The organism is Methylophilales bacterium, from assembly GCA_019823025.1.
Lineage (GTDB): Bacteria > Pseudomonadota > Gammaproteobacteria > Burkholderiales > Methylophilaceae > BACL14.
Genome location: CP081940.1, coordinates 461,371 through 922,743, shown reverse-complemented (window position 1 = coordinate 922,743; position 461,373 = coordinate 461,371). Strand labels below are relative to the sequence as shown.

Annotated in this window: 489 protein-coding genes, 13 tRNA genes and 2 riboswitches (2 of these 504 cut by a window edge); of the genes, 296 read left to right on the top strand and 206 right to left on the bottom strand. The window is 33.9% G+C overall.

Annotation, left to right across the window (positions count from 1 at the left end; translation table 11 throughout):
• The 9 genes from gshB to K6112_04885 form a co-directional block, all read right to left on the bottom strand.
• A protein-coding gene (gene gshB / locus K6112_04925) for a glutathione synthase (GenBank protein QZP17370.1) crosses the window boundary here: on the bottom strand, positions 1-121 show its start. It extends 800 nt beyond the left edge of the window; only the first 121 of its 921 coding nucleotides appear in the window; it begins with the start codon at positions 119-121; its stop codon lies beyond the left edge, outside the window.
• On the bottom strand, positions 118-1,401 hold the full coding sequence (gene gshA / locus K6112_04920) for a glutamate--cysteine ligase (GenBank protein QZP17369.1): 1,284 nt from the start codon (positions 1,399-1,401) through the stop codon (positions 118-120). Before gshA ends, gshB begins: the two co-directional genes overlap by 4 nt.
• Entirely contained in the window at positions 1,398-2,330 is a 933-nt protein-coding gene (lipA, locus tag K6112_04915) for a lipoyl synthase (protein QZP17368.1), read from the bottom strand. The genes gshA and lipA overlap by 4 nt, the downstream gene beginning before the upstream one ends.
• Positions 2,317-2,931 carry a lipoyl(octanoyl) transferase LipB gene (gene lipB, locus K6112_04910; GenBank protein ID QZP17367.1) on the bottom strand — a complete coding sequence of 205 codons (615 nt, stop codon included), beginning with the start codon at positions 2,929-2,931 and terminating at the stop codon, positions 2,317-2,319. Before lipB ends, lipA begins: the two co-directional genes overlap by 14 nt.
• The gene (locus K6112_04905; GenBank protein ID QZP17366.1) at positions 2,932-3,204 is read right to left on the bottom strand and encodes a DUF493 domain-containing protein; all 273 of its coding nucleotides are present in this window, start codon (positions 3,202-3,204) and stop codon (positions 2,932-2,934) included.
• Positions 3,205-3,213: 9 nt separating this feature from the next.
• Positions 3,214-4,038 (bottom strand): septal ring lytic transglycosylase RlpA family protein, encoded by an 825-nt coding sequence (locus K6112_04900; protein QZP17365.1) that lies wholly within the window; start codon positions 4,036-4,038, stop codon positions 3,214-3,216.
• Entirely contained in the window at positions 4,031-5,020 is a 990-nt protein-coding gene (locus K6112_04895; GenBank protein QZP17364.1) for a trypsin-like peptidase domain-containing protein, read from the bottom strand. The genes K6112_04900 and K6112_04895 overlap by 8 nt, the downstream gene beginning before the upstream one ends.
• Before the next feature lie 65 nt (positions 5,021-5,085).
• On the bottom strand, positions 5,086-5,766 hold the full coding sequence (locus K6112_04890) for an NrdJb (protein ID QZP17363.1): 681 nt from the start codon (positions 5,764-5,766) through the stop codon (positions 5,086-5,088).
• 10 nt (positions 5,767-5,776) lie between these two features.
• Complete coding sequence (locus K6112_04885; GenBank protein ID QZP17362.1) at positions 5,777-7,933, bottom strand: adenosylcobalamin-dependent ribonucleoside-diphosphate reductase; 2,157 nt, start codon at positions 7,931-7,933, stop codon at positions 5,777-5,779.
• A gap of 236 nt (positions 7,934-8,169) precedes the next feature.
• Between K6112_04885 and K6112_04880 the strand changes: the two genes are divergently transcribed.
• The gene (locus K6112_04880; GenBank protein ID QZP17361.1) at positions 8,170-9,432 is read left to right on the top strand and encodes a 3-deoxy-D-manno-octulosonic acid transferase; all 1,263 of its coding nucleotides are present in this window, start codon (positions 8,170-8,172) and stop codon (positions 9,430-9,432) included.
• Here K6112_04880 and K6112_04875 read toward each other — a convergent pair.
• Genes K6112_04875 through K6112_04865 form a run of 3 tightly spaced genes read right to left on the bottom strand, consistent with a single transcriptional unit; the run spans position 9,416 to position 12,032 of the window.
• Positions 9,416-9,970: an isochorismatase family protein gene (locus tag K6112_04875; protein ID QZP17360.1), complete on the bottom strand. Its 555-nt coding sequence runs from the start codon at positions 9,968-9,970 to the stop codon at positions 9,416-9,418. The genes K6112_04880 and K6112_04875 overlap by 17 nt on opposite strands.
• Entirely contained in the window at positions 9,970-11,346 is a 1,377-nt protein-coding gene (locus K6112_04870; protein ID QZP17359.1) for a TolC family outer membrane protein, read from the bottom strand. The genes K6112_04875 and K6112_04870 overlap by 1 nt, the downstream gene beginning before the upstream one ends.
• Before the next feature lie 26 nt (positions 11,347-11,372).
• Positions 11,373-12,032, bottom strand: coding sequence for a protein-L-isoaspartate O-methyltransferase (locus K6112_04865; protein QZP17358.1), 660 nt, complete (start codon positions 12,030-12,032; stop codon positions 11,373-11,375).
• Between the two features lie 133 nt (positions 12,033-12,165).
• Positions 12,166-12,261, top strand: a riboswitch (TPP riboswitch).
• A 62-nt stretch (positions 12,262-12,323) separates the two neighbouring features.
• Between K6112_04865 and thiC the strand changes: the two genes are divergently transcribed.
• Genes thiC through K6112_04845 form a run of 4 tightly spaced genes read left to right on the top strand, consistent with a single transcriptional unit; the run spans position 12,324 to position 16,536 of the window.
• Positions 12,324-14,192, top strand: a complete 1,869-nt coding sequence (thiC, locus tag K6112_04860; GenBank protein QZP18491.1) for a phosphomethylpyrimidine synthase ThiC — start codon at positions 12,324-12,326, stop codon at positions 14,190-14,192.
• A gap of 22 nt (positions 14,193-14,214) precedes the next feature.
• Positions 14,215-15,012, top strand: coding sequence for an undecaprenyl-diphosphate phosphatase (locus K6112_04855; protein ID QZP17357.1), 798 nt, complete (start codon positions 14,215-14,217; stop codon positions 15,010-15,012).
• Positions 15,013-15,024: 12 nt separating this feature from the next.
• Positions 15,025-16,068, top strand: coding sequence for an A/G-specific adenine glycosylase (gene mutY, locus K6112_04850; protein QZP17356.1), 1,044 nt, complete (start codon positions 15,025-15,027; stop codon positions 16,066-16,068).
• Between the two features lie 57 nt (positions 16,069-16,125).
• Positions 16,126-16,536 (top strand): DoxX family protein, encoded by a 411-nt coding sequence (locus K6112_04845; GenBank protein QZP17355.1) that lies wholly within the window; start codon positions 16,126-16,128, stop codon positions 16,534-16,536.
• Positions 16,537-16,576: 40 nt separating this feature from the next.
• On the opposite strand, the gene K6112_04840 is transcribed toward K6112_04845, so the two are convergent.
• A complete protein-coding gene (locus K6112_04840) occupies positions 16,577-17,527 on the bottom strand; it encodes a quinoprotein relay system zinc metallohydrolase 2 (protein ID QZP17354.1) in 951 nt (316 codons plus the stop codon).
• A gap of 49 nt (positions 17,528-17,576) precedes the next feature.
• Here K6112_04840 and K6112_04835 point away from each other — a divergent pair, with 49 nt between their 5' ends.
• The 10 genes from K6112_04835 (at position 17,577) to msrB (ending at position 27,692) form a co-directional block, all read left to right on the top strand.
• Positions 17,577-18,179, top strand: coding sequence for a cytochrome b (locus K6112_04835; GenBank protein ID QZP17353.1), 603 nt, complete (start codon positions 17,577-17,579; stop codon positions 18,177-18,179).
• A 5-nt stretch (positions 18,180-18,184) separates the two neighbouring features.
• On the top strand, positions 18,185-18,934 hold the full coding sequence (locus tag K6112_04830) for an HAD-IIB family hydrolase (protein ID QZP17352.1): 750 nt from the start codon (positions 18,185-18,187) through the stop codon (positions 18,932-18,934).
• Positions 18,931-20,154, top strand: coding sequence for a glycosyl transferase (locus K6112_04825; protein QZP17351.1), 1,224 nt, complete (start codon positions 18,931-18,933; stop codon positions 20,152-20,154). The genes K6112_04830 and K6112_04825 overlap by 4 nt, the downstream gene beginning before the upstream one ends.
• A 4-nt stretch (positions 20,155-20,158) precedes the next feature.
• The gene (locus K6112_04820; GenBank protein QZP17350.1) at positions 20,159-21,895 is read left to right on the top strand and encodes a sugar phosphorylase; all 1,737 of its coding nucleotides are present in this window, start codon (positions 20,159-20,161) and stop codon (positions 21,893-21,895) included.
• A 27-nt stretch (positions 21,896-21,922) separates the two neighbouring features.
• Complete coding sequence (locus K6112_04815) at positions 21,923-22,753, top strand: radical SAM protein (GenBank protein ID QZP17349.1); 831 nt, start codon at positions 21,923-21,925, stop codon at positions 22,751-22,753.
• Positions 22,754-24,511, top strand: coding sequence for a PQQ-binding-like beta-propeller repeat protein (locus K6112_04810; GenBank protein QZP17348.1), 1,758 nt, complete (start codon positions 22,754-22,756; stop codon positions 24,509-24,511).
• A 28-nt stretch (positions 24,512-24,539) separates the two neighbouring features.
• On the top strand, positions 24,540-25,262 hold the full coding sequence (locus K6112_04805; GenBank protein QZP17347.1) for a 1-acyl-sn-glycerol-3-phosphate acyltransferase: 723 nt from the start codon (positions 24,540-24,542) through the stop codon (positions 25,260-25,262).
• Between the two features lie 71 nt (positions 25,263-25,333).
• On the top strand, positions 25,334-25,612 hold the full coding sequence (locus K6112_04800) for a DUF485 domain-containing protein (GenBank protein QZP17346.1): 279 nt from the start codon (positions 25,334-25,336) through the stop codon (positions 25,610-25,612).
• Complete coding sequence (locus tag K6112_04795; GenBank protein ID QZP17345.1) at positions 25,612-27,243, top strand: cation acetate symporter; 1,632 nt, start codon at positions 25,612-25,614, stop codon at positions 27,241-27,243. Before K6112_04800 ends, K6112_04795 begins: the two co-directional genes overlap by 1 nt.
• Before the next feature lie 8 nt (positions 27,244-27,251).
• Entirely contained in the window at positions 27,252-27,692 is a 441-nt protein-coding gene (gene msrB / locus K6112_04790; protein QZP17344.1) for a peptide-methionine (R)-S-oxide reductase MsrB, read from the top strand.
• A 3-nt stretch (positions 27,693-27,695) separates the two neighbouring features.
• Here the strand turns inward: msrB and hemE are convergent, their stop codons facing one another.
• The 7 genes from hemE to K6112_04755 all read right to left on the bottom strand — a co-directional run bounded on the left by hemE (position 27,696) and on the right by K6112_04755 (position 39,854).
• Entirely contained in the window at positions 27,696-28,757 is a 1,062-nt protein-coding gene (gene hemE / locus K6112_04785) for a uroporphyrinogen decarboxylase (GenBank protein QZP17343.1), read from the bottom strand.
• 19 nt (positions 28,758-28,776) lie between these two features.
• On the bottom strand, positions 28,777-30,207 hold the full coding sequence (locus K6112_04780; protein QZP17342.1) for a glutamate synthase subunit beta: 1,431 nt from the start codon (positions 30,205-30,207) through the stop codon (positions 28,777-28,779).
• Entirely contained in the window at positions 30,208-34,827 is a 4,620-nt protein-coding gene (locus K6112_04775) for a glutamate synthase subunit alpha (GenBank protein ID QZP17341.1), read from the bottom strand.
• Between the two features lie 87 nt (positions 34,828-34,914).
• On the bottom strand, positions 34,915-36,195 hold the full coding sequence (gene hemL, locus K6112_04770; protein QZP17340.1) for a glutamate-1-semialdehyde 2,1-aminomutase: 1,281 nt from the start codon (positions 36,193-36,195) through the stop codon (positions 34,915-34,917).
• 1 nt (position 36,196) lies between these two features.
• Complete coding sequence (gene thiE, locus K6112_04765) at positions 36,197-36,823, bottom strand: thiamine phosphate synthase (protein QZP17339.1); 627 nt, start codon at positions 36,821-36,823, stop codon at positions 36,197-36,199.
• Entirely contained in the window at positions 36,798-37,628 is an 831-nt protein-coding gene (locus K6112_04760; GenBank protein ID QZP18490.1) for a hydroxymethylpyrimidine/phosphomethylpyrimidine kinase, read from the bottom strand. Before K6112_04760 ends, thiE begins: the two co-directional genes overlap by 26 nt.
• Before the next feature lie 33 nt (positions 37,629-37,661).
• Positions 37,662-39,854, bottom strand: a complete 2,193-nt coding sequence (locus tag K6112_04755) for a primosomal protein N' (GenBank protein QZP17338.1) — start codon at positions 39,852-39,854, stop codon at positions 37,662-37,664.
• A gap of 77 nt (positions 39,855-39,931) precedes the next feature.
• Here K6112_04755 and argS point away from each other — a divergent pair, with 77 nt between their 5' ends.
• The 5 genes from argS (at position 39,932) to K6112_04730 (ending at position 44,597) form a co-directional block, all read left to right on the top strand.
• On the top strand, positions 39,932-41,590 hold the full coding sequence (argS, locus tag K6112_04750; GenBank protein QZP17337.1) for an arginine--tRNA ligase: 1,659 nt from the start codon (positions 39,932-39,934) through the stop codon (positions 41,588-41,590).
• 12 nt (positions 41,591-41,602) lie between these two features.
• Positions 41,603-42,124 carry an SPOR domain-containing protein gene (locus K6112_04745; protein QZP17336.1) on the top strand — a complete coding sequence of 174 codons (522 nt, stop codon included), beginning with the start codon at positions 41,603-41,605 and terminating at the stop codon, positions 42,122-42,124.
• Between the two features lie 25 nt (positions 42,125-42,149).
• The gene (locus K6112_04740) at positions 42,150-42,785 is read left to right on the top strand and encodes a thiol:disulfide interchange protein DsbA/DsbL (protein ID QZP17335.1); all 636 of its coding nucleotides are present in this window, start codon (positions 42,150-42,152) and stop codon (positions 42,783-42,785) included.
• 73 nt (positions 42,786-42,858) lie between these two features.
• A complete protein-coding gene (locus tag K6112_04735; GenBank protein ID QZP17334.1) occupies positions 42,859-43,911 on the top strand; it encodes a DUF3293 domain-containing protein in 1,053 nt (350 codons plus the stop codon).
• A 416-nt stretch (positions 43,912-44,327) separates the two neighbouring features.
• On the top strand, positions 44,328-44,597 hold the full coding sequence (locus K6112_04730) for a TIGR03643 family protein (protein ID QZP17333.1): 270 nt from the start codon (positions 44,328-44,330) through the stop codon (positions 44,595-44,597).
• Positions 44,598-44,714: 117 nt separating this feature from the next.
• On the opposite strand, the gene K6112_04725 is transcribed toward K6112_04730, so the two are convergent.
• From K6112_04725 to dnaA, 8 genes are all read right to left on the bottom strand, one after another.
• Positions 44,715-44,969, bottom strand: coding sequence for a hypothetical protein (locus K6112_04725; GenBank protein QZP17332.1), 255 nt, complete (start codon positions 44,967-44,969; stop codon positions 44,715-44,717).
• A 469-nt stretch (positions 44,970-45,438) separates the two neighbouring features.
• Entirely contained in the window at positions 45,439-46,803 is a 1,365-nt protein-coding gene (locus K6112_04720; protein QZP17331.1) for an NAD(P)(+) transhydrogenase (Re/Si-specific) subunit beta, read from the bottom strand.
• Positions 46,800-47,117: a proton-translocating transhydrogenase family protein gene (locus K6112_04715; GenBank protein ID QZP17330.1), complete on the bottom strand. Its 318-nt coding sequence runs from the start codon at positions 47,115-47,117 to the stop codon at positions 46,800-46,802. Before K6112_04715 ends, K6112_04720 begins: the two co-directional genes overlap by 4 nt.
• 2 nt (positions 47,118-47,119) lie before the next feature.
• The gene (locus tag K6112_04710; protein QZP17329.1) at positions 47,120-48,241 is read right to left on the bottom strand and encodes a Re/Si-specific NAD(P)(+) transhydrogenase subunit alpha; all 1,122 of its coding nucleotides are present in this window, start codon (positions 48,239-48,241) and stop codon (positions 47,120-47,122) included.
• Between the two features lie 74 nt (positions 48,242-48,315).
• Entirely contained in the window at positions 48,316-49,212 is an 897-nt protein-coding gene (locus tag K6112_04705; protein QZP17328.1) for a LysR family transcriptional regulator, read from the bottom strand.
• An 8-nt stretch (positions 49,213-49,220) separates the two neighbouring features.
• The gene (gene gyrB, locus K6112_04700) at positions 49,221-51,626 is read right to left on the bottom strand and encodes a DNA topoisomerase (ATP-hydrolyzing) subunit B (protein QZP17327.1); all 2,406 of its coding nucleotides are present in this window, start codon (positions 51,624-51,626) and stop codon (positions 49,221-49,223) included.
• Between the two features lie 11 nt (positions 51,627-51,637).
• Positions 51,638-52,738, bottom strand: a complete 1,101-nt coding sequence (dnaN, locus tag K6112_04695) for a DNA polymerase III subunit beta (GenBank protein QZP17326.1) — start codon at positions 52,736-52,738, stop codon at positions 51,638-51,640.
• 218 nt (positions 52,739-52,956) lie between these two features.
• Complete coding sequence (gene dnaA / locus K6112_04690) at positions 52,957-54,291, bottom strand: chromosomal replication initiator protein DnaA (protein QZP18489.1); 1,335 nt, start codon at positions 54,289-54,291, stop codon at positions 52,957-52,959.
• Positions 54,292-54,489: 198 nt separating this feature from the next.
• Between dnaA and rpmH the strand changes: the two genes are divergently transcribed.
• From rpmH to glmS, 20 genes are all read left to right on the top strand, one after another.
• Complete coding sequence (gene rpmH / locus K6112_04685) at positions 54,490-54,624, top strand: 50S ribosomal protein L34 (GenBank protein ID QZP17325.1); 135 nt, start codon at positions 54,490-54,492, stop codon at positions 54,622-54,624.
• Between the two features lie 8 nt (positions 54,625-54,632).
• Positions 54,633-54,956: a ribonuclease P protein component gene (gene rnpA / locus K6112_04680; GenBank protein QZP17324.1), complete on the top strand. Its 324-nt coding sequence runs from the start codon at positions 54,633-54,635 to the stop codon at positions 54,954-54,956.
• Between the two features lie 4 nt (positions 54,957-54,960).
• Positions 54,961-55,173: a membrane protein insertion efficiency factor YidD gene (gene yidD, locus K6112_04675; GenBank protein QZP17323.1), complete on the top strand. Its 213-nt coding sequence runs from the start codon at positions 54,961-54,963 to the stop codon at positions 55,171-55,173.
• Positions 55,174-55,187: 14 nt separating this feature from the next.
• Positions 55,188-56,786 (top strand): membrane protein insertase YidC, encoded by a 1,599-nt coding sequence (gene yidC / locus K6112_04670; GenBank protein QZP17322.1) that lies wholly within the window; start codon positions 55,188-55,190, stop codon positions 56,784-56,786.
• Positions 56,779-58,131, top strand: a complete 1,353-nt coding sequence (mnmE, locus tag K6112_04665) for a tRNA uridine-5-carboxymethylaminomethyl(34) synthesis GTPase MnmE (protein QZP17321.1) — start codon at positions 56,779-56,781, stop codon at positions 58,129-58,131. The genes yidC and mnmE overlap by 8 nt, the downstream gene beginning before the upstream one ends.
• A gap of 116 nt (positions 58,132-58,247) precedes the next feature.
• Complete coding sequence (gene mnmG / locus K6112_04660; GenBank protein QZP17320.1) at positions 58,248-60,152, top strand: tRNA uridine-5-carboxymethylaminomethyl(34) synthesis enzyme MnmG; 1,905 nt, start codon at positions 58,248-58,250, stop codon at positions 60,150-60,152.
• Positions 60,145-60,762 (top strand): 16S rRNA (guanine(527)-N(7))-methyltransferase RsmG, encoded by a 618-nt coding sequence (gene rsmG, locus K6112_04655; GenBank protein QZP17319.1) that lies wholly within the window; start codon positions 60,145-60,147, stop codon positions 60,760-60,762. Before mnmG ends, rsmG begins: the two co-directional genes overlap by 8 nt.
• On the top strand, positions 60,759-61,520 hold the full coding sequence (locus tag K6112_04650) for an AAA family ATPase (protein QZP17318.1): 762 nt from the start codon (positions 60,759-60,761) through the stop codon (positions 61,518-61,520). The genes rsmG and K6112_04650 overlap by 4 nt, the downstream gene beginning before the upstream one ends.
• Entirely contained in the window at positions 61,517-62,359 is an 843-nt protein-coding gene (locus K6112_04645) for a ParB/RepB/Spo0J family partition protein (GenBank protein QZP18488.1), read from the top strand. Before K6112_04650 ends, K6112_04645 begins: the two co-directional genes overlap by 4 nt.
• A 139-nt stretch (positions 62,360-62,498) precedes the next feature.
• Positions 62,499-62,879 (top strand): hypothetical protein, encoded by a 381-nt coding sequence (locus tag K6112_04640; GenBank protein ID QZP17317.1) that lies wholly within the window; start codon positions 62,499-62,501, stop codon positions 62,877-62,879.
• 17 nt (positions 62,880-62,896) lie between these two features.
• Positions 62,897-63,703, top strand: a complete 807-nt coding sequence (gene atpB / locus K6112_04635) for a F0F1 ATP synthase subunit A (protein QZP17316.1) — start codon at positions 62,897-62,899, stop codon at positions 63,701-63,703.
• A 28-nt stretch (positions 63,704-63,731) separates the two neighbouring features.
• A complete protein-coding gene (atpE, locus tag K6112_04630) occupies positions 63,732-64,004 on the top strand; it encodes a F0F1 ATP synthase subunit C (protein ID QZP17315.1) in 273 nt (90 codons plus the stop codon).
• 39 nt (positions 64,005-64,043) lie between these two features.
• Positions 64,044-64,514, top strand: a complete 471-nt coding sequence (locus tag K6112_04625) for a F0F1 ATP synthase subunit B (protein ID QZP17314.1) — start codon at positions 64,044-64,046, stop codon at positions 64,512-64,514.
• Between the two features lie 6 nt (positions 64,515-64,520).
• Positions 64,521-65,057, top strand: a complete 537-nt coding sequence (locus tag K6112_04620) for a F0F1 ATP synthase subunit delta (GenBank protein QZP17313.1) — start codon at positions 64,521-64,523, stop codon at positions 65,055-65,057.
• Between the two features lie 16 nt (positions 65,058-65,073).
• A complete protein-coding gene (atpA, locus tag K6112_04615; protein QZP17312.1) occupies positions 65,074-66,615 on the top strand; it encodes a F0F1 ATP synthase subunit alpha in 1,542 nt (513 codons plus the stop codon).
• 14 nt (positions 66,616-66,629) lie between these two features.
• Positions 66,630-67,496 carry a F0F1 ATP synthase subunit gamma gene (gene atpG / locus K6112_04610; GenBank protein QZP17311.1) on the top strand — a complete coding sequence of 289 codons (867 nt, stop codon included), beginning with the start codon at positions 66,630-66,632 and terminating at the stop codon, positions 67,494-67,496.
• A gap of 43 nt (positions 67,497-67,539) precedes the next feature.
• The gene (atpD, locus tag K6112_04605; GenBank protein ID QZP17310.1) at positions 67,540-68,967 is read left to right on the top strand and encodes a F0F1 ATP synthase subunit beta; all 1,428 of its coding nucleotides are present in this window, start codon (positions 67,540-67,542) and stop codon (positions 68,965-68,967) included.
• Positions 68,968-68,979: 12 nt separating this feature from the next.
• Positions 68,980-69,399: a F0F1 ATP synthase subunit epsilon gene (locus K6112_04600; GenBank protein QZP17309.1), complete on the top strand. Its 420-nt coding sequence runs from the start codon at positions 68,980-68,982 to the stop codon at positions 69,397-69,399.
• Positions 69,400-69,473: 74 nt separating this feature from the next.
• Positions 69,474-70,826, top strand: coding sequence for a bifunctional UDP-N-acetylglucosamine diphosphorylase/glucosamine-1-phosphate N-acetyltransferase GlmU (gene glmU, locus K6112_04595; GenBank protein ID QZP17308.1), 1,353 nt, complete (start codon positions 69,474-69,476; stop codon positions 70,824-70,826).
• A gap of 2 nt (positions 70,827-70,828) precedes the next feature.
• Positions 70,829-72,655, top strand: a complete 1,827-nt coding sequence (glmS, locus tag K6112_04590; GenBank protein QZP17307.1) for a glutamine--fructose-6-phosphate transaminase (isomerizing) — start codon at positions 70,829-70,831, stop codon at positions 72,653-72,655.
• Positions 72,656-73,004: 349 nt separating this feature from the next.
• Here the strand turns inward: glmS and K6112_04585 are convergent, their stop codons facing one another.
• The 7 genes from K6112_04585 to K6112_04555 all read right to left on the bottom strand — a co-directional run bounded on the left by K6112_04585 (position 73,005) and on the right by K6112_04555 (position 83,419).
• Entirely contained in the window at positions 73,005-73,937 is a 933-nt protein-coding gene (locus K6112_04585; GenBank protein QZP17306.1) for a hypothetical protein, read from the bottom strand.
• An 85-nt stretch (positions 73,938-74,022) separates the two neighbouring features.
• Positions 74,023-75,135, bottom strand: coding sequence for a glycosyltransferase (locus tag K6112_04580; protein QZP17305.1), 1,113 nt, complete (start codon positions 75,133-75,135; stop codon positions 74,023-74,025).
• Positions 75,135-76,256 (bottom strand): glycosyltransferase family 4 protein, encoded by a 1,122-nt coding sequence (locus tag K6112_04575; protein QZP17304.1) that lies wholly within the window; start codon positions 76,254-76,256, stop codon positions 75,135-75,137. The genes K6112_04580 and K6112_04575 overlap by 1 nt, the downstream gene beginning before the upstream one ends.
• Entirely contained in the window at positions 76,240-77,463 is a 1,224-nt protein-coding gene (locus K6112_04570; protein QZP17303.1) for a flippase, read from the bottom strand. Before K6112_04570 ends, K6112_04575 begins: the two co-directional genes overlap by 17 nt.
• Complete coding sequence (locus K6112_04565) at positions 77,460-80,489, bottom strand: hypothetical protein (protein QZP17302.1); 3,030 nt, start codon at positions 80,487-80,489, stop codon at positions 77,460-77,462. The genes K6112_04570 and K6112_04565 overlap by 4 nt, the downstream gene beginning before the upstream one ends.
• Positions 80,490-80,574: 85 nt before the next feature.
• Positions 80,575-82,029: a DUF2079 domain-containing protein gene (locus tag K6112_04560; GenBank protein ID QZP17301.1), complete on the bottom strand. Its 1,455-nt coding sequence runs from the start codon at positions 82,027-82,029 to the stop codon at positions 80,575-80,577.
• A gap of 223 nt (positions 82,030-82,252) precedes the next feature.
• Positions 82,253-83,419 carry a DegT/DnrJ/EryC1/StrS family aminotransferase gene (locus K6112_04555; GenBank protein ID QZP17300.1) on the bottom strand — a complete coding sequence of 389 codons (1,167 nt, stop codon included), beginning with the start codon at positions 83,417-83,419 and terminating at the stop codon, positions 82,253-82,255.
• A 288-nt stretch (positions 83,420-83,707) separates the two neighbouring features.
• On the opposite strand from K6112_04555, the gene K6112_04550 reads away from it, so the two are divergent.
• Positions 83,708-84,580: a hypothetical protein gene (locus K6112_04550; GenBank protein ID QZP17299.1), complete on the top strand. Its 873-nt coding sequence runs from the start codon at positions 83,708-83,710 to the stop codon at positions 84,578-84,580.
• A 22-nt stretch (positions 84,581-84,602) separates the two neighbouring features.
• On the opposite strand, the gene gmd is transcribed toward K6112_04550, so the two are convergent.
• The 16 genes from gmd to K6112_04470 all read right to left on the bottom strand — a co-directional run bounded on the left by gmd (position 84,603) and on the right by K6112_04470 (position 104,061).
• Positions 84,603-85,727 (bottom strand): GDP-mannose 4,6-dehydratase, encoded by a 1,125-nt coding sequence (gene gmd, locus K6112_04545; GenBank protein ID QZP17298.1) that lies wholly within the window; start codon positions 85,725-85,727, stop codon positions 84,603-84,605.
• 9 nt (positions 85,728-85,736) lie between these two features.
• Positions 85,737-86,540, bottom strand: coding sequence for a hypothetical protein (locus K6112_04540; GenBank protein ID QZP17297.1), 804 nt, complete (start codon positions 86,538-86,540; stop codon positions 85,737-85,739).
• A gap of 11 nt (positions 86,541-86,551) precedes the next feature.
• On the bottom strand, positions 86,552-88,381 hold the full coding sequence (gene asnB, locus K6112_04535; protein QZP17296.1) for an asparagine synthase (glutamine-hydrolyzing): 1,830 nt from the start codon (positions 88,379-88,381) through the stop codon (positions 86,552-86,554).
• 12 nt (positions 88,382-88,393) lie between these two features.
• Positions 88,394-89,359, bottom strand: a complete 966-nt coding sequence (locus tag K6112_04530) for a glycosyltransferase (protein ID QZP17295.1) — start codon at positions 89,357-89,359, stop codon at positions 88,394-88,396.
• A complete protein-coding gene (locus K6112_04525) occupies positions 89,352-90,068 on the bottom strand; it encodes a methyltransferase domain-containing protein (GenBank protein ID QZP17294.1) in 717 nt (238 codons plus the stop codon). Before K6112_04525 ends, K6112_04530 begins: the two co-directional genes overlap by 8 nt.
• Positions 90,065-92,206 carry a hypothetical protein gene (locus K6112_04520; GenBank protein QZP17293.1) on the bottom strand — a complete coding sequence of 714 codons (2,142 nt, stop codon included), beginning with the start codon at positions 92,204-92,206 and terminating at the stop codon, positions 90,065-90,067. Before K6112_04520 ends, K6112_04525 begins: the two co-directional genes overlap by 4 nt.
• A gap of 29 nt (positions 92,207-92,235) precedes the next feature.
• Positions 92,236-92,643: an acyltransferase gene (locus tag K6112_04515; GenBank protein QZP18487.1), complete on the bottom strand. Its 408-nt coding sequence runs from the start codon at positions 92,641-92,643 to the stop codon at positions 92,236-92,238.
• A gap of 74 nt (positions 92,644-92,717) precedes the next feature.
• Entirely contained in the window at positions 92,718-93,647 is a 930-nt protein-coding gene (locus K6112_04510; GenBank protein QZP17292.1) for a glycosyltransferase, read from the bottom strand.
• A gap of 11 nt (positions 93,648-93,658) precedes the next feature.
• Positions 93,659-96,214 (bottom strand): NAD-dependent epimerase/dehydratase family protein, encoded by a 2,556-nt coding sequence (locus tag K6112_04505; protein ID QZP17291.1) that lies wholly within the window; start codon positions 96,212-96,214, stop codon positions 93,659-93,661.
• 67 nt (positions 96,215-96,281) lie between these two features.
• Positions 96,282-97,265, bottom strand: coding sequence for a glycosyltransferase (locus K6112_04500; protein ID QZP17290.1), 984 nt, complete (start codon positions 97,263-97,265; stop codon positions 96,282-96,284).
• Positions 97,266-97,387: 122 nt separating this feature from the next.
• Complete coding sequence (locus K6112_04495) at positions 97,388-98,920, bottom strand: radical SAM protein (protein QZP17289.1); 1,533 nt, start codon at positions 98,918-98,920, stop codon at positions 97,388-97,390.
• A gap of 6 nt (positions 98,921-98,926) precedes the next feature.
• Positions 98,927-99,571 (bottom strand): hypothetical protein, encoded by a 645-nt coding sequence (locus tag K6112_04490; protein QZP17288.1) that lies wholly within the window; start codon positions 99,569-99,571, stop codon positions 98,927-98,929.
• Between the two features lie 9 nt (positions 99,572-99,580).
• Positions 99,581-100,543, bottom strand: coding sequence for an SDR family oxidoreductase (locus tag K6112_04485; GenBank protein QZP17287.1), 963 nt, complete (start codon positions 100,541-100,543; stop codon positions 99,581-99,583).
• Positions 100,540-101,793 carry an oligosaccharide flippase family protein gene (locus K6112_04480; GenBank protein QZP17286.1) on the bottom strand — a complete coding sequence of 418 codons (1,254 nt, stop codon included), beginning with the start codon at positions 101,791-101,793 and terminating at the stop codon, positions 100,540-100,542. The genes K6112_04485 and K6112_04480 overlap by 4 nt, the downstream gene beginning before the upstream one ends.
• On the bottom strand, positions 101,790-102,761 hold the full coding sequence (locus K6112_04475) for a glycosyltransferase family 2 protein (protein QZP17285.1): 972 nt from the start codon (positions 102,759-102,761) through the stop codon (positions 101,790-101,792). Before K6112_04475 ends, K6112_04480 begins: the two co-directional genes overlap by 4 nt.
• 106 nt (positions 102,762-102,867) lie before the next feature.
• Complete coding sequence (locus tag K6112_04470; protein ID QZP17284.1) at positions 102,868-104,061, bottom strand: nucleotide sugar dehydrogenase; 1,194 nt, start codon at positions 104,059-104,061, stop codon at positions 102,868-102,870.
• 142 nt (positions 104,062-104,203) lie between these two features.
• Between K6112_04470 and K6112_04465 the strand changes: the two genes are divergently transcribed.
• Together K6112_04465 and K6112_04460 are read left to right on the top strand one after the other, a co-directional pair.
• On the top strand, positions 104,204-104,593 hold the full coding sequence (locus tag K6112_04465; protein QZP17283.1) for a hypothetical protein: 390 nt from the start codon (positions 104,204-104,206) through the stop codon (positions 104,591-104,593).
• 187 nt (positions 104,594-104,780) lie between these two features.
• Positions 104,781-105,017 (top strand): hypothetical protein, encoded by a 237-nt coding sequence (locus tag K6112_04460; GenBank protein QZP17282.1) that lies wholly within the window; start codon positions 104,781-104,783, stop codon positions 105,015-105,017.
• Positions 105,018-105,063: 46 nt separating this feature from the next.
• Here the strand turns inward: K6112_04460 and K6112_04455 are convergent, their stop codons facing one another.
• Both K6112_04455 and K6112_04450 read right to left on the bottom strand, forming a co-directional pair.
• Complete coding sequence (locus tag K6112_04455; GenBank protein ID QZP17281.1) at positions 105,064-105,390, bottom strand: hypothetical protein; 327 nt, start codon at positions 105,388-105,390, stop codon at positions 105,064-105,066.
• A gap of 37 nt (positions 105,391-105,427) precedes the next feature.
• A complete protein-coding gene (locus K6112_04450) occupies positions 105,428-105,778 on the bottom strand; it encodes a DUF3147 family protein (protein ID QZP17280.1) in 351 nt (116 codons plus the stop codon).
• 101 nt (positions 105,779-105,879) lie between these two features.
• Here K6112_04450 and K6112_04445 point away from each other — a divergent pair, with 101 nt between their 5' ends.
• Positions 105,880-106,368 carry a hypothetical protein gene (locus tag K6112_04445; protein QZP17279.1) on the top strand — a complete coding sequence of 163 codons (489 nt, stop codon included), beginning with the start codon at positions 105,880-105,882 and terminating at the stop codon, positions 106,366-106,368.
• Here the strand turns inward: K6112_04445 and K6112_04440 are convergent.
• The 12 genes from K6112_04440 to dsbD form a co-directional block, all read right to left on the bottom strand.
• The gene (locus K6112_04440; protein ID QZP17278.1) at positions 106,335-107,633 is read right to left on the bottom strand and encodes a DEAD/DEAH box helicase; all 1,299 of its coding nucleotides are present in this window, start codon (positions 107,631-107,633) and stop codon (positions 106,335-106,337) included. The two genes, K6112_04445 and K6112_04440, sit on opposite strands and share 34 nt — an antisense overlap.
• Before the next feature lie 129 nt (positions 107,634-107,762).
• Complete coding sequence (locus K6112_04435) at positions 107,763-108,080, bottom strand: GIY-YIG nuclease family protein (protein ID QZP17277.1); 318 nt, start codon at positions 108,078-108,080, stop codon at positions 107,763-107,765.
• A 7-nt stretch (positions 108,081-108,087) separates the two neighbouring features.
• The gene (locus K6112_04430; GenBank protein QZP17276.1) at positions 108,088-109,089 is read right to left on the bottom strand and encodes an NAD(P)-dependent alcohol dehydrogenase; all 1,002 of its coding nucleotides are present in this window, start codon (positions 109,087-109,089) and stop codon (positions 108,088-108,090) included.
• A 39-nt stretch (positions 109,090-109,128) separates the two neighbouring features.
• The gene (locus K6112_04425; protein QZP17275.1) at positions 109,129-109,395 is read right to left on the bottom strand and encodes a hypothetical protein; all 267 of its coding nucleotides are present in this window, start codon (positions 109,393-109,395) and stop codon (positions 109,129-109,131) included.
• A gap of 3 nt (positions 109,396-109,398) precedes the next feature.
• The gene (locus K6112_04420) at positions 109,399-109,767 is read right to left on the bottom strand and encodes a hypothetical protein (protein QZP17274.1); all 369 of its coding nucleotides are present in this window, start codon (positions 109,765-109,767) and stop codon (positions 109,399-109,401) included.
• Positions 109,764-110,171 (bottom strand): hypothetical protein, encoded by a 408-nt coding sequence (locus K6112_04415; protein ID QZP17273.1) that lies wholly within the window; start codon positions 110,169-110,171, stop codon positions 109,764-109,766. The genes K6112_04420 and K6112_04415 overlap by 4 nt, the downstream gene beginning before the upstream one ends.
• Complete coding sequence (prmA, locus tag K6112_04410) at positions 110,172-111,059, bottom strand: 50S ribosomal protein L11 methyltransferase (GenBank protein ID QZP17272.1); 888 nt, start codon at positions 111,057-111,059, stop codon at positions 110,172-110,174.
• A gap of 5 nt (positions 111,060-111,064) precedes the next feature.
• Positions 111,065-112,411 (bottom strand): acetyl-CoA carboxylase biotin carboxylase subunit, encoded by a 1,347-nt coding sequence (gene accC / locus K6112_04405; GenBank protein ID QZP17271.1) that lies wholly within the window; start codon positions 112,409-112,411, stop codon positions 111,065-111,067.
• Positions 112,412-112,418: 7 nt separating this feature from the next.
• Complete coding sequence (gene accB / locus K6112_04400) at positions 112,419-112,886, bottom strand: acetyl-CoA carboxylase biotin carboxyl carrier protein (protein ID QZP17270.1); 468 nt, start codon at positions 112,884-112,886, stop codon at positions 112,419-112,421.
• Between the two features lie 18 nt (positions 112,887-112,904).
• On the bottom strand, positions 112,905-113,336 hold the full coding sequence (gene aroQ, locus K6112_04395) for a type II 3-dehydroquinate dehydratase (GenBank protein QZP17269.1): 432 nt from the start codon (positions 113,334-113,336) through the stop codon (positions 112,905-112,907).
• Positions 113,337-113,436: 100 nt separating this feature from the next.
• Positions 113,437-113,979 carry a TlpA family protein disulfide reductase gene (locus tag K6112_04390; protein ID QZP17268.1) on the bottom strand — a complete coding sequence of 181 codons (543 nt, stop codon included), beginning with the start codon at positions 113,977-113,979 and terminating at the stop codon, positions 113,437-113,439.
• Complete coding sequence (dsbD, locus tag K6112_04385) at positions 113,979-115,670, bottom strand: protein-disulfide reductase DsbD (GenBank protein ID QZP17267.1); 1,692 nt, start codon at positions 115,668-115,670, stop codon at positions 113,979-113,981. The genes K6112_04390 and dsbD overlap by 1 nt, the downstream gene beginning before the upstream one ends.
• 82 nt (positions 115,671-115,752) lie before the next feature.
• On the opposite strand from dsbD, the gene K6112_04380 reads away from it, so the two are divergent.
• Positions 115,753-116,175 (top strand): FxsA family protein, encoded by a 423-nt coding sequence (locus tag K6112_04380; GenBank protein ID QZP17266.1) that lies wholly within the window; start codon positions 115,753-115,755, stop codon positions 116,173-116,175.
• Complete coding sequence (locus K6112_04375; protein ID QZP17265.1) at positions 116,162-117,169, top strand: CDP-6-deoxy-delta-3,4-glucoseen reductase; 1,008 nt, start codon at positions 116,162-116,164, stop codon at positions 117,167-117,169. Before K6112_04380 ends, K6112_04375 begins: the two co-directional genes overlap by 14 nt.
• 11 nt (positions 117,170-117,180) lie before the next feature.
• Here the strand turns inward: K6112_04375 and K6112_04370 are convergent, their stop codons facing one another.
• Together K6112_04370 and hemC are read right to left on the bottom strand one after the other, a co-directional pair.
• Positions 117,181-117,948 carry a uroporphyrinogen-III synthase gene (locus tag K6112_04370; protein ID QZP17264.1) on the bottom strand — a complete coding sequence of 256 codons (768 nt, stop codon included), beginning with the start codon at positions 117,946-117,948 and terminating at the stop codon, positions 117,181-117,183.
• 3 nt (positions 117,949-117,951) lie between these two features.
• Positions 117,952-118,869 (bottom strand): hydroxymethylbilane synthase, encoded by a 918-nt coding sequence (gene hemC, locus K6112_04365; protein QZP17263.1) that lies wholly within the window; start codon positions 118,867-118,869, stop codon positions 117,952-117,954.
• A gap of 99 nt (positions 118,870-118,968) precedes the next feature.
• On the opposite strand from hemC, the gene argH reads away from it, so the two are divergent.
• Positions 118,969-120,348 carry an argininosuccinate lyase gene (gene argH / locus K6112_04360; GenBank protein QZP17262.1) on the top strand — a complete coding sequence of 460 codons (1,380 nt, stop codon included), beginning with the start codon at positions 118,969-118,971 and terminating at the stop codon, positions 120,346-120,348.
• Here the strand turns inward: argH and K6112_04355 are convergent.
• Genes K6112_04355 through rph form a run of 5 tightly spaced genes read right to left on the bottom strand, consistent with a single transcriptional unit; the run spans position 120,343 to position 123,449 of the window.
• Positions 120,343-120,744, bottom strand: a complete 402-nt coding sequence (locus K6112_04355) for a TIGR01244 family phosphatase (protein QZP17261.1) — start codon at positions 120,742-120,744, stop codon at positions 120,343-120,345. The two genes, argH and K6112_04355, sit on opposite strands and share 6 nt — an antisense overlap.
• Positions 120,745-120,747: 3 nt before the next feature.
• Positions 120,748-121,893 (bottom strand): radical SAM family heme chaperone HemW, encoded by a 1,146-nt coding sequence (gene hemW, locus K6112_04350; protein QZP17260.1) that lies wholly within the window; start codon positions 121,891-121,893, stop codon positions 120,748-120,750.
• Positions 121,894-121,918: 25 nt separating this feature from the next.
• Positions 121,919-122,143, bottom strand: coding sequence for a hypothetical protein (locus tag K6112_04345; GenBank protein ID QZP17259.1), 225 nt, complete (start codon positions 122,141-122,143; stop codon positions 121,919-121,921).
• Complete coding sequence (gene rdgB, locus K6112_04340; GenBank protein ID QZP18486.1) at positions 122,133-122,729, bottom strand: RdgB/HAM1 family non-canonical purine NTP pyrophosphatase; 597 nt, start codon at positions 122,727-122,729, stop codon at positions 122,133-122,135. The genes K6112_04345 and rdgB overlap by 11 nt, the downstream gene beginning before the upstream one ends.
• A 6-nt stretch (positions 122,730-122,735) precedes the next feature.
• Positions 122,736-123,449, bottom strand: a complete 714-nt coding sequence (gene rph / locus K6112_04335) for a ribonuclease PH (GenBank protein ID QZP17258.1) — start codon at positions 123,447-123,449, stop codon at positions 122,736-122,738.
• Between the two features lie 153 nt (positions 123,450-123,602).
• On the opposite strand from rph, the gene K6112_04330 reads away from it, so the two are divergent.
• The 14 genes from K6112_04330 to erpA all read left to right on the top strand — a co-directional run bounded on the left by K6112_04330 (position 123,603) and on the right by erpA (position 134,598).
• Positions 123,603-124,454 (top strand): YicC family protein, encoded by an 852-nt coding sequence (locus K6112_04330; GenBank protein ID QZP17257.1) that lies wholly within the window; start codon positions 123,603-123,605, stop codon positions 124,452-124,454.
• 13 nt (positions 124,455-124,467) lie between these two features.
• Positions 124,468-125,103: a guanylate kinase gene (gene gmk, locus K6112_04325; GenBank protein ID QZP17256.1), complete on the top strand. Its 636-nt coding sequence runs from the start codon at positions 124,468-124,470 to the stop codon at positions 125,101-125,103.
• 22 nt (positions 125,104-125,125) lie between these two features.
• Positions 125,126-125,338: a DNA-directed RNA polymerase subunit omega gene (rpoZ, locus tag K6112_04320; protein ID QZP17255.1), complete on the top strand. Its 213-nt coding sequence runs from the start codon at positions 125,126-125,128 to the stop codon at positions 125,336-125,338.
• A 32-nt stretch (positions 125,339-125,370) separates the two neighbouring features.
• Entirely contained in the window at positions 125,371-127,572 is a 2,202-nt protein-coding gene (locus K6112_04315; protein ID QZP17254.1) for a bifunctional (p)ppGpp synthetase/guanosine-3',5'-bis(diphosphate) 3'-pyrophosphohydrolase, read from the top strand.
• 23 nt (positions 127,573-127,595) lie between these two features.
• On the top strand, positions 127,596-127,973 hold the full coding sequence (locus K6112_04310; GenBank protein ID QZP17253.1) for a RidA family protein: 378 nt from the start codon (positions 127,596-127,598) through the stop codon (positions 127,971-127,973).
• Positions 127,974-127,978: 5 nt separating this feature from the next.
• Positions 127,979-130,033, top strand: a complete 2,055-nt coding sequence (gene recG, locus K6112_04305; protein QZP18485.1) for an ATP-dependent DNA helicase RecG — start codon at positions 127,979-127,981, stop codon at positions 130,031-130,033.
• Positions 130,030-130,542 (top strand): chorismate lyase, encoded by a 513-nt coding sequence (locus tag K6112_04300; GenBank protein ID QZP17252.1) that lies wholly within the window; start codon positions 130,030-130,032, stop codon positions 130,540-130,542. Before recG ends, K6112_04300 begins: the two co-directional genes overlap by 4 nt.
• Positions 130,539-131,384 carry a 4-hydroxybenzoate octaprenyltransferase gene (gene ubiA / locus K6112_04295; protein ID QZP17251.1) on the top strand — a complete coding sequence of 282 codons (846 nt, stop codon included), beginning with the start codon at positions 130,539-130,541 and terminating at the stop codon, positions 131,382-131,384. Before K6112_04300 ends, ubiA begins: the two co-directional genes overlap by 4 nt.
• A gap of 82 nt (positions 131,385-131,466) precedes the next feature.
• Positions 131,467-131,898 (top strand): 50S ribosomal protein L13, encoded by a 432-nt coding sequence (gene rplM, locus K6112_04290; GenBank protein ID QZP17250.1) that lies wholly within the window; start codon positions 131,467-131,469, stop codon positions 131,896-131,898.
• A gap of 11 nt (positions 131,899-131,909) precedes the next feature.
• Positions 131,910-132,302, top strand: coding sequence for a 30S ribosomal protein S9 (gene rpsI, locus K6112_04285; GenBank protein ID QZP17249.1), 393 nt, complete (start codon positions 131,910-131,912; stop codon positions 132,300-132,302).
• 90 nt (positions 132,303-132,392) lie between these two features.
• The gene (gene argC, locus K6112_04280) at positions 132,393-133,421 is read left to right on the top strand and encodes an N-acetyl-gamma-glutamyl-phosphate reductase (GenBank protein QZP18484.1); all 1,029 of its coding nucleotides are present in this window, start codon (positions 132,393-132,395) and stop codon (positions 133,419-133,421) included.
• A gap of 12 nt (positions 133,422-133,433) precedes the next feature.
• Positions 133,434-133,790, top strand: coding sequence for a hypothetical protein (locus K6112_04275; protein ID QZP17248.1), 357 nt, complete (start codon positions 133,434-133,436; stop codon positions 133,788-133,790).
• A complete protein-coding gene (locus K6112_04270; GenBank protein QZP17247.1) occupies positions 133,791-134,219 on the top strand; it encodes a polymer-forming cytoskeletal protein in 429 nt (142 codons plus the stop codon).
• Positions 134,220-134,247: 28 nt separating this feature from the next.
• Positions 134,248-134,598, top strand: coding sequence for an iron-sulfur cluster insertion protein ErpA (erpA, locus tag K6112_04265; protein ID QZP17246.1), 351 nt, complete (start codon positions 134,248-134,250; stop codon positions 134,596-134,598).
• On the opposite strand, the gene gltA is transcribed toward erpA, so the two are convergent.
• Positions 134,599-135,870, bottom strand: coding sequence for a citrate (Si)-synthase (gene gltA, locus K6112_04260; GenBank protein ID QZP17245.1), 1,272 nt, complete (start codon positions 135,868-135,870; stop codon positions 134,599-134,601).
• Between the two features lie 65 nt (positions 135,871-135,935).
• Complete coding sequence (locus tag K6112_04255; protein ID QZP17244.1) at positions 135,936-137,030, bottom strand: anhydro-N-acetylmuramic acid kinase; 1,095 nt, start codon at positions 137,028-137,030, stop codon at positions 135,936-135,938.
• Positions 137,031-137,125: 95 nt separating this feature from the next.
• Between K6112_04255 and tyrS the strand changes: the two genes are divergently transcribed.
• The 8 genes from tyrS to pnp all read left to right on the top strand — a co-directional run bounded on the left by tyrS (position 137,126) and on the right by pnp (position 146,708).
• A complete protein-coding gene (gene tyrS / locus K6112_04250; GenBank protein QZP17243.1) occupies positions 137,126-138,325 on the top strand; it encodes a tyrosine--tRNA ligase in 1,200 nt (399 codons plus the stop codon).
• Between the two features lie 138 nt (positions 138,326-138,463).
• On the top strand, positions 138,464-138,898 hold the full coding sequence (rimP, locus tag K6112_04245) for a ribosome maturation factor RimP (protein ID QZP17242.1): 435 nt from the start codon (positions 138,464-138,466) through the stop codon (positions 138,896-138,898).
• Positions 138,899-138,930: 32 nt separating this feature from the next.
• The gene (gene nusA, locus K6112_04240; GenBank protein QZP17241.1) at positions 138,931-140,397 is read left to right on the top strand and encodes a transcription termination factor NusA; all 1,467 of its coding nucleotides are present in this window, start codon (positions 138,931-138,933) and stop codon (positions 140,395-140,397) included.
• 21 nt (positions 140,398-140,418) lie between these two features.
• Positions 140,419-142,881: a translation initiation factor IF-2 gene (gene infB / locus K6112_04235; GenBank protein ID QZP17240.1), complete on the top strand. Its 2,463-nt coding sequence runs from the start codon at positions 140,419-140,421 to the stop codon at positions 142,879-142,881.
• On the top strand, positions 142,882-143,220 hold the full coding sequence (gene rbfA, locus K6112_04230; GenBank protein QZP17239.1) for a 30S ribosome-binding factor RbfA: 339 nt from the start codon (positions 142,882-142,884) through the stop codon (positions 143,218-143,220). It abuts the gene before it with no gap.
• 9 nt (positions 143,221-143,229) lie between these two features.
• Positions 143,230-144,132 carry a tRNA pseudouridine(55) synthase TruB gene (gene truB, locus K6112_04225; protein ID QZP17238.1) on the top strand — a complete coding sequence of 301 codons (903 nt, stop codon included), beginning with the start codon at positions 143,230-143,232 and terminating at the stop codon, positions 144,130-144,132.
• Between the two features lie 66 nt (positions 144,133-144,198).
• Complete coding sequence (rpsO, locus tag K6112_04220) at positions 144,199-144,468, top strand: 30S ribosomal protein S15 (GenBank protein QZP17237.1); 270 nt, start codon at positions 144,199-144,201, stop codon at positions 144,466-144,468.
• Positions 144,469-144,602: 134 nt separating this feature from the next.
• Positions 144,603-146,708: a polyribonucleotide nucleotidyltransferase gene (gene pnp / locus K6112_04215; GenBank protein ID QZP17236.1), complete on the top strand. Its 2,106-nt coding sequence runs from the start codon at positions 144,603-144,605 to the stop codon at positions 146,706-146,708.
• 27 nt (positions 146,709-146,735) lie between these two features.
• On the opposite strand, the gene dksA is transcribed toward pnp, so the two are convergent.
• Complete coding sequence (dksA, locus tag K6112_04210) at positions 146,736-147,452, bottom strand: RNA polymerase-binding protein DksA (protein ID QZP17235.1); 717 nt, start codon at positions 147,450-147,452, stop codon at positions 146,736-146,738.
• A 50-nt stretch (positions 147,453-147,502) separates the two neighbouring features.
• Positions 147,503-148,363: a bifunctional methylenetetrahydrofolate dehydrogenase/methenyltetrahydrofolate cyclohydrolase FolD gene (gene folD, locus K6112_04205; protein ID QZP17234.1), complete on the bottom strand. Its 861-nt coding sequence runs from the start codon at positions 148,361-148,363 to the stop codon at positions 147,503-147,505.
• A gap of 133 nt (positions 148,364-148,496) precedes the next feature.
• On the opposite strand from folD, the gene K6112_04200 reads away from it, so the two are divergent.
• The 5 genes from K6112_04200 to K6112_04180 all read left to right on the top strand — a co-directional run bounded on the left by K6112_04200 (position 148,497) and on the right by K6112_04180 (position 152,471).
• Positions 148,497-148,573: transfer RNA gene (locus K6112_04200), tRNA-Pro, on the top strand.
• A gap of 53 nt (positions 148,574-148,626) precedes the next feature.
• A tRNA-Arg gene (locus tag K6112_04195) sits at positions 148,627-148,703 on the top strand.
• Between the two features lie 8 nt (positions 148,704-148,711).
• Positions 148,712-148,787 (top strand) — tRNA-His (locus K6112_04190).
• A 59-nt stretch (positions 148,788-148,846) separates the two neighbouring features.
• Positions 148,847-149,590 carry a molybdopterin-synthase adenylyltransferase MoeB gene (moeB, locus tag K6112_04185; GenBank protein QZP17233.1) on the top strand — a complete coding sequence of 248 codons (744 nt, stop codon included), beginning with the start codon at positions 148,847-148,849 and terminating at the stop codon, positions 149,588-149,590.
• Between the two features lie 73 nt (positions 149,591-149,663).
• Entirely contained in the window at positions 149,664-152,471 is a 2,808-nt protein-coding gene (locus tag K6112_04180; protein QZP17232.1) for a valine--tRNA ligase, read from the top strand.
• Here K6112_04180 and K6112_04175 read toward each other — a convergent pair.
• The 3 genes from K6112_04175 to K6112_04165 all read right to left on the bottom strand — a co-directional run bounded on the left by K6112_04175 (position 152,460) and on the right by K6112_04165 (position 153,638).
• Positions 152,460-152,693: a sulfurtransferase TusA family protein gene (locus tag K6112_04175; GenBank protein ID QZP17231.1), complete on the bottom strand. Its 234-nt coding sequence runs from the start codon at positions 152,691-152,693 to the stop codon at positions 152,460-152,462. The two genes, K6112_04180 and K6112_04175, sit on opposite strands and share 12 nt — an antisense overlap.
• Positions 152,690-153,136, bottom strand: coding sequence for a bacterioferritin (locus tag K6112_04170; GenBank protein QZP17230.1), 447 nt, complete (start codon positions 153,134-153,136; stop codon positions 152,690-152,692). Before K6112_04170 ends, K6112_04175 begins: the two co-directional genes overlap by 4 nt.
• 100 nt (positions 153,137-153,236) lie before the next feature.
• Positions 153,237-153,638: an MAPEG family protein gene (locus K6112_04165; protein ID QZP17229.1), complete on the bottom strand. Its 402-nt coding sequence runs from the start codon at positions 153,636-153,638 to the stop codon at positions 153,237-153,239.
• Between the two features lie 130 nt (positions 153,639-153,768).
• Between K6112_04165 and K6112_04160 the strand changes: the two genes are divergently transcribed.
• From K6112_04160 to K6112_04150, 3 genes are all read left to right on the top strand, one after another.
• Positions 153,769-153,972: a hypothetical protein gene (locus K6112_04160; protein QZP17228.1), complete on the top strand. Its 204-nt coding sequence runs from the start codon at positions 153,769-153,771 to the stop codon at positions 153,970-153,972.
• A 28-nt stretch (positions 153,973-154,000) separates the two neighbouring features.
• Positions 154,001-154,165 carry a hypothetical protein gene (locus K6112_04155; protein ID QZP17227.1) on the top strand — a complete coding sequence of 55 codons (165 nt, stop codon included), beginning with the start codon at positions 154,001-154,003 and terminating at the stop codon, positions 154,163-154,165.
• 370 nt (positions 154,166-154,535) lie between these two features.
• The gene (locus K6112_04150; protein QZP17226.1) at positions 154,536-155,066 is read left to right on the top strand and encodes a hypothetical protein; all 531 of its coding nucleotides are present in this window, start codon (positions 154,536-154,538) and stop codon (positions 155,064-155,066) included.
• Positions 155,067-155,136: 70 nt separating this feature from the next.
• Here the strand turns inward: K6112_04150 and K6112_04145 are convergent.
• Together K6112_04145 and K6112_04140 are read right to left on the bottom strand one after the other, a co-directional pair.
• Positions 155,137-155,212 (bottom strand) — tRNA-Phe (locus K6112_04145).
• A gap of 103 nt (positions 155,213-155,315) precedes the next feature.
• On the bottom strand, positions 155,316-157,223 hold the full coding sequence (locus K6112_04140) for a TonB-dependent receptor (GenBank protein ID QZP17225.1): 1,908 nt from the start codon (positions 157,221-157,223) through the stop codon (positions 155,316-155,318).
• Between the two features lie 136 nt (positions 157,224-157,359).
• Positions 157,360-157,557, bottom strand: a riboswitch (cobalamin riboswitch).
• Between the two features lie 66 nt (positions 157,558-157,623).
• Between K6112_04140 and K6112_04135 the strand changes: the two genes are divergently transcribed.
• On the top strand, positions 157,624-157,893 hold the full coding sequence (locus tag K6112_04135) for an oxidative damage protection protein (GenBank protein ID QZP17224.1): 270 nt from the start codon (positions 157,624-157,626) through the stop codon (positions 157,891-157,893).
• A 6-nt stretch (positions 157,894-157,899) separates the two neighbouring features.
• Here K6112_04135 and phoU read toward each other — a convergent pair whose 3' ends face one another.
• Together phoU and rpiA are read right to left on the bottom strand one after the other, a co-directional pair.
• A complete protein-coding gene (gene phoU / locus K6112_04130) occupies positions 157,900-158,604 on the bottom strand; it encodes a phosphate signaling complex protein PhoU (protein QZP17223.1) in 705 nt (234 codons plus the stop codon).
• 59 nt (positions 158,605-158,663) lie between these two features.
• Entirely contained in the window at positions 158,664-159,326 is a 663-nt protein-coding gene (gene rpiA, locus K6112_04125; protein ID QZP17222.1) for a ribose-5-phosphate isomerase RpiA, read from the bottom strand.
• A gap of 81 nt (positions 159,327-159,407) precedes the next feature.
• Here rpiA and ilvA point away from each other — a divergent pair, with 81 nt between their 5' ends.
• Positions 159,408-160,928, top strand: coding sequence for a threonine ammonia-lyase, biosynthetic (gene ilvA, locus K6112_04120; protein ID QZP17221.1), 1,521 nt, complete (start codon positions 159,408-159,410; stop codon positions 160,926-160,928).
• Positions 160,929-160,997: 69 nt separating this feature from the next.
• Entirely contained in the window at positions 160,998-162,089 is a 1,092-nt protein-coding gene (locus K6112_04115) for a beta-propeller fold lactonase family protein (protein ID QZP17220.1), read from the top strand.
• On the opposite strand, the gene K6112_04110 is transcribed toward K6112_04115, so the two are convergent.
• Positions 162,082-162,549, bottom strand: a complete 468-nt coding sequence (locus K6112_04110) for an EVE domain-containing protein (GenBank protein ID QZP17219.1) — start codon at positions 162,547-162,549, stop codon at positions 162,082-162,084. The two genes, K6112_04115 and K6112_04110, sit on opposite strands and share 8 nt — an antisense overlap.
• A 68-nt stretch (positions 162,550-162,617) precedes the next feature.
• On the opposite strand from K6112_04110, the gene K6112_04105 reads away from it, so the two are divergent.
• Positions 162,618-162,980: a DUF2237 domain-containing protein gene (locus K6112_04105; protein ID QZP18483.1), complete on the top strand. Its 363-nt coding sequence runs from the start codon at positions 162,618-162,620 to the stop codon at positions 162,978-162,980.
• A gap of 197 nt (positions 162,981-163,177) precedes the next feature.
• Here K6112_04105 and K6112_04100 read toward each other — a convergent pair whose 3' ends face one another.
• From K6112_04100 to dapF, 4 genes are read right to left on the bottom strand one after another with little or no spacing between them, the layout of a single operon-like run.
• A complete protein-coding gene (locus K6112_04100; GenBank protein QZP17218.1) occupies positions 163,178-163,462 on the bottom strand; it encodes a cell division protein ZapA in 285 nt (94 codons plus the stop codon).
• A 2-nt stretch (positions 163,463-163,464) separates the two neighbouring features.
• A complete protein-coding gene (locus K6112_04095) occupies positions 163,465-163,656 on the bottom strand; it encodes a hypothetical protein (GenBank protein ID QZP17217.1) in 192 nt (63 codons plus the stop codon).
• Positions 163,657-163,703: 47 nt separating this feature from the next.
• The gene (gene xerC / locus K6112_04090) at positions 163,704-164,597 is read right to left on the bottom strand and encodes a tyrosine recombinase XerC (protein QZP17216.1); all 894 of its coding nucleotides are present in this window, start codon (positions 164,595-164,597) and stop codon (positions 163,704-163,706) included.
• 12 nt (positions 164,598-164,609) lie between these two features.
• Positions 164,610-165,395 (bottom strand): diaminopimelate epimerase, encoded by a 786-nt coding sequence (dapF, locus tag K6112_04085; protein ID QZP17215.1) that lies wholly within the window; start codon positions 165,393-165,395, stop codon positions 164,610-164,612.
• A gap of 69 nt (positions 165,396-165,464) precedes the next feature.
• Between dapF and metK the strand changes: the two genes are divergently transcribed.
• The 3 genes from metK (at position 165,465) to metF (ending at position 169,071) form a co-directional block, all read left to right on the top strand.
• Entirely contained in the window at positions 165,465-166,604 is a 1,140-nt protein-coding gene (gene metK / locus K6112_04080) for a methionine adenosyltransferase (GenBank protein ID QZP17214.1), read from the top strand.
• A 211-nt stretch (positions 166,605-166,815) separates the two neighbouring features.
• Complete coding sequence (ahcY, locus tag K6112_04075) at positions 166,816-168,231, top strand: adenosylhomocysteinase (protein ID QZP17213.1); 1,416 nt, start codon at positions 166,816-166,818, stop codon at positions 168,229-168,231.
• A 9-nt stretch (positions 168,232-168,240) separates the two neighbouring features.
• Positions 168,241-169,071, top strand: coding sequence for a methylenetetrahydrofolate reductase [NAD(P)H] (gene metF, locus K6112_04070; protein QZP17212.1), 831 nt, complete (start codon positions 168,241-168,243; stop codon positions 169,069-169,071).
• 3 nt (positions 169,072-169,074) lie between these two features.
• Here the strand turns inward: metF and K6112_04065 are convergent, their stop codons facing one another.
• On the bottom strand, positions 169,075-169,524 hold the full coding sequence (locus K6112_04065; GenBank protein ID QZP17211.1) for a DUF494 domain-containing protein: 450 nt from the start codon (positions 169,522-169,524) through the stop codon (positions 169,075-169,077).
• 104 nt (positions 169,525-169,628) lie between these two features.
• Here K6112_04065 and def point away from each other — a divergent pair, with 104 nt between their 5' ends.
• The 6 genes from def to K6112_04035 are packed head-to-tail and all read left to right on the top strand — an operon-like array spanning position 169,629 to position 176,266.
• On the top strand, positions 169,629-170,123 hold the full coding sequence (gene def, locus K6112_04060; GenBank protein QZP17210.1) for a peptide deformylase: 495 nt from the start codon (positions 169,629-169,631) through the stop codon (positions 170,121-170,123).
• On the top strand, positions 170,120-171,076 hold the full coding sequence (fmt, locus tag K6112_04055) for a methionyl-tRNA formyltransferase (GenBank protein QZP17209.1): 957 nt from the start codon (positions 170,120-170,122) through the stop codon (positions 171,074-171,076). The genes def and fmt overlap by 4 nt, the downstream gene beginning before the upstream one ends.
• Positions 171,073-172,347 carry a 16S rRNA (cytosine(967)-C(5))-methyltransferase RsmB gene (rsmB, locus tag K6112_04050; protein ID QZP17208.1) on the top strand — a complete coding sequence of 425 codons (1,275 nt, stop codon included), beginning with the start codon at positions 171,073-171,075 and terminating at the stop codon, positions 172,345-172,347. The genes fmt and rsmB overlap by 4 nt, the downstream gene beginning before the upstream one ends.
• On the top strand, positions 172,325-172,888 hold the full coding sequence (locus tag K6112_04045; GenBank protein ID QZP17207.1) for a DUF4390 domain-containing protein: 564 nt from the start codon (positions 172,325-172,327) through the stop codon (positions 172,886-172,888). The genes rsmB and K6112_04045 overlap by 23 nt, the downstream gene beginning before the upstream one ends.
• Entirely contained in the window at positions 172,885-175,032 is a 2,148-nt protein-coding gene (locus K6112_04040) for a HAMP domain-containing protein (GenBank protein QZP17206.1), read from the top strand. Before K6112_04045 ends, K6112_04040 begins: the two co-directional genes overlap by 4 nt.
• Entirely contained in the window at positions 175,025-176,266 is a 1,242-nt protein-coding gene (locus tag K6112_04035) for a response regulator (GenBank protein QZP17205.1), read from the top strand. Before K6112_04040 ends, K6112_04035 begins: the two co-directional genes overlap by 8 nt.
• Here the strand turns inward: K6112_04035 and xth are convergent.
• From xth to K6112_03995, 8 genes are all read right to left on the bottom strand, one after another.
• A complete protein-coding gene (gene xth, locus K6112_04030) occupies positions 176,249-177,031 on the bottom strand; it encodes an exodeoxyribonuclease III (GenBank protein ID QZP17204.1) in 783 nt (260 codons plus the stop codon). The genes K6112_04035 and xth overlap by 18 nt on opposite strands.
• Positions 177,031-179,043 carry a M3 family metallopeptidase gene (locus K6112_04025; protein QZP17203.1) on the bottom strand — a complete coding sequence of 671 codons (2,013 nt, stop codon included), beginning with the start codon at positions 179,041-179,043 and terminating at the stop codon, positions 177,031-177,033. Before K6112_04025 ends, xth begins: the two co-directional genes overlap by 1 nt.
• A gap of 64 nt (positions 179,044-179,107) precedes the next feature.
• Positions 179,108-179,440, bottom strand: coding sequence for a ribosome-associated translation inhibitor RaiA (gene raiA / locus K6112_04020; protein QZP17202.1), 333 nt, complete (start codon positions 179,438-179,440; stop codon positions 179,108-179,110).
• Between the two features lie 9 nt (positions 179,441-179,449).
• Positions 179,450-180,757 carry an RNA polymerase factor sigma-54 gene (rpoN, locus tag K6112_04015; GenBank protein QZP17201.1) on the bottom strand — a complete coding sequence of 436 codons (1,308 nt, stop codon included), beginning with the start codon at positions 180,755-180,757 and terminating at the stop codon, positions 179,450-179,452.
• A 1-nt stretch (position 180,758) separates the two neighbouring features.
• Positions 180,759-181,481, bottom strand: a complete 723-nt coding sequence (lptB, locus tag K6112_04010; protein ID QZP17200.1) for an LPS export ABC transporter ATP-binding protein — start codon at positions 181,479-181,481, stop codon at positions 180,759-180,761.
• Entirely contained in the window at positions 181,481-181,996 is a 516-nt protein-coding gene (lptA, locus tag K6112_04005; protein ID QZP18482.1) for a lipopolysaccharide transport periplasmic protein LptA, read from the bottom strand. Before lptA ends, lptB begins: the two co-directional genes overlap by 1 nt.
• A complete protein-coding gene (gene lptC, locus K6112_04000; protein QZP17199.1) occupies positions 181,996-182,589 on the bottom strand; it encodes an LPS export ABC transporter periplasmic protein LptC in 594 nt (197 codons plus the stop codon). Before lptC ends, lptA begins: the two co-directional genes overlap by 1 nt.
• Before the next feature lie 7 nt (positions 182,590-182,596).
• Complete coding sequence (locus tag K6112_03995; GenBank protein QZP17198.1) at positions 182,597-183,556, bottom strand: KpsF/GutQ family sugar-phosphate isomerase; 960 nt, start codon at positions 183,554-183,556, stop codon at positions 182,597-182,599.
• A gap of 87 nt (positions 183,557-183,643) precedes the next feature.
• Between K6112_03995 and K6112_03990 the strand changes: the two genes are divergently transcribed.
• The 4 genes from K6112_03990 to K6112_03975 are packed head-to-tail and all read left to right on the top strand — an operon-like array spanning position 183,644 to position 188,620.
• Complete coding sequence (locus K6112_03990) at positions 183,644-185,620, top strand: cation:proton antiporter (protein QZP17197.1); 1,977 nt, start codon at positions 183,644-183,646, stop codon at positions 185,618-185,620.
• 3 nt (positions 185,621-185,623) lie between these two features.
• Positions 185,624-186,631 carry an FAD-dependent oxidoreductase gene (locus tag K6112_03985; GenBank protein ID QZP17196.1) on the top strand — a complete coding sequence of 336 codons (1,008 nt, stop codon included), beginning with the start codon at positions 185,624-185,626 and terminating at the stop codon, positions 186,629-186,631.
• A complete protein-coding gene (locus tag K6112_03980) occupies positions 186,618-187,499 on the top strand; it encodes a mitochondrial fission ELM1 family protein (protein ID QZP17195.1) in 882 nt (293 codons plus the stop codon). The genes K6112_03985 and K6112_03980 overlap by 14 nt, the downstream gene beginning before the upstream one ends.
• On the top strand, positions 187,490-188,620 hold the full coding sequence (locus K6112_03975) for a glycosyltransferase family 4 protein (protein QZP17194.1): 1,131 nt from the start codon (positions 187,490-187,492) through the stop codon (positions 188,618-188,620). The genes K6112_03980 and K6112_03975 overlap by 10 nt, the downstream gene beginning before the upstream one ends.
• Positions 188,621-188,646: 26 nt before the next feature.
• On the opposite strand, the gene K6112_03970 is transcribed toward K6112_03975, so the two are convergent.
• Genes K6112_03970 through moaC form a run of 3 tightly spaced genes read right to left on the bottom strand, consistent with a single transcriptional unit; the run spans position 188,647 to position 192,026 of the window.
• The gene (locus tag K6112_03970) at positions 188,647-189,930 is read right to left on the bottom strand and encodes an O-antigen ligase family protein (protein QZP17193.1); all 1,284 of its coding nucleotides are present in this window, start codon (positions 189,928-189,930) and stop codon (positions 188,647-188,649) included.
• The gene (locus K6112_03965) at positions 189,885-191,546 is read right to left on the bottom strand and encodes a tetratricopeptide repeat protein (protein QZP17192.1); all 1,662 of its coding nucleotides are present in this window, start codon (positions 191,544-191,546) and stop codon (positions 189,885-189,887) included. The genes K6112_03970 and K6112_03965 overlap by 46 nt, the downstream gene beginning before the upstream one ends.
• Before the next feature lie 12 nt (positions 191,547-191,558).
• Entirely contained in the window at positions 191,559-192,026 is a 468-nt protein-coding gene (gene moaC / locus K6112_03960) for a cyclic pyranopterin monophosphate synthase MoaC (GenBank protein QZP17191.1), read from the bottom strand.
• Between the two features lie 51 nt (positions 192,027-192,077).
• Between moaC and K6112_03955 the strand changes: the two genes are divergently transcribed.
• The 3 genes from K6112_03955 to ahpF all read left to right on the top strand — a co-directional run bounded on the left by K6112_03955 (position 192,078) and on the right by ahpF (position 195,788).
• Positions 192,078-193,499: a M48 family metalloprotease gene (locus K6112_03955; GenBank protein QZP17190.1), complete on the top strand. Its 1,422-nt coding sequence runs from the start codon at positions 192,078-192,080 to the stop codon at positions 193,497-193,499.
• Between the two features lie 98 nt (positions 193,500-193,597).
• Positions 193,598-194,167, top strand: a complete 570-nt coding sequence (gene ahpC / locus K6112_03950; GenBank protein QZP17189.1) for a peroxiredoxin — start codon at positions 193,598-193,600, stop codon at positions 194,165-194,167.
• A 70-nt stretch (positions 194,168-194,237) separates the two neighbouring features.
• A complete protein-coding gene (ahpF, locus tag K6112_03945; protein ID QZP17188.1) occupies positions 194,238-195,788 on the top strand; it encodes an alkyl hydroperoxide reductase subunit F in 1,551 nt (516 codons plus the stop codon).
• Positions 195,789-195,798: 10 nt separating this feature from the next.
• Here the strand turns inward: ahpF and K6112_03940 are convergent, their stop codons facing one another.
• The gene (locus tag K6112_03940) at positions 195,799-196,398 is read right to left on the bottom strand and encodes a DnaA regulatory inactivator Hda (GenBank protein ID QZP17187.1); all 600 of its coding nucleotides are present in this window, start codon (positions 196,396-196,398) and stop codon (positions 195,799-195,801) included.
• A 126-nt stretch (positions 196,399-196,524) separates the two neighbouring features.
• On the opposite strand from K6112_03940, the gene purM reads away from it, so the two are divergent.
• Genes purM through K6112_03920 form a run of 4 tightly spaced genes read left to right on the top strand, consistent with a single transcriptional unit; the run spans position 196,525 to position 200,746 of the window.
• The gene (gene purM, locus K6112_03935; GenBank protein ID QZP18481.1) at positions 196,525-197,535 is read left to right on the top strand and encodes a phosphoribosylformylglycinamidine cyclo-ligase; all 1,011 of its coding nucleotides are present in this window, start codon (positions 196,525-196,527) and stop codon (positions 197,533-197,535) included.
• A complete protein-coding gene (locus K6112_03930; protein ID QZP17186.1) occupies positions 197,510-198,268 on the top strand; it encodes a DUF3108 domain-containing protein in 759 nt (252 codons plus the stop codon). The genes purM and K6112_03930 overlap by 26 nt, the downstream gene beginning before the upstream one ends.
• Positions 198,261-199,526 carry an RsmB/NOP family class I SAM-dependent RNA methyltransferase gene (locus tag K6112_03925; protein QZP17185.1) on the top strand — a complete coding sequence of 422 codons (1,266 nt, stop codon included), beginning with the start codon at positions 198,261-198,263 and terminating at the stop codon, positions 199,524-199,526. Before K6112_03930 ends, K6112_03925 begins: the two co-directional genes overlap by 8 nt.
• Positions 199,526-200,746, top strand: a complete 1,221-nt coding sequence (locus tag K6112_03920) for a dicarboxylate/amino acid:cation symporter (GenBank protein QZP17184.1) — start codon at positions 199,526-199,528, stop codon at positions 200,744-200,746. The genes K6112_03925 and K6112_03920 overlap by 1 nt, the downstream gene beginning before the upstream one ends.
• Here K6112_03920 and K6112_03915 read toward each other — a convergent pair.
• Genes K6112_03915 through ampD form a run of 3 tightly spaced genes read right to left on the bottom strand, consistent with a single transcriptional unit; the run spans position 200,736 to position 205,417 of the window.
• Positions 200,736-203,795 carry an efflux RND transporter permease subunit gene (locus K6112_03915; GenBank protein ID QZP17183.1) on the bottom strand — a complete coding sequence of 1,020 codons (3,060 nt, stop codon included), beginning with the start codon at positions 203,793-203,795 and terminating at the stop codon, positions 200,736-200,738. The two genes, K6112_03920 and K6112_03915, sit on opposite strands and share 11 nt — an antisense overlap.
• 3 nt (positions 203,796-203,798) lie before the next feature.
• A complete protein-coding gene (locus K6112_03910; GenBank protein ID QZP17182.1) occupies positions 203,799-204,860 on the bottom strand; it encodes an efflux RND transporter periplasmic adaptor subunit in 1,062 nt (353 codons plus the stop codon).
• Positions 204,860-205,417 (bottom strand): 1,6-anhydro-N-acetylmuramyl-L-alanine amidase AmpD, encoded by a 558-nt coding sequence (gene ampD, locus K6112_03905; GenBank protein ID QZP17181.1) that lies wholly within the window; start codon positions 205,415-205,417, stop codon positions 204,860-204,862. The genes K6112_03910 and ampD overlap by 1 nt, the downstream gene beginning before the upstream one ends.
• 72 nt (positions 205,418-205,489) lie before the next feature.
• On the opposite strand from ampD, the gene K6112_03900 reads away from it, so the two are divergent.
• Positions 205,490-205,777: an N-acetyl-anhydromuranmyl-L-alanine amidase gene (locus K6112_03900; protein ID QZP17180.1), complete on the top strand. Its 288-nt coding sequence runs from the start codon at positions 205,490-205,492 to the stop codon at positions 205,775-205,777.
• A 22-nt stretch (positions 205,778-205,799) separates the two neighbouring features.
• Positions 205,800-206,201, top strand: coding sequence for an RDD family protein (locus K6112_03895; protein ID QZP17179.1), 402 nt, complete (start codon positions 205,800-205,802; stop codon positions 206,199-206,201).
• Here the strand turns inward: K6112_03895 and lptG are convergent.
• Positions 206,179-207,249, bottom strand: a complete 1,071-nt coding sequence (gene lptG, locus K6112_03890; protein ID QZP17178.1) for an LPS export ABC transporter permease LptG — start codon at positions 207,247-207,249, stop codon at positions 206,179-206,181. The two genes, K6112_03895 and lptG, sit on opposite strands and share 23 nt — an antisense overlap.
• Positions 207,246-208,358: an LPS export ABC transporter permease LptF gene (gene lptF, locus K6112_03885; GenBank protein ID QZP17177.1), complete on the bottom strand. Its 1,113-nt coding sequence runs from the start codon at positions 208,356-208,358 to the stop codon at positions 207,246-207,248. Before lptF ends, lptG begins: the two co-directional genes overlap by 4 nt.
• 44 nt (positions 208,359-208,402) lie before the next feature.
• Here lptF and K6112_03880 point away from each other — a divergent pair, with 44 nt between their 5' ends.
• On the top strand, positions 208,403-209,878 hold the full coding sequence (locus tag K6112_03880) for a leucyl aminopeptidase (protein ID QZP17176.1): 1,476 nt from the start codon (positions 208,403-208,405) through the stop codon (positions 209,876-209,878).
• 11 nt (positions 209,879-209,889) lie between these two features.
• Positions 209,890-210,303, top strand: coding sequence for a DNA polymerase III subunit chi (locus K6112_03875; protein QZP17175.1), 414 nt, complete (start codon positions 209,890-209,892; stop codon positions 210,301-210,303).
• Here K6112_03875 and gcvH read toward each other — a convergent pair.
• Positions 210,300-210,674: a glycine cleavage system protein GcvH gene (gene gcvH / locus K6112_03870; GenBank protein ID QZP17174.1), complete on the bottom strand. Its 375-nt coding sequence runs from the start codon at positions 210,672-210,674 to the stop codon at positions 210,300-210,302. The two genes, K6112_03875 and gcvH, sit on opposite strands and share 4 nt — an antisense overlap.
• Positions 210,675-210,768: 94 nt before the next feature.
• Between gcvH and K6112_03865 the strand changes: the two genes are divergently transcribed.
• Positions 210,769-211,662: a serine hydrolase gene (locus K6112_03865; protein ID QZP17173.1), complete on the top strand. Its 894-nt coding sequence runs from the start codon at positions 210,769-210,771 to the stop codon at positions 211,660-211,662.
• Between the two features lie 3 nt (positions 211,663-211,665).
• On the opposite strand, the gene topA is transcribed toward K6112_03865, so the two are convergent.
• Together topA and K6112_03855 are read right to left on the bottom strand one after the other, a co-directional pair.
• A complete protein-coding gene (topA, locus tag K6112_03860) occupies positions 211,666-214,137 on the bottom strand; it encodes a type I DNA topoisomerase (GenBank protein ID QZP17172.1) in 2,472 nt (823 codons plus the stop codon).
• 139 nt (positions 214,138-214,276) lie between these two features.
• A complete protein-coding gene (locus K6112_03855; GenBank protein QZP17171.1) occupies positions 214,277-215,023 on the bottom strand; it encodes a pteridine reductase in 747 nt (248 codons plus the stop codon).
• A 57-nt stretch (positions 215,024-215,080) separates the two neighbouring features.
• Here K6112_03855 and K6112_03850 point away from each other — a divergent pair, with 57 nt between their 5' ends.
• Together K6112_03850 and trmB are read left to right on the top strand one after the other, a co-directional pair.
• The gene (locus K6112_03850; protein ID QZP17170.1) at positions 215,081-216,235 is read left to right on the top strand and encodes an SAM-dependent methyltransferase; all 1,155 of its coding nucleotides are present in this window, start codon (positions 215,081-215,083) and stop codon (positions 216,233-216,235) included.
• Positions 216,223-216,909, top strand: a complete 687-nt coding sequence (gene trmB, locus K6112_03845; GenBank protein QZP18480.1) for a tRNA (guanosine(46)-N7)-methyltransferase TrmB — start codon at positions 216,223-216,225, stop codon at positions 216,907-216,909. The genes K6112_03850 and trmB overlap by 13 nt, the downstream gene beginning before the upstream one ends.
• On the opposite strand, the gene yihA is transcribed toward trmB, so the two are convergent.
• Positions 216,901-217,506: a ribosome biogenesis GTP-binding protein YihA/YsxC gene (gene yihA / locus K6112_03840; protein ID QZP17169.1), complete on the bottom strand. Its 606-nt coding sequence runs from the start codon at positions 217,504-217,506 to the stop codon at positions 216,901-216,903. The two genes, trmB and yihA, sit on opposite strands and share 9 nt — an antisense overlap.
• Positions 217,507-217,598: 92 nt before the next feature.
• Here yihA and K6112_03835 point away from each other — a divergent pair, with 92 nt between their 5' ends.
• From K6112_03835 to K6112_03430, 82 genes are all read left to right on the top strand, one after another.
• On the top strand, positions 217,599-218,228 hold the full coding sequence (locus K6112_03835; protein QZP17168.1) for a c-type cytochrome: 630 nt from the start codon (positions 217,599-217,601) through the stop codon (positions 218,226-218,228).
• A gap of 77 nt (positions 218,229-218,305) precedes the next feature.
• Positions 218,306-220,252, top strand: a complete 1,947-nt coding sequence (locus tag K6112_03830) for a cytochrome c biogenesis protein ResB (protein QZP17167.1) — start codon at positions 218,306-218,308, stop codon at positions 220,250-220,252.
• Between the two features lie 12 nt (positions 220,253-220,264).
• Positions 220,265-221,371, top strand: a complete 1,107-nt coding sequence (gene ccsB, locus K6112_03825) for a c-type cytochrome biogenesis protein CcsB (GenBank protein ID QZP17166.1) — start codon at positions 220,265-220,267, stop codon at positions 221,369-221,371.
• A gap of 65 nt (positions 221,372-221,436) precedes the next feature.
• The gene (locus K6112_03820; protein ID QZP17165.1) at positions 221,437-222,231 is read left to right on the top strand and encodes an ABC transporter ATP-binding protein; all 795 of its coding nucleotides are present in this window, start codon (positions 221,437-221,439) and stop codon (positions 222,229-222,231) included.
• A gap of 2 nt (positions 222,232-222,233) precedes the next feature.
• The gene (mlaE, locus tag K6112_03815; protein QZP17164.1) at positions 222,234-223,019 is read left to right on the top strand and encodes a lipid asymmetry maintenance ABC transporter permease subunit MlaE; all 786 of its coding nucleotides are present in this window, start codon (positions 222,234-222,236) and stop codon (positions 223,017-223,019) included.
• A gap of 20 nt (positions 223,020-223,039) precedes the next feature.
• Positions 223,040-223,516: an outer membrane lipid asymmetry maintenance protein MlaD gene (mlaD, locus tag K6112_03810; protein QZP17163.1), complete on the top strand. Its 477-nt coding sequence runs from the start codon at positions 223,040-223,042 to the stop codon at positions 223,514-223,516.
• Between the two features lie 2 nt (positions 223,517-223,518).
• On the top strand, positions 223,519-224,118 hold the full coding sequence (locus K6112_03805) for an ABC transporter substrate-binding protein (protein QZP17162.1): 600 nt from the start codon (positions 223,519-223,521) through the stop codon (positions 224,116-224,118).
• Positions 224,108-224,389: an STAS domain-containing protein gene (locus tag K6112_03800; GenBank protein ID QZP17161.1), complete on the top strand. Its 282-nt coding sequence runs from the start codon at positions 224,108-224,110 to the stop codon at positions 224,387-224,389. Before K6112_03805 ends, K6112_03800 begins: the two co-directional genes overlap by 11 nt.
• Positions 224,390-224,447: 58 nt before the next feature.
• The gene (locus tag K6112_03795; GenBank protein ID QZP17160.1) at positions 224,448-225,359 is read left to right on the top strand and encodes an ABC transporter ATP-binding protein; all 912 of its coding nucleotides are present in this window, start codon (positions 224,448-224,450) and stop codon (positions 225,357-225,359) included.
• Between the two features lie 7 nt (positions 225,360-225,366).
• Entirely contained in the window at positions 225,367-226,143 is a 777-nt protein-coding gene (locus K6112_03790; protein ID QZP17159.1) for an ABC transporter permease, read from the top strand.
• A gap of 1 nt (position 226,144) precedes the next feature.
• The gene (locus K6112_03785; GenBank protein ID QZP17158.1) at positions 226,145-226,393 is read left to right on the top strand and encodes a BolA family transcriptional regulator; all 249 of its coding nucleotides are present in this window, start codon (positions 226,145-226,147) and stop codon (positions 226,391-226,393) included.
• A 12-nt stretch (positions 226,394-226,405) separates the two neighbouring features.
• The gene (gene grxD / locus K6112_03780; GenBank protein ID QZP17157.1) at positions 226,406-226,714 is read left to right on the top strand and encodes a Grx4 family monothiol glutaredoxin; all 309 of its coding nucleotides are present in this window, start codon (positions 226,406-226,408) and stop codon (positions 226,712-226,714) included.
• Positions 226,715-226,716: 2 nt separating this feature from the next.
• Positions 226,717-227,982 (top strand): UDP-N-acetylglucosamine 1-carboxyvinyltransferase, encoded by a 1,266-nt coding sequence (gene murA / locus K6112_03775; GenBank protein ID QZP17156.1) that lies wholly within the window; start codon positions 226,717-226,719, stop codon positions 227,980-227,982.
• On the top strand, positions 227,983-228,618 hold the full coding sequence (hisG, locus tag K6112_03770) for an ATP phosphoribosyltransferase (protein ID QZP17155.1): 636 nt from the start codon (positions 227,983-227,985) through the stop codon (positions 228,616-228,618).
• 5 nt (positions 228,619-228,623) lie between these two features.
• Positions 228,624-229,931, top strand: coding sequence for a histidinol dehydrogenase (hisD, locus tag K6112_03765; GenBank protein QZP17154.1), 1,308 nt, complete (start codon positions 228,624-228,626; stop codon positions 229,929-229,931).
• Positions 229,924-230,982 carry a histidinol-phosphate transaminase gene (hisC, locus tag K6112_03760; protein QZP18479.1) on the top strand — a complete coding sequence of 353 codons (1,059 nt, stop codon included), beginning with the start codon at positions 229,924-229,926 and terminating at the stop codon, positions 230,980-230,982. Before hisD ends, hisC begins: the two co-directional genes overlap by 8 nt.
• A gap of 24 nt (positions 230,983-231,006) precedes the next feature.
• On the top strand, positions 231,007-231,525 hold the full coding sequence (locus K6112_03755) for a hypothetical protein (GenBank protein ID QZP17153.1): 519 nt from the start codon (positions 231,007-231,009) through the stop codon (positions 231,523-231,525).
• A gap of 33 nt (positions 231,526-231,558) precedes the next feature.
• Entirely contained in the window at positions 231,559-231,687 is a 129-nt protein-coding gene (locus K6112_03750) for a DUF2256 domain-containing protein (protein ID QZP17152.1), read from the top strand.
• Positions 231,688-231,712: 25 nt separating this feature from the next.
• Positions 231,713-232,303, top strand: a complete 591-nt coding sequence (hisB, locus tag K6112_03745) for an imidazoleglycerol-phosphate dehydratase HisB (GenBank protein ID QZP18478.1) — start codon at positions 231,713-231,715, stop codon at positions 232,301-232,303.
• A gap of 22 nt (positions 232,304-232,325) precedes the next feature.
• Positions 232,326-232,943, top strand: coding sequence for an imidazole glycerol phosphate synthase subunit HisH (hisH, locus tag K6112_03740; GenBank protein ID QZP17151.1), 618 nt, complete (start codon positions 232,326-232,328; stop codon positions 232,941-232,943).
• A gap of 4 nt (positions 232,944-232,947) precedes the next feature.
• Positions 232,948-233,688, top strand: a complete 741-nt coding sequence (gene hisA, locus K6112_03735) for a 1-(5-phosphoribosyl)-5-[(5-phosphoribosylamino)methylideneamino]imidazole-4-carboxamide isomerase (protein ID QZP17150.1) — start codon at positions 232,948-232,950, stop codon at positions 233,686-233,688.
• 2 nt (positions 233,689-233,690) lie between these two features.
• Positions 233,691-234,449 carry an imidazole glycerol phosphate synthase subunit HisF gene (gene hisF / locus K6112_03730; protein QZP17149.1) on the top strand — a complete coding sequence of 253 codons (759 nt, stop codon included), beginning with the start codon at positions 233,691-233,693 and terminating at the stop codon, positions 234,447-234,449.
• A complete protein-coding gene (gene hisI / locus K6112_03725) occupies positions 234,446-234,844 on the top strand; it encodes a phosphoribosyl-AMP cyclohydrolase (protein QZP17148.1) in 399 nt (132 codons plus the stop codon). Before hisF ends, hisI begins: the two co-directional genes overlap by 4 nt.
• Entirely contained in the window at positions 234,841-235,170 is a 330-nt protein-coding gene (locus K6112_03720; protein ID QZP17147.1) for a phosphoribosyl-ATP diphosphatase, read from the top strand. Before hisI ends, K6112_03720 begins: the two co-directional genes overlap by 4 nt.
• Entirely contained in the window at positions 235,167-235,508 is a 342-nt protein-coding gene (locus tag K6112_03715; protein QZP17146.1) for a histidine triad nucleotide-binding protein, read from the top strand. Before K6112_03720 ends, K6112_03715 begins: the two co-directional genes overlap by 4 nt.
• A gap of 13 nt (positions 235,509-235,521) precedes the next feature.
• On the top strand, positions 235,522-235,701 hold the full coding sequence (gene tatA / locus K6112_03710; protein ID QZP17145.1) for a twin-arginine translocase TatA/TatE family subunit: 180 nt from the start codon (positions 235,522-235,524) through the stop codon (positions 235,699-235,701).
• A gap of 5 nt (positions 235,702-235,706) precedes the next feature.
• Complete coding sequence (locus K6112_03705) at positions 235,707-235,949, top strand: preprotein translocase (GenBank protein ID QZP17144.1); 243 nt, start codon at positions 235,707-235,709, stop codon at positions 235,947-235,949.
• Positions 235,946-236,662 (top strand): twin-arginine translocase subunit TatC, encoded by a 717-nt coding sequence (tatC, locus tag K6112_03700; protein QZP17143.1) that lies wholly within the window; start codon positions 235,946-235,948, stop codon positions 236,660-236,662. The genes K6112_03705 and tatC overlap by 4 nt, the downstream gene beginning before the upstream one ends.
• 117 nt (positions 236,663-236,779) lie before the next feature.
• Complete coding sequence (gene petA, locus K6112_03695) at positions 236,780-237,376, top strand: ubiquinol-cytochrome c reductase iron-sulfur subunit (protein ID QZP17142.1); 597 nt, start codon at positions 236,780-236,782, stop codon at positions 237,374-237,376.
• A complete protein-coding gene (locus K6112_03690; GenBank protein ID QZP17141.1) occupies positions 237,377-238,678 on the top strand; it encodes a cytochrome bc complex cytochrome b subunit in 1,302 nt (433 codons plus the stop codon).
• Complete coding sequence (locus K6112_03685) at positions 238,678-239,370, top strand: cytochrome c1 (GenBank protein QZP17140.1); 693 nt, start codon at positions 238,678-238,680, stop codon at positions 239,368-239,370. Before K6112_03690 ends, K6112_03685 begins: the two co-directional genes overlap by 1 nt.
• 4 nt (positions 239,371-239,374) lie before the next feature.
• Positions 239,375-239,971: a glutathione S-transferase N-terminal domain-containing protein gene (locus K6112_03680; protein QZP17139.1), complete on the top strand. Its 597-nt coding sequence runs from the start codon at positions 239,375-239,377 to the stop codon at positions 239,969-239,971.
• A 5-nt stretch (positions 239,972-239,976) separates the two neighbouring features.
• Positions 239,977-240,354, top strand: coding sequence for a ClpXP protease specificity-enhancing factor (locus K6112_03675; protein QZP17138.1), 378 nt, complete (start codon positions 239,977-239,979; stop codon positions 240,352-240,354).
• 51 nt (positions 240,355-240,405) lie between these two features.
• Positions 240,406-240,481, top strand: a tRNA-Thr gene (locus tag K6112_03670).
• A gap of 100 nt (positions 240,482-240,581) precedes the next feature.
• Positions 240,582-240,666: transfer RNA gene (locus K6112_03665), tRNA-Tyr, on the top strand.
• Positions 240,667-240,702: 36 nt separating this feature from the next.
• A tRNA-Gly gene (locus K6112_03660) sits at positions 240,703-240,778 on the top strand.
• A gap of 20 nt (positions 240,779-240,798) precedes the next feature.
• Positions 240,799-240,873, top strand: a tRNA-Thr gene (locus K6112_03655).
• A gap of 52 nt (positions 240,874-240,925) precedes the next feature.
• On the top strand, positions 240,926-242,116 hold the full coding sequence (gene tuf, locus K6112_03650; GenBank protein QZP17137.1) for an elongation factor Tu: 1,191 nt from the start codon (positions 240,926-240,928) through the stop codon (positions 242,114-242,116).
• 14 nt (positions 242,117-242,130) lie between these two features.
• Positions 242,131-242,206 (top strand) — tRNA-Trp (locus K6112_03645).
• A gap of 19 nt (positions 242,207-242,225) precedes the next feature.
• The gene (gene secE, locus K6112_03640) at positions 242,226-242,576 is read left to right on the top strand and encodes a preprotein translocase subunit SecE (GenBank protein QZP17136.1); all 351 of its coding nucleotides are present in this window, start codon (positions 242,226-242,228) and stop codon (positions 242,574-242,576) included.
• Positions 242,576-243,112, top strand: coding sequence for a transcription termination/antitermination protein NusG (nusG, locus tag K6112_03635; protein QZP17135.1), 537 nt, complete (start codon positions 242,576-242,578; stop codon positions 243,110-243,112). Before secE ends, nusG begins: the two co-directional genes overlap by 1 nt.
• A 54-nt stretch (positions 243,113-243,166) precedes the next feature.
• Positions 243,167-243,598, top strand: coding sequence for a 50S ribosomal protein L11 (gene rplK / locus K6112_03630; GenBank protein ID QZP17134.1), 432 nt, complete (start codon positions 243,167-243,169; stop codon positions 243,596-243,598).
• A gap of 1 nt (position 243,599) precedes the next feature.
• Positions 243,600-244,277, top strand: a complete 678-nt coding sequence (rplA, locus tag K6112_03625; GenBank protein QZP17133.1) for a 50S ribosomal protein L1 — start codon at positions 243,600-243,602, stop codon at positions 244,275-244,277.
• A gap of 210 nt (positions 244,278-244,487) precedes the next feature.
• Positions 244,488-245,009: a 50S ribosomal protein L10 gene (gene rplJ / locus K6112_03620; protein QZP17132.1), complete on the top strand. Its 522-nt coding sequence runs from the start codon at positions 244,488-244,490 to the stop codon at positions 245,007-245,009.
• A 45-nt stretch (positions 245,010-245,054) separates the two neighbouring features.
• Entirely contained in the window at positions 245,055-245,435 is a 381-nt protein-coding gene (gene rplL, locus K6112_03615) for a 50S ribosomal protein L7/L12 (protein QZP17131.1), read from the top strand.
• Positions 245,436-245,559: 124 nt separating this feature from the next.
• Positions 245,560-249,765 carry a DNA-directed RNA polymerase subunit beta gene (gene rpoB, locus K6112_03610; protein ID QZP17130.1) on the top strand — a complete coding sequence of 1,402 codons (4,206 nt, stop codon included), beginning with the start codon at positions 245,560-245,562 and terminating at the stop codon, positions 249,763-249,765.
• Positions 249,766-249,779: 14 nt separating this feature from the next.
• On the top strand, positions 249,780-254,093 hold the full coding sequence (gene rpoC / locus K6112_03605; GenBank protein QZP17129.1) for a DNA-directed RNA polymerase subunit beta': 4,314 nt from the start codon (positions 249,780-249,782) through the stop codon (positions 254,091-254,093).
• 97 nt (positions 254,094-254,190) lie between these two features.
• Entirely contained in the window at positions 254,191-254,568 is a 378-nt protein-coding gene (gene rpsL, locus K6112_03600; GenBank protein QZP18435.1) for a 30S ribosomal protein S12, read from the top strand.
• A 21-nt stretch (positions 254,569-254,589) separates the two neighbouring features.
• Positions 254,590-255,060 (top strand): 30S ribosomal protein S7, encoded by a 471-nt coding sequence (gene rpsG, locus K6112_03595; GenBank protein ID QZP18434.1) that lies wholly within the window; start codon positions 254,590-254,592, stop codon positions 255,058-255,060.
• A gap of 34 nt (positions 255,061-255,094) precedes the next feature.
• Positions 255,095-257,185 carry an elongation factor G gene (gene fusA / locus K6112_03590; GenBank protein QZP18433.1) on the top strand — a complete coding sequence of 697 codons (2,091 nt, stop codon included), beginning with the start codon at positions 255,095-255,097 and terminating at the stop codon, positions 257,183-257,185.
• A 35-nt stretch (positions 257,186-257,220) separates the two neighbouring features.
• The gene (tuf, locus tag K6112_03585) at positions 257,221-258,411 is read left to right on the top strand and encodes an elongation factor Tu (protein QZP18432.1); all 1,191 of its coding nucleotides are present in this window, start codon (positions 257,221-257,223) and stop codon (positions 258,409-258,411) included.
• 58 nt (positions 258,412-258,469) lie between these two features.
• Positions 258,470-258,778, top strand: a complete 309-nt coding sequence (gene rpsJ, locus K6112_03580; GenBank protein ID QZP18431.1) for a 30S ribosomal protein S10 — start codon at positions 258,470-258,472, stop codon at positions 258,776-258,778.
• Positions 258,779-258,869: 91 nt separating this feature from the next.
• Positions 258,870-259,523 (top strand): 50S ribosomal protein L3, encoded by a 654-nt coding sequence (gene rplC / locus K6112_03575; protein ID QZP18430.1) that lies wholly within the window; start codon positions 258,870-258,872, stop codon positions 259,521-259,523.
• Positions 259,523-260,149, top strand: coding sequence for a 50S ribosomal protein L4 (rplD, locus tag K6112_03570; GenBank protein QZP18429.1), 627 nt, complete (start codon positions 259,523-259,525; stop codon positions 260,147-260,149). Before rplC ends, rplD begins: the two co-directional genes overlap by 1 nt.
• Positions 260,146-260,439, top strand: coding sequence for a 50S ribosomal protein L23 (rplW, locus tag K6112_03565; protein ID QZP18428.1), 294 nt, complete (start codon positions 260,146-260,148; stop codon positions 260,437-260,439). The genes rplD and rplW overlap by 4 nt, the downstream gene beginning before the upstream one ends.
• Positions 260,440-260,458: 19 nt before the next feature.
• Positions 260,459-261,292, top strand: a complete 834-nt coding sequence (gene rplB, locus K6112_03560; protein QZP18427.1) for a 50S ribosomal protein L2 — start codon at positions 260,459-260,461, stop codon at positions 261,290-261,292.
• Between the two features lie 8 nt (positions 261,293-261,300).
• Positions 261,301-261,576 (top strand): 30S ribosomal protein S19, encoded by a 276-nt coding sequence (gene rpsS, locus K6112_03555; GenBank protein QZP18426.1) that lies wholly within the window; start codon positions 261,301-261,303, stop codon positions 261,574-261,576.
• 12 nt (positions 261,577-261,588) lie between these two features.
• A complete protein-coding gene (gene rplV / locus K6112_03550) occupies positions 261,589-261,918 on the top strand; it encodes a 50S ribosomal protein L22 (protein QZP18477.1) in 330 nt (109 codons plus the stop codon).
• 11 nt (positions 261,919-261,929) lie between these two features.
• A complete protein-coding gene (gene rpsC / locus K6112_03545) occupies positions 261,930-262,757 on the top strand; it encodes a 30S ribosomal protein S3 (GenBank protein QZP18425.1) in 828 nt (275 codons plus the stop codon).
• A gap of 2 nt (positions 262,758-262,759) precedes the next feature.
• Positions 262,760-263,176: a 50S ribosomal protein L16 gene (gene rplP / locus K6112_03540; GenBank protein QZP18424.1), complete on the top strand. Its 417-nt coding sequence runs from the start codon at positions 262,760-262,762 to the stop codon at positions 263,174-263,176.
• 10 nt (positions 263,177-263,186) lie between these two features.
• Positions 263,187-263,378 carry a 50S ribosomal protein L29 gene (gene rpmC, locus K6112_03535; GenBank protein QZP18423.1) on the top strand — a complete coding sequence of 64 codons (192 nt, stop codon included), beginning with the start codon at positions 263,187-263,189 and terminating at the stop codon, positions 263,376-263,378.
• 5 nt (positions 263,379-263,383) lie between these two features.
• A complete protein-coding gene (rpsQ, locus tag K6112_03530; protein QZP18422.1) occupies positions 263,384-263,653 on the top strand; it encodes a 30S ribosomal protein S17 in 270 nt (89 codons plus the stop codon).
• Positions 263,654-263,820: 167 nt separating this feature from the next.
• Positions 263,821-264,189: a 50S ribosomal protein L14 gene (gene rplN / locus K6112_03525; GenBank protein ID QZP18421.1), complete on the top strand. Its 369-nt coding sequence runs from the start codon at positions 263,821-263,823 to the stop codon at positions 264,187-264,189.
• An 11-nt stretch (positions 264,190-264,200) separates the two neighbouring features.
• Positions 264,201-264,518, top strand: a complete 318-nt coding sequence (gene rplX, locus K6112_03520) for a 50S ribosomal protein L24 (protein QZP18420.1) — start codon at positions 264,201-264,203, stop codon at positions 264,516-264,518.
• A gap of 9 nt (positions 264,519-264,527) precedes the next feature.
• Positions 264,528-265,067, top strand: a complete 540-nt coding sequence (rplE, locus tag K6112_03515) for a 50S ribosomal protein L5 (GenBank protein QZP18419.1) — start codon at positions 264,528-264,530, stop codon at positions 265,065-265,067.
• An 8-nt stretch (positions 265,068-265,075) separates the two neighbouring features.
• Positions 265,076-265,381 carry a 30S ribosomal protein S14 gene (gene rpsN, locus K6112_03510; GenBank protein QZP18418.1) on the top strand — a complete coding sequence of 102 codons (306 nt, stop codon included), beginning with the start codon at positions 265,076-265,078 and terminating at the stop codon, positions 265,379-265,381.
• Positions 265,382-265,393: 12 nt separating this feature from the next.
• Complete coding sequence (gene rpsH / locus K6112_03505; GenBank protein ID QZP18417.1) at positions 265,394-265,789, top strand: 30S ribosomal protein S8; 396 nt, start codon at positions 265,394-265,396, stop codon at positions 265,787-265,789.
• Between the two features lie 9 nt (positions 265,790-265,798).
• Positions 265,799-266,332, top strand: a complete 534-nt coding sequence (gene rplF, locus K6112_03500) for a 50S ribosomal protein L6 (protein QZP18416.1) — start codon at positions 265,799-265,801, stop codon at positions 266,330-266,332.
• A 10-nt stretch (positions 266,333-266,342) separates the two neighbouring features.
• Entirely contained in the window at positions 266,343-266,696 is a 354-nt protein-coding gene (gene rplR, locus K6112_03495; GenBank protein ID QZP18476.1) for a 50S ribosomal protein L18, read from the top strand.
• Between the two features lie 21 nt (positions 266,697-266,717).
• Positions 266,718-267,245 (top strand): 30S ribosomal protein S5, encoded by a 528-nt coding sequence (gene rpsE / locus K6112_03490; GenBank protein QZP18415.1) that lies wholly within the window; start codon positions 266,718-266,720, stop codon positions 267,243-267,245.
• A 2-nt stretch (positions 267,246-267,247) separates the two neighbouring features.
• Positions 267,248-267,442: a 50S ribosomal protein L30 gene (rpmD, locus tag K6112_03485; GenBank protein ID QZP18414.1), complete on the top strand. Its 195-nt coding sequence runs from the start codon at positions 267,248-267,250 to the stop codon at positions 267,440-267,442.
• Positions 267,439-267,942 (top strand): 50S ribosomal protein L15, encoded by a 504-nt coding sequence (rplO, locus tag K6112_03480; GenBank protein ID QZP18413.1) that lies wholly within the window; start codon positions 267,439-267,441, stop codon positions 267,940-267,942. Before rpmD ends, rplO begins: the two co-directional genes overlap by 4 nt.
• A gap of 3 nt (positions 267,943-267,945) precedes the next feature.
• Positions 267,946-269,268, top strand: coding sequence for a preprotein translocase subunit SecY (gene secY / locus K6112_03475; protein ID QZP18412.1), 1,323 nt, complete (start codon positions 267,946-267,948; stop codon positions 269,266-269,268).
• Entirely contained in the window at positions 269,268-269,486 is a 219-nt protein-coding gene (gene infA / locus K6112_03470; GenBank protein QZP18411.1) for a translation initiation factor IF-1, read from the top strand. Before secY ends, infA begins: the two co-directional genes overlap by 1 nt.
• Positions 269,487-269,512: 26 nt before the next feature.
• Positions 269,513-269,629 (top strand): 50S ribosomal protein L36, encoded by a 117-nt coding sequence (gene rpmJ / locus K6112_03465; GenBank protein ID QZP18410.1) that lies wholly within the window; start codon positions 269,513-269,515, stop codon positions 269,627-269,629.
• 83 nt (positions 269,630-269,712) lie between these two features.
• The gene (gene rpsM, locus K6112_03460; protein QZP18409.1) at positions 269,713-270,069 is read left to right on the top strand and encodes a 30S ribosomal protein S13; all 357 of its coding nucleotides are present in this window, start codon (positions 269,713-269,715) and stop codon (positions 270,067-270,069) included.
• Between the two features lie 12 nt (positions 270,070-270,081).
• Positions 270,082-270,474, top strand: a complete 393-nt coding sequence (rpsK, locus tag K6112_03455; protein QZP18408.1) for a 30S ribosomal protein S11 — start codon at positions 270,082-270,084, stop codon at positions 270,472-270,474.
• 37 nt (positions 270,475-270,511) lie between these two features.
• Positions 270,512-271,141: a 30S ribosomal protein S4 gene (gene rpsD / locus K6112_03450; GenBank protein ID QZP18407.1), complete on the top strand. Its 630-nt coding sequence runs from the start codon at positions 270,512-270,514 to the stop codon at positions 271,139-271,141.
• A 34-nt stretch (positions 271,142-271,175) separates the two neighbouring features.
• The gene (gene rpoA, locus K6112_03445; protein ID QZP18406.1) at positions 271,176-272,162 is read left to right on the top strand and encodes a DNA-directed RNA polymerase subunit alpha; all 987 of its coding nucleotides are present in this window, start codon (positions 271,176-271,178) and stop codon (positions 272,160-272,162) included.
• Between the two features lie 27 nt (positions 272,163-272,189).
• The gene (rplQ, locus tag K6112_03440) at positions 272,190-272,720 is read left to right on the top strand and encodes a 50S ribosomal protein L17 (GenBank protein ID QZP18405.1); all 531 of its coding nucleotides are present in this window, start codon (positions 272,190-272,192) and stop codon (positions 272,718-272,720) included.
• A 107-nt stretch (positions 272,721-272,827) separates the two neighbouring features.
• Positions 272,828-274,264, top strand: a complete 1,437-nt coding sequence (mgtE, locus tag K6112_03435) for a magnesium transporter (protein ID QZP18404.1) — start codon at positions 272,828-272,830, stop codon at positions 274,262-274,264.
• A 25-nt stretch (positions 274,265-274,289) separates the two neighbouring features.
• A complete protein-coding gene (locus K6112_03430; protein QZP18403.1) occupies positions 274,290-275,582 on the top strand; it encodes a mechanosensitive ion channel in 1,293 nt (430 codons plus the stop codon).
• 3 nt (positions 275,583-275,585) lie between these two features.
• Here the strand turns inward: K6112_03430 and rpmG are convergent, their stop codons facing one another.
• From rpmG to coaBC, 4 genes are all read right to left on the bottom strand, one after another.
• Positions 275,586-275,741 carry a 50S ribosomal protein L33 gene (gene rpmG, locus K6112_03425; GenBank protein QZP18402.1) on the bottom strand — a complete coding sequence of 52 codons (156 nt, stop codon included), beginning with the start codon at positions 275,739-275,741 and terminating at the stop codon, positions 275,586-275,588.
• Between the two features lie 10 nt (positions 275,742-275,751).
• On the bottom strand, positions 275,752-275,988 hold the full coding sequence (gene rpmB, locus K6112_03420; GenBank protein ID QZP18401.1) for a 50S ribosomal protein L28: 237 nt from the start codon (positions 275,986-275,988) through the stop codon (positions 275,752-275,754).
• A 73-nt stretch (positions 275,989-276,061) separates the two neighbouring features.
• Positions 276,062-276,514, bottom strand: a complete 453-nt coding sequence (dut, locus tag K6112_03415; GenBank protein ID QZP18400.1) for a dUTP diphosphatase — start codon at positions 276,512-276,514, stop codon at positions 276,062-276,064.
• Positions 276,498-277,697: a bifunctional phosphopantothenoylcysteine decarboxylase/phosphopantothenate--cysteine ligase CoaBC gene (coaBC, locus tag K6112_03410; GenBank protein ID QZP18399.1), complete on the bottom strand. Its 1,200-nt coding sequence runs from the start codon at positions 277,695-277,697 to the stop codon at positions 276,498-276,500. Before coaBC ends, dut begins: the two co-directional genes overlap by 17 nt.
• 43 nt (positions 277,698-277,740) lie before the next feature.
• Here coaBC and K6112_03405 point away from each other — a divergent pair, with 43 nt between their 5' ends.
• The 3 genes from K6112_03405 to K6112_03395 are packed head-to-tail and all read left to right on the top strand — an operon-like array spanning position 277,741 to position 280,630.
• A complete protein-coding gene (locus K6112_03405; protein QZP18398.1) occupies positions 277,741-278,427 on the top strand; it encodes a DUF429 domain-containing protein in 687 nt (228 codons plus the stop codon).
• On the top strand, positions 278,428-280,455 hold the full coding sequence (locus tag K6112_03400) for a carbon starvation protein A (protein QZP18397.1): 2,028 nt from the start codon (positions 278,428-278,430) through the stop codon (positions 280,453-280,455).
• Positions 280,448-280,630: a YbdD/YjiX family protein gene (locus K6112_03395; protein QZP18396.1), complete on the top strand. Its 183-nt coding sequence runs from the start codon at positions 280,448-280,450 to the stop codon at positions 280,628-280,630. Before K6112_03400 ends, K6112_03395 begins: the two co-directional genes overlap by 8 nt.
• Here the strand turns inward: K6112_03395 and lgt are convergent.
• Positions 280,614-281,402 (bottom strand): prolipoprotein diacylglyceryl transferase, encoded by a 789-nt coding sequence (lgt, locus tag K6112_03390; GenBank protein ID QZP18395.1) that lies wholly within the window; start codon positions 281,400-281,402, stop codon positions 280,614-280,616. The two genes, K6112_03395 and lgt, sit on opposite strands and share 17 nt — an antisense overlap.
• A 58-nt stretch (positions 281,403-281,460) precedes the next feature.
• On the opposite strand from lgt, the gene ilvD reads away from it, so the two are divergent.
• Together ilvD and K6112_03380 are read left to right on the top strand one after the other, a co-directional pair.
• On the top strand, positions 281,461-283,311 hold the full coding sequence (gene ilvD, locus K6112_03385; GenBank protein QZP18394.1) for a dihydroxy-acid dehydratase: 1,851 nt from the start codon (positions 281,461-281,463) through the stop codon (positions 283,309-283,311).
• Positions 283,311-284,192: a D-hexose-6-phosphate mutarotase gene (locus K6112_03380; protein ID QZP18393.1), complete on the top strand. Its 882-nt coding sequence runs from the start codon at positions 283,311-283,313 to the stop codon at positions 284,190-284,192. The genes ilvD and K6112_03380 overlap by 1 nt, the downstream gene beginning before the upstream one ends.
• A gap of 19 nt (positions 284,193-284,211) precedes the next feature.
• Here K6112_03380 and K6112_03375 read toward each other — a convergent pair whose 3' ends face one another.
• From K6112_03375 to polA, 9 genes are read right to left on the bottom strand one after another with little or no spacing between them, the layout of a single operon-like run.
• Positions 284,212-285,609, bottom strand: a complete 1,398-nt coding sequence (locus K6112_03375; GenBank protein QZP18392.1) for an amino acid permease — start codon at positions 285,607-285,609, stop codon at positions 284,212-284,214.
• Between the two features lie 7 nt (positions 285,610-285,616).
• A complete protein-coding gene (gene hemF, locus K6112_03370; GenBank protein ID QZP18391.1) occupies positions 285,617-286,525 on the bottom strand; it encodes an oxygen-dependent coproporphyrinogen oxidase in 909 nt (302 codons plus the stop codon).
• Complete coding sequence (locus K6112_03365; protein QZP18390.1) at positions 286,522-287,061, bottom strand: L-threonylcarbamoyladenylate synthase; 540 nt, start codon at positions 287,059-287,061, stop codon at positions 286,522-286,524. Before K6112_03365 ends, hemF begins: the two co-directional genes overlap by 4 nt.
• A gap of 4 nt (positions 287,062-287,065) precedes the next feature.
• Positions 287,066-288,331 (bottom strand): phosphoribosylamine--glycine ligase, encoded by a 1,266-nt coding sequence (gene purD / locus K6112_03360; GenBank protein QZP18389.1) that lies wholly within the window; start codon positions 288,329-288,331, stop codon positions 287,066-287,068.
• Positions 288,332-288,334: 3 nt separating this feature from the next.
• A complete protein-coding gene (purH, locus tag K6112_03355; protein QZP18388.1) occupies positions 288,335-289,885 on the bottom strand; it encodes a bifunctional phosphoribosylaminoimidazolecarboxamide formyltransferase/IMP cyclohydrolase in 1,551 nt (516 codons plus the stop codon).
• Positions 289,886-290,119 (bottom strand): Fis family transcriptional regulator, encoded by a 234-nt coding sequence (locus K6112_03350; protein ID QZP18387.1) that lies wholly within the window; start codon positions 290,117-290,119, stop codon positions 289,886-289,888. It abuts the gene before it with no gap.
• On the bottom strand, positions 290,119-291,144 hold the full coding sequence (dusB, locus tag K6112_03345) for a tRNA dihydrouridine synthase DusB (GenBank protein ID QZP18386.1): 1,026 nt from the start codon (positions 291,142-291,144) through the stop codon (positions 290,119-290,121). Before dusB ends, K6112_03350 begins: the two co-directional genes overlap by 1 nt.
• A 42-nt stretch (positions 291,145-291,186) precedes the next feature.
• Complete coding sequence (locus K6112_03340) at positions 291,187-291,981, bottom strand: competence/damage-inducible protein A (GenBank protein ID QZP18385.1); 795 nt, start codon at positions 291,979-291,981, stop codon at positions 291,187-291,189.
• Positions 291,950-294,661, bottom strand: a complete 2,712-nt coding sequence (gene polA, locus K6112_03335; GenBank protein QZP18384.1) for a DNA polymerase I — start codon at positions 294,659-294,661, stop codon at positions 291,950-291,952. Before polA ends, K6112_03340 begins: the two co-directional genes overlap by 32 nt.
• A 107-nt stretch (positions 294,662-294,768) precedes the next feature.
• On the opposite strand from polA, the gene K6112_03330 reads away from it, so the two are divergent.
• The 3 genes from K6112_03330 to K6112_03320 are packed head-to-tail and all read left to right on the top strand — an operon-like array spanning position 294,769 to position 296,840.
• Positions 294,769-295,104 (top strand): DUF2782 domain-containing protein, encoded by a 336-nt coding sequence (locus K6112_03330; protein QZP18383.1) that lies wholly within the window; start codon positions 294,769-294,771, stop codon positions 295,102-295,104.
• Positions 295,105-295,143: 39 nt separating this feature from the next.
• Positions 295,144-296,079 carry a homoserine kinase gene (locus K6112_03325; protein QZP18382.1) on the top strand — a complete coding sequence of 312 codons (936 nt, stop codon included), beginning with the start codon at positions 295,144-295,146 and terminating at the stop codon, positions 296,077-296,079.
• Positions 296,076-296,840, top strand: coding sequence for a hypothetical protein (locus K6112_03320; protein ID QZP18381.1), 765 nt, complete (start codon positions 296,076-296,078; stop codon positions 296,838-296,840). Before K6112_03325 ends, K6112_03320 begins: the two co-directional genes overlap by 4 nt.
• On the opposite strand, the gene K6112_03315 is transcribed toward K6112_03320, so the two are convergent.
• The 3 genes from K6112_03315 to K6112_03305 form a co-directional block, all read right to left on the bottom strand.
• Entirely contained in the window at positions 296,841-299,048 is a 2,208-nt protein-coding gene (locus tag K6112_03315; GenBank protein QZP18380.1) for a UvrD-helicase domain-containing protein, read from the bottom strand.
• A gap of 114 nt (positions 299,049-299,162) precedes the next feature.
• Positions 299,163-300,833 carry a chaperonin GroEL gene (gene groL / locus K6112_03310; protein ID QZP18379.1) on the bottom strand — a complete coding sequence of 557 codons (1,671 nt, stop codon included), beginning with the start codon at positions 300,831-300,833 and terminating at the stop codon, positions 299,163-299,165.
• 35 nt (positions 300,834-300,868) lie between these two features.
• Positions 300,869-301,159, bottom strand: a complete 291-nt coding sequence (locus K6112_03305) for a co-chaperone GroES (GenBank protein ID QZP18378.1) — start codon at positions 301,157-301,159, stop codon at positions 300,869-300,871.
• Positions 301,160-301,313: 154 nt separating this feature from the next.
• Between K6112_03305 and K6112_03300 the strand changes: the two genes are divergently transcribed.
• Genes K6112_03300 through K6112_03280 form a run of 5 tightly spaced genes read left to right on the top strand, consistent with a single transcriptional unit; the run spans position 301,314 to position 305,988 of the window.
• Positions 301,314-302,384 carry an aldo/keto reductase gene (locus tag K6112_03300; GenBank protein ID QZP18377.1) on the top strand — a complete coding sequence of 357 codons (1,071 nt, stop codon included), beginning with the start codon at positions 301,314-301,316 and terminating at the stop codon, positions 302,382-302,384.
• A 5-nt stretch (positions 302,385-302,389) separates the two neighbouring features.
• Positions 302,390-303,691 carry an adenosylmethionine--8-amino-7-oxononanoate transaminase gene (gene bioA / locus K6112_03295; GenBank protein QZP18376.1) on the top strand — a complete coding sequence of 434 codons (1,302 nt, stop codon included), beginning with the start codon at positions 302,390-302,392 and terminating at the stop codon, positions 303,689-303,691.
• Entirely contained in the window at positions 303,678-305,102 is a 1,425-nt protein-coding gene (gene dacB / locus K6112_03290; protein ID QZP18375.1) for a D-alanyl-D-alanine carboxypeptidase/D-alanyl-D-alanine-endopeptidase, read from the top strand. The genes bioA and dacB overlap by 14 nt, the downstream gene beginning before the upstream one ends.
• Positions 305,103-305,125: 23 nt before the next feature.
• Positions 305,126-305,569 carry an FKBP-type peptidyl-prolyl cis-trans isomerase gene (locus tag K6112_03285; GenBank protein QZP18374.1) on the top strand — a complete coding sequence of 148 codons (444 nt, stop codon included), beginning with the start codon at positions 305,126-305,128 and terminating at the stop codon, positions 305,567-305,569.
• 2 nt (positions 305,570-305,571) lie between these two features.
• Positions 305,572-305,988, top strand: a complete 417-nt coding sequence (locus tag K6112_03280) for an OsmC family protein (GenBank protein ID QZP18373.1) — start codon at positions 305,572-305,574, stop codon at positions 305,986-305,988.
• Here K6112_03280 and K6112_03275 read toward each other — a convergent pair.
• The 3 genes from K6112_03275 to K6112_03265 are packed head-to-tail and all read right to left on the bottom strand — an operon-like array spanning position 305,975 to position 308,327.
• Positions 305,975-306,295 (bottom strand): DUF2322 family protein, encoded by a 321-nt coding sequence (locus tag K6112_03275; GenBank protein ID QZP18372.1) that lies wholly within the window; start codon positions 306,293-306,295, stop codon positions 305,975-305,977. The two genes, K6112_03280 and K6112_03275, sit on opposite strands and share 14 nt — an antisense overlap.
• Before the next feature lie 5 nt (positions 306,296-306,300).
• Positions 306,301-306,927 carry a 2-polyprenyl-3-methyl-6-methoxy-1,4-benzoquinone monooxygenase gene (gene coq7 / locus K6112_03270; GenBank protein ID QZP18371.1) on the bottom strand — a complete coding sequence of 209 codons (627 nt, stop codon included), beginning with the start codon at positions 306,925-306,927 and terminating at the stop codon, positions 306,301-306,303.
• A gap of 5 nt (positions 306,928-306,932) precedes the next feature.
• Entirely contained in the window at positions 306,933-308,327 is a 1,395-nt protein-coding gene (locus K6112_03265; GenBank protein QZP18370.1) for a S41 family peptidase, read from the bottom strand.
• A 151-nt stretch (positions 308,328-308,478) separates the two neighbouring features.
• Here K6112_03265 and K6112_03260 point away from each other — a divergent pair, with 151 nt between their 5' ends.
• The 5 genes from K6112_03260 to proS are packed head-to-tail and all read left to right on the top strand — an operon-like array spanning position 308,479 to position 313,247.
• Entirely contained in the window at positions 308,479-310,422 is a 1,944-nt protein-coding gene (locus tag K6112_03260; GenBank protein QZP18369.1) for an ATP-dependent DNA helicase, read from the top strand.
• The gene (tsaB, locus tag K6112_03255) at positions 310,419-311,117 is read left to right on the top strand and encodes a tRNA (adenosine(37)-N6)-threonylcarbamoyltransferase complex dimerization subunit type 1 TsaB (GenBank protein ID QZP18368.1); all 699 of its coding nucleotides are present in this window, start codon (positions 310,419-310,421) and stop codon (positions 311,115-311,117) included. Before K6112_03260 ends, tsaB begins: the two co-directional genes overlap by 4 nt.
• Positions 311,074-311,550, top strand: a complete 477-nt coding sequence (gene rimI, locus K6112_03250) for a ribosomal protein S18-alanine N-acetyltransferase (protein ID QZP18367.1) — start codon at positions 311,074-311,076, stop codon at positions 311,548-311,550. Before tsaB ends, rimI begins: the two co-directional genes overlap by 44 nt.
• Positions 311,551-311,556: 6 nt before the next feature.
• Positions 311,557-312,012 (top strand): hypothetical protein, encoded by a 456-nt coding sequence (locus K6112_03245; protein ID QZP18366.1) that lies wholly within the window; start codon positions 311,557-311,559, stop codon positions 312,010-312,012.
• 2 nt (positions 312,013-312,014) lie between these two features.
• Positions 312,015-313,247 carry a proline--tRNA ligase gene (gene proS / locus K6112_03240; GenBank protein ID QZP18365.1) on the top strand — a complete coding sequence of 411 codons (1,233 nt, stop codon included), beginning with the start codon at positions 312,015-312,017 and terminating at the stop codon, positions 313,245-313,247.
• On the opposite strand, the gene K6112_03235 is transcribed toward proS, so the two are convergent.
• Positions 313,248-314,120, bottom strand: coding sequence for a hypothetical protein (locus K6112_03235; protein QZP18364.1), 873 nt, complete (start codon positions 314,118-314,120; stop codon positions 313,248-313,250).
• 20 nt (positions 314,121-314,140) lie between these two features.
• A complete protein-coding gene (gene queA / locus K6112_03230) occupies positions 314,141-315,190 on the bottom strand; it encodes a tRNA preQ1(34) S-adenosylmethionine ribosyltransferase-isomerase QueA (protein ID QZP18475.1) in 1,050 nt (349 codons plus the stop codon).
• A gap of 36 nt (positions 315,191-315,226) precedes the next feature.
• On the opposite strand from queA, the gene K6112_03225 reads away from it, so the two are divergent.
• From K6112_03225 to K6112_03200, 6 genes are all read left to right on the top strand, one after another.
• Positions 315,227-315,313 (top strand) — tRNA-Leu (locus K6112_03225).
• Between the two features lie 21 nt (positions 315,314-315,334).
• Positions 315,335-315,796, top strand: coding sequence for a DUF2244 domain-containing protein (locus K6112_03220; GenBank protein ID QZP18363.1), 462 nt, complete (start codon positions 315,335-315,337; stop codon positions 315,794-315,796).
• A gap of 201 nt (positions 315,797-315,997) precedes the next feature.
• A complete protein-coding gene (gene coxB / locus K6112_03215) occupies positions 315,998-317,137 on the top strand; it encodes a cytochrome c oxidase subunit II (protein QZP18362.1) in 1,140 nt (379 codons plus the stop codon).
• Positions 317,138-317,166: 29 nt separating this feature from the next.
• Complete coding sequence (gene ctaD / locus K6112_03210) at positions 317,167-318,765, top strand: cytochrome c oxidase subunit I (protein ID QZP18361.1); 1,599 nt, start codon at positions 317,167-317,169, stop codon at positions 318,763-318,765.
• Positions 318,766-318,881: 116 nt separating this feature from the next.
• On the top strand, positions 318,882-319,415 hold the full coding sequence (locus tag K6112_03205; protein QZP18360.1) for a cytochrome c oxidase assembly protein: 534 nt from the start codon (positions 318,882-318,884) through the stop codon (positions 319,413-319,415).
• A 37-nt stretch (positions 319,416-319,452) separates the two neighbouring features.
• Positions 319,453-320,331, top strand: a complete 879-nt coding sequence (locus tag K6112_03200) for a cytochrome c oxidase subunit 3 (GenBank protein QZP18359.1) — start codon at positions 319,453-319,455, stop codon at positions 320,329-320,331.
• A 41-nt stretch (positions 320,332-320,372) separates the two neighbouring features.
• Here the strand turns inward: K6112_03200 and K6112_03195 are convergent, their stop codons facing one another.
• Positions 320,373-320,588, bottom strand: coding sequence for a twin transmembrane helix small protein (locus K6112_03195; protein QZP18358.1), 216 nt, complete (start codon positions 320,586-320,588; stop codon positions 320,373-320,375).
• Positions 320,589-320,610: 22 nt separating this feature from the next.
• On the opposite strand from K6112_03195, the gene K6112_03190 reads away from it, so the two are divergent.
• The gene (locus tag K6112_03190; GenBank protein QZP18357.1) at positions 320,611-321,351 is read left to right on the top strand and encodes an SURF1 family protein; all 741 of its coding nucleotides are present in this window, start codon (positions 320,611-320,613) and stop codon (positions 321,349-321,351) included.
• A complete protein-coding gene (locus tag K6112_03185) occupies positions 321,341-321,922 on the top strand; it encodes a hypothetical protein (protein QZP18356.1) in 582 nt (193 codons plus the stop codon). The genes K6112_03190 and K6112_03185 overlap by 11 nt, the downstream gene beginning before the upstream one ends.
• Here K6112_03185 and K6112_03180 read toward each other — a convergent pair whose 3' ends face one another.
• On the bottom strand, positions 321,923-322,432 hold the full coding sequence (locus tag K6112_03180) for a TlpA family protein disulfide reductase (GenBank protein QZP18355.1): 510 nt from the start codon (positions 322,430-322,432) through the stop codon (positions 321,923-321,925). It lies immediately after the preceding gene.
• 54 nt (positions 322,433-322,486) lie between these two features.
• On the opposite strand from K6112_03180, the gene K6112_03175 reads away from it, so the two are divergent.
• From K6112_03175 to K6112_03160, 4 genes are read left to right on the top strand one after another with little or no spacing between them, the layout of a single operon-like run.
• A complete protein-coding gene (locus tag K6112_03175; protein ID QZP18354.1) occupies positions 322,487-323,476 on the top strand; it encodes a COX15/CtaA family protein in 990 nt (329 codons plus the stop codon).
• On the top strand, positions 323,469-324,380 hold the full coding sequence (gene cyoE, locus K6112_03170; protein ID QZP18353.1) for a heme o synthase: 912 nt from the start codon (positions 323,469-323,471) through the stop codon (positions 324,378-324,380). The genes K6112_03175 and cyoE overlap by 8 nt, the downstream gene beginning before the upstream one ends.
• Positions 324,381-324,406: 26 nt before the next feature.
• Complete coding sequence (locus K6112_03165; GenBank protein QZP18352.1) at positions 324,407-324,895, top strand: c-type cytochrome; 489 nt, start codon at positions 324,407-324,409, stop codon at positions 324,893-324,895.
• A gap of 16 nt (positions 324,896-324,911) precedes the next feature.
• On the top strand, positions 324,912-325,724 hold the full coding sequence (locus K6112_03160; GenBank protein ID QZP18351.1) for a symmetrical bis(5'-nucleosyl)-tetraphosphatase: 813 nt from the start codon (positions 324,912-324,914) through the stop codon (positions 325,722-325,724).
• Here the strand turns inward: K6112_03160 and K6112_03155 are convergent.
• A complete protein-coding gene (locus K6112_03155) occupies positions 325,716-326,642 on the bottom strand; it encodes a carbohydrate kinase family protein (protein ID QZP18350.1) in 927 nt (308 codons plus the stop codon). The two genes, K6112_03160 and K6112_03155, sit on opposite strands and share 9 nt — an antisense overlap.
• On the bottom strand, positions 326,639-327,052 hold the full coding sequence (locus tag K6112_03150) for a CopD family protein (GenBank protein ID QZP18474.1): 414 nt from the start codon (positions 327,050-327,052) through the stop codon (positions 326,639-326,641). The genes K6112_03155 and K6112_03150 overlap by 4 nt, the downstream gene beginning before the upstream one ends.
• 128 nt (positions 327,053-327,180) lie before the next feature.
• Here K6112_03150 and K6112_03145 point away from each other — a divergent pair, with 128 nt between their 5' ends.
• Positions 327,181-331,032: a DUF3683 domain-containing protein gene (locus tag K6112_03145; protein ID QZP18349.1), complete on the top strand. Its 3,852-nt coding sequence runs from the start codon at positions 327,181-327,183 to the stop codon at positions 331,030-331,032.
• On the opposite strand, the gene K6112_03140 is transcribed toward K6112_03145, so the two are convergent.
• From K6112_03140 to phoB, 3 genes are read right to left on the bottom strand one after another with little or no spacing between them, the layout of a single operon-like run.
• Positions 331,027-331,692 carry a hypothetical protein gene (locus K6112_03140; GenBank protein ID QZP18348.1) on the bottom strand — a complete coding sequence of 222 codons (666 nt, stop codon included), beginning with the start codon at positions 331,690-331,692 and terminating at the stop codon, positions 331,027-331,029. The two genes, K6112_03145 and K6112_03140, sit on opposite strands and share 6 nt — an antisense overlap.
• Before the next feature lie 32 nt (positions 331,693-331,724).
• Complete coding sequence (gene phoR / locus K6112_03135) at positions 331,725-333,023, bottom strand: phosphate regulon sensor histidine kinase PhoR (GenBank protein QZP18347.1); 1,299 nt, start codon at positions 333,021-333,023, stop codon at positions 331,725-331,727.
• Between the two features lie 50 nt (positions 333,024-333,073).
• Positions 333,074-333,769, bottom strand: coding sequence for a phosphate regulon transcriptional regulator PhoB (gene phoB, locus K6112_03130; GenBank protein ID QZP18346.1), 696 nt, complete (start codon positions 333,767-333,769; stop codon positions 333,074-333,076).
• A 132-nt stretch (positions 333,770-333,901) separates the two neighbouring features.
• On the opposite strand from phoB, the gene K6112_03125 reads away from it, so the two are divergent.
• From K6112_03125 to nusB, 3 genes are read left to right on the top strand one after another with little or no spacing between them, the layout of a single operon-like run.
• On the top strand, positions 333,902-335,455 hold the full coding sequence (locus K6112_03125; protein QZP18345.1) for an OFA family MFS transporter: 1,554 nt from the start codon (positions 333,902-333,904) through the stop codon (positions 335,453-335,455).
• A 12-nt stretch (positions 335,456-335,467) separates the two neighbouring features.
• Positions 335,468-335,908 carry a 6,7-dimethyl-8-ribityllumazine synthase gene (ribH, locus tag K6112_03120; GenBank protein ID QZP18344.1) on the top strand — a complete coding sequence of 147 codons (441 nt, stop codon included), beginning with the start codon at positions 335,468-335,470 and terminating at the stop codon, positions 335,906-335,908.
• Entirely contained in the window at positions 335,905-336,366 is a 462-nt protein-coding gene (gene nusB / locus K6112_03115) for a transcription antitermination factor NusB (protein ID QZP18343.1), read from the top strand. The genes ribH and nusB overlap by 4 nt, the downstream gene beginning before the upstream one ends.
• Here nusB and K6112_03110 read toward each other — a convergent pair.
• The 3 genes from K6112_03110 to K6112_03100 are packed head-to-tail and all read right to left on the bottom strand — an operon-like array spanning position 336,363 to position 338,182.
• Positions 336,363-337,088 carry a UDP-2,3-diacylglucosamine diphosphatase gene (locus K6112_03110; GenBank protein ID QZP18473.1) on the bottom strand — a complete coding sequence of 242 codons (726 nt, stop codon included), beginning with the start codon at positions 337,086-337,088 and terminating at the stop codon, positions 336,363-336,365. The two genes, nusB and K6112_03110, sit on opposite strands and share 4 nt — an antisense overlap.
• Positions 337,085-337,573, bottom strand: a complete 489-nt coding sequence (locus K6112_03105; GenBank protein QZP18342.1) for a peptidylprolyl isomerase — start codon at positions 337,571-337,573, stop codon at positions 337,085-337,087. Before K6112_03105 ends, K6112_03110 begins: the two co-directional genes overlap by 4 nt.
• Before the next feature lie 3 nt (positions 337,574-337,576).
• Positions 337,577-338,182 (bottom strand): peptidyl-prolyl cis-trans isomerase, encoded by a 606-nt coding sequence (locus K6112_03100; protein ID QZP18341.1) that lies wholly within the window; start codon positions 338,180-338,182, stop codon positions 337,577-337,579.
• A gap of 98 nt (positions 338,183-338,280) precedes the next feature.
• Here K6112_03100 and cysS point away from each other — a divergent pair, with 98 nt between their 5' ends.
• Genes cysS through K6112_03085 form a run of 3 tightly spaced genes read left to right on the top strand, consistent with a single transcriptional unit; the run spans position 338,281 to position 341,808 of the window.
• Positions 338,281-339,642: a cysteine--tRNA ligase gene (gene cysS, locus K6112_03095; GenBank protein ID QZP18340.1), complete on the top strand. Its 1,362-nt coding sequence runs from the start codon at positions 338,281-338,283 to the stop codon at positions 339,640-339,642.
• A complete protein-coding gene (gene argJ, locus K6112_03090) occupies positions 339,642-340,865 on the top strand; it encodes a bifunctional glutamate N-acetyltransferase/amino-acid acetyltransferase ArgJ (GenBank protein QZP18339.1) in 1,224 nt (407 codons plus the stop codon). The genes cysS and argJ overlap by 1 nt, the downstream gene beginning before the upstream one ends.
• Complete coding sequence (locus K6112_03085; protein ID QZP18472.1) at positions 340,846-341,808, top strand: Nudix family hydrolase; 963 nt, start codon at positions 340,846-340,848, stop codon at positions 341,806-341,808. Before argJ ends, K6112_03085 begins: the two co-directional genes overlap by 20 nt.
• A 4-nt stretch (positions 341,809-341,812) precedes the next feature.
• Here the strand turns inward: K6112_03085 and K6112_03080 are convergent, their stop codons facing one another.
• From K6112_03080 to coaE, 4 genes are read right to left on the bottom strand one after another with little or no spacing between them, the layout of a single operon-like run.
• The gene (locus tag K6112_03080) at positions 341,813-342,247 is read right to left on the bottom strand and encodes a copper chaperone PCu(A)C (protein ID QZP18338.1); all 435 of its coding nucleotides are present in this window, start codon (positions 342,245-342,247) and stop codon (positions 341,813-341,815) included.
• Positions 342,219-342,389, bottom strand: a complete 171-nt coding sequence (locus tag K6112_03075) for a DNA gyrase inhibitor YacG (GenBank protein QZP18337.1) — start codon at positions 342,387-342,389, stop codon at positions 342,219-342,221. The genes K6112_03080 and K6112_03075 overlap by 29 nt, the downstream gene beginning before the upstream one ends.
• A gap of 6 nt (positions 342,390-342,395) precedes the next feature.
• Positions 342,396-343,136 carry a cell division protein ZapD gene (gene zapD, locus K6112_03070; GenBank protein ID QZP18336.1) on the bottom strand — a complete coding sequence of 247 codons (741 nt, stop codon included), beginning with the start codon at positions 343,134-343,136 and terminating at the stop codon, positions 342,396-342,398.
• Complete coding sequence (gene coaE, locus K6112_03065; GenBank protein QZP18335.1) at positions 343,136-343,735, bottom strand: dephospho-CoA kinase; 600 nt, start codon at positions 343,733-343,735, stop codon at positions 343,136-343,138. Before coaE ends, zapD begins: the two co-directional genes overlap by 1 nt.
• 73 nt (positions 343,736-343,808) lie before the next feature.
• Between coaE and K6112_03060 the strand changes: the two genes are divergently transcribed.
• A complete protein-coding gene (locus K6112_03060) occupies positions 343,809-344,150 on the top strand; it encodes a hypothetical protein (GenBank protein ID QZP18334.1) in 342 nt (113 codons plus the stop codon).
• Between the two features lie 8 nt (positions 344,151-344,158).
• Here K6112_03060 and K6112_03055 read toward each other — a convergent pair whose 3' ends face one another.
• On the bottom strand, positions 344,159-345,127 hold the full coding sequence (locus K6112_03055; GenBank protein ID QZP18333.1) for a polyprenyl synthetase family protein: 969 nt from the start codon (positions 345,125-345,127) through the stop codon (positions 344,159-344,161).
• 190 nt (positions 345,128-345,317) lie between these two features.
• On the opposite strand from K6112_03055, the gene rplU reads away from it, so the two are divergent.
• The 6 genes from rplU (at position 345,318) to K6112_03025 (ending at position 349,757) form a co-directional block, all read left to right on the top strand.
• Positions 345,318-345,632, top strand: a complete 315-nt coding sequence (rplU, locus tag K6112_03050) for a 50S ribosomal protein L21 (GenBank protein QZP18332.1) — start codon at positions 345,318-345,320, stop codon at positions 345,630-345,632.
• A 12-nt stretch (positions 345,633-345,644) separates the two neighbouring features.
• Positions 345,645-345,902: a 50S ribosomal protein L27 gene (rpmA, locus tag K6112_03045; protein QZP18331.1), complete on the top strand. Its 258-nt coding sequence runs from the start codon at positions 345,645-345,647 to the stop codon at positions 345,900-345,902.
• A gap of 63 nt (positions 345,903-345,965) precedes the next feature.
• Complete coding sequence (obgE, locus tag K6112_03040) at positions 345,966-346,970, top strand: GTPase ObgE (GenBank protein QZP18330.1); 1,005 nt, start codon at positions 345,966-345,968, stop codon at positions 346,968-346,970.
• A gap of 4 nt (positions 346,971-346,974) precedes the next feature.
• Positions 346,975-348,093, top strand: a complete 1,119-nt coding sequence (proB, locus tag K6112_03035; GenBank protein ID QZP18329.1) for a glutamate 5-kinase — start codon at positions 346,975-346,977, stop codon at positions 348,091-348,093.
• 18 nt (positions 348,094-348,111) lie between these two features.
• Positions 348,112-348,606 carry a 5-(carboxyamino)imidazole ribonucleotide mutase gene (gene purE, locus K6112_03030; protein ID QZP18328.1) on the top strand — a complete coding sequence of 165 codons (495 nt, stop codon included), beginning with the start codon at positions 348,112-348,114 and terminating at the stop codon, positions 348,604-348,606.
• 5 nt (positions 348,607-348,611) lie between these two features.
• The gene (locus tag K6112_03025) at positions 348,612-349,757 is read left to right on the top strand and encodes a 5-(carboxyamino)imidazole ribonucleotide synthase (GenBank protein ID QZP18327.1); all 1,146 of its coding nucleotides are present in this window, start codon (positions 348,612-348,614) and stop codon (positions 349,755-349,757) included.
• Positions 349,758-349,777: 20 nt separating this feature from the next.
• On the opposite strand, the gene rpsT is transcribed toward K6112_03025, so the two are convergent.
• Positions 349,778-350,038 carry a 30S ribosomal protein S20 gene (gene rpsT, locus K6112_03020; GenBank protein ID QZP18326.1) on the bottom strand — a complete coding sequence of 87 codons (261 nt, stop codon included), beginning with the start codon at positions 350,036-350,038 and terminating at the stop codon, positions 349,778-349,780.
• A gap of 169 nt (positions 350,039-350,207) precedes the next feature.
• Between rpsT and murJ the strand changes: the two genes are divergently transcribed.
• Genes murJ through K6112_02995 form a run of 5 tightly spaced genes read left to right on the top strand, consistent with a single transcriptional unit; the run spans position 350,208 to position 356,295 of the window.
• Positions 350,208-351,752: a murein biosynthesis integral membrane protein MurJ gene (murJ, locus tag K6112_03015; GenBank protein QZP18325.1), complete on the top strand. Its 1,545-nt coding sequence runs from the start codon at positions 350,208-350,210 to the stop codon at positions 351,750-351,752.
• Positions 351,749-352,648, top strand: a complete 900-nt coding sequence (ribF, locus tag K6112_03010) for a bifunctional riboflavin kinase/FAD synthetase (protein QZP18324.1) — start codon at positions 351,749-351,751, stop codon at positions 352,646-352,648. The genes murJ and ribF overlap by 4 nt, the downstream gene beginning before the upstream one ends.
• On the top strand, positions 352,645-355,413 hold the full coding sequence (gene ileS, locus K6112_03005; GenBank protein QZP18323.1) for an isoleucine--tRNA ligase: 2,769 nt from the start codon (positions 352,645-352,647) through the stop codon (positions 355,411-355,413). The genes ribF and ileS overlap by 4 nt, the downstream gene beginning before the upstream one ends.
• The gene (lspA, locus tag K6112_03000; protein ID QZP18322.1) at positions 355,406-355,867 is read left to right on the top strand and encodes a signal peptidase II; all 462 of its coding nucleotides are present in this window, start codon (positions 355,406-355,408) and stop codon (positions 355,865-355,867) included. Before ileS ends, lspA begins: the two co-directional genes overlap by 8 nt.
• An 11-nt stretch (positions 355,868-355,878) precedes the next feature.
• Complete coding sequence (locus K6112_02995; GenBank protein ID QZP18471.1) at positions 355,879-356,295, top strand: secondary thiamine-phosphate synthase enzyme YjbQ; 417 nt, start codon at positions 355,879-355,881, stop codon at positions 356,293-356,295.
• Positions 356,296-356,302: 7 nt separating this feature from the next.
• Here K6112_02995 and K6112_02990 read toward each other — a convergent pair whose 3' ends face one another.
• On the bottom strand, positions 356,303-356,791 hold the full coding sequence (locus tag K6112_02990; protein ID QZP18470.1) for a peptidoglycan DD-metalloendopeptidase family protein: 489 nt from the start codon (positions 356,789-356,791) through the stop codon (positions 356,303-356,305).
• 700 nt (positions 356,792-357,491) lie between these two features.
• A complete protein-coding gene (gpmI, locus tag K6112_02985) occupies positions 357,492-359,033 on the bottom strand; it encodes a 2,3-bisphosphoglycerate-independent phosphoglycerate mutase (GenBank protein QZP18321.1) in 1,542 nt (513 codons plus the stop codon).
• A 98-nt stretch (positions 359,034-359,131) separates the two neighbouring features.
• On the opposite strand from gpmI, the gene grxC reads away from it, so the two are divergent.
• From grxC to K6112_02965, 4 genes are all read left to right on the top strand, one after another.
• Complete coding sequence (grxC, locus tag K6112_02980) at positions 359,132-359,392, top strand: glutaredoxin 3 (protein ID QZP18320.1); 261 nt, start codon at positions 359,132-359,134, stop codon at positions 359,390-359,392.
• 91 nt (positions 359,393-359,483) lie between these two features.
• Complete coding sequence (secB, locus tag K6112_02975) at positions 359,484-359,990, top strand: protein-export chaperone SecB (GenBank protein QZP18319.1); 507 nt, start codon at positions 359,484-359,486, stop codon at positions 359,988-359,990.
• Position 359,991: 1 nt separating this feature from the next.
• Positions 359,992-360,444 carry a hypothetical protein gene (locus K6112_02970; GenBank protein ID QZP18318.1) on the top strand — a complete coding sequence of 151 codons (453 nt, stop codon included), beginning with the start codon at positions 359,992-359,994 and terminating at the stop codon, positions 360,442-360,444.
• Positions 360,419-361,441, top strand: a complete 1,023-nt coding sequence (locus tag K6112_02965) for an NAD(P)-dependent glycerol-3-phosphate dehydrogenase (protein QZP18317.1) — start codon at positions 360,419-360,421, stop codon at positions 361,439-361,441. Before K6112_02970 ends, K6112_02965 begins: the two co-directional genes overlap by 26 nt.
• 6 nt (positions 361,442-361,447) lie before the next feature.
• On the opposite strand, the gene trmL is transcribed toward K6112_02965, so the two are convergent.
• Positions 361,448-361,912 (bottom strand): tRNA (uridine(34)/cytosine(34)/5-carboxymethylaminomethyluridine(34)-2'-O)-methyltransferase TrmL, encoded by a 465-nt coding sequence (trmL, locus tag K6112_02960; protein ID QZP18316.1) that lies wholly within the window; start codon positions 361,910-361,912, stop codon positions 361,448-361,450.
• A 92-nt stretch (positions 361,913-362,004) separates the two neighbouring features.
• On the opposite strand from trmL, the gene bioB reads away from it, so the two are divergent.
• From bioB to bioD, 5 genes are read left to right on the top strand one after another with little or no spacing between them, the layout of a single operon-like run.
• The gene (gene bioB / locus K6112_02955; GenBank protein ID QZP18315.1) at positions 362,005-363,015 is read left to right on the top strand and encodes a biotin synthase BioB; all 1,011 of its coding nucleotides are present in this window, start codon (positions 362,005-362,007) and stop codon (positions 363,013-363,015) included.
• On the top strand, positions 363,016-364,203 hold the full coding sequence (locus tag K6112_02950; GenBank protein QZP18314.1) for an 8-amino-7-oxononanoate synthase: 1,188 nt from the start codon (positions 363,016-363,018) through the stop codon (positions 364,201-364,203).
• A complete protein-coding gene (locus K6112_02945) occupies positions 364,193-364,963 on the top strand; it encodes an alpha/beta fold hydrolase (GenBank protein QZP18313.1) in 771 nt (256 codons plus the stop codon). Before K6112_02950 ends, K6112_02945 begins: the two co-directional genes overlap by 11 nt.
• Entirely contained in the window at positions 364,953-365,807 is an 855-nt protein-coding gene (gene bioC, locus K6112_02940) for a malonyl-ACP O-methyltransferase BioC (protein ID QZP18312.1), read from the top strand. Before K6112_02945 ends, bioC begins: the two co-directional genes overlap by 11 nt.
• Positions 365,800-366,477, top strand: a complete 678-nt coding sequence (bioD, locus tag K6112_02935) for a dethiobiotin synthase (GenBank protein QZP18311.1) — start codon at positions 365,800-365,802, stop codon at positions 366,475-366,477. The genes bioC and bioD overlap by 8 nt, the downstream gene beginning before the upstream one ends.
• On the opposite strand, the gene nadD is transcribed toward bioD, so the two are convergent.
• Genes nadD through lptD form a run of 10 tightly spaced genes read right to left on the bottom strand, consistent with a single transcriptional unit; the run spans position 366,450 to position 378,395 of the window.
• Positions 366,450-367,133, bottom strand: a complete 684-nt coding sequence (nadD, locus tag K6112_02930) for a nicotinate (nicotinamide) nucleotide adenylyltransferase (protein ID QZP18310.1) — start codon at positions 367,131-367,133, stop codon at positions 366,450-366,452. The two genes, bioD and nadD, sit on opposite strands and share 28 nt — an antisense overlap.
• Complete coding sequence (locus K6112_02925) at positions 367,117-368,367, bottom strand: glutamate-5-semialdehyde dehydrogenase (protein QZP18309.1); 1,251 nt, start codon at positions 368,365-368,367, stop codon at positions 367,117-367,119. Before K6112_02925 ends, nadD begins: the two co-directional genes overlap by 17 nt.
• Entirely contained in the window at positions 368,360-369,391 is a 1,032-nt protein-coding gene (gene holA, locus K6112_02920) for a DNA polymerase III subunit delta (protein QZP18308.1), read from the bottom strand. The genes K6112_02925 and holA overlap by 8 nt, the downstream gene beginning before the upstream one ends.
• 1 nt (position 369,392) lies before the next feature.
• A complete protein-coding gene (locus tag K6112_02915; GenBank protein QZP18307.1) occupies positions 369,393-369,869 on the bottom strand; it encodes a hypothetical protein in 477 nt (158 codons plus the stop codon).
• 2 nt (positions 369,870-369,871) lie between these two features.
• On the bottom strand, positions 369,872-372,319 hold the full coding sequence (gene leuS, locus K6112_02910; protein QZP18306.1) for a leucine--tRNA ligase: 2,448 nt from the start codon (positions 372,317-372,319) through the stop codon (positions 369,872-369,874).
• Positions 372,320-372,321: 2 nt separating this feature from the next.
• A complete protein-coding gene (gene adk, locus K6112_02905) occupies positions 372,322-372,975 on the bottom strand; it encodes an adenylate kinase (GenBank protein QZP18305.1) in 654 nt (217 codons plus the stop codon).
• 31 nt (positions 372,976-373,006) lie between these two features.
• Entirely contained in the window at positions 373,007-373,789 is a 783-nt protein-coding gene (gene rsmA / locus K6112_02900; protein QZP18304.1) for a 16S rRNA (adenine(1518)-N(6)/adenine(1519)-N(6))-dimethyltransferase RsmA, read from the bottom strand.
• A complete protein-coding gene (gene pdxA, locus K6112_02895; protein QZP18303.1) occupies positions 373,786-374,766 on the bottom strand; it encodes a 4-hydroxythreonine-4-phosphate dehydrogenase PdxA in 981 nt (326 codons plus the stop codon). Before pdxA ends, rsmA begins: the two co-directional genes overlap by 4 nt.
• Positions 374,766-376,073, bottom strand: a complete 1,308-nt coding sequence (locus K6112_02890; protein ID QZP18302.1) for a peptidylprolyl isomerase — start codon at positions 376,071-376,073, stop codon at positions 374,766-374,768. Before K6112_02890 ends, pdxA begins: the two co-directional genes overlap by 1 nt.
• The gene (gene lptD / locus K6112_02885; GenBank protein ID QZP18301.1) at positions 376,074-378,395 is read right to left on the bottom strand and encodes an LPS assembly protein LptD; all 2,322 of its coding nucleotides are present in this window, start codon (positions 378,393-378,395) and stop codon (positions 376,074-376,076) included.
• A gap of 152 nt (positions 378,396-378,547) precedes the next feature.
• Between lptD and K6112_02880 the strand changes: the two genes are divergently transcribed.
• From K6112_02880 to K6112_02850, 7 genes are all read left to right on the top strand, one after another.
• Entirely contained in the window at positions 378,548-379,522 is a 975-nt protein-coding gene (locus tag K6112_02880) for a phosphotransferase (GenBank protein ID QZP18300.1), read from the top strand.
• 5 nt (positions 379,523-379,527) lie between these two features.
• Positions 379,528-380,187: a nucleotidyltransferase family protein gene (locus K6112_02875; protein QZP18469.1), complete on the top strand. Its 660-nt coding sequence runs from the start codon at positions 379,528-379,530 to the stop codon at positions 380,185-380,187.
• 4 nt (positions 380,188-380,191) lie between these two features.
• Entirely contained in the window at positions 380,192-381,475 is a 1,284-nt protein-coding gene (locus K6112_02870) for an aminopeptidase P N-terminal domain-containing protein (protein QZP18299.1), read from the top strand.
• Entirely contained in the window at positions 381,438-382,619 is a 1,182-nt protein-coding gene (locus K6112_02865) for an FAD-dependent monooxygenase (GenBank protein ID QZP18298.1), read from the top strand. Before K6112_02870 ends, K6112_02865 begins: the two co-directional genes overlap by 38 nt.
• On the top strand, positions 382,609-383,745 hold the full coding sequence (locus K6112_02860) for an FAD-dependent monooxygenase (protein ID QZP18297.1): 1,137 nt from the start codon (positions 382,609-382,611) through the stop codon (positions 383,743-383,745). The genes K6112_02865 and K6112_02860 overlap by 11 nt, the downstream gene beginning before the upstream one ends.
• Positions 383,742-384,440, top strand: a complete 699-nt coding sequence (locus K6112_02855) for a DsbC family protein (GenBank protein QZP18296.1) — start codon at positions 383,742-383,744, stop codon at positions 384,438-384,440. Before K6112_02860 ends, K6112_02855 begins: the two co-directional genes overlap by 4 nt.
• Positions 384,441-384,604: 164 nt before the next feature.
• Positions 384,605-384,811: a cold-shock protein gene (locus K6112_02850; protein ID QZP18295.1), complete on the top strand. Its 207-nt coding sequence runs from the start codon at positions 384,605-384,607 to the stop codon at positions 384,809-384,811.
• A gap of 28 nt (positions 384,812-384,839) precedes the next feature.
• Here the strand turns inward: K6112_02850 and icd are convergent, their stop codons facing one another.
• Positions 384,840-386,102, bottom strand: a complete 1,263-nt coding sequence (gene icd / locus K6112_02845; GenBank protein QZP18294.1) for an NADP-dependent isocitrate dehydrogenase — start codon at positions 386,100-386,102, stop codon at positions 384,840-384,842.
• 27 nt (positions 386,103-386,129) lie between these two features.
• Between icd and K6112_02840 the strand changes: the two genes are divergently transcribed.
• The 3 genes from K6112_02840 to K6112_02830 all read left to right on the top strand — a co-directional run bounded on the left by K6112_02840 (position 386,130) and on the right by K6112_02830 (position 388,975).
• Entirely contained in the window at positions 386,130-386,663 is a 534-nt protein-coding gene (locus tag K6112_02840) for a pseudouridine synthase (protein QZP18293.1), read from the top strand.
• Between the two features lie 63 nt (positions 386,664-386,726).
• Entirely contained in the window at positions 386,727-387,815 is a 1,089-nt protein-coding gene (gene aroC, locus K6112_02835; protein QZP18292.1) for a chorismate synthase, read from the top strand.
• A complete protein-coding gene (locus K6112_02830; GenBank protein QZP18291.1) occupies positions 387,812-388,975 on the top strand; it encodes an MFS transporter in 1,164 nt (387 codons plus the stop codon). Before aroC ends, K6112_02830 begins: the two co-directional genes overlap by 4 nt.
• A gap of 6 nt (positions 388,976-388,981) precedes the next feature.
• On the opposite strand, the gene folE2 is transcribed toward K6112_02830, so the two are convergent.
• Genes folE2 through K6112_02795 form a run of 7 tightly spaced genes read right to left on the bottom strand, consistent with a single transcriptional unit; the run spans position 388,982 to position 394,881 of the window.
• A complete protein-coding gene (folE2, locus tag K6112_02825) occupies positions 388,982-389,773 on the bottom strand; it encodes a GTP cyclohydrolase FolE2 (GenBank protein ID QZP18290.1) in 792 nt (263 codons plus the stop codon).
• 41 nt (positions 389,774-389,814) lie between these two features.
• Entirely contained in the window at positions 389,815-391,629 is a 1,815-nt protein-coding gene (dxs, locus tag K6112_02820; GenBank protein QZP18289.1) for a 1-deoxy-D-xylulose-5-phosphate synthase, read from the bottom strand.
• 6 nt (positions 391,630-391,635) lie between these two features.
• Positions 391,636-392,526 (bottom strand): polyprenyl synthetase family protein, encoded by an 891-nt coding sequence (locus K6112_02815; GenBank protein ID QZP18288.1) that lies wholly within the window; start codon positions 392,524-392,526, stop codon positions 391,636-391,638.
• Positions 392,519-392,740 carry an exodeoxyribonuclease VII small subunit gene (gene xseB, locus K6112_02810; protein ID QZP18287.1) on the bottom strand — a complete coding sequence of 74 codons (222 nt, stop codon included), beginning with the start codon at positions 392,738-392,740 and terminating at the stop codon, positions 392,519-392,521. The genes K6112_02815 and xseB overlap by 8 nt, the downstream gene beginning before the upstream one ends.
• Positions 392,741-392,744: 4 nt before the next feature.
• On the bottom strand, positions 392,745-393,356 hold the full coding sequence (locus K6112_02805; protein ID QZP18286.1) for a hypothetical protein: 612 nt from the start codon (positions 393,354-393,356) through the stop codon (positions 392,745-392,747).
• Between the two features lie 47 nt (positions 393,357-393,403).
• Positions 393,404-393,838 carry an SRPBCC family protein gene (locus K6112_02800; GenBank protein ID QZP18285.1) on the bottom strand — a complete coding sequence of 145 codons (435 nt, stop codon included), beginning with the start codon at positions 393,836-393,838 and terminating at the stop codon, positions 393,404-393,406.
• 56 nt (positions 393,839-393,894) lie between these two features.
• Positions 393,895-394,881, bottom strand: coding sequence for a hypothetical protein (locus K6112_02795; protein ID QZP18284.1), 987 nt, complete (start codon positions 394,879-394,881; stop codon positions 393,895-393,897).
• 52 nt (positions 394,882-394,933) lie between these two features.
• Here K6112_02795 and K6112_02790 point away from each other — a divergent pair, with 52 nt between their 5' ends.
• A complete protein-coding gene (locus K6112_02790; protein QZP18283.1) occupies positions 394,934-395,407 on the top strand; it encodes an RNA pyrophosphohydrolase in 474 nt (157 codons plus the stop codon).
• Here K6112_02790 and K6112_02785 read toward each other — a convergent pair.
• From K6112_02785 to K6112_02725, 13 genes are all read right to left on the bottom strand, one after another.
• Positions 395,404-396,045 carry a phosphatidylserine decarboxylase gene (locus tag K6112_02785; protein QZP18468.1) on the bottom strand — a complete coding sequence of 214 codons (642 nt, stop codon included), beginning with the start codon at positions 396,043-396,045 and terminating at the stop codon, positions 395,404-395,406. The two genes, K6112_02790 and K6112_02785, sit on opposite strands and share 4 nt — an antisense overlap.
• A 2-nt stretch (positions 396,046-396,047) precedes the next feature.
• Entirely contained in the window at positions 396,048-397,046 is a 999-nt protein-coding gene (ilvC, locus tag K6112_02780; GenBank protein ID QZP18282.1) for a ketol-acid reductoisomerase, read from the bottom strand.
• Positions 397,047-397,062: 16 nt separating this feature from the next.
• Positions 397,063-397,554 (bottom strand): acetolactate synthase small subunit, encoded by a 492-nt coding sequence (gene ilvN / locus K6112_02775; protein QZP18281.1) that lies wholly within the window; start codon positions 397,552-397,554, stop codon positions 397,063-397,065.
• Positions 397,555-399,285 (bottom strand): biosynthetic-type acetolactate synthase large subunit, encoded by a 1,731-nt coding sequence (gene ilvB, locus K6112_02770; protein ID QZP18280.1) that lies wholly within the window; start codon positions 399,283-399,285, stop codon positions 397,555-397,557.
• Between the two features lie 55 nt (positions 399,286-399,340).
• Complete coding sequence (gene nadC, locus K6112_02765; protein QZP18279.1) at positions 399,341-400,201, bottom strand: carboxylating nicotinate-nucleotide diphosphorylase; 861 nt, start codon at positions 400,199-400,201, stop codon at positions 399,341-399,343.
• A complete protein-coding gene (gene mnmA, locus K6112_02760; protein ID QZP18278.1) occupies positions 400,202-401,287 on the bottom strand; it encodes a tRNA 2-thiouridine(34) synthase MnmA in 1,086 nt (361 codons plus the stop codon). It abuts the gene before it with no gap.
• Positions 401,280-402,134 carry a pyrroline-5-carboxylate reductase gene (gene proC / locus K6112_02755; GenBank protein ID QZP18277.1) on the bottom strand — a complete coding sequence of 285 codons (855 nt, stop codon included), beginning with the start codon at positions 402,132-402,134 and terminating at the stop codon, positions 401,280-401,282. Before proC ends, mnmA begins: the two co-directional genes overlap by 8 nt.
• A gap of 2 nt (positions 402,135-402,136) precedes the next feature.
• A complete protein-coding gene (locus tag K6112_02750) occupies positions 402,137-402,805 on the bottom strand; it encodes a YggS family pyridoxal phosphate-dependent enzyme (GenBank protein ID QZP18276.1) in 669 nt (222 codons plus the stop codon).
• 60 nt (positions 402,806-402,865) lie between these two features.
• Entirely contained in the window at positions 402,866-403,036 is a 171-nt protein-coding gene (locus tag K6112_02745; GenBank protein ID QZP18275.1) for a hypothetical protein, read from the bottom strand.
• An 85-nt stretch (positions 403,037-403,121) separates the two neighbouring features.
• Positions 403,122-404,063 carry an aspartate carbamoyltransferase catalytic subunit gene (locus K6112_02740; GenBank protein ID QZP18274.1) on the bottom strand — a complete coding sequence of 314 codons (942 nt, stop codon included), beginning with the start codon at positions 404,061-404,063 and terminating at the stop codon, positions 403,122-403,124.
• Positions 404,060-404,524, bottom strand: coding sequence for a Holliday junction resolvase RuvX (gene ruvX / locus K6112_02735; protein ID QZP18273.1), 465 nt, complete (start codon positions 404,522-404,524; stop codon positions 404,060-404,062). The genes K6112_02740 and ruvX overlap by 4 nt, the downstream gene beginning before the upstream one ends.
• Before the next feature lie 125 nt (positions 404,525-404,649).
• Complete coding sequence (gene ribB, locus K6112_02730; GenBank protein QZP18272.1) at positions 404,650-405,732, bottom strand: 3,4-dihydroxy-2-butanone-4-phosphate synthase; 1,083 nt, start codon at positions 405,730-405,732, stop codon at positions 404,650-404,652.
• A gap of 12 nt (positions 405,733-405,744) precedes the next feature.
• The gene (locus tag K6112_02725) at positions 405,745-406,329 is read right to left on the bottom strand and encodes a riboflavin synthase (protein QZP18271.1); all 585 of its coding nucleotides are present in this window, start codon (positions 406,327-406,329) and stop codon (positions 405,745-405,747) included.
• Between the two features lie 52 nt (positions 406,330-406,381).
• On the opposite strand from K6112_02725, the gene K6112_02720 reads away from it, so the two are divergent.
• Genes K6112_02720 through kdsB form a run of 8 tightly spaced genes read left to right on the top strand, consistent with a single transcriptional unit; the run spans position 406,382 to position 413,037 of the window.
• Positions 406,382-407,650 (top strand): lipoprotein-releasing ABC transporter permease subunit, encoded by a 1,269-nt coding sequence (locus tag K6112_02720; protein QZP18270.1) that lies wholly within the window; start codon positions 406,382-406,384, stop codon positions 407,648-407,650.
• On the top strand, positions 407,643-408,320 hold the full coding sequence (locus K6112_02715) for an ABC transporter ATP-binding protein (GenBank protein ID QZP18269.1): 678 nt from the start codon (positions 407,643-407,645) through the stop codon (positions 408,318-408,320). Before K6112_02720 ends, K6112_02715 begins: the two co-directional genes overlap by 8 nt.
• A 38-nt stretch (positions 408,321-408,358) precedes the next feature.
• On the top strand, positions 408,359-408,955 hold the full coding sequence (locus tag K6112_02710; protein QZP18268.1) for a MotA/TolQ/ExbB proton channel family protein: 597 nt from the start codon (positions 408,359-408,361) through the stop codon (positions 408,953-408,955).
• Between the two features lie 11 nt (positions 408,956-408,966).
• Complete coding sequence (locus K6112_02705; protein QZP18267.1) at positions 408,967-409,380, top strand: biopolymer transporter ExbD; 414 nt, start codon at positions 408,967-408,969, stop codon at positions 409,378-409,380.
• A gap of 7 nt (positions 409,381-409,387) precedes the next feature.
• A complete protein-coding gene (msbA, locus tag K6112_02700) occupies positions 409,388-411,133 on the top strand; it encodes a lipid A export permease/ATP-binding protein MsbA (GenBank protein ID QZP18266.1) in 1,746 nt (581 codons plus the stop codon).
• On the top strand, positions 411,126-412,115 hold the full coding sequence (gene lpxK / locus K6112_02695; protein ID QZP18265.1) for a tetraacyldisaccharide 4'-kinase: 990 nt from the start codon (positions 411,126-411,128) through the stop codon (positions 412,113-412,115). The genes msbA and lpxK overlap by 8 nt, the downstream gene beginning before the upstream one ends.
• Before the next feature lie 3 nt (positions 412,116-412,118).
• Positions 412,119-412,283, top strand: coding sequence for a Trm112 family protein (locus K6112_02690; protein QZP18264.1), 165 nt, complete (start codon positions 412,119-412,121; stop codon positions 412,281-412,283).
• 13 nt (positions 412,284-412,296) lie between these two features.
• Positions 412,297-413,037, top strand: a complete 741-nt coding sequence (gene kdsB / locus K6112_02685; GenBank protein ID QZP18263.1) for a 3-deoxy-manno-octulosonate cytidylyltransferase — start codon at positions 412,297-412,299, stop codon at positions 413,035-413,037.
• A gap of 7 nt (positions 413,038-413,044) precedes the next feature.
• On the opposite strand, the gene K6112_02680 is transcribed toward kdsB, so the two are convergent.
• From K6112_02680 to K6112_02625, 12 genes are all read right to left on the bottom strand, one after another.
• Positions 413,045-413,383 (bottom strand): P-II family nitrogen regulator, encoded by a 339-nt coding sequence (locus K6112_02680; GenBank protein ID QZP18262.1) that lies wholly within the window; start codon positions 413,381-413,383, stop codon positions 413,045-413,047.
• A 17-nt stretch (positions 413,384-413,400) separates the two neighbouring features.
• Positions 413,401-415,080 (bottom strand): NAD+ synthase, encoded by a 1,680-nt coding sequence (locus K6112_02675; protein ID QZP18261.1) that lies wholly within the window; start codon positions 415,078-415,080, stop codon positions 413,401-413,403.
• 3 nt (positions 415,081-415,083) lie between these two features.
• Positions 415,084-416,025: an ankyrin repeat domain-containing protein gene (locus K6112_02670; GenBank protein ID QZP18260.1), complete on the bottom strand. Its 942-nt coding sequence runs from the start codon at positions 416,023-416,025 to the stop codon at positions 415,084-415,086.
• Positions 416,025-416,900 carry a succinate--CoA ligase subunit alpha gene (gene sucD, locus K6112_02665; protein ID QZP18259.1) on the bottom strand — a complete coding sequence of 292 codons (876 nt, stop codon included), beginning with the start codon at positions 416,898-416,900 and terminating at the stop codon, positions 416,025-416,027. The genes K6112_02670 and sucD overlap by 1 nt, the downstream gene beginning before the upstream one ends.
• Position 416,901: 1 nt before the next feature.
• Positions 416,902-418,065: an ADP-forming succinate--CoA ligase subunit beta gene (gene sucC, locus K6112_02660; GenBank protein ID QZP18258.1), complete on the bottom strand. Its 1,164-nt coding sequence runs from the start codon at positions 418,063-418,065 to the stop codon at positions 416,902-416,904.
• A 101-nt stretch (positions 418,066-418,166) separates the two neighbouring features.
• Complete coding sequence (locus K6112_02655) at positions 418,167-418,658, bottom strand: ankyrin repeat domain-containing protein (GenBank protein QZP18257.1); 492 nt, start codon at positions 418,656-418,658, stop codon at positions 418,167-418,169.
• 18 nt (positions 418,659-418,676) lie between these two features.
• Positions 418,677-422,549, bottom strand: coding sequence for a phosphoribosylformylglycinamidine synthase (gene purL / locus K6112_02650; protein QZP18256.1), 3,873 nt, complete (start codon positions 422,547-422,549; stop codon positions 418,677-418,679).
• An 80-nt stretch (positions 422,550-422,629) separates the two neighbouring features.
• A complete protein-coding gene (gene feoB, locus K6112_02645; protein ID QZP18255.1) occupies positions 422,630-424,387 on the bottom strand; it encodes a ferrous iron transport protein B in 1,758 nt (585 codons plus the stop codon).
• Between the two features lie 13 nt (positions 424,388-424,400).
• Positions 424,401-424,625, bottom strand: coding sequence for a ferrous iron transport protein A (locus tag K6112_02640; protein ID QZP18254.1), 225 nt, complete (start codon positions 424,623-424,625; stop codon positions 424,401-424,403).
• 39 nt (positions 424,626-424,664) lie between these two features.
• Complete coding sequence (locus K6112_02635; protein QZP18253.1) at positions 424,665-424,922, bottom strand: BolA family transcriptional regulator; 258 nt, start codon at positions 424,920-424,922, stop codon at positions 424,665-424,667.
• An 8-nt stretch (positions 424,923-424,930) separates the two neighbouring features.
• Positions 424,931-425,233 (bottom strand): YciI family protein, encoded by a 303-nt coding sequence (locus K6112_02630; GenBank protein ID QZP18252.1) that lies wholly within the window; start codon positions 425,231-425,233, stop codon positions 424,931-424,933.
• The gene (locus K6112_02625; GenBank protein QZP18251.1) at positions 425,234-425,761 is read right to left on the bottom strand and encodes a septation protein A; all 528 of its coding nucleotides are present in this window, start codon (positions 425,759-425,761) and stop codon (positions 425,234-425,236) included.
• Positions 425,762-425,817: 56 nt separating this feature from the next.
• Here K6112_02625 and K6112_02620 point away from each other — a divergent pair, with 56 nt between their 5' ends.
• Genes K6112_02620 through K6112_02595 form a run of 6 tightly spaced genes read left to right on the top strand, consistent with a single transcriptional unit; the run spans position 425,818 to position 430,807 of the window.
• Positions 425,818-426,675, top strand: a complete 858-nt coding sequence (locus tag K6112_02620; protein QZP18250.1) for a PHP domain-containing protein — start codon at positions 425,818-425,820, stop codon at positions 426,673-426,675.
• A 46-nt stretch (positions 426,676-426,721) separates the two neighbouring features.
• Entirely contained in the window at positions 426,722-427,363 is a 642-nt protein-coding gene (locus tag K6112_02615; protein ID QZP18249.1) for a site-2 protease family protein, read from the top strand.
• 14 nt (positions 427,364-427,377) lie between these two features.
• A complete protein-coding gene (locus K6112_02610; GenBank protein QZP18248.1) occupies positions 427,378-428,577 on the top strand; it encodes a tryptophan--tRNA ligase in 1,200 nt (399 codons plus the stop codon).
• The gene (locus K6112_02605; protein ID QZP18247.1) at positions 428,578-429,366 is read left to right on the top strand and encodes a segregation/condensation protein A; all 789 of its coding nucleotides are present in this window, start codon (positions 428,578-428,580) and stop codon (positions 429,364-429,366) included.
• Positions 429,366-429,965 carry an SMC-Scp complex subunit ScpB gene (gene scpB, locus K6112_02600; protein ID QZP18246.1) on the top strand — a complete coding sequence of 200 codons (600 nt, stop codon included), beginning with the start codon at positions 429,366-429,368 and terminating at the stop codon, positions 429,963-429,965. Before K6112_02605 ends, scpB begins: the two co-directional genes overlap by 1 nt.
• 50 nt (positions 429,966-430,015) lie before the next feature.
• A complete protein-coding gene (locus K6112_02595; protein ID QZP18467.1) occupies positions 430,016-430,807 on the top strand; it encodes a pseudouridine synthase in 792 nt (263 codons plus the stop codon).
• On the opposite strand, the gene dapE is transcribed toward K6112_02595, so the two are convergent.
• The 6 genes from dapE to xseA all read right to left on the bottom strand — a co-directional run bounded on the left by dapE (position 430,804) and on the right by xseA (position 437,118).
• On the bottom strand, positions 430,804-431,931 hold the full coding sequence (gene dapE / locus K6112_02590) for a succinyl-diaminopimelate desuccinylase (protein ID QZP18245.1): 1,128 nt from the start codon (positions 431,929-431,931) through the stop codon (positions 430,804-430,806). The two genes, K6112_02595 and dapE, sit on opposite strands and share 4 nt — an antisense overlap.
• Entirely contained in the window at positions 431,928-432,290 is a 363-nt protein-coding gene (locus K6112_02585) for a Spx/MgsR family RNA polymerase-binding regulatory protein (protein QZP18244.1), read from the bottom strand. The genes dapE and K6112_02585 overlap by 4 nt, the downstream gene beginning before the upstream one ends.
• A gap of 3 nt (positions 432,291-432,293) precedes the next feature.
• Positions 432,294-433,121 (bottom strand): 2,3,4,5-tetrahydropyridine-2,6-dicarboxylate N-succinyltransferase, encoded by an 828-nt coding sequence (dapD, locus tag K6112_02580; protein ID QZP18243.1) that lies wholly within the window; start codon positions 433,119-433,121, stop codon positions 432,294-432,296.
• A gap of 67 nt (positions 433,122-433,188) precedes the next feature.
• The gene (locus K6112_02575) at positions 433,189-434,019 is read right to left on the bottom strand and encodes a M48 family metallopeptidase (GenBank protein QZP18242.1); all 831 of its coding nucleotides are present in this window, start codon (positions 434,017-434,019) and stop codon (positions 433,189-433,191) included.
• A complete protein-coding gene (locus K6112_02570; GenBank protein QZP18241.1) occupies positions 434,019-435,899 on the bottom strand; it encodes a potassium transporter Kup in 1,881 nt (626 codons plus the stop codon). Before K6112_02570 ends, K6112_02575 begins: the two co-directional genes overlap by 1 nt.
• Positions 435,892-437,118, bottom strand: coding sequence for an exodeoxyribonuclease VII large subunit (xseA, locus tag K6112_02565; protein ID QZP18240.1), 1,227 nt, complete (start codon positions 437,116-437,118; stop codon positions 435,892-435,894). The genes K6112_02570 and xseA overlap by 8 nt, the downstream gene beginning before the upstream one ends.
• Positions 437,119-437,174: 56 nt before the next feature.
• Here xseA and K6112_02560 point away from each other — a divergent pair, with 56 nt between their 5' ends.
• From K6112_02560 to K6112_02520, 9 genes are all read left to right on the top strand, one after another.
• Positions 437,175-437,666 (top strand): disulfide bond formation protein B, encoded by a 492-nt coding sequence (locus tag K6112_02560; protein ID QZP18239.1) that lies wholly within the window; start codon positions 437,175-437,177, stop codon positions 437,664-437,666.
• A 2-nt stretch (positions 437,667-437,668) separates the two neighbouring features.
• A complete protein-coding gene (cysM, locus tag K6112_02555; GenBank protein QZP18238.1) occupies positions 437,669-438,556 on the top strand; it encodes a cysteine synthase CysM in 888 nt (295 codons plus the stop codon).
• Positions 438,557-438,559: 3 nt separating this feature from the next.
• Positions 438,560-439,333 (top strand): 3'-5' exonuclease, encoded by a 774-nt coding sequence (locus K6112_02550; protein QZP18237.1) that lies wholly within the window; start codon positions 438,560-438,562, stop codon positions 439,331-439,333.
• A 58-nt stretch (positions 439,334-439,391) separates the two neighbouring features.
• Complete coding sequence (locus tag K6112_02545; protein QZP18236.1) at positions 439,392-440,822, top strand: ABC transporter substrate-binding protein; 1,431 nt, start codon at positions 439,392-439,394, stop codon at positions 440,820-440,822.
• Positions 440,803-441,306 carry a L,D-transpeptidase gene (locus tag K6112_02540; protein QZP18235.1) on the top strand — a complete coding sequence of 168 codons (504 nt, stop codon included), beginning with the start codon at positions 440,803-440,805 and terminating at the stop codon, positions 441,304-441,306. The genes K6112_02545 and K6112_02540 overlap by 20 nt, the downstream gene beginning before the upstream one ends.
• Before the next feature lie 2 nt (positions 441,307-441,308).
• Positions 441,309-442,214, top strand: coding sequence for an ABC transporter permease (locus K6112_02535; protein QZP18234.1), 906 nt, complete (start codon positions 441,309-441,311; stop codon positions 442,212-442,214).
• Positions 442,215-442,218: 4 nt separating this feature from the next.
• Complete coding sequence (locus tag K6112_02530; GenBank protein QZP18233.1) at positions 442,219-443,007, top strand: ABC transporter permease; 789 nt, start codon at positions 442,219-442,221, stop codon at positions 443,005-443,007.
• Positions 443,008-443,038: 31 nt separating this feature from the next.
• Positions 443,039-444,061, top strand: a complete 1,023-nt coding sequence (nagZ, locus tag K6112_02525; protein ID QZP18232.1) for a beta-N-acetylhexosaminidase — start codon at positions 443,039-443,041, stop codon at positions 444,059-444,061.
• 138 nt (positions 444,062-444,199) lie between these two features.
• Positions 444,200-444,886: a Bax inhibitor-1/YccA family protein gene (locus K6112_02520; GenBank protein ID QZP18231.1), complete on the top strand. Its 687-nt coding sequence runs from the start codon at positions 444,200-444,202 to the stop codon at positions 444,884-444,886.
• 33 nt (positions 444,887-444,919) lie between these two features.
• On the opposite strand, the gene tadA is transcribed toward K6112_02520, so the two are convergent.
• The gene (gene tadA / locus K6112_02515; protein ID QZP18230.1) at positions 444,920-445,393 is read right to left on the bottom strand and encodes a tRNA adenosine(34) deaminase TadA; all 474 of its coding nucleotides are present in this window, start codon (positions 445,391-445,393) and stop codon (positions 444,920-444,922) included.
• A 112-nt stretch (positions 445,394-445,505) separates the two neighbouring features.
• Here tadA and K6112_02510 point away from each other — a divergent pair, with 112 nt between their 5' ends.
• Entirely contained in the window at positions 445,506-446,102 is a 597-nt protein-coding gene (locus K6112_02510) for a nitroreductase family protein (GenBank protein ID QZP18466.1), read from the top strand.
• Between the two features lie 2 nt (positions 446,103-446,104).
• Positions 446,105-446,485 (top strand): thioredoxin family protein, encoded by a 381-nt coding sequence (locus K6112_02505; protein ID QZP18229.1) that lies wholly within the window; start codon positions 446,105-446,107, stop codon positions 446,483-446,485.
• Here the strand turns inward: K6112_02505 and K6112_02500 are convergent.
• The 5 genes from K6112_02500 to purB are packed head-to-tail and all read right to left on the bottom strand — an operon-like array spanning position 446,478 to position 450,375.
• The gene (locus K6112_02500; protein ID QZP18228.1) at positions 446,478-447,344 is read right to left on the bottom strand and encodes a peptidoglycan DD-metalloendopeptidase family protein; all 867 of its coding nucleotides are present in this window, start codon (positions 447,342-447,344) and stop codon (positions 446,478-446,480) included. The genes K6112_02505 and K6112_02500 overlap by 8 nt on opposite strands.
• 3 nt (positions 447,345-447,347) lie before the next feature.
• Positions 447,348-448,088 carry a 5'/3'-nucleotidase SurE gene (surE, locus tag K6112_02495; protein ID QZP18227.1) on the bottom strand — a complete coding sequence of 247 codons (741 nt, stop codon included), beginning with the start codon at positions 448,086-448,088 and terminating at the stop codon, positions 447,348-447,350.
• Positions 448,088-448,438 carry a DUF2069 domain-containing protein gene (locus tag K6112_02490; GenBank protein ID QZP18226.1) on the bottom strand — a complete coding sequence of 117 codons (351 nt, stop codon included), beginning with the start codon at positions 448,436-448,438 and terminating at the stop codon, positions 448,088-448,090. Before K6112_02490 ends, surE begins: the two co-directional genes overlap by 1 nt.
• Positions 448,417-449,010: an NAD(P)H:quinone oxidoreductase gene (wrbA, locus tag K6112_02485; GenBank protein ID QZP18225.1), complete on the bottom strand. Its 594-nt coding sequence runs from the start codon at positions 449,008-449,010 to the stop codon at positions 448,417-448,419. The genes K6112_02490 and wrbA overlap by 22 nt, the downstream gene beginning before the upstream one ends.
• A complete protein-coding gene (purB, locus tag K6112_02480; protein ID QZP18224.1) occupies positions 449,011-450,375 on the bottom strand; it encodes an adenylosuccinate lyase in 1,365 nt (454 codons plus the stop codon).
• Between the two features lie 166 nt (positions 450,376-450,541).
• Here purB and K6112_02475 point away from each other — a divergent pair, with 166 nt between their 5' ends.
• From K6112_02475 to tpiA, 12 genes are all read left to right on the top strand, one after another.
• The gene (locus K6112_02475) at positions 450,542-453,097 is read left to right on the top strand and encodes a bifunctional aconitate hydratase 2/2-methylisocitrate dehydratase (GenBank protein ID QZP18223.1); all 2,556 of its coding nucleotides are present in this window, start codon (positions 450,542-450,544) and stop codon (positions 453,095-453,097) included.
• 8 nt (positions 453,098-453,105) lie between these two features.
• A complete protein-coding gene (locus K6112_02470) occupies positions 453,106-453,735 on the top strand; it encodes a uracil-DNA glycosylase (protein ID QZP18222.1) in 630 nt (209 codons plus the stop codon).
• A gap of 2 nt (positions 453,736-453,737) precedes the next feature.
• On the top strand, positions 453,738-453,917 hold the full coding sequence (locus tag K6112_02465) for a 4-oxalocrotonate tautomerase family protein (protein QZP18221.1): 180 nt from the start codon (positions 453,738-453,740) through the stop codon (positions 453,915-453,917).
• Between the two features lie 2 nt (positions 453,918-453,919).
• Complete coding sequence (gene uvrC, locus K6112_02460) at positions 453,920-455,719, top strand: excinuclease ABC subunit UvrC (GenBank protein QZP18220.1); 1,800 nt, start codon at positions 453,920-453,922, stop codon at positions 455,717-455,719.
• A 21-nt stretch (positions 455,720-455,740) separates the two neighbouring features.
• The gene (gene pgsA / locus K6112_02455; GenBank protein QZP18465.1) at positions 455,741-456,301 is read left to right on the top strand and encodes a CDP-diacylglycerol--glycerol-3-phosphate 3-phosphatidyltransferase; all 561 of its coding nucleotides are present in this window, start codon (positions 455,741-455,743) and stop codon (positions 456,299-456,301) included.
• A gap of 71 nt (positions 456,302-456,372) precedes the next feature.
• Positions 456,373-456,448: transfer RNA gene (locus K6112_02450), tRNA-Gly, on the top strand.
• A gap of 47 nt (positions 456,449-456,495) precedes the next feature.
• A tRNA-Cys gene (locus K6112_02445) sits at positions 456,496-456,569 on the top strand.
• Positions 456,570-456,859: 290 nt separating this feature from the next.
• Positions 456,860-457,573, top strand: a complete 714-nt coding sequence (locus K6112_02440) for an outer membrane beta-barrel protein (GenBank protein ID QZP18219.1) — start codon at positions 456,860-456,862, stop codon at positions 457,571-457,573.
• Between the two features lie 274 nt (positions 457,574-457,847).
• Positions 457,848-457,934 (top strand) — tRNA-Leu (locus K6112_02435).
• A gap of 145 nt (positions 457,935-458,079) precedes the next feature.
• Positions 458,080-459,021, top strand: a complete 942-nt coding sequence (locus K6112_02430; protein ID QZP18218.1) for a hypothetical protein — start codon at positions 458,080-458,082, stop codon at positions 459,019-459,021.
• On the top strand, positions 459,011-460,687 hold the full coding sequence (gene recJ / locus K6112_02425) for a single-stranded-DNA-specific exonuclease RecJ (GenBank protein ID QZP18217.1): 1,677 nt from the start codon (positions 459,011-459,013) through the stop codon (positions 460,685-460,687). Before K6112_02430 ends, recJ begins: the two co-directional genes overlap by 11 nt.
• Positions 460,684-461,373 carry the 5' portion of a triose-phosphate isomerase gene (gene tpiA / locus K6112_02420; protein QZP18216.1) on the top strand. Its footprint extends 75 nt past the window's final position, so 690 of the gene's 765 nt are visible here — the first part of the coding sequence; its start codon is at positions 460,684-460,686; its stop codon lies off the right edge, out of view. Before recJ ends, tpiA begins: the two co-directional genes overlap by 4 nt.

Genomic DNA, 461,373 nt, shown 5'->3' with positions numbered 1-461,373 from the left:
TAATTTCAGAGAAATGTACCTCAATATTTCTTCTTAGGCACTCTTTCATTAATAATAGAGAGGAATCCTTAGTTTTATTAAGAGACTCAATAGGATCGATGATAAAAAGATATGCCATCATTTCCTTTCTGCTAGTTCTTTAGACGCTGCTAGCATTGATAATCTTGCAATAACGCCATAAGCATAAAATCTGTTGGCCTTATCATGGCAGGGCCTTCCTTGATCAGGCATTAGGCATGAGGTTTCAAAAGCGACAGGTTCAAAATGCATTCCTGGAGAATTCAAATTTTCATCTTTACCCTTACTTGTATGGACGCGGTAAAAACCTCCCACAACAAAATGGTCAATCATATATACAACGGGTTCAGCCACTGCTGCGTTAATAGTTTCTTCAGTGTGAATACCCTCTTGCACCAGCACCTCAGATACTGACATCCCCTCTTTTATCACTGACATTTTCTTTCGCATCTTTCTATTTAGGTTGATAGCCTCTGAACTGGATTTAACAGTCATCACACCCATGCCATATGTACCTGCATTAGCTTTGACAACTATGTATGGATCTTGAGAAATATTATATTCACTATATTTTTTTTGTATCTGATCTAAAAGGCTATCAATAGTCTCTTCAAGTCTATCTTCTCCTTCACCAGCTGAAAAATCTAAATTATCTAATTTCTCTGATAATGGATCAATTAACCAAGGGTCACTGTTTGTTAATATTGAAAACTCTTTTGCTACTTGACTATAAAAATGAAAATGGGACGATTTTTTTCTTGTGGGCCAGCCAGCATTAATTGGTGGAATAATTTGCTGTCCAAGATTTTTAATTATTTCAGGTACGCCACCAGACAAATCATTATTCAAAATAATTGAACAGGGTATAAATTCAGTGCCATCTTTATTTTTTAAAAATAAAAAGTCCTCCCTTCTGCAAATAGGCTCAATAGTAATAAACTGATTTTCGTCTATATCAATATTCGTGGATTCTAAAATACTTGCATCTACAGAGCCAATCCTAACCTCAAGTCCAGAATTTTTTAGAATCTCTTTGAGTTGGTATAGATTTTTTAGATAAAACAAATTTCTTGTATGTTTTTCGGGGATTATGAGAACCCTCTTTGCTTCTGGACAAACTTTTTCTATGGCAACAGATGATGCTTGGATTGCGAGCGGAGAAAAATCTGGATTTAAATTGTTAAATCCTCCAGGAAATAAGTTCATATCAACAGGTGCTAGTTTAAAGCCTGAATTTCTGAGATCAACTGATCCATAGAAGGGTGCTTGATTTTCTAGCCACTGGCTTCTAAACCACTGTTCTATATCACAGCTACGATGTATTATAAAATTTTCTAATTCTAATAACTCTTCTGTTAAATTAATTTTAAGAGGCTGGTTCATTCAATGACCTTACCTTGCACCTGAAGATCTGCATGGTAACTACTCCTCACCATTGGACCACTTGCAACAGAATTAAAACCTAAATTTTCAGCTATCGTTTTTAAACTTTCAAATTCTTCTGGGGGGACATATCTTTCAACAGGTAGGTGAAATTCTGTTGGTTGGAGATATTGCCCTATCGTGATCATGTCTACCTTATGAGTTCTCAAGTCTCGCATAACTTCTATAATTTCATCGTTTGTTTCCCCCAGACCTAGCATTAAACCGGACTTTGTAGAAACATTTGGATATTTACTTTTATATGTTGACAATAATTTTAATGAGTGTGAATAATCAGAGCCAGGCCTTGCTTGCTTGTAGAGTCTTGGAATTGTCTCAAGATTATGATTAAAAACGTTCGGGGGGGACTCATATAATATATCTATTGCTTTGTCTAAACGCCCTCTGAAATCTGGTACAAGAATCTCAATGCCAATGTTAGGATTTAACCTTCTTATTTGATCTATACACTGAACAAAATGTGAGGCCCCTCCATCTCTTAAATCATCTCTATCGACACTTGTAATTACAACATATTTCAATTTTAGTGATGAAATTGTTTTTGCCAAATGTAATGGCTCTAAATCATCTGGTGGTTTAGGTTTACCATGTGTTACGTCGCAAAAAGGGCATCTTCTTGTGCACAAATCTCCTAAGATCATAAATGTTGCTGTGCCATGGCTATAACATTCTGCAATATTAGGACAGCTTGCCTCCTCACATACACTGTGTAATTCTCGCTCACTAAGTAAATTTTTTACCCTCATGTACTCCGCAGTTTTTGGAAGCTTCATTTTTATCCATGAAGGTTTTTTTAGGGTCTCTGTTGGTACAATTTTAATAGGGATTCTTGATGTTTTATCCCTGCCTAATTCCTTATTGTTTTTCATTCAATGACCTAAAAAAAAATTTAAAATGCTCCAAAACTTCCTTCTCAACTTCACTTTGACTAATCTTTGGCAAATAGTCTTCTAATTGTGACATTTTTAAGCCTTTATAACCACAGGGATCAATATCTAAGAAGGGATCTAAATTCATATTTACATTTAAACTTAAACCGTGGTATGTGTAGCCTTTTTTTAATCTCAAACCAATGGAAGCAATTTTTTTTTCATCAACATAAATGCCAGGTGCATTTTTTTTTAGTTTTCCAATTATTTTTTTATTCTTAAGATACATTAAAATAGAGTGCTCAATACCAGATACTAGCCGTCTTATTGAAAGCTTGTTTTTATCTAAGTTTATTAAAAAATAAAAAATAATCTGCCCTGGTCCATGGAACGTTATTTTTCCACCACGATCCACAAAAAGGTGAGGTATTGAGCTGTTCGGTAATTTAAAATTTTTTTTATTAAGCCCCGTCGTATATATGGGATTATGTTCGGTAACCCAAATTTCATCTGATTGAGGGTTATTCTCAATGTGAGCTTTCATGGCCAACCAGCAAGTTTTATAATCCGTTAAGCCTAAATATTTAATATTCAAAGCCATTTATAAAACAAACTTAGTGACTTTTAATCCTGAAAGTTCTATGTAAATATTATCTAACTGTTTTTGGGATAAGACAAAGACATTGCAAGTAAGGCTAATGTATTTGCCTGCGCTGCTTCCTTTCATTTCAATACATGAGCTATCAAAACGGGCATCAAATTTAGTTATTGATTTGAGCACAATATCAGAAAAATCTTCAACGGCATCACCTATTACTTTTATTGCAAAATGACAAGGGAAGTTAATCAGAGGTTCTTTGATTGGGTCATCCATTTTTTAATTTTATCTTTTTACAATAAAACCATTTATAAAAAAATTGTCAGATAGCTCATCTTTCTTAATTTCAGCTTTTTGATTGTTTTTGAAAGGCCCTATTAATACTTGAAATTGATCTTCATTCTTAATTTTTTTAATGTTTTCATTTTTAACTGTGCCTAATTTTTTAATCTTATTTATGAGGTTGTTTGCATTTTTCTCATCTGAAAATAAGCCTGCTTGTATGTATATTTGTTTACTTATCTTGCTTACTTTAACTTTTTTATCAAGGTCGATTAATTCTACTTTTACAAGCTCACTACCTTTTTCAATAATTTCTAATCTATTCGCTGCTGCATAAGACAAATCAATAATACGATCTTTGACAAATGGGCCTCTATCGTTAACCCGTACAATCACTGTTTTATCATTTTTTAAGTTTGTAACTTTCACATAGCAGGGAAGTGGAAGGGTTTTATGGGCTGCCGTCATCTTATACATGTCATATACCTCACCGATTGATGTTTTATTACCGTGATATTTTTTTCCATACCATGTAGCATAACCCGTTGCCTTATATGGCTTTAAAGACGTCATTGGATAATATGTTTTACCAAAAACCTTATAAGGTCGATTTGAGAACTTATTTAAAGGCTCTTTTTTGGGTATCGCATTAGGAATATTCGAGAGATTTTCCGGAATGACTTCTTCGGGACCATCATCAAGATAGTAAGCCCCTTTTGATTTTGAGTCTGTTACCGGTTTTTCATTGTTGTTATCAACGTTATTTGTTTGACAACCGGCAAGACAAAGGGCTGTTAATAAAAATGCAATGCTTTTTGTATTATTCATCCATTTCCAAGTTTATATTTGAATCGAGCTGTTCAACATTTTTTTTGTATTCAACCATTTCGATTTGATTGTTATTTGCTTTGGCAATTTTATACAAATATAAATAAGATAGTGTATGTTTTTTATTTTGACTGACAACTTTTTTAAATAATTTATAAGCATCGTCCTGATTTTCTTGGTGATAATTTGCTAAGCCTAAATGAAAGTTTGACTCGTCTGCTTCTGGTTCATTCTTAACCCAGTCCTCCGAAATAATTTTAAGCTTGTTCCAGTCTTTATTATTTAAAGCACTTACCACCCTCATAAAGTACGGTTGATCTTCTTCAGGCTGATCCCAAAATGCTCTTTCCGGAGCAGTTGTAATTGAAACCTCCTCACCCTTTGTTAACATTTCTTCAATAATTTCTACTGGCATACTGTAATAAAAAGCCGACCTTCCTGGTGTTTTAAATGTAGTAATACCTAAAAGCTCCCCTTGATAATTAAAAATTCCTCCTCCACTAGCCCCTAACATAAAGGAAGCTGATGACTGAATAATCTGATGCCCATCGAAATCAAACTTAGCCTTTACAGTTCCAAATGACGAGCCTGGTCTTGCCGAATTTCCCCCATAGCTTTTTGTAAAAACATCCGTTTCGTATTCAACGTCTGCTGTCTTTTTCATTGTGACTGGTTTTAATTCTAAAAATTTAAATTTCAAAATGCAAAGGTCACTCTTCCAGTCTGCTATTAAAGCATCCGGAGAATAGCTTATGCCATATTTGGTTACATGTATTCCTTGTGAGTTTGCAATTACATGACAATTAGTCACGATATAATTTTTTGCAACGACAACCCCAGAACCTACGCCGTGATTTCCTTTATCATTAGCAACATGAACTTTTACGACAGATGGATTTGTATTAAATAATACTTCAACACTTGGCGTTGAAAAACTCGTTACTGGAAATAACATACCTAGTAGAAATAATTTTTTGAACATGGGTTTTGAATAACTGTTTGTTGAATAGGCTGTAGACAAAATCAACTGCCTTAGTTCATGTTATTTTAGCCGCACTTACTTTCACCACAGTTTAAACAAGTAAGGCATCCATCCATCATGATAGCTGCTTTTGTTTGGCACTTATTGCATAACTGTGCATCTTTTGGAAAACCAGAATCATCTAACTTATCAGGATTTTTTTTTAAATACTCTGCTTTCTTATCATCGATTAATTGTTGCTGATGCGCTTCTGGCTCTGTAACTTTTAGCATACCAATATTTTTAAGATGCTCTTCAAGAACTTGGCCTAATTCGGCAACTAAACTTGGAACATATTTACCACCTTTTTTATAATAACCTCCGTTGGGATCGAAAACACTTTCTAACTCTTCAATTAAAAATGTTAAATCACCACCTTTTCGAAATACAGCTGACATTACCCTTGTAAGCCCAACTATCCATTGAAAATGCTCCATATTTTTTGAATTAACGAATATTTCAAAAGGCCTTCTATGTTCTTGGTCAGTACCTTCATTCATAATGACATCGTTAATAGTTATATATAAAGCATGTTCTGTTACGGGAGTTTTAACTTTATAAGTTGAGCCTGTTATTTTATCTGGCCTTGCTAATGGCTCGCCAATTTGAACCACTTCAGCAGGTATTTCTTTTTTTTCATCTTTTTGCTCATCTGTTTTATCAACAACAGAATAGCTTACGATTTTCTTTTCAATCTTAATTGACATCTACTAACTCCTAAAATTTTCCGTAATAACCTTCTTTTAAGGCGTCATACAAATTGGCTGCGGAATGAACCTCTCCATCATACTCAATTTCTTCATTTCCCTTTACCTCAACTTCTTGTCCATCATCAAGAGTAAATTTATAACTAGTATTTTCTAAATCTTTTTCAGTTACCAATACACCTTGAAATGCTTCTGGGTTAAATCTAAAGGTTGTACAACCTTTTAATCCTTTTTCATACGCATACAAATATATTTCCTTAAAATCTTCATAATCGTAATCTGTAGGGACGTTAATTGTTTTGGATATCGAACTATCAATCCATTTTTGGGCTGCAGCTTGAATGTCTACATGAGCTTTTGCCTTGATTGTTGACGAATCAATAAAGTAATCTGGTAATTTCTCATCAGCATTTTCTGAAAACGGCATCGCCTTAGGATTCACCAATGCTCTATAAGCAAGAAGTTCATACGAAAAAACATCGACTTTTTCTTTTGATTTTTTACCTTCCCTGATCACATTACGACTATAGTGATGTGCAAACGAGGGTTCAATTCCATTACTAGCATTATTTGCTAATGACAGTGAAATAGTTCCTGTTGGTGCAATAGAACTATGGTGAGTAAATCGACAACCGTTCTTTGCTATTTGAGCTTGAATAGAAGATGGAAACTGCTGCATATACCTGCTATATTTTCCGAGTAAAACTTTCCCTGTTAATTTATCACCAACTTTAATTCCATCTTTTTTCATTTCAGGCCTCATTAAAAGCATTGATGCTGTGACCTCAAACTCTTCATCCATTATTGGTGCTGGCCCTTTCTCTTTAGCAAGATCTATGCCCACCTGCCATCCAATTTCAGCTAGAATTCGACTTACTTCTTCTGTGAATTTTAATGATTCTTCGTCACCATAAACAAGACCCATCATTGACAATGTTGAACCGAGACCAAGATAGCCCATTCCATGACGTCTTTTTCTTGCAATCTCATCTCTTTGCTTACCTAATGGCAACCCATTGATCTCAACAACATTATCAAGCATTCTTGTAAATATACTGACAACTTCTTTATACTTGTCCCAATCAAACTGCGCCTCTTCTGTAAAAGGTTTTTTGACAAACTTGGTTAAATTTACAGATCCAAGTAAACACGCTCCATAGGGAGGGAGTGGCTGCTCACCACAAGGATTTGTTGCCCTAATATTTTCACAAAACCAGTTATTATTCATCTCATTAACACGATCAATTAGAATAAATCCTGGTTCTGCGTAATCGTATGTTGATGACATAATTATGTCCCACAACCTCTTCGCTGGAATAACTTTATAAACTCGACATGCAACCTTTCCAGTATCTTTTCCTTCAGTTTTAGATAAATATTTACCAGGTACTGGCCAATTTCTCCATACTACTTGATCTTCATTCTCCAAATCTAAGCCTTCATCTTTGGCTTCTTTTGCCGTTACAGGAAATGCAACCTTCCATTTTTGATCATTCTTAACGGCTTCCATAAAATCTTTAGTAATCAAACAAGACAAATTAAACTGCCTTAATCTTCCATCTTCTCTTTTTGCTTTAATAAAATCAGTGACGTCAGGATGAGCAATATCAAATGTGGCCATTTGTGCTCCGCGTCTACCCCCAGCGCTTGAAACGGTAAAACACATACGGTCATAAATATCCATAAATGAAAGAGGGCCACTTGTATAAGCGCCAGCACCTGCAACAAACGCACCTTTTGGTCTTAATGTTGAGTACTCATAACCAATTCCACAACCCGCCTTTAAAGTCAGGCCTGCTTCATGAACTTTATCTAAAATATCAGTCATGCTGTCTTCAATTATTCCTGATACCGTACAGTTAATTGTACTCGTAGCAGGTTTATGTTCTAAGGCGCCAGCATTTGAAGTAATTCTTCCAGCTGGTATTGCTCCATTTTGTAAAGCCCAAACAAATCTCTCGCTCCATTGCTCTTGAATCTCTTTTTCTTCAACATCTGAAAGCGCTTTAGCAACTCTAAGGTAAGTATCATCTACATCCTTATCAACAAAGTCACCTTTCTTAGACTTAAGTCGATATTTTTTATCCCATATATCAAGTGATACTGGTTGGACTGGAATCGAACCTTCTTCAGGATGATCCTCATTATTTGATACCGCTTTAAGCATTACAAACCCCCTAATTTAAGTGCTAAATTGCTTTTTTATTGAAAATTATCGATTTTTTTAAAACCACTACATCTTGTGCTTACATAAAAAATAATATCACTTGATTGTGTCTGGTCAAGTAATTTTTATTAAAAGAACAATAAAAAAATGACGCCCTAAAAAATTACCATTTAAAACAACAACTTTCATAAAAATTAATTTTATTTATCTATAATTTATGTGAGAAAATAAAAAAGATGCGTCTTATTATTTACAATATCATTGTTTATCTTATTCTTCCCCTTACTACAATCAAATTAGTTTATCGAGGAATAAAAAATAAAGATTATTTAAGAGGTTGGTCTGAGCGTTTCGCCATTTACCCCGTATCTGAAAAAAATAAGTGGTTAAAAAGAAAAACCTTATGGATTCATTGTGTGTCGGTCGGAGAAACAAAGGCAATTTATAGGCTTTTAGAACAATTACAAAAAAAATATCCAAGAGCGCATTTCTTAATCACCCATGGTACTCCAACAGGCAAAAAAGTTGCCCTTCCAAAAAATAAAAATATTCACAGAGCCTATCTACCTTATGATGCTTTTGACCTAGTCAGAAGATTTCTCAAATTTTATAGGCCCACAGTAGGTATATTGCTTGAAAAAGAAATTTGGCCAAATTTAATTATCCAATGTAACAGCAAAAAAATTCCGCTACTTCTCATAAACGGAAGGCTTTCTAATGAATCTATTGAAAAGTATAAAAAATTCAGAAATTTTTATACACCTTTGTTAAATAAACTATCAACTATTTACGTACAGGGTGAATCTGATAAGAAAAATTTCGAGCAATTAACTACCCATAAAGTTCAAGTGATGGGTAACTTAAAATTTGACCAAATGCCCCCTAAGGAAACGGAGCAAAATTCAAAAAAGATGAAGAATGATTTAATGATTAATGATCAAATTGTAATAGTTGCCGGCAGTACAAGGAAAGGTGAGGAAGAAATTATACTTAATGAAATATTAAAGATGAATAAGAAAAATATTTCATTAATTTTGACGCCAAGACACCCGGAAAGATTTAGTAAAGTAGAAAATCTTTTAAAATCAAAGAACGTGCAATTTGCTAAAAGAAGTCAAGCCTCTTCAATCAAATCAACACCAAATTTTATATTAGGTGACTCTATGGATGAGATGTATATGTATTACGAGTTGGCAAATGTCGTAATTCTTGGAGGCAGTTTCTTCAATTATGGAAGCCAAAACCCAATTGAACCGATAAAATTGAAAAAGCCCACTATTATTGGGCCATCGATTTTTAACTTTAAGGACATCATTCTTGGAGCGATAAAATCAAAAGCCGCTATTCAAATAAACCATATCCACGAATTACCCAAAACTATTACAAAATTAAGTAATTTAGAAACACGAAATTCAATGATTCAAAAGTCAAAGGAGTTTATTTCAAGGTCAGAGGGAAGTTCCAGAAAAGCGCTAAAAATTATTAGTCAATATTTTTAATTAGAGGAGTAATTTCTTTAAAAATTGGATTCTCAGATGAGCCCAACCATTCAAATACAACTGATTCAACATTTGTAATAATACATCCTGCACTTTTTAGTCTTCCTAAAGCATTTTGCTTATTTAATATATTCCTTGAAACTACTGCATCCTCAATCACAAAAACTTCTTTGCCTGCTTTGATAAGTCCCAGAGCTGTTTGTAAAATACAAATATGCGCTTCCATACCAATTAAAAAAACTTGCGGTTTAGTGCGGATTAAATACCGATTAAAAATAGCATCATCTGTACATGCAAAGACTTTTTTTTCTATATAACTCGCCTCATTAACAAAAGCTTTAATAGATGGCAAAGTTGGCCCTAAACCTTGTGGATATTGCTCAGTAATAATTGAGGGAATTTCTAATTTCTGAGCTACCGCGAATAAAAGCTCGCACCTCTTGATAATTTTATTAATAACTTCTTTTGGCATAACAGAGGCTAACTTTTCCTGCATATCTACTAAAACTAATTGGCTTTTATTTTTTGATGCAATCATTACTGTTCCAATATTAGATATTTATTTATTTCAATTATGTCTTGTTTTGTAAGCATACCCACAGAAAATTTTAAATTAATCAAATTCATTAAGTAATCATATTTGTTATCAAGTATATCTTTTTCAGCATCAAAATAAACTTGTTGAGCTCTCAAGACGTCAATACTATCTCTTAAGCCTGCCTTAAAACCCAAATTGGTTGAATCAAGCGTTAATTTAGCACTTTTTAATGCTACGTCATAAGCAACTATTTCTGCAAAATTTGTTTGAAGATGTAAAAAATTTTCTCTTACCTCTAACTTAACTTGTCTTTCTAAATATTCTTCATCTTCTTGTAATTTGAGTTTAAGTAACTTGCCTTCACGTATCCTTGAGCTTCTAAATCCACCTTCATAAATGGGAATATTAATTTCAACGCCAATCGCGTCAGAAAAGTCTTTGCCCCCTTGGTTTTTAGTTGTGCCATAAGGATATCCTCCACTATTCCAATTTCTTGAACGTGAAGCGAATGCATCGATTGTTGGGAGCCTATCGCCTGTTCGAATGTCTATTTCTCTGTCTGCGATTTTGACTTCGTCTCTTCTTATTTGAAGATCTAAATTATTTTCTAATGCAATATCGATCCATTCTTCTGCTTTATTTTCAACCTCTGTAAATGTAATCACCGGATTTAATTTATTAAGCTTTCCTGGAAGTGACCCTGTAATAGTTTCAAATTCTCTTTTTTTAATTTTAAAAAGTTGCACAGCGTTTAATTGTTCAACCTCTATCAATGCGGCTTTTGTTTTTGTTTCATTAACATCGGTAATGGAAACTAGTCCTGCTTTAAACATCGCTTCCGCCTCAGCAAGCTGTGCAAGTATTTCTTTACGCTGGGCTTGAAGTAAATCAATCTCATCTGATGCTTGTAGTGTTTCAAAATATAATTTTACAACACGATAAATCAAGTCTTGTCGGGACCAGAGAAGCTGTTTGTCACTTAAGCTCGTTTGAACTAAATTTTGTTTGTAGCGATTATAAGAAGCATAATTAAAAATTGGCTGCCTCACTACAACACCATATTCATAATTTTGATAATCTGCTTTCGTTCCAGCCAATAGTACATTACTAATTGGCGTATTAAATTTTCTTGAATTATCTAGATCAGAATAGCTTCCTGAAGCCGATATATTTGGTAATAAAAGAGATAGGCCTTGATCTATTAATTCCTGAGTTGCTTGGTTTTGAATAGTCGCAGCAGATAAAAGGGCATCATGTCTTAGTGCTTCATTGTATAGTGACAATAAGTCACTTGTTTTTTCAGCACTTATAAATGAAGAAAAACTCATACAAAACAAAAATACCAATAATCTGATCTTTACATAAAGAATCGACATAAAATTTAAATATTGTTTTCCCACATTTAAAAAATAAACTTAGATGCTTCACTTTTCATAATTAAAAAAGGAATAACATCTTCAAACATAGACTTAGATTCATACTCATTTTGACCAACTTTCTCAATAAGGTTCGCCTGCATAAGCGTTTTAGTACCTTCGAAAAAAAATAATTTACCGCCTACTTTAAGCTGTTCTCTCAGCCCTAAAGGCTCTTTAAGGATGCCCCCCGTAAATACAATTACATCATAAGGTGCAAAATCTAAGTTACCTTGAACACCATCATTATTTACATATGATAAATTTGAGAGATTATCTTTTTGATGAATTTTTTTTGCTTCCTCTAAGAAATTGTCAAATAAATCCATCGTAACGACATGCTTTGAAAGAGAAGCCAGCAAAGCTGCAAAAAAACCCGTCCCAGTACCAATATGTAAAATATGATCTGTTGGTTTTAACTTAAGAGATTGCAAAACTCTTGCCTCTTGTTTTGGGGCAAGCATATATTGTTTATGTTGAAGTGGAATTTGTACGTCTGTGAAAGCAATTTTTTTATATGTTTCTGGGACATATGCTTCCCTTTTAATTTTGTCATACAAATCTAATATCGATGCATCAAACACATCCCATGTCCTGATTTGTTGCTCAATCATATTAAAACGTTTGACATCAGTAAGGGTTTTCATTTATTTGTAAGCTCTGAAAAAAATTTAGAATAATTTAGAATCAATTATAGCTGAGACGGTCAAAAAACGGAGGTTATTTTCATTAAAAATATCATGCTTACCTTGCTATAAGCATGATAATCAAGTAGTTTATACCTAGTGCTAGGGGTCCGCTTTTCAGTGGTGAGAAAAACTCTTTGAACCTGATGTGAATTAAATATCGCCGTAGGGAATGCATCTATAAACTGCTCCCTACCATATGTAAAATTAATAAAGGAGTCAGCAGTGAACGCTTCAGATAAACAGATTAAAATGAATGTTGATAAATTCGTAAGTAAAGACGCAGGCCTTGACAAAGCAGCTCTTGAATCTTTTGAAAACTCAAAAAAAGTTTACATAGAAGGGTCAACGCCGGATATTCAAGTGCCTTTTAGAGAAATTTCTATTTCAGATACACCTTCTGAATTTGGTGCTGAAAAAAATGCCCCGGTATTAACTTACGATACCTCGGGTCCTTACACTGACCCCAAAAGTAAAATTGATATTAAAAATGGTTTAATTCCCTTACGTAATAAATGGATTGAGGATAGAAAAGATACAGAACAACTTCAGGGCCCTTCATCAACTTTTGGCAAAAAAAGAAAAACAGATCCGTCATTAGAAAATATGCGATTTAACCTTAAGCGCAACCCAAAGAAAGCTATGGTAGGAAAAAATGTATCTCAAATGCACTATGCCAAAAAAGGAATTATTACCCCCGAAATGGAGTTTATAGCCATTAGGGAAAACCAAAGGCGTGAAGGGATTTCGGAAGTCCTCCAAACACAACACCCTGGTGAAAATCATGGTGCCAAGATTCCTCAAAAAATAACCGCGGAATTTGTAAGAGATGAAGTTGCCAAAGGGCGAGCTATCATTCCAGCAAATATTAATCACCCAGAAACAGAACCGATGATTATCGGAAGAAATTTTTTAGTTAAGATCAATGCCAATATTGGTAACTCAGCCCTAGGATCTAGTATTAGCGAAGAAGTCGAAAAGATGGTTTGGGGTACCCGTTGGGGTGGTGATACTGTAATGGATTTATCTACTGGAAAAAATATTCATGAAACGAGAGAGTGGATCATTAGAAATAGCCCTGTGCCTATAGGGACCGTTCCAATTTATCAAGCACTGGAAAAAGTAAATGGTAAAGCCGAGGATTTAACATGGGAAATTTTTAAGGACACCCTCATTGAACAAGCAGAGCAAGGGGTAGATTATTTTACAATTCATGCGGGCGTGAGATTAGCTTATATTCCAATGACTGCTAAAAGAATGACAGGAATTGTGAGTCGGGGAGGCTCTATTATGGCGAGCTGGTGTCTTGCTCATCACAAGGAATCATTCTTATATACCCACTTTGAAGAAATTTGCGAAATAATGAAAACCTATGATGTTAGCTTTAGCTTGGGTGATGGTTTAAGGCCGGGATCAATATACGATGCTAATGACGAAGCACAATTTGCTGAATTAAAAACATTGGGTGAACTAACTAAAATCGCTTGGAAACATGATGTCCAGGTGATGATTGAAGGCCCGGGTCACGTACCTATGCATATGATTAAAGAGAATATGGATCTACAGTTAGAGCATTGTGACGAAGCCCCTTTTTACACACTCGGACCGTTAACTACCGATATCGCACCTGGCTATGATCACATCACTTCAGGTATTGGTGCTGCTATGATTGGTTGGTATGGCTGTGCCATGCTTTGCTATGTCACACCAAAAGAACATTTAGGTTTACCTGAAAAAGAGGACGTGAGAACGGGAATTATTACTTATAAAATTGCAGCACATGCGGCAGACCTCGCAAAAGGTCACCCCGGCGCGCAAATCCGTGATAATGCCCTATCGAAGGCAAGATTTGAATTCAGATGGAATGATCAGTTTAATTTAGGCCTAGATCCTGAAAAAGCAAAAGAATTTCATGATGAAACACTTCCGCAAGAGGGTGCTAAACAAGCCCACTTCTGTTCAATGTGTGGGCCCCACTTCTGTTCAATGAAAATATCCCAAGATGTGAGAGACTATGCAACCAAAAAAGGGATATCTGATAAAGAGGCTCTAGAAAAAGGCATGGAAGAAAAATCTATTGAATTTGTAAAAAAAGGTGCTGAAGTTTACCAAAAAATTTAACGAGGCATTTTAAGGAATATTAATGGATTTATATCTTTTATGGGTAGCCTTTATTCTCGGGATTGTTGAAGGAATCACTGAGTTTATACCCGTCAGCTCTACTGGCCATTTGATTTTAGCAGCTGAGCTTTTACAATTTAACGACGACTCAAGTAAAGTTTTTGAAATTTTTATACAGCTCGGCGCCATCCTCGCCGTTATCGTTCAATACAAAAACAAATTAATATTGACCTTTAAAGGGGCTTTGCATGAAAAAGTCGCCCAAAACTTTATTCTCCATCTATTCATTGCCTTCCTTCCAGCTGCGATAATGGGACTTTTATTTCATAAAATGATTAAGTTTTATCTCTTTAACCCAATAATCGTCGGTATCAGTCTGATAATTGGTGGTTTTATAATGATTTTAATTGAAAAAAAATTAACCATTAAAACAAAAACAAATGTTGATCAGATTACAAAAAAGCAAGCTTTAGTCGTAGGCTTGGCCCAATGTTTTGCTTTAATTCCAGGGGTTTCAAGGTCTGCGTCTACTATCATGGGTGGTTTAATATCGGGGCTGGATCGAAAAACGGCCACTGAATTTTCGTTTTTCTTAGCTATCCCCATTATATTTGCCGCTTCGTTATTTGATTTAGCAACCAACTTTTCTTTACTCAACATGCATCATGTACCCATCTTCTCAATTGGCTTTATCACCGCATTTGTGAGTGCTTTATTAATTATAAAAGTTTTTATCAAGTATGTAGCCAACCATGACTTTGTCATATTTGGTTGGTATAGGATTCTTATTGGAATAATTGCTGTTATTTATTTTTTCTAGTAAAAATTGATTATGGGTTTTATTTCAGACCAACTAATTCAATGGCATAAGAGATCAGGGCGACATAACTTGCCATGGCAAAATACAGATAATCCTTATCTTATTTGGTTGTCAGAGATTATGCTTCAACAGACGCAAGTTAGTACTGTTTTAACTTATTTTGAAAAATTTATTAAGCGTTTTCCGAATATAGATGCCCTTGCTAATGCAGAAGAAGAAAGGGTTCTTGAATTGTGGAGTGGACTCGGTTATTACGCTCGAGCAAGGAACTTACACAAAACAGCTATAGAAATTTCAAAAAATTATGATGGTAAATTCCCATCATCATTCGATACACTTTTAACTTTACCAGGGATTGGTCGCTCAACAGCGGGAGCAATTTCTGCATTCGCCTTTAAAGAAAAGAAGCCCATTTTAGATGGAAATGTTAAACGCGTATTTACAAGACACTTCGGAATTATGGAATGGGCTGGAAAACTTTCAGTAGAAAAAAAATTATGGGAAATAGCTTCTGACAATTTACCGAAAACCAATAAATATATTCAAACCTACACCCAAGCACTGATGGATTTAGGCGCAACTGTCTGTAAAAGAAGTCAGCCGCTGTGTAATAATTGCCCCTTACAAAGAGAGTGTATTAGTTTTAAGAAAAATTTAACAAAAGACATTCCTATTTCTAAACCAAAAAAAACCTTACCGACAAAAGAGATTTATTTATTAGTAATTAATTCTGATGATTCCTATTTATTCAAAAAAAAACCATCAAAGGGAATTTGGGCAGGCCTTTGGTCCATGCCTGAATTAGAAAATTTTGAGAATTCTGAAAATTGGATAAAAGAAAATCTAGGTGAAGGTAATTTTAAAATTTTAAAATTAGGTAAACACAAGACTGCATTTACGCACTATAAACTAAATATTCATTTTCAATATATATTGTTGGATAAGCTTGGGCTCCCTAGAATTGATAATTACAAATGGATTGAGAGAAATAATTTAAAAAATGCTGCTTTGCCTAGCCCTATTAAAAAAATTCTAAACTCTTTCGAGAGTGTTTAAAACTTGCAGAGTTTTCCATAAAAAGGCATTATTCATTTTAATTACTATTAAGGAAAAATGACTGTGTGTAAATTATTAGGTGTTATCTCTCGAGTGTTAATGGCACTCATATTTTTTGTATCTGTTCTTTTTATCATCAACAATATCTACAACACCCCTAACGGTTATGCTTTATATCAAGATTTATTAGGTGCCAGAGGCATACCAGGAATTTTTGCGCCTATCAGTATACTTGTTCAGCTCATTGCAGGATTTACTCTAATTATTGGTTACAAAATCAAAATTACTTCTTATGTTCTTTCAGTTTATTCATTTGTATGGGCAATAATTTACTTTATGAACGCTTTAGGAGGGCAACCGCTATTATTAATGTCACTTCAATATCTTGCAATTTGTGGCGGTCTTCTGCACTTAGCGTTAAACCCAGAGACTGGCTACAGTATTGATGGTTGTAAGAAAGGCAAATAATTAGATTCCAGACATAGATACGTCATGCTTATGTCTGGAGTTACTCCCACTCCATCGTAGGAAATATTTTATTTATATTTCTACCGTTTTGGATATCAAATAACTCCCATTTTTCTGACTCCGATTGGCCTGCTGTATCAATTGTTAATTGAAGGTCCTGATCATTATCAATCGCCAACCTAACTTCGTCTCTTAATAATTTAAAATAATTTTGTTCTTTTAAAAAAGCTTCTTTCCATTTTTTTGTAGGAGTCCCATGACCAGGGATGACTTGATCAATATCCAACATTAAAATTTTGTCGATAACGTCTATGAACCCGTGAATATCACCATCAATGACTGGGGTTCTTTCTGTGAATAATAAATCTCCTGCCCAAAGTGTCTTAGTTCTTAAATCTTCGACGGTAACATCGGTTTTTGTATGGGCGATCGAGTAGGCCGTGACTTTTATTTTTCTATTGCCCAAGTCAAAAATTTTACTTTCATTCGGTTTAATTAATATATTAGGTGCAATTTGGATAGATTGATCATTGGGAACATCAAGGTATTCGAGATTGATACGCTCATAAAACTCTTTTCTAAGTGCCATGGCTTTGGGTAATTCAACATGACCTATAAAATCTACATTTTCTCCAACAAAGGAAGCGTTCCCATAAATATGATCAAGATGAACATGGGTGTTGATTACATATCGAACGGGTAATTTAGAAAATTTTCTAATTGCCGTTTTAAGTTCGTTACCAATTTTAAGAGAACCTCCCGAATCAATGACGGCAATTGATTCTTCTCCAACAATAAAGCCAATGTTTGCAATGTCTCCATGGTATGTTTCGTCTACGTCCAAGTGCTCACCTTGATGAACAAAAATGCCTGGAGCAACTTCTTCAAATTCAATTGAAGGACTTGAAGCATAAATAAACTTACTAAAAATGAGTAAGAAAATTAACACCAAAGAATGTTTCAAAAAAAAGTTTTTTCTATATCTAATCATGTAAATTTATTATAATCTGTTTATAAAATTTAACTAGTTTACTTGCCAGATGAATAATAATATCAAATACACAAACGTAGCCATTGCCCTTCATTGGTTGATTGGCATTGCCATTTTATTTATGTTTGTTCTTGGTTGGTTTATGACTGAACTACCTAAAGAAACGCCTAAGACTACTAGTTTTGATATATTTAATTTGGGCCTCATAACATGGGAAGTAGAAGAGGAACAATCACAAAGATCCTTTTACTTTAATCTTCATAAGTCAGTGGGCCTGAGTTTACTTATGCTTATTGTTTTAAGGATGTACTGGAGGTTTACCCATCGCCCGCCTGCTTTTCTTAGTTCGATGAAACTTTGGGAAAAGCGCTTAGCCAAAGCCACGCATCACTCACTTTATCTGCTTATGTTTCTCATCCCTCTATCAGGAATCATTATGTCAGCTGGCAGTAAATATGGAATCAAATGGTTTGGTATTAAAGTAATTCCTGGTTTTGATGACAAAGCAATCAGGGAATTATTTTATGAATTCCATGAAATTTTTGGTTTGCTTCTTTTATTTCTTCTAATATTCCATATTCTCGGTGCAATAAAACACTCTCTTATTGATAAAGACGGTACATTGAGAAGGATGTGGTTCAATAAAAACTAATTATCATGTTATTGGTCTATAGTGATCTAGATGCAACCCTTCTAGATCATGAAAATTATTCCTTTAATCCAGCAATACCCGCTCTAAAGTTACTTGAAAAAAAAGGAATTCCACTGATACTTGCAAGTAGTAAAACTTATCAGGAGATGATTGCTATCAAAAAATCTATGGGCAATCATTATCCCTTTATTTACGAAAATGGGTCTGGTATTTTTTTTAGAAAAAAAATTGCCTTTGGAGTTGCGCACAAAGATATTAAGAGCTTTCTTGAATCTCTAAGAAAAAAATTTTCGTTTGAGTTATTCTCTGACTTTTCACCTAATCAACTAAAAAAATATACTGGGCTTACTGAGAAACATGCAGAAAATGCAATGAAAAGAGAGCACTCTGAACCTATTTTATGGAACGACGAGTATAAAAAATTAAAAAATTTCATAACGTTAATTGAAAAAAAGTCTTTAGTTGCAGCACAAGGGGGCCGATTTTTAACCATTTCAGGGCAATATACTAAAGCAGATGCACTATTATGGATCAAAAAGGCTTATGAAAACGAATTTAGAGTTCCAGTCACTACAATAGCATTGGGTGATAGTGAGAATGATATTAAGATGTTAAAAATAGCTGATTATGCTATTTTGGTGAAACATCCTTATAAAAATTTCCCGCAAATCGATCACCCAAATATTATTCGAACAAAGGAAATTGGGCCATTAGGATGGAATAATGCATTAATTAATTTAGTGAGTGAACTATGAGTGATTTTTACCAAAATGGAATTGTGACGAATCTTCATAATCTAAGATCACAACATCCAGAGAATTTAGAAAAGGAATTGATAGAATTTTCAAAAAGTAGGCCTTTGGGTTTGGTTTTACCATCGCTTTATTCAGAGCTACTCAAGCCAGCTCTAAAGAACATCGTTGAAGAACTAAAACATGTCCACTTCATTGATAAGATCATTGTAGGGTTGGATCAAGCATCAAAATACGAATATCGTGATGCATTAAGTTTTTTTTCTTCGCTCCCTCAGGATGTAATCGTCTTATGGAATGACGGTCCCAGGCTAAAAAAAATTCACCAAAAGTTAATTGATAAAAAACTTGCGCCGACAGAGCTAGGAAAAGGTAGAAACGTATGGTATTGCTTTGGCTATGTTTTAGCTGAAGAAAAGCTTGAAGCCATAGCGCTACATGACTGTGACATCCTTACCTATAAAAAAGATTTGCTAGCAAAACTTATTTATCCTGTTGCAAATCCGAGTTTTAATTATCAATTTTGCAAAGGCTACTATGCCAGAGTATCTGAGGATAGAATCAATGGACGTGTATGTCGCCTTCTTGTTACTCCTTTAATTCGTGCATTGATGAGAATTTTTCCTGCAAACAACTATCTTGAATACCTCAATAGCTTTCGTTATGCATTGTCGGGTGAATTTTCTTTAAGAACTGAGGTATTAAATGACCTCCGAATTCCAAGCGATTGGGGCTTAGAAGTTGGAATCTTATCTGAAATGAATCGTAACTATGCAAACAACCGATTATGTCAGGTTGATATAGCTGATAAATATGATCACAAACATCAGGATTTAAGCGTAAAAGATTCTACTAAAGGCCTCTCCAAAATGTCGATTGATATCAGTAAATCAATTTTTAGGAAGTTGGCTACAAATGGCTTGGTTTTTAATAACGAAACATTTCGCTCTCTGAAAGCAACATACTTCAGAATAGCACTAGATTTTGTCGAGACCTATCACAATGATGCCACAATCAATGGATTAAATTTTGATATTCACGCAGAAGAGAAAGCTGTTGAACTCTTCGCAGAAAATATACTTAACGCCGGCCAACACTTTTTAGATAATCCTATGGAAACACCATTTATTCCTAGTTGGACAAGAGTGACAAGTGCCTTACCAGAGATAAAACAAGAAATTATCCAAGCTGTAAATGACGATATAAAAGAATACTCAGGATAGCTTTATGCAACAAGAGAAAACTAGACAGCAACTAAAGTTAAAAATCAAATACCATCTTAACCAAATTTATAAAAATAAAAAAAACCATAAATTAAGTCAAACAATTTTTAATATTTTTTTTGAAAAAAAAAATCCTATTCAACCAAACCTCTCGAATACGAAGTGGGGGCAAGAGGATATTATTTTAATCACTTATGCAAATACGTTCATTAATCAAAAAAAAGCTCCTCTTAAAAACTTAAGAAATTTCCTTTCTAAGTACATAAAAAAAACAATAAATTCTGTCCATATATTACCTTACTTTCCATACAGCTCAGACGATGGATTTGCAGTTATTGATTTTACAAAAGTTAATGAAGGTTTTGGTACTTGGAGTGATATTGAGGAAATTGCAAAAAATTATAAGCTAATGACAGATGTCGTCATTAATCATTGCTCATCAAGAAGTCAATGGTTTGAACAATTCAAAAATAATCATAAGCCAGGAGTAGATTTCTTTTTAGATTTACCAAAAAAAACAAACACCAAAAAAGTTATCAGACCACGAACCTCTGATTTATTACAAGAGATCAATACAGCCAGTGGTAAAAAATATGTATGGTGTACTTTTGGCCCAGATCAACCAGACCTAAACTATCAAAATCCTGAGGTTATGATAGAAATGCTAAAAATTGTCAAAAATTATCTTGATAAAGGGTCTCAAATATTACGTCTAGATGCAATCGCGTTTCTTTGGAAAGATCTAAATACAAACTGTATAAACCTAACTGAAACACATGAGTTTGTGAGACTAGTTCGAACATTAATTGATCATTATTCGGATAAAGCCTATTTAATTACTGAGACAAATATTCCTAACCGTGAAAATCTCTCTTATTTTGGAAATCGTAATGAAGCACATCTGGTTTATAACTTTGCTCTCCCTCCACTCATAATGCATAGTTTATTAAATAATAGTAGTCATAAATTGAAACAATGGCTTATGAGAATGCCTCCCGCAATGTTTGGAACTACTTACTTTAACTTTATTGCGAGTCATGATGGGATAGGCCTTAGGTCAGTAGAAAATATTCTTGAAAAGTCTGAAATTGCTGCATTAATTTCAAGCGCTAAAAAAGCTAACGGTAAAATTTCCTATCGAACCACAGGGCATATAAGTGAACCCTATGAAATTAATATTAGCTTATTTGATGCTTTTAAATATCATATTAAAGATGGACTGGATCGCATGCAAAACCAAAGGTTTATTTGTGCACACACCATTATGCTTGCAATGGAGGGAATACCTGCATTCTATATACACAGTCTACTGGCAACTAAAAATGATTATAAAAAATTACTCCATTCATCACAAAATCGTTCAATTAATCGCCATCAGTGGTCATTAGAAGATATTGAGAAAAAATTGGGTTCAAGGACCCATCACAAGAAAATTTTTTTTGAATTATTACGACTTATTGAGGTTAGAAAAAAACAGAAGGCATTTCATCCCAATGCGACACAGTTTACCTTAGAAATAAATGAATCAATATTTGGTCTATGGCGGCAGAGCTTAGATCGCGAACAAAGTATATTTAGTATTCATAATGTTTCTAACAAAACTGTAACTTTTAATCCGTCCTTACTAAATATGATTGAGACTGACCGCTGGAGTGACCTTATCTCGGGCAAATCACTCAAAAATTTATACCAAGAAATAAAATTAAAACCCTATAAATCAATATGGCTCTCTAATAAATAACGTATCATAATAGGTAAACTTTTTATTATGAAACTCATTGTCACAAACCATAACCGCGATACTTTTAATAGTCGCTATGTATATCCAGTAGTTTCAAGGAGAGCTGGAGGGTTGTCTCTTGGTATAAATTTAAATACAAATAATAAATGTAATTGGCAGTGTATCTATTGTGAGATCCCTAATTTAAAACGAGGTAAACCTGAATCTATAGATCTAAATCGTCTCCGAAATGAATTAAAAGATTGGCTCAACAATATAGTTAAAGGAGATTTTATAGATAAACATACTAACCCCGGTACTAAGTTTAAAGATATTGCTCTATCTGGAAATGGTGAGCCAACTGCTTGTAAAGAATTTAAAAGTGTTCTGGGAATTATTGAGAAAGAGTTCGCTGACAGTCAATTTCCTAAAGACGTTAAAATTAGACTAATCACCAACGGTAGCTATTTGTCCGAGAGAGAGATTCAGGATGCATGGCAAGAAATGCCGCTGGCAAAAGAAATATGGTTTAAAATTGACTCTGTAAATACTGAGACTATTAAACAATTGAATCAAGTTAATTTAACCCATAACCAAATCAAAAAAAATCTTGAATCAGCTCTATCCATATCCTCAACAGTCATTCAAACTTGTCTAACCAAAATAAATGGGCAACTTCCAAAAGAAAGTGAAGTTTCTGACTATGTGAACTTTCTAAAACCCTATGAAAAAAAAATAACTAGCATTCATTTATATAGTCTTGCTAGACCCACCGAACAGAAAACGCTTTATAATCTTGGGAGGCTCAATGATCAAGAAATGATTCGGATTGCTGAAAAAATGAATGAACTTTCCATACCAATTTTTACATTTAGCTAAATGAAGTTTATTACTCTAATTCTTTTAGTTTTCTTTTTACTATTTTTTCTTACTAGTTGTGGTCAGCCAGACCAAGAATGGAATTCATATGGAGAAGATCTAACTAATCAACGTTTTTCTAAAATTACCCAAATCAATAAAACAAATGTTGAAAAACTTGGCTTAGCTTGGCAGTTTCAAACAGGGGTTAAAGCAACATTTCAAGCTACTCCAATTGTACATAAAGGTATTATGTATGTTTCACTCCCTTTCAATAATGTACTTGCTTTGGATGCCAAAACTGGAAATGAAATTTGGCGTTATGAGCATGATCTTAACCCTAACTGGAAACTTTGTTGTGGTCCATCAAACAGGGGAGTTGCACTTCAAGGTAAACAATTATTCTTTGGCACGGTAGATGCTCGACTTATTTCCCTAAATATTAAAACAGGTGAAAAAATATGGGATATCAATGTTGTCAAAAACAATGTTGAGTCTGAATCTATAAGCGACCTGGATGAATCTGATGCCAATTCTGATAAACAAATAAGTGGTGGGACTGGCGTAGGTATTTCTATGGCGCCGGTAGTCTATAACGGCAAAGTGATTATTGGAATCACCGGCGTAGGATATGGACTTCATGTAGAGGAAGAGGGAGCTAATACACCATTAGGTGCGGTGGTTGGTGTATCAGGGAAATTCGGTCGGTCAGGCTTTTTAGCTGCATACGATATACATTCTGGTCAGCAAATATGGCAATTTAATACTATTTTAGAGACTGGATGGGAAGGGAATTTTAATAACTTTATTGAAGATGGGGTCACTTTAAACAGAGATATTTATCATGAAAAGGCTACCTTAGACAAATATCCCAATGCGGCAGAATTTGGAGGAGGTTCTGCATGGACAACTCCTGCAATAGACAAGGAAACAAATACCCTTTTCTTTGGTACAGGGAATCCTTCTCCTCAAATGAGTGGAGAAACTCGGCCGGGTGATAATTTATATACTGTATCCATTGTCGCACTTGATGCTGAAACGGGGAAATTGAAATGGTACTACCAACAAGTTCCTCACGACATTTGGGGGTATGATGTTGCTAGCCCACCTGTACTTTTTTATGCATATCATGATGGTCAAGTCATTCCTGCTGTCGCCCAGGCAAGTAAAACTGGATGGTTATATATTATAAATAGAGACACGGGAGCGCTCATATTAAAATCAGAAGCATTTGTACCCCAGAGTAATCTCTTTGCTGGAGCATCAAAGGAGGGGACTATTATTTACCCTGGTATCTTAGGAGGTTCTAATTGGTCTCCTATCAGCATTAATTCAGATTTAAATCTTGCCTTTGTCTCAGGCATTCATGCTCCAATCAAATATACACTTCATGAAAAAAATACTGAAAACGGAATCACTGAATATACCAGTTCAGAGCCCACAAATGACCCGCAGTGGGGTCTGCTTTCAGCAATCAATTTATCGACAGGTAAAATACAATGGCAATATAAAACACCACAGCCACTTGTTGGAGGAACGTTATCTACCAAAGGGGGTTTAGTATTCCTGGGAGAGGGCAATGGAAATTTTAATGCCATCGATGCGACTTCAGGGGCATTACTTTGGCAAACTTATACTGATGCTGGCGTTAATGCACCTCCCATCACCTACCTCATAGATGGGGAACAGTATATCGCTGTCGTCGCCGGTGGTAATAAAATTATGGGCTTTTCTCAGGGTGATTATATAAGTGTTTATAAACTTCCAAAAGCTGAATGAATTCATTGAAGAAAATATAAATTCTTAAATGGTTAAATTTTCTTTAATCATCATTCATCTTTTTTACGGTTTTTTTCAAGCGCTATATATTTTGTATATCAATGACAAACCAAAAAAGAGATACATAAAAAGCTGGTCAAAAAGACTTTTAAGTATCTTAAAAATTCATTTAGAAATAAACCAAGATTTAAACAAACTTTTATCTAATAAACATTTTTTAATTGTAAGCAACCATATCTCATGGTTAGATATTTTCTTAATTAACTCCCTCGTTCCTATTTCTTTTTTATCAAAGGGCGATGTAGAAAGCTGGCCACTCATCGGCAAATTAACTAAATGTGCAGACACGATTTATATAAAAAGAGGAAACAAAAAATCACTCACAATGGCATCAGATCAAATTGAAAAAAAGTTAAATAAAATGGATAGCGTGTATTTTTTTCCTGAGGGTTTTGCAACGGATGGATCAAGATTGCTCCCCTTTAAAAGTAACTTTTTTCAAACTGCTATCAATTGCAATATAAATATCTTACCTTTATCGATACGATATACTTCTGATGGTAAATTTACCTCCGCTCCTTCATATGCAGGGGATATAAGCCTTGCCCGATCAATGTGGGCCTTAATAAAGGTAAAAAATTTAACAGCACACATATCTGTGCTTCCATTAGTATCCAATAAAAAAAATAGAAAATTTGTCGCAAATGAAGCGCATCAGAAAATATATAAAGCTTTAGAACAGTTTAAATAGCATCATTATTTTTAATTTGGCTATATGAATTCAATCCTGTAACCTTATTTTTTTATTTTACAGTATATTTTATGAAGTCAAATTATAACCATCAACTTAATGTTCTAACAAAATTGAGAGCAAAAATAATTCGCCCACTCTTATTTTTAACTATAGCCCCGTATTTCCTTTTTATTGGAGTTATTGCATTTAAACCCGAAATGTTTAGTCCTTTCATTTTTGATACTCATATTTCCTTAGGGATTTTTTTAGGATTAGTACTTATTCTTTTGATATTCATCATTACGATCATATATGTTTATCTAGCCAACAAATTTATTGAGCCACAGATTAGTGCCATCAAGAAATAATGAATAAATTAATTTTATCAATCTTATTATTTAGTAACCTTTCTCTAGCCAGTGATGGTAATAGTGGAGACAATCATATCTCTATCATCATGTTTGTTTTATTTGTTTCTGTCACTCTCTTCATTACTTACTGGGCCTCAAAAAAGTCTTCAACTGCAGATGGGTTTTATACGGCGGGCGGGAATATTTCAGGCTTACAAAACGGATTAGCCATATCTGGAGATTTTATGTCGGCCGCATCTTTCTTAGGCATTTCTGGGCTAGTATATTTAACAGGATTCGATGGATTAATATACTCAATTGGTTTTTTAATTGGTTGGCCCATTATTCTTTTATTAATTGCTGAGCCGTTAAGGAATCTTGGAAAGTATAGCTTCGCTGATGTTGTTTCCTTTCGCTTAAACCAGAGACCCATTAGGATTTTAGCTGCGTGTGGATCACTTTCCACCGTCATTTTATACCTAATCGCTCAAATGGTAGGGGCAGGCAAACTTATTGAAATTCTTTTTGGATTACCATATTACTCGGCTGTGATGATTGTTGGGGGGTTAATGATTCTATATGTCACCTTTGGTGGAATGTTGGCGACGACGTGGGTGCAAATTATCAAAGCTATTTTATTATTGTTTGGTGCAACTGTTATTGCGGTGCTTGTGCTATTTCAATTTAATTTTGATTTAAATTTATTCTTTAATGAGGCTACAAGTATTCATAAAAAGGGGGTTACTATTTTGTCTCCGGGTGGCTTAATCTCAGATCCAATCTCAGCAGTTTCACTAGGACTTGCTTTAATGTTTGGAACAGCTGGCTTACCCCATATTTTAATGAGATTTTTTACGGTCCCCAATGCCATACAAGCAAGAAAATCTGTTGCATACGCAACCGGGTTTATCGGTTACTTTTATCTATTAACTTTTATTATTGGCTTTGGTGCTATCATTTTAATTTCAAATAATCCAGCTTATCTTGATACCTCTAACACGCTGATTGGAGGCAACAATATGGCTGCCATTCATTTAGCTGATGCTGTGGGAGGCGAAATATTACTGGGCTTCATTTCTGCTGTAGCATTTGCCACAATTTTAGCTGTAGTATCTGGACTTACACTTGCAGGTGCCTCTGCAATCTCACACGATTTATATGCTAATGCTTTTCTAAAAGGAAAACAAAGTGAAAAAAATGAAATGTTTGTTTCCAAATTAGCAACTATATTGCTTGGTATTCTAACTATTTATCTTGGGATTATTTTTCAAAATCAGAATGTTGCTTTCATGGTTGGGCTTGCCTTTGCAATTGCGGCAAGTGCAAATTTTCCTTTATTGTTACTTTCAATTTACTGGAAAAAACTGACAACTAGAGGAGCGGTGATTGGTGGTTCTCTTGGGTTATTCTCCGCAATCACATTTGTCGTTTTAGGACCGGTTGTTTGGGTAGATGTTTTAGGGAATCCTAACCCAATCTTTCCCTACAAATATCCGGCATTATTTTCCATGACAATAACGTTTACAACTATTTGGATACTTTGTACATTCGATAGGTCTGAGAATGGATATAAAGAAATTAATAAATTTGATTCTCAATATTTTAGATCCCAGACCGGGATTGGTATTGATGCTAACACTTCACACTAACTATTAATATGCTGACTTGGAAAAAAATCGAGGACTTTGTAAAATATGGTGTTCGCGCACCTGAAAATAAAGTTATCAAGACTGAGGAAGAATGGCGGAAGTTATTGAGTGATGATGTTTTTTTTATAACAAGGCAATCAGGCACGGAACATGCTTTTAGCTCAGAAATGTGTTCACGTTTTGAGCCTGGGATTTATGCTTGTGCGTGCTGTGGAACATTACTTTTTGATGCCTCAGAAAAATTTGATTCACACTCAGGCTGGCCTTCCTTCACGCAACCTTTAAAAGAAAACGCAATCGCTTATACTGCTGACACTACTCATATGATGAAAAGAATTGAAGTGACATGTAATTGCTGTGATGCCCACCTTGGGCACGTATTTCCAGACGGCCCTGAACCATCAGGTTTAAGGTATTGTATTAATTCTCTTTCTTTAAAAAGAGAGTAGATTTTAATGGAATTGTTTACTGTATTTTCTAATCGTTTCAAGCATTGCTGATACATTTTCTACCGGCGTAAACTGTGTAATACCGTGCCCTAAATTAAAAATATGGCCCTCGCCAATTCCGTAATCATCCAGCACTTTTTTTACTGATGCTTCAATTACTTTAGGTTCAGATAATAAAATTGATGGGTCAAGGTTACCTTGCAATGTTATTTGATCATTTACTTCGTTTCTTGCTTTATTTAAATTTGTTTGCCAATCCAACCCTATACCATCAGCACCAATTTTTGCTTGTTTGCCAATCCATTGACCCCCACCTTTAGTAAAAATAATTTTAGGGATTTTATCAAAACCAAGGATATTTAGATTTGAAATAATAACTTTCATATAATTTAATGAATATTGTTCATAATCATGATGTGAAAGAATACCTCCCCAGGTATCAAATAACATGACCACATCAGCACCCGCTTTTATTTGACATGCTAAATATCTTGATACTGTTTCGGCGTTTATTTTTAAAATATGGTTCATTAGGTCAGGCCGGGAATACATCATTTTCTTAATTCTCATGAAATCTGTACCTCCTTGACCTTCAATCATATAGGTAGCTAAGGTCCAAGGGCTTCCTGAAAAACCTATAAGAGGTACTCTGCCATTGAGCGCCTCCTTAATTGATTTAACTGCATCAAATACATATTTTAAACTTTCATCAACATCAGGAATATCTAATTTGAAAATTGCCTCCTCATTTTGCAAAGGATATTTAAATTTAGGTCCTTCCCCCTCTACGAAGTGAAGTCCTAATCCCATTGCATCGGGTACCGTTAAAATATCTGAAAATAGAATAGCGGCATCTAAATATGGGTATCGATCAAGTGGCTGCAAGGCTACTTCTGTCGCGAAGTTTTTGTTTTTACAGAGGTCTAAGAAGCTTCCTGCTGTTTTTCTTGATGCTCTATACTCTGGTAAGTATCGGCCCGCCTGTCTCATCATCCATACAGGGGTATAAGGAGTTGCTTCTCTTCTTAAGGTTTTTAAAAAAGAGTCGTTTATTATTTTTGTCATTAATTTGAGGGAATTGCTTTTATCGAGGTAGAGTCGTTTTACCCATCAAAAATTCGTCAACAGATCGAGCACATTGTCGGCCCTCTCTAATTGCCCATACTACGAGAGATTGACCTCTTCTCATATCGCCTGCAGCAAAAACTTTATTTTTAGAGGTGGCGTATGAGCTCTCTCCCTCTGTATCAGCTTTAGCATTTCCACGTTGATCTTTTTCGACATTAAATAGGTCTAGAATTTTTTGCTGGGGACTAATAAAACCCATCGCTAGCAACACGAGATCTGCTTTCAATTTAAATTCAGATCCAGGAATTTCTTTCATTTTTCCATCTTCCCATTTAACTTTACTTGCTATCAATTCTTTAACTTTACCGTTGCCATCATCAACAAATGATTTTGTAGCAATCGACCAATCTCTATCGCAACCCTCTTCATGTGAGCTTGATGTTCTCATCTTAAGAGGCCAATAAGGCCATGCTAATAATTTGTTTTCATTTTCTGGGGGCTGCGGCATTAGTTCAAATTGTGAAATTGAAGCAGCGCCATGGCGGTTTGAAGTTCCAACACAATCCGATCCTGTATCTCCACCTCCGATCACCACAACATGTTTGTTTGTAGCCATGATTTGGTCCTCAAATTTATCACCGGCAACAACCTTATTTTGCAGTGGTAAGAAATCCATTGCAAAATGTACTCCATCTAAGTCTCTGCCTGGTATTGGCAGATCTCTTGGCCATTCTGCCCCACCGGCAAGAATCACTGCATCATATTCATTTATAAGATCATCAGGCTTAACGTTTTCACCTACGTTTTGATTAGTTTTAAATACAACGCCCTCTTCTTCCATCTGTCTGACTCTTCGGTCAATATGTATTTTCTCCATCTTAAAATCAGGGATACCGTATCTAAGTAATCCACCGATTCGGTCATTTTTCTCAAGGACAACAACATGATGACCAACACGAGCTAGCTGTTGCGCGGCTGCCATTCCTGCAGGGCCTGAACCAACAATCGCTATTTTTTTTCCTGTTTTATTTTTTGGAACTTGAGGCAATACCCAATTATTCTCCCATGCCTTATCTATAATCGCGTGTTCTATTGACTTGATGCCCACAGGGTCTGAATTGATATTAAGCGTGCAAGCAGACTCACATGGTGCTGGGCAAATTCTACTGGTGAATTCAGGAAAATTATTTGTTGAATGTAATACTTCCAATGCGCCTTCCCAGTCTTGCTTATAAACAAGATCATTCCAATCAGGAATGATGTTATTAACTGGGCATCCGTTATTACAAAATGGAATCCCACAATCCATACAGCGTGCACCTTGAGTTTTTGCCTCCTCATCTGAAAGATGCATTACAAATTCTTTATAATTTTTTACTCTTTCAGCAGGAGCTACATAACCCTCTGCAAGTCGGGGGAAGTCTAAAAATCCAGTTACCTTTCCCATTTATGCGGCCTCCTTGTTAGAAGCAGTAAACATTTCATCTAAAGCTCTTTTATATTCATTTGGCATTACTTTAATAAAATTGACTAACTCTTTATCCCAGTGTTCAATAATTTTTTTTGCAATTTTACTATCAGTATATTGAAGATGATTTTCTACTAAAGACTTAAGAATTTTTTCATCAGCCTGATCTAAATGTCTAGGGCCAGACGCTTGTTCGTTTTCTTTTTTAATCTTTTCTAAAGTTACCATTGAAGGATTACAATTTAATCTAAATCTATTTAATGGATCATAGATATAGGCAACCCCTCCTGACATACCGGCTGCAAAATTTTGACCTGTTTGTCCTAAAACTACCACAGTACCTCCAGTCATATATTCACAACCATGATTACCTACTCCTTCCACAACAGCTGATGCCCCAGAGTTTCTGACACAGAAACGTTCTCCAGCAATGCCTCTAAAGTAAGTTTCTCCTGATGTTGCACCATACATTACCGTATTTCCAATAATAATATTTTTGTCATCAATTCCTTTAAAGTTTTCTGGCGGTCTTATCACTATTTTTCCGCCACATAACCCTTTGCCCACATAATCGTTTCCTTCTCCATGTAAAATAAAGGTAATTCCTTTTGCTAAAAAAGCCCCAAAACTTTGGCCTGCTGTTCCTTCTAAATTAATTTTGATAGAGTCATCAGGGAGACCTTCATTTCCATATGTTTTAGCAATTTCATGAGATAAAAGAGTACCTACAGTTCGATTGGTATTACTAATAGGCATCGTAAATTCACAAGGCTCTTTTGTTTTTATGGCATTCTGTGCGCGACTAATTAACTCGTTATCAAGTGCTTTATCAAGTGCATGATATTGAGTTTCTGTATTGTATCTTGACACTTCTTTACCCATATCCGGTTGATGGAAAATTTTTGAAAAATCTAATCCTTGAATCTTCCAATGATCAATGCCTTTTTTTGTATCAAGCAAATCACTTCTGCCTACTAAATCATCAAATCTCTTAATTCCAAGTGATGCCATTATTTCTCGAATTTCTTCTGCAACAAAGAAGAAAAAATTGACAACATGTTCCGGCTGACCTGCAAACCTTTTTCTTAATATTGGATCTTGAGTAGCTATGCCGACAGGGCACGTATTAAGATGACACTTTCTCATCATGATACAACCTTCTACAACAAGTGGAGCCGTCGCAAAACCAAATTCTTCTGCTCCAAGTAAGGCGCCAATAACTACATCACGACCTGTTTTCATTTGACCATCAACTTGAAGCACCACCCTTCCTCTTAATTGGTTGAGCACTAAGGTTTGTTGTGTCTCGGCCAAACCTAATTCCCATGGCGTCCCCGCATGCTTGATTGAAGATATAGGTGAAGCACCTGTTCCGCCATCATGGCCGGCGATAACAATGTGATCAGATTTTGCTTTTGCAACCCCTGCTGCTACTGTTCCCACTCCTGTTTCTGAAACAAGTTTTACAGATATGCTCGCTTGTGGGTTGGCATTTTTTAAATCATGAATCAATTGAGCTAAATCTTCAATTGAATAGATATCATGGTGAGGGGGTGGTGATATCAAACCTACTCCGGGCACCGAGAACCTTAATTTAGCAATATATGAACTTACCTTGTGACCAGGCAATTGCCCTCCCTCACCAGGCTTAGCGCCTTGAGCCATTTTAATTTGTATTTGGTCTGCCGTTGATAAGTATTCTGCTGTTACTCCAAACCTACCTGACGCAACTTGCTTTATCCTAGATCGCATAGAGTCGCCCGCTTTTAATTTAAAATCGGACTCTATGATTTCACTTCCTAAATGTTCCGCGATCGATGAATCATTTTCGATTGGAAAGAATCGCTTTTTATCTTCTCCGCCTTCGCCTGTATTGGATTTACCACCTATTCGGTTCATCGCAATTGCTAAAGTAGAGTGAGCTTCTGTAGAAATCGATCCTAATGACATCGCTCCCGTTGCGAACCTTTTTACAATATTTTTAGCTGATTCCACCTCATTAATATTGATAGCTGTTTTTTTCTTAAAACTAAAGAGGCCCCTTAAGGTTTTATGTTTTTTAGTTTGATCATTAATTAGCTGCGCATATTCTTTATATGTCTCATATTGGTTCATGCGCGTTGCATGTTGAAGCTTGGCTATAGAATCCGGATTCCACATATGCTCTTCGCCTCTAATTCTAAAAGCATATTCTCCACCAGCGTCTAGTGCGTTTATTAGTACAGGGTCATCACCAAATGCTTTTTGATGAATTCTACTCATTTCTTCAGCAATTTCCTTTGTTCCAATACCCTCAATATTTGTCGAAGTACCTCTAAAATATTGATTAATAAAATCTTGATTTAATCCCACAGCCTCAAAAATTTGAGCGCCACAGTATGACTGATAAGTCGAGATGCCCATTTTTGACATAACCTTAAATAAGCCTTTTCCAACCGCTTTTATATAATTATCTTGAGCGACAATAAAATCATCTGAAATATTTTCAATTGTTTTAAATGTTAGCCAAGGACATATAGCCTCAGCTCCGTAGCCTGCAAGTAAAGCAAAATGATGTATTTCTTTTGCAGATCCAGTATCGACGACTAAACCTGTATGTGTTCTTAAGCCTTCAGCAATCAAGTATTGATGAGTCGCTGAGCAAGCTAATAAAGCCGGCACAGCCATTCGAGTTTTAGATAAATTTCTATCAGATAGAATTATTATATTATTATTCTCTATAGATTTTTTTGCGAGCTCACAAATTCTGTCTAATTCATTAATAAGAGTCGTTTCAAGCGACTGACCTTTTTTCATCTCAAAAGTTATGTCTATTATGCAAGATTTAAACTTATTATCAGTTAAGTCTTCGATCGAACTTAATTTGTCTAAGTCACTGATTGTCAAAATCGGTTGACTCACCTCAAGCCTCGGTGAAGCAGTATCCTCAGTTTGATTAAATAAGTTTGGCTTTGGACCAATAAAAGTAATCAACGACATCACGATGTTTTCACGTATAGGGTCAATTGGAGGATTAGTAACTTGTGCAAAAAGCTGTTTAAAATAATTAAAAATTAACTTAGGCCTATTCGACAACACGGGGAGAGCTGCATCATTACCCATAGATCCAGACGGTTCCATACCAGCATCAATCATAGGTTTAATTATGAAATTGATATCTTCCTGCGAGTAACCAAATGCTTGTTGCGTATCTAAAATAGACTCATTAAGTGGAAAATCTTCAGTTTTTAAAGTCAAATCTGATAAACAAAATCGTGAGTCTTTAATTTTTTTCATGTAAGGCTTTGCTGTTGATAAAAGCGTTTTAACTTCATCATCGTCTATTAATCTGCCCTCTTGTAAGTCAATTAAAAGCATTTTACCGGGCTCTAAGCGCCATTTTTTTACAATTTTTTCTTCAGGAAATTTCAATACGCCCATCTCAGAAGCCATCATGACAACCCCTTCATCAGTCATCAGATATCTTGCTGGCCTAAGCCCATTTCTATCGAGAGTTGCTCCTATCATTTGTCCATCCGTGAAAGCGACCGCTGCGGGTCCATCCCATGGCTCCATTTTGGTTGCATGGTATTCATAGAAGGCTTTTCGGTCATCATTCATTAATGGATTATCAGACCAGGCTTCTGGCACAAGCATCATCATGGCATGTGGGAGGCTATAACCACCTGCTACCAATAACTCCAAACAATTATCAAAACTTGCTGAATCTGATTGAGTTTCATCTATTAGTGGCCACAATTTTTCTAAATCTTCTCCTAGAAGCATGGATTCCATTTTTCCAGCTCTGGCTTTAATCCAATTGATATTTCCCCTAACCGTATTAATTTCACCATTATGAGCAATCATTCTATATGGGTGCGCAAGCTCCCAAGCCGGAAAGGTATTAGTAGAGAATCTTTGGTGTACAAGTGCGATAGCGGATAAAGCTGATTCATCAATGAGGTCTGGAAAAAATTCTCCCACCTCGTGAGCCATGAGCATACCTTTGTATACGATAGTCCTTGAGGACATTGAGGAAATATAAAAATTAGCAGGGTCATCTATTGATAATTTACCAACTTCTATTTCTATTCTCTTCCTAATTACAAATAATTTTCTTTCAAATGCGGCTTGATTCGCTAAATCCTTGTTTCTCTGTATAAAGACTTGTTTTATCGTTGGCTGAACATCCTTTGCGGCATCAGCGATATCATTATTATTAAATGGAACATCGCGCCAGCAAATAAAAACTTGTTTTTCATCTTCAATAATTTGTTTAATTTTCGATTCGCATAGCTCTCGATTTTTTTTGCTTTGCGGAAGAAAACACATCCCAACAGCATAATCACCTAGAGGTGGAAGCTTTAAACTGCCTGCTTCAAATTCATTTTTGAAAAAAGTATCGGGAATTTGAATTAAAATGCCTGCACCATCGCCCAACTTAGGGTCATATCCAGTGGCACCCCTATGAGTTAAGTTAGTTAATAACTCTAGACCTTGAGAAATAATTTTATGGCTTTGCTTGCCATGAATATTAGCAACAAACCCAACTCCACAGGAGTCATGCTCATTGATCGGATTATATAAGCCTTGTTTTTTTTGTTTAAGATGATGCTTCATGCTTACTAAAAGTTAATTGTTAAATCGGATGACAATGTTAGCGTTTTTTCCTTGTTAATTCAATGTTCTAGACGAATTTTTCTATTTTTATTTAAGCTTTTTAAAGCTAATTTCTGCCGCCTTAATAGTTTGGTTAATATCATCCATACTGTGAGCTGAGGAAACAAACCCTGCTTCAAAAGCCGATGGTCCAAAATAAATACCTTGATCGAGCATTAAATGAAAAAACTTGTTAAATTTCTCTCTATCAGAGACCATAACTTCACCAAAAGATTCAGGTGGCTGTGCACTAAAATAAAACCCAAACATTCCACCCACACTTTGAGCAGAAAATTCAACGTTATTTGTTCTAGCTGCCTCAATAAGTCCATCAACTAAGGATTTTGTATTTTTTGTAAGGTTTTCGAAAAAATTTGGTTTTTGAATTAGTTCTAATGTTTTCATACCTGCAGATACTGCAACTGGATTTCCTGACAACGTTCCAGCTTGATAGACTGGGCCTAATGGAGCAAGTTGTTGCATTATTTCTTTCTTTCCTCCGAATGCTCCTACAGGCAAACCTCCTCCTATTACCTTACCTAGTGTTGTCATATCTGGCTTTATATCAAATAGAGATTGTGCGCCACCTAATGCCACCCTGAACCCTGTCATTACTTCATCGAATATTAATACTGTGTCGTATTTTGTACATAACTCTCGTAATTTATTTAGAAAAGCCATTTTTGGAATTATTAGGTTCATATTTCCAACTACCGGCTCAATAATTACGCAAGCTAGTTCGTGGCCCATTTTTTTAAAACATTCCTCAAGGGCTGTGACGTTATTATATTCAAGGGTATGAGTATGTTTAGCGATATCAGCAGGAACACCTGCTGAGCTTGGCTGCCCAAAGGTTAAGGCACCTGAGCCAGCTTTTACTAATAAGGAGTCTGCATGCCCATGATAACAACCTTCAAATTTCAAGATTTTATCCCTTTTGGTATAGCCTCTGGCAACACGGATCGCGCTCATTGTTGCTTCAGTTCCACTACTCACTAATCTCACTTGCTCTATACTTGGAACCAATTTAACCAATAATTCTGCCATTGTAAGTTCTCTTGATGTCGGGGCTCCAAATGAAAGTGAAAACTCTGCTGTTTTTTTGACTGCATTTATAATTTCTGGGTTTGCATGCCCAACAATCATAGGGCCCCATGAATTAATATAGTCGATATATTCTTTATCATTTTCATCAATGAGACGACTACCCATTCCAGCTTTAAAAAATATCGGCGTCCCCCCCACAGAACCAAATGCTCTCACGGGTGAATTGACACCTCCTGGAATAAATACTTCTGATTGTTCAAATAATTCTTTATTTTTATTCATCTTAAATTTTTAATTTAAATTGTTTAATTGTCGATATGATGTCCGTAGATGTAAATATACTATTGATTAGAGCAAAGCATTGAATACCCGTCTCTTTCAAAGCGCCTATATTATCAATGGTTATACCTCCAATTGCCACCATAGGAATATCATATTTTTGTCTTATCATTCTTATCATTTCTAAAGATACTATTGGAGCATTAGGTTTTGTTTTAGTTTCAAAGCAAGCCCCCAAAGCAATGTAGTCTGCTTTATTTTTTATTGCCATCTCTACTCTATTCGCCTGATTATAGCAGGACATGCCTATGCATTTATCAGCCCCAAGGGCTGAACGCGCATTTTTTATACTTTCATCATCTTTCCCTAAATGTATCCCAAAAGTATCTAATTGTACGCAAATATCAATATCATCATTTATTATCAATGGTATTTGGTATTCATCCGTCACCTTTTTTATTTCCTTGGCTTGTTCGAGCCTTGTTTTCCAAGGAAGCGACTTAGATCGATATTGTAAAATGTTGACACCCCCCTCACAACAATCTCTTACTTGTTTTAGCAGAAATTCAGTATTCTTTTGATCTGGTGTAATTGCATATATGCCTTTAATGGTGGGTTGGGTTATTGCCATCCTCATCTTCCTCATATGAACTATTATTAAATATCCAATGAAATCTATCGGGAATTAATTGGCCATGTCCAATATTGAATGCATTCTTTAACGCCAGTGAAGTAAAGTGTATCGCTTCATTTACGGCCTCTTTTAATGAATAATCTTGGGCACAAAATCCAGCAATGGCCGAAGCTAAGGTGCATCCTGATCCATGGTATGCGTTGGGTAGAAGCTCTGATTCAAACGGGATAACATCTCCATTTTCTAAATAAAGAGTATTGATGACAGCAGCCGTTTTTTCATCACCGCCCGTAATCAGAAGATTTTTACAGCCAAGATTAAACAGGCGTTTAGCACTTTCTGAAATTGAAATACTTTCAAAATCTTCATTGTCATAACAAACTAATTTTCTTGCCTCTATACTATTTGGTGTTATCAACGTTGTACGGGGAAGTAACAAGCGAATCATTGCTTTTTTCATTTGATCATTCATTAAAATATCACCTCGGCCTGAGGCGATAATAGGGTCCAACACGACTGGTATATCGGGATAGCTTTCGAGGATTTCTGATATGGCTTTTATATTTTCGAGGCTTCCTAATAAACCTAATTTAAATATAGCCACCTCTACATCTTTTAGAGCTGTTATTGCTTGCTGTTTTAACAATTGAGAATCTACAGGTGATACTAATTCAACACCTGTTGTGTCTTGGACTGTAATTGCTGTCGTGATTGAAATAGGGTGGCAATATATACTTGCCAGTGTCAATATATCTGCTTGCAGACCTGCGCCACCTGTTGGGTCGGTTGCAGAAAAAGTCATTACTTTTGGTGGTGATAACAAATGTCTCATTATTTAGAAGTCCGTCGGGTCTACATCTACACTCCATTTTACGCGATTCACCAATGGATGTTGTCTTATTTGAGAAATCCACGGCTTTAACATCATATGAAGGTCCTTTCGAGAGGGGGCTTGTATGTATAGATGAAAACGTTCGAATCCCTTAAGCTTTTCGATAGTTGGTCTTGCTGGACCTAAAACATTTATTGTCGACACTAAAGACTTTTTTGCCCAACCAGACACATCATTTATAAATTGTTTTGCCATATTTAAATTTTTTGATTTTACTGTAAAGACTGCATCATAGCTAAAAGGTGATAGGCCCATACTTTTTCTTTCCGTCACCAATTGATTACTAAATGAATCAAAATCATGCGCTTTCAATGAATCAAATAGGTGATTATTTGGAAACACAGATTGTATTAAAACTTCACCCTTAATTTTTCCTCTGCCTGCTCGACCGGAAACTTGCATCAATTGTGAAAATAATCTTTCGCTTGCCCTAAAATCTGGACTATATAAGGCATTATCAGCATCTAAAACAACCACTAATGTCACACCCGGAAAATCATGACCTTTTGCTAACATTTGTGTGCCTATAACAATATCTATTTCTCTGTTATTCATTTTTAAATAAAGATCTTCAATAGATTTTTTCGAGTTTGTAGTATCACGATCAACTCTTGTTATTTTTGCTTCAGAAAAATGATATTTCAATATATCTTCTATCTTTTGAGTACCCGTTCCTAAAGGAAATAAGTCTGTATTGCCACATTCAACACATGAATTGGTGATTTTTTGATCATAACCACAGTGATGGCATTTAAGGCGTTTTTTCTTAAGATGTACCACTAATCGAGATGAACAACGCTCACATTCAGCAACCCACCCACAAGAAGAACAAATTAAAACAGGTGAGTACCCCCTCCGATTTATAAAAACGATCGTTTGCTCTTTTTTATCTAATCTATTTTGAATTGCATCAATCACTTCCTTAGAGACTTGAAGCTTGGTTTTATCATTGACTTGGATTGTTTTAATCTCTGGGAGAGTAGCACTCTCAACAGCCCTCGCATTTAACTTTAAATATTTAAAATTTTGTTTTGTATTGATTGCTTTGTACCAAGTTTCTAAAGAGGGTGTCGCAGATCCCATAATAATTGGAATGTCTAAATTTTTTGCTCTCATCATTGCCACATCTCTGGCGTGATATCGTAAGCCTTCACTTTGTTTAAATGAGGTGTCATGCTCCTCATCAATGATAATAATTTTAAGATTTGGCATAGGCGTAAAAACACCCAACCTCGTTCCGATGACAATATCAGCATTACCTAATTTAGATTCTCTCCAGTTATCCAATCTCTCTATGTCCGACAGGTAACTGTGGAGAACCACAATTTTTTTATTAAAAAAACGATTTTGGAATCTTTCTTCCAACTGAGGTGTTAGATTAATTTCTGGGACTAGAACTAACGCTTGGCTTTTGGAATTCTCTAAAAACTCCGCTATCAAATTCATATAAATTTCAGTCTTACCGCTTGCTGTAACTCCATGGATCAACCAAGGCTTAAATACTTTATTATTTTTAATTGCATCGACTACTTTTTGTTGTTCTTTATTTAAAATTGGCTGATCTTTTTGGGATCTACTTATTTCTTGGATGAATACTTCTGAGGATATTAACCCCATTTTTTCAAGCTTTCCAACACACTCAGATCCATTTGAGACAAGTTTACTTAAATCCTTCTGTCTTAAGTCTTTTTCCAAAATTGTCTGGGCTACTTTTTTCAAACGAAGCTGCCTAGAGGGAAAATTATCAATTACTTCACTGGTAAGACATTTATCTGCCTTGAAAATTAACTCTTTCTTTTTTAAAGTTAATGAATTTTTTTTTATTCTGCTTGGTACAACAGACATAATCGTTTGGCCAATAGGATGGTGATAGTAATCAGATACAAAATACAAAAGTTTAAGCATGGATTCATCAAAAATAATTTCATTATCTGTGCTGATAATGCGTTTTAATTTATCGCTAGGGATCTCTGATTCGATAGATGTTTTACAGCAAATTCCTATCAAATTTCTTTTACCAAAGGGAACTTTTACATATTGGCCAATTTTAATATTTGCTTCATTAGAAATATAGTCAAAGAACTTATTGACGGGAACATCTAAAGCAATTTTAAATATTTTTTGATCTTTACTCAATTTTAGAAAATTCCTCAATCACACAACAAGAACCATAGATAGGGTAAAATGTTTTTTTATATTTATATTGTAACCTTGTGAAAGATTATCTAACCAATTTACTTAATAATGCGCTTAAAGATTTAGTTAAAAGTTTTGATAAAGACATTATTCAGGTTAGTAGGCCAAAACAAATTCAACATGGTGATTTCTCTACCAATGTTAGCCTGCCGTTAGCAAAGATTCTAAAAAAGGCACCTATTGAAATAGCAAAAGGAATAGTTGAGCGCATTCCTTCATCAACCTTAATAGAAAAAGTTGAGATAGCTGGACCTGGCTATATTAATTTTTTCATAAGCTCAGAAGCGCGCGTTGAGTTAGTCAACAAAATTCTAGCTGAAAAAGAAGATTTTGGTAAATCTACTTTTGGAAAAAATCAAAAAGTACAAGTTGAATTTGTTTCGGCTAATCCAACGGGACCCCTTCATGTTGGTCATGGAAGGGGTGCCGCTATCGGAGACTCTATCGCTCGACTTTTAGAAGCTACAGGTTGGGATGTAACAAAAGAATTTTATTATAATGATGCCGGCGCTCAAATTAATTCTTTAGGTTTATCCGTCCAAGCAAGGGCAAAAAAAATTAGTCCAGGTGATAAAGAATTCCCTAAAGATGGCTATCAAGGCGAATACATTAACGATATTGCAGATGGATTTTTGAGTGCATCAGAATTTAATTTTAAGGGTAATATGATCCGCCCATCAGGGGATGCTGAAAATTTTCAAGCGCTCAAAGAATTCAGTGTAGCCTATCTTCGCCATGAACAAGATCTAGACCTTGAAGCATTTAATGTTAATTTTGATATTTTTAGCCTTGAATCTTCATTATACAAAAACGGGCAGGTCGAGCATATAGTAAATATGCTTATAAAAAATGGCCATACTTATGAAAAGGATGATGCTTTATGGCTTAAAACAACCGCATTTGGTGATGATAAAGATAGAGTAATGAGGAAATCAGATGGTGAGTACACATATTTTGTACCTGATATTGCTTACCATCTTGATAAATGGGAGAGAGGTTTCAAAAGGGTCATTAACGAACAAGGCGCTGACCATCACAGCACGATTAATCGTGTAAGAGGCGGATTACAGGCAATAGATATGGAGATACCTCTGAAATGGCCTGAATATATTCTGCATCAAATGATCACTGTCATAAAGAATAAAAAAGAAGTTAAAATTTCGAAAAGAGCAGGAAGCTACGTCACCTTAAGGGACCTTATTGATGAAGTCGGCTGTGATGCAACGAGATACTTTTTAACTGCAAGAAGACCAGATTCACAGCTCATTTTTGATATCGACCTTGCCAAAACTAAAAATAATGAAAATCCAGTTTATTATATACAATATGCACACGCGAGAATCTCAAGGGTGCTTGAACAATGGAATGGTGATCAAGAGAGACTTTCTGTGAAAAATGGAGATAACATAAAAAATTTAAATGAGCTAAAGCTTATCAAAAGCATAAGTGAATTTCCAGAAGTAGTTATACAGGCTGCTGAAGAATTAGCACCTCACCAAATTGCAAACTATCTTAAAGAATGCGCTGCGGAATTTCATAGTTACTATAATGATACAAAATTTCTTATTGACGATAAAAATATCATGGACGACAGACTTGCTCTTATTCGGGCAACGCAGTTTATATTAAAAAATGGATTGAATTTGCTGGGTATTAGTGCTCCAAATAAAATGTAAAAAGGAAAGCCAATGATTGATAACAAAGAAGCGAGAGAACAAAAAAAATATAAAGGAACACCTTTTGCAAACGGCTTATTTTTTGGTGTCTTTCTTGGCATAGTCATGGCTATCGTCATTACCCTATTGGTCACAAGTGGGAAAAGTCCCTTTATTTCAAAAAAAACAGAAGGATCTTGCATAGAAGTTAACTCAGCCTTGGGTGATGAGGATGTTATCAATATTGACGAAGATGCAAATATAGAAGCTTATGCGGAGCCTTCTGAATTGGCCGAACCAAGAAATGATCGAGATATCCTTTACTATATTCAAGTTGGTGCATTTTCAGAAAAAAGAGCTGCCATCAATTTAAAAGCCCGTTTGGCACTGATGGGTTACGAGTCCGTTGTAATGACAGCTGAAATCGGAGTCAATACTTTTCATAGGGTAAGTGTTGGTCCCTATAAAAATTATGACGATGCAAAAGACAACCGTGAAAAACTCTTTCTTGAGGGATTTAAAGCGAACTTAATTAAATTAACTACACCTAAATAATAATTAATAAGAGGATTTAAAAACTATGAAGAAATATATTTTATTATTGGCGTTATTATTATCAAGCACAACTTTTGCTGTTGAACCAAAATTCAATGATAATTTTAAACAAACCAAGAATGAGATTGAAACTTCATCCCCAGGAAAAATAGAAGTTCTCGAATTATTTTGGTATGGCTGTATTCATTGCTACTCCATGGATCCCTACCTTGATAAATGGGCCGACTCTCTGCCTGATGACGTTGTATTTAAAAGAGTACCCGCTATACCGAGAAAGAGTTGGGTTCCAGGAGCGAAGGCCTACTACGCACTTGAAACACTTGGTTTAGAAGGAAAGTTACATAAAAAATTATTTGATGCCATCCATAAAGAAAAGGATGTAGACCCAAATAATGAAGCTGCTTTAATTAATTGGGTAACTCTAAATGGGAAACTTGATGAAAAGGAAGTTAAGGCTGCCTTTAATAGTTTTTCGATTGATACAAAATTAAAAAAATCATACAAGATTTTTAAAGATGCTGGCGCGACTGGCGTTCCAACAATTATTATTGATGGGAACTACATGACTTCAAGCACGATGGCTGGAGGAGAGCAAAATGCTATTGATATCACAAATTATATTATTGAGAACATTAGAAACGACCGAAAAAAATCTAACTGATAGCTTTAAACTATTTTTTGCTCGCTAAAAATTATCAATTAATTTAAAATATGATCTTTAAATAGGTTAATTAATGTATCAGCACCGTTCTCCTGAAAATATTAGCGATCACGTCGCTTTAATTATCACTAAAATACTTCGTTTTTTTGCCGACACATTTTTCGCGAAACGCTACGGACATAGAGCTGTTGTTCTAGAAACTGTGGCCGCCGTTCCTGGAATGGTTGGAGGGATGTGGATTCATTTGACTTGTTTAAGAAAGATGCAAAGTGATCGAGGTTGGATAAAGATACTGCTTGATGAGGCTGAAAATGAAAGGATGCATCTGATGACGTTTATCGAGATTGCCCAACCGAAGTGGTATGAAAGACTCATTATTCTTGCTGCACAAGCAATCTTTTGGAATTTTTATTTTTTATTGTATGTATTTTTCCCAAGGACCGCCCATAGGCTCGTTGGATATTTTGAGGATGAAGCTGTGATTAGCTATACCGCATACTATGACCAAGTTTCTGCAGACTTAAATTTAAATGTCGAAGCGCCTCAAATTGCAAAAGATTACTGGAATTTAGCAGACGATGCGAAGTTGCTTGATGTTATTAAGGTGGTTAGAGCCGATGAACAAAACCACGCAAATGTAAATCATGGTCGCGCAGATTCTTTAGATAAGCCTGATGATCAAAGGGCAACAAAAAAAGAGCCTAGCTTTACCAAGATTAATTCTGTCAATATTCAGTCATACAAAGATGCAAACTATCATATTTATGATAAGCCGCTATTTGTTATAAATATTGGTTCAGAATGTTCAGGCCTACATAAATTATATGAAAGATATGGAGTAAATGAAGCTGCCGTTTTAACTGCTTATAATCCGATGAGCCAAGAGACAAGCAATCACGATAATAAACAAAATAACCAACAGTTAGAGCTTATTTTAAAAGACAAAAAACTATCTTTTATTCATGCAGAAGGCATCTGTCCAGATAACAAATGGCCTGGGGAAGAAAGTTTTCTCGTTCTTGGGATGACATTAAATGCTGCCAAAGAACTAGGGAAGAAATTCAATCAAAATGCGATTGTTTGGTCAGATCAATCGGCCATTTCTCAATTAATTTTATTAAGATAAGTTATGAATTTCCGTAAAGCGATATTAAATTTTTTTACAATACTTAACACCGTTTATCTTGGACTCGTTATTTATATTGAGTTTTTTATGGAAAATCTTACAAAAGATTCTTACGAATTTTACTATGATTTATGGATGTATGTTTTTGTTGGTTACTGTGCAATTTTAATTTTCAATTTTGCAATGTTTGGTAAGGTAACCTTATGGAACTTACGATCAAAAAAGTAAGTCATATTTTTTTTATGAATGAAAATAATAATGATTCGCAATAACATAACAAATTTAAAATACTCATATAATCTGAAATATGAATATTTTAATCGCTTATCTAATACATATATCTATAGCAATAAGTCTATTGCTCTCATATTGCTTGTTGCTAGTTTTAGCAATTTAAGCGTAACGCTTTATTAGAGATGTCAAAAGTTAACTCCGATTTCTCTGAGGAAGATATTTCTCGCATAATTGAAATGGCTTGGGAAGATCGCACACCATTTGAGGCTATTTTAAAAAATTACGGATTAGATGAGCCTAAACTCATGCGCCTCATGCAGTCTAATTTAAAAAAATCATCGTACAAATTATGGAGGAAAAGAGTAAAAGAAAAATCTATCAAGCATTTGAAATTACGTTCATCCGAAGTAACAAGAGGATATTGTCCTTCGCAATACAAAATTTCTCGTTAAGTAAATATTCCTAAAAGAGGCTTCACAAGCTAAGGGAGGAGTAAGCTTATGAAGCCAGGTAAGCAATAAGAATAGCCTACTTATTTTATAGAGAGTCTGATTTAAATTAAATTCAATTTATTTATCTTGATCTTTCAAATCTAAATCAACCCCCTTCACTCTTTTTAAAAACTCTTTGCTATATTGTATTTTAGGTTCTTTTGATGGTTTTTTTGTTGGCTTTATCTTTCTACTAATTTCTGGTTTGTTATCAACTGGTGTCATAACTATATGAAAAATAGACATTACAACAACAATGATTGAAATGATCAGAATTGCAACAATGAATTCTGATAGGTATAAATCGGTTAAATGTTCAAATGCTTCATACATAGCTTAATTGTCTAATATTTACCTTCATTATAATGTGCTAACATATTTTTACATGTAATATTTATTAGGATTAATGATGTTAAAAAATATTATCATCTTAGTCGTTATAATTATAGGTGGCTATATGGTTTATACATATTATATGCAAAATAAAGAAATTACTGCCCTTGATGGAGTTGTCAATGAAGAACATCCTGGAGAATTAAATCCTGATGATGTTGTTAGTGATTAATTATTATTTTCATTATTTTTAAAATTTTTTAGGAGTCTAAAATGTTAAAGAAAATTATCTTATTAGTAATTATTGGAGCTATCGGTTGGTATGTATACAATAATTATATGAAATCAGAAGTTGACCAAGCAATTGATGCCACAGAGGAAGTTGTTGAAGAGGTTGTTGAAGATGTAGAGGATGCTGTAGATGATATGTAGCATGTAAGTTTTTTAAAAGGGCCTTTGAGGCCCTTTTTTATATCTGCTTTACTAAATCCTCTACTACTTTCTTCGCGTCTCCAAATAACATCATTGTCTTATCAGAATAAAAGAGCTCGTTATCCAAACCTGCATAACCAGGTGACATAGACCTTTTATTAACGATAATCATTTTTGCTTTATCTGCTTCTAGAATTGGCATGCCATAGATTGCACTCCCAGGAGTTTTTGCAGCAGGATTGACGACATCATTTGCCCCGATAACAAGAACTAAGTCGGTTTGACTAAATTCACTATTAATATCCTCCATTTCAACAACCTGTTCATATGGCACATCGGCCTCAGCTAATAGAACATTCATATGCCCCGGCATTCTTCCAGCTACAGGGTGAATCGCATATCTCACCGATACCCCTTTTTCAATTAGCTTTTCTGTGAGCTCTTGAAGTGCGTGTTGCGCTCTGGCCACAGCCAAACCATAACCTGGAATTATGATGATCGAGTCCGCATTTGACATTAAAAATGAAACATCGTCTGCTGAACCAGATTTAACATTTCTTTCTTTATCATCCGTTTGAAGAGAGCTTTGCTCGCCCCCAAACCCGCCCAGCATGACTGAGATGATTGAGCGATTCATTGCTTTACACATAATGTATGAGAGGATTGCACCAGAAGACCCGACACACGCACCTGCAATAATGAGCACTGAATTATTTAAGGTAAAGCCTATCCCAGCGGCTGCCCAACCAGAATAGCTATTAAGCATTGAAACTACAACTGGCATATCGGCGCCTCCAATTGGGATAATCAGCATAACACCCAAAACTAAAGCAATTGAAAGCATGACGAAGAATGCAAATAGTGATTCTGTTTGAAAGAATATTACGCCCGCACCAACCATAATTATAGCTAATACTAAATTAAGTAAATGTTGACCCTTAAATATGGAGGGATTTGCCCCAAATTTTCCTGACAGCTTTCCAAAAGCGATGACAGATGCTGAAAATGTAATTGCCCCGATGAATGCACCAATGAATAATTCAAACCTTTGAACTACCGAATGAATTTCTGAAACATTTAGCACTGCAGCTGTCGCAATTAGCACAGCGGCTAAACCTACAAATGAATGCATTAACGCTACTAATTCTGGCATCTTGGTCATCTCTACTTTTTTAGCTACGTAAATTCCAATAAATGCTCCAGATATTAGAGGTACGGCTATTAGTAAAGAAATTAAATTTGTGCCAATCATTAAAGTAGTGATAATGGCTATCCCCATCCCCACCATACCAAATATGTTTCCTAATCTTGAGGAGGTTGGAGATGACAGCCCCCTCAAAGCCAATATAAAAAATATTGCCGCAATTAAGTAGCTAATCATTGCAAATGCTTCATTTTTCATTTTTTAGCCTCCTCTTTTTTCTCTTTTTTCTTGAACATCTCTAACATCCTTTGGGTAACATAAAACCCACCAAAAATGTTAATGGCTGCAAAAAATATAGCAAAAGCTCCTAAAATGCTGCTAAATGTTATTATTTCTCCGTTAATTTCAACAACTTGCAATATCGCGCCTACGATGACTATCCCAGAAATTGCATTTGTCACTGACATGAGAGGTGTATGTAGTGCTGAAGTTACGTTCCAGACAACGTGATATCCAACAAATATTGCTAGAACGAATATAGTTATGTTTTGAACTGTTAATAGATCCGTCATCTTTATCCCTTTTTATTATTTTTCGATATTAATGTTTCTGTCACCAATTCGTCATTCTCATTTATATGTAATTGCCCCGATTCATTGATTAGTAATTTTGTAAATTCTAAGATATTTCTAGAATATAGAGCAGAGGCATCCGTACTCAACATGCTTGGTAAGTTATTAAAACCAATTATGGTGACGTTTTCTATCTGACAAACTTTGTTGTTCTGTGTGAGTGGACAGTTACCAGATCCATCAGAACCGCTACCTGCCGCCATATCAACTATCACTGACCCAAATTTCATTTTCTTTACTGTTTCTTCAGATAGAAGTTGTGGAGGTGATTTACCAGGAATTAAAGCAGAAGTGATAATAATATCTGCTGAAATAGCTTTCTCAGCCACTATTTTTGATTGTCTTATTAACCACGATTTAGGCATTGGTTTTGCGTAACCTCCTTGACCGATTGCGCATTCTTTTTCTTCTTCTGTTTCAAAAGGCACCTCTATAAATTTACCTCCTAAGGATTCAATTTGTTCCTGCACTGATGGTCTGACATCAGAGGCTTCAACAACTGCGCCTAGCCTTTTAGCTGTTGCAACTGCTTGAAGCCCTGCGACACCTGCGCCTAAAACTATTACTTTAGCTGCTTTGACAGTTCCCGCTGCGGTCATCAACATAGGCATAAATTTTTTATAGTAATCAGCCGCAAGTATTACCGCTTTGTAACCTGCAATATTTGCCTGAGACGATAAGACATCCATGGACTGTGCTCTTGTATTTCTAGGTAAGGCTTCTAAGGCAAAAGCTGATACTCCTTGTTTTTTTAGTAAATTTTGCAATTCATTGTTAAAAGGCTCTAACATTCCCACTAAAAACTGAGTTGGTTTTAGTGTGGTTATCTCCTTTTCACTTAAAGGCCTGACCATTAATAACAAATCTGATTTAAGGGCCTGGTCTCTTGAGACAATATCAGCGCCATTATTTTGATAATCTTCATCTGATATCGAAGCTTGTATGCCGGCACCCGCTTCTATTGAAACAGAATGGCTTAAAGCAATCATTTTTTTTACTGTTTCCGGAGTAGCTGCGACTCTTGATTCGCCACTGACTGTTTCTTTTAAAACACCTATCTTCATTATTGCTCCTTACCAAAATTTAAACCAAGATATCCAGCACTCACTCAAAAATTACTGATGAGTAGAATTGATATCTAACTTGCTATTATTTTGTCTTTAATGCTCGTTATTGATTTTACTATCTTAACAAGAGATGACTGTTTTGACGACCCCCGCCTAAATGCCATAGCAACACGGCGAAATGGTATTGGACTTTCAAAAGGCAAAATGTTTATTAAGTCATTTGAATAATTATTAGCAGTTGCACTTTGCGGTAATATAGAAATCCCTAAATTCGAAGCAACCATATTTCTTATTGTCTCGAGAGAGGTGCCAGCTTGAACCTCGGCCTTATCTGATATACCTGGACATGCCTCCCTTACCTGCATGCTAAAACAGTGTGTATTATCTAACAATAAAATCTTTTCATTTTTTAACTCTTTAGCATTAATTTTTTGTTTATTGTTCCAAGGGTGCTTTGTTGGTATTAAAACCTTAAAGGGTTCGTCATATAAAGGCTGTGTTTCAATACCAGGAACAACAAATGGTAGGGCAATTATTGCTGCATCAATTGATCCCTCCTCTAGCTTTTTAATTAGGTTTGTGGTGATATCTTCCTCAGCTTCAAGGATTATTTCTGGGGATGAGTTTTTTACTAATGGAATTATTGAAGGTAACAAATATGGAGCTATCGAGTATATTAAACCTATTTTGACTTCAACTTGTTGGGTATTTTTTTCAGTTACTGAAATTGCTTTAATCTTATCAACCTCTTCTATAACTATTTGTGCTTGATTGACAATTTTTTCACCAACAGTGGTCAGCGAAATTCCCATACGGTTTCTTTCAAAAATCAACACACCTAATTCATTTTCTATTTTTTTTATTGCTAAGCTAAGAGCTGGTTGACTAACGAAACTTTTTGCAGCCGCCCGCCTGAAATTTTTTTCTTGAGCAACTGAGACGACAAACCTTAGCTCACTGAGTGTCATTTACAAATTTATATATCTAAGTTACTAACTGCAAGCGCATTACTTTCAATAAACTTACGTCGTGGTTCAACATTATCGCCCATAAGCTCAGTAAAAGTTTCCTCTACTATCTGTGTGTCTTCTATTGTTACCTTAAGCAATCTTCTAACACTAGGGTCCATTGTAGTTTCCCATAGCTGTTCAGGATTCATCTCCCCTAAACCTTTGTACCTTTGAACATTTAATGTATTTCTTGCTTCTTGAAGCATCCATTCTATGGCTTCCTGGAATGATTCTATATTTTTAGATTTTTCCCCTCTACTTATAACAGCACCAGGTCCAATTAAGCCTTTAATTAAAAGGGATGTTTTTATAATTTGCTTATATTCACCGCTTAATAAAAACTCAGAGTCAATATTACTTGTATTTAAATTGCCATGGACAAATTGATTTATTTCTATTGAATATTTCTTATTTTCTTCATCATGTTTTAATTCGAAATTAATATTATCTTGATTCATGAAAGTCTTAAGTTGTTCTAAGTAATTTTTAGTAGAATCTTCACTATCTAAATTAATATCCCCGATTTGATGAATGGCTCTTAGCAATGATTCATCATAACGACTTGATAATCGCCTGATAATAGATTCTGTTATTAACATTTCTTTCGAGATATTTCTAAGACTTTTATCGTCCAACGCATCCCCTTTTTCTTTAGTAATCAATGATGCATCATTTAGAGCAGATTCAATTAAATACTGTTCTAATTCTTCCTCATCTTTTAAATACCTTTCGTCTTTACCTTGTTTTACTTTAAACAAAGGGGGTTGTGCGATGTAAATATGTCCTTTCTCAACTAACGCATGCATTTGTCTGAAGAAAAATGTGAGCAAGAGTGTTCGAATGTGAGCGCCATCCACATCAGCATCTGTCATAATTATAATTCGATGGTATCTTAATTTTTCGACATCAAATTCTGCCCCTATATTTGTTCCAAGCGCTGTGATGAGAGTGGTTATTTCTTGAGAGGATAAAATCTTATCAATTCTTGCTTTTTCTACATTTAGAATTTTACCTTTTAAAGGAAGAATAGCTTGATTTTTTCTGTCTCTACCTTGTTTGGCAGACCCTCCCGCTGAATCTCCCTCCACTAAGTATATTTCGCATTCTTCTGGGTTTTTTTCTTGGCAATCAGCTAGCTTACCTGGCAATCCCATTGAGTCCATTACCCCTTTTCTTCTTGTCATATCTCTAGCTTTTCTGGCAGCATCTCTAGCTCTTGCTGCATCTACAATTTTATTACATATAACTTTGGCGTCTTGGGGATGTTCTAATAAAAACTCTGTCAGTCTCTTGCCTACAACATCTGATACAACGGGTTGTACTTCGCTAGACACAAGTTTATCCTTGGTTTGTGATGAAAACTTTGGTTCCGGAACCTTAATGGATAAAACACAAGTTAAGCCTTCCCTCATATCATCACCCGATGTTTCTACTTTTGCCTTTTTTGCAATTTCGTTACTTTCAATATATGCATTGATAGTTCTTGTCATCGCCGCTTTCAAGCCTGTTAGGTGAGTACCGCCATCCCTTTGGGGAATATTATTTGTAAAACAAAGGGTATTTTCTGCATATGAATCATTCCATTGCATACTCACCTCAATCGTCATGCCATCTTTTTCTGTCTCTGCATAAAATGAGTTTTTATGTAAAACATTTTTTGCTCTATTCATGTAATCAACAAAACCCTTTATTCCACCAGACAAGGCAAAGTTTTCTGACTTACCGGTTCTATGGTCAATTAATTCAATCTTTACACCATTGTTTAAAAAAGAAAGTTCACGTATGCGCTTAGCCAATAACTCAAAGTGAAAATTTACATCTGTAAAGGTTTCTTTAGATGCAAGGAAGGTTATTTCTGATCCTGTTTTATCTGTTTTGCCAGTAACCTTCAGAGGCTCAACAATATTGCCTTTTTGAAACTCTGCTTCATGTATATTCCCGCCCTTACTTATCTTTAATTTAAGCCAATCTGACAGGGCATTGACAACTGAAACTCCAACGCCATGAAGACCTCCAGACACTTTATAAGAGTTTTGATCAAATTTTCCACCTGCATGAAGCTCAGTCATTACAATTTCAGCTGCACTTCTTTTTAGCTCATCTCCCTCTTTGATATCTGTAGGAATTCCCCGGCCATTATCACTTATAGATACAGAGTTGTCTGGATGAATTATGACCTTTATGTCATCACAGTGCCCAGCTAGCGCCTCATCAATCGCATTATCAAGAACTTCAAATACCATATGATGCAGACCACTTCCATCGGATGTATCACCAATATACATCCCCGGTCTTTTTCTAACAGCATCTAAGCCTTTAAGGACTTTAATACTACTTGAATCATAGTCTACGTTATCATTATCTGCGGGCATCTATTGATCCTTTATATTCTCATTGGCATTACTACATACTTATAATCTTCATTATTTGGGATGGTTACTAAACAACTACTTGATGAATCTTTAAAGGCAAAATTTAGTTTATCGTATTGAATGTTGTTCAATACATCTATTAGGTAAGTAACATTAAAACCAACATCAATATCTTCACCTTGATACTTTATTTCCATTTCTTCTTCTGCCTGCTCCTGTTCACTGTTGGTGCTAATCATTTTTAAATTATTTTTTGTTATCACAACCCTTATACCTCTATATTTTTCATTTGATAAAATAGAAGCTCTTTGCATGGCAGTTAAAAGGGTTTGTCGGTCTATCTCAAAAATATTTGGATGCCCAACTGGAATCACTCTAGAGTAGTCAGGGAATTTACCATCGATTACTTTGGTAATTAAGTCTATGTTGTTAAAATGAAAATGAGCTTGGGTTTTGCTAATATTAATTTCTATATCATCATCTCCATCACCTAATAGTTTTACTAGTTCCAAAATTGTTTTTCTTGGGATGATGGTTTGAATTTTGCCAAAATCTTTCTGAAGTTTAATTGAGGTAAAGCTTAATCGATGACCATCAGTACCCACAATATTTAATTTTTGGTTGTCCACCTCAAATAACAATCCATTCAAATAATATCTTATGTCCTGTTGAGCCATAGAAAAATCAACTTGCTTTAAGATGGCTTTAAAATCTTTTTGTTTAAGCTTAACAAAAGTATTATCTTCTTCATCCTTTTTCATAACAGGATAATCTTGGGCAGCTAGTGTTTGAAGATTAAATTTACTCTTTAGCGCCTTTACCAAAACTGTTGTATCGTTTATTTGGATATTTAATTTAGATTTTTCCGGTAACGCTCTCGTAATATCAAGAATCTTTCTTGCTGAAATAGTTGTTTCAAAAGAATCTTCAAGTTTTGTCTCAACAGAAAGAGAAATTTGCATTTCTAAGTCTGTGGCTGTAAATCTTAAATTGCCTTGAGATCCTTCAAGTAGGATATTTGATAAAATAGGAAGGCTTAATTTTCTTTCAACAATTCCTGCAACATTACTTAAGGGATCTAAAAGAGTATCTCTATCTATTTCTATATTCATAATATTTTCTTTATATATTTATTAATAATAATAATAATAATAGGACGGTTTTACAAAATAAACTTAATATAACCTCTATAAATCATTTACTTAAGGTGTTATAAAACCTATGATTTACAATAGTTTTAATTGTGAACAAATTGTGCATTAAAATAAAACCAACGTTGAGTTTTTGTTAACTCTAATATTATTCACAACCAATCCACAGTTTATCATTTTTAACCGCGCAATACTTGCGTTAAAAAACCTAAGTCTTGACTAATGTTTTGGTCTTTAAGTCTTAATGCTTCAATTTCTTCACATGCGTGCATAATTGTTGTGTGGTGCCTCCCACCATAAGCAGCGCCAATGTCAGGAAAACTTAAATTAGTAAGCTCTCTTGTAAGTGTCATAGCTATTTGTCTAGGGCGTGAAAAATTTCTAGATCTTTTTTTACTTAATATGTCGCTAATCTTTATTTTATAAAATTCTGCTACAGTCTTCTGTATATTTTCTACACTCACTTGTCTACCTCGAACAGCAATTAAGTCCTTTAATGATTCTTTGGCTAGGTTTGTATTAATAGGTACATTCATAAAGTTTGACATAGCGACTATGCGGTTCAATGCTCCCTCTAACTCTCTTACATTTGACCGAATCTGTTTGGCCACAAAGAATGCTACGTCTTCAGGTAAATCAATTTTATTTTGTTCTGCTTTCTTTAAAAGAATGGCAACCCTCATTTCAAGTTCGGGGGGGTCAATAGAGACTGTTAATCCCCAACTAAATCTTGTTCTTAGTCTGTCATCAACACCGATTATTTCTTTAGGATAAGAGTCACAAGTAATAATTATTTGTTTTTTATTTTCAATTAAATGATTAAATGCATAAAAGAATTCTTCTTGAGTTCTATTTTTCTTTGCAATAAATTGAATATCGTCAATGAGTAGCAGATCTAAATTGTGGAAGGTTTTCTTAAAGCTATCAAACGATTTATTTTCATATGCTTTTACAACAGCATGCACATACCTTTCAGCATGTAAATATTTAATCTTTGAATCAGGTTTTAATAGCTTAACGTGGTTGCCAATTGCATGCATCAAATGGGTTTTGCCAAGCCCAACGCCTCCATATATAAAAAGTGGGTTATAAGTTTCTCCAGGATTCTCAGCAACCTGTTTACCAGCAGCAGTGGCCAGTTGGTTTGCTTTTCCTGTTATAAAATTATTAAAATCAAAGCTTTTACTGAGTCCGTTTATTGTTGTATTTGAGGGACTCTTTTTTGGAATTTTGTTTGGGGGCGGTGCTTGAAGTAAGGGGTCTTTTTTCTTACCTTTTTTGGTTACTAAATATTCTATATTTTCAGTATTTAAATATTCTTTAGCCAGAAGTGATATTTCTTTATCGAATCTATCTTTTACCCATTCAAGAACAAATTGATTGGGAGCATGTATAGTAGATTGATTTTTACTAGCTTTGAACGAAAGGGGCTTTATCCACGTATTAATTTGTTGGTTGGTAAGTTTCTTTGAAAACTTATCAAGACATAACTCCCAAAATTCAGTCTCTTCCATCATTCTCTATAAATCATCCATTATTTCTATTGTTTCTAAACCAACAAATTTGTTCAAATATTTACACTGATGTTATCTTAAATTCTAAAAGTTATCCACAACCTTTTTTAATCTATTTAAGGTACATTTCGTTGACAAAATACACTACATGACGTAATGTTCTGATTCAAAAATTATTGTAAGTAATTAGGAGTTAAAATGAAACGCACTTATCAACCATCAAAAATAAAGCGTGCAAGAACTCATGGATTTTTGGTGCGAATGAAGACTCGTGGCGGTCGTTCTGTAATAGCATCACGTCGAGCTAAAGGAAGGGCTCGCTTAGGATTATAATTACCATCATGAAACTAGTAAATTCAGATGAATTTACAGCGGTATTTAATCATAAAAAAAGGTTATCCTCAGAAAACTTGTTTCTTTACTACCGTCCTAATGAGATGGGTAAAAATAGATTGGGATTTGTTGTTCCAAAAAGAATTGAAAAGCTTGCCGTTAAACGAAATTATATGAGGAGATCGCTAAGGGAAATCTTCAAGAGTATTTTTAAATCAAACCATCATTATTCTTTTGATTTTATTGTCAGCATTAAAAAAACTTTTTACAAAGATGATTTTCATTCGCTTAAAGCACAGGTAGATTCCCTTTTTTTAAAGTTACCTCACTAAAAAAATGAGAAAAATTATTATTTTATTAATAAGATTTTACCAGGCGTGCATTAGCTCATTTATTTTGCCTAGATGTAGGTTTACTCCTACATGCTCAGAATATACAATTGAGGTTTTAAAAAATCACGGAATCCTTAAGGGCTCATGGTTTGCTTTCAAAAGAATTTCAAGGTGTCATCCATTTTGTAAAGGTGGTTATGACCCCGAACCAAAATAATACTTGAGGTAAATATGGAAACTAAAAATCTAATTATATTCGTTGTTTTATCATTTTTAATACTGGCTTTCTTTGGACCTCAACCAGACAAACCAAATGAAGACAATAGTAATGATACAAATGTAGTTGCAGATAAATCATTACCAAGTGACATAAAAAACAAAGAGATTTCAACAGGCTTTAGTTTAGATAAAACAAACTATGTACAAGTTGAAACTGATATGTACAAAGTTTCTATTAGTAAAGAGGGTGGAGATATTAGAAATTTATATTTAAAAAAATATAAGGACAAAAATTCTAATGATTCTTATCAGTTAATGAGCGATGCTACGGACCCACTTTTATATATAGCTCAATCAGGCTTGTTGGGAAAATCTCTACCGACGCACAGGTCTATTTATGAATCCCCTGTTAATAACTACAAAATGGAGGGGAGAGACCTGCAGGTCCCATTAATCTTTGAAAATGACGATTTTCTTGTGAAGAAGGTTTACACATTTAGGGCAGATTCATACGAAATTGATACGACCTTTGAAATTATGAATAAATCTCAAAGTAATATTACTCCCACCGCTTATTATCAGTTTATTCATGATGGAGAATCAAATCAGGGTTCCACTTTTATGCCAACTTACACTGGCACGGCTTACTATACTGATACTGAGAATTTTCAAAAGGTTAGTTTTGGTGATGTAGAAAGCGCTCCATTTACATTAAACGCTAACAATGGGTGGATTGGCATAATTCAAAGATACTTTGCATCATCATGGATCATTTCTTCAAAAGCAAAGAGAGAATTTTTTTCTAAAGAAGTGACATCCAATACTTATGCCTCTGGTTTAAAAACAGGGCTTTCAGAAATCTTACCTGGAGAATCATTATCATTTAATGCCACGTTATATAGTGGACCTCAAGCTAAAGAATTGTTAGAAAAAGCAGCGCCTGGAATGGAACTTACGGTTGATTATGGTTGGCTGACAATACTAGCAGCGCCACTATTTTCCGTATTATCTGGCATTCAAAAGGTTGTCGTGAACTGGGGAGTCTCAATCATATTGCTTACTGTACTAATTAAGCTTTTATTTTATCCATTATCGGCAGCTAGTTACAAATCTATGGCACAGATGCGTGAACTTGCTCCTCGTCTTCAAAGTATGAAAGAAAAATTTGGTGATGATAAGCAAAAAATGCAAAAGGCAATGATGGAATTATATAAAGCTGAAAAAATTAATCCTCTGGGAGGGTGTTTACCTATTCTAGTTCAAATTCCAGTATTTATTGCTCTATATTGGGTGTTGTTGGGTTCGGTTGAATTGAGAAATGCACCGTTTTTGTATATTTCAGATTTATCTTCAAAAGACCCTTACTATTTGTTGCCAATTTTAATGGCAGCTTCTATGTTTGTTCAAACAAAGTTAAATCCAAAGCCTACAGACCCAATGCAGGCAAGATTAATGATGATGATGCCAATAATATTTAGCATATTCTTTTTCTTTTTCCCAGCAGGTCTAGTTTTATATTGGCTTGTAAATAATTTACTCTCCATGGTGCAACAATGGCATATCAACAGAAAAATACATGCGGCGGCATTGAAAAAGAAAGGCCATGCTTAACGAAAGCACTACAATTGCTGCAATATCAACAGCAAAAGGTGTCGGTGGCATTGGCGTAGTTCGAGTTTCTGGTAAACGTGCACTCGAAATTGCAAAAAATATATGTACAGCTGACCTATCTCCTCGAAAGGTAGAATTCACCTCTTTTAAAGATAAAAAAAATGTCACCTTAGATCAGGGCATTGTTATATATTTTCCATCTCCTAGTTCTTTTACGGGTGAAGATATCGTTGAATTTCAAGGCCATGGTGGCGTTATGGTTCTAAATTTAATCTTAAATGCCTGTTTATCTTTTGGTGCAATTTTGGCCGAACCTGGTGAATTCACTAAAAGAGCCTTCTTAAATAATAAATTGGATCTCTCTCAAGCAGAGTCTGTTGCTGACCTTATTAATGCATCTACGGAAGCAGCCGCTAAAAGCGCTATAAATTCTTTACGTGGAGTTTTTTCTAATAAAATCAACAACTTACTTAAAAATCTTACTGAGCTAAGAATATTTGTTGAAGCTTGCCTAGATTTCCCTGAAGAAGATATTAACTTTATTGATCAAGGCAAAGTAGATGAAAAGTTGAAAAATATAGAAAAAAATGTGAGTGAAATTCTAAACGTTGCTCGTCATGGCCAATTACTAAGAGATGGGTTAAAGGTAGCTTTAATAGGGCAGCCTAATGTAGGTAAATCAAGCTTATTGAATCAACTAGCAAAAGAAAGTAAGGCAATTGTGACAGAAATTCCAGGCACTACGAGAGATCTAATAAAAAGTGATATTAATATTCAAGGTATCCCAATTCACTTAACTGACACTGCAGGTTTAAGAGAAACCGCGGATATTGTCGAGAAGCTAGGGATTCAAAAAACCTGGGAAGCAATTAAAGAAGCTGATATCACATTAATAATTGTTGATGTTACAGATAATAATTTTAATTATGAAAATAAATTAAAAAAAGAGCTACCGAAGGACAACGTAATAATTATTATAAGAAATAAAATAGACTTACTAAAACAACAATCTAGAGTTGATGAGCAGAACAATGTAACAGAGATATTTGTATCAGCTAAAAAAGGAAATGGTATAGAGTTAGTTGAAAAAGAAATCCTCAAAGTTGTCCATAGAGATGAGCTTTCAAGCAATAAAGAAGATTTATTTATGGCAAGAACAAGGCATATAGAAGCGCTAGAAAATGTAAAAAGCGCCTTAACAAAAGCTCTCTTAAACCTCCAATCACCCGAGCTGGTAGCAGAGGAGCTGATGATCGCTCAAAAATCCTTAAGCAAAATTACTGGTGAATTTTCATCCGATGACCTGTTAGGCAATATATTTGGACAATTCTGTATAGGTAAGTAGGTTTCACGTGAAACAATTTAAAAAAAGAAGAGATAATGGTTTCACGTGAAACATCGACATATCAATATCCAATTAAATCCAGTAAAATTAAACCCTAAAAAATTTAATAAAAAAATATGGATTTTCCTAATAACTTTGACGTGATTGTAATCGGTGGCGGTCATGCTGGTACTGAAGCATCGCTGGCATCTGCACGTCTGGGCAAAAAAACCCTCTTGTTAACTCATAATATTGAAACACTTGGCCAAATGTCATGCAATCCGTCAATTGGAGGCATTGGTAAAGGACATTTAGTCAAAGAGATTGATGCAATGGGAGGCATCATGGGTCGAGCTGCAGATTATGCAGGTATCCAGTTTAGAACACTTAATTCAAGTAAGGGACCAGCAGTTAGAGCTACAAGAGCTCAATCAGACCGGTTACTATATAAATCATATGTAAGGAAAAGTTTAGAGAATCAAGATAATTTATGGATTTTTCAACAATCAGTCGATGATGTAATTTTAAAAAATCAAGAAATTAAGGGCGTTGAAACCCAGATGGGCCTGAAGTTTTTCGCAAAAAACGTAGTTTTAACTGCCGGTACCTTTTTGGGGGGTTTAATTCATGTCGGTTTAGAAAATTATAATGCAGGTAGAGCAGGTGACCCATCTTCAACAAAGTTAGCAGCCAAACTTAAAGAATTAAATCTTCCAGTAGGAAGATTAAAAACCGGGACACCACCAAGAATTGATGGTAAAACTATAGATAAATCAAAAATGATAGAGCAGCCTGGAGATAGTCCCACTCCTCATTTTTCTTTTATCACGCCAAAAATTGAACATCCTGAACAAATCTCTTGTTGGATCACCCATACAAATAATAAAACACACGATATTATAAAGAGTGGAATTGATAGATCTCCGATGTATACCGGGGTTATTGAGGGAATAGGTCCAAGGTATTGCCCATCAATTGAAGATAAAATTCATCGATTTGCTGATAAAGATTCTCATCAGATATTTATAGAGCCAGAAGGGTTAACAACGAATGAAATATACCCTAACGGCATATCTACAAGCCTTCCTTTTGATGTCCAGATAGATTTAGTAAGATCTATCAAAGGATTAGAAAATGCACATATTTTAAGACCGGGTTATGCCATTGAGTATGATTATTACGATCCACGCGCCCTAAAAATGAGCTTAGAGACAAAAGATATTAAAGGTTTATTTTTTGCTGGACAAATTAATGGGACTACAGGCTATGAGGAGGCAGCAGCCCAAGGACTAATAGCAGGTATGAATGCGGCTTTGAGGGTAGATGGCAAAAAATATTGGACGCCATCAAGAGAAGAATCTTATATCGGCGTTATGATAGACGACTTAATAACAAGGGGTGTCACAGAACCTTACAGAATGTTTACAAGCAGGGCTGAATACCGTCTTTTATTAAGAGAAGATAACGCTGATGAAAGGTTGACACAAAAAGCAAAAGAAGTTGGCTTGGTATGTGATAATCAATGGCAGAACTTCTCTGAGAAGCAGGCTATCATTAACAATGAAGAAAAAAGACTAAAGAAATTAGTTGTAAAGCCAAATGATTTAAAAAAAGATGATCAAATAAAAATGTTTGGTCATCACCTCGATAAAGAATACAAAGCATTTGATCTATTGAAAAGGCCGAATTTAAAATACGATGATCTCATGGAATCACTCAATGAAGATAACAACATAAGGCGGGATGCGGCAGATCAAATTGATATCTTAGCAAAATATTCTGGATATATCATGAGACAAAAAGAGGAAATCGCCAGAATTAAAGGGCAACTCAACGTACTTATACCAGAGGATATTAAATTTGATGAAATTCACGGCATCAGCACTGAGGTTAGACAACTTCTAAATTTACATCGACCAGAATCAGTTGACCAGGCATCAAGGATATCTGGCATAACACCTTCAGCAATATCAATCTTATTAGTTTTTATTAAAAAAAATAGAGATAAGCTAACAATTAAGAGGAAAGAAAAAATTGCTTGATGATAAAGCACAATTAGAAAAAGGAATGCAAAAATTAGGCTTTGAAAATATCCCTCAAATTATTAGTAAACTATTGATTTATAAAGAATTATTAATGAAATGGAATAATTATGTTAACTTAACTTCAGTTGAAAATACAGAAATTGTGACACATCATTTTTTAGATTGTCTCGCGGTTATTCCTTTTATTAAGTCTTCAAGACTGTTAGATGTTGGAACAGGTGCAGGTTTACCAGGAATAGTCATTGCCATTGTAAATCCAGATATTAAGGTAAGTTTGATAGATAAAGTTGGTAAAAAAATCACTTTCATTAAAAGGATTATTGCCGAATTAGAAATTAAAAATATTGAGACATACCATGAAAGAGTGGAATTATTAACCTCTGAAGAAAAATATGATGGCATTATATCTAGAGCTTTTTCAAACATGGAGGTTTTTATAAAATCTACAAAACACCTTATAAAAAGTAAAGGAGTTTGGTATGGCATGAAAAGTAAAAAGATTTTGGATGATGAGATGATTAATATCAATGATCCTTGGGTCTTAGAAAAACTTGATATCCCATTTTTACAGGCTGAAAGATATTTAGTTAAGGTATCAAGCTCGTGAAAATAATAGCAATATCAAATCAAAAAGGCGGTGTAGGTAAAACCACAACAACAGTAAACTTAGCCGCATCCCTTGTTAGCATGAATAAAAAGGTATTGTTAATTGACCTCGATCCACAGGGTAACGCAACGTCAGGTGGGGGAATAAATAAAAGCCAGATCCAAAACTCCATATACGATGTCCTAATAGGCGAGGTTTCCTTAGATGGAACGATTCTGCACTCCAAAGAAAGTTTGTTTGATATCTCACCAGCTAATCAAGATTTAGCTGGTGCAGAGATAGATTTAGTCGGTATTGATAACAGAGAATATATGCTAAAAAATGCAATTGGCACATTAAAAAAAACCTACGATTTTATTTTAATTGATTGCCCCCCAACACTAAATTTACTAACTATTAACGCGTTAGTTGCGGCAACGGCTGTCCTGATTCCCATGCAATGTGAATATTATGCATTAGAAGGGCTGTCAGATTTAGTGGGCACAATTAAGCGAGTAAAAAAACAATTGAACCCCACTATAGAAATAGAAGGGTTATTAAGGACATTATTTGATAAAAGAAATACGCTTGCACAGCAAGTATCTGATGAACTGTCCTCGCACTTTGGTTCAAAAGTTTATAAAACTATCATTCCAAGAAATGTAAGATTGGCTGAGGCTCCAAGTCATGGTAAAGCTGCTATGTTCTATGACAGATCATCTAAAGGTGCTAAGGCATATTTAGCTTTAGCTGAAGAAATATTAAAAGGAAAACTATAATGAAAAATAGAGGGTTAGGTAGAGGGTTAGATGCATTGCTTAGCAATGATGGCGATAATGTATCAAGTAAAATAGAGACAACAAACGTAATGCCATTAAACCAGCTAATACCCGGAAAGTTTCAGCCAAGGAAAAATTTTAATCAAGACTCATTGAAAGAACTCGCTGAATCAATAAAAGCCCAAGGTATTATCCAACCAATTCTTGTGAGGATGACGTCCAATAATCAGTACGAAATTATAGCGGGTGAGAGAAGATGGCAAGCAGCTAGAATTGCAAAACTTGATGAGGTCCCAGTTGTTGTCAAAGATATATCTGATTCAACAGCATTAGCTATGGCTTTAATTGAAAATATTCAACGTGAAGATTTGAATGTTATTGAAGAGGCAAGAGGTATAAAGCGTTTGATTGATGAATTTAATATTACACATGAAGCTGCTGCTGAAGCAGTGGGAAAATCTAGAGCTGCCGTATCTAATACTTTAAGATTGTTAAGCTTGTGTGAACATGCACAAAATGCATTAGAGACGAATAAAATAGAAATGGGTCACGCTAGGGCAATCCTTTCTTTAAGCCCAATAGATCAAGCGATGATGTGTCAAAAAATAGTTAACCAGAAACTTACCGTCAGAGAAGTTGAAAAAGAAGTTTCAAAAGGAGTAACAAAAAAAACTTCAAAGCAATCAAAAGATCATGATATTAAACGTTTGGAAAATGAGCTATCCGACATATTTGGAATTAATATATCAATAAGCCATAGACAATCTGGTAAAGGGTCAATCAATTTTAAGTATTCAAATTTAGATGAGCTGGAAAGAATTATTGCCAAGTTAAAATAATTGGGTTAGAAAACTTGACGAATTAGTAAAATAAAGGGAAAATTGCGAGCTTTGGTATTTAAGTAATAAAGCAATTACAATTTAAAGGTTTATTTCGTTAAGCTTTATTTTAACTAAATCAAAATGTTAATAACATAATATGGCTTTGCTAAAAAGTATTCCATCAGAATTATTTGATATGATGAAAAAGCTTCACATCATTGTTCTAGTGGTAGCTTTAATTGTGTTTTTTATAGCAGGCTTTACAGCGGCAATTTCGGTTGTATTGGGAGCAATGTGTGTAACCTTAGGCATAATATTTTCAGCCCCAATAGCTTATAAAGCTAAAGGCACTGTTGCTGCATCAAAAGTAGTTACAGATGCTCTAAAAGGTGAATTGGTTAAAATTTTAACCATAGTTGTTTCTTTGGCAGGCATATTTATTTTTATTACAGCCATAGTACCAATTTTTATAATATTAGGTTTAGCAATAGCAGCAATTTTTTCTGGTATAGCAATATCAAAAGTAGACATTAAATAAGGGACATATAAACTAAATTGGCAGATAGCGCATACAACACTCCAGCTGATTATATTAGCCATCACTTAACCAACAACACCTATGCATTAAGTGACCATGATCTAATGATTCTTCACCTTGATTCTGTGGTAATGGCAATTATTATTGGTCTTTTTTCTATAGGTTTGATTTGGTTAGTTGCTCGTAAAGCGACCTCAGCAGTTCCAACAAAAACGCAAGCTTTTGTAGAGTTAATTTTTAGCTTTATTGACAGTCAAGTTTCGGCAATTTTTCATGGTAATCGTCACACGTTTGTTGCCCCCGCAGCACTCACTGTATTTTTGTGGGTTTTAATGATGAATGCGATGGATTTCTTACCTATTGATGTTATGTCAAAATTTTATGGTTTTCTCGGATTGCATGAATGGAAACATGTTCCAACATCAGATGTTAATACAACATTTGGATTAGCATTGGGGGTATGGTTCTTAATGATATTTTTTGGAATTAAAGCTAAAGGTTTAGGGGGCTGGCTTCATGAATTTTTTTGTGAGCCGTTTGGTTCTAAAATCTGGGTATGGCCAGCAAACTTTCTATTTAATTTAATTGAATATGTTTCAAAACCACTTTCTCATTCGCTTCGATTATTTGGTAACATGTATGCCGGCGAAGTTATATTTTTGCTTTTAGGATTGTGGGCGGCTACAGGAGTCTCTGGAATATTTTTTAGCTCTATCCTAGGAGCAGGCTGGGCGATATTTCATATACTAATAGTAGTTCTACAGGCATATATTTTTATGATGCTAACAGTAGTTTATTTAGCAATGGCTCAAGAAGGGCATTAATTTTTTTAACTTTTAAAGGAAGTAAATTATGGAATCAGTTGAATTTTTAGCTTTAATACAAGCATATACAGGTATTGGTATTGGTCTTATTATTGGTTTGGGTGCTGCAGGGGCATGTATAGGTATTGGTATCATGTGCGCAAGTTTTCTGGAAGGCGCTGCTAGACAACCTGAAATGATCCCCCAACTTCAAGTTAAGGTTTTCTTGTTATTAGGGTTGATTGATGCTTCATTTATTATTGGCGTTGGCTTAGCAATGATGTTTGCTTTTGCAAATCCATTATTAGCTGTAGTTGCTTAATAATTTAATATATAGAATTTTTAATCAGACGAGGAAAAGATGAATCTTAATTTTACATTAATTGCTCAAGCAATAGCCTTTGCAATTTTAATTTGGTTCACAATTAAATTTGTTTGGCCTCCGCTACTCAATGCAATTGAAAAAAGACAAAAGGAAATTGCTGATGGTTTAGCTGCTGCTCAAGAAGGAAAGCTTTCTTTGGAAGTTGCGGCAAAAAAAAATGCCGAAAGCCTTAATGAAGTAAAACAAAAAGGAGCGGAAATTGTAAGCCAAGCAGAAAAAAGAGCTTCAGAAATTGTTGAGTCAGCAAAAAAAGTTGCAAAAGAAGAAGGAGATAGAATTATAACAAGTGCTAAATCTGAAATTGATCAAGAAATTAATAGGGCAAAAGAAGATCTTAGGACACAAGTATCTACTTTGGCAATTGCAGGCGCCGAGAAAATTTTAAGTAAAGAAATTGATAAAAAAGCGCATGCAGATATGTTATCTAAATTAGCAAAGGATCTATAAGCTACTATGGCTGAAATTTCAACAATCGCTAGACCTTATGCAACTGCCATTTTTAATTTGGCCAAAGAGAATAAAAGTTTATCTGATTGGTCAAATATGTTGAGCTTGCTCAGTAATGTAGTTTCAGATAGTCAAATAAAAGATTTCATAGCAGATTCTAAAGTTTTAGATTCTGATAGAGAAAAAGTCATTCTAAAAATATGTAAAGATAAGATTGATAAAAGTGTTGAAAACTTTATTAAATTACTAATTGAAAATAAACGTTTATTAGTTTTACCAGAAATTGCATCATTTTTTGAAGAACTCAAAGATGCAGATGAAGGTGTTGTTGAGGCACACATAATAATGGCTGAAGAGCCAAGTAAAAAAACAGTTGATGATTTAATTAAAAGTTTAGAAAAAAGGTTTAATAAAAAAATAGAAGGCAAGGTAGAAATAAACAAGAGCATTATTGGTGGCACCAAGATTATAGTTGGTGATACCGTCATTGATGCATCAGTTCGTGGACAATTAGATAATTTAGCTTATACATTAAAAGCTTAAAATTAGGAGATATTTAATGCAGTTATCAACATCAGAAATAAGTGAACTAATTAAAAACAGAATAAAAGATTTCTCTACAAGTTCTGAAGCCAGAACGCAGGGAACAGTTGTTTCAGTTACAGACGGTATTGTTCGGATACATGGACTGTCGAATGTAATGTCAGGTGAAATGATAGAATTTCCCGGTAATACATTTGGGCTAGCTTTAAACTTAGAAAGAGACTCGGTTGGTGCAGTTGTTTTGGGTGATTATGAACATATTACTGAAGGCGATATCTGTAAATGTACAGGTAAAATCCTGGAAGTGCCAGTGGGCCCAGAGCTTTTAGGACGCGTTGTTGATGCACTTGGAGTTCCGATTGATGGCAAGGGTCCGATAAAAACTAAATTTTCTGATAAATTAGAAAAAGTTGCGCCAGGTGTTATTGATAGACAATCAGTTTCTCAGCCTGTTCAGACAGGTCTTAAATCGGTTGATTCAATGGTACCAATTGGGAGAGGTCAAAGAGAGTTAATTATTGGAGACAGACAGACAGGTAAAACTGCAGTAGCAGTTGACGCAATTATTAATCAAAAAGGCCAGGATATGAAATGTGTCTATGTGGCTATTGGTCAAAAAGCCTCAACGATTATGAATGTCGTTAAAAAATTAGAAGAAAATGGTGCAATGGAATATACAACAGTTGTAAGTGCATCTGCATCTGATTCTGCAGCTCTTCAATTCTTAGCCCCTTATGCTGGTTGTACAATGGGCGAGTTTTATAGGGATCGAGGAGAAGACGCATTAATTGTTTATGATGATCTTACAAAACAAGCAATTGCTTATCGTCAAATTTCGCTATTACTCCGACGTCCTCCAGGACGAGAAGCTTATCCTGGTGATGTTTTCTACATTCATTCTAGATTATTAGAAAGAGCGGCTCGAGTAAATGCTGAATATGTAAACAAATTTACAAAAGGAAAGGTTAAGGATAAAACAGGATCATTAACTGCCCTACCTGTCATTGAAACTGCGGCAGGTGACGTATCAGCTTTTGTTCCAACAAATGTAATTTCTATTACAGACGGTCAAATTTTCTTAGAAAGTGATTTATTTAATGCGGGAATACGACCAGCAATAAACGCCGGTATTTCAGTGTCTCGAGTTGGTGGAGCAGCACAAACTAAAGTAATTAAAAAACTTGGTGGAGGGGTACGATTAGCCTTAGCTCAATATAGAGAATTGGCTGCATTTGCTCAATTTGCATCAGATCTCGACGAAGCGACAAGAAAACAATTAGATAGAGGCCGAATGTTTACAGAGCTTATGAAACAAGCACAATATGCTCCTTTATCTGTATCTAATATGGCTATAACTTTATTGGCTGCTAATAATGGCTATCTTGACGATGTTCCTACTGAAAAAGTTTTATCATTTGAAAGTGCCCTACATGGTTTCATGTCCTCAAAATATAAAAAGGTAATAGATGACATTGAGTCCACATTATCATTGAGTGAAGATAGTGAGAAGAAAGCAATAAAAGCAATCGAAGATTTTAAAGCGACAAATACTTATTAAAAATAGGATTTTAAATGGCAGGAAGTAAGGAAATACGGACAAAGATTAAAAGTGTAGAAAATACACGGAAAATCACTAAAGCGATGGAGATGGTAGCTGCTTCTAAAATGCGTAAAGCACAGGATAGAATGACAGCAGCTAGACCCTATGCGGAAAAAATTAGGTCTGTTGCTGCTCACTTATCTCATGCACAGTCAGAATATAAACATCCTTTTATTATCGAAAGAGACAATATTAAGAACATAGGTCTTATCGTTGTTACTTCTGATAAAGGTCTTTGCGGAGGTCTTAATACAAATGTCTTAAGATCTTCTATCTCTCAAATTAAAGACTGGGAAAAACAAGGAAAGAAAGTACAGGTTTCTGCTATAGGCACAAAAGCAATTAGTTTTATGGGGCGGGTAGGCGCAAATATAAAATCCCAAGTTTCTGGAATGGGAGATACTCCACATATGGAGGACCTCTTAGGAGCAATTAAAGTCATGCTTGATGGATATGTAAATGGAGAGATAGATCAGTTGCATATTTGTTATACAAAATTTATTAATACCATGAAGCAAGAACCTAATATGGAACAGTTACTTCCACTTTCAGGCGATAAAAGTGAAACTCCGGATAGCACATGGGACTATATTTATGAGCCCGATGCGACTTTAGTAATAGATGCATTGTTATCAAGATATATAGAAACACTTATTTATCATGGGGTGGCAGAGAATATGGCTTCAGAACAATCATCAAGAATGGTTGCCATGAAGGCAGCATCAGATAATGCAGGAAATGTTATTGATGAATTGACATTGGTTTATAACAAAGCAAGACAGGCAGCAATTACTAAAGAAATATCAGAGATAGTTGGCGGTGCAGCAGCTGTATCTTAAATTTTAAATTAACTTTAAATTAAATAAAGTAAGGATAAATTAAATGAGTACCAAACAAATCGGAAAAGTAGTTCAATGTATCGGGGCTGTTGTTGATGTGGAGTTTCCACGAGACCAACTTCCTAAAGTTTATGATGCATTAATGATTGATGACAAAGACTCCACAGCGGAAACAGGTTTAACTTTAGAAGTGCAGCAACAACTTGGTGACGGAGTTGTTAGAACTATTGCGATGGGTTCATCTGATGGCTTATCTAGAGGTACTCAATTTGCTTCTACAGGAGCACCGATTCAAGTTCCAGTCGGTGAAGGTACTTTAGGTAGAATTATGGATGTTTTAGGTAGACCAATTGATGAGGTGGGTAAAATTGATTCAAAAGAATTTAGGTCTATCCATCAAAAAGCACCCGAATTTAATGATCTATCACCATCTATTGAGTTATTAGAAACAGGTATTAAAGTGATTGACTTAATGTGTCCTTTTGCAAAAGGAGGAAAAGTTGGCTTGTTTGGTGGTGCTGGCGTTGGTAAAACAGTTAATATGCTTGAGCTTATTAATAATATTGCTAAACAACATTCTGGCCTATCAGTTTTTGCTGGTGTTGGTGAAAGAACACGAGAGGGAAATGACTTCTATCACGAGATGGCAGAGGCTGGAGTAATTCAGTTAGAAAATATGAAAGAGTCAAAAGTTGCCATGGTGTTTGGTCAGATGAATGAGCCTCCTGGTAACCGACTAAGAGTTGCACTGTCAGGTCTTACAATGGCAGAAAAATTTCGTGATGAAGGAAGAGATGTTTTATTTTTTGTTGATAATATTTATCGTTACACATTGGCAGGAACAGAAGTTTCTGCATTATTAGGTCGTATGCCCTCGGCTGTTGGCTATCAACCAACACTTGCTGATGAGATGGGTAAACTTCAAGAAAGAATTACATCAACAAAAACTGGTTCTATTACATCGATTCAGGCAGTTTATGTCCCTGCTGATGATTTAACAGATCCATCCCCTGCTACTACTTTCCAACATTTGGATTCAACAGTTGTTCTATCAAGAGATATTGCCTCGTTGGGCATTTATCCAGCTGTAGATCCCCTAGATTCAACATCAAGACAATTAGACCCTCAAGTTGTTGGTGAGGAACATTATGCAGTTGCTAGAGCGGTCCAATCAACTTTACAAAAGTATAAAGAACTAAGAGATATTATTGCAATTTTAGGGATGGACGAGCTAGCACCTGAAGATAAGTTAGCGGTGGGGCGTGCCAGAAAAATTCAAAGATTCTTATCACAGCCTTTCCATGTAGCGGAAGTATTTACGGGGTCTCCTGGTAAATATGTGTCTCTAAAAGATACTATTAAAGGCTTTAAAGCGATTGTGGATGGAGAATATGACGACCTTCCAGAGCAAGCTTTTTACATGGTTGGAAGCATTGAAGAGGCTGTTGAAAAAGCAAAAACAGTTTCATAAATAAAGGACCAAATGGCAAATACAATTCAAATTGATGTTGTTAGCGCAGAAGAATCCATACTCTCAGAAGAGGCTGAATTTGTTGTAGCTCCAGCAAAAATGGGCGAAGTAGGAATATACCCAAATCATGCTTCGATGATTACATTATTGAAAGCAGGATCGGTTCGCATAAAAAAGGTTAACAAATCAGATGAAGATTTGATTTTTATTTCAGGTGGAATCTTAGAAGTTCAACCAGGCAAGATTACTATCTTATCTGATACTGCTATTCGTGGAAAAGACTTAGATGAAACAAAAGCCAAGGCAGCAAAGAAAGCAGCTGAGGAATCATTAAGTAAAAAAGGTAGTGATATTGATTTTGCTCTAGCTGAAGCAGAATTAGCAGAAGCAGTTGCTCAAATTCAAGCCATTGCTAAGCTTAGAAAAAAATAATAATTAAATTGTAAAATTAAAAAAGCAGCTATAGGCTGTTTTTTTTGTTTATACTCTTTAAAAAAGGAAAACAAATGACACTAAGTGTAGTTATTTTAGCTGCTGGAAAAGGTACTAGAATGTTTTCCGAGAAACCAAAAGTATTGCATGAATTATCAAATCAACCTTTATTGCAATATGTCATCAAGGCAGCCAAAAATTTAAAACCAGTTAACATAAATGTAGTAGTAGGTTATAAATCTAAATTAATTGAGCAAGAATTTTCAAAAGAAGATATCAATTGGGTTGTCCAAAAAGAACAACTTGGTACAGGTGATGCCGTTAAATATACCACGTCATTTTTGGAAGGCTCACAAACTTTAATTCTTTATGGAGATGTACCATTAATAAATATCAATGATTTAACTAAATTAATACAAGTATCTGAAAATTGCTTGGGCATCCTCACATTTGATAAAAGAAATCCCAAAGGATACGGGAGAATTAAAAGGACAGGTGGTTTGGTTGAAGGAATCATAGAGGAGAAAGATTGCTCAATAACAGAAAAAAAAATAACAGAAATAAATACAGGGATTATGTGTATTGACAGTAGTAAGTTAAATAATTGGTTATCTCAAATCACCAATAATAATTCTCAAAAAGAATATTATTTAACTGATATAGTAGCTTTAGCAAAAAAAGATAATACTAAAATTGTGACTCATGAAGCGAAAAATGAAAGTACAATTTTAGGCATAAACTCTAAAGCTGAATTAATTGCTATGGAAAAAAAAATGAAGCAAAAAAAGAATGAGAAGTTGCTTGAGCAAGGGGTAACTATAATCGATCCCTCGCGAACTGAAATAAGAGGATCGCTGGTTTGTGGGTCGGATGTTGAAATTGATGTGGGTTGTATATTTGAAGGTGAAGTAAAGCTTGGAAATAATGTAAAAGTAGGTGCTTATTCCCACGTTAAAGACAGTAATATTTTAGATAACTCTAATATAAAACCTTATTCGCATATTGATACATCAGAAATTGGTATGAATAATAATGTAGGTCCTTACGCAAGATTAAGGCCTGGTGCTAAGACGAAGAATAATGTAAATATTGGGAATTTTGTCGAAATAAAAAATTCAATAGTAGGGTCAGGGAGTAAAGTAAATCATTTAAGCTATGTCGGTGATAGTGAAGTAGGTGAAAATGTAAATATTGGTGCGGGTTGTATTACATGTAATTATGATGGTGTAAATAAGCACAAAACTATCATCGAAGATGATGTTTTTATTGGTTCAAATTCACAATTGGTTGCACCACTTACAATAAGTGCGGGTTCAACGATAGGAGCTGGTTCAACAATTACTAAAGATACTCCAGCAAATCAGTTATCTCTCGCAAGATCAAAACAAACAAGCATCCCAAGCTGGGAAAGGCCAAAGAAGAAATAAATATGTGTGGAATTGTCGCAGGCATATCAAATAAAAATGTCTTACCAAAACTTATTGAAGGCTTAGAGCATCTTGAATACAGAGGTTATGATTCAGCTGGCGTTGCAATCTTAAATGGATCAATTAGAAGAGTTCGATCTACCGGAAGAGTCAATTCTATTAAAACTAAAGTTAAAAATACAAAATTAGAAGGTTTAATTGGAATTGGACACACAAGGTGGGCAACGCATGGAGGAGTTACTGAAGAGAATGCTCATCCGCATATTTCAAACAATAAAATTGCTTTAGTTCATAACGGCATTATTGAAAATCATGAAGAACAATGTGCTCGATTGAAGAAACTAGGATATAAGTTTGAGTCTGAAACAGATACAGAAGTAATTGCGCACTTAATTGATCATTATCATAAGAAAAATAATTTACTTAAGTCAACGCAACTTGCCACAAAAGATTTAACAGGTGCATACGCCATTGCAGTAATTTCTATTGAAAATAAAGATGAAATAATATGTGCTCGCCTAGGCTGCCCATTGATAATTGGTCAAGGAAAATATGAGCATTTTGCTGCATCTGATATAAGTGCATTAATTGCTATTACAAGAAAAGTAATTTATTTAGAGGATGGAGATTTTGCAAAATTAACCAAAAATAATATAGAAATCTTTGACTCTAATTTAAAAAAAGCTAAAAGAAAAGTTAATGATAGCAAGGTTAAAACATCGTCTATGGATTTAGGCCCTCATGATCATTTCATGCAAAAAGAAATTTATGAACAACCCAGAGCAATTGGGGATACAATCGAAGCAGTTATAGATAACAATAAATTTGATAGTGAGTTATTTGGTAAAAATGCAAAAAATGTATTCAAAGATGTAAATAGCATTCTTATTCTTGCTGCAGGAACAAGTTATTACGCTGGGCTTACTGCAAAGTATTGGCTAGAAGATGTTGCAAAAATTCAAACTTCTGTAGAAATTTCAAGTGAATATCGATATCGAAATACAGTCCCAAATAAAAATCAATTAGTTATAAGCATCTCACAGTCAGGAGAAACCTTAGATACAATTGAAGCGTTAAAACATGCTAAGAAAATGGGGCATAAAAAAACATTAGCGATATGTAATGTTCAAGAAAGTGCTATAGCGAGAGCATCAAAGATAACTTTTTATACACGAGCAGGTATTGAAATTGGTGTTGCTTCGACCAAAGCTTTTACTACACAACTCGTATCCTTATTTATTTTAACGATTACCTTAGCTAAAAATAAAAAACTTATTACTAGAAAAATAGAAACAAAATATCTAAATGAGTTAAGAGGGCTTGTTGGTGGTATTCAAACAGCCTTAAATTTAGAGCCACAGATTAAACAATGGACAAAATATTTCTCAAATAAAGAGAATGCGCTATTTTTAGGTCGTGGCATTCATTATCCAATCGCTTTAGAAGGATCTTTAAAATTAAAAGAAATATCATATATCCATGCAGAAGCTTATCCTGCAGGTGAGTTAAAACATGGCCCATTAGCATTAGTAGATAAAAATATGCCTGTTGTTGTTATAGCCCCTAATGATGCCTTGTTAGAAAAAGTAAAATCTAATATGCAAGAAGTAAAAGCAAGGGGAGGTATATTATTTGTTTTTGCTGATTCTGATAGCCATTTCGTAGAGACAAAAGGAATTAAAGTTATAAGAGCTCCAAGACATTCTGGAATTCTATCTCCTATTATCCACACTATTCCAGTTCAATTGCTTGCTTATCATGTTGCTTTAAGAAAAGGAACGGATGTGGATAAACCAAGAAACCTAGCAAAATCAGTAACAGTTGAATAAGCTTTCTAGAAGCTTAAACGTTGTAAAAACTAACCTTCGGCTTTTTGATTTTTTTCATACTCCTTAAGCTTTTCTAGGTATTCTTCTTCAGAAAGGTCATGCCAACCAAGACATTTACCATTTGGGCTTCTTCCACATCCACAATCCATAATTACCATCCTAAGTATATAAAGTTTTATAATAAATAATAAAAATAAAAAATTATTAAATGAGAATTATTCTCAATAATTATAAATATGTTTTTTTAGTATTGAAGAATGATTTTAAATAAAATATTTGTGTACAAAAGATATTCTAATATATTCATCCAATAAAAAGTAATAGCTTAGAAAATTTAATTTTAAATATTTTAATTATTCAGTACATTTAAATAAATTAAATATCCAAAAGATAAACAAATGAAATTAAGAAACATGAGCCATTCCGGTACAAAGTAAATTTCGCCTAATATCCCAAGTATAGCCATTAATAATGAAACAGTTATAATGAGTAACAAAATTGTTCTATTGCTATAGCGATAATGACTTTTAAGCTGATGGTGGATGTGGGTACGGTCTGGTAGGAAGGGAGATTTACGATTCTTAATACGCATAAATACTGTTGCTATGCTATCGACTAATGGAACTGAATAAAGCCATAGTGCTGTCACGGGTCTAATTAGGGGCTCTTGACCTTGAGAACAAATAATTAATGTCCACACAATTCCTATTCCAATAAATAATGTACCGCTATCCCCCATAAAAACCTTATTTTGTGATGATAAATTAAAAAATAAGAAAGGTATTAAAATAAACAAATACAACAAAGATAGATTAATAATATCGGGGACCTTTCCAATATAGGCTATTAAAAGTATTGATGAAAAAACTATTAGCGCCAATCCAGAAGCAAGTCCATCTATACCGTCCATTACGTTAAATGCATTAGTACCGCCTACTATTGCAAGAGTGGTTACAAGTAATGAAGCGCTCCCTAAGGTTACATTATCATCGGTGAATAGATTACCAAATGATTTTAATTCTATTCCTAAAATTGACACTACAAATACTGCAACTAAAACTTGAAGAAATAATTTAGGAAAAAAATTAACCTCATGCCTGTCGTCGATTGCACCAATAGACAGCATAATGAATGAAATCAATGATAGAGAGATAATTTGAATATATCCATTTGCTAGGAATATTGCACCAAATAGAAAGCCCACAAACATTGCAATTCCTCCAATTAGCGGTATATTTCCCTCATGTTGCTTTCGATGATTTGGAAGGTCAATTAGATTCAATTTTTCGGAAAAGTTAGATAATATTTTTATTGATATAGCTACAGAAATAAATATTAAAAAAATTTTTATAATAAATTCATACATTTTATGATTTGATTAGCTCTTGGTAAATTTTTGTGTATTTGTTACCCATTAATCTTCCTTTAAAAAATTTATTATATCTTTTGAAAGCAGCTTGACCCATTTTTTTTGCCAATCTCTTATTATTTTTTAATAGTAACATTGATTCTCTCAATGAACCTTTATCTCTTGCTGGAACAACTAAACCTGTCTCTCCATTAATATTTATGTGACTAGTTCCTGTGTTTAATTCCGTTGAGATAAGGGGTTTTTTATACATTGCACCTTCAAGCAAAATAACCCCAAAGGCTTCAGATCTTAAATATGATGGCAATACTATTGCATGACAAAGTTTTATAAGGGAAACTTTGTCAGTTTCACTTACTCTCCCTAAAAATAAAATATTTTTTAGTTTTAGATCTTTTGCTAAAATTTTTAATCGCTTCAATTCTGGCCCAGAACCTGCGATAACACATTTAAGCTTTGTATCTTTTAAAGCATTTAATAAAAATTTTAAACCTTTATATTCTCTCAGAGTACCTATAAATAGGAAAAAATCTTGGCCAATAAGATCTTTAAAATTTGTTAATTCATGCTTTGTGGGTATAGGATAGTTTTCCTTACTTATGCCAATTTCAATTGTTGTTACTTTTTCTTTATATTGTTGAAGGACTTTACTTGATGTAACATAATTAACTGAAGTTGCTACAATGACGTCAGCTTGATTAAGAAAAATCTTCATTAGAGGTTTGTATAGTAGCAATAATCTTTTTTGACGAACAATATCTGAATGATATGTTACAACTATTTTTGCATTGCAGTTATTCACCAAGTGTAATAGGTCCATAAACGGCCATGGAAAATGATAGTTAACAACTTGTGCCCAATCAACCAAATTCTTAAATTGCTTTAATGCTGAAATAGACATTCCACAGGATGCAATCTTGGCTGTTAATGGCGCGCGATAAATCTTTACGCCGTCTATTTCAATAATGGTGGGTATAGGTTTTTTACTTAAGGCAAATACCCTTGTCTCAACACCAAATTTCTTGGTATTTAAAGCTATTTGCCTAATTACTTCTTCGATTCCTCCTCTAGTATCAGGATAATAAGTTTGAGTGACATGTAGTACTCGCATTAAGAATTACTACCTTTCCGTTTTGATTGTACCTCTGTAAATGTTCTTAAAGTCTCCTCTGCGGCTTTATCCCAACAAAAGTATTTTGATTGTTTAAGTCCTGCCCTTGATAGTAAGGACTTTAACTTTGAATCAGTTAGTACTTTTTCAATGCTTTCTCTAATTGAGTCTACGCTATATGGATCAGCTAATAATGCAGCATCCCCAACAATTTCAGGCATGGAGGATATGTTAGATGTAACGATAGGAACTCCAACACTCATGGCTTCAACTAATGGCAATCCAAACCCCTCATACAAAGATGGCATAACTAATAAAGAGGCTTTTCTATAAGTAACATCTAACTCCTTTTCAGACACGTACCCTAGGAGTTTCACATATTTTTCAATGTCCAACCGTTTTATAATACTTTCAATATTATCTTTACCCCAACCTTTCCCCCCCACAATAATTAAGGAGTATTTGTCTTTAATATTACAAGAGAGTAAAGAGTAGGCCTCTAGCAAACGTGGAAGGTTTTTTCTAGGCTCTAATGTACCAACAAATAATAAATATTTTTCATCTACGTTGTCATTACTGATAAGTTGGTCCCACGTTAAAGATCCAGCTTCGTAAATAACACTTGTTTTTGTCTTGGCTTCAGGTACTTCAGCTATCAAATCCTTTGCAGTCCACTTAGATACTGCAATAACCCAATCAGCAGCTTTTATAGCCTCTGGCATTAATTTTGCATCAAGTTTTTGACTTAAAGGGCGCATGGTTTCAGGAGCATATTTCCATACTAAATCATGAATAGTAACAACACCACTAATTGAGCTAGAAAGAAATCTGGGCAAACGGTGCGCGGGTGACCAAAAAAGATCAACTTTATCTTTTTTGGCCATGAGAGGTAATATGCTTTGTGCCCAAAGCATCCTAGGAATTCTTGCCCATTGGGGTAAATTCCAAGTACACACTGTAACATTATTTTTATTCCATTCTCCATGTTTTAATGGGCGATGAGAATAAAGTATCCAATCATGTGACTTGTCCAATACCATCAATTTTAATAAGCTTAATGTATATCGACCAATCCCACTTATTGGTTCAGAAAGTGATCTTGCATCAACCCCTATTCTCATTTCCTTCTCCGATCCAGTCACGCCATAATATCAATCCTAGCCCTACAAATAAAACTCCTTCTGAAAAAATGGTTGCCCATGCAGCACCTATTGCCCCAAAATCTGGAATTAACCATAAATTCAAAAAAATGTTTAAAAGTGCGACTAAAACAACAATCTTCGCATAACTTCTCTCTTTATTAATAGCGATGGTACCCTGAGTCAAAATATAATTGGGAAGTATAAATATCATAGCAAACAATAGTAATGGTAACAGCGTACCTGCTAAATGATACTGCTCACCAAACACAATCAGCATTAAATCTGCACCAAAGAATACTCCTATTAATGAAATAATTACTGCAGTAAGAACCATCAATAAAACTAACCAACCCAATAGCCTAAAAAATTCATTAGCACGCTGTTTTAGCCGTAATGATCTGAATGCTATTTGAGCCACCGGTGTTGCCAATAGAATTACTCCCTCAAGAACACGGTAAGCTGCAGAGTATTGTCCTACATCGCCCTCTATATGTCCAAAATACTCTAGCATCACGATATCGCTGCGAAAATAAAATATGGTTGCAATATCAATGGTTAGAAATACCATACTAGCTCTGAATAGTTTCCCTTTGAAATTAAAACTTGGCCATCTAATATATCCCTTTACTATAGGCCAAATAAGAGCCAATACTAAGGCCAAACTCCAGCCAACAAATAGCTTAGCTATAGAGCTATCTTCATAAAAAAAAAATGCAGATAAAATAGCGCAAGCAGTTAAACTTCGAACTGCAGTTTGCCATATGGCATCAGACTTAAACTCTCCCATGCCTTTCAGAAGACTAGAAATAAAATTACAAAGAACCACTAGCCCCATACAACAAAAAGAAGCCAATATTGCCAACCAATGTTGCGGTTGCAACAAAATAACCACCAAAGCTCCAAGAGTAGTGATAGATAAGACATGGACAATACCAGATGTCAGCAATGACTTGGCAGAGCGGTCGATGCTCTCACGAAAAATGAGTGTTTTGTATCCACCATCCTGAATGATCAAAAAGATACCAGCCAAGCTCAATATAAAACTATAAGTACCAAAATCATCTACCCCTAGCTCTCTTGCTAGAATAACTGATACCAAAAAACCTAATACCGCAACGTAAATTGTTGAAACCCACTGATAACTCAGATTTTTCTTCCAAGAATGAGCTGCAGAATTTATATTCATTTATCTACATTACTTTTTTTATTAATCTGATTTACGATTTCTATCCCCACACCAACAAATAGCATGTAATAGCCAATGAGTGCTAATTGATCAGCAATAGTTTCAAGTCCAAATATAATCATTACTGCGACTGCAGCTAAAACAACAATTAAGCCTGAGAAATATTTTAAGCTTGCCCTTCTATACAATTTTTTAATAAGCTCGGGCCAACGTGACTTAATGCTTGGCTTGTAATATTCTACAAACGCTCGCCAGGTCAATACTGATGCTAAACCCCCGAAAGTGAACCAATAATTATCTTTGGGTATTCCAGAAAATAGCAAGAAACCGGCCGTATAAAGTGAAAGGGTTACTATAGACCACCACCAAAAGGCAATTTTCCAACTAACTATAATATTGGGTTGTCTTAAAACCCTCGGCAACAAATTCCATAATGTCAGAAGCTTGGCCCTTAAGACCCAAAATGATTTAATCAACCACAAGGCACCAATAATTATTAATAAATAAATTAATAATTTAAGAAAAGAATATTTACTCACATTATCTTGAACAAAATCTTTTTTAAATAGCTGCTCTTTTTGATCAAGGACTATTTTATCAACCTCGAGCCAAGGATGATCAAGATTAACTTTAAATCCCGTGTCAGAAACATATCTAGTAGAATCTAGATCAAAATACAAATTACCTTTAATTTTATTAAATTTTATTTCATCAGGAAGTAATTTATTACCATCCAAAGTTAATACAGACTGATTAACTAGTAAATTTTTCACAGTAAGCATATAACTCGTAAAACTTTCAACATTTAAAAAAAATTTATTTTTATTTGAATTACTCCATATATTATTTTTACCTGGCAAAGTTGCTTTCCATTTTATTTGATCTACCCATGACGGTAGCTTTAACAATTTCTTCCCAGAAGAAGAATCAAAACAGAGTTTTTTATGTATCTTTTTCCCACTTCCCACAGCAGTCAATTCTAGCCAGCACATATTAACAATAGCCCATGGCACCTCATAATTAAGATCTAAAATTTTTTCTTTAGCTTTAGCTTTAGCTTTTTTCTCTAAAAGAGTGGTAAAAAAAATGTCACCATCTAAAATTTTACTATCATAATTAAAATATATCCCTCCCCCTTTAGCCTTGTCGATAGTAAAATTTGACGGCATGCTTTCTATTTCTAGAATAATTGAATCTTTTTTTATGTTTGATAAATCTTGACTTGGTAATACGTTATCTAACATCTCGTCAAAAGTTAAATTATCGATATTAAAAAGAGTTATATTTGTGATGGGAGATTTACTGATATTTTGTATATTTATGTCTTCTATTTTTGTGTTTTTTGATTCTATTAAAGAAGTATCAAAGTGGACTCGAATTTTTATATAATCAACTTTTACATGGCTACTATTAAAATTATTGAATTGCATTGACTCATTAAGGTTTGAAAACCAGTAATTTCCTAAATTTTCACCAAGTGAAGAATATGCCGTTGCTTGTATTTTTAGGATTTTTTTTTGGCCTTCTTTTCCACCAATGTATAAATATGATCCGTTAATAACAATATTTCCAACATCCAATTTTATGTCAGCCCATTGACCTTGTGGGTCAATACTAGTTGTTCTTATTCCTTTGGGATTATTTATATCTCTTTGGATAACCGGCCATACACTTTTTTTATAAGTAGCGGTTTTGTTTTCTAATTTTATGCCAAGGTCACTTAAAATATTCGTTCCCTCGAGGATGATGCTAGGAGTTTGTTCTTCCTTGGTGGAAATTAAGCGAACTTTTGAGACCTTAATCTCACTGAACTTATCATTGAGTTTAGGTTTTATAATTAATTTAATTGAAACCACCTGAGTATTCCAATTAATCTGCTTTTTAAAATTAGAGAGATTAAATTTAATCCTCTTTTCTTTGAAACCCAATTTTTCAATTTGAAATGTGGAAAGAATTGCCTCAGTCACCTCTTTCTTTTTAAGTTTTTTTTCTTGTTCAGCAACTTTAGAAAAGTGCAAAGAACGCAGCGGATTATTCGACAATCGTTCTTCTACAGTACCGTTAAAAAATAATATTATCTCTTTTAAAATTAGTTTTTTGTGTATGCTTTGAAGATGACTTAAAAATAAACTGATTTTTACATTATTGTCTGAAGTTAAAAGATAATTCTTATTTAGCGAGTCGAACCCAACAATTAATTCATCGCCATCTTCATTTTCTAGTCTTAGATTCAACCATTGCAAATCAGTAGTTTGATCTAAAATTAAATCAATAGATCCATTATGAGGAAGTATTTTATTGAATCTTTTTTGAAATACCGCATTATTTTCTTCTTGTGTGTAGCGCCAATTGTTATCCAGATTACTATTAAATATACGGTTAATGATGTAAAGATTGTCCTTTTGTTGCCAATTGTCTTTTGAAAAGTCTTCTTTATCAACCTCAATAATATTAGTTAACTTTTGCTGAGTAATATCAGGGGCAATTTCATAATTTTTCACCTCCAAAGCACTATCTGATTCAACAGATAGTATGACATCAATATTGGGAGGGTTAGAACCATCAATATTTTTATAATCAATCCATAGTTCATCATAGTCTGATATTGATGTGCTCTGAAGAGAAAGAGCGGTGTCTTGAGAGCTTTGTAAATCTGGTAATAAATTAACTTCTTTTACATTATTTTGTTCCATGTTATTTTGTTCAGAAACAAAGAATTCTTTCTGACCGCTGCTACTGTGAAAATTCTCATTTACCTTAAATTGCAAGTCATATAATAGTATTTTTTGCTTTATTGTTCTAAAGGATACGCCAGCATTTAATCGATAATTGTTATAGTCCTGTAATCTCTGATTAGTATTGACCTTGCTGATATTTTTCATGAACTGCTTAGAGACTTTATCTTCATCAATAACTTTAGACACGATTATATTTTGTGGTTTATCGGGTCTTGATTCAGCAAATGCAATGCTATTAAAAACTACAATAAACTGAAGAGACAAAAATATGTATAGAATATTTTTCATAGGTCAATTTTATTAATTATTTGATAATAAGTTTATATCACCTTGACATAAACCGCTTAAATTAAATTATGGGGGTCAATTTTTATTAGTTATAATTTTTTCTTTTTAAAATAATAAATCCATCTTTTTCAAAAACTACGTGCATAATACGTTTTGTTTTTTTAACCCACTCTAAGTATTCATTTGCTACTTTTTTATTCGTACACTTTCCATAAAGCCAGTCACAACCTTTATCTATTATTGACCAAGGCCTTTTTAGATCTAATACAACAAAATCTGACTTTATAGGTTTCCATTTAGTTTTCTCAAGTTTTAAACCTCGTTGAATAAATGGCCCAGACCCAACCTCCGAAATTCCTCGGGGAAAAAGTAAAAAATGTCTTCGCTGAACCAATGGTAGCCAGTTTAGAGTATTTTGGATTGACACTACTACATCTGGATTCTCTGGAATAAAAAGAGAGATTTTTTGTTTTATCATTTGGTCTCTATCTGTTTGAATATAAGCATGATAATTATATGACCATACTTTATCAGACCAAAATATACGACTAATAGGTGAGGGGGACAGAGCTATATGTGTTATTAGTAGCCCTATAAGCAAAATAGATGTAAACCATTTAATAGGTAAGCCAATTCCTTCCCAAATAATCCTAGCTCGTGGTAATCCATTAGAAAAAGAAAAGATCAAAGGTGCAATCAAGCCAGCAGTGTAATGATGCCCCAAACCATAATAGGCTTTGTGGTCAAGAATTAAGGAGATAGCTAAGATAGGTAGGCCAACAATCAAAGCTTTGGGACTTAATAGTGAAATAAAACCCAACGAGCCAAACAATGCAACTACATATATGACCTTATCTGGGTTGGAAAAATTTTTACTTAATACTTCACCAAAATTATTAAAAATATAAAATATTATTTCACTTATGCTCGATCCAGCGCTGTGGAAAGACGAGTATGTGCTTATGCTTGATTTTTCTATGCCTGAGAAGTATGGAATAACGAACGAAGTGGCTATATAAAAATAAACAATACCAAAACCAATCAGACCAAAACCATAAAATAAATTATTTGGAGAACTAGTAAAAAACTTACTAGAACTTTTTGGAACCAACTCATTCTTTAAAAATAATAAATATATTCCACATGCTACAGTTTGAAGGGCAAAAGGTTCTTTAACAAAGGCGAGAGCTATGGCAGAAATTGCCGCATATTTAATATAATTATTTTGAGCAAATATAAAAAAACACAGCAATAAAAGAATTGATAAATGATCAGGGTGAAAGTCGAATAGAGCATTAAACCAAACAGGGAAAAAAAGTACATATGCTACAAAAGGCAATAGGCCAAGATATTTTTTTATTATATATCCTGAAAGTGCAATAATTAGCGATTGAAAAAATAATATTCCTTCAACAGAAAATACTGAATATATTCCGGAGTAAATAATTAAAGAAGGTGATGTATGACCAAAAAATATCTTCCAGAAGTACCCAAGCTCAGAAACGTTGTAAAGTGTGGAGGAATAAACACCTAAATCCATTACCCCACTGTGAAGAGAAAGATATTTTAAAAGACTAAGAGAAAATATAGCAATTAGCATAGCCAAAAAACAAAATGCATTGATATATTTGTAGATCAATAAATTTTTAAAATATTTGTAGCTAATCTTGAAAATTACCATATTATTAAATTAAAGTTTTTCATATAACTACAATGGCATCCTAAATGCATATCCTTAAGTGCTTAATTAATAATGCGCTCAACTATTGATCATCTAAAATTTCATAAAGATACCTAATTTTATCTTGAATATCATAATGATGATTTCCTACAAAAAAACCATTTTTATGAATTAAGTCTGCATTATCTAATTTATTATGTATCGTAAAATTGAAAAATTTAATAGCTTCGTTTTTGGTAAAGTTACCTGCAACTATAGGTCTACAATCTATTTTATTTTCTCGTAATTTTTTGATAACATTTTTTCTTGTTATTTTAGATTGTGGTTTAATAATAAGAGAAAAGCCAAACCAAGAACTATTGTCAATATCTTTTTGGATAATAAATTCCGGATGATTTTTGAATAGTTTTACAAAAAACTTTGCATTATCTCTTCTGTATTTCAGAAATGTAGGTAATTTTTTTAATTGTTCAATACCTATAGCTCCACTCATCTCAACGGGCCTGACATTATACCCGGGCAAAACAAACCTAAATGATTCCTCGAAATCGTCATCCTCTTTATTTGATACAAAGTTTTTCTTAGGAAGATTTCTAGTCCAACCATGTGCCCTTAATGAAAGTAATATATGATAGAGCTCCTCTTCATCAGTGCTTACAAAACCACCTTCCATTGTTGATATATGATGAGAAAAGAATGTCGAAAACGTTCCTAAGACACCAAAGGAACCTGCAGATTTGCCATTATATTTAGCCCCCAATGATTCGCAATTATCTTCAATAATAATTATATCTTTTCCATTAATAAGCTTATTTATAGCATTAAAATCATTAGGGTTCCCTAGAAGGTTTACAACTACAACCATTTTAGTTTGATTCGAAATCGCTGATCCCAAAGCGTCAAGGTCATAATTTAATGTTTCTAAGTCAATATCAACAAACTTTAATTTGAGTCCATACTGTTGCAATGGAAAGTAAGTTGTAGACCACGATACTGCTGGAACTATTACTTCATCTCCTCTCTTAAGCTTTGGAATTTTGGTATAGAAAAGTGCTGCAGTTGCAATTAGGTTAGCAGCTGAACCTGAGCTGACCATGACAGCGTATTTTCTATTTATAAAATTAGCAAAATCTGTTTCACACTTACTTACCTTTTCACCCATAGAATATGAACCAGTATCTATTACTGAATGAATAGCTTTTATTTCTTCAGAATTCCAAGTGCTAGAAGCTAATGGATATTTAATCACGACTCTACCTTATTCAAGTTTTTTTATTTTATAGGGTACATTTTAACATTCCTTTTTCGCCTATTAAGAATACATATTTATTTTTAATTGTTTCTGATAACTGTCTCAATTAGTTTAAAAAAAACTATTTTTTTAACTCTAAAACCTATTAATATATAAAATAAAACATTTGTTTAAATGATTTAATAAGAAAGAGAGGCAACGATCTTAATTTCAAATATCTTCATTACGTTCCCAATAAAATTTTTATTATATATAATAGTTACAATATTATAGACATTACCTTATATGCAAAATTTTTTTACAAGAATAGATGAGATCAAAAAAAATGAAATAGGTGTAAAAATATATAAAAATGTATTTGATGCTAATTTTTTGAAAGAGTTAGAAGATATTAATAAAACTTTATTTGCTCAAGTAGATAGAGCTGATTCAAAAAAAGTATCATTTTCTTTCAGTGAAAATAAACATTTAATTAAATTAGAAAAAATACTTAAAGAATTTTTAGGTGATTTATATGTAAATGATTTTAAACCACATTTTATAACCTCTCGGTTCCCTCTAAGAATTCATGCAGATAGTGGTAAAGATCCAGATGATGTTATAGGTCAAAATATATTGATTCCAATTAATATTTACCCAAAAAACAAACCTGCTCATACAGTAATTTTTAAGAATAGATGGTATGGGCCTGCTGCGTATTTTGTCTCCAAAAAATCAGATGGCCATGATCATATATTTAAAGATATTAATAATAAATTTATTGACGTTCCTAACGTATTAATCTTCAATGAAATGATATCAGATACTGAAAATCAAAATATTCTTAAATTTAAGGGGGGTGAATTTTTAATTAATGATTCATTTAGAAATGAGGTCTCAAATCTTTTAAATTCAGCTAGATACGGAATAAGGACAAATGAGCATATCACTAGTGGTAAGGAATTCGACAAAAAAATCTATAATGAATATTTAAGCCATCAACCTTATGAAGATTTAAGAGATTTAGAAATTCACACAATATATAAATGGAATCTTGGTGACATTCTAACCTGGGATAGATCCTTAATTCACAGTTCAGATAATTATCTTATTAATGGTGTTGACCATAAAATTTCTATTCCTATCTCAACTTCAAAAATTGATAAACCATTTAAATGATTTTAAATAAATGTAATTTGATTTATTCCTTAGTAATCAGCAACTCAAAGCCATGCTCTTTAAGCAAGGCATGACGTTTTGCTTCTTTCAAGTCTTCTCTTACCATTTCAGAGCAAACTTGTTGGACTGTAATCTCGGGAATCCATCCTAAGCTATCTTTTGCTTTCTTTGAGCTTCCTAATAGTGTTTCGACCTCTGCAGGCCTAAAGTAACGACTATCAACTCTAAAAATAACATCCCCAACTTTCAATGCAGGTGCATTTGGGCCCTCAATAGATTTTACTTTACCAACCTCATTAAGTCCTTCACCTTCGAAGCTAATTGTAATACCGAGCTCTAACGCGGACCACTGAATAAACTGACGAACAGAATACTGAATACCTGTAGCAATACAAAAATCATCGGGTCTATCTTGTTGAAGCATCATCCATTGCATACGCACAAAGTCTTTTGCATGCCCCCAATCTCTCAAGGAATTAATATTTCCCATATAGAGGCATTTTTGCAAACCTTGGGCTATATTTGCAAGACCTCTTGTTATTTTTCGAGTGGCGAAGGTTTCTCCACGCCTGGGTGATTCATGATTAAATAAAATTCCATTGCAAGCATAAATTCCATAAGATTCACGATAGTTAACAGTAATCCAATAAGCATACATCTTAGCAACCCCATATGGAGATCTTGGGTGGAATGGAGTAGTTTCAGTTTGAGGTGTTTCCTGAACATCACCAAAAAGCTCTGAGGTTGATGCTTGATAAAAACGTGTTTTATTTTCAAATCCTAAAAACCGAATTGCCTCTAGCAACCTGAGTGTACCTATTGCTACAACATCCGCAGTATATTCTGGCACTTCGAAGCTCACAGCAACATGAGATTGAGCAGCTAAATTGTATACCTCATCTGGTTCTACTTCTTTAAGTATTCGAATTAAATTACTACTATCTGTTAAATCACCATAATGAAGATATAATCCTGATTTATCATCATGTGGAGCCTGAAGAATATGATCAATACGCTGAGTATTGAATGACGAAGCTCTTCTTTTTATTCCGTGCACCTCGTAGCCTTTTTCCAAAAGAAACTCTGCAAGGTAGGAGCCATCTTGTCCAGTAATTCCTGTAATTAAAGCTACTTTCTTTTTTTTCATAATAATATTTTAATACGAAATAAAAATTTTTCTTAATAAGTGCATGAATTTAACTCTAAATTTCCAGGAAATTAAAAGCCTTACTGAATTAAAGTAATATTTTTTTAATTTGCTTATAATTCTACTAGAAAATTTTGAAATAGGTCTTGGAAATAGATTTATATTAACACTATTTTTTTTTGCCCATATCAAAGACTCATTTGTCCAACAGCCTTTCTCTACAAGATTAACCCAATCAAATAAATTTTTTTTAATTACGTAAAAACCGGTATCATAAGAGACTCTATATGAACCCATAATTTCAAAATTCCATGGACTCTCCCCTGGAATTAATAATCTAGTTAAATAACTCTTATCCCAAAAACCACAGACTAGGGACCTATATGGCATTTGTTTTGGTATTTCTAAAAATAAATTATTTTTTGAGGTTAAATTATTATGCCAAGGCCAGTGAGAATATTGAACATGAGTTGCATTACTAGAAATTCCAAATTCAACAAACTCTTTTAATTTATAAGCTTCTACAGGTGTTACAACAATCATATCTTCAAGAATTACTAATATTTTAGAGCAAGATATTTGTTCTAAAATTTTTATATAACTTGAGGACCAATTAGTATCTTTTCCCGATAATAATGGAATAACTCTTGGATCATTGTTAGGGACTTCATTGCTTCCAAAATATACCGGATACGAAGTTCCATCTAAGTCAAAATTATTAAAAAAATACTCTAAAAAAAGTGGCCATAAGTCTAAATATGCGTCACATGATAATATCAATATACCGAATTCGTTGTTAGATAATTTATTCATAAACGATATATTTAGAATCCATGCTTAAGCAAATAATAATTTATAGATATTATCTTAAATTTAGCGAGAGGACTCATAAAGTTTAAATTTTTTTGTAACCAGACCTTATTAAAAATATTAGAATTGGAATCTGACAAGATTATTTCCTTCGAAGATTTACTTGACACCCATGAATCTAAATCAACGGCAAACCCAAGTTTTTTTCTATTTACAAGGTGTGAGGGTAGGTTTTTTGCTAGCATTTTTTTAAGTAAAATTTTCTTTGATAAGAACTTTTTATGCTCAGACGAAGAAAAAGAAAAAGATAGTTCAGCTATCTTATGATCAAGTAATGGACTTCTCAATTCAAGTCCATTTGCCATTGATGCTCTGTCTGCCTTAAATAAATACCAATCTGGCAATTGGAACAAAGTATCAAGATACATTGATTGTAAGAACGGGTCATTGAGAAATGGTTGATTTGCCTTTGAAACTGAAGCAAATATTGCTTTTTTATTAAAATTTTTATTTTCTAATAGCTCTTCCATTTCCTCAATTAAAAAACCACCACTACCAAATATAAACTGCCTTTCATTAAAATTTAATTTTAGACCACTTGCTAATCTTTTAAGAGATATTGAATTTGTATTTTTAAGTAATGATGCTATAAAATTTCTAATAAACTGAGGGGTTTTTTCAATATATTCCTGCACAGGATATTTAATATAGCCACCAAAAATTTCATCACCACCATCGCCACTTAGGGCGACCTTATATCTATTCCCAACAATCTTAGATAAATAATGGAGTGGTATCATTGCCGCATCAGCAACAGGTTCATCCAGGATATTTAGCATGCTTTCTGCACTATCTGAAAATTGCTTAGCATTCATATCAACAATATTTAGTTTTCCCTTAAGGCTTCTTGCTACTTGCTTAGCGAAGTCGCTTTCATCATTTTTATAGTTCTTATAAGAAATTGTAAAAGCTTCCATATCTGGCATATGCATTAGAGCTTTCGAATAAACCAAGCTACTATCTACTCCGCCTGATAAAAACATACATATTGGAACATCAGAAACAAGTCTGTCTCCTACAGATTTGTCTAATAATCGCTCCATTTCTTTGGAGGGTTCCTGAAAAATTCTAGAACTATTATTGTAGTTTTCTACTGACCAATAAATTTTACTATCAATAAAATCCATGCGCTTTATAGAAAAAACGGCAATAGTTGAGGGATTTATTTTTTTAATTTCATTAAAGATACTACTTTGGCCATGAATAAAACCAGTAATTAAAATTTGATTAATGGACGTTTTATCTACTGATAAAGATGACTTTATTCTATTTAGTTCTAGGATTGAATTTAATTCAGAAGCAAAAACAAAATTTTCATTATCAAGATAATAATACAGTGGTTTTTTACCAAAACGATCTCTTGCAATTGTAATTTCTCCTTTAAAATTATCTAAAATTACAAATGCAAACATGCCAGATAACTTTTCAACACAATCTAAACCATATCTTATAAAAAGCTGAAGAATAACTTCAGTATCAGAGCTACCAGAAAAAATTACTCCTGCAGCTTTTAGATCATTGCGTAATTCATTAAAGTTATATATCTCTCCATTAAATATAATTGTATATCTTTTATCCGAGGTACTCATAGGTTGACAACCTGAATCAGATAAATCTTGGACGGAAAGTCTGGTATGCCCAAGAAAAATAGAGTGCTTTCTTTTATATGTTAATGAAGTCCATCCTGAATCATCAGGACCTCTATGGCGAAGGCTATTTACAGAATTAATACACTCTGCCTGAGAAATTTTTTTAGTTGAAATAATTCCAAAAATACCACACATAATATGTTTTATCTAAGCCTTATTTTTTCTAGGAAATTGGTTAAGTAAACATCTAACACGACTGACAGATTTTTCATTTGAATCAATTCTTCCAGAAAATAAAATTTTTAATCCATCTGCAAAGCCTACCCAATACAAAACAATTAAATCAAACCTAAAATAACGTAAAGCTATAAAGCTATAAATAAAGGGCCAAACCCATGAAAAAAAGGTGTTAAAGATGATTTTTTGTCCTAATGAACCATACCTGCTAACAAATAAGATTCTATTCCTCATTATATAATATGCTTTCTGCCTAAAATTATTGTTTGAGATTTGAATGCCCGCATGCCCCCAAATTTTGTTGTGAAATGTTTTAGCACTTAGTATCATCTCACACTTATAACCATGTTCTCTTGCAGAAAATGCAAAATCAGGCTCTGTAAATGTTTGAACAATTCGTTCATCAAAATAATTGTTTTTTTCTAGAGCTATTTTTTTAATCATAAAAACATTAGGGATACCATCTGATGAAGAAGATTTTTTTGTTTCAGAATTTAGTCCTTTTGTTTTTCCCGTAAAAAAATTTATTTTTTGTGATGTCAAATAAGGAATATTTGAACCTTTGTGATACATAGATGGCCCGACTATGCCTAATTTAGGATTATTTTCAAGGTGGATAATAAGATTGTCTATCATTTTTATATCGACTTCATTGTCATCATCTACAAATAAAACTAATTTACCTTTTGCTTTTCTAGCACCAAGATTTCTAGAACGGACCATCATTTTTTGCTGTTTATTTCTTATTACAACTAAATTTAATCTAGAGTATTCATTTTTATTAAATTTTTTTGTGCCATCACTGGACGCATCATCTACAACAATGACCTCATAGGGAATAGTTAGATTACTATTAATAATTGACTCGAGGCAACTCCGAAATAATAACTCTCTATTTCTAGTTGTTATAACAATGGACAATTTAACTTTATTCACGTTTTTTTAAAATTATTTCAAAATTCGTGTAAATTCCATTATCTTTTGAAATATAATCGATGAACTCCGATAAAATACCTGTAATTAAAATAAATGGCGTTGATAAAATAGCATACAAATAATAAATGACATTAGATCTATTTTTAAAGAGAGTTCTTATAGGCCAAGTCCAAAAAGCATAATGGATAAGATTCGCAGTAGCACCATGTCTTTCAAAATGAATAACTTCAAATTTAGAATTTTTTGCCAAAAGCCTCATACCAAACTCAGTAAAGCGCCAATAGTCATGAGGTAACATATGTTCTTCAAAAGCCATATGGGTTGTTAAATAAACTTTACCTCCTGGCTTTAGAACTCTAAACATTTCATCAAGTGCACTCTGGGGGGCTGTTAAATGTTCTAAAACTTGGGCGCACAAAATTACATTGACTGCTTCACTATCAAGGATTTCATCTTTCGAACAAATATCATATACATAATCTATTGTGTTGTATGAATTCTGAATAATATCTTGAGAAAGATACTTTGCTTTTGAAAAGTGACCAGAATGATACGTAGACCCTGCACCAATATCTAAGATCTTATTGCCTTTAAAGTCATATTCTTGAGCCATTTTTTTTATAAATCTTTCAACTCTATATGCATGAAACCTAATAAATCTAAGTGGCACAATTGTATAATAAAGCTTTGTAATTTGATCTGTATTCATTTTTTATTCTTACCCTTTGTTTGTTGTATTATCCCGAAAATAAGAATACTTATAAGAAAAGATATACTAATACCTAACCCAATAATAAATGTAATATAGGGCCAGTAAACGATAAATTTGTTTTTATCTTTATCCTTTGAAGTGCCTAAAATCACATCCCTGGTTTTGTGAGCGATACCGCAACCTATATCAGAAATATATTTTTGCATCCCATCTTTTTTTTGTTTTATTAACCCATTAGAGTTATTTATATTTTTTTGATATTTGTCACCATCACACAACCACCAACTATCTTGATGATTGCCATATTTAATTATATCGGGGTTCTTACATGAAGAATTTATATTAATAAGGCTTGCATTTACCCTAACAGCAGAAGACTGCTCTTTATCGTTATGACAATTTATTGATAAAAAATGTAGACTATTATCTACTTCTTTAACACTTTCAAACAAATAAAAATGTTGATTTTTTTCAACAGTCTTTAAGATACCCAGCTTTTCCATATCTAACAATTTACTTCTAACAAGATTATGATCACCTCTATTGATCAAGCTATCATTTTTCACTAAAAAAAATGAATTCCCTCTTGATATCATATCCTTAATGCAATTTAAGTTTACAGAGCCCCCGCAATTATCAACAATTCTTCTTGTACCAGAATTGCCATCGTAAAAGTATATGGCTGGGCCGTCCCAATACATCCTAATAAACTCTGAACCAACAAAACCCTCTTCATCATTCCATTTTAATATTATATTGTATGATTTTTCGTTTATTGGCAGCTTTACTAAAGAAGGTGGAAAATCATAATTAGCATCTTGTGAGATTTTTTTTAAAACATCATATTCATCAGGTGGCATCATATACTCAGGGGGTTTTGATCCATTATTATCTGAGTAATTTAAGCCTTTCAAAAAAGGTAGAGTTGATAGTAGTATGAAAATAAATGTTATCACTTTAAATGGTGTTTTTACAGAATACGACATTATTATCGAAGCAAAAAATGCCAGAATTAGTCCAACTTTCATAGATATTGATCTAAACCCTCTCTCAAAACCAGGAATATCAAGAAATAATTCAGGAATCAAATTAATTGGAAACGTATATTTCATCCCAGCAATTAAGACCACTATAAACAAATAAGCACCTAAAAATATAACGTGTTTTTTATCAACTTTTGGGGTAAATAATGGAAATATAGATATTAAAACAACTAATATGTTGAAGAGGATAAATATGTTTGATCTTATAAATTCACCCCATATTCTTATGGGCATGTTTGGCCCATGAAAACCATTTGCAGTCCAAAGACCACCACCATTTCCTAATAAAGAGTACAAAATTGCGTAGCTATCGTTAATAGCTATTTTCCGATCATTTACTAATCCAGCAATTAAATTAGATGCAGAGTTATGTTGATTAGCAATATCGGCAACAAAAGGGAAGAGCCAATAACAATTAGCAATAAAAAAAATAAATACTACTAAAGCCTTTCGACTAAGGGTGATATGATTTTTATTTGAAAGTATATGTCCAGAAATAACAAGAAAGAATAACAATACTGCGAAATAACAAATAAAAAAAGCTGGATTAGAAAAACCTGGATTTAAACAAATTATAAAAAAACCAACTAAAAATAACAAATTGTTTGTGTTTAAAAACTTTAAAGCTAAGGCCATTGTTGCTGGTAACAATTGATATACAAAAATGTTCATGCCGTGATCGGGACTCCAATAATGAAGTGATATCGAAGAAAAAATATACAGCAAAGAAAAAACAATACTTTGCTCTTCCTTCCAGCTAAACAATCTTCCGAGTTGCAGGGTCCCTAATAAACAAATAACAGTAAATACAAAAAATATAATAGATTGTACAGTTGCATGACTAAAATCAAATTGAGTAAGTAAATAACCAATGCTTCCAAACAACAAAGTCACATGATGCCTTGGGACTGGGTTACCAAAATTATAACTATCATCCCAAGTACTTAATCCACGATTAAAATATCCATTGAAATCTAATGACCATGCATAGTCTCCTGCATTTAAAATACGGCCATCCCCATAATAAATATGTGGCAGGATTACTATTAATGCTGCCAATAGTAAATAATATTTTTTGTTGAATGTAATCATATCTTTCAGATACTCAATTAATACATCAATTATTTACCCCGAACCCCTATTACTTTTGCTGGAGTTCCTGCAACTATATTTAGAGGCTTAACTTCTTTTGTTACAACACTATTAGCTCCAACAATTGCACCATCACCCAAAATAACGCCGGGCATGATAACCGCGTTATTACCAATCCAAACATCTTTGCCTATAGTAGTTTTTTTAGTATTAATTCCCTGGCATTTCATTGGCACACTAATATCATGAAAATCGTGGCTAGCAGACAATATTGTTACATTTATTCCAACCATTGAAAAATCTCCAATATCAAGACCTCCGGGGCCATCTAAACGGCAACGTAAATTTATAGTCACATCATTTCCAACCCTCACATTTGTGGGGCTCGTAACTACAACCCCTTGCGAAAAATAAGTGCGCTTGCCAACACCCTTCATAAATATACTATAAATAATCGCTCTAACTCTTGAAGTAAAAAAAGTATACTTATTGAAAATAGATTGGAGTATTCTCAATTTTTTATCGTCTTTAATCTCGAAAATAAATAACCAATCCCGGTTAAGAATCTAATTAGAACTATTGAAAAATACAAATCTGGTCTTTTAAGAGTTCTTTTCCACTTTCCATTTTCTACAAAAACAAAAACAAATCTATACCATAGTCCTAGTTGTTTTTGTATATCTGGGTCTGATGATCCCCACTTCTTAACATATGCATTCAAATCAGTTGAATAATAAGTCTTCTTTTTAATAAATTTCCAAATAGACATTTTGGATTCATTATGAAAAATACAGCTATTTTTACTATATTGCGGATTTATATTCAATTTTAGTGAATTTAATATTTCACCTGTATTTTCTTCTGTTTCTTCAATATACCCAATCTCTCCAATCAATTTTAGTTCTTTATCTAAATCCCAGTCATCTGCCCCATGCTCCCAATTTTTAGAGAAACCGCCAGACTTTATAAAGGCATTTCTTAGAATTATTCTAGAACCATCAATGACAGTATTATTATAAAAAGATCTTTCAAATCTTCTAACCTTTGAAAAAAAGTCATCGCCAAGGATTATTTCAGGAATATTTAATGCTATTAAATTTTTATTTGATAAATAGGCAATACAATTTTCTATAAGTCTCTTTGACAAAATCATGTCTGCATCAATCCAAACCAAATATTTTCCAGTGGATAAGTCTAACATTCCATAATTTCGTTGTGTATTCCTTTCAGGACCTATATTTGCGACAATATCTGCATACTTTTTTGAAATTTTTTTTGTTTTATCTGTCGAATAATTATCTACTACGATAATTTCCATTAGATTTCTTGGGTATGTTTGATTCAATATAGATAACAAACAATTTTCGATATTATCTTGCTCATTTTTTGTTGTTATGACTATTGAAACAATCGCATCTTTATTAGAATCCTTGTATTTCATAAATTTTCCTGTTACCAATTTAAATCTCTTAAAGTTACAAATTTACAACCTGATTTTACCAAATCAGGATTATTTAATTTAATATCATCTAAGAAATTCCATGCCAATACTAGAATATAGTCTGGTAGTTTTTTCAGGGCATCTTTTTTCGATTTAATTGGAATTTTCATACCGGGAAGTAAATGATTATGTTTTAGCTCATTGTCTTCAATGATATAGTCAATATCTTTATATGAAATACCATAATAATTTAGGACAGTTGTTGCTTTTGCAGGAGATCCATAGCCAACTATAGAATTTCCTTCCTTCTTAATTTTCGATACTGTCTTTAGTACACTTGTTTTGAGATTTTTCACTTTGCTGGCAAATTTTTCATAAGTCCTAAACTGACTAATTCCAAAATCTTTCTCTTTATTTAAAAATATTTCGACTGATGAATCAACTTTTGTATCATTGCTAATATATGCTCTTATTGAACCACCATGAGTTTCAACATGTTCAACCTTAATTAGTTTAAGATCATTCAAGTTGCAGAATTCTTTTAAAGAAGTAACAGACCAGTAATTAACATGCTCATGGTAAATATTATCAAATGTGACATCTTTAAGGGTGTCCAATAAATACTGAACTTCAATAATAAAAACACCATCTTTCTTAAGTGCCCTAAAAGCATTATTCACTAGTGACTTTAGATCATCTGCATGAGCAAAAACATTAAAAGCAGTAACTATATCTGCCTTACCTTTTAATTTAATTACTTTATCTACTATTTTTTCATCAAAATAACCCTGCAGCGTTTCTAATCCTTTGGAGTTTGCTAAACTAGCTAAATTTTCAGCAGGGTCCACACCTAATATTTGAATTCCATTTTCTTTAAGTGGTTTGAGAAAAACACCATCGTTACTACCTATATCCAAAACAAAACTTTTTTTATTAAGGTTAAACTCTTTTATAAATTTGTCTGCCATGCTTGAAAAATGATTTCTAAATGTCTGATTTGTCGAAGATACATAAAGGTAACTATCAAACATTTGTTTAGCTGGTACTGTAAACGAAAGTTGGCAATTTGAGCAATTTGGACAAAAATTGAGTTCTAAAGGATATAAATTATCTTTTTCATTAATATCCTTAAGTAAGCTATTAGCTAATGGTGACATTCCTAGAGAGATTACCTCTTTAAGGTTCTTTTTTCCACACACTCTGCAATTAGCCTTATAGTGATCTACTATCTGTTTTCTTAGGTTATCATCTACCAATTCATAAAAAATTGTGTGCGTTAAACCATAATTCTCATGCTCTCTTTCACCTCTAACTAGATTGAGAAAAATTGAATCCTCTAGAAAAACCATTGTGTGGGCTACATTGGGGTGGATTACTGCCAAATCTCCAGGGTTGATAATATTGGTCTCAATTACAGCATTTTCATCAGATAAATCCTTAAGAACACTTATATATTGACCAGATATAAGTAAACATTTTTGCTCCTGAATCGGATGGTAATGGTTTGCTCTAACTGTTCCTGTTTTTGATTCAATATATCCAATGAGATTGATGGGTTCAGTAAGCTCAAAATTACTTATCTTTCCGCGCTCATCTATATATTCTTTCTGGCCTTTTTGAATCAACTCAAGTTTATTAAACTGATCTTTTGTCGACCAAGCCTTAATCATTTCATTAAGTGACTCTTTCAATGGATATTTAAATTCAAAACCAGTTGCTAGGATTTTCTTATTTGAAGTTGTATAGCCTAGATTAGGTATTTCATCATCAGTTTCTATGAGCTCGACATAAGTATTAATTTTTTTACATATTTCAGCCACTTCTTTTACTGTTGTATTAACACTTGAGCAATGAAAAATTTCTTTAGCAACCTCATCTTTTTCAGCAAGGAATTTCATTGATCTCACAACATCAAAAACTGATACTAGGCTTTTATATTGTTTGCCCCCAGAAAAAAGCTTAATAATTCCATTTTGAGATGTAATTTTTGCAAATAAATTTGGCATAATATTTATCCGCATAGTATCTGAGAATGAAAGACCAAATACTGTAGCGAGCCTAAGGATAACAAAATTTATGTTTGCATTTTGTATATCAATTTCTGATTTTGCCTTACCATCTGCATAAGATAAGATCGGGAGTAAAGGCTCATTCTCTTCTATATCAAACTTAGTTTTTTGAAGGCCTTCATAAACTACATGTGTTGATGGAAAAATTAGTTTTGCATTTTTAGGTAAAGATTTAATAACATTATTTGTACCATCAATCCCAACTTCAGCGATCAGCTTTTCTTTTTCATTGTTTACTTCAGTTTTAGTATGGGCTACATCGGTTATTCCAGCTAAGTGATATACAATATCGGCGTCACCCAAAACGCTCTGCATTAAATCTAAATCTAGTATATCTCCGTGAACAAAATTAATGCCCCAATCTCTAAGTTGGATGACTCTTTCTGAGGCAAATTTATTATCAATAACCGTTATATCTTTATATCTAGATTCACCGGAATAAATTTTACATAATTCAGTCCCTATGTAACCAAGACCACCCGTAATAACAACCTTCATTTTTTCTCCAAAAATTAAACGAAGTACAAATTAAATATACTGTATAAACAATTAACCATTATATACATTAACGAAGTTTACTTACTAATTCACCTTTTCTTAAAAAGCCCATCATAAACCGAATTCCATAAAAAAAATGAGTGGGAGGTAAATATAAAAGTGTTGCTAATGATACAAGTAAACCTTCATGTTTGCTTGAATCATAAATAGATGAAACAATCGCTAAAATATATATTGTCCAGCCAAAAAGTATAAACAAAAATAAAAATAGACTTTGACCCGAAAGAGCGAATATGATCGAAACCAAAACAAAAAAAACAAATAATGATGGTATAAAAAACTTAAATCGAAAAGATGTCTCGGGGTAATGTCGGGCAAAATAGCCTCTATGAAGACCATAGGCGCCAACTTGTTTTAAATGAAGTAAAAATCCTGCCCTACGATGATGCCAAACAATCATTTCAGGTGCATACATTATTTTCTTGCCTGTTTTTTTAAGCTTGAGACACAACCAAGTATCATCACCTGGCCAATAATGACAATCAAACCCTCCCACAGAGAGAAAATCTTTTCTTCTAACCATTAAGTTAACAGTCGGCCAATCATCAATTTCTTTTGAAGGCCCATAAGGGACATACCTTTCTGGGAATCCACCTGTTAGTTTTCCTAAAAAAACAGCACCTGAAACATGCTGCCAAAAACTATCTTCTTTGGGAGTTATAGCTGGACCACCAATTGCTATAACATTAGAATTTAAAAAATAAGTTTTTGCAATTTTCAGGAAGTTAACATCTGGATATGAATCGTCATCTAGAAATACTACAATATCACCATTTGAACTCATTGCACCAAGATCGCGTTTTTGGGCAGGGCCTACTTTACCAGATTCTAATATAGTAATTCTTTTATCATCAGCCCACTCATTCTCTTCAATAGAGTTGGGGATGATAAACAGTTCCCATTTATGAGTTTTTAATGCTTGTATATGGGGGACAGTCTCTCTTACATAATTGTTAATAGACTTAACAGGTATAATAATTGAAAATAACATATATTTTAATATTTTCTTAGTTGTTTTCTAAATAACTAATTTTGGGGTTATTTAATTTTCGATAAAAGTATTTAGTACATACATCAGATAATTAAGCTATTAAATTTGCAGATATAATTTGGTTATTTTTCAACAGACATCTTTTCTGGAGATTTACTAGTTTCATGACGAGTCAGGTTAAATATATGTTGTCGAACTCGACGAATAGCACGGATACTGTAAGTAAATAAAAATTGCCAGTCTTTCTTTTTAAAGCTAGTTAAGAAAAGTAACTGTCTGAGAATAAACTTTGGATGAAATGCAATTGAATACATATCCCTTACAGCTTTGTAGTATTGATCGTGTGGAATTGGTGTTTTAACAATAAGTTTACTCATGTCAAAATCATTATAGTCATCTGTTAAAAGAACGCCTTCTTTTATGCATTCTTTATGATAGGGTGTGTAATCAAGTGGTGTACACAATGTAACTTGAAGTGTACGAGCTAAACCACTAAACATAAGACGTTTTACTTCAGACACTGTATTATCTAATTGTTTTTGGGTTTGCCAATAATAACCTACCATAATAGTCAAGTGAGGATGCATTCCATACTTTGTCATCCATTTTAAGCAATTATCTACATGTTGTAATTGATAACCTTTATTGAGCTTTATTAGAGTTACATTATCAGCTGCCTCATATCCCAACAAAATAAATCTAAAATTTGCTTTGCCCATTAGCTTTATTGTCTCTTCATCAAGGTATTCAAAGCGAGTATTAATACCAAAATAACAACCTTTTTTGTGTAGACCTCTATCAATAATACCTTGAGCAAACTGCCTAGCTTCTTTACCTCTATACCAAACACCTGAATCATCAAAAATTTCTTTTACTCCGTGCTCATTAATTAAGCGTTCATACTCATCTAAACTTCGCTCTACCGACATCATAGAAAAAGTTAAATCTGGGCCGTTATATCGACAAAATGTACATTTACCAAACATACAATCTCTAATAACACTGGATGCATATGTACCAGGAGTTTGAAGGAAGTTACCATTCTCAAAAGCATAATCCTCCCAATTAACAAGATCTCTATCAACTAATGGAACATTATCAAGAGGTTCTACTTGTCTAAAGTCACCTGTGGACCTTAATTGCCCATTATCTAGACGAATAAGCAGACCTTCACCAAGATAATCTGTTCGCCAATTATCATTCTCATGAATGAAAGGAATAAGGCGATGAAGGGCAAAATCAACATTACTACTTCTTAATACCATGTCTGCCGCACATTTTTGCATAGTCTCTTCGGGCATACGCATAGAATGATAGCCTGTCATAATTACGATGCTATTAGGCAATGCTTTTTTAACCTTATCAATTGTTTGCCAATAAAATTTCATAACGGGCGTTGTACTTTCAAGTACAATTACATTTGGACTTTCGTTAATTAAATCCTCAAACCATTTATCAAAAGATTTAAGCTGAGCATTCCCATCATCCCAATAAACTTCATAACCCATTTGTTTTAAATAGGTCGCTGCTTGAGCATAAGTTACAGGTAATAAATAAGTAGGTTCTTTGAAGAACTGAACATTACGATTCTGAGAAACCATCGCCTTTTGACCATGATCATTAATAATTGGTGGATAAGATATTGATATTTTCATTTTATTTTAGAAAAAAACTTCTGTCATAATTTTATCACCTGAGACACCTTTGGAATGGAGTATTTCAAAGGTATCGATAATCATTTTTCTATTACCACAAATATAAACTTGTGTATTTAAAGGCAATTTATTGTTAGAAAGGTAATCAGTTACCCTTTTTCCTTTGCTACCATCAGCTGGCTTTGAAATACATGGTATATAAGAACCCTCTTTATAGTCATTCGAATGGTAACATTCGTCAGTATATCTTACACCGTGAAGTAAAGTGTAATTAATAGTTGGCCAAGTTTCAACAAAAGAGTGAAATGGTGCAATACCGGTTCCTGTCGCAATGAATAAATATTCCTTATCATTATTCAATGGATCTTTTAGACTGAACTCTCCATAAGCACCATCAACTTCAATTAAATCACCTGGCTTTATTTTTTGAAGCGCTGAACTAACTTGCCCGCCTTCAACTGCACGAATTAAAAAATCTAAATACTTAGAGTCGGCAGCAGAATAGATTGAATACTCTCTATTAATTTGTAAGCCTGGTAGACCAATATTAAAACATTGTCCTGATACGATATCAATATCTGGACGTTTTATCCTAATTCTAAATGTATGTTTTGAAAGGTGCTCTATATCATAAAGTGGGTATGTATTCATGGCTGCACTTTAAGTTATTTTTTTAAAATACTCAATAGTTTTAATTAAACCTTGATCTAAATTGATTTGAGGACGCCAATTTAATTTTTCTTTTGCTAGGGTTATGTCTGGTTGGCGTTGAGTTGGATCATCTTGTGGTAGAGGCTTTAAATCAATTGTTGACTTTGAGCTCGTCATTTCAATTACTTTTTCTGCTAACTCTAGGATAGTAAATTCTACGGGATTTCCAGTATTAACTGGCCCTGAAAAACTATCTGGAGAGCTCATTAGCTTTATAAAAGCTTCAATTAAATCATCAACGTAACAAAATGAACGTGTTTGTGTACCATCGCCATATACTGTAATTGGCTTATTTTTTAACGCTTGAGTGATAAAGTTAGACACAACTCTCCCATCGTTAGGATGCATATTTGGGCCATAAGTATTAAATATTCTCGCTACTTTAATATTTATCCCATGCTGTCTTTTATAGTCAAAAAACAAAGTTTCAGCACTACGTTTACTTTCATCATAACAAGATCGTATACCGTTTGGATTAACTTTACCCCAGTAGCTTTCTGGTTGTGGATGCACTTCTGGGTCACCATAAACTTCACTGGTAGATGCTTGCATAATTTTAGCACCCGTACGTTTTGCTAAACCTAGCATATTTATTGCACCTAATACGCCTGTTTTAAAAGTACCAATTGGATTATGTTGATAATGAATAGGTGAGGCAGGGCAGGCTAAATTATAAATTTCATCAATCTCTATATAAAGTGGGGAAACAACATCGTGACGTAAAATTTCAAAACGTTCATTGCCTCTTAAATGTGCAATATTACTCTTGGTGCCAGTAAAAAAATTATCTAGACAAATCACTTCATGACCGTCATCTAATAACCTTTCACAAAGATGTGAGCCTAAGAAGCCAGCGCCACCGGTGACTAAAATTCTTTTTAAAGGGCTATAATTTCTTCGTTCTTTTATCATTTTTTAAATTCTCTCCATAGAAATCCATATCCAGAAATAACCAGTATTGATCCACTAATAAATAATGCTAAAAGTATATTTAATACAGAATCATGATAAAAATAAATAACAATAATTTGCAAAGGTGCTACTATTACGAATAAATAAGCAAAAAGCACACGGCCTATAGCTATTAAAAATTGTTCGGCTATCATTATTAGCGACATTGGAAGTATAGCGAAACCAAAATATTTAAGTATATTAGAAGCTTCTTTATAATCATCACCATAAAATAATAAAATAATATTATCTGCAAAGAAATAATAAAATAGTGCACCTATCAAACTAAGTAAAAAAGTTAAGCTTACCGCTTGTAAAAATAAATTTTGACTACTTTCCCCGCTTGCATGGTTTTCTGCAACCATTGGAAATAATGCACTTGAAATCCCGCTAGGTAAATACATGACTGCTTTGCCCAATATAGATGCAGCTGCATAAATACCTGCCTCTTGACTAGAAAAATAATGCTTGACCAATACTATGTCAATTTGTGTCATGATTGCAAAAGCAAAATTTGCTAATAAAACAGGAAAAGAAGACTTAAATAAAAGCTGTGTTGAGCTTGAGCCACTTACATTAGTTTTTTTTATTGATGGATATAAGATTATATAAGTTATTATTAATAGTGCTAGTGATGAGAAAATAACACCTCCTAACGCACCTGTAACACCCAAACCAACATAAATTAGAGTGATAGCAAAAATAATTTTTAAAAAGGTAACAAAAACAGAACTTAATGCAAGCCATTTGAAATATTGCAACCCTTGAAGAAAGCCATTGATTATTGCTTGAGGAAAAGCAATCAAAATGATTGCTACTAAAGAAAAAAGGTAAACACTTTTTTCTATTAGTAAAAAATTTTGTAACGACTTAGCATTAAAAATAATAATAACTATCAGCACAATGCTAATTAAAATTAATCTTCGATTAATCCAGAAGAATAAATGACTTAAATTACTTATATCTTTATCAGATCTAAATGCAGAAACTCGACGGGCGATTATCATTGTCAAAGCAGACATAGGGGCTCCAATAACAATTATCATTGCCATTAATGCAGAGAAAATTCCATATTCAGACACACTAAGCATACGGCCCATGATTATCTGAAATAAATATCCTAAAACACCAGCCGATACACCACCCATAAATAGCCAGCTGCTACCTCGTATTAGCTTACTTAAAAAGATTCCCCTAACTTTTTGCTTCACTTAATCTTTTGTTCTTCAGGGGAATTAGAAAAATTAAGGCGCTCTCTGATAATATAAAGTGGGCGATTAATTACCTCTGTATGAATATTACCCACATAAAGAGCCACCAACCCTATTGACACTAACACCAAACCCATTAAAAAAGTGTTAGCAACAACAACAATGGCCAAAGGTGAGAAATTCCAATTACTAGTAGTTAAATAATCCAACAGCATCCATAAAAGAACAACTCCACTTGAAATAGTAATCAGTACTCCTATACGACCAGTTATTCTTAATGGCCAAAGAGAGAAGGAGGTGATGCTATTAATAGCTAAATGCCAAAGTTTAGAGTATGAATAACCAGCCTCTCCGTTTATGCGAGCATCTGCTTTAAATTTAATATAAGTTTTCTTAAAACCCATCCAGTCCATTACACCTCTAAACATCCTTTCGCGCTCTGTAACATGGCGAAAAGCTTGGGTCACTTTTTTGTCATATAGTCGAAAATCGGTCGTCTGGGACTTCATCTGCACACCAGAAATTTTTGTCATTACCCAATAAAATAGTTTTGACCCTATACGTTTAATCAAAGGTTGTTTTTCAATACTGGAGCGAATTGTAGCAACAACTTCAAACCCTTTTTGCCAGGCAATAATTAGATCTGGTATTAATTCTGGAGGATGTTGAAGATCAGCATCAATACAAATAACGGCATCTGAATTATCTGCTTCATGAACACCTGCGCTAAGGGCTACTTCTTTGCCAAAATTACGGGACAAGTCTAATATTTTATTTTTTTTGTCAAGTTTGGCAAGTTCACTCAAAACAGAAAAAGAATCATCAGTGCTACCGTCATTGACAAAAATAAGTTCGCATTGATATTTTTTCAACTTACTTGTAACTGATTTTAAACGGTTATAAAAAGAAAGTAAGATTGTTGACTCATTGTAAACAGGGATAATAATTGAAATTATATTTTTCTTCATTTGACTTTTAAGTTAAGTTTCCTGTTCATATGAAGCTCCTAAAGTAGGAACTAGATTAGTTTACTTAGATATAAAATAATATTTTTATCAAGTCGTTTATTTTTTGTTAATCAGAATTAAATATATCTCTAGTATAAACTTTATCTTTGATATCCTCCAGTTCTTGAGCCATACGGTTTGTTACAATTAAATTGCTATCTTCTTTAAATTTAGTTAATTTTTCGATTACTTTACATCCAAGAAAACTTTTATTCTTCAACTCAGGTTCAAAAACTATTATTTCAATACCATAAGCCTTAAGGCGTTTAATGACTCCTTGAATTGCAGAAGATCTAAAGTTATCACTACCTACTTTCATTATAAGCCTAAAAATTCCTACCACTTTTGGCTGTTTAGCAATAATTGAATTAGCAATAACATCTTTTCGCGTTGAATTTGACTCGACAATAGCACTGATTAAGTTGTTAGGTACATCTTTAAAGTTAGCTTTAAGTTGTTTGGTATCCTTAGGAAAGCAGTAACCACCATAACCAAATGAAGGATTATTATAATGATTGCCAATTCGGGGCTCTAGGCTTACGCCTTGAATAATTTGTTTTGCATTTAGATTATTTAGTTCAGCATAGGAATCTAACTCATTAAAATAAGAAACACGCATAGCAAGATAGCTGTTTGAAAATAACTTTACGGCTTCAGCTTCAGTATTATTAATTAACAATACATTAATATTTTCTTTCTCGGCGCCTTCTACTAATAAATTTGCAAATTGCCTACCACGATCAGATTGCTCTCCTACAATAATTCTAGAAGGGTACAAATTGTCATAAAGCGCTTTCCCTTCTCTTAAAAACTCCGGTGAAAACATAATATTGTTTGATGAGAATCTTTTTTTAATATCCTCGGTAAAGCCTACTGGAACTGTAGATTTTATAACTATAGTTGCTTTAGAGTTGATGGAAATAACATCTTTAATGACTGATTCAACCGATTTTGTATCAAAGCTAATGGTTTCGACATCATAGTCAGTTGGTGTCGCAATAATAACAAAATCAGCTTTAGAATAGGCATACTCTTTATTAATGGTGGCTTTAAAGAATTGGTCATGAATTCTTACCTTTGACTTTTTGTGAAGTTTTGATAAGTATTTTTGGATTTCGCTATCATCAATGGGCGATATGCCTTTATTTATTAAATCAACTTTGTCAGAGTTGATATCCAAGGCAATAACATGATTATTTTTTGAAAGTAACATTGCATTTGATAACCCAACGTAACCTGTACCTACAATAGTTATTTTCATTAATATTATTAATTGGTTTAAAAAAGAATTATTAATGATAAATTATAGAATTCATTTAGCAAGCAATAAATATTAAAAAACTTTTCTTTAAAAAGATAAATAGTCGATAATATTAATTAGAAATTAAAAAAAGATGCTTAAAATGAAAATATATTTACAAAGATTCATGAATCTTTATTTTATTGCCCTTCTATCCATTACAGGATTCTATGCATTTAATTATTTTCAGATACTAAACTTGGACGGATGGGAAATTTTTGATAAGTACGCAACGGAAAACGAAAAAGAAATGAAAGAGAATTTAGCGGATCAAATGTTAGAAGCAAATGGAAATTCAGATCAAAAAGAAGTCGAAAGATTAGGCATAGAATATAAAAATATTTATATTGAAGTTAGGAATAAAGCTAAAAAAGAGTTTTGGGATCATAAGAAAAACAACTGGAAGATAGCATCCTTTCTAATTGTATTTTTATTTGTAATTAATTACTTACTGTCTGGACGCGTTACATTATTTCATAAAAGTAACAATTAATAAGCTCATTATTATTATTTGCATGCTTTTAGGGGGACTTATAATTCTATACTAAAAAAACATCATATAGTGAATTTTTAAAAAAAAATACTATATATTGTATTTTCGTTGATTAATAAGGGTAAACTTTACACAGTTTAAAGAGATGAAAGTTTAAACTTATTTTTAAATTACAGGAGAAATTGAAATGGATATATTAGCAACCATTAGGAAGTGGGCTGGCGGACTTGCTGAAACAGTAGTTAGTCTTATGGCTCTTGCAATTGTTCTTCAAATCTTGATGGGTACTTCAAATGTACCTTTTATCGGTCAAACCGATGTAATTGGAAATGTTTCAGGAATATTAGCTCAGCTAGGAAGTGAGGGTCTAATTGGCCTTGTAGCTTTATGGGTATTATATTCAATCTGGAAATCACGCAAGTAAGAATTTTTATTTTGAATAATAAAAAGGGACTTAATAGGTCCCTTTTTTAATAGAACTTCTTCATTAGCAAGGTACCTACTGTTATTCCAACGATTGCAATGGCTAGCGCTAAATAGTAATTAAAACCTGATTTCACTAAGAAACTAAACAAAAATAAAAAAGGGATAACGGGCAAAATATACATTGTGGTTTCCTGTATAAGCCCACTGATCAGTGATCGATCTTTAGATTCTTCCCAAATTAATGTGAAAGAAACAAAAAAAATAATAGGCATTGCTAAAAGAATAGCAGCAAGGGTTGTATTTTTTCTACTCAGTTCTGTTGCTCCAATAATGACAACAAGAGCAATAACAATTTTTAATAAATAAAACATGATTTACTAGACTAGAAAGAAAAGATTTAATTCAAACTTACAATAAATCAATTCCAAACTTTTTTAAAACAGCAACATAAACAATAAATAAAACAACTGTGAATCCGATTGATAGAACTATAGCAGGCCAAAATGACCAATGCTTAATAATCCATGGAAAAAGGAGAAACATAGGAAGTGTTGGAAGCACATACCAGAAAGTATAGTAAGAATGATTGGCTATTTTTTCAGTTGATTGGTTTTCAAAAAATAACCAAAATAACACGCTGATTGTGATTAAAGGTAAAGCACTGGTGAGAGCACCGATTTTATCTGAAATTTTTGCAAGCTCTGATATGAGAACAATAAGACCAGCTGTAATGATATATTTAAAAACAATATAGGACATATTTTAATTTTAATCTAATTTTTAAACCAATGTATCTTTATTAGACTTAAGATAAATAAAGTAGGTTAAAATAACCTTTTATGTGTGATATAGAATAAATTATGCGCCCACCTATCCTCTCTAAATATCCAGTTGATAAGATAATCAGTAATTTTAAGTCATCAAAGGAAAAGGAAATGTGGATTGTTAGATTTATTCCACAAATTTTGAATAAACAAAAGATTAATGCAAATGCAATATCTGTTATGAAAAGGATAAGTTTATTAAGGCTTGAGCCCTTAACAAATCAAGAGACAGATAAAATCAAAAAATTGATGGTGGAAATTGGAAGGGAAGACATCAAATGTGTACGACAAACAGAAGCTAAACAAAAAAATGTTTTAATATTTTGTGGTCATGACGATGCTCCAGAATCAATTGATGGAATTGAAAGGTATATATATAGAATTATTCCAAACGCTAAACTAAAATTTGGTGTCGCAGATATGAATAGAGACCGTTGCTGTATTGTAAAAGATAAATATTGGGGATCCGATAAAAAAAGACCGACGGGCGTTTATTCTTTAGCTGACTTAGCTGTTGGAGATTGACCTTCTTTTCTATTTTTACTTCGTATTCTTTTCTGAGCATTTGAGCTGTTCTTAAAATTCTTTGTTGACTTAATAAAAGGCCTTTTCTTTCCGCTGCGGCGCTTTTTCTTTTTGTGAACATCTGCTGTTGTTTTAGTAGGTTCCATTCCTTCAATAGTCTGAACGTTTATCTTTAATTTTGTGAATCGCTCAATTTTTCTCAAATGTTCCTTATCAGGTTCATTAACAAAACTAATAGCAAAGCCTTTTTTGTCAGCTCGACCTGTTCTTCCAATTCGATGGACATAATCTTCAGCAAAGCGAGGTAGGTCATAATTGAATACATGAGTGATATGTTTAACATCAATCCCTCTAGATGCAAGATCTGTTGCAACTAAAACTTTTATCCCATTTTTTTTGAACCGATTAATAGTTCTTGTTCGACTATTTTGGGTCATATCACCATGAAGTGCTGATGCTTTTATATCCTTATGGTACAAATCGTCTGATAATTTATCAGCTAATCTTTTAGTCGCGGTAAATATAATTGCTTGATTAACATTATCTTGCGACAAGAAATGATCGAGTAGGTTAATTTTATGTGATTGGCTATCAACGTAATACAGAGTCTGTTCAATATTTGTATGACCAATTGCCTGTGGCTCAATAGATATTTTTGTGGGCGATTTTAAAAATTCTTCTGCAATCTTTGATACATCAGGGTCCAGCGTTGCTGAAAACATCAGCATTTGTTGTTCTTTATTTGTTGCATTAAAAATTTTTCTAATATCTGGCACAAAGCCCATATCGAGCATTTTATCTGCTTCATCTAAAACCATAATTTCAGTGTCATTAATTTTAACTTTTCTTTGCTTATGCAGGTCAAGAAGCCTACCCGGCGTTGCAATGAGAATATCTACAGGTTTTGATAGCAATTTGTTTTGAAGTTGATATGACATTCCACCAGTTATGGTGACAGAAAATATTTTAAGATAACGTGAATACGTTTTAATACTGTCCGATATTTGATTAGCTAATTCACGTGTTGGTGAAATAATTAATATTCTTGGTCCCTTACCTCTTCGTTTTGTAGTGGTTAAATGATTTAAGATGGGTAATACAAATGCTGCTGTTTTACCTGTGCCTGTTTGAGCCGTTGCTAAAATATGTTCTTTTTTTATGATGTGCGGGATGGATTTTGTTTGGATGGCTGTAGGCTCTTTGTATCCAGCTTCATGGATTGCTTTGAGTATTTCAGGAGCAAGATTTAGGGTATTAAATGACAAAAAATTATCCTTAAGTGATGTCTATGAGAAGATTAGACCTAATGATAAATTATAGATAATCTTTACGAGTGCGAAGTATATAGGTAATTGAAAATAAAGTAAATTTTCAATCTTTTAATTATTTCTTATTTATGGAAAGACAGCATCAGATTTAAGTAGTTTAAGTTTTTCTTGAAGGGGTAGGGATTTAATTCTATGTTCCTCTTTACTGGCTGAGCTTCTATTATGAAAAGAAGCTTTATAAACTAATTTAAAAGGACCACGTTGTTTTGTATATTTGGCACCCTTTTTTGTACCATGTTCTTTTATTCGGCGATTAATATCTGTGGTAATTCCCGTATAAAAAGTACCATCTGTACACCTTAAAATATAGACGCACCAACTATTTTTTGATAAGCGAGCTAGTTCAGCTAATGTTTCAAGTCCACTCACATTGTAGTTAGCCATGTAGTAATTACCAACTTAAAACTGCACGAAATCTGACCTCATTGCTTCTAACTTTATCAATCGCATTATTAATATCATTGAATTTAAAGTGCTCAACAATAGGTTTAATGTTATGTTGAACACAAAAATTAAGCATTTTTTTAATATTTTTTGGACTCCCTACAGGAGATCCAGATATAGAACGACGACCCGTCATAAGCGAGAATACTGAGGATTTAATAGGTTCTAACACAGCTCCAACAAAGTGGAGTCTGCCTCTTGGCTTTATAGTGTTTAGAAATAAGTTCCAATCTAAGCTAACATTAACTGTAGATATCAGTAGATCAAATTTCGCACCCATATTTTTTAAGGTCACTTGATCAGTGGACGATACAACCTCATCAGCACCCATTGATTTGATTAACTCATTTTTATCTTGTGAGCTTGTAAAAGCTGTTACATGGCAACCTAAGGCTTTATAAAAATTTATTGCTAAGTGGCCAAGCCCCCCTATACCAATAATTCCTACTTTGTGATTTGCATTAATTCCAAATTCAACTATAGGAGTAAATACAGTTATTCCGCCACATAATAATGGACCTGCATCTTCAAGATTTAGCTTTAAAGGAATAGGAATTACGCTCGCTGCTTCGGCAACAACTTCTTCAGCAAAACCACCGAACTGACTAAATACAGTTTTCTTAGTGTTATTACAAAAATTATGATCACCTGCATGGCAATAATCACATTTATTACAATATCCCGAATGCCAACCAAGGCCAACGCTGTCTCCAACTTTGTGCATTGAGATATTAGGAGCAGTCTCAATTACTTCGCCTATGATTTCATGTCCTGCAATCATAGGATATGTAGATTTTCCCCAGCTATTATCTATTGCGCTTATGTCACTATGGCATATGCCACAAGAGTGAACCTTAATTCGAACCTCATTTTGTTTTAATTCTTCAGGTTCATATTCGTAGAGTTTAAGATTTTCTCCAGGATTTAATGCAGCGTAAGCTTTTACCATTAAGCAGTAGTCCTTAAATTTTTATATTTAGTGGATTAATTATAGAATAATTTTTTTTATTTCAATAATATATTCAGGGAAATACTGGCTGATAACTTCAAGATTAAATTTTTTTAATATGGATTGATTTGATTCTCTTTTTAATAAAAACTCAAAAGAATGAGTGATAAGCTCAGTTTTTGTTAGTTTATTATTTGTGACATCTTGATGAAAACGATCACTTAATAAAACTATATGTTCTGTTGAGGAATCTTTTGTGACTGAAACTTTAAACGAATTATTATCAATAGCTTCAACTGATATCATAGGTTAACTTTTTTCACAATCACCTGAAAATGTTTCTACATACTGACCAAATCCCTTATTTCCTGAAATAAAGTCGGTGGCTGTATTATTTTTAAGATTAATTTCTAAATTTCGTACATTTAAAAAATTCGATGTACATTTAATTAATTCACTAGACCAGATGCAGTCAATATTATTTAAATCTTGTAACGAGCCGTCAATGAAATTAAAAGACATTGTTTTAACTTCCTCTTTTTTCCCTGATGAACCCATTAATTCAAACGTTGCAATTCCCTTGCATTTAAAATTAGTAGTTTTATTTTCAGCAACAGCAAACGAAGTGCCCGCAGAAATAATTACTAATATGAAGGCCCATTTTATTTCTTTTGTCATTGTGTAAGTATCCTCAAACATTTTGGAAATTCTGTAGAGCCAATTTTAAAGCCAAGCTCCTCGCATTTTTTTTTAGCAGCACTTCCAGATAACCTCTTAACAGATTTCCCGTCAATAGTAATCTCATCAGATGACCTATTCGCAAAATTACACTGATAACTTACTACATCTTGTAATAATAAATCATCACCAGAATTATTAATACTGTTTTGATCAAGCCCGCCATATTGTGAACATGCTCTCATCATTTCAGAAGTTACACCATCTTCTCCGCTGAAATAAGTATCAACAGTTAGTCCACTATAATTATTGTGAGGCGCTGGAAGCTGTTCTTTTTTTGTCGACGCACAACCAAAGGAAAAGCATATGAAAATTATCATAAATACCCAACTATAAAATTTCATCTAAACTTTAACCCCACTAAGACATACCCAACCATTATTTTTTAAGGTTTTTTCAAAATTAAACCAAGGTGCATAAATTTTTTTTATTTGATTTTCCTGTGATTCAAGTATACCTGATAGGGCAATCTTGCCTTTTGGCGCACAGTAACTTGCTAACAATGGGGCTAAAACGGAGAGTGCGCTAGATAAAATATTTGCAACTAATAGGTCGGTTTGAAACTTAAAATCTTCATTTGTATTTAACCAATCGATATTACATTCATTTACATTCCCATTTTCTTTACTTGCAATAATAGCTTGGGGATCTATATCAACCCCTTTTACCATTTTAGCGCCAAGTTTAAAAGCAGCGATAGCTAAGATACCTGAGCCACATCCGTAATCTAGTACTTTTTTTTCTTTAGAAACATTATCAATAAGCCATTCTGTGCAAAGATGCGTTGTTGGATGAGCTCCCGTCCCAAAAGCTAAACCAGGGTCTAAAATAATATTAATTAGTTTTGGGTTATTTATTTTATGCCATGATGGAACAATATTAATTCTGTTTTTAATACAAATTGGTTTAAATTGAGATTGTGATAATTTTACCCAATCTGTCTCAGATACAGATGAGGCAGTAAATTTAAAATCAATATCCTGAAAATTCAAGATGAGCTCATCTTGAATTTCTTTTATATCTACGGAATCATTAAATAACGCTTGAATTTGATTGGTGGCCCAAAATTTATTTGGTCCGCTATGAGGCTCACCAAAGATTAATTCTTCATCACTGTTATTTAAGTTTTTATCTTGAATAAATATGGATAATGCACCTCGGGTTTCTAACGCTTCACTTAATAGATCAATATGTTTTTCTTCCGCAAAAAAAGTTAAATTTATCCATGCCATATTTTTTAGGATTTATTCTTAAGCTTATTTTCGAGGTAATGAATATTTACACCTCCATCCATGAAGCTACGATCATTCACTAGATCCCGATGAAGGGGCACATTTGTTTTAATACCTTCTACAACAATTTCAGATAAAGCAATATCCATCCTAGCAAGTGCTTGATCTCTGGACTCTCCGTAAGTAATTAACTTACCAACCATTGAGTCATAGTTTGAGGGGACCTTATAACCCCCATAAGCATGGGTATCGATTCTTACACCGGGTCCACCGGGAAGATGAAACCTAGAAATTGTGCCGGGAGAAGGCATAAAGTTATATGGATCTTCTGCATTTAGTCTGCACTCGATAGCATGACCTTGGTATTTAATATCCTTTTGGCGAAAACTCAGTTTTTCACCAAAAGCAATTTTAATTTGTTCTTGCACCAAGTCTATATCCGTAATAAGTTCGGTAACGGTATGTTCAACTTGGAGTCTTGTATTCATTTCAATGAAATAAAACTCATTATTTTCATATAAAAATTCAAATGTACCTGCTCCGCGATAATTTATTTTTTCACAAGCCGATGCGCATCTAGCACCAATTTTATTCATCTGTTTTTCACTAATACCAGGAGCGGGAGCCTCTTCGATAATTTTTTGATGACGTCTTTGAAGGGAACAATCTCTTGTTCCAAGATGAATTGCCTTCCCATGTGAGTCAGCTAATACCTGAAATTCAACATGTCTTGGTTTTTCAAGGAATTTTTCCATATAAACGACAGGATTGCCGAAAGCTGCTTGTGCCTCATTCTTCGTCATTACTACAGAATTTAGAAGGGCTGCTTCAGTGTGAACTACCCGCATACCTCGCCCACCTCCACCACCTGCAGCTTTAATAATGACAGGGTAACCAATTTTTTTTGCAATTTTTTTGATTTCATCACTATCTTCTGGGATTGCACCATCAGAACCAGGAACGCAAGGCACACCCGTTTTATTCATGGTCTCCTTAGCACTGACTTTATCTCCCATCATTCGGATTGTTTCGGGTCTTGGACCAATAAACGTAAAGCCACTTTTCTCTACTCGTTCAGCAAAATCTGCATTTTCTGATAGAAATCCATAACCAGGGTGTATGGCCTGTGCATCAGTAACTTCTGCTGCGCTTATGATTGCTGGTATATTTAAATAGCTTAAGTTGGAAGGTGCTGGACCAATGCATACGGATTCGTCGGAAAGTTTTACATATTTGGCTTCAGCATCTGCCTCAGAATAAACTGTGACTGTTTTAATTCCCATGGCTCTGCAAGCCCTGAGGATTCTAAGAGCTATTTCACCACGGTTGGCAATTAAAATTTTATCAAACATTGTATGGTTAGCTTATTTCGAAGAGTGGCTGTCCATACTCAACAGGTTGACCATTCTCAATTAAAATTTTAGTAATGGTACCCTCTTTATCAGACTCTATTTCATTAAGAATTTTCATAGCTTCAATAATGCATAATGTCTCACCCTTTTTAACGGTTGAGCCAATATCTATAAAGGGAGCTGAATCAGGAGAGGCAGCTCTATAAAAGGTACCAACCATTGGAGAAGTAATAGAATTTTTATTATCTGCTGGTGTTGTTTCTACCTTATCGGAGGGCGCCTCAGATTGCACTTGAGGTTGCATATTTACTGTTGGTTGGATAGGTTGTTGAACATAATTAGTAGGCGGTAAAGAGGACCCCGTATTATTTTGACGACTAATTTTTACTTTTTCCTCACCTTCTGTCAGTTCAAGTTCAGAGATATCTGATGCTTCAACTAAATCTATTAAGGTCTTTAACTTTCTTAAATCCATTTTTATTTACCTCGAAATTTATTCAGATTGATTTATATAATTAAGGGCAGCAATATACCCCTCTGCCCCAAAGCCACTTATGACTCCAACAGCAACGTCAGAAAAAAAAGAATTTTTTCTAAAAGCTTCACGTGCAAAAACATTCGAGAGATGAACCTCTATAAACTTTATTTTTTTGGCAACAAGACTATCTCTGATAGCGACTGAACTATGCGTGAAGGCAGCAGGATTGATGATAGTGAAGTCACTGGTTAATAATTGAATTTTTTCAATTATTTCGGCTTCACTATTGCTTTGAAAAATATCGATTTCTACACCTAATTCGCTTGCTCGATCTTTAAGCATAGAATTGATATCTTCAAGCGTCATGCTTCCATAATGTTCGGGTTCTCTTTCACCAAGTAAGTTTAAATTTGGTCCGTGAATTACACTTATTTTCTTCTTTGACATAAATATTTCTTTGTATATATAACGATATTTAACTTATTTTGCCGAAATTAAGTCATTTTGTCTATATTTTAATAGATTTTAAGAGAATTTAGAGCCCATTCTAATTAATGATCGAGTTTAATGCTTGATTTAATTGATTTAATTTGAGTCTTCCATAAAATACTTTTTTAATCTTTTTCTCAGGGCTAATAATGACACTAAAGGGTAAAACACCCCGCTCATTACCAAGTGATTGTGATAGTTCAACTCCCTCGTTCTCAGCAATAAAAGACAAGTACTCAATAGGTATTTTTTTTGTAAATTTATTAACAGATTCTAAATCATCTATAGCGATTGCAATGGTTTGGATGATTTTATTTTTATGAGAAAATTCATTTAATTCAGGTATTTCTTCTCGACAAGGTGCACACCATGTTGCCCAAAAATTAAGTAATAACCATTGACCCTCGAACTTAGAAAAAGAAATCATTTCTCCAGAGTTATCCATAATATTAGCGTTAAATAGTGATGCAGTTGAGATATCGGTTGGATTAGAAATGACTAACTCGTCATTAAGATTATTTTTTTTCATAAGGTAACCTGAAAAACCAGCAACTATGGCAATAAATACGAGTAGCAATATAAATTTTATATTTTTTTTCATTAATCTAACCCTATTTGTAATATTTTTTTAAATTCTTTCGGATTTTTAAAACCGATCGTTCTTATTTTTCTAACTTCATTGCCAGCATTATCAAAAAATAGAATAGCAGGCGGGCCAAAAATGTTAAATTCTTTCATTAATGCCTTATCATTTACATTGTTACCTGTTACATCAGCTTTTAGTAGAATATATTGTTTCATCAATGCATTTACTTCCTTGTCAGTAAAAGTAAATTTTTCAAATTCAAGACAAGCTACACACCAATCTGCATAAAAATCGAGCATGATGGGTTTTGCCTTGTTAGAAGCAATTATATTGTCTAATTGTTCTATTGAATTAATAACAATAAACTCAGGTTTTTCATTTGATGATAAATTTATATCTTTATCAATATAATTCTTAGTATGGTAAATATTAAAGCAGACGGAAAAAAGCAATCCTAAAATTAAAACTATCTTTAAAATAGCTATTTTATTTTCAGTAAAAAATAAATAATAAGATATTGAGATTGTTAATAAGGTATTTAAAAGTAAAAAGAAAACAGTTTCGTCCAAAATAGGACGAATAATATAAATTGACATGCCAATTAATACAAAACCTATTAATTTTTTAACCTTCACCATCCATATCCCAGGCTTTGGGAGAAACCTATTAGCAGAAAAACCAATAAGCAATAAAGGAACACTCATTCCAATGCTCATGATAAATAAAGAAAGGCCACCCAATAAAATATCATTTGCTTGGCTTATATATAAGATTGCTGCCGCTAAAGGTGGGGCCACACAGGGGCTTAATATAAGTGCTGAAAACAAACCTAGGAAAAAAATATGTATGATATTTTTCTTATTTATTTTGTTAAGAAGCCTTGATAGAAAATTATTTTGAGAAATATTAAAATGAAAAACATCAAACATGGCAAGAGCAAAAATAATAAATAAAAATCCATTGAATAATAAGAAATAAATATTTTGCAAGCTCGAGGATAAAAAACTACCTGTAATAGATGCAACAATGCCAAAAATAATATAAGTCGCAGATACACCTCCAACATAACTTAAAGTATAACGAATAGCATGATCCTTATTAGATGATATGACGATACTTGATAAAATTGGGACCATAGGCAGAACACAAGGTGTTAAGGATAATAGTAAGCCGGCTAGAAAAAAGCTTATTAAAATAATAAGGAAATTTCTGTCATTAAGTGTTTCAACAAATGAGTCTGTTTCAGAAAGATAATTTATATTAGATTGACCTTCCATATTAATAATATGCGTTGAAGGTGGATAACAAAGACCTTTTTCACTACACCCTTGAAAATCTATTATAATTTTTTGATTAGTTGGTATCTGACCTTTGTGCAGAATAGTAATAATTTGTTTATCAAAATAAACTTCTTGCTTTCCAAAGAATTCGTCTTCTTTGATATCACCTTGAGGATAGGTTGTTTCTATTTTAGTTGAAGGCTCAAAAGAAACTTTAAACTTGGCCTTGTAGGTATAGTAACCGGGGGCATTATTAAGCTCTATTTTAATTATTGATTTATTTTCATCGGGCAAAAGTTCAAATTGAAATGCTTCTTCAACAGGGAGAAAAGCCTCTTTTTCATCATAAAAACTGAAATCATCATTCGCGGATGATGAAAGGCTGAAAAAAAACAGAATAAAAACTAAATTTAAATGTCTTAACATCTTTATAGAATAGGATTTGAAGCTTATAATTATCCGCAATTAAGACTAATTACTCAATGAATTTCATAACTTTAATTAAAACATGCGAAAAATAATTATCATTTTTTTAATTCTATTACCTGGCCTAGAGTTAGCGGGGATTATTTATTTCTTTAATCTTTATGGCTGGTGGTTCTTATTGTATTTAATATCGATCGCTATTTTAGGCTGGCAATTAATTCGAGAAGAAAAGGCAAACGCATTAAGTAAACTTACAGGATTGATGTCTAAGGGAGGAAATCCTGCTGACGCAATAATGGGCTCAGCAAAAAATTTTCTTGCAGGTATTTTATTCTTATTTCCAGGAGTGATAACGGATGTATTTGGCTTGCTAATTTTATTGCAAGGAGGCAAGGCCTCGGCTTTGAAAAAAGAACAAGCATATAAGTCTCATGAAGGAAAAACGCCAGACATCATTGAAGGCGAGTTTCACCGAGAGGATAAAAAAAATAATGACGACTTATAAAATTAAAATACAGTCGTCTGGAGAAGAGTTTGAAATCAAGCCAAGCCAAACAATACTAGAAGGCGCTATAGTAGCTGGAATTACGATTCCATATGGATGTCAAGATGGCGCTTGTGGTTCTTGTAAAGGAAAAATAATATCTGGTAAATTTTTCTTAAACGACCATCAATCATCTGCTTTAACAGAATCTGATATCAAATTGGGAATGACGCTTTATTGTAAAACAATGGCCCAAGAAGATTTAGTGATTGAACCAAATATTCCAGATGCGTATGATGAATATTCGCCAAAATTTTATCCTGTTAGGGTAGAAAGTTTAGCAAACTTAAATCATGATGTAATGCAGATGTATCTTAAACTACCTGCATCTGAAACATTAAAATTTAAAGCAGGTCAGTATATTGAATTTTTAATGGCCGATGGAAGTCGTCGAGCTTTTTCAATGGCAAATGCACCCCATGAATCAATGATTGAACTCCATTTAAGGCTTATTGAAGGTGGAAAATTCACAAGTTTTGTTTTTAATGAAATGAAAGAAAAATCAATTCATAGAATCGAGGGCCCTATAGGGCAGTTCTATTTAAGAGCAAGCGACAAGCCTATAGTTTTTATTGCGGGCGGAACTGGATTTGCACCAATAAAATCTATTATTGAAGATATGATTTTTACTAAAAATGAAAGAAAAATATATTTGTATAGGGGCGTGAGATCAAAAGAAGATCTTTATATGGCTGAGTTAGTTACTGATTGGAAAAAAAAGTTAAAAAATTTAAATTATATTCCTGTCATTGAGGATGGACTTTCGGAAAAAGTTAGGAGTGGGTTCGTTCACCATGCTGTCCTAGAAGATTTTAAAAACCTAAGTGATGTTCAAATTTATTGTTGTGGCGCACCCGGGCTTGTTGAAAATGCATTTATAGACCTAACAAAAAATGGCCTTCCTGAGAATCAATTTTTTGCAGATGCATTTACATTTGCACCTAAAAAGAAATAAGAAAATTATTTTTAATTTAGGCTTTCTGAAACAATAAGTTTGCGAATATTTTGAGTGTCAATATTGTTACAAACAAAAATATTCTTAAAAATTTTACTAAGTAGCCCCTCAATTTTTTTATGGTTAACGATAATTTTTATGTTTTGTAACCAACCCGTTTCGATGTTATGCAATTGATCAATGAAGTGCTTGGCACTATTAGTACTCGAAAAAAGAATGAACTGATGATGGTAGTTTACCAAATCATTTTTTAGTTGAATTAAGTCAATATCCACATATTTTCTTACATAACATTCACCATAATTTACAATACCTCCTTTTTTTTCTAAAGCATTTTTTAGGGTTTCACGACCACCTTCGCCCCGTATAATTAAAATTTTCTGACCCTCAACATTCTTATAAATTTTCTCTTTTAATAGATGTTCAGAGTCAAAAGTCTTAATTGGGAAATGAACATCCACCGATAATTTTTTTTGTAATAATAGTTTTGTCGTAGGACCAATACTTGAGAATATTAAATTTTTAGGAATTTGAAGCGATAATTTTTTTACTCTTTCAAGAAAGAAATGAACTGCATTTGTACTGATAAAAATAATATGTTGATAAGTTTTTACGTTTTTTATAACCCCATCAAAAATTTGGTAGTTATTAAGTGGATGAATTTCAGTGAGGGGGAAACTTAAAAGCTCAATTTCTGAATTTTTAAGATCGCTTGATAATTGCACATTAGTTTTCTGCGGTCGGGTAGATATAAGAGCAATTTTTTTTGATCTATTCATTCTTTATAAATTTGATAGGATTTTTTTTGCTCCTTTAGCAATTAAAGCTTCTCCTAATGCCTCACCAAGTTTATAAAATTCTGTTTTTGATCCGTTCTTCTCAGCATGAATAATTTCCGAACCGTCCGGCTTTGCCACAAATCCTCTAATAGAAAAAATATCATTGTTGATTGATGCAAAGGCACCTAATGGAACTGTACAACTTCCTGCAAGAGATCGACTTACGGTCCTTTCTGCCAATACACATCGGGCTGTATCTTCATCATTTAAAGGTCTCAATAAATCTGTCAATATTTTGTTATCAGATAAGATTTCAATACCTAAGGCCCCTTGTCCAACAGCAGGTATACTTTCTGAAGGGCTGATAAATTCTCTTATTCTTTTTTTTAAATCCAAGCGGATAAGTCCAGCAGCAGCTAAAATTATTCCTCCATATTGACCCTCATCTAATTTTTTTAATCTTGTTTGTAAATTTCCTCTCAGTGGCTCAATAATTAAGTGGGGATATTTTGATTTAATTTGACTTTGTCTTCTTAAGCTTGATGTACCAACAACCGAACCTTTTGGCATATCTTTTAAAGAATCATATTCGTTAGAGACGAAGGCATCTCTTGCATCTTCGCGTTTTGAGATAGCTGTTAATTTAAATTCTTCAGGGATATCCATAGGTAAATCTTTCATTGAATGAACGGCTAAATCTGCTTTTCTTTCAAGCAATGCATGTTCTAGCTCTTTAATGAATAGACCTTTTCCTCCGATCGTAGCTAGCGATTCATTCAACAAAATATCACCTTGTGTTTTAAAACCTTTAATGGTTATTTCAATACCAGGATGATCTTCAGATATCAATTTCTTAATAAATTCTGCTTGCCACATAGCAAGGGGGCTTTCTCGAGATGCAATGATTATTTTTTTTAACATATCCATTAGGATTTTATCACAGCGAGGATTGTTAGATTAATCATATGATTGATGATTTTCATATATAATTCATTGAAAATAATAGAAAAATTTGTAGAAATGAAAAAAAGTAAACAAAATTGGTCAGACAGATTTTCAGAGCCAACTAGTGAGATAGTTAAAAGATATACAGCGTCAGTAAATTTTGACCAAAGACTTGCAATATATGATATTGCAGGTTCACTAGCGCATGCAGAAATGTTAAAAAAACAAAAAATCATTTCATCCAAAGATTTTAGTGCTATCAAAAAAGGTTTAAACCAAATCAAAAAAGAAGTCATCGCAAATAATTTTGAATGGTCCATTGACCTTGAAGATGTTCATCTTAATATAGAGAAAAGATTAACTGATATTGCTGGTGAGGCAGGAAAAAAACTGCATACAGGTAGATCAAGAAATGATCAAGTGGCAACTGATATGAGGCTTTTCCTCAGAGATGCCACAGATCAATTAGTAAATTTAATCAAAAAATTACAACAAGCTACGTTAGCTAAGGCCGAAAAACATGTTACCACCATCATGCCTGGCTTAACCCATCTTCAAGTAGCTCAACCAATTAGCTTTGCCCACCATTTGCTTGCTTACTTTGAAATGTTAGAAAGAGATAAGGCAAGATTTATTGATTCTAGAATAAGAATTAATACTTTGCCCTTAGGCGCAGCGGCACTCGCTGGTACCTCTTATCCAATTGATAGAAGGTTTGTAGCTAAATTATTAAATTTTGAAGGAGTTATGGAAAACTCAATCGATGCAGTATCAGATAGAGATTTTTTGATCGAATTTAATGCAAATGCGTCACTTTTAATGACCCATCTTTCAAGATGGTCAGAAGAATTAGTGATGTGGTCGAGCCCATTTTTTAATTTTATTGAGATTTCAGATAGTTTTTGTACGGGATCAAGCATAATGCCCCAGAAAAAAAATCCTGATGTACCAGAATTAGTTAGAGGTAAAACTGGAAGAGTAAATGGGCACCTAGTCAGTTTACTCACATTAATGAAAGGGCAGTCGCTTGCTTATAATAAAGATAATCAAGAGGATAAGGAGCCTATTTTTGACGTTGTAGACACTGTTTTAGATACATTAAAAATTTATGGGGAGATGATTTCTAAAATTAAGGTATTTCCTGAAAATATGGAAAATTCAGCCTTGAAGGGGTATGCGACGGCAACGGATTTAGCGGATTATTTAGTAAAAAAAGGTTTACCTTTTAGGGAGTCTCATGGCGTGGTCGCTAAAGCTGTGAAATATGCAATTGATCAAGGTTATGATTTATCAGAAATGAATCTATCTGAGCTAAAAAAATTCCATCAATTGATAGATCAAGATGTCTTCAAATTTTTATCTTTGAAGGGATCAATTCAGTCAAGAAGGCATATTGGAAGTACGGGATTTACTGCCGTAAATTTAGCACTTAAAAAAGCAAAATCTAAACTATAGGAATAAATTATTTAAATTATATCCCGCCTTAGAAGTCAGGCTAAGTATGTCTTCAACCGGTCTTTTATCTGACTCAGATAATGCCCATAACATGCTTGATCTCGTCCCAGTTCGGCAATAAGCAAAAATAGGTTTTTCAGAAGCATCAAAATATTCACCAAATTGATCGACATCGTCCTGAGTTATTTGTCCACCAATAACGGGTTGATGAATAAATTTGAGGCCATTTTCAACAGCAGCATTTTTTATACTTTCGACAGTGACTTGATTTATTTCTTCATTATCTGGTCGATTACAAAAAATTGTTTTAAATCCGGCTTCTTTAATTGTTTGTATATCATCGACTGTGACTTGTTCAGATACAACATAATCATCAATAATTTTATTTAATTGCATGTTCTAATCCTTCAAAAATATTTGTAATAGCTCGTTTAAAAAATTTTGCCCCAAATCAGTTGGTTTTATCCTACCATTTTTTTGAACCATCAGTTTTTTATCTTTTGCTAAGCTCAATTCTTTATCAATAATGCTAATAGGCAAATTTGTTCGTTGTTCAAAAAGAGATTGATTAAAACCTTTGTTTAGCCTTAGGGCATTAATCATGAATTCAAAAATTAAATCACTTTCTGATAATAACTTCTCATCATCATAAAATTTATGATTATTTGCATTTTTAATATAATCGCGTGGATTTTTAAAACAACTCTTACGAGAAATTTTCCCTTTACAAGTTAATTTACTGTGAGCCCCTGCTCCAATGCCAAGATAATCTCCAAAATTCCAATAATTTAAATTATGCAAACATTGGTTATTTTTTTTTGCATAAGCGGAAGTTTCATAATGTTCAAATTTTGCAAAATTAAGTTCATTACTAATCAAATCAAATATTTCTGCACTTTTTTCTTCATCGGGTAACTGTGGCGGAAATTTATAAAAAAAAGTATTAGGCTCAATAGTCAGATGGTAGTAAGAAATATGTGAGGTGCCGATTTCAAGGGCCTTAGTAATATCCTCTTTGACGTCACTAAGACTTTGGTTAGGCAAAGCAAACATTAAGTCGATATTAACTTTATCAAAAATTTTGACAGCTAAATTTGCAGCACTCGCAGCTTCTTTTGGACTGTGAATACGTTCAAGTTTTTTTAGGTGGGTTTGATTAAAACTCTGAATGCCAAGTGACATTCTGTTGATTCCAACATCTCTATAGCCATAAAAATGTTCTTTATCAAATGTCCCTGGGTTAGCTTCAATAGTAATTTCACAATTTTTATCTAAGCCAAAAGTATTTTCTAATTTTTTTATGAGCGTATCAAAAGCCTTAGGACTGAATAGACTTGGTGTTCCACCACCAAAAAAAATTGAATGTATCGGCTTGTTAGGTTCAATATTATAATTTTCAATTTGTTTCAATAAGGCATGGGTGTAGGCTTCTTCATTATTCTTAATATTTTGATCTTTGAATTCGTGCGAATTAAAATCACAATAGGGGCATTTATGAATACACCAAGGAATGTGAATATAAATTGAGAGTGGTGGGTATTGCATGCCTAGAGTTAACGTAAAACCAAAGTTATTTTTTCTTTACAGGGCTTTCTAAACTTTCAATTAATGCAAAAAGAATTTTCTTCATTTGTTCTTCAGAAACTTCCATTAATACTCCATCATCAAAGGCATCTTGTGCGATCTGTTTTAATTCATCAAAGTTTTCATTCATAACTTTAACTTTTTCAGTGCAGGACACAACTGATTTATCATCTCTTAACCATGTAGGCCATTTTTGATTTTTATTTGTCATAAAGCATTCTAAGTTTATGTTTTAACTTTTGCAAAGCTTGGCTACGATGGCTGATTTTATTTTTTAAATTAAAGTCTAGTTCAGCTGCAGAAAGATCTGTTTTAAAATCCATAAATATAGGATCATAGCCAAAACCATTTTTACCTCTTGGAGAAGATAAAATTTCACCCTGCCATATTCCTTCTGCGATAATTGGTTGAGGGTCATCACATGAGGTAATAAAAACTATTGCGCAATAATAATGAGCCCTTCTGTTTTTTTCATTCTTTAAAAGTTCTAGCAACTTAATATTATTCTTTTTATCGTTTGCCCCCTCTCCTGAAAATCTGGCTGATAAAATACCAGGCTTTCCGTTTAATACGTCTACACATAATCCAGAATCATCAGCTATAGCAGGCAGATTCGATGCTTTTGAAGCAAACCTTGCTTTGGTTAGTGCATTTTCTATGAAGGTTCCAAATGGTTCTTCTGCTTGACCAATATTGAGTTTGGATTGCGCAACAGTTTGAATTGGTAAATCATGAAGTAATGTCTCAATTTCAGATAATTTTTTTTTATTATTTGTCGATAAAATAATTTTCTGCATCATGTGTTATTTGAGAACGTTTTTTTGAATTTGAATTAATTCGGCAATTCCTTGCTCTGCAAATTGAATGATATTATTCATTTCATCTTTTGTAAAAGGCTCTCCTTCAGCTGTCCCTTGAATTTCAACAAATTTACCTTGTTCAGTCATAACAATATTCATATCAGTATCACAGTTTGAATCTTCATCGTAATCAAGATCGATTAAAACTTCGCCATTTTTTATTCCTAATGAAATTGCTGCTACTGCATCTTTTATAGGTGAAGATTTTAAAATTTCTTTTCCGATAAGAGGGCTAATGGCATCACAAAGCGCTACATAAGCTCCTGTAATACTTGCAGTTCTTGTTCCCCCATCAGCTTGAATTACGTCACAATCTATATGAATGGTCCTTTCTCCTAATGCCTTTAAATCGATAATTGCTCTGAGACTACGACCGATTAATCTTTGTATTTCTTGAGTTCTACCTGATTGCTTTCCTCGCGCAGACTCCCTTGACATACGGGTGGATGTTGACCTTGGAAGCATTCCATATTCAGCTGTTACCCACCCTTGACCTTTTCCTTTTAAAAAAGAGGGTACTTTTTCTTCTACACTGGCGTTACAAATAACATGTGTATCTCCGCACTTTATCAAAACCGATCCTTCCGCATGTTTTGTATAGTGCCTTAGGATTTCAATTTCTCTAATTTCGTTATTTGCTCTTTCCTTTGATCTCATAGAATTCTCTTCGTTATTTTGAATGGTGATTATAATCCAAAGTAAGTTAAATAGCCTTTAGAGAATTTAAATGTTTCTTACCTTAGTTAAAAATAGATTGTTAAACTATCAAAAAGCTTTACAACTAACCTAGGAATTAAGATGATTTCGAGCATGACAAGCTATCACTCAGTTTCAAAAGAAACAAGCTATGGCTGTTTGGTTTTAGAAATTAAAACGTTAAATAGTAGATTTTTTGATTTACAAATTAAATTGAGTGATGAACTTCGGATTTATGAGCCCGTTATCAGAAAAAAAATAGCCAAAAGACTTTCAAGAGGAAAAATTGAATGTAAAATTTTTTTGAAAGCAAGAGAAGACTTAGTTGAAATTAAAAATAATGATCTCAAGACTTTAAAAAAACTAATAAAATCTGTTGAAAAAATATCAGAACTTATTAAAAGACCAAAACAAATAAGTCCTGTAGAAATTATTCGACTTCATGGTGAAACAAATAATAAAGAAAATTATAAGGGGCTTGATAAAGTATTGCTTCCCCTTTTTGATAATGCACTAAAAAAAATTATTGATGATCGTCAGCGCGAGGGCAAAAAAATTAAGCAATTGATTATGTCTAGGGGTTTAAAAATAGAAAAAGAAGTATCCAAAATTAGAAAAATAATACCAAAGTATATAAATATTCATCAAAGTAAAATTAATAAAAAATTTAAAGATGCTTTAATAAATGTTGACCAAGATAAAATTAAACAAGAGCTAGTAACTTTTATCCAAAAAAGTGATGTTGAAGAAGAGCTTGATAGATTAAATTCTCATTCACATGAGCTAAAAAGATTAGTAAGTTTATCCAAGCCAGTTGGAAAAAAAATCGATTTTCTAATGCAAGAATTTAATCGTGAGGCGAATACATTAGGCTCAAAAGCTATTGCAGTTGAGATTTCACAATCTGCAGTTGAATTAAAGGTCTTAATAGAGCAAATTAGAGAACAAATACAAAATATTGAATAACGGCACTTTAGATATGACAGAAGAAAATAAGAAAGGAAGGTTGTTTATTGTGACTGCACCATCAGGTGCAGGAAAAACCTCTCTTATAAAAGCATTAATTGAATTGTGTCCGCAATTTAAAGTATCTACCTCACATACAACTAGAAAGCCAAGACAAGATGAAAGGGAAGGAATCGATTACTATTTTGTAGATAGCGATGCTTTTAATACTTTAAAGGATAATGGAGAGTTTTTAGAAAATGCCGAATGCCATGGTGCCAAATATGGAACAGCAAAGAGTCCTGTCGAAGACAGCATAAAGACGGGCAAAGATATTATTTTAGAGATTGACTATCAAGGGGCTATAAATGTTAAGAAAGCTTTCCCCAATGCAATCAGTCTATTTATTATTCCACCTTCAATGGCTGTTCTAAAAGAAAGGCTAGAGGGAAGAGGTCAAAATTCACAGGCTGAGATAAAAGGACGATTGGCTGCTGCTGAAGAGGAAATCAGCCATCTTGAAAAGTTTGATTATGTTATAATCAATAACGAATTTGATCAGGCCTTGAGTGATTTAAAATCTGTGTTTAATGATTCTCCCGAATCAATAAATTTAGAAACTTCGAAACAAAAAAAATTTTTTCAGGGTTTAATTGACTCAATAAAATAAAAATATTTGGAGCAACAAAATAATGGCAAGAATTACCGTAGACGATTGTTTAGAAAAAATACCTAACAGATTTCAATTAACCCTTGTAGCAGCTCTTAGATCAAGACAACTTGTGAATGGCGCTGAGCCTTTAATTGATATGGAAGGTTCAAGAGATAAATCATCAGTAATAGCGCTTAAGGAAATTGCTGCAGGTTTAATTGGAGAAGAAATTCTAATTCAAAACCCAGGTTAATAAGAGAAATTTGTTTTAAAGGAGAGTAATCTTTGGCTAACACCGCTCACACCAGCCAAGCCGATTTAAATAAAAGTCATCGATCCTTTTTGCTTCCTGTTGACCAAGACAATTCTAGTCTCACCCAACTTGTAAAGACTTATCTTCCGAAGAGAGAGATTGATAAAGTTTGGGAAGCCTACCGATTCAGCGAAAAAGCCCATAGCGGCCAAAAAAGAAGGAGTGGAGAGGCTTACATCAGCCACCCAGTTTCTGTAGCTTGCATCGCTGCCCGATTCCATTTGGATAGTCAGTCAATTCAGGCTGCACTTTTACACGATGTAGTTGAAGATACTGAATCCACAGAATTAGAAATAGAGTTAAAATTTGGTAAGCAAGTGAGTACGCTTGTGACAGGTTTATCAAAACTAGACAAAGTAGAGTTTCAAGATGCAAATGAGGCTCAAGCTGAAAACTTCAGAAAAATGTTGTTAGCGATGACTCAAGATGTAAGGGTTATGTTAATAAAGCTGTCAGATCGCCTCCACAATATGCAAACTATTCAATCGTTAGATGAGCGTAAAAAGATTAGAATTGCTCAAGAGACTGTAGATATTTATGCGCCAATCGCAAACAGACTTGGTTTGAATAATCTATATCAAGAGCTTGAAGATTTATGCTTTGAAGTTTTACATCCGGTGAGATACAAAACAATACAAAAAGCGATTAAGGCCAGTCGCGGCAATAGAAAAGAAGTTATCGAGAAAATATCAAATGAGATAAGTCATAAATTAAAATCTGTTAAAACGAAAGCTGAAATAACGGGTAGGGAAAAAAATCCTGCAAGTATTCATAGAAAAATGCTTGAAGATCAGACAGGTTTTAATCAAATAAATGATATTTATGCGTTTAGGATAATCGTTAATGACATTAACGATTGCTATTTAACTTTGGGAACATTGCAATCGCTTTATAACCCTATCCCTGGAAAATTTAAGGATTATATTGCCATTCCAAAAGCAAATGGATACCAATCACTCCATTCTACTCTTCTAGGTCCTTTCGGCGTTCCGGTTGAGATTCAAATTAGAACAAAAAATATGCATCAACTAGCGGAGGCTGGTGTTGCCGCTCACTGGTTATATAAAACAAAAGATGCACACGTTACAGATTTACAGCAAAAAACTAACCAATGGTTGAAAAGGATGCTAGACATTCAAAATGATAGTTCTAATTCGCTGGAATTTTTAGAACATTTAAAGGTTGATCTGTTTCCTGACGAGGTTTATGTTTTTTCTCCAGACGGAAAAATATTTGCTTTACCTAAAAATTCTTCATCGATTGATTTTGCATATGCAGTTCATAGTGATGTGGGAAATAAGGCAGTATCAGCAAAAATAAATCAGATGTTAGTTCCGTTGAGAACAAGGCTCTCAACTGGCGATCACGTAGAGATAATTACTTCAACATTAGCAAAACCAAATCCTACTTGGCTAAATTTTGTTATTACAGGTAAGGCTAGATCGCAAATAAGAAATTATCTTCGATCAGCTGAATCAAAAGACCTAATATTTTTAGGTGAAAAAATGTTAAATAATGCACTTAATGCATTTCATATTCATCCAACCGCAATTAAAAAAAAGCATTGGAATAAATTAATCTTGGACTATCACATTGAATCAAAAGATGAGATTTTAATGGATATTGCACTAGGTAAAAAAGTAAATGTGATGGTAGCCCACCAACTAACAAATCTTATGGATGGGTTTGCAAGCAATAAAAAGCAAACAAAGATGCTTGATGTTATTACAATTAAGGGCTCTGATGATATGGCGATCCAACTTGCAAACTGTTGCCATCCAATTCCTGGAGATCCTATATTAGGTTATATTAATAAGGAAAAAGGCTTAGTAATCCATACACATGATTGTCAGATTGTTAATGAGTTATCACTCGATCATGACCGATGGGTAGATGTTGAGTGGGAGCCTGATTCAGAAAAATTATTCAATGTCCGACTAAGTGTTCTAGTGGTTAATGAAAGAGGGATGTTAGGTAAAATAGCATCGGTCATTGCTGATGCAGAATCAAATATTGATAATGTTTCACTTCAAGATATGGATGGGAGTCCATTTGCAACACTAAATTTTTTGGTTCAAGTACGACATAGACAGCACCTTGCTGAGCTGATAAGAAATCTCAGAAAAATAACTAAAGTTAACAAAATAACGAGAGTTAAAAATTACAAGAGTTAAAATTTAAAGAGGAATTAAATGATATGAAAAAAATTATTAAAACAGATGAAGCTCCGGCAGCAATCGGAACATACTCGCAAGCTGTAAAAAAGGGAAATATTATTTTTCTATCAGGTCAGATACCCTTAAATCCTGAGTCTATGGAATTGGTCGAGGGTATTGAAAATCAGATTCATCAAGTGTTTAAAAATATCTTAGCTGTCATAAAAGCCGCAAATGCATCTTTAGATGATCTAGTAAAGTTAAATATATATCTCACAGATTTAAGTAACTTTGCTTTGGTGAATTCTATTATGGAGGAATATTTTAGCGAGCCATATCCTGCAAGAGCTGCAATCGGAGTTGCATCACTTCCAAAAGGATCATTAGTCGAGGCAGATGGATTTTTAGTTGTTGATTGATTTAAATTTTGTCTAAAAAAAAATTATTGACGGAACTTCAAGCAAAGAAACTAAAAAAATTAGGCATTACCTCAACAATCGATTTACTTTTATATTTACCTTATAAGTACAATGATCAAACTGTAATTCAAACCATCAATGACTGTCTTGTTGGGGAAAAAAGTCAAATTGAAGTTAATGTAAATGATCTTGAAGTAAAGTATCGACCAAAAAAAAACTTAATCTTATATGTCTCTGATCAAACAGGACAGATGCAAATACGTTTTTTGCATTATTATCCAAGTCAAATTAAACAACTAGAATCAGCAAGTCTTGTCAGATTTTATGGAGAAGTTAGGCAGCAATCCAATTATAAAGAAATGATTCATCCTGAATATTTCTTGATCGATAATTCAACGGGCCTTTCAAAAAATTTAACTCCTATATATTCAACTACAAAAGGGTTGTCTCAAAACATGTTGAGAAAGTTAATAAAAAATCATATAGAAGGTGCAACTCAAACAGAATTATTCAAAGAACTATTTTTAAATTTGTATAAGAAGTATGAATTTCCTAGTTTCATGGATTCAATTAGTTTTCTGCATGAACCACCAAAAATAAAAGTTGATGATATAGAGAATATTCATAATTCTAAGTTTTTTAAAAGATTGATTTACGATGAACTGCTCGCTCAACAATTATTCCTAAGAAAACAATATAACTTATTAAAAAAAAATAAAGCTCCTAAATTTAAGCATGCACAACCAAAACAAGAGATTTTTTTAGAACAATTAAATTTTAAGTTAACGGATAGTCAAAAACAGGTATTAGAAGAAATACAAAATGATTTTACAAAAGGCTTTCCAATGAACAGACTTTTACAAGGGGATGTTGGATGCGGAAAAACGGTTGTAGCAACTATTGCCGCTATTGATTGTATAGAAGCAGGTTTTCAAGTTGCATTTATGGCACCGACAGAAATTCTAGCTGAGCAACACCATGAAAAATTAATAAATTGGTTTAAAGATACTTCCTATGAAATTCTATTGCTCACAGGAAGCATGCCTAAAAAGGCAAAATTAGAAACCTATTTAAAAATTGAAAAGGGCAATGCTGATATAGTCATTGGAACGCACGCCTTATTTCAAGAAGCGGTGACTTTTAACAATTTAGGATTTTATATAATTGATGAACAACATCGCTTTGGTGTTGAGCAAAGGATGTTGCTAAAAAATAATTCAAAAAATCTACAGGGCTTTGAACCCCATCAATTGATGATGAGTGCCACTCCTATTCCTCGTACATTATCTATGAGTTTTTTTGCACATATGGATGTCTCGACTATAAAAGAGTTACCAGGGGGAAGAAGTCCAATTACAACAAAGGTCTACTTGGATGATAAAAGAAAACAATTATTAAATTTAATAGATGAGCATTGTAAAAAAAATAATCAAATTTATTGGGTATGCCCATTAATAGAAGAAAGCGAATTCTTAGATTTAGAGACAGCCAAAGATATATATCAAGAGCTTGAAAAATATTTCATTAACCAAAAGGTAGGTTTAATTCATGGAAAAATGAAAGCTGAAGAAAAAAAAGGAATTATGAAAAAATTTCAAAAAAATTTAATACAAATATTAGTAGCCACCTCTGTAATTGAAGTCGGGGTTGATGTTCCAAACGCAACATTAATGATTATTGAAAATTCAGAGAGATTAGGGTTATCCCAATTACATCAACTTAGAGGACGTATTGGAAGGGGTGAAAAAAGTAGTTATTGTGTATTACTGTATAAAAATAAATTATCATCAACAGCCAAGCAGCGTTTGAGGATAATTTATGAAAATACTGATGGCTTTAAGATTGCAGAGGAAGATTTAAAATTAAGGGGGCCAGGCGAACTTCTGGGGTATAAGCAAAGTGGTGTTCCTACATTGCGATTTGCTAATTTAAATAGAGATTTAGATATCTTAGAAAATGCTCGAAATGATGCCAATAGCTTAATTGAAAAAAATGATGCAAGAATCAATGAACATATGAAACGTTGGCTAAGAAACTTTGAAGAGATAGTCACTGTATGAAAATAAATTGGAAAAATAAAATTTATAAGGGTAAAAACCAAGACTTTCTTTCTTACAAAAGCTCAATTACAAATAAAATTAGTCAAAAAGCTAGTTTAAGAATAGAGAGAAATAAAGATTTCCCAAATACAATTTTTAACGATGAAAAACTTTTTTTTAAGACAGGTAGGTCTGGTAGTTTGTTCTTAAGGGAAGTTTTAATTTACGCTAATAATGAACCTATTATTTATGCAAGAACTGTCTTTAAGAAAAATTTAAGGCAATTGACTGGGCTAGTTAAAAAATTGAATGAAAATCCGTTGGCAAATATAGTATTCAAAAAAAAGACTAAACGATCAGAATTTATTTTTAGCCATATGTCTCCTAACTATAAATTATCAAAAAGATTAAATGCAAAGCAAATAGCAATAAAAAAATTTGTTGGCGCAAGGCAATCAAACTTTTTATGTAAAGGTGAAAGAATTCTTTTAACAGAAATTTTTTTCAAGGATATTAATCGCTTTATATGATTAAAATTTTGCCATTCATAAACCTTCTAAGGCTAAATAGACCGATAGGTATTTTTTTACTTTTATGGCCAACCCTTTGGGCATTATGGCTTTCAAGTCATGGAATGCCCGATTTAAGAACATTAGGGATTTTTATTCTAGGTGTTATTGTGACAAGGTCGCTAGGATGCGCAGTTAATGACTTGGTAGATAGAAATATAGACAGTAAGGTCCTTAGAACAAAAAATCGACCATTAGCCTCTGGACAAATTTCTGTTAATGAGGCGCTTTACTTAATAATAGTCCTTGCAATACTTGCTCTTTATTTGGTATTTCAGCTAAATATATACGCAATTAAAATTTCATGCATCGCATTGCTTTTCATTTTTTTATATCCATTTACCAAAAGGTTTTTACCAGTTCCCCAGGCATTTTTAGGCATGACTTTTGGGTTTAGTATTTTAATGGTATTCGCCTTTACTCAAAGTCAGATTACCTTTGATGCATGGCTTTTATTTGCTGCTAATGCTTTTTGGGTTCTGGCATATGACTCACATTATGGGATTGTGGATAGCATTGACGATAAAAAAATTAAAGTAATGTCAGCACCATTAACATTTGGTAAGTCGACCATGAAAATTATAGGAGGCTGTTATCTAGCAACTTTTATTTTACTTGTCACTATAGGATCAATGAATAGCTATGGTGTCCTTTATTTTGTTGCACTATTTATTGCCTTTCTATTAGCCTTTATTATTTGGCAAAAGTCTTTACTTTTTGACCCAAAGGCTAATTTTAATGCTTTTATATCAAATAATTATGTGGGGTTTTTTATATTTGTTGGTTTTTTATCTCAATCATAGAAAAAACGACTAATAAATTGACAATTTATACCTAAATAGACTAAAATTCGCCTCTTGAATTAAATTTACTAAGGTATTAAGAATGAAAACAGTTTCTGCTAAATCACATGAAGTCAAAAGAGATTGGCTTTTAGTTGATGCAAAAGATGCGACACTTGGAAGATTGGCAAGTGGTATTGCCCACAGACTTAGAGGCAAGCATAAAACTATCTATACCCCTCACGTTGATACGGGTGATTATATTGTCGTGATAAATGCAGAACAAATCAAAGTAACGGGCAATAAAGCTGAGGATAAAATTTACCATAGACACACAGGTTTTCCTGGTGGACTTTATTCTACAAATTTTACTAAACTCCAAGCTAGGTTTCCTGGAAGAGCTTTAGAAAAAGCAGTTAAAGGCATGCTGCCAAAAGGACCTTTAGGCTATGCAATGATAAAAAAAATGAAAGTTTATGCCGGAAATGATCATCAACATTCAGCTCAACAACCTCAGCTGATAACAATTAAATAGGACAGTTTTTTATGATAGGTAAATATTATTATGGAACAGGAAGAAGAAAAAGCTCAGTAGCTAGAGTATTCATTCAGCCTGGTAAAGGAGCTATCGTTGTTAATAATAAGCCTGTAGAAGAATATTTTTCAAGGCACACATCTCAAATGGTTCTTAAACAACCTTTGGAGCTAACAGAAAATCAGACAGCCTTTGATATCAAAGTTAATGTAACTGGTGGCGGTGAATCAGGACAGGCCGGTGCAGTTAGACATGGAATTACTCGTGCCTTATTAGATTATGATGAAGCATTAAAACCTGAGCTGTCTAAAGCAGGTTTTGTGACTCGTGATGATCGCGAAGTTGAACGAAAAAAAGTTGGCCTTAGAAAAGCAAGAAGACGTAAACAATTCTCTAAGAGATAATGCTTACAAAATAAATAAGAGCCGCTTTAGCGGCTTTTTTTTTAGATGGTTTTTATGAAATAAAAGATTAAAATGGAAATTATGAAAAAAATATCAAGAATAAGTATATTCGGCGGAACGGGTTATACAGGAGTTGAATTGATAAGATTACTTCTAAGTCATCCTTTTGTAGAAATTTATCAAATTACTTCCAGAAAAGATAAAGGTAAGAGGGTAGATGAAGTTTATCCATCATTTAGAGGGATGTTGAATAATAAATTTGTGTCACCTGAAGATGCAGATCTTGAGAATGTAGATATCGTATTTTTCGCTACGCCAAATGGCATAGCGATGAATTATGCTGATAACTTAATATCAAACGGCAAAATAGTCATTGATTTAGCTGCTGACTTTAGAATTAAAGATAAAAGTGTTTGGGAAAAATGGTATGAAATGGAACATAAATCTCCAAACTTAATTGATAAAGCTGTCTATGGATTACCTGAAACTAATAGAGATAGTATAAAAAAAGCTAAATTGATTGCTAATCCTGGGTGCTATCCTACTGCCATTCAGTTAGCACTCATTCCCCTACTTAAAAAAAAGTTAATCAACCCAACAAGTATTATTGCCGATGCTAAATCTGGTATAAGTGGCGCGGGGAAAAATCCAGAGTTAAAGTTATTAATGTCAGAGGCTGAAGAGGATTTTAGGGCTTATGGCATAGGGGGACATAGACACTTACCAGAAATAGAGGAGAATTTAGCAAATATTTGTGGTGATGATATCAAATTAACTTTCATCCCCCATTTGGTCCCGATGATAAGAGGTATTCATGCAACACTATATGTTGATTGCATTGAAGATTTTAATCCAGAGGAAATTTTTGAATCTTTTTACAAAGATGAACCTTTTGTAGACATAATGCCAGCTGACATGCCCCCAAATACCAAGTCAGTGAGAGCATCAAATTTTTGTAGAATCTCATTTCATAAAGAGAAAGCAAGTAACAGACTAATTATTTTTTCGGTTATTGATAATCTTATGAAGGGTGCTGCTGGACAAGCAGTACAGAATATGAATATTATGATGGACTGGCAAGAGTCAACGGGTATAAACCTAGTGCCAATAACGCCCTAAGTCTCGTAAATTATGAAAAAAAAAATTAGAGCGCATTATCTAGTTAGAAAGAAACCTCGGATTCAAACAAAAGCTAATTGGCCCAATTACATCTTTTTTTCAGTCCTTTTTCTTATTATTGGCGTCAGTATTACCTATTATTCATTGGATGGCGGTAAATATGCAAAAATTTATTCTCAATTAATGGATTTGCAAAATTTAAATTATGAGCAAAACAATGAGAATCTAAAAATTAAATTAGAAATTGATAAAAATGACATTTCAATGAAGAAACTATCTGAACAAAATAAAGAATTAAATGAAGAAAATAATAAATTAAAGGAAGACGTTTTGTTTTATGAGAAAATGTTGGGTAAAAGAAGAAAATAAATGATAAAGAAAAAAAGAAAATTTGTCGCTATAACCACATTAATTGATAAAGACATCGTGATATCTGGGGATACTACTTATACGGGTGGAATTAGAATTGATGGAAAAATTAACGGAAATCTTAAGGTGCATGGCGAGGAAGATAGCTTATTAATTATGGGGCATGGAAGTAAAATAACTGGAGACGTCGAGGTAGAGAAAGCCATTATAAATGGAGAAATTAACGGAAATATAAAATGCCATGATTATTTAGAATTAAATACCAATGCAATTGTCAATGGCAGTATAGAATATGACATAATTGAAGTTCATGAAGGTTCAAAAATTACAGGAAACTTAAAATTTAGTAAAAATAGTAAAAAAATAGAACCAAAAAAAAATTTAAATCACAAGATTAAGAGTAACTTAAAAAAATTACTTAAAAAATAAACGTTAAAAATACATATAGGAGAAATATATGTCAGCAGCTGTAGAAATGCCAACACCAATTAACTTTTCTGATAATGCCGTAAAAAAAGTTAAAGAGTTAATAGAAGAGGAAGGCACACCAGACCTTAAACTTAGAGTATTTGTTAGTGGCGGCGGTTGCTCTGGAATGCAATATGGCTTTACGTTTGAAGAGAGTATAAATGAGGATGATACAAAAGTAGAAAAAGACAATGTAATGTTACTTATTGACCCAATGAGCCTCCAATATTTAACAGGTGCTGAGATAGATTATCAAGACAATGTTCAAGGGTCACAGTTTGTTATTAAGAACCCGAATGCAACTACTACCTGTGGGTGTGGTTCGTCATTCTCTGCGTAATTATTTAATATCTCTTTTTGTTTTGCCTTTGTAGACTTGCCTTGGTCTTCCGATCTTTGATTCATCACTCATCATCATTTCGTTCCAGTGAGCAACCCAACCTGCCGTTCTAGCGAGAGCAAATACAGCAGTAAACATTGAAAAAGGTATACCTATAGCTCTCATTACAATGCCTGAGTAAAAATCAACATTGGGATATAATTTTTTCTCAATAAAATACTCATCTTCAAGCGCGATTTTTTCTAATTTCATCGCTAATTTAAAAATTGGATCATCATTTAATCCAAGCTCATCAAGTACCTCGTGACATGTTTCTTTCATGATGATGGCCCTTGGATCTTGATTTCTATAAACCCGATGACCAAAGCCCATCAACCTAAATTCATCATCCTTATCTTTGGCACGGTTAATATATTGTTTGATTCTGCTTTCATCTTTAATTTCAGTTAACATTCTGAGAGTCGCCTCGTTGGCTCCTCCATGAGCGGGCCCCCACAATGACGCAATACCTGCCGATATGCAGGCATATGGATTGGCACCTGTTGAACCTACTAATCTTACAGTTGATGTAGAAGCATTTTGTTCATGATCTGCATGAAGAATAAGAATTTTTTCAAAGGCTTTGGAAATTATGGGATTGGGCTCATATTCTTTATAAGGTCTTGAAAAAAGCATATGTAAAAAATTTGTACCAAAATCGTATTCATTTTTTGGATAGACAAATGGTAAGCCTAAATTGTAAGTATAGCTCCATGCAGCAATCGTAGGAATTTTCGCGATCAATCTTTGTGCTGAAATTTGTCTATGGTTTGAATCATTAATATCCATATTATCGAAATAAAAAGCGGACATAGATCCTACAACACCCACCATCACTGCCATTGGGTGAGCATCGCGTCGAAACCCACCAAAGATATTATTTAGTTGATCATGAAGAAGGCTGTGACTGGCGATAGATTTTAAGTAAACAGTTTTTTGAACTTGATCGGGGAGTTCTCCATGCATCAGAAGATATGACACATCAAGGTAGTCACATTTTTCAGCTAATTGTTCAATAGGATAGCCTCGGTATAGCAATTCTCCTTTATTTCCATCAACGTAGGTAATTTTGGATGTGCAGGCAGAGGTAGAGGTAAATCCTGGGTCATAAGTAAAATAATTATATTTACCAAGTTTTCTAATATCTATAGATGGGTTGCCAATAGTGCTTTCAATAACAGGAAGCTCTCTTTCTTTACCATCGAGTACAACTTTAATTTTTTCTTTTGCCATTTACTTTAAGATCTCTATTCATTTGTTTTAATCAGCCTGACATTATAATACAAAAGAAAATAAAACTAGGATTGATGTATGGAGCCTAAAATTCTAAAACCCTTCGCTCCAGTAACATCTGGTGAATTATTAAATTTTTTATTAAGCGTTTGATTTGCAAGCCAAGAAAAAGCAACTGCCTCAACCTGTTGCACAGGCAGATTCAAATCTCCGGTATTTTTAATGCTTAAGTTTGTTTTATTTTTTAATATTTCAATGAGAAAGGTATTTTTTGCTCCACCCCCACATACATATATTTCATTTGCTTTTGAACAATGCTTTTTAATTGCTTTTGCGATTGAAATTGCGGTTAACTCGAGCAGTGTTCGTTGTATGTCCTCAGAAGAGTAACTTTTTTTAATACCTTTTTTGATCCAATTTAAATTAAATAAGTCTCTCCCGGTACTTTTTGGAGGCTTCTTTTTGAAAAAATTATCGTTGAGAAAATATTTTAGTAAGACGTCAATAATCTGTCCTTTTTTTGCCCATTTACCATTTTTATCAAAATTTAAATCATGATTAACCTTGATCCAATGATCCATTAAAATATTCCCCGGGCCACAATCAAAACCAAAAATAGAACCGTCTGTAGGAAGGTAGGTGATATTACTAATACCACCAATATTTAAAATAACTCGATTTTTGGTTTTTGAGAAAAATATATCTTTATGAAAAGCTGGGACTAGAGGTGCCCCTTGACCTTTTGCGGCTATATCTCTATTTCTAAAATTAGATACAACTGTCAAATTAGTTATCTCCGATAATAGATCAGCATTGCCAATTTGCGTAGAAAATCCTTTATCAGGCCTATGCCTTATAGTCTGACCATGATAACCAACCCCTTTTATTTGTTTGGCTGATAAATTATTGTTAATTAGTAAACGATTGATTCCTCTTCCAGTTAATACGGCAAGCTCATTTGAGAGCATTGAACTTTTTTCAAGCTCATTTTTTTCTGGAAAGTGAAGTTTAAGAATTTTTTCTCTTAATTCGGCTGAATAGTTAATATGTAAAAAATCTAGTACAGAAATTTTTTTCTTATCTATTTTTGTTAGGGCAATATCAATGCCATCGAGACTGGTCCCTGACATAATACCCATTAAAATTTTAGAATTTATCATATTAAGAAATTTTATACTTAACTCTGTCAACAAGATAACACTAATTGTTTCTAAATACCTTAATTGCTATAGAATATCTTGTATAAAAAAGTGGAATGAGAATAGTGAAAGCAGAAGAATCATTAAAAATAATAGCCAGAGGAACTGATGAGGTTTTAGTTGAATCAGAGCTTCTAAAAAAATTAGAGACTGGAAAACCTCTTAGAATTAAAGCAGGTTTTGACCCAACAGCACCTGATCTTCATTTGGGGCACACAGTCTTATTAAATAAATTAAGACAGTTTCAAGATTTAGGCCATCACATTCTATTTTTAATAGGAGACTTTACTGGTCTGATTGGAGATCCTACTGGTAAGAATGCAACGAGACCTCCTCTCACGAAAAAAGAGGTGGAAGACAATGCAATCACTTACACATCTCAAGTATTTAAAATTTTAGACAAATCAAAAACTGAGGTTGTATTTAATTCGTCATGGCTAAGTAAACTGGGAGCAGATGGAATGCTTAAATTAGCCGCTACACATACTGTGGCTCGCATGCTTGAAAGAGACGATTTTTCAAAAAGATATAAATCTCAGCAACCAATTGCAATTCATGAATTCATGTATCCACTGCTTCAAGGTTTTGATTCAGTGGAGTTAAATGCTGATATTGAGATTGGTGGAACGGATCAAAAATTTAATTTATTGATGGGCCGAGAACTCCAAAAATATTATGATAAACCACAACAATGTATTGTTACTCTGCCTTTGCTTGAGGGGCTTGATGGAGTTCAAAAAATGTCAAAATCATTGAACAATTATATTGGTATTAATGAATTACCAGAGACCATGTTTTCAAAAATACTTTCTATATCAGATGAATTAATGTGGAGATATATAGAATTACTTTCTTTAAGATCATTAGATGACATTAACAAATGGAAAACAAGGGTTGAACAAGGCGAAAATCCAAAAAATATTAAAGTAGAATTTGCAAAAGAAATAGTGAGTAGATTCCATTCAGAAGTCAAGGCTACAAACGCAGAGAAAGATTTTCAAAATAGAGCGGTTGGGGGTATTCCAGAAAATTTAGAAGAATATAAGATAGACATTGGTTCTGATGGGTTAGGCGTAGCTAATCTATTAAAGTCTATAAATTTTGTAACAAGCACTTCGGAAGCAATGAGACTTATAAAGGCAGGCGGAGTTAAAATTGATGGAGAAAAAGTTAGTGATACCAAACAAACTGTTGCTCAAAATGAACAATTTGTCATTCAAGTTGGTAAAAGAAAATTTGGAAAAATTGTTACTTGAAGGTAAATCTTTTTGGAAGAATGTGAAATCAATCTTTAAATTGTATTAATCCCACTAATTTTTTGATATAATACTTGTAAGATATGGGCCTTGAGCCCATTTTTTTTTCGCTAAAGTTGTTATTTGAGGGCCTAGTTTTTGGATGATCTTGAAACCTTAATAGAGAAATTAGTAACCCAATTAGGTTATGAGTTGGTTGATTTTGAGACAGTTAATGGTGGCCAGATTCTGAGAATATACATAGACAAAGGTGATTTAATTGACATTGAAGATTGCACTAAGGTGAGTAATCATGTCAATAATGTCTTGAGTGTTGAAACTGACTATGATTATGAAAGGTTAGAAGTTTCATCCCCTGGTCTGGACAGAGTCATAAAAAAATTAAGTGACTTTGATAGATTTGAGGGGCAAAAAATAAAGATAAAAACCAGATTTGCGATAGAAAATAGAAAAAATTTTAAAGGTACTTTATTTGGTACAAAAGGGGAATCAATAATGATAGAAGTTGATAATGAGTCATTATTAATTGATTTTGAGAATATTGATAAAGCACGTTTAGATCCGGATTATTAAATAGTTAATTTTGAAGTAGGGAGTGTATTTAAATGAGTCGTGAAATTTTATTGTTAGTAGATGCTTTGGCACACGAAAAAAGTGTTGAGCGTGAGATTATTTTTGAAGCTGTAGAGGAAGCACTTGCTTCAGCTACTAAGAAGAAGCATAAAGATGCGATTGACATAAAAGTAGAAATTGACCAAGAGACAGGTGAATATGAAACCTTTAGGAAATGGACTATCCTTCCAGAAGATTTAGTAGAAGATGAAGAAATACAAGTTTCATTAGAGGACGATAGAGCAAAAGGCCTTGTTGAGAATGACATCATAAAAGAACCAATAGAGTCAGTAGAGTTTGGCAGAATAGGGGCGCAGGCAGCTAAGCAAGTAATTCTTCAAAAAGTAAGAGAAGCTGAGCGTGAGCAAATTCTAAATGAATTTTTGGCCCGAGATGAAAAATTAGTTTCAGGTCAAATTAGAAGAATGGAACGAGGGAATGCAATCATTGAAATTGGAAGAATCGATGCGGTTCTCCCGAGAGAACAAATGATTCCAAAAGAAAATTTAAGAATCGGTGATAGGGTTAGAGCTATAGTGATGGAGGTCGATAGGGGAATTAAAGGTCCACAATTAATTCTTTCTAGAGTCTCCCCAGAATTTTTAATCAGATTATTTGAGCTTGAAGTACCAGAAATAGAAGAAGGCCTATTAGAAATTATGGCGGCATCAAGAGACCCAGGTTTGAGATCAAAAATTGCAGTTAAAGCTAATGATCAAAGGTTAGACCCCGTTGGCACGTGTGTAGGAATGAGAGGGTCTAGAGTTCAGGCAGTTACTGGTGAGTTAGCAGGAGAAAGAGTAGATATTGCTCTTTGGTCAATTGAGCCTGCTCAATTTGTCATAAATGCAATGGCACCGGCAGAAATATCAAGCATTATGGTCGATGAGGATAAAAAAAGTATGGACTTAGTTGTGTCTGAAGACCAACTAGCACAAGCAATTGGAAGAAATGGTCAAAATATTCGGCTTGCAACTGAGCTAACAGGGTGGGAATTAAATATCTTAAGTGAAGAAGAATCTGATCAGAAAACAAAAGATGAATATACCAGCGTTAGTCAATTATTTATTGAGAAGCTAGATGTGGATGCAGACATTGCTGATATTTTAGTTCATGAGGGATTTTCAACTCTTGAAGAAATAGCTTATGTACCAATAGATGAGCTAATACAAATTGAAGCATTTGATGAAGATACTGTAAATGAGCTTCGCTCAAGAGCAAGTGCTGTTATTTTGAAAGAAGCAATATCAAATGAAGAAAAAATTCAATCACCGGCAGATGACTTGCTAAATATGGAAGGTATGGATAGTGATACTGCCAAGCTATTGGCATCGAAATCAATTATTACAATGGAAGACTTAGCAGAGCTTGCAGCTGACGAACTACTTGACATAGTTAAAATGGATGAAGAGAGAGCAAAAGAATTAATAATGACAGCAAGAGCACCTTGGTTTGTTTAATAAAAATTTATTGGAGTTAACATGGAAAAATCAACAGTAGAAAAATTTGCCAATGAATTAAATTTACCAATAGATTTACTTCTTAAGCAACTTGAAAGTGCAGGAATTAAAAAGACATCCGGCGCTGAAGAGCTATTAGAAGCAGATAAATCAGCTCTTTTGAATTATCTACAAATTGAACATGGCGCATCGAATACAAACAAAAATAAAATTACATTAACAAGAAAACAAAATACTCAAATTAGAAAAACAGACAGTGATGGAAGAGCAAGAACTATTCAAGTTGAAGTAAGAAAAAAAAGAACAATTGTCAAACCAGAACAAAGAAAAGAAGTTAAAGATGAATTGGTAAAAGAAGATACCTCAGCAGTTGAAAAAAAAGCTGTAGCTGACAAGAATCAAAAAGAAATCCGTGAGGAAGAAGAAAAAAGAAATGCGGCTTTAATGGCTGCCCAGGCAGAGGAAGTAAAAAATAAAAAAGCTGCCAAAGTAAACCAAAAGGAATCTAAAGACGGAACTCTTCATAGACCTGCGTCAAAAGCAAATGTGAAGGTAGATAAGGATTCAAAGAAAACCGAACTTAAAGACAAATGGGTCGATAAAAATCTTAAAAAGAGACCAATTAAAACCCGTAATGACAATAACCAGGGGTGGCGTTCACCAAAAAATAAAAATAAAAATAAAGATGAAACTGATGATCAAAACTTTGTAGCCCCATCTGAACCAATTGTCAAAAATGTACTAATTCCGGAGACTATTTCAGTTGGTGATTTAGCGCACAAAATGTCAGTTAAAGCTACCGAAGTAATTAAAACATTGATGGGCATGGGAATGATGGTAACTATCAATCAAGTTCTTGATCAGGACACAGCTATTATTGTTGTGGAAGAGATGGGCCATAAACCAGAAGCAGCTAAAGAAAATGATTTAGAGTCATTTTTAGATGAAGAATCATCTTCATTGGATGAGGTGATTGAACCACGACCACCGGTCGTAACTGTAATGGGACATGTTGATCACGGAAAAACTTCGTTACTAGATTATATTCGAACTACCAAAGTCACAAAAGGTGAGGCAGGCGGTATTACACAACATATTGGTGCATACCATGTTGAAACACCAAAAGGAATGATTACATTTCTTGATACACCTGGACATGAGGCTTTTTCTGCGATGCGAGCAAGAGGCGCAAAAGCTACGGATATTGTTATTTTAGTCGTTGCTGTTGATGATGGTGTGATGCCACAAACTATTGAAGCAATTAATCACTCTAAAGCAGCAGGGGTTCCATTAATCGTTGCCATAAATAAAATTGATAAGCCTGATTCTAATTCTGAAAAAGTTAGAGGTGAGCTTTTAGGACATGAGGTAATACCTGAGGAGCTTGGAGGTGACTCTATGTTTATAGAAGTTTCAGCACAGACAGGCCAAGGAATAGATGATTTACTTGATGCCGTTTTATTGCAAGCTGAAGTGCTTGAATTAAAAGCACCAATTAATACTCCTGCCAAAGGTATTATTGTGGAAGGTAGGCTTGATAAAGGAAGAGGCCCTGTTACAACGCTTTTAGTTCAATCAGGAACTATAAATATGTCTGATACATTGCTTGCTGGAAATGCATCTGGAAAAATAAGAGCTATGCTTGACGAAAATGGTAAAAATATTAAGCAGGCTACTCCATCAATTCCTGCAGAAATTATTGGGTTATCAGATGTACCAAATGCAGGGGATGAGTTTATAGTCATTAACGATGAGAAAAAAGCAAGAGAGATTGCATTATTCAGACAAGGTAAATTTAGAGATGTTAAGTTAGCAAAGCAACAAGCATCAAAACTTGAAAATATAATGGAACAGATGACGGAAGCTGAGGTAAGATTTTTACCTCTAATTATAAAAGCTGATGTTCAAGGTTCATGTGAGGCATTAGCAGGCTCTCTTGAAAAGCTCTCAACGGATGAAGTCAAAGTAAAAGTAGTTCATTCAGCGGTTGGCGCAGTTAATGAATCTGATATTAATCTTGCCTCTGCATCAAATGCAGTAATTATCGCTTTTAATGTTAGGTCTTCTGGAGGAGCAAGAAAATTAGGAGAAAGTCTGGATATTGATGTTCGTTATTACAGTATTATTTATGAAGCTGTAGACGAAGTAAAAGCCGCGCTTGGCGGTCTTTTATCCCCTGAACAAAAAGAAGTTATTCTTGGTATGGTCGAGATAAGAGAAATCTTTAAAGCCTCAAAGGTAGGAACAATTGCAGGATGTTTTGTTCTTGATGGCGTAATTAAAAAAGGTGCAAATATAAGGCTTTTAAGGGATGATACTGTAATTTATGAAGGCCAATTAGATTCTCTAAAAAGATTTAAAGACGATGTAAAAGAAGTAAAATCAAATTTTGAATGTGGTTTATCAATCAAGAATTTTGATGATTTAAAAGTAAATGATAAATTAGAAGCTTATGAACACGTTCAGGTAGCAAGAAAATTATAAATGCCTAAAGACTATCCAAGAAGTGATCGTATCAGCCAACAGATAAAAAAAGAAATAGCTGATATTTTAAGTATAGAAATTAAAGACCCAGCACTAAAAAGTGTTTCAATTATCGATGTTGAAGTTGCACATGATTTAAAAAATGCAAAAGTTTTTTATGTCGCAGATCATTATGATGAGGAAATTGTTAAAGGTCTTCAGCGATCGTTACCATTCTTTAGGTCTCTTTTGGCAAAAAGGATGTCAACTAGAGGTATACCAAAACTCCATTTTGAATATGATAAAACAATTGATGAAAGTACAAAAATATCAAAGTTATTGGATTCAGTGATCTCGTAAAAAATTCTGATGAGTAAAAATAAAGAAAAGCTTAAGATTAATGGGCTTTTATTAATTGATAAGCCTTTAGGCTATTCGTCAAATCAAGTACTATCAAAAATTAAATGGATTTTTTCAGCACAAAAAGCTGGCCATACAGGAACTCTTGATCCGCTAGCCACTGGGTTACTTCCAATATGCTTAGGGGAAGCAACAAAGTTTTCAAGTCACTTACTCAATTCAGAAAAAACTTATGAGGCATCAATAAAGCTTGGATGGAAAAGCTCATCAGGTGATGCTGAAGGCAAGTTGACGGAATCAAAAATTATATCGATATCTTTAGATAAATTAGAAGAAGTACTAAGTTCGTTTGTTGGCTTATCAAATCAAACTCCTCCCATGTTTTCTGCACTGAAACATAAAGGACAACCATTATATAAATTGGCTAGAGAAGGAGTAAAAATTGAGAGACAACAAAGAGAAATAAAAATCTCAGAATTAAAATTATTAAGGTATCAAAAGAATATTATAAAATTTGCGGTGTCATGTAGTAAAGGGACTTATATTAGAACATTGGCAGAAGATATAGCTTATAAACTTGGAATGGATGGATATTTGATAGATTTAAGAAGAACAAAAATTGGTAATTTAAACGTTCAAGATGCTCTAAGTTTAGATAAAATCGAGGCCCTTTCAGCAGACAAGAGAAATGATTTTATAATGCCAACGGAAGTACTAGTTGACGAATATCCAAAAATTATCTTAACCGAATCAGAAGAAAATTTTATTAAAAATGGGCAGCAAATTCAGCTTCCAAAAAAAGTAAATCCTGAAATTTATAGACTTTTTTCCAAAAATAGCGCATTTATTGGTCTAGGAGAAATTGATAGTAAAAATTTATTAAAAGTAGTCAGATTAATATCAACAAATTAAATTAAAAAAATATTGTTAATTAACAAGAATGCCGTTAAAATATGCGGTCGCGAATAGGAGAAAAGAATGACAAGCACTGCAGTTGAAAAAGCAAAAATAGTTTCAGAGTTTCAGACGGCAAAAAATGATACTGGGTCACCAGAGGTTCAAGTCGCTTTAATAACTGACCGTATTAACTATCTAACTGAACACTTTAAGACTAACGCAAAAGACCACCATTCAAGAAGAGGTCTACTTGCTTTAGTTAGCCAGAGAAGAAAGCTTCTCGATTATTTGAAAGGTAGAAATTTAGGTCGATATCAAGAACTAATTAAACGCCTAGGCATAAGAAAATAATAGGTTAATGAAATTTAAAGCCGATTGCATACAATTTAGTTAATTGTAGAATCGGCTTTTTTGTTATGAAGATGTGTCCATTATTAGGAAGTGAATAATGAGACTTTATAAAAATATAAAAGGATAAAAAATAAATGTTTAATGTAATAAAGAAAAGTATTAAGTTTGGTGAGCATGATTTAATATTAGAAACAGGTGAGATAGCTAGGCAAGCAGATGGCGCGGTAAAGGTAAGTTATGGAGATACTGTGGTTTTAGTTACAGCAGTTGGAAGGAAAGAAGCCAAAGAAGGTCAAGATTTTTTCCCACTCACAGTGGATTATCAAGAAAAAAATTATGCAGCAGGAAAAATTCCAGGTGGATTTTTTAAAAGAGAAGGAAGGCCAAGCGAAAAAGAAACTTTAACATGTAGATTAATTGATAGGCCTCTAAGACCATTATTCCCAGATAATTTTTATAACGAAATACAAATAGTAGCAACAGTAATGTCGTCAGATAGTGAAATTGATTCGGACATTCCAGCTATTATTGGTGCGTCAGCGGCATTAGCGATATCAGGTATTCCTTTTCATGGACCAATAGGCGCAACTCGTGTTGGCTATCTTGATGATAAATTTGTTATTAATCCTTCAAAAACACAAATGGAAACTAGCCAGCTTGATTTAGTAGTAGCTGGAAGTGATTCAGCTGTATTAATGGTCGAGTCTGAAGCTAAAGAGCTTCCAGAAAAAGTTATGCTTGATGCCGTTTTAGAGGGGCATAAAGCTATGCAGCCAGTAATAAAATTAATTAATGATTTAGCAAAAGAAGCCGCTAAAGACCCATGGGACTGGTCAGCTCCAGAGGTTGATAAAGAATTAGTTAAAAATATTGAAAAGATTGCAACGAAAGATCTAGAAGATGCTTTTGCAATCAAATCAAAGGGTGAAAGATCAGAAAAAATTGGTGAAACACGAGAAAAAGTTTTAAGTGAGCTAGTTAAAGAAGATACAAGTACAAATCAACTTAACCAAATTAAAGATGAATTTCATAACCTTGAAGCCAAAATTGTTAGGTCAAAAATTCTTGATGGAAATCCTCGAATTGATGGAAGAGATACTCGAACAGTTAGACCTATCGAGATAAGAACAGGCGTACTTCCTAGAGCACATGGTTCAGCATTGTTCACAAGGGGTGAAACACAAGCAATCGTTGTAGCAACACTTGGAACAGGCAGGGATGAGCAGATAATTGACGCTCTTCAAGGAGAATATAAAGATAGATTTATGCTTCATTACAATTTCCCTCCTTATGCGACTGGTGAAACTGGAAGAGTTGGAACGCCAAAAAGAAGAGAAATTGGACATGGTAAGTTAGCTAAAAGAGCATTAAGTGCGGCGCTGCCTTCACAAGAAGATTTTGATTATACAATTAGGCTTGTATCTGAAATTACTGAGTCAAATGGTTCAAGTTCAATGGCTTCTGTTTGTGGTGGGACGATGGCTATGATGGATGCAGGTGTGCCTGTCAAAGATCATGTAGCTGGAATAGCAATGGGGCTAATTAAAGAAGATAATAGAGTTGCAGTTTTGACAGATATTTTAGGAGATGAAGATCACCTAGGAGATATGGATTTTAAAGTAGCTGGAACAGATAATGGAATAACAGCCCTTCAAATGGATATCAAGATTACAGGTATTACTACCGAAATAATGCAAGTAGCCTTAAGCCAAGCTAGAGAAGGTATTGATCATATTTTAAAAATAATGAAAAAATCCCTTAAAGGTAGTCGTGAAAAACTTTCAAAATTTGCGCCTCAAATACTTACTTTAAAAATACATACAGATAAAATTAGAGATGTAATTGGTAAGGGGGGAGCAGTTATTAAGGGGTTAGCTGCCGATACAGGTGCTACAATCGATATTGATGACAATGGCCTTATTAAAATTGCATGTACTTCAGCTGAGTCAGGTGAAGAAGCATTAAATCGGATTAAAGAGATTACTGCTGATGTTGAGGTAGATCAAATATACGATGGCAAAGTAATTAAAATTCTTGATTTTGGTGCAATAGTGTCATTGTTACCTGGTAAAGATGGATTGCTTCACATTTCTCAAATATCACATGAGAGAATTAAGGCAGTTAAGGATCATCTCTCTGAGGGTGACGAGGTTAAAGTGAAAGTCATTGAAGTTGATGATAAAGGTCGAGTAAGAGTTAGTGCAAAGGCTCTTACTGAGCCACCTGCGAAAGAAGAATAGTATTAATAAAAGCCCTCTTGAGGGCTTTTATTTTGCCATTTGTTTTTCTTTAATTTCCTGTAAAGTTTTGCAATCAATACATAAGGTAGCTGTAGGCCTTGCTTGCAATCTATTCAGTCCTATTTCTTCACCACAACCCATGCAATATCCATATTCATCTTCATCAATATTTTTTAAGGTTTCATTAATTTTTTTAATTAATTTTCTTTCTCTATCTCTATTTCTTAACTCTAAAGCCATTTCAGATTCTTGGCTTGCTCGATCATTTGGGTCTGCATAAGTCGTGACATCAGTCTGCATATGACTTACTGTCCTGCTTAGCTCAGTACTTAATTCTACTTTCCAGTCATTAAGAATTTTTTTAAAGTGAGTAATTTGTGATTTACTCATATACTTTTCATTTGCTTTAGGAGTATAGGACTTAAACTGTTTTAAGCCAGAAACAGACTTAGTAGCAGTTTTCTTAACTTGAGGTTTAGCAGTAACTTTTGACTTAGCAGCAGTTTTCTTAACTTGAGGTTTAGCAGTAACTTTTGACTTAGCAGCAGTTTTCTTAACTTGAGGTTTAGCAGTAACTTTTGACTTAGCAGCAGTTTTCTTAACTTGAGGTTTAGCAGTAACTTTTGACTTAGCAGCAGCTTTCTTATCTTGAGGTTTAGCAGCAGCTTTCTTAACTTGAGGTTTAGCAGTAACTTTTTTTACTGCAGCTCTAACCTTAGATAATAATGATTTCTTTTCTGCCATGACTAAATCCTAAAATATTTCTGAACGCCGAAGTTTACACTTTTTGATATTCATTGCAAGCCAATATCATTTAACTTCTGTGCCTGTAATGTGTTTTCCATCAAAGTTGCAACTGTCATAGGACCAACACCTCCAGGTACAGGCGTTATATGTGAGGCAAATTGGCTTGCTACTTCAAATTCAACATCACCAACTAATTTATTATTGATTCTATTGATTCCAATATCAACAACTATCGCTCCCTTTTTAATCCATTCGCCTCTTACTAAATTTTGTCTCCCAGCAGCAACAACAACTAAATCTGCCTGACGGACTTTATTCTCTAAATCCTTTGTTCTGCTGTGACAAGAAGTAATAGTACATTTCTCAAGTAATAATTCTAATGCCATTGGGCGACCAACATTATTTGAAACTCCTACTATGGTTGCATCAAGTCCTTCTAAGTTAATATTTGATGCTTTTAGCATTTTTATAACACCATAAGGTGTGCAAGATCTTAATCTTGGTTGTCTTATGGCAAGAGAACCTATATTGAATGGGTGAAAACCATCAACATCCTTATTTGGGCTGATGAGTTCAATTATTAAGTCTTCATCAAGATGTTTAGGCAGCGGAGATTGCACAAGAATGCCATCAACATCTTTATCTTGATTAAGTGTATTAATTAAATTATTTAAATCAGATTGAGTTGTATCAGAAGGCAGCTGGTGGGAGACTGATTTAATTCCGACGTTTGCGCACGCCGATTTTTTTTTGTTTACATAGATTGAAGATGCAGGATCATCACCTACTAGAATAACAGCAAGGCAAGGAGGCCTTATACCTTCATTTTCTCTTTCAATAATTTCGTTCTTAAGTTTATTTAGGTTTTGTTCGGCAATTGCTTTACCGTCTATAATTTTTGCAGTCATAATTAAGTTAAATCCATTTTGATAAACAATATATATTATCAGAAGATGATGATATTAATATATTGACAATTATTAAATATAGAATAGATATTAAATTTGACCGAATGCCTTATTTACGCTATATTTGCGCGTTCGGGGTGTAGCGTAGCCTGGTAGCGCGCCTGCTTTGGGAGCAGGATGTCGGGAGTTCGAATCTCTCCACCCCGACCATATAAAAAAAGTAAATGCAAGCCCGTAAAAATGCTTTACTATAATTTAGTTAGCTGCCCGTAGCTCAGCTGGATAGAGCATCTGCCTTCTAAGCAGAGGGTCACAGGTTCGAATCCTGTCGGGCAGGCCAATCTTATGGTGGCTGTAGCTCAGTTGGTAGAGCCCTGGATTGTGATTCCAGTTGTCGTGGGTTCGAGCCCCATCAGCCACCCCAATTTGTTTCTTATTTTAAGATGTGAAATACTCTTTATAAATTCAAAAAATATAAAAATCATGCAAGACAAAGAGCTTGAAAGATACAGTCGACATATTCTGTTGCCAGAAATAGAATTTGAAGGACAAAAAAAATTACTTCAAAGTCATTGTTTAATTATAGGTGCTGGAGGTCTGGGGTCTCCTGTAGCTATTTATTTAGCAGCATCTGGAGTTGGTAAAATTACAATCTGTGATTTTGACAGCGTTGACTTATCAAATCTTCAAAGGCAAATCATTCATGAAGAAAAATCAATAGGACTGAATAAGGCTGAATCTGCAAAAATAGCTCTTAATAGAATTAATTCAGACATAAATGTTGTAGCTATAAAAAAACAATTAAATATTGACGAAGTTAAGTCTATAGCGGATGGTGTTGATGTGATTGTAGATTGCTCTGATAATTTTGAAACTCGTTATGCCTTAAATAAAATTGCTTTTGACTTAAAGCGGCCACTAATTTCTGGTGCTGCAATAAAATTTGATGGCCAAGTATCTATATTTGACTTTAGAACTAATAACTCTCTTTGTTATAATTGCCTCTTTCCAAGGGGTGATGAAGAACAAAATTTAAAATGTTCTGATCATGGAGTCTTTTCACCATTAGTAGGTTTAGTGGGCTCAATTCAAGCAGGCGAAGTAATTAAAGTTTTGTTAAACATAGGAACCACACTTCATGGGAAATTATTATTAATCAACCATAGAGATATTGATTTTAAGAGCCTTAAAATTCAGAAAGATAAAAATTGTGAAATTTGTTCTTAAAAACTATCTAAAATAAAAAAGTTGATTCATCTCGCATGTTAATATTATCACTTAAAACTCCTAACTAAATTTAATGAAAAAAGAATTAGCGAAAACCTTTTCACCTGCTGATATTGAGGATAAATGGTATCAATATTGGGAATCTAATGGTTACTATAAGATAGGTGAGGATGAATCTAAATTGGATTCCTTTTCAATTTTGTTACCCCCCCCAAATGTTACCGGAACACTTCATATGGGGCATGGCTTCAATCAAACGCTTATGGATATGCTCACTAGATACCATAGAATGAAAGGTGAAAATACTTTATGGCAGCCAGGTACAGATCATGCAGGTATTGCGACCCAAATTGTTGTTGAAAGGCAGTTAGATCAAAAAGATATTTCGAGGCATGAACTAGGAAGAGAAAAATTTATTGAAAAAGTCTGGGAGTGGAAAGAAGAATCAGGAGGAAAGATTACGCAACAAATGCGCCGTCTAGGGACTTCACCAGATTGGTCGAGAGAGAGATTCACAATGGATGCCGGCCTATCAAAAAGCGTGACGGAGGTTTTTGTCAAACTATATCAAGATGGTTTAATTTATAGAGGTAAAAGATTAGTTAACTGGGATGTCACCTTGCAAACAGCTGTTTCTGATTTGGAAGTTTTACAAGAAGAAGAAGATGGTTTTTTATGGCATATTAATTATCCTCTCAAGGGTGGAAAAAATTACCTGACTATTGCGACAACTAGACCTGAGACAATGTTAGGCGACTCAGCTTTGATGGTGCATCCTGATGATGATCGATATAAAAAATTAATTGGTAAAAAGGTACTCATTCCACTTATTGATAGAGAAATTCCAGTTATTGCAGACGATTATGTTGATCCAACATTTGGCACAGGAATTGTAAAAGTTACCCCTGCTCATGACTTCAATGATTATGCTGTCGGTGCAAGACATGACCTGCCAATAATAAACATTTTAACTCTTGATGGGCACATCAATAAAAATGGAACAGATTTATATGAAGGCTTGGATAGGTTTGCTGCTAGAAAAAAAATTATAGAAGATTTAAAAGAGAAAAAATATCTAGATAAAATTAAGAAACACAAATTGAAAGTACCTAGGGGAGATAGGACCAATTCAATTATAGAGCCAATGTTAACAGACCAATGGTATGTTTCAATGACAAAATCAAATGGTCCAAATGGTAAAAGTATCGCGCAGGAAGCCCTTGATTTAGTGGAGCAAGGAGACATTAAGTTTTATCCGAATAATTGGGTGAATACTTATAACCAATGGCTAGAAAATATTCAGGACTGGTGTATCTCAAGGCAACTTTGGTGGGGACACCAAATACCAGCTTGGTATGGAGAAAATAAAGAGGTTTTTGTAGCACATTCATATGAAGAAGCCACTAAATTAGCAAAAAAAGAAGGCTATAAAGGTGCCCTGAAAAGAGACGATGATGTTTTAGATACATGGTTTTCATCTGCACTTTGGGCATTCTCAACACTTGATTGGACACCTGAATATCCACAAAAATCTAATGTAGCATTAGATAAGTATTTGCCCTCATCAGTGCTTGTTACCGGCTTTGATATTATATTTTTCTGGGTAGCCAGAATGGTAATGATGACAAAATATGTCACAAATAAGATTCCTTTTAAACACGTTTATGTTCATGGTTTGATTAGAGATCAAGATGGGCAAAAAATGAGTAAATCAAAAGGTAATGTTCTTGATCCTATTGATTTAATAGATGGTATTTCACTTGAAGATTTATTAAAAAAAAGAACCCAAGGCTTAATGAACCCAAAACAGGCTGAATCAATTGTTAAAAAAACAACAAAAGAATTTCCCAAGGGCATCTCATCTTTTGGAACAGACGCTCTAAGATTTACTTTTGCGAGCCTAGCAAGTCCAGGCAGAGATATTAAATTTGACTTACAAAGATGTGATGGCTATCGTAATTTTTGTAACAAGTTATGGAATGCGTCAAGATTTGTATTGATGAATTGTGACGAGGATGATAACGGTTTTGGAAAATGTGTAGATGGTTATTTAAGTTTTTCTCAAGCAGATAGATGGATAGTCAGTAAACTGCAACGTACGCTTAAAAATATAGAGCGGGCATATAGCGAATATAGGTTTGATTTAGTAGCTCAAGAGCTTTATCAATTTATTTGGGATGAATTTTGTGATTGGTATTTAGAATTTGCGAAAGTCCAAATTCATAAGGGCAATGAGTCTGAAAAAAGAGCAACTAGAAGAACATTACTATCTACATTAGAATCTATCTTGAGATTGGCCCATCCAGTCATACCGTTTATCACTGAAGAAATATGGCAGATAATTATTCCATTAATACGAAAAGATCATGAGTCTATTACACTTGAAAAATTTCCAAAATCAAGAGAAGAAAAAATTGATGAGCACTCAATTGAATGGGTAAGCACACTTAAAAAATTAATAGATAATGTTAGAAGTCTCAGGAGTGAGATGAATATTTCACCGGCGAATAAAATTCCATTAGCGTTATCAGGAAATAAAAAAGAGCTTGAGGAATACCTACCATATCTCATCAGTTTGGCAAAACTATCTGATGCAAAAATTACCGAAGACCTTCCGGAAAAGGAGGCGCCTGTGGCGATCGTTAGTAATTATAAGGTCATGCTGAATATAGAAGTTGATAAGGAAGCAGAAGCAATAAGATTAAAAAAAGAAATTGAGAAAGCAGAAATAGACTTAAATAAAGCGGGCATAAAACTTAACAATAAAAACTTTGTAAGCAAAGCCCCTAAAGAAATTATTAAGCAAGAAGAAGAAAGGCTCAAAAAATTTACTGAGCATAAAGACAAGTTAGTTCAGCAGCTAAAAAAATTACAAAGTTAATTTTTTGATATAAAAAATAGTTACTTCGTTTTGTTTAAAATGTTCAACAAGTTGATGCCCGGTTTTATCACAAAAAGATTTGAAATCCTTGAGGGCACTTTTATCTGTAGTTTTAATTTTTAATATTTGATTATCCGATATGCTATTTAGTCCCCTCTTACAATATAAAATTGGGAGAGGACATTTGAGACCAATAGCATCGACTTCTAAGTCAAATTTCATTTGTTAAAGGGTTCAACGTCACCAGGATTTCTTAACATTTTATCTACTTCACCTAAATGCATTTCCTCAGTATGTATCATCGTTCTTGCATATTCTTCTAGCATTACGGAGTCACCTTCAACTAACTTAAGAAGGTCTTTGTAGCAATTTAAAGAAGCGAGCTCATGATCAAGAGACTCTCTTAAAATATTTCCAATATCATGATTGTGAGATTCTAATAACGGACCAATACCAAGTGAGGGATGGCCACCAAGTGTTGTGATTAGCTCTCCAGCTTGATTTGCATGATCTAGAGATTCAGTCGCTTGCCCTCTAAGCCATCCAATAATTGGAATCCTGCTATATCCACATACCATTAATGCGTAGTGAGTATAACGAACAACCCCTGCTAGTTCCATTTCAAGAATCTGGTTTAATGATTTAATTATTTTTTCTTTATTCATAATATATTTCCTTAATTTAAATTTACATTTGAATTAAAACATAGTTTAAAAAATACGTTGTTAATACGAATTACTATTATTTGTATTTAAGCCTTAGCTTTTAAAGAATGACTCGAACAATAACTGTAATTATATTTAAGATAGCCATCAGAATAATACTCCAGTGAGTTATTTTCATTCCCAATACACGATTAGAAGCATTGATTTCATCTTTTAAAAAAGAAGTTGCATGAAGATATCTGCCTATGAGAAAAAATAGACCACACAAAAAAACAACGATCTTGGGAAGATGATTTACTTCTAAACAAGCTAACAAAATTAAACCGATGGGAAGAAACTCACTTAAATTTCCATGCGCACGGATTGCTTGCTCTAAATCTTTATGTTTTTTTGATGAACCTAATGAGACTTTATATTTCCTTCTTAACCGTATAACGTTAATTGAGAGCTTATAAAATATTAGCGCGAGTATTGAAGAAAAAAAAGCGGTTATTAATAACATAGTTTAATCCCTAAAATGAATTACATTAATCATTGAACATCTAATAAATTATATTGTCTATCACATATAAAATTAAGTAAAATATAAAGTCTGTATCATAATCATAAAATTACAATACAAGGATTGTTGCTTGAAAAAATTGATTGGTAAATTAGCCTTGGCTGTTTCGTTTATAACCATTGTGTGGCTGGTGGTAGGAATGATAATGCTGGGAATCTATGATATTGATCTATTAATTTTCAAAATCCCTGGCACTACAGAAATTAGGTCACATGCAACATTAGCTGTTATATTTTTATTAATTGCTTCATGGGCTTTTTGGAAAGAAGACTAATCTTAATTTATTTAAAGGACAGATAAATATGAAAACATCAGATCTATGTATTTTAGTATCAGTCGGCGTTGCTTTTATTACAACAGCTTATCTTTGGTTTAATGGTCAGAAAGAAGAAGGGTTGTTTACAGCAACTTGGATTCCATCAATTTTGACATTTGCCATCTATTTCAAACTTATCACTAGGAAATAAAAATGGAAGACCCATTAATATTTTTTGTTGGACTTTTTTGCTTTGTTTTAGCAATTGTAGGTGTCGTAATGACTTACCTAGAGTTTAAAAACATTGAATTAAAATCTAAAAATAAATAATATTTTTTAGATTTTAGTGAGAGCCCTCAGTGCATAATCAATACTATGTTCTGGCTTAAATAAATAACTATTATCATAAATAGAACCCTATCCTGACAAGCTATTCATTTGCAATTTTTTTCTAGCTAATTTCAATCTATCCGTTTTAGCATTCTAATCAGACATGTATAATTGGAAACTAATCTAAATACATTAACTTTATATTTGAGATCAATAAAATGGGTAATTTAATAGGTAACAGAGTCATAGTTTTGACTATAATTCTCGCATTGATGGTTATGACTAGGGGAAGTCATTTTTTAACTGAGTTGAACTTGCCTGATATGTCATTAATATTATTTTTAATACTTGGTTTTTTTATCCCGTCCTTAACATTATTTTTCACCTTGTTTTTTGTGGGTGCTTTAATAGATTTTGGTTCTGCGGTATTTGATGTCAGTAAAGGGTTCTGTTTAACAGATGGTTACTGGGGCCTGATCCCTACGTATGCAATTCTTTTTTATTCAGGTTATTTATTAAAGAGCAAAAATTTATATCAACATCTGAATTTTTACGTTCCTATTCTATTAATTTCCATCACTTTTGCCTTTATAATTTCAACAAATACCTACTATATTTTCTCAGGGCTATTTGGAAATCCTAGCTTTTTTGAATCAATTATTCATGGATGGAATTACTACCCAGAATATTTATTAACTAATATGGTTTATGGTCTAATCTTTTTCTTTTTACTTAAACTTAAAAGATTTAGTCAGTTTACTTCTGTTTTCAAAAGTAATTAGACCTCAGCTTATATAGGGCCTACTTTATAAATTTTCTTCGGCTGAGTATATTGGGGAATAGTTTTTAAAATGGTGGCCAGAGACAGAATCGAACTGTCGACACGAGGATTTTCAATCCACTGCTCTACCGACTGAGCTATCTGGCCTTACAAAAAAAACAGGGTGAATTATAACAAAAATATCAGATGCCCAAAGAATTAATTAATGAACAGGTTCGAAATTGAACCTATCCATTACCTAATTTAATTCTTAGAAATCATATCGTAAGTTAGCAGAAAGGCTTCTACCCGGTGTTTGATAAACTCGTCCAGTGTTGTCCGACTGAGGTCCTTCATATGCAAGTGCGTAATCTTTATCAAGAGCATTGTCTAATCTTATGTTGATTGTAAATTTTTCGTTGAATATATAATTGGTTACTAAATTTGTAATCATATATCCCTCAATTTTTTCATTATTTGGTTCATCATTATATCTTCTGCCTGATCCAATTTGTTCTAAACCAAATATCCAATCTTGAACATAGTAATTAAAATTCGCGCTACCATATAAATTAGCCCTTCTCGGCAAGTTTTTATCTGACTGTTTATTTTGTGGAGATTCAGTTGTGATGCTTGCTTTTGCTTCAAAATTTCCAAAAAATTTATCAGCAGCTACTGTTAAACCTTGTATCTTAGCTTCATTAATATTTCGAGTATTCTCTCTATTACCTGCGGAAATATAGCTATAGATAATAAAATCATCAATAGTATTTTGATACCCTGTTAATGAAATTGAAGAAGAGCTATCTTGATATCTTAAGCTTGCTTCAATGTTTTCAGATTTTTCTGGTTTGAGATTTGGGTTACCTAGAGCATGAGTTCCACTTGCCCAATATAGATAATTAAAACTCGGTGCTACAAATGCCGTGCCATATGATGAGCTTATTCTCCATTCTGGATTTATTTGATAAGCATAGCCAATCGACCCTGTTGTTTCATTATCATACTGACTATTAATATCTTCTCGAAGACTTGTTTGAATAGTATGGTTTTCTAGTTGAATATTATAGCCAACTACAAAGCCATTATTTGTTCTTTTGGTTTTATCATAAGGTTGAGTCGTATCAATTTCTTCTTTTAAGAAATCATACAAAAGGACTAGTGAACCATATTCTAGATCAACATTGTTTTGCCAAGAAAGTTGATACTGTGAAGTTTCATACATATCAATTTCGCCTGATACCCATTGGAAAGTAGCATTATTATATTTTTGTTGACCTGAGAAAAGATCAGTACTTTTTCCAATATTTATTGAAGATTCCCATTTATCGTTAATCTTTCCGGTGATTTTGGCTGAGTAAGTTTCCACCTTGCTTTTATTTTTGTAATCAACATAAGAGTTATCATAATTTGCATAACGACTATCATACATATTCCTGCCTGTAGATAAAAAATATTGTAAGTCAATTTTTACTTTTTCGTTAAATTGATGAGAGAGGTTTGATGAAATGCTCCGGTTTCTATAGTGATCTTTATCAATATTTTGTGTGTTATTAGCTTTCGAATCATCTGGGGCAAAAGCTGAAAAAGCATCTGTATTCATTCCAGCGATATTTAATGCGAACGAAGTAGAATTATTACCAGCAGCTACTCCAGCAGCCATTTCCTTTGTTTTATATCTTCCGTAACCTGCAGAGACATATGGATGAAATCCTTTCTTGCCTTTTTTTGTAAAAATTTGTATCACACCTCCAATACCATCTTGGCCATAGAGACTCGAAACTGGACCTCTCACAATTTCAATTCTTTCAATTTGTGAAAGTGGTAAATTTTCAATAGCAGTCATTCCAGATGTTGATGCACCTATTCGCATCCCATCTAATAGGATAATTGAATGAGTTGAGCTAGTTCCACGAATATTAACTGATGAAACTTTTCCAGGGCCACCTAAATTAGTGATTTCGACTCCAGGTTGTTGTTGAAGAAGCTGAGGTAGTGATGATAGCCCTGCTCTTTCAATTTCATCCGATGTAATAACGGTTGTATCAGCAATTACATTTTTTGCTTCCTCTGGAATTCTTAAAGGTGTAGTGACTTCAATTTCTTCGAGTGCAAGATCTGCTATGGCTATTTGTGGTAAGGCTAATAATAATGGTAATGCTATTTTAAATTTAGACAACTTTTTTCTCCCTAATTTATCCTTCCCCGGATAAATATATTTATAAAAATGAATGTATTAAGAGAGTGTTTATAAAATTGTAAAAATTTTTTAAGAAAAAAAGTCTTATCAACAAATATTGCCTCCCCGCAATACTTTCAAGCTAGTTTGATAAGGCCGGTCTCCAGACTAATAAGACTAAATATAAAACCTTCCCAGGATTTAATCCCAGTGGTTGAATTGAATATCCATCCTTAATTACTGTTGCGGGGGCAGTGCAAGCATTTCACTTGTCTTCCCGTTTAAATAACAAATAAAGAAATAATTAGTTATCACCTCAATCAAATTTAATACTAACATGCGTTTATTAATTTATAATTAATTAGTTAGTTTTTTTAATATTCAGTAGGGGAATTACTCAATGGCAAGAAAAGTTCAGTGTGTGAAGCTTAATAAAGAGGCAGAGGGTATGGATTTTCCTCCCTATCCAGGTCCGTTAGGAATTAAAATTTTTGAAACTGTATCTAAGGAAGCTTGGGCAGGTTGGTTAAAACACCAAACCATGCTTGTTAACGAAAATAGACTAAGTTTAGTCGACCCGCAAGCAAGAAAGTATTTAACAGAACAAACGGAGGCATATTTTTTTGGTGACGGTGCTGAAGAAGCCTCTGGTTACGTCCCACCAAAGTAAAAACCTTTAGGAATTTAGTGTCTTAATAATTTTTTCAATGGGTTCGTGTCGAACGTCTTCGCCACTCACTGTATAAATAACGCCTTCCGAGATATTTTTTGCGTGATCTCCTATTCTTTCAAGCGATTTGGTTACAAATATCATTTCCAAGGACATTGAGATTGTTCTTGGATCTTCGAGCATGAAAGTAACCAGTTGTCGCATAAAAGATCGATAGTCATCATCGACTTCTTCATCTTTCTTTAGGACATTGATGGTATCTTCTGTGTCTAATCTAGCAAAGGCATTTAAAGATGATTTGAGCATGCTTTGAACATTAGCAGCGATACTTTTAATTTCTTTAAATCTAGGTTTACTCATTCGGTCACTCTCAAAAATCCTGATAGTCGCCTTAGCAATTTTTGCTGCCTCATCTCCGATTCTCTCTAAGTCAGTAATAATTCTGAACATCATTAATACATTTCTTAAATCACCGGCTGTGGGAGATCTTTTAGCAATAATCAATGAAATATCTTCATTAATGACAGATTCAAGTGAGTTGACTTCAGTATCACGAGCAATGACTTCCCCAGCTAATTTCGTATCAGACTCAACCATTGAAAGAACGCTATTACTTATTTGTTCCTCAACAATGGTGCCCATCTCAAGAACCTTGGTTCTGATGTCTCCGAGATCTGAGTCAAACTGTTTATATATGTGTTCTGAGGCCATAATATTTTTCCAAAAACTTAAATTTTAATATCATTTTATGACAATAATATGAATATTGCCTAGTTTTTTGCGTATGTTTTAACTCCATCGCTCGTCCCAAGCAATAAAATATTTGCAGGTCGCTTAGCAAATAAACCATTAGTGACGACACCTACAATTTGATTGATCTGTGCTTCCATATCAATAGGGTCTTTAATAGTTAATCCATGTACATCTAAAATGACATTTCCATTATCTGTTGTAAAATCCCTCAGTTGCGGCTGCCCCCCTAGTTTAGTCAGCTCTCGAGCGACATAACTTCTTGCCATAGGCAACACCTCAACAGGCAAAGGAAACTTACCTAAGGTCGGAACATATTTGCTTTCATCACATATACAAATAAATGTTTTTGAATTAGCGGCAACAATTTTTTCTCTTGTTAACGCACCACCACCACCTTTTAACATATGCATATGCTCGGTAATTTCATCTGCACCATCCACGTATATATCGATATTGTTCACACTGTTTAAGTCGAATACCTCGATACCATGAGCCTCAAGTCTATCAGCCGTTGATTTACTGCTAGCGACAGCCCCTTCGATTTTGTTTTTAATTTCGCCAAGTGCATCGATAAAAAAATTGGCCGTCGATCCTGTACCAACGCCAATAATTCCTGATTTGACATGCTCAATTGCTGCATCCGCAACTTGTTTCTTTAATTGATCCTGTGTTAAAGCCATTTTTCGTAAATCCTTTGTTTTAAACGTAAATTATGGTTATATGATACACGTTGAAGTGTTTATTGAGTATTACTATAAGTTATGAAAAATAAGTTTAAAGACAGTATTGATAATGCAAATGTTTATGATGCAGCCTTGAGGACACCTCTTGAAAAGCAAATAAATTTATCAAAAAGATTCAAAAATAATATTTTATTGAAGCGTGAAGACCTTCAGCCTGTTTTTTCTTTTAAAATTCGTGGCGCTTACAATAAAATGAAAAACTTAAGCGATGAGAATCTTAAAAATGGGGTGATTGCTTGTTCAGCAGGAAATCATGCTCAAGGTGTTGCGTTAGCAGCAAAAATATTAGAGTGTAAGGCAACTATAGTGATGCCAAAAACAACACCAACCATAAAAATTAATGCGGTTGAGTCGCATGGGGCGAAAGTAGTTCTTCATGGGGAAACACTTCATGAGTGCTTTGACCGCGCTTTAGTTATTCAAAAAAAAGAAGGCTCAATATTTGTTCATCCATTTGATGATGAAGAAGTTATTACCGGACAAGGAACGATAGCCAAAGAAATTTTAGAAGATTACTCTCGACCAATCGACGCTATTTTTTGTTGTGTAGGCGGCGGAGGTTTAATTTCAGGCATCGCTGCTTATATAAAAGCTGTCAAACCTGAAATAAAAATAATCGGAGTGGAAGCACAAGGTGCGGACGCGATGACACAATCTTTAAAGGCAAATAAGAGAGTTGTTTTAGATTCAGTAAGTTTATTCGCAGAAGGGGCAGCGCTAAAGCAAGTTGGAGAACTTTCCTTTAAGATTTGTCAGCAGTATGTTGATGAGATGATTGTTGTTGACAATGATGAAATATGTGCAGCAATTAAAGATGTATTTGAGGATACAAGGTCTATTTTAGAGCCTGCAGGTGCCCTAGCAGTCGCAGGGGTAAAGTCATATATTAAAAAAAATAATGTGGATTCAAAAACTTTTGTTGCGACCGCTTCTGGGGCAAATATGAATTTTGATCGTTTGGGTTTTGTTTCTGAAAGGGCAGAGATTGGTGAAGAAAGAGAATCAATTTTTGCAGTCACAATTCCTGAGAAACCAGGCGCTTTTAAAGATTTTTGTAGCTTAATAGGCAAACGAAATATTACCGAATTCAACTATCGATACTCAAGTGAATCAAGTGCTAATATTTTTGTTGGTATTGGAGTTCAAAATTTTGATGAGTCTGAGTTGCTGATGGAGAAGCTTAAAAAAGCTTCACTTGATCCAATTGATTTGACACATAATGAAGTAGCAAAACTTCATTTAAGACATTTAGTTGGGGGCCATGCTCCAGAAGCTAAAAATGAGGTCATTTATAGATTTGAATTTCCTGAAAAACCGGGTGCACTATTAAATTTTCTTGAACATATGGGCCATTGGAATATAAGTTTATTTCATTACAGAAACCATGGTTCCGATATTGGAAGAGTGTTAGTGGGTATGCAGGTTGATAAAGAAAGCAAAGAGGAATTTTTAGAATTTTTAGAAAAACTCGGTTATACCTATATTAATGAAACCAATAATGAAGCTTATAAAATATTTTTAGGAAAAAATCACTTTTAATGATTTTCAGGTTGTAAGATTATTCTGGGTATATATTATTTACAAAAATTACATCAATATGAGGAAGTTATGAAATACGTTAAATTATTTTTTTTAGTAATACTGTTAGCAGGTTGTGGCGAGGCTGACAGAGGAAAGGCATTCATCACATCACAAGAGGGGGGTATCACTGTCATTGATTTAAATTCAATGGAAGTAGCTGAGCAAATAGATGTAGGTGCAGGCTATCCAAGGGGTATAGGTGTTACGGATGACGGTAAACATTTAATTACAGCCAATAAAGCTGATGCTAACTTATCAAAGATTAATTATGATACGAAGGAAGTAATAAATATTGATGTAGGGATCAACCCTGAATTTGTACGAGTATATAAAAATCAAATATTTGTTTCTACAGAACCTTCTTCAACAGGCAAGCCACCTGCAAAAGGGGATATGAAACATGAAGAAGATGACGATGACGATGATGATAGAACACCAGCAAAAGTTGCCGTTGTTGATTTAGATAAAAATAAAAAAGTAAGAGAGATTACTGCCGGACCTGAAACTGAAGGTATCGAGTTTAGTGAAGACGGTTCAAAAGTAATAGTGACTAATGAAGCTGATAATACTGTCACTATTCATGATTTTGATTCAGGAGACATCGTAAAGACAGTTGATGCTTCAGATTATGGTCTAAGACCCAGAGGAATAAAAATTTCACCAAATGGTCAATTTTATATTGCTACTTTAGAACACAGTAACAATTTTATCGTCTTAGATAAGAATTTTGATTACATTAAAACGGTTGATACTAAACATGATGTTGATGAAGGTGATATGCACACGGGTAATTCACCCTACGGTGTAAGCTTTAATCATAGTGGCGATAAGTTATATGTTGCTGCAAGTGGCGGCTATAAAAAAAGAAGTACTTTAGAGGTTTATGACGGCAAGACATTTGAGAAGATTGATAGAGTGAGAACAGATGGTAGAAGATGTTGGCATTTTACATTTACACCAGATGCTAAAGATATATTGCTAGCTTGCGGAAGGTCCGATGAAGTTTTAGTTATTGATTCAGGAAGCCTTAAAATTAAAAAAAGAATACCAGTAGCTGGTATCCCATGGGGAATAGTGACTTACCCAAAATCAATTGGAAGTTTAGATCAACCTAATTAATTTGCTTATTTATAAATTCCCATTCATTTTCTGATACAGGGGTAATCGAAAGTCGGTTGCCCTTTCTTAGTATCAACATACTTTCAAGTTCAGAAAATTCTCTTAAATGCTTAAGCTCAATAAGAGGTACTTTTTTTACTAAAGTGACGTCTACATTTAACCATCTTGGTTTATCCATTGATGATTTAGGATCAAAATATTTATGCCCTTCAATAAATTGAAGAGGATCAGGGTAAGCAAGTTTAGAAATCTTCATTATTCCAACTATGCCTGGCGTATCACAGTTTGATTGGTAAAAAAAAGCAAGATCACCCAAAGACATATCATCTCTCATAAAATTTCTAGCCTGGTAGTTTCTTATTCCCTTCGTTGGAATCCACTTGACAGTTTGATGAGGACTTTTTTCTAAATCTTCTACAGTAAAAACTGAAGGTTCTGATTTCATTAACCAGTAGCGCATACTAAATTGTTCCTAAATTTTTAATTTCTTGTTATTGTTAATTAGATTTTAATACAAGAGATAAAATGATGGTAAAAAAAAATGTTTTGGGGAAAAAATTAGAAGTTTGCAGTTTAGAACCGCTTACAGGTTATTTTAGGGACGGGAGTTGCACCCACTGTGAGACTGATAGTGGACAACATACTTTATGCGCTGAGATGACTGACGAGTTTTTACAATTTTCAAAAGAAAAAGGAAATGACCTAATAACTCCTAGGCCAGAATTTAATTTCCCTGGCTTAAAAGCTGGAGATAGATGGTGTTTATGTGCAAGTAGATGGCTTGAATCTGCCGATGCTGGAAGTGCACCAGCGGTTATACTAGAAGCCACTAACGAAAAAGCTTTGGATGTGATGGAGTTAAGTGACCTAAAATATCATGCGAAATTATGATTTTTTGATGCTGCCTAGATTAGCATCCAGAACCAAGGGTTCAGGTGGTAATAGACTAAGAAGCTTTAGGTTCACACGCCAAGAGCCCTTAAAAGGTAACCCAATCGTGTGTGATCACACCACATTCTGATTGACTAAAACCGATGCTATAGACTAGTTCAAGGAATAAATAATCTAAGCAACATCAAAAAAAATATTTAACTTTCTAATGCTTGATCAACTAATGAAGTTAAGTTCGTTATCTTTTTTTTATAATCTACAATATGGACGCTTGAAGTTACATCATGGTTCAAAAATTCATGTGTAATATTTAAAGCTGCCATAATAATAGTTTTATCTACGCCAATGATATTGCCTGATTTTTGAACTTCATCAATTTTATTAGCTAAATAATTAATTGATTTCTGAAGGTTGGCTTCCTCTTCTTCAGGGCATGCAATCGTAAAATCTCGACCCAATAATTTGATTTCGACTTGTTTCATAATTAGCTTGGAAGTTGTCCAAGAAGATTTTCAATTTTCATAGTGGCTTCGTTAATTTTGGATTTTAAAATTCTATTTTCCTCCTGTAATTTTTCAACAGAGGGCTTGATTTCATTATTTTCATGCCTAAGTGAGCTGACTGCATTGACTAATTCAGTTAACTTAGCTTCAAGTGCTTTAATTTCTTCATCCATCTTTTAACTATAATTTAATTCATAAGAGCTATCAATGAAAACTTCGGTCACTTTTTATTTTTTTTTGCACGTGGGTGTGCTTGGTCATAGGTTTTTGCTAAATGCTGAAAATCTAAGTGAGTATAAATTTGCGTTGAACTAATATTTTCGTGACCTAATAACTCCTGAACAGCTCTTAAATCTTGGCTTGATTGTAATAAATGTGAGGCAAAACTATGTCGAAGTAAATGTGGATGAATATTTTCAGATATTCCCTGTTTTTTTGCCCAAAATTTTAAACGATATTGAACTGCCCTTTGAGTGAGCTGTTTTGTTTGGGTAGTTAAAAAAAGAACTGAATTATTAGCTACGTTTTTAAGTTGAGATCTACTTTTAATCCATTTTCTGAGAGCTTGTATGGCTTCTTTACCTATAGGGACAATACGCACCTTCTTACCTTTCCCTAAAACCGAAATAATCTCATCCGAAAAATTTATATCCTCTATCTTTAAGTTAACCAATTCAGATAGCCTTAATCCTGAAGAATAAAACAGCTCTAAAATGGCATGATCTCTCAAAGAAATAAAATCATCCCCAGCAATATTGACTAACTTTATAGTTTGGTCGACAGAAAGTGTCTGAGGTAATTTTTTAATTTTTTTAGGCGCTTTAATTTCCAAAACGGGATTATGCTTAAAATGATATTGATCAACCAGGAAAACAAATAGACCTTTCCAGGACGATAGAATTCTTGATAATGAATTACTACTGAGCCCTCTTGCATGAAGTGATGCAATGCTATTTCTAATATTATTTGATTTTAATTCCTCAAGTGATATGCCTTTATTATGTTGAATCAACATATCGATATCTCTAAAGTAGTTTTTAACTGTGTGATCACTTAATCTTCTTTCGAATGATATGAAATCTTTATAAGCTTGAAGGAGTTTTATATCATCCATAGTCTTATAAATTTAAGCATATGCATTTAGGTTGACTTCTCCTTCGAAGCTTATTTCAGCTGAACCACTTAAAGTCATTGTATTTTTCATATCCCAATCAATCTGAACCACTCCACCATCCATGTTTACAGTGATAGGCATCTCTAATTTATTTTTTGAAATAGCAACAGCGGAAGCAGCACAAGCACCAGATCCACAGGCCATAGTGAAGCCACTACCCCTTTCGAAAACCCTAAGCTTTATTGAGTTTTTATCTATGATAGACATAAAGCCTACATTAATTCCATCCTTCCAAGTGCTTTGGATATCATTAGCAACATCTTGATAATCTTTTTCTGAAATATTATTATCTGCCAAATTTATGACAGCATGGGGATTGCCAATTAAGACATGATCATAATTAACTCCATGCCTATTAATTGTTGTTCTGATATCAGGTAATCCCATATCAACTTTAACTAAACCTTCATTATCTTGTGAAAGTGATGTGATGCCTGACAGCGTCTCAACTTTTATTGTTGAATTAGCAGATAATCCATAATATTTTATATATTTATAAAAACAACGCGCACCATTACCACATTGCTCAACCTCACCTCCATCAGAATTAAAGATACGATATTTAAAATCAGCATCATGGAAATCACTTTTTTCAATTATAAGTAGTTGGTCAAATCCAATTCCAAAGTATCTGTCAGATAGCTTTCTAATTAATGATTTTGATAAGTTAAATTGCTCATCAATCTGGTCAACAACTATAAAGTCATTTCCTGTACCTTGCATTTTTGTAAATTTCATTGGTATCTTTTTGAAAGTCTTTTTGGTATTCTAGCTCTTTTTAAAGTTTACATACATAAAATCATTCTAATGAAAAAGTATCTTTTTACATCTGAATCTGTTTCGGAAGGTCATCCTGATAAAGTTGCTGATTTAATATCTGATGCTATTTTAGATGCAATTTTAGAACAAGACCCTGTTGCTAGAGTAGCAGCGGAAACGCTTACAAGTACAAATTTGGTTGTGCTTGGTGGAGAAATTACAACAACAGCAAAAGTCGATTATGAGCAAGTTGCCCGAGATACTCTTGAATTCATTGGCTATAATAATATCGATTATGGAATCGATTATAAAACTTGTGAAGTGCAAATAAAGTATGGTATTCAATCGCCTGATATTGCTCAAGGTGTAGATGGAGCATTTGATGATCCATTGGATCAAGGTGCTGGCGATCAAGGTCTGATGTTTGGTTTTGCAAGCAACGAGTCTGATCAGTTTATGCCACTGCCTATTCATCTCGCACATCGCTTAGTAGAGAGCCAGTCTTTTATAAGGAAAAAAGGTATTTTAAGTTGGTTAAGACCAGATGCTAAATCACAAGTAACGATGCAATATAAAGATGGAAAACCAGAGAGAATAGATACGATTGTGCTATCAACACAACATGCACCAGAAATTCCTTTAAAGGACTTAAGGGAAGCGGTAATTGAAGAAATTATAAAACCAGTACTCCCTAAAGATCTCATTAAAGGAGAAATTAATTATTTAATCAACCCTACAGGTAGATTTGTTATTGGTGGACCTCAGGGTGATTGCGGACTGACGGGTAGAAAAATTATAGTTGATACTTATGGAGGTGCTGCGCCGCATGGTGGAGGAGCATTTTCAGGAAAAGATCCAACAAAAGTCGATCGATCAGCAGCTTATGCTGCAAGATATGTTGCAAAAAATATCGTTGCTTCTGGCTTAGCTGATAAATGTTTAGTTCAGGTTTCATATGCTATTGGTGTTGCTAAACCAACATCAATCATGGTCGATAGTTTTGGTACAGCAAAACTATCTGATGAAGAGCTTTCAAAAATTGTTATGGAAAATTTCGACCTTCGACCAAAAGGTATTGTGAATATGCTTGATCTTCTAAGGCCCATTTATAGAAAAACGGCCGCTTATGGCCATTTTGGCAGAACAGAACCCGAATTTTCATGGGAAAAGATCGATAAAAAGATTTAACCTAAATGAAAAATAATTCATAAAGTCTTGATTTAGTGCTAATTATGAATTAATATCGCTTTTCCAAGGAACGTTGCGAGATTATTCAATCCCAGGCTTGGATTACAAATGATAAATTTGTAACGACGTTCACCATTTACCGTACCAGAACGGGATAATAGGTGAACAAAATCCCCAACTGGTCACAATTATTTATTTAGAGGAAAATAAAATGAATACAGTGACTGAAGCTAAAATCAAAGATTACGTAATATCAGATATCAAGCTAGCTAAGTTTGGAAGGCAAGAAATTGCAATTGCCGAAACAGAAATGCCAGGTTTAACAGCGATTAGGGATGAATATGCGGCAAGCCAGCCTTTAAAAGGTGCGCTAATTAGTGGTTCCTTACACATGACAATTCAAACAGCTGTTCTTATCGAAACGCTTATTGCATTAGGTGCAGAAGTTAGATGGGCATCATGCAACATATATTCAACTCAAGATCATGCTGCGGCTGCGATTGCAGAAGGTGGAACGCCTGTTTTTGCTTTTAAAGGCGAAAGTCTCGATGAATATTGGGAATTTACACATCGCATTTTTGAATGGGAAGATAGAAAATTTTCCAATATGATTTTAGATGATGGTGGTGATGCTACTCTTCTGCTTCATTTAGGCGTTAAGGCTGAAAAAGATATTTCAGTGCTAAATAATCCAACCTCTGAAGAAGAAATATGTTTGTTCTCGGCGATAAAAGGAAAATTAAAAACAAATCCCACATGGTATTCAGAAAGAATTGGTCACATTAAGGGAGTTACTGAGGAAACTACAACTGGAGTCATGAGGCTTTATCAAATGTTCCGGGATGACGAGTTAAGTTTTCCTGCAATTAATGTAAACGACTCAGTTACTAAATCGAAATTTGATAATCTTTATGGCTGTCGTGAATCATTAGTTGATGCAATTAAAAGAGCTACTGACGTTATGGTGGCAGGAAAAATTGCAGTCGTTGCTGGTTATGGAGATGTCGGTAAGGGTTCTGCTCAAGCGCTAAGGGCACTATCTGCACAAGTATGGGTAACAGAAATTGATCCTATTTGCGCCTTACAGGCGGCAATGGAAGGATATCGAGTTGTTACGATGGATTATGCTGCTGAACATGCAGATATTTTTGTGAGTGCAACAGGAAATTACCATGTGATCACACATGAGCACATGAAGAAAATGAAAGATCAAGCGATAGTTTGTAATATTGGACACTTTGATAACGAAATTGATGTTGAATCATTATCAAATTACGAGTGGGAGGAAATTAAACCGCAAGTTGATCATATTATCTTCCCAGATAAAAAAAGAATAATCCTCCTTGCTCAAGGTCGATTAGTTAATCTAGGTTGTGGGACAGGGCACCCAAGTTATGTTATGGGTTCATCATTTGCTAATCAAACCATTGCTCAGATTGAATTATTTACTCAGCCAGAAAAATATCCTCTGGGTGTTTACACATTACCTAAGCATTTGGATGAAAAAGTAGCGGTTCTTCAATTAAAAAACTTAAATGCTGAGTTAACAAAGCTTACACCTGAACAGGCAAAGTATATTGATGTTGACGTTACGGGCCCTTTTAAACCAGACACTTATCGATATTAAGATAATTTAATGGCTCGAAATACAACATTTAGCTTTGAATTTTATCCTCCTCAAACTCAAGAGGGGGCTAATAAATTGATGCAAACAGCTAAAGAACTTAATGTATGTAGCCCTGAATTTTTTTCAGTCACTTTTGGTGCAGGAGGTTCAACTAAAGAAAAAACTTTAGATACTGTTATAGATCTTAAAAAGTCAGGCTTTAATGCAACACCACACATTTCATGTATCTCATCATCAAAAGCTGAAATTAAAGAGTTATTAGATAAATATAAGTCGAATAAAATAAATCATTTAGTGGCTCTCCGAGGTGACAACCCTTCGGGTAGCATAAATTTTGGCGAACTTAATTATGCAAATGAATTAGTCAATTTTATTAAGTCAGAAATGGGAAATACTTTTAAAATTGATGTGGGCGCTTATCCAGAGGTTCATCCCGAATCAGAAACTGCAAAACAAGATTTTATAAACTTTAAAAATAAAGTTGAAGCAGGCGCAGATTCAGCAATAACTCAGTTTTTTTATAATGTTGATGCATATTTCAAATTCGTTGATGAATGTCAGAAGAATTCAATAAATATCCCGATTGTCCCAGGGATTATGCCAATTTATAACAGTAAACAACTTATTAGGTTCGCAAATAATTGTGGAGCTGAAATACCAAGATGGTTAAAATTTAAACTAGAAGATTATTCAGACGATTTAGATTCACTAAGAGAGTTTGGCGTAGATTTTATAAGTGAACTATCTGAAACATTGATTCAATATGGCGTCCCAAGCATACATTTTTATTCATTAAACTATTCAAAGACATTGTCAAAGATAGTAAAAAATATATCTTAAGTATTAATGAAGCTCGGTGCGTTTATTTTGAAATAGTGAGTCTTCGACAAATAGATAGCTATTTTCTTTCCCACTTTTCCATAATGTCATCATAACAATCCATCTCATTTCATCAATGTTGATAGATTTTTGATTTAAAATCATAATTTGATCTAAAATTACTTCAAATTCTGTTGAATTAAGAATTTTTGCGTTGAGTAAAAACGTTAGAAAGGTAAAAGCCTCATTAGAAATTTTCTCATATTCTTTTTTTGATAAAACTCTTAAGCTGTCTTTATTTGTTAGCTCAAAACCATTACTAATTTTTTCCAAATGATTAAACCAATCAAACGCAGATGAAATATCTTTGTCATTAAAGCCTGCTTCTTCAAGCTCAACTGTAATATCATTCATATTTAATTTAGGTTTTGTACTGATGTAATTTTCGAATAAATAAATGAGTAGATCTAACATTTTATATGCCCTAAAGTTTGGTTAAAGAATATAAATCCTTATTGATATAATATCAGATATGTAACTAAAGCAATTAATTCAAATTTTTTTTACAGAAATATAAAATGACAACATTAAATATTCTAAAATACCCTGATCCAAGGTTATACAAGGTTGCCAGTGAGGTAAAGATTGTTGATAGCAAAATTAAAACATTAATCTCAGCAATGGCTAAAACGATGTATGAAGCACCAGGAATAGGTTTGGCAGCAACGCAAGTAGATGTTCATCAGAGAATTATCGTCATTGATATATCTGAAGATAAGGATGATTTACTAGTGTTAATAAACCCAGTTCTGCTTGAAAAAAAGGGAGAGAAAATTAGTCAAGAAGGTTGCTTGTCTGTACCTGAAATTTTCGAAAAAGTTGAAAGGGCTGAATTGATCAAAGTATCTGCATTAGATGAAAATGCTAAAAGATTCGAATTAGATGCCGAAGGCTTGTTAGCTGTTTGTATTCAACATGAAATGGATCATCTGGAGGGAAAGGTATTTGTTGATTACTTGTCAAATTTAAAGAAAAGTAGAATAAAGAAAAAATTATATAAGATGAGTAAATGAGCATAAAAAAAATAAGTATTATTTTTGCTGGAACTCCAGAATTTGCTGTACCAGCATTAGAAAAAATCAATTTAGCTGGTTTTGAAATAAAATTGGTTTTGACGCAGCCTGATAGAAAGTCAGGTAGGGGTATGAATATTAAAAAAAGCCCTGTGAAGCAAAAATCAATTGAGCTTGACGTACCTCTTTATCAACCTGAAGTTTTAAGAAATAATAAGGAGGCCATAAATAAAATCATTTCAAAAAAAGCAGATATTTTAATTGTCGTAGCCTATGGCTTAATTATTCCAGACGAAATTTTAAATGCATTTAATGGGCATATATATAATATTCATGCTTCCCTGTTACCTAGGTGGCGAGGAGCTGCACCGATTCATAGAGCCATAGAGGCAGGAGATAAAGAAACGGGGATTACAATTATGAAGATTGTCAATAAACTTGATGCGGGGCCTATGGTTATGAAAGAAAAAGTATCTATTTCTGGAGAAGATACGACTGATTCTTTATCTAAAAAATTATCAGACATAGGATCATCATTGATCACTACTTTATTAAGTAATATTGAAAGAGGAAAAGTAATCAAGCTAGAAAAACAAAATGAAGAGAATGTTACTTATGCAAAAAAAATAAATAAATTAGAGGCTATCGCTGATTTTAATAATTCCCCTGAAGTTTTATGTCAAAAGATTAGGGCATTTAATCCATTCCCAATGGTTAATATTAATTTTGAAGGAAAGAGTTTGAAGATTGTTAAAGCGACAATTTATAATAAAGAAATTAAGAAAAATTTAGCTATAGGTAGATTATTCCTACATGGAGAAGACTTATTATTAAAGCTTACTTCAGGAATACTAAAATTAGACGAAGTTCGACTTGAAGGAAAGAAAACAATGATATCCTCAGATTTTGTAAAAGGGCATCAAGTCATGAAAATTAATTCATCTAATCAGTGAAAGAAGCTCAACTTACTGCCGCAGGAATAGTAATGGATGTAATAGAGGGCAAGAATTTAAATAAAGTTTTTCATAAACATTCAAAAGAAAATAAAATTAATCCGAAAGATATTTCTCAGATAAAAGATCTCGTTTTTGGTACCCTTCGCTCCTATGGGAAAACAAAATTTGTTATCAACAAATTAGTTAAAAGAACACCTTCTAATCCGTTAATTTTAACATTGCTCCATATCGCACTATTCCAACTCATTTTTAATCGATCAAATTCATATACAGTTGTAGACCAAGCTGTTTCAGCATCAAACAAGATAAATAAAAGTCATACTAGATTCATAAATGGTGTGCTTAGAACCTTTCTTAGAGAAAAGGAAAGTATCCTAGAAAAAGCTGAAAAGATTGATGAAGCAAAATATAGTTATCCTATATGGTGGATAAATCTGATAAAAAATGAATATCCAAATTACTGGAATAATATTCTTGATATAGGAAACTCACATCCACCTCTTATTATTAGAGTAAATATAAAAAAAGGAAGTATAAGCAACTACATTAAAAAATTAGAAAACCATAATATTGAGCACCTATATTTAGGCATGGAAGCAATATTAATAAAAAAACCAATGCCAATAGATTCTTTAACAGGTTTTAAAGAAGGGGAGGTTTCAATACAAGATTATGGAGCTCAACTCGCGACACATTTACTAGATTTAAAGAAAAATTATAATGTTTTAGATGCTTGCGCAGCTCCAGGGGGTAAAGCTTGTCACATGAATGAGATAGAAGAAATTAAATTGACAGCAGTAGAGGCCGACAAACAAAGAGTGAAAAAAATTAATGAAAACCAAAAAAGGCTTGGGCATACTTTTAAAGTAATTAATTCTGAAATTAAAGCTGGCAACGCATGGTGGGACAAAAAATTATTTGATAGAATTTTATTAGATGCACCATGTTCTGCATCTGGAATAGTAAGGAGACATATAGATATAAAATGGTTAAGAAGGCGTGATGATTTAGATTATTTCCACGAAAAGCAGCTTCAATTATTAAGAGCATCATGGGAGATGTTAAAGCCTTTAGGAAAACTCCTGTATGTTACCTGCTCAATATTTGAGATAGAGAATAGATCAGTAATAAATAGATTTTTAAAAGAAGAGAAAACTGCAGTAGAAATTAAAATTAAATTTCCAAAAAACGTGAATGTAGATGATAATCAGTTATTACCCTCACTAATTCATGACGGATTATTTTATGTACTATTTCAGAAAAAATAATTTAAATTTATTACTTTTTTTTATCCTTATCTTTAATCTGAGCATATCACTTGCAAACAGAGAAAATAAAATTAGTATAAGTCAAATTAAGCTAGAAAATAACCAAGAAAATATTGTTATTGATCTGCAGCAAAGCTCGCAATTATCGTCAAAAATTATAGAGCTTCTTGAGAGAGGTATTCCAATTGTCTTTAATCTAAAAATTGACTTAATCAAAGAAAAAAAGTATTGGTTTGATAAGGTAATAAATCAGAATAATTTTGTATACCAAATTAAATATTTTTCACTAAGAAAAGTTTTTGAGGTTATTGATATAAATGGAAACAAAAAAATTTTTGAAGATGAACAAGAAGCTATTAAAAATTTACTAAGTGACAAAGAAATTATAATAAAAAAAAATAGTCACCTTGATAATACAAAATTAAAAATATGGGTAGAGCTTGATAAAAAAAGATTACCTAAAGCAATTCAGGCAGACATATTTAATAAGTCATGGGATGCAGGGTCTAACACAATAATTTTTGATATGAATAAATTATGAAGTACCTAATTACATCAGTAGCTGTCATTGGATTAGGTTTTTTAATTCTTTTAGCACAGTCATTATCGAATACTGACTTAGTATCAAATGATACTTTTATAATTTTACTGGTAATTTCTTCATCCTTTGTTGTTTGTCTATTTCTTCTTATCATTTTCCAAGTCTTCAAATTACTCCAAAGTGTAAGAAAAGAAATTACTGGTAGCAAATTAACATTACGATTAGTCATTTCATTTGGATTGATGGTTCTTGTTCCTGTGTCAATTGTATATTTGGTATCCGTAAATTTTCTAACAAAATCTATTGAGTCATGGTTTGACGTTCGTGTTGAGTCAGCCCTCGAAGGTGGTTTAAATCTTGGGCAAAATACAATAGACATTTTAATAGATGACATTGAATTGAAGGGGAAAAGCATTGCATATGCAATTGCAAACAACCCATATGAAAAAAGAGAAGACATCTTAATTGATTTAAGAGAAAAATTTAGTATATCAAGCGCGGTTTTATATAAAAATGATGGAAGTATATCTGCAATATCAGAAACTAATCCAACTATAAGGTCGTCAACTATAAGTCTCGAGGATATAAGAAGAGTAATGAATGGATATTTTGGAAGAATAGAAGAAACAAAAAATAAGAACCTAATTCTTAAAGCATTTATCCCAATTTTTTATAACGATACAAATCAAAAAATAGATTTGATTGGTTTAGAGGAAATATTAATGTTGTCTCAACCGGTTCCTGAGTCCATATCAAATATGGCAATTTCAGTCGAGTCAGTATTTGAAGAGTATCAGCAACTTAGATATAGTCGAAACTCATTAAAAATTATTTACACGTTAACATTAACAATCGTTCTCATGTTAGCAATTTTAACTTCGGTTGCAATTTCATTTGTTTTAAGTAGAAGATTTACAAGGCCACTATCACTACTATCCGAAGCAACAAATCAAATAGCAAAGGGAAATTATAAAAAAATAATACCAGAGGTAGGTAAGGATGAGTTGGGAACATTGGTCAAATCGTTTAACTCGATGACATATCAATTAGACACTGCCACAAAGAATTCAAAAAAAAATAGAAAGCGCTTAGAGGAGGCAAGAGCATTTTTAGATGCCACTCTTACAAATTTAGCAACCTCAATTGTAGTTATTGATAAAAATATCAATATAAAATTGTATAACAAGTCGGCAGCTAAGTTACTGAATTTTAAATTATCAAATATGGTTGGTGAGAATTTAAAAAATGCAATTAGAGATATGCAGAAATTTCAAATGGTGAATTCTTTCATTGAAGAATCATTAGGAAAAAAAAATAAGTCTAAAGATACATCAAAAGAAATTGTTATAGGCACGCAGGAAGATAAAAAAACTTTAATCTTAAAACTTTCAGCATTACGTGAAGGCTCGGGTATTTCCTATATTCTTGTATTAGAAGATATTTCAACAGTGGCCAAAGCTCAGAGGCAAATTGCCTGGAGTGAGATTGCAAGAAGATTAGCACATGAAATTAAGAACCCTTTAACTCCGATTCAGCTATCAGCTGAAAGAGTTCAAAATAAAATTATAGATAAGTTAAATGAGGCTGATAAAGAATTATTAAATAAATCAACCAATACAATAATTAAACAGGTAGATGCTTTAAAGTTAATGGTTAATGAATTTACCGAATATTCTCGCACTCCGAGCATTGTAAGAAAGGCTGTTAATATTACAGAGCTTATAGATGAAATTTCTTATTTATACTCTGGTCAGAATATTGAAATAAAAAAAAATTATCCTAAAAAAATTAAAGAAATAAAAATTGACGAAAATAAATTTAGGCAGGTATTAATAAATATTTTTGATAATTCGAAAGCAGCAACTGAAAATATAAAGAATCCCGAAATAATTACTACAGTAAAATACAATAAAGATTTTATCAAACTTAAATTTAAAGATAATGGGATAGGCATACCAAAGGAAATAATTGATAAAATTTATGAGCCATATGTCACATCTAAAAAAACAGGAACAGGTCTTGGATTGGCAATTGTAAATAAAATAATCGAAGAACATTCTGGCAATATAGAAATAAATAATACTAAACCAAACGGAGTATGCATATTAATCACTCTTCCTCTGATGGAGATTAAAAATGGCTAAGATAAAAGTTAGACTTCTTATAGTTGACGATGAAAAAGATATAAGAGATTCACTAAATGATATTTTAACTGACGAGGGGTATGAAGTTTACTTGGCTGAAAATGCATTGGAGGCAAAAAAAATAAAATTAGCCCAAACTTTTGACTTAATCTTACTTGATATTTGGATGCCAGATATTGATGGCCTTTCCTTACTTAAAGAATGGGCATCGAATAATGAAATAAATTGTCCAGTTGTTATGATGTCTGGACATGGAACCATAGATACGGCGATTGAGGCTACAAAAATCGGAGCAACAGATTTCTTAGAAAAACCTATATCCTTGCAAAAACTTCTTAAGACTATTTCAAGTGCTCTTAAAAATTCAGTTGAGTTAAAAAAGATTGATAAGACTTTTTTTGATGAATGTAATCTAAAGTTTGTAAAAGATATTCAAGTTGAAATTAATCGACTTAAGAAGATTGATTTGGTTTCTTTTGTAGGTAATAAAACTAATTTTATTGAAATTTTTATATCTATGTTATTTACTACTGATTACTATTTAGTTAAGAGAGTTTCTAATATAAATAATAATTTATTAAATATGATTCAAACATCAGGATTAAAATTTATATTGTTCGAAAATTGCCTTGATGGGGCAATAAAGTATAAGGATAGTAAAAAAATATTTAATGAGTTAATTGCGAATAAAATAAAGATCATTTTTTTAGAAAAAGAAAGAGCTACACTTGACAGCTTTTTTGAAAATGAAAATGAAAATAAGTTTGCTATCTTTGAGCCACCAAAAATATCTAATGATAGAGATTTAATCCCTGATTTATCTAATGCATTGCTTACATTTCATTTAAATAAAAATCCTAATATTTCTTTTAAGATTCTTGATATTTCGGCTTTAAACACATTAAGAAATAAAGTTGGAATAGAAAGTTTAGATCAGCTTGATAAAACTATCGTATCACTAATTAAGACATCAGATACTGAACTCATTGATAAAGATGATGTTGATACTCACTTTGATAAACATAATTCACCTATTGATCAAAATAGTAATGATGAAATAAAAATAGATTTTTTATATGAAAAACCCCTTAAAGAATCAAGAGATTTGTTTGAAACTATGTATCTAAAACATCACCTTAGTCAAAATAAGTCTATTACTGAATTATCCAAAAAAACAGGAGTAGAAAGAACACACCTTTATAGAAAACTTAAACAATTAGGGATTAAGGCTTAATTCAATAACTACTGGAACATGATCTGATGGTCGTTCAAAAGTGCGCGTCGTTTTATCAATGTAGGCTTTTTTTAAAAAAGTTAATAGGTTTTTTGATAAAAGGATATGATCAATACGCATTCCCAAGTTTCGTTTAAAAGGTATTCTATAGTCCCACCAGGAGAATTCTTTTGCATTAGGATTCATCTCTCTAAATGTGTCAATGAATCCTAGATTAAGTAATTTATCAAAATATTTTCGCTCTTGAGGCGATACCAAAATTTTTCCATCCCATGATTTTGACTCATAACAATCTAGCTTTGTTGGCGCAATATTAAAATCTCCAGTAATAATATTTTCAACTCCATCAATTTTTTTTTGTAAAGAACTAATAAATGATTTGAGCCAATTAATTTTATACTCAAATTTATCTGAGTTAAGTGACTGTCCGTTAGGGACGTAAGCAGATATAACGCGAAACTTAGGATCTTCATCATTAGGATATATTCCAGATATTAATCTTTTTTGTTCATCATAGAAATTAGGAATATCAAATTGAACGTCAATTAATTCTTTATTGCTTATTATTGCAACACCATTATAGGTATTTTGTCCGTTATGATATGAGAAGAGACCTTCCTGTTCAAAAACATCATGCGGAAAATTATCATTATTTTGCTTTGTTTCTTGTAAACAAAGAACATCAGGTTGATTCAAATTTATCCAATCTAAAACTTGAGGAAGTCTAACTTTTAATGAATTTACATTCCACGATGCTATCTTCATTAATTTGTTAGTCCATTATGGGTTAGCAAAGCATTTATTTTTGGTTTTCTTCCCCTAAAAGCAATAAAAGATTCCATTGCAGTTCTAGACCCTCCTTTAGAGAGAATTTCTTTTTTAAATTTATTACCTGCTGTTTTTGATAAAATTCCGATTTCTTCAAATAAGCTATAGGCATCAGCAGAAAGCACTTCGGCCCATTTATAGCTATAGTAGGCTGAAGCATATCCTCCTGAAAAAATATGACTAAAGCTATGGGGGAATTTGTTCCACGTAGGTGTATTTATAACTGAAACTTGAGCTCTAACATTTTTCAGAATCTTCATAAAACTTCTATTCTTTGGTGAATATTCTGTGTGAAGTTTAATATCAAATAATGCAAATTCAACTTGCCTCAATGTTTGTAAACCTGATTGGAAATTCTTCGACTCTAACAAATTATTAAAGAGCTTTTTAGGCATATAGGTATTAGTTTTTTTGTTATACGACATATCTCTTATGACAGACCATTCCCAGCAATAATTTTCCATAAACTGACTGGGTAGTTCAACTGCATCCCACTCTACTCCCTTTATTCCTGAAATAGAATATTCTGTCACTTCAGTTAGAAGATGATGAAGTCCATGTCCAAATTCGTGAAATAAAGTGATTACCTCATCATGTGTTAAGTATGCTTTACCATTTAATGGAGGAGTAAAATTACAAGTCAGATAGGCAACGGGGCTTTCTTCTTCATTCATAAATTTATATTTAGAAATTGCTTCATCCATCCAGGCACCGCCACGTTTCTCTTTTCTCGCATATAGATCTAAATAGAATTTCCCTACTAACTGCTTCTCCTTATTAAATATTTCAAAAAATTTAACATCTTCATGCCATGTAGATGCTTTTGTTTCATTAATATTTAAACCATAAATCTTTTTGCAAATATTAAAAAGCCCCTGCAATACGTTATTAACAGAAAAATATTGTTTAATTTCTTCATCAGTAATACTGAATTTTTTCTTTTTTAGTTTTTCAGAAAGATAAGGTATATCCCACGGCATTACTTTAGCAATATTAAATTCTTTTGCGATATCATAAATATCATCAATATCAGCTAAGGCCGATTTCGTTGCTTTTTTTGTAAGTTTTGATAAGAAAGATATAACCTCTTCCGGAGATTTAGCCATCTTAGTTTTTAAGAGCATTGACGAGATATCTGAGTAGCCAAGTAACTTTGACATCTCGTATTTAAGTTTGAGTATATGATTTATATTTTTTGTATTATCAAACTTACTATCCATCAATGAAGAAGCTTTTGTATTATATGCGGTATAAATATCTTTTCTTAGTTTGCGGTTATCTGCATATTGCATGATTGGTAAATAGCTTGGGAAGTCAATGGTAAATAAAAAACCCTCCTTTTTTTTAGCTTTAGCTTTTAAATGTGCAGATTTAACAACATGATCTGGAATTCCTTTTAATAAATTTTTATCTGAAATAACTAATTTAAAATTATTCATAGAATCTAAGATATTTTCATCAAAAGAAGATGATAGCTTTGATAGTTTGCTTTGAATTGCTTTAAATCTTGCCTTTTGTTTTTTTTCTAAAGCAACACCAGAAAGCTCAAAAGATATAATTTCATTCTTAATAAGTTTTTTCTGTGAATTTGATAATTGATTATTATTTTGAAGTATATTTTTATACTTATTATAAAGAATGCGGCTTTGACCTAAATGAGTAGAATATTCAGTAACTTTGGCAAGCGCTTGGTTGTAGACTTTCCTATATGATGTTGAGCTTTTAACTGCGTTAATATGATTAATGTAAGACCAGACCCTGTTAAGTCTCTCACTGCATATCTCTAAGGGCGCAACAAAGTTCATCCAATTGGGTGATTCGCTCATAGATTCTATTTTTGAAACAACTTTGATATTTTCGTTAATTACTTTATTTATTGCAGGAATCACATGTTTAGGTTTTACGTTAAAAAAATCCGGCAATTTATCTCTTACTAAAAATGGGTTCATATTAAATAGAAAACTTGAAATTAAAACACTGTGGCTTTATTAAACAAAAAAAATTCAAATTAAATTAATTTTCAGCTGAAAAATCAGTTCTTTTGAAATTCTTGTGAAATTGATGGCTCTTAATTTTGTCTTTATGCTTAATTATTTGTTTGCCGAGTTTGCTAACTAATAAATCAATTGATTGATACATATCAGAACTAGAACATTTAGCATGTAGATCAGTCTTGTGAAGGTAAATATTACCCTCAGCATTATGAGTGATATTATCAACACTCAATATAATTTTAATTTCTGAAATTTCTTGAGAATGTCCCTCTATTTTTTTTAGTTTTTTCCCGATATGATCTTTTAAGCCATCGGTAATCTCAAGATGATGTCCTATTATGTTTATTTTCATACAAATATTTTATACTTTTCTTTGGTAAGAGGGTAAGATTTTTAATTTGATACGGTACTTTGCAACCGTTCTTCTGGCTATTTCTATTCCATCGTCGTTTAGAATCTTACATATCGCAGAATCTGAATAAGGCTTTTTGGGATTCTCTTTGCTAATTAGGGTATTTATCTTACTAAGAAGTGATCTTGATGAAACATCTGGTGTTTCATTTCCAACCAATGTGTTAAAGAAAAACTTTATTTCGAATATTCCATGTGGTGTGGCAATAAACTTATTTGAAGAGATTCTCGAAATAGTTGATTCATGCAATTCAAGATCAGATGCAATTTTCTTTAATGTTAAAGGTTTGATGCCAGACTCTCCATGTTCTAAAAAGTTAATCTGATTTTGCATAATTGCTCTGGAAACTCTTAAAATTGAAATCGACCTTTCATTTAAATTTTTTATCAACCATTTTGCTTCTTGAAATTTTTCTTTCAAATCATTTTCAAGAGAATTACTCAATAAATCTTGATAATTTTCTTCTAATTTCAGTTTAATATGATTATCTTCATTCAAAGTTGTTATCCACTGACTACCCTCTTTTTTAACAAAAACATCCGCTGCTATATATGATGTTCGATCAGTTTTTTGAAAGATTAGCCCAGGTTTTGGATTTAAATTTTTAATTAAGGAGACAACATCCGCAAGTTCTATTTCATTACATTTTAAATTCTTTTTTAATTCCTCATAATTTTTGTTTCCCAGGACGCTTAAGTGATTTTTTATTAATTTCTCAGCAAGATTACAAATCTTTTCTTGATTATTGATAAGTTTTAATTGAATAGTTAAACATTCTGTTAGATTTCTTGCACCAATACCAGGGTGTGTTGAATTTTGTATTATTTTTAATAACTCCTCGACTCGATGTATTGCTGGTTTTTGTTTAATAGGGATTGAGTTTCTAATATCTTCTGTAGAGTCAATTAAATATCCATTTTCATCAATTGAATCTATTAAGTAAGACAGAGTTAATTGGTCCTCCTCGCTAAAGTTAAAAATAGCAATATTCTCAACTAAATATTCTCTTAGAGTTTGGTTTATTTCTTCATTATTTAAAATATCATAATAATTTTCATCGGATGAATACTTAGATTTTGAACTTTGATTAGATAATAAAGTTGTATCTTTTACTTTAAGGAAAATATTATCTGATAGATATTCCTCAATCAGGTCATTTAGTTCTGATTGTGATGCATGAAGAAGCTTTATTGATTGCTGTAGCAAGGGAGTTAATTTTATAGATTGTGATAATCTTAAATTTAAACCTAACTTCATTTTAAAGTATAAAGTTCTCGCCTAAATATATATCTTTGACATTCTGGTTTTGAGCAATAACCTTAGGTGTGCCTTGTGCAAAAATTTCACCTTGGTTAACAATATATGCTTGATCACAGATACCTAAAGTTTCTCTAACACTATGGTCAGTAATTAAGATGCCAATTCCATTAGAGGCGAGTAGTTTGATAATTTTTTGAATATCAATGACGGCAATAGGATCAATTCCGGCAAAAGGTTCATCAAGAAGAATAAATTTTGGTTTATTAGCCAGACATCTTGCTATTTCAACCCTTCTCCTCTCTCCACCCGAAAGGCTAATAGCGGTATTATTTTTAATGTGTTGAATATTTAATTCTTTCAAAAGGTTTTCTAGCTCTAATTTAATTTGATGCTTACTTAAATTTCGAAGCTCTAAAATGCTAATGATATTTTCACTAACATCCATCTTTCGGAAAATTGATGGTTCTTGTGGTAAATATGAGATACCTTGTTTTGCTCTAATGTGAATGGGAGTTTTTGTTAAATTTTTCTGATCTAATAAAATATTGCCATGATCAGCTGCTATTAAACCGACAATCATATAAAAAGTTGTTGTTTTTCCTGCTCCGTTGGGACCTAGTAAGCCTACTATCTGTCCACTCGCTATTTTTAATGAAACATTTTTTACAACAATATTTTTTTTATAGCTTTTTCTTAAGTTTTGAATTGTTAAAGTAGACATTATTTTTTAGGCTTTATTATTGCTTTTGTGCGCCCTTTTTTTGTCTCTGAACCACCCTCATCTTTTCTTGAGAGTGCTTGTGCAAATTCACTAGTGGCATCATACATTATGTAATCTCCCCATACCTCGTCATCACCTCTCTTTACAAAGGCTTTTTCGTATAAGTGAATTTTATCCATATGACCATCGTACTCAATACGAAGCGCCTTGCCTTCAATATATTCATCAGAACCTTCCATTTTTTGTCTAAAAGTTGTTGGGTTACCAATGGAGGTGCTATGTTGAAAACCCTGTCTATCCTCTCTAATAATAAGTTTGTCTGCATTTATTAATAGTGATCCTTGAGTTAGAATTACGTCCCCTTCATAAGTACTTGTATTTTTAGTTTCTTCTACTGTCATTGTATCAGCTTCAATTTCAATAGGTTTATCACTATCCGCCTCTTCTGAAATAGCAAATTGACAGAATAAAATTGATATTACGAAAATATAATATATATATTTATTTTTTGTAATCAATCTTTGAATCTCTCATCACCTGTTGGTTTTTCATAGCGTACTTTAACATTGCTTAAAAGTTTCAAAATGCCTTCTTTATTATCATACTTCATTCCAACTCCATCTATTTCAATATTTGGTTCTTGAATCATTTTTACAGCTTTTTGGCTTGTGACAACATCTAATTCTGAATATATATTTAGTTCATGAGTATAGAGTTTCAAAGTCTTTTTTGTTTTTGTAGGAAGCCTTATAAGAATAGCATTTTCTTTAAGGGTTATTTCCTCACCCTTCTTGCTGATCTCACCTAAATCGCTATAAATAGTCGAATGTTTTTTCTTATTTTTATATTTTGTATAGAAAGGTTTAAATAAGGAAGTTTTATCTTCTTCTTTAAAATGTTTCATATAATCAGCTTGAAGGGAAGATTGTAAATTCCCATCTTCATCCGTTTTAGTTGAATCAAAATCTTTAAGGAAGAATGATGGTCCACTATTTTTACTTAGCGTAAAGTTTTTATATTCATTTATAACCTCTTCTTTAAGCCAAAAAGATGCTAATGCAACAATAGCTATAAAAATAAAAGCAAAAGCCGTTGAAAGTAAATTCATAAAATAACTATAGAATTTTAGCCTTAAAAAGGCTTTGCAGTGTTAGGGAGCCAACTAAAGAATTATTTGTATCAGTGATTAAAAAAGATGAAATTTTTTCTTTCTCCATTATTTTGAGTGCTTCTATCGCCATTTGTTTTCCATTCAATGTAATGGGAGAGTTTTTCATTACATCAGAAATAGGTGTATTAAGACTAACACCACTTAAAAGTGATCTTCTTAAATCACCATCAGTGAATATTCCTTTTGGTACATTTTTCTTATCAACAATAGCTGTAAAACCTAATTTTTTATTTGTAATTTCCTCTATTGCATCTTTAATGGTAGCTTCATGATTAATCTTTGGTGTTGATCCTAAATTAATCATAATATCTTTAATGTGAACAATCTTACCAAGTGAGCCACCAGGGTGCGATCTTGCAAAATCCTCCGAACCAAAATCCCTTTCATTAAGAACACAGACTGCCAGCGCATCACCTAATGCTAACATTAATGACGAACTAGCTGTTGGAGCAAGTCCCAGGGGGCATGCTTCTTTTTTAACTGAGGAATTAATATGAATATTACTTTCTGTAAATAGAGTAGAGTTAGTATCGCCGGTAATACTAATTATTTTTGCACCTATCCTCTTAATAAGTGGGACTAGAAGAATGAGTTCTTGGCTTTCTCCTGAATTAGAAAGAAAGATAACAACATCTTTCTCTGTAATCATACCTAGGTCACCATGGCTAGCTTCACCAGGATGCATAAAGAAGGATGGAGTTCCTGTACTTGAAAGAGTAGAAGCTATTTTTCCAGCAATATGACCTGATTTTCCAATACCACTTAAAATAACTCTTCCTTCACAGCGCAAAATGCATTCCACCGCATCAGAAAATTCTTTTGATATTTTGTCACTCGCTTTTAATATCTCATTTGCTTCAATATTTAAAACATCCTGAGCAAGCTTGATTCTTTTTGACGACATAACTCCAACTAAATTTTAATTACAATTACATAAGTATAGTGTGGTTTGATAGTAGAATAAAGAATATAAAAAAAGGCTTTATAGTTTATGTTTGAATCTCTTCAGTTAATAATTTTATTATTAGTAAGCTCTGTGTTCTTAGTGGCACTTTTTAAATATTTATCATTACCCCCAATGATCGCGTATTTTGCTGTAGGGCTTATTCTTGGCCCTAATGCCTTAGGAATTCTTCCAGATTCTGAATCAAGTCGCCATTTTGTTGAATTTGGCATTGTATTTTTAATGTTTACAATTGGTTTGGAATTTAGTTTACCTAAGTTAAATGCAATGAGAAATATATTATTCGGCTTAGGTGGGTCCCAAGTCTTAATAACACTTCTCGTTGTCATAATGTGTGGTGTATTTTTTGGATTGCAGCTACCTTCAGCATTTATTATTGGTGCAGCGCTTACGATGTCATCTACAGCCATAGTATCAAAGATTTTAATTGAGAGATCAGATTTAAATAGCCGACATGGAAGACTATCTATTGGAATTCTATTGTTCCAGGATATAGCAGTGATATTTGTTTTGATATTGATCCCTGTATTTAATAATTTAGAGGCAGATTTATTTAAATTAATTTTCTTTGCATTATTAAAAATTGTTTTTTTATTATTTATTGTATTTAAGGCTGGTAAACCAGTGATGAACTATTGGTTTGATATTGTTGCAAAAAATAAATCGAGAGAATTATTCGTTTTAAATGTTTTAATGATTACTCTTATTTTTTCTTATGTCACTAAATTGGCTGGTTTATCTTATGCGTTAGGGGCATTTCTTGCAGGTATGATTATCTCCGAAACTCGATATAGACACCAGGTAGAATCTGACATTACTTCATTTAGAAATATTTTATTAGGCTTATTTTTCATAAGTGTTGGCATGATGTTAAATATCGCGATATTCAAAGATAATTTCTCGCTAATTATTTTATTGTTTTTAACTTTTACAGTTTTTAAAATTATTCTAATCACCGCTTTAACAACGATGTTTAAGTATGAGCTTGGTGTAGGTATCAGAACAGGGATTATTTTATCTCAGGCGGGGGAATTTGGTTTTGTGATTTTAGCGCTAGGCCAAAAAAATGCAATTATTACTGGAGATATATTTCAAATTATATTATCTGTATGTTTATTGTCTATGCTGATAGCCCCAATATTAATTCCATTAAATGGTCGAATTGCTAGATGGATTGCAAAAGGATATTCAAAAAAATCAGAAACTCTTGTAAAGCAAATTGAAGGGGTAGGACATGATTATTCAGACCATGTGATTTTATGTGGTTATGGGAGAAGTGGACAATATCTTGGAAGATTTTTAAAAGAAGAAAATATTAGCTTTATCGCTATCGATATGGATTTAAATAGAGTAAGTGATGCCTCTATAGCTGGTGAAAATGTTATGTATGGAGATGCCAGCAGAAGGATCGTTCTCAGAGCTGCTGGAATTGAAAGAGCAAAGGCAGTAATCGTTGCATATACAGATGATAGGTCAACAGAAAAAGTGCTTAACGTTATTAGAGAGTCTTTTCCCATTTTACCGGTAATTGTTAGAGCTAAAGATGAATCGTCTGTAGATAAATTGCAAAATGCAGGAGCTACAGATGTAGTTCCTGAGGTACAAGAAGGTAGTTTAATGTTAGCGTCACATGCCCTTGTTCTTCTTGGAATACCCCTAAGCAATGTAATTAAAAAAATCAGAATCTTTAGAAGTGAAAGATATAAAATGTTTAGGGGGTATTTTGCTGGGGCAACAGATGTTGACCAGGAGGCTTCTAGTCATGACTTACCTCAACTTCACTCAGTAGAAATAAAAGAATATTTTTCTATTTGTAATAATTCAATTTCAAACTTATCTTTGAAGAATTTTGATGTTGAAATCCAATATATAAGAAGACCTAATATGTTGGAAAATATAGAACCAAGGCCAGATATTGTGTTAACCGCCGGAGATATATTAGTAATTATAGGCACTCAAGAAAACTTAAATTTATTTGAAAAATATACCATTAATGGAGAATAGTTTGTGGCTTTAAAAGCCGTAATAATAGGGGGAGGAGTTGTAGGTTGTATAACTGCAATTAAACTTAAAGAAAATGGTTACGATGTCACTTTAGTAGACAAATCATTTGTTGGTGAAGAATCATCAGCAGCAGGAGCGGGCATCATATTCCCATTAATGCCATGGAATTATGAATCAAGGGTATTTGATTTATGTATAGGCGCATTATCTTTTTATAAGAATTTATCAATTAAGTTAATAAAGGCTGGATTTGAAGACCCAGAATTTATTGAGTCGGGAATGATATGTATTGATCCATCAGATAAAAAAAAAATTGTGCAATGGGGAGAAAAAAATAATTTTACTATAAAAGAATATTTATTTAATAATAGGCCATCATATGAACTTGCAAAAGTAGCCCAAATTAACCCAACAAAACTAATGAAATCTTTAAAGCAGTATATTTCGAGACTTGGCATTGAGCTTATAGAAAATGTGAATATGCGTAAAATAGAAAAAAAATCTAATTATTTAGATGGATGGCCAACTAAAAAAAATGAACTTATAAAGGGCGATTTTTTTGTGACCACGGTAGGAGCGTGGAGCTCAGAAATTAATGATGATTACAAAAATAAAATTTATCCAATAAGAGGTCAAATGATTAGATATCCAAAATCTGAAATTAAACTAGATAAAATTCTTTATTCGGAAAATTTTTATTTATTACAAAGAAAATGTGGTTCTATTTTGGCGGGAAGCACTATTGAGAATGTAGGTTTTGATAAAACAGTTACTGCAAAAGCGGCAAATGAACTTAATGAAAAGGCTATCAATCTTGTTCCTGAATTAAGAAATTTTAAGCCTTGTAAGCAATGGGCTGGTTTAAGACCGGGTGTAAAAGGGAACATTCCGTTTATTCGGCAAGATAACAATTATAAAAATGTGTATATAAATTCTGGGCACTATAGATATGGTATTACAATGGCTCCAAAATCTGCTAACGAGGTATTAAAATTAATTGAAGACAAATAAACATGAAAAAATTAAGGTTATATGGCGCTTTACAGATGGCAAAGCAGGTCACGATAAACAATCATTAGCCCTTGTTGATAGTCTAATGAACCAAACTAAGTGTAGATTATTTGATTTCAATGTCCAAGATCAACGCAATCCAATTTTAAATATAATCTTTAAAAATTATAAGTTACCTGAAGGTATAACAAAACCTGATATTGCTATAGGTGCAGGGCATAAAACTCATTTACATTTATTAGCTATAAAAAGATGTTTTAATTCAAAAATTGTTGTCATTATGAAGCCAAGCATACCCCTTATTTTTTTTGATTTGTGCATTATCCCAAAACATGATGATATAAAAGGTGGTGCTAATATTATTACCACCCAAAATAGTTTAGTTAACTTCAATTCAAATCTTAATAAAAAGGAAAATATAGGTTTAATCCTAATAGGAGGCCCCTCCAAACATTTTTTTTGGGATTCAAGGTTGGTCTTACAAGAAATATGTAAGATTTCAAGGAAATTTAAATTTAGAAGGTTATTATTAACTACTTCAAGAAGAACGCCATTCGATTTTGTAGGCGAATTAAATAAATTAAACATTTATAATATTAAAGTCTACGAATATTCACAAATTAAAGGGGACTGGCTTGATAAGCATATTAATAAAGTAAAGAATATTTGGGTTACTAATGATTCATATTCGATGATAACCGAAGCCCTAACAAGTGGTGCAGATGTGGATATTATTGATCTTAAAGCAAAAAAAGATTCAAAATTATCTAAAGAGATAAAAATAATTAAAAATAATATTAAAAGAAAAATACCTATTCAAAATGAAGTGAAAAGAGTTGCTAACTTTATTCTAAAAAAATGGTTTTAAATAAAAAAATTTCTATCTTACAAGTTCTACCAGATTTAAACTCAGGTGGAGTTGAACGAGGAACTCTGGAAATCAATAAGTATTTAGTGGATATGGGATACCGTTCTATAGTGATATCCAATGGTGGGAGAATGGTAGAAGAATTAAAAAGTGATAAGGGGGAGCATTATAAGCTCGCTATAGGTAAAAAAAGTATTTTTACAATTTTTACTGTTGTAAAAATGATCAATTTCATTAAAAAAAATAAGATCGATATTGTTCATGCGAGATCAAGATTGCCAGCATGGGTATGTTATTTGGCATTAAAATTAATTAAAAAATCTGTGAGACCAGTTTTTATAACTACTGTTCATGGACCTTATTCGGTAAATTATTATAGTAGCATTATGACAAAAGGAGATAGAGTAATTGTTGTTTCAAATATGATTAAGAAGTATGTAGAGAGAAATTATAATATTGATAAAAAGAAAATCTTCTTAAATTATCGTGGAGTATCAAGTAAATTCTTCTTTCAAAAATTCAAACCTTCACGAGCATGGTTAAAAAATTGGTATAAAGAATTCCCGCATACCAAAGGTAAAATTATATTTACTTTACCAGCAAGAATTACGCGTTGGAAGGGGCAGGATGACTTTATAAAATTAATAAAAGAAATTACTCTTATAAATCCTAATATTCACGGATTAATTGTAGGGGATGAGAAGAAAAAGCATAACTTTACCAAAGCCTTGAAAGATAAAATAAAAAGTCTTAAGATAAAAAAACAAATAACATTTGTTGGGCACCGTAAAGATCTAAGAGAGATAATGTCTATTTCAAAAATAGTATTTTCATTATCAAAAGAGCCTGAAGCTTTCGGTCGAATTTCTCTTGAAAGTCTAAGTTTAGGAATTCCAGTGATTGCATATTCACATGGTGGAGTTGAAGAGCAGCTAAAAAAATTATTACCAAATGGATTGGTAGGCATTGGAAAAATAGATGCCGTTAAAAATTTAGCTATAAGGTGGATTTCTAAACCTCCAAAAATCAGGAAGAATACCTTTTTTACAATTGAAAAAATGTTGGAGAATTCCTTAACTGTGTATAAACAGTCTATTAAAAAAAGGGTAACTTTTAGATAGCCTTTTTCCAATAAATTTTTAAAAAATTAATTTTTTTTTGCAAATAATCTATTTATTGCCAACATCACTCCAATTAATAACCAAATAATCGCACCATATTTATTTGCAAAAAAGCTTGTTCCTGATGCAATAGGTAAGAAACAAGTAAAAATAATATTAAAAACTAAAGCAAAAGAAAGCCATAACCTTTCTTTATAGTAATTTTTTAGAGATGAAAATGCCAGGACGGACACCATTATATAGAACAATATAAAGCCAATTAAACCTGTTTCAGAAAGTAATTGAAGGGAGATATTATGCGGGTGAAAGCAAACTCCTGACCCAATGGCTTGCAGGTATGAAGAACCATAAATTCCAAGATTTTCACAAGCCTCTCTATATTTATGAAGCCCAACTCCAAAAATTGGAGATTGCATCCAAACGTCATATGCACTTTGCCAAACTAGACCGTAATCCGAGGATCTCCAGTTTAATATTTTTTCAATTGCTGAAAAAAATGCACGCTGAGTAGTGTCAGGAAAAGAATATCCAAAAAATAATATTACAATACAAGATATTAATAAAAGAATAGATATTTTTCTAAATGAGAATAATTTTGCAAAAATAAACCCTATGAACACAATAAAAATACTTGCAAGTGTTAATAAAAGTGACATTCTTTCTCCAGTAATGAAAACTGTAAGAAATAATGTAGTACAGATTATGAAGAACGAGTAAATTAAATAATTATTCTGCTGTTTTAATTTATATTTATTGTAGAAAATTAAAAGCAATGGGGGAAGCATAGCTAATTTGGCTAGCCACATACCAACATGAGGAGATGAAAAGGGACCTGTTAATCTGACTGCATTGATTTTCTCTAACCCAAAAATATCTTTATCGAAGAAGAATTGCCACCAAGTATCAAAAATTATAAAAATTAAGACAATTATCATTGATACAAAAAATTTCTTAAGTAATTGAATATCATTCAAGATCCAGTAGGATAATGCCATTGCAAATATTGGCCATCTTATAAAAAATAATGAGTAGGCAAAAGTCTCAGTTGGGTCAATACTCATTGCCGAGTTAATTATCAGACAATAAATTGTAAAAATTAATGCAAAGCAAAACCATTTTTCTTTTACCCAATGCCAACCTATATTTTTGTATGAATGGTATAAAAATAAAAGACTAATTAAAACTATTGTGACATCAGCTAAACTTCTAGAGAATATTAAAAGTAATGGAAGAAGATATGGGAAGTAATTTTTTATACTAGCAGTCATGATTGAAGCTCGCAAATAAGCTCTTCTATAGGATTTTTCCAATCTCCCAAGGTCGATTGCCTAAAAATTTTAATAGATGGATACCACGGCGAATCTTTTCTCTCATTCATCCATAAAAAACTTGATTTTTCCGGAAGCAATAAAAAAGTTTTTTTCCCTAATGCACCGGCAAGATGAGCGATTACAGAATCAACAGATATTATAATGTCCATCATTTTAATAAGTGATGCAGTGTCAGAGAAGTCTATTAATGAATTTTCATGATCAATAATTTTAGAATTATTAAGTACCTCTAAATCCTCAAGAGGCATCTCTTTTTGAAGAGAGTAAAATTCAAAAGGAAGAGATAATAATTCAGAAAAATCGTCAAGTGACATACTTCTATTGTGATTATTTTTATGTAGTGGGTTCCCAGACCAACTTAAACCAATTCTCAAATGATTATTATTTTTAAATTTTTTTTCCCAAATTTTATTTTTGTTTAAGTTTGTTTGAAGGTAAGGGCATTTATTTGGAATATTTGAAATTTTAGTTTTGAATCCAAGTGGGAGGCTCATAATAGGGGAATAAAAATCAAATTCAGGGGGTTGAACGTTTGGGCCAATTACCTCTATTTCAAGATCCTGAGAGGTGATTATGTTATAAAAAGGTTCTGTGACTTCTAAGATTATTTTCTTCGGATGTAAATCTTTTAATAAAGCTATATATCTAAAACAATGAATAAAATCACCATGGCCTTGTTCGGGATATATGAAGATGACTTTATTTTCTATAGATTCATTTCCCAACCATAATTTTTTTGGATAATCCCTTACCCATTCTTTTGCAAAGCTTTGCCACCTATATTCATATAGCTCCCATCCGTCTTTAAAATTTCCTTGAAAAAGATGGAGTAATGATTTATTCCAATAAGATTCTGGGTACTTTGGATCAAGGGAGATACATTTATTAAAATCTTCCATAGCTAAATTAAAATTTTTTAATGCCTGAAAAGATAAGCCACGATTACTATAAAAGTATCCTGTAGTTGGTGCGTTTTTAATACATAGATTGAAGTATTCTATTGATTCATCAAATCTATTCATTTTATAGGAAGCTAAACCAGCATTGTTATAAAAGATTGCATTAGTTTTATTTATTTTTATGCATTTAGTAAAATATTCTAAAGCATTCTTTGCCTCACCAATTTCTAATAGATTAATACCCATAGAATTTAAAATTTGTAAATTCTCGGGATCAAGTTTTAGAGCACTCTTTAAACAATCAATAGCCTCATTATGGATTTTAAGATTAGTTAAAAGCTCCCCTTTTTTTATGTACGCTTCTAAATATTCAGGAGCTTTTGTTATTGTTGTTTTATAAAATTCAAGAGCTTTTGTGGGATTTTTTTGATTAAGATAAGAATTGCCAAGATTAAAGCTAATCATAGGTTGGTTTGGATTTATTTGTAGTGATTTTTCAAGCAATGAACATCCTTTTTTGTCATTACCTATTTGGAGATTTAAAGTACCAAGACTATTGCATAAGTCAGCACTTTCTGGATATTTAGAAATTAAATATTCAAATCCTTTTTGTGCTTTATTTAAATCTCCAGATTGATGAAACTGGATACTTTCTTGAAATATATCATCATCATTTTTATGTTTATTCAAAACCATTAAATTATTTAATTACCTAGACCAATTACCTGATTTACCGCCAGATTTTTTTAACAGCATTATTTTTGAAATAGATAAATTTTTACTAAAAGATTTACACATATCATAAATTGTTAGTAAGGCGACTGAAACAGAGGTGAGTGCTTCCATTTCAACCCCAGTTTTACCAAAACACCTTACTAAACTTTTGCAATTAATTATATTCCTTTCATCATCAATAGAAAATTCAATTTCAATTTTAGTAAGATTTAAATTATGTGCTAATGGAATTAAATCTGAGGTTCTTTTTGCTGCTTGGATACCTGCAAGTCTAGATGTTGATAGAACATCTCCTTTCTTATTTCTATTTTTAATAATAGCATTAATTATTTCTTTATTAAGTATTATAGATCCCTGAGCAATCGCGTCCCTCAAAGTATCGTCCTTTTTTGAGACATCGACCATGGTGGCATCACCATTTTCATCAATATGAGTAAACATCTATTTATCTTCCGATATAATTAATAATAATTACAATAATAATATCAATGTATGAAAAAAACTCTATTAATATTAATTTTCTTAAGCTTTATTGTAATGGCTAATAATTTGCCTGAACTCGGTGACTATAGCTCCTCCAAAATAAGTGAAACTGAAGAAATTTTCATCGGCAGACAAATTTTATATCAAGTTAATCAAAGCGACAGCATTATTAGGGATATTGAGATTTCAGACTATCTCGATTTATTAGGCAAAAGACTCATAAATGCAAGCACAGACCCCGCAAAAAAAATTGAATTTTTTATTGTAAATGATTCTTCAATAAATGCTTTTGCAATGCTTGGTGGCGTTATTGGTGTCCATTCAGGATTATTCCTCGCTTCAAATACTGAATCAGAATTGGCTAGTGTTATAAGTCATGAGATAGCTCACATAAATCAAAAGCATATTTCAAGGTTTTTAGCTCAACAGGAAAGAGCTTCTTACCAGTCAACTTTTTTAATGGCCGTTGCACTCTTATTTGCTAGATCTAATCCTCAACTTGCAAGTACTACTATAGCTGGAGCTTCTGCAGGTGCAGTTCAAGGTGCACTTGACTTTACAAGGGAGAATGAAAAAGAAGCAGATAGAGTTGGAATTCAAACGTTAAATAATGCCGGCTTTGATGTTAGAGGTGCCCGTGATTTTTTTGAAACGCTTAAAAAAGCTAACCAGTTTTCTGGGGGAGCGGCTCCAGCTTTCTTACAAACCCATCCTATAACAAGGAACCGTATAAGTGATATTGAAGATCGGTTAAAAGATTATCCATATAAGCAAAGGTTGGGTAATCAAACTTTTAACTACGTCAAGGGTAAGTTAAAGGCACTTCTTGGAGATAAAAGTAATACGAAAAATATTTTAGAGGAAAATATTAAAAATAAAATATATATTAATGAAGCTGGAGAAAGGTTTGCACTTGCATATATTTATTTAATGGACAACGAATTTACTAAATCACAAGAACAGATTCAATGGTTATTTGATAATGAACAATCAAATCCAATGTTAAATCAGCTTTATATAAATTATTTAATAAAAACAAATAAAGTTATAGAAGCAAAAAAATTGTATATACAAAATTTAAATTTTTTCCCATCAAATAGATCTTTTGTCTTTGGCCTTGCTGATTTATATCTAAGAACCCAAGAAACAGCAAAAGCACTAAAACTTTTGAAAAAAAACGAACAAAAATTTTCACAAGACCCTATTCTTTATAATTTGTATGCAAAAGTTTATGCAAAACAAGGAGAAAAACTACTTGAATATGAGAATCTAGCAGAAGCCGCTTATTATAATTTTAATCTTCAGGAGGCAATTATGAGGATGGACTTAGCAATTAAAGCAAATGATGGTGATTTTTATGAAAAGTCTAGAGTTGAATCAAGATTAAAACAATTCCAAAGAGAGCAACAATTTCACACAAGAGATAAATGATAAGTTTTACTTATCAGTATGATTTTAATATAAAATTATACTAAGTAACATAGATAAACTATTATGTTTTGTCATTAACCAATTATAGGAAAATTAACATGTCTTCAATTATTAATACAGAAGTTAAGCCTTTCAAGGCGACAGCATTTCACAGCGAAAAAGGCGGCATAGAAGTGACCGAGGCTGATCTTAAAGGAAAATGGTCCGCTGTTGTTTTTTACCCAGCTGATTTTACATTTGTTTGTCCAACTGAGCTGGGAGATCTTGCAGACCACTATGAAGAGTTACAAAAAATCGGTGTGGAAGTGTATGCGGTATCAACAGATACACATTTTACGCACAAAGCCTGGCATGACACATCAGAAACAATAAAAAAAATAAAATTTCCAATGATTGGAGATCCGACAGGGGCAATATCAAGAAACTTTGATGTAATGATTGAAGAAGAAGGGTTAGCTTTGAGAGGATCATTCATAATAAATCCAGATGGAATCATTAAAACTGCTGAAATAAATGATTTAGGTATAGGTCGTTCAGCAGCCGATTTAGTAAGAAAGGTTCAGGCAGCTCAACATATTGCAGCAAATCCAAATCAAGCATGCCCAGCTTCTTGGAAGCCAGGAGAAGAGGCATTAACTCCATCACTTGATTTAGTAGGGAAAATTTAAATTCTGAAATAGTTTAGTTTGGTTGGGCAAAAATTTGGCCCAACCAAGACTTTGCCCCAGAAGACAATTTATGGCACTTTCAACTGAAATTACAGTACAATTAAAACAATATTTAGCTAAGCTAAATTCTAATGTGGTGATTGAAGCATTTGTCGATGAAAGTGAAGTTTCAACTAATATGAGTGAACTATTGGTTGAATTAGCAGAGATGACAGAGAAAATTTCTCTCAATATTCATAAAGATACGGCTGAGAGAACGCCATCCTTCAAAATTAATAGACCTAATGAAACAACCGGTATTCAATTTGCAGGCATTCCTTTAGGACATGAGTTTTCATCACTAGTACTAGCTTTGTTACAGGTGGGTGAGCACCCACTTAAAATCTCAGAAGATTTAGTTGATCAAATTAAAAACATAGAAGGAGAATTCTTTTTCGAAACCTTCATTTCCTTATCATGCCATAACTGCCCAGATGTTGTGCAAGCTTTAAATGTCCTATCACTTTTAAATCCTAATATAAGTCACTGCATGGTGGATGGTGCTCTATTTCAAGATGATGTTAAAAGAAAAAAAATAATGTCAGTTCCAACAGTATTTCTAAATGATGTTGAGTTTGGACAAGGCAGGATGGAATTAGAGGAGATTATCAATAAAATTGATACAAAGGCTGGTGAAAAAAAAGCTGATCAATTATCCCAAAAAGAGCTTTTCGATATCCTTGTGGTTGGTGGAGGTCCAGCTGGTGCATCGGCTGCAATTTATTCTGCAAGGAAAGGAATAAAAACAGGAATTATTGCTGAGCGTTTTGGCGGACAAGTCATGGATACACTTGGGATAGAAAATTTTATTTCTGTACAAAAAACTGAAGGCCCAAAGTTAGTGAAAGCGCTTGAAGAACATGTAAAAGAATATGATGTTGACGTCATTAATCTTCAGTCAGCAAAAAAAATTGTAAAAGTAAATGATTTATTATTTGAAGTTCACCTAAATAGCGGAGGCATTCTTAAATCTAAGTCGGTCGTTATTGCCACTGGTGCAAGCTGGAAGGAATTAGGTGTTCCTGGAGAAAAAGAATTTAAGGGGAAAGGGGTAGCCTATTGTCCCCATTGTGATGGACCCCTATTTAAGGGAAAAGATGTAGCTGTAATCGGAGGGGGGAATTCAGGTATTGAAGCCGCAATTGACTTAGCAGGTATCGTTAAGCATGTCACTATCTTAGAGTTTGCTTCCGAGCTTAATGGGGATCAGGTATTAATTGATAGATTAAATAGCTTAGATAATATTGAGGTTGTACTAAATGCTAAAACAAATGAAATTTGTGGTTCAGATAAAGTAACGCACTTAGTTTATACAGATAGAAAACATAAAAAAGAAGAGAGAATAAATATTGAAGCAGTATTTATTCAAATTGGTTTAAATTCAAATAGTGATTGGGTAAAAGAAGATATAAAATTAAGCCAATATGGCGAAATCGAAATCAATGACCATGGAGAAACATCAATGCAAGGTGTCTTCGCAGCAGGCGATGTCACAACAATACCTTATAAACAAATCATTATAGCTATGGGAGAAGGCTCTAAAGCAGCATTAGGAGCTTTTGACTATCTAATAAGGCATTAAATAAAAAAATTTACTCTTTGTTTTCAAGAAGTTTTTTTAGGAGGGGAATAGTAATTGGCTTTTTCGTCTTTAAGGACCAATTATCTAATGCATCCAAGGTTGCGATTAAGTAGTGTAAGTCTCTTTGTAAATGTCTCATACAATATTCAATAACATTTTCGCTACATGACATCCCCTTTTGTTTTGAATGACTCAATAATGCTAATTTCTTCTCGCTATCTGTTAGTGGTTTAATTTGATAGACAAGACCCCAACTAAGTCTGCTTGCTAAATCACCCCGCAAACCCATGTTGTTGGGAGAGTTAGCCCCAGTTATGAAAAGTTTTTTACCATTCTCTTTGCAATCATTAAAAATATTAAAAGCTTCCACTTGCTCCATATTATTTTTAATATCAATATCCTCAATAACAAAAATGTTACCTCTTTTTACCACATCGGATAAATGCGACTTCCCTGAGCCTTCAACACCCCACAAATAAAAAAATTGAAGGTTTTTGTCAGTTATAAATTTTTTTATAATGCTAATTGCTTCAAAGTTATCACCAATAATAAAATTTTCAAATGATTTAACCTTAGGTGTTTGTATGTCAAGTAAAAGTTGATCCATCATTCCTGTGGCACCATGTGCCTATTAAGTAAAATTAAGTTAAAATCTTACTATACATAAACTCGCAAATCTAATAAGGATTAAACCAAATTGTCTCAAAAAAAATCTGAAGATAACTCAATTACATATATGGATTCTGGGGTAAATATTGAGGCTGGAAATAACCTAATTGAAAAAATTAAACCACACGCAAAGTCTACTTTTAGAAAAGAGGTTTTAGGTGGGTTAGGTGGTTTTGGTTCAATGTTTGAGATGCCAAATCATATCAATAATCCAGTACTTGTTTCTGGCACTGATGGCGTAGGAACAAAGCTAAAATTAGCATTTGAACTTAACAAACATGACACGATAGGACAAGACTTAGTTGCAATGTGCGTCAATGATATTATTGTTCAAGGAGCTGAGCCCTTATTTTTTCTGGATTATTTTGCATGTGGAAAATTAAATACTCAAATTGCTGAAAAAGTTATCAAGGGTATCAGTGATGGATGTAAGCTAGCAAAATGCTCTCTGGTTGGAGGTGAAACTGCAGAAATGCCGGGGATGTATCAAGGTGATGAGTACGACCTAGCTGGCTTTTGTGTTGGTGCAGTAGATAAAACTAAAATAATCGATGGTAAAAGTGTAGATGAAGGCGATATCATAATTGGTATTAGTTCATCTGGAGCACATTCAAATGGATATTCTCTGATTAGAAAAATAATATCTGAAAAAAAAATAAATTTAGATTTAAAAATTGATAATGAGACTATTGGTGATTTATTAATCAAGCCTACGAAAATTTATACGCAATCAATTTTAGAAGTTTTAAAAACTGAAAAAATAAATGCAATGGCACATATTACTGGAGGCGGCTTGACTGAGAATATTCCAAGAGTCATTCCTAATGAGTTCAAGGCTGTTATCTCGAAAAATTCTTGGAAAATCCCTAAATTATTTAACTGGATAAAATCTGAAGCACACCTAGATGATGACGAATTATTTAAAACATTTAATTGTGGAATTGGTATGGTTATCATAGTAAAAAAAGAATCAAAAGACAGAGTAATGACATCCCTCAGAAATTCAAAAGAAAATGCCTTTGAAATTGGAAAAATAACCAAAAAAGTTGTAGATGAACCACAAATACAAATTATCTAAGTATTTTTTAGTTTTAATACTTTTTTCTCAAAGTCTATTTGCCTTCAAGAAGCTACCAGAGAATTTTTACATTGACTATGAGCTATTCCAGTTTATAAAACTTAGAAATATTGAGGTAGAAAATACCCAAATATCCTCTGGTGAAATAAAATTACAATATAAGCAGAAAAGTAAAAAATATGATTTGAATGTTTTTTTAAAAACAAAAAGATTTCTAAAATTTTTTGGAGATAAAGATATTCAGAGTGAAGGTTTAGTAAGCAATAAGGGGCTTTTATTCAATTCATTTTTAGTTAATGACCTAAAAAAACCAAAAAAAAATATATCTGTAACTTACGATAGAAAGAATGACAAGCTAAAAGTTGACTACAAAAAAAAGTTAACTGAAAAAAAATATGTGGGTAATTTATTAGATATCCCAACGTTAATTTTACAATTTCATTTTGAAAAAACTAAGCCAACGTATACATTTAATTTTTTAGAAGGAAAAAAGGTTAGGAATATTGAATATAAAAAAATTAAGGATGAAAGTATAAGAATCAATGAAAGAAATTTTCAAACGGAATTATATGAGGGTGAAATTACCTCAGTTAAAAATTCAAAGCATTTTATTTGGCTCTCAAAAAGTGCTTATAGAATCCCTATTAAAATAAGATTAAAGATGAAAGGTGGATTAATGATTGACCAAAATTTAAAAAATACAGATCTTAATATTAAAGAAATAGATGAATAGATTTTCTATAAAGTCATGTGCCGAGGTTTTAGAAGAAAGCTTTTCTAATAATTTTCCAGCTGATTCTCAATTGAGTTTCTTTTTTAAAAAAAATAAAAATATAGGCAAATCTGAGAGATCACTCATTGCTGATACTTATTTTAATGTCATTAGAAATAAAAGATATCTTGAGGCTTTAGGTTCAACATCAAATCCATTTAAATTAATTCTTATATATTTAATTAAATTAAAAGGAAGGAGTATTCGTGATTTATTGCCCATGATCAGTGAGGATGATGGAAAGTGGCTATCCAAAGTAAAAGCAAATAAAATAACAAATATTGATCTCTCAGCAAAATTAAGCTTACCGGAGTGGTTTTGGCTAAAGTTATCTGCTCAATACAATGAAAAAAAGGCCATACAAATTGCTAACGCCCTTTTATTACCTGCGCAACTCTGCGTCAGAGTAAACACCCTTAAAGGGAAAAGTAGGCAAGAGATAATGACTGAACTAAAGGAATCGTTTCAGGAGGTAGAAAGCCAAATTCTAGAAGCCAAAATATCGCCAATTGGTATTAATTTACCTAGAGGAAGTTACATACAGAAACATCCACTATATCTTGAGGGCAACATAGAAGTTCAAGATGAGGGGAGTCAATTATTAGCATATTTAGCTGATGCAAAGAGAGGGCAGATGGTCGCAGATTTTTGTGCTGGGGCCGGAGGTAAAACCTTAGCTATGACAGCTATGATGAAAAATACTGGAAGAATATATAGTTTTGATATTTCAGATAAAAGATTAGATAGCTTAAAAACTAGATTAAAAAGATCAGGTGCATCAAATATTTCAATACAAAGAATTTCAAGTGAAAATGATCTTAAAATTAAGAGGTTAAAAGAAAAGTTCGACAGGGTTCTCGTTGACGCACCATGCACTGGCTTTGGGACATTACGTAGAAACCCAGACCTAAAATGGAAGCACTCAGAAAAGTCATTGATGGAGCTAATAGCTAAGCAAAAGAACATTCTTCATTCGGCAGCCAGATTATGCAAAAAAAAAGGATTATTAATATATGCCACATGTAGTTTGCTTAATGAAGAAAATGAGGAGCAAGTGAGAAATTTTCTATTTGAAAATTCAGATTTTAAATTAATATCAAAATCTGCAATACTTGATAAGTTTGGTGTTACTTTGGACGATAAAAAATACCTAAAGCTAAATCCATACGAAAATGACACAGATGGTTTTTTTGGAGCAGTTATGGAGAGAGTTAGATAATGAAAAATGCAAATAAATATATACTGCTTGCAGCGATAGCGGGAATTATAATTGGATTAGTCATAAAAAAATTTCCCGATTCATTAATACTTCAATATATTTCAGATATATCTATTTTGGCAGGTCAAATTTTTATTACCACGTTAAAAATGATTTTAGTTCCTCTGGTATTTTTTTCTATTGTAAATGGAATTTCAAACTTAGTCTCCTCTAATAAAGCTGGTACTATCTGGAGATCAACACTTTTATACTTTGCCGGAACCATGTTTTTCGCAGTTTTTATTGCAATGATAGCAATGAATTTGTTTAAGCCAGGCATAGGCGTTTCTATAGATGCTTGGCAGCTAAATGAGGTAGTAACGTCTGAGGCTTTATCTTTTAAAGATTTTATTTATCAATTCATTTTAGGTTTATTTGAAAATCCGTTTGCATCACTGGCAAATGGAAAAATTTTACCTCTCATTATATTTTCTATCTTGATTGGCATAGCGCTAAATGAAAAAAATAAAGCATTAAACCCAGCAAGAGATTTTTTTAAAAGCTTTTATGAAATAATTTTTAAAATTGTAAATTGGATAATGTATATTGCCCCTTTTGGCATATTCGGCTTACTGGTAAATATGGTGGTTAGTCAAAATATAGCAATCTTCTCTCAAGTTGGAATTTTTATACTGATTGTTATCGGAGTAATTTTATTTCACGGAATAATATTTTTACCAACTCTATTATTCATTTTTAATAGAGTAAATATTTTGTCTTTATGGAAAGGCGGGAGAGTGTCATTTATTTCGGCATTTGCAACAAGTTCGAGTAGTGCCACACTCCCTATTACACTGAAAGCATCACAGAATAACTTCGGTGCATCAAAAGATGTTTCTAATTTTGTTTTGCCAATCGGTGCCACGATGAATATGGATGGAACGGCAATGTATGAGGCAGCAGCGGCATTATTCATCGCAAATTTAGTAGGACTAGATTTAGGGTTATCTCAACAGTTTGTTTTATTTTTTATTGCTATGATCGCCTCAATTGGAGCCCCTGGAATTCCAAGTGCGGGAATGGTGACAATGGCTATGGTGCTTCAAGTGTTGGGACTTCCTTTGGAAGCTCTTGGCATATTAATACCAATGGATCGTTTGCTAGACACGTTTCGAACAACAGTAAATGTTGAAGGCGATTTAGTAGGGACCTTAATTATTGATAAATTAGTTAAGGATTAACTTTTTTTCTTCGCTCTAAAAAATCTAATGATAATGAGTAAGCTGATGGGATAACGACTAAGGTGAGTAGTGTAGAAGATAACATGCCACCAATAACAGCAACCGATAAGGGACCATTAGTTTCTGATCCTGCACCATACCCTAATGCGGCTGGAAGAAGAGCAAGTATAAGTGTCAGTGAGGTCATAAGAACAGGTCTTAACCTTATGGGGCATGCTTCTAAAAGTGCGTGATTAGTACTCTTACCCTTTGCTTTAATTTGGTTGGTCATATCGACCAGTAGAATGGAATTTTTGGCAACTAAGCCAATTAATAAAACCATTCCAATCATTGAATATATATTCAGGCTATTCCCAGTTACCCACAACAACATCACTCCACCAATAATTGCCAAAGGTTGGGCGAGCATTACGATTAAGGGTTGAAAGAAAGAATTAAATAGACTTGATAAAACCATGTATAAGAGAACTGTTGCTAAGGAAAAAGCAAATAAAATATTACTGGTGGTTTTGGCAAATTCTTTAGCCTGACCAACAAGCTTAATAGAGTACTCACTAGGAAGTATTTTTTGACTGGCATTGTTTACAACTTTGACGGCTTCACCAAGGGAAATTGTTGGGTTAGCATAAAAATTTGCAGAGTATTGTAAATCTTGTCTACCCATGACAGCTGGACCTAGCGTTTCTGTGAAGCTTGCAATAGAATCAAGTCGAACAAGTTCTCCCGTATCTCCTTTTAAATTAATTTTTTTAAGGTCCGATATCTCCTCAATAATACCTTCTTTTGCTTTCATTCGAATATCATACCTTTGTCCATCCCCAGGCTCATCGTTAAACCGAGCTACATCAAGCCCATTACTAAAAACGGAAATCGAATTTGCGATATTGGCTGCACTAATTCCAAAACTCGCGGCTCTCTCTCTATCAATTTGAAGATTCATTTGAGGTAAACTGAGTTGTAAATCTAAATCAATGCGCCCTAGACCTTCGATTTGTGACAGTTCGTATTGTAGCTGATCTGCTAAGGACGAAACGGTCTCAATATTTGGTCCGATGAGAGAAAATTGTAAAGGTTCAGATCGCCTTCCGCCAGCAATGGAGGGAGCAGATATAAAGGCCTTCACTCCAGTTAAAGAATCAAAATCACCTTTAATCTGTTTTATTATTTCTGATTGAGACAGCAGGCGATTTTGTTTATCTTTCAGCATGACACTTATAAACCCTGAATTGACTTGACCCCTGCTTCCCAGTCCAATGGAAGAAAATACACCCTTGATAACACCATCATATTTATCAAGAACATTTTCAATTTCAAGTAATTTTTTATAGGTATAGTCCATATTGGAACCGAGTGGGGTTTTAAACCTAACACTAAATCTACTTTCATCTTGTTCCGGCAAAAAAGTTTTTTCGACTTTTGAAAAAAAGAATCCACTCGATAGAACAATAAGAAAGCTCAACAAAAGAACTTTCCAGCGATGAATTAGTGACCAAGTTAAGATTTGCTTATAAAATTTTTCAACCTTCATAAAAGTACTATCAAATTTTGATAAGGCATTAATTGGTTTTTCTTTTTTTTCTAAGAATTTTGAACATAGCATTGGGGTTAATGTAAGTGAAACGACTAATGAAACAAGCACACCGCTTGTGACGACAATAGCAAATGATTCAAAGAAACGACCAACAATACCTTCCATAAAAATAACCGGACCAAAAATACACACTAGAGCAATAGATGAGGCTAACACGGCAAAAACCACTTCATTGCTCCCATTAATAGATGCATTAAAAATGTTTTTATCAATCTTTTTATGGTGTCTAAAGACATTCTCAAGAACAACGATGGAGTCATCAACAACAATTCCAATGAGTAGGATCAAAGCTAATAATGTCATGCTATTAAAAGTAAAGTTATAGAAATACATAATAGCTATGGCTCCTAATAGGGAGATTGGTATAGCTACAGCAATAATTAACGTCGATCTTATCGAACCCAGAAATAAAAGAACAATGAGCGATGCCAGGATAGTACCTTCCAAAATATGCTCCTGAAGCGACTTCACCATAGACTTGATATAAATTGAATCATCTGTTGAATACTGAATTTTTAATCCTGGAGGTAAGTTTGGTGTGATTTCATTTTCAATTTTTTCTTGCACTTTTTTTATGATATCGACGGTATTGGTGTTTGCTACTTTTACAATGCCTAAGCCAATACTTGTTTCACCATTAAACCTTGCAGTTTCTCTATAGTCATCAAGACCATCCTCAACCTCAGCAATGTCTTTAACCTTAATTGCTCCTCCATCCCTGTAAGCAATAATCATTTCTTGGATATCATTGACATTATGAAACTCTAGATCGAGTTTAAACATTTTTTCTGATTTTGATCTTACAAGAAATCCTCCCGGAAATTGGACGTGTTCATTATCAAATGCGGAGATAAGATCTTCAGCTGTAATTTTAAGTGCAGACATTTTTTCAGGTAAAAGATTTATTCTTACAGTTCTATCTCTTTTACCGCCCAATCTAATTTCACCGACACCATCTATTGTTTCGATTTTTTTCTTTAAGATGTTTGAGGCATATAAATTAAGTTGTTGAATTGTTCGATTACCTGTTAAAGATAGCCACATGATTGCACTTGCATTTGTTTCAACTTTTCTTACAACTGGAGGGACAATGTCCTTAGGGAGTCTACGAGCAACTTGACTCACTTTTGATTGAATTTCATTAAATGCTACTTCAATATTTTTATCTAAATTAAAGGTAATGCTTACCACTGATACACCTGGGGAAGACTCAGATCGAATAGACTCAATTCCAGGAGTTGTATTGACAGCATTTTCGATAATATTTGTAATACTAGAATCTATAATTTCTGGATTTGCCCCCTCAAGAGAGGTTGTGACAGATAGGATGGGAAATTCAACCATAGGGAATTTATCAATCCCTATTTTTTGAAAACCAATGATACCAAGCAGCACAAAGATGCCAGATATCATCCAGGCTAAAACATATCTTCGAATTGAAATTTCAGGCAGCGTCATTATTTAATTTTGCGTAATATTAACTTTAGCTTTATCAGTAAGATAAGCAGCACCCTCAACAGCTATTATTTCGCCAAGCTTTAAACCCGAAGTAATTTCTGTTTTTCCATTTTGGGTGATACCCGTTTGAACAGGCTTTTCATATGCAACATCATTTTTAATTACATAAACAACTTGTCCAGCTGGCCTGAGGATTATGCTTTGTTCAGGAACACATAAATTGCTTATTTCCTTAAAAATTACTGTCCCCCTAACGCTTCCCCCAGCTTGCCAATTAGGCTGATTTATAATATCAGCAATAACATCAATTGAAAGACTATCAGAAATTAATTGGGGCTTTAATTCTGCAATTTTGACTATAATTTTTTCTTCTACTATGGGGCTTTTTAATTCAATAGGTAATCCGGGCTTAAGTTTTGTCGCTAATTTTTCCGGAAAGGGAACATGGGCTCTTAAGCGATCATTATTCATTATCTGAATTATTGGATCCCCTATTTTTAAAAAATCTCCAATAGAGGCTATCTGTTTCTCAACTTTTCCGCTAATAGGTGAATATATTTTAGTTTTACTTAGTCTATACTTAGCTATCTTAGCTCTTGCCTCTGATATTTTTATTAACTCTTCTGTTTCATTTTTTTGATTTACTATTTCATCAAGCGCATTAGGAGAAATAAAATTCTCATCAACTAATTCAGAATTTCTCTGGTAAGTTTTATTTTGACCATTTAAGCGTATTTTAAGTTGACTTAATTCGGCTTCAGCTAATTCAAGTTGATAGCGATAATCCTGATTATCAAGCTGTGCAATAAGATCTCCTTTTTTTAGAATGGTGCCCGTTTTGGTATATATTTTTTTAACTGAAGATGCAATTTCTGATCTGATTGTAGGGTCAATTAGGCCTTCAATAGTCCCTATAGCTGATTCTTGATCTTTAAAGTTATAGATTTGAACTGGCGAAGTACTAATATTAATTATTCGTTGTTTCTTTTTCTCTATTTCTTCCTCTTGTCCACATCCAACAAGAATCAGGGATAAAAAAAACAAAATAAAAACTTTTTTAAACATTAAAAATTTTCCGAGTTTATTAAATTCCAATCAAAAAAATGACCTGGATCAGTTTTTCTACCAGGGGCTATATCACTATGACCGACTATATCTGTGACAGGATATTTCATGCGCAAAGATTTTAAAAGTTTTAATAGAACTTTGTATTGGATATCTTCGTATTTTATAACATCTGAACCCTCAAGCTCTATTCCAATTGAAAAATCGTTACAATTTTTTTTATTTCTCCAAACCGACTCGCCCGCATGCCAAGCCTTTTTAAGGCAAGATACAAACTGTATTAGTTCACCTTTTCTTTTAATTAAAAAATGTGAGGAAACCTTAAGATCTTTTATCTTTTTAAAATAGGTATGCTGACTTAAATCAAGGTCATTTTTAAAAAAATCTTCAATATAAGAATTGCCAAATTGATTTGGTGGAAGGCTGATGCAATGAATAACAATTAATGAAATGGTTTGTTTGGATGGCCTTAAATCAAAATTAGGGGACTCAATTTGTGTCACCTGGGGAAGATACCCATTTTCATCAATCCTAAATAATTTATCTTGAGAAGTCATTGATTCAATTATAATCAAGTATTTAAATAATTAAGTAATTGATTTAAATTTTTAGAGACATGAGGTGATGTTATGTTGACAGACGAATTCTTTAAACTTTTTTTTGACGCAGTTTTGTTTGGGATTGTAGATAACGGGGTAATGCTTGTAGGAGCATTTTTTGGGCTTGGACTAGAAAAATATTTGCCTGGACGTTTTCAAGTGGGTTTAGGTGCAATTATTGGCGCTGGTCTTGGTAACACAGTAAGTGATTTTATGGGTGGGGCAGTCAGTTTAAATTGGGCATTAGCATTTGGAACCGCGTTAGGGTGTTTAATTGCCTTAATTCTAATACCAGTCATTCATGCCATAAAAAAATAAAGAGTACTTTCTTGTCACTGAAATGAAAAAAAATTATATATTAAGGCTCTACTCTTGTTTTTTTTATGAATTACTTATCCAAATTGCATTATGGTTTCTAATTGCATTTATCACGATATATATCTGTGCAATTAATTCGATAGATCATCCTCATCTTTTCCAGTTTATTTTATGGGTTACTTCAGGTGTGTATTTTGTTTCATCTTGGTATTATGGAGGCCAAACTTTAGCGATGAAAGCTTGGAAAATAAAGCTTGAGATCCCTAAAAAAAATAAATTTATTTTTTGTGTACTAAGGTACTTTTTAGTTTGTATTGGTTTAACTTTATTTTTTATTTTTTATATGAATATCTTATTTGGAGCGAAGCAATATTTGCATGATTTGATTTTAGGATTAAAAATTAAAGACGTTCGAACCTCATAATCATATATATACCTAGAGAAAGAAATAAAAAAGAAGGAAGCAGGGAACTTAAAAAGGGAGGCCAGTCATTCAATAAGCCTAAATGTCTAAACAATGTATTTATAATCTGATAGCCAATTCCGATAGAAATACCAATGAACATTTTTAGGAATTTACCTCCAGATCGTTGTTGTAAAAAACCAAAGGGAAGGGCAAATAGAATCATGACAATGGGCATCAGTGGGTTAATCAATTTCTCCCATAAGGCAGTTTCATATTTTGAAGACCTTTGATTGTTAATTTTAAGATAATTAATAAATTTGACTAAATTAAAAATTGACATTTTGTCGGGTGAAATTATCAAAACATTCATCATTTCAGGGCGTATCAATGACTTCCAATTTCCCTTTTCTATTTTTTCTGTAATGATCTGATTATCTATAAAATTTTTAACTGTTATTTGAGTTAAATCCCAATTTCCATCATCAAATTTTCCATTCTTTGCATCAATGATGGTTCTCAAATTAAATTGATCATCAAACTCATATATATGTATATTTGACAATGATGCATCAGGCAGAACATTTTCAATATTTACAAAATTATTCCCATCTTTCATCCAGAAGCCAGATTTAAATTCCATACTAATTGAGGTATTAGTTGCATTTGTTTTGAGTTGTTGGGCATTTTTTTCACTATTTGGCGTTATTAAATCTCCAACAGCAAACGTAAGAATGCTAAAAAAAATCGCAATAGGCATAACAGCTCTTGCAATCTGTTTTATTGAAAGGCCACTAGATCTTAAAACAATTAATTCTGACTGATGGGACAATTGACCAACGGTATACATTGCACCAATTAATACGGCAGTTGGAATGAGTTTGTAGATGTGTCCTGGTATTGTAAGAAGGACGTAAACGATTGCTTGTGTTACTCCATACTTCTTATCATCTAAATCGGAAATCTCTTGAATAAATTCAAAGAAAGAAAAAAGGCAAATGCCTCCAAAGAGAAACAAAGTAATCCCTAAAAAAAGTTCTTTATTTAGATATTTGGTGACTTGATTCATTTATTATTTTTTTTAAAAAAAGTTGGCATTAAATTTAGATTAAGTGATCTTCTATAAATTAAATAAATAGCAATGCTGAGAAAAATAAAATGTGAAAACCAAGAGCCTATCCAAATGCTAAGTTGTCCAGTTGCAATTAAGCTATTTGAAATGCTTACAGCATTATTATAAATAACGAAAAGTAATATTGCAGCGATAATATTCATGGATCTCCCTGATCTAGGATTATTAAAACTCAATGGAATTGCAATTATTATAAGAATGAATGTAGATATTGGAAGAGAAAGCCTCCAAAGAAACTCCGCTTGAAACTTCTTATTTGATAAGTTACCTATTAGTTCGGTTGTTTTTTTTGCCTCCATTTTTGAAACTCTTGCACCAACCGCAGAAAGTGTGGGGATATCTTTTTCAATTAAAATACCATATTCCTTATATTTAACTGTAGTGAATTCTTCAGTTTCTCTGCCACCTTCATATCTTTTTCCATCAAGTAAAACAATATAATTTTCACCTTTTTCATTGGCATACCTCTTTCCTTTACTTGAAACCATAACCCCGAGCTTTCCATTCTGGTAAGACTGAATAAAAATATTATTGACGGTATTCCCTAGCTCACTGAATCCCTCTACATATAAAATTTGATTATCAGACTTTGATTCTTTAAAAATGCCTGGACTAATTGCTGAAAACTCATCACGAGTTTTCAGTCCGTTTTTATATTCTTCGACCTTTTGCACTGCCCAAGGGCTTACAAGGAAAGAAAGAAAACCAATTAACAAAATAGTTGGAATTGAAAAATAAATAATAGGCTTGATTAGCTTTGACAAACTTAATCCAGAGCTTAGCCATACAATCATTTCACTGTCCTTGTACCATCGGCTGAGCGCCATTAAGATGGTTAAAAATAAAGTAATTGAAAGTAAAAGGGGGAGGTGTTTTAATAAATTAAAAACTAAAATCGTATCAATCGTGTCATTAGGTATAATACCTTTTGCTGCAAGTCGAAAAACATAGACAATTCTCTGAGCGACGACGACTCCTGTAAGAATAAGAATTGTTGATATAGCTGTATAAAATAATTCTTTATTTAGTTTTGTTTTATATAGCATTTAATTAAAGTTTAGTTCTTATAGACAACATTAAGGAATGTTAAATGAAATTTCAACTAAAGTCAGATTCAATTTCAAAATTATCTGCTGATATTATCATATTGGCGGTTAATAAAAGTAATCAGCTATGCTCGTCACTGAGTTTAAGCAAAACTTTGCAAGATGCCCTTAACTTAATAATAAAGCTAGATGACCTCCCTAAAAATACTGGCTCGATAAATATAGAGCATATGCACGGAGAATTTAAAAGGACATGTTTTGTTCGCATACAAAATCAGGATAGCCTTGATGAAGAAGATCTATTGAAATCAGCAAAAAATATTTTTAAAAAGTTGAAATCAATTAAATGCGGTACAGTAGTTTTACCGGTCAACCAATTTGTTAATAAAAAAATTAATCAGGGCACTGTAGCCAACCTTTTTTCAAAGGCAGCCATAGATGAATCGTATGAAGTTAATTCTCTAAAATCTGATAAAAAAGCCCCAAAAAATAACTACCAAATAAATTTCCAGGCTAACAAGTTGGACAGTAATGCTATTAAATTGGGTATAAAAGAAGGTCAGGCTATTGCAGAAGGTATGAATTTAACTAAAGATTTAGGTAATTTACCCCCTAATATTTGTACTCCTACATATCTAGCAAACCAAGCAAAAAAAATTGCTAAAGATTTTAAGATGAAATCAACAGCATTAAGCCAAAAACAGATTGAAAAATTAAAAATGGGTTCCTTTTTATCGGTTGCAAAAGGTAGCAGATTAGAACCAAAGTTCATTATCATAGAACACAAGAAAGGTAAAAAATCTTCAAAACCTGTTGTGTTAGTCGGTAAGGGTATTACATTTGACTCAGGTGGCATCTCTCTTAAACCAGGTGCGGCAATGGATGAAATGAAATATGATATGTGTGGTGCTGCAACAGTTCTGGGAGTTATGAAAACTATTGGGCTCTTAAATTTACCACTTAATGTAGTGGGTTTAATTCCTGCATGTGAAAATATGCCAGATGGGCTTGCTGTTAAACCAGGTGATATTGTAACAAGTATGTCAGGGCAAACAATTGAAATCCTTAATACTGATGCAGAAGGACGATTAGTCCTTTGTGATGCATTAACTTATGCAGAGAGATATAAACCAGAAACCGTAATTGACATAGCCACACTAACAGGTGCATGTGTAATTGCACTCGGCCATCATGCATCAGCAGTTTTCAGCAAGAGCGATGACCTTGCAAATGATTTGCTTGCGGCAGGTAAAAAATCAATTGATAAGGCATGGCGAATGCCACTATGGGATGAGTATCAACCACTTCTTAATAGTAATTTTGCGGACATTGCTAATATCGGAGGAAGAGCAGCAGGCAGTATCACAGCAGCATGCTTCTTATCAAGATTTACCAAAAAATATTCATGGGCACATATAGATATTGCGGGGACTGCATGGAATTCTGGAGCAAATAAAGGTGCTACAGGACGACCAGTTAGCTTACTAAGTCAATTTTTAATGCATAAGTCTAAAAAATAAAATTTACGCTTTTGACAAATATTAAATTTTTTTTTAACGTTGAAAGTAAAACGGATTTAGTTTTTTCGTTACTCCCGGAGAGGCTAAATAAAAAAAGAAATTCTCTGATTTATTGTTCAAATGATATTCAATTAAATCATTTATCTGATAAATTGTGGGGAGGGAGTTCTGATAGCTTTTTCCCACATGAAGAAAATAATCATCATCATCTTAATAAGATTACTTTAAGCAATAAAAGTATTGAGTGGATGGACGACACCATTATAAATATTTCATCTCAGATGATTGATGGTTTCAACAGGTACTTAAATTTGTTTGAAATAGTATCAATTGATGAAGAAGATAAAAAACTAGCGAGAATTAGATTTCAATTCTTTAAAGATCGTGGTTACAACATACAGAGTATTGATGCAAAAAAAGTTTAGGTTTTGATTAGATCTAAGTATTTATCTTTTGATAAAAAATCAGTTTCCTCAACCTCGCTCATAAACTCCACGTGGCAAATCCATATTTCGAAAGGGTCTTCGTTAATTTTTTCTGGCGCGGACTCAATTTCAGGGTTAATCAAGATTATTTTTCCATTTTCAGGCGCAATGATATCTGATGCTGTTTTGACTGACTCAATTGAGCCGAGCGCTTGATTTTTTTTGAACTCACTATTTTTATTTATTTCAACGTAAACAATATCTCCAAGTAAATCCTGTGCAAAGTCTGTAATTCCTAAAATATAAGAATCACCATTTGGTTTAAGCCAAATGTGGTCTTTTGAATATATGATGTTATCTGGATATGTCATTAAAAACTCTTTTGCGATTTACAATATACTTTTATATTATTTTAAAGAAAAAATGTATAATTTGTAGAATTATAAACTAGGATTAAAACTATCTATGAATAAATTTTTATGTTTTATATCATCCTTTTTCCTCCTTCTAAGTATTTCGTTTAATTCTCTCTCCGATAATCAACTTGATAACTTTAATAGCAAGTTTGCAAAATATAAGTCTGACCCAAAAGTAAGGTCAGCCAAAGCAATGGTTGTAAATCAAAATAATGGCAAAGTAATATACCAAAAGAATGCCTATTCAGAGGCATCGATTGCATCCCTTACAAAACTAATGACGGCAATGGTCATACTAGATTCTAAAATTGATTTAAAAAAGAAAATTAAAATTACAAAGCATGATATTGATAGACTTAAAGGAACGGGCTCAAGAATACCGATAGGTACATTGGTAACTGGATATGACTTACTTAAAATTTCTTTAATGTCCTCAGATAATAGGGCGGCCTCCGCTTTAAGCAGAGCTTACCCTTCAGGCAAGAAAGGCTTTATAAAAGCAATGAATATAAAAGCACTTAAATTAGGAATGCATAACAGTAAGTTTGCGGATTCTACTGGCTTAAATAAAAGAAATAAATCTACAGCTAGGGATCTTGTAAGGATGGTAGAAGCTGCTTATCAATATCCAGAAATTAGAAAAATAACTACGACATCACAAGAGACTTTTAGAATAGGCAAAAGGAAAAATGAAATTGGATTTGTAAATACCAATAGGTTGGTTAGGAAAGGTACTTGGGATATTGGTTTATCAAAAACAGGGTTTACTAGAGACGCAGGTCGATGTTTGGTGATGCAGGCAACGATAAGTAATGAACCAGTTATTATGATCTTTTTGAATTCTTACGGCACATTAACTAGGTTTGCAGACGCGCAGAGAGTTAAGAAGTGGATAAAGAAAGAATCGATAATGAATAAAATTAGTCAAATATCTGTTAATTAACAATTATTTTTTAGCGGTCTTTTTCTTAGCGGTCTTTTTCTTAGCGGTCTTTTTCTTACCTTTCTCTTCTAGTTCTTTCTTTGTGATCAATTGAATGGCTTTTTCAAGCTCAATATTTTCGTAATTAAGATTCTTTGCAATGTTTACTTTAATGGCATCTCTTTGAAGATAGAATCCAAATCTACCCTTATAAATATCAATTGTTGAATTTGTAGCTGGATCAATACCTATTCTTCTTAAAGGTTTTAAAAGTTCTACCGCCTCTTCGTGTGTAATTTTAAAAATATCGTCAGATTTCGGAATAGCTTTAAATTTACTATTATGATTTACGTAAGGTCCAAACTGACCAATACTCGCAATAATTTTTTTCCCTGTATCTGGGTGAATACCCAGGTCACGAGGAAGTGATATTAGCTTCTGTGCAATTTCCTCATTCAGATCAGCTAAGGGAATTGTTGGGGGAATAGTCACGCGTTTAGGTTTAATTTTTGTACCTTCTTCTTGGGTACCGAGTTGAAGGTAAGGACCATAAGGACCAATAAGAAGAAGAATATCAATATTTGTTCCCGCATCCTTCCCAACTACTTTTGGTTCTTGAGGTAAGTCACCATTAGCACTTCTGGTAAATTTACATTCAGGATAATCAGAACAGGCAATAAAGTTACCTCTTCTTCCAAGTTTTGAAAGTAAGGGCTTGCCACACTTAGGGCAATCTTCATCAATAGACTTTTGGGTTATTTTGGTTCTATCCAATTCACTTTTTTCTTTAATTTTTTTGTCAAAATCTACCCAAAATGTTCGTAGCACTTTTATCCAGTCCTTTTTATCAGCTGCGATATCATCAAGTTCTGCCTCTAGATGAGCAGTAAAATCATAATCAACATAGTTGCTAAAATGTTCTGTCAAGAAATCAATAACAACATTCCCTACATCTGTTGGAGTAAAACGCTTTTTATCTAATACAACGTAATCTCGCTCTTGCAGCGTTGAAATAATACTGGCATAAGTCGATGGTCTTCCAATTCCAAACTCTTCAAGTGTTTTTACTAAGCTTGCCTCACTATATCGGGGCGGTGGGTCAGTAAAATGCTGAACTCCGTGGATACTGTTAACCTCAAGTTGATCCCCTACTTCAAGAGGAGGCAATTTCTTAGATTCACTATTTGTATCATCGTTTTCTTGATCTTCAATATAGACTGACATAAATCCTGGAAATTTTATGGTTTGGCCATTAGCTCTAAAAATATTTTCATTCGATCCAATTTCAAGATCCACACTAACAACATCGTAAACTGCAGATGTCATTTGGCAAGCTAAGGTTCTTCTCCAGATCATTTCGTAAAGTTTAAATTGCTCTTCAGTTAGAAAGCTTTTAAGTTCTTTTGGAGATCTTGAAATATCTGTTGGCCTAATGGCTTCGTGTGCCTCTTGTGCATTTTTTGATTTTGTTTTGTATTCAATTGCCTTATTTGGAAGAAAATCAGGAGAATAGTTTTTTTTCAAATAATTTCTTGCTTGCTCAATTGCCTCTTTTGAAAGTGTCATTGAGTCAGTACGCATATAACTAATCAAACCAACCGCACCCTCACCAATTTTAATACCTTCATAAAGCTGCTGGGCAATTATCATAGTCCTTTTGGTTGTAAATCCTAATTTCCTTACCCCTTCTTGTTGCATGGTAGATGTAGTAAAAGGTGAAGGTGGCTTTCTAGTCCTTTGTTTTTTATCAACACGACTCACTTTTGTTTTACCAGCGCTTTTTAAAATTAACTCACCCACAATTTCTTTTTGCTGAGCTTCGTTAGTAACTGTAAATTGCTCTAATTTATTATTTTCAAGAGTCACCAATTTTGTCGAAAATTTTGAATCTTCTTTTTGAGTATCAAGATGAATGGACCAATATTCTTTTTTAATAAATTTCTTAATCTCCTTTTCACGCTCAGTAATTAAACGAAGTGCAGGACTTTGAACACGACCGGCTGATAGCCCATAACGAATTTTTGACCATAACAAAGGAGATAGATTAAACCCGATTAAATAATCAAGTGCTTGTCTCGCCTGTTGAGCATGAACAAGGGCGCTAGCAATATCTCGAGGTTCTTGGAGCGCATCAATAATTGCATTTTTAGTAATTTCTCCAAAAATAATTCTAGCAATTTTTTTATTTTTAATGAGTTTTTTAGAATTTAGAATTTCAGCTATATGCCATGCAATTGCCTCACCTTCACGATCGGGATCAGTTGCGAGAAGGACTTCATCTGAATCTTTAACTGCTTTTGAGATAGCATCCATATGCTTCTTATTTCTATCAATTAACTGAAAATTCATCTCAAAATTTTCAGTATTTATTCCCTCTGACTTTGGAAGGAGATTTCTTATATGACCATAAGAGGCAAGCACCTTATATTCGCTACCCAGATAGTTGCTAATAGTTTTAGCTTTAGAAGGGGACTCTACTATTAGTAATTTTGACATATAAGCAAAAAGAGTTAAGTTGAAAATTAAGCATGATAGTTATAAAAAACCAACTACACAAGCTTCAAATTGAAAATAGATTTTTTGCAGAATAAATTTTTTAATTAAAATTTACTTATAAATAATCCTTTTTTATCCATTATTTATAAGCACCACCTCCATCAACATGAATTATTTCACCTGTAGTATATGTGGCAGTGGATAAAAGAAAAACAACAGCTTTTGCAATATTTTTTGGCGCACCCTGTTTTTTTAAAAATGTTTGAGATATAAGGTTTTCTCGATAACCTGCTTCAGATTCTTGACCATCTTCAGGCCATAATATTGCACCTGGTGCTACAGCATTCACTCTCACATGGGGGGCTAAATCAATAGCTAACGATCTTGTGAGGGAGACCAAGCCACTCTTGGCTAGGTTATAAATAATATAATGTTTCTTTGGATTATTTTCATTAGCATCAGTAATATTGACAATTGATCCTTTTTTTTCTTTTAAAAATTTTGCCGCTGCCTGACATAAAAATAATGGTGCCTTAAGGTTGGTTGAAATTAAATCGTTCCAGTCATCTTCATTGAGATTATCGATTTGCGTAGGGAAATAGCTTGAAGCATTGTTGACTAAGTAATCAAGCTGTCCAAATCTTTTAATTACATTTGAAATAATTTTTTCATATGATTCTGTTTTACATAAATCACCTTGGACAATATCTGTTGAATTACTTCTAATTTTATTGAGCTTGTCTTTTAGATGTAAGGCATCTTCTTTTGAATTTTTATAGTGAATCATTACATTAATATTTGTTTTGTGTAATTCCTCGCAAATTGATGCTCCAATTCTTTTTGACCCACCGGTGACAAGCGCTATTTTTTTATTATTTGTTTTCAAATGGTTTGTTTTAAATTTTTTAGATATTTATACAAAAATTATTATAATCTAGAAGATATGACGAATTTACCTTCCCTTAGCCAACTTGAAGAATCAGTCCATGATGCCTTAAATCATCGGTTAAAAAAAGAAATTATTCAATCAGGTGGCTCAATTTCATTTTCATTATTAATGGATATTGTACTTTACGATGAAGAACATGGTTACTACACTGGGTATAAAGAACAGTTTGGAGAGTCTGGTGATTTTATAACCGCTCCCATGATTTCAAATATATTTGCAAGATGTTTTCTGAATTCATTTAAGGAGAATTTTGTTCATCTTCCATCATCAATACTTGAATTAGGAGCGGGCAATGGTCAATTTGCAGTTGATTTACTTATTGCTGCAGAAAAAAATAATATCCAAATCGATCAATATTTAATTTATGAAATAAGTAATAATTTAGTAAAAAGACAACAAAAGATCATGCAAAAAGAGTTATCGAATGAATTTTTTTCGAAGGTTGAATGGGTTTCCGAAGTTCCTGAAAAGTTTGAAGGTATTATTTTTGCAAATGAATTTTTGGATGCGTTCCCAACAAATATTTATGAAATAAAAAATAAACAAATATTCGAAAGAAAGGTAGGCATTGAAAATAATCAATTGGATTGGAAAGAAGATGATAAGCCTAATCTTGAACTTGCAGGCATTATTGATACAGAAAATTTACCTACGGGATATATTTTTGAATATTCTAAGAATTTAGATGAATGGCTTAATAAATTTTTTAAAATAATCAAAAAAGCCATGATTTTTTTTGTAGATTATGGATTTTGCCAAAATGAATTGTTTCATCAAGATAGAACGGAAGGGACATTGATGTGCCATTACAAGCATCACGCACATGCTAATCCATTTGCATTTTTGGGAGCACAGGATATAACTTGGCATATTAATTTTTCACATATCTCAAGATTGGCTAAAATTGCCGGTTGTACGGTCAGTGGTTTTGTTTCTCAGGCTAATTTTTTGATAAATGCTGGAGCTTTAGATTTTTTGAGTGAACATGACCCTAATAATATTTCGGATTTTAAGATACAAACGAATGCATTCCAGAGACTGACATCACCAGCTGAGATGGGAGATTTAATCAAAGTTATAGGTATTGCAAAGAATACGGATGTAAGCTCTCTTGGATTTAATAAAAATGATAGGAAATTACAACTTTGACAGAGTTAAATAAAAGACCAGTTAGAAGTTATATTCTTCGACAAGGGAGACTCACCAAATATCAGGAAAGTGGAATAAAGAAATTTGCATCTAAATATACAATTCCTTTTCAAAAAATACCAATAAATTTTGATCAAGTTTTCTCTAAAAAAAATAAAATAATCTTAGAGATTGGTTTTGGAATGGGTGATACGACATTTAAAATGGCTCAAGAAATGCCTGGTTCAAATTTTTTAGCTGTTGAAGTTCATTCGCCTGGCGTTGGAAGTCTTTTGAATAAAATTAATCTTAGCCAACTTGAAAATTTAAAGATTATTCAGCATGATGCCATTGAGGTTATGAATGAAATGATTCCAGATAAATCATTAGATGGAATCCATATTTTTTTCCCTGATCCTTGGCCAAAGAAAAAGCATCATAAACGAAGATTATTAAAGAATTCTTTTTTAAAGCTTATGGAGCTTAAGCTCAACCAATCTGGTTATATTCATATAGCTACTGACTGGGAAGCATATGCTCTAGAAATTATTACTTTAGTTGGGGAGAATAAATTTTTTAAAATATCCAAAAGAGATTTCAATGAGAAGCCTCAATCAAGGCCTTTGACTAAATATGAAAATAGGGGTTTAAGGCTAGGACATCAAGTCTGGGATATTTTTATTACTTTACGATAACCACTCTTCTATTTTTTTTGTGGCTTCGTCAATTCCCTGTTTTTTTAAGCTTGAAAATAACTGGGCTGAACATTGTGTTTTGTGCAACTCACCCCATCTAGCATTTAACTCCTGTTGAATTTTTTTAAGTGTTCTTAATGACTTATCTTTTGAAATTTTGTCACTCTTTGTGAGTAAAATATGGATAGGTTTTTTTTGCGGTGCAAACCAATCTAGCATCTGCGTATCAAGCTCTGTTAGCTCCCTTCTTATATCAACCACAATAATAAGACCAATCAAGCTTTTACGTTCCTTAAGGTATTTTGGTAATAGTTTTCTCCAATGATCTTTCATGGGTTTAGGGACTTTTGCAAAGCCATAACCTGGCAGATCAACTAAAGATTGCATGTCCTGAATTTTAAAAAAATTAATGAGTTGAGTCCTTCCTGGCTGTTTACTGACATAAGCTAGTCGGGTTTTATTGGTCAGTGAGTTAATTGCACTTGATTTGCCTGCATTTGATCGACCTGCGAAAGCAATCTCTTTCCCAATATCTACCGGCAGTTCTTCAAAGTGATTTGTAGAAATGATAAAAGAAACATTTTGTAGAAAAGACATTTCGCAATTTTAACTTGATTTAGATCAATTCGTCTGGAACATTTGTATATAATATGTTGTCTTTAATAAAATAAAACTCAATTAAGGTAAATATGCTCTTGAATAAATACATTTTCTTACTATTTTTTATATTTTTTAACTCTGTTTCATTTGCTGAAAGTGCTCTTGATAACCAACAACTTTCAAAAACCAAAGAATTAGTAAAAAATGTTTGTATGGCATGCCATGGTATGGATGGGAATAGCCTTAACGGGAAAATTGCCCCAAAAATTGCTGCCCAAAATGCTCAATATTTAACGACACAACTTAATAAGTTTAAAGATGGCATAAGAAAAAATGCTCTTATGCAGGGTATAGCGGCAAGTCTGTCTGCTGAAGACATGGATAATTTAGGTATTTATTTCTCAGAACAAAAACTTCAATTATCAGCTGCAACCTCTAACGGTATCGGCTCCAAGGGCGAAAAGATTTTTCGAGCAGGAATTAAGGATTCAGGGGTTCCCGCTTGTGCGAGCTGTCATGGCCCTGCAGGGCACGGAGTACCGAACCTTTATCCCAGGCTCAATGCTCAGCATTCAGACTATATATTGAGCCAACTAAATCGTTTTAGAGTTTTAGAAGATCAGCCTGGAACAGCATCAGCACCGATGAGAGCAATTTCAGTGAGGCTTACTGAAGAAGAAATGAAGGCTGTTGCCGACTATATCCAAGGATTACAATAATCTAAATAGTGAACTATCGCCTGCTAATCAATCTCTTATACATATGTATCTTCTACTAAAAAATTAAGATTTTAAACTTGGCTCAATCAACAAAAAATTTACCCTCTTTCATTCACCTGCTAAGCACGATGCGCTTTGCAATCACTATGCTTTGTTTTATAGGTATTGCATCAGTCATAGGGACTATCCTCAAACAAAACGAACCCTACGAGAATTACATTATCAAATTTGGACAGTTCTGGTTCGAATTTTTTGAAGCCATGGGCTTATATAATGTCTACCAAGCATTCTGGTTTTTATTAATACTCATTTTTTTAATTATCTCTACCTCATTCTGTGTATCGAGAAACTCACCAAAAATATTAAAGGAGTATAAAAAATTCCAACTTAACGCTCGTGAAAGATCTTTAAAATCCTTTAAACACAGTTATGAAATTCCTGTTAAGAAATTTAGCACCAGTAAATTAGAAAAATTACTTACTGAAAATAAATTTAGGGTTAAGAAACAAACAAATAAAAACGGAGACTTAATTATTTCTGCAAAGAAGGGAGACCTACAAAAGTTAGGATACATATTTACCCACTTGGCAATTATTATCATTAGTATTGGTGGGCTGATGGATGGCAATCTTGTTTTAAAGATGCAGGAGTTGACAGGTTCAAAACAAATTATATATGAAGATTTAGCTTTGAATGATGTGCCTGAGTCTGGCAAATTAACGAATTCAAATTTTTCATATCGAGCTCAAATGTTACTCAGAGAAGGAGAAAAACAGAGCGTAGCAGTTTTAAAGGCTAAAGAAGGTTACTTCATTCAAGACCTACCTTTTATTGTTGGGTTGAATGATTTTAGAATTGAACATTACAGCACAGGACAGCCGAAATCTTTTGAGAGCGACTTAATTGTGGAAGATAAAGAGACTGGCGAGTTAATAAAAAAAACGATTAACGTTAATACCCCATTAACTTTTAATGGGGTAACAATCTATCAATCATCATTCGAAGATGGTGGATCGGAATTAGCGCTTGATGTCTGGAATCTTCATTCAGCTGAAAAGACGTCAAAAATGGAAAGTATTATTTTTAAAAAAAATGAGTTGGTAATTAACAACCAAACTTATTTTTTTGAATTTAACGACTTTCGAAAATTTAATATTTTAGATATTGAAATTGGTAATGAGAAAAAACCCACAAATGTAGGGCCTAGTTTTATATATAAAGTTAGGAATCAGTCTGGTCAGGCAAAAGAATATCAAACTTATCAATATCCTATGATGATTGATAATTCTTCTTACTTTGTCAGTGGAATGAGAAAGACGCCTCAAGAAGACTACCAATACTTAAAGTTACCCGCAGATGCAAATGGTGAGATCAATGGTTTTATGATTTTCAGAGAGCTTCTTCACTCGCCTCAAATTTTAAATAACGCAATTAAGAGAGTTGTAGCTCAATCTTTCCCTGAGGGTGGAGAGAAAAGCCAAATTTATTTTGAGGGGGTTGATAGGGTTTTGTCTGGATTTATCGAAGGGGGGTATAGTCAGATTGCAGAATCTATTGACACAACATTACCGATTGAAGATCAAGAGAGAATTGCCAATAGTTATATAAAAATTATATTTTTAGTAGGAAAAGAGCTTATCACTATCTATGAATTAAATAACATTGAGGCTGATAATTTTTTATTCGAGAGTAACCATAAATTTGTTCAAGAATCATTAACTGGATTTAATGACAGTTTTTTTTATGGGCTACCCATATTTCTTGAATTAAAAAATTATGTTCATGTCCAATCCAGTGGTTTGCAATTAACTAAATCACCTGGACAGTTTTGGGTTTATTTGGGGTCAATTCTTTTGGTGCTTGGGATATTTTGTATGATTTACATCCAAGAAGTAAGGTTGTGGATTTTGAAGAAAAAAGATAATAAAGATATTTTATTGGCGCTAACTACTAATCGACATAGGCTTGAGTTTGATCAATTTGCCCATAAAATTAGCCAACTTATGAAAAAAACTTTTAACTAATGGAAACAAAATATGATCTTTAAAAAAATATTTAATTACTTATTCATTGTTTCTATGTTGATGCTTCCTGCCTTAGGCCTGTTTAAATTTCATCAATATATGGATTATTACGAAATGTTTATCCTTGTTGGAACAGGCTTAACATTTATTTGGATGAGTAACTATTGGCAAAGCTTTAAATATCTAGTTACATCCGTTCTGGCTCTTAGCTTTATCTCAATATTTTTGTACGAGGGGAACCTATTATCAGGCGAGGAACGATTTATACTTAAATACTTCTTATCGAGTCAATCTGCAATAATGTGGATGTGCTCCTTATACCCTCTAAGCCTTTTAATGTATTGGCTTTACTTATTTAAAAAACAAGCTTTTTTTGGAAATTTTGCTTCCCAATTGACATGGATTGCTACGGCAATGGGTTTTATAGGATTGCTGGTAAGGTGGTTTGAGTCCTATTTAATTAGTATTGATGTTGGCCATATACCCATCAGTAATTTGTATGAAGTTTTTGTTTTATTCTGTTTGATTACGGCGTTATTGCACCTTTATTATGAAGAAAAAATGAATCGAAAGGAACTAGGTGCTTTCGTGCTTATAATTATTACCGTCGCAGTAGGATTTATATTGTGGTACACCTTTTCAAAAGGGGCCGATGCAATTCAACCTTTAGTGCCTGCACTTCAATCATATTGGATGAAAATACATGTGCCAGCAAATTTTATCGGCTACGGAGCTTTTGCTATTGCGGCTATGATTTCTATCGCTTATTTATTAGCTGACAAAGGCATACTGAGGTCTAGACTACCCAGCTTAATTATCCTAGATGACTTGTCTTACAAAGCAATTGCTATTGGTTTTATATTTTTTACAATTGCTACTATTTTAGGAGCTGTCTGGGCAGCAGAAGCATGGGGTGGTTATTGGTCTTGGGATCCTAAAGAAACATGGGCGCTTATTGTTTGGCTTAATTATGCAGGTTGGCTACACTTGAGATTAGTCAAAGGTCTGAGAGGTCCGATGTTGGCATGGTGGTCAGTTATTGGCCTAGTAATTACAACCTTTGCATTTTTAGGAGTTAATCTTTTTCTTTCAGGCCTTCATTCTTACGGCGAACTTTAAAGTTGCAAAGAGCTTTATTCTAAAGTACGATTGCTTTAATCTATGATTAAAGCACCCACGCACAAATGGACGAAAACTTAATATCTATAAATAAATTATCATTTGGTTATGGTAAAGAGCTTCTCCACAAAGATATTAATATGCAATTTAATAGAGGAAAGGTTTCTGCAATCATGGGGGGAAGTGGTTGTGGTAAAACAACTATCCTTAAGCTTATAGGCGGTCAATTAAAGCCAAACTCAGGCAATGTCAATGTTGATGGCAAAGTAGTCCACGAACAAGGTCGAGAAGGACTTCGAAATATTAGAAGGAAAATGGGCATGTTATTCCAGCACGGTGCCTTATTTACCGATTTATCTGTTTATGAAAATGTGGCCTTTCCAATGCGTGAACACACTGACTTACCTGAAAATGTAATCAAAGATCTTGTGTTGTTGAAATTGAATGCAGTTGGTTTAAGAGGAGCACATAAAAAAATGCCTGCTGAGTTGTCTGGAGGAATGGCAAGAAGAGTAGCATTGGCGAGGGCTATTTCCCTTGACCCAGATATTATAATGTACGATGAACCATTTGCAGGTTTAGATCCAATATCAATGGCCGTAATTTGTGATTTAATAAGATCATTGAATGATGCATTAGGAGCAACATCAATTATAGTTACTCATGATGTTGCCGAAACTTTTTCATTCGCAGACTATATATATTTCTTGGCTGACGGTGGGGTGGCGGCAGAAGGATCGCCAAAACAATTATTGGCATCTAAATTGCCATTTGTTAAACAATTTATTCACTCAGAAAAAGATGGACCTGTTCCTTTTCATGCCGAAGCCCCAAGCTATCAATCTGATCTCGCACTTTAAAAATGAATAACATATTAAATTTTTTTGAAAAGTTAGGCGCATCAGCTAGAAGTTCTTTATCAGGCTTAGGATCATGTGCAAGACTTTTCTTTTTAACGATCATTTATTCATCTGATAGCTTTAAAAGATTCAATTTAACGATTAAAGAGATATATTTCACTGGTGTTCTTTCACTAGTTATTATTATTGTATCTGCATTTTTTGTAGGAATGGTATTAGGCCTTCAAGGCTATTACACACTTGAAAAATATGGCTCATCTGAAGCTATTGGTGTTTTAGTTGCGTTAGCTCTGGTCAGAGAATTAGGTCCTGTAGTAACAGCATTGCTTTTTGCAGGCAGAGCTGGGACTGCTATCACAGCTGAAATAGGATTGATGAAAACAACAGAGCAATTATCAGCGATGGAAATGATGGCAGTTAGTCCCGTTGCTAGGATTGTAGCGCCAAGATTTTGGGCGGGGATGATAAGTATGCCAATTTTAGCCACTATATTTTCAATGGTTGGTATCTTAGGAGGCTACTTTATTGCTGTTTTAATTATTGGAGTCGATGATGGAGCATTTTGGTCACAAATGCAGGCAAATGTTGATTTTCATAATGATATTGTTGATGGGGCGATAAAAAGTATTGTTTTTGGCTTTACTTGCACATTAATTGCTTTATATCAAGGACTTGTTGCACCTCCTACAGCTGAAGGTGTCAGTAGAGCAACGACAAAAACTGTAGTAATTTCATCACTCAGTGTATTAGGGCTCGATTTTGTATTAACGTCATTTATGTTTGTTTAAAATTATGGGAAAATATAGATATGGAAAGAGTTAAATTAGATATTTGGGTTGGAATTTTTGTTGCATTAGGAATAATTGCAATGTTTTATATGGCAACACGTGTTGGAAATTTAACATCCAACGACGTAAAAGAAACATATGAAGTAAAAGCCTATTTTGAAAATATTGGTGGCTTAAAGCCAAGAGCAGCTGTAAAAGCATCAGGGGTTGTTGTTGGTCGGATTGGTTCAATTGTTTTCGACCCAGAAGCTTTCCATGCAGTGGTTAAAATTAATATTGATGAACGATATTCATTTCCAACAGATACCTTTGCCAACATTTATACTGCAGGTTTACTAGGTGAACAATACCTATCTTTGGAAGCAGGAGGGGATGACGTTAATTTGAAGGCAGGAGATTTAATTGTTCATACACAAGATGCAGTAGTATTAGAAAAATTAATCAGCCAATTTTTATATAATAGTGCTGGTGATGATGACGATAAGGATAAAGATTAAATATGTTTAATTTAAAAAAGTGGTTTCTTGCATTAATGGTGACATTTTTTTCGGGAGCAGCAATTGCTGAATTAAGCCCTGATGAGGTAGTAAAAAAAACTGCGGATGATGTCATTAATGCTATTAAGTCTGATAAAGATATTCAAGCTGGAAACAAAAAAGCAATATATGCACTTGTTGAGTCTAAAATCTTACCAAGTTTTGATTTCAATAAAATTTGTCGTCTTGTGATGGGAAAGAATTGGAGAAAAATGTCAGCGGAGCAAAAAGAGGAATTTAGCTCAGGTTTCAAAATGCTTTTATTGAGAACTTATGCCGTCGCTCTTTCAAAGTACACCGATCAGAAGATAACGGTGCTTCCCATGAAAAAACAAAAAGGCAGTATAGTGACTGTCAAAACAGAAATTACTCAAGCAAGCTCGCAGCCAATTAATGTTGACTACGCCTTGTCGAACAGTACTGGAAAATGGTTAGTGATAGATTTAATTATTGAAGGTGTCAGTATGATAACTAACTACCGTGGTCAGTTTGGAACCTCAGTAAGAACAAATGGTATTGATGGACTTTTAAAAGAGTTAGAAAATAAAAATAATGCCGCTTAATATAGAATTTGAATCTAATTTCTGGAAATTGTCAGGATCTATAACATATGACGAAATCCCGAGTTTAATTGAAAAAACAAAAAACTTTGATTGGTCCGATTCAGTTCAGATTGATTTATCTCAAGTTAAACATGTAGATACTTCAGCGTTAAGTTTAATCTTTGAGTTTAAAAGAAATGCTAAAAGAAATAATCAAATTGTAACGATTAACACTCCACCAAAAAATTTGCTGAAGCTCGCAAAACTTTATGGGGTAGAAGATTTAATCTAAAGATAATAAATCTCTTTACCCTCTTGAATTTTTTCTTAAGTAATAAGTCTTTAAAATAATGAAAAAAGCAATTGTTTTTAAAAATGTAAGTAAAAATTACAAACAGTTAAAAGCTGTTGATGGCATTTCATTGACAATTGAAAAGGGAGAATTCTTTGGATTGTTGGGACCAAATGGTGCAGGGAAATCAACGCTAATCAATATGATGGCAGGATTGGTAAAGCCCTCTAATGGCAGTATTGATGTGATGGGTTTTAACGTGAATAAAGAATATCAAGAGGCACGTCATTCAGTAGGTATTGTTCCCCAAGAATTAGTATTCGATCCCTTTTTTAATGTCAGGGAAATGTTGAGATTCCAAGCTGGGTACTTTGGCAAAGATAAATCAAATGATAAATGGGTTGATGAAGTTATTGAAAGATTGGATTTAACTGATAAAGCATCTACGAATATGAGAAAGCTTTCTGGCGGAATGAAACGTAGGGCTTTGATCGCTCAGGCCTTAGTTCATCGACCGCCGGTGATTGTTTTAGACGAGCCAACTGCAGGTGTTGATGTTGAGCTTAGGCAAAAATTGTGGAGCTTTATTAAAGAATTAAATAATGAGGGGCATACAATTGTCTTAACAACGCATTACCTTGAGGAAGCTGAAGCACTTTGTAATCGTGTAGCGATGATGAAGAGTGGAAAAATTGTTGCATTAGATTCAACAAAAAATTTGCTAAAGGAGTTTTCTCTAAAAAATTTAAAAGTAAGATTGCAAAAAAATAGTATTAAAAAAATTACGACACTTTTGAAAGAGACTCCTTTCATACAAGAGGATGACTGGTGTACATTTAAATTAAAAAAAGTTTCTGACGCATCAAGCATTATTGAAAAATTAAATTCATTAAAAATACAAATATTAGATTTGAAGTTGATTGAATCTGATTTAGAAAATATTTTTCTTAAACTAACAAGTAAAAATTAAATTTAAAATGAATACCTTTCGAGATCAATTTATAGGCACATGGACATTACTTAAAAAAGAGCTATTAAGGTTCTGGCGAGTTGCTTTTCAAACAGTAGCAGCTCCAGTAATTACAGGAATTTTATACTTACTCATCTTTTCTCAAGTTCTAGGAGATCGTTTAGAGGTTTATGAGGGTGTTAACTATCTGGTATTTTTGATACCCGGATTAATCATGATGTCACTTTTACAAAATTCTTTTTCCAATAGTTCCTCAAGTTTGATCCAGGCAAAAATTATGGGGAATATTGTTTTTTTATTGCTTACCCCCTTAAGCTACCTGCAACTCTTTTTTGCATTTTTGATAGCCGCTATAGTTCGTGGCATGTTTGTAGGTATTTGTATTTATGTCATTGCAATGTTTTATGTCGATTTGCCTGTAGAGCATCCTTGGTTTGTATTTATATTTGCCTTTTGTGGGGGAGGTCTTATGGGTGCCTTTGGAATGATTGCGGGTATATGGGCAACTAGATTTGATCAAATGGCAGCTTTTGGAAATTTTGTGATTATGCCACTTTCTATGTTATCCGGAGTCTTTTATTCTATTCATTCGTTACCCCCGGTGTGGCAAAAAATTTCTCACTTTAATCCATTCTTTTACATGATAGACGGTTTCAGATATGGTTTTTTTGGACAGTCTGATACCTCCCCCTATTTAAGTTTAATGATCGTTTTATCATTTTTTATTATTTTGTCGTTTATTACTATCAGAATGTTAAAATCCGGATATAAACTGAGGAATTAGGATGTTACAAGCTATTGAGATTCAAAAAATTATAGAAGCAAATTTAAATTGTAAGTTTATAAAAGTAAATGGTGATGATGGAACGCACTTCGACGCAGTTATTGTTAGCGATGTATTTAACGGCCAATCTATGATAAAACAACATCAGCAAGTTTATTCAGCGCTCGGTAATATGATGCAAGGTGAAATTCATGCACTTTCGATCAAAACATATACTCCGGATGAATGGAGTCAAAAGAATAATATTTAAAGGTTAAAATTTATGACTACAAATGCAAAAATAAAAAAATTAATTGATGATAATGAAGTTCTTCTATTCATGAAGGGTAATCCAACCTTTCCTCAGTGTGGTTTTTCTAGCGTTGCTTGCCAAGCTTTGGGTGCATTAGATGCTCCATTTGAAACGTTTGATGTATTGCAAGACCCAGAGATTAGAGAGGGCATAAAAGTATATTCAAATTGGCCTACAATACCTCAACTTTATATTCGTGGTGAATTCATTGGTGGCGCAGACATTATTCGTGAACTGTATGAATCTGGCGAGTTAGCAAAAACAATTTCTAAAGAGTAGCTTTGGATAAACTCGTTATTGAAGGTGGTTTCCCCCTTAAAGGTGAAGTCATTATATCTGGTGCTAAGAATGCAGCCCTTCCTATACTAATTTCATCTTTGTTGTCCGATGAAACACTCAACTTACAAAATGTTCCTAACCTTCAAGATATTAAGACATGTATAGATCTTTTAAGTGCGCTCGGTGTAAGTGTAAAACGTCTGGGTAACGATTGTTTTTTAGATACAAATGATGTGAATAATTTTGATGCACCCTATGAATTAGTTAAAACGATGCGTGCATCAATTTTAGTTTTAGGCCCCTTACTTGCAAAATATGGTGAAGCAAAAGTATCACTACCTGGTGGATGTGCTATTGGATCTCGGCCTGTAGATATTCATATTAAAGGGCTTGAATTGATGGGTGCTAAAATAATTATCGATAAGGGTTACATTAGCGCATCAACAGCGCAACTGCCAAACAAAAAACTCCAAGGTTGTAGAATTTTTATGGATCAAGTTACGGTTGGAGGTACTGAAAACTTGATGATGGCGGCGGTTTTAGCTGAGGGTATAACAATTTTAGAAAATGCCGCAAAAGAACCTGAAATTGTAGACTTAGGAAATTGTCTTATCAAAATGGGAGCTATTATTGATGGCCTAGGCACTGATAAAATTAAAATACATGGTGTTTCATCTCTTAAAAAGGCTTCTTATAAAATTATGTTCGATAGGATTGAAGCAGGTACCTTTATGACCGCAGCTGCCATGACAGGAGGATATGTTGTTTGTAATAATGTGAACCCTGAAGAAATGGAATCAATAACACAAAAAATTAAAGAAAGCGGAGCTAAAGTAGAGATAAGTGAGAATAGCATCTCAGTCACTGGGAATAAAAAATTAGAAAGTGTTAAAATTATTACAGCACCATATCCAGCTTTTCCTACAGATATGCAAGCACAGTTTATGGCATTAAATGTGGTTGCTAATGGAGTAGGTGAAATTACAGAAACTATTTTTGAGAATAGGTTTATGCATGCACAAGAACTTATAAGGATGGGAGCAGAAATTGATATCAAACAAAATACAGCAATCACAAAAGGCAATAATACTTTAACTGGTACAAATGTGATGGCGACTGATTTAAGAGCTTCAGCGTCACTTGTTCTTGCAGCCCTTGTTGCAAATGGCAAAACAACGATTGAAAGAATTTATCATCTTGATCGTGGTTATGAGAAATTAGAAGCTAAGTTTAATGCGTTAGGCGCAAACATAAAGAGATTAAATTAAATGATTACTATAGCATTATCAAAAGGAAGAATTTTTACAGAAACAATGCCAATACTTAATAAGTTGGGAATTTCATGTGAAGAGGATCCAGAAGTATCTAGAAAATTAGTTTTCAGAACAAACAAAAAAGACCTTCAGCTTATCATTGTGAGAGCTTCTGATGTACCTACTTATGTAGAATGGGGAGGTGCGGATATGGGGATCGCTGGCAAGGATGTATTAGATGAATTTAAAGGGAAAGGCTTATTTCAACCCCTAGATTTAGGGATAGGAAAATGTCAGTTAATGGTGGCAGCTCGTGAAGAGTTTGATTATGAGGGGAGCATTAAACAAAAAAAAAGGTTGCGTGTTGCCACCAAGTATCCACAAGCAGCAAGAGAATTTTTTTCTAATAAAGGGGTGCATATTGATGTCATCAAGCTATACGGATCAATGGAATTGGCACCTATTGTTGGTATGTCAGATGTGATTGTAGATTTGGTTAGCTCAGGTAAAACGCTTGAAGCTAACAATCTTGAAGCATTTGAAAAAATCAGTGATATAAGTTCAAGGCTTATTATTAATCAAGCTGCATTAAAAATTAAAAGAGAACAGCTAAAGCCATTAATTGAAAACTTTTCGAAAGTAGCTTTATAAATATTTTGAATATAAAAATTCAATCAGCAAAAGATAAAAATTTTTTTAGTGATCTAAAAAATAATCTTGAATTTGATTTGAGTGATAATAATGAGGTTCAGAAAATCACTAAATCTATTGTTAGTGATATTAAGAGGCAAGGAGACAAAGCCCTAATAAAATTAACTGGTCAATTAGATCATCTTGAAGTGAATTCCGTTTCACAGCTAGAGGTAAGTAGGGCTAGGTTAGAGAAAGCTTTTGAGAGCATTCCAGAGAAAACTAAAAAAGATCTTACGTTAGCAGCAGAAAGAATTAATAATTATCACCTCAAGCAAAAAGGGGAATCATGGAGTTATCAAGACGATGATGGATCAAGTTACGGACAAAAAATAACACCAATAGATTCAGTAGGACTTTATGTGCCCGGGGGAAAAGCAGCTTACCCTTCCTCAGTATTGATGAATGCCATTCCTGCAAAAATTGCAGGAGTTAAAAATTTAATTATGGTTGTACCTACTCCAGCTGGAGAACAAAATGAACTTGTCTTTGCTGCAGCAATGATAGCTGGCGTTGATAGAGTTTTTACAATTGGCGGGGCTCAGGCGATAGCATCACTTGCTTATGGTACAGAGACAATTCCAAAAGTTGATAAAATTGTAGGACCAGGAAATGCATATGTTGCTGAGGCAAAAAGGTTGGTATTTGGGACTGTTGGTATAGATATGATTGCTGGCCCTTCTGAGATTACAATTATATGTGATGGAAAAACAAATCCAGATTGGGTAGCAATGGATCTTTTTTCTCAAGCTGAACATGACGAGCTTTCCCAGTCAATTCTTATTTCGATAGATAATCAATTTCTAAAAAACGTTCAAGAAAGTATCAATCGCCTTATCAAGGATATGCCTAGAAAAAAGATAATTACAACCTCACTTGAAAATAGAGGATTGTTTATCTTGGCAAAAGACCTAATGGAAGCAGCAAAAATATCAAACTTTATAGCTCCTGAGCACCTTGAGTTATCTGTTGAGAATCCAAATTTATTACTTGAAGAAATTTCTCATGCTGGTGCAATCTTTATGGGAAAAAATACATGCGAAGCTGTCGGAGATTATTGCGCAGGACCAAACCACGTGCTACCAACATCAGGTACAGCTAGATTTTCTTCACCCTTAGGTGTCTATGATTTTCAGAAAAGGTCAAGTCTAATTAACTTATCGGCGAAAACAGCTCACAGTCTTGGGGGTGTTGCATCAAATCTCGCCATGGGCGAGGGCTTATTTGCTCATGCTGAATCAGCAAAGTATCGAATCAATAAAAAAAATGAGTAAGCTCTGGGGGGAAATAGTTGAAAAGTTAAAGCCTTATAAGCCAGGAGAACAACCCAATGATTTAAATTTACTGAAACTCAATACAAACGAAAATCCATATGGCCCGAGTCCTTTTGTTTTAAAAAATATTAAGAACAATTGTAATGATTCCTTAAGATTATATCCAGATCCTGAAAGCATAGAATTAAAAAAAACTTTAGCTGAATATCATAATCTTTCACCTGAATCAGTTTTTGTAAGTAATGGCTCTGATGAATCTCTAGCATTCATTTTTCAGGGACTTTTAAAAAAAGACAAACCAGTTTTATTTCCGAATATAACTTACAGCTTCTACCCAGTTTATTGTCAGTTATACGGGATCGAATATAAGCAAATACCCCTAGATCAAAAATTTAATATAAATCTTGATGATTACCGTATAGAAAATGGAGGCGTTATATTCCCAAACCCGAATGCACCCACAGGTATACCGAAATCATTAAAAGAAATTGAATTTCTTCTTTCAAATAATAATAGTGTAGTCGTGATTGACGAAGCCTACGTTGATTTTGGGACAAGCTCAGCGATAAAATTAATTAATAAATATGAGAATTTAATCGTAACTCAATCCTTTTCAAAAGGACGCTCACTAGCGGGGATGAGAATCGGCTGTGCATTTAGCAGTCCATGCCTTATCGAAGCATTAAATCGAATTAAAAATAGTTTTAACTCATACCCAATTGATAGGCTAGCTCAAATCTCCGCTTTGTCATCAATAACAGACAAAATTTATTTTGAAGACAATTGTAATAAAGTCATTGCGGCCAGAGCATATTTGGAGGAGCAATTAAAAAGTATAGGTTTCGAGGTGTTACCTTCGGGTGCTAATTTTATTTTTACACAGCATAAGCAAAAGAGCGGAGAAAATATATACGACGAATTAAGAAAGAATAAAATTTTAGTTAGACACTTTAAGTCGCCAGAAAAAATTTCAAACTTTATTAGGATCACTATAGGAACAATGAACCAAATGCATAAATTAGTCTCAGTTATGAAAGAAATAGTAAAATAAAAAATTAATTAAAGGTTAGCTAATATGTCTAAAGTTTTTGATTTTCTAAAAAATGATTTCACCAATCTATACATGAGAAATGTGCTAGAACACAAAGCAGTTAATAAGGCGATCGCCTTTTGTGATAATGACAATCTTAACTTAATATATACAGGTATGTTTTCTGAGGTAAATAATGGAAAGGGAATCACAGACGACCTTGAATTATATTTAGTAAGTTATTTAATACAAAAAAACAAAAATATAAAAGGATTTGGCAGGGCCTCTGCATATGTACTCGAAGATCAAACTACCTTTATCGGTTTTGATATCAAGACAGTGGATAATGAAATTTGGTCACAACAAAATATTTTCTCTGTTGATGAGGAGAGCAAAGTTATCGGTGTTGAAGGAGATTACAAAGAGAGTAGTGACAAGAATGTTATTTGTCCATTAGTCACAAGTTATTTTGAAAAAATTGATTTTCCAGAAGATACACAGAAGTATCTTGATAATCTTTATGAGCAGATAAAGCCAAACCTTCAAATTACTCAAATGAAGTAGATTTTTAGTCTCTATCCTTGTAAAAGTTTTTAGATGAAAAAAAATTTATTAGAATCAAAAATATGTAAGGTTTGCAATAAACCTTTCTCCTGGAGAAAGAAATGGAAAAAAGTTTGGAATGAGGTTAAGTACTGTTCCGAGCGATGTCGAAGAGAAAAATAGTCAAACTCATGCTAAAATCGCACTTATGAAAAGATCTGCGAAAGTATCAAGAAAAACCAAAGAAACTGATATTGAAGTGACCATCAATATAGATGGTTCTGGAAAATCTAACTTAGATTCAGGTATCGGTTTTCTTGATCATATGCTTGAACAAATATCCCGTCATGGTTTATTTGATATTGATATTAAAGCAAAAGGCGATTTACATATTGATGCGCATCATACTGTCGAAGATATTGGAATTACATTGGGTCAGGCATTTGATAAAGCGATAGGAGATAAATTAGGGATTAGAAGATATGGACATGCATACGTCCCTCTTGATGAAGCACTTTCGAGGGTTGTTTTAGATATATCAGGTAGGCCTGGTCTAAAATTAAATGCTGAGTTTACCCGAGCAAGAATTGGAGATTTCGATGTAGATCTGATTCATGAATTTTTCCAAGGGTTTATAAATCACGCTAATATAACGCTTCACATTGATAATCTTCGAGGAGATAATGCTCATCATCAGTCAGAAACTATTTTCAAGGCTTTTGGCAGAGCATTAAGGTTTGCTGTTGAAATTGATGAAAAAATTAAAGGTGAAATGCCTTCAACCAAAGGGTCTCTCTAAACCTATTAAATAATTCTTATTTATGATTGCAATTATCGATTATGGAATCGGCAACTTAAAATCAGTTCATAACGCTGTACGTTATATTGCACCAAAAACTCCATCCAAGGTAAGTAGTGACCCCGATTTTATTAATAAAGCTGATAAAGTAATTTTCCCTGGCCAGGGAGCAATGCCAGATTGTATTAAAGAGTTAGACAAAAGAGGTATAAGGGATGTGGTAATTGAATCAGCTAAAAAGAAACCTTTTTTGGGCATCTGTTTGGGACTTCAATTACTTTTCGAAAAAAGTGAAGAGGGTGATGTTGATGGTTTTGGTATTTTTGAAGGTAGGATAAAGAAATTTCAACCAAACAAGCAAGTGAGAATCAAAATTCCGCATATGGGCTGGAATAAGGTGCATCAGTCTAAAAATCATCCTATGTGGAATAATATAAATCCAGGCAGTTCTTTTTATTTTGTTCATAGTTTTTATGCGTCAGGTGTAAAAAAAGAATATGTCACAGGTACAACAAGTCATGGCGAGGAATTTACTTGTGCAATCGCTAAAGAAAATATTTTTGCGGCTCAGTTTCATCCTGAAAAGAGCGCTGAATTGGGTTTACAGTTATTAGATAATTTTATTTCATGGAAAATTTAATGCTATGTTAATAATCCCAGCTATTGATCTTAAGGATGGAAAATGTGTTCAACTTCAACAAGGTTTAATGGACAAATCTACTATCTTTTCTGAAAACCCTGCAGAAATGGCGAGAAAATGGGTTGATGAAGGAGCCAAAAGACTTCATCTTGTAGATTTAGATGGAGCATTTTCCGGTAGACCAGTTAATGAAACGGCTATAAAGTCAATCGTTTCTGAGGTTGGAGGTGAAATTCCAATTCAACTAGGTGGCGGTATAAGAAATATTGATACAGTCGAAAGCTTTTTAAATAGTGGTGTTGATTCAGTAATAATTGGAACAGCAGCAGTTACGAATCCTGGATTTTTACATGAGGCATGTTTTGCTTTTCCCGGCCAGATAATTGTTGGGCTCGATGCAAAAGATGGTGACGTTGCCATTAATGGTTGGGAGAAGATGACAGGACATAATGTGATTGAATTAGCACAAAAGTTTGAAGATTATGGTGTCGAATCAGTAATATATACTGATATTGGAAGAGATGGTATGTTAGCTGGTGTCAATGTGGATGCGACCGTTAAGCTTTCAGAGGCACTCAAAATACCCGTCATTGCAAGCGGTGGAGTTTCGAATTTAAATGATATTAAATTACTTTGTGATGTGGCTAATGTTGGGATTCGTGGGGTTATAACAGGGACAGCTATATACAAGGGTACGTTAAATTTTAAAGAAGCTAATGATTTAGCAGAGAAATTAACTGGGTAGTTATGACCGTTGCTAAAAGAATTATTCCTTGTTTAGACGTCAATGATGGCCGAGTGGTCAAAGGAATTAATTTTGTTGAGTTAAAAGACGCAGGGGACCCGGTTGAGATTGCAAGATCTTACAATGAGCAAGGTGCAGACGAATTAACTTTTCTAGACATCACTGCAAGTTCAGATAATAGAGGCTTATTGTTCGACATTATCGAAAAGGTTGCTAATCAAATTTTCATTCCTTTAACTGTAGGAGGAGGAGTAAGGAATTGTGACGATATTAGAAATTTATTAAATGTAGGAGCAGATAAAGTAGGTATTAATACATCTGCGATTTTAAATCCAAATTTTGTATCTGAATCATCAAGTAGATTTGGTTCACAAGCCATAGTAGTTGCAATTGATGCAAAAAAAATTGATGATCATTATGAAGTTTTTACACATGGTGGTAGAAATGCTACTGGGATAAATGCAATTGAATGGGCCAAAAAAATGGCTGATTTTGGAGCAGGTGAATTATTGATTACAAGTATGGACAGGGATGGAACAAAAAAAGGGTTTGATAATAATTTAATGAAGTCTATTTCGGATGCAGTCGATATTCCAATTATTGCCTCTGGAGGAGCAGGCTCACTTAGACATTTAGTTGATGGTATCAAAGAAGGTGAAGCGGATGCGGTGCTTGCTGCAAGTATTTTTCATTACGGTGAGTATTCAATCAAAGAGGCAAAAAAATATATGCACGAGCATGGAATTGAGATGAGATTATGAAAAATTGGATAGAAAATATTAAATGGACAGAGGATGGGCTCGTTCCTGTGATAGTACAGGATCATATTTCAAATAAAGTCATTATGTTTGCCTGGATGAATCGCTTGTCATTGGAAGCCTCCATTAAACAAAAGAAAGCAATATATTGGTCACGCTCCAGAAAGAAAATTTGGACCAAAGGTGAATCATCAGGGTACTATCAACATATCAAAGATATGATTATTGATTGTGACAAAGATGTTTTACTTATTAAAGTAAAACAAGAAGGTGGAATAAGTTGTCATACAGGTAGGGAGAGTTGTTTTTATTATCGAGTAGATATGGAGAGTAATATTATTGAAGAATGTGAGAAGGTGATTAAGAATCCAGATGAAATATATAAGGATAAAAAATGAAAGATGAATTCTTAGAACATCTCTTAGGCATCATTAAATCTAAAAAAGGCGAAAATCCTGAAAAATCTTATACGGCAATGCTTCAACAAAGCGACATTAATGAAACCCTTAAAAAAATTGAAGAAGAAGCATTTGAAGTAATAGATGCCGTAAAATTAAATAATAAAAGCAATATTGTGCATGAGGTTGCTGATTTGTGGTTTCATTGTCTAGTCGTTTTGGCAAAAAAAAACCTCACAGTTGAAGATATTACAAACGAGTTAAAAACAAGACAGGGTATATCTGGGATAGAAGAAAAATTAAATAGAACTAAAAAAGTAAAGTGAATAAAAATGACTGCATTTTTTGTAAAATTGTAAAAAAAGAAATCCCTGCAAGCATAGTTTATGAGGATGAAGAATTACTTGTTTTCAAAGATATTAATCCAATTGATAAAGTTCATCTGTTGATCATCCCCAAGGAGCATATTGAAAATTTATTTTCATGCGAAAAAAAGCACAAAGAACTTCTTTCTAAAATGTTGCTACTGGCTCCTAAATTAGCAAAAGAAAATGGACTTGAGGGATTTAGGGTTATGATCAATAGTGGAGAAAAGGGTGGGCAAGAAGTTTTTCACATTCATTTTCATGTTTATGGTGGAAGCGAAAAAATAGCTAAAATTTAAAGGAGCTTAAATTATGATTGGAACAACGGAATTAATAATTATTTTGTTAATTGTTTTGGTAATTTTTGGAGCAGGAAAGTTAAAAAATATAGGGGGTGATTTAGGGTCAGCTATAAAAAGTTTCAAAGAAGGCATGAACGACAAAGATGAGCCTAAAAAAAAACAAAAGACAAAAATAAAAAAAACTAAATAAAAATCATGCTTGATATTTCTTTCGCAGAACTATGTGTAGTATTGCTTGTAGCGATTATCTTTATTTCTCCTAAAAATTTCCCAACTCTTTTCAAGGCTATGTCAAAGCTTTATAAAAAAGCAAAAAATTCTTTGTTAGATATAAAGGATGAAATAGAGAGAGAGGACAAGTTTCAAGAATTAAAGAAAATTGAAAATGAGTTTAAAATTTTGAAAAATCGTGCAAAGAAAAATATAAAAAAAATTTGAAAAAGCAGACATTATTTTTATCTCATTTTAAAGATCTACGGTCAGTTTTAGTAAGATCATCTATAATTTTTTTTGTAATATTTACCATTCTCTTCCCTTTTTCAAACGAGATATACGAATTTTTTGCTACGCCATTAATTAATCAACTCTCATTTGTAAATGGCAGTTTAATTTCTACAAAATTAACAGCAACCTTCGTGGCACCTTTTAAAATTACCTTATTTGTTGCGTTAATTATTTCGTTACCATTAATTTTCTCTCAAATATGGAAATTTGTAGGACCTGGATTGTATAAAAAAGAGAAAGTTTTTATTCTTTCAGCCTCAATATTTAGTTTTGGGTTATTTGTGATTGGTTTAGTTTTTGTTTACTTAGTTCTTTTTCCTAATATCTTTAGATTTTTTATAGTAACGGCTCCAGGTAATGTAGATTTAATGATTGATATTTCACAGTATCTTGAAATGATTTTAGCTTTGTTTTTTGCATTTGGAATTGCTTTTCAAATACCAATCATACTTATTGTGATTGTAAAGTTTAAATTACTTAAGTTAAATAAAATAAAATCAAACCGAGCTTATATTTATGTAGCTGCGTTTGTATTTGCAGCAATTTTTACACCACCAGATGTCATATCGCAAATCCTTTTAGCAATACCAGTCATTTTTTTATTTGAAATGGGGGTATTAATTTCAGATAGATTATTTAAAAGCTAGTTTTTTGTTTAAAGAAAAGCTTTTTTTTGAATTTTAATATTATTTATTGGTCGTTATAACCTATAATGGCGACTGCATTTACAAGCTAATACCATTAAGATTTTTAAGGATTAATTCATGGCAAAAAGTAGCAAAAAAATCGATCTTAAGCGAAGAAAATTTTTGTTAGCCGCAACATCCGCAACAGGCGCGGTCGGCGTTTGCGCACTGGGTGTCCCTTTTGTTTCAAGCATGAGTCCCAGTGAAAAAGCCAAAGCTGCTGGTGCTCCGGTAGAGTTTGATGTAACACAAGTCAGTAATGGCGAGCTCAAAACAGCTGAATGGCGTGGACAGCCAGTTTGGATTTTAAACAGAACAAAAAAGATGTTATCAAGTTTAGACGATAAAGAGATTTTGACAGATCCTGATTCAAAATCACCACAACAACCCAAAAATTGTCAAAATGCAACGAGATCCATTAAACCTAATTTATTAGTTATGGTGGGCATTTGTACTCATTTAGGCTGTTCACCATCACCAAAATTAAAAGATGGCGGTGATATGGGCAATAATTGGGAAGGTGGTTTTTTCTGTCCATGTCATGGCTCAAAATTTGATCTTGCGGGAAGGGTTTATAAGGGATCACCTGCACCGACTAATCTTGTGATACCTCCCTATAGATATCGTGATGATAAAACAATTATCATTGGAGAAAGTGATTCTGAGAAAGGATAAATGAAAAAAAATTCAAAAACACAAAACAAATCTGTTGGTTTAGTGGGTTGGGTAGATGAAAGGTTTCCTCTTTCCTCATTCATTAAAAATCATCTTACAGAATATTATGCTCCGAAAAATTTCAACTTTTGGTACTTTTTTGGCGCTTTAGCATTATTTGTATTTGTCATGCAAATATTAACAGGTATTTTTCTAACGATGTATTACAAGCCTGATGCAGCCCAAGCTTTTGCATCTGTAGAGTTTATTATGCGGGATGTATCTTTTGGCTGGTTAATTAGATACATGCACTCAACGGGAGCCTCTCTCTTCTTTGTTGTAATTTATTTGCATATGTTTCGAGGGTTAATGTACGGATCCTATAAGAAACCCAGAGAGCTTTTGTGGCTTTTTGGGGTAGCTATATTTTTACTTTTAATGGCTGAGTCTTTTTTTGGATACCTACTTCCTTGGGGGCAAATGTCATACTGGGGGGCTCAGGTTATTGTTAACTTATTTGCAACTATCCCTTTTATTGGTCCAGATCTTGCTGAGTGGGTGAGGGGCGACTATCTGGTATCAGACGCCACACTCAATCGGTTTTTTGCTTTTCATGTGATTGCACTTCCACTCGCACTAGCTGGATTAATCATGTGTCATCTCGTTGCGTTGCATGAAGTAGGTTCTAACAACCCAGATGGAGTTGAAATAAAAGATACAAAGGATAAAAAAACGGGTATTCCTTTAGACGGGATTCCATTCCATCCTTATTACACTGTTAAAGATTTAACCGGTCTCACTGTATTTTTAATTGTATTTGCTTCAATCATATTTTTTGCACCTGAAATGGGGGGCTATTTCTTAGAGGCTAATAATTTTGTTCCTGCGGACCCATTAGTAACCCCTTCACATATTGCACCTACTTGGTATTTCACTCCCTTCTATTCTATTTTGAGAGCAGTACCACCTATATTAGGAAGTCAATTTCCAGGGGTGGCAGCTATGGGTTTATCAGTATTAATCTTCTTCTTTGTGCCTTGGCTCGATAAAAGCAAGGTAAGGTCTATTAGATACAAGGGCATTCTTTATAAAAAATGGTTAGCAGCCTTCGTACTAAGTTTTATTGTTCTGGGTTATTTGGGGACAGTTCCTTCAAATATCTGGGGGCAGTTTAGTTCTACAATCCCTCTTCTTGGTGGCGTAGATGTTGCAACATTTGTAGCCCGTATATTTACTCTGGTATATTTTGCATTTTTTATCATGATGCCTATCTATAGTAAAAAAGATGTGACAAAAAAAGTCCCAAAAAGAGTGACGATGTAATGAGATTTTTTATCATAATTTTTTTATTCATTTCGCCACTTAGTTTCTCAGCTGAAAATATTGAGCTATCAAAGGCACCTGTTGATTTAACAGATAATCTTTCTCTGCAAAGAGGAGCGAAGATTTTTACCAACTACTGTTTGAACTGCCATAGTGCAAAATATATGAGGTACAGCAATCTTCAAGACATTGGTTTATCTGCAGAAACGATCAAGAATGATTTGCTTTTTACGGGCAATAAAATTGGGGACACGATGTCAGTCAATATGTCTATGAAGGATTCGAAAAAGTGGTTTGGTGCTGCACCTCCTGATTTATCGGTCGTTGCAAGGTCAAGGGGTGCTGATTGGATTTATAGTTACATGCGAGGATTTTATCGTGATCCAACCAGACCATTGGGATGGAACAATACGGTGTATGTTAATTCAGCAATGCCACACATCCTTTGGGAGCTAGAGGGTGAGAAGATTTTAAACCCCAAAACAAAGAAGTTAGAAAAATTTACCTCTGGAAAATTAAATGCAAAAGAGTATGATGCGACGATAGCAGATTTGACAAACTATTTAGTTTATATGTCTGAACCTGATCAACTTAAAAGAAAAAAAATGGGATATTATGTGATCGGTTTCTTACTCTTACTGCTTTTCCTGACAATCAAACTTAAGAAAGAATATTGGAGAGATATTAAATAATACAATGATGAAATTATATTCAAATTCAACAGACCCCTTCAGCCACCGATGCCGTATAGTCCTTTTTGAAAAAGGAATGGATTTTGAGGTGGTTGACGTAGACCTTACTAATCAGTCAGAAGATTTATCAATACTAAGCCCTTATTCAAATGCTCCTGTTCTAGTCGAGAGAGACTTGGTACTGACAGATGCAAATATCATTAATGAGTATATTGATGAGAGATTTCCTCACCCACAACTTATGCCGCCTGATCCAGTTATGCGTGCGAGGGCAAGACTATTTTTAAAGGATTTCGAAAGTGAATTGTTTATTCATATGCATGATATGGATTCATCAGATCAGTCAAAAAAAACAGCTGCAAGGAAAATTATTACTGAAACGTTAATTAAGTTGACGCCTATACTTAGCAAGCAACCATATTTACTTCATGATGAATATTCAATGTTAGATGTTGCGATTGCCCCGTTATTATGGCGTTTAGACCACTACGAAATTAAGTTGCCCAATCAAAGCTCTTCAATCCTAAAATATGCAGATAAACTGTTTAAAAGACCATTGTTTGAAGAAGCAATGTCCCCAACAGAAAAAGCAATGAGGTAGTTTTTTTGGATAAGAAGCCATATCTCATAAGAGCTATTTATGATTGGTGTATTGATAATGAGAACACACCCTATGTAATGAGTTTGGTTGGAAAAGAAACATTGATTCCAGAGGCCATATCGAAGTCAAAAGAAATTGTTCTTAATTTATCGCCTCAGTCAATTCAAAATTTATATATTGATGACGATGGAATTTCATTTAAGAGCAGGTTTAGTGGTAATTCTTTTAATGTATTCTTACCAATTACATCCATCTTAGGCGTTTATGCAAAGGAAAGTGGCGATGGAATTTTTTTTAGTGAAGGTAAAAAGGTGCCACCTGGTAGCAAGAATATAAATCAAAGCATATCAAAACCAAAATCTCATTTAACTATTGTTAAATGACAAAATTAAGTAGTTTGATTTTAAAAATCTTGATATAGTTACATTTTTTTCGCCCGGTTAGCTCAGTTGGTAGAGCACTTGACTTGTAATCATGTTGTCGCCAGTTCGATTCCGGCACCGGGCACCATTAAACTTGAAGGCTTTAATTATTATTTTTTTTAGAAATTGATGTGATTGTTTTAATTGACAAATTTCTAAAAAGAACGGATAATTTCGGGTTCGGTTTTGGAGGGATGGCCGAGTGGTTAAAGGCGACGGACTGTAAATCCGTTCTCTCAGAGTACGTAGGTTCGAATCCTACTCCCTCCACCACAGTTTATGCTGTGTTTGGAGTATTTAGAGAGGTGTGCGGGTGTAGCTCAGTTGGTAGAGCATTAGTTTTCCAAACTAAATGTCGCGAGTTCGAACCTCGTCGCCCGCTCCAGTATTAAAAGGGAATGTTTTGCCCATGTGGCTCAGTGGTAGAGCACTCCCTTGGTAAGGGAGAGGTCGCGGGTCCGATTCCCGCCATGGGCACCAGATTTTTTGGGCTAATGTTTATTAAAAAACTGTTTTATAAGGATAAGAGATTATGGCTAAGGATAAATTTGAGCGTAACAAACCCCATGTCAACGTTGGCACAATTGGCCACGTGGATCATGGTAAAACTACATTAACAGCAGCAATATCGACTGTACTGACCAAAAAATTTGGTGGAGACAAAAAAGATTTTGCAGAGATTGATTCAGCGCCAGAAGAAAAAGCGCGTGGCATAACAATTAATACATCTCACGTTGAATATGAAACAGAAAAACGTCACTATGCTCACGTAGACTGTCCAGGCCATGCGGATTATGTGAAAAATATGATTACAGGTGCTGCTCAAATGGACGGCGCAATTCTTGTATGTTCAGCAGCTGATGGCCCAATGCCTCAGACGCGTGAACATATCCTCTTATCAAGACAAGTGGGTGTTCCACATATTGTTGTGTTCTTAAATAAAGCAGACATGGTAGATGACAAAGAACTTCTTGAGCTTGTTGAAATGGAAGTACGTGAACTACTAAGTAAATATGATTTCCCAGGTGATGACATTCCTATCGTAATGGGATCAGCACTTAAAGCACTTGAAGGTGATCAATCAGATATTGGTGAGCCAGCGATTTTAAAATTAGCTGAAGCACTTGATAGTTATATTCCAGAACCAAAACGTGCAATCGATGGTGATTTCTTAATGCCAGTTGAGGACGTGTTCTCAATCTCTGGACGTGGAACTGTGGTAACAGGTCGAGTGGAGCGAGGCGTTGTTAAGGTAAACGAAGAAATTGAAATTGTGGGCCTTAAAGATACAGTAAAAACAACATGTACAGGCGTTGAGATGTTCCGTAAGTTATTAGACCAAGGTCAAGCAGGAGATAACGTCGGTGTCCTATTAAGAGGTACAGCACGAGAAGATGTAGAACGTGGCCAAGTACTTTGTAAGCCAGGTTCAATTAAGCCACATACTAAATTTACTGCTGAGATATACAGCTTAAGCAAAGAAGAAGGCGGTCGTCATACACCATTCTTTAATGGGTATCGTCCACAATTCTACTTTAGAACAACAGATGTAACGGGTGCAGTGGAGTTACCAGAAGGTACTGAAATGGTAATGCCAGGAGATAATGTATCAATTACAGCAACATTGATTGCACCAATCGCGATGGAAGAAGGTTTAAGATTTGCGATTCGTGAAGGTGGCCGAACAGTTGGCTCCGGTGTTGTAGTAAAAGTTATTGAATAAGATAAATTAAAAATAGGCCAGTAGCTCAATTGGTAGAGTATCGGTCTCCAAAACCGAGGGTTGGGGGTTCGAAGCCCTCCTGGCCTGCCATATTAGGGAAAATGTGAAAATGAATGTAATGAATATAAAGTTAGTTTTATCATTTTTACTATTAATTGCAGGCTTAGGTGGATTTTATATTTTATTTGACCACCCTCTTGTTTTTAGAATTCTTTCTGTTTTGGTTGGGTTTGTTGCAGCAACATATGTGTTTTCTACTACAAGCCAAGGTGATCGATTATTAAAGTTTATAAAAGAAGCAATCACAGAAGCAAAGAAAGTTGTTTGGCCAACTCGAAAAGAAACAATACAAATGACCTTAGTCGTTTTTGTATTGGTAGTAATAATGGCAATTTTTTTAGCTTTTATTGATATTTTCTTTTCTTACGTTATAAATATTTTATTAGGGCGAGGTAGTTAATGTCAAAAAGATGGTACGCAGTTCAAGCTTTCTCAGGATATGAAAAAATCGTCCAAAAAGGCTTATTAGATAGAGTCGCTCAGTCAGGTCATGAAGATTTGTTTGGAGATATTTTGGTTCCTGTTGAGGAAGTTGTTGAAATGAAATCAGGAAAAAAAACAATTACTGAAAGAAGATTATATCCAGGATATGTCTTAGTACAAATGGATATGAATGATGATAGTTGGCACTTAGTTAAAAGCACTCCAAAAGTCTCAACCTTTATTGGGGGGAATGGACAGAAACCGACAGCAATAAAAGATACTGAAGTAGATATTATTCTTCGTAGGATGGATGACAGTAAAGTTAATCCAACACAAAAATTAACCTTTGAAGTAGGCGAATCAGTGAGAGTTATTGATGGGCCCTTTAAAGATTTCTCTGGTTCTGTCGAAGAAATAAATTATGAGAAAAGTAAATTAAGGGTTTCAGTAGTAATCTTTGGTCGAGCAACGCCGGTTGAATTAGAGTTTGGCCAAATAGAAAAAGAAGTTTAGTTTTTAATTGGGAGCTGAAAAGCGTTTGTACCAAATTTAGGAGAGATAAATAAAATGGCAAAGAAAATAGAAGGATATATTAAATTGCAGATCCCGGCGGGAAAAGCAAACCCAAGTCCACCAGTTGGTCCAGCACTCGGACAAAGAGGGCTTAATATTATGGATTTTTGTAAAGCATTTAATGCAGCAACACAAAGTGTAGAGCCAGGACTTCCAATTCCAGTGGTGATTACAGCGTTTTCTGATAAAAGTTTCACGTTTATTATGAAAACTCCGCCTGCTTCAATTTTGCTCAAAAAAGCAGCAAAATTAAGTAAGGGTTCTCCTGTACCTCATACAGATAAGGTTGGGAAGATTACTCGAGCACAAGCAGAAGAAATTGCGAAAACTAAAATGCCTGATTTAACTGCCTCAGATATGGATGCAGCAGTTAAAACAATTGCAGGAAGTGCAAGAAGTATGGGTATTGAAGTGGAGGGTCAATAAAATGAATTTAAGTAAAAGAATGAAATCTTTGTCTGAGATTGTTGATAGAGACAAGTTTTATGAGGTGAATGCCGGTTTAGAGCTAGTTAAAAAAACAGCTAAAGCTAAATTTGACGAGTCAATAGATGTAGCAATTAAATTAGGAATTGATCCAAAAAAATCTGATCAACTCGTAAGAGGAGCCCTTGTTCTGCCAAGTGGAACAGGTAAGTCAACGAGAGTCGCAGTTTTTGCTCAAGGTGATGCTGCTGAGGATGCAAAGAAAGCAGGTGCAGACCTTGTGGGTTTTGAAGACCTGGCAGACCAAATTAAAAAAGGTGTTATGGAGTTTGATGTTCTAATTGCTACGCCTGATGCAATGAAAATTGTGGGAACATTAGGCCAAGTTTTAGGCCCAAGAGGATTGATGCCAAACCCTAAAGTAGGAACAGTTACTCCCCAACCAAGCAAAGCTGTAGAAAATGCGAAAGCGGGACAGGTTCAATATAGAACTGACAAGGGCGGTGTAATTCATTGCACAATTGGTAGAGCTTCGTTCACAACTGCACAGCTTGAAAAAAATCTTTCTGCATTAATGGATGCGGTGAATAAATCAAAACCTGAGGGTACAAAAGGTGTCTTCATTAAAAAACTTTCTATATCAAGCACAATGGGTGTAGGGGTAAGAATAGAGCAATAAAGAATTTGTGAAAATATAATTTTCACATAAGAAACTTTGGGTTCATTGAAAGAAACTTTTCGATGAAGTTATCAAAGACCGTAGGTACGGAAGTTTAATTTAGTTAAAGCCTACGCAGATGGCGTTTCCCCTAATTGGATAAATATCCTCATAGTGGATGCTGTTGTTGTACTTAGAAATGAGTACTTTATTTAACGGAAGGAGAAGACTTTGAGTCTGAATCTTGAAGAAAAAAAAGAAGTTGTTGCTGAAGTAAGCAAAACAATCGAAAGTGCCCAAGCGATGATACTTGCTGAGTATCGTGGTGTGGGGGTTGGAGAGATGACAACATTAAGAGCTGAAGCTAGAAAATCGGGCGTTTATCTTAAGGTATTGAAAAATAACTTGGTAAAAAGAGCTGTAACCGATACTCCATTTTCCTCATTATCTGAGGATATGACAGGGCCCTTAATGTACGGCATATCAGAAGATCCTGTTGCTGCAGCGAAAGTATTAAATGATTTCGCGAAGAAAAACGATTTATTTGTGATTAAATCAGGAGCAATCTCTAATGAAAAACTAGATGTGGGTGCTATTAAAGCACTTGCTTCATTACCAAGCCGAGAAGAATTACTTGCAAAACTGATGGGCACAATGCAAGCACCGATAACAAAATTTGTTAGTACATTAAATGAGGTACCTTCAAAATTTGTGAGAGGTCTTGCAGCAGTTCGTGACCAAAAGCCAGCATAACTTTGGCTTAGATTATATTAATATTTATTTAGGAGTATTTAAAAAATGGCTATTTCAAAAGAAGATATTCTAGAAGCGGTTAGTAGTATGTCGGTTTTAGATTTATCAGAACTTATTAAGGAAATGGAAGAAAAATTTGGTGTTTCAGCAGCAGCAGCTGCAGTCGCTGCACCTGCCGCAGCTGGTGGTGGTGGCGAAGCAGCAGCTGAAGAAAAAAGTGAATTTGATCTTCACCTAACAGGTATTGGCGATAACAAGGTTAACGTTATTAAAGCAGTTCGAGAAATAACGGGACTTGGCCTTAAGGAAGCAAAAGATATTGTTGATGCTGCTCCAAAAGTTGTTAAGGAGGCACTAGCTAAAGCTGATGCTGACGAAGCAATGAAAAAATTAACTGATGCTGGAGCAACAGCTGAGCTGAAGTAATTAACTTTTTATAATGGAAGGCTTAATTTTTTTAGCCTTCCATTATTTAAATTCTATTAGTGATAAAGATATATTGATTCAAATTAGATTTGTACTTTGTATATAAAAAAATTTCGGAGACTAAATGAGCTATTCCTTTACTGAAAAAAAACGCCTTAGAAAAAGTTTTGCTAAAAGAGAAGAAGTCCTAGATGTTCCTTATTTACTTGAGATGCAACTTGAGTCTTACAAAAATTTTCTTCAATTAGATGTGCCACTAGAAGATAGGAAAGACGAAGGTCTTCAATCGACATTCAACTCTCTTTTCCCAATTTCTAGTCATTCAGGTTATGCAAAATTAGATTATGTAAGTTATAAATTAGGAAAGGTAGAATTTGACGTAAAAGAATGTCAACAACGTGGTTTAACATATGGTGTTCCTCTGAGGGCTGCAGTGAGGCTCACAATAATGGATAAAGAGGCATCTCAGCCTACCATCAAAGAAGTTAAAGAGTCTGATGTATACATGGGTGAAATTCCATTAATGACACAGAATGGATCGTTTGTCATTAACGGAACAGAGAGAGTTATTGTTTCTCAGTTACATAGAAGTCCGGGTGTATTTTTTGAGCACGATAAAGGTAAAACTCATAGCTCTGGAAAATTTCTATTTTCAGCAAGGGTAATTCCTTACAGAGGTTCTTGGTTAGATTTTGAATTTGATCCTAAAGACTATTTATATTTTAGAATTGATCGAAGAAGGAAAATGCCTGTCACAACATTACTCAAGGCATTAGGTTTAACATCGGATCAAATATTAGAAACATTTTATGATTTCGATACTTTTTTTGTCAAAGGTAAGAAAGTTGAATTTGAATTAGTTCCATCAAGACTAAGAGGTGAAATTGCAAAGTTTGATATTAAAGACAAAAAAGGTAATTTAATAATTGCTAAAGACAAAAGAATTACAGTAAAGCATATTAGAGAGATAGAAAAATCAGGAATTAAAACAATTGTTGTTGATAGCTCATTCCTTGAAGGTAAGAAGCTTGCAAAATCAATTATAGATAAAGAAACTGGTGAAGTTCTTCTTGGTGCGAATGAAGAAATTGCATTAGCTGAAAGTAAAAAAGATGAAGAAGGAAATTCATACCCTATCCTAGAAAAAATTATTGAGAATGGCATTGATACATTTCAAACGCTGTATTCCAATGATCTAGATCATGGCGACTTTATCTCACAAACTCTTACAACTGATGAAATACCAGATCAATACGAAGCAAAAGTAGCGATTTACAGGATGATGAGACCAGGTGAGCCGCCAACAGCAGACTCAGTAGAAAATCTATTTGAAGGTATGTTTTTTAAACATGAAAGATATGATTTATCTAGTGTTGGAAGAATGAAATTTAACAAAAGAGCTTATCCGAAAAATGCTGAGCAATTCGCTCCATGGATGCAAAAATTGCAGGGACACATAGATCACAACTCAGATGAAGGCGAATCTATTTTAAGCAAAGAAGATATTTTGGCAGTGGTTGGAATCTTGGTTGAACTAAGAAATGGTCGTGGAGAAATTGACGATATTGATCATCTTGGAAATAGAAGAATTCGATCTGTTGGTGAGTTAGTAGAGAATCAGTTTAGGACTGGGTTGGTCAGAGTTGAGAGAGCAGTAAAAGAGAGGTTAGGCCAAGCTGAAGCAGATAATTTAATGCCGCATGACTTAATAAATTCAAAACCAATTTCTAGTGCAATTAGGGAATTTTTTGGATCATCTCAGTTATCACAATTTATGGACCAAACAAATCCACTATCTGAAATTACTCACAAAAGAAGAATTTCTGCTCTCGGTCCTGGTGGACTTACTAGAGAGCGAGCAGGGTTTGAGGTTAGGGATGTACACTCGACTCATTACGGAAGAGTTTGTCCTATTGAAACCCCAGAGGGTCCAAATATTGGACTTATTAATTCTTTAGCATTATTTGCAAAAACAAATAAATATGGATTTTTAGAAACTCCATACAGAGTTGTTGAAAGCGGTAAGGTTAAAAAAGGTATAGATTATTTATCTGCAATTGAAGAAAGCGACTATACAATTGCCCAAGCCAATTCAGAATTAAATGATAAAGGTGAATTTAAAGAAACGCTTGTTTCATCAAGATTCAAAAATGAATTTACTTTGGCTAGTAATGAAAACGTTAATTATATGGATGTTGCGCCAGGCCAAATTGTGTCCGTAGCGGCGTCATTAATTCCCTTCTTAGAGCATAACGATGCTAATAGGGCATTAATGGGTGCAAACATGCAAAGACAAGCAGTACCATGTCTGCGCGCAGAAAAAGCGCTAGTTGGGACGGGTATTGAGAGAACAGTTGCAACTGACTCAGGAACAACAGTACAAGCTAAGAGAGGCGGAGTAGTTGATTATGTTGATTCTCAAAGAATTGTAATTAAAGTTAATGATAAAGAGGCCACTCAAGGTGAAGTGGGAGTTGATATTTATAACTTAACAAAATATACAAGATCAAATCAAAATACAAATATTAACCAAAAACCTCTTGTTAAGATTGGAAATAAAATAGAAAGAGGCGATATTATTGCTGATGGGGCTTCAACAGATGTTGGCGAACTCGCTCTCGGTCAGAATATGTTGGTTGGTTTTATGCCATGGAACGGTTACAACTTTGAAGATTCAATCTTAATTTCAGAAAGAGTAGTTTCTGATGATAGATACACATCAATTCATATTGAAGAGTTACAGGTTGTGGCAAGAGACACAAAGCTTGGGCCTGAAGAAATTACAAGAGACATTTCTAATTTATCAGAGAGTATGCTTGGAAGACTTGATGAAGCAGGCATTATCCATATTGGCGCTGAAGTTGAAGCTGGAGATGTTCTAGTAGGAAAGGTTACACCAAAAGGAGAAACACAACTTACACCAGAAGAAAAATTATTAAGGGCAATATTTGGTGAGAAAGCTTCAGATGTTAAGGATACCAGTTTAAGAGTTCCTTCAGGACAAGCAGGGACGATAATTGATGTGCAGGTGTTTACTAGAGAAGGTATTGATCGTGATGCCCGTGCTGAGCAAATCATAAATGCCCAATTAGATGCATATCAGAAGGATTTGGCAGATCAATTAAGGATTGTAGAGGAAGATACATTTAGCCGACTCGAGAAGTTAATTGTTGGAAAATCTATTGCTGGTGGTCCTAAGGGTCTAAAAAAAGGAGCCAAAGTAACTAAAGAAATATTATCTGACATTGATAGATATGACAGATTTGATATTAGATTGTCCGATGATAAAGATTCTAAAAACTTAGAAGCACTTAAAGAAAATTTAAATAAAGCTAAGAAAGAATTTGATTCAAGATTCGATGAGAAAAAAAGAAAGTTAACTCAAGGTGATGAGTTACCTCCAGGTGTTCAAAAAATGGTCAAAGTCTATATGGCAGTCAAACGTAGAATTCAGCCAGGAGATAAAATGGCTGGAAGACACGGAAACAAGGGTGTGATATCTAAAATTGTACCAGTTGAGGATATGCCATATATGTCAGACGGAACGACCTTGGATGTAGTTTTAAATCCTCTTGGTGTCCCATCAAGAATGAATATTGGTCAGGTATTAGAAATGCACCTTGGTTGGGCAGCTAAAGGACTTGGAAAGAGAATTGATGAGGCACTTAATGAGAATAAGAACATCAATGAAGTAAGAGGATTGCTTGATAAAATCTATAATTCTTCAACAGGTAAGAAAGAAGATATTAAGGGGCTAAAAAACAACGAAGTTACAGAGCTTGCTGAAAATCTAATTCAAGGTGTGCCATTCGCAACTTCAGTATTTGATGGGGCAGCAGAATCAGATATTCAGGATATGTTAGATATTGCTTATCCCGATGACCACGAACATACAAAGCTACTTAAGTTTGCAGCGAAAAAAACACAAGTTCGATTATTTGACGGAAGATCAGGAGATGCTTTTGATAGACCAGTAACTGTGGGTTATATGCATATTCTGAAACTTCATCACCTTGTTGACGATAAGATGCATGCTCGTTCAACTGGACCTTATTCTTTAGTAACACAACAACCATTGGGCGGTAAGGCACAATTTGGTGGACAAAGATTTGGTGAGATGGAGGTATGGGCATTGGAAGCTTATGGAGCCTCTTATACACTCCAAGAAATGTTAACTGTTAAATCAGATGATGTTTCTGGAAGAACAAAGGTTTATGAAAACATTGTTAAAGGTGAACATAAAATTGATGCTGGTATGCCAGAGTCATTTAATGTTCTTACCAAAGAAATTCGTTCTTTGGCGATTGATATTGATCTTGATAGAAACTAAGGAGAAGATTGTAAATGAAAGCTTTATTAGACTTGTTCAGAAACAACACCCAACAAGAAGAATTTGATGCTATCAGGATTGCACTTGCTTCTCCTGAAAAAATTAGATCATGGTCATATGGTGAAGTAAAAAAGCCAGAAACTATCAACTATAGAACTTTTAAGCCTGAGAGAGATGGGCTTTTCTGTGCAAAAATATTTGGTCCAGTAAAAGACTATGAATGTCTTTGTGGAAAATATAAACGCCTTAAACATCGAGGTGTTATATGTGAGAAATGTGGTGTAGAAGTAACATTATCAAAAGTTCGAAGAGAACGTATGGGGATAATTGAACTTGCAAGCCCAGTTGCTCATATATGGTTTTTAAAGAGCTTACCAAGTAGGTTGGGTATGGTACTCGATATTCCATTAAGAGATATTGAGCGCGTGCTTTATTTTGAAGCATATATAGTGACTGAAAATCATATGATTGCTGATCCTGAGCTTCAAGTCGGTAGGATTTTATCAGAAGATGATTATTTAAAATTTTCAGAGCAACATGGCGATGAGTTTAAAGCAATAATGGGAGCTGAAGGTATTGAAGAGCTCCTTAAGTCAATAAGGTTAACAGAAGAAATTGAAAAACTTAAAGAGGAACTTGAAAAAACTACTTCCGATGCAAAAGTAAAGAAAATAGCAAAACGATTAAAGGTTTTAGAAGCCTTCCAAACATCTGGCATTAAACCTGAATGGATGATTCTTAAAGTTTTACCTGTACTTCCCCCTGAGTTGAGACCACTTGTTCCTCTTGACGGAGGAAGATTTGCAACTTCAGATTTAAATGATTTATACAGAAGAGTTATAAATAGAAATAATCGATTAAGGCGACTAATTGATTTAAGAGCCCCTGAGATTATTGTTAAAAATGAAAAAAGAATGTTGCAAGAAGCTGTTGATTCCCTTCTAGATAATGGTAGACGTGGAAAAATTATGACAGGAGCTAATAAACGACCACTAAAATCCTTAGCAGATATGATTAAGGGTAAAGGCGGAAGGTTTAGACAAAATTTACTTGGTAAAAGGGTTGATTATTCTGGTCGATCAGTAATTGTAGTTGGACCACAGTTAAAGCTTCATCAATGTGGTCTGCCAAAAAAGATGGCTCTAGAATTATTTAAACCTTTTATTTTTAATAAGTTGGAATTACAGGGGTTAGCAACAACAATTAAAAATGCAAAGAAAATTGTTGAAGCAGAAGGCCCTGAAGTATGGGATATTCTTGAAAATGTAATTCGTGAACACCCAGTTCTTCTTAATAGGGCGCCTACGCTTCATAGACTTGGAATTCAAGCTTTTGAGCCAGTATTAATTGAAGGTAAAGCGATTCAGCTTCACCCTTTAGTTTGTGCAGCTTTTAATGCTGACTTTGATGGTGATCAAATGGCTGTTCATGTTCCATTGTCACTCGAAGCCCAGATGGAAGCGAGAACACTTATGTTGGCCTCAAATAATGTACTTTCACCCGCTAATGGCGAACCTATTATTGTGCCATCGCAAGATATTGTTCTAGGTCTTTATTATATGACTAGAGAAAGAATTGCTGCAAAAGGTGAAGGCATGAAATTTGCAGATATAGATGAATTAAGAAAGGCTTATGATCAAGGGTTTGTTGATCTTCATGCAAAAGTAACAGTACGTATTAATGAGAGTGAAATAAACTTTGATAATAGTAAAACTTCAAAAGTAAAAAGATACGAAACAACATGTGGTAGAGCATTATTATCTGAAATACTTCCACAGGGACTCTCTTTTGATCTACTAAACAAAACTTTAAACAAGAAAGAAATTTCAAGATTAATTAATGTTGGATTTAGAAAGATTGGTATCAGAGATACTGTAATTCTATCTGACAACCTTAAAAATAAAGGTTTTGAATTTGCAACAAAAGCTGGAATGTCAATTAGTGTTCACGATATGTTAGTTCCAGAAGAAAAGGTAAAACTCATCGAGCAGGCTGATTCGGAAGTACAAGAGATTCAAGGCCAATACTCTTCAGGTTTGTTAACCCAAGGCGAAAGGTATAACAAGGTTGTTGATATTTGGTCACGAACGGGGGATACAATTGCCGATGCAATGATGAGGAAGATTAAAGAGGAGCCCGTCAAGGACTTATCAGGAAAAATATTAAAGGATGATAAAGGAAATCAAATTAATCAAGAATCTTTTAATGCTATTTATATGATGGCTGATTCAGGAGCAAGAGGCTCAGCTGCACAAGTTAGACAACTTGCTGGAATGAGAGGGCTAATGGCAAGACCAGATGGCTCAATTATTGAAACACCTATTAAAACTAACTTTAGGGATGGATTAAATGTACTTCAATATTTTATTTCAACTCACGGAGCAAGAAAGGGGCTTGCTGACACTGCTTTAAAAACAGCTAACTCAGGTTACCTTACAAGAAGATTAGTTGATGTTACACAAGACCTGGTTGTTACTGAGCATGATTGTGGTACTGATGATGGACTTCTTACTAAAGCACTTGTTAAAGGGGGCGAAGTTGTTGAGCCACTTAAAGATAGAATTTTAGGAAGAGCAGCAGCATTAGATATTTTAAATCCAGAGACACAAGAAGTACTATTTGCATCAGGTACTCTTCTATCAGAGGGTGAAGTTGATCAGATTGAAAAATTAGGTATTGATGAAGTAAAAGTAAGAACAGCGCTAACTTGTAATACTCGTTATGGAATTTGTGCTACTTGTTACGGACGCGATTTGGGAAGAGGCTCATTAATAAATCAGGGCGAGGCAGTTGGTGTTATAGCGGCTCAATCAATTGGTGAGCCTGGAACACAATTAACGATGAGAACTTTTCATATAGGTGGCGCTGCATCTAGAGCTGCTTCAGCAAACCAGATTGAAATTAAATCTTCGGGAAGATTAAGGTTTACTGCAACGATGCGTTACGTTACCAATGCAAAATCTGAGAAAGTAATAATCTCAAGAAATAGTGAATTTTTTATTGAGGATGAAAACGGAAGAGAAAAAGAGAGCCACAAGGTTCCTTACGGCGCAACACTCTTAGGTTCTGATGGCGATAAAGTTGAAGCAGGAGGTATTTTGGCACAGTGGGACCCACATACAAGACCAATAATATCTGAATATGCAGGGAAGATTAAATTCGAAAATGTGGAAGAAGGGGTTACTGTAGAGAAGAAAATTGATGACATTACAGGATTATCAACACTAGAAGTGATTGATGCTAAACAAAAAGTTGGTTCATCTAAGGGTACTAGACCTCAAATAAAATTATTGAATGAAAAAAATGAAGAGGTTAAATTAATCAACTCTGATAGCCCAGTTAATGTTACCTTCCAAAAAGGTTACATTATTACTGTAAATGACAATCAAAATGTAGCTGTAGGAGATGTATTAGCTAGAATCCCACAAGAAGCATCAAAAACAAGAGATATTACTGGCGGACTTCCAAGAGTAGCTGAATTATTTGAGGCCCGTTCACCTAAAGATGCTGGCGTATTAGCAGAAATGACTGGAACGGTATCCTTTGGTAAGGACACTAAAGGTAAGCAAAGACTTGTGATAACTTCTGAAGATGGGGAAGCTAAGGAATTTCTTATTCCAAAAGATAAGCATGTCACGGCTCACGATGGTCAGATAGTAAATAAAGGTGAAGTAATTGTTGATGGGCCAGAGGATCCAGCAGATATCCTAGAGTTAAGGGGCCCAGAAGCATTAGCTAGATATATTATTGATGAAGTTCAAGAAGTTTATAAACTTCAAGGTGTGTTAATCAACGATAAACATATTGAAGTAATAGTTAGGCAAATGTTAAGAAGGGTAAGGATTACTAAAAAAGGTGACACTCACTTTATACCGGGAGAAGAAGTCGAGAGAGCTGAGCTACTGAATGTTAATGAAGAGATAATTGCTGAAAAGAAAAAACCTGCAGAATTTGAGTACGTCCTGAAGGGAATTACTAAAGCTTCACTGGCAACTGATTCATTTATTTCTGCAGCTTCTTTCCAAGAAACTACAAGGGTTATAACTGAGGCGGCTATTCTTGGTAAACGAGACGAGCTCAGAGGATTAAAAGAGAACGTGATAGTTGGAAGATTAATCCCAGCTGGTTCTGGTATGGCACATCATTTAAATAGGAAAGCGAAACTTGAAGCAAGTAAGAATGCTTCTAATGAGCCAGACGAGAGGTCAGCAGCGTTGGTGGAAGCTGAGGCTGCATTTGAAACTAATAATGATGAAAAATCTGATGATACTACTTTAAAAGTAAGTGAAGAAGATAAAACTGAAGAAAAAGTTGATGATGCTAAGTAATTATCAATTTAAATTGACATTATGTTAGAAGCAAAATACAATTCTCGTCTTTTTATAAATTTTAAAATTAAAAGAACTTAAATATTAAGGAAATTAGATGCCTACAATTAACCAATTAATACGTAAACCTCGTAAGAGAGTTATTGAAAAGAGTAAAGTACCAGCATTAAATGCTTCTCCCCAGAAAAGAGGCGTATGTACCAGGGTTTATACAACAACACCAAAGAAGCCTAACTCAGCTTTAAGGAAGGTTGCAAAGGTAAAACTTACAACGGGTTATGAAGTAATTAGTTATATTGGTGGAGAAGGCCATAATTTACAGGAGCACTCTGTTGTATTACTCAGGGGTGGAAGAGTTAAAGATTTACCTGGTGTTCGTTACCATATGGTTAGAGGTAGTTTGGATACTGCAGGGGTAAATGATAGAAAACAAGCAAGATCAAAATATGGCGCTAAACGTCCAAAAGCAACTTAATTAAACAAGAGATTAAAAAATATGCCTAGAAGAAGAGAAGTCCCAAAAAGAGCCATACTTGACGACCCTAAGTTTTCAAGTCAAGAAGTTTCCAAATTCGTAAATGTAATTATGAGTAGTGGAAAAAAATCTGTGGCTGAAAGAATAATTTATGGAGCTTTTGACCAAATAAAAACAAAAAGCGGCAAAGATCCTCTGGAGACTTTTTCATTAGCTTTAGAAAATATTCGTCCGGTTGTAGAAGTTAAAAGTAGGCGAGTTGGTGGGGCGAATTATCAAGTGCCAGTTGAAGTCAGACCATCAAGAAGATCCGCGTTGGCGATGCGTTGGCTTCGGGATGCAGCACGAAATAGAGGAGAAAAATCAATGGGATTAAGGCTCGCAGCAGAAATTATGGAGGCCTCGGAAAATAAAGGTGCTGCAATGAAAAAAAGAGATGAAGTGCATAGAATGGCAGAAGCAAATAAAGCTTTCTCTCATTTCAGATTTTAGATTTTTAACTAATTAAATAAGGTAATAAAACAAAGTGGCTCGTAAAACAGAAATAAATAAATATAGAAATATAGGCATCAGTGCTCACATTGATGCAGGTAAAACAACTACTACAGAGCGCATTTTGCTTTACACAGGGGTTAATCACAAGATTGGCGAGGTCCATGATGGGGCTGCCACAATGGATTGGATGGAGCAAGAGCAAGAAAGAGGTATAACAATTACTTCTGCAGCAACCACTTGCTTTTGGAGTGGAATGGCCAACCAGTTTGATCAACACAGAATTAACATTATTGATACCCCGGGTCACGTTGATTTCACAATTGAAGTTGAAAGGTCAATGCGAGTTCTAGATGGAGCTTGCATGGTTTATTGTGCAGTGGGTGGTGTTCAGCCTCAATCAGAGACTGTTTGGAGGCAAGCAAATAAATATCAAGTACCTAGAATGGCATTTGTAAACAAGATGGATAGAGCGGGCGCTGATTTCTTCAAATGTTATGATCAGATGAAATCTAGACTGAAGGCCAATCCGATTCCTATCCAAGTTCCAATTGGAGCTGCTGAGACTTTTAAAGGAGTTGTTGATCTTGTAAAAATGAAAGCGGTCTTATGGGAAGAGGAAAATTTTGGTATCAAGTTTGAATATGCAGATATTCCTGATGATTTAAAAGATGTATGCCAAAAGTGGCATGACAATATGGTTGAAACTGCTGCAGAAGCAAACGAAGACTTGATGAATAAATATTTAGAAACTGGTGAGTTATCAGAAGAAGAAATTAAACAAGGCCTTAGAATTAGAACAATTTCAAATGAGATTGTACCAATGCTATGCGGTTCTGCTTTTAAAAACAAGGGTGTTCAAGCTATGCTCGATGCAGTTATTGAGCTGATGCCTGCACCGGTTGATGTTCCACCAATTCCTGGTGTTGATGAATCTGATAAACCTGTTGTCAGGCATGCAAAAGATGATGAACCCTTTTCTGCGCTTGCATTTAAAATAATGACAGATCCGTTCGTTGGACAATTAATATTTTTTAGAGCTTATTCAGGTGTTGTTAGGGCTGGGGACACAATTTACAACCCTGTTAAGGGAAAAAAAGAAAGAATAGGAAGAATTTTGCAAATGCACGCGAATAATCGTGAAGAGATTAAGGAAATATATGCAGGAGATATCGCAGCAGCCGTTGGTTTAAAAGATGTAACTACAGGTGATACTTTGTGCGCAGAAAAAAATGCAGTTATTTTAGAGAGAATGGTTTTTCCAGAACCTGTTATTCATGTTGCAGTTGAACCAAAAACTAAAGCTGACCAAGAAAAAATGGGCATTGCGCTTGGAAGACTTGCTCAAGAAGATCCATCTTTTAGGGTTAAAACTGATGAAGAAACTAACCAAACAATTATTTCTGGTATGGGAGAACTTCACCTTGAAATTTTAGTTGATAGAATGAAGAGGGAATTTTCAGTTGAGGCTAATATCGGCTCACCTCAGGTAGCTTATAGAGAGGCGATTAAAAAACCGGTTGAACAAGAAGGTAAATTTGTTAAACAATCTGGTGGTAAAGGTCAGTATGGCCATGTTTGGTTAAAAATTGAGCCGAATGAAGTTGGAAAAGGCTACGAGTTTGTTGATTCAATCAAAGGTGGAGCAGTACCGAGAGAGTTTATACCAGCAGTTGATAAAGGTTTGAAAGAAACTATTACAGCGGGAGTGCTTGCAGGATATCCAATTGAAGATGTAAAAGTTACTCTTTATGATGGATCATTCCATGACGTTGACTCAAATGAGAATGCGTTTAAAATGGCAGCTTCATTTGCCTTTAAGGATGGATGTAAAAAAGCTGATCCCGTTTTACTTGAGCCTATGATGGCAGTTGAAGTTGAAACTCCTGAAGAGTACATGGGTGATGTTATGGGCGATTTATCATCTAGGAGAGGGATTGTTCAGGGCATGGAAGACAATGCTACTGGAAAAGTGATTAGATGTGAGGTTCCACTTGCTGAGATGTTTGGATATTCCACCACCGTGAGATCACTTTCTCAAGGAAGAGCGACTTACTCAATGGAATTTAAACATTACTCAGAAGCACCAAGAAATGTTGCTGAAGCGGTAATTAATAAAAATTAAATATTTAAAAAACTGTTTTATAAGGATAAGAGATTATGGCTAAGGATAAATTTGAGCGTAACAAACCCCATGTCAACGTTGGCACAATTGGCCACGTGGATCATGGTAAAACTACATTAACAGCAGCAATATCGACTGTACTGACCAAAAAATTTGGTGGAGACAAAAAAGATTTTGCAGAGATTGATTCAGCGCCAGAAGAAAAAGCGCGTGGCATAACAATTAATACATCTCACGTTGAATATGAAACAGAAAAACGTCACTATGCTCACGTAGACTGTCCAGGCCATGCGGATTATGTGAAAAATATGATTACAGGTGCTGCTCAAATGGACGGCGCAATTCTTGTATGTTCAGCAGCTGATGGCCCAATGCCTCAGACGCGTGAACATATCCTCTTATCAAGACAAGTGGGTGTTCCACATATTGTTGTGTTCTTAAATAAAGCAGACATGGTAGATGACAAAGAACTTCTTGAGCTTGTTGAAATGGAAGTACGTGAACTACTAAGTAAATATGATTTCCCAGGTGATGACATTCCTATCGTAATGGGATCAGCACTTAAAGCACTTGAAGGTGATCAATCAGATATTGGTGAGCCAGCGATTTTAAAATTAGCTGAAGCACTTGATAGTTATATTCCAGAACCAAAACGTGCAATCGATGGTGATTTCTTAATGCCAGTTGAGGACGTGTTCTCAATCTCTGGACGTGGAACTGTGGTAACAGGTCGAGTGGAGCGAGGCGTTGTTAAGGTAAACGAAGAAATTGAAATTGTGGGCCTTAAAGATACAGTAAAAACAACATGTACAGGCGTTGAGATGTTCCGTAAGTTATTAGACCAAGGTCAAGCAGGAGATAACGTCGGTGTCCTATTAAGAGGTACAGCACGAGAAGATGTAGAACGTGGCCAAGTACTTTGTAAGCCAGGTTCAATTAAGCCACATACTAAATTTACTGCTGAGATATACAGCTTAAGCAAAGAAGAAGGCGGTCGTCATACACCATTCTTTAATGGGTATCGTCCACAATTCTACTTTAGAACAACAGATGTAACGGGTGCAGTGGAGTTACCAGAAGGTACTGAAATGGTAATGCCAGGAGATAATGTATCAATTACAGCAACATTGATTGCACCAATCGCGATGGAAGAAGGTTTAAGATTTGCGATTCGTGAAGGTGGCCGAACAGTTGGCTCCGGTGTTGTAGTAAAAGTTATTGAATAAGATAAATTAAAAAAAAAGTGTTCTGAAATGAACATTCGCTCATAAAAGGAAAATTATAATGGCTTCACAAAAAATACGCATTCGCTTAAAAGCTTTTGATTACAAATTAATAGACCAGTCTGCACAAGAAATTGTAGATACTGCAAAAAGAACGGGGGCTTTGGTAAAAGGCCCAATCCCGCTTCCAACTAGGAAAGAACGCTTTGATTTGTTACGTTCGCCTCATGTTAACAAAAAAGCAATGGATCAATTTGAGATAAGAACTCATCAGCGACTAATGGATATTCTTGAGCCAACAGATAAAACGGTTGATGCTTTGATGAAATTAGATCTTCCAGCTGGAGTGGATGTAGAAATAAAGTTGTAAAATTAATTTGCGTTAGTTATAATAGCGCTCTTTTGAAACAAGCTAATCAATTGTAATTAGTTTGTAAAATAATAATTATAAGGAAATGATCATGAGCTTAGGGCTTGTAGGTCGCAAGGTAGGAATGACTCGCGTTTTCACTGATGATGGAATATCAATTCCTGTAACAGTGCTCGAGGTAGTCCCAAATAGAGTGACCCAGATTAAAACTATTGAAAGTGATGGTTATCAGGCAGTGCAAGTTGCTTATGGTAATGTTAAGCCATCTAAGTTAAACAAAGCCACTACGGGTCATTATGCCAAAGCTGCTAAAGAGGCAGGCGTTGGCTTAAAAGAATTTAAATCTAATTCAACTGATGATGTATCAAGCCACACTATCGATTCTTCTTTTTCTGTAGATATCTTTGAAAAAGGACAAAAAGTTGATGTATCCGGAGTCACTATCGGTAAAGGCTTTTCTGGAGCACAAAAAAGACACCACTTCAGATCACAAAGAGCTACACACGGCGTTTCAGTCTCACACAATTCTTTAGGCTCAACCGGACATTGTCAAGATCCTGGTAGAGTTTTTCCTGGTAAGAAAATGTCTGGGCAACTTGGCTCAAAAAGAAGAACAACACAAAATCTTGAAGTAGTCCGTATTGATTCTAAAAGAAACCTAATTTTGATTAAAGGTGCAATCCCTGGTTCAAAAGGTTCTGATATTGAAATCAAACCGGCTATTAAAGTAAAGGTAGGTAAATAATGGAATTAAAACTAATCGACAGTAAAGGCAAAGAAACTAAAAAAACTGTTAGCGCGTCTGATAACGCGTTTGCTAAAGATTTCAATGAAGGTTTAATCCATCAACTTGTTACTTCCTATATGAATAATGGAAGAACAGGCACTAGGTCGCAAAAAACTCGTGCAGAAGTTCGTCATACAACTAAGAGACCTTGGGCACAAAAAGGAACAGGTAGAGCTCGAGCTGGAATGACTTCAAGCCCAATTTGGCGAGGTGGAGGCCGAGCATTTCCAAACAGACCAGATGAAAATTTTACTCAAAAACTAAATAAAAAAGCTTACAGAGCAGGTATGAGATCTATTTTATCTGAAATCGTCAGACAAGATAGATTGACAGTGGTTGAGAAGTTTGATGTTGAAACTCCAAAAACTAAAAAGTTTTTAGAAAAGATTAATACATTGGGCGTAGAAAATAATGTGTTGATATTAATTGATGAATTCAATGAAAACTTATACCTCTCATCAAGAAACATACCACATGTACTCGTGGTTGAAGCTAAACATGCTGACCCTGTTAGCTTGGTGCACTTTCAAAAGGTAATAGCAACATCAGCTGCAATTAAACAATTAGAGGGGATGTTCGCATGAGCGTGAATAAATCATTACAAGCTGTTTTAGCTCCCCAGGTTACCGAAAAGGCAACTATGGTTGCTGATAAATATAATCAAATTGCATTTAAAGTCAAAAAAGATGCAACAAAAAAGGAAGTTAAAGAAGCTATAGAATTAATGTTTAAAGTTGAAGTCACGGCTGTCAACATTTTAAATATGAATGGCAAGACCAAAAGGGCTGGAAGATTGATGGGTAAAAGAAATGATTGGAAAAAAGCCTACATAAGTCTAAAAGCTGGACAAGAAATTAATTTCACCGGCGAATAAGGGTATAGGGAATAAATAAATGGCTATAATTAAAGTAAAAGCAACTTCACCAGGCAGAAGAGGTTTAGAGAAAGTGGTAACACCTGGCCTTCATAAGGGCAAACCGTTTAGTCCATTATTACAAAAAAAGATAAGAGGATCTGGAAGAAATAGCTCTGGAAGAATTACAGTAAGACATCAAGGCGGTGGTCACAAACAGTTCATTCGACTGATTGATTTTAAGAGAAACAAAGATGGCATTCCAGCTAAGGTAGAAACAATTGAATATGATCCGAACAGATCATCACATATTGCGCTTCTGTGTTATGCAGATGGCGAAAGAAAATATATTATTGCGCCAAAGGGAATCTCTGTTGGTGATGAATTGTTAAGCGGAAATGAAGCTCCATTTAAGATAGGAAATTCATTACCTTTAAAAAATATTCCTGTGGGAAGTACTGTGCATTGTATTGAGTTAAAACCTGGTAAAGGAGCACAAATTGCCAGATCAGCAGGTACTTCAATTCAACTACTTGCTAGAGAAGGTATTTACGCACAGCTCAGACTTAGGTCAGGAGAGGTTAGAAAAGTACACGTTGATTGCAAAGCAACAATTGGTTCTGTTGGCAATGAAGAGCATTCACTAAGATCAATTGGTAAGGCTGGTGCAACAAGATGGAGAGGTATACGACCCACTGTCCGTGGTGTTGTAATGAATCCAGTAGATCACCCTCATGGTGGTGGTGAAGGAAGAACATCTGGTGGTCGACATCCTGTTAGCCCATGGGGAACACCTGCAAAAGGCTTTCGAACACGTAACAATAAACGTACGGATAATATGAGAATAAGTCGTAGACCGTCAAATAAAAGGTAAATAAGAATATGTCTAGATCAATAAAAAAAGGACCATTTGTAGATGCGCATTTAGCAAAAAAAGTTGAGGTAGCATCTGAAACTAGAGATCGGAAGCCAATTAAAACTTGGTCAAGAAGATCCACTATACTTCCTAACTTTATTGGCTTAACCATTGCAATTCATAACGGCAGGCAACATACACCAGTCCTAATTGTTGAAAATATGATTGGACATAAACTTGGAGAGTTTGCTGGAACAAGAACGTTTAAAGGCCATACTGGCGATAAAAAAACGAAGGAATAATAAATTATGGCTATTGAAGTTTCTGCAGTAATTAAAGGCGTAAGGATATCACCTCAAAAAGCGAGGTTGGTTGTTGACTCTATTAGAGGAAAAAAAGTAGATAAGGCGCTTGATATATTAACCTTCAGCCCAAAGAAAGGCGCTGAAATTGTTAAAAAGGTTGTCGAGTCTGCGATAGCGAATGCAGAAAATAATAATGGTGCTGATATTGATGAGTTAGCAATTAAAACCATTTATGTGGATAAGGGAACAGTTTTAAAAAGACAGCGTGCTGGAGCTAAGGGGCGCGGTAAAAGAATTATTAAACCGACCAGTCACATTACTGTGACTGTGGGCAATTAAAAGAGAGAATTATGGGACAAAAAATAAATCCAACTGGTTTTCGTTTAGCTACTAATAAAAATTGGTCTTCGCGATGGTATTCAAATAGTAAAAACTTTGCCGTTCTTTTAAACAATGACATAAAAGTGAGAGAGTTTCTGAATAAGAAACTCGTGAATGCTGCGGTGAGCAGAATTTTAATTGAAAGACCTGCTAAGAATGCCAAAATTACTATTTTTTCAGCAAGGCCAGGTATTGTCATTGGTAAAAAGGGTGAGGATATTGAATCTCTAAGATCGAGCATACAAGACTTAATGGGTATTCCTGTTCAATTAAATATTGAAGAGGTCAGAAAACCAGAGATTGACGCAACTTTGGTGGCCCAAAGTATTGCCCAACAACTAGAAAAAAGAGTAATGTTTAGGCGTGCAATGAAAAGAGCGATGCAAAATGCGATGCGATTAGGTGCACAAGGGATAAAAATAATGAGTTCTGGCAGGCTTAACGGGATTGAAATTGCCAGGTCTGAGTGGTATCGGGAAGGAAGAGTCCCACTTCATACGCTAAGAGCCGATGTAGATTACGGTACAGCTAGAGCACAAACACAATATGGAATTATTGGCGTTAAAGTTTGGATATTTAAGGGTGAGATTTTTGAGGACCCAACACTACCGAAAACTGCTACAGAATCTCAAGTTGAAAAAGTAGAGCCACTTGAAAAACCAAAACCTAAAAAAACAATTAAGGCTGCAGTAAAAAAAACCAAGCCTGCAGAAGAGATTAAAAAACCTAAAGTTTCTGTAAAGAAAAAAGATGAAGTAGAAGCAGACTCCACAAAAACAAAAAAAGATGAGAAATAAAAATGTTACAGCCTACCAGACAAAAATATAGAAAGCAGCATAAAGGAAGAAACCGAGGACTTGCTTTAACAGGAAATAAGGTGAGTTTCGGTGACTTTGGACTCAAAGCTACTGGTCGTGGGAGAATTACTGCCAGACAAATTGAAGCTGCAAGAAGGGTAATGACAAGACACATTAAGAGAGGTGGGCGAATCTGGATTAGAATTTTTCCTGATAAGCCTATTACCAAAAAACCAGCAGAGGTACGGATGGGTAAGGGTAAAGGAAGTGTTGAGTACTTTGTAGCTGAAATACAGCCTGGAAAAATGTTATATGAAATGGATGGTGTTGATGAAGCAACAGCCAAAGAAGCATTTAGATTGGCTGCAGCGAAACTTCCGTTGTTAACAACGTTTGCATCTAGACACATCGGCGGTTAAGGAGATAATTATGAAAGCTTTAGATTTGAGAAAGAAAAAGAAAGAAGACCTTGATAAGGAATTGATTGAGCTTAGGAAAGCTCAGTTCTCCACTAGAATGCAAATATCAACTCAACAATCAAACAAGAATGATCAGTTAGGCAAAATAAGAAAAGATATTGCAAGAGTAATGACAGTTCTTGCAGAAAAAGGGGATAGTTAATCATCATGGCTGAGACAAAAAAAATAATAAGGACGCTAGTGGGTAAGGTTGAGAGTAACAAAATGGATAAAACCGTTACAGTCAGAGTCCCAAGACTAGTTAAACATCCTGTTGTTGGTAAGATTATCAAGTTATCAACAAAGGTACATGCGCATGATGAAAAAAATGAAATTAATGAGGGTGATCTTGTTGAGATTACAGAAGGAAAGCCTGTCTCAAAAAATAAATCTTGGGTTGTTACAAAAGTAGTTTCAAAAGCAGTTCAAGAGAATTAAGTAAATTAATGTTTTACTTGAGAAAATAGTAGCAATAATTTATAATTTTGCTCTTTTTGGCGTTCAGATAAATATTACAAGCTAACGCCCCAATACTGACCGTGGCTTTGGCCTAATAAAGTTTTATAAGGCTGGATTGGTTAAACGGATTAAGTTGGAGAATATAAATGATACAAACACAATCTAGATTAGATGTCGCCGATAATACAGGTGCACGCTCAGTAATGTGCATTAAGGTATTAGGTGGCTCAAAAAGAAGATATGCCGGTATAGGAGATATTATCAAAGTGGCCATTAAAGATGCTGCACCTAGAGGCCGTGTAAAGAAGGGCGAAGTTTATTCAGCTGTTGTCGTAAGAACAGCTAGCGGGGTAAGAAGAACAGATGGCTCGTTAATTAAATTTGATAGTAATGCCGCTGTATTGTTAAATGCGAAACTAGAGCCAATCGGGACTCGTATTTTTGGCCCAGTCACACGTGAACTAAGAACAGAAAAGTTTATGAAAATTGTGTCTTTAGCCCCAGAAGTTATTTAGGAGTTTATAAAGTGAATAAAATACGTAAAGGTGACAAGGTAATACTAAATACAGGAAAAGATAAAGGAAAGCAGGGAATTGTTCTCAATATCTTGAAAAATAACCGTGTGGTTGTTGAAGGTTTAAATATGGTAAAAAAACATACAAAACCAAATCCTGCTAAGGGAGATCAAGGTGGTTTGGTAAGTAAAGAGATGCCAATTAATATATCGAACATTGCTATTTTTAATACGAAGTCGAATAAGACAGATAAAGTAAATTTTAAAGAATTAAAAGATGGGAAAAAAATTCGCATCTATAAATCTACACAAGAAGCAATAGACGTTTAGGAAAAAAATATGGCTAGATTAAAAGAATTTTATGTTGAGACTGTTGTTAAGGAATTAACAGATCAATTCAAGTACAAATCTATTATGGAAGTACCTAGGATTGATAAAATAACATTAAATATGGGTGTTGGTGAAGCAGTTGCCGATAAAAAAGTTATGGAAAATGCAGTTGGTGATATGGAAAAAATTGCAGGTCAAAAGCCAATTGTTACCCTTTCAAAGAAATCAATCGCTGGTTTTAAGATCAGAGATAATTATCCTGTTGGTTGTAAGGTAACTTTAAGAAAATCAAATATGTATACGTTTCTAGATCGCTTAATATCCATTGCTATTCCAAGAGAGCGTGACTTTAGAGGCCTATCTCCAAAATCATTTGATGGTAGAGGTAATTATAATATGGGTATAAAAGAACAAATAATTTTTCCCGAAATTCAATATGACAAGATTGATTCTCTAAGAGGGATGAATATCACAATTACAACAACAGCAAAAACAGACGAAGAAGCTAAAGCTCTCTTGTCTGCTTTTAGCTTTCCATTTAGGAGTTAAGGTAAATTATGGCTAAATTATGCATGACTCAAAGAGAAACTAAACGTTTAAAAATGGTTGAAAAATTTAAAGCAAAACGTTTAGCCTTAAATGAAGTTATTAATGATGCTTCTGCTTCAAGAGAACAAAAAATTGAAGCAAGGCAAAAACTTCAAGCTCTGCCAAGAAATTCTAGTCCAGTTCGGTTAAGAACGAGATGTGCTTTAACAGGTCGCCCAAGAGGTGTTTATAAAAAGTTTGGTCTTGCACGAGGCAAACTTAGAGATCTTATGATGGCTGGTGAAGTGCCAGGTGTCGTTAAGGCAAGTTGGTAAAAGGGGAAAAATATGAGCATGCATGATCCGATATCAGATATGTTAACCCGTATAAGAAACGGCCAAATGAGAAGTAAGGTTAATGTTACTTTGCCTGCCTCAAAGGTAAAAAAAGCTATTGCAAACGTTCTCAAAGATGAGGGTTATATTGAAGGTTTTAGTATTGATGAAAACAATGGCAAGCCGCTATTAAATATTGAATTAAAGTATTACGCAGGTGAGCCCGTAATTGAAAATATACAGCGAGCTAGTAAACCAAGCTTGAGGCTATATAAATCAAGTAATGATTTACCTAGAGTAATGAATGGGCTTGGAGTTGCAATTGTAACAACCTCCAAGGGTGTAATGACAGATATTAAAGCAAGGGCTGAGGGCGTCGGTGGTGAAGTTCTTTGCTACGTTGAATAAGGAGAAAACATGTCTAGAGTTGCAAATAACCCAGTAGTTGTTCCCGAAAAGGTAGAAGTTACGATATCGGATGACAATGTATTAATTAAAGGTCCTTTAGGCGAAATGAGACAGGAGCTAAAAGGTCAAGTTGAGATTAAGAAAGAAGAAAATAGTTTATTGTTCTCAGCGAAAGAATCAACTAAACATTCGTTAGCGATGTCAGGTACGATTCGAGCGTTAGTCAACAATATGGTGCTAGGCGTTTCGGTAGGTTTTGAAAAAAAACTCCAATTAATCGGGGTTGGTTATAAAGCACAAGCACAAGGGAATAAAATAAACCTTGAGCTTGGTTTTTCACATTCAATCAGCCATGCACTCCCAGATGGTGTGACTGCGCAAACACCCTCACAAACTGAAATTATTTTAAAAAGCTCAGACAAACAAGTGGTAGGTCAAGTAGCTGCAGAAATTAGAGCGTATAGACCACCAGAGCCTTATAAAGGTAAGGGTGTTCGTTACGTGGATGAGTATGTGGTAATGAAAGAAGCTAAAAAAGCATAAGGAATAGATGATGACAAAAAATAATGCAAGAATTAGAAGGGCAACAAAATCTAGAGCGAACATGGCTTATTTAGGTAAAACAAGGTTATCAATACATAGGTCAAACGCAAATATTTATGCGCAAGTTATTGACGGTAAAACAAATAAAATTATTGCTTCAGCATCAACGGTAGAGGCTGATGTGAAGAAAAAACTAAAGAATACAAGTGATACAAATGCTGCAACAGAAATAGGAAAGAGAATAGCTGATAAGGCAATAAAAGCCGGTGTTAAGGTTGTTGCTTTTGATAGATCAGGTTATAGGTATCATGGTCGAGTTAAGGCTTTGGCGGACTCTGCAAGAGAAAACGGGTTAACATTCTAAAACTTAGGAACGGTACAAAAAATGGCACAAAATAAAAATAACAACACGGGCAATCAAGACAAAGGACAAACTGATGGCCTAAGAGAAAAGATGATAAATGTAAATCGTGTGACCAAGGTTGTTAAGGGCGGTCGTATCATGAGTTTTGCTGCATTAAGCGTTGTCGGAGATGGTGATGGTGCTGTTGGCATGGGTAAAGGTAAAGCGAGAGAGGTTCCACTTGCCGTTCAAAAAGCGATGGATGAAGCAAAGAGAGGTATGATCAAAGTAAAGCTTAACAACGGTACTTTATATCACTCAGTAACCGGAAGGCATGGAGCTGCAAAAGTGACTATTCTTCCCGCATCACAAGGAACAGGAATTATTGCTGGTGGCGCAATGAGAGCAATATTTGAAGTTATGGGAATCACAGATATTTTAGCGAAATGTATAGGATCAGCAAATCCCTACAATGTAGTTAGAGCAACATTGAACGGATTATCATCTATGAATACGCCAGCAGACATTGCAGCGAAAAGAGGTAAAACAATAGAAGAGATTAGAGGTTAGTTATGGCTAAAGGAAAAAAAATTAAAGTGACCCTTATAAAAAGTCCTATCCATAAGTCTGTAGCACATAAAGCTACAGTAAAAGGTCTTGGATTAAGAAGAATGCGTCATAGTGTTGAGTTAGAAGATACCCCTGCAATAAGAGGGATGATAAATGCAGTAAATTACTTACTTAAGGTAGAAGAGGTTTCAGCATGAGATTAAATACTATTAAGCCTTCAGATGGCTCAAAAAAAGAAGTAAGGCGAGTTGGTCGAGGAATTGGTTCAGGGTTTGGAAAAACTGCAGGGCGTGGCCATAAAGGCCAAAAATCTAGAGCAGGTGGCTTTCATAAAGTAGGCTTTGAAGGTGGGCAAATGCCTATTCAAAGAAGACTACCAAAAAGAGGTTTTAGATCTATGTCTAAGCCCTACAATGCAAAAGTAAGAACAAGCGAATTAAATAAACTTGATAATGGTATTGTTGATCTACTTTCTTTAAAGGCAGCAAACTTAATACCTAATATGTCTTTAAATGCCAAAATATTTCTTTCAGGCGAAGTTACCAAAAAATTAACAATACAAGGTATTGGTATAACAAAGGGTGCTTTGAAAGCTGTAAAAGACGCGGGTGGAAAGGTCGAGGAAGTTGTAACCACGAATCCTAAAGCAGAAAAGAAAGATCTAGTTAAAGATAAACCTACAAAAAAATCGAAGTAAATTTTGGCTGAAAACTCTACACTAGGGCAGTTAAGCAAAATGGGCGAACTAAAAAGCCGCCTTCTATTTTTGCTTGGCGCTTTAATTATTTTTCGGTTAGGTTCACACATTCCTGTACCCGGCATAGACCCTTTTGAGTTAAAAAAATTATTTGATTCACAAAGTGGCGGAATTCTTGGAATGTTCAATATGTTTTCTGGGGGAGCATTAAGTAGATTTACTGTTTTTGCACTAGGTATTATGCCTTATATCTCAGCTTCAATCATAATGACACTCCTCACCTCTATGTCAGAAAAATTGAAAGAGTTAAAGAAAGAAGGACAGTCAGGACAGAGGATAATAACGCAATATACTCGTCAAGGAACTGTTGTATTAGCTGCTTTTCAGGCGCTTGGTATTACGGTTGCACTAGAAGCACAGCCGGGTCTTGTTCTTGATCCTGGTTTAGCCTTCAGATTAACCTCAGTTATAACTCTTGTGAGTGGAACGATGTTTTTAGTTTGGTTGGGAGAGCAAATTACAGAACGAGGCATTGGTAATGGTATATCAATGATAATTTTTGCGGGTATCGTGGCTGGGCTTCCAAGTGCATTAGGAAATACCCTCGAACTTACAAGAACGGGAGCTTTTTCTATTCCCCTAGTGTTCTTCTTGCTAGTCGCTGTTGTTCTAGTTACTGCAATAGTTGTATTTGTTGAAAGAGGGCAGAGAAGAATCACAATTAATTATGCAAAGAGGCAAGTTGGAAATAAGATGTATGGTGGGCAATCATCTCATTTACCTCTTAAGATAAATCAAGCAGGCGTCATACCAGCAATTTTTGCGTCAAGCGTAATCTTGTTTCCAGCAACCATTGCAGGTTGGTTTGGATCCGGGGAGAGCCTTTATTGGCTGAAAGACATTAGCGCTGCGATTTCACCTGGGCAACCAATTTATATTATTATGTTTGCTGTAGCTATCATATTTTTCTCATACTTTTATACAGCCATTACTTTTAACCCTGCTGAGACCGCAGACAATTTAAAAAAAGGTGGGGCTTTTGTTCCTGGGATAAGGCCTGGCGAACAAACAGCTAAATATATAGACACAATTATGGGACGTTTAACGCTTATCGGTTCAATTTACATAACCTTAGTTTGTTTACTTCCAGAATTATTAATCTTGAAATTTAATACACCATTTTATTTTGGGGGAACATCACTCCTTATTATTGTTGTGGTAACTATGGATTTCATGACCCAGGTTCAGTCACAAATGATGTCCTACCAGTATGAAGGGCTCCTTAAGAAAGCAAACTTTAAAGGTGGGTCAGGTGGAAGGCTTTAATGGCTAAAGAAGATATTATAGAAATGGAAGGAGAGGTTTTAGAAAACCTTCCAAATGCAACATTCAAGGTTAAGCTTGAGAACGATCATGTTGTGTTAGGTTATATATCAGGAAAGATGAGAATGAATTATATAAGAATTTTGCCGGGAGATACTGTAACGGTAGAGATATCCCCATATGACTTAAGTAAAGGCAGAATTACATTTAGAGCAAAGTAAATTAGATTTTCGAGAGGGCATATATTATGAAAGTAAGAGCATCAGTAAAGCCAATGTGTATTAACTGTAAAGTTGTAAGACGAAACGGTGTAGTGAGGGTAATTTGTAAAAAAGATCAACGCCACAAACAAAGGCAAGGATAATTTTTACGTTGTTAAATAACAAAAAAATAGTTATAATTTCGGGCTTTGATAAATCTTTAGCCCTTATATATTAGGAGTTTTGTATGGCCCGTATTGCTGGAGTAAATGTATCTGATAATAAACATACTGAAATAGCTTTAACAGCTATATATGGTATTGGTAGAGTCACAGCTAAGAAAATTTGTGATGCTACTGGTATTACAGCTACAACAAAAATAAAAGATTTGTCAGATGCTGATCTTGAGAAATTAAGAGACCATATTGGTGGTTATGAAGTCGAAGGTGATCTTCGAAGAGAAGTAACCATGAATATCAAAAGATTGATGGACCTTGGTTGTTACAGAGGGCAAAGACATAGAAGAGGTCTTCCAGTAAGAGGTCAAAATACAAAGAATAATGCAAGAACAAGAAAAGGCCCAATCAGGGCTATTAGGAAATAAAGGATAATATTTATGGCAGTTGATAAAACCGTTCGTGTAAAGAAAAAAGTTAAAAAGAATGTCTCAGAGGGGATAGCTCACGTTCACGCTTCTTTTAACAATACAATAATTACAATCACAGACAGACAAGGCAATGCTCTTTCATGGGCTACCTCTGGTGGAGCAGGTTTTAAAGGGTCAAGAAAAAGTACCCCGTTTGCTGCGCAAGTAGCAGCAGAGGCTGCTGGTAAAGCTGCTCAAGAATACGGAGTAAAAAATATTGAAGTAAGAATTAAAGGGCCTGGACCTGGAAGAGAGTCTTCTGTGAGAGCGCTTAATTCAGTAGGATTAAAAATTACAAGCATCCAAGATATTACGCCAGTACCACATAATGGATGTAGACCCCCAAAAAAGAGAAGAATTTAATTAAATGTTAAACGTTAGAGAGCTATAGGAGAATAACTTGGCTAGAAATCTAGACCCCAAATGTCGTCAATGTAGAAGAGAAGGTGAGAAACTTTTTCTAAAAGCTGAGAAGTGCTTTACTGAAAAATGTGCAATTGAAAAAAGAAATTATCCTCCGGGTCAACACGGACAGAGAAGGTCATCTAGACTTTCAGATTACGGAGTTCAACTTAGAGAAAAACAAAAATTAAGAAGAATTTATGGTGTATTGGAGAAGCAGTTTAGAAGTTATTATGCAGAAGCCGATAGAAAAAAAGGAATTACAGGTGAAAACCTTTTACAAATGTTGGAATCTAGACTGGATAATGTTGCCTATAAAATGGGTCTAGGTGGATCTCGAACAGAGGCCAGACAAATTGTAAGACACAATAGTATTCTAGTTAATGGAAAAAGGGTGAATATCCCTTCATACCAAGTTCAACCAGGTGACAGTATTAGTGTTGCTGATCAATCTAAAGATCAATTAAGAATTAAATCTGCATTAGAAGCTGCTGATGAGAGAGGTTTACCAGAATGGCTTGAAGTCGATGTAAAAAAATTAACTGGAATATTTAAAAATAGACCAGAGAGGGATGATTTACCTTCTACTATAAATGAGTCGCTTGTTGTAGAGCTTTACTCTAAATAAAAAATCTAGTCTAAAAATTTAAATAAGGATAACTATGGAAATCAGCCCTACAGAATATTTAAAACCAAAAATTGTTGATGTTGATATTAAATCACCTAATAGAGCTAAGGTTACGCTTGAGCCCATGGAAAGAGGTTTTGGACATACATTAGGAAACGCTCTTAGAAGAGTGCTTTTATCTTCAATACCAGGATATGCAATTACTGAAGTAAAAATTGATTCCGTTGTTCATGAATATTCTACAATTGATGGGGTCCAAGAGGACGTAGTAGACATTCTGTTGAATCTCAAGAAAGTTGCATTAAGAATTCATAATAATACAAGTGCTACCATCTCTCTCAAAAAAGATGTAGAAGGGGAAGTAACTGCTGGTGACTTTGATGTAGGGCATGATGTTGAGATTAAAAATCCTGAACTTGTTATCGCACATTTAAACAAAGGCGGGAAGATAGATATCGAAGCTCGAGTCGAAATGGGAAGAGGTTATCAGGCAGTACCAGTGAGAAACAAAGGTCAAGAAAAAGGAACAGAATTAGGGTTTATAGGAATAGATGCTTCTTTTAGCCCTATAGATAAAGTAAGTTATTTCGTTGAAAGCGCTCGTGTTGAGCAAAGAACAGATTTAGATAAACTTATTTTAGACGTAGAAACAAATGGCGTTGTTGATGCAGAGGAAGCGATAAGGGATGCAGCATTTATTTTACGTGGTCAATTATCTGTTTTCGCGAATTTAGAAAGTGAATTAAGTGAGGTGGAGGTTAAAGAGGCACCAGTTATAGATCCAGTCTTATTAAGACCTGTTGATGATTTAGAATTAACTGTTAGGTCTGCTAACTGTCTTAAGGCTGAAAGTATTTATTACATTGGTGACCTGGTTCAAAGAAACGAAAGTGATTTATTAAAAGCTCCTAATTTAGGAAGAAAATCCTTAAATGAAATTAAAGACATCCTTTCATCAAAAGGCTTAACACTTGGTATGACAGTTGAAAACTGGCCAGATGAAGGCGTCGAAAAAGTATAAATTAAAAAATAGTTTTGGAGTAATAACATGCGACATGGTAAGGCACATAGAAAGTTAAATAGAACGAGTAGTCATAGAAAGGCTATGTTTAAGAATATGGTTGTTTCATTATTTAAACATGAGCTAATTAGAACTACCCTTCCAAAAGCTAAAGAATTAAGGAAGTATGCTGAACCAATGATTACTCTCGCTAAAGAGACTAGTGTTCACAATAAAAGATTAGCTTTCAGTCGATTAAGAGATAGAGAGATTGTAGGAAAATTATTTAGTGAGTTAGGTCCTAGATATAGCAAAAGAGCAGGTGGATACTTAAGAATTCTTAAATGTGGTTTTAGAAAAGGCGACAACGCTCCAATGGCATATGTTGAGCTTGTGGAAAGACCAATTAAAAAAGAAGAGACTCCTGAAGAGAAAAAACTAGATTCAGCGAACATAAATAATCCTATTGACGTTACACCAATAGAAGAAACTAAAAAGCCTGCGGCAAAAAAAGCAGAAACTAAAAAGCCTGCGGCAAAAAAAGCAGAAACTAAAAAGCCTGCGGCAAAAAAAGCATAGGCTAGATAATAGTTTTATTTTAAAAAACCAGCTTAAAGCTGGTTTTTTTTTGTTTATTTTAAGTATAAGTACTTATAATAAGTACATGATTTCATCCACCTAAAATTATGAAAAATAATATCGAAAGAAAAGAAAGTTTGAACGATCTGATAGATCAAATTGATGAACTATTAGAGAGTTCTGAGTTTTCTGAAAATTCTAATGATAACTCAGTGGATGAGAAGCATGCATTAATTAAAAATCTTGTCAGCAAAAAAAATATAAGCTCACTCGAAAGCTTACTAGATGATCTTCATCCCGCTGATATTGCAGATATTCTTGAGTCATTGCCAGTCCAAAAACGTTTAGTTTTATGGGATTTAGTTAAGAGTGAAAATGAAGGTGATATCCTAATTGAGGTATCTGATTCTGTGCGTCAAACCCTTATAGCCGATATGGATAGTACAGAGTTGTTAGCGGCTGCAGAGCAACTTGATACAGATGAGATTGCAGACATTGCACCAGATTTACCTGAAGAAGTCTTGAAAGACTTACTAGAAAATTTAGATATTCAAAATAGAGAGAGACTTCAGTCAGCATTATCGTACCCAGAAGATTCTGTAGGTAGCTTAATGGAATTTGAGATAACAACTATTAGAGAAGATTTAACTTTAGAGGTAGTTTTAAATTATTTAAGAAAAATTAAGAAGCTGCCAAACCATACTGATAAATTATTTGTTGTTGATAAAGATGGTTTAATTTTGGGAGTTTTGCCATTAGAAAGAATAATTGTTAATGCTCCAACAACAATAGTTAAAAATATTATGGCAAAAGAGGTAGTTTTGTTTAAGCCAGAAGATTTAGCTGATGAAGCTTCAAACGCTTTTGAAAGATATGATTTAGTTACGGCTCCTGTGGTTGATGAAAATAAAAAATTAGTTGGTAGGTTGACTGTTGAAGCTGTAATGGATTTTATTAGACAAGAATCTGATAATGAAAAATTTTCTATGGCTGGATTGAGGGAAGAAGAAGACATTTTTTCTTCAATATGGAAATCAGTTCAAAACCGATGGGCATGGTTGGCAATAAATCTATTAACGGCGTTTATAGCATCAAGAGTGATTGGTATTTTCGAAGGCTCTATTGAGAAAGTTGTTGCCTTAGCGGCGCTCATGCCAATTATTGCAAGTATTGGTGGAAATTCAGGAAATCAAACAACGGCCATGATAGTAAGGGCGTTAGCGATAGGACAATTAACCCAATCAAGCATACGATCCTTATTGTATAAAGAGATAAGTGTGGCGCTTTTAAATGGGTTGATATGGGGATCAATTGTAGGTTTATTCGCATTTTATTTATATAATAATGCTGATTTAGGTTTTGTAATGGCGAGTGCTATGGTTTTAAACCTTATACTCGCAGCGATTATGGGGGTTTTAATGCCACTTTTAATGCATCGCTTAGGTAAAGATCCCGCAGTTGGCTCAAGTGTTTTAATAACTGCAATGACAGATAGCGGAGGTTTTTTTATATTCCTTGGACTTGCAACCTTGGTTTTAACGTAAATATTTTTTTAAAAGTTGATAAAAAATGAATTTAGAATATACACAAATGCAAAGCAACTTATTTTATCTAAAAAATAATTTCACTTTAGAAACTTTGATGAGTTGGGGATTTATTTCACAATTATTATTAGTATTCTTGGTAATCGGTACAGCTTTTTTTGCAGAGTACCTGATTAGGAGAAGATTAAGTAGAAAATATATAGTAGATAATCAAAATAACCTTAAAGATATTTTTAAGTTATTCAGGCCAGCTTTCATGCTTTCAATACTTTTCAGCGCTATGTTTTTTTTAAGGGAGGGAGATCTCCAATGGAGGTTATTATATTTTGCAAATAGTGTACTAGTAATCCTTATATTTGTCAGATTAGCAATAATATTTACAAGATATATCTTAAAACCAGGACCATGGCTTCGACCTTTTGAAAATATATTTGCTGGAATTTTGGTCACAAGTTATTTGGCCTTTCAATTTGGTGTTTTAAAACAAATCCAAGATCGACTTGATTCTATAAAATTTGTCATTGCCGAAGAAAGCATCACAATGCTTTTAATTGTTGAGACTATCCTGGGGATATTTATTGCAGTTTTATTTGCAATGACGATCGCAAGATTTATTGAAAATAGAGTAATGAATATAAAATCTAAAAGCTTTAGAGCAAATCAAAGAATTGTTGTCATAAAAATACTCAAGATTTTACTTTATATTCTTGCAATTATTACAGTTCTAAATGTTTTAGGAATTGATTTATCATTTTTAACAATTTTTGGTGGAGCTTTTGGTTTAGGTTTAGCTTTTGGTTTTCAAAAGGTGGCTGCTAATTATATAAGTGGGTTTTTACTTCTCAGTGATGAATCCATTAGGGTTGGCGATATGATTGATGTTAGTGGTGAATATGGAAGGGTAACTGCAATAAAATCACGTTATACCGCTATTAGGAGACTAGATGGTATAGAAGTTCTTATACCTAATGAACAATTATTAACTAGTGAAATTACAAACCTCACTTTCTCAAATACGACTGTTAAAATACCCTTAGACCTACAAATAAGCTATGAGTCGTCTATTGATAAGGCAATGGAAGTCATTTTGAAAGTGTGCCACGCAGAAGAAAGAGTAATCCAAGATCCAAAACCAAATGTATTTGTAAAAGAATTTGCTGATAGCGGGATTAATTTACACATTGCTTGCTTCGTCGTTGACCCTGACAAAGGTTTTTTAGAGTTAAAATCGGATATTTATAGGGCTATTTTTGAAGAGTTCAAGAGTAATAATATAGAAATACCTTACCCACACAGAGTGTCGATTACGAAAAAATAAAAATTATTTTATCTTATTTTCTTTGTAGATAACGTGTTTACGAATAGTAGGATCAAATTTCTTGATTTCGAACTTTTCAGTCATGGTTCTTTTATTTTTTGTCGTTGTATAAAAATGTCCAGTACCTGCTGACGAATCTAATCTTATTTTTTCTCTCATAATTTACTCCTTAAACCTTTTTACCATCTGCACGCATTCTTTTAAGAACTTCATCAATCCCAAGCTTATCAATAGTTCTGAGCGCTGCTCCAGATATTTTCATAGAGACCCAACGGTTCTCACTTTCAACCCAAAATTTACGACTTTGAAGATTGGGGAGAAATTTTCGACGCGTTCTATTCTTAGCATGAGAAACGTTGTTCCCTGTTGTCGTTTTCTTCCCTGTTACATCACATACTCTAGCCATATCTAACCTCGATTGTTCAAATTCGCAAAAGAGGTTTATTATCCATAGAATTAGGCGTCATATCAAGTCTTTTTTACGACTTTCCGGTGCTTCCGAAACCACCATCTCCACGATCACTTTTGGAATAGTCTGAAACCAAATTAAATGTTGCTTGTGATACTGGAACTATCACAAGCTGTGCAATTCTATCCAGAGAGTTTATGGTAAATGATGATGAACCTCTGTTCCATGTAGAGATGAATAATTCACCTTGATAATCTGAGTCAATTAATCCAACTAGGTTACCAAGAACTATCCCATGCTTATGCCCAAGCCCTGACCTTGGCAGTATGAGTCCTGCATATCCTGGGTCTTGAATAAAAATTGAGATACCTGTGGGAATCAGCTCTGTTTTTCCTGGATTAATAACTACAGGATCATCTATACACGCTCGTAGATCCAGTCCTGCAGAGCCTTCTGATGCATAAGTTGGGATATGATCTCTTATTAATGGATTAAGAATTTTAAAGTCAATTGATAGTGTCATGCGCCTTTACTCTCATGAAAAATTTAAATATATGTTCTAAGATAATTCTACTTTGTTCCTCTTTGTCAGCCTCAGGTAGATACCTTTCTTCATATTGATCGATAATAACCATCTTAGCTCTTGTTTTCCCCATTGAATGTTTAATTTCATTGCCGACAATAATGTCTAAATTTTTTGATACAAGTTTATTTTTTGCATTCTCAATTAAATTTTCAGATTCAGCAGCAAATCCAACAACTATCTTATGACTAAAATCTTTTCCTATGTGACTGAGAATATCCTTAGTTTTTTTAAGTTCTAGGGAAATATTTTTACTTTTTTTCTTTATCTTACCTTCTGTGTAATTTGGCTTATAGTCAGATATAGCGGCAGCGCTAATGTAGATATCATTTTTTTCAATATGAGAAGTAATAGAATCACTCATCTCATCATGATTCATTGCTTTTGCTGTTTTGATGCAGGATGGAAATTCATAATTGGAGTGACCAGAAATAACAGTAACCTCCGCCCCCATCATATATGCCATTTTTGCAAGATTTAATCCCATTAGACCAGAGCTTAAATTGGTAATAGCTCTAGCTTCATCAATTTTTTCAAGCGTAGCACCAGATGAGATTAAGATTTTCCTATTAGAAAAAATTTGAGGAGTTATTATTTTTTTAATATCAAGCATCATCGATTCAAAATTTATTAGCCTTCCAAAACCAACTTCACCGCAAGCCTGCTCACCTGCATCTGGACCAGAAATTACTATGCCATCATTTTTAATTGTCTCTATGTTTCTTTGTGTGGCTGTATTGTTAAACATTTCAACGTTCATCGCGGGGGCTACAAGAAGTGGGCATGACCTAGCCAGGCATAGATTGGTTAGAAGGTCATCTGCTAAACCATTAGCTAGTTTAGCAATGAAGTTACAAGAAGCCGGTGCGATTAATATTAAATCTGCAGTTCTTGCAAGATTGATATGTTCCATTCCGTTACCCTCTGTAGGTTCCCACATATTTTCTAAAACAGGATTCCCAGAAAGGGCTTGAAGGGTCAATGGGGTAACAAATTGCTTTGCTGACTTGGTTAAAACAACCTGGACAAAAAAATTATTTTTACGCAGTAGTCGAATTAATTCAGCAGCCTTGTAAGCAGCTATACTCCCTGTGACTCCCAGCAGAATCTTTTTTTTAAGCATTGTTAAGTTAAAATAATTTATTAGGAATGAAAGTATAACAAATATGAAAGATATTTTTGGAATCGATGGATGTAAATTCGGCTGGGTAGTGGCTGAAGAGAGAACTAAAGGAGACTTAAGTATAAGGCTAATTAAGGACTTAAATGATTTAGAAAGTATAAGTAGTCAAAAATCGACAGCTGGAATTGATATTCCATTAGCCATACATGAAAAAGGATTTCGTATGGCAGATGCTGAGGCGAGAACCTTATTAAAATCAAGAGCCTCTACGATATTTTCAGCTCCTGCTTTAGAAACATTGCATTCAGATAACTACACTGATGCATGTGAAATTAATGAGTCAATTTGTGGAAAAAAGATTTCAAAGCAATCATGGTTTTTATTCTCCAAAATAAAGGAAGCAAGGACAATTTTTTGTAAACCAAATAAAAAAATAAAACTGTATGAGGTGCATCCTGAGTTAAGTTTTATGTCGATGAATGATATGGGGGTAATAGAGTTAGGAAAAAAAACTAATGAAGGGTTCAAAATGAGATATAAACTAGTCAAAAAGTTATTTCCAAAATTTAATTTTGAGAAAATAAGAGCTAGTTTTAAGAGATGCGATGTTGCAGATGATGACATTTTAGATGCTATTGCAGTTCTATGGTCAACCCAGAAAATAATTGCTAATATGGCTTCTTACGTTCCAAAAAAACCAGAAACTTCTTTAAGTAAAATTTATTACTAAATGAAAAATATTGGAAATAAAATCATTTGGGCACTTGTATCACTTCTTGGCGCCTTTGCATTTTCATTAATAGCACTTCAGAGAGAAGAGTCTATCAATGCGATCTGGTTTATCACGGCAGCCATATGTATTTATACGGTTGCTTATAGATTTTATTCCGCCTGGATTGCAACAAAGGCACTCGTAATTGATGGCTCAAGGCAGACTCCCGCAGTTAAATTTAGTAATGGTCAAGATTTTGTCCCTACAAATAAATGGGTATTATTTGGCATTCATTTTGCTGCTATCGCTGGACCAGGACCCCTTGTTGGCCCAACTCTTGCAGCTCAATTTGGTTATCTACCCGGCACAATTTGGATTTTAGTTGGGGCAGTAGTGGGTGGTGCTGTTCAAGATATGGTTATTTTATTTTTTTCAGTTAGAAGAAATGGTAAGAGTTTGGGTCAAATGGCTAAAGAAGAGTTGGGTGCTCTAGCTGGCTTTGCTTCGATGATTGGTACTTTCGTAATCATGATTATCCTAATTGCTGTTTTAGGCTTAGTAGTTGTAAATGCAATGAAAAACAGTCCCTGGGCAACATCAACGGTTGTCGCGACCATTCCAATAGCAATTCTTGTTGGTTTTTATATGAGATTTATTCGCCCCGGAAGAGTTCTAGAAGCGACTGCTATTGGAGTTATTTTGCTTTTAATGGCAGTTTACATGGGGAGCATCATTGATAATTCGGAATCAATGAGAAGTTATTTTGATCATAGTGGTCTTTTCTTGGCATGGTCTCTTATTATCTATGGCTTTATCGCAGCAGTTTTGCCAATATGGATGCTCCTTGCACCAAGAGATTATTTATCAACCTTTGTGAAGCTTGGCACTATTATTTTTCTAGCTATTGCTATCGCAATTATGCAGCCTGATATAAAAATGCCTGCGGTTACTCAATTCATAGATGGATCTGGACCTATTTTTGGGGGGAGTGTATTTCCATTTGTTTTTATCACAATTGCTTGTGGTGCAATTTCTGGGTTTCATGCACTCATCTCATCAGGGACAACCCCAAAATTAATAGATAATGAAAGACACATTCCGATGATTGGTTATGGTGGAATGCTTCTTGAGGCATTTGTTGCAATTATGGCAATGGTAGCGGCTTGCGTTTTAGAGCCTGGAATATATTTTGCCATCAATAGTCCTGCTGGAATTGTTGGCACAGAGGCAAATGAAATAATCAGTAAAATCAATTCATGGGGTTATTCGGTAACCGTTGAACAGATGAACCAATTGGCTAAGGATGTTGGTGAATCTACATTATTTGCAAGAACGGGAGGAGCCCCATCACTGGCAGTTGGAATGGCGACTATTTTTGCTAACGCCTTTGGAAAGCATTTGCTCGCTTTGTGGTATCACTTTGCCATCATGTTTGAAGCTGTATTTATATTGACTACGTTAGATTCTGGTACAAGAGTTGGAAGATTCATGTTACAGGATATGTTGGGGAATCTTCACCCTAAGTTAGGACAAACTTCCTGGCTTCCATCAATAATCTTGACAAGCTTTATTGTAGTCTCATGTTGGGGTTATTTCTTATACATAGGCGTTATTGATCCTAACGGTGGAGTAAATATCCTGTGGCCTTTGTTTGGCATTGCAAATCAAATGTTAGCGGCAATTGCTTTAAGCGTTGGAACTGCGATATTGATAAAATCAGATAAGATTAAATTTGCTTGGATTACAGCTATTCCATTAGTGTGGCTTATGATAGTTACAACCTCGGCTGCCTATCAAAAAATATTTAGCGAAGATATTCGTATAGGTTTTCTTTCAGCAGCTAACTCAATGTCTGAAAAAATAAGTAATGGATATATTCCTGATTACGGAATTGATGTCGCACAAAAACTTATTTTCAATTTAAAGCTTGATGCGGGTATTACTATATTTTTAGTAATTATCTTATGGATAGTCATCATTGATGTAATCAGGATTGTATTAACAACTAACATCAAAAATCGTAAAAGAAAGCTATCAAATGTTTAGTTTTAGAAAATTATGGTTATATATACGGACAGTCAGTGGGGATAATGACTATGAAATTTACCTCGAAAATTTTAACAGCTGTAAAAAGCATAAAAAAGATTTTCCTTTATCTAGGGCTGAATATTTCAAATCAAAATTAGAGGGGAAATGGAATAAGATTAATCGTTGTTGCTAACAGAGGTTGCTTTAAAATACATAAACATTCCAAGAATCAGCATAGGAAGTGATAACCATTGACCCATAGAAAAATCTAAATAAAGCAGACCAAGGTGGCCATCAGGCTCCCTTGTAAATTCAATCAAGAATCTAAATAATCCATAAAAAATTAAAAACAATGCAGATACTTTTCCTACACTCCGTTGTTTTTTTGCGTAAAACCAAAGAATTAAAAAAAGAACAAGCCCCTCAAAAAAAGATTGATATAGTTGAGAGGGGTGCCTGGTAATATTATCAACTGCAGGAAAAATCATTCCCCATGTGGCATCTGTTGGCCTTCCCCATAACTCTTGATTAATAAAATTACCAACCCTACCAAAACTTAATCCTAAAGGAACTAATGGGGCAATAAAATCCGTTATGACTAACCATCTGATTTGATATTTTCTCGCTATCATCATCATCCCGATTAATACACCTAGAAAGCCACCGTGAAAAGACATACCCCCTTGCCAAAAAGCAAATATTTCAGCAGGATTATTTAAATAATATGTAGGCTGATAAAACAATACATAACCTAATCTTCCACCAAGTATTACACCTAGCGCTCCGTAAAAAAACATATCATCCAATACCTTCTCATCGATTAAAGACCACGTTTGATCTCTTACCTGTTTTTTACCAAAGTATATAAAAGATAAAAATCCGATGAAGTACATGAGCCCATACCAATGAAGTGCTAAAGGGCCTATTGAAATTGCAATGGGATCAAATTGAGGATGAGTCAGCATATAGGTGCAATTATAAGTTAAAATTGCGATGTATTAAAAAATTTAGGGATTAACAGTAATGCCAAAATACAGATCAAGAACGACGACAGAAGGCAGAGGTCAAGCAGGAGCAAGAGCACTTTGGCGCGCGACTGGGATGAAGGATGACGATTTTGTTAAGCCTATAATTGCAGTCGTCAATTCATTTACTCAGTTTGTTCCGGGACACGTGCATTTAAAAGATATGGGTCAATTGGTGGCTAGAGAAATTGAAAAGCATGGAGGTGTGGCAAAGGAATTTAATACAATCGCAGTTGACGATGGAATTGCCATGGGCCACGACGGTATGCTTTATAGTCTACCTAGTAGAGAATTAATTGCAGACAGCGTTGAGTATATGGTGAACGCGCATTGCGCAGATGCCATGGTCTGTATCTCAAATTGTGACAAAATCACCCCAGGCATGTTGATGGCAGCAATGAGAATTAATATACCGGTTATTTTTGTATCTGGTGGCCCAATGGAGGCAGGAAAGGTTAGCTGGGAAAATTCCGTTACTAAAATTGATTTAGTTTCACCTATGATTGGTTCAGAGGATAAATCTGTATCAGACGTTCAGTTAAAAGAGCTTGAAGAGTCTGCTTGCCCAACATGCGGGTCTTGCTCTGGAATGTTTACAGCGAATTCTATGAATTGTTTAACAGAAGCATTAGGCCTTAGTTTGCCTGGTAATGGAAGTACTCTAGCAACTCATGCGTTAAGAAAAAACTTATTTTTAGATGCAGGTAAAAGAATAGTAGATATTACAAAAAGATATTATGAAAAAAATGAAAAGGGAATTTTACCTCGAGAGATTGCCACAAAAGAAGGATTTGAGAATGCAATGAGCTTAGACGTTGCTATGGGGGGTTCGACAAATACGGTACTTCATTTACTTGCGGCAGCTAGAGAAGCCAAAGTTGACTTCACCATGAAAGATATAGATAAGATCTCAAGAAGTGTCCCTTGCTTATCAAAATTAGCACCTGCATCACAGAAATATCATATGGAAGATGTGCACAGAGCGGGAGGTGTATTTGGATTATTAGGTGAGCTCAGAAGAGCAAATAAGATTAACGAAAATGTAAGTTGTGTTCATTCTCCAACACTCGGGGAGGCAATAAATCATTGGGATATTGTAAATACTAAAGATGATGAGGTTAAAAGCTTTTTCCTAGCAGCACCAGGGGGTATTAAAACAACTCAAGCATTTAGTCAGGAAAAATTATGGCCTTCCTTAGATCTAGATAGGGAGAGTGGATGTATCAGAAATAAAAAAAATGCTTATAGCCAAGATGGAGGACTCGCGGTTCTCTATGGAAATATTGCTGAGGAGGGCTGTATCGTCAAAACAGCAGGAGTTGACGAGGAGATATTAAAATTTACTGGAAAAATCAGGCTTTTTGAATCACAAGATGCTGCAGTTGAAGAAATCCTAGCAGATAAAATTAAAGAAGGAGACGTTGTTTTGATTATCTATGAAGGGCCAAAAGGGGGGCCTGGAATGCAAGAGATGCTGTACCCTACGACATATTTAAAATCAAAAGGACTAGGAAAGGCATGCGCTTTGCTAACTGATGGCAGGTTTTCTGGAGGTACCTCTGGTCTTAGTATAGGACATGTATCACCTGAAGCTGCAGAAGGTGGGGCAATTGCATTGGCTGAAGAAGGTGATATCTTAGAAATTAATATTCCTGAGAGATCAATAAATTTAAAAATTACTGACGAAGTCATGCAGAAGCGGAGGGAAGCTATGGATCAAAAAGAAAATGCTTGGAAACCTAAACCGAGACAACGTAAGGTAACTGAAGCTCTAAAAGCTTATGCGATGATGACAACAAGTGCATCAAATGGGGCTGTAAGAGATATCAATCAATTAGAAAAATCATAATGAAGATCAGTCAAAATATTAAAATTTCAAAAAATAAAGATGGACTAAAATTTATAGATATTAATAATGATAAAGCTGATGCAAAGATTGCATTGCAAGGAGCACATGTCGATTGGTGGAAACCGAAGTCAATACAAGATGATATTCTATGGCTATCCTCAAATGCACGTTATGAAAAAGGAAGGTCAATCAGAGGCGGTGTACCGATATGTTGGCCATGGTTTGGTGAGCATCCAACTGATAATGGTTTTTGCTTACATGGATTTGCAAGAGTTATACCCTGGGAATTGATTGAATCGAGTGACTTAAAAAACGGCGCAACAAAAATTGTTCTTAAGATGATTCCAACAGAAACTGTAAAGAAGCAACTTACATATAATTTTGAGCTTATCTTGAGTATTGTTGTTGGTGAAACTTTGAGTCTCAATTTAAAAACGACTAATTTATCTGATAGCCCTTTTACGATAAGTGAGGGGTTTCATACTTACTTTTATGTGTCTGATATTGATAATGTGAAAGTTTCAGGTCTTGAAAATGCCTTATTTACTGATAAGAATCAAAATTTTAAAAAAGGAATTGAGAGGGATTCAATTTCTCTAAAATCGCCTATAGATAAGGTTTATTTAAATTCCAGTAATGATTGTTACTTGGAGGATAAGAAATTAAAAAGAGTTATAAGCATTAAAAAGTCAAATAGCGATTCATTGGTTGTTTGGAATCCAGGTAAAGAAAAAGCAAATGCGATGAGTGATATGGGTAAAAAAGACGAATGGAGGCGGATGGTTTGTATAGAGACAGCTAATACACTTGAAAACTCAGTTGTAATATATCCAAAACTTTCGCATAGTATTTCGACTGAGTACTCTGTCCAAGAGTATTAAATAATTTTTACAATTAATTTCATTTAAGGTTATTAAGTTTGCTATGCCTTATTGAATAACCGAAATAAAATACTACCCCAAAAGTAAGCCATGTTAAAAACCTTATCCAGGTATCTGTTGGAAGAAAGAACATTAAAGCTCCACAACATAAAATACCTAACAGTGGTATCAACGGATGCCATCTATTTTTAAAAGTATTTTTTTTATGCTTTGAGCGTAACGCTATAACTCCGAAACAAACAATTATAAAAGCTGAAAGTGTGCCAATATTAACGATTTCAGCAAGTTCACCCAGAGAAACAAATCCCGCAATAGATGATATGATAATTCCAGTTGTAAGTATTACTTTTACGGGCGTTTTTGTTTTTTTATTCACTCCACTTAAATATTCCGGTAGTAAACCATCTCTACTCATAGAAAAAATGACTCTTGTTAATGCATAAAATAAAACAAGCATCACAGTCGCTAAACCAAAGATAGCTCCAGTAGCTACCAAAGCAGATGACCAAGAATATCCTAATTGAGATAGGGCAAATGCGACAGGATCTGATACGTTCAACTCCTCATAATAAATAACGCCAGTAAGGAGTGCTGAAACGATAACGTAAAAAACCGTACAAATCATTAATGAGTATAAGATACCTTTTGGCAAATCTTTTTGAGGGTTAATCGCCTCTTCTGCAGCAGTAGAAACAGCGTCGAAACCCACGTAAGCAAAGAAGACAATCGAAGCCCCAGCAAAAATTCCTATCGTTTCACCATCCGGCAGTCTATCAAACCATCCAAAAGGAATGAATGGAGTCCAATTACTTGGGTTAACGTTAAAAAGTGCAATAAAAATAAATATCAAAATTGCACTTATCTTGATAAACACCATTATCGTATTTAATTTAACACTCTCTTTGACACCAGCGATAAGAAGCATCATGATTAAAATGATTATGATTGACGCGGGAAGATTAATTACTCCACCAGCACTTGGAGGATTAATTAAGTATTCGGGAAGACCAATATTGATAGCAACTAGTGCATTATTAAAATAACCTGACCAACCACTTGCTACAGCTGCAATTGCAACGCCATACTCTAATAAGAGTATCCAGCCAATAATCCATGCAAAAAGTTCACCAAATGCGACGTAGGAATAGCCATAAGCACTTCCACAACCTCCAATAGATGAGGATAGTTCAGCATAAGATAATGCAGCAAATGCACATGCGGTTCCTGCAATTATGAAGGAGATAATAATTGCCGGACCTGAGTGAGTAGCAGCAACAATGCCCGTTAAAACAAAGATACCTGTACCAATGATACATCCCACACCAAGCAAGGTTAAATCGAAAGCACTAAGACAACGCTTTAATTGTGTATTTTCATTTTCCGTTAACCCTTTTTTTCTAAATAATTGATCTAGCATTTTGGCTTTAAGCCCAGTCTTTAACGATTAAAAATTTTGAATACAACTCTTCCTCTTTACTACCTTTTTCTGGTGAATAATCATATTCCCATTTTACTGATGGAGGCATAGACATTAAGATTGACTCAACCCGACCTTTTGATTGAATACCAAATAATGTTCCTCTATCTTGAAGAAGGTTAAATTCAACATAACGCCCTCTTCGGTATTGTTGAAATTCTTTTTCCCTATTCGTATATGTATGATTTCTTCTTTTTTGAAGTATGGGTAGATAAGCTTTCAAAAAGGTATTTCCGACTACTTTTGTGAAATCAAAAGAAAAATTAAAATCATGCATATTAAAATCATCAAAAAATATGCCACCAATCCCTCGTGGTTCATTACGATGATTTAGGAAAAAATATTTATCACAGTTTTTTTTAAACTCAGGATAAAGATCTTCGCCAAATGGATTAAGTGCCGTTTGAATTGTTTTATGAAAATGAATAGCATCTTCATTAAAACCATAATATGGCGTTAAATCCATACCCCCGCCAAACCACCATACATTTTTATTATTTTTTTTTGCGACAAAAAATCTTACATTCATATGTACAGTAGGAATATAAGGATTCTTAGGATGAAAGACTAAAGAGACCCCCGTAGCTTCCCAGTTGCTATCAGTAATCTCAGGATGAGCATCGGTTGCTGATTTTGGGAGTTGCGAGCCAACAACATGTGAAAACCCGATACCAGCCCTTTCAAAAATATTTCCATTTTCTAAAATACATGTTGTACCACCACCACCTTCCGCTCTTTGCCAGGAATCAACTAAAAAATTTTTGCCGTCAACTATTTCAACGGCATTTATGATATCTGTTTGTAATTTTGTAAAGTAACTCTTAACAGCTTCATTATTTATTTTATTTTCAGTCATTTTCTTATTATAGCTTTTGTTTCAAAGTCTTGTATTTGGCTAGGTTTTTTATTTTTCCCTATTCTTCCTTTAACCACATGCACACTCTGACCATAATGACGGCATGCCTCCCTATAGTTTTTAATAGGACGCTTTTTTGTTCTATTTGCGCTTGTTGAGGTGATAGTCATTCGAATTGAAGAGATCAAATCCTTACAAATATTAAAATCAGGAATTCTTACAGCAACCTTTCCATTACTTTTAAGCCATGATGGACATTTTGCGTTTGCTCTTATTAACCATGTGTGTGGCCCAGGCCATTTGGCATATAGCATCTGAATTTGTTTTTTATTAAACTCCTTAACAATACCTTTGTTTTGTTCAAGTTCTGAAGAAATTAAAATAAAATTTTTATTTGCAGGCCTTTTTTTTAGAATATTTAATTTTTTAATGCTTCGAAAATTTCGAGGGTCACATCCCAATCCAAAACATGACTCCGTAGGATAAGCAACCACTCCTCCATTAGCAATAAATCTTTTAAGCCTTAAATTTCTCACAACCTTAATTTAATGCTTTTTTTCCAATGTCTGTTCGAAATTGTGCCCCATTAAATTCAACCTTTTTCAAGACGTCATAAGCTTTATTTTTTGCAATTTCAAGTGTCCTTCCTTTTGCAGTTACTCCCAAAACACGTCCACCAGATGTCATGATTTTACTATTTTCTATATTGGTACCAGCATGAAATATGAAGGTGCTATCATCTTGATTGTTTGGCAAATTGATTTGATCACCGAGAATTGGTTTTATAGGATAGTCTTTTGAAGCCATCACGATTGTAATTGCATGCTCTTTATCCCAATTAATTATAACCCCTTCTAATTCTTGCTTTGCAGCTTTAAACAATACTTTAAATAAGTCACCTTGCATTCTGAATAAGAGAGGTTGAGTTTCAGGGTCACCCATACGACAATTAAATTCAAGTGTCTTGATATTTTTATTAGGATCAACAATTATTCCTGCATACAAAAATCCTGAAAATTCTATTCCCTCTTTTTTCATACCTTCAATGGTGGGAATGATAACTTGATCCATTATTTTTTTATTTACCTCATCTGTTACTATCGGAGCTGGTGAGTATGCGCCCATTCCACCTGTATTGGGACCGGCATCATTATCTAGTAAGCGTTTATGATCTTGACTTGAATCAAGAGGTAATATGGTTGAACCATCGCAGATTACGATAAAACTGGCTTCTTCTCCTGCTATAAACTCTTCAATGATAATTTTTGTTCCAGCACTCCCGTAAATTTTTTCACTTAGCATCAAATCTACAGCTTCATGTGCCTCTTCATCGGTCATTGCAACAACCACACCCTTTCCCGATGCAAGTCCATCTGCTTTAATTACGATGGGGGCTGGATTATTTTTTATGTATTCATGTGCAGAGATGGTATCTTCAAAAGTAGAAAATTTTGCTGTTGGTATCTTATGACGCGCCATAAAACTTTTGGAAAATTCCTTAGAACTTTCAAGTTGCGCTGCAGCTTTTGTCGGACCAAATATAGCTAAATTATTTTTCTTAAAGTCATCGACGATGCCAATTGCTAGGGGTGCTTCTGGGCCCACCACAGTTAAGTCAATTTTTTGTTTAGTTGCGAAATCAATAAGGTCTTGGATTTCTGAAATATTAATATTTTCTATATTACTATCAAGTTCAGTTCCACCGTTACCTGGAGCTACATATATTTTTTTCACTAATGGGCTCTGAGATATCTTCCAAGCTAGAGCATGTTCTCTGCCTCCACCACCTATAATAAGTACCTTCATTATTTAGTGTTTAAAATGTCGAATGTTTGTGAATAACATGACAATGCCATGTTCATTGGCTGCATCAATTACCCCTTCATCTTTGATACTTCCTCCAGGTTGAATGATGCATTTAGCACCATGACTTGCAATTACATCAATACCATCTCTAAAAGGAAAAAAAGCATCTGAGGCAACAACGGACTGTGCTAGATCTATATTCGCATTGTCAGCTTTAAGTGAAGCAATTTTCGTACTATCCACTCGACTCATTTGCCCAGCTCCGATTCCTAATGTTTGTTTATTTTTACAAAAAACAATGGCATTTGACTTTACATATTGAGAGACGACCCATGCAAATTTCATGTCATCAAGTTGCTCTTCTGTTGGCTTAAGATCAGTGACGACGTTACAATCATTAATATCAAGAGTATGAATATCTGGTGTTTGAATTAACCACCCACCTCCTATTTTCTTAAAATCAAATTCTGTATTGTTATTTTCAATTTTAATTTTCAGTAATCTAACATTGGGTTTATTTCTAAAAATTTTTAATGCCCCCTCCGAAAAATCTGCAGCTATGATTACTTCAGCAAATTGATTGATTATTAAAGATGCAGTTTCTTGATCTAAACTTTTATTAAATGCAATGATTCCTCCAAACGCTGAGGTAGGATCAGTTTTAAAAGCGGCCTCATAGGATTCCTTTAGGCTGCCTGTTGAGGCAACGCCACAAGGATTAGCATGCTTAACTATCACACAAGTTGGTTGAGAAAACTTTTTGACACATTCCCAAGCAGTATCTGAGTCATTAAGATTATTAAATGATAATTCTTTACCTTGAATTTGATCAAAGCTTGATAAGGATCCAATATCTTCATTTGTGTCTTTATAAAAGGCAGCTTCTTGATGAGGATTTTCTCCATAACGTAAATCCATCACTTTGTTAATTGTTTTTTTTAATTGATCAGGAAACTGATTTTGGTTATCGGATGATAAATAATTATTGATTGCTGAGTCATAAGCCGACGTTTTTTCAAAAGCCTTTTTTGCTAATGAAAAACTTAAATCTGAGCTGATTGAGCCTTGATTTTTATTCATCTCATCTGTAAAAGACTTATAATCTTTTGGATTTGTTAAAACAGCAACATGCTGATAATTTTTTGCAGCAGATCGAATCATGGCAGGCCCACCAATATCAATGTTTTCTATTGCAAGCTCTAATGTGCACCCTTCTTGATTGATAGTTTCTTCAAATGGATATAGGTTGACTACAACTAGATCAATAGGGTCTATTTCATGGTTCTTCATTGTCTCATTGTGCTCAGGATTATCTCTCCTACCTAAAATCCCGCCATGAATTTTCGGATGAAGTGTTTTAACTCTTCCATCAAGCATTTCTGGAAATTTTGTGTAATCACTAACCTCAGTCACATTAATTTTATTTTCTCTTAAAAGTTTAGCTGTTCCACCTGTTGATAAAATCTCTATGTCATAAGAACTTAAAGATTTTGCTAACTCCAAAACATTAGATTTATCAGAGACACTGATTAAAGCCTTTTTAATTTTTATCATTTAATTATCTAGATTGTATTGTTTAAGTTTTTTTCTTAGGGTATTCCGATTAAGGCCTAGCATTTTCGCTGCTTTACTCTGGTTACCTTCGGTTTTATTCATGATATACAAGAGTAGGGGTTTTTCTACAGTATTAATGACCATTTCATAGATAGCAGTAGGCTCATCTCCATCTAAATCATTAAAATATTGATCGAGAAGTGTATCAATATTATCTGGTAAATTTTTTTTCATTATCTTACAGCGAGTTCTTTATCATTAGACTGATCTTCATATGCGATATATTTATTTTTTTTACTTAAGTCTTCAAAGAATAAATGAATGTAGTCAATTTGCTCATTATTATCTTCTATTTTATTCATAGCTGCACGAAAATAGGCTGAATTTTTTAATCCCTTTGTGTACCATGATATATGTTTTCTTGCGATTCTTAAGCCTTTATTCTCCCCATAAAAGTCATAAAGATCCTTAACATGTTCTATCGTAGTCTCATGAATTTCGTCATTTGTGGGTCTTGTTAAATATGTGCCCGTTTTTAAATAATGGTCAATTTCTCTAAATATCCATGGCCTTCCTTGTGCAGCTCTACCAATCATTACAGCCTCAGCCCCTGTGTATTTTAAAACGTATTGAGCTTTCTCAGGTGTGGTGATGTCACCATTTGCAATTAAAGGCATTTTGATTTTATCCTTAACTGAGGCAATGGTATCGTATTCAGCATCCCCCATGTAAAGACATGCTCTTGTTCTTCCATGCATGGTCAATGCTTGGATGCCCGCATCCTCTGCAATTTTTGCAATAGTCACAGCATTGCGATTATCTTTGTCCCACCCCGTTCTAATTTTTAGTGTGACAGGTATATCAACAGCACTCACTACAGACTCAAGTATTTTCTTTACTAATTTTTCTTCTTTAAGTAAGGCAGATCCCGCCATTACATTACAAATTTTCTTTGCAGGACATCCCATATTAATATCAATAATCTGAGCCCCTCGGTTCATATTATATTGAGCTGCTTTTGCCATCATGTCAGGATCTGCACCTGCAATTTGGACTGATATAGGCGCAACTTCTCCTTCATGATTTGCTCTTCTTAACGTTTTTTCACTTCCATAAAGAAGAGAATTAGATGTTACCATCTCACTTACAGCCATACCTGCACCAAATTTTTTACAAAGCATTCGAAATGGTCTATCTGTCACCCCAGCCATTGGGGCTAAAATAATATTATTTTTAAGTTTATGTTTTCCAATAATCATATCAATGCGCCATTGTAATAATCATAGATATTATTTTCAAGACTAAATATTTCGCCAAGAAATTTTCATTTTGTCTAGGTTATCTTTGATGAAGTTTAAGGCTTCCTTCACATATCCTTCTTCACCCCTAACTCCAAGCTCAAGCATCTTTTTTGGATGCATTTTTGGGAGGCTGTATATTTTAATTCTTTGATATTTTGACTGAGCCAGATCCATTAAGTCAATCAAACTGCTTTCACTTACATTGTCTAACCAAATAGAGTAGTCTTCATATTTTTTTGATCTTTCTGTTTTTGAGAGATGATTCTTAAGCACCCAGTCAATCATTGGCCATGCCATCTCAGGAAAGCCAGGCATGAAGAAATGTTGATTTATAAAAAAACCAGGGATATTGTTGATTGGATTTGGAATTAGAGATGCTTCCTCTGGTAAGTCTGCCATAAGAATTCTCTTTGGATATGCTTCTTCACCAAATTGTTTTTCAATTAAAACTTTTGCTTCGGGATGTCGAATTAATAATTTTTTGTGAGCCAGAGCAGCAGCACTTCGTGTACAGTCGTCAGGCGTAGCGCCAATTCCACCGAAACAGAAAACAATCACTCCTTTTTTTTGCTCTAATGTTTTTTTAATCTCTTCGGTTTCATCAGAAATATAATCTGCTCTAGATATATGAAAGTTATGTTTTTTTAATGTTTCAATTAGGTGAGTAAAATGCTTATCTTTTCTTTTGCCAGAAAGAATTTCATCACCAATAATTAATGCATGGATTTCCTTTTTCAAACTTTTGGTCATTTTATTTTCTTTATCAATGTGCTTTCTCCCAATTTTCGCCAGCATTAATCTCTACAATTAAAGGGATATCGAGTTTGGCAACATTTTGCATAATTTGAGGTATTTTTTTTGTGAATTTTTCTACTTCATTGGCAGGTACTTCAAATACAAGTTCATCATGAACTTGCATAATGACTTGCCCTTTTAAGTCACTATTATCATCAATCCACTGTTGTACTTGGATCATCGCTAGCTTAATTAAATCTGCAGCTGTACCTTGCATAGGCGCATTGATGGCAGCCCTTTCTGCTCCTGCCTTTCTAAGGCCATTTGATGAGTTTATCTCGGGTAGCCATAGACGTCTTCCAAAAAAAGTTTCTACATACCCATGCTCTCCTGCGAATTGTTTAGATTCTTCCATATATTGAAGAACAGTTGGATATTTATTAAAGTATTCTTGAATATAATTTTGAGCATCACTTCTGGTGATATCTAAAGTTTTTGCCAAGCCAAAGGCTCCCATTCCATAAATTAAACCAAAGTTAATTATCTTTGCATATCTTCTTTGTTCTGATGTAATTTGTTCAATATTTGTATTAAATATTTCTGATGCGGTAATTGTGTGAATATCCTTATTATTTTTAAATGCCTCTATAAGACCCAAGTCTTTTGAAAGATGCGCTAAAATTCTTAATTCGATTTGAGAATAATCTGCGGATATTATTGAAAAATTTGGTTTGGCAATGAAGGCCTCCCTAATCTTTCTTCCCTCAGAGCTTTTAATGGGAATATTCTGTAGGTTTGGATCAGAGCTTGCCAGTCTTCCAGTTACGGCAACAGCCTGGTTGTAGCTCGTATGAATTCTTCCGGTAGATTGATTTATCATTAATGGGAGTTTGTCAGTATAAGTAGATTTGAGTTTCGCGAGAGTGCGATATTCTAAAAGAATTTTAGGCAATGGATAATCTTTCGCGAGCTCTTGCAGAACTTCCTCTGAGGTCGAAGGTGTTCCGGTAGGGGTTTTTTTTAATGGTTTTATTTCTAATTTTTCAAATAAAATTTCACGCAACTGTTTTGGTGAAGCTAAATTAAAAGGTTGGCCCGCAAGTTCGTATGCTTTGCTCTCTATTTTGATTAATTCCTCTCCAATTTTTTGGCTTTGTTGTCCTAATAAATGGGCATCAATTAGCACGCCATTTCTCTCAATTTCAATTAATGCCTTCATACTTGGAATCTCAAATTTTTGATAGATCTCTAATAATTTTTTTTCACTTTTCAACTGATCTTTGAGGACATGATAAAGCTGGAAGGTGACATCGGCATCTTCAGCTGCATAATCTAGTGCATCATTAATATTAATTTGGTCGAACGTCAGTTGCTTCACCCCTTTACCAACCAAAGATTCATAAGTTATACAATCATGACCTAAATATTTTTTACTAAGTTTGTTCATTCCGTGGCTTTGATTGCTATCAATTACATAACTCATAAGCATGGTGTCCTCATTGATTCCATGCATTCCTATCCCTATATTTAAAAAAACATGCGCATCATATTTTATATTTTGACCTATTTTAACTATTGAATCGTCTTCTAAGATGGGCTTAAGTAATTGAACGACTTCACTCTCATTTATCTGCTCACCCTCAGCCACCCCCATATGATTTACTGGAATATAAACAGCCTCACCTTTTTTCAAACTCATTGAAATTCCAACTAGTTTTGCACTCATGACATCAAGTGATGTAGTTTCTGTGTCAATGGCAACTAATTTTCTTTTTTTTATTTCCTCAATCCAAACTTTTAATTGAGCTGAATTTTGAATTAAAGTATATTTTTTTTGGTCATCAAATTCTGCGTAATTATTTTGGTTTATTTCATCTGTGGGCGTGCTTGTTTTATTGGCATCTAAATTTTTAAGCCAACTAGAAAAATTAAATTCTTGATACATTTTCTTTAACGCACTCTTATCTTCCGATGTTTTTTTAAATTGATCCCATGACACATCGATATCTAATTCAGACCTTATGGAAATAAGGTCTTTTGCAATAGGTAACCATTTAAGAGAATTTTTAAGGTTTTCACCAACAGCTCCAGTAATTTGATCAGCATTTTTGATAATATTATCAAGCGAATTGTATTCATTAAGCCATTTTAGTGCTGTTTTAGGACCCACTTTATCAACGCCAGGAATATTATCCGCCTTATCCCCAATGATAGTTAAATAATCAATAATTAGATTGGGCAAAACGCCAAATTTAGCTTTTACTCCATCGGTATCTAAGTGTTCATTAGTCATTGTATTGACAAGGGATATATTTTTATTGACCAGTTGCGCTAAATCTTTATCGCCAGTTGAAATAGTGACCGATATATTTTCTTCATTCGCTTTCTTAGCGAGTGTTCCGATAACGTCATCTGCCTCAACTCCCTTTTTAACAAGGATTGGCCAGCCCATTGCATTAATAGCTTTATGGAGAGGTTCAATCTGTATCGATAAATCATCGGGCATTTTTGGTCGATTGGCTTTGTAGTCTTCAAAAATATCATTTCGGAAAGTTTTTCCCTTTGCATCAAAAACACAAACACTGTAAGTACTTTCATATTTTTTATGGGTATTTTGAAGCATATTTAATACACCATAGATAACTCCAGTTGGAAATCCTTCTTTATTTCTGAAATCGGGCATAGCATGAAATGCACGATATAAATATGAGGATCCATCAATTAGGAGCAATGTTTTCATAGATTTTTAAATTATTTTAAAAAATAATTTTCATTATACCTATGTATTCGAACCTTTTTTTGGATAAAAAACTACTGTTGACTATCTGATTTTGATAGACTTACGATATGAATAAAATTTTTACATCATTGATTTTAATGCTTGGTTATATTTTCTTTTCGGCCACAGCATGTGCTGAAAAAACTGAAGTGTTAGAGGAGGTACCATCTCCACCAAACACATTAGATTCAGGATACGAATATGAACCTGAAATTACAATTCGAAAAGAGGGGACAAAAAGAATTGAAGAGCATAGGGTTAATGGCAATTTATACTATATTAAAGTTACTCCAGAAGGATTTCCACCATATTACCTTGTAAGAGAGACAGAGGGTGGCGATTGGATTCGTCAAGATGATTTAAAACCCTTAGTCGTTCCTCAGTGGGTTATTTATAGTTGGTAGCTTTTTAGCTTACTCAAGAATTAAATAAAAAAACACTCAATGGCTGTTTACACATCAATAACAAAAGAGGAATTGAAAGCATTTTTAAGTGATTTTGATGTCGGCACATTGCAAAGCTTTGATGGAATATCCTCGGGAGTTACAAATACAAACTACCTGATAACAACGAGTTTAAATAAATATATATTAACTTTATTTGAACATCATTCTATGGGTGAGCTTCCCTTTTTTATTAATTTAATGACATTTTTATCAGACCATAATATAGATTGCCCCAAACCCATTTTAAACAATCAAAAAAATTCTATTAACTTGCTAAAGGACAAGCCAGCGTTATTAGTTTCTTTTTTAAACGGCTCAGAAGTTGAGGAAATAAATGAGATTCATTGCTTTGCTGTTGGAAAATCTCTCGCAAAAATGCATACTATTACAAAATCTTTTTCAGAAAAAAGAAAAAATGACAGGGGCTTAGAATGGATTAAAGATAAGTTTGCTGGAATGAAATCAAAATTAACATCGATAGAAAAAAATATGATTGAATTAGAAATAGATTTCTTAAGCCATCATAATGTTGGTGATTTACCAAAAAGTACAATCCACGGAGACTTATTCAGAGATAATGTTTTATTTTTAAATGAAAAAAGACCAAGTTTTATTGACTTTTATTATGCTTGTGAAGAGGTGCTGGTTTTTGATATTGCTATTGCGTTAAATGATTGGTGCATTGATGCTGATGGAGCAATTGATAAAAATAAATTAACAGAATTCATTGAGGGATATGAGACAGAAAGACCCCTTACTAAAGAGGAGAAAGTCTTCATGCCTTTAGCACTTAGGTGGGCTGCACTAAGATTTTATATATCTAGGCTCGAGCACATTCATAGCAATCCTAGTGCTGAAATTCTTGCGGTAAAGAATCCTAATCAATTTAAAAATATATTAATCGACAGGCAGGTTACGGGGTACAGGTTTTGAAAAAAACACTAAACAAAGCTCATAGATGGGTTACTGAGAGCCTATTATTGACTAAGTTAAATTTCAAGATGACTTTACTTTTAGGAAGTGTTTATATATTTGCTTACCTTCTTGTTCCAAGTATTCCGGGCTTAAGTTTTATTAGTCCATTTTTAATCATCGCTTGGCCTATTTCAACGATAATATTTATAAATTTCTTTAGATTGAGTCAAAATAAAAAAGAAACGGATTTAAAAGCCTTGCTAAAAATAAACAAAGAAAATATCAGAGTTCTTATTTATCTTGGGGTAATTTGTTTATTTTATTCATTATTAATTTCTCTAATTTTGAGTCCAGACATAAATATTATTTTGGCTGCTGCAAGTGAAGCTGAGATAAGTGAAGATTTTTCTAATAATCTAGTTAGCATCTTTATAAAATTTATAGTTTTGGCAATACCTATTCTCATGGCAACTTGGTTTTCGCCTATCTTAATTACCTATCATAATTTTGGATTGATGAAAGCAATCAAATCAAGCTTTGCAGGTGTATTGCTTTCAATTATTCCTATTACACTCACTTGGCTTATTTTATTAGGAGGCTTTATCTCGTTAATTTTTTTAATGATTATGGTGTTTACAATACTTGGGTCAAGTGTAAATGTTCTGATGTCCTACGTTCTGATATTTTTATGTATGTTGGTCTTGGCAGCTTATATTTCAACATTATTTTCTTTTCAATATACAACCTATAAAGATATATATAAATCAATAATCAAATAGTCACGCTTTGGTAAGCTTTGCATACTCCATTGCTAACATTTTAATTCCATGATTTTGAAATTTTATTTCAATTCGAAGGTCATTTTCATTTCCTTCGTAGCCTATGACTGTTCCACCTCCAAATTTATCATGCTTGACCATAGAGCCAATTTTTATCTCATATTGATTATTAGAGATTTGTTTACTCAGTTTTTTAAATGAGTTTGCCGAATTATTACGATATGAGCTTCCAATAGGGTTGCTATTATTAATTGGCACATTTATTTTTTTTGTTAATGATTCTGGTATTTCATCTAGAAATCTTGAAGGAAGATTATAAGTAGGTTGTCCGTAAGTCATTCGAGATTGAGACAAGGTAAGATATAGTTTATTTTTTGCTCTAGTAATGGCAACATACATCAATCGTCGCTCTTCTTCTAATCCATTATTTTCATTCAAACTTCTCTCATGTGGGCAGAGTCCATCTTCCAAACCAGTGATAAATACTGTATCAAACTCAAGTCCTTTAGATGAATGAATGGTCATGAGTTGTAAAGCATCTTCACTTGCTGCAGCTTGTAATTCACCACTTTCAAGAGAGGTAAAATCAAGGAATTCAGCTAAAGTCAGTGATTTTTTTTTGTTTGGTTCTTCCTCGGAGATACTATCTCTATCTTCATTGAGAAATGATTTTGCTGCAGAAACAAGTTCATTTAGATTTTCTACACGTGAGCTACCATCTTTATCTTTAAGGTAATGATCTTTTAGACCAGAATGTGAGTTAATTATATCAATTGATTCGTCAATATTTGTTCCATGAACTTGATCTTCAATACTTTGAATTAATTGAATAAATGCAGATACTTTTAGGTTTTTACTTTCAGAAATAAAAATTTTCGCGCCTTCCCACAAAGAACACTCATTCTTTTTTGCATGGTCTTGCATTTGTTCAATAGCTCGTGCGCCGATGCCTCGAGTTGGAAAATTTACAATTCTCATAAAGGCATTATCATCTTTCTTATTATTAATAAGCCTAAGATACGCTAGAGAACTTTTTATCTCGGCTCTTTCAAAGAACCTTAAACCCCCGTAAACTCTATAAGGGATATTATTAGAGACCATGGCCATTTCAATAACTCTTGATTGTGCATTATTCCTATAAAGAATAGCTATCTGGTTGTAATCAGTACCTGCACGATGACGCATTTTAATCTCATCTAAGATAAAGGCTGTTTCTGAACGATCATCTAAAGCTGTATATTGTTTAATTAAATCTCCATCTCCGGAAGCAGTCCATAAATTTTTACCCAACCTATCATTATTGTTTTCAATAATTGCGTTGGCTGCATTAAGGATATTATTTTTAGATCGATAATTTTGTTCCAGTTTAATAACATTTTTGATATTAAAATCTTTCTGAAGATCTTTCATATTTCCAGGTCTTGCACCTCTAAACCCATAAATTGATTGATCATCGTCTCCCACAGCAAAAATAAAGCTTTCAGTAGAGGTGAGCATTTTCAGCCACTGATACTGTAGGCGACTAGTATCTTGGAATTCATCAACAAGGATATGCTTAAAAATTTCTTGGTAGTGTTGACGGATCGCTGAGTTTTTTTGGAATAACTCTAGGCAACGTAACATAAGCTCTGCAAAATCAACTACACCTTCTTTCTGACATTGCTCATCGTAGGCTGCATAAATAGAATTGAGTTTTTTAGATACATCATCATAGGCTTTAAACTTTTGGGATCGAATACCTTCCTCTTTATTATTATTAATAAAGTACATTGCCTCTTTTGAGGAAATTAAGTCCTCATCGATACCTATAGTCTTTATAACTCTTTTAATCGCTGATTTTTGATCTGCGCTATCAAGGATTTGGAAGGTTTCAGGTAAATTGGCATCAACGTGGTGCTTTCTTAAAAAACGATTGCATAATCCATGAAAAGTACCTACCCACATTCCTCTGATATTAATTGGTAGTTGAGTCGAAATCCTTGTTAACATTTCTTTTGCTGCTTTGTTAGTGAACGTAACAGCGAGAATGGCTCCTGGACTTGCAAGCTGATTTTCAATTAACCAAGAAATTCTAGATGTCAGAACTCTCGTTTTACCACTGCCGGCACCGGCAAGCACAAGCGCTGATTGGCTTTGAAGCATGACAGCTTCCATTTGTTTTTCATTTAAATCTGCATAAATAGCTTTAGAAACTGTTGTTAAATTCATAAAAACACATGCTACAGTAATTTTTTTTTGTTAGTAGTTTTTTAGTATTTTTTATGAAAAAAAAGACCTCGGTTAGGAGGCCTTTTAATTTATTTCAACATGGTATTTCTGGAATTACATCATGCCACCCATGCCACCCATGCCACCCATGCCACCCATGCCACCCATGCCACCCATATCTGGGGCACCAGCTGCAGGAGCTTCCTCTTTAGGCGAATCGGCAATCATACATTCTGTCGTTAACATGAGTCCAGCAACGGAAGCTGCATTTTGAAGTGCAGATCTAGTCACTTTTGTTGGATCTAAAACACCCATCTCAACCATGTCACCATATGTCTCATTTGCTGCATTAAATCCGTAATTACCTTTTCCAGAAATTACGTTATTTACTACAACTGAAGCCTCTATGCCAGCGTTTGAAACAATCTGTCTCAATGGATCCTCAATTGCTCTGAGAACTATATTGATACCAGCTTCTTGATCAGAATTGCTACCTTTAACTTTGCTAATTGCGTCCTTTGCTCTAATAAGAGCAACACCGCCACCAGCAACAATACCTTCTTCTACAGCTGCTCTGGTAGAGTGTAGTGCGTCTTCAACTCGCGCTTTCTTCTCTTTCATCTCAATTTCAGTCGTTGCACCCACCTTAATAACTGCAACTCCACCCGAAAGTTTAGCAATACGTTCTTGAAGTTTCTCTTTATCGTAATCACTTGTAGATTCTTCCATTTGAACTTTAATTAAATCAATTCGTGATTTGATATTCGCAACAGATGCTGCACCATCAATAATGATAGTATCTTCTTTGCCTACCTCAATTTTTTTTGCTTGCCCAAGATCCTCAATTTTTACACCTTCAAGAGTTAGGCCAACCTCATCTGAGATTACGGTACCTCCTGTAAGGATTGCGATATCTTCAAGCATAGCTTTTCTTCTATCACCAAACCCTGGGGCTTTTACGGCTACTGCCTTAATAGTCCCACGTATATTATTTACCACTAGAGTAGCAAGCGCTTCTCCCTCAATTTCTTCGGCTATGATTAGGAGGGGTTTGCTAGCTTTAGCAACTTGCTCTAAAACTGGTAATAAGTCTTTAATATTTGATATCTTTTTATCATGCAAAAGGATATAAGGATCTTCAAGAAGCGCGATTTGTCTTTCGTTATTGTTGATAAAGTAAGGTGATAGATAACCTCTATCAAACTGCATACCTTCTACAACATCTAATTCATTAGTAAGACCTGATCCATCTTCAACAGTAATAACACCCTCTTTACCGACTTTATCCATTGCATCCGCAATTATTTTACCTACTGATTCATCTGAATTAGCAGAAATAGATCCGACCTGAGTAATCTCTTTGCTTGTATTACATGGCTTACTTAGTTTATGAAGCTCACCGACGCCAGCTTCTACTGCCTTATCTATACCTCTTTTCAGATCCATTGGATTCATGCCTGCAGCAACTGATTTCATTCCTTCACGAATAATCGCTTGAGCAAGCACTGTGGCTGTGGTGGTTCCATCTCCAGCATTATCTGATGTTTTTGAAGCCACTTCTTTTACCATTTGAGCGCCCATGTTTTCAAATTTATCTTGTAACTCAACTTCTTTAGCTACAGATACGCCATCCTTTGTAATTGTTGGGGCCCCGAATGATCTTTCAAGTACTACATTTTTACCTTTAGGTCCAAGTGTTACTTTTACTGCATTAGCAAGTGTGTTTACACCTACTACCATCTTTTGGCGAACCTCGTCACCAAATCTTACATCTTTAGCTGCCATTTATTTTCTCCAAATTTGTGTATTTATTTAAATTTTTACTCAATGATTCCCATAACATCTTCTTCTTTCATAACAAGGAGTTCATCACCATCAACTTTTACTGCTTGTCCAGCATATTTGCCGAAAATTACTTTGTCACCCACATTTACGTCTAATTTTCTGACATTACCATCATCAAGCAGCTTTCCATTACCAACTGCTTTAACAACGCCTTGATCTGGTTTTTCGGCTGACGCACTTTCTGGAATTACAATTCCTGATGCAGTGGTACGCTCTTCTTCTTGTCGCCTTACTATCAAGCGATCGTGTAAAGGACGAATTTTCATATATAAGTTCTCCTAGTAGTGTATTCTTTATTAAAATTTATTTTAGAGTTAGTCTGAGACTAAAACTAGCACTCTATTTATTAGAGTGCTAATAATAGAGATGAATACTACAAATTTCAAGTCTTCAACAAATTTATTTATAATTTAAATTCTTATGTTTACGAAAAATAACTATAGAAAAGTCGGTCAAACCGAACTAAGAGTTTCACCCATCACACTTGGGACGATGACTTTTGGAGACCAGAATACTCAAAGTGATGCTTTTGAGCAGTTAGACTATGCCGCATCAAAAGGAATCAATAGTATTGATGTTGCTGAGATGTACCCCGTACCTCCAAAAGCAACTACATGCCATCGAACTGAAGAAATCATTGGGAATTGGCTTGAAGGTAAAAAAAGAGAAGATTTTGTTATCTCGACGAAGATTGCAGGTCCTAGGAGATCTATTGATTGGATAAGGGGGGGGCCAAAATCATTAGATAGAGAAAATATTAATGAGGCCGTTAATGATTCCTTGAAAAGATTAAAAACAGACTATGTAGATCTCTTATATCTTCATTGGCCAGAGAGAAATGTTCCCATGTTTGGAGGTTATAAATTTGATCCCAAAGATGATTTTCTAAATAAAGAAAAAATTAACTGGGTATCAATTGAAGAACAACTTTTAAGTATCAAACATTTAATTAAAGCAGGAAAGGTGAGATATTTCGCTTTATCAAATGAGTGGCCTTGGGGTTTAATGGAATTTATAAGGCTTGCAAAAATTAAAAATTTACCTTTAGTTTGCACTTTGCAAAATAGCTATAGCTTAATTAATAGAATCGTTGAACTAGGCATGACTGAAATATTCTTTAGAGAGAAATTATCATTTTTTTCATATTCTCCATTAGGATTTGGCCACCTTAGTGGAAAGTATCTTAAGGATCCGAAGGCACCAGGACGAGTTAATCTTTTTCCAGGCTATGGTCGAAGATATAACAAGAGTGGTGTCAAAAAAGCAATCGAAAAATATGATGCGTTAGCAGCTAAAAGAAATATGAGCTTAACTGACTTAGCATTAAGTTTCGTTTATTCACAATGGTTCGTGACAAGCACTGTGATTGGAGCTACAAATATGAATCAACTAAAACAGAACATTGCAGCTTACGGTTTAGATACTGTTGATGAAGAACTAATTCAAGAAATTGATGCTATACATCTTGATGTAATGAACCCAGCACCTTAAATACCATGAATAACAAAAAATATATAAAGAGAAGCGTCAAGTCGGTTTGGCATCCTTGCACTCAGATGAAGCATCATGAAAATCTTCCTCTGATCGCTATTGAAAAGGGAAAAGGGACTTGCCTATACGATTTTGATGGGAAAAAGTATCTTGATGTGACTAGTTCTTGGTGGGTAAATTTATTTGGGCACAATAACAAAATAATAAAAAAATATATCACTAGACAACTAAATACCCTCGAACATTCTATGTTAGCTGGGCTTACCCATTCCCCCGTGATAGAGCTATCAGAAAAATTAAGTAAATTAACTAATTTGGGGCATTGTTCTTATGGAAGCGATGGAGCAAATGCAGTAGAAATTGCACTAAAAATGAGCTCTCATTATTGGAATCAAATAGGTTTTCCCTCAAAGAATAAATATATTTATTTAGAAAATAGTTACCATGGCGAAACACTTGGGGCGCTTGCGGTTACAGATGTTCCAATTTTCAGAGCTCACTACGGAGCTTTAATAAAAAATTATATAAAGACAGATTCACCAGATTTAAGACTAAAAAAAAATAATCAGTCATCTGATGAGTTTCTTGACGAAAAATTAAAAAAATTAACAAAAATTTTTGAAAAAAATCATCAAGTCACTGCAAGCATTATCATAGAGCCGATGGTGCAATGTGCATCAGGAATGGGTATTTACGATGCCAGGTTTCTCCAAGGAGTAAGAAAGTTATGCGATCAGTATGAAGTTCATCTTATTGCAGACGAAATTGCTGTTGGGTTTGGGCGAACAGGAAAAATGTTTGCTCATCAGCATGCAAAAATTACACCAGATTTTGTATGTTTATCTAAAGGTTTGACGGGTGGGTATCTTCCAATGTCCGTCACCTTGACCTCAGATAAAGTCTACAGTGCATTCTATGATGATGATATTAAAAAGGGATTCCTACATTCGCATAGCTATACAGGAAATCCATTAGCATGTAGTGCAGCATTGGGAACTTTATCTATTTTTGAGTCTGATAATGTTTTGAAAAAAAACCTCATATTGTCAAAAAAAATAAATCGGTTATTTTCATCTCTAGAAGATCTTCCAATAACTGATCTCAGAAATATTGGAATGATTTGGGCATTTGAGTTAGATTCGAAAATATCAATAGATAAAGTTCTGGCGTATTCTTTAAATAAGGGCGTATTAATTCGACCTATAGATAATACTATTTACTTTATGCCCCCATACTGCATGAAAGAGACTGAGGCTAGAGAAATGATAAAGATAACTCGAGAAGCAATTTTGTATGCAAGCACATAACAGACTGACCCTGAAAATATTTTTTTTCTTATGGATTATTGTTTCTGTCTCCGTTTCTGCGGAACTGCCGCAGCCATATAAGAAATTAATAAATAAATATAATTTTAAAAAAGATAGTTTTAGCATTGTAGTAAAAAATCTAACTGCCCCCGAAAAAAAAGCAATTATCTACAATGGCAGTAAAAATTTTAATCCAGCTTCACTTACCAAAATAATTACATCATTTATAGCACTTGATAAATTAGGGCCTAATTATAAATGGAAATCTGACTTTTATTATACGGGTCAGTTAAAAGATGACACTCTTCAAGGAGATTTAATTTTTGTTGGCAGGGGGGATGCGAGTTTTTCAATAGATAATTTAGAATTTCTAATAAGAGAGATACAAAAAAAAGGGGTAAAAAAAATAGAGGGGAATTTAATTTTAGATAAAAGTTATTTTGGTAAAATCCCTAACATAATTGATTTTGATGCTGACCCAATGCGGGCTTACAATGTTTTACCAAATGCTATTTCAATTCAATCAAATACGATAAATTTTAAATTCACACCCCTTGATAACAAAGTTAACATTGATGTTAAACCAAAGCTAAACTATCTAAAGATAAAGAATAACTTACGGCTAAGTAATAAAAATTGTGTCTCATGGAAACAGTCACTCGATTATCAAAAATCTAATGATTTTTTGGATGACACGATTATTTTTCAAGGTTTCTTGAGTAAGAAATGCTTTAACAAAGAAATTGATTTATCTGTCACTGATAATAGTAGATATTTTTATGAAGCTTTTAAGTATCTATGGACACAAAATGGGGGAAGTTTTTTGGGGGGTTATTGGGTTAATGATAAACAAAAGCTTGATGGTAAGTTACTTGCAAGTCATTTATCAAGACCACTCGGTGTTCTTATTCGCGACATGAATAAGTATAGCTTAAACTTGATGTCAAGAAACTTAATATTAACCGTGATGAAAGAGGATTTAAAAAGGCAAGTCACAGAAGACGATGTAAATCTATTTGTTTTGAATTGGTTAGGTAATAATGATATTTCTACCAATAATATTTTTGTTGAAAATGGAGCTGGATTATCAAGGAAGACTTTTATTAATGCTGACAGTCTTCTGGAGATAATGGAAAAAATTTTTGAACATCCCTATATGCCAGAAATGCTATCCTCCTTTTCCATTTTAAATGAAGATGGCACACTAGAAACCAAAATGCCATTTTCTAAGGCAAAAAAAAATGGTCATTTCAAGACGGGGTCATTAAAAAACGTAAGTGCACTCGCAGGATATTTGGTTGATAAAGATAAAAATAAAAAAATATTAATTTTTTTAATGAACGATAAAGAGGCAAATAAATCCTATAACTTTCAAAATGAGCTGATTAATTTAGCGTTCGAATCAATTTAAAATATTACTCGAGGATTAAAGAAATGATAAAAAATATATTGATATTAATTACGATGTTATGCTGCACTTCATTATCATATGCAATAGAACTTGTTAACGAGGAGAAAAGCAAAATGCAAGACAAAGGAATTTCAGATTTAATTATTACAGATAACAAAGTTGGTGACGGGCGTGAGGCTGAAAAAGGACTTACTGTGACTGTTCACTATACAGGCTGGCTTTATGAGAATGGAGAAAAAACTACAAAGTTTGACAGCTCAGTTGATAGAAGAGAGCCATTTAGTTTTGTTCTTGGAGTGGGTCAAGTTATAAAGGGATGGGACAACGGGGTAAGCGGGATGCAGGTTGGTGGAAGTCGTACCATTATAATCCCATCAAGTATGGGTTATGGTTCAAGAGGGGCGGGAGATGTTATCCCACCAAACTCAGATCTTATATTTGAAGTTGAGTTGATTGAGATTCAGTAATTTTGAAAACTAAAATAAAATGGATGCAGGACGTCAGCTTTAAAGGGAGTTCTGAATCTGGACATGAAGTTGTATTAGACGGCCCTAAAGAACTCGGGGGGAAGGGTTTAGGCATGAGACCCATGGAAATGATGCTGATAGGAATGGGTGGATGTACGTCATTTGATGTGGTCACTATTTTAAAAAGATCAAGGCAGCAAATTACCGGATGTATTGCCGAAATTGAAGCGACAAGAGCAGATGAAATTCCTAAGGTGTTCACAAGTATCCATATCCATTTTTTAATTAAAGGTATTGATCTTCAAGAAAAGGCTGTTGAGAGAGCAATTGAATTATCAGCTAATAAATATTGTTCAGCTTCAATTATGTTAGGTAAAAGCGTGAAAATAACGCATGACTTTGTAATTAGCGAAGAATAGTTTCAACCCTAAGTGCGTCATTAGTTTTTACTATATTAATCAAACGATCAATATTTGGATGACTTCCGGGATTTTTTTTTGCCTCAGCTGTATGTTCCGAAAATAGTTCTAAGCCTTTTTGAGCTGCCGCAAGATTTATTTCTTTGAAGTTTTTATACAAATAAAAATATACCTTCAATGACCCTTGGGTCCCTTGCATATTTTCAATGGCATCGACTAAATTATCATTTAGATCATAAAGATTAATTTTGTCTATATGCTCGATGTCGGGCAGAACGTTTAAAACCTGTTTGAATGATTGAGTCATAATAATTAAATTTTGTAGGTTAGTGTAGTCATAATTTTTGATGTGATACCCATAACTTTTTTTATTGGTTTTGGTAGTTCGGCGGCACCTAATTCCTTCGCAGAAATTTCATGTTGGTGCTCATCAAACTTCATCTGCTCTAAAATTTTTTTTGTCTTTACATCATATTTAGAAAGCTTAACAAGATGCTTATCGAGATGAGAGGAAACCTGTTTCTCTGTTTCAGCCAAAAACCCTAAGTTATATTTTTTATCAATGATGCTTGCAATACCCCCAATTCCAATTGATCCAATATAGAGAATAGGATTAAGTAAGCTCGTTTTTCCACTTAACTCGTCAATCCTTTCTTCACACCAAGCAAGATGATCAATTTCTTCACTGGCTGCTTTTTGTAAATTTTTTTCAATCAATTTATCTTTATTGAAAAGCAGTTGCCCCCTATACAGAGCTTGCGCACAAATCTCTCCTGAATGGTTTACTCGCATCAATTGAGCATGTTTTTTCTTAACCTCAGGGTTGAGGTCTTGTTTATTTAGAATTTTTTTATCGGGTCTAGGTCTCTTTGATGAGCTTGGGCTAAATAAGATTTTTAACCCAAACTCAATTTCATCAATAAATTTGTCGATGACCATTTATTTTAATTTTTTAACATTGAAGCTTGATCACCCATTCCTTTGAGAATCTTTAGTGCTTCAACGTATTGGATATCTTCATCTGTACCAAACTTAATCGGCTTGAAATTTTTAAGCGCTTCTTTTTGTTCAGGTGTCGGCCCATTTGTTATGGGTTTGTCATCTCTTTTACCTTTATCTTGTGGATTTGAGAGGCTATCAGGAATATCTTCCTCGCGATAAGCCAGTGATTCAGTTCCATCTTTAACAGTTATATCTGGTTCGATTCCTTTACCTTGTATAGATGTTCCATTTGGTGTGAAGTATCTAGCTGTAGTTAATTTGATCGCTGAACCATTCATCATTGGCAGTATGCTTTGAACCGAACCTTTACCAAAGCTGCGTGTACCTAATATAGTTGCTCTTTTATGGTCTTTAAGAGCGCCAGTTACAATTTCAGCCGCTGAAGCAGACCCATTATTAATGATGACGACCATTGGAACATCCTTAATATCTTTAGGCAGAGACTTTATATAATTATTTTTTTCAAAATCACCCCCTGGTCTTATATAATTTTCTGGTGCGGTAGTAAGGCGCATTTTAGAATCAGGTGCACGCCCTTCGGTATAAACAACTAACTCATCATCATCAAGAAAGGCAGCTGAAACCGATACCGCTTGGGTTAGTAAGCCGCCGGGATTATTTCTCATATCTAAAATGATCCCATTAAATGCATGTTTATTTTCTTTCCTTAATTTTTTAATTGCTTTAGCTAAATCTTCACCCGTCCTATCTTGGAACTGTGTAACTCTGAGATAAGCATAATCCGGTTCTATTAACTTTGCTTTAACGCTTTTAGTTTTAATTTGCGCTCGAGTGATTTTGATATCAATTGGATCTTCAACATCTTCTCGTAGAACTCTAATGTCAATCGAGGTACCTGGCTTACCCCTCATTAGTTTAACGGCATCATTTAAGGTGAGCCCTTTTACTAAGGTATCATCAAGCTTGATAATTAAATCACCGCTCTTGAGGCCGGCATTGAATGCTGGTGTGTCCTCGATTGGCGTGATGACTTCAACAAATCCATCTTTCATTCCTACTTCGATTCCTAAGCCACCAAATTCACCGGCAGTACCTTGTGATAGATCCTTATATTTATCTTTATCGAGGTAGACGGAATGTGGGTCCAATCCAGATAACATGCCTTTAAGTGCTTCATCTAGTAATTTTGGATCTCCAATCTGATCAACATAATCCGATTTAATCTTACCGAATACTTCTGCGAAAGTTCTCAGCTTATCAATGGGTAAATTATTTGGATTATTTTTGTCGGCGAAAACAGGCAGGTTAAATGTAAATAAAATACCTATTAAGGCGCCGACTAATACAAGTGAGAATTTTTCAAATTTTGAACGCATCTAATGACCTTTATTGATTTTTTTAAAAAAAAATATATAAGAATTATTATTATTTTAATGCATAAACACTTTATAAAAAAATAATTCTATATTAACCCTCAACTGACATATATTTATGAATTTAAGTTCCATGTGAGTTAACCTTTAAACTATGACTGCCCATCAAAATTCTACGACTGACGATTTCTTTAGTGTAAATGGCCCTTTAAATGATTGCCTTGAAGATTATCAACTAAGGACCGAGCAAGTTGAAATGGCAAAATCAATTATTGGCACGATTGAAGACACATCATCTTTAGTTGTAGAGGCTGGAACGGGCGTTGGTAAAACCTTTGCCTATTTATATCCAGCACTTTTAAAGGGAGGTAAGGTTGTTATATCAACAGCGACGAAAAACTTACAAGACCAACTTTTTTTCAACGATATTCCTAAAATAAGAGAGGCTCTTAAAATCTCCGTGAAGGTAAATATTTTAAAGGGAAGAGGAAACTATATTTGTAAACTTAGGATGGAAAATACAATTCAGGAGGGCATGTTTTTTAACAAAGAGGATGCTCAACATTTACATCTAATTAAGGCTTTTTCAGATAACACCGATTCCGGTGAGGTGTCTGAAATCAGTGAAATACCAGAGACTTCAACTATATGGCCAATGGTCACTTCGACAAAGGAAAATTGTCTGGGACAGGATTGTGAATTTTATAAGGAATGTTTTTTAGTAAAAGCACGTAAAGAGGCACTAGAATCAGAGGTGCTTATAGTAAATCACCATTTATTTTTTGCTGATTTTGTCTTAAAAGATGAAGAATTATCAGAGATTCTCCCCAAAGCGAATACGATAATTTTTGATGAGGCCCATCAAGTTCCATTAGTTGCATCTTTTTTTCTGGGTCAATCCATTTCTTCTAGTCAAATATCTAATTTAATCCAAGACTGTCAACAAGGATTAAAAAAATATCCAGATACCATTAAGGTTTTAGATACTTTATCAAAAGACTTTCAAGAAATTGTTTTTGAGTTAAAAAAAATAGTAAGCCCATTTCCTGCCAGACTAAATATCAACAATCTTAAGAACTACGAAAATTTTGAAAAAACTTATAATTCTCTAATTGAAAAATTAGAATTATTAGGAATTACTTTATCAAAGCATTCTGAGGAAAATGCAGAGCTACAAAAGCTGTTTGAAAGATCTTCGGAGCTTAATATAAGATTTAGCTCTTGGTTGAAAAAAGATAATCAAAATAATATTTATTGGTTAGAGGTTTTTGCCAGGACAGTTCAATTTAATGAAACCCCCATAAGTATTTCTGAACAATTTAATAAATTTCAAGAGAAAAGTGAAAGTGCATGGATATTCACTTCGGCAACCTTATCAATCAATGGGAGCTTTGATCACTTTGTGAAGCTACTCGGACTTGAAAAAGCAATGACCCAATATTTACAGAGCCCATTTAATTATAGTGAAAATGCATTTTTATATGTGCCAAAAGAAATCCCAGATTCAAAGGATGAATTATTCAATTTAGTTTTGGTTAAAAAGGCATTACCCCTTCTCAAAGCATCAAAAGGTAGGGCGTTCGTTTTGGCCACAAGCTTAAAATCAATGGAGCAAATTGGTGCTTTATTAAAGGATGAACTCAAAAAAAATGAAATTGATTATCCAGTAATTACACAAGGAGAGGGCCCTAAAAGTGACTTATTGCAGCAATTTAAAAAACATGGAAATGCAATTTTAATTGGTTCATTAAGTTTTTGGGAGGGTATCGATGTAAGAGGTCGGGCATTGAGTTTAGTTATAATTGATAAGCTTCCATTTCAATCACCAGGAGATCCTGTATTTGAATCAAAAATTAAATTATTATCTGAAGAGGGGATAAATGCTTTTATGTCGATGCAACTGCCTGAAGCGATCATAAGGCTTAAGCAGGGGGTGGGAAGACTTATTAGGGACGATCATGATAAAGGGGTTATGGTTATTTGTGATAAAAGAATTATTGAAAAGTCATATGGTATTAAGATTTGGAAAAGCCTCCCTCCTTTTAAGAGAACAAGGAATGAATCTGCCGTTATTAATTTTTTGGAAGAATTAGAATGAACATTTTATCAATCGACACCTCGGGTCAACTTTTATCTATTGCTTTACTAAAAAATGATTCTTTAATTGAGGAATCGTATTCATCTGATAAAAAACATTCTGAAAATATCCTACCTTTATTGAAAAACTTAATGGATATAAGTGATATTAATTTTAGTGATCTTAATGGTGTTGCCTTTGGCGCAGGCCCAGGATCATTTACAGGGGTCAGAATTGCTGCGGGTGTGGCATACGGTATTGCATATGCCCATAATTTACCTATTGTAGGAATCAATAATCTAGAGGCTATTGCCAAAAAAGTAAATAAAGATGTCGTCATACCTTGCGTGGATGCAAGGATGGGAGAGTTATATATGGGCGCATATAAGAGGGTCAATGGTGAGCTGGTTTCAATTATTGATAGCGGTGTCTTTGAGCCATGCGATTTACCTAATTTAGATTTAGTAGATGGTGTTATCGCCGGGTCAGGTGTTTTTGAATATAAAAAAATTCTAATTGAGAGATACCAAGACCAAAAAGTTATAATTGATGAGAATGAATACCCATTAGCAGGTGCAATTGCTCAATTAAGCATAAAAAGGCTAGATAAAAATTTTAATCTTAAAAATGCCGCACCTATATATATTAGGAATAACGTTGCCAAAACTATCAGTGAAAGAGAAATTGATCTTAAAGCCAAAGAAAGAAAAATTTAGCTTCATAAATGTAGAGTTGAGTGATATAGAAAAAATTGTCTTGATTGAAGCAGATTGCCATATTTCGCCTTGGTCAAAAAAAAATCTTCTTGATTCGATAAGTGCTGGCAATCTATTTCAAGTGTTAAAAGGTGATGAATTAATTATAGGTTATTACATTGCAAGCTTCGCAGCCGATGAATGTGAACTCCTAAATATCACGGTAAACAAGCATTTTCATAAGCAAGGCTTTGGGAAAATTATAATAAGTCACCTAGTTAAAAATTGTTTAGAAAGAAAAGTGTCAAATCTATTTTTAGAGGTCAGAAGGTCAAATAAAAATGCTATTCTGTTATATGAAAAAAAAGGTTTCAATGAGGTTGGAATTCGACCAAATTACTACAAAACATCAAATGGAAATGAAGATGCCATTTTAATGGCGTTAAGCTTTTAAATAAATATGATAGAAAAAAAGGTTGCATACGAGGAACTGAATTTACTCCCAATTTGGCTGAATAAAAAAAGTCCGAAAAAAACTACACAGGCCTTTTCTAACATTGGCTTATATTTTTTTAAAGAATTAAATATTTCAATTATAGTGCCCGAGCTTGATAGCTTAACCAATGATGCAAAAGAATTATTTAAAAATATTCATGTGTATATGAATTCTATTTCAGTAAATTCAAAATACTTGGGGAATATAGAAGAAGGGGAGATTGATGTAATATTAAAGAAGAACTCAATAATTCACATATTCTTCATAGGGGGATCGAACTCAATGGGGTTACATGATTTAGATGTAACTATTAAATCATTGCCATCGTTAGATGAAATGTTGTCAAACCCGGATAAGAAGAAAAAGTTATGGCATGATATCCAATCATCATTACAAGGTGAAATGAAAGGAAATAATTAAAAATGCGAGCATCAAAATTCTACATTGCAACAAGGAAGGAATCTCCAGCGGAGGCTGAACTTTTAAGTCATCAGTTGCTTGTAAGGGCAGGTATGGTTAGATTGCTTGGGTCAGGCCTATACACCATTATGCCATTGGGCCTCCGGGTGTTAAAAAAAATTGAAATGATTATAAGGGATGAGCTTAATAAGGCAGATTGCATAGAGCTTTTAATGCCAGCCATTCAGCCTGCTGACTTATGGAAGGAGTCCGAACGTTGGGAGGAGTTTGGTCCTCAAATGTTAAAAATTAAAGATAGGCATGAGAAAGAGTTTTGTTTTGGGCCTACGCATGAGGAAGTGATCACAGATATTATAAGAAAAGAAATTAACAGCTATAAACAATTACCTATCAATTTCTACCAAATTCAAATGAAATTTAGAGACGAGATAAGACCTAGGTTTGGCGTTATGAGGGCTAGAGAATTTTTAATGAAAGATGCATATTCATTCCATACCAATTTTGATTGTCTCAAAGAAACATACCAAAAAATGTTTAAGGTATATGAGAATATATTTAATCGCATTGGATTAAAGTTTAGAGCTGTGTCAGCAGATAATGGGGCTATCGGAGGCGATGCATCTCACGAGTTTCATGTTCTTGCAGATTCTGGCGAAGACGTTCTAGTCTATGATGAGCATTCTGATTATGCTGCGAATATTGAATTAGCAAAAGATAACCCTAATATTGATAAATTTAAAACCTGTCGAGGTATTGAGGTCGGTCACATTTTTCAATTAGGATCAAAATATTCTGAAAAAATGTCTGCTAATTTTATTGCAGAAGATGGATCGTCAAAACCTGTCATCATGGGTTGTTATGGGATAGGTGTTTCAAGAATTGTGGCAGCGACAATTGAACAAAGCCACGATGAAAGCGGTATCATCTTTCCTTCATCAATTGCACCTTTCGAAGTGATTATTACGCCTATTGGATATGATAAAAACAAGGAAGTGAGAAGCTATGCAGATAAACTTTATGATGACTTAATTAAACAGGGCTTTGATGTCCTTCTAGATGATAGAGGCCTCCGCCCAGGCGTGATGTTTAGTGAAGCCGATCTAATCGGTATACCTCATAGGGTGACGGTAGGGGATAAAACGATAAAAGATAACAAATATGAGTATAAAGGACGAAGTGAGCAGAGCTCATTAGTTATTAATCTCGAGGAGTTGTTAGGTAAACTTAAGAATTAGTTAGTCCAGTACCTTGTATGCATGATAAGTACCAAACTCACCCTCAGAGTCAATATAAACGAAGTAATATCCGTTAAGCGTGTAACCTAGCCCGTTAAAATAATTTTTTGAGCGTAACTTTAATTTCTTAGGTAACTTACTTTCTCCTTTATATTTACCTTCGGTGTCATAAATCAAAAATCGTTTATTTTCAACATCAAGTAAAATTAACTCGTTATCTTTAACATCTGTGAAAGCAATAAAATGACTTGCGACATCAAAGGGCTTAACATTTGGTGTTTTAAAATCAAGTTCTATTGTTTTTTTAGCAGTAAACTCTTCTGCATCTACAACGATGACTTTGTTTGATTTTTCTTGTTTCGCAAAATATAGGTTATTTTTACCATCATAAGAGGGCATTGTGCCTGAGCTTTCAAAAGCAAAAACTGTATTGATAATATCGTTTGATTTACCTGTTAATAATCCATCATCATCAAGTTCTAAAGTGTAGATTCCTGTCATAGGAGCGAATCCAGCTGAAGCTGATACATTGTATGTAATTGTTTCCAGTTCAGCTTTTTTGGTATTGAAATAAATTGATCGGTTGTCAAAGCCGGGTCGGGTTGATTCAATATAGTTACCCTTGTCATCGTATGTATGGATTAAAGATTTAGATATGGGTGCCTGACTGTTAGAACCCATGGGTGCTAATCCACCATCAGCAATATAATATTTTTTTTCTACTGGAATATAGGCGAGTGTTTGTGGCCTAGTTGTTGGTTGTTTTTTGAGAGGAATCTTAAAAACTAGTTCTGCCTGTTCCTTAATCTCGGCATTGATGTTACTTGCAAAAACTGTAGCGGTTGATAGTAAAACAAGCAGCAATTTTTTCATTTTAATTATTCCGTTTTCAATTAATTATTATGTAAGTCTTCTTTAAGCATTTTTTGTTCAATAAATATTGCATCACCATAGCTAAAGAACCGGTATTTTTTACTAATAGCGTGAGTATATATTTCTTTTGTAAATTCATATCCAGCAAAAGCAGACACTAACATAAGAAGTGTACTTTTTGGAAGGTGAAAGTTAGTGAATAAACCATCAACAATATTAAATTTATATCCAGGTGTTATAAATATATTAGTCTTTTGATTACCAGTTTTAATTTCATTATCCATAAATGATGCTTCAAGCGCCCGCATGCAAGTTGTTCCAATCGCAATAATACGACCACCTTCCTTTTTAGTATTTAGAATTTGATCTTTTAGCTGTTCAGTGATATTAAAATATTCAAAGTGCATTTGGTGATCAGAAATATTTTTGGTTTTGACAGGTTGGAATGTCCCAGACCCTACATGCAATGTTAAAAAGTTATAGCTAATTTTATGTTGTTTAAATCTTATGAAATCATTTTCTGTAAAGTGGAGGCCAGCCGTTGGAGCTGCTACTGCACCTAAATTTTTAGCAAACGTAGTTTGGTATCTTTCTAAGTCTTCTGCTTGATCTTTCCTATTGATATATGGAGGTAGTGGGACATGACCAAATTCTTCAAGCAACCTTGTAAAATTAGATCCAAATAATTTAACACGGAATAATTTTTCATCTAGTTTTGTTACTTCTAAAAAAATTGATTTAGAAATAAATATTTTGAGCCCAATGTGTATTTTTTTTGAAGTTTTAATCATTGTAAGTGCATGATTAGGGTCTATGATATTTTCTATTAAAAGCTCAACCTTTCCCCCCGTGGCTTTTTCTCCAAATAATCTTGCCTTAATTACTTTGGTATCATTAAAAATTAATAGATCTTTGGGAGATAAGTAGTCATAAAAATTTTTACAATGACTATCTAGTAGGCTAGTTTTGTTTGGATTTACAATCAATAATTTGCTGTCACCACGGACTTTTGGAGGTTGCTGAGCAATTAAGTTTGTTGGGAGTTCATAATCAAAATCATCGATTTCCATAAGCGTCATTGGTTGATATACTTACGGCTTATTTCAGCCGGGATGGCGGAACTGGTAGACGCACGGGATTCAAAATCCCGCGCTGGCAACAGCGTGAGAGTTCGATTCTCTCTCTCGGCACCAATAAATATTAAAAATTTAATCATGATTGAACATAAGTTAATTAAACCAGAGACGCATGAGATTATTGTTCGGCCTAATCCAGCAATGTCATGGTCATTAATAAAAAAAATATATCTTTGTTTTGTTATTTTAATCCTAATCATCGCAATTATTTTAAGTTATATAAATCTTTATTTAGCAATTCCATTTTATGGGGTTGAAACGATATTTTTAGGATATGCCCTATATATAACTGCTTTGAAGAGCACGTTCTATGAAAAGATTATTATAGGCCCGACTGAAATAGAAATTTCTTTTGTTCAAGGAAAAAAAATCTCTAATGTAAAATTTATTAAAGAGTGGTCAAAATTTTCTTTTAATCCTCCAACCAATCTGAAACATTCAGAGATATATATATCAAAGTCGGGAAAAAAAACCTATATTGGAGCAAAAGTAAATGAAGAGAATAGGAAAAAATTGTTTAATTTATTAAAAAGATTTTAAAAAATTGTATTTGAGTAATTGAAATACTTTTTTTTTGCTGATAAAATTGTTACAATTTATTAACAATATCAGAAAAAATCTGAGTTAATATTCTCGAGTGAATCTATTTGTTGGAATTTTAATGGCTTTGTTGAGTCACTAACAAGAGTTCTTTGTAATGAAATTTAATAAACTAAATAACTTAATTAAAGGTAATTCAAATTGAAATCAATTTATCAAAAGTTTCTTGCCCTTATACTATTTACTCCACTCACAGCATTAGCTGACTGGGGTCTTAACATGACTCAGGGAGTGACTCCCATCAGTAAAGAAATTTATGATATGCATATGCTTACACTTTGGGTGGTAACTATAATTGGTATCTTAGTATTTGGTGTTATGTTCTGGTCAATATTTCATCATAGAAAATCTAAGGGAGCTAAGGCTTCTAAATTTTCCCACAGCACAACTGTTGAAATTATATGGACAATAGTTCCTACTGCAATAATTATTGCACTGGCTATTCCTGCAACAAAATTACTTATTAAAATGGATGATACTTCCGAAGCAAAAATAACCATTAAAGCTACAGGCATTCAATGGAAATGGAAATATGATTACTTGGATGAAGATATTACTTTATATAGTTCACTTGATCCTAAAAGCCAAGAAGTTGCTCAAAGAGATTCTGGACAAAATCCGATGGAATATGAAAACTATCTTCTAGATGTAGATGAGCCTCTTGTTGTTCCAATTAATACAAAATTAAGAATATTAACAACTGCTGAGGATGTAATTCATGCTTGGTGGGTTCCTGAGCTGGGTTGGAAGCGAGATGCAATACCCGGGTTCATAAACGACAATTGGGCAATAATCGAGGAGCCTGGAACTTATCGAGGAAATTGTACTGAAATATGTGGTAAAGGACATGGATATATGCCGATTGTTGTTAAGGCTGTTTCAATGGAAGATTACGAAGCATGGATAGATGATAGAAAGGCATTAAAATTGGCTGCATTAGAGTCACAAAATAAAACTTTGACAATGGATGAGTCAATGGCTGAGGGAGAGAAAGTTTATAAAAAACAATGTCTAATGTGCCACCAAGCAAATGGTGAAGGTGTCCCTGGTGCATTCCCTGCTCTGGCTGGAAGTGAAATTGCATTGAAAAAAGAAAATACACTTGAGCACTTATATAGAATTATTTATGGTAAAAATCTGATGCCAAAATTTGGTGACCAACTCTCTGACGTTGAAATAGCGACAGTAACCACATACGAGAGAAATGCTTGGGGAAATAATACGGGTGACCTTATACAACCAAAAGAAGTAGCTGAAGCAAGAAAGAATCAAACAAAATAATATTTAAAATTTTAATTTAGGAAGCAATTATGAGCACATTAGCAAAAGACACACATCATGATCATGATCACAAGCCAACCGGATTGAAACGTTGGTTTTTCTCTACTAACCACAAAGATATTGGTACGTTATATTTGATATTTGCCCTGACAATGTTTTTTGTTGGCGGTGCTATGGCCATGATTATTCGTGCTGAGTTGTTTCAACCAGGCTTACAATTTGTAGACCCTCAATTTTATAACTCTATGGTGACCATTCATGCATTAGTAATGATATTTGGTGCAGTTATGCCAGCAGGTGTAGGTCTTGCAAATTGGATGATACCGCTAATGATTGGTGCGCCAGATATGGCTTTACCTAGAATGAATAATATGAGTTTTTGGATACTCCCATTTGCTTTTGCTTTGCTTTTAAGCACAATATTTATGCAAGGTGGTGGGCCTGCAGGGGGATGGACGATGTATCCGCCCCTGGTTCTTCAAACAGGAGATGCATTCCCGTTTCTGATATTTGCTGTCCATTTTTTAGGGATATCATCAATAATGGGTGCAATTAACATTATTGCGACAGTGTTCAATATGAGAGCACCAGGTATGTCATTGATGCAAATGCCATTATTTGTTTGGACTTGGGTTATTACTTCATTTTTATTAATTGCTTCATTACCAGTTTTAGCAGGAGCAGTAACAATGCTTCTCACAGACAAATACTTCGGAACGAGTTTTTTTAGTGCAGCTGGTGGAGGGGACCCTGTATTATTCCAACACATTTTCTGGTTCTTTGGGCATCCTGAAGTTTATATTTTAGCCTTGCCAGCCTTTGGAATAGTTTCTTCAATTATCCCAACATTTTCAAGAAAGCCATTATTTGGCTATGCATCTATGGTTTACGCGACTGCCTCGATTGCAATTCTGTCATTTTTTGTTTGGGCTCACCATATGTTTACTGTAGGGCTTCCCATCAAAGGTGAATTGTTCTTCATGTATGCAACAATGTTGATTGCTGTTCCTACTGGGGTAAAAGTATTTAACTGGATGGCCACTATGTGGAGGGGATCAATGACCTTTGAAACTCCTATGTTATTTGCAATAGCATTCGTTATATTATTTACTATCGGTGGTTTTTCTGGACTGATGTTAGGTATTACTCCAGTTGACTTTCAGTATCATGATACTTATTTTGTTGTTGCTCATTTTCATTATGTTCTTCTCACAGGTGCGGTATTTGCCTTAATGGGGGCAGTATACTACTGGCTTCCAAAATGGACAGGCCACATGTATGACGAAAGGCTAGGAAAGATACACTTTTGGCTTTCTACAATAGCAGCTAATATACTTTTCTTCCCTCAGCATTTCTTAGGACTTGCAGGAATGCCAAGAAGAATACCCGACTATAATATCCAATTTGCTGATTTCAATATGATATCAAGTATTGGTGGATTTGCTTATGGCCTTACACAGTTACTATTTATCTATATTGTAATAAAGTGTGCTCTAGGTGGTAAAAAAGCGAAAGCAGTATCTTGGGAGGGCGCGAGAGGTCTTGAATGGACAGTTCCATCACCTGCACCATTCCATACATTCGAAACACCGCCTAAAATTAGAAAAGAAATGCTTGAAAACGGTTAATGAAGTCGTCTGATAGGAAGGTAAAGCTTAATAAAAAAAATAAGCGATTAGCAATAATATTAGGTTTAATGGCTTGCTCTTTTTACGGGTTATTTGTTTTGATGTTTACATTTTAAATGGGTAATAGGGGTACAAAAAAGACTGCCATCACTTTGTTTTTAGTGACGATACTAATGTTTGGTTTTGGTTATGCTATGGTCCCATTGTATGATGTATTTTGTAAAATCACAGGGTTAAATGGCAAAACAATTCGTGTAGTTGAGAGTGATGTGAAAGAAGAATACAAGTCTGATCGAATTGTGAAAATAAGGTTTGATTCAAATATTAATGGTGATTTGCCTTGGAAATTAAAGTCAAATGTTAAGACCATGAAGGTTCAGCCAGGCAAATTTTATGAGGCGACTTACGTCGTTGAGAATCTGTATAACGGTGATGTGACAGGACAGGCTATACCGAGTGTTTCTCCTCAGATTGCATCGTTATATTTTAAAAAAGCTGAATGCTTTTGTTTTATAAACCAGTTATTAAAACCTGGCGAAGTTAAAGAAATGGTAGTAAGGTTTGAAGTTGATAAAGATTTACCGGAGGAAGTAACTGCCTTAACATTGTCTTATACTTTTTTTAGAGCAAAAAAAGTAGCAGTTAACTAAAAGTTATTTAATTAAAAATATATAAATAGGAAAAACTATGGCATCTCAAGAACTTTATTACGTCCCTGATGGCAGTAAATGGCCAATTATCGCAACCCTTGCACTATTTACATCTTTCTTAGGTGGTGCCGTTTGGTTTAACGGTGGAGATATTGGAAAATTTATACTATTTATTGGTTTAGCTGCAGTAGTTTATATGTTTCATGGTTGGTTTAAGGATGTTATCAAGGAAAGTTTAGCAGGAAAATATAGTAAACAAGTCGATGTTAGTTTTAGAATGGGTATGGGTTGGTTTATTCTTTCAGAAGTTATGTTTTTCGCAGCTTTCTTTGGCGCTCTATATTATGCAAGAGAATTCTCTATTCCTTGGTTAAGTGGAGAAGGTAATGGAGGGCACAACGGGACACATGAGTTTCTATGGCCAGCATTTCAAGCTGCGTGGCCTATGAATGTTATGCCAGATCCATCAAGATACACTCAATACACCAATGTTATACCAGCATTTGGAGTACCTGCACTTAACACTACATTACTGTTGTTAAGCGGTGTAACTGTTACACTAGCTCATTGGGCATTACAAAAAAATAATCGTAAACAACTTTGTTCATGGTTAGCTGCGACAGTTCTTCTAGGTTTAATCTTTCTTGGTTTTCAAGTTTATGAGTATGTCCATGCGCATCAAGCGCTTGATTTGACATTGAAGGGTGGTATTTATGGGTCAACATTTTATATGTTGACTGGCTTCCATGGTTTTCATGTGAGCATGGGTGCATTAATGTTAGCTATTATTTTGTATAGATCAATAAAAGGGCACTTCAGCAAAAAAGATCATTTCGCATTTGAAGCCGTTGCCTGGTACTGGCACTTTGTTGATGTAGTTTGGCTTGGATTATTTATTTTCGTATATTGGATTTAGGTTTAATTGAAAAAAAAGGTTATCAGTAGGTAACCTTTTTTTTATGCATAGTTCGGAGATAACCAACCCATATAAAACCCAAAGAACAATAAGATAAATAGTAAAATCGATAAGACAATTCTTACGGTCAAAGATTTGACCATGTTAAAAGATTTCTCATCATCTTTCATCAAGAAATGTAATCCTTTGGTTAATGAAAGTAAAATTAATACAAGAAGTGCTATAACGATGAACTTATAAATAGATGCTGCATCCAAAATAATTTCCCCAAGGATAAATGTGCTTTTAAAAAACTATACATTTAAATTTAAACTTTTTCCTGCATTAATATTTGCAATTACCTTTTGTGGCTTTATTGCCCTAGGTTTCTGGCAAATTGATAGGGCCGATCAAAAAAATGCTCTAAATTCAAATTATACAGATAGACAACAAGAAGCTGCTATCGTTCTTGATAAAAATAATGTAATTGATGAAAAATCGAGCCTTCTATGGAGAAAGGTTGAGTTTGAAGGTTCATTTATAAATAAACAAAATATTATTTTAGATAATCAAATATTTAATCAAATTGCTGGTTTTAACATTATTACACCGTTTAAAATCAAAGGCTCAGATTCTATAGTTTTAGTTAATAGAGGCTGGCACCCAAATTTAAAAAATCGTGAGATGCTCCCAGTTATTAATGAGATTGAAGGAAAAATATTGCTCTTAGGATATGTTGCCGATTTTCCAGTAAGCGGAATAAAATTAGGAAAAAATAGCATTGAGACACTTAATTCTCAAATTTTTAGGTTCCAAAGGCTAGATAAACTAGAACTTGATTATTTTCTCTCGGCGAATGTAATGCCTTACATGATTTATCTTAATCCAATTATTGATAAAGAGTTTTATGAGAATTTTAAATTACCTGCACCTGACTCACAAAAGAATTATGGATATGCCTTTCAATGGTTTGCATTTGCAATTACTCTTTTAATTATTTTTATAAGGCTTAGTATGAAAAGGAAATCCAATGGTAAATAAAAAGTCAAAAGCGAGAATCATTCTATTAGGTGTCGCTTTAATATTCATAATCCCTATTTTTGTGAGTTGGTATTTGGTTTTCTTTACTGAATTTAAAAAAGAAGATGGAGGTACACAAAAAGGTACGATCATTTCTCCAGTTATCTCATTGGGAGAGTTAGAAGTTTACGATATCAAGAATGATGCTGTCTCATCAATAAATGACAAATGGACTTTAGTCTTTTTCGTAGAATCAGAATGTAATCAATTTTGTGAAGATAAGCTCTATGAAGTAAGGCAAATCAGGCTTGCCTTGGGTAAGGATAGGGATAAGGTTGACCGTCTTTTGGTATCAACAAAAATTCAGTCATGGGAAGCATTTTCAGATTCGTTTAATGGGCAGAAATACATTGATCCGAAAAGTAAGGATTATGAACGTCTTGTTAAAAAATTTGAAGAGTATCCTAAATTTGATATTAGTGGGACTTACTTGATTGACCCATTTGGTTTTTTGATGATGAAATATAAATTAGATGCCAACCCTATGGGAACTATTAAGGACATTGAAAGACTTATTAGGAACCAGAAATAATTATTTTAAAAGTTTAATAAGTTTTTTATTAAATTCATTAAAATCAATTTCTCCAATAATGGTGTTTATTACATAGCCATTTTCATCAAGTATTATTGATGTTGGAGTTAGTTTGACGTTGTTAAACTTATTTATTATTTCTTTATTAGTATCAAGTACGACAGGAAAAGGAAGATTATTATTTTTAGTAAAACTGATGACTCGACTTGGGGGATCATAGTACATTGCTACAGCAATTACCTCCAACCCTTGGTCCTTATATTGATTGTAAGTTTCAATAAGTCCAGGCATTTCATTGATGCAGCCTGGACAATCAGTTGCCCAAAAATTAATAAGTGTGATTTTACCTAGCAGCTGCTGTGAAGTTATTTTTTCACCACTGATAGTGGTTAGATTCAGATCTTTAATAGTTGTAGTTTGTAGGCTTAAAAATAAAAGTACAGTAACAAAAGCAATAAGCAAGATAGATATGATTTTATTGTTTTTCAATTTAGATTTTTTTAGATACATGTTTAAAGTATTTATTATAACCGGTAATGAATACTTCTTAATGAGAGGATAGGTATGATTTGGTTCAAAAATATAGTACTTGGTGCTACGATGCTTGCCTTATGTGTGGTTGTATTTGGTGCGTATGTTCGATTAACAGATGCGGGTCTGGGTTGCCCTGATTGGCCTGGTTGTTATGGAACTTTAACGGTCCCAGAAAGTGTGGCTGCAATCGAAAAAGCTCAAGCTAATTATCCTGAGAGCTCAATTGATAATAAAAAAGCGTGGATTGAAATGATTCATCGATACATTGCAGCTATTTTAGGTTTTTTAATTTTATCTTTAGCTTTCTTAGCATATAGAAAAAAAGATGAGATAAATGTGAAACCGTCACTTGTTTATGGGTTATTAGGACTTGTAATTGCGCAGGGGATGTTAGGGATGTGGACGGTAACAGAGCTTTTAATGCCCATAATAGTCTCATTGCATTTGCTTGGAGGTATGACAACGTTAGGATTATTGACTTATATTTCACATCGTCATTGGGGCACAGTCAGTGATAAATTAATTAGCTTAAACCCTGCCTCTATAAAAATAATAAGATTTTCATTTGTGATTCTATTTATTCAAATTTTTTTAGGAGGCTGGACAAGTACAAATTATGCAGCACTTGCCTGCACCGATTTCCCAACATGTCACGGTGAACTTATACCACCTATGGATTTTAGTAATGGCTTCTCTTTGTGGAGAGAATTGGGTGTCACTTCCGAAGGTGAGGCTTTAACCCTTCAGGCACTTCAAGCAATTCAATGGGTTCATAGAGTTGGGGCTTTTATCTTTGTCTCCTATTTTTTATACGTTATTTATTTAATGAGTAAGTTTAAGTCATGTAATCTATATAGAAATCTTCTAATCATAGTTATAGGCTTTCAGTTTGTTATTGGAGTTCTAAACTTACTTCTCCATTTACCATTAGCATTAGCAACAATGCATAACCTTGGCGCTGCTTTATTAGTTATAATAACGGTTATTATTAATTCAAGAATTACACCAAAGTATGACTAAAGCACTTGAAAATAATGAATTTCAAATAAACGCAGAAAAGATTAAAAATTTTCTGACTCTTTGTAAATTAAGAGTTAACTCACTAATCGTTTTTACAGCAGTTATTGGGATGTTTTTAAGTACACCTGGGATGGTCCCATGGAATATTTTATTGTCAGGCATTTTAGGAATAGGTTTTGTGGCAGCAGCAGCAGCAGCATTTAATTGCCTGATTGAGGAGAGTATTGATAAGAAAATGGCAAGAACTCGAGCCAGACCTCTTGGCACTGGAAAAATTAACCAGCAAGAAACATTAGTTCTAGCATCTATAGTTGGCCTCATAGGATTAGCAGTCCTGTTCTTTTTTGTAAACTTCCTCACTATGTGGCTCACGTTAATAACTTTTTTTGCTTACGCGGCGATCTACACAGTATTCTTAAAACCTGCTACCCCAATGAATATCGTTATTGGAGGTGCCTCTGGAGCAATGCCACCTGTATTAGGTTGGGCCGCAGTCAATAACCAACTTTCACCTGAAGCGTGGATTCTTTTTTTAATAATATTCTGTTGGACGCCTCCGCATTTCTGGGCTTTGGCACTTTACCGTCGCGAGGAATATGCCAAAGTTGGTATCCCAATGTTGCCCGTAACGCATGGTGAAAAATTTACTTTACTACATATCATTTTATACACTATTATTTTGGCGATAGTTACTCTCATGCCCTTTAGTGTTGGTATGTCAGGGCTTATTTATTTATTCTTTGCAACAATATTAAACGCTGTATTTCTTTATTATGTTGTTGTGTTGTACAGGAATTATTCTGATAAACTATCAAAAAAAGTATTTAATTATTCGATTTTATATCTGAGTTTAATATTTGCGGCTTTTTTAGTCGATCACTACTATAAATTTATTTTTGTTTAACTTTTAATTTAGTAAGAGAGGGTTTTATGAGCAAGGAAAATAGTCATTTAAGAAGCGTTTTAGAAACTGTAGGAGTTGTTGTGGGCAGCTTTATTTTTGCAATAGTTGTTATTGTAGCTGCTACAAAAAAAGAGAGTCCTGAACCTACAAAAAATGTAGTCGAGAATACAGTGGTCGAGGAAAAAGTTGCTGAAGCCGATGTAAAACCTGTAGCAGAAGTTAAGGTGGCTGAGGCAGCAACAGAAAAAGCTGGAGATAGCGGCAGCATTTCAGGTGAAAAAATTGCCCAAAAAAATTGTGCGTTATGCCATGCAAGTGGGATGATGAATTCACCTAAGATTGGAGATAAAGAGCAGTGGGCGCCAAGAATAGCTCAAGGTAAAGAAATGCTTGTAAACAATGCAATTATGGGTATTAGAACTATGCCTGCTAAAGGTGGAAATCCATCACTTTCAGATGCAGAAGTTGCTGCAGCTGTTGTTTGGATGGCAAATTCATCAGGTGGTAACTTATAAAGCGTTAGAAATCTAAATGGCAACTTTTGCTATTGGTGATGTTCAAGGTTGCTATTACTCACTACAAGACTTAATAAAAAAAATACCATTTGATTCAACTAAGGATGAGCTTTGGTTTGTCGGTGACATTGTTAATCGAGGTAAATTCTCAATGGAAACACTTTCCTGGTGTTTCGAAAATAGAAGTAATATCAAAATTGTCTTAGGTAACCATGACCTTCACTTCCTAGCCATTTTTTTTAAGCAAAGAAGGCATAATAAAAAAGATACATTAAATTCCTTGCTTGAATCTAAAGAAATTAATCAATTGGTCGAATGGGTGTTAACTTGGCCTTTAACATTTATTGGCGAAAAAAAAATTCTCGTGCATGCAGGCATTCATCCATGCTGGTCCTTTGATGAGGCATATAAAAATTCCAACGAAACCTGTGTACTCATGCAATCTGATCCAGAACATTTTTTTAAGGTTATGTATGGAAATATGCCAAATATTTGGAGTGGGGAGATGAGTAGAGATGAAAAAATGAGATTTTCTGTAAATGCATTAACGCGAATGCGTTGCCTAAATAAAGATCAATCACTAGATTTTAAATATAACGGATCTTTGAATAATCTCCCAGCTCACTTAAAACCCTGGTTTAGTTTTAAGTCTATTTTCAAAAGAGATAAAAGAATAATTTCTGGACATTGGTCAGCAATCGAGCTTCATCACCATCCTTACGGCACATCAATCGATTCAGCCTGTATTTGGGGAAAGAAATTAACGGCATTGCGTTTGGAAGATAATAAAACCTTTTCTGTTGCGGTTAACAAGAAAGATTTAAATTAGTTTCTTACCAAATAATCCTTCTATTTCTGATAGTGATGGAGTATGGTTTTGTCCACCTTGTGTTTTAATTTTTATGCTTCCCATAACCGAGGCAAGCTTTCCTGTATTCTCCCAACCTAGTTCGTTTGCGATCCCATAAAGCAAACCCGCTCTGTAAGCATCGCCGCATCCAGTTGGGTCTACTGGAGAATCTGCTTTTATTGAAGGTATCGTAATCTTTTTATCACAATAAATCTCTGAGCCTTGTGCACCTTTTGTAATTATTAGAGCTTCAACCTTACTTTGGATTTTGCTGACACTTAACTCTGAAACTTTAATAAGAAGCTCAGCTTCATAATCATTAACGGCAATATAGGTTGCTTGGTCTATAAATGTATTCAATTCATCTTTATCAAACATCGGAAGGCCTTGGCCTGGATCAAAAATAAAAGGGATATTTTTTTCAGAACATTCGTGTGCGTGCTTTATCATTCCTTCTTTCCCTGCTGGTGCAATAATTGCTAAATCAACTTTCTCAGTAACACTTGAAATACTATTTTGATGAGATTCCATCATCGCACCTGGATGAAAGGCCGTAATTTGATTATCATCTAAATCAGTAGTGATGTAAGCTTGTGCTGTCAGACTATCGGTAACTTCTTTAACATAGTCTTGGACAATATCAAGCCTACTCAGTCGTTTTTCATAAGAACTGAAGTCTTCTCCTACGGTTGCCATTAAAATTGAGTTTGAATTAAGTAATGACAAATTATAGGCAATGTTACCCGCTGTCCCACCAAAATTTCTTTTAAGTTCAGGTACAAAAAAAGAAACACTTAGCTTATGAATTTGATCAGGCAAAATATGATTTTTAAAATAATCTTGGAAGACCATAATAGAATCGTAGGCCAACGAACCTGAAATTAAGATATTTTTCATAAAGGTTTAAATACCACTAAAAAAATTATAATTATAAGAAATGCAACTGGGACTTCATTAAACCATCTAAAAAAAATATGACTGTGTTTATTTTTATTTTCTTTAAAAGCAAAAAAATATTTAAAACAATATAAATGATAAATACTTAAAAGTAATACACAAAGGATTTTAAGATGCAGCCATATGCCTGAATAGTTATATTGAAACATTAACCAAAAACCAAATGCAATTGTAAGAATGCCTCCCGGTGTCATAATTCCATACAAAAGTTTTCTTTCCATAATAATAAATCTATCAATACTTATTTTATCAACGGCCATTGAATGGTAGACAAACAATCTTGGAAGATAAAACAGCCCGGCAAACCAAGTAACCATAAAGATGATATGAAAAGATTTAATCCAAAGCATGAACTTTAATAATACTGAATAATCATATATATATTCTCTCATATGTTATGAGAGATACTATAATTAAATAATACTTTGTACCGAAATCCTTGCATGGTATTCTTAACCCTTAAAAACGACTGTATTAAATGAACGCACCCCTATCATCTGTATTAGCTAAGCTTCCATCCTCTTCTTCAGATAGATTAAGAGAGATACCTTACAACTACACCTCTTTTTCGGATAAAGAAATTGTTATACGTTTTCTTGGCCATGATATATGGAATATCATCCTAGAGTTAAGATCTGAGAGAAAAACTGGGCGTTCTGCAAAAATGCTTTTTGAAGTTTTAGGTGATTTATGGGTCGTGAAAAGAAATCCTTATCTCCAAGATGACTTATTAGAAAATAAAAAAAGACTAAATATGCTTCTGAAAGCAATGCGCCACAGGGTTCAGAGTATTGAAGATAGAAGCTTTGGCAACATGAAGGCAGCGCAGTTAACAAAAGCTGCTAGAACTGCGATTGATGAATTTGAGTTAGAGTTCCAACAAGTAAAAAAGTTAAGAAAAAAAGTTTATTCTAGACTTAAGAAATATACTAAAAAACACAACATTCAGTTTGATGGCTTAGCAAGAGTTTCTCATGTTACAGATGCTACTGATTGGCGTGTTGAGTTACCGTTCGTAGTAGTAAATCCGGACACTGAATTGGAAGTGTCCACCATCGTAAAGGCTTGCATCAAGTTAGGTTTAACGATAATACCTCGAGGCGGGGGGACTGGCTACACTGGTGGTGCAATCCCACTAGTATCTCAGTCAGTAGTAATAAATACAGAAAAGCTAGACAGTGTGAGTCAAGTCGAATATAAAAATTTACCTGGAATTACCCAAACAGTTCCAACAATTCATTGTGGCGCAGGGCTTGTTACAAGAAGAGCGATGGAAGTTGCATCAAATGCAGGTTTAGAATTTGCAACAGATCCGACTTCTGCTGATGCTTCATGCATAGGTGGAAACGTTGCGATGAACGCGGGTGGAAAAAAAGCTGTTCTTTGGGGAACGGCTTTAGATAACCTTGCTTCTTGGAAGATGGTTGATCCTAATGGAGATTGGGTTGAAATTGAAAGGTTGGCTCACAACTTAGGCAAGGTTCATGATACTGAAACAGTTAAATTTCAGATAACTAAGTTTGATGAAAATGGTATCAACCCTAAAGAAAACCCTGAAATTCTTGAAATATCTGGCGCTAACTTTAGAAAAGCTGGATTAGGTAAGGATGTCACTGATAAGTTTTTAAGTGGGCTGCCAGGTGTTCAGAAAGAGGGATGTGACGGACTAATAACTTCAGCAAGATTTATTCTCCATAAAATGCCTGAACATATCAGGACCGTCTGCTTAGAATTTTTTGGAAGTGTCAGCGACGCTGTTCCTTCTATCGTCCAAATTACAGAATATTTAAAAGAATTTGAAGGCGTTTCCCTGGCTGGTCTTGAGCACTTAGATGAGAGGTACATAAGAGCTGTTGGTTATTCTACAAAAGCAACAAGATCAGAGAGACCCAAGATGGTATTAATTGCAGATATTGCCTCAAATGATGAAGATGAGCTTGGTTCAGTTGCTTCAAAAGTTGTTCAAATTGCAAACATAAAAAATGGAGAGGGTTTTATTGCAGTTTCGGCGGAAGCCAGAAAGAGGTTTTGGCTAGATAGGGCTAGAACAGCGGCAATCGCTAAACATACAAATGCTTTTAAAATAAATGAAGATGTTGTTATTCCCCTGCCCAATCTTGGTAGGTATGCCAATGAAATTGAAAAAATAAATATCGAACAATCTATTTCTAATAAATTAAAATTAATTACAGAGTTGGAAGCGTTATTTAATTTTAATTTTTTAAGCAATTTTAAAAATGATTTGGATGAAGGCGTTATTGAAGAAAAGAAACATATCGCACTAAAACATCTTGCTTCTGTTAAAAGTAAATGGGTAAGCTATTTGGATGGGTTTCAAACGACTTCAAAAGATTATCCAGAATTATCTGAATTCATTGGCGATAATACAATTTTTGACCTAATACAATCCCATAAACTAACGATCTCATGGAAGAGTGAATTAAAAAAACCTTTAGAGGATATATTTAATGGGAGAGAATACGCTGATATAAGAGAGATTATCAATAAAAAGCATCAAGACATTTTGAAATCAAGACTCTTTGTGGCACTTCATATGCATGCGGGTGATGGCAATATCCATACAAACATTCCTGTAAATTCAGACAATTATGAAATGATGCAAGAGGCTCAAAAAATTGTTGCTCGTGTCATGAATCTGGCTAAAAGTTTAGATGGCGTTATTTCTGGAGAGCATGGCATTGGAATTACAAAGATGGAATTCTTAGAACCATCAGCAATAAATACCTTTGCTGAATATAAGAATAAGGTCGACCCTAATGGAAACTTTAATAGAGGTAAGTTGTTACCTGGCTCAGGGTTGATGAATGCTTATACACCGAGCTTTGGCTTATTGGAGCAGGAATCAATTATTATGAATCAGTCAACAATTGGCTCTATCGCAGATTCAGTGAGTGATTGTCTGAGGTGCGGTAAATGTAAGCCGGTATGCGCCACTCATGTGCCAAGAGCTAATTTGCTTTATAGCCCTAGAAATAAGATTTTGGCAACATCATTGCTTGTCGAAGCTTTTTTATATGAAGAGCAAACTAGAAGAGGCATTTCAATTAAACATTTTGATGAATTTAACGATGTCGCAGATCATTGTACAGTTTGCCACAAATGTTTAGCTCCATGTCCCGTTGATATTGATTACGGTGAAGTCTCAATTTCAATGAGAAATTTTTTAAGAGAACAAGGTAAGAAGCACTTTAATTTTGGAAACTCAATTGCAATTACCTATCTAAATTTAAAGGACCCATTAACAATCAAACTAATGAGAAAAGTGATGATTGATTATGGCTATAAAATTCAACGATGGGGACATAAGGTTTTAAAAAAATTAAAATTAACAAATTTTTCTAAAATATCACCAGCTGCAACCGTTAAAAAACCTGACGTAATTACACAAACTATTCATTTTTTGAATAGGCCAATGCCTAAAAATATGCCAACAAAAACATCTAGAGGATTATTGGGTATTGAGGATGATAAAGTAGTTCCCGTAATCAGAAATATAAGTAAAACGAATGAAGAATCTGAGGCTGTTTTTTATTTTCCTGGCTGCGGGTCTGAAAGATTATTTTCTCAAGTAGGCCTTGCAACTCAAGCTATGTTATTTGAAGTTGGAGCGGTCACAGTGTTACCGCCCGGATACCTTTGTTGTGGGTATCCTCAAACTTCGTCAGGTGATGAAATTAAAGGTCAGGAGATTACGTCAGACAATCAAGTTCAGTTCCACAGGGTCGCAAACACTCTAAATTATTTAGATATTAAAACGGTAATTGTGTCTTGTGGTACTTGTATGGATCAACTACAAAAATATGAATTTGAAAAGATATTTCCTGGATGTCGCCTTTTAGACATTCATGAGTACCTGATGGAAAAAAATATTAAGATGGATGGAATTTCGGGTCAACAATATATGTATCATGATCCATGTCATAGCCCAATGAAAACATATGAGCCTACAAAGGTGGCAAGCACTCTGATGAATCAATCTGTGCCTTTGAATGACAAATGCTGTGGTGAGTCTGGAACATTTGCAGCCAGCAGACCAGATATAGCGTCACAGGTGAAATTAAGAAAACAAGAAGAAATTCAAAAAGGAATTTCAGAGTTGCCTGTTAATGCAACGATGGATGAAAAACCAGTTAAGATTTTAACGTCTTGTCCATCATGCCTTCAGGGACTTCAGCGGTATGGGGATGATACTAAAACAACTGCTGATTATATTGTTGTTGAATTAGCTAAACATAACCTGGGAGAAGGTTGGCTTGAAGACTATGTTGAAAAGGCAACAAAAGGTGGAATCGAAAAAATATTGTTATAGAAATGGTAATAATATATTCAATGTCGTGCCTTGAACGGCTCTTGTTATGTACCGCTCTTTTTTTTCAGATAATACGTAAGCAAAATAATCCGTTCTACCAATAATTTTTCCAAACTCTCTTTCAAATGATAGGTTTTGAGAATCATCATTAATTTCATTTGTAACAAGGAATAGCTCTCCATTTTTTTTCTTTTTTGTCGATAGTCGCCAAACAATGACTTCAACATTTCGAGCGGCGTTGTAGATAAGTTGTGGGTCAAGTGAATCAAACATATCAAATTCTTTTTGATTGTCATGGGCCGTTATTAGCATAGTGTATAAACCGGTAATAAGTGACAGCACTCTGTCACCTTTGAAATTCTCATCAAACACTTGATCAAGTGCTTCAATTCCTTGGGCATCGTTAATTTCTTTAAATTTCCAGCTATGTTGGGTTGTAAATAGCCAGTTGACTGTAACTTCAGGGCTGTCTGATGTGGTTTTCCTCAGCTCCGCAGGATTTTTTTTATAAAACTTTAACGCAAGAATTCTTAAACTTTCGGTATTCTCTTTAATTTCATAATCAGCCATTCTGTCAAAATCTGTCTTTGTGAGCTGATTGAAAGAGCCTTTGTCATATTGTGTAGAATCCTTCCTTTCTAATGACGAATTACAACCCATTAAAAATAAAGAGAGAATTAAAAAAAATCTTCTCATGAAGATTTTATTATTCTATCTTTAGGGAATATTAGCTTAAAGGTACTCCCGTTATTTAATTCACTTGATATTTCTAATTGGCCCTGATGTTGCAACATAATATTTTTTACAATTGATAGGCCAAGCCCTGTGCCTCCCGAAGATCTGCTTCTATCCTCATCTACTCGATAAAATCGCTCGGTGATCCTGTTAATTTTATCTTTTGGTATTCCTACGCCACTATCAGTTACTTCCATAATTGGTAAGTTATTTATAAGGCGCCATGTAATAAGAATATTACCTTTCTCAGGTGTATAGCGGACAGCATTGCTGATTAGATTTGTGAATGCACTTTGTATTTCACTTTTTGATCCATAAATATTTAATTCATTATCGATATCAAATTTAATTTTCTGTTTCTTTTTGTTTATTTTGGTTGTGGATATCTTGATATTTTCAAACAATCTTTTAACAGAAATTTTTTCCGACCTATTTTTGTTTAGGCTCGCTTCAATATTTGAAAGTAGTAATAAATCATTTATTAGATCCTTCATCCTATTTGCCTGATCACTCATGAGCGTAAATATTTCTTTTGTATCTTTAGTAAGATTATTTTTTGGCTGATCTAGTGTTTCGATAAAACCTGTTATCACGGTGAGAGGTGTTTTTAATTCATGGGTAAAATTAGACACAAATTCTTTTCTAACTAATTCATTTTTAAGTATTGATGATATATCTCTTGCTGTAAGGAGTTTTTGATACCTTCCAAAAGGAATTATTTTTACTTCGATATGATTAATATAGTTTTCAGTATCAATTTGAAGTGGAGTTTCATAATCTCCCGCGTCAAGATATTTTTTAAATTCTGAATTCCTAAAAATATGCTGAATAGGTTTATTTAAGTCTTTTTTTGGATGTATGCCAAACATTAGCTGCGCTCTTTTGTTGCACCAAATAATTTCGTTTGAATCATTTAATGAAACAACACCATCTAAGAGGGCGTCTGCTGCCTGGACAAACTGTTCCATAGCAGTAGTGAGATCTTTTTTTGATTTGGTATCGAATCTGTAGTTTTTGTATATTTTAGAAAATATGTCTTGCCAAATACCCTTTCCATCAGGAATTTCTGAGGCTTTAGGTTTATCTAGCCATTTAGATAATTCATTTATCCAAAAGATATGAGAAATGAGATAAATAATTAAACTTATTATGAAAAAAATAACTGCTATATCGAAGCTAAATAATTTTGAGACAACAATGCTTAATAGAAAGATGAGAGTAATAAATATGAAGGTTCGGAGTCTAATATCTTGCAAGGCAATTATTCTTTAATGTTAAAAATTAAATTCATTATAACTTTATATTTTTATGAGAGATGTTTTTCCGAAACGCTATAACCTGCACCCCGTATTGTTCTGATGATTTTATCATAGCCTTCATTTGCAAGGCAGGCACGGATTCTTTTGATATGAACATCAACTGTTCTATCATCAATTTCAGATTTATTTCCCCAGACTCTATCCATAATTTGATTTCTACTAAAAACTTTATTTAAATTTTTTATAAATAAGTGAAGTATTTTAAATTCAGTTGGCCCAATTTTAATTAGTTTGCCTTTGATAGTTAATTGATGCTGGAGGGGGTCCAAAGAAAGATCTAAAATATTTACTGGTTCATCAGTTAATTCAGGAGAGCTTCTTCGAAGCAGAGCATTGATTCTTGCGATAAGCTCTTTTGGGCTGAAGGGTTTGGTGAGATAATCGTCAATTCCAGAATTTAAACCCATAATTTTATTATCTTCCTCACTTTTAGCAGTTAACATGATAATTGGAATTTTTTTTGTATCAGAATTAGCACGCAGTCTTTTAGCAAAAGTAATGCCATCCATACCGGGCAACATCCAATCTAAAACGATTAAATCCGGTAATGTATTTTTGACTAGGCTGTCGGCAATTTCTGCACTGATTGCTCTTAGGGGATTAAAACCCGATTGATGAAGATTTAGAGCAATTAATTCTAAAATTGCATTTTCATCTTCTACGATAAGTATATTAGCTGCCATTATTTTATATTATGACATTAATATGACAAATTTATGACATTAATTAAGTATTTTTTTTTACATCCTGAATATTTTTTTTCATGTAGTATTATTAAAAAAAACAATTAAATAAAAATTCTAGGATATCTTTTCATGTTTGATTCTCTTGCAAAAAACAAAATTGTCGCAGATAAATCTTTTAATAGGTGGATGGTGCCTCCTGCAGCATTAATGATTCACTTATCAATTGGAATGATTTATGGGTTTAGTATTTTTTGGCCTGAACTTACAAAATTGGTAGGTACTGAATGTGGTGCCGATGTAAGTTTCTTTGAGCGCATTTTTATTACTTCGTGTGATTGGATGCGGAGTGATGTTGTCTGGACTTTCGCTATTGCAATTGTTTTTTTAGGACTGGCAGCAGCTCTATTTGGACATTGGTTAGAAAAAGCCGGACCAAGAAAGGCAGGCGTAGCTGCTGCTATATTTTGGGGTGGCGGTCTTATGGTGACATCCTTAGGAGTATCACTTCATCAATTATGGCTTATTTGGTTGGGTGCTGGTGTAATAGGCGGTATAGGATTGGGTCTTGGTTATATTTCACCTGTCTCAACTTTGATTAAATGGTTTCCTGATCGAAGAGGCTTAGCGACTGGAATGGCAATCATGGGATTTGGAGGTGGCGCTATGATTGGAATGCCTTTAGGAGATTATCTAATTAAAGCGAATGGAGTGGGAGAAACTTTTTTCATTATGGGATTAATATATCTTATTGCGATGACCATCGGTGCATTTGGATATCGTGTTCCTGCTGAGGGTTGGAAGCCAGAAGGGTGGAATCAGGTTGCAAGAAAAACAAACAATATGATTTCTTCAAGTCATGTTCATGTTAGCAATGCTCACAAAACTCCACAATTTTGGTTGTTATGGGGAGTTCTATGCTTAAATGTTTCTGCGGGTATTGGTGTATTGTCTGTCGCAAAGCCAATGTTTCAAGAGATTGCAGCGAGTAGTTTTGACCCACTTATTATAGGTGCAATTGCCACAGGATTTGGTGCATTGCTATCATTAGCCAATATTATAGGAAGAATTTTTTGGGCATCATCATCTGATTTTCTTGGCAGGAAGTTAACATATGCAATATTTTTTAGTCTAGGAACAGCGCTTTATTTGGCAGCTCCATGGGCAGGCATAAATCAATATATAGCTACTTTTGTTCTTATTACATTGGTTATTCTTACAATGTATGGAGGAGGTTTTGCAACGATTCCTGCTTATTTAGCGGATATTTTCGGAACACAACACGTTGGTGCTATTCATGGCAGACTTTTGACAGCATGGTCATTAGCTGGAATTGTAGGACCAATGCTTATTTCTTACCTAAGAGAATATCAATTAAGCATGGGTATTCCAACAGACCAAGCTTATAACTCAAGTTTTAAAATTTTGGCAATGCTTTTAGTTGCAGGCTTTATTTTGAATTTATTAGTTAAGCCAGTAAATAAAAAGTTTGGTATGACACCAGAAGAGTTAAAAGCTGAACAAGGTGCAATAAAAGGAACTCAAACCAATTCACCAGTAGTTGCATCTGTTACAAATACCTCAATGCAAAAGATTCTACTACCTCTTGCCTGGATTGTAGTTGGAGTGCCTATCACTTTAGGAATTCTTAATGCCCTACAAAAAGGTATAATCATCTTTCTTTAAACTAAGGATTAAATGTTGAGCAAGAAAGATATTAAAAGCTTAAATGTAGGTATTGTTTATTCTCGTTTCAATGAGTCCGTTGTAAAAGAGTTGCTGAATTCCTGTGTCGACCAGTTAATACATGAGGGTATTGATGAAAATCATATTTTGAAAAAAGAGGTTCCAGGCGCACTTGAAATTCCAATGATGATCAATGCTTATGCAACAAAAAAAAAGTTTGATGTACTAATCGGTGTTGGAGCCGTAATTCGGGGAGAAACATATCACTTTGAGGTAGTATCCGATCAATCAGCTAACGGTCTAATGCAAGTTCAATTAAGGCATAACATTCCGGTTATTAATGCAATTATCACTACAAATTCAGGCGAAGAAGCTTTTGCGAGGACCAAAATAAAAGGTAAAGAAGCTGCTGCCGGTGCTATTGAAATGGCTTTATTAGTAAGTGATATATGACTTTAAAACCAAAACCACAATCAAGAAAAAAAAAGATCAACAATAGGCGTAAGTCACGAGAATTGGTCATGAAAAGTGTTTATCGGGGTCTCGTAAATCAAATTGATATCACTCAAATTAAAAAAGACATACAAGATGACCCAGACTTTATTCGAGCAGATCAAGACTTGTATGAAGAAATATTATCTGGAGTCTTTAAAAATATTGACTCTTTAAAGCAAGAAATTGAATCATATATTGATAGAAGTTATGAGGAACTAAGCCCAATTGAGTTATCAATTATATATTTCTCATTATATGAACTTAAGTATTCTATGTCCGTACCATATAAAGTGGTTATAAATGAAGCGGTTGAAATTGCAAAAACCTATGGTGGGGCGGATGGCTATAAATATATTAATGGAATACTTAATCAAGCTGCCAAAGCAAATAGAGTTAATGAGGTAAAGAGAGCTTAAATCTTAATATTTTTTAATTTTCCCCTTTCCCAAAGTAAAAAACTTCCTGATTCGTGCCAATCGCTTAAAACCACTCTCTTTGATTCAAGCCCGTTAATTTTATAGGTATGAATTTTTGGTCGATGTGTATGTCCGTGAATCATTATGGGAGGATTATTAAATTCATTAAATAATTTTTTTACAGCAAGTTCATTAACATCCATGATCTCTTTATTTTTAGAACTTTTATCATAGTTACTTTTCTTCCTAGCAAAGTTAAATATACAATCCTTTAAATATTTTGGAAACAATAAAAAACCCTTTTTACTAATCCAAGATCTTGAAAATTTTCTAAACCTTTGGTATTTCTTGTCATCTGTACATAAAGTATCCCCGTGAAGGATAATTGCTTTTTCTTTTCCAAGCTTAATTAGTTGGTGATCTGGAAGAATAGTGATATTTGTTTCTTTAGCAAATTTTTTACCAATTAAGTAATCTCGATTTCCACAAATAAAAAATATTTTTGATTTATTGGATACTTGTTTCAATAAAGCAATAACCTTTTTAAATTGATTGGTATCATCACCTGGCCACCAGTCAAATAAATCACCTAAAATAAAAATATTTGGATAATTTTTAACATAGTTATTTATGAATGAAACAAAGTAGGCTATATCTTTTTTGGACGAGTCATCAAGATGAATGTCTGAAAAAAATATAGCGCTATCTTTTATATGAATCAGGCGGAAGCTTCCTCTATTATGATATGTTCATTAGGAACGTCTTGATGACCATTTGCAGAACCAGTTGATACCTTTGCAATTTTATCTACGACATCCTGTCCCTCAATAACCTTACCAAAAACGCAGTACCCAGCACCATCTTGGCCAGGAAAATCTAAGAAATTATTATTATTTACATTAATAAAAAATTGCGATGAGGCTGAGTCTGGATCCTGTGTTCTTGCCATTGCGATACTATACTTTTCATTTTTAAGCCCATTATCGGCTTCATTTTTGATAGGTGCGTCAGTCTGTTTTTGTGACATATCTTTTGTGAATCCGCCACCTTGAATCATAAAGCCATCTATGACACGGTGAAATATAGTGTCATTAAAAAAGCCTTTACTAACATAGCTTTCAAAGTTCTTAACAGTGATCGGGGCTGCCTTTTCATTAAGCTCCAACACGAGTGATCCTAAATTTGTTTTTATAGTTACGTTACTCATAAATTATTTGACCTTTATAGAATTAATTTTAACTGTTTTGATAGGAACATCACCCATCCCATTCTTGACTCTTGTTTTTAATTTACCGATCTTGTCGACAACATCTTGACCTTCAATGACTTTTCCAAAAACACAGTAACCAGGATTACTTTGTCCTGAGTAATCCAAAAAATCATTATTTTTAACATTTATAAAGAATTGAGAGGTTGCAGAATCTGGTATTGAAGTTCTTGCCATAGCAATGGTGTACTTTTTATTTTTAAGGCCGTTATCAGATTCAATTTTGATTGGCGCATCAGTTTGTTTTTGTGACATATCTTTTGTGAATCCGCCACCTTGAATCATAAAGCCATCTATGACACGGTGAAATATAGTGTCATTATAAAAACCTTTATTAACATAACTCTCAAAGTTTTTGACAGTGATGGGTGCTTTCTCAGGGTATGTTTCTATAACAATATTTCCTTTGGAAGTATTTATGAGAAATTGAACATTTTTTTCTGCGAAAATACTTGTGCTTACAAAAGATAATAAAAAAATAATAAACAGTTTTAAAGTGTATTTCAAAATATAACTCCAATTGTATTTGTAGGTTAACGTAATTAGCATAAATTCTGCGTGTTATAATTTTTGCATATTTAATGCGAAATCTATCATATATTAATTTCGTCTACCAATAAAGGAGAGCCCTTCAAAGTTTATTTATTATGCTTTCAATCTACAACACCTTAAATAATAAAAAAGAGATTTTTAAATCTATTGAGCCTAGTAAAGTCAAGATGTATGTCTGTGGAATGACTGTTTACGATTTCTGCCATATTGGACATGCGCGCGTCCTAATTGTATTTGACATGATCACAAGGTGGTTAAGAGAAAGTGGGTATGAGGTGACCTATGTAAGAAACATTACAGACATTGATGACAAAATCATAAAAAAAGCGATTGTTGATAATGTTGACTATAAAGTTATAACAGAAAATTTTATCAAAGAGATGGATCACGATGCTGAACAACTCGGTATTATTCCGCCAACGCTAGAACCAAAGGCTACAGATCACATAGAAGAAATGATAAAGATGATTGAGGATTTAATAAGTAAAGGATATGCCTATAAAGCTGATAATAATGATGTCTTTTATGCAGTCTCAAAATTTGAAAGTTATGGAAAATTGTCCGGAAAATCACTTAAAGACCTGAGAGCAGGGTCTAGGGTAGAAGTCGATGAATTTAAAAGAGATAACAATGATTTTGTTTTATGGAAGTCAGCTAAACCAAATGAACCATCATGGGACTCACCATGGGGAGATGGGAGGCCTGGTTGGCATATAGAGTGTTCGACAATGAGTAACAACCTGTTAGGCCAAACCTTCGATATTCATGGTGGTGGGCAGGACCTTCAATTTCCACATCATGAAAACGAAATTGCGCAATCTGAAGCTGTTAATAGCTGTCAAATGGCTAACTATTGGATTCATAATGGATTCGTAAAGATAGATGATGAAAAAATGTCAAAGTCACTAGGTAATTTCTTTACAATTAGAAGTGTTTTGGAAAAGTATCAGGCAGAGGTGGTGAGATTTTTTATTTTAAAGGCCCACTACAGAAGTCCCTTGAATTTTTCTCAAAAAAACCTTGATGAATCAAAGCAAGCAATTACAAAGCTTTACCTAAGTATTAGAAATTCAAAAGCGAACAAAGAATACAAGATTAATTGGAATTTAAAATATGCCAATGATTTTAAAAAAGCGCTGAATGATGATTTTAATACTCCTGACGCGATAGCAGTCCTTTTTGAGCTAGCTTTAGAAATAAACAAAAATCAAAATATTGAAGATATTAATTTATTAGTAAAATTAGGAAACGTAATTGGCATTTTAAGTCACGATGCTGAAGATTTTTTACAGGATAATCTTAGCGAAGAAATTGACGTGGAGGGTATTATAAAGCAGAGAGACAAAGCAAAAGCTGCTAAAGATTATCATACGGCAGATAAGCTAAGAAATGATTTACTCGAAAAGAATATTTTAATTGAAGATACTCCTTCAGGGACTGTTTGGAGAAGAAAATAATGGCCATTAATTTGAAAAAAATATTAAAGAATGATATCAATAATATAAAGGGACTTAGATTAGGAATAACAAATGCCGGTATCAAGGATGATGCATCAGATTTATTAGTTGTTTCACTTCCAGATAACAGTTCCGTTGCTGGTTTATTTACTCAAAATCAATTTTGTGCAGCCCCAGTAATAGTATCTAAAGATCACCTAGCGCAAGGTGACAATATTAGGGCGCTTGTCATTAATAGTGGTTGTGCGAATGCGGGAATGGGCCAACAAGGTATGGATGATGCAAAAACAGTTTGTAAGTCCTTGGCAAAGCATCTTGATATAAATGAAAGACAAGTTTTATCATTTTCAACAGGACTCATTATGTCAAAATTACCAGTTGAAAAGATTGTCAAAGCAATACCAAATGCTTTAAATGATTTGAATGAAAATAATTGGTTTGAAGCTGCAGAATCAATCATGACTACAGATACAGTTCCCAAAGTATATTCAAAAGTTATTAATCTAAAAGATAGAGATGTCACTATCACAGGGATATGTAAGGGATCTGGCATGATATATCCAAATATGGCAACGATGTTAGCTTTTATAGCGGTTGATATAAATATCCCTAGTGACTTACTGAATGAACTCATTTCTGAAGTTTGTGAAAAAAGCTTTAATTGTATTTCTGTTGATGGGGACACATCTACAAATGACTCATTTATTTTAATGAGCATACCTGCAGATAAAGGTTTTATGCTGAAAAAAAATAGTGATGATTATCAAAAAATTAAAGTAGCTATTTTTGATGCGGCATCCTTTCTAGCGCAATCAATCATAAGAGATGGAGAGGGAGTAACAAAATTTTTAACAATATCTGTAACTAAATCATTAAGCCATAATGAGGCAAAGATGATTGGAATGGCTATAGCAAATTCACCACTAGTAAAAACAGCTTTTTTTGCCTCAGATGCAAATCTTGGCAGAGTGCTATCTGCGATTGGTAATAGCCAAGTAAATGATCTTGATTTAAATAAGATTGATATTTATATAAATAAAATTTTATTTGCTAAGGCAGGGGCAATTTCAGATCCATTTGATGAAATAAAAATTTCATCAGAGATGAAAAAAGATGAAATAAGCCTTCATATAATGCTTGGAAGAGGTACAGAAGAAGCTACGATATGGACAACTGATCTATCACATAAGTATATAGAAATTAATTCTGAATATAGAACATAACAATAAAAATATCCAAGTCGCTGTTGGAATTCTTAAAGATTCCGATGGTAAATATTTATTGGGAAAAAGACTAGATTCTCAAAGTTGGGCAGGTTGGTGGGAATTTCCTGGAGGTAAATTAGAGATCAATGAAAGCCCGTCTGAAGCACTAAGAAGAGAGATCTTTGAAGAGCTTGGTGTTGTCATCAAAAAATATAAACAATGGACAACAAGAAGGGTGGTTGAAAAAAATAAAATAACAATCCTATATTTTTTCTTAATAACCTCATGGACGGGGATGGCAGAGGGAAGGGAAGGCCAAGAATTACAGTGGGTTAATTTAAAAAAATATAACGCAACAAAAGTTTTACCGCCAAATCAAGTTATTCATCATGCCTTAAAAAATAACTTACCTGATATCTACGCAATCACTAATTTGCAAGAAATATCATCTGACAATTTTTTTCAAGCACTAAAAAGACAGGTTAATGATGGTCTCAGGCTTATACAGATAAGAGAGAAAAATCTCATAGAAGCTGAGTTAGAAGCTTTAATCATTCGAATAAAAAAAATACTTCAACATACCAATGTAAGAATTATAATTAATTCATGCATAGACTTGGCTTATGAATATAAACTGGATGGCGTGCACTTGAATTCAAAACAATTGCACGAATTAAGTCATTTCCCTAAAGATTTACTGGTGGGCGCTTCATGTCATTCGGAAAATGATCTTATGGTGGCCGAGGAAAAAAATGCAGATTTTGCAGTTCTCGGATCAGTTAAAGAAACCCTCACTCATCCTGGTATTGAACCTATCGGTTGGGCAAAATTTAATAAATTAGTTGCTAACTCTAATATACCAATTTACTCAATCGGAGGTATGACGAATAATGATATTCCATCATCTTTTGACCATGGCGCGATAGGAATTGCTTCTCAGCGAGCTATATGGTCTAAATAGATTATTATTTAACAACAAACTTAAATACTTTTGTTATTTTATTGTCTTTGTCATCCTTAAAAACAAAAGTTAGATCTAAATTTTCCCCAGGCTTTAATTTTTCTACAATACCAAACAACATCAAGTGGTCATTACCCGGCGACAAAACTAATGGAGAGTTAGGCCCTAATTTCGGCTCAATTAATTTCCGCATTTCCATGACACCATAAGTCATCTTCATTGAATGTAACTCAATATTTTTAAAATTTTTATTGGAAACCTCTATAATCTTAAGGTTAGTAGTAGCTTTAATTGTTGCAAAACCAGCCGTAACATCAACACCTGGCCTTGGCATTTTTATAAATGCCTTTGAAACTGTTATTTCATCTACACCAAAGGCAAATGATGAAATTAAAATTAATGTAAAAAAACTAAGCTTCATTTTCAGATGACGTATCATTTTCTTTTCCTTTAATAGTAAATTGTTCTGAAGCCCAAGCGCCAAGGTCTAATAGCTTACATCTATCAGAACAGAAAGGATTACTTGGGTTATTTTGAATGTAGTTAAAAATCTTTGAGCATGTTGGACAATGTTTTTTCATAAAAGACTACTGTTGACTAACACCCATCTTAAATTTTATCTTTTTCCCAGTATCAGTGTTTTTCGTAAGAGACGAAAATTGAATATTTATAGTATATTTATTAGATGTTAAATTAGGGTATAAATCCATTTTTTGTGGGAGTTGAAGTTGAATAAAGTCATGTTTAAATGAAGGATTTAATTGATAGTTTACTAGACCATTTTTGTTACTTTCTATAGATTCCAATTTGACTGAATCTCTTAAAGTATTCAAATAGGTTGTGATGCTATTAAAAATAGGTAGGTAGGGATCTATCTTGCTAAAAAAATATTGCTGTTTGGCTTTCGGACTTAATTGCTTCAACCAGAGTTGTAGCTGAGGAAGATCGCTACTCACAATGCCGGTTGGAGATAATGAAGAGGTCTTGATCTCTTGTAAAAACTTATCATTACCAAAAAAATTTCCTTGTGGTAAATTTATTTTACTCAAACTCTTTTTTGCATCCATTAATTTTTTAATTTGATTTATAATTTTTTTAGTTTTATTCAATTGCTTTTTTTTTAAAATAAGCTTGTCAAGTTCTTGTGAAATTTCAATTTTTATATCTGCCCTGGACGATGTAGAACGTATATTAAAATATGATTCAAAGCAGGCAACTTCTGAAAAGTTAGTCATATTTTTAATTTGAGTATTAAGTCTTATGAAAATATTCTCAATAGACATAAGCCTTCTTGTTCTCTCATTAAGAGGTAATTCAAATTTGTACATTAATTTATATCCTTGAGTAATTTTTTATAATAGCTATCTAATTGAGTTTTCAGATGGTTAATATTTCCATCATTCACAATTACTTTATCCGCTAATAACTGTTTCTCTTGTCGATTCATTTGGTTCTTAATAATCCTATTGGCTAATGCCTTTGAAACGCTATCTCTTTTCATAACGCGCTCAATTTGTATTTCAAGGTCGCAATCAATTAATAAGGACTCATCAATAAGACTTATATAATTCTTTGTTTCAAAGAGCAGTGGAATAACTAATACTATATATTTTTCATGCTTAAATTTATTTAATTGTTTACTGCATTCTTCAAAAATAATTGGATGTAAAATTGATTCAATTCTTTTTTTTAAATCTAATGATGAGAATATCTCTTCTCGAAGAAGCTTTCTATCAATTGCCCCTTTTGTGTCTATATATTTTTCACCAAATTCTTTTTTAATTTCTATATAACCAAGCTCACGCGGCTTCATAAGATCATGGGTGATTTGATCAAGGTCAATAATTTTTAAACCTAGTCTTTTAAGTATTGTTGCTGCAGCACTTTTACCTGAACCTATGCCACCAGTTAATCCAATAATAAACATAGTTAACCTTTATATTTTTTAAACTATCCCCATATTAATGATAATGATTATATGATAACTTATAAGTATAGGTATGAAAGATAATATAAAAAATAATAAGCTTGATAATGATAATTTGCTCTTATCTGATGCAGTAATCTGTAAAGTTGAGTTAGATTTAGGTAAGTGGCTTGAGCAACTGACTGGTGGAATTGGCTGGGAAATATGGTCAGAATCAGAGAATGAACATTATGTCTCTTATCATCTGAAGTTTAAACAACAAAATGCAGAAATAACGCTATATCATTCTGGTCATGCATCGGTCTTAATTGATGAAAAGCCAGTTTTTGATGGTGACCTAATCGAAAAAAGAAATCCAATTGCTAAATTAAGCTATTACAATATTGATGATGGTGAAAAAATTTCACTTCATTGATTAAACTTTTAAACGGATCTAAATAATGAGAATCTAGCTAGCTTTAATAAGCTGTCTTGGTATTTTTTATTATGCTTTCCATCAAGAAGAACTTCAATTTTATTTAGGTGCTGTTTTGAAATTCCTTTAATCTCATCTATTGCACCACTTTTTTTAATTAGCGATACTATGCTTGGCAAATAATTAATATCACCTGTTTTAATAGCTCTAGTAAGGATTTCCCTATCTTTACTATTCGACATTTTTATTGTGAGTATTAATGGAAGGGTTACTTTACCTTCTCTAAGGTCATCACCTATGTTCTTTCCAATCTCATTTGAATTCCCAGAATAGTCAAGAATATCATCAGCTAATTGAAAGATAATTCCAAAATGTTTGCCAATTGTTGAATAAAGCTCAACTTGGTTTTGATCTTTATTATTAATGATCGCTGCAATTCTCCCGCAAGCCTCAAAAAGTTTTGCAGTTTTGAACTCAATAACCTCGAAATATTGTGATTCATTTATTTGAGGATTATGGCTATTTATAAGTTGAAGCACCTCACCTTCAGAAATTTTATTCGTAGCATCGGCAAGAACCTGCATTACACTCATGTTATCTATTTTGACCATCATTTGAAATGAACGAGAGTATAAAAAATCTCCAACCAAAATACTTGCTGAATTACCAAAGACTGTATTAGCAGTTTGAATATTTCTTCTTTTTGTCGACTGATCAACAACATCATCATGAAGCAACGTGGCTGTATGAATAAATTCTATGATGGAAGCTACTTCATGATTAGATTCAGTTATTTCACCATCTAGACCAGCTAATAATAAGTGGAAAATAGGCCTCATTTTCTTTCCCCCACTATTCAAGATATAGGTTGATATCTGATTAATTACCGGTATGTCAGAGCTTAAATGACTTTTAATTACTTTATCAACGAAATTAAGGTCTTTATGAATAGGTTTTGTGATTTCTTTGAGATTCACTATGTGTCTTGGTAGTCTACTGAATGTGATCAAATTTTAACATACGTAAAAATAAATGAGCAGATAAATGAATCAACATATTTTAAGTCAAAAATTAGATCAAGCTATGATCAAGCCATTGTAATTAATTGATAAATTATTATTTTTTCAGTATAATCGCGGTCTAATTAAAGATATAAAGGTCGTTCTGATGTATGCATTAATCAAGACAGGTGGTAAACAATTCAAAGTTTCAGAAGGACAACTTCTGAAGGTAGAAAAATTAAGTGCTGAGGTTGGTAAGCCATACAGCATAGACAACGTTTTGTCTGTAATTGATGGGGAGAAAGTTACTATAGGAACCCCTTTAGTAAAAGGCGCAGTTGTGACTACTACTGTCGTATCGCATGGCAGAGGTGATAAAGTTAAAATATTTAAGATGAATAGAAGAAAGCACTATAAAAAATCTCAAGGCCACAGACAGAGTTTTACAGAAATTAAGATTGATAAAATAACAGTAAAATAAGGAATTTTATAAATGGCACATAAAAAAGCAGGCGGTAGCTCCAGAAACGGGAGAGATTCTGAATCTAAAAGATTAGGTCTAAAAATATTTGGCGATCAGTTTGTAAAAGCTGGCGGAATTATTCTAAGGCAACGAGGTACAAAAATGCACCCAGGAGAAAATGTTGGGCTTGGTAAAGATCATACCTTATTTGCAAAAGTAGCTGGAAAAGTTAGCTTTACAACTAAAGGTGCTTTAAAGAGAAGGTTGGTTCACGTTTCACCTTCTTAAAAGTAAAATAATTTAAAATAAAGCCCTGTCAATTGATAGGGCTTTTTTATTTGGTGGTATCTGATGAAGTTTATTGATGAAGCAACAATTAATATTTACGCAGGTGATGGAGGGAATGGAATTGCTACTTTCAGAAGAGAAAAATATGAACCTATGGGAGGACCCAATGGTGGTGATGGAGGAAGGGGGGGGAGCATATTCTTTGAAGCTGATGAAAATGTAAATACACTCATTGATTTTCGATATGTAAAAAATTATAGAGCTCAAAGAGGTGAAAATGGCAAAGGTTCAGATTGTTATGGTGCCGGTGGTTCAGACCTAACTTTGAAAGTTCCTGTAGGCACGCTCATAACAGAAAAACAATCAGGACAAATATTTGCTGATTTTAAGCAACATGGCATTAAAGTACTTTTGGCTAAAGGTGGAAAGGGAGGGCTAGGTAATATTCACTTTAAATCAAGCACTAATAGGGCACCCAGACAATTTACTGAAGGTGAGCCTGGACAAGAATTTGAATTATATCTAGAACTAAAGGTTTTGGCAGATGTGGGATTATTAGGGATGCCTAATGCTGGAAAATCTTCTTTGATACGACAAGTATCTGCCGCAAAACCAAAGATTGCAGATTATCCATTTACTACGTTACAACCAAATCTTGGCGTGGTGAAAGTTTATGATCATAAAAGTTATGTGATGGCAGATATTCCTGGATTAATTGAGGGAGCCTCTGAAGGGCAAGGATTAGGACATCAATTTTTAAGGCACTTATCCAGGACAAAAATATTACTTCATTTAGTTGACTCTGCCCCATATGATGAAAAAATAGACCCAGTAGAAGACATAAAAAAAATTATTAATGAATTAAAAAAATATGATGAGGAATTGTTTAAAAAACCAAGATGGTTAATATTAAACAAAATTGATTTAGTCGATGATATCACTCATATAAAAGATAGAATTATTAAAGAACTAGGTTGGGATGCACCTATTTTTGAAATATCAGCTATTAATGGCGAAGGCTGTGATAATTTATCAAAAAAAATTATGGAATATATAGATTCAATTTAAAATTATGAAAAAGCTTAAATTCTCTGACTCAAAAAAAATCGTAATCAAGATTGGTACAAGCACAATAACCAATGATGATGGGTTTGATAAAGAATTTTTAGATAAATTATCTTCCGAAGTTTCTTCCTGGATAGACAATGGTATCGGAGTAGTAATTGTTTCTAGTGGAGCAATTTTTGCAGGCTTAAGAAAACTAAAGGTTAGTACTAAGCCTAATGTTTTGAGTGAGCTTCAAGCAGCAGCAGCAATAGGACAAATGGATTTGGCGCAAGTGTATAAAGACGTCTTTACGCAAAATAATAAAATCGCAGCTCAAGTTTTACTGACCCATGAAGATTTGAGTGATAGAAAACGATATTTAAATGCTAGATCAACAATTAATAACTTAATCACCAATGGTGTAGTGCCAATTATTAATGAAAATGATACGGTTTCAACTGAAGAGATACAATTTGGAGATAATGATAATCTTGCAGCGATGGTAGCTAATTTAATTGAAGCAGACTATCTTGTTTTATTAACTGATCAAGAAGGTTTATTTTCTGATGACCCAGCTGTTGATAAAAATGCTTCTCTCATCAAGAAGGCTTTTACTGATGACGAGAAACTAGATTTATTAGCAAAAAAAACATCATCAACATTTGGTACGGGAGGTATGGTGACAAAAATTGAAGCCGCAAGAAGAGCATCCCTGAGTGGTACACATACGATCATTGCAAATGGGAAGATTGATGAAACATTTTTTAAGTTATTCAATAATGATCCTGTCGGTACTTTTTTAGAGTCTAGACTTGAGAAAAAAATAGCAAAGAAAAAATGGCTTGCAGATAATTTAAGGAGTTGTGGAAGATTAATCCTTGACGAGGGTGCATCTATAGCAATATCAGATAAAGGTAAAAGCTTGCTTCCGATTGGTATATTAGGGGTAGAAGGAAAGTTTGATCGTGGTGAGGTTGTGTCATGTGTGAATGCCAAGGGAGTCGAGATAGCTAAAGGACTCGTTAACTATAATTCGGTTGATTCAAAAAAGATTTGCGGTGTTTCAAGTGATGAAATTGAATCTATTTTAGGTTTCATAAATGAAGTAAATATTATTCATAGGGATAATCTCGTAGTTCTATAATGTTTTAAGGGGGAGGGGATGAATAAAGAAAAGGAAGTTGTTGCCATTGTAATGGGTTCAGAAAGTGACTGGCCCACGATGAAGCATGCTGCAACAATCTTAGATGATTTTGGAATAAGTTATAAAGCTGAGGTTGTATCTGCTCACAGAACTCCTGATTTAATGTATTCATTTGCAAATGAGGCAGAAGCTAATGGGTTTAAAGTAATTATTGCAGGCGCTGGTGGTGCGGCACATTTACCAGGCATGATTGCCTCAAAAACAAACCTTCCTGTTCTGGGGGTGCCCATAAAAACAACATATTTAGAAGGTAAAGATTCCTTACTTTCCATTGTCCAAATGCCCAAAGGAGTTCCAGTTGCAACATTCGCAATTGGAGAAGCAGGCGCATTCAATGCTGCTCTATTTGTAGTGAGATTGCTTGCAGAGGCAAATAATGACTTAAAAAATAAACTTAATGAGTTTACTAAAACTCAAGAACAAAAAGTTTTTAATATGAAACTAGAAAGCTAATAACTATGAGTAAAGCGATAAAGCCACCTGCAATGTTAGGAATGTTGGGAGGAGGTCAATTAGGAAAGTTTTTTGTTGAAGCTGCTCACCATTTAGGTTATGAGGTGACGGTATTAGATCCTGACCAAGAGAGCCCAGCTGGAAAAATAGCAGATCATCATATTTGTAGTTCATTTTCAGATAAATCCTCACTAGACTTAATGGTTAAAAACTGCGAGGCAATTTCGACTGAATTTGAAAATATACCATCGGAAACTATTAGTTATTTGGAGAAAAAGGTTAGAACCCACCCAAATGCTCTAGCCATTTCGATTGTTCAGAGGCGAATAAAAGAAAAAGAGTTTATCAAGAGCCTCGAGCTTCCTATTGGGCCTTGTGAACCAATTAATTCTATTGAATCATTTTCAGAATTTGAAAATAAAAAGCTATTCCCAGCAATTCTTAAACAATCAAAGTTTGGCTATGATGGAAAAGGTCAGCATCTAGTAAATTCAATCAGTGAAGTTAAAGCAATATTAATTGGGTCAAATGAAAATGAGTTTATTTTAGAAAAAAAATTAAATTTAGATAAAGAAATTTCTGTGGTTTTATCTAGATCATCAGACGGCGCATCAGAAATATTTCCCGTTATTGAAAATCAACATGAAGCAGGTATTTTAGATTTATCTATTATACCGGCAAGGGTAAGCGAAAATTTTAAAAAAGAGGCTGTTAGTTACGCACTGAAGATAGCAAAAAATTTAAACTATGTTGGGACAATTGCAGTTGAATTTTTTATTTCCGACGATAAGCTTTATGTAAATGAGATTGCACCTAGACCTCATAACTCAGGTCACTTTAGTTTAGATGCCTGTAACGTAAGTCAATTCGATCTGCAAGTGTTGAGTCTAGTTGATAAAAGTTTAATAGAAATTAATTTAGAGAAAAATGCTGTGATGTTAAATTTATTAGGTGATTTATGGTTCAAAAATGGAGAGCCTAAAACACCAAATTTTGAAGAAATAGAGGGACCAGGGATAAATATACATTTATATGGAAAAAATCAGCCACGCAGTGGTCGTAAAATGGGACACATCACAGTGGTTGGAGAAAAGCTTGAGAATTTAATTAATAAGGTTGAGGAAATAAGGTTAAAACTACTGGAAATGTAAGAGAATTACATTTCCAAGTTTTACATAGATTTAATTGCTGTGTTTAGTCTTGATTTATGACGAGCTGCTTTATTTTTGTGAATAATTTTTTTATCAGCGATTCTGTCTATAACAGAAACATTTTCTTCAAAAGCTTTTTTTGCAGCTTTACTATCTCCGCCTTCAATTGCCGATTTAATTTTCTTAATAGCTGTCCTCAGTGTTGAACGAAGACCCACATTATGAGCTCTTTGTTTCACTGTTTGCCTTGCTCTTTTTCTTGTTTGAGCCGTATTGGCCATGTGCTAATCCTTGCATCAATTTTTAAGTTGTGTATTTTATCCATTTTATGAATTAGATACAAGTTTTATTAAATATTTATAGGTAAATAATTGATTAAACATAATAAAATCTGAATCTGGTACCGTGATAAAATTAAACTAAAATTTTAATCGTATAATTTAGCTGACTATGAACTTATTAAAAACATTCTTTGGTATTGGTGGGATGACAACAATATCAAGAATCCTTGGTTTTATAAGGGACACAGTTATTGCAAGAATTTTTGGAGCTGGTTTAGAGAGTGATGCTTTTTTTGTTGCATTTAAAATTCCAAATTTATTGAGAAGAATTTCAGCTGAGGGGGCTTTCACTCAGGCATTTATACCTATATTGTCTGAATATAAAACAAAAAACTCCTCTATTGAGTTAGAGTCATTTATCAATAAAATTTCAACCTTACTAGGTCTTTTCCTTATATTAATTACGCTATTAGGAGTTTTTGGCGCACCTTGGATTATTTACATAACTGCACCTGGGTTTGTGACAAATCCTGAAAAATATAATCTAACCGTTGATTTGCTGAGGATCACTTTCCCCTATATATTTTTTATTTCACTTGTATCTATGGCGGGGGGGATCTTAAATACATTTGGAAAATTTATTGTGCCTGCTTTTACACCTGTTTGGTTAAATATCTCATTTATTCTAGGCGCATTATTTTTTGCTGATTATTTTAATCAGCCAGCTTATGTTCTAGCTTGGTCAGTTTTTGTTGGAGGAATTCTTCAGCTAATATTTCAAATTCCATTTTTAAAACAAATTGGATGTATACCAAAACTTGACTTTAACTTTAAAGAAGATGGTGTATGGAGGGTTTTGAAATTAATGGGCCCCTCTATATTAGGTGTGTCTGTGGCTCAAATTTCACTTCTCATCAATACAATTTTTGCTTCATTTCTCTCTGTAGGTAGTATTTCATGGCTTTACTATGCTGATAGATTACTTGAATTTCCAGCAGGCATATTGGGTGTTGCATTAAGCACTTTGCTTTTACCTAGCCTATCAAAAAGTTTATCTAATAAAGATAAATCAGAATATTCAGAATTAATAAACTGGGCCCTTAAATTGGGTATTTTGTTGGCAGCGCCGGCAGCAGTAGGCCTAGCCATGCTCGGTGTTCCTCTTATTACAACGCTCTTTTACTACGGGGCCTTTACTGAATATGATATTTTAATGACTCAAACAGCGCTAATTGCCTACAGCGTTGGTCTGGTGGGTTTAATTTTAATTAAAATATTAGCCCCAGCCTTTTATGCTCAGCAGAACATTAAAACACCAGTCAAAATTGCAATTTTTACTTTATTTTGTACACAAGCAATGAATCTCTTATTTATTGGATATTTACAACATGCAGGTCTAGCTCTTGCAATTGGCATAGCAGCATGCATCAATGCAGGTTTATTGTTTTATTTTCTAAAGAAGGAGAAATTATTTATATTAAATAAAGGCTGGCTTAAATTTTTAACCAAAATTGTAATTGCTCTAGGCATAATGATCATTTGTTTATTTTTTCTTCGGGGTACTATCGACCAATGGGTTGATTACTCATTTATACAAAGGGCAGCAAATTTACTGCTTATAATTAGTATAAGTGGCGCAATTTATTTTGTTAGTTTAAAATTCTTAGGTTTTGAATTTAATTCATTTTTTAGAAAATCTCATCACTCATCGTGAAAATAATAAGGAACACTAACTTAGAGCAATTCCCATGTGTCGTAACTATTGGTAATTTTGATGGCGTACATTTAGGGCATCAAGCTTTATTAACTGAAGTCAAGAAAAGAGCCCATGATCTAAAATTAGAAAGTGCAGTAATTACTTTTGAACCTAATCCAAAAGATTATTTTTCTCAGAATAAACCTCAAACGAGAATTTCTAGCCTAAGAGAAAAAATAGAACTCTTTAACGAAATAAAAATAGATCGGGTACATATTATTAAATTTAATCAGGAATTTTCAAAGGTAACGGCTAATGAATTCATTAGCGTATTAATCAAACAATTAAAGGTAAAAGAAATTGTTGTAGGAGAAGACTTTTGTTTTGGAAGGGGTCGAGAAGGGAGTATAAAACAGTTATCGGCGAGTAACATGAAACTAAATATTAAAAATAAAATCCTTATGGATGGAAAAAGAATTTCAAGTACGCTCATAAGAAATCTTCTGGCTAACGATAAGCTTGATGAGGCAAATAAATATATAGGAAGGCCATATTCTATATCTGGCAAAGTTGTTCATGGTGAAAAAAGGGGAAGAAAGATTGGTTTTCCTACTGCAAATATCCATATGCGGCATAATCGTCCTCCATTAAAGGGTGTCTTTGCTGTAAAATTCCAAAATCATTTTGGCGTTGCTAATCTTGGTATTAGACCCTCAATCAAGGGAGAGAAAAAATTGCAACTTGAGGTGCATTTGTTGAATTTTTCTTCAGATTTATACGGCCAACATGTAAGTGTTATTTTTTTAAAAAAATTAAGAGACGAAAAAAAGTTTAAGTCACTTGAGGAATTAAAAGAGCAAATAAAATTAGATGTAATTAAAGCAAAACTTTTTTTTGATAAGAAGAATTTATGACAGAGCAAAACAAATATAAACTAAATCTCCCTGAAACTAGCTTTCCAATGAGGGGTAACCTCGCTAAGAGAGAGCCTGAATGGTTAAAGAGCCTGGAAGATAAACAAATCTATGACGCCATAAGAAAATCACGGTTAGGAAAGGAAAAATATATTCTTCATGATGGCCCACCTTATGCAAATGGAAATATCCATATTGGCCATGCCGTAAATAAAATTTTAAAAGATTTTATTATTAAATCAAAAACTTTTTCTGGTTTTGATGTTCCTTATATCCCAGGATGGGATTGCCATGGTTTGCCAATTGAATTAGTTATTGAAAAAGAACATGGGAAAAATTTAAAGCCTCAAGAGTTTAGAGACCTTTGCCGAACTTATGCCCGAGAACAAGTAGAGAGTCAAAAAAAGGATTTTCAAAGATTGGGTGTTTTCGGGGAATGGGATAAACCTTATCTCACAATGGATTATAAAATTGAAGCAAATATCGTAAGGTCATTAGCAAAGATTTACGAGAGTGGCTATTTATATCAAGGTGGAAAGCCAGTTAATTGGTGCACAGATTGTGGTTCTGCTCTTGCTGAAGCTGAAGTGGAATATGAAGACAAAAAATCAATAGCCGTTGATGTGGCCTTTAATTGTTCAGATAGAGAGGCCATTGAAAGAATTTTTGATTGTAAAATTAATAAAGATATTTTTGCTGTTATTTGGACAACCACGCCTTGGACCCTTCCAGCCAATGAAGCAATTTGTGTCAATCCGAAACTTGAGTATGGGTTATATGAGATAGAAGATAAATTTTTGATACTTTCAACTGATTTATCAAAAACAAAGCTGCAGTCATACGATCTTGAAGGCAATTTGGTAGGTTCATGTGATGGGGCAGCGCTTGAAAATATACAATGCCGTCATCCTTTTAAGGAAAAGGATGTATCTATCATTTGTGGATCTCATGTAACAACAGAAACTGGTACAGGTTTGGTTCATACTGCGCCAGCCCATGGGGTTGATGATTATGTAGTAGGAAGTCGCTATAACTTACCGATTGAAAGTCCGGTAGATAAGAATGGAAAGTTTACCAAAGAGACTGATATTGTTGGGTCATTGAATGTTTGGGATGCAAATAAAAAAATTATAGAGACACTCAAGGCAAATGGAACACTAGTATCTGTAGAAAATTTTATCCATAGTTACCCGCATTGTTGGCGACATAAAACTCCAATTATTTTTAGAGCGACGGAACAATGGTTTATTGGGATGGATATAAAAAATAAGAATAATATTTCGTTGCGTGGTCAAGCTGAAGAAGTAATTAAAAAAACAAGTTTTTTTCCAAATTGGGGGGAAGGTAGGCTGAAATCAATGATTGAAAAGAGGCCTGACTGGTGTATTTCAAGACAAAGATCTTGGGGGGTGCCAATTCCAATATTTCTAAACAAGGAAACAAATTTACCGCATCCAGAATCTATTTCATTTTTTGAGAAAATTGCCAAAATGATGGAAAAAGAAGGGGTTGATGCCTGGTTCAATTTAGACATGAATTCGATGCTTGGTGCTGATGCAGATGCCTATTTAAAATCAACAGATACACTAGATGTTTGGTTTGACTCTGGCACTACCCATCAATCGGTAATTCAAGACAGAGAAGAGTTAAATTATCCTGCAGATCTTTATCTCGAGGGTTCTGATCAGCATAGAGGTTGGTTTCAATCAAGCTTGTTGACCGGCTGTGCAATTAATGACGCAGCTCCATTTAAGGCTTTATTAACACATGGATTTGTCGTTGATGGTGAAGGCCATAAGATGAGTAAGTCTAAAGGTAATGTAATTTCCCCCCAAAAAATTATTAACCAATATGGGGCGGATATTTTGAGGCTATGGGTAGCCACTACTGATTACTCCGGAGAGCTAAATATCTCTGATGAGATTATTAAAAGAGTGGCAGATAGCTATAGGAGAATTAGAAATACCTTGAGATTTCTAATCTCTAATATTGAAGATATAGATAAAGAAACTCAATTGGTGCCACCAGAGAAAATGTTATCTATTGATAGGTTCGCCTTGTATCAAACTCAAGTTCTTCAAGAATCAATAATAAAAGATTATGATTCATTTAATTTTTATTTAGGCATCCAAAAGTTTGTTTCCTTTTGCTCAGAAGACTTAGGAGGATTTTATTTAGATGTCATTAAGGATAGGCTTTATACAATGAAGGAAAACTCACATGGAAGGAGGTCAGCTCAAAGCGCCCTATTTCATATAACGCAGTCATTAATTAGGATTATGACACCAATCTTAAGCTTTACTGCACACGAAGCTTCACAAACTATTTTTAAAAATAATAAAAAAAGTATTTTTACTGAGACTTGGTACCAATTCCCAAAAAATTTGGTAGAAGATAAAAACCTAAATGATTGGAAAAATATTTTAGAAATTAGAGGTCTTGTAAATAAAAAAATTGAAGAGCTCAGAGAAAAAGGTATTGTGGGATCCTCTCTACAGTCGGTTATTGAGATTGGTGCCCCGTTAGAGATTTATAATAGCTTAAATGTATTTCATGAGGACCTAAAGTTTATATTTATTGCCTCTAAAGTTACTATCAAGAAAAATGAAAAACTAGAAGTAAATGTAAATAAAAGTGAGCATCAAAAGTGTGAGAGATGTTGGCATTATTGCGTGGATGTCGGTCTAGATGAAAGTCATAAAGAGTTATGTGGAAGGTGTATAAACAATCTTTATGAGGATGGCGAAATAAGACTTTATGCTTAAATTATACTTGATTAGTTTATTTGTTTTTTTGTTAGATATTCTTTCAAAAAATTTCATTCAAAACAAAATAATCTATGGTGAGCAACTTGAGATAACATCTTTTTTAAGTCTTGTGCACTTTCAAAATACAGGAGCAGCATTTAGTTTTTTGAGTGATCAAGGTGGTTGGCAAAGATATTTTTTGATTGCTATTTCATTGCTTGCTGTTTTATACATCCCGTGGCTAATAAATCAATATAAAAAAAATATCTTAATTGCAATAGGATTGCTTCTTATTCTTGGGGGAGCTATTGGTAACCTCTATGACAGAATAAGCTATGGTTATGTTATTGATTTTATCTATCTTCACATTGATGAATTTTATTGGCCTGCATTTAACGTTGCCGATAGTGCAATATCACTAGGCGTATTGTTGTTTCTTTACGGTTCATTTAAAAATTATAAAAAGATATAGAGGCTAATTTGATTCAAGTTTTTGGAAATATTGTTGAATTAACAAATGGTAGAAAGCTTTACGACATTACACCAAAAATAAAGGATTGGATAAATGCAGAAAAAGTTAATACAGGATTGTTGACGTTAAATATTAAGCATACGTCTGCAAGCCTTTTAGTAAATGAAAATTATGATTCAGATGTTTTGATAGATTTAGAAAATTTCCTTACAAAATTAGTTGTTGATGGCGACAAGGCATATAGTCATATTTTAGAGGGGCCAGATGATATGTCAGCCCATATAAGAACTGCATTGACTCAAACCAATCTATCGTTTTCAATAAAAAATAAAGAAATAAATTTAGGGACGTGGCAGGGTATTTTTCTTTATGAACATCGATTTGGTAGCTTTGAAAGGTTTGTAGATCTACATTTTATTGGAGACTGAATTTTTTTTATTTGGTCCATTTAAGAGGATTAAAGGGTTTACCGTTGTGTCTCAGCTCATAATATAGTCCGTTATACTTATTTCCCCCACTGTTTCCTGATAGAGCAATAATTTCTCCCCCTTTGATGTATTCACCTTTTTGTTTTAAAAGTGAATCATTATTCCCATAAAGGCTCATATAATTTTTTCCGTGATCGATAATTATTATATTTCCAAACCCTCTAAGCCAATCAGAAAAAACAACTTGTCCGGCAGCAACAGATTTAACATTCGACCCCTCTTTAGCTTTAATAAATAGGCCCTTCCATCTTGTTCCTGTATCCCATCTCTTGGCATTGTACTTATATAAAACTTTACCTTTTACAGGAAGTTTTAGCTTCTTTTTAAGTTTGGCAAAATTAATCTTATAAGCTTTTTTATCAACGACTACTTTCTCTTTTTTAGTATCTTTTTTTTCAGCTTTTCTTATTTTTTCTTCTGCCTTAAGCTTCAACATCAGGTTCTTGATAATAGAGCTTAATTTTTTCTCGTCTTGCTGTAACTTTAGTTTCTTATTTTTTTGAGATTTAAGTTTTTTTGAAATTTTATTTAAGGTTAGTTTTTTTGCTTTCTTTTTCTTTTCTAACTTCCTTGCATTTTTTTCTTTCTTCTTTCTAAGTTGCGTTACATCTTTGAGAATTTTTTTTGTCGATTTTTTTGTCGAACTAATTTTCTCCTTTGTTTTATTAATTTTAAGGATATTGTCATTTTGTGCTTTAGTTAGGTAGCCAATATAGTTAACTTGTCTTGAAACTTCATTAGGATTTATCCCTTCTATAAACAACTGTAAGTATCCTGGTTTTGGCTTAATATATGTCTGGTAGAGTATTTCGTTTTGTAATTTTTTACTTTTTAACAATTCTATTTCTAACTTTTTTAATTTTTTACTTAAGGCGGATAACTTTTTTTTGTTATTTTTTTGTTTCTTTTTTACTTTAAAAATTTCTCTCTTTGTGGCACTAATTTCTTTTTCGTGTTTTTTTAATGATCTATTTAACCCTTTTTTAACTTTTGAATTTTTTTTAATTTGTTTGTCAATTGAATTGATTTGCTTTTGAATTTTATTTAAGTTACTTTTGGCGTCATCAGTTTCCCCGGCAACAAGAGCTAACGATGAAATGCCTAATATAATAATGAGGAGTGTGTTCAGAATATTTTTAAATAATTTCAATTAAATTTTTTCCAGTCATTTCTTTTGGTTTTTTCTCACCCAGTAACTCTAGGATAGTTGGTGCTATATCAGATAGCTGTCCTCCATTCTTAATAGATTTTATTTCCCTCCCTACATAAACAAATGGCACCTTATTCACGGTATGCTGAGTATGTTTTTGTTGATTTTTAGTATCCATCATTACCTCTGCATTTCCATGGTCTGCTGTAATTATCATCTGACCACCTATTTTTTTTATTGCTTTATATATTTCATGGATGCATTTATCAAGTACCTCAATGGCTTTAATTGCTGCCTCTAAATTTCCAGTATGTCCTACCATATCTCCATTAGCATAGTTACAGACAATCAGATCATAGCTCTCGGAGAGGATAGCTTCTTGTAGTTTTTCTGTAATTTCATATGCACTCATTTCTGGCTTTAAATCATACGTAGCCACGTTTTGTGAAGGAACTAGGATTCTCTGTTCGTTTTTATATTTTTCTTCGACACCCCCATTAAAGAAAAAGGTCACGTGTGGATATTTTTCTGTCTCAGCTATACGAAGTTGAGTTTTATTTAGATCTGAAATATATTCACCTAAAGAATTTTTTATATTAATTGGTTTAAATATGCATTTAGCTTTTTTTTGTTTTTCATCATGACTCGTCAATGTTAAATAATTAATATTGTGAGGTCTTGAAGGTCGTTCAAATTCTTTAAAGGATTCATTGAGGATGCTATCTGTTAACTGTCGAGCTCTGTCAGATCTAAAATTCATGAAAACTACCATGTCATCATCACTAATTCCTGAATAACTTTCTGATTTTTTTATAAGTGTGGGGGTTACGAATTCATCAGACTTTCCTCTAGCATATGACTCTTTGAGGGCTTGCTGAGCTGAGGATTCAGTATGTGGTGAAGATGCACAAGTAATTGCATCGTACGCCAAATGCGTTCTATCCCATCTATTATCTCTATCCATAGCATAAAACCGTCCGGAAACTGTTTTAATTTCACCAAGATTTATCTTTTTACAAAAATCTTCCAGTTTTTTTATATATTTTGAGGCAGATTTAGGGGGAGTATCGCGACCATCGAGGATGGCATGAATAAATACATGCTTAACATTTTGTTTCTTTGCTAATTTTATTAAAGCAAGAATATGATCTATGTGGCTATGAACACCTCCATCAGATAGAAGTCCTAAGATGTGCAAGGCATTGTTGTTTTGTGAAATTTTTTCTAATCCAGGAATTAATATATCATTTGAGAAAAAACTCTCATCTTTTATTGATTTATTAATTCTATCTAAGTCTTGGTCAATAACTCTTCCAGCACCTATACATAAATGACCTACTTCTGAATTTCCCATTTGGCCTTCAGGTAGGCCGACAAATGATTCTGATGCATTGATTAGGCTATTAGGATAAGTTTTGAGTAAGTGATCCCAATTTGGTGTATTCGCAGAGAAAATTGCATTATATTCTTTGTCACTGCTGTGACCAAAACCATCAAGAATGAGCAGCAATAAAGTATTTTTTTTCATTTAATTAATTATTGGAATGAATTTATTTTTATTTGACACATCAATTATAATACCAATTCATTACTATTTAATTATCTTATATTAAGTGAATTTAATTTATGAAAGAAATTCTTATGTACAGTTCTCAGTTTTGCCCATATTGTGTGAATGCGGAAAAACTGCTCCTTAACAAAGGAATTAAAAAAATTAAAAAAATTATGGTTGATGAAAATCCTTCTCATATGGATGAAATGATAAAAATTACAGGTGAGAAGACTGTGCCTCAAATCTTCATAGGCGATCAGCATATAGGAGGCTTTGAGCAATTAAGATCAATTAATAACGATGGAAATCTAGACAAACTTATCCTTGAAGATTGAATTATGTAAAAGCAAATATTTATTATTCTATGTTTAGGGGATAGAATGTGGGTTATACAAATTTGAATTTAAATTAAAGTTAGGAAAAAACATGGCCGAAGATAAAAAAACAAAGAAAAAAGCTTCAACAAAAACTGAAACATCTGAATCAAAAAACCAAGGGCCAGGCTTTGGCATCGAAAAGCTGTTTCTAAAAGATGTCTCTGTCGAGATACCTAATTCCCCTGAAATTTTCACTAACAGAGAGGCGCCTCAGATTTCTGTTGAACTCAATAACGCCGCAAAACCTTTATCAGATGGCTATTATGAAGTTAGTTTGCAAGTTACGGTAACATCAAAACAATCTGAAGAAACTGCATTTCTGGTTGAAGTTACCCAGTCAGGCATCTTTAAAATATTAAATGTTCCAGAAGATGGAATGGAGATGGTTTTAGCTATTACATGCCCCAATATATTATTCCCTTATGCCAGAGAGGCTATTTCAGATTTAGTTACCAAAGCTGGCTTTTCACCTGTACTTCTTAATCCGATTAATTTTGAAACGATGTACATGCAGCAAAAAGAGAAAGATGCGGGAGCTGCCAAAAGGGCTAATTAGTTTGGTTGAAAAACTTTATAGGTTCGTAATATTTTTTTCTCTTATTGCAATTAGTTTTTTTGTCCATGCTGACTTTATTTCAGTGAATGTAAAGCAAGCTGTTTTATTTGAGGGACCGTCTAAAACAACAGAAAAAATGTATATTGTAACGGAAGGCTACCCCCTTGAAGTTCTTGTCAGCCTCAAAGATTGGAAAAAAGTTAAAGATCACAACGGTAAAATTAGCTGGATAGAGTCGAGATATACACATAAAGAAAGAACTGTCCTAATTACAAAAGATGATGCAGTGATTTTTAATCAAGCAAATGAAAAGAGCCATAAGTTAGCCAATGTGGAAAAATTCGTGGTTTTAAAACTTAATTCCCCAATCCTTTTTGGTAATTGGGCACAGGTAAAAACGCAAATAGAAGGCCTAATAGGCTTCGTAAATGCTAGAGAAGTATGGGGCTTATAGGGTGAAGGTTTGTGTATTGGGGGCTGGTGCGTGGGGAACTGCACTCGCTATTCATCTGGCAAGAAATACTTCTGTGACATTATGGGCAAGGGATGCAGGCCATATCTCTGGTATGAAAAAATCAAAATCAAATCCAAAATATCTTGGAGATTTTAAGTTTCCTGATTTATTGTCATTGAATGATAATTTTAAGGATGCGGTATTAAATTGCGATTTTATTCTGTCTGCAATACCAACTGCAGGGTTTAGGAAAGCATTAAAAGATTTAAAAAGTATAGGCTCTGAGGCCCCAATTTTATGGGCCAATAAGGGGCTTGAAGCCTCTTCAGCAAACCTCCCATTTGAAGTTATTAATGACGAATTTTCAAGTTCAAATTATGATTCAAGAAGCTGTGGAGTTTTATCTGGACCAAGTTTTGCAGCAGAGCTTATAAGAGGTCTTCCTACTGCTGTCACAATTGCGACAAATAATGAAGATTTTTCAAAAAAAATTGCACCTCTTTTTCATCATAATAATATGCGATCTTACATTAGCTCAGATATTGCAGGTGTTTGTGTTGGAGGGGCACTAAAAAATGTAATTGCTATTGCCGCTGGGATTTCTGATGGAATGGGTTTTGGTAATAATGCACGTGCGGCCTTAATCACAAGAGGACTTAGCGAGATAAAGAGATTTGGTTTAAAGGTAGGTTCAAACCCAGAGACATTCTCAGGATTATCTGGGATGGGTGATCTGGTCCTGACATGCACAGGTGAATATTCGAGAAATCGTGAAGTTGGTTTAAGACTGGCTAAGGGAGAATCACTTCAATCTATTTTAGATGGCTTAGGTCATGTTGCTGAAGGTGTCTATACAGCCAAAGAGGTATCTAATCGTGCATCTTTACTTAATATTGATATGCCCATTACCAATGAAGTTAATAATGTTCTTTTTCAAGAAAAGTCAGCTAAAGAGGCTGTTTTAGATTTAATTCAACGACCAATCACGCAAGAGTAACAACGTTCAACTTCCATTTTTAAAATTTAATTGGCGCCATGCCTCATATACAACAATCCCCACACTATTGGATAGATTTAAACTTCTATTATTTTTGACCATTGGAATCCTAATTTTCTCATCAATTTCATCCGAATTTAGTATCTCATGAGGCAGGCCTCTTGTTTCAGGTCCAAATATAAAAGAATCATTCTTCTGATAGCTGAAATTTGTATACAAAGACGTAGCTTTTGTTGTCACAGCAAAAAACCTTGTTTTGTATAAAGTTGTAAAGCAGTCGTTGATAGAATCGTGCTCTTCGACATTAGAGAGGTCTATGTAATCTAAACCTGCTCTTCGTAAATTCTTACTACTTAGGTCAAACGCGTATGGTTTTATCAGATGAAGCTTTGAGCCCGTGTTAGCACAAAGACGAATTATATTTCCAGTATTAGGCGGTATTTCTGGCTCAAAAAGAATTAAATTAAACATATGATTAAAATTTATACAGTTGTTAATAAAAAATATAAAAAAACTTAACAATTCATCTATAATAAGTATGTTAAAAGTATATAGGATTTACAATGGCTAAATTAGAATCAGCGATAAAAGAAAAAACTGTTTCATTTATAAGTCCCAAAAAAACTAAACAAACAATTCAAAATGAAGTTTGGAAAAAAGTAGCCATTCAAGGCTTATTTGATCAACCATTTAATGATTTGTTATTCCAAGCTCATCAAGTTCACAGAAATAATTTTAATCCCAATAAGGTTCAGCTTAGCACTTTATTATCAATTAAAACGGGCGGCTGTTCTGAAGATTGTGGCTATTGCCCCCAGTCGGCAAGGTACGATACGACGGTTGATAATGAGCCAATTATGAATATAAAGGATGTAATTTCGGCAGCAAAACAGGCTAAAGATGCAGGTGCTTCGAGATTTTGTATGGGAGCCGCATGGAGAGGCCCTAAAGAAAAAGATATCGGTTTAGTTGAAGAGATGATTTCCGAGGTTAAGTCCCTTGGCTTAGAAACATGTGCAACTTTAGGTATGCTAAAAGATGGTCAAGCAGAAAGGTTAAAGGAGGCAGGCTTAGATTACTATAACCATAATTTGGATACCTCCCCAGAATATTATGGAGATATTATTACAACTAGGACATACCAAGATAGACTTGACACATTGAGCAGGGTGAGAGATGCAGACATTAATGTTTGCTGCGGCGGTATTGTTGGTATGGGTGAGTCAAGAGAAGATCGTATTAATCTTATTTACCAACTTGCAAATATGAATGTTCCCCCTGAGAGTGTGCCTATTAATTTATTAACCAAAGTTGAAGGTACCCCTCTGATAGATGCATCCGAGCTTGATCAATTTGAGTTTATCAGGATGATAGCAATCGCAAGAATCTCTATGCCCAAAAGTTTTGTAAGGCTTTCTGCGGGAAGAGAGAGTATGAGCGATGGTATCCAAGCATTAGCTTTTTTTGCAGGAGCCAACTCAATTTTTTATGGTGAGGAGCTTTTAACGACAGGAAACCCAGATGTTGAAAAAGATCAGCAATTATTTAAGCGTTTAGACATAAAGCCTATATAAATGATTCTGCTGGATGAAATTGACTCCTTTCTTAAAGATTTAAAAAAAAGATCACTTTTCAGAAAAAGAGTTGTTGTTAGCGAAAGAAAAAAAAATCAAATTAAAATAAATGGACGTTGGTTAATTAATTTTGCAAGTAATGATTATTTAGGCTTATCCCAAAACAGCTCAATTAAAAAAGCTATTATTAGTGGGATTAATAAATATGGGAATGGCGGAAGTAGCTCCCATCTTGTTTCAGGTCATACAGAAGCCCATCAAAATATAGAAAAAATTACAAAAAATAATATAGGGTTCGCATCATCAATATTATTTTCATCTGGCTATCTTGCAAATTTAGGGATAATCACAACAATTGCAGAAAAAGATTCATTTATTTATGCGGATAAACTTAATCATGCCTCACTTAACGATGCCTGTATTTTAAGTAGGGGGAAATTTATTCGGTTTCCACATAATGATATGGCCGCATTAGAAAATCATCTAAAAAAAAGCAAAACAAAAAAGAAGAAGTTTATTGTTACTGATGGCGTATTTAGTATGGATGGCGATATAGCAAACATTCCTGAATTAGTAAAATTAGCTAAAAAATATGATGCATATTTATATATTGACGATGCGCATGGTTATGGGGTTTTGGGAAAAAGTGGTCAGGGAGTATTGGAGCATTATGAACAAAAGGATTCAATTAAGAAGATTGCAAAAGATAGGATTATCTATACATTAACTCTTAGCAAAGCTGTAGGTGTTTCGGGAGCCCTAGTATGCGCCAATAAAAAAATTGTTGATCTTGTTATAAATAAGTCTAGAACATATATCTATACAACAGCTGAGCAACCTGCACTTATGTATGGCATCAAACGATCATTTGACATTATTAAGAAAAACCACTCACTGAGAAGGAAAGTAAATGACCATATATATTTATTTAGAAGGCTAATCAATCATAAAAATCTTTTAGTAGACTCTATTACGCCGATTCAGCCACTAGTTATTGGAGATGATAAGAAGATAATAAAGATTTCTAACCTTCTTATTGAATTAGGTTTCTACGTCCCAGCTATAAGACCTCCGACTGTTCCTAAAGAAAGTGCACGCTTGAGAGTTTCAATTTCAGCCCTTCATTCCAAAGGGGATATCAAAAAATTAGCTCAAGCCATAAATAAAATAATTGAAAATGAAAATTAATTATCTAGGGGGTAGGGGAGAGCCTCTTTTAATGATTCATGGTTGGGGAGTAAATAGTAAAATATGGATTTCTTTGGTAGATGAATTAAAGTTTTTTACTTCAGTCTATGTAGTTGATCTTCCTGGCATGGGAGGTAGTTCATCTATATCGCCATATACATTAGATAATTTAGCAAAAGAGATAAAAGCTAATGTGCCAATAAAGAAGTGCAGTATTCTAGGATGGTCATTAGGAGGGCAAGTTGCCATGAACTTGGCAATTAGAATGCCTGAATTTGTTGAAAAATTAATTTTAATGTCTACAACACCATGTTTTGTTGAAAAAAAAGATTGGCCTTACGGTGTAAATAAACAATTTTTTTCAAATTTTGAAATGGAAGCAAAGCAAAATTTAAATAATACCCTTATGAAATTTTTTTTAATTCAAACAAGAGATATTGATGATTCAAAAAATGTGATGAGATTTTTAAAAAATGAATTTATTGAATTAAAAGATGAAAATAAGAGTGGCATGCAGCTCGCGCTTAATGTTTTAAAGGAGACTGACCTTAGAAATGAAGTACAAAAAATTGATAAGCCCACATTAATAATTGTAGGAGATAAGGATAGACTTACAAGTTCAAAGTCGTCTATCTGGCTATATGAAAAAATTAAGGGAGCTACATTAAAAGAGATAAAAGGAGCTAACCATATGCCATTTATAAGCCATAGGGAAATAATGACTGAATCAGTTAAAAAATTCTTACAAAATGATCAATAAAAAAATAAAAAGAATAGCATTTAATCGAGCTGCAATGACATATGATGATTATTCAGTTCTACAAAAACAAATCTCATTAGATTTATTTGATCGTCTGTCACTTATTAAGATAGCACCAAATTTTATTTTAGATTTAGGTTCAGGAACAGGTGAAAATAATGCAGGTTTTAAAAATATTTATAAGAATAAGAATATTATTAATTACGATTTTTCAGAAAGAATGTTGATGACTGCTAAATCTAAAGAAAAAGACTTTTTAGGGTTAAATAAATTACTAGGAAAGAATAATATCTCATATATTTGTGGAGATATTGAGCATTTACCAATTAAAAAAAATTTAATAGACTTGGTTTGGACTTCAAGTTCTCTCCAATGGTGTAATGATTTAAATAAAACATTTTTAGGGATTAAAGAAATTTTAAACTATGGCGGGCTATTTATTTTCAGTACATTTGGCCCTAAAACATTAACTGAACTATCAGCAATCAATAAAAAACTATCACAAAATAATACCGTGAATAGTTTTACCGATATGCATCAAATAGGGGATATGTTAGTGTCAAATGGTTTTTCTGACCCCGTTTTAGATTCAAATGAATATACGCTTACTTATAGTAATGTTGAAAAATTATTTCTAGATATTAAAAGTATAGGCGCCACAAGCTCAAATGCTTTTCAAATGAGAGGCCTTAGAGGCAGAGATTACTTTAAAAGAATGGCTGCAGAATATGAAAAATATAAAAAGTCTGGATTACTTCCTGCAACATATGAAGTAATTTATGGGCATGCTTGGAATATGAATAAAAATCAAAACTTCAAAACATTCGAAATAAAACATGAATAATACTTTTTTTATTACAGGAACGGACACAGGTATAGGTAAAACTTTTGTGACTTGTATTTTAATGCAATTTATTAAATTCCATCATAAAAAAGTTATAGGTATGAAACCAATTGCCGCAGGCGTTGATATAAAAAAGGGCGAAACTACCAATGAAGATGTAAATTTACTACAATATGAATCATCCTTAAAATTTAAAGTAGGGGAGATTAATACATATTCATTTGATGAGCCTATAGCTCCACATATTGCCGCTCAAAAATATAATATTGAAATAGATTTTAAAAAAATAAAAATGCATGCAGCAACTTTAAAAAGTAGGACAGATTATCTTTTGATTGAGGGAGCAGGGGGATACCTAGTTCCGTTGGGCGAGAGCACCTCTATAGCTGATTTAGTCGACGAACTTAATATTCCAATTATTGTTGTCATAGGTATTAAATTAGGTTGTATAAACCATAGTCTTTTAACTATAGAAGCAATATTAAAAAGAGGACAAAAAATCTTTGGATGGGTGGCGAATATTTTAGAAAATAATATGTTGGAGGTTGATGCAAATATTTCTTCATTGAGACAAAGAATCAAGCAGCCTCTTATTGCTACCATCCCATACAGTCCAGACCGAAAACCTGAAAATTTAAAAAATTATGTAACCTGGCCAAATGATTTATAGAGATTATTAGCAGCTATATATCTTTTAATTTTCTCCGGCATAATATTTCTCACTTCTTTACCTTGGTGGATTCTTTCTCTTATTTCTGAAGAGGCTATATCAATATAATCTATTTGGTATTTATAAATATAACCGTTTCTTTTAAGCTTTAAATTACTAAAATTCTCTTCTTCATGTTGCTCAAGAAATTCTCTTATTTCACTATCATTAATAAAAGACAGACTTGAAATCTGCCTATCAACTAAAATAATATGTGCGTAATTAAGAAGTTTCTCCCAGTTTTTCCATGTATTAATTTTTAAGAAATTATCACTCCCCATGATAAAAAAATTAATGGCATTATTGTTTTCAAAGAAGTATTTTAGCGTATCAATTGTATATGATTTTTTCGCGTTAAGGCTATTGTCTGTCTCATATGTGGACACATTTAACTTGCTATTTGTTAGAGCAAGTCTGATCATATTTAATCTGTGATCTACTGATGTTAGATTTTTATCCGTTACTGATATTCCGGTGGGTATGAAAAAAAATTGATCAAGTTTTAACTTATTGATCAAGCTATCGGCAATCATTAAGTGACCATTATGAATGGGATCATATGCCCCACCAAACAATCCAACGAGAGGCATCGATTTTAAATTATGATCTAATTTCACCTTGACCAAATACAATATATTTTAGAGATGTTAACCCCTCAAGTCCAACCGGCCCTCTTGCATGAATCTTATCTGTTGAGATACCAATTTCTGCCCCTAGGCCGTATTCAAAACCATCAGCAAATCTTGTTGAGGCATTTATCATGACACTGGATGAATCTATCGATCTAATAAATTCAAGACCATTAGCTTCGTTATCCGTAATTATTGCTTCAGTATGCTTAGATGAATATTTATTGATATGATTTATTCCCTCCTCAAGAGAGTCGACAACAATACATGAAATATACGGACCAAGATATTCTTCAAAGTAATCCTGATCAGTGGCAAGTCTAATTTCATCAATAATATCTTTTGTTCTTTTGCACCCGCGGATTTCGATATTTTTTTGAACAAATATTTCATAAATTCTAGGAAGAAACTCTTCAGCCATTTTTGATGATACAACAAGTGACTCAAGCGTATTGCATGTTCCTAGCCTTTGAGTTTTTGAATTGTCTACGATAGAAACTGCTTTATCAATATCTGCAAACTCATCCACATAAATATGACAATTCCCATCTAAGTGTTTAATCACAGGTATCGTTGCGCTATCAGTTATCTTCTGGATAAGGCTTTTACCCCCTCTAGGGATAATGACATCAACAAATTCATCCATCTTAATCAGGCTGTCAACTAACATTCTGTCTGTAGATTCAATAATTTGTACAGCTTTTTCAGGCAATCCCGACTTTATAAGTGCTTTAGTAATTAATTTCCCTAGATATTTATTAGAATTAATTGTTTCACTACCACCTCTTAAAATAATGGCATTACCTGCTTTGATAGCTAATGAAGCCGAATCAATTGTTACATTGGGTCTTGATTCGTAAATCATGCCAACCACACCTATCGGGACTCTCATCTGACAGACCTCTATCCCACTAGGCCTTTTTTTTCTATTGATTACTTTGCCAATTAGGTCTTCCAGGTCTTTTACTTGTAATATTCCATTACACATACCTTCAATGTTAGATTGAGATAACGTCATCCTATCAATAAAGGCTTCATCAAAATTTCCTTTATTAGCCTCTAAAAGATCTAAAGAATTAGCTTTAATTATATTTTCTTGATTATCTTGAATAGACATTGCTAAAATTTCAAGAAAATCATTCTTTTGATTCGTTGTCACATAAGAAAGTTTATGACTAGCATTTCTTGCATTAGCTCCAATATTTTGAATATATTTATCCATTTTTTAAATTTATTCCTCTATTCATCATTTTTGCTATTCCCATTGAAAATCTATTTATTTCTAACCAAGGGTCTCCCATTTTGATACCCTTTCCGATTTGGTCTATCTCCTGAATTTTATTTAAACAAGCTACTACTTGTTTTGAAGTTAATGATCTAATTGTTTGCGTAGCTAAATTCTGAGAAGCACCAAATATTCTTAATTTCATTAAGACATTTGAGTTAATAGATTGATTACTTGATAACTTAATCCTAGAAACAGCTTTGAAAAACCAAGCGAATAAGCCATTAATCATTAAGGGCTGAACACCTTCTTCTCTTAAGTATAGGGCTGCCTCATTTGTTTTTTTTATGTCTCCATTGATACAATGTTCGATAAAATTAAACCCATCATATTTTGAGCCGTTAGTGATAAGACTTAAAAGCATTGATTCATTAACTTCTTGCTTGTCATAGATTAATTTTAATTTTTTTATATCATTTTCAGCTTGCATTAGATTGCCCATTGAATAATTGGTAAGAAGTTTTTTTGCTTCATTTGTAAGCTTCACTTGATGAAAGTGAGCTCTATCTTTTATTGCTTGCATGATTTGTTCAGTATTAGGTTCGTCAGCAATAATTATTAGACTTAAGCCTTTGAGAATCTCATACCAATTCTGCTTTCTGAACTCCTTAAAATCTTTTTTAAAATAGAAAATAAAATAGCTGTTTATATGCTCACTAATTTTTTTTAGAATATATTCCTTAATTTCTTTTTTGATGATTCCATCAGACACTTCAAATTCATAAATTATTTGTGAGCTAAAAAGTGACTGATTATTAAACGTGTGATCAAGCTGATTAAGATCAATGGCATTTTCAACTTTTATTAGAATTTTATCTATTGAATCATTTTGACAAGACTTATTGATCTCGTCTTTTACAGTACAAATTTGTATTGGTTCTTTGCCAACAATCACCAAACAATTTTTTTTATTTTCTCTAAGGTCAGAAAGTATATTTTTAGGCGCAAATTTTACTAGCATTTTATTTTGAGAGTGAAATTTGGGTAGCCATTGTTTTAATTAACTGATCTTCCATACCTGATAAAAGCCTTTTTTCTTCTTCATCTTTAGCTAGAATATCTGCATCATCGTAAGTATAGGTTCTTGTAGCTTCAATCGTTACAGGCAGGTTCCATGCACCTCCCTTATTTTTGAATCGATAGGTTACATTATAATCTAATTGGTATTCACTTACCGCACCTGTTCCCGTCAAGGTTAAAATCGTTTTAGTAAATTTATTTTCAACTATTTCTACAATTTTTTCTGCTTCAGAAGCGCTTGCTATAGTGATTCCAGCTTGTCTAAATTTGCGTTGGAGAGTTTTATTGAAACCTGATGTCCCTCCTGAAATTGAAATAGAATTAAAATTTGCTTGGATATCACCTCTTAGTTGAAAGCCACATGCGCTTATGATTAAGATAAGCCCGATGATAGATAATTTTTTAAGAAAAATTTGCATAATTAATTTTTCACCACAATGTTTACTAATTTATTTTTAACATAGATAATTTTTATTATTTCATTGTTATCGGTGTACTTTTTTATATTTTCTTGAGAAAGTGCTTTATTTTTAATTTCACTTTCTAAATCTTCAATTGATATTAGCATATCTGCTCTCAACTTACCGTTTACCTGAAGCACAATTGAAATTTCATCTTGGATTAGAGCATTCTTATCAACTTTTGGCCATTGTGATTTTTCGATTAGTTTTTCAGGATGAAGAGCCTCCCATAATGCTTTTGAAATATGAGGTACGAATGGATTCAACATCAATATCACATTCTCAAACATCTCTTGCCTTAATTTAAATGATATCGTTCTCATATCAAGTGACTTTGTGTAAGTATTAATTAGCTCCATAATTGAAGATATGGCTGTATTAAAGCTATTACGTCTAGTTAAGTCATCTGTTACCTTTTCTATCGTTGAGTGAAGTTTATAACGTAGATTGGTTATTTCTTTTTCACTTATACTACCTAAATCTTTATTATTATTCTGGTGGATTAAGGTCAATGACCAAAGTTTTTTTAGGAATCGATGAGTGCCTTCAATACCCTTATCTGACCATTCTAAGCTTTGTTCTGCTGGGGCAGCAAACATTATGAATAGTCTGGCTGTATCAGCACCATATTTTTTTATCAATTCATTAGGGTCAACAGTGTTGCCCTTTGATTTTGACATCTTAGTACCGTCCTTAAGAACCATCCCTTGCGTTAATAATTTTTTAAATGGCTCACTTGTGCTAACTAATTTCATATCAAATAAAATTCTATTGAAAAACCGTGCGTATAGAAGATGCAAGATTGCATGCTCAATACCACCAACATAATAATCTACTGGCAGCCAATATTTTGCACGTTTATCAAGCATTGCATCAGATTGATTAAAACTTGCATACCTTGCAAAATACCAAGAAGATTCAAAAAAAGTATCCAGGGTATCGGTTTCTCTTTTCGCTTTTGCACCGCAGGTTGGGCAATTACACTCTGTAAAATCTTTTAGTTTTTTTAGAGGCGATCCTTGAGCATCAATTCTAATATTTTCTGGTAACTCAATGGGAAGATCTTTTTCGTCGGCTGGAACGTCTCCACATTTTTCACAATAAATCATGGGAATTGGACAGCCCCAATATCGTTGCCTCGAAATACCCCAGTCTCTTATGCGGTATTGTATTTTCCCCTTACCTTGCTTTATGGACTCAATTTTTTTTGTAATAATTTCTTGGGCACTCGAGCTCTCAAGCCCATTAAATTCATCTGAATTGATCAATGTTCCTTTACCTATATAAGGTAATTCATCATGTTCTGAATTATTTTTTATAACCTGTATGACGCTTAAATTATATCTATTTGCAAACTCAAAGTCTCTTTCGTCGTGAGCAGGAACAGCCATAATTGCACCCTCACCGTATCCAGCTAAGACATAATTTGCAATCCAAATAGGTATTTTTTTGTTTGAAATGGGGTGCAAGGCGAATAGGCCAGTAAAAATTCCTACCTTTTCCGCTGTAGCTATATCGGCTTCTGAAACACTATTACTTAGCTTTTTGATAAATGATTGCACTGTAACATCATCAATCATTTGACATAATTTATGTTCTGGGGCAATCGCTAAAAATGATGCTCCCATCAAAGTATCAGGTCTTGTGGTATAAACTTTAATACTGTTAGTCTTGTCTTTTAAATGGTCACCATTATGGACGAGTTTAAAATCAATCTCACAACCTTCACTTCTCCCAATCCAATTTTTTTGCATTGTTTTGACTTGGTCTGGCCAATCATCTAAATCTTTAAGGCCATCAAGAAGATCGTCTGCGTATTTTGTAATTCTCATGAAATATTGTGGGATCTCTTTTCTTTCAATTAGAGCACCTGATCTCCATCCTCTACCTTCAACTACCTGTTCATTGGCCAGAACAGTTTGGTCAACTGGGTCCCAGTTTACAGTTGATGTTTTTTTATAAATCATATCCTGTTTGTAAAGTTTTAAGAAAAGCCATTGCTCCCACTTATAGTATTCAACAGAGCATGTTGCAATTTCTCTTTGCCAATCAACGGCCAGCCCGAGTTCTTTGAGTTGATCTCTCATATGTTCGATATTTTGATACGTCCATTTTGCTGGCGCAGTATTATTTTCAATCGCTGCATTTTCGGCAGGTAGGCCAAAGGCATCCCATCCCATAGGTTGCATAACATTAAACCCATTCATTAATTTAAATCTTGAAATTACGTCACTAATTGTGTAATTTCTGACATGACCCATATGAAGCTTGCCACTTGGGTAGGGGAACATGGATAAAACATAGTATTTTTTGTTATTTGAATTTTCTGATGATTCAAATGATTGATTGATATCCCAATAACTTTGAATATTTTTTTCTATTTCTTCAAAAGGATAGTCTTCTTTCATATTTATTTTAATTTATTTGCAATTGTTGAATTTATATTATCAGGCTTATCTACTCCATCAATTGAAATAAAATTAAGTATCTTCGATGAATCTTTTTTTGCTAAATTTGAATAAAAATTAACAAGTGGTTCTGTTTGCTCATGATAGGTTTTGAGTCTCTTGATAATTGTACTTTCTTTGTCATCATCACGGATAATGAGTTGCTCTCCTGTTACATCATCGATACCATCTTTTGCTGGTGGGTTGTGAGTTATATGATAAATTCTGCCAGATGCAGGGTGAATTCTTCTGCCTGTGAGTCTATTAATGATTTCATTGTCTGGAACAGCGACTTCTATAACGTACTCGATAGAGATTTTAGCATCTATCATTGCTTGAGCTTGTGGAATTGTTCTTGGAAAGCCATCAAGAAGAAAACCATTTTTGCAGTCATCCTCATTAATTCTAAGTTTAACTAAATCAATTATTAGGTTGTCAGGAACTAACTGGCCTTGATTCATAAAATCTTCAGCCCTCAGGCCTAAATTTGTTTTACTTTTTACTGCGGCTCGGAGCATATCCCCTGTAGATATTTGAGGGATGTTATATTTTTCCTTTATGAAAGAAGCTTGAGTTCCTTTGCCAGCTCCTGGGGCACCAATTAATATTATTTTCATTTTTAACTCCTAAAAAAACAGTTGAATTATATCAGCAATCAAAATTTATATTATTTTGCGTGACATAATTTTCTAATTTTATAAATTGATCTATTGTCAGTGCCTCAGATCGAATTTTTGGTGATATTTCAAGATTAAAAAAATCTTTATCAAATAATATATTTTTAAAGTTGTTTTTAATTGTTTTTCTTTTTTGGGAAAAAGCTACTTTAACAATTTTTTCAAAGCTATCTTTATCAATGACTTTAGGACTTACTCTTTTTTTTCTTATCAATCTTATAAATGCAGAGGTAATTTTAGGTTGTGGGGAAAATGCTTCTGGTGGTATCTCAAATAAAAGTTCAGTGTCAAAATAATACTGAAGGATAACCGATAATCGACCAAAAGATTTGTTTGATGGTTTAGCGGTTATTCTCTCAGCAACTTCTTTTTGAACCATAAAGTATAATTCAGATGAAGAGCTATATATTTTTGTAAGTTTTAATATTATTTCAGTCGCTATGTAATAAGGTAAATTTCCAATAATTTTATTAAATTTTTTAAAGAATTTATCATTCATACCTAGAACATCTTCAGCTAGTATGGATATATTTTTAGTGCTAATTTTATTCCTTAAAATTTTTATCATATCAGGGTCAATTTCAACAACTGAGATATGATTAATTTTCTTTAATACCGGTTCCGTGATTGCACCTTTGCCAGGACCAATTTCAAGTATATTGTTTTCCTCTTTTGGATTAACTTCCTTAATGATTTTAGATATGAAATAGCGATCAACTAAAAAATTTTGGCCAAATTTTTTTTTTGCTTTCAATATTGATTTTTAGCTAAACTAATCGCTAATTTAATTGATTCAAAAAAACTACTTGGGTCAATGTTATTTGAGCCAGCAATGTCAAGTCCAGTACCGTGATCTACGGATGTCCTTATAATCGGTAATCCAAGTGTCACATTTACGCCTTTTCCAAAGGTGAGAGCTTTAAAGGGCGCTAATCCTTGATCATGATACATCGTGAGATAACAGTCTGTATTTCTCATTATTTTTGGTGTAAATGCCGTATCTGCAGGAATAGGGCCCATTAATGAAATACCGAACCCCTGCATTTTCTTAATAGCTGGCCTTATTGTTCTTATTTCTTCATCACCAAACTCACCATCTTCTCCGCTATGTGGATTTAAACCAGTCAATGTGATTTTTGGAGAAGTGATTTTAAATTTTTTTTTCAGTTCACTATGAAGGGTTGAGATAGTATTGCATAAATTTTTTTGAGAAATCTTGCTTGGTACATCCTTCAGTGAAATATGGGTTGTAGCAAGTGCTACATTTAATTTTTTGCTGGATAAAAGCATTACTTCATTTCCTTTAAAACCGCAAGCATCTGCAATATATTCTGTGTGACCAGAAAATTTATTTTTTTGCGATGAAAGAATTTTTTTATGGATTGGAAGCGTAATTAACGCATCAAATTTTTTACTTAAACACAGCTCGATTGAAGTTTTTAATCCCTTTAGCTGCTGTAAGGAATTACTTTTATCAAGTTGTCCGGCAACAACTGGATTTTTATAATCAATATTGATTATTTTAAAGTTTCCATTTCCTAAGTGCGAACCTAATTTTGTTGAAACCTTAATGTTTTTTCTCATTTGCCTAGCTCTGGAAAGAATGGCATCTTTATTTCCGATAATTGTGATATCTGCCTGAAATTTTTTAAAGGCCAACATCACACATAGGTCCAGTCCTATTCCCGCTGGATCGCCAGATGTAATAATAAGATTAGGCAATCTTTTCATTAGTTTTCATAAAGCCATATTTCTACATGCGCCCCCTCCCTTAATGTTTTGACCCAATCATTGAATCTGATATCAGTTTTCTGCTTGAGTAAATTTTCTTTCACTTTTTTTCTTAATGACTCTGATGAAAGATCCTTTTTTCTTCTATCACTTACTTGGATCAAATGCCATCCAAGTGCCGTTTTAAATGGTTCGCTAATTTCATTTAATTCTAAATCATCCATTTCTTTTTCAAATTCAGGGATAGTATCTCCTGGATTTAGCCAACCTAGATCTCCTTTATTTGCAGCGGAGCTATCTTCTGAATATTTTTCAGCAGCCTCAGAAAAACTCATACCCTCGATAATCATATTTCGAATATTCTCTAGTTTTTTATTGATATCATCCTCAGATATAATTTGATTCTTCTTAAGTAAGATTTGTTTAACTTTTGATTGCCTAACAACTATAGATTCTATTTCAAATTCTTCTATTCGATTCAATTTAATCAAATGAAAGCCTGATGAGCTTTTTATTGGTGCACTTATTTCTCCAATATTCATTGATTCTAAAATCTCTATAAACATATCTGGAATCTCATTAATAATTTTTGATCCAACCAACCCTCCCTTTGTGGCCATTGGACCATCTGAATAATCTATTGCTACTTCATCAAAATTATTTTCTTTAAGCTGATTTATTACTTTTTTTAATTTATTTTTTGTTTCATCATCATCATAAACAGCATCACCATCGTTTTTAACATTTTCTATAAAAATATGAGAATAATTATACTTGGTGGGTGTTCTTTCTTTTTGAAGCTCAATGAAGTTATCAATCTCAAATTCAGAAATTTTTATATTTGCACTAATGATTCTTTTTTTTACTTGATCAAAAAGTAATTGCATACGAATATCATTTCTAAAGTCAGAATATTTTGAACCATCTTTTTCAATTTCTTTAATAAGTCCTTCAACAGATAAATTGTTAGATTTAGCAATATTATTCATAACGTTATTGAGTTGTTCTTGATTAACTTCTAAGCCTTTCGTCAATGCATAGTCATAGACTAATTTTTCAGTAATCAGTTGATCTAGAGCTAATTTTGTAATTTTCTTATCAGAGGGCTCATCTTCTCCTTGTTGAGATATTGCTTTTCTCATACTTTCTTTTTTTTTGTTAAGCTCTGAATTTGTAACTGTTTGTGTTTCAACAATAGCAACTATCGTGTCAACTTCAATATATTTTTGTGCAGTTGAAACTGGATTTATCAAAAAAATATTTTGAAGGATTATCAGTGCAAAAATAAAAATAACTTTAGCTATCATTTAGTTGTTAAAAGTATCTTCTAAATTTTTTTCGCGGTATTGATCAGGGAGGTCACTTGCAAATGAACTTCCCTTGACCGTTCTATTCATTTTTTCAAATAAGCTTGCCTTATCTCCTTGGCCAAATGATCCAAGATCACCGATTTCAAGCATCATAAAAAATGTATTAGTAGAATTTTCATCAGTAGCTAATTGAAGTCTATGGAACATGAACTGAGCTGTCCAGCATCCTGCATCATATTCTGCACCAAGCATTGATTCAATATCATGTCGCTCGTAAATATCATAATTATAACTTGCTAATGCTGACCATCCGTAACTTACTGGCCATTGACCAGATAATAAGTATTGTTTGACGTCATATTCGCCAGATGAAGGATTTAAAACCATACGATAAGAAGCATTTAATACTTTCCCTGGTTCGGGTTTAAATCTAGCAGCAGCTGTGAACTTGTTTGTCACATCCTCAGAAAAGTTGTATTCATAATCACTAGTTAATCTTAATGATTTGGTTAGGTTTGCTTGAGCGCTTACTAAAAAATCTGACGTATCTCCTTTATAAGATGAATTAGCATATTGATCCTCCTCTAATACTTTTCTATCAGATAAGTAAAATCTTTGCGCCATGGTTAATAACGCCCAATCATAACCTGAATCATCTAAAATTCTTGTAGTAAGAGCTGTTGTAATTGCATTGGTATCCATCACTCTATCTTGACCAGAAAACTGATTTTCTTGGAAAATTGTAGTTGAATTTAATTCATTCAAAGATGTGTCAAACATAGGAATTTCAGTTTGGTCTTCATATGGTGTGTATGTATAAAAAACTCTGGGCTCCAGTGTCTGAATAAAATTGTACCCACTCAGCTCAAAAGGGCGATCAAGATATAAGCCAGAATCAAGCGATACAGTTGGAATGGCTATGCTTTTTTTGGAAGTTTGAGCATCATCAAGGTCATAGTGTCTTAAATTCGCTATCAACTTTGGTTTTAAGTATCCAAAACTAGCCTCAATTGGAAATGAAATGCTTGGAGTTGAGGCAACCCTTGAGCCTGTAGCAATATTATTTGCTGCATTATTTCCAGTATCAAACTGGTCATACATAAAATTTGCATCTGTTTGTAAAAACAGTGATTGATCTGTTTTATTCTCCCAATCCTTCTTAAAACTTACATTAAAACTTGGTTTTAGCTCATATGGAGATGCTGAAGTTAGGTTTTGAAATTCTTGCACCTTCAAGCTTGCTTTGATATCAGATAGATCATCAGTCTTGTTATAATCTAAATGTGCTGTTTGTCTTAAACTTACCTGGCTGGTAACGGCAATGCTTGTTGACATATCTGCAAAATAATTATTATCACCACTTTTCACCTTTTCATATTCGATCGTTCCGGTAAACCCATGACCAAAATTGTGCTTATGTCTAATATCCAATAGATATCGATTATCTATATCAGATTCTTTATCCTTATTTAGGTATTGAATTTGCGATGTGCCTGCAAAATTTTCACTTAAGTATCTATATTCACCATCAAGTTGTAATCCACGTTTTGCCATATTTCTTGTCGTAATCGTCGCATCATGGGTAGGAGATAAATTGAAGTAATATGGAATTGACATTTCGAAGCCACTTGTAGTTGTAGATCCAGCTGTTGGAAGTAACCAGCCAGACCTTCTTTGAGATGTGGTTGAAAAGTCAACATAAGGTGAGTACATAATCGGGATACCTCTAAGCGAAAGCACAGCATCCTTTGCTTTGATGTTGCCTGAAGATTGATCGATAACTGTCTCATCACTAGATATGAACCATTCATTCTGACCTGCCTCACATGTTGTAACTTTTGCGTTTTCTAGTTTCTTTCTATCTTCACCTTCTAAAAATATTTTTGTAGCAGTACCTCTTAGTTCTTTGTTGAATTTAGAAGTGCTATCTTCATTAATATTTGCTACGAAAGATGCATTTGCAATAGAACCAGTATTTTCAGTTAAAGACATTTCCAATTCTGAGCCTTTTAGCTCGAGGTCTGGAGTGGTAATTTTAATTTGACCCTTAGCATAGAGTTCTTCAGAGATCTGATCGTATTCTATAAAATCAGCTGTTATAGATTGATTGCCCTTTAAAATTGAGGCATTTCCAGTGGCCCTAAGCTTTCTATCAAGAATGCTTTCTAGAGAGTCACCTTCAATAAGTACGCTATTCTCTGACAAGTTTTGATATGGTGTGGATGCATTATTATTTTTCTCATCAGCGATAAGAATTGTGTTTTTTAATAGAAAAAACACAAATAAAAAAATCCATATTTTTTTTGTTCTTAAATTCAAATTATACGAAACCTGATATAGTCATTTTAATCATTTAAATTTTAAATAAACCTTTGTCTATATTTTAAAAACTAATATATAAATCAGTGAGTTGTGGATTATAACTCATGTAAATTAAAAAAGAACTTATTTATCATCAAAGAGATAATCATTTGGATAGTTTAAAAAGAATAGATTTATTAAAAGATTGGCTCTCCAAAAAATTAGAAATAGATTTTTCTATTTCTACTGCCTCGAGTGATGCAAGCTTTCGAAGATACTTTAGGGTAAAAACTGTTGAAGATAGCTTTATAGTTATGGATGCTCCACCTCAGAATGAATCGATTGAAGCTTTTTTGAAGATTAGACAGATTCTAAATACAGTAAATGTCAATGTTCCAGATATATATGATGAAGATGATGAGCTTGGATTTATCTTGATGCAGGATTTCGGAAGAGATACCTATCTAGATGTCTTAAATGATGATAATCAGCAACGTTTATATAGCGACTCAATTGAATCAATTATTCAAATGCAGAAATTGGTTAAAAAAGATCTATGTCAAATCTACACTCAAAAAATACTTTTTGATGAAATGACTCTTTTTATAGAATGGTACCTAAAAAAATATAAAAAAATTGAGCTAACTAATAAAGAAAATGAGGAGTTATTAGCTTGTTTTGAAAAAATTATTAAAAAAGTTTCAAAACAAGAGAAATTTTTTGTTCACCGTGATTATCACAGTAGAAATTTGATGAATCAAAAATCAAATAATCCTGGAATTCTGGATTTCCAAGACGCTTTAGAGGGACCAGTCACATATGATCTTGTTTCACTTCTAAAAGATGCATATATTGAATGGGATGAGGAAATCGTCCTAGACCATGTCGTAAGATATTGGGAAAAAGCAAAGATCAATAAACTTATTATAAATTTAGAATTTTCAACTTTTTATAAAGATTTTGAATGTATGGGTATTCAAAGACATCTAAAAATTTTAGGTATCTTCGCAAGACTCTCGATTAGAGACAAAAAAAATCAGTACCTTGAGAACATTCCATTAGTTGAGAAGTACTTAATGGATGCGACTGAGAGGTATCGAGATTTTCATCAACTAAGAAATTTTTTGGATAAAGTAATCAAATGAAAGCAATGATCCTTGCTGCAGGTAGAGGAGAGAGAATGGGTAACTTAACTCAAAACTGTCCCAAACCCTTATTAAAGGTGAAGGGGAGGTGCTTGATAGACTGGCATTTGATTAAATTATGTGAAGCTGATTTTAAGGATATTGTAATTAACGTGGCATATTTATCAAAAGAGATAATCAAATTTGTCGGTGATGGCTCTAAATGGGGATTAAATATATCTATTTCTGAAGAAGAGCAAGCGTTAGAAACTGCTGGGGGGATTAAAAAAGCAATTAAGTACCTTGGAGATGACCCATTTGCAGTGATTAATGCAGATATTTTTTCAGACTATAATTACAAAAATTTAAAAATGATATCTTTACAAAAAAAGAGCATGGGCCATCTGGTTCTTGTCAATAACCCAGAGCATAATCTCAAAGGTGATTTTGGCATAATGGATGATGGAATATTAACTATGAATTCTGAAAGGCCTTTGACCTTTTCAGGTATAGCTATTTATGACCCTAAATTTTTTTCTGAATTGGCGGAGGGAAATAAAATAAAATTAGCACCAATACTAGAAATTGCAATAAGTAAAAAATGCATTCAAGGTGAATTATTTGAAGGGCTTTGGTCAGACGTAGGTACCCCAGAGCGTTTAAATATGCTTAATTTAGATGAGTGAAGATATGAAGGATTATAAAGAATTTAAAAATAGAAGGGATAGGCTTGCAACTCGAATAGGTGACAATGTTGCTATCGTCGTAAACGCTAAGGAATCCATAAGAAATAAAGATTGTTACTACCCATTTAGATCTGATAGTACCTTTCATTATCTATCAGGGTTCCCAGAGCCAGAGACAGTTTTGATGATTTTTGGCGGTAAAAATCCAAAATCTATCATTTTTTGTCAGCCGAAAGATGAATTGAAAGAGGTCTGGAATGGTTTTATTTATGGTCCAAAGCAAGCATCTAAGGAATTTTTATTTGAAGAGGCTTACCCATTAACTGAGGCCCACAAACTAATTCCTAAATTTTTAAAAAGTAAGAGTGTATTTTTATTGCCATCTTCCAAGATTGATAATATTTTGAGTCTTAAGTGGTTCGAGGAAAATAATAAATTGAGAGAAGATTTATCCGAAATCCTTGATGATATGAGGGTGGTTAAAAATGATTTTGAAGTCAATTTAATGAGAAGGTCAGCAGATGTTGCCGCTAATGCCCATATACATGCAATGAAACTAACCAGACCTAATAAATACGAGTATGAAATAGAAGGTGAAATTTTAAATCAATTCTTTAAGGGCGGTGCACGGAACCCAGCATATTCCTCAATAGTCGCGTCTGGGATTAATGGGTGCACACTTCATTATGTAGAAAACGACTCCCAAATGAAGGATGGAGATCTGCTATTAATAGATGCTGGATGTGAAGTAGGAAGTTATGCTTCTGATATAACAAGAACCTTCCCTGTGAATGGCAAATTTTCTTCAGCCCAAAAAGAAATTTATCAATTAGTTCTGCTTGCTCAAAAAGCTGCCATTGAAAAAGTTAAGGCAGGAAATTTTTTTGATGACCCGCACAAAGAGGCACTTAAAATTATCATTAATGGTTTAATCGATTTAGATATTTTAATTGGCTCAAGGGATGAGGTTTATGAAAAGGAGTTATATAAAGAGTTCTTTATGCATAGAACAAGCCATTGGCTTGGATTAGATGTTCATGATGTAGGTAAATATTTATCTAAAAATAATTCGTCAGTGGCTGTAAAGTTCTCCGAGGGAAATGTTCTAACTATCGAGCCAGGTTGTTACATTAGGCCATCGGACAATGTGCCTAAAGATTTCTGGGGCATAGGGGTGAGGATAGAAGATGATGTTTTAGTCACCTCTGATGGCTATGATGTTTTAAGCAAGAATGCGCCAAAAGAGATTAATGAGCTTGAAGCAATTATTGGGACGTCAAGTGCCTGATTGTGCAATTATTGGCGGTGGGCCAGTTGGCCTGATATTTGCAATATTAAGCCGCACCAGCATAGGCAATGTTCAAATTTTTGAATCTAAAGAGCATGATTCCACAAATCATGATAATAGAGCACTCGCCCTTTCAAACGGAAGTCGACTCATTTTGGAGGAAATAGGGGTATGGGACCGATTAGAAAAAAAAATTACAAGGATAAAAAAAATACATACAAGTCAGGCTGGTTCTTTTGGCAGGACCATGCTAGATGCTGCAGAATATAATGAGGAAGCATTAGGTTATATTATCTCCTACGGGGATTTGATGAGAGCCCTTCAAGAGGAAGTAGAATGCATAAGAAACGTTAAGATATCTTATGGAACAAAGGTTACTGAATGTTCGGACAAAGAAGCTTCATTGAACCTTACATTGCAAACCAACAATAAAACTAAAAAATTTAAAAGTGAATTTGTTGTCTTGGCTGATGGGACAGCCGAAGGAATTGAAGGGTTAGAATTAAATAAGAAAATAAAACACTTCAATCATGCTGCAATTGTAACAAAGGTTTTGTCTGAAATACCTCATCGTAATATCGCCTATGAAAGATTCACTTCCAAGGGGCCAATTGCCCTGCTACCAAATAAAGAAGATAAATTCTCACTGGTTTGGACGGGGCCGTTAAAATTTATAGAAGACCTTAAAAAATTGAATGATGAATGTTTTTTATCACAGCTTCACGAAAGCTTTGGAGACAGAGTTGGAGGATTTAAAGAGTGTGAGAAAAGAATATCATTTTATTTAAAACAAACACATGTAGAGGTAATACATTCAAATATTGTCGCACTAGGAAATGCTTCACAGACCATGCATCCTGTTGCCGGCCAAGGTTTAAATACAGGGTTTAAGGATGCATATAAACTTAGTCAGTCCTTAAGAGATGATTTAAATACTAAAAATCTAGAGACCTTGATTAATGGCTATAAACAATCAAGGTTAAGTGAACGAAAGAAAATACTTGGTTTTACTGAGTTGCTCGTAAAGAGCTTTTCGAATGACTTGGTAGGCTTTAAAAAAGCCAGGGGTTATGCGCTTACCTTATTAGATATTTCAAGACCCATCAAGCAATCATTTGTTAGGAAGATGAGCTATGGTGAATAATATTCAAAATAAGATTATTATCGTAGGTGGGGGTTTAATCGGGGAGCTTCTGCACTTGATGTTGAAATCAAAAGGTTTTGAAATCAACCATTTCACAAAAGACTCAAGTGTTAAAAACAGAACTTTTGCGTTATCTCCATCCTCTGTAGATTGGTTAAGGTCACTTGGTCTACCCTCAATTTTTTTTGAGTCACTGAGCGAAATTAAAAGTATGAAAATATTTGATAGCTCTGTTAAGAACTCGGTCACCCTTAATGCGGACGACGCACAAAAACCAGCACTTGCTTACATGGTAAATGAAAAAGATTTTGATGAAGCGATTAAGAACACATTTGATAATAAAAATTTAAAAAAACTATCCACTGATTTTGAGATTCAAAAAAAACAAGATCAAGCAATTCTAAAGTTACCTAATGAGGATCATATGGCATCGATTATAATTGCATGTGATGGTGCTAACTCAAAGGTTAGAGAAAAAATAGCAATCGATCTTCGTAAGCACAACTTTAATCAGACGGCGCTATCATTTGAGCTTAAAGTTAAATCCGAAATACAAAAGCAAGCATTTCAATTTTTCTTAAAAGAAAGTATTTTAGCAGTGCTGCCAATGAGGGAAGGATTAGTCTCGATTGTTTGGTCATGCAATTCTAACTTCTTCACAAAACTTAATGGCCTTGATGATAAATCTATTGAGAATGAATTAAGTCAAATTATCGGTAATTATTATAAAGATATAAAAATCGCCTCAAAAAAAGAATCCTTTCCACTTTTTATGAACAGTGTTGAGAGTATTTTTAAGGGTCGTGTTTTGCTTGTTGGTGATTCAGCTCACTTTATTCATCCTATGGCAGGACAAGGATTAAATCTTGGTATAAGGGATATTATTTACTTAGAAAAAATTATAGATAGAAAAAAATATCTGGATATTGGTTTGAGAGGTTTTTTGCGTAAATACGAGAGAGCGAGAAAGGAAGATGTGAGTCAGATGGGGTTTTTAACGCTTGGCCTTAATTGGATTTTCTCAAAGAAATCATCTATTGTGACTAGTTTGATAGAGAAGGGTATGGGCGTGCTCGATAAATCAAAATTTCTAAAACAACAACTTATTAAAAAGGCTATCTCATGATAAAAATTGCGCTAATAATTTTTTTAACCTTTATCAATTTACACGCTATATCGGGCGAGAAAGAATTAAGAGAGGTTATTAAAAAAACTTACCCTGAATTAACGATTAAAAGTATTCAGAAAACAAACTATAACGACCTTTATGAAATCTTTATTGGAGGCCAAATTATTTATAGTGATGAAGACTTTAACTTTTTAATTGTTGAGGGTAGGGTAGTTGATCCAAAAACAAAAATAGACCTTACATCTGCAAGGCTGGAGGAACTAAACAAAGTAGATTTCGATAGCCTGCCTTTTAAAAATGCAATCAAAGAGGAAAGGGGTGATGGAAGCCGAAGAATCGCTGTCTTTTCTGATGTAGATTGCCCATTTTGCAGGAAGCTTGAGAAAGAAACTATATCTAATCTAAAAGACGTCACCATTTATACCTTCTTATACCCACTAGCTATTCACCCTGATGCAATGAATAAGTCAAAAAAAATATGGTGCTCAGGAAATAAAACAATCGCCTGGAATAATTACATGCTTAAGAATAAACTTCCAAAAAATGACGGTAATTGCGACACTCCGATTGAAGAAAATTTAGAGCTAGCCAAGAAACTTGGCATATCCTCAACCCCAACGATCATTGTATCCAGTGGAAAAAGAATTGAGGGCGCCTTACCTTATGAAGATATCATTAAATACATAGAATAATTTTTTTGTAAAATGGCTTGACTTTTATTCGGCACAGGAGTTAAATTCGCTTCAGGTGTTTGGTTTATTCGTATCAGTCGTTCTTCTAGGTTTACAATCTACAGACAACATATACAGTAAGCGATTCTTTAGGGGCCTCCCAAATTTGTAAAGGATGTATCGTAATGGCAACAGGAACAGTAAAATGGTTTAATGATTCAAAAGGTTTTGGTTTTATCACTCCAGATGATGGCGGTGATGATTTATTTGCTCACTTTTCAGCAATCGTTGAAGAAGGTTACAAAAGTTTGAAAGAAGGTGCTCGTGTGACTTTTGAGGTAACTGAGGGTCCGAAGGGCAAGCAAGCTTCAAATATCCAAAAAGCTGACTAGTAAATAAAGGGTTCCTCGGAACCTTTTTTTACATATTTGCAATAATTTCTGTTGCAAAGTCAGAAGTTGACAATGCCTCGCAACCTGAAATTTGGGATGCCAGGTCTACCGTAATCTTGTTTTCTTTCAAGGTCTTCTCAAAGGCTCCAGATATTACGTAGGAAGCTTCTGTCCATCCAATATATTCGAGCATCATTTGTGCTGACAGTATTAATGAGCTTGGGTTAGCCATATTCTTGCCTGCAATATTTGGTGCAGTTCCATGTGTAGCCTCAAATATACTTGCCCCGTCTGACATGTTTGCCCCCGGTGAAATACCTATACCTCCAACTTGAGCTGCTAATGCATCAGAAGCGTAATCCCCATTTAGGTTTAACGTAGCCACTACATCATGATCTTTTGGATTAAGTAAGACCTCTTGAAGAAAGGCATCTGTAATCATATCTTTAATGATAATTTTTTTGTTGATGGCGTCTATTTTTTGATTAGTCGGTATCTCGTAAAAACCAAGATTATTTACTTTTGCATTGAATTCTTTTTTTGCTACCTCATACCCCCACTCTTTAAATCCACCCTCCGTAAATTTCATGATATTGCCTTTATGAACTATTGTTACAGACTTACGATTATTATCGATTGCATATTCAATAGCCTTACGAATCAACCTTTGACTTCCTTCCTTTGAAACTGGCTTTATTCCAATAGCAGCTGAGTTAGGAAAGCGTATTTTATTTTTATCACCAAATTCATCAAGTAGTCCTATAATTTTTTTTGCTTTATCTGATGAGGCGTCATATTCAATACCAGCATAAATATCTTCAGTATTCTCTCTAAAAATGACCATGTTTACGTTCTGAGGGTTCTTAACTGGACTCGGTACGCCTTGATAATACCTTATGGGCCTCAGACATACATATAAGTCAAGTGACTGCCTTAGCGCAACGTTTAACGAACGAATACCCCCACCGACAGGCGTTGCTAATGGTCCCTTGATGGACACAATAAATGATTTCAACGCATCAATAGTCTCATCGGGAAGATATACACCCTCACCATAAATGTCGGTAGCTTTTTCTCCAGCAAAAACCTCCATCCAAGCAATTTTTTTGTTATTTCCATATGCCTTTATGATAGCTTTATCGACAACGGCTTGCATTGCAGGTGTTATATCACTTCCAATACCATCTCCACATATATATGGAATAATTGGATTATTGGGAACATCCAATTTCAGGTTAGAATTAATACTTATTTTTTCCCCATCAAGAGGAACGCTAATTTTGCTATCCATTCTATTTTCCTTATTGCTTAAAATTTTATGCTGATTTTATTTAATAAACCTTATGGTGTTATCAGTCAGTTTTCAAAACATGAAAAGTATTCAACACTAAAGGACTTCATACCCTATCAAAATGTTTACCCTGCAGGACGTTTAGATACTGATAGTGAAGGTCTTCTTATTTTAACTGACAATGGTGCTTTTCAAAATAAAATATCGAGCCCAAACAATAATGTTTTTAAAACCTATCTAGTGCAGGTGGAGAATATTCCAAATATCAATGATATAAACAAATTAAGTAAGGGAGTAATAATAAAAGGGGAGTTAACAAAGCCCGCGAGGGTTAAAAAAATTGATGATCCAAATTTATGGTTAAGAAATCCACCCATAAGAAAAAGAAAACTTATACCCACCTCTTGGTTAGAAATTAAAATTTCAGAGGGGAAAAATAGGCAGGTGAGAAGAATGACGGCAGCGATATCTTATCCTACACTTCGGCTAGTAAGGACAGAAATAGGTGAATTCAATATCAGCGATATTAAGCCAGGAGAATTTTCTGTAATCGAAAGGTAATTTTTTTTTAAGTATGATGCAAATGATATAATCACTAAATAATAAACTAGGTTAATTAAAAATATGTCAGGAAATTCATTTGGACAGATCTTTACACTGACTTCCTTTGGTGAGTCACATGGGCCTGCTATTGGCGGCGTTATTGATGGCTGCCCTCCCGGAATGAAGCTGGCTGAATCAGATATTCAAATTGATCTGGATCGAAGAAAGCCCGGAACCTCAAAGTTCGTTACCCAGAGAAAAGAAGATGACTCTGTTGAAATTTTATCAGGGGTATTTGAAGGGGTCACAACGGGAGCTCCTATTGGGTTGATCATAAGAAACAAAGACCAAAGAAGTCAAGATTACTCAAAAATACAAGAAGTTTTTCGTCCGGGGCATGCTGATATCACCTATCTTAATAAGTATGGTATTCGTGACTTTAGGGGTGGTGGAAGGTCAAGCGCAAGAGAAACTGCAATTAGAGTTGCAGGGGGCGCCATTGCTAAAAAGTGGTTAAAGGAAAATAAAGGCATTGAGGTTATGGGCTACCTTAAGCAATTAGGTGAAATTGACATACCATTTAAAAGCTGGGAAGTAGTTAATAAAAACCCCTTTTTTGCACCCAACGAGTCAATATTAAAAGACCTTGAAATATATCTTAACGATATTCGAGCAGATAAAAATTCTGTGGGCGCTAATATTTTTGTATGTGCTAAAAATATGCCTATAGGACTGGGCGAACCAGTTTTTTCAAGGCTTGACGCAGACATTGCATCAGCGATGATGAGTATTAATGCGACTAAGGGAGTTGAAATTGGAGCTGGGTTCAATAGTGTCACTCAAAAAGGTACTGAGCATAGTGATGAAATGAGCTCTAAAGGCTTTAAATCAAATAATGCTGGCGGTGTATTGGGCGGTATATCAACAGGACAGGATATAGCAGTCAATGTTGCTTTTAAACCCACCTCAAGCATTCCGCAAGATAGACATTCCATTGATACCGATGGCAATGAAGTCGATATGAAAACGACTGGGCGACATGACCCATGTGTCGCAATTAGAGCCGTACCAATCGTTGAAGCAATGCTTTCTTTAGTAATAATTGATCATGTCTTAAGGGATAGAGCCCAAAATGCTGATGTAGAAAGAAATAATCCTTTCTCAGTGTGACCCCATTTTTTTATAGTCGTCTTTCAAGCTTTTACTTTTGTTACTATTTTTTCGTAGGCCTTTTCGTGCCTTACTGGGGGATTTATCTTAAATCTCTCTCATTTAACGCATTACAAATTGGTGCTTTACTCTCGTTATTTCAGATCAGTAGAATTTTTGCCCCAAATGTCTTAGGATGGGTTGCAGATCAATCCGGTGAGTATATTAAATGGATTAAGATATCCTCTTTTTTTGGGTTTATTATTTTCATGGGTATTTTTTGGTCAAATACCTTTGTAAATATTTTTATCGTCATGATGGCAATGAGTATTTTTACAAGCTCAACGCTCCCACTTGCGGAATCACTGACATTGGCGCACTTAAAAGCGAATAAAGCTGATTTAAAATATAGCCATATAAGATTATGGGGTTCAATCGGATTTATTGTTGCCGCGCTATCATTAGGCATCATGATTGACTCTTATGGAGAGAGATCATTAATATATGCTTTATTAGTAACGCAATTAGTAATTTTCCTTTTAGCCTTTATTCTTCCTGAGAAAAAAATAAATTTTACTCAATTTAATAAAAGGTCCATATGGCCAATATTAAAGAGGAGAGAGGTAATAGTGTTGCTTTTAAGTTGTGCCTTAATGGTTTCTTCACATGGGTTGCTTTATAACTTTTACTCAATATTTTTAGAAGACCAAGGCTATTCTGGGGCTACCATAGGGCTCCTTTGGTCTGTGGGAGTTGTATTTGAAATATTAATTTTCCTACTTATGCCAAAAATATTGAGTAAATTTACTCTTAAGTCAGTACTTTTAATAAGTCTAGCCTTAGCGGTTTTAAGATTTTTCTTAATAGGGGCATATGTAGACTCGATATTAATTCTTATAGCTGCTCAAATAATGCATGCAGCCACTTTTGGAAGTTTTCACGTTGCATCAATCCAACTAATTGCTCACTTCTTCTATAATGAACATCAAGCTCGAGGTCAATCTTTGTATAATAGTATTACTTACGGCGTAGGCGGTGCAATTGGCGGGCTTGGTGGTGGTTATATGATTGAATATAGCGGAATGGCGGACACATTCATGCTCTCAGCTATACTTCCGTTAGTGGGCTTTATTGTCCTTTTGTTGGGATTAAAAACTAAATTCAAAGCTGAATTTAAATAAATTAAATCAGCTTTTGATCAGTGCGTAGGCAGAGTGGTTGTGTATTGACTCAAAATTTTCAGACTCGACTACAAATGATTTAATTCTTTTGTCATTTTTTAGTTCTGTTGCAATATCTCTAACCATATCCTCAACAAATTTTGGATTATCGTAAGCCTTTTCTGTAACAAATTTCTCATCTGGTCTTTTAAGAAGGCCATATAATTCACATGATGCTTGCTTTTCAACGATCTCGATAATTTCCTCAATCCAAACAAATTCATTTGCATGAACAGTTACCGTCACATGCGATCTTTGATTGTGCGCCCCATATTCAGATATGCTTTTTGAGCATGGGCAGAGGCTTGTCACAGGCACAACGACTTTTGTTGAGTTTTTATATTCACCATTACTTATTTCACCAATGAAGGTTACCTCATAATCTAACAAGCTCTCAACTTTCGATATAGGAGCAGATTTATTAATAAAATACGGAAAGTTCATGAAGAGATTGCATGATTTCGACTCCAATCTATCAAGCATAGCCCTGAGGATTCCTTCAAAGGATTCAACTGATATTTCTTTATCATTTTCGTTAAGAATTTCAACAAATCGGGACATATGTGTCCCTTTGAAATTATGAGGTAGTTGCACATACATATCAAAGTTTGCGATTGTATGCTGCGAGCCACTTGATTTATCTTTAACAACAATGGGATGTTTGATCGCCTTGATACCAACTTGGTCAATATCAAGATGTCTCTTATCTGCTATATTTTGAACGTCTTCGATCAATTCTGGAGATGTCGGTCTATTCATGAGTATTTAAATTATTCTTAAAGTAATACGATATGTTAGCATCACTTAAAGTTCATAACAATTTTCTTCCTAATGCTATCTTTATCTAAGCCGCATTGCTTGTATATCTCATCTTGTGATCCCTGACTAACAAATTTGTCTGGAATGCCTATCGTTATTGTTGGAATTACTATTTTATGTTTACTTAAAACCTCAAGGACCGCTGATCCGGCACCTCCATGGACCGTATTATCTTCAACTGTCACTAGAAGTTTATGGGTTTTGGCGTATTTTATAATTGCTTTTTCATCGATAGGCTTAACAAATCTCATATCAACGAGCGTTGCATTTAAATTGTTTGCAACATCGATACATGTATTAAGGGTTGGGCCAAAGGCTAATATAGCTGTTCTTTCACCCGAAATAAGTGTTTTACTTTTTCCAAGCTTAATATCACTTAGATTTTTATTGAGCTTGTTACCTAAACCATTTCCGCGAGGATATCTGACTGCGCACACTCCCTTGTATTTATAACCGAATTCAAGCATGGCATAAGATTCATTCTCATTACTTGGTGCCATCAGAACGATGTTAGGTATACATCTTAAAAAAGAGATATCAAAGTTTCCTGAATGAGTTGGACCATCAGCCCCAACAATCCCTGCTCGGTCAATAGCAAATAACATTGGAATATTTTGAAGGGCAACGTCGTGAATAAATTGATCATATCCTCTTTGTAAAAAAGAAGAATAAATAGCAACCACTGGCTTAATGTTATTAGATGCAAGGCCAGCAGCAAATGTTAATGCGTGTTGTTCAGCAATTCCTACATCAAAAAATCTCTTTGGATATTTTTTAGCAAAGTTTGTTAAGCCTGACCCATCAGCCATTGCTGGTGTAATGGCGCATAATTGTTTATTTTTTTTACCGGCGTCTAGAAGCCAATTGGAAAAAACTTCGGTATAACTCATCCTCTCAGAAGATGTACTTTTTTTACTAACGCCATGAAATTTATTCGGATCAGATTCAGCCGGTGAAAATCCAAATCCTTTTTTTGTGGCTATGTGGAGAAACTGTGGTCCACTTAGAGATTTAATATTTGTGAGTGTATCAATCAATATATCGATATCATGACCATCAATAGGACCAATGTAATTGAAACCAAATTCCTCAAATAGAGTTCCGGGAATCATCATACCCTTTACATGCTCCTCTGTTTTTCTTGCTAACTCAAGAACAGGTGGTAGGGCTGAAAAAACTGCCTTACCAGATTTCTTAACACTGCCATAAATTTTTCCAGAGAGTAGTTTGGAAAGATAATTATTGAGCGCCCCTACATTTTTTGAAATTGACATATCGTTATCGTTTAGGATGACAAGAAAGTCGTTATCTGAGGCTCCAGCATTATTTAAACCTTCAAAGGCCATACCGCCTGTCATTCCACCGTCTCCGATGACAGCTATGGCTTTATTTGAAGATTTTCTAATTCTAAAAGCCTCGCTCATACCAAACGCGGCAGAAATTGATGTGCTCGAATGACCTGTCCCAAAATTGTCATAGATACTTTCTTTAAGATTTGGAAAGCCTGAGAGGCCACCCTTTTTTCTTAAAGAGCCCATCATATCTTTTCGGCCAGTAATAATTTTGTGTGTATATGTTTGGTGACCAACATCCCAAACAATCTTATCGTTTGGCGCATCGAAAACATAGTGAATAGCTAGTGTGAGCTCTATGGCTCCTAAATTTGACGATAGATGTCCACCCGTCTCAAAAACACTTTCAATGAGAAATTCACGAATTTCTTTAGCTAAACCTTTTAGCTCTGGCCTAGAAAGTTTTTTCAAATCTTTAGGACTTTTAATGTTGTCTATTAGCATTTTTTCTTAGTAATCTCTTGCATAAATCTTATCAATTAAATGATTAAGAATTTGAGTATTTCCTGGAATTTTTTTTACAAGTTCTTTAATTTCTAAATAAAAGCCTTCTTTTATTTCTTTTGATTCCACAACCCCTAGGATACTAACATAGGTAGCTTTATTATCTTTCTGATCTTTACCGGATGTCTTGCCAAGGTTTTCAGAGGTAGATGTGCTATCTAATATATCATCTATTATTTGGTATAACTGCCCAAGAAGATATGCTAATTTTGAAATTTTTTCCTGTACTGATGGCTCAAAAAAATTTGATATTGAATATGACATTGTGCAGGCTGCATGTATGAGCTCTCCTGTTTTTTTTCTCTGTATTTTTTCTAATAGCTTAATATCAATTTCTTTATTGGAGCATTCCATATCTAATGATTGACCATAAACCATTCCATTGATACCTATAGCTTTGGAAAGAAAGTTGAGCAAGTCAATTTTTTTTGCGTCATTAACACATAAATCCGGTGAAACTAAAAATTCAAAAGCCAGTGATTGGAGTCCATCACCAGCTAAGATTGCTTGAGATGCACCGTATTTGACATGACAGGAGGGTAAACCTCTTCGAATTGGGTCGTCATCCATGTCAGGTAAGTCATCATGAGTGAGTGAGTATGCATGAATAATTTCAATCGAAGCCGCAATAAAATCAAGATTAGTTTTGTCGGTAGCATTAATTTCACCAATAGCATATATCAGTAATGCTCTAAATCGTTTGCCGCCATTTAATAATGCATAATTCGCTGCTTCATGGATTGTATTCTTGGTATTAGGTGTATATAATTTTTTTTTTAAAAATTTATTAATTCTATCTTGGTGAGAATTTTGCCATGAATCAAATGCATTATTCATCGGTATTAAAATTCTCTAAATTACCTTCTTTTGAAAGAATTTCTACTTTTTGCTCTATTTTTTTTAGTTTTTTTTGGGCATTTTTAATTAAACTAATACCTTTTTCATATGACTTAAGTGAATCCTCTACGTTAAGGTCATTACTTTCCATTTTATTTACAATTGATTCAAGTTCGGCAATAAGCTTCTCTAGATTTATATTTTCTGTAGTCATCACCCTAATCTCTTAATAAAAAATCACGTACATCATAAATTTCTTCATTAATAACCTCGTGCCCCATTTTATATTCTTTTAAAACAAAATTCTTAATAATTTTAAGTTTTTCATAGGAGGCCTTAGCTAAATTGATGTTGATAACATTGTCATCAACCCCATGAATTGCTTGAATTTTAAGATTGGATTTTTCTTTTGATAGAGTTATTTCTGGGCAGTAACCAGAGAGCGAAACTATTTTTGTAAAATTAAATTTTGAAGTTAAACCAATGTACTGTGCTAAAACAGCTCCTTGTGAAAAACCACCTATAAATAATTTATTCTTATTTGAGATTTTGAGTTGGTTTTCTAAAATCGATTCGATAAATATCATTGATTTTTGTAAACCTAATTCGTCTTGCTTTTCAAAATTAAGTGATTCGATATCATACCAGCCACGCATCTCAACGCCTTGATTCAACGTAATTTTCCTGTAGGGAGCATTTGGAAGAATGAATGTAAATTGTTTTAGATTAAGTAGATTAATAAAGTCTACGAAATCATTTTGATCGGCACCGAGGCCATGAAGCCAAAAAACAATAGCTTTTGGTAATGGTTGTGGATTGATTGTGAGCATTAAAAAAGCGGAGTAAACTATCCGCTTTTAATTAAATTTTAAAAAAATTATTGTGACTCAACATATTTTTTAAATCCAGCCAATCCAGGTCCAACAATTTCTTTTACAGCGGCCACAGCAGTAGCATCATCCTGTCCTTCTGGGATGGGTGGGTTTAATTTATATGTTCTATAAAACCTTGCTGTCCATTGAACAACCGACTCATTATCATTTTCACCTTTTTTGACTCTAATCTGTGCATTGTAATCAGAAAAAGGGACATCTGTTTTTATAAGTTCGTATTTAGCTTTCATTAATTTATCTTTGAAGGATCTTACCTTCATAATTTTTTCGAATTCAGAATAATTCTTCAATGCTTCCCATGTTTTTTCTGGAGAGGCTGCTATTATCACAGACTCTTGAACCTTTTGTGGCGTTGGGCCATGAGAAAAAGCTAGAGTAGAGAATAAGATACCCAGTAGAGTAAAAATTATTTTTTTCATTCCTTATAAATCCTTTTTTTTGTTTTTTAATAATTCCATATACTACTATAAAAACTTTACTGAAGTATAAAATCTCCAAAAGACCTGCTCTGCGCACCTGTCTTGATTTCCTTAATATGCTGAAAGCTTTCAGTATCGAAAATTGAAACTGAATCACCTCCCCAGTTGGTTACAACGAGCAAATTTTGATTAATATCAAAATCTAAATTTTCGGGTGTCTCGCCCGTGTCTAATGTTTTTATTATTTTTTTTGAACCTAGATCATAAATAGTAATGGTGTCATCAACAGTATTTGTTACATATGCAATCTTATTATGAACTCTAACGTTATAGGGGTGCGCTCCAACCATGAACTCATATTTTGACCAATCTACTAGGTTTATAATGCTTACAGAATCATCATAAACATTTGCCACATAGGCAAAATCATCTTTTGAGTAAACACCAAAAGGATGATTTCCTGTCTCTATTTTTTTTACTAAATCGTCATCTTCATTATAAATTTCTAGGGTATTTGCATCTCGGTTGGTGATTACTTGATACTTATATTTTTTGTTATAAGCTATTCCTGAGGGCGTGACACCCACTTTTAATTTACCGGTCACTTTCATTTCATCAGCTGATATTGTTAGGACATTATTTTGAAACCAGTCAGTAACATAAACTTCTGTCTCTTCTGAGTTAGAAGCAAGACTGAGAGGGGCAGTTCCGAGCTTGATTGTTTTTATTAGTCTGTCGTTTACTGCATCAATGACTGATATATCGTCCGTACCAACATTTCCCACAAAAACTAATTTCTTCTTCTGCAAAATAGTTATGCCAAGCGGAGCTACTCCGACTTTTAATGTTTTTAATGTTTTTAATGTTTCTAAGTCAATTATTGAAACCGTATTGTCACCTTGATTCGTTATGTAGGCTTTGGATGCATTATTAATTTGAAAGGAAGATGAAAAATAAAAATAAAGAATAATCAGAAAAAAAGTTAAAATGATTAAGATAGATGCTTTTAAACTAAATATTGATAATTTTTTTTGTTTTAACATGTTGTAAATTTTTAGTGTTAAAGATTGTTTGAATTAAATAGGGATAATACCAATGATTGATAAAGAAGGATATCGTGAAAATGTTGCGATAGTCATAATTAATGACGATCATAAGGTACTTTGGGCCAAAAGAACGAATGAAAATGCTTGGCAATTTCCCCAAGGAGGAATTAAGTCAAATGAAACAATTGAAGAGGCAATGTTTAGAGAATTAAAGGAAGAGGTAGGCATCGATGAGAGTAAGATAGAAATCTTGGGAAGAACAAATGACTGGTTATATTATGATGTTCCAAAGAATTGGGTAAGAAAAGACAATAATTTGTACAAAGGGCAAAAGCAAATTTGGTTTTTATTAAAATTTCTGGGAAATGAAAATGATATATATCTTAAAAATTCACCAAAACCTGAATTTGATAATTGGTCATGGGTTGATTATTGGAAGCCAAATGATGAGGTAATTGATTTTAAAAAAGAGGTTTATTCAAAAGCATTGATACAATTAGAAACTTTCATAAATTCTAATTAAATAAATTCAGCAATAATTGACTCTCCATTCTTAACTTTTTCTCCGACCTGGACCTTCACGTTAGTTTTAAGAGGTAAATAAAGATCAACTCTTGAACCAAATTTAATAAACCCATATCTTTCACCCCTTTTCACGTCATCACCTTTATCTTTGTAACAAAGGATTCTTCTGGCAACAAGTCCTGCAATTTGAACGCAGGTAATAATTTTTTTTGGGTTATTTTTTGATTGTATGATAATCGCACACCTTTCATTTTCATTTGAAGCCTTTGATAGAGCTGCATTTAAAAACTTACCAGCGTAGTAAACTTTCTTTAAAATTTTTCCATCAATAGGAGCTTTATTCGAGTGGACATTAAAGACATTCATAAAGACACTTACCTTAATGGACTTCTTTTTTTGATAAGGATCCATTGTTTCATCAATCGCTATGACCCTTCCATCTGCACCAGAGACCACTACATTTTTAGCGCTGCTAATTTTTCGTTGAGGGTCTCTAAAAAACTGAATAATAAATATACTTATTATCCAAAATGGGACGGAGATTGAGTAACTTATTGTAGTTAAATAAGCACTTAAGATAAGACTAATAGCTATATATAACCATCCCTCCCTGGCGATAATAGGATAATTTTTTATCTTCAATTGACTGACTTGTCTACAATTTTTTTAATCCAAGGCATCATCTGTCTGAGTGATTCTCCAACCTGCTCTATTTTATGTTTACGTTGGGTTTCTCTTTTAGCTGGAAGATCTCCAACGTTCTTAACAAATTCTTTTGCGAAAGTGCCGTCTTGAATTTCTTTCAGTATTTCTTTCATTCTTAGCTTAGTTTCAGGAGTAATAATTCTTGGGCCCCTGGTGACATCGCCATATTCAGCTGTATTTGAAATTGAGTATCTCATATTAGCAATTCCACCCTCATACATTAAATCTACTATTAGTTTTAACTCATGCAGGCATTCAAAATATGCCATCTCAGGCTCATAACCTGCCTCCACTAACGTTTCAAATCCAGCTTGAACAAGTGCTGTGGTCCCTCCACAAAGCACCACTTGCTCGCCAAAAAGATCTGTTTCTGTTTCATCCTTGAATGTTGTCTCTATAATTCCTGTTCTCCCACCTCCAATCGCTGAAGCGTAAGACAAAGCAATTTCTTTTGCACTCCCAGTTGCATCCTGCTTAATGGCAATAAGGTCTGGAATGCCGCCACCCCTAACAAATTCAGATCGAACTGTATGTCCGGGCGCTTTTGGAGCTATCATAATCACGTTGAGGTCATCTCTAGGATTGATTTCTCCAAAATGGATATTGAAACCATGAGCAAAGGCTAATGTTGCGCCTTTTTTGAGGTTTGGCTCAATCTTTTCAGAATAAATTTTGGGTTGGAATTCATCTGGCGCTAAAATCATAACCAAATCTGCTGAGCTGGTAGCCTCTTCGATTGATTTTACATTTAAATTAGCTTTTGATGCTTTCTCAGCGGATGAAGAGCCCTCCCTTAACCCAACAACAACATCAACCCCAGAATCACTTAAGTTGTTTGCATGAGCATGACCTTGAGAGCCATACCCAATTATTGCTACATTCATACGTTTAATAACATTCAAATCCGTATCTTTATCGTAATAAACTTTCATACCATTCCTTAAAAAATTATATTTTTAAAATCCTATCGCCACGGCCAATACCCGAAGCACCTGTTCTTACAATTTCGACCACAAAAGCACTATTTAAGCTTTTTAGGTAATTATCTAGTTCAGTAGATGTTCCTGTAAATTCAATTGTGAGTATATTCTCTGAGGAGTCAATAATTCGACCTCCATAGCTATTACTTAGTTGTTGAACTTCATCTCGGTATTGCTTATTAGCTTTAACTTTGACCAAAACTAATTCCCGTTCAATATGATCCCCATCATGTAAATCAAGAACTTTAACCACATCAATAAGTTTATTCAATTGCTTTATGATCTGTTCAATCACTTCATCAGAACCACTTGTTACAATGGTCATCCTTGAAAGTGAGAGATCTTCAGTAGGGGCAACTGATAGAGATTCAATATTGTAACCTCTAGCTGAAAAGAGCCCTGATACCCTTGAAAGAGCACCTGCTTCATTTTCCATAAGTAATGAAATAATGTGCCTCATTTATAAATCTTCTGCATCATCAGCTAAAATCATTTCTGACAAACCTTTACCGTTTGGCACCATAGGGAAAACATTTTCTGTCTGATCAGTTATAAAATCTAAAAAAACTAACCTTTCTTTAAGTTTTGGGGAGAATGCTTCTTTTAATGCACCTTCAATATCTGATGAGTTTTCAATCTTCATACCAACATGACCATAAGATTCAGCAAGTTTTACAAAATCTGGCAGAGCATCCATATAAGACTCTGCATAACGGTTTCCGTAAAAGAACTCCTGCCATTGTCTAACCATACCCATATAACGATTATTCAGATTAACAATTTTTACAGGAAGGTTAAATTGCTTACATGTTGAAAGTTCTTGGATACACATTTGGATTGATGCTTCGCCAGTTACACACGCAACCTGTGAGTCAGGAAAAGCAAGTTGACAGCCCATCGCATAAGGAAGGCCAACACCCATTGTGCCCAACCCTCCTGAATTGATCCATCTTCTTGGTTTATCAAATGGATAGTATTGTGCAGCCCACATTTGATGTTGCCCTACATCTGAAGTGATAAAGGCTTCACCATCTGTGACTTCATGAAGTTTTTGTATAACTTTCTGAGGTTTAATTTGCGTGCCATCATCCTCATACCTCATACAATCTTTTTGCTTCCAAAGATTTATCGTCTTCATCCAATCAGTGCGTAAATTTCCAGAACTATTTCCTTGAAGCGCTTTGAATGCAGAAATGAGATCTTCAAGAACAAGTTTGACATCACCTACAATTGGGACATCAATTTTAACTCTTTTAGAGATAGAGGCAGGGTCAATATCAATATGAATAATCTTTTTTGGTTTGGCTAAAAAATGATCAGGATTCCCGATCACCCTATCATCAAATCTCGCGCCAACAGCTAACAAAACGTCGCACTCTTGCATTGCCATATTAGCCTGATACGTGCCATGCATTCCTAGCATACCTAAAAAATTTTCATGGGAGGCGGGAAATCCACCTAGCCCCATTAAGGTATTTGTTACAGGAAAATCTAGAAGCTTAATAAACTCTGTTAAGGCTTCAGATGCATCTCCAAGCACTACGCCACCGCCTGAATATACCATTGGCTTTTTAGCGTTAATTAGTAAATCCAACGCTTTATTAATTTGGCCACTATGTCCTTGGGTAATAGGATTATAAGACCTTAGAGTTACATTTTCAGGATACATAAATTCAGCTGTTTCAGCAGTAATATCCTTGGGTATATCTACAAGTACAGGACCTGGTCGGCCAGTTGCTGCCAAATAAAATGCCTTTTTAATTGTGCTTGCAATATCATTAATGTCTTTGACTAAAAAATTATGCTTTACGCATGGCCTTGTAATACCAACAGTATCGCACTCTTGAAAAGCATCTTGGCCTATCGCATGAGTTGGCACTTGACCACTGATAATGACCATTGGAATTGAATCCATGTGAGCAGTTGCTATTCCTGTAACTGCGTTTGTAGCTCCAGGTCCTGATGTAACTAATGCTACACCAACATCACCAGTTGCCCTTGAGTAAGCGTCTGCCGCATGAACGGCTGCTTGCTCGTGCCGAACAAGCACATGTTTGAAAGATTTTTGTTGGAAAATCGCATCGTATATATTTAATACCGCACCCCCAGGGTAACCAAAAACAAATTTAACATTCTCTTTCTGGAGACACCGGATAGCAATTTCTGCACCAGTAATAATTTCAGCTGTCATGGAATACTATATCGATAAAAAGATATGATAACCTTTTGCAATATCTTCCTCAAGCCTATAAAGGCTTTTGAGGTGAAAAAAGCATAGAAAAGTCAATGGATCTTATATTTTTAGTAATTGCACCTATAGATATTCTATCAACGCCAGTTCTTGCATAATGTAAAATATTTTTTTCGTTTATATTTCCGGAAGCCTCGAGCAAAGCTTCACCATGATTTAGCTTCACTGACTTTTTACAATCCTCAACTGAAAAGTTATCTAAAAGTATATTTTTTACGCCATGGGAGAGCGCTTCTTTTAGTTCTCTAATATTTTCAACCTCAACCTGAATATGTTCTATATGTTCTATGTTTTTAAGCATACTTCCAATAGAGTCATAAGTGTTTTTGTGATTTTCTTTTAACAAAATTTGATCGAATAAGCCTATTCTCTGATTATATCCCCCTCCAATTAAAACGGCATATTTTTGGGCAATCCTTAGGCCAGGAATAGTCTTGCGTGTATCAAAAATTTTAGCAGAAGTACTTCTCACTAAATTTTTAAAATGTGCAGTAGATGTTGCTGTACCAGAGAGTAGCTGCAAGAAATTTAATGCAACCCTTTCACCCATCAAAATAGAGGCAATAAATCCCTCCACAACACAAATCAATTGATTTTCTCTTATGCTTTCTCCATCCTCGACCAACCATGTAATTTTAATATTTTTATCTATTTGTTTAAAGCATTCATCGACCCATGCTTTGCCGCACAATATCCCTTTTTCCTTTGTTTTAATCTGAACCTGACCCTTGATATTTTTTTTTAATAAATTTGATGTAAGATCGGATTTGCCTAAATCTTCTTTTAATGCGGAGGTGATGTTCGTTTTTATGGCATCGGCCAACATAGCTTGTGAAAAACTATTTTCTCTCTCCATTTAGCTAATGGCCTTTTTGATATAACCGCCGCCAAGACAAACATTACTCTCATAAATCACCACAGATTGCCCAGGAGTAATAGCCCATTGTTTCTGGCCAAACATAATTGAACAGTTACCTTTCGAGTAACTGTCAATTTCACATGGCGCATCCATCTGTCTATATCTTGTTTTAGCTGAGTAAACCCAGTTAAGCTTAGGAGATTTCCCTGAAATCCAATGCATATCATTTGCGGATAAACCATCACTTTGTAGAAGAGGGTGGTCATGCCCTTGCCCCACTAAAAGGGTATTATCTTTATTATTTTTATCTAAAACAAACCAAGGCAAACCATTTCCAGTTTTTGTTCCCCCAATGTTGAGACCTTGTCTCTGCCCAATTGTATAAAAATTAACCCCGTTATGCTTCCCAATCTCTTTACCGTCCTCATTAATGATTGAGCCTGGAGTTTTCTTTATATATTGACTGATAAAATCTGCAAATGGACGCTCCCCAATAAAACAAATACCTGTTGAGTCCTTTCTGTCATGATTATGCAAAGAATGTTTTTTAGCTAAATCTCTCACATCTGATTTTAATAGACCACCCAGAGGAAAGACAGATTTTGCCAACTGCGATTGGTTAAGGCGATGTAAGAAATAACTTTGATCTTTTGTTCCATCAAATCCTTTGGATAGATAGTGAAGACCATTTTTTTCAAAGACATTTGCGTAATGACCGGTAGCTATTTTTGACGCTCCCATCTTGATTGCATGATTGAGGAAGGCTTCAAACTTAATTTCTGAATTGCATAATATATCTGGATTTGGCGTTATCCCTTTTTCTAGGCCTGAAATAAACAAAGAAAAAACTTTATCTTTATATTCCTTTGCAAAATTTACGACTTCTATATCAATACCTATCTTCTCTGCAACCGAAACTGCATCAATTAGATCTTGTTTGCTTGTACAAAACTCATCGTCATCATCATCCTCCCAATTTTTCATGAAAAGGCCAGTAACTTTGAAACCCTTATCTTTTAAAAGCCAGGCAGTGACTGCAGAATCAACACCTCCTGACAGACCTACAACGATATGTTTATTCATTACTTTGACTAATTTCTTTTGACCTAGCGTGAGCAGCTTTGATTGCTTGATTAAATATTAAACTAAGGTTTTCTTTTTCAAAAACTTTTAACGCTACCTCAGTCGTTCCTCCTTTAGATGAAACCTTGGAGATCTGTTCTTTTAGATTTTGGATGTTCAATCCCATTTTCCCAGAGCCAATAAGAGTCATGGCGACTAGTTTTTTGGCATCTTTCTCAGAAAGACCAAGCTCTTGTGCTGAATTAATCATTACCTCCATGATATAAAATATGTACGCAGGTCCACTTCCTGATATCGCTGTTACTATATTCAAATCAGTTTCTTTTTTTACCCATAAGATTTCACCAACAGAATTAAAAATTTCTGAGACAGTATTTTTTGAATTTGTTATGTCACTAACAGAACTTCCAAATAATCCTGTTATGCTATCTCCGTTGCTAGCGCATAAGTTTGGCATCGCTCTATATATATTTAGAAAGTTTTGAAGATGTGAGAGATTTTCTTGAATAATATAATCTTTAATTGAAGTTGTTGTGACTCCAGCTGCAATAGAAATTACTACGGGCAAATCTTTTTTCCCCATCATTAATGAATTAATTTCATTACATATCGATTTTATCTGATTCGGCTTAACAGCTAAAATAACAATATCTGAATTACAAAATTTAATACCCTGAAGGCTTTTAAGTAATTGGGTTTTGCTATGTCTTTTTTTATCTATAGAAATACGTCTATCTTCATCTTTTTCGATTAAAAATATTTTTTTGAATAAGGATCTATCAAGCCTTTGATAAATTGCCTCCGCCATGTGTCCATATCCAATAAAATAAAGTTTATTTTTTGCCATATTTATCTTGCACCAAAAATTTTTGTTCCTATTCTTACAAGGTTAGCTCCATTCTCAATTGCTAACAAGTAGTCATTGGACATACCTATTGATAATGTATCCACAGAGCTGTAACTAACTTTTAAGTCTTCATACAGTTTTTTTAACAACCTATACTGGGATACCAAATTTTGGTTCTCATTTGTTTTTGATGGAATTGCCATAACACCTCGTAACTTTAAGTTTTTAAGGTTACTGATGATTTTTGCAAATTCTCTTACATCATTAAGACCTATACCACTCTTGGTATTTTCCTCACTGATGTTTACTTGAATGCAAATATTTAAGGGTTTTTTTGAGTGCCTATATTGGTTTAATTTATCTACTATTTTAATTCTATCAACTGTCTGTACCCAAGAAAAATTTTCTGATACGAGTTTACATTTGTTACTCTGGATAGGGCCTATGAAATGCCATTCAATCTCAAGGTTTTCAAGTAATTTCTTTTTCTCCAGTGCTTCCTGTAGGTAGTTTTCACCGAAGATTTTTTGCCCTGCGTCATATGCACTTTTAATCGTAATATAACTTTGACCTTTGCTAACTGCAACTAATCGAATATCTTTTTCTATTTTGTGAGAATTTTGTTTAATTTCATCACGAATCAAATTTAAATTTTCTTTAATTTTAAGCATATAAATGAAATAAAAAAACCAAGCAATTAGCCTGGTTTGTTTAAAAACTCTAAGGCATTTTTATTTTTTCTTTTTAGCAACTGGTTTCTTCTTAGCAACTGGTTTCTTTTTAGCTACTGGTTTCTTCTTAGCAACTGGTTTCTTTTTAGCTACTGGTTTCTTCTTAGCAACTGGTTTCTTTTTGGGACTTTCATCCCTTCCAAGCAATGCATTAATTAATTTTTCAAGCATAAATAAGTCCTTAATTATATTAATAAAAAATATTATATATATATTTATAACAAAGGGGTTAAATATAAAATTATGAATAAAGCTATTAGTTAGTCATTTTTTCCATAACTGCCATTCTGATGCCTATTCCATTTTTTACTTGTTCTAAAATTACGGACTGCCTCCCATCAGCAACTTCTGTATCAATCTCAACTCCTCTATTAATAGGTCCTGGATGAAGGACTATGCAATCATTCTTTGCAAATTTTAAACGCTCTTCATTTAAGCCGTAGGCTTTAAAATATTCTTTTTCAGATGGAATAGTATCTTTAATCATTCGTTCCTTTTGAATTCTAAGCATCAAAATAGCATCTACATCCTTTAAGCCATCGTTCATATTACTAAATGCTCTTACATTCAGTTCAGAAATATTACTTGGCATCAACAGCTCGGGACCTATAACCCTCACTTCTTTTACTCCAAGTTTATTTAAGATATAAATTTCCGACTTTGCTACTCTTGAATGTTCTATATCACCTACGATTGCAACCTTAAGGTCACCAAATCTTTTCTTATAAGATTTAATAGTATAAGCATCTAAAAGTGCTTGAGTTGGATGCTCTTTATTTCCATCACCCGCATTAATAATATGTGCCTTATTTTCAATATTACGAGCTATTTGTTCTGGAATTCCAGGCATTGAGTGTCTAACGACAAAAATATTTACACCCATAGCTATTAAATTGTTTATTAAATCAAGAATTGACTCGCCTTTTGATTGTGACGATGTAGCTATATCGAGATTGATAACGTCTGCAGATAACCTTTTTGCAGCAATCTCAAAAGTAGTTTGTGTTCTTGTACTATTTTCAAAAAAAAGATTACACACAGTTTTTCCCTGCAAAATTTTATACTTATCAATACTTTGATTCTTTTTAAGAAACTTATCTGCACTTTTAAAAATGTCGTTAATAAGTGAAATATCCATCTCATCAATTGATAACAAGTGTTGAAGGTCTGTGGGCTTATTTCCTGTTATTTTCTTCATAATGAGAGGGCGTCACTATTTTTATGAGATTCAAAATAAGAGTCTAAAATTATCATGGCAGCGACTTGATCAATGATATGTTTCCTTTTCTTTAAATTTTTTTCTAATGCCTTTAATCTGAGCTCTGCTTCGGATGAGCTAAATCTTTCGTCAACAAAATGAACGGGGATATTAAATTTATTTTTAAGTTTTTCACCGAATTTATTTGCTAATGAGCTCATTCTGGATTGACTGCCATCATCATTAAGAGGGTAACCAACTATCAACAGGGTTGGTTTCCATATTTCCAGTAATGATTCAATTTTGCTGTACCTATCAATTTTTTTCGATGCTTCTATTGTTTCAAGAGGGTGAATATTATTTGTAATATTATTTCCGATTGCTACCCCGACCCTTCTTTCTCCAAAATCAAAAGATAAGATATTTCCAGTAAGCACTTTTTGGTTCTTAGTTTCGGTCATATCTCATCTGACATAAATAAAATGAGGTAAAAAAAAGGGGAATAATTTTCCCCTTTGTTTTTTTAAAAATTAAAATGTATTTATCTTTTTTCAATAATTATATTTTATCATAAACTAAATTTAGTTTAGGTATCATTTTCAATAAATTCAGTGACTTGAAGACCATACCCGGCCATACTAGGCATTTTTCTTGGGGCGGCTAAAAGTTTCATTTTTGAAACGCCTATGTCAACTAAAATCTGTGAACCTATTCCATAACTTCGAAGATCAGTTGATTTTTTTAAGTTAATATTTTCATGATTCAATTTACTTGTAATATTGTTTTGAGATTCGTTATAGTTTAGTAAAATAACTACACCATTTTTTTCATTACTAATTTTTTTCAGCGCTTTTAGTGGCGGCCAAGAATGGGGAGTTTCTTTGCTGACGAAATCCAATATTGATAAAGGCTCATGAACCCTTACAACAACTTCATCATCTTCTTCTATATTACCTTTCACAAAAGCTAAATGCGTATTTTTTGAAAGTAGGTCCGAATAAACAATAAGTTTCATCATTCCAAACTCAGTATTAACTCTTTCCTCACTTATTTTTTTTATCAACTTTTCTTTTTTACTTCGGTATTCAATTAAATCAGCAATTGTTCCAATTTTTATTTCATGTTTTTTTGAGAATTTTAATAAATCTGGAAGTCTAGCCATACTTCCATCATCATTTAATATTTCACAAATAACAGATGCTGGACTCGCTCCTGCAAGTACAGCAAGATCGCATCCGGCCTCTGTATGGCCTGCTCTGTATAAGACACCACCCGAATGCGCGATGAGCGGAAATATATGACCGGGTCTATTAATGAATGTATGATCCGATTGAGGTTGAATGGCAGATATGATTGTTGTAGCCCTATCTCCTGCAGATATACCTGTGGTTATACCCGAAGAAGCATCAATTGAGACCGTAAAGTTTGTTCCAAGTTTACCTTGGTTATCTTCAACCATCAGTGGGAGTTTTAGTTTATGGGCTTTATCCTCCGTCAATGTTAAGCAAATAAGCCCTCTGCCATATTTGGCCATAAAATTGATGAATTCTGGTGTAATGTGATCGGCGGCTATTAAAAGATCACCTTCGTTTTCACGATCTTCATCATCCACAAGGATGACCATTTTTCCTTTTTTTAAATCAGTTATTATGTCTTCGATATTATTCATAAAAAAATTTGTTTATTTTGTATAGAAATTTTGAAGGTACCTTGCAATCATATCAATCTCAATATTTACCATGCCGCCTATTTTTAGTGATGATAAGTTTGTTGATAGCAATGTATGCGGGATTAGATTGATATAAAAAATATTCTCAACAACGTTATTTACAGTCAGGCTTGTACCGTTTAATGCCACTGAGCCTTTATCAGGGATGAATTCCATTAATTTTTTTGAGACTTCTACGCCCCAAACTTCACACATATCTTTTTTTTCAATACTACGTATAAAACCTACTTCATCCACATGACCTGTGACAAAGTGACCTGAAACCTTTCCATTAAATCTAAGGGATGTTTCAAGATTCAGTTTCTGAGATATTTTGAAGGGCGAGGTTCTGGACAATGTTTCTTTAGAGATATCAAAACTTAATAGATCCTCATTAATATCTGTGACTGTTAAACAGATGCCATTAACAGATATGCTGTCTCCGATATTAATATCCTTTAACTTTTTATCAGAAAGGGTGACGTTGACTTTTAAATCTTCCCCCTCTTTATCTATGGATTTGATTATGCCAATTGATTCAATTATTCCAGTAAACATGCCATAATTCTAGCAGAATGCTCATATCGAAGTTTAACTAAATAGATATTCAATGACCAAATCAGTTAAAAATAAAAAATTTTATGAATTTTGGATCGCACTCAGGTATACAAATCTAAAAAATACTAATCAATTTATTTCATTTATCTCTTTGACAAGCATCATTGGCATTACATTGGGTGTGATGGCACTGATAATTGTCTTGTCAGTAATGAATGGATTTCAGGATGAACTAAAATCAAGAATTTTAAGTGTGACCTCTCACATAGAAATAACAAAGCCAGGGAAAGATCTTAATAATTGGCAACAGACAAAAGAAACAATTGCTAACAATATGGATATTAAAGGAGTCTCTCCATACGTAGCAGACCAAGCAATGATTTCAGTTGGTAAAAGAAACAGGGGGGTCATGGTCAGGGGTATATTTCCTGAGATTGAAAAAGATGTGAATGATATAAATACAAAAATAAGTTCCGGAGCATATCGTCTCAATGCGGGGCAATATAATATTTTAATTGGGGTTGATCTTGCAAGATATTTAGGTGTCTCTGTAGGCGATAAAATTGCGATGATTTCATCTAAATCAAACTTTTCTGCTGCAGGGATAATGCCTAGATTGAAACGCTTTAATATTTCGGGAATTTTTGATTCCGGAATGTATGAGTATGATGCAGGTCTGGTCTTGATAAACTTAAAGGATGCACAAACATTTTTTAAAACAAACAATAACGTCTCAGGTTTAAGGGTAGAGCTTAATGAGATTGACGATACAGAAAAAATCTCTGGCTATTTAAAAAATATTTTTAGCTATGATCCTTTTATTTATGTATCAGATTGGAGAGCTCAGCATGCCAACCTTTTCACTGCTATTAAATTAGAAAAAAAGGTTATGTTTATTATTTTAACTTTGATTATAGCGGTCGCAGCTTTCAACATTGTTTCTACATTGGTTATGGGGGTAACTGAAAAACGATCAGATATAGCGATTTTAAGGACTATTGGCGTAAACCAAAAAAGTATTATGTATATTTTTATTGCACAGGGATTCATCATAGGAGCCTTAGGTACATTGTTAGGAATTATTTTTGGAGTTGCGATATCGTTAAATATATCAACAATCGTACCATTCATCGAAGGCTTATTTAATACAGAATTTTTAGCTAAAGATATTTATCTTATTTCTACTGTCCCCTCTAAAGTTATTATTACCGATATTTATAGAATAGGTCTAATGGGATTAACTTTATCCTTGGTTGCCTCAATTTATCCAAGCTATAAAGCTTCAAAAACCGACCCAGCAACAGCTTTAAAATATGAATAATTACTTTCAAATTATCTTAAAAAATGTAACAAAAAATTTTGAAGGACTCGATGTCCCAGTCCTTAAAAATTTAAGTTTTAATATAAATTCATCAGAGAAAGTTGCTATTCTTGGCAGCTCTGGCTCTGGAAAAAGTACTCTTTTGCATATTATTGCCGGGCTAGACTCACCCTCAGAAGGAAAAGTTCTTTTTAATAATCTAGATATGGGAAGTCTTTCTGATAACAAAATGGCAACACTAAGGAATCAACATATAGGCTTTGTCTATCAATCACACCATTTATTAAATGATTTTTCATCCATAGAAAATGTAATGATGCCACTCACATTGAGAAGGGGTGATTATTTAAAAGATTTCAATCAAGCAAAAAAAGTATTAAAAAAATTGGGTTTAGGTAAAAGATTAAATCATTTTCCACATCAACTTTCGGGGGGTGAGAGACAAAGGGTTGCTATTGCCAGGGCAATGGTCACTGCCCCTGATTTAATTCTAGCAGATGAGCCAACAGGTAATCTGGATCATAAAAATGCAAATTTAATTTTTGATTCATTTTTAGAATTAGCAGATGAATTTAAGACAGCAATAGTTCTTGTTACACACGATCTATCATTAGCTAAAAAGATGAAAAAAAATTATCTCCTAGCTTCGGGAAAACTTAAATCAAACTAGTATAATATTGTAAAAATAATTTAAAGGAGTTTTATATTGTGTGGGAAATAATTCAAGCAGCTGGCTGGCCTATTTGGCCACTAATCTTAACTTCCATTATTGGTGTTGCAATAATCTTAGAAAGGTTTTGGTCGTTAAGAAAGAGTCAGATTATTCCTGATGGATTAATAGTTGAAATTAAGACTATGATTAAGCAAAATAATCTTGATAACAATAAAATAAATATTTTAAAGAATTCATCACCCTTGGGTGATCTACTAGCTGTTGCTATTTCTAAGAGGAAAGACAGTGTTGAAGGAATTAAGTCCGCTCTAGATGAAAGGGCTGGAATTATAGTTCACAACCTAGAGAGATATCTTGGTGTTCTCGTCACAATTGCAACTGTGGCGCCTCTTCTTGGGCTTTTCGGTACAATTATTGGTATGGTTGAGTTATTTAGCTCATTTACAAGCAGTGGGCATGACGTAGCAGTATTTGCTCGGGGTATATCTATTGCGCTATATAACACTGCGGGGGGTATTGTTGTTGCTGTCCCTGCAATGATAGCTTATCGTTTTTTTAGATCAAAAATTGATAATTACTTAAATGAGATGGAGCATTATGCTATTCAAATTGTTGAGATTTTAAAAGGATAGCTTTTAAAAATATGAATTTTAGAAAAAAATCAAAGCAAGATGATTTAGAGATTAATTTTATACCTTTAATTGATGTCCTATTAGTTATTATTATTTTCTTGGTCGTAAGTACAACTTTTTCAAAATTTAGTGAATTAAAGATCAATTTACCCACCGCTGAAGCGAATCAAGTAGATAAAAAAGTTGAAAAAATAAATATTTCAATATCCGCAAATGGTGATTATGCAATAAACGAATCACCCTTAAGAACTTCGGCAATTGATAACATAGTAACTAATTTAAGAAATGCAGCTATTTCAATAAAAGACCCCGTGATTATAATCAGTGCTGATTCAGACTCCCCACATCAATCTGTTATTAATGTTATGGAGGCAGCAAGAATTGCCGGTTTAACTAAAATTACCTTTTCAACCAAAGTAAAATAACAACCTAATGTCGAATGAGATGGCGGCTAAAGGAACATTAAAAAATTATAAAGAAGTTTATATGCGTTTATTTAAATATGCGCTTACGTATAAACTCATTTTAATTTTCAGTATTGTTGCTATTGTCATTACGGCTTTGGCAGATACAAGTTTTTTAGCTTTACTAAAAAAAATAACAGACGAAGGTTTTGTAAGTAATCCTAACAATCTAACCAGCCTTATCCCCCTCATACTTATTTTTATTGTTCTGATAAGAGCGTGTGCAAGGTTTTTTTCCTCTTATTCTTTGAGATGGGTTTCAAGAAAAATAGTAGAAAAATTACGTTATGACATTTTTGATAATTTAATGAAGCTGCCTATATTTTATTTTGATAGCAACACAACAGGCATTCTGATTTCTAAGATTACTTATGAAACAGAGCAACTCCAAACCATAATAACAAAAGTGACCCTTATTGCTTTAAGGGATAGCTTTACTATTATTGCTGTTGTTAGCTATATGTTTTATCTAAATGCTTTACTGGCTTTCTTTGTGCTAATTATTTTACCAATTACAGCCTATTTCATAAAAAAAATTATACCGAAACTTAGGGATGCCGCAGGTGAATTTCAGCGGCTAATGGGAGATATAACCAAAATAGCTGAAGAAGCTATATCTGGTCAGAGGATTGTAAAAATTTTTGGCGCCGCTAAATATGAGAGGGATAGATTTAGCAAGTCAATTAGCCGTAACCGACAAATGGGCACAAAATTAGCTCGACTAAGCGCAACCAATAGTCTTATTATAGAGATTATAGTGGGACTTTTATTTGCTGGGGTCCTTCATTACTCTCTTTCAAATCTATCTCCTGGTGAATTTATCGCCTTCATTGGAGCTGTTGTTTTAATTACTACACCTATTAAAAGGCTATCAGCATTGAACGAGCAAATTCAAATCGGCTACGCAGCGGCAGTAAGTATTTTTTCGGTCATGGATGAAAAAAAAGAAAAAGATTTAGGAAAACACAACTTAAAAAAAGCTAAAGGTATGATTGAGTTTATTAATGTTTGTTTTTCATATCCGAAAAATAATAAAGCTGTTTTATCTGACATTAATTTCAGTATTAAAGCTGGAGAAAAGGTTGCTTTAGTAGGCAAGTCTGGAGGTGGCAAAACGACTCTCCTTAACCTAATCCCAAAATTCTATGATGTAAGTTCTGGATCCATTCTGTTAGATAATTTTGATATAAATGAAATTTCAAATAATTCATTAAGAAAAAACCTAGCCCTGGTTAGCCAGGACACCATATTATTTAATGACACAATTTTTAATAATATTGCATACGGTAATTCAAAATCTGTTTCATTAGAAAAGGTTAAAAAAGCTGCAAAAGCTGCGAATGCGTTTGAATTCATTAATGAACTTCCTAATGGATTTAATCATATTATAGGAGATAGGGGAGTTAGGTTGTCAGGAGGACAGAAGCAAAGAATAGCAATTGCTCGAGCTATTTTAAAAAATGCGCCAATTTTATTGTTAGATGAGGCTACCTCTGCACTCGATTCAGAATCAGAGCGTTTAGTCCAGGCAGCACTAGATAATTTAATGACTAAAAAAACATCTATTGTTATCGCACATCGTCTTAGCACAATAAAAAATGCAGATAAAATTATTGTCATGGACCAAGGAAAAGTAGTTGGGGTAGGTAAACATAATTCACTGATAAAAAATAATAAATTCTATTTAAAGATTTACAAGAAAGGATTTGATTAAGTTGATATCAGTTGACCAGATTTTTAATAATCAATATTACAAAAAATCAAGTTGGATCTATCTCCTTATCCCAATCAGCATTTTTTTTTACTTTTTTAGTAGTTTAAAAAAATATTTATACAAAAAAGGATTTCTAACGACAATTAAAATAAAAGTACCCGTTCTTATAATTGGAAATATTACACTTGGTGGAACAGGCAAGACACCATTAGCTTTAAACATAATTGAAAATTTTTTAAAGGAAGGTTTAAAGCCTGCACTCATATCGAGGGGTTATGGAGGTAGCGCCAATAATATTAAAGAAGTTTTTGAGTTTAGTAATGTTAGGGCTGTGGGTGATGAGGCGTTATTGATTAAATCTAAAAGTAAAATACCAATTTTTATTGGAAAAGATAGGGCAAATGTTGCAAGAATTTTACTTAAAAAATATCCTGAAACATCCATAATTATTTCTGACGATGGATTACAACATCATAGGCTAGAAAGAGACTATGAAATAATTGTAGTTGACTCACAAAGACAGTTTGGGAACGGGCTTATATTTCCAGCTGGACCTTTGAGAGAGGGTATATCAAGGCTCAAGCAAGTAGATGCAGTTGTTTATAAAGGCGTAAATAATAATTCTAATTTTTATCAAATGAAATATATCACCAAGCATTTTAAAAATTTATTAACAAACAAAAAGGCTATATTAAAAGATATTAAGGATAAAAAAATAGTGGCGATCACAGCAATTGGAAATCCTGAGAGCTTCTTCTCAACTTTGGAAGGCTATGATTTAAAATTTAAAAAAGTTATTTTTAATGATCATTATTTGTTTGATAAGAATGATTTTATTAAATATGCAGATTACAATATAGTCATGACAGAAAAAGATGCTATTAAATGTAAAAAATTTGCAACTAAGAATTTTTGGGTCTTGCCATTAGAAATCAAAGTCGATGATAGATTATTTCGAAACATATTAAAGAAGGTAATGTAGATTATGGATAAAGAATTACTCAAAATCTTGGTTTGCCCTGTTACTAAAGGGCCACTAGTTTATGATAAAGATAAAAATGAACTTATTTCTAAATCTGCTAAATTAGCTTACCCAATTAAGGATGACATCCCAATTCTTTTAGAAGATGAAGCAAGAAAGCTAAAATGAGTTTCTTTTTATTATGAGCTTTAATATCGTCATACCTGCAAGACTTGAAAGTTCGCGTTTGAAAGAGAAGGTATTGATCGATATTCATGGAATACCTATGGTAATCCATGTTGCACAAAGAGCAAGTTTGTCTGGCGCCAAAAATATTGTAATTGCTACGGACGATAAAAAAATTGCGGATGTCGCAAGTTATTATAATTTTAAATCAATAATGACTAATAAAAATCATCTCTCCGGAACTGACAGGTGTTTAGAGGCCTCAGGTATTAGCATGTGGTCTGATCAAGAAATTATTGTCAATGTTCAGGCAGACGAACCATTAATCGATCCAGCCCTAATTGATCTTGTTGCTAAAAATGTTACTGAAAGCGAGTCGGGTTATGTAACAGCATGCAGTGAATTTAAATCATATAAAGAATTTATAAATCCAAACAATGTTAAGGTTGTCTTAGATAGGGATGAACATGCACTATATTTTAGTAGGAGCTCCATTCCGTATTCACCATCTACAGATTTATCGCATAATAATTATGCTTACCATCATTTGGGCATATATGCATATAGACTAAATACACTTAAGCAATTTTGTAGTTTTGCTATTTCAGATCTTGAAAGAATTGAGAGGCTCGAGCAATTACGTGCCTTGTCAAACAATTTAAAATTAAAGGTAGTGCTTTATGATGGGAATCCGATAAAAGGGGTTGATACTCTTGAAGATCTTAATTTAGTCAGAGAAATGATGGTTAAAAAATAATTTTTTTTTAAACTGCGTCATTTCCTTTTTCCCCTGTTCGAATTCTGATGACTTCATTAACATCGCTAACAAAAATTTTACCATCTCCAATCTTACCTGTATGTGACACTTTTATAATTGTCTCGACAGCTTTATCAAGAAGTGAATCACTTACAACAAGATCAAGTTTTACCTTGGGAAGGAAATCTACAACATACTCAGCCCCTCTATATAATTCAGTATGTCCCTTTTGTCTTCCAAAACCCTTAACTTCGGTAGCAGTTAATCCCATGATCCCAATTTCAGAAAGAGCCTCTCGCACTTCATCTAATTTAAATGGTTTAATAATTGCTTCAATTTTTTTCATTTATTTCCCCTGGTAAATTACAACTGGAATCTATTTGTTATTGGGTAGCGCCTATCTTTACTAAAAGCTTTTGAAGTTATTTTTGGACCCGGCGCAGACTGTCTTCTCTTAAATTCATTAATTTTAATTAATTTTACAACTTTTTTTACTAGTTTTGTAGAGAAACCGAATTTAATCAAATCTTTTTCACTGAAGTTCTTTTCAATGTGAAGATCAATTATTTTATCTAATATTTCGTATGCGGGAAGTGAATCCTCATCCAATTGATTCTCTGTAAGCTCTGCAGAGGGTGCTCTATCTATAATCCTTTGTGGAATTATATTCTCTTTATAATTTATTTCATTTGCAATCTTATAAACCATTGTTTTAGGTACATCCTTTAAGACGGAAAAGCCACCAACCATATCTCCATAAATTGTTGAGTATCCAACAGCCATCTCACTCTTGTTTCCTGTTGCAAGAACCATACCATTAAACTTATTTGCATAAGCCATCAATATCATCCCCCTTATTCTTGCTTGAATATTTTGTTCCGTAATGTCCCTTTTTAATCCTTCAAAGTCTTTTTTGAATGTTACTTCAAAATTCTTAATATGTTTTTGAATTGATATGCTCTTATAATTAACTCTAAGATTAGAAGCAAGTTGCTTTGCATCCTTTAAGCTATAGTCGGATGTAAATTCACTTGGCATCATGATTGCAGTTATTTTTTCTCTACTTATAACTTTAGAGGCTATAAAAAGAACTACAGCAGAATCTATCCCACCAGATAGCCCAAGAAATAATTTATTTATAGAGTTCTTCTCTATGTAATCTTTCATTGCGAGTATTAAGCCATTTAATAAATTATATACAAGAAATTTTTCCTCATTCATTGGATTAATTTGTAAAATAGAATCTTCTAAAATTTTTCTATGGAATGGAAACTTTTCAAATTTTCTAGTAATCAGCATATGATTATTATTAGAAAAATCTGCAATAATATTTTGACTGATAAACTGACCTGAAAAAAAGCGCAGATTATTTGGGTTGTATTTTTTTGGCTTTGTTATGAACGAATTTCCATCAAATAGTAACTCATCCTGACCTCCAACACAGTTTAGATAAATCAAGGTGAAATCATTAAGATTATTAAGTCTATTTTGAATAATAGTAAACTTATTTTTAGTTTTATTAAATTCATATGGGGATGCATTAACACAAACCACATATTCAACATTTAATTTACTTAATTCTTCAAGAGGACCTTTCTCCCAAATATCCTCACAAATAAGTAACCCAAAAACCTTCCCTTTATGCTTAAAAACTCCGGGTTTTTTGCTGGATGAGAAGTATCTCCTCTCATCAAATACACCATAGTTTGGAAGTTTTTGTTTGTCATAAACTTTATTAATTTTCCCGCCATATAATAATGAAATTGAATTGAAGAGTAATTTATTTTTTCGTCTAGGATGCCCAACAATAATTTTGAGTTTTGGAAATTTTTCAGCTATCTCAATTAAATAATATTGACATCTATCAATAAACTCTGTTTCAAGAAGAAGGTCTTCAGGGGGATAACCACAAAGGCTTAGCTCAGGAGTAATTAAAATTTCAGCTCCATTTTTAATTGCTATATCAGCATGTTTTTTTATTAGATTAGCGTTGTATTTTAAAGCGCCAACCTTTGAATTTATTTCAGCGAGACTTATCTTCATGATTTAATACTCACCACCTGCCGTTCTAATTAAATCAACCATCGCTTTGTTTTTTGTTTTTAATGCATATACAAGTGGAGAAAGTCCATATTGATCAGTTACATTTAAATCTACGCCCTTATCAATCAAAAATTTAACTACATCAACTGATTCGTTCTCAACCGCATATTGAATAATAGGCGTACCTTCTTCATCTTTATGGTTAATATCAGCTTTATACTCAACTAGTAGTCTAATAATTTCAAAATAATCTTTTTTTACTGCCCACATTAATGGAGTCCACTCAAATTTATCAAGAGAGTCAACCTCCGGTTGGTGAACTAATAAAAATTCTGTGGCTTCAACCTGATCTTTATTCACACAATATACCAATGCTGATTTACCAAACTTATCCTTTAGATTAAGAAGCGCTCCATTCTTTATTAATATTTTTATGGTGGGTACATTTCCACTTTTACATGCAAGCATAAGGACTGTTGTTGAGGAAGAATTTCTTGTATTTGGGTTTACTCCTTTCTTAATAAGTAAGTCAAGTGTTTGATGGTTTCCTGAGGTTGCTGCTAGCCCATAGGCAGTCCAACCATCTGAATCGGTTACTTTTAAATCGGCATTATTGTTGATAAGAAGCTCAACCATATCACTATAGTTGTTTTTAGATGCATACATCAATGCAGTCCAACCATCTATTTCTTGTTTATTTACTTCAGCACCTTTTGATATTAGATATCTTGCAACTTCTACTTGATTTTTTCTTGATGCATACATAAGAGCTGTAACTTTGTTCCCATCTTCGGTATTGGGGTTACCACCACTATCAATAATTGCTTCAACAGACTCTATATCTCCTTTTGATGAAGCTGTTAAAAGGTATGGAATATCCTCTGATTTTATTGAATAAGAAAATAAAAAACAAATAAACAATATGATGTTGATAAAACTTTTCATTAATATTTATCCATAGCACCTTTCATTATTTCTCCCATTTCAGCTGGTGAATGCGCAATGAAGACTCCCGCTTTCTCTAAAGCATTTATTTTGCTTGTTGCTGTACCAGAATTTCCCGAAATAATTGCACCGGCATGCCCCATTCTTTTTCCAGTGGGTGCAGTGATCCCTGCTATGTGAGCTACAACAGGTTTTTTAATATTATTTTTTATGTGTTCTGCAGCTAATTCTTCATCATTACCACCAATTTCTCCAACTAGGATAATACCTTCTGTCTCACTATCTTTTTCAAACATTGATAGACATTCAATAAAGTTAATACCTTTGATTGGATCCCCACCAATACCAACACAAGTTGATTGCCCATAACCAATGGAAGTTGTTTGATGAACAGCTTCATAGGTAAGTGTTCCTGACTTAGAGACAATCCCAATCTTTCCTCGTTTATGAATATTGGCAGGCATAATTCCGATTTTACATTCGTCCGGAGTAATAATTCCTGGGCAATTAGGGCCGATTAATATAGTTTTATTTCTGGTAATTGTTTTTTTTACTTCCAACATTTCCAATATAGGAATACCCTCAGTAATACAAACAATTATCTTTATTCCGGCATTACTAGCTTCTAGAATAGAGCTAGCAGCAAATTTGGGAGGTACATATATTACTGTTGCATCAGCATTTGTATCTTTTATCGCCTCTTTTACTTCGTTGTAAACAGGAAGGCCTAAATGAATTTGGCCACCCTTCCCCGGGGTTACGCCTCCGACCAAATTTGTGCCATATTGGATAGCTTGTTCACTATGAAATGTTCCCTGCCGACCTGTAAAGCCTTGGCAGATAACTTTTGTATTTTTATTAACTAAGATTGACAAATTAAGCCTTTGAAAAAATTACCGCTTGTTTTGCGGCATCACCTAAGCTGTCTGCAGAGGTTATATTTAGTTTACTCTCGTCTAAGATTTTTTTCCCTAATTCAACATTAGTTCCTTCAAGCCTGACAACGATAGGAATTTGGATCCCAACATCTTTTACTGCAGAAACAATACCTTCGGCGATAACATCACATCTCATAATGCCACCAAATATATTTACTAAAACTACGCGGACATTTTTATCAGATAAAAGTATCTTAAAAGCCTTACTGACAGTTTCAGCAGACGCTCCACCACCAACATCAAGAAAATTTGCAGGTAGCCCACCTGAATGTTTTATTAAATCCATCGTAGCCATCGCAAGTCCTGCTCCGTTGACCATGCAACCAATGGTTCCCTCTAAGGCGATATAATTTAATCCAGCTCTATGAGCTTCTGCTTCTTTTTCGTCTACTTGTGACCAATCAAAGCTCTGCTTGAGATTCTCATGCTTATAAAGAGCATTATCATCAAGTGAGATTTTACAATCAAGAGCTAAAACTTTCTTATCTTTGGTTACGATTAATGGGTTAATTTCGACAAGAGATAAGTCTGTATCTAAAAAAAGTTTGAAAAGATTCACTACAAATTTATTAAAGTCATGATGAGCTTGAGTAGGAATCTTTAGTTTTCTTGATAAGCGATCAATTTGTTTTTCTGTTGGAAAGTTTCCAAAATCAATAAATTCTTTAAAAATTAATTTATCATTTGATTTAGCTATTTCTTCAATTTCTGTTCCTCCTTCAGTTGAACAAAGAATAATAATTGACTCGGTTTGTCTATCAATAAGAATTGAAAAATAAAGCTCTTTTTGAATTGAAATTTTTTCTTCTATCAGTATTTCGTTAACGGGTTGACCGTGAGGTAAGTTTTGGTAAGTCACAAGTCTTGAGCCTAGTTGGTTAGACATAAAACTCTCAGCATCTTTTAAGTTACTAATTAATTTAACCCCACCTGATTTTCCTCTTCCTCCAGCATGTATCTGTGATTTAAAAACAAATGCTTCATTTTTTTCTAAAAGCAATCTTATGCTGTTTGGTATTTTTGAGTTTACGAGATGACCCTTAGGTATATCGATTTGATACGATTTTAGTAACGTTTTCGATTGATATTCGTGTAGGTTCATGAGACAGAGATTTAAGAAAGTTACATGATATCAGAACCTTACTGGCTTGTAGACAAAAAAATAGCGTAGTTGACTACGCTGTTTTATGTCGTACATTTAATCTAGAAGCATACATCTTCAATTGGGTTGCAGCCATCATCTTTAACACCGAGAGATAGTAAGTATTCAGCCATCTCATCATTGCCTTGATCTCTCATAGCAAAAATAAGTGAAACATCACCTTTGAGTTTCTTTTGCATTTCGATTCCATTTTCAGACAAAAACAACACCATTTTTTTATTGTTGTTGAATGCAGCGTGTATTAGCGCATTCCAACGTGTTACTGGATGAACGTAATTAATATCAGCACCTTTCTTGACCAAGTACTCTAATACTTCTTGTTGGTTTTTTGCTGCTGCCATTAAAAGTGGAGTCCAAGCAAAATAGGAATCTTCAAGATTCACATTCATTGTTTCAACATACATTTTGACTGTTTTAATATCTCCAACATTAACTGCTCCAGTAAATTCCATTTCTTGATCATCATTTAGAGCAAATGTTAGTGAAGAAAAAAGTAATGAAAGTAAAGTAACTAAAGATTTTATTGATTTCATAATTATTCCTGTCTATTTTTAATTAAAATATTTATTAACGTTGGCGAACATTCTATACCAAGGACCAAATTCTTCCCAATTTTTCGGATGCCATGAATTTTGATCGCTTCTAAAATTCCTTTCAGGATGAGGCATCATTATAGTAACTCTGCCATTATAACTACTTACTCCAGTCACAGAACTTAGACTACCGTTTGGATTATTTGGATATGATAAAGTTCCATTTTTGTCATCAAATTTTAAGGTAATCTGTTCATTTTTATACATCTTAATTAAATTGTTTTCATAAGAAAAACTAGCCCTTCCTTCTCCATGCGATACAACTACCGGAATAATGCTATCTGCCATTCCATCAAAGAATAGCGAGTTATTTTTCCTAACCTCAACTGACAAAAATCTTGCTTCAAATTGCTCAGATTCATTTTTTATGAATGTTGGCCATAAGTCAGTGCCTGGAATAATTTCTTTAATGTGACTCATCATTTGACAACCATTACATACGCCTAGCGCAATTGTATTGTCTCTTTCAAAAAACTTTTGAAATGAATCACGAACTTTTTCATTAAAAAGTATGGAGTTTGCCCAACCCCTTCCAGCACCCAAAACATCCCCATATGAAAAACCTCCACATGCTGCTAACCCCTGAAAGTCATTTAAATTTTTTCTTCCATCGCTTAACTCGGACATATGAACATCAAAAGAATCAAAGCCAGCATAATTAAAAGCAGCAGCCATTTCACTTTGTCCATTAATACCTTGCTCTCTCAAGATAGCTATCTTCGGTTTTGTTTTTTTTATGTTTACTGATTTTGGAATATCAAAATTAATTTTTGGCTTTATGCCTTCAAAGGAGTCATCAAGTATTAAGTCAAACTCTTCCTTAGCAGTTTTAGGATTATCGCGAATTGATTGGATTTTATAGCTTGTTTCTGCCCAATCCTGTTGTAACTTGCCTCTTGAGCTTTCTAAAATCAAATTTGACTCATTATAAATTTTTATACATTGTTTATTATTAGGGGCTCCGATCACTTGGGCTGCAAGGCCTAATTCATCATTTAAATATTTTAAAATTTCAAATTCATCATTTTCTAAGACCTGTATAACCGCACCTAATTCTTCATTAAATAAAAAATTAACCATTTCATCTTCTACATTTAAATTTAAGTCGATACCACAGTGACCAGCAAAAGCCATCTCGAGGACTGTTGTAATAAGACCTCCATCGGAACGGTCATGGTAAGCAAGAATTTTATTTTTCTTGTTTAAATTTTGGATACCATCAAAGAAATTTTTGATTAAACTCGGATCATCTAAGTCAGGTGTAACTCCGCCATTAATATTATTAACACTGTTAAAGCAAGATCCACCCATCCTATTTTTGTTATTTCCAAGATCGATTAAGATCAATGAGTTTGTTTTTTCAGGGTTGAGTTGTGGAGTAAGCGTTTTGTTAACATCATAAGTTTCACTAAAAGCCGAAACTATCAATGATAGTGGTGATGTAACTGTTTTTGAATCATTGTCATTCCATGAGGTTTTCATGGACATAGAGTCCTTACCAACCGGAATGCTTATTCCTAATTTTGGACAGAGCTCCATACCCACTGTTTTGACAGCTTCAAATAGCTCATAATCTCGATCGTTTTCACCTGAGGCAGCCATCCAATTGGCTGATAGCTTAATTAAGCTTATATTTTTAATTGCACTGGCTGCTATATTTGTAATTGCTTCTGCCACAGACATTCTTGCGGATGCCGCTGCATTCGTAATTGCGATAGGAGCTTTTTCTCCAATTGCCATTGCTTCACCCGTGATCGAATTAAATGTACTTTTTGTAACCCCAACATCGGATACTGGAACTTGCCAAGGGCCTACCATCTGATCCCTTGCAACTAAGCCTGTTACGGAGCGATCAGCAATAGTAATAAGAAAATTTTTGCTCGCAACGCTTGGGAAATGAAGAACTCTAGAAATAGAACATAGAAGATTAGTTAATTTGAACGAAAAAGACTCTTGGGCAGTATTTGCAGGTTTTTTAACAATTTTTTTAAGCTTTGGTGGATTCCCAAGCAACACATCAAGGTTCATATTAACGACATCATCATTCAATAAAGAGTCAGATATTATAAGTTTCTGTTGATCCTTTGCTTCTCCAATCACGGCAAAAGGGCACCTCTCTTTTTTACAGATAGAGGAAAACTGCTTAAGACTTTCTTTATTAACAGCTAGCACATAACGCTCTTGTGCCTCGTTTGACCAAATTTCTTTGGGTGACATAGATAGCTCTTCATTATCTATTTTACGAATATCCATCATTGCACCAGCACCCCCATCATGGATTAACTCTGGAAAAGCATTTGAAAGGCCCCCTGCACCTACATCATGAATACTTAATATGGGATTCTTGTCACCCAATTGCCAGCAAGCATCAATAACCTCTTGAGCTCTCCTCTGTAACTCTGGATTACCTCTTTGTACAGATGCAAAATCTAGATTCTCTTGATTTGATCCTGTGTTCATACTTGATGCAGCACCACCACCAAGCCCAATTAGCATTGCTGGCCCTCCCAGCTGAATAAGAAGGTCACCCTCTGAGAGCGATTTTTTGTGAGTATGTTTATTGCTAATACTTCCGACTCCACCTGCGAGCATTATTGGTTTGTGGTAACCAATATTTTCCCCATTGTGGTGAGTCTCAAGTGTACGAAAGTAGCCGAGTATATTTGGCCTTCCAAATTCGTTATTATAAGAAGCCGCACCAATTGGCCCCTCAATCATTATTTTTATTGGTGAAGCTATTCTATCGGGAGAACCGATAGGATTTCTTTCCCAAGGTTGAATAAAGTCAGGAATATTTAAATTGGAAACAGAAAATCCACATAAACCTGCTTTTGGTTTTGAACCTCTGCCAGTTGCTCCTTCATCTCTTATTTCACCTCCAGCCCCAGTTGCAGCTCCAGCAAAAGGAGATATTGCAGTTGGATGATTATGGGTTTCAACTTTCATTAGGTAGTGAGTTAGCTCTATATTTTCACCAAATAAATCTTTTTTATTTGGATAAAAACGCTTAATCTCTGAACCCTCTATGATGGATGAATTATCAGAATAGGCTACGACGGTATTTTGAGGTGATAGCTCATGAGTGTTCTTAATCATCTTAAATAACGATCTCTCTTGAGGTTGGCCCTCAATCTCCCAATCAGCATTAAATATTTTATGTCTACAATGTTCAGAATTAGCCTGTGCAAACATCATAAGCTCAGCATCGGTAGGGTTTCTATTCTCTGAGTTAAAATATTTATAAAGGTAATCTATCTCTTCATTAGATAATGCGAGGCCTTGAGAATGATTAAAATCCTGAAGTCTTTCTAAACCTCCATGGGAAATATCAATATGACTTAATTTTGAAGGTTGCTTATGAATGAAAAGATCTTTTATACTTTCCTGCGAAAGAAAAATTGAATCGGTCATCTGGTCGTAAATGAGACATCCGATCTCTATAAAGTCTTTTTTTGAAAGCTTCTTATTAGATTTTGTTTTAAAGGTAAATAAGCTTAGTTTTTCTGCTCTTAATATGTTTATCCCACAATTATTTATTATATCTGTTGCTCTGGAACTCCATGGAGAGATTGTTCCAACTCGAGGTCCAATAAATAAGTTATTTCCAATTTTAAGGTTGGTTAATGAACCTTTGTCAGAGTTAAGAATTTTTTGGAGGTTTTGCTTAGCACTTTCAGATAATAAGGTATTAGATTCAATTACATAAGTGTCATTTACGTCGATAGAAATTATTTCTGAATTTTTGTTTTTTACTTGATCTTCCAGTGCTGTTTTACGAAATTGCGAATATATTTCGTTGCCTAAAAAAAATGTAATTTGATTTTTTTGCATCTTGCTGACGATAAATGATTAACCTAAATTTGCTAACCTGAATAATAAATGACTTTATAAAATAACACTAATCATTCATTTCATTTTACAAAATATTCGTAACTCTGATAGAAAATAAAACTAGCTATCCATGCTAGCAGGAGTGACCAGATGACAGACTCTAATGTTAACCGCCAGCTTTTTGATTCATTACGAATAGTCGCGATGGTTGAAACACATGGTGTATAAATTAAAGTAAAAATCATAAAGCTTATCGCTTGCCCATTAGTAAAAATTTCTTTTAGATGATTGCCGAGCTCTAAACCCTCAAAGCCAAATATAACGGCTAATGCACCAATGAGTATTTCTTTGGCTATGAAGCCAAACATTAATGCAACGATTAACATTTGATCAATACCGATAGGGCTAAAAATAGGCTCAAAGAAGCTACCAATTCTTCCAGCATAAGTGTTCTCGCTCGCAACTGGATACTCGCTGGGGAAGTAGGTAAGCAACCATACAGCAACCACACCTAAAACAATAAATTTTGTAGCTCGATTTAGAAAGTTAAATACCTCGTGATTACCTCTTTTAAATATATGAGAGATTGTTGGAAAGCGATAGGGGGGTAACTCAAGAATTAAAGGCTCACGATTTTTATATTTATTTTTAAAAACTATCGCAGTTAGGAAAATAGTAAAGAAACTAAGTAAATATAAAAAGAATAAAGTTAATGCCCCATAGAATGAGGATAAGAAAGCCAAGGTAAGGAACAAAAAAACCTGAAGCCTTGCTGAGCAGAGCGAAAAAGGGATAGTTAGCATAGTCAAAAATCTTAAGTTCTGATTACGCATAATTTTTGTCCCCATAAGGGCTGGAACGTTACAACCGTAACCCATGAGCATCATTACAAAACCTCTTCCATCCAAACCCATCTTTTCCATCAATTTATCCATTAAAAACGCGGCCCTTGAAAAGTATCCGCTATCTTCTACGATGGTCATTACAAAGAAAAAAATAATTATTATCGGGACAAACGCAGCCACTGTGGTAAAGCCAGCATACAAGCCGTCGAATAAAAAGCTTTTAAGTAGGGGTGGTAAGTTAGTTGATAAGTCTTGAAGGTGATTTATCTGTAGATAGCTAAACAAATCTCCCATGTATTCCTGAATGGGGGCACCTAATGTGTAGATAAATTGGAACAAGCTGAAGATAATAATTAAAAATATTGGAATTCCAAAAAATGGATGAAGAAAAATACTATCAAGCAACTTAGTTTTTTTATCGTTTAAGATAAGAGGCATGTTTACTGTTTCATCAAAAACCTTTTGCGATAAAAGTTGCTCATCAATTGCTTGAAGATCAGCCTTTATTTTTTTTGGAGTATTAATTGTATTATTTATCTTCTCGAGTCCTTGGCCATACTTGGCACTGATTGGAAGGACTGGACAACCAAGTAACTTCGTCATTTGTTCGAAGTCAAAGGTGATGCCTAGTGCTTTGGCTTCGTCAATCATGTTAGCCAATATGATGACCGGAACCCCAAGTTTTTGTATGCTTATAGCCAGGGGGAGCTGTCTATCAATTTGCGTTGAATTCATAATAAAAAAGACTTGGTCTATTTTATTGTTATCAATAAAGTTTATTACGACCTCTTCATCCTCAGAATAACCATTTAAATTATATATTCCAGGCAAATCAATTAGCTCGGTCATTCCACCATTTATTAATGTTTTTATACTGCTTAGATCGACAGTTATCCCCGGCCAGTTTCCAACTCTTGCCGAAGCACCGCTGATTTTATTAAAAAATGTGGACTTGCCTGTATTAGGCATTCCTATAAGAACTGTTTTTTTCATTTAAATGATTTTTTTACTCTTGAGATATTATTATTTCTTTTGCGACTAGATTTCTTAACATTAGTTGAGTTGTGCCAACCTCAACATGAAGGGGTCCGTCAAAACTAGATTTTCTTATAACCTTTATTTCTTTATTCTTTTTTATGCCAAGCGCAATCAATCTATCATTGAAGGAGGTTTGTTTTACAAACCCTTCAACTATTGCAATCTCACCTTCGCTTAGTTCAGTTAAAATCATTTAATAATTTTAAATGAGAACTATTCTCATTACAAGAATTTAAAGTTCTTTTGGCGCAAATGTTTTTAAACTTAAGGCATGAATTTTTTTGGGTATAAGACCTTCAAGTGCTTTATAAATAATACGGTGGCGCTCCATCGTATTCTTGCCCTCGAATAATTCACTGACAATATATAAATTAAAATGCTCTCCACCTGTATTGCCTTTATGGCCTCGGTGCAATTCACTTTCGTTTTCTAAATTGAATTGAGTTGGTTTTAAAAATGTAAGTCTTTCTTTAATGATATCTTCAGTCATTTTTGTAGTTACCCAGGAAGCACCCTAATGAAAGGCTTTACCTCAACATCCTCATATACATCCATCGAAACGTAAGGATCTTTTTTTGTCCAAGTCTCTGCATCATCTATGGATTTAAACTCAGCAACAATCATGCTCCCAGTAAAACCTTCTTCGCCTGGCTCTAAGGAATCTGAGCTAGGGAAGGGGCCAGCTACAAGCAGTCGTCCCTCATTTTGAAGTTTTACCAATCTTTCTCGGTGAGCCTTGCGTCCCTCAAGTCGGAGTGAGAGGCTGTTAGGTCTGTCCTTGCATAAAATAACGTACCACATTTATTTCTTGCTGACCTTTGAGATGTAGAGGGTTAGAAAAATGATGTATATAAACAAGATACCTGTAATCCCAAAAAGCTTAAAATTTACCCAAGTATCTTCCTCGAAATTATAGGCAACATATAGGTTGATAAACCCGAGAACTATAAAAAATAAACCTGTGGCATTACTTAAATGATCCCAGTGAACTTTTTTTAATTCTATTTTTTTTCCCATCGCAAGCGTAATTAAATTTTTGTCAAAGAATGAGTTTGAGATAAATAAAATTCCTGCAAAAAGCCAATATAAGACGGAGGGTTTCCACATGATGAAGGTTTTATCTTGAAAGATAATAGTTAGCCCACCTAGGATTGTAATGGCAGCTCCATTAAAAAGTAACATCTTGTCGATTTTTTTATTTTTGAAATAGTCATAAAATACTTGGAGAAGGGTAACCGCGATCGCAACAGCTGTGGCAGTGAAGATGTCATAGATTTTATAAGCAACAAAAAAAAGAATTACTGGTAAAAGATCGTATAAAAATTTCATTGGGAAAACTTTCTCTATTCTTGAAGGTTAATAACTAATATAATTATAGTGTAAATATGAATATACCTATAATAGATCTTCATTCCCATTCCAATATATCTGATGGCCTTCTGACCCCTTCTGATTTGATGCTTCATGCTGCTGAAAATAATGTTCAGGCCATTGCATTGACAGATCACGATGATATTGCCGGACTAAAAGAGGCAGGTGATGCTGCGAAAAATTTGAATATTATCTTTATTAATGGCGTAGAAATTTCGGTCACATGGAATAAAAGAACCCTTCATATAGTTGGCTTAAATTTTGATAAAGAGGATAAGCCGTTATTTGACGGTTTAAAAAAAATAAGGGATGGTCGCTTCAAAAGAGCGCAGCTAATGTCAGATAGTCTTGGTATGGCAGGCATTCAAGGAGCTTTGGATGGGGCTAAAACCTATGCCAAAAGTAGCACAATAGGAAGAATTCATTTTGCGCAATTTTTAGTTTCGCAAGGGTATGCAAAAAATATTGGAGCAGTTTTTAAGAAATTTCTTACGCCTGGTAAGCCAGGTTATGTTGATCATGAATGGATTTCCTTGGAAGAATCAATAAATTTAATTAATGGGGCAGGAGGCGATGCAATTATTGCCCATCCTGGACGCTATGATATGGGTAGTAAGCTCTACCCTCGATTATTTCAGGAATTTAAAGACTTGGGTGGTGCTGGTGTAGAGGTCATGTCAGGAAGCCAAGATCCATCGCAGGCCAATTATTTCTCTAATCTCGCTGAAAGTTTTGATTTATATGCTTCGTGTGGGTCAGATTTTCACGGAAAAGGTATTTCTCATCGGGCGTTAGGCAATATAAGCCAACTACCGGATAACTCTATTCCCATATGGTCTAAGTGGGAAAATTTAAAAAAGTTATTTAATTGAATATGAAAAATTACTTCCCATCAATCATTGCTTTAAAGTTTAGTTTATGGATTTAACCCTCATTCAAAAACTTGCAGCTTACTCTTTGCCTATCATATTTGCTATTACTGTTCATGAAGCTGCACATGGTTATGCTGCTAAATATTTTGGAGATATGACAGCATTCCATCTTAATCGTATCTCCTTAAATCCGCTTAGACACATAGACCCGCTTGGCACGATAATCTTGCCCGCACTATTATTTTTTTTACAGGCAGGTTTTATTTTTGGTTGGGCAAAACCTGTCCCCGTTAACTTTTCTAATTTGCGGAATCCTAAAAAAGATATGCTATGGGTCGCCTTGGCAGGGCCGGGTGCAAATCTCTTAATGGCAATTTTTTGGACAATTGTATATTCAAACCAACAATTGGTACCTAGCATCGGACAAAATTTTATAGGCGTTATGGCGGTAGCAGGCATTCAGATTAATATTGTCTTAATGGTATTAAATTTACTGCCTCTGCCTCCATTAGATGGTGGAAGAGTGGCAGTCAGCTTGCTTCCTTATCCTTGGTCAAGTAAATTGGCAGGGTTGGAAAGGTATGGGTTTTTCATTTTAATTTTTTTGCTTGCAACAGGTTTATTAGGAGCGATATTGTCTCCGTTAATAAGAGTTAGTCAGAATATTATCTTGACAATTTTTGGTTAAAAAGGGTATTAAAAATGGCAATTGAACGAGTAGTATCTGGCATGAGACCGACTGGCAGCCTACATTTAGGACATTACAACGGCGTTCTAAAAAATTGGGTAGATCTTCAACATGAGCTTGAGTGCTTATTTTTTGTTGCCGATTGGCACGCGTTGACTACTCATTATGACGCACCTGAAATTATTGAAAAAAATGTCACAAGTATGGTTATAGACTGGCTTGCCGCAGGCGTTGATCCTGCAAACGCAACCATTTTTATTCAATCAAAGGTTCCAGAGCATGCAGAGCTTCATACACTTTTGTCAATGATCACACCCTTGAGTTGGTTAGAGAGAGTGCCGACATATAAAGATCAACAAGAAAAGTTATCTTCAAAAGATTTATCGACTTATGGGTTCTTAGGTTATCCGTTGCTTCAGAGCGCAGATATTTTGATTTATCGAGCAACGCAAGTCCCTGTGGGCGAAGACCAGGTTCCACATATCGAATTTACACGAGAGGTGGCAAGGCGCTTCAATCATTTATATGGAAAAGAAAAAGGGTTTGAGGAAAGGGCTGAAGAAGCAATAAAGAAATTAGGTACAAAGAAGGGCCAGCTTTATAAAGAGCTTAAGGATGCATACCAAGAGGAGGGGGATGAACAGGCTTTAGAATCAGCCCAGTCACTTATTGATGAGCAACAAATCTTAAGTTTAGGAGATAAAGAAAGATTACTAGGTTACCTGGAGGGTGGAGGAAAAATTATTCTGATAGAACCTGAATATAAATTAACGCCCGCATCTAAAATGGTAGGTCTTGATGGTCAGAAAATGTCTAAGTCTTACAACAATACTATTGCATTAACTGAGAGCTCTGAGGATATTCAAAAGAAAATAAGAACCATGCCAACTGATCCTGCAAGAATAAGAAAAACAGATCCAGGCGATCCTAAGAATTGTCCCGTATGGCCATTACACCAAGTATATTCTGATGAAAAAACAAAGGAATGGGTTGGAAGTGGATGTAAAAATGCAAGTATGGGGTGTATTGAGTGTAAACAACCCGTGATTGATTCCATCACAAAAGAATTAGAGCCCATTAGCGAAAGAGCAAAGAAATATGCAGAGAGTCCAGAACTTGTGCAAAGCATAATCGGAGAGGGTTGTGAAAAAGCAAGAAAGATTGCAAGGGATACAATGAGGGATGTTAGAGAAGTAATGGGGATTAGTTTTTAAATGTCAGAATCAATTAATAATGAGATTGGTGCGAAATTGTATGGCGAGGACATCGCACAACTCCCCTTAGATCTTTACATTCCCCCCGAAGCGCTTGAAGTTTATTTGGAGTCTTTTGAGGGGCCTTTAGATCTTCTTTTATATTTGATTAGAAAAGATAACATCGACGTTCTTGATATTCCTATGGCTAACTTGACCAGTCAATACATTAATTACGTTGAGCAGATGAAGAAAATAAATATCGAGCTTGCAGCAGATTACTTGTTAATGTCGGCAATGCTCATTGAAATTAAATCTAGGTTACTACTGCCCAAACCAGAAAACTTAGAGGAGGAGGATGACCCTAGGGCGGACTTGGTTAGAAAGCTAATTGAATATGAGCAGATGAAATCAGCAGCTGAAGAGCTCAATGATATGCCACAAGTCGGTAGGGATACATTGGTTGCTAATGCTTATTTTGAAACAAAAGTAAGTAAACTTCCGCCCGAAGTAAATGTAGATGATCTTTACAGTGCCTGGGTAAATGTAATAAAAAGAGCAAAGCAGTTTGAGCAACATAAAATTGCTAAATCAGAGTTATCAGTTAGAGAGCATATGACTTCCATATTAAGATCCCTCAAAGAAAATAGCCTACTAGAATTTTCACATTTTTTTAACGAGGAGAAAGATCCGATTCCAAAGTTAGTAGTCTGTTTTTTAGCAATACTCGAGTTATCAAAAGAGCGATTAATAAAAATTAATCAACAAGAACCCTGCTCCCCTCTTTATATACAGCTTGAGGAGACTTAATGGCAGAAGATAATCAAATAAAAAAGGTTATTGAGGTTGCATTGTTGACGAACAATCAACCCTTATCTATTGATGATCTTCAGAAAATGTTTGATAAAAATATTGAGCGCTCAACAGTGAGAATGTTGCTTGATGAGATTAAGCAGGATTGGCAAGATAAGTCTCTAGAATTAATTCAAGTAGCGCATGGATATCGATTTCAATCAAAATTAGAGTATTCAGAATTCTTAAAAAAACTTAACCCAGATAGAGTGCCTAAGTATTCTAGGGCAGTATTGGAAGTGTTAGCTATCATTGCCTACCGCCAGCCTGTAACGCGAGGTGATATTGAAAAAATAAGAGGGGTTTCATTAAATCCAAACTCTCTTAAGCAACTAATTGAGAGGGAGTGGGTAGATATCATTGGTCAAAAAGAAGTTCCTGGAAGACCTTCACTTTATGCCACGACAAAACACTTTCTTGATGATTTTGGTTTAAAGACACTAGCACAACTTCCAGAATTTAAAGACTTGGAACAATCTCCTTTGAATCAAACTGTTGATAATGAACCACCGAAGCCTGGCGTTCAAGAAGTAAGTGCCCTTAAAGAAGAAGAGTAACTACATTGGCTAAAAAAGGATCTCAGGATGATTTAAAAGAATCTTCATCAATGCGTATTCAAAAAGCATTGGCGCAACTGGGTGTTGGTTCAAGGAGGGGGATTGAAAAAGCCATTCAAGAAAATAGAATTGAAGTAAATAACGCTCCTGCGCATGTTGGTCAAGCCGTATCCTCAAAAGATAAGATAGTTTTTGATGGGAAGTTAATAAGACTGAGTGACGAAACTTTACTCCCAAAAATTCTTCTCTATCATAAACCGGATGGTGAAATTGTTTCAAAAAGTGATCCAAAAAATCGACCTAGCGTATTTGATAATCTTCCCAGGCTTAAAAAAGAGAAGTGGGTTGCTGTTGGAAGATTAGATTTTAATACTTCCGGCTTATTAATTTTTACCACATATGGCTCTTTTGCAAATCGATTAATGCATCCGAGATATGAAATAGAAAGAGAATATTCTGTAAGGATTTTGGGAGAGTTAACCGAGATTCAGATGAAACAGTTAACAGAGGGTATTCTCCTTGAGGATGGTAAAGCAAGTCTAGAATCGATAATTTTTGAGGGTGGGGAAGGGGTAAATCACTGGTATAAGGTAACCCTCAAAGAAGGTAGGAATAGAGAAGTGAGAAGGCTGTTTGAAAAACTAAATTTCACAGTCAGTCGCTTAATTAGGGTTAGATTTGGAGAGATTAGGCTACCCCCTCACCTTAAAAGGGGGATGCATTTAGAGTTGAGTCAAAAAGATGTGAAGGAGGTTTTGAAGGACCATGGCTTCGATTTAACTCAGTTCATAACACCGCAGGTTACAATCAAGAAAAGAGCAAAAAAAAATTATCCTTTTTAGGTTAGTGCCTTCTTTAATGTTAGTTTGTAAATATCTTTGAGTTTATCAATGGTATTGATATCGACGTGCTCATTAATTTTATGTATGGATTCATTGATTGGGCCAAATTCTACAACTTGATCACAAAGTTTTGCAATAAACCTCCCATCGGACGTGCCCCCTGTTGTTGAAATATTAGGTTTAAAACCACATACCTCACTGACTGATGAGGATATTATATCCACAAGCATACCTCTCTCTGTAAGATATGGTTGGCCAGAATGTTGCCAATCTAATTCAAATTCTAAGTCGTGTTGATTAAGAATAGACTCAACCCTTTGTTTCAATAAATCAGCGGTTGTTGATGAGGAGTACCGAAAGTTAAATAATATCTCAACATTCCCTGGTACAACATTTGTTGCACCTGTACCCCCATTGATATTTGAAATTTGCCAAGATGTTTTAGGAAAATACTCATTCCCATCATCCCAAACAGTATTCACTAAGTCATCAATTGCAGGGGCAACTGCGTGAATAGGGTTTTTAATTAATTCTGGATACGCAATATGACCCTGAATCCCTTTCACATTTAACTTTGCTGATAGAGACCCCCTTCTTCCATTTTTAACTGTATCACCAAATTTAATTGAGGAGGTCGGCTCTCCTACGATACAAAAATCTATTTTCTCTTGCCTTTCTTGAAGGGCTTCAATTACTTTAACTGTGCCGTCAGTAGCAACCCCTTCCTCATCGGAGGTAATTAATAATCCGATAGCTCCTTTATGGCCTGGGTTCTCTAATACAAATTCTTCTATACTCACAATAAATGCTGCTAACGAAGTTTTCATATCGGCTGCACCTCTTCCGTATAGTGTATTATCTTTAATTGTTGGCTCAAAAGGAGGCGATACCCACTTTTCCAAAGGTCCGGGAGGAACAACATCAGTATGTCCAGCAAAAACAATAAGTGGGCTGTTTGTACCTTTTTTTGCATAAAAGTTTTTTACATCGCCGTGGGGCATATTTTCAATTTCAAATCCTAATTTCTTAAGTCTTTGAATCATAAAGTCCTGACATCCGGCATCTTCAGGCGTGATTGATTTTTTTGAGATTAGCTCTTTGGCAATATTAAGTGTTTCACTCATTTAATTTTTTCTTCATAAATATTTTCATCAAAACCTATCGCTAACACCTTCCCTTCAAGTGTAATAAGCGGTCTTTTCATGGCAGTCGGATATTTTTTTATTAAGTTAATAATATTTTCCTTTGTAAGGGGTAATTTTTTTTGGTCCTCAGAAAGCTTTCTCCAAGTCATTCCTGTTTTATTGACCAAATTCTCTGGTGTATAGGGTGAACTAATGTTTTTAATCCAATCGTTGATGAGGTTGGTAGTTAAATCTACTTTCTTTACATCAAAAAAATCGAATGCAATTTTATTGTCATTTAGCCATCGAAGTCCCTTTTTGACTGTATTACAATTCTTTATGCCATAGACATGGAGCATTTCTTAAATCCCTCTGAGTAACTCGTTGATACCAACTTTACCTAGTGTTTTTTCATCAACTTTCTTTACAATTACTGCACAATATAAGCTGTAGGACCCGTCTTTTGATGGAAGGTTTCCAGAAACCACTACTGAACCCTGTGGGACTCTTCCAAACGAAACTTCCCCAGTCTCTCGATCATATATTTTTGTTGATTGACCAATATACACACCCATTGATATGACGACGTTATCCTCAACGACAACACCCTCTACAACTTCAGAACGAGCACCAATAAAACAGTTATCTCCGATGATGGTTGGTCCTGCTTGGACGGGCTCTAAGACACCTCCAATACCAACACCTCCAGATAGATGAACATTTTTACCAATTTGTGCGCACGAGCCAACTGTTGCCCATGTATCTACCATCGTTCCTTCATCAACGTATGCGCCTATATTTACATAAGAGGGCATCAGAACAACATTTTTACCTATAAAACTTCCTTTTCTTACATTGGCATTAGGCACAACTCTATAACCACCATTTTTAAAATCTTTTTCAGCAAATCCATTAAACTTTGAATCGACCTTGTCGAAAAATTTAGTGTAATTTCCATCCATCACTTCATTTTCCTTAATTCTAAATGATAATAGAACAGCCTTTTTTATCCATTGGTGTGTTTCCCAGTTTTGTGAATCTTTTATTCTTGATGCTACCCTTAGTGAGCCGTCATTTAGCCCATCGATTGTTTGGTTAATTGCATCTTTTATATCTGCCGACACATTATCGGGTGTTATTTTTGATCTTTCCTCAAAAGCTGCTTCTATTATTGTTTGATTATTTGTCATTATTGTTAAATTTTATTTATTAAAAAAGCGTATTTTACAGTAAATATAATTAAATAAAGGCCCTGAATTAATTAATTTTGTTTTCCTTATAAAGCTTTTCATATTTTTTTGCCTCAATCTGGAGGTCTTGAATTCTATTTTCATTCGACGGATGGGTACTTAAAAATTCAGGGGGCTGAGATTCAGATTGTGCATCCATTTTTCGCCATAGGCTGACCGCTGCCATTGGGTTGTAACCTGCAAGAGCGGTTAACTCAAGACCCATATCATCAGCCTCTCTTTCCTGTTCTCTGCTATTAGGTAGGGCAAAAAATAATGTGGTTCCCAAAGCCACCCCCTGAAGGATGGCTTGCTTAGAAATAAAGCTCCCATCTTGATTGCTAAGAAATATCGCAAACCCTAAGATTCCTACTTGTTGGACTAGTGCAGATGACATTCTTTCTCTTCCATGCTCTCTTAGTGCATGTGCTATCTCATGACCAATAACGGCAGCGAGCTCATCATCAGTTGCATCTAATTTATTGATAAGGCCTGAGTAAACTACTATTTTTCCACCTGGCATGCAAAAGGCATTAATTAACTCGCTATCAATAACATTGATTTCCCAATTCCAATCCTGGGCGTCTTCTCTAAAAATATATGTTTGGTTTATTAAGTTATATGATATCTCCCTTACTCTTTCGACTTGTATGGTATCTGTATTTAAAATACCATCCTTATTTGCATTATCAAGAATCTCAGTGTAACCACTCTGGGACATATTCATAGCCATGTATTCAGGAAGAATCATCAATTGAATTCGATCTACGTCTGAATCAGATTTCTTTGTTGTCGAAGTGCAGCCAAAGAAAATCGTTAAAATAGTGAATGCAATATAAATATTTCTTTTATATTTCATTAAAAGACAACCTTACTCCCTAGCTCAACGACTCTATTAACTGGTAAGTTAAATTGATTAGTGATATTTTCTGACGTCCTAAACTGGTAAGAGAAAATAGTTTTTCTAAAGAAATTCATCTCTTTGCCTGATCTAATAACTAGACTCTCTTTACCCACAAAATATGAGGTATCCATTGGGTCTAAGGTAATGGTTCCTTTAAGATTTCTTGCCAAGTCCTGCGGTATTTTTGTAAGGTCTTTATAGCCGTAATTAAGAATAACTTTATAAAAATTATTAGGGAGTTTCTTTATAGAAATAATATTTTTTTTATCTGCATGAGGGTAGCCCTTAAATTTCACTGATAATAAGATGACTCGCTTATGAAGGACTTTATTGTGCTTTAAATTATGAAGTAATGAGTGTGGAACGCCATCAGGGTTCGGGGTCAAGAAAACTGCGGTGCCATCGACCCGTGCTTTTATATTTTTTTTCATTTCTTTAAAAAAATAATCAATCTCCATAGTTTCATTCTTAGTTTTTTTAAATAAAATTTTTCTACCTTTTTTCCAAGTTGAAATTAGAAAGACAAAAATAATCCCAACTAAAAGCGGGAACCATCCACCAGATGGTACTTTAATAATATTTGATAAGAAGAAAATAACATCTATTGTTAAAAAGATAGCTAGGAAGGCCAGCGTATATCTCCATTTCCATTTCCATATTTCGTGCATCACAAAGCCTGCAAGGATAGTGGCTATTATCATATCAAGGGTAATCGCAATTCCGTAGGCATTTGCAAGAGCACTTGAACTTTGAAATATCGCTACCACACTCATAACTCCAATCATCAACATCCAATTTACCCTTGGTAAATAAATTTGACCTTGTTGATCTTCAGAGGTGTGGTCAATTCTCATTCGCGGGATAAAGCCAAGCTGCAATGCTTGCCTCGAGACAGAAAATGCTCCGGTAATACATGCCTGAGAAGCAATAATTGTGGCAACTGTTGCCATAATGACGAGTGGGAGTGTCATCCATTCTGGTGCCATCAGATAGAAAGGGTTCTTTATTGTACTTGGATCACTTAAGATCAGCGCACCCTGACCAAAGTAATTGATAGTTAAGGCCGGAAATACAAAGCTGAACCATGTTACCTTGATTGGATTCCTTCCAAAATGTCCCATGTCAGCGTAAAGAGACTCTACCCCGGTAACACATAATACGACCGCGCCAAGCGTTATGAATGCTATAGAAAATTGTGATGAAAAAAAGTTGAAGGCATACACTGGGTTGAGAGCTAACAATACGGATGGCTCTTGAATAATGTTATAGATACCAAGCATCGTTAATACTAAAAACCATACAAGCATAACTGGCCCAAACATAAAACCTACCGCACCCGTGCCTTTACTCTGCGTCCAAAATAATCCAAAGATAATAATGAGCGTGATGGGCACAATATACTCACTAAAAGCGGGCGTTATTAGTTCGATACCTTCTATTGCAGAAATGACTGATATTGCCGGAGTGATCATGGCATCTGCATAAAACATGGCGGCACCCAGCATCCCGATAGAGATGATTATCAATTTTTTTCTTTTGGTTTTTGCATTTCGAGTGGCAAGGGAGAGCAACGCCATAATACCGCCTTCTCCATTATTATTTGCTCGCATAATGAAGAGAATATATTTAATAGAAACGATTGAAATTAAAGACCAAAAGATAAGTGACAAAATGCCGAGCATATTGGAATTGGTGAGCGTTAATATATTGTTATTTATCGCAAATATTTCTTTTATTGCGTAGAGTGGGCTTGTTCCAATATCCCCAAACACAACCCCAAGGGCACCCAAACAAAGGACTAAGAACTTTGAATCCTGATTATTTTTTTTATCCATTTGTTTTATCAGTTACTGAAGTATTAACTAGACCGTGATGTAACTTAATTTTGATCTTATCATTCAAAGAAATATCCTCCACATTCGTAATAGCCTTATTATTTTCACTGAACGCTATAGCGTATCCTCTTGATAATATCTCATCAGGATTTAGTAGGATTAAGCTTTGTTCCAATGATTCAACTTTATTTTGATACATCTCTAGATACCTTAGCATTGAAGTTTGAATTCTTTTTGATAAGTTTTCAATGAGTATATTTTGAGTTTTGATTTTTTCCTGTGGGGACAGTAATCTTTTTTCATATTGGTCAATTATCTGATGTATCTCATGGAATTTATTCTGCATAATTTGGAAAAGATCTTGTTGAAAAGAGGCAAGATTTTCAAAAAATAAGGATAACTCACTACTGACTATCTCTGCAGCGGCTGTTGGGGTTGGAGCTCTTAAATCAGCAATAAAATCAGCTATCGTGAAATCTGTTTCATGTCCAACAGCAGAAATTGTCGCTATGTTTGATGAGGCTATTGCTCTAACAACTTTTTCATCATTAAAGGACCATAGGTCTTCAATTGAACCACCACCGCGAGCAATAATTAATACATCGACCTCGTTTCTTATATTTGCAGATTGAATGGCACTGATAATATTCTCTATGGATGCAGGCCCTTGAACTTGTGTGGGGTAGATGATGATATTGATATATCTATTTCGCCTGTTAATTGTACTTATAATATCTTTAATCACAGCACCACTTTCTGATGAAATGACCCCAATTGTTTTTATAGAGTCAGGGATACTTTTTTTATTTTTTTCATCAAACAAACCTTCTTTTTCTAATTTTGTTTTTAATAGTTGAAAGGCTTCGAATAGTTCACCCAGGCCAGATTTTTGAATTTTATTTACATTTAATTGGTACTCACCTCTAGCTTCATAGAGGCTTATATCACAGTGTATTTCAACAAGATCTCCATCCTTTACATCCCAATTAACAAAATTATTTTTACCTCTAAACATAGTACACCTGACTTGGGAGGTATTGTCCTTGATTGTGAAGTACCAATGCCCCGAGCTGGCCTTAGTAAAATTTGATATTTCGCCTTTAATCCAGACCGAATCAAAACTATCTGTTAAAACTTTTTTTACAAGTCGATTGATTTCAGAGACTGAGAAAATTTTTGGTTCATCAGAAATAAAGTCGTTTATGATAGGAGTATTCAAAATATTCTCATTTAATGAGTTAACATTATAGGACTTTTACTGAAAATTTTAAATATATGAAATTTAATTTATCTTTCAAAGCGACTAATCTTTTAGCTGCATTATTTTCTTTTTTTCTCGTTGTTGCGGCGCTCTACATTCAGGAAAGGTTTCAATTAGAACCCTGCCCACTCTGCATTACCCAGAGAATTATATTTATTGTCGCTGGAGGCGCATTCTTTTTCTTTAGCTTCTTTAACCCTCTTAAGATAATCAAAATTTTTCATCTGATAGCGTTACTTTTGATCAACATTACGGGAGTAGTTTTTTCCGTGAGACATATTTTAATTCAGAGCAAAATAATTTCTGTCCCAGCCGAGTGTGGGTTAGATCTAGATTATATGTTCGATAGTTTTCCATTGTCAGAAGCCTTCGAATTGCTTTTCAGGGGAGCTGGTGACTGTTCTTCAATCGACTGGACGTTATTTGGTATAACCTTGCCACAATTAGCTTTACTGAACTACCTATTGTTTATCTTGGTGGCAATTTATATTTATAAAAAATATTAAAAATGAAAAATACACTTGAAGCAACAATTGGAAATACACCTCTTGCAAAAATCAAAAGACTGAGTGATATAAAAGGTGGCGAGATATATCTTAAGCTAGAGGGCAATAACCCTGCAGGCTCAGTTAAAGATAGACCTGCTTTTTTTATGATCAATGAAGCTGAATTGTCTGGAAAAATTAAGCCGGGGGATACACTGATTGAAGCAACATCTGGTAATACGGGTATTGCGCTAGCGATGGTGGCGGCCATGAGAGGATATAAAATGGTACTAATAATGCCTGAAAATCAATCAATTGAGAGAAGACAAACGATGAAGGCTTTTGGCGCAGAAATTATCCTTACCTCTCAGGAAGGAAGTATGGAGTTAGCAAGGGATACGGCACTTGGCATGCAAAAAAAAGGAATGGGTATTGTTTTAGATCAGTTTGGTAATACCAATAATCCTAAGGCACATTATGAGGGAACAGGGCCAGAAATTTGGCGTGATACAAACAAAAAGGTGACCCACTTTATTTCAAGTATGGGCACGACAGGAACCATCGTGGGTACTTCAAAATTTTTAAAAGAAAAAAATAAGAACATTCAAATTATTGGCGTCCAACCAGAAGAGGGCGCACAAATACCAGGAATAAGGAAGTGGCCAAAAGAGTATTTACCATCAATTTTTTCAGATGATAATATCGACGAAATTGTAAACGTTTCTCAGAAAAATGCCGAAGATACTGCTAGAAATCTTGCAAAAAAAGAGGGAATTTTTTCTGGTGCATCAACAGGGGGGGCACTTTTTGTAGCATTGCAAATAGCCAAGAAAAACCCTAATTCACATATTGTTTCAATCGCCTGTGATCGGGGTGACAGATATCTTTCAACTGGAATATTTCCTAAATAAATTTTGATTCCAACCCTTATATTTGATTTAGAAACAATCCCTGATATTAAAAGTATTAGGCGTTTATACAATTTAGATGAAACCCTGTCTGATTTCGATGTAGTGAATATTGCTAATTTTAAGAGGCGGCAGAAAGTTGGGCATGATTTCTTGCCGGTGCACCTGCATCAAGTGGTTGCAATCTCTTGCGTACTAAAAACAGATGATAGGTTAGAAGTATGGACGCTTGGCAATGAAGAAACTGATGAGGCGGGAATTTTAAAGCATTTTTTTGAAGGTTTGGATAAATATTCTCCAAACTTAGTATCCTGGAATGGGAGTGGCTTTGATTTACCAGTCTTAAATTACCGAATGCTTGCTAATAAAATTTCATCAGAAATTTATTTTGATACCGGTGAAAATTATTCTGAATTTAAATGGAATAATTATATGAGTAGATATCATCGAAGGCACCTCGATCTGATGGATACTTTAGCTATGTTTAATGGGAGAAATAACGCGTCATTAAATGAAATATGTAAGGTTTATGGCTTTCCTGGAAAGCTTGATATGGATGGAGGTAAGGTCTGGGAGGCATTTTTAAATGGGGACTTAGCATCGATAAGAAATTACTGTGAGACCGACGTTGCCAACACATATTTAGTTTATTTGAGGTACTTATTGTCAAAAAAAGAATTAACATCTAACGCTTATGAGTTTGAAATAGATCAATTTAGAAACGCTATTAGCAATTACAAAAAATCTCATTGGGATAATTTTTTAAAAGCATGGGCATGAAATTTGAATTTAAAAATTTTTTAAAAAATATAACCTAGTGTTAAATCTATTACAAAAAATGAGCCTACATTTTCTGTTGGCTTTTTTGTTGCTTGGTTGTGCTGAAAATTTTGATGAGGATGAAATTAGATTTGGGATAGCCCAAAAACCCCAACAACTTGACCCAAGATTTCAATCAGATGCTGCATCAAAAAAATTATCCTACCTAATTTATACATCCTTCATCTATCTAGACGATGAGTTCCTCCCAAGATCAAATGTCGTTACGTTTAAGAAAAAAAATAACCTTCAATATGCTTTTCAGTTAAAGAAAGACTTACCGAGTTTTAGCGGAGGGGGCACCTTAAATATTAACGATATAATAGCTACCATTTCAAATTTAAAAGATCTTTCCACATCACCCTATTATCAACAACTTAAAAATATAAAGTCCATCGAAAAGGTATCAGATAATATTTTTCACATCCATCTTTTTAAAAATGAACCCAATTTCTTATCACAGCTTAATTTTTTTATTCTTCCTGAAAAATTATTAAAGGAAAATCATAACTTTTCTGTTAATCCAGCGGGATCAGGTATTTTTAAAATGATAGAGAGCTCCCCAAACATCAAACTAGTTAGACGCAAAGATGATCAAAGGATTAATTTAATTGAAATTAAAGATCCTACGGTACGGTTATTAAAACTAATAAATGGAGAAATAGATTTAATACAAAATGACCTTCCTTTTGAAATGATAAAAGTGATTCAAGATAATAAAAATTTAAATGTGATATCTAGTTTTGGATCAAACGTTTCCTACGTTGGATTTAATTTTAAGGATAAGTACCTTAAAAATATTCAATTTCGGAGGGCGCTATTATTGGCTATAAACCAAAGAGAGATCCTAGAGTTTTTTTTACCAGAAAAATCAAGACTTTCTCAGCAAATTCTCCCTCCTGAGCATTGGGCCAGTATCGATATAACAGATGATAACTATGATCCTAATGAGGCAAGAAAATTAATCTCACAGATGGATATAACAAAACCAATAAAATTGATTTTAAAGACATCTACTGACCCATTTAGAGTAAAGATTGCAACAATTATCCAAAAACAACTAAAGGATGTTGGTATTGATTTAGAGATAAAGTCATTAGATTGGGGTACTTTTTTCAGGGACATCCAGTCAGGTAATTTTCAGCTATATACATTAACTTGGGTGGGCATCACTAATCCTGATATCTATTTTAAAATTTTTTCTTCAACTCAATTACCGCCTGTAGGGCTTAATAGGGGTCAGTATATAAATAAAAGGATGGATCAACATTTATCAGAGGCAATAGAAAAAAATGTTTGGAATAAGGTAATATTAAAAGCTTATCGAGATACGGGGCTTATTCCATTATGGTATGAGGGTGGATTTGCTGCTTTTAGAAAAAACATCTCAAATTATAAACTTTCATTTGATGGTAGCTGGAATGGATTAGATGGGATTAAAAAAAATTAATAGCACATATGTCGATGTCTCAATAAAAAAACAGAATTTATCTTTTTTTGATAAAGGCATCCTAATGAAACGCTTTTCAATTTCCACAGCAAAAAGAGGTGTTGGCCAACAAAAGGATAGCTTTAAAACACCTCTAGGAAAGCATATTGTAAGAGCTAAAATAGGGGATACACTTCCTATATTTACGGTTTTTTCAGCTCGAAGACCAACAAATGAAATTTGGACTGCCGAATCTTATCTATCCGAACCTCAAAAAGATTGGATATTATCAAGAATTATTTGGTTATCAGGGTGTGAGGTGGGCTTTAACCGCTTAGGGGATGTTGATACGATGCAAAGGTACATCTATATTCATGGTACTCCCTATGAGAAAGACCTAGGACATCCTATCTCTGAGGGATGCATTAGAATGGGCAATAGGGATGTCATTGAACTTTTTAATCTTGTATCGCTGGGAACTAGTGTCTTTATTAATGAGAATTAATTTTGCTTAAGCTTCTCTTGACAAGTGTTTGCCAAATTTTTGGTATTTTTCTCATAACTTTTTTAATACTTCACCTTATTCCTGGTGACCCTGTCTTGGTTATGATGGGGGAGTCGTCTTCATTGACAGACCAAGAAAAATTAAGAAGTGAGCTAGGTCTAGATAAGTCAATTATTGAACAAATAATCAATTCAATTGGCCAGTTAGCTCAGGGTAATTTTGGGACATCAATCCTAACTAATATGCCAATTAAACCTCAATTATTAGATGCCATGAAGAACACCTACACTCTTGCTTCTTTGGCTTTAGGCATTGCCATTTTTTTTGGTTTCATAGGTGGTATTCTGGCAGCCAAATTTCATGGGAGTTATATTGATAGGTGCATCACTAACGTTAGTTTATTTTTTATCTCTATTCCTCATTTTTTTCTCGGGCCATTATTAATTTTAATGATGTCTATTTATTTAGGCTTGCTTCCTGTTAGCGGGATGGAAAGTAAATATGCAATTATTTTGCCAGCCCTTACTCTCTCGCTTGGGCTGCTTGCAGTAATTATTAAAATGACAAGAAACTCTATGCTTGAGATTATTAACTCAGATGTAGTTAGAACAGCAAGAGCAAAAGGGTTAGGTGAGTTAGCAATAACATTGCACCATATGTTTAGGTTGGTTTTGATTCCCTTAATTACTATTATCGGTATGCAGTTTGGTTCATTATTGTCAGGTGCAGTTATTACAGAGACTATTTTTAGCTGGGATGGTTTAGGTAGACTATTAGTTACATCGATTCAAACAAGAGATTATCCAGTAACGCAGGCCTGCATTTTGATTATTGCGTCATCATACGTCTTTATAAATTTTTTAACTGAAGTTGCTTATCGGTTTTTAGATCCAAGAATGAGGCATTAAGGATATGAAGCAAACTGCTATAGCGATAATTTTATTTTGGACTTCCTCGCTTATTTACAAGATTTTGAGCGGCTATGATTCAAGTATTATGCAGGTTGAGGAAATTCTTGCTACCCCAAACTTTACCTACTGGTTTGGTAAGGATGATTTTGGTCGAGATATATATTTTAGGTTAGTTGATGGATTTATTAATTCATTTCTAATTATTTTTTGGGTTACATTTATCTCTAGCATTTCAGGAATATTTATAGGTGTGCTGTCAGGGTACATAGGGGGAAAATTAGATCAGATTATAAAATTCATAACGACCCTTTTTATGTCTTTTCCTGGCATCCTACTTGCAATTGCATTTGCTGCCATTTTGTCTCCAGGAAAATTAAATTTAATTATTGCGCTTTCTATTGGAGGTTGGGTCGGTTATGCAAGGCTAGCAAGGGCACAAACCTTACTCGTTAAAGAGCAAGATTATGTAAAGGCATCGCAGTCAATGGGAAGCACAAAATCAAGAACAATTTTTCACCATATCCTACCTGCATTATCAACTCCTATGATTGTGGAGGCCACTTATGCTGTGGCAGGTTTAATTATTGCTGAAGCAAGCCTCTCATTTCTAGGTCTTGGCTTACAGGCACCTGAGGCTTCTTTGGGAGGGATGATGAGAGATAGTGTTCGCTATCTTCTGGCTTCCCCACATTATGCAATTATTGTTGGTGCAAGCATAATGTCTATGGTCTTTGCGATCAATTTTTTTGGAGATTTTCTTCATAAATTTTGGGGGATTAAGGACAATTGAGAATTTATGCTTTTAACTGGAACAAATTAATATGACATGTCTGATGATTGATATAGGCTCAACTGAGCTTTCTAATAAAGATGAGGAAAGACTGCAGAATAAATTGGTTGGGGGTGTTATTCTTTTTTCAAGAAATTATAAGAATAAAAAACAAATTAAAGCCCTAACAGCCTCAATTAGGAAAATTAAGAAAAATATCCTTATTGCCGTTGACCATGAAGGTGGGCGGGTGCAAAGATTTAGAGAGGAATTTACTGAAATTCCAGATATGGCGCTTCTAGGTCAAATTTATGATGAAAATAAGGCTGAGGGTAAAAGGCTTGCTAAATTATGCGGTCAGCTTATCGCATATGAATTGGGAGCTTGTGATATTGATTTTAGCTTTACACCAGTTCTTGATATAAATTTTGGTACCAGCTCTGTCATTGGGGATCGCTCTTTTCATCAGCATGCTAAGCCAATACTAGACTTAGCATCATCAGTCATGGATGGATTAAGTTCAGGAGGTATGAAAAGTGTAGGCAAGCATTTTCCCGGGCACGGGTTCATCAAGGCTGATACACACCTAGAAAGTGCAAATGATGATAGATCACTTGAGGAAATTCAAGAAAAAGACATGAATATTTTTAAAGAAATGATTAAAAAAAATATTTCAGGTGTTATGCCTTCCCATGTGATTTATTCCAGTTGTGACCAAAAGCCCGCTGGTTTTTCTAAATTTTGGTTAGAAGGGCAGCTAAGAAAAATTTTGAATTTCGAAGGCGCTATTTTTTCAGATGATATGGGCATGAAGGCAGCACAAATTTATGAAAAAGACTTGGTTTCTAGAGTTAGGAAATGCTTGGAGGCAGGTTGTGATATGGTTTTAGTATGCAATCAGGGTGATAATGTGGATAAAGTCCTAAATAAGCTTTTATGGAAACAAGACTCTATCTCAAAAGAGAGGTTATCAAATATGCGACGTGATTATCTTAAAAATAATGAAGGTGATTCAAGTCAATTAAATTTTTGCTATGAAGGTGCTAAAAAAGCCATTAAAGAGCTTAAAAAATAAGAAAAAAAAATTAGATAATTTGAGGCAAATTACTTGAACTTTAGTGATATTGGCCTTATCCTATAAGTGTTACAAATTTTATAAGTGTTACAAATTTTATAAGTGTTACAAATTTTAAATTAAGGATAAATAAATACCATGGCAGATAATTTTAACGTTGCTAGTCAGTCAGTTTCTGAACTTTCAACTAATAAAGTCTTAAGGAATACATACGCACTCTTAGGTTTTTCATTAATACCTACACTCATTGGCGCCCTAATGGGAATGTCAATGAACTTCGGTTTTGCTGCGCAAAGCCCCATTTTATTTTTCATAGTTACATTAGGTGCTATGTTCGGCATGTTTTACTTAATTAGAGCCAATAGAAACAGCAGCTTAGGTGTTGTATTCTTGCTGGGTTTGACCTTCTTAATGGGGATTTTGTTGGGCCCAATCTTACAGGTCGCTTTCAGTTTAAGTAATGGCGGTCAAATTGTTGGATTAGCTGCGGGTGGAACTGCTACGATATTCCTGGTACTTTCAGGTATCGCCACAACAAGCAAAAGAGATTTTTCATTCATGGGTAAATTTCTCATGATAGGGTTGTTGTTACTTATTCTGGCGATGGTCGTAAATATATTCTTTCAGATACCAGCAATGTCACTAGCAATTTCAGGGGTAGCGGTATTAATATTCTCTGGTTTTATTCTATACGATGTGAACAGAATTGTTAGAGGCGGAGAGACAAATTATATTATGGCCACACTAGCGCTTTACCTAAACATCTATAATTTATTTGTTCATCTGTTACATATATTAATGGCACTGATGGGCAATAGAGATTAGTTTTAAGTACTAATTAATTAAAACCGTACATAATCATGTACGGTTTTTTTTTGCTCTTTTTTCTTGGAAAAATTTCTGAATTAAGTCTGCTGACTCTTTGCTTAGAATACCTTTATGGAAATTACAGTGATGATTTAAAGATTTATTAATTGTCAGGTCAATCAAACCTCCACAAACACCTGTTTTAATGTCACTTGCGGCGAAATACACATTCCTTATTCTTGCGTGGAGTATCGCACCTAAACACATTAAACAAGGCTCAAGAGTCACAAATAAATCACAATTAACCAGACGATAATTATTTATTTTTTCTCCAGCTTTTTGTATGGCAACAATTTCAGCATGGGCCGTTGAATCAGATTTATGAATAGACTGATTAAAACCTCTTCCTATAATAGTGTCATCCAAAACAACAACAGCACCGACTGGAATTTCATCAAGTGTTAACCCCTTTTTTGCTTGAGCAAATGCCTCTTGCATAAAAAATTTGTTTTTGTCTGTAATCATTTTATTGAAGATTTCATACGCCCTAAAAAAGTAATATACGCTTTAAATTGAATTATAATTGTCGAAATAACTCGATCATAGAAATAAATTTAAATTTAAAGGTATTTGAATGATAAAAAAAACAGCTGAAACAGAAGTTGAAATTGCTCCTTTAATTTCAGAACGATGGAGCCCTCGAGTGTTTGATCCGGAATTCATCATCGATGAAGGCTCGGTAAAATCAATACTTGAAGCAGCCAGATGGGCACCATCGTGCTTTGGCGATCAGCCATGGAAGTTTATTATTTTTCAAAAAAAAGATGCATTGCAGTGGGTAAATGCTTTGAATTGCTTATCAGTGGGTAATCAAAATTGGGCAATGGATACCTCATTACTTATATGCGTTTGTGCGAATAAAAAATTTAAGCATAATGATAATGAAAATAAATGGTCTCAGTATGATACTGGAGCAGCATCCGAAAATATTTGTCTTCAATCAACATATCTAGGTTTAGCAGCGCATCAGATGGGCGGTTTTGATTCAGATAAAATTAGAAATTTAGCAAATATTCCCGTAGAATTCGATGTTATGTCGTTTATAGCTGTTGGAAAACCTCTTGCTAAAAAATTAATGACTGTTGAGCAAGAAGAGGCAGAGGGATCTGCAAGAAAAAGGCTAAAATTAAACGAGATTTATTTTGAAAATAAATGGGATAACTTTGAGGGGTGAAAATGAGTAACTTTGTAACATTAACAAAAGATAATTTTAAAAAAACTATTGAGGAAAACGAGTTCGTTATCGTTGACTTTTGGGCACCATGGTGTGATCCATGTGTAGAATTTACACCTACCTTTGAAGCTGCGGCTAAAAAAAATAAAGATATTATTTTTGGTATGGTTGATATAGAAAAGGACAAAGAGATAGCTGATTATTTTCAAATTAAGGTAATACCAGGATTGTTAGTCATACGAGAACGTGCCGGTATATTTGCTCATGATGATGGTGAAGTTTCAGCAAAAGCTTTTGATGAGATTATCACTTGGGCTAGAGAATATGATATGTCTACAGTAAAAGATTACTATAAGAGAGAAGACTCAGGACAGATTAATTAAGTTTTGAATTCAGAAATAAGACTGGGTCAATAGATTTACCATTTTCCCTTATTTCAAAATGTAATTTAACACTATCGGTGCCCGTCATTCCCATGGTACCAATAGACTCTCCCGCAATCACACTTTGCCCCTCTTTAACTAGAATTTCTTCTTGGTAGCCATAAACACTTAAAATATTTTTATCATGTTTAATTATTGTCATTCGCCCGTAACCTTCTAACTCCTCTCCTGCGTATATGACTCTTCCTTTCGCAATGGACCTAATTTGTTGCCCAGGGGCACCCAAGAAATCAACACCCTTTTTTTCTGAAGCAGGGTTGAACGCGTTAATGGGTTGTCCATCAGTCGGCCATCCCCATTTTTTATAATTTTGATTAGAAATAACTTTTTTTGTATTTTTTAACGTTTTTTTTGAATAGACTTCTTTGAATGCTTTTGGTCCTTTAACTTCTATTGGGTCACCAAGAATTAACTCAGGTGATGCATCTTGTTCGGTAATAACATCTTCATTGTAGGTAGAAATTTCGACTACATCACTTTTATCTTCAACAACCCTTTCATCAACCTGAGTTTGTATGATGTCAAATCTAATTTGATCACCTTTTTTTACGAAATAAGGTTTCTTGATCCCATTTGCATTGGCTAATGTTTTATAGTCGACAGCACATTTAATACTTATGCTAAATATAGTTTCCCCCTCTTTGACGGTATAAACATCTGGGCACTTTGAAACTTCTTTCTTGGCCTCAACGGGTTTTTCTTCATAACCCCTGTCTACAGGGGCAGGTTTTTGAGCCGCACACCCATAAAGAAGCACTAGGATCCATAAAATTACATTATATTTTAGGTGACGATTCATTAACTATTTAATCCAATTTTTAGTTATTTCAATATTTTTAAAATCAGTAAGGTCTGGATGGATTGGCGATATTGATACAAAATTATTCTTTAATGCATGAAAATCTGTGCCTGGCCCACCGTCATTAGGTTGACCAACCTCACCTATCCAGTACAAAGACTCCTTATCGCTCTGTTTTTTTTCTATTGCTTTCTCAGCAGCATGCCTTTTGCCTAATCGTGTAACCTCAAATCCTTTTAATTCATCATAAGGAATATCAGGAACATTGATATTCAGAAGACTCGCTGACTCATGTTCATTCTCATTATATAACTTAATAAGGTCTGTCGTAACTCTGGCGGCAGTTGAGAAGTTTTTTGGATTCATACCTCCCATAGAAATCGCAAAAGAGGGAATATTAAGAAGATAGCCTTCTATTGCAGCAGCAACCGTTCCAGAATAAATTGTATCATCCCCTAGATTTGGGCCATGGTTGATCCCAGAGACGACCATATCTGGCAATGTTTGCATTAATCCTGTTAAGGCAATATGGACACAATCAGTGGGGGTTCCGTTAAGATAGAAAAATGAATCATTTTCCTTTGTCAATTTAATAGGTTTATCGAGGGAAAGGGAACTGCTTGCCCCACTTCTATTTCTACTTGGCGCTACAACAGTTATTTGAGCAATTGTTTCTAATTCCTTAATTAGAACTCGTATACCTTCAGATTTGTAACCATCATCATTTGAAATCAAAATTCTCATTAATTTTTTTTAACCCTACAAAAAAATATACTGCTGAAAAAGAATAATGTACCCAAAAATATTTGATATGAAGCCATATCTCTAGATACACCCAGTTCACTATAAAATCTTACTATTCCCTCCATGATAAAAAGCCATATAAACATACTGGACCACTGGTAGGTATATCTATTCTTTTTCAAAATACCTGGCAGTGGAATGAGCAGAACTAATGACTTAACTACCATCCAGGAACCATTGGTGTCTAGGGGGTTATAAAAAATTTCCCAAAATAAGTTTAAAAAAATCAAGCCAATTAGGCTGAAAACAGAAAGCAAGTAAAGACAGGTTATTTTGTTATTTGTAGACAAAGTTTGGCTAGTCGCTTCCCGTGAGCAATACAAATTTTCTTTTCATCCTCACTAACTCCCATTTTTTCTTCATAGCCCCTGACATGTGATGACCCGTAAGGTGTTCCTCCAGAAACTGTTCTTGATAACTCAGTGACCGAATAAGGCACTCCCACAAGGATCATCCCCATATGTTGAAGGGGGAGTTGCATAGACAATAAGGTTGATTCATTTCCACCATGCATTGATGCGCTTGAAGTAAATACACCTGCCGGCTTATCCTCTAAGGCCCCCTCAACCCATAAAGGGGTTGCCGTCTCAAGAAAATATTTAATAGGAGAGGCCATGTTACCAAATCGAGTTGGACTCCCAAGAAACAAGCCGTCACAACTCTTTAAATCATCCAGTGTTGCAAATAAAGCACCTGAGTCTGGAATCATATCTTCTGATTTTTCGATATCAGTACTTACTTCAGGAACTGTCCTTATCTTTGCTTCAGCTCCATCGATAGAGTTTATTCCACGCGCAATATAAGATGCTAATTCTTTAACAGCACCCGTCTTTGAATAATAAAGAACTAATACCTCAACCATTTAATTTTTTTTTGCTAACTGTTGAGCAACGCCAATATAGCTATGGGGTGTTAGCTCAAGCAAATAAGATTTATCTTCTTTAGAAATTTTTAAATTTTTGATGAAATGGTGAATTTGGTCTGCAGAAATTTTACCCTTGCCCCGAGTGATATCTTTTAGTTTTTCATAAGAGTTTTCAATCCCATTTTTTCTCATGATGGTTTGGATGGGCTCTGCAAGCACCTCCCATGATTGATTAAGTTCTTCATGAATAATAGATTTATTTACCTCTAGCTTGTTAAGTCCTTTGATACATGAGTTATAGGCAATCAGCCCATAAGAAAAACCTACACCTATATTTCTAAGAACGGTCGAATCTGTCAAGTCTCTTTGCCACCTTGATAGTGGAAGCTTTTCAGCTAAATGACTTAATATTGCATTTGAGAGACCTAGGTTGCCCTCTGAATTTTCAAAATCAATGGGATTTACTTTATGAGGCATCGTGGAGGAACCAATTTCACCTTTGATTACTTTCTGCTTAAAATAACCAAGAGAAATATATCCCCAGATATCTCTATTGAGATCAATTAAAATTGTATTAATTCTTGATACATTCTGAAAGATCTCTGCGATAAAGTCATGTGGCTCAATTTGTGTGGTTAATGGATTATAAGTTAACTTGAGCGAGGCAATGAAGCTCTTTGAAAAAGTGGGCCAGTTTTTTTTAGGGTAGGCTGATAAATGTGCATTGAAATTTCCAACTGCACCATTAATTTTACCTAAAATTTCTTGATTTTTAAGCTGTTTGATTTGTCTTTCTATTCGGTAATTGACATTTGCAAACTCTTTTCCAAGTGTTGTTGGGCTGGCAGTTTGACCATGAGTTCTAGAAAGCATTGGTAGGGCAGCAAATTTTTTAGAATTTGCCCTTAGGATGGCATTAATTTTTTTAATACTTGGTAGGATTGTTTCTGAAAGACCCTCTTTGAGCATCAAGGCATATGCTAAATTATTTACATCCTCAGATGTCAAAGAAAAATGGATAAATTCATTTACCTTATTTAATTTTTTCTTTTTTAGTTGATTTCTTATCCAATATTCAACAGCCTTAACATCATGATTCGTTTTTTTTTCAATTTCCTTTATTGCTTTTGCATCCTTCTCATTAAAATCTAAAAATAGATGATTCAAATACTTTAAGGCTTGTTTTGAAAATTTGGGAAGCTCCTTGATCTCTTTATCATTGCACAGCGCGATTAACCAGAGTATTTCAACTTTGACCCTATTTTTAATTAATCCAAATTCACTAAATACTGGCTTCAAACTTTCCGTTTGTTTGGAATATCTTCCGTCAATGGGTGAAATAGAAGTGATTGCAAAAGACATAAAAAAACCTTTGTTTAACCTGTGTTAACTATTTTAACATCAAATAAAACAATAATTTTTTCTATCATTAATAAATGAAAATGGGAGTTACCTTTTGGGAAATCACCCTTTTTAATTTAAAATCTATGCTACGGACGAATTTCAAATATAAAATCTAAGGGTATCCATGCTTAAATCGTACTTATCGGACGAAGAAAAAAGAATAGAACAAGGCCTGCCTGCGCTTGCATTAACACCTGAACAGACAGCAGACTTAGTAGAACTCCTTAAACAAGATGAATTAGAGCAATCTGAAAAATTGATTGATATTTTTATCAATAAGGTCCCGGCCGGAGTCGATCCAGCAGCTTATATAAAAGCAGCATTTTTGAATGATATAGCAACAAAAAAAATTACGAGTCCTTATATAAGTCCAGAGTACGCTACAGAATTATTATCAACCATGCTTGGTGGTTATAACGTTCAAGCACTTGTTAAGCTGCTTAAGAGCGATCAAGCTGAAGTGGCCGCTGAGTCATTATCAAAAAGTGTGCTCATTTTCGATTCATACTACGACGTTGAAAAACTTCATAATAAAGGCAATAAATATGCAACTAAAGTGCTTAAGTCCTGGGCAGCGGCAGACTGGTTTACAACAAAACCTAAAACACCTAATAAAATTAAAATGATTGTCTTTAAGGCTGATGGAGAAATCAATACTGACGATTTGTCACCTGCACAAGAGGCATGGTCTAGGCCTGATATTCCGCTTCATGCAAAATCTATGCTGTTGAATAAGACTCCAGATATTTTTGATCAAATAAAAAATTTAAAAGGAAAAAACCTCCCCATTGTTTTTGTTGGCGATATTGTTGGAACGGGCTCATCAAGAAAGTCCGCGATCAATTCTCTTCAGTGGCATTTTGGTAAGTCAATTCCTCATGTACCAAACAAAAATACTGAGGGCGTGATATTAGGTGGAAAAATTGCGCCTATTTTCTTTAATACAGCAGAGGACTCAGGTGCGATACCCATTGAATGTGAGGTTTCAAATTTTAAGACAGGAGACATAATAGAAATTGACTTTTCAAAAGGAAAAATTTCTGACGAAAGTAATAATGTCTTATCAAGTTTCGATATCAGACCGAAAACACTCCTTGATGAGGTGAGGGCGGGTGGAAGAGTCTCCCTAATTATTGGTAAAGGGTTAACTGAAAAATCAAGAAATACATTAGGTCTCGGAGCAACAAAAATCTTTATAGAGTCAATAAACAAAGGACAAAAAAAACATGGTTTTACATTAGCCCAGAAGATGGTTGGCAAGGCTTGTGGTGTTGATGGCATCTCCCCCGGGACCTATTGCGAGCCAAAAATAACAACGGTTGGATCACAAGATACTACGGGTGCTATGACTAGAGATGAGCTTAAGGACCTAGCATGCTTAGGGTTTAGTGCTGAATTAGTTATGCAGAGCTTTTGTCATACGGCAGCGTACCCAAAGCCAGTTGACATTGAGCTTCAACACACATTACCTGAATTTATGAGTAGCCGAGGAGGCGTGTCTCTCAAAGCGGGAGATGGAGTAATACATTCATGGCTTAACAGGATGATACTCCCGGACACGGTAGGTACAGGTGGGGATTCACATACCCGTTTCCCTATCGGAATATCTTTCCCTGCAGGCTCAGGTCTAGTCGCATTTGCGGCTGCCATTGGTGTGATACCAATTGATATGCCAGAGTCAGTACTTGTTCGATTTTCTGGTGAAATGCAACCTGGGATTACCTTAAGGGATTTAGTTAATGCAATTCCTTATTATGCGATCCAAGAAAATCAGCTAACAATTGGGAAAAAAGGTAAAAAGAATATCTTTAACGGCAAGATATTGGAGATTGAAGGGTTACCTGACCTAAAGGTTGAGCAAGCTTTTGAGTTTTCTGATGCTTCAGCTGAAAGATCTGCTAACGGCTGTACAGTGAGATTAAATGAAGAACCCATCATCGAATTTTTGCAATCTAATGTTTTCTTAATGGAAAAAATGATCGAAAATGGTTATCAGGATGCAAGAACCTTAAGTCGTAGAATTAATGAAATGAAGGAATGGATTCAAAGTCCGAAACTACTTAAACCAGATGAAGACGCTCAATATGCATATACTTTAAATATAGATTTAAACTCTATAACAGAACCATTAGTTGCCTGCCCAAACGATCCAGACGATATAAAAAAATTATCAGAGGTTGAGTTAAATAAAATTGATGAGGTTTTTATTGGGAGTTGTATGACAAACATTGGCCATTACAGGGCCGCTGGTTTTGTAATGAAAAATGAAGAGAAAGCTGTTAATCAGTTATGGATTGCACCACCGACCAGGATGGATGAGTCGCAACTAAAAAAAGAAGGAATCTATAAGATTTTCGAGCAAGTTGGCGCAAGGACTGAAATACCAGGCTGTAGCCTTTGTATGGGAAACCAGGCAAGAGTTGAGGATAAAGCAACGGTCTTTTCAACCAGCACAAGAAACTTTGATAATAGGATGGGTAAGGATGCCCAAGTGTATCTTGGCTCAGCTGAATTGGCATCTATATGCGCATTGCTAGGTTACATTCCTTCGAAAGAGGAGTATTTGAAGTTTATGAAGGATAAGATAAATAAAGACTCGAGTGAAATTTATAAGTATTTAAATTTTGATCAACTCACTGACTACAACAGTAAATATATAGAGATTGCCCCTGTGAGCTAATTTTTAAAATGAATTATGATGCTAATTGTAATAGATGTGATCGGTTAAATGATTTTCTAAGTGTTTCAAAGAAAAAATACCCAGATTATTTTTGTAAGCCTGTCCCAGCCTTTGGGGATAAAAATATAAAGTTACTCATTGTGGGATTGGCTCCAGGCCTTCATGGAGCGAATAAAACTGGCCGCCCCTTTACGGGTGATCACGCGGGCATCATTTTATATGAAACATTATTTAAGCATGGTCTCTCAAATAAACCGAACTCAAAGGAGAGGAGTGATGGCCTTGAGTTACATAATTGTAGAATTACCAATGCCGTAAAGTGCCTACCCCCCCTCAACAAACCCACAACGCTAGAAATTAAAAATTGCAATCAATTCCTAAAATGCGAGATAGAATTGCTTAAACCTAAAACTATCCTATTAGCGTTAGGAACAATTGCACATAACGCGATTTTATCTGCACTCACCTTAACAAAAAAAAATTTTAGTTTTTCTCATGCCGCTAGGCATGAATTACCAAATGACCTAATTCTTTATGATAGTTACCACTGCAGTCGATATAATACTCAAACAAGGAGATTAACAACTCAAATGTTTAATGATGTTTTTTTATCAATCAAAAAAGAAATGGAGGAATAAAAATGCCATATATAAATGTGAAACTCGCTGGAAAACTTGATAAAAACCAAAAGCAAGAAATAGCGAAGGAAATAACGGATGTAATGCAAAGGGTTGCTAACAAACCAGCATCATATACCTATATCGTATTTGAAGAAGTTGAATCTGAAGATTGGGCAATTGGAGGCAATTTACTGGGTTAGTTTTGAATGATCTAAAAAAAGAGATTAAAAAATTTCCCAGCCTGCCGGGTATATATAGAATGATCAATGATAAAAATGAGATCATTTATATCGGTAAGGCCAAGGATATTAAAAAAAGGGTGAATTCGTATTTTGGAAAGAATCACGCAAGCCCCAGAACAAAAATGATGGTAAGTAATATAAATTCTATTGAATTTACTGTGACAAATACTGAGGCAGAAGCCTTAATTCTTGAGAATAACCTAATTAGAAATCACATGCCAAGATACAATGTTATTTTTAGGGATGACAAATCATATCCTTATTTAAAAATTTCAGGCGACCAGTACCCAAGAATATCATTTCATCGAGGCGTACAAAAAAAAGATCAAAATTATTTTGGGCCTTTTCCAAATTCACCTGCGGTCAGAGATAGCATAAAACTTTTACAAAAAGTTTTTTTATTAAGAACATGTGAAAATTCTGTATTTAAAAATAGATCACGTCCCTGTATGGAACATCAAATTCAAAGATGTTCAGCACCTTGTGTTGATTTAATCTCAGAGGATGACTACAGGGAAGATATTGATCAGGCAATGATGTTTTTAAATGGGAAAGATACTAAGGTAATCAATAGCTTATCTGAAAAGATGAATATTTTTTCAGAAAATAATGAGTTTGAAAGAGCGGCTATTTTCAGAGATAGAATTCAAAGTTTAAGACAAGTCAGACTCAAACAATTTGTAAGTGATTTTAGTGAAAATGATGCTGATATTATTGCAATCGAAGAAAAAGATGGAGTTTTTTGTGTAAATTTAGTGATGATCAGAAATGCTAAGCACCTAGGAGATAAAAGTTTTTTCCCAAAGGGTATAGCAGATAATTCAGACAATAACATTCTAGAAATTTTTATCGCTCAATATTATGATGAAAAGTCACCACCACCTGTCGTTATCATTGAGAAAAAAGTAAACAAGGGCTTACTTGAGAAATTTTTTGAATTAAAAAAATATAAAAAAATTAAAATCATTACTAGGCTAACGAATGAAAAAAGAATGTGGATGGAAATGGCAAAGAAAAATGCATTGATTGCTATAAGCCAAAAAAGTAATGAAACATTAAGCTTTAAAAATAAAATTGAGGCATTTACTCAGTTATTAAATATTCCCTCAAATAAAAATCGAATTGAATGTTTTGATGTCAGCCATATGATGGGTGAGGGGACTGTTGCCTCTTGTGTGGTATTTGATAAAAATGGAATTCAAAAAAAAGATTACCGCCGATATAACATCAAAAATAATAAGCCTGGTGACGATTATGCTGCCATGCAAGAGGTGTTAGAGAGACGGTATAAAAAAATTGTTGATACAGATGGGATAAGACCAGATGTCGTTCTGATTGATGGTGGAAAGGGTCAGCTAGGTATTGCTGTCAAGATTATGAAGCAACTTAGCTTGGATGACATAATCCTGGTAGGGGTAACCAAGGGCGAAAAAAGAAAATCTGGAGCTGAAACATTACACATTGCGAATGGAGATATTTTAGAAAATATCGATATCAATAACATGGGCTTTCAATTAATCATTCAAATACGAGATGAGGCCCATCGATTTGCAATTACAGGCCACAGGGCAAGAAGAAAAAAAGCTCGATTCACCTCCTCATTGGAAGAAATTGAAGGCATAGGACAAACGAAACGAAGAAATTTACTTGTCTACTTTGGTGGAATTCAAGGTATCAAAGAGGCTGATGTTCGAGAGCTATTATTAGTCGAAGGAATTAATGTAAAATTAGCCGAGACTATTTACAATCATTTTCATTAAAGGGCAGATTCATTGAAAATTATTAATGTACCAAATTTACTGACTTTATTTAGGGTAGCCTTAATACCTGTCTTAGTCATTATTTTTTATGTACCTGATAGCACTCTCAGCCTGACGGAAAAAAATATCTTAGGAACTTTTATCTTTTCTTTAGCAGCAATCACAGATTGGCTTGATGGGTATTTAGCGAGAAAATTAAAACAAACATCAAAATTTGGTGCCTTCCTTGATCCAGTGGCTGATAAATTAATTGTGATTACAGCATTGCTTTTGTTATTAGATCTAGGGCGCATTAACTTAGTGATTGCATTAATTATTATTGGTAGAGAATTTACGGTTAGCTCTTTAAGAGAATGGATGGCGCAGTTAGGCAAGTCGCAAAGTATTGCTGTCGCCTTTATTGGCAAATTAAAAACTACCGCACAAATGGCGGCTATTATATTTTTATTATATTTTGAAAATATTGGATTTATTCCGATACAAAAAATAGGAGAAATCTTGATATATCTAGCAGCATTACTGACCGTTATATCGATGTTTTATTATTTGAAAATATCAATAAATGCCGTAAAAAAAATGTAATGGTTATTAAGTTACAATTTTTACTATCATTGACAGTATGCGAAAAATAGCTAAAATACTGCCTTCTGTTTGCGGGAATAGCTCAGCTGGTAGAGCGATACCTTGCCAAGGTATAGGTCGCGAGTTCGAACCTCGTTTCCCGCTCCAATTTTTTGTTAAAAAGGGAATTTATTCCCTTTTTTTGTTTAGTTAGTGGCGCGTTAGCAAAGTGGTTATGCAGAGGCCTGCAAAGCCTTAGACGCCGGTTCGATTCCGGCACGCGCCTCCATTTTAATTGTGGAATTAAGCTAACAGATCTCCAGTATTAATGGTAGACGCAAGGGACTTAAAATCCCAAAATCAAGGCATATCTCCAGTGTTTATGCACCTTCAAGAGCACTAAAAAATTCAAAATGACTCACTCTTGACTCACCGAAACTCCTATTGTTATCTATTCTCACCTGTTAAAAATTCTCGATAAGATTAGTAACAAAACATGTATAATTTGATTAATTAGGATCTTGATAACGACATTTCTTTTACGTTACTCCTTAAACTAAATTTAATGAGAACCTGTCAATGAAAAAAATAAATCTTTTTGTATCACTTATATTTATCTCAACTACAGCGTTCTCTGAAACTCGATCTTTGTTTGAAGGAGCGTATTTAGGTATAGATTTATCAAGAGTCATGTCTTCAGATGAAAAAGGTACTGAGTCGTCTAATGGAGTTTCTTCAGGATATACTTTAGATACTGATTATGACGGAAGCCTATCTTTAGGACTTAAGGGAGGTTATAACTGGCTTGTTTCAGACAAAATAGTATTTGGCTTGGACGCAAGTTTTCATAAATATGATAATGACAAGCACAATGCTACTTGGTATGTGAATGGAGTAATAGATACTCGCTATCCTGAAAGCGCAAAAATTGATAATCGTTTCGATCTAAAAGCAAAATTGGGTTATTTATTTGATAATTCAAAATCTCTTGTATATTTAACCTCAGGTTATTCAAGAATAGATATTGAGCGTACAGACCAAGTTACCGTTGGTGTAGGGGGTGGGCAATTTAACGGAACAGCAACAAACAAGAAACATTCAGATGGTTGGGTTATCGGTTTAGGTGGGGAGCATTTTATTTCTGATAATCTTTCAATGAGTGCAGAATACCTTTATACCAATTATGGTTCCGAAACTGTCGATACTGCATATATGTATGGTGCTGGGGCACAACAACATTACGACTATGATGACCAAACATTACGAATCGGATTGGCTTATTGGTTCAAATAACTTAAAAAGTGTATTTTAAGAAAAAAGAACCTAACGGCTCTTTTTTTTTAGAAAATCTACTAGTAATTTAATCCTTTTACCAACAATAATAATTCTCAAAAGTGAACTAATCTTTACTGATATTGATTAACCATAGTCAAGTAAAACATCCACTCATTTGCTGGGTTATTCAAGCAAATAACAAAAAAATTGTGTCATAAAAATGGCACAAAACATGAAATTAAATGTTCATAAAAATGTGTTAAAATCTCGCCACACCATACTGTTACTGCAAGCCCGGGTGGCGAAATTGGTAGACGCAAGGGACTTAAAATCCCTCGACCTCACGGTCGTGCCGGTTCGATTCCGGCCCCGGGCACCAATTCAATGAAGATAGATAAAGACATAAACGAAATTAAGGTTATTTTAAAAAAAATTCATAATAATTTATTCCTTATATTTTTCATCGTAGCTATATTTGCCTTACTTTATTTCGGTTTACTTATTTATCTTTTTGTTATCAAGGTTTGACTCAATTTTATAAAATTAAATGTGACTTCATTCCGCAAAGTGAATATTTAAATCAGTTAATAAAATTATGCGATCACTCAATAATTAAAAATAATTCCTTTGAGAAGGAAGTATGTAATGATTTTAATATTGAGCAACAAAATGATTATCCTGTTGGCGCCATTTTGGCGGGTGAAGAATTCACACCAGACTCCAAATATACTTTTTTTCAGGCAACACCCTGCTATTTTTCACTTCAAAGAGATTTTTATAAGTTTGAAAAAAATTTAGAAAATGAGTGTAGTCCTGATGAATTAAATTCATTATGCATCGATCTTAATCAACACTTTTCTACTAACGACCAGAGCTTCTTTATTTTTGAAAATAAATTATTCTTTGCAACGATAAAAAATTCAAATATATCTACTTATTTCCCAGAAGAAATCAATCAAGTTCCCAACAGAGATTTTTTACCTTTTGGGCAAGATGAAGTCTGGTGGCATAAATTTATAAATGAATTACAAATGTTTTTATTTGATTATCCTGCCAACAAAAAAAGAGAAGACAAGGGTCAGTATCCAATTAATTCTATTTGGTTTAGTGGTGGAGGTAAAAAAATTAATACAAATCTTAATAGCCAAAATAAATTTGTATTCAGTGATCTGATGCTTTTAAAAAAAATATCGCTACTCAATTTAGAGGGGGTAAAAATTAAGTCTTTTACCGAAAGCGATAATAGAAAAGAAGATTGTTATTTGTATCATCATATCTTTGAAGCAAAAACTGAGTATGACGTTTTTAAAACTATCCTTGAAGATTTAAAATCAAAAAAGATCTCTAATTTAAACCTTTCTCTTTATCTGGGTTCCTTCAAAATTTTATTTAAAACGAATTTCTATAGAAGATTAAAGTTTTGGGGTCATAAAAAAGAGTTACAAGAGATATTGAATGAAGCTTAAAGAAAAAAAAATCAATGCGGAACTCGAAAAAAGGCTAAATGAAGAAGGTGTTCAACCAGACCTCGCTAAAATTTATGCTGCCAGAAAAATTGATAGTACTGAACAGATAAACTATCAACTTGACAAACTTTTACCTCCCCACTTATTGCATTCAAATATAGCGGTTGGCGAGTTTTTATGCCAAGCCATAATAGATAATAAAAAAATAGTTATAGTAGGTGACTACGATGCCGATGGTGCGACAGCAAGCGCATGTGGAGTTCTTGGGTTAAAAAAATTTGGTGGTAATGTTGATTTTATAGTGCCTAACCGGTTTGAATACGGCTATGGATTAACTCCCGAAATAGTTAGCATAGCCCTAAAAAAAGAGCCTGATATCATCCTTACCGTTGACAATGGAATTGCAAGTCATGACGGAGTGGAGGCTGCCAATAAGGCGGGAGTAGATGTAATCATTACTGACCATCACCTTCCTGGTAAAACATTACCTAACGCCAAATTCATTGTAAATCCAAATAAAAAAAATTGTTCATTCCCAAGTAAAAACTTATGTGGCGTTGGGGTCATGTTTTATGTGCTACTTGCGTTAAGAATTGCTTTTAGAACAAAGAACAAGGAGTCCCAAGAGCCTGTATTAGTTGATTTACTCGATTTAGTAGCATTAGGGACGGTTGCGGATTTAGTCCCTCTTGATTTTAATAATCGGATTTTAGTTTCTTTTGGAATTAAAATTATTAGAAGCGGAACTACTAATTTTGGAATCAAAGCGATAATTAACGAATCAAAAAAAAAACAGGCTCATCTTATGACATCTGACTTATCTTTTATCATCGCACCTAAAATTAATGCTGCTGGAAGGCTCTGTGATATGACGGTTGGCATTCAATGTTTTTTGGCTGAAAATTTAGATCAAGCCTCAAGTTTTGCAAAACAACTCATCAAATTTAATGAAAATAGGAAGCTCATAGAATCGGATATGGTGTTATCTGCTATTGAGGAATTGAATGATCAGAGCTTCAAAAATTCGCATTCAATCGTTCTAACTAATGATAAATGGCATCAAGGTGTGGTAGGTATATTGGCTTCTAGATTGAAGGAAAAATTCTTCAGACCAACAATTATTTTTGCAAATTTTAATGATGAAATGATTAAGGGATCGGGAAGGTCGATAGAATCTTTTCACCTTCGCGACATACTAGATCTTATATCCAAGCGCCACCCCAGTTTAATCAAGACATTTGGAGGTCATGCTATGGCAGCGGGGCTAAGTATTAAAAAAAATGATTTTAAAAAATTTAGCGAAATATTCGAATTAACTTGCCAAGAATTCATAACACCTGACTTACTGAATCAAATAGTTGAATATGACAAAAGTATTGAGCCTGAAAATTTAAATTACCCTATGGCTAAAATGATCAATGAACAAGTTTGGGGACAGGGATTTCCATCGCCTTTTTTTGTTGATAATTTTGATGTATTGCATCAGGAAGTTATTGCAGAAAGGCATATAAAGTGCTTTTTAAAAAAAGATAAGAAATTTCAAGCAATATTTTTTAATAATAACCAGACACTACCTGATAAAATAAGGGCTGTTTATTCTATTGATGCAAATGAATTTAATGGAAATAAAAACCTTCAAATAATTATAAAAAGTATTGTGGAATGAAAAAAAAGTCAAAAAAAATAGTCATTGGCAATATGAAGATGCATGGCTCATTAGATTTTAATGAAAGCCACTTCAAAAGCCTCAAGCAAAAGCTAAGCTCATTCAATGAACTATCAATTACCTTATGTGTGCCTTACCCATACTTATTCCAGGCGCAAAAAATACTAATGGGTTCAAATATTCATTGGGGCTGCCAAAATGTGGCAAAAGAATTAGAAGGGCCTTTTACTGGGGAGGTAAGCGCTCCAATGATTAAGGATTTTCAAGGTGAATTAGTAATTGTAGGTCATTCTGAGAGGAATACAGCCTACTGCGAATCAGATGAAAACATTGCAGAAAAATTTAATATGATTAAGAAATATAAAATGACCCCTCTGCTGTGTGTCGGCGAAAATCTTATTGAGCGTGAAGCAGGAATAATGGAAAAGGTAGTCTCCGAGCAGATTAAAACGATTCTTGATTTATATGGTCAAGATGTTTTCAGGGAGTCAATAATTGCCTATGAACCAATTTGGGCAATTGGTTCTGACTCGGCGGCAAGTCCTGAGCAAATAGAAAAAATGTGTGAATTCATAAAGCAATTAATTTATACAAATGACACAGATAATGATGATATAAATATTGTTTATGGTGGCAGTGTTAATGCAAAAAATGCGGTACAATTATGTGAAATTAGTGGGGTAGAT

Coding starts and splice junctions, on each gene's coding strand:
- K6112_04445 (QZP17279.1), top strand. CDS start 105,880: ATGCGCCCACCTATCCTCTCTAAATATCCAGTTGATAAGATAATCAGT.
- K6112_02625 (QZP18251.1), bottom strand. CDS start 425,761: ATGAAATTTTTATACGATCTTTTACCAGTAATTCTTTTTTTTGTTGCT.
- rph (QZP17258.1), bottom strand. CDS start 123,449: ATGAGATCAAAGGAAAGAGCAAATAACGAAATTAGAGAAATTGAAATC.
- K6112_04740 (QZP17335.1), top strand. CDS start 42,150: ATGAAGAAATATATTTTATTATTGGCGTTATTATTATCAAGCACAACT.
- rplC (QZP18430.1), top strand. CDS start 258,870: ATGAGCTTAGGGCTTGTAGGTCGCAAGGTAGGAATGACTCGCGTTTTC.
- K6112_04520 (QZP17293.1), bottom strand. CDS start 92,206: ATGATTACATTCAACAAAAAATATTATTTACTATTGGCAGCATTAATA.
- K6112_03685 (QZP17140.1), top strand. CDS start 238,678: ATGAGATTTTTTATCATAATTTTTTTATTCATTTCGCCACTTAGTTTC.
- K6112_04110 (QZP17219.1), bottom strand. CDS start 162,549: ATGCGCTACTGGTTAATGAAATCAGAACCTTCAGTTTTTACTGTAGAA.
- K6112_04165 (QZP17229.1), bottom strand. CDS start 153,638: ATGTTATTAATAACCGCTTTTTTTTCTTCAATACTCGCGCTAATATTT.
- K6112_04495 (QZP17289.1), bottom strand. CDS start 98,920: ATGAAAATATCAATATCTTATCCACCAATTATTAATGATCATGGTCAA.
- rpiA (QZP17222.1), bottom strand. CDS start 159,326: ATGGCTTTAACACAGGATCAATTAAAGAAACAAGTTGCGGATGCAGCA.
- gshA (QZP17369.1), bottom strand. CDS start 1,401: ATGAACCAGCCTCTTAAAATTAATTTAACAGAAGAGTTATTAGAATTA.
- K6112_04525 (QZP17294.1), bottom strand. CDS start 90,068: ATGAATACAGATCAAATTACAAAGCTTTATTATACAATTGTGCCACTT.
- dacB (QZP18375.1), top strand. CDS start 303,678: ATGCAAGCACATAACAGACTGACCCTGAAAATATTTTTTTTCTTATGG.
- mlaE (QZP17164.1), top strand. CDS start 222,234: ATGAATAACATATTAAATTTTTTTGAAAAGTTAGGCGCATCAGCTAGA.
- hisC (QZP18479.1), top strand. CDS start 229,924: ATGAGTAAGCTCTGGGGGGAAATAGTTGAAAAGTTAAAGCCTTATAAG.
- gmk (QZP17256.1), top strand. CDS start 124,468: ATGACAGAAGAAAATAAGAAAGGAAGGTTGTTTATTGTGACTGCACCA.
- K6112_02655 (QZP18257.1), bottom strand. CDS start 418,658: ATGAAATCAATAAAATCTTTAGTTACTTTACTTTCATTACTTTTTTCT.
- nagZ (QZP18232.1), top strand. CDS start 443,039: ATGACATGTCTGATGATTGATATAGGCTCAACTGAGCTTTCTAATAAA.
- ilvN (QZP18281.1), bottom strand. CDS start 397,554: ATGAGGCACATTATTTCATTACTTATGGAAAATGAAGCAGGTGCTCTT.
- lspA (QZP18322.1), top strand. CDS start 355,406: ATGCTTAAATTATACTTGATTAGTTTATTTGTTTTTTTGTTAGATATT.
- argJ (QZP18339.1), top strand. CDS start 339,642: ATGGCCATTAATTTGAAAAAAATATTAAAGAATGATATCAATAATATA.
- K6112_04155 (QZP17227.1), top strand. CDS start 154,001: ATGAAAACATCAGATCTATGTATTTTAGTATCAGTCGGCGTTGCTTTT.
- lgt (QZP18395.1), bottom strand. CDS start 281,402: ATGCTGACTCATCCTCAATTTGATCCCATTGCAATTTCAATAGGCCCT.
- K6112_02875 (QZP18469.1), top strand. CDS start 379,528: ATGATCCTTGCTGCAGGTAGAGGAGAGAGAATGGGTAACTTAACTCAA.
- K6112_03150 (QZP18474.1), bottom strand. CDS start 327,052: ATGCTTTGGATTAAATCTTTTCATATCATCTTTATGGTTACTTGGTTT.
- K6112_04045 (QZP17207.1), top strand. CDS start 172,325: ATGTACTATTTCAGAAAAAATAATTTAAATTTATTACTTTTTTTTATC.
- K6112_04820 (QZP17350.1), top strand. CDS start 20,159: ATGCAACAAGAGAAAACTAGACAGCAACTAAAGTTAAAAATCAAATAC.
- proS (QZP18365.1), top strand. CDS start 312,015: ATGCGAGCATCAAAATTCTACATTGCAACAAGGAAGGAATCTCCAGCG.
- K6112_03205 (QZP18360.1), top strand. CDS start 318,882: ATGGGTAATAGGGGTACAAAAAAGACTGCCATCACTTTGTTTTTAGTG.
- dsbD (QZP17267.1), bottom strand. CDS start 115,670: ATGTTAAGACATTTAAATTTAGTTTTTATTCTGTTTTTTTTCAGCCTT.
- K6112_04275 (QZP17248.1), top strand. CDS start 133,434: ATGAAAAAAAAAATTAGAGCGCATTATCTAGTTAGAAAGAAACCTCGG.
- mnmA (QZP18278.1), bottom strand. CDS start 401,287: ATGAATAAACATATCGTTGTAGGTCTGTCAGGAGGTGTTGATTCTGCA.
- rpsG (QZP18434.1), top strand. CDS start 254,590: ATGCCTAGAAGAAGAGAAGTCCCAAAAAGAGCCATACTTGACGACCCT.
- K6112_04300 (QZP17252.1), top strand. CDS start 130,030: ATGAAAATAAATTGGAAAAATAAAATTTATAAGGGTAAAAACCAAGAC.
- K6112_04510 (QZP17292.1), bottom strand. CDS start 93,647: ATGAAATACAAGGATTCTAATAAAGATGCGATTGTTTCAATAGTCATA.
- glmS (QZP17307.1), top strand. CDS start 70,829: ATGTGTGGAATTGTCGCAGGCATATCAAATAAAAATGTCTTACCAAAA.
- K6112_04880 (QZP17361.1), top strand. CDS start 8,170: ATGCGTCTTATTATTTACAATATCATTGTTTATCTTATTCTTCCCCTT.
- K6112_02870 (QZP18299.1), top strand. CDS start 380,192: ATGAAGGATTATAAAGAATTTAAAAATAGAAGGGATAGGCTTGCAACT.
- rplD (QZP18429.1), top strand. CDS start 259,523: ATGGAATTAAAACTAATCGACAGTAAAGGCAAAGAAACTAAAAAAACT.
- K6112_04415 (QZP17273.1), bottom strand. CDS start 110,171: ATGAAATTTTATAGTTGGGTATTTATGATAATTTTCATATGCTTTTCC.
- rpsH (QZP18417.1), top strand. CDS start 265,394: ATGAGCATGCATGATCCGATATCAGATATGTTAACCCGTATAAGAAAC.
- K6112_03220 (QZP18363.1), top strand. CDS start 315,335: ATGATTGAACATAAGTTAATTAAACCAGAGACGCATGAGATTATTGTT.
- gmd (QZP17298.1), bottom strand. CDS start 85,727: ATGAAAAAAAAGAAAGTAGCTTTAATTACAGGAATTACTGGACAAGAT.
- rpsI (QZP17249.1), top strand. CDS start 131,910: ATGATAGGTAAATATTATTATGGAACAGGAAGAAGAAAAAGCTCAGTA.
- lptF (QZP17177.1), bottom strand. CDS start 208,358: ATGCTATATAAAACAAAACTAAATAAAGAATTATTTTATACAGCTATA.
- K6112_04345 (QZP17259.1), bottom strand. CDS start 122,143: ATGACAAATAAAAATCAAAAATGGCCTACATGGTTAAGAGATGATAAA.
- K6112_03805 (QZP17162.1), top strand. CDS start 223,519: ATGTTTAATTTAAAAAAGTGGTTTCTTGCATTAATGGTGACATTTTTT.
- purH (QZP18388.1), bottom strand. CDS start 289,885: ATGATAAAAATTAAAAAGGCTTTAATCAGTGTCTCTGATAAATCTAAT.
- mlaD (QZP17163.1), top strand. CDS start 223,040: ATGGAAAGAGTTAAATTAGATATTTGGGTTGGAATTTTTGTTGCATTA.
- K6112_03930 (QZP17186.1), top strand. CDS start 197,510: ATGAACCACAAATACAAATTATCTAAGTATTTTTTAGTTTTAATACTT.
- purL (QZP18256.1), bottom strand. CDS start 422,549: ATGCAAAAAAATCAAATTACATTTTTTTTAGGCAACGAAATATATTCG.
- K6112_04775 (QZP17341.1), bottom strand. CDS start 34,827: ATGAAGCATCATCTTAAACAAAAAAAACAAGGCTTATATAATCCGATC.
- K6112_02815 (QZP18288.1), bottom strand. CDS start 392,526: ATGAATAATGCATTTGATTCATGGCAAAATTCTCACCAAGATAGAATT.
- K6112_04255 (QZP17244.1), bottom strand. CDS start 137,030: ATGATAAATTCTAAAATTTTAATGGGTATTATGTCAGGGACCAGTCTC.
- K6112_02865 (QZP18298.1), top strand. CDS start 381,438: ATGAGCTTGAAGCAATTATTGGGACGTCAAGTGCCTGATTGTGCAATT.
- hemL (QZP17340.1), bottom strand. CDS start 36,195: ATGAATAAAAATAAAGAATTATTTGAACAATCAGAAGTATTTATTCCA.
- rplB (QZP18427.1), top strand. CDS start 260,459: ATGGCTATAATTAAAGTAAAAGCAACTTCACCAGGCAGAAGAGGTTTA.
- K6112_03375 (QZP18392.1), bottom strand. CDS start 285,609: ATGCTAGATCAATTATTTAGAAAAAAAGGGTTAACGGAAAATGAAAAT.
- rplP (QZP18424.1), top strand. CDS start 262,760: ATGTTACAGCCTACCAGACAAAAATATAGAAAGCAGCATAAAGGAAGA.
- K6112_04795 (QZP17345.1), top strand. CDS start 25,612: ATGAATAAATTAATTTTATCAATCTTATTATTTAGTAACCTTTCTCTA.
- K6112_04490 (QZP17288.1), bottom strand. CDS start 99,571: ATGAATACATACCCACTTTATGATATAGAGCACCTTTCAAAACATACA.
- ahpF (QZP17188.1), top strand. CDS start 194,238: ATGGCACTTTCAACTGAAATTACAGTACAATTAAAACAATATTTAGCT.
- K6112_04730 (QZP17333.1), top strand. CDS start 44,328: ATGTCAAAAGTTAACTCCGATTTCTCTGAGGAAGATATTTCTCGCATA.
- tuf (QZP18432.1), top strand. CDS start 257,221: ATGGCTAAGGATAAATTTGAGCGTAACAAACCCCATGTCAACGTTGGC.
- K6112_03330 (QZP18383.1), top strand. CDS start 294,769: ATGAATAAAATTTTTACATCATTGATTTTAATGCTTGGTTATATTTTC.
- atpA (QZP17312.1), top strand. CDS start 65,074: ATGCAGTTATCAACATCAGAAATAAGTGAACTAATTAAAAACAGAATA.
- infB (QZP17240.1), top strand. CDS start 140,419: ATGGAAAAATCAACAGTAGAAAAATTTGCCAATGAATTAAATTTACCA.
- dksA (QZP17235.1), bottom strand. CDS start 147,452: ATGGCAGAAAAGAAATCATTATTATCTAAGGTTAGAGCTGCAGTAAAA.
- rpsT (QZP18326.1), bottom strand. CDS start 350,038: ATGGCCAATACGGCTCAAACAAGAAAAAGAGCAAGGCAAACAGTGAAA.
- K6112_03820 (QZP17165.1), top strand. CDS start 221,437: ATGGACGAAAACTTAATATCTATAAATAAATTATCATTTGGTTATGGT.
- proB (QZP18329.1), top strand. CDS start 346,975: ATGAAAAAGCTTAAATTCTCTGACTCAAAAAAAATCGTAATCAAGATT.
- moeB (QZP17233.1), top strand. CDS start 148,847: ATGCAAGACAAAGAGCTTGAAAGATACAGTCGACATATTCTGTTGCCA.
- K6112_03155 (QZP18350.1), bottom strand. CDS start 326,642: ATGAAAAATATCTTAATTTCAGGTTCGTTGGCCTACGATTCTATTATG.
- K6112_02705 (QZP18267.1), top strand. CDS start 408,967: ATGAATTTTAGAAAAAAATCAAAGCAAGATGATTTAGAGATTAATTTT.
- rplL (QZP17131.1), top strand. CDS start 245,055: ATGGCTATTTCAAAAGAAGATATTCTAGAAGCGGTTAGTAGTATGTCG.
- K6112_04100 (QZP17218.1), bottom strand. CDS start 163,462: ATGAAACAAGTCGAAATCAAATTATTGGGTCGAGATTTTACGATTGCA.
- tatA (QZP17145.1), top strand. CDS start 235,522: ATGATTGGAACAACGGAATTAATAATTATTTTGTTAATTGTTTTGGTA.
- kdsB (QZP18263.1), top strand. CDS start 412,297: ATGAGCTTTAATATCGTCATACCTGCAAGACTTGAAAGTTCGCGTTTG.
- rplO (QZP18413.1), top strand. CDS start 267,439: ATGAGATTAAATACTATTAAGCCTTCAGATGGCTCAAAAAAAGAAGTA.
- K6112_02545 (QZP18236.1), top strand. CDS start 439,392: ATGAGCCTACATTTTCTGTTGGCTTTTTTGTTGCTTGGTTGTGCTGAA.
- hisF (QZP17149.1), top strand. CDS start 233,691: ATGACCGTTGCTAAAAGAATTATTCCTTGTTTAGACGTCAATGATGGC.
- lptG (QZP17178.1), bottom strand. CDS start 207,249: ATGAATCAAGTCACCAAATATCTAAATAAAGAACTTTTTTTAGGGATT.
- recJ (QZP18217.1), top strand. CDS start 459,011: ATGAAGCTTAAAGAAAAAAAAATCAATGCGGAACTCGAAAAAAGGCTA.
- K6112_03395 (QZP18396.1), top strand. CDS start 280,448: ATGTTTAGTTTTAGAAAATTATGGTTATATATACGGACAGTCAGTGGG.
- K6112_04460 (QZP17282.1), top strand. CDS start 104,781: ATGGATATATTAGCAACCATTAGGAAGTGGGCTGGCGGACTTGCTGAA.
- K6112_02690 (QZP18264.1), top strand. CDS start 412,119: ATGGATAAAGAATTACTCAAAATCTTGGTTTGCCCTGTTACTAAAGGG.
- adk (QZP18305.1), bottom strand. CDS start 372,975: ATGAAAATAATATTAATTGGTGCCCCAGGAGCTGGCAAAGGAACTCAA.
- trmL (QZP18316.1), bottom strand. CDS start 361,912: ATGTTTAATTTAATTCTTTTTGAGCCAGAAATACCGCCTAATACTGGA.
- K6112_04310 (QZP17253.1), top strand. CDS start 127,596: ATGAAAAAAATTATTAAAACAGATGAAGCTCCGGCAGCAATCGGAACA.
- hemE (QZP17343.1), bottom strand. CDS start 28,757: ATGACAAAAATAATAAACGACTCTTTTTTAAAAACCTTAAGAAGAGAA.
- K6112_03100 (QZP18341.1), bottom strand. CDS start 338,182: ATGCTAATTACGTTAACCTACAAATACAATTGGAGTTATATTTTGAAA.
- queA (QZP18475.1), bottom strand. CDS start 315,190: ATGGAAATCGATGATTTTGATTATGAACTCCCAACAAACTTAATTGCT.
- K6112_04870 (QZP17359.1), bottom strand. CDS start 11,346: ATGTCGATTCTTTATGTAAAGATCAGATTATTGGTATTTTTGTTTTGT.
- hisA (QZP17150.1), top strand. CDS start 232,948: ATGTTAATAATCCCAGCTATTGATCTTAAGGATGGAAAATGTGTTCAA.
- K6112_04845 (QZP17355.1), top strand. CDS start 16,126: ATGACTGTGTGTAAATTATTAGGTGTTATCTCTCGAGTGTTAATGGCA.
- mnmG (QZP17320.1), top strand. CDS start 58,248: ATGGATTTTCCTAATAACTTTGACGTGATTGTAATCGGTGGCGGTCAT.
- K6112_04900 (QZP17365.1), bottom strand. CDS start 4,038: ATGAATAATACAAAAAGCATTGCATTTTTATTAACAGCCCTTTGTCTT.
- K6112_03325 (QZP18382.1), top strand. CDS start 295,144: ATGGCTGTTTACACATCAATAACAAAAGAGGAATTGAAAGCATTTTTA.
- K6112_03315 (QZP18380.1), bottom strand. CDS start 299,048: ATGAATTTAACAACAGTTTCTAAAGCTATTTATGCAGATTTAAATGAA.
- K6112_02950 (QZP18314.1), top strand. CDS start 363,016: ATGATTCTGCTGGATGAAATTGACTCCTTTCTTAAAGATTTAAAAAAA.
- K6112_03865 (QZP17173.1), top strand. CDS start 210,769: ATGAATAAATTTTTATGTTTTATATCATCCTTTTTCCTCCTTCTAAGT.
- rplE (QZP18419.1), top strand. CDS start 264,528: ATGGCTAGATTAAAAGAATTTTATGTTGAGACTGTTGTTAAGGAATTA.
- rplR (QZP18476.1), top strand. CDS start 266,343: ATGACAAAAAATAATGCAAGAATTAGAAGGGCAACAAAATCTAGAGCG.
- fmt (QZP17209.1), top strand. CDS start 170,120: ATGAGCATAAAAAAAATAAGTATTATTTTTGCTGGAACTCCAGAATTT.
- dnaN (QZP17326.1), bottom strand. CDS start 52,738: ATGAATATAGAAATAGATAGAGATACTCTTTTAGATCCCTTAAGTAAT.
- thiE (QZP17339.1), bottom strand. CDS start 36,823: ATGGCAATAACCCAACCCACCATTAAAGGCATATATGCAATTACACCA.
- K6112_02470 (QZP18222.1), top strand. CDS start 453,106: ATGAATTATGATGCTAATTGTAATAGATGTGATCGGTTAAATGATTTT.
- ruvX (QZP18273.1), bottom strand. CDS start 404,524: ATGACCGAAACTAAGAACCAAAAAGTGCTTACTGGAAATATCTTATCT.
- thiC (QZP18491.1), top strand. CDS start 12,324: ATGAATGTTGATAAATTCGTAAGTAAAGACGCAGGCCTTGACAAAGCA.
- K6112_03160 (QZP18351.1), top strand. CDS start 324,912: ATGGCAACTTTTGCTATTGGTGATGTTCAAGGTTGCTATTACTCACTA.
- grxD (QZP17157.1), top strand. CDS start 226,406: ATGACTACAAATGCAAAAATAAAAAAATTAATTGATGATAATGAAGTT.
- bioA (QZP18376.1), top strand. CDS start 302,390: ATGAATAACAAAAAATATATAAAGAGAAGCGTCAAGTCGGTTTGGCAT.
- K6112_03800 (QZP17161.1), top strand. CDS start 224,108: ATGCCGCTTAATATAGAATTTGAATCTAATTTCTGGAAATTGTCAGGA.
- coaBC (QZP18399.1), bottom strand. CDS start 277,697: ATGCTTAAAAAAAAGATTCTGCTGGGAGTCACAGGGAGTATAGCTGCT.
- K6112_03990 (QZP17197.1), top strand. CDS start 183,644: ATGTTTGAATCTCTTCAGTTAATAATTTTATTATTAGTAAGCTCTGTG.
- K6112_04485 (QZP17287.1), bottom strand. CDS start 100,543: ATGATAAAAGAACGAAGAAATTATAGCCCTTTAAAAAGAATTTTAGTC.
- tsaB (QZP18368.1), top strand. CDS start 310,419: ATGAACATTTTATCAATCGACACCTCGGGTCAACTTTTATCTATTGCT.
- K6112_04895 (QZP17364.1), bottom strand. CDS start 5,020: ATGTTCAAAAAATTATTTCTACTAGGTATGTTATTTCCAGTAACGAGT.
- K6112_04135 (QZP17224.1), top strand. CDS start 157,624: ATGGCAAGAAAAGTTCAGTGTGTGAAGCTTAATAAAGAGGCAGAGGGT.
- rpmD (QZP18414.1), top strand. CDS start 267,248: ATGGCTAAAGGAAAAAAAATTAAAGTGACCCTTATAAAAAGTCCTATC.
- K6112_04865 (QZP17358.1), bottom strand. CDS start 12,032: ATGAAAACCCTTACTGATGTCAAACGTTTTAATATGATTGAGCAACAA.
- rpmB (QZP18401.1), bottom strand. CDS start 275,988: ATGGCTAGAGTATGTGATGTAACAGGGAAGAAAACGACAACAGGGAAC.
- K6112_02945 (QZP18313.1), top strand. CDS start 364,193: ATGAAAATTAATTATCTAGGGGGTAGGGGAGAGCCTCTTTTAATGATT.
- hisG (QZP17155.1), top strand. CDS start 227,983: ATGATTACTATAGCATTATCAAAAGGAAGAATTTTTACAGAAACAATG.
- bioD (QZP18311.1), top strand. CDS start 365,800: ATGAATAATACTTTTTTTATTACAGGAACGGACACAGGTATAGGTAAA.
- K6112_02715 (QZP18269.1), top strand. CDS start 407,643: ATGAATAATTACTTTCAAATTATCTTAAAAAATGTAACAAAAAATTTT.
- atpE (QZP17315.1), top strand. CDS start 63,732: ATGGAATCAGTTGAATTTTTAGCTTTAATACAAGCATATACAGGTATT.
- lipB (QZP17367.1), bottom strand. CDS start 2,931: ATGGCTTTGAATATTAAATATTTAGGCTTAACGGATTATAAAACTTGC.
- K6112_04435 (QZP17277.1), bottom strand. CDS start 108,080: ATGGCTAACTACAATGTGAGTGGACTTGAAACATTAGCTGAACTAGCT.
- groL (QZP18379.1), bottom strand. CDS start 300,833: ATGGCAGCTAAAGATGTAAGATTTGGTGACGAGGTTCGCCAAAAGATG.
- surE (QZP18227.1), bottom strand. CDS start 448,088: ATGAGAATTTTGATTTCAAATGATGATGGTTACAAATCTGAAGGTATA.
- secE (QZP17136.1), top strand. CDS start 242,226: ATGAATGTAATGAATATAAAGTTAGTTTTATCATTTTTACTATTAATT.
- rpmG (QZP18402.1), bottom strand. CDS start 275,741: ATGAGAGAAAAAATAAGATTAGATTCGTCAGCAGGTACTGGACATTTT.
- K6112_04430 (QZP17276.1), bottom strand. CDS start 109,089: ATGGTAAAAGCTTACGCTGCATTAAATCCTGGAGAAAATCTTAAACTC.
- K6112_03025 (QZP18327.1), top strand. CDS start 348,612: ATGAGTAAAGCGATAAAGCCACCTGCAATGTTAGGAATGTTGGGAGGA.
- hisB (QZP18478.1), top strand. CDS start 231,713: ATGAAAAGATCTGCGAAAGTATCAAGAAAAACCAAAGAAACTGATATT.
- K6112_04455 (QZP17281.1), bottom strand. CDS start 105,390: ATGTTTTATTTATTAAAAATTGTTATTGCTCTTGTTGTCATTATTGGA.
- rdgB (QZP18486.1), bottom strand. CDS start 122,729: ATGCAGAAAATTATTTTATCGACAAATAATAAAAAAAAATTATCTGAA.
- pnp (QZP17236.1), top strand. CDS start 144,603: ATGTTTAATGTAATAAAGAAAAGTATTAAGTTTGGTGAGCATGATTTA.
- K6112_03340 (QZP18385.1), bottom strand. CDS start 291,981: ATGCTGGCGAAAATTGGGAGAAAGCACATTGATAAAGAAAATAAAATG.
- K6112_04270 (QZP17247.1), top strand. CDS start 133,791: ATGATAAAGAAAAAAAGAAAATTTGTCGCTATAACCACATTAATTGAT.
- K6112_04505 (QZP17291.1), bottom strand. CDS start 96,214: ATGAAGGTTGTTATTACGGGTGGTCTTGGTTACATAGGGACTGAATTA.
- K6112_02925 (QZP18309.1), bottom strand. CDS start 368,367: ATGGATAAATATATTCAAAATATTGGAGCTAATGCAAGAAATGCTAGT.
- K6112_04500 (QZP17290.1), bottom strand. CDS start 97,265: ATGTTATTTTCAATTATTATACCTGTTAAGTCTATTAACAATTATGTA.
- K6112_03380 (QZP18393.1), top strand. CDS start 283,311: ATGAAGATCAGTCAAAATATTAAAATTTCAAAAAATAAAGATGGACTA.
- rpsC (QZP18425.1), top strand. CDS start 261,930: ATGGGACAAAAAATAAATCCAACTGGTTTTCGTTTAGCTACTAATAAA.
- K6112_03105 (QZP18342.1), bottom strand. CDS start 337,573: ATGAGTAACGTAACTATAAAAACAAATTTAGGATCACTCGTGTTGGAG.
- K6112_02675 (QZP18261.1), bottom strand. CDS start 415,080: ATGAAGATAAGTCTCGCTGAAATAAATTCAAAGGTTGGCGCTTTAAAA.
- yidD (QZP17323.1), top strand. CDS start 54,961: ATGAGAAAAATTATTATTTTATTAATAAGATTTTACCAGGCGTGCATT.
- K6112_04180 (QZP17232.1), top strand. CDS start 149,664: ATGAAAAAAGAATTAGCGAAAACCTTTTCACCTGCTGATATTGAGGAT.
- K6112_02465 (QZP18221.1), top strand. CDS start 453,738: ATGCCATATATAAATGTGAAACTCGCTGGAAAACTTGATAAAAACCAA.
- K6112_02670 (QZP18260.1), bottom strand. CDS start 416,025: ATGAAAAGTTTTATCAACATCATATTGTTTATTTGTTTTTTATTTTCT.
- K6112_03790 (QZP17159.1), top strand. CDS start 225,367: ATGAATACCTTTCGAGATCAATTTATAGGCACATGGACATTACTTAAA.
- pdxA (QZP18303.1), bottom strand. CDS start 374,766: ATGAAAAGATTGCCTAATCTTATTATTACATCTGGCGATCCAGCGGGA.
- ilvB (QZP18280.1), bottom strand. CDS start 399,285: ATGACAGCTGAAATTATTACTGGTGCAGAAATTGCTATCCGGTGTCTC.
- K6112_02615 (QZP18249.1), top strand. CDS start 426,722: ATGGATTTAACCCTCATTCAAAAACTTGCAGCTTACTCTTTGCCTATC.
- rpoA (QZP18406.1), top strand. CDS start 271,176: ATGGAAATCAGCCCTACAGAATATTTAAAACCAAAAATTGTTGATGTT.
- hemW (QZP17260.1), bottom strand. CDS start 121,893: ATGCAATACCCACCACTCTCAATTTATATTCACATTCCTTGGTGTATT.
- lptB (QZP17200.1), bottom strand. CDS start 181,481: ATGTCTACTTTAACAATTCAAAACTTAAGAAAAAGCTATAAAAAAAAT.
- lipA (QZP17368.1), bottom strand. CDS start 2,330: ATGAAAAACAATAAGGAATTAGGCAGGGATAAAACATCAAGAATCCCT.
- K6112_04425 (QZP17275.1), bottom strand. CDS start 109,395: ATGATATCAGTTGAAGCTATTGATAATAATTCGTTTAAAGTTTCAGTC.
- prmA (QZP17272.1), bottom strand. CDS start 111,059: ATGGCATGGATAAATTTAACTTTTTTTGCGGAAGAAAAACATATTGAT.
- K6112_03785 (QZP17158.1), top strand. CDS start 226,145: ATGTTACAAGCTATTGAGATTCAAAAAATTATAGAAGCAAATTTAAAT.
- hemF (QZP18391.1), bottom strand. CDS start 286,525: ATGACTGAAAATAAAATAAATAATGAAGCTGTTAAGAGTTACTTTACA.
- K6112_03245 (QZP18366.1), top strand. CDS start 311,557: ATGATAGAAAAAAAGGTTGCATACGAGGAACTGAATTTACTCCCAATT.
- rnpA (QZP17324.1), top strand. CDS start 54,633: ATGAAACTAGTAAATTCAGATGAATTTACAGCGGTATTTAATCATAAA.
- K6112_04640 (QZP17317.1), top strand. CDS start 62,499: ATGGCTTTGCTAAAAAGTATTCCATCAGAATTATTTGATATGATGAAA.
- ahpC (QZP17189.1), top strand. CDS start 193,598: ATGTCTTCAATTATTAATACAGAAGTTAAGCCTTTCAAGGCGACAGCA.
- ribB (QZP18272.1), bottom strand. CDS start 405,732: ATGAATAATATCGAAGACATAATAACTGATTTAAAAAAAGGAAAAATG.
- K6112_02610 (QZP18248.1), top strand. CDS start 427,378: ATGGCAATTGAACGAGTAGTATCTGGCATGAGACCGACTGGCAGCCTA.
- ccsB (QZP17166.1), top strand. CDS start 220,265: ATGATCTTTAAAAAAATATTTAATTACTTATTCATTGTTTCTATGTTG.
- rpoC (QZP17129.1), top strand. CDS start 249,780: ATGAAAGCTTTATTAGACTTGTTCAGAAACAACACCCAACAAGAAGAA.
- folE2 (QZP18290.1), bottom strand. CDS start 389,773: ATGAATAGACCGACATCTCCAGAATTGATCGAAGACGTTCAAAATATA.
- atpD (QZP17310.1), top strand. CDS start 67,540: ATGAGTACCAAACAAATCGGAAAAGTAGTTCAATGTATCGGGGCTGTT.
- K6112_03200 (QZP18359.1), top strand. CDS start 319,453: ATGGCATCTCAAGAACTTTATTACGTCCCTGATGGCAGTAAATGGCCA.
- K6112_03285 (QZP18374.1), top strand. CDS start 305,126: ATGATAAAAAATATATTGATATTAATTACGATGTTATGCTGCACTTCA.
- K6112_04625 (QZP17314.1), top strand. CDS start 64,044: ATGAATCTTAATTTTACATTAATTGCTCAAGCAATAGCCTTTGCAATT.
- K6112_03680 (QZP17139.1), top strand. CDS start 239,375: ATGATGAAATTATATTCAAATTCAACAGACCCCTTCAGCCACCGATGC.
- K6112_04040 (QZP17206.1), top strand. CDS start 172,885: ATGAAGTACCTAATTACATCAGTAGCTGTCATTGGATTAGGTTTTTTA.
- hisH (QZP17151.1), top strand. CDS start 232,326: ATGATTGCAATTATCGATTATGGAATCGGCAACTTAAAATCAGTTCAT.
- cyoE (QZP18353.1), top strand. CDS start 323,469: ATGACTAAAGCACTTGAAAATAATGAATTTCAAATAAACGCAGAAAAG.
- ampD (QZP17181.1), bottom strand. CDS start 205,417: ATGACTTCTCAAGATAAATTATTTAGGATTGATGAAAATGGGTATCTT.
- coaE (QZP18335.1), bottom strand. CDS start 343,735: ATGTTTATTATTGGATTAACTGGTGGCATAGGTTCAGGTAAAAGTGCT.
- purD (QZP18389.1), bottom strand. CDS start 288,331: ATGAAGGTACTTATTATAGGTGGTGGAGGCAGAGAACATGCTCTAGCT.
- K6112_04470 (QZP17284.1), bottom strand. CDS start 104,061: ATGAAAATAACTATTGTAGGTACAGGTTACGTTGGGTTATCAAATGCA.
- rpmJ (QZP18410.1), top strand. CDS start 269,513: ATGAAAGTAAGAGCATCAGTAAAGCCAATGTGTATTAACTGTAAAGTT.
- K6112_03910 (QZP17182.1), bottom strand. CDS start 204,860: ATGTTTAAAAAAGTTTTTATTTTGTTTTTTTTATCCCTGATTCTTGTT.
- gltA (QZP17245.1), bottom strand. CDS start 135,870: ATGGCAAAAGAAAAAATTAAAGTTGTACTCGATGGTAAAGAAAGAGAG.
- K6112_02720 (QZP18270.1), top strand. CDS start 406,382: ATGACCAAATCAGTTAAAAATAAAAAATTTTATGAATTTTGGATCGCA.
- msbA (QZP18266.1), top strand. CDS start 409,388: ATGTCGAATGAGATGGCGGCTAAAGGAACATTAAAAAATTATAAAGAA.
- K6112_04355 (QZP17261.1), bottom strand. CDS start 120,744: ATGCAATTAAATAAAATTATTGATGATTATGTTGTATCTGAACAAGTC.
- tyrS (QZP17243.1), top strand. CDS start 137,126: ATGAGAATAGTGAAAGCAGAAGAATCATTAAAAATAATAGCCAGAGGA.
- K6112_04735 (QZP17334.1), top strand. CDS start 42,859: ATGTATCAGCACCGTTCTCCTGAAAATATTAGCGATCACGTCGCTTTA.
- K6112_03180 (QZP18355.1), bottom strand. CDS start 322,432: ATGTATCTAAAAAAATCTAAATTGAAAAACAATAAAATCATATCTATC.
- K6112_03140 (QZP18348.1), bottom strand. CDS start 331,692: ATGGGTTGTAATTCGTCATTAGAAAGGAAGGATTCTACACAATATGAC.
- metK (QZP17214.1), top strand. CDS start 165,465: ATGAAAAAGTATCTTTTTACATCTGAATCTGTTTCGGAAGGTCATCCT.
- K6112_03755 (QZP17153.1), top strand. CDS start 231,007: ATGTCTAAAGTTTTTGATTTTCTAAAAAATGATTTCACCAATCTATAC.
- K6112_04565 (QZP17302.1), bottom strand. CDS start 80,489: ATGAAAAATATTCTATACATATTTTTGTCTCTTCAGTTTATTGTAGTT.
- K6112_04715 (QZP17330.1), bottom strand. CDS start 47,117: ATGACGGATCTATTAACAGTTCAAAACATAACTATATTCGTTCTAGCA.
- K6112_02635 (QZP18253.1), bottom strand. CDS start 424,922: ATGACTGAAGATATCATTAAAGAAAGACTTACATTTTTAAAACCAACT.
- nusB (QZP18343.1), top strand. CDS start 335,905: ATGACTTTAAAACCAAAACCACAATCAAGAAAAAAAAAGATCAACAAT.
- rpsQ (QZP18422.1), top strand. CDS start 263,384: ATGGCTGAGACAAAAAAAATAATAAGGACGCTAGTGGGTAAGGTTGAG.
- K6112_04840 (QZP17354.1), bottom strand. CDS start 17,527: ATGATTAGATATAGAAAAAACTTTTTTTTGAAACATTCTTTGGTGTTA.
- K6112_02850 (QZP18295.1), top strand. CDS start 384,605: ATGGCAACAGGAACAGTAAAATGGTTTAATGATTCAAAAGGTTTTGGT.
- K6112_02475 (QZP18223.1), top strand. CDS start 450,542: ATGCTTAAATCGTACTTATCGGACGAAGAAAAAAGAATAGAACAAGGC.
- K6112_03920 (QZP17184.1), top strand. CDS start 199,526: ATGAAAAATGCAAATAAATATATACTGCTTGCAGCGATAGCGGGAATT.
- K6112_02520 (QZP18231.1), top strand. CDS start 444,200: ATGGCAGATAATTTTAACGTTGCTAGTCAGTCAGTTTCTGAACTTTCA.
- rplM (QZP17250.1), top strand. CDS start 131,467: ATGAAAACAGTTTCTGCTAAATCACATGAAGTCAAAAGAGATTGGCTT.
- K6112_04890 (QZP17363.1), bottom strand. CDS start 5,766: ATGTCAATTAAGATTGAAAAGAAAATCGTAAGCTATTCTGTTGTTGAT.
- K6112_02915 (QZP18307.1), bottom strand. CDS start 369,869: ATGCAAATTTTTCTTAAAAAATTATCTATCATCGGGCTTATCTTAATC.
- K6112_04330 (QZP17257.1), top strand. CDS start 123,603: ATGACAAGCTATCACTCAGTTTCAAAAGAAACAAGCTATGGCTGTTTG.
- K6112_03835 (QZP17168.1), top strand. CDS start 217,599: ATGCTCTTGAATAAATACATTTTCTTACTATTTTTTATATTTTTTAAC.
- yihA (QZP17169.1), bottom strand. CDS start 217,506: ATGTCTTTTCTACAAAATGTTTCTTTTATCATTTCTACAAATCACTTT.
- rpmH (QZP17325.1), top strand. CDS start 54,490: ATGAAACGCACTTATCAACCATCAAAAATAAAGCGTGCAAGAACTCAT.
- nusG (QZP17135.1), top strand. CDS start 242,576: ATGTCAAAAAGATGGTACGCAGTTCAAGCTTTCTCAGGATATGAAAAA.
- bioC (QZP18312.1), top strand. CDS start 364,953: ATGATCAATAAAAAAATAAAAAGAATAGCATTTAATCGAGCTGCAATG.
- K6112_04575 (QZP17304.1), bottom strand. CDS start 76,256: ATGAGAATAGGGGTTGATGCAAGATCACTTTCTGAACCAATAAGTGGG.
- K6112_04600 (QZP17309.1), top strand. CDS start 68,980: ATGGCAAATACAATTCAAATTGATGTTGTTAGCGCAGAAGAATCCATA.
- rplA (QZP17133.1), top strand. CDS start 243,600: ATGAATTTAAGTAAAAGAATGAAATCTTTGTCTGAGATTGTTGATAGA.
- K6112_03145 (QZP18349.1), top strand. CDS start 327,181: ATGAACGCACCCCTATCATCTGTATTAGCTAAGCTTCCATCCTCTTCT.
- K6112_04710 (QZP17329.1), bottom strand. CDS start 48,241: ATGAAGATAGGTGTTTTAAAAGAAACAGTCAGTGGCGAATCAAGAGTC.
- xseB (QZP18287.1), bottom strand. CDS start 392,740: ATGACTACAGAAAATATAAATCTAGAGAAGCTTATTGCCGAACTTGAA.
- bioB (QZP18315.1), top strand. CDS start 362,005: ATGGCTAAATTAGAATCAGCGATAAAAGAAAAAACTGTTTCATTTATA.
- polA (QZP18384.1), bottom strand. CDS start 294,661: ATGAAAACATTGCTCCTAATTGATGGATCCTCATATTTATATCGTGCA.
- nadC (QZP18279.1), bottom strand. CDS start 400,201: ATGGAGAGAGAAAATAGTTTTTCACAAGCTATGTTGGCCGATGCCATA.
- K6112_03925 (QZP17185.1), top strand. CDS start 198,261: ATGAATAGATTTTCTATAAAGTCATGTGCCGAGGTTTTAGAAGAAAGC.
- K6112_04560 (QZP17301.1), bottom strand. CDS start 82,029: ATGGATTTAGGTGTTTATTCCTCCACACTTTACAACGTTTCTGAGCTT.
- yidC (QZP17322.1), top strand. CDS start 55,188: ATGGAAACTAAAAATCTAATTATATTCGTTGTTTTATCATTTTTAATA.
- K6112_02680 (QZP18262.1), bottom strand. CDS start 413,383: ATGAAAAAAATTGAAGCAATTATTAAACCATTTAAATTAGATGAAGTG.
- K6112_04810 (QZP17348.1), top strand. CDS start 22,754: ATGAAGTTTATTACTCTAATTCTTTTAGTTTTCTTTTTACTATTTTTT.
- dapF (QZP17215.1), bottom strand. CDS start 165,395: ATGAAATTTACAAAAATGCAAGGTACAGGAAATGACTTTATAGTTGTT.
- erpA (QZP17246.1), top strand. CDS start 134,248: ATGTCAGCAGCTGTAGAAATGCCAACACCAATTAACTTTTCTGATAAT.
- K6112_02500 (QZP18228.1), bottom strand. CDS start 447,344: ATGAATCGTCACCTAAAATATAATGTAATTTTATGGATCCTAGTGCTT.
- K6112_02800 (QZP18285.1), bottom strand. CDS start 393,838: ATGAAAAAAATAATTTTTACTCTACTGGGTATCTTATTCTCTACTCTA.
- rpsS (QZP18426.1), top strand. CDS start 261,301: ATGTCTAGATCAATAAAAAAAGGACCATTTGTAGATGCGCATTTAGCA.
- dapE (QZP18245.1), bottom strand. CDS start 431,931: ATGAGTGAAACACTTAATATTGCCAAAGAGCTAATCTCAAAAAAATCA.
- K6112_04095 (QZP17217.1), bottom strand. CDS start 163,656: ATGGATGAAGAAATTAAAGCACTTGAAGCTAAGTTAACTGAATTAGTC.
- K6112_03235 (QZP18364.1), bottom strand. CDS start 314,120: ATGAAAAAATTGCTGCTTGTTTTACTATCAACCGCTACAGTTTTTGCA.
- K6112_04450 (QZP17280.1), bottom strand. CDS start 105,778: ATGTCCTATATTGTTTTTAAATATATCATTACAGCTGGTCTTATTGTT.
- K6112_02790 (QZP18283.1), top strand. CDS start 394,934: ATGATTGATAAAGAAGGATATCGTGAAAATGTTGCGATAGTCATAATT.
- K6112_04380 (QZP17266.1), top strand. CDS start 115,753: ATGCGAAAAATAATTATCATTTTTTTAATTCTATTACCTGGCCTAGAG.
- rplU (QZP18332.1), top strand. CDS start 345,318: ATGTATGCATTAATCAAGACAGGTGGTAAACAATTCAAAGTTTCAGAA.
- murJ (QZP18325.1), top strand. CDS start 350,208: ATGAACTTATTAAAAACATTCTTTGGTATTGGTGGGATGACAACAATA.
- grxC (QZP18320.1), top strand. CDS start 359,132: ATGAAAGAAATTCTTATGTACAGTTCTCAGTTTTGCCCATATTGTGTG.
- K6112_03265 (QZP18370.1), bottom strand. CDS start 308,327: ATGCGTTCAAAATTTGAAAAATTCTCACTTGTATTAGTCGGCGCCTTA.
- K6112_02530 (QZP18233.1), top strand. CDS start 442,219: ATGAAGCAAACTGCTATAGCGATAATTTTATTTTGGACTTCCTCGCTT.
- K6112_04175 (QZP17231.1), bottom strand. CDS start 152,693: ATGAAATTTGACTTAGAAGTCGATGCTATTGGTCTCAAATGTCCTCTC.
- K6112_03995 (QZP17198.1), bottom strand. CDS start 183,556: ATGTCGTCAAAAAGAATCAAGCTTGCTCAGGATGTTTTAAATATTGAA.
- K6112_03275 (QZP18372.1), bottom strand. CDS start 306,295: ATGACTCAATCATTCAAACAGGTTTTAAACGTTCTGCCCGACATCGAG.
- K6112_04835 (QZP17353.1), top strand. CDS start 17,577: ATGAATAATAATATCAAATACACAAACGTAGCCATTGCCCTTCATTGG.
- K6112_02795 (QZP18284.1), bottom strand. CDS start 394,881: ATGTTAAAACAAAAAAAATTATCAATATTTAGTTTAAAAGCATCTATC.
- rplF (QZP18416.1), top strand. CDS start 265,799: ATGTCTAGAGTTGCAAATAACCCAGTAGTTGTTCCCGAAAAGGTAGAA.
- mutY (QZP17356.1), top strand. CDS start 15,025: ATGGGTTTTATTTCAGACCAACTAATTCAATGGCATAAGAGATCAGGG.
- def (QZP17210.1), top strand. CDS start 169,629: ATGACAACATTAAATATTCTAAAATACCCTGATCCAAGGTTATACAAG.
- K6112_03975 (QZP17194.1), top strand. CDS start 187,490: ATGGTTTTAAATAAAAAAATTTCTATCTTACAAGTTCTACCAGATTTA.
- ilvA (QZP17221.1), top strand. CDS start 159,408: ATGAAAAATAAGTTTAAAGACAGTATTGATAATGCAAATGTTTATGAT.
- dxs (QZP18289.1), bottom strand. CDS start 391,629: ATGCTAATAGACAACATTAAAAGTCCTAAAGATTTGAAAAAACTTTCT.
- secB (QZP18319.1), top strand. CDS start 359,484: ATGGCCGAAGATAAAAAAACAAAGAAAAAAGCTTCAACAAAAACTGAA.
- K6112_03405 (QZP18398.1), top strand. CDS start 277,741: ATGAAAGATATTTTTGGAATCGATGGATGTAAATTCGGCTGGGTAGTG.
- icd (QZP18294.1), bottom strand. CDS start 386,102: ATGGATAGCAAAATTAGCGTTCCTCTTGATGGGGAAAAAATAAGTATT.
- truB (QZP17238.1), top strand. CDS start 143,230: ATGAGTAAAAATAAAGAAAAGCTTAAGATTAATGGGCTTTTATTAATT.
- tadA (QZP18230.1), bottom strand. CDS start 445,393: ATGATTACAGACAAAAACAAATTTTTTATGCAAGAGGCATTTGCTCAA.
- K6112_02570 (QZP18241.1), bottom strand. CDS start 435,899: ATGGATAAAAAAAATAATCAGGATTCAAAGTTCTTAGTCCTTTGTTTG.
- K6112_02605 (QZP18247.1), top strand. CDS start 428,578: ATGTCAGAATCAATTAATAATGAGATTGGTGCGAAATTGTATGGCGAG.
- folD (QZP17234.1), bottom strand. CDS start 148,363: ATGACTGCAAAAATTATAGACGGTAAAGCAATTGCCGAACAAAACCTA.
- ilvC (QZP18282.1), bottom strand. CDS start 397,046: ATGAAAGTTTATTACGATAAAGATACGGATTTGAATGTTATTAAACGT.
- sucC (QZP18258.1), bottom strand. CDS start 418,065: ATGAACCTACACGAATATCAATCGAAAACGTTACTAAAATCGTATCAA.
- K6112_04475 (QZP17285.1), bottom strand. CDS start 102,761: ATGAAGAAAAATATAATTTCAATTATTATCCCTGTTTACAATGAGTCA.
- K6112_02990 (QZP18470.1), bottom strand. CDS start 356,791: ATGTTGAAGCTTAAGGCAGAAGAAAAAATAAGAAAAGCTGAAAAAAAA.
- wrbA (QZP18225.1), bottom strand. CDS start 449,010: ATGGTTGAGGTATTAGTTCTTTATTATTCAAAGACGGGTGCTGTTAAA.
- rplQ (QZP18405.1), top strand. CDS start 272,190: ATGCGACATGGTAAGGCACATAGAAAGTTAAATAGAACGAGTAGTCAT.
- proC (QZP18277.1), bottom strand. CDS start 402,134: ATGGCAAAAAATAAACTTTATTTTATTGGATATGGACACATGGCGGAG.
- rpsJ (QZP18431.1), top strand. CDS start 258,470: ATGGCTTCACAAAAAATACGCATTCGCTTAAAAGCTTTTGATTACAAA.
- xerC (QZP17216.1), bottom strand. CDS start 164,597: ATGGATGATATAAAACTCCTTCAAGCTTATAAAGATTTCATATCATTC.
- K6112_04720 (QZP17331.1), bottom strand. CDS start 46,803: ATGAAAAATGAAGCATTTGCAATGATTAGCTACTTAATTGCGGCAATA.
- gcvH (QZP17174.1), bottom strand. CDS start 210,674: ATGACATATCCAGATAACATCATATATTCAAAAGACCACATTTGGCTT.
- rpsL (QZP18435.1), top strand. CDS start 254,191: ATGCCTACAATTAACCAATTAATACGTAAACCTCGTAAGAGAGTTATT.
- K6112_02855 (QZP18296.1), top strand. CDS start 383,742: ATGATAAAAATTGCGCTAATAATTTTTTTAACCTTTATCAATTTACAC.
- K6112_02805 (QZP18286.1), bottom strand. CDS start 393,356: ATGCTCACAATCAATCCACAACCATTACCAAAAGCTATTGTTTTTTGG.
- K6112_02575 (QZP18242.1), bottom strand. CDS start 434,019: ATGAAATATAAAAGAAATATTTATATTGCATTCACTATTTTAACGATT.
- K6112_02740 (QZP18274.1), bottom strand. CDS start 404,063: ATGAAGAAAATAACAGGAAATAAGCCCACAGACCTTCAACACTTGTTA.
- K6112_04065 (QZP17211.1), bottom strand. CDS start 169,524: ATGTTAGATCTACTCATTTATTTATTCGAAAATTACATCAGTACAAAA.
- cysM (QZP18238.1), top strand. CDS start 437,669: ATGAAAAATACACTTGAAGCAACAATTGGAAATACACCTCTTGCAAAA.
- rpoN (QZP17201.1), bottom strand. CDS start 180,757: ATGAAGTTAGGTTTAAATTTAAGATTATCACAATCTATAAAATTAACT.
- accB (QZP17270.1), bottom strand. CDS start 112,886: ATGGATTTAAGAAAGTTAAAGACCTTAATAGATTTAGTTGAAGCATCA.
- K6112_04815 (QZP17349.1), top strand. CDS start 21,923: ATGAAACTCATTGTCACAAACCATAACCGCGATACTTTTAATAGTCGC.
- K6112_03795 (QZP17160.1), top strand. CDS start 224,448: ATGAAAAAAGCAATTGTTTTTAAAAATGTAAGTAAAAATTACAAACAG.
- raiA (QZP17202.1), bottom strand. CDS start 179,440: ATGAAAATAAACATAATAGGACATCATCTTGAGATTACCGATGGCTTA.
- K6112_03430 (QZP18403.1), top strand. CDS start 274,290: ATGAATTTAGAATATACACAAATGCAAAGCAACTTATTTTATCTAAAA.
- K6112_04570 (QZP17303.1), bottom strand. CDS start 77,463: ATGAATATAAATTCTGCAGCTCATTCTTGGAAGAAAAATCTGAGTTAT.
- topA (QZP17172.1), bottom strand. CDS start 214,137: ATGTCAAAATTACTAATAGTAGAGTCCCCTTCTAAAGCTAAAACTATT.
- obgE (QZP18330.1), top strand. CDS start 345,966: ATGAAGTTTATTGATGAAGCAACAATTAATATTTACGCAGGTGATGGA.
- K6112_02725 (QZP18271.1), bottom strand. CDS start 406,329: ATGTTTACTGGAATAATTGAATCAATTGGCATAATCAAATCCATAGAT.
- argH (QZP17262.1), top strand. CDS start 118,969: ATGAAAAAAAGTAAACAAAATTGGTCAGACAGATTTTCAGAGCCAACT.
- K6112_04465 (QZP17283.1), top strand. CDS start 104,204: ATGAAAATATATTTACAAAGATTCATGAATCTTTATTTTATTGCCCTT.
- K6112_04540 (QZP17297.1), bottom strand. CDS start 86,540: ATGAATAAATTATCTAACAACGAATTCGGTATATTGATATTATCATGT.
- dnaA (QZP18489.1), bottom strand. CDS start 54,291: ATGGAAGAGACTGAATTTTGGGAGTTATGTCTTGATAAGTTTTCAAAG.
- K6112_04025 (QZP17203.1), bottom strand. CDS start 179,043: ATGAACCCATTTTTAGTAAGAGATAAATTGCCGGATTTTTTTAACGTA.
- K6112_04170 (QZP17230.1), bottom strand. CDS start 153,136: ATGAATAAAGAAAAAATAATTAAATCATTAAACCAGATTCTTGAAATG.
- aroC (QZP18292.1), top strand. CDS start 386,727: ATGTCAGGAAATTCATTTGGACAGATCTTTACACTGACTTCCTTTGGT.
- K6112_04580 (QZP17305.1), bottom strand. CDS start 75,135: ATGCGAGTACTACATGTCACTCAAACTTATTATCCTGATACTAGAGGA.
- K6112_04375 (QZP17265.1), top strand. CDS start 116,162: ATGACGACTTATAAAATTAAAATACAGTCGTCTGGAGAAGAGTTTGAA.
- K6112_02630 (QZP18252.1), bottom strand. CDS start 425,233: ATGTGGTACGTTATTTTATGCAAGGACAGACCTAACAGCCTCTCACTC.
- rpsM (QZP18409.1), top strand. CDS start 269,713: ATGGCCCGTATTGCTGGAGTAAATGTATCTGATAATAAACATACTGAA.
- K6112_02440 (QZP18219.1), top strand. CDS start 456,860: ATGAAAAAAATAAATCTTTTTGTATCACTTATATTTATCTCAACTACA.
- purE (QZP18328.1), top strand. CDS start 348,112: ATGAATAAAGAAAAGGAAGTTGTTGCCATTGTAATGGGTTCAGAAAGT.
- ileS (QZP18323.1), top strand. CDS start 352,645: ATGACAGAGCAAAACAAATATAAACTAAATCTCCCTGAAACTAGCTTT.
- glmU (QZP17308.1), top strand. CDS start 69,474: ATGACACTAAGTGTAGTTATTTTAGCTGCTGGAAAAGGTACTAGAATG.
- K6112_03125 (QZP18345.1), top strand. CDS start 333,902: ATGTTTGATTCTCTTGCAAAAAACAAAATTGTCGCAGATAAATCTTTT.
- rpoZ (QZP17255.1), top strand. CDS start 125,126: ATGGCAAGAATTACCGTAGACGATTGTTTAGAAAAAATACCTAACAGA.
- dut (QZP18400.1), bottom strand. CDS start 276,514: ATGACACTATCAATTGACTTTAAAATTCTTAATCCATTAATAAGAGAT.
- K6112_03955 (QZP17190.1), top strand. CDS start 192,078: ATGAAAAAAACTCTATTAATATTAATTTTCTTAAGCTTTATTGTAATG.
- K6112_03060 (QZP18334.1), top strand. CDS start 343,809: ATGAAAGATAATATAAAAAATAATAAGCTTGATAATGATAATTTGCTC.
- K6112_04855 (QZP17357.1), top strand. CDS start 14,215: ATGGATTTATATCTTTTATGGGTAGCCTTTATTCTCGGGATTGTTGAA.
- K6112_03720 (QZP17147.1), top strand. CDS start 234,841: ATGAAAGATGAATTCTTAGAACATCTCTTAGGCATCATTAAATCTAAA.
- moaC (QZP17191.1), bottom strand. CDS start 192,026: ATGTTTACTCATATTGATGAAAATGGTGATGCCACCATGGTCGATGTC.
- ahcY (QZP17213.1), top strand. CDS start 166,816: ATGAATACAGTGACTGAAGCTAAAATCAAAGATTACGTAATATCAGAT.
- mgtE (QZP18404.1), top strand. CDS start 272,828: ATGAAAAATAATATCGAAAGAAAAGAAAGTTTGAACGATCTGATAGAT.
- holA (QZP18308.1), bottom strand. CDS start 369,391: ATGCTAGTAAAATTTGCGCCTAAAAATATACTTTCTGACCTTAGAGAA.
- rpsO (QZP17237.1), top strand. CDS start 144,199: ATGACAAGCACTGCAGTTGAAAAAGCAAAAATAGTTTCAGAGTTTCAG.
- rplN (QZP18421.1), top strand. CDS start 263,821: ATGATACAAACACAATCTAGATTAGATGTCGCCGATAATACAGGTGCA.
- rpsK (QZP18408.1), top strand. CDS start 270,082: ATGGCAGTTGATAAAACCGTTCGTGTAAAGAAAAAAGTTAAAAAGAAT.
- K6112_03165 (QZP18352.1), top strand. CDS start 324,407: ATGAGCAAGGAAAATAGTCATTTAAGAAGCGTTTTAGAAACTGTAGGA.
- K6112_03940 (QZP17187.1), bottom strand. CDS start 196,398: ATGATGGATCAACTTTTACTTGACATACAAACACCTAAGGTTAAATCA.
- K6112_03175 (QZP18354.1), top strand. CDS start 322,487: ATGATTTGGTTCAAAAATATAGTACTTGGTGCTACGATGCTTGCCTTA.
- K6112_03350 (QZP18387.1), bottom strand. CDS start 290,119: ATGAAAAAAAATTTACCAGATAATATTGATACACTTCTCGATCAATAT.
- petA (QZP17142.1), top strand. CDS start 236,780: ATGGCAAAAAGTAGCAAAAAAATCGATCTTAAGCGAAGAAAATTTTTG.
- K6112_02540 (QZP18235.1), top strand. CDS start 440,803: ATGGGATTAAAAAAAATTAATAGCACATATGTCGATGTCTCAATAAAA.
- K6112_04760 (QZP18490.1), bottom strand. CDS start 37,628: ATGACTTTTTCTGCAACCGACCCAACAGGTGGCGCAGGTCTGCAAGCA.
- K6112_04885 (QZP17362.1), bottom strand. CDS start 7,933: ATGCTTAAAGCGGTATCAAATAATGAGGATCATCCTGAAGAAGGTTCG.
- xth (QZP17204.1), bottom strand. CDS start 177,031: ATGAAGATAGCATCGTGGAATGTAAATTCATTAAAAGTTAGACTTCCT.
- K6112_04830 (QZP17352.1), top strand. CDS start 18,185: ATGTTATTGGTCTATAGTGATCTAGATGCAACCCTTCTAGATCATGAA.
- infA (QZP18411.1), top strand. CDS start 269,268: ATGGCTAAAGAAGATATTATAGAAATGGAAGGAGAGGTTTTAGAAAAC.
- K6112_04115 (QZP17220.1), top strand. CDS start 160,998: ATGAAATACGTTAAATTATTTTTTTTAGTAATACTGTTAGCAGGTTGT.
- aroQ (QZP17269.1), bottom strand. CDS start 113,336: ATGTCAAAGAAGAAAATAAGTGTAATTCACGGACCAAATTTAAACTTA.
- K6112_02585 (QZP18244.1), bottom strand. CDS start 432,290: ATGCTCCATGTCTATGGCATAAAGAATTGTAATACAGTCAAAAAGGGA.
- tuf (QZP17137.1), top strand. CDS start 240,926: ATGGCTAAGGATAAATTTGAGCGTAACAAACCCCATGTCAACGTTGGC.
- K6112_03080 (QZP18338.1), bottom strand. CDS start 342,247: ATGATACGTCATCTGAAAATGAAGCTTAGTTTTTTTACATTAATTTTA.
- mnmE (QZP17321.1), top strand. CDS start 56,779: ATGCTTAACGAAAGCACTACAATTGCTGCAATATCAACAGCAAAAGGT.
- K6112_02840 (QZP18293.1), top strand. CDS start 386,130: ATGCTGATTTTATTTAATAAACCTTATGGTGTTATCAGTCAGTTTTCA.
- K6112_04515 (QZP18487.1), bottom strand. CDS start 92,643: ATGAAGGGTGTTGGCAAGCGCACTTATTTTTCGCAAGGGGTTGTAGTT.
- K6112_03300 (QZP18377.1), top strand. CDS start 301,314: ATGTTTACGAAAAATAACTATAGAAAAGTCGGTCAAACCGAACTAAGA.
- K6112_04370 (QZP17264.1), bottom strand. CDS start 117,948: ATGAATAGATCAAAAAAAATTGCTCTTATATCTACCCGACCGCAGAAA.
- rplW (QZP18428.1), top strand. CDS start 260,146: ATGAGCGTGAATAAATCATTACAAGCTGTTTTAGCTCCCCAGGTTACC.
- K6112_02890 (QZP18302.1), bottom strand. CDS start 376,073: ATGATAGCTAAAGTTATTTTTATTTTTGCACTGATAATCCTTCAAAAT.
- K6112_03690 (QZP17141.1), top strand. CDS start 237,377: ATGAAAAAAAATTCAAAAACACAAAACAAATCTGTTGGTTTAGTGGGT.
- K6112_02620 (QZP18250.1), top strand. CDS start 425,818: ATGAATATACCTATAATAGATCTTCATTCCCATTCCAATATATCTGAT.
- K6112_04745 (QZP17336.1), top strand. CDS start 41,603: ATGATTGATAACAAAGAAGCGAGAGAACAAAAAAAATATAAAGGAACA.
- K6112_02745 (QZP18275.1), bottom strand. CDS start 403,036: ATGCTTGAAAAATTAATTAATGCATTGCTTGGAAGGGATGAAAGTCCC.
- msrB (QZP17344.1), top strand. CDS start 27,252: ATGCTGACTTGGAAAAAAATCGAGGACTTTGTAAAATATGGTGTTCGC.
- atpG (QZP17311.1), top strand. CDS start 66,630: ATGGCAGGAAGTAAGGAAATACGGACAAAGATTAAAAGTGTAGAAAAT.
- K6112_03880 (QZP17176.1), top strand. CDS start 208,403: ATGAAATTTCAACTAAAGTCAGATTCAATTTCAAAATTATCTGCTGAT.
- K6112_03900 (QZP17180.1), top strand. CDS start 205,490: ATGTTGACAGACGAATTCTTTAAACTTTTTTTTGACGCAGTTTTGTTT.
- K6112_02640 (QZP18254.1), bottom strand. CDS start 424,625: ATGATTTTAACTGAACTAAGCGAAGGTGAGATTGCAATAGTTGAAGGG.
- K6112_04780 (QZP17342.1), bottom strand. CDS start 30,207: ATGGGAAAGGTAACTGGATTTTTAGACTTCCCCCGACTTGCAGAGGGT.
- K6112_04805 (QZP17347.1), top strand. CDS start 24,540: ATGGTTAAATTTTCTTTAATCATCATTCATCTTTTTTACGGTTTTTTT.
- phoB (QZP18346.1), bottom strand. CDS start 333,769: ATGGCAGCTAATATACTTATCGTAGAAGATGAAAATGCAATTTTAGAA.
- K6112_04105 (QZP18483.1), top strand. CDS start 162,618: ATGGTAAAAAAAAATGTTTTGGGGAAAAAATTAGAAGTTTGCAGTTTA.
- K6112_04725 (QZP17332.1), bottom strand. CDS start 44,969: ATGTATGAAGCATTTGAACATTTAACCGATTTATACCTATCAGAATTC.
- K6112_02860 (QZP18297.1), top strand. CDS start 382,609: ATGGTGAATAATATTCAAAATAAGATTATTATCGTAGGTGGGGGTTTA.
- rpmC (QZP18423.1), top strand. CDS start 263,187: ATGAAAGCTTTAGATTTGAGAAAGAAAAAGAAAGAAGACCTTGATAAG.
- cysS (QZP18340.1), top strand. CDS start 338,281: ATGCTTTCAATCTACAACACCTTAAATAATAAAAAAGAGATTTTTAAA.
- K6112_03895 (QZP17179.1), top strand. CDS start 205,800: ATGAAAAAAAATTATATATTAAGGCTCTACTCTTGTTTTTTTTATGAA.
- zapD (QZP18336.1), bottom strand. CDS start 343,136: ATGTACAAATTTGAATTACCTCTTAATGAGAGAACAAGAAGGCTTATG.
- K6112_03705 (QZP17144.1), top strand. CDS start 235,707: ATGCTTGATATTTCTTTCGCAGAACTATGTGTAGTATTGCTTGTAGCG.
- rpoB (QZP17130.1), top strand. CDS start 245,560: ATGAGCTATTCCTTTACTGAAAAAAAACGCCTTAGAAAAAGTTTTGCT.
- coq7 (QZP18371.1), bottom strand. CDS start 306,927: ATGGTCATCGACAAATTTATTGATGAAATTGAGTTTGGGTTAAAAATC.
- K6112_03305 (QZP18378.1), bottom strand. CDS start 301,159: ATGAAAATTCGTCCTTTACACGATCGCTTGATAGTAAGGCGACAAGAA.
- K6112_04390 (QZP17268.1), bottom strand. CDS start 113,979: ATGAAAAAAAATATAAAATTTATATTGCTACTCGTATTTATTGCCATA.
- K6112_02965 (QZP18317.1), top strand. CDS start 360,419: ATGCTAGAGAAGTATGGGGCTTATAGGGTGAAGGTTTGTGTATTGGGG.
- K6112_04875 (QZP17360.1), bottom strand. CDS start 9,970: ATGATTGCATCAAAAAATAAAAGCCAATTAGTTTTAGTAGATATGCAG.
- K6112_02595 (QZP18467.1), top strand. CDS start 430,016: ATGCGTATTCAAAAAGCATTGGCGCAACTGGGTGTTGGTTCAAGGAGG.
- asnB (QZP17296.1), bottom strand. CDS start 88,381: ATGTGTGGTATTTTTGGAATTATTTCAACTAAAAAAATTTCTCAGGCA.
- K6112_04420 (QZP17274.1), bottom strand. CDS start 109,767: ATGACAAAAGAAATAAAATGGGCCTTCATATTAGTAATTATTTCTGCG.
- K6112_03915 (QZP17183.1), bottom strand. CDS start 203,795: ATGACGCTGCCTGAAATTTCAATTCGAAGATATGTTTTAGCCTGGATG.
- ctaD (QZP18361.1), top strand. CDS start 317,167: ATGAGCACATTAGCAAAAGACACACATCATGATCATGATCACAAGCCA.
- K6112_04825 (QZP17351.1), top strand. CDS start 18,931: ATGAGTGATTTTTACCAAAATGGAATTGTGACGAATCTTCATAATCTA.
- leuS (QZP18306.1), bottom strand. CDS start 372,319: ATGAAAGAAGACTATCCTTTTGAAGAAATAGAAAAAAATATTCAAAGT.
- K6112_03400 (QZP18397.1), top strand. CDS start 278,428: ATGAAAAATATTGGAAATAAAATCATTTGGGCACTTGTATCACTTCTT.
- phoU (QZP17223.1), bottom strand. CDS start 158,604: ATGGCCTCAGAACACATATATAAACAGTTTGACTCAGATCTCGGAGAC.
- hisI (QZP17148.1), top strand. CDS start 234,446: ATGAAAAATTGGATAGAAAATATTAAATGGACAGAGGATGGGCTCGTT.
- K6112_02560 (QZP18239.1), top strand. CDS start 437,175: ATGAAATTTAATTTATCTTTCAAAGCGACTAATCTTTTAGCTGCATTA.
- K6112_04800 (QZP17346.1), top strand. CDS start 25,334: ATGAAGTCAAATTATAACCATCAACTTAATGTTCTAACAAAATTGAGA.
- K6112_04550 (QZP17299.1), top strand. CDS start 83,708: ATGCAAAATTTTTTTACAAGAATAGATGAGATCAAAAAAAATGAAATA.
- hemC (QZP17263.1), bottom strand. CDS start 118,869: ATGTTAAAAAAAATAATCATTGCATCTCGAGAAAGCCCCCTTGCTATG.
- rpmA (QZP18331.1), top strand. CDS start 345,645: ATGGCACATAAAAAAGCAGGCGGTAGCTCCAGAAACGGGAGAGATTCT.
- K6112_04620 (QZP17313.1), top strand. CDS start 64,521: ATGGCTGAAATTTCAACAATCGCTAGACCTTATGCAACTGCCATTTTT.
- gyrB (QZP17327.1), bottom strand. CDS start 51,626: ATGCCCGCAGATAATGATAACGTAGACTATGATTCAAGTAGTATTAAA.
- purB (QZP18224.1), bottom strand. CDS start 450,375: ATGTCTTTTGCAATCACTTCTATTTCACCCATTGACGGAAGATATTCC.
- rpsN (QZP18418.1), top strand. CDS start 265,076: ATGGCTAAATTATGCATGACTCAAAGAGAAACTAAACGTTTAAAAATG.
- K6112_03185 (QZP18356.1), top strand. CDS start 321,341: ATGGTAAATAAAAAGTCAAAAGCGAGAATCATTCTATTAGGTGTCGCT.
- purM (QZP18481.1), top strand. CDS start 196,525: ATGGATTCTGGGGTAAATATTGAGGCTGGAAATAACCTAATTGAAAAA.
- K6112_03260 (QZP18369.1), top strand. CDS start 308,479: ATGACTGCCCATCAAAATTCTACGACTGACGATTTCTTTAGTGTAAAT.
- K6112_02505 (QZP18229.1), top strand. CDS start 446,105: ATGAGTAACTTTGTAACATTAACAAAAGATAATTTTAAAAAAACTATT.
- gpmI (QZP18321.1), bottom strand. CDS start 359,033: ATGAAAAAAAATACTTTATTGCTGCTCATTCTTGATGGTTTTGGTCAC.
- accC (QZP17271.1), bottom strand. CDS start 112,411: ATGTTTGATAAAATTTTAATTGCCAACCGTGGTGAAATAGCTCTTAGA.
- ilvD (QZP18394.1), top strand. CDS start 281,461: ATGCCAAAATACAGATCAAGAACGACGACAGAAGGCAGAGGTCAAGCA.
- metF (QZP17212.1), top strand. CDS start 168,241: ATGGCTCGAAATACAACATTTAGCTTTGAATTTTATCCTCCTCAAACT.
- rbfA (QZP17239.1), top strand. CDS start 142,882: ATGCCTAAAGACTATCCAAGAAGTGATCGTATCAGCCAACAGATAAAA.
- rplK (QZP17134.1), top strand. CDS start 243,167: ATGGCAAAGAAAATAGAAGGATATATTAAATTGCAGATCCCGGCGGGA.
- K6112_04705 (QZP17328.1), bottom strand. CDS start 49,212: ATGACACTCAGTGAGCTAAGGTTTGTCGTCTCAGTTGCTCAAGAAAAA.
- K6112_03965 (QZP17192.1), bottom strand. CDS start 191,546: ATGGTTTTGAATAAACATAAAAATGATGATGATATATTTCAAGAAAGT.
- K6112_04905 (QZP17366.1), bottom strand. CDS start 3,204: ATGGATGACCCAATCAAAGAACCTCTGATTAACTTCCCTTGTCATTTT.
- K6112_03075 (QZP18337.1), bottom strand. CDS start 342,389: ATGAAAAAACATTGTCCAACATGCTCAAAGATTTTTAACTACATTCAA.
- K6112_03850 (QZP17170.1), top strand. CDS start 215,081: ATGACGAATTTACCTTCCCTTAGCCAACTTGAAGAATCAGTCCATGAT.
- K6112_03750 (QZP17152.1), top strand. CDS start 231,559: ATGAAAAAAAATTTATTAGAATCAAAAATATGTAAGGTTTGCAATAAA.
- K6112_04035 (QZP17205.1), top strand. CDS start 175,025: ATGGCTAAGATAAAAGTTAGACTTCTTATAGTTGACGATGAAAAAGAT.
- nusA (QZP17241.1), top strand. CDS start 138,931: ATGAGTCGTGAAATTTTATTGTTAGTAGATGCTTTGGCACACGAAAAA.
- ubiA (QZP17251.1), top strand. CDS start 130,539: ATGATTAAAATTTTGCCATTCATAAACCTTCTAAGGCTAAATAGACCG.
- scpB (QZP18246.1), top strand. CDS start 429,366: ATGGCAGAAGATAATCAAATAAAAAAGGTTATTGAGGTTGCATTGTTG.
- rpsE (QZP18415.1), top strand. CDS start 266,718: ATGGCACAAAATAAAAATAACAACACGGGCAATCAAGACAAAGGACAA.
- dusB (QZP18386.1), bottom strand. CDS start 291,144: ATGATTATTGGAAAACATAAACTTAAAAATAATATTATTTTAGCCCCA.
- ribH (QZP18344.1), top strand. CDS start 335,468: ATGTTGAGCAAGAAAGATATTAAAAGCTTAAATGTAGGTATTGTTTAT.
- lptC (QZP17199.1), bottom strand. CDS start 182,589: ATGAATTTACTTTCAACGGCTTTTGCTTTTATTTTTATAGCTATTGTT.
- feoB (QZP18255.1), bottom strand. CDS start 424,387: ATGAAAAAAACAGTTCTTATAGGAATGCCTAATACAGGCAAGTCCACA.
- dapD (QZP18243.1), bottom strand. CDS start 433,121: ATGACAAATAATCAAACAATAATAGAAGCAGCTTTTGAGGAAAGATCA.
- K6112_02750 (QZP18276.1), bottom strand. CDS start 402,805: ATGCTTAAAATTAAAGAAAATTTAAATTTGATTCGTGATGAAATTAAA.